The 461,373-nt window shown below is 45.0% G+C and carries 365 protein-coding genes, 6 pseudogenes and 1 riboswitch (2 of these 372 cut by a window edge); of the genes and pseudogenes, 104 read left to right on the plus strand and 267 right to left on the minus strand.

The window, feature by feature from the left end; all coding sequences use genetic code 11:
• Both F0220_RS21825 and F0220_RS21830 read right to left on the minus strand, forming a co-directional pair.
• On the minus strand, nucleotides 1-14,452 hold the 5' portion of the coding sequence (locus F0220_RS21825) for a hybrid non-ribosomal peptide synthetase/type I polyketide synthase (RefSeq protein ID WP_105599786.1). The gene continues 2,327 nt to the left of window position 1, outside the view; the window shows 14,452 of its 16,779 coding nt (coding positions 1-14,452); it begins with the start codon at nucleotides 14,450-14,452; its stop codon lies off the left edge, out of view.
• 63 nt (nucleotides 14,453-14,515) lie between these two features.
• A complete protein-coding gene (locus F0220_RS21830) occupies nucleotides 14,516-14,992 on the minus strand; it encodes a DUF6790 family protein (protein ID WP_026080959.1) in 477 nt (158 codons plus the stop codon).
• 423 nt (nucleotides 14,993-15,415) lie between these two features.
• Between F0220_RS21830 and F0220_RS21835 the strand changes: the two genes are divergently transcribed.
• Both F0220_RS21835 and F0220_RS21840 read left to right on the plus strand, forming a co-directional pair.
• Nucleotides 15,416-15,841: an Rrf2 family transcriptional regulator gene (locus tag F0220_RS21835; RefSeq protein WP_091013862.1), complete on the plus strand. Its 426-nt coding sequence runs from the start codon at nucleotides 15,416-15,418 to the stop codon at nucleotides 15,839-15,841.
• 110 nt (nucleotides 15,842-15,951) lie between these two features.
• Nucleotides 15,952-16,809 carry an SDR family oxidoreductase gene (locus F0220_RS21840; RefSeq protein ID WP_105599788.1) on the plus strand — a complete coding sequence of 286 codons (858 nt, stop codon included), beginning with the start codon at nucleotides 15,952-15,954 and terminating at the stop codon, nucleotides 16,807-16,809.
• A 180-nt stretch (nucleotides 16,810-16,989) separates the two neighbouring features.
• On the opposite strand, the gene F0220_RS21845 is transcribed toward F0220_RS21840, so the two are convergent.
• The 5 genes from F0220_RS21845 to rnhA form a co-directional block, all read right to left on the minus strand.
• On the minus strand, nucleotides 16,990-17,529 hold the full coding sequence (locus F0220_RS21845; RefSeq protein WP_091014382.1) for an RNA 2'-phosphotransferase: 540 nt from the start codon (nucleotides 17,527-17,529) through the stop codon (nucleotides 16,990-16,992).
• Nucleotides 17,530-17,560: 31 nt separating this feature from the next.
• Nucleotides 17,561-18,001: an Imm48 family immunity protein gene (imm48, locus tag F0220_RS21850; RefSeq protein WP_105599790.1), complete on the minus strand. Its 441-nt coding sequence runs from the start codon at nucleotides 17,999-18,001 to the stop codon at nucleotides 17,561-17,563.
• A gap of 238 nt (nucleotides 18,002-18,239) precedes the next feature.
• Nucleotides 18,240-19,229, minus strand: coding sequence for a serine/threonine protein kinase (locus tag F0220_RS21855; RefSeq protein WP_091013782.1), 990 nt, complete (start codon nucleotides 19,227-19,229; stop codon nucleotides 18,240-18,242).
• A gap of 299 nt (nucleotides 19,230-19,528) precedes the next feature.
• Nucleotides 19,529-20,398: an alpha/beta fold hydrolase gene (locus F0220_RS21860; protein ID WP_105599791.1), complete on the minus strand. Its 870-nt coding sequence runs from the start codon at nucleotides 20,396-20,398 to the stop codon at nucleotides 19,529-19,531.
• Nucleotides 20,399-20,608: 210 nt separating this feature from the next.
• Nucleotides 20,609-21,262: a ribonuclease H gene (gene rnhA / locus F0220_RS21865; protein ID WP_105599793.1), complete on the minus strand. Its 654-nt coding sequence runs from the start codon at nucleotides 21,260-21,262 to the stop codon at nucleotides 20,609-20,611.
• A gap of 154 nt (nucleotides 21,263-21,416) precedes the next feature.
• On the opposite strand from rnhA, the gene F0220_RS21870 reads away from it, so the two are divergent.
• A complete protein-coding gene (locus tag F0220_RS21870) occupies nucleotides 21,417-22,049 on the plus strand; it encodes a DUF421 domain-containing protein (protein WP_179198423.1) in 633 nt (210 codons plus the stop codon).
• A 142-nt stretch (nucleotides 22,050-22,191) separates the two neighbouring features.
• Here the strand turns inward: F0220_RS21870 and F0220_RS21875 are convergent, their stop codons facing one another.
• Together F0220_RS21875 and F0220_RS21880 are read right to left on the minus strand one after the other, a co-directional pair.
• Nucleotides 22,192-22,959 carry an ABC transporter ATP-binding protein gene (locus F0220_RS21875; protein WP_105599795.1) on the minus strand — a complete coding sequence of 256 codons (768 nt, stop codon included), beginning with the start codon at nucleotides 22,957-22,959 and terminating at the stop codon, nucleotides 22,192-22,194.
• A gap of 2 nt (nucleotides 22,960-22,961) precedes the next feature.
• Nucleotides 22,962-24,038, minus strand: coding sequence for a FecCD family ABC transporter permease (locus F0220_RS21880; RefSeq protein ID WP_181155496.1), 1,077 nt, complete (start codon nucleotides 24,036-24,038; stop codon nucleotides 22,962-22,964).
• Between the two features lie 166 nt (nucleotides 24,039-24,204).
• Here F0220_RS21880 and F0220_RS32990 point away from each other — a divergent pair, with 166 nt between their 5' ends.
• From F0220_RS32990 to F0220_RS21900, 5 genes are all read left to right on the plus strand, one after another.
• Nucleotides 24,205-24,615 (plus strand): TroA family protein, encoded by a 411-nt coding sequence (locus tag F0220_RS32990; RefSeq protein ID WP_223199742.1) that lies wholly within the window; start codon nucleotides 24,205-24,207, stop codon nucleotides 24,613-24,615.
• Nucleotides 24,569-25,270 carry an ABC transporter substrate-binding protein gene (locus F0220_RS21885; protein WP_223199743.1) on the plus strand — a complete coding sequence of 234 codons (702 nt, stop codon included), beginning with the start codon at nucleotides 24,569-24,571 and terminating at the stop codon, nucleotides 25,268-25,270. The genes F0220_RS32990 and F0220_RS21885 overlap by 47 nt, the downstream gene beginning before the upstream one ends.
• Nucleotides 25,271-25,386: 116 nt before the next feature.
• Nucleotides 25,387-25,809: a MarR family winged helix-turn-helix transcriptional regulator gene (locus F0220_RS21890; RefSeq protein WP_105600019.1), complete on the plus strand. Its 423-nt coding sequence runs from the start codon at nucleotides 25,387-25,389 to the stop codon at nucleotides 25,807-25,809.
• Between the two features lie 56 nt (nucleotides 25,810-25,865).
• Complete coding sequence (locus F0220_RS21895; protein WP_105599798.1) at nucleotides 25,866-26,729, plus strand: alpha/beta fold hydrolase; 864 nt, start codon at nucleotides 25,866-25,868, stop codon at nucleotides 26,727-26,729.
• 125 nt (nucleotides 26,730-26,854) lie between these two features.
• Nucleotides 26,855-28,060 carry an MFS transporter gene (locus F0220_RS21900; RefSeq protein ID WP_105599799.1) on the plus strand — a complete coding sequence of 402 codons (1,206 nt, stop codon included), beginning with the start codon at nucleotides 26,855-26,857 and terminating at the stop codon, nucleotides 28,058-28,060.
• A 94-nt stretch (nucleotides 28,061-28,154) separates the two neighbouring features.
• Here the strand turns inward: F0220_RS21900 and F0220_RS21905 are convergent, their stop codons facing one another.
• A complete protein-coding gene (locus tag F0220_RS21905) occupies nucleotides 28,155-28,607 on the minus strand; it encodes an Lrp/AsnC family transcriptional regulator (RefSeq protein ID WP_105599801.1) in 453 nt (150 codons plus the stop codon).
• A 169-nt stretch (nucleotides 28,608-28,776) separates the two neighbouring features.
• Between F0220_RS21905 and F0220_RS21910 the strand changes: the two genes are divergently transcribed.
• On the plus strand, nucleotides 28,777-29,961 hold the full coding sequence (locus F0220_RS21910; RefSeq protein WP_149846761.1) for a serine hydrolase domain-containing protein: 1,185 nt from the start codon (nucleotides 28,777-28,779) through the stop codon (nucleotides 29,959-29,961).
• 56 nt (nucleotides 29,962-30,017) lie between these two features.
• Here F0220_RS21910 and F0220_RS21915 read toward each other — a convergent pair whose 3' ends face one another.
• The 4 genes from F0220_RS21915 to F0220_RS21930 form a co-directional block, all read right to left on the minus strand.
• Entirely contained in the window at nucleotides 30,018-31,379 is a 1,362-nt protein-coding gene (locus tag F0220_RS21915; RefSeq protein ID WP_105599804.1) for an amino acid permease, read from the minus strand.
• A 1,028-nt stretch (nucleotides 31,380-32,407) separates the two neighbouring features.
• Nucleotides 32,408-33,106 (minus strand): RNA polymerase sporulation sigma factor SigK, encoded by a 699-nt coding sequence (gene sigK, locus F0220_RS21920; protein ID WP_017687130.1) that lies wholly within the window; start codon nucleotides 33,104-33,106, stop codon nucleotides 32,408-32,410.
• Between the two features lie 130 nt (nucleotides 33,107-33,236).
• Nucleotides 33,237-33,434 carry a hypothetical protein gene (locus F0220_RS21925; protein ID WP_223199744.1) on the minus strand — a complete coding sequence of 66 codons (198 nt, stop codon included), beginning with the start codon at nucleotides 33,432-33,434 and terminating at the stop codon, nucleotides 33,237-33,239.
• Nucleotides 33,435-33,635: 201 nt separating this feature from the next.
• Nucleotides 33,636-34,568, minus strand: a complete 933-nt coding sequence (locus F0220_RS21930) for an alpha/beta hydrolase (RefSeq protein ID WP_105599809.1) — start codon at nucleotides 34,566-34,568, stop codon at nucleotides 33,636-33,638.
• Between the two features lie 549 nt (nucleotides 34,569-35,117).
• Between F0220_RS21930 and F0220_RS21935 the strand changes: the two genes are divergently transcribed.
• Entirely contained in the window at nucleotides 35,118-37,460 is a 2,343-nt protein-coding gene (locus tag F0220_RS21935) for a galactose-binding domain-containing protein (protein ID WP_223199745.1), read from the plus strand.
• A 66-nt stretch (nucleotides 37,461-37,526) separates the two neighbouring features.
• On the opposite strand, the gene F0220_RS21940 is transcribed toward F0220_RS21935, so the two are convergent.
• Nucleotides 37,527-38,786: an MFS transporter gene (locus F0220_RS21940; protein WP_223200006.1), complete on the minus strand. Its 1,260-nt coding sequence runs from the start codon at nucleotides 38,784-38,786 to the stop codon at nucleotides 37,527-37,529.
• A gap of 26 nt (nucleotides 38,787-38,812) precedes the next feature.
• Nucleotides 38,813-39,739 carry an ADP-ribosylglycohydrolase family protein gene (locus tag F0220_RS21945; RefSeq protein WP_105599812.1) on the minus strand — a complete coding sequence of 309 codons (927 nt, stop codon included), beginning with the start codon at nucleotides 39,737-39,739 and terminating at the stop codon, nucleotides 38,813-38,815.
• 501 nt (nucleotides 39,740-40,240) lie between these two features.
• On the opposite strand from F0220_RS21945, the gene F0220_RS21950 reads away from it, so the two are divergent.
• Nucleotides 40,241-40,909, plus strand: coding sequence for an HAD family hydrolase (locus F0220_RS21950; protein WP_091013734.1), 669 nt, complete (start codon nucleotides 40,241-40,243; stop codon nucleotides 40,907-40,909).
• 45 nt (nucleotides 40,910-40,954) lie between these two features.
• Complete coding sequence (locus F0220_RS21955) at nucleotides 40,955-42,127, plus strand: mannitol-1-phosphate 5-dehydrogenase (protein ID WP_105599814.1); 1,173 nt, start codon at nucleotides 40,955-40,957, stop codon at nucleotides 42,125-42,127.
• A gap of 255 nt (nucleotides 42,128-42,382) precedes the next feature.
• Here the strand turns inward: F0220_RS21955 and F0220_RS21960 are convergent, their stop codons facing one another.
• From F0220_RS21960 to F0220_RS21970, 3 genes are all read right to left on the minus strand, one after another.
• Nucleotides 42,383-43,273 (minus strand): DUF8580 domain-containing lipoprotein, encoded by an 891-nt coding sequence (locus tag F0220_RS21960; protein WP_105599815.1) that lies wholly within the window; start codon nucleotides 43,271-43,273, stop codon nucleotides 42,383-42,385.
• Nucleotides 43,274-43,415: 142 nt separating this feature from the next.
• A complete protein-coding gene (locus tag F0220_RS21965; RefSeq protein ID WP_181155483.1) occupies nucleotides 43,416-44,069 on the minus strand; it encodes a YkyA family protein in 654 nt (217 codons plus the stop codon).
• A gap of 37 nt (nucleotides 44,070-44,106) precedes the next feature.
• A complete protein-coding gene (locus F0220_RS21970; protein ID WP_223199746.1) occupies nucleotides 44,107-45,015 on the minus strand; it encodes a polysaccharide deacetylase family protein in 909 nt (302 codons plus the stop codon).
• Nucleotides 45,016-45,237: 222 nt separating this feature from the next.
• Here F0220_RS21970 and F0220_RS21975 point away from each other — a divergent pair, with 222 nt between their 5' ends.
• Nucleotides 45,238-46,182 carry a DMT family transporter gene (locus F0220_RS21975; protein ID WP_149846763.1) on the plus strand — a complete coding sequence of 315 codons (945 nt, stop codon included), beginning with the start codon at nucleotides 45,238-45,240 and terminating at the stop codon, nucleotides 46,180-46,182.
• 63 nt (nucleotides 46,183-46,245) lie between these two features.
• Nucleotides 46,246-47,100 carry a sulfurtransferase gene (locus tag F0220_RS21980; protein ID WP_105599820.1) on the plus strand — a complete coding sequence of 285 codons (855 nt, stop codon included), beginning with the start codon at nucleotides 46,246-46,248 and terminating at the stop codon, nucleotides 47,098-47,100.
• A gap of 131 nt (nucleotides 47,101-47,231) precedes the next feature.
• Here F0220_RS21980 and F0220_RS21985 read toward each other — a convergent pair whose 3' ends face one another.
• A complete protein-coding gene (locus F0220_RS21985) occupies nucleotides 47,232-48,791 on the minus strand; it encodes an acetamidase/formamidase family protein (protein WP_105599821.1) in 1,560 nt (519 codons plus the stop codon).
• 412 nt (nucleotides 48,792-49,203) lie between these two features.
• On the minus strand, nucleotides 49,204-50,106 hold the full coding sequence (locus F0220_RS21990; protein ID WP_105599823.1) for a CPBP family intramembrane glutamic endopeptidase: 903 nt from the start codon (nucleotides 50,104-50,106) through the stop codon (nucleotides 49,204-49,206).
• A gap of 134 nt (nucleotides 50,107-50,240) precedes the next feature.
• On the opposite strand from F0220_RS21990, the gene F0220_RS21995 reads away from it, so the two are divergent.
• Nucleotides 50,241-50,819, plus strand: coding sequence for a TetR/AcrR family transcriptional regulator (locus tag F0220_RS21995; RefSeq protein WP_091013697.1), 579 nt, complete (start codon nucleotides 50,241-50,243; stop codon nucleotides 50,817-50,819).
• A 188-nt stretch (nucleotides 50,820-51,007) separates the two neighbouring features.
• Here the strand turns inward: F0220_RS21995 and F0220_RS22000 are convergent, their stop codons facing one another.
• Entirely contained in the window at nucleotides 51,008-51,595 is a 588-nt protein-coding gene (locus tag F0220_RS22000) for an imm11 family protein (RefSeq protein WP_105599824.1), read from the minus strand.
• Nucleotides 51,596-51,837: 242 nt separating this feature from the next.
• Here F0220_RS22000 and F0220_RS22005 point away from each other — a divergent pair, with 242 nt between their 5' ends.
• Both F0220_RS22005 and F0220_RS22010 read left to right on the plus strand, forming a co-directional pair.
• A complete protein-coding gene (locus F0220_RS22005) occupies nucleotides 51,838-52,818 on the plus strand; it encodes a phosphotransferase (protein WP_105599826.1) in 981 nt (326 codons plus the stop codon).
• 73 nt (nucleotides 52,819-52,891) lie between these two features.
• Nucleotides 52,892-53,686: an ankyrin repeat domain-containing protein gene (locus F0220_RS22010; protein WP_105599827.1), complete on the plus strand. Its 795-nt coding sequence runs from the start codon at nucleotides 52,892-52,894 to the stop codon at nucleotides 53,684-53,686.
• 158 nt (nucleotides 53,687-53,844) lie between these two features.
• Here F0220_RS22010 and F0220_RS22015 read toward each other — a convergent pair whose 3' ends face one another.
• Both F0220_RS22015 and F0220_RS22020 read right to left on the minus strand, forming a co-directional pair.
• Nucleotides 53,845-54,882 (minus strand): NAD(P)/FAD-dependent oxidoreductase, encoded by a 1,038-nt coding sequence (locus tag F0220_RS22015; RefSeq protein WP_105599829.1) that lies wholly within the window; start codon nucleotides 54,880-54,882, stop codon nucleotides 53,845-53,847.
• Nucleotides 54,883-54,906: 24 nt separating this feature from the next.
• Nucleotides 54,907-55,290 carry a winged helix-turn-helix transcriptional regulator gene (locus F0220_RS22020; RefSeq protein WP_105599832.1) on the minus strand — a complete coding sequence of 128 codons (384 nt, stop codon included), beginning with the start codon at nucleotides 55,288-55,290 and terminating at the stop codon, nucleotides 54,907-54,909.
• A 140-nt stretch (nucleotides 55,291-55,430) separates the two neighbouring features.
• On the opposite strand from F0220_RS22020, the gene F0220_RS22025 reads away from it, so the two are divergent.
• On the plus strand, nucleotides 55,431-55,784 hold the full coding sequence (locus F0220_RS22025) for a DoxX family protein (protein ID WP_105600022.1): 354 nt from the start codon (nucleotides 55,431-55,433) through the stop codon (nucleotides 55,782-55,784).
• A gap of 510 nt (nucleotides 55,785-56,294) precedes the next feature.
• Here the strand turns inward: F0220_RS22025 and F0220_RS22030 are convergent.
• Both F0220_RS22030 and F0220_RS22035 read right to left on the minus strand, forming a co-directional pair.
• Nucleotides 56,295-57,941 carry an exosporium glycoprotein BclB-related protein gene (locus F0220_RS22030; RefSeq protein WP_149846764.1) on the minus strand — a complete coding sequence of 549 codons (1,647 nt, stop codon included), beginning with the start codon at nucleotides 57,939-57,941 and terminating at the stop codon, nucleotides 56,295-56,297.
• 34 nt (nucleotides 57,942-57,975) lie between these two features.
• Nucleotides 57,976-58,335: a hypothetical protein gene (locus F0220_RS22035; RefSeq protein ID WP_091013678.1), complete on the minus strand. Its 360-nt coding sequence runs from the start codon at nucleotides 58,333-58,335 to the stop codon at nucleotides 57,976-57,978.
• A gap of 903 nt (nucleotides 58,336-59,238) precedes the next feature.
• On the opposite strand from F0220_RS22035, the gene F0220_RS22040 reads away from it, so the two are divergent.
• Entirely contained in the window at nucleotides 59,239-61,167 is a 1,929-nt protein-coding gene (locus F0220_RS22040) for a carbohydrate-binding protein (RefSeq protein WP_105599835.1), read from the plus strand.
• Nucleotides 61,168-61,201: 34 nt separating this feature from the next.
• Nucleotides 61,202-63,265: a beta-xylosidase family glycoside hydrolase gene (locus F0220_RS22045; protein WP_105599836.1), complete on the plus strand. Its 2,064-nt coding sequence runs from the start codon at nucleotides 61,202-61,204 to the stop codon at nucleotides 63,263-63,265.
• A 115-nt stretch (nucleotides 63,266-63,380) separates the two neighbouring features.
• Here F0220_RS22045 and F0220_RS22050 read toward each other — a convergent pair whose 3' ends face one another.
• On the minus strand, nucleotides 63,381-63,917 hold the full coding sequence (locus F0220_RS22050) for an NAD(P)H-dependent oxidoreductase (RefSeq protein ID WP_105600024.1): 537 nt from the start codon (nucleotides 63,915-63,917) through the stop codon (nucleotides 63,381-63,383).
• Nucleotides 63,918-64,123: 206 nt separating this feature from the next.
• Here F0220_RS22050 and F0220_RS22055 point away from each other — a divergent pair, with 206 nt between their 5' ends.
• From F0220_RS22055 to F0220_RS22065, 3 genes are all read left to right on the plus strand, one after another.
• On the plus strand, nucleotides 64,124-64,486 hold the full coding sequence (locus F0220_RS22055) for a winged helix-turn-helix transcriptional regulator (protein ID WP_091013671.1): 363 nt from the start codon (nucleotides 64,124-64,126) through the stop codon (nucleotides 64,484-64,486).
• 260 nt (nucleotides 64,487-64,746) lie between these two features.
• Entirely contained in the window at nucleotides 64,747-69,717 is a 4,971-nt protein-coding gene (locus F0220_RS22060) for a discoidin domain-containing protein (RefSeq protein ID WP_105599838.1), read from the plus strand.
• 174 nt (nucleotides 69,718-69,891) lie between these two features.
• Nucleotides 69,892-70,611 carry an SDR family NAD(P)-dependent oxidoreductase gene (locus F0220_RS22065; protein ID WP_105599840.1) on the plus strand — a complete coding sequence of 240 codons (720 nt, stop codon included), beginning with the start codon at nucleotides 69,892-69,894 and terminating at the stop codon, nucleotides 70,609-70,611.
• Between the two features lie 79 nt (nucleotides 70,612-70,690).
• On the opposite strand, the gene F0220_RS22070 is transcribed toward F0220_RS22065, so the two are convergent.
• Entirely contained in the window at nucleotides 70,691-71,719 is a 1,029-nt protein-coding gene (locus F0220_RS22070) for a leucine-rich repeat domain-containing protein (protein ID WP_105599841.1), read from the minus strand.
• Between the two features lie 258 nt (nucleotides 71,720-71,977).
• Between F0220_RS22070 and F0220_RS22075 the strand changes: the two genes are divergently transcribed.
• Both F0220_RS22075 and F0220_RS22080 read left to right on the plus strand, forming a co-directional pair.
• Nucleotides 71,978-74,053 (plus strand): methyl-accepting chemotaxis protein, encoded by a 2,076-nt coding sequence (locus tag F0220_RS22075; RefSeq protein ID WP_179198420.1) that lies wholly within the window; start codon nucleotides 71,978-71,980, stop codon nucleotides 74,051-74,053.
• Nucleotides 74,054-74,147: 94 nt separating this feature from the next.
• Nucleotides 74,148-75,320 (plus strand): aminotransferase class I/II-fold pyridoxal phosphate-dependent enzyme, encoded by a 1,173-nt coding sequence (locus F0220_RS22080; RefSeq protein WP_105599843.1) that lies wholly within the window; start codon nucleotides 74,148-74,150, stop codon nucleotides 75,318-75,320.
• A gap of 285 nt (nucleotides 75,321-75,605) precedes the next feature.
• Here F0220_RS22080 and F0220_RS22085 read toward each other — a convergent pair whose 3' ends face one another.
• The 9 genes from F0220_RS22085 to hcp all read right to left on the minus strand — a co-directional run bounded on the left by F0220_RS22085 (nucleotide 75,606) and on the right by hcp (nucleotide 87,681).
• Nucleotides 75,606-77,654 carry an iron ABC transporter permease gene (locus tag F0220_RS22085; RefSeq protein WP_105599845.1) on the minus strand — a complete coding sequence of 683 codons (2,049 nt, stop codon included), beginning with the start codon at nucleotides 77,652-77,654 and terminating at the stop codon, nucleotides 75,606-75,608.
• Nucleotides 77,651-78,652 (minus strand): ABC transporter substrate-binding protein, encoded by a 1,002-nt coding sequence (locus F0220_RS22090; protein WP_105599847.1) that lies wholly within the window; start codon nucleotides 78,650-78,652, stop codon nucleotides 77,651-77,653. Before F0220_RS22090 ends, F0220_RS22085 begins: the two co-directional genes overlap by 4 nt.
• A 182-nt stretch (nucleotides 78,653-78,834) precedes the next feature.
• Nucleotides 78,835-79,377 carry a CueP family metal-binding protein gene (locus F0220_RS22095; protein WP_105599848.1) on the minus strand — a complete coding sequence of 181 codons (543 nt, stop codon included), beginning with the start codon at nucleotides 79,375-79,377 and terminating at the stop codon, nucleotides 78,835-78,837.
• 313 nt (nucleotides 79,378-79,690) lie between these two features.
• Nucleotides 79,691-80,419 (minus strand): collagen-like protein, encoded by a 729-nt coding sequence (locus tag F0220_RS22100; protein ID WP_105600025.1) that lies wholly within the window; start codon nucleotides 80,417-80,419, stop codon nucleotides 79,691-79,693.
• 303 nt (nucleotides 80,420-80,722) lie between these two features.
• Nucleotides 80,723-81,742, minus strand: coding sequence for an NAD(P)/FAD-dependent oxidoreductase (locus F0220_RS22105; protein ID WP_105600027.1), 1,020 nt, complete (start codon nucleotides 81,740-81,742; stop codon nucleotides 80,723-80,725).
• 6 nt (nucleotides 81,743-81,748) lie between these two features.
• Nucleotides 81,749-82,765, minus strand: a complete 1,017-nt coding sequence (locus tag F0220_RS22110; protein ID WP_105599850.1) for an ABC transporter substrate-binding protein — start codon at nucleotides 82,763-82,765, stop codon at nucleotides 81,749-81,751.
• Between the two features lie 102 nt (nucleotides 82,766-82,867).
• Nucleotides 82,868-84,493 carry a helix-turn-helix domain-containing protein gene (locus tag F0220_RS22115; protein ID WP_105599851.1) on the minus strand — a complete coding sequence of 542 codons (1,626 nt, stop codon included), beginning with the start codon at nucleotides 84,491-84,493 and terminating at the stop codon, nucleotides 82,868-82,870.
• Nucleotides 84,494-84,721: 228 nt separating this feature from the next.
• On the minus strand, nucleotides 84,722-86,131 hold the full coding sequence (locus F0220_RS22120) for a PTS transporter subunit EIIC (RefSeq protein ID WP_181155484.1): 1,410 nt from the start codon (nucleotides 86,129-86,131) through the stop codon (nucleotides 84,722-84,724).
• A gap of 257 nt (nucleotides 86,132-86,388) precedes the next feature.
• A complete protein-coding gene (gene hcp, locus F0220_RS22125; protein ID WP_105599855.1) occupies nucleotides 86,389-87,681 on the minus strand; it encodes a hydroxylamine reductase in 1,293 nt (430 codons plus the stop codon).
• A 306-nt stretch (nucleotides 87,682-87,987) separates the two neighbouring features.
• Here hcp and F0220_RS22130 point away from each other — a divergent pair, with 306 nt between their 5' ends.
• Nucleotides 87,988-90,639 carry a cation-translocating P-type ATPase gene (locus tag F0220_RS22130; protein ID WP_105599856.1) on the plus strand — a complete coding sequence of 884 codons (2,652 nt, stop codon included), beginning with the start codon at nucleotides 87,988-87,990 and terminating at the stop codon, nucleotides 90,637-90,639.
• A 141-nt stretch (nucleotides 90,640-90,780) separates the two neighbouring features.
• Here the strand turns inward: F0220_RS22130 and F0220_RS22135 are convergent, their stop codons facing one another.
• Nucleotides 90,781-90,981 (minus strand): hypothetical protein, encoded by a 201-nt coding sequence (locus F0220_RS22135; protein WP_105599858.1) that lies wholly within the window; start codon nucleotides 90,979-90,981, stop codon nucleotides 90,781-90,783.
• Between the two features lie 77 nt (nucleotides 90,982-91,058).
• Nucleotides 91,059-91,445 (minus strand): VOC family protein, encoded by a 387-nt coding sequence (locus F0220_RS22140; protein ID WP_181155485.1) that lies wholly within the window; start codon nucleotides 91,443-91,445, stop codon nucleotides 91,059-91,061.
• 284 nt (nucleotides 91,446-91,729) lie between these two features.
• Between F0220_RS22140 and F0220_RS22145 the strand changes: the two genes are divergently transcribed.
• On the plus strand, nucleotides 91,730-93,070 hold the full coding sequence (locus tag F0220_RS22145; protein WP_105599860.1) for an MFS transporter: 1,341 nt from the start codon (nucleotides 91,730-91,732) through the stop codon (nucleotides 93,068-93,070).
• Nucleotides 93,071-93,219: 149 nt separating this feature from the next.
• On the opposite strand, the gene F0220_RS22150 is transcribed toward F0220_RS22145, so the two are convergent.
• Nucleotides 93,220-93,876: a DUF2625 family protein gene (locus F0220_RS22150; RefSeq protein WP_105599862.1), complete on the minus strand. Its 657-nt coding sequence runs from the start codon at nucleotides 93,874-93,876 to the stop codon at nucleotides 93,220-93,222.
• A gap of 264 nt (nucleotides 93,877-94,140) precedes the next feature.
• Between F0220_RS22150 and F0220_RS22155 the strand changes: the two genes are divergently transcribed.
• A complete protein-coding gene (locus F0220_RS22155; protein WP_105599863.1) occupies nucleotides 94,141-95,628 on the plus strand; it encodes a right-handed parallel beta-helix repeat-containing protein in 1,488 nt (495 codons plus the stop codon).
• A 128-nt stretch (nucleotides 95,629-95,756) separates the two neighbouring features.
• Here F0220_RS22155 and F0220_RS22160 read toward each other — a convergent pair whose 3' ends face one another.
• Nucleotides 95,757-96,740, minus strand: a complete 984-nt coding sequence (locus F0220_RS22160; protein ID WP_105599865.1) for a sensor domain-containing diguanylate cyclase — start codon at nucleotides 96,738-96,740, stop codon at nucleotides 95,757-95,759.
• A 25-nt stretch (nucleotides 96,741-96,765) separates the two neighbouring features.
• Complete coding sequence (locus F0220_RS22165; RefSeq protein ID WP_105599867.1) at nucleotides 96,766-97,572, minus strand: alpha/beta fold hydrolase; 807 nt, start codon at nucleotides 97,570-97,572, stop codon at nucleotides 96,766-96,768.
• A 218-nt stretch (nucleotides 97,573-97,790) separates the two neighbouring features.
• Here F0220_RS22165 and F0220_RS22170 point away from each other — a divergent pair, with 218 nt between their 5' ends.
• Genes F0220_RS22170 through F0220_RS22190 form a run of 5 tightly spaced genes read left to right on the plus strand, consistent with a single transcriptional unit; the run spans nucleotide 97,791 to nucleotide 101,557 of the window.
• Nucleotides 97,791-99,005 (plus strand): MFS transporter, encoded by a 1,215-nt coding sequence (locus F0220_RS22170; protein ID WP_105599869.1) that lies wholly within the window; start codon nucleotides 97,791-97,793, stop codon nucleotides 99,003-99,005.
• Nucleotides 98,998-99,567: a TetR/AcrR family transcriptional regulator gene (locus F0220_RS22175; protein WP_091013628.1), complete on the plus strand. Its 570-nt coding sequence runs from the start codon at nucleotides 98,998-99,000 to the stop codon at nucleotides 99,565-99,567. The genes F0220_RS22170 and F0220_RS22175 overlap by 8 nt, the downstream gene beginning before the upstream one ends.
• A 46-nt stretch (nucleotides 99,568-99,613) precedes the next feature.
• On the plus strand, nucleotides 99,614-100,264 hold the full coding sequence (locus tag F0220_RS22180; RefSeq protein WP_105599870.1) for a hypothetical protein: 651 nt from the start codon (nucleotides 99,614-99,616) through the stop codon (nucleotides 100,262-100,264).
• Nucleotides 100,265-100,298: 34 nt separating this feature from the next.
• Nucleotides 100,299-100,856, plus strand: coding sequence for a DUF1697 domain-containing protein (locus F0220_RS22185; protein WP_105599872.1), 558 nt, complete (start codon nucleotides 100,299-100,301; stop codon nucleotides 100,854-100,856).
• Nucleotides 100,857-100,909: 53 nt separating this feature from the next.
• Nucleotides 100,910-101,557 (plus strand): Imm50 family immunity protein, encoded by a 648-nt coding sequence (locus F0220_RS22190; RefSeq protein WP_105599878.1) that lies wholly within the window; start codon nucleotides 100,910-100,912, stop codon nucleotides 101,555-101,557.
• Nucleotides 101,558-101,637: 80 nt separating this feature from the next.
• Here F0220_RS22190 and F0220_RS22195 read toward each other — a convergent pair whose 3' ends face one another.
• The 3 genes from F0220_RS22195 to F0220_RS22205 all read right to left on the minus strand — a co-directional run bounded on the left by F0220_RS22195 (nucleotide 101,638) and on the right by F0220_RS22205 (nucleotide 104,546).
• The gene (locus F0220_RS22195; protein WP_105599880.1) at nucleotides 101,638-102,081 is read right to left on the minus strand and encodes an Hsp20/alpha crystallin family protein; all 444 of its coding nucleotides are present in this window, start codon (nucleotides 102,079-102,081) and stop codon (nucleotides 101,638-101,640) included.
• Between the two features lie 191 nt (nucleotides 102,082-102,272).
• Entirely contained in the window at nucleotides 102,273-103,475 is a 1,203-nt protein-coding gene (locus F0220_RS22200; RefSeq protein ID WP_105599882.1) for an MFS transporter, read from the minus strand.
• Between the two features lie 111 nt (nucleotides 103,476-103,586).
• Nucleotides 103,587-104,546: a helix-turn-helix transcriptional regulator gene (locus tag F0220_RS22205; protein WP_105599883.1), complete on the minus strand. Its 960-nt coding sequence runs from the start codon at nucleotides 104,544-104,546 to the stop codon at nucleotides 103,587-103,589.
• A gap of 244 nt (nucleotides 104,547-104,790) precedes the next feature.
• Here F0220_RS22205 and F0220_RS22210 point away from each other — a divergent pair, with 244 nt between their 5' ends.
• A complete protein-coding gene (locus F0220_RS22210; RefSeq protein ID WP_105599885.1) occupies nucleotides 104,791-106,377 on the plus strand; it encodes a choice-of-anchor I domain-containing protein in 1,587 nt (528 codons plus the stop codon).
• 495 nt (nucleotides 106,378-106,872) lie between these two features.
• On the opposite strand, the gene F0220_RS22215 is transcribed toward F0220_RS22210, so the two are convergent.
• Nucleotides 106,873-109,116: a carboxylesterase/lipase family protein gene (locus F0220_RS22215; RefSeq protein WP_105599887.1), complete on the minus strand. Its 2,244-nt coding sequence runs from the start codon at nucleotides 109,114-109,116 to the stop codon at nucleotides 106,873-106,875.
• 642 nt (nucleotides 109,117-109,758) lie between these two features.
• Between F0220_RS22215 and F0220_RS22220 the strand changes: the two genes are divergently transcribed.
• Together F0220_RS22220 and F0220_RS22225 are read left to right on the plus strand one after the other, a co-directional pair.
• Entirely contained in the window at nucleotides 109,759-111,411 is a 1,653-nt protein-coding gene (locus tag F0220_RS22220) for an alkaline phosphatase (RefSeq protein ID WP_223199747.1), read from the plus strand.
• A gap of 164 nt (nucleotides 111,412-111,575) precedes the next feature.
• Entirely contained in the window at nucleotides 111,576-111,941 is a 366-nt protein-coding gene (locus tag F0220_RS22225; protein ID WP_105599888.1) for a VOC family protein, read from the plus strand.
• A 118-nt stretch (nucleotides 111,942-112,059) separates the two neighbouring features.
• Here the strand turns inward: F0220_RS22225 and F0220_RS22230 are convergent, their stop codons facing one another.
• The 4 genes from F0220_RS22230 to F0220_RS22245 all read right to left on the minus strand — a co-directional run bounded on the left by F0220_RS22230 (nucleotide 112,060) and on the right by F0220_RS22245 (nucleotide 117,422).
• Nucleotides 112,060-113,283: a GNAT family N-acetyltransferase gene (locus F0220_RS22230; protein WP_105599890.1), complete on the minus strand. Its 1,224-nt coding sequence runs from the start codon at nucleotides 113,281-113,283 to the stop codon at nucleotides 112,060-112,062.
• A 184-nt stretch (nucleotides 113,284-113,467) separates the two neighbouring features.
• A complete protein-coding gene (locus tag F0220_RS22235) occupies nucleotides 113,468-114,946 on the minus strand; it encodes a methyl-accepting chemotaxis protein (RefSeq protein WP_105599892.1) in 1,479 nt (492 codons plus the stop codon).
• A gap of 300 nt (nucleotides 114,947-115,246) precedes the next feature.
• Nucleotides 115,247-116,290, minus strand: coding sequence for a pectate lyase family protein (locus F0220_RS22240; RefSeq protein WP_105599893.1), 1,044 nt, complete (start codon nucleotides 116,288-116,290; stop codon nucleotides 115,247-115,249).
• 289 nt (nucleotides 116,291-116,579) lie between these two features.
• Nucleotides 116,580-117,422: an AraC family transcriptional regulator gene (locus F0220_RS22245; protein WP_105599895.1), complete on the minus strand. Its 843-nt coding sequence runs from the start codon at nucleotides 117,420-117,422 to the stop codon at nucleotides 116,580-116,582.
• A gap of 114 nt (nucleotides 117,423-117,536) precedes the next feature.
• On the opposite strand from F0220_RS22245, the gene F0220_RS22250 reads away from it, so the two are divergent.
• On the plus strand, nucleotides 117,537-119,522 hold the full coding sequence (locus F0220_RS22250) for a beta-galactosidase (protein WP_105599897.1): 1,986 nt from the start codon (nucleotides 117,537-117,539) through the stop codon (nucleotides 119,520-119,522).
• A 124-nt stretch (nucleotides 119,523-119,646) separates the two neighbouring features.
• Here F0220_RS22250 and F0220_RS22255 read toward each other — a convergent pair whose 3' ends face one another.
• The 7 genes from F0220_RS22255 to F0220_RS22285 all read right to left on the minus strand — a co-directional run bounded on the left by F0220_RS22255 (nucleotide 119,647) and on the right by F0220_RS22285 (nucleotide 124,131).
• Nucleotides 119,647-120,789, minus strand: coding sequence for a DUF4179 domain-containing protein (locus F0220_RS22255; RefSeq protein ID WP_105599899.1), 1,143 nt, complete (start codon nucleotides 120,787-120,789; stop codon nucleotides 119,647-119,649).
• The gene (locus F0220_RS22260) at nucleotides 120,779-121,327 is read right to left on the minus strand and encodes a sigma-70 family RNA polymerase sigma factor (RefSeq protein WP_223199748.1); all 549 of its coding nucleotides are present in this window, start codon (nucleotides 121,325-121,327) and stop codon (nucleotides 120,779-120,781) included. The genes F0220_RS22255 and F0220_RS22260 overlap by 11 nt, the downstream gene beginning before the upstream one ends.
• Nucleotides 121,328-121,500: 173 nt before the next feature.
• Entirely contained in the window at nucleotides 121,501-121,902 is a 402-nt protein-coding gene (locus tag F0220_RS22265) for a hypothetical protein (protein ID WP_105599900.1), read from the minus strand.
• A 36-nt stretch (nucleotides 121,903-121,938) separates the two neighbouring features.
• Complete coding sequence (locus F0220_RS22270; RefSeq protein ID WP_219845526.1) at nucleotides 121,939-122,316, minus strand: hypothetical protein; 378 nt, start codon at nucleotides 122,314-122,316, stop codon at nucleotides 121,939-121,941.
• The gene (locus F0220_RS22275; protein ID WP_223199749.1) at nucleotides 122,279-122,995 is read right to left on the minus strand and encodes an SMI1/KNR4 family protein; all 717 of its coding nucleotides are present in this window, start codon (nucleotides 122,993-122,995) and stop codon (nucleotides 122,279-122,281) included. Before F0220_RS22275 ends, F0220_RS22270 begins: the two co-directional genes overlap by 38 nt.
• Complete coding sequence (locus tag F0220_RS22280; RefSeq protein ID WP_091013578.1) at nucleotides 122,955-123,635, minus strand: hypothetical protein; 681 nt, start codon at nucleotides 123,633-123,635, stop codon at nucleotides 122,955-122,957. The genes F0220_RS22275 and F0220_RS22280 overlap by 41 nt, the downstream gene beginning before the upstream one ends.
• A 28-nt stretch (nucleotides 123,636-123,663) precedes the next feature.
• A complete protein-coding gene (locus tag F0220_RS22285; RefSeq protein ID WP_179198418.1) occupies nucleotides 123,664-124,131 on the minus strand; it encodes a DUF6386 family protein in 468 nt (155 codons plus the stop codon).
• A 188-nt stretch (nucleotides 124,132-124,319) separates the two neighbouring features.
• Between F0220_RS22285 and F0220_RS22290 the strand changes: the two genes are divergently transcribed.
• Nucleotides 124,320-124,697: a PilZ domain-containing protein gene (locus F0220_RS22290; protein ID WP_091013573.1), complete on the plus strand. Its 378-nt coding sequence runs from the start codon at nucleotides 124,320-124,322 to the stop codon at nucleotides 124,695-124,697.
• An 84-nt stretch (nucleotides 124,698-124,781) separates the two neighbouring features.
• Here the strand turns inward: F0220_RS22290 and F0220_RS22295 are convergent, their stop codons facing one another.
• Nucleotides 124,782-126,125: a uracil/xanthine transporter gene (locus F0220_RS22295; RefSeq protein WP_223199750.1), complete on the minus strand. Its 1,344-nt coding sequence runs from the start codon at nucleotides 126,123-126,125 to the stop codon at nucleotides 124,782-124,784.
• Between the two features lie 50 nt (nucleotides 126,126-126,175).
• Nucleotides 126,176-126,763 carry an ankyrin repeat domain-containing protein gene (locus tag F0220_RS22300; protein ID WP_100529214.1) on the minus strand — a complete coding sequence of 196 codons (588 nt, stop codon included), beginning with the start codon at nucleotides 126,761-126,763 and terminating at the stop codon, nucleotides 126,176-126,178.
• Nucleotides 126,764-126,947: 184 nt separating this feature from the next.
• Between F0220_RS22300 and F0220_RS22305 the strand changes: the two genes are divergently transcribed.
• Entirely contained in the window at nucleotides 126,948-127,850 is a 903-nt protein-coding gene (locus F0220_RS22305) for a LysR family transcriptional regulator (RefSeq protein ID WP_105599906.1), read from the plus strand.
• Between the two features lie 71 nt (nucleotides 127,851-127,921).
• On the opposite strand, the gene F0220_RS22310 is transcribed toward F0220_RS22305, so the two are convergent.
• The 5 genes from F0220_RS22310 to F0220_RS22330 form a co-directional block, all read right to left on the minus strand.
• Nucleotides 127,922-129,823 (minus strand): beta-glucoside-specific PTS transporter subunit IIABC, encoded by a 1,902-nt coding sequence (locus F0220_RS22310; protein WP_105599907.1) that lies wholly within the window; start codon nucleotides 129,821-129,823, stop codon nucleotides 127,922-127,924.
• Between the two features lie 128 nt (nucleotides 129,824-129,951).
• A complete protein-coding gene (licT, locus tag F0220_RS22315; protein WP_036668684.1) occupies nucleotides 129,952-130,803 on the minus strand; it encodes a BglG family transcription antiterminator LicT in 852 nt (283 codons plus the stop codon).
• A gap of 233 nt (nucleotides 130,804-131,036) precedes the next feature.
• A complete protein-coding gene (locus F0220_RS22320; protein ID WP_091014346.1) occupies nucleotides 131,037-132,461 on the minus strand; it encodes a glycoside hydrolase family 1 protein in 1,425 nt (474 codons plus the stop codon).
• A gap of 191 nt (nucleotides 132,462-132,652) precedes the next feature.
• Nucleotides 132,653-134,110, minus strand: a complete 1,458-nt coding sequence (locus F0220_RS22325) for a glycoside hydrolase family 1 protein (protein ID WP_105599909.1) — start codon at nucleotides 134,108-134,110, stop codon at nucleotides 132,653-132,655.
• Between the two features lie 290 nt (nucleotides 134,111-134,400).
• Nucleotides 134,401-134,694, minus strand: a complete 294-nt coding sequence (locus tag F0220_RS22330) for an antitoxin Xre/MbcA/ParS toxin-binding domain-containing protein (protein ID WP_105599910.1) — start codon at nucleotides 134,692-134,694, stop codon at nucleotides 134,401-134,403.
• A gap of 148 nt (nucleotides 134,695-134,842) precedes the next feature.
• On the opposite strand from F0220_RS22330, the gene F0220_RS22335 reads away from it, so the two are divergent.
• From F0220_RS22335 to F0220_RS22345, 3 genes are all read left to right on the plus strand, one after another.
• The gene (locus F0220_RS22335; protein WP_105599912.1) at nucleotides 134,843-135,907 is read left to right on the plus strand and encodes a suppressor of fused domain protein; all 1,065 of its coding nucleotides are present in this window, start codon (nucleotides 134,843-134,845) and stop codon (nucleotides 135,905-135,907) included.
• A 63-nt stretch (nucleotides 135,908-135,970) separates the two neighbouring features.
• Nucleotides 135,971-136,732: a LuxR C-terminal-related transcriptional regulator gene (locus tag F0220_RS22340; protein WP_105599914.1), complete on the plus strand. Its 762-nt coding sequence runs from the start codon at nucleotides 135,971-135,973 to the stop codon at nucleotides 136,730-136,732.
• Between the two features lie 110 nt (nucleotides 136,733-136,842).
• Nucleotides 136,843-137,622: a hypothetical protein gene (locus F0220_RS22345; RefSeq protein WP_091013550.1), complete on the plus strand. Its 780-nt coding sequence runs from the start codon at nucleotides 136,843-136,845 to the stop codon at nucleotides 137,620-137,622.
• A gap of 114 nt (nucleotides 137,623-137,736) precedes the next feature.
• Here the strand turns inward: F0220_RS22345 and F0220_RS22350 are convergent, their stop codons facing one another.
• Complete coding sequence (locus tag F0220_RS22350) at nucleotides 137,737-139,488, minus strand: ABC transporter ATP-binding protein (RefSeq protein ID WP_105600034.1); 1,752 nt, start codon at nucleotides 139,486-139,488, stop codon at nucleotides 137,737-137,739.
• A gap of 143 nt (nucleotides 139,489-139,631) precedes the next feature.
• On the opposite strand from F0220_RS22350, the gene F0220_RS22355 reads away from it, so the two are divergent.
• From F0220_RS22355 to F0220_RS22365, 3 genes are all read left to right on the plus strand, one after another.
• The gene (locus F0220_RS22355) at nucleotides 139,632-141,074 is read left to right on the plus strand and encodes an ABC transporter permease (protein WP_105599915.1); all 1,443 of its coding nucleotides are present in this window, start codon (nucleotides 139,632-139,634) and stop codon (nucleotides 141,072-141,074) included.
• 40 nt (nucleotides 141,075-141,114) lie between these two features.
• Nucleotides 141,115-142,626, plus strand: a complete 1,512-nt coding sequence (locus tag F0220_RS22360; protein ID WP_149846765.1) for an ABC transporter permease — start codon at nucleotides 141,115-141,117, stop codon at nucleotides 142,624-142,626.
• A 74-nt stretch (nucleotides 142,627-142,700) separates the two neighbouring features.
• A complete protein-coding gene (locus F0220_RS22365; protein ID WP_105599918.1) occupies nucleotides 142,701-144,521 on the plus strand; it encodes an ABC transporter substrate-binding protein in 1,821 nt (606 codons plus the stop codon).
• A gap of 55 nt (nucleotides 144,522-144,576) precedes the next feature.
• Here F0220_RS22365 and F0220_RS22370 read toward each other — a convergent pair whose 3' ends face one another.
• From F0220_RS22370 to F0220_RS22380, 3 genes are all read right to left on the minus strand, one after another.
• Nucleotides 144,577-145,221, minus strand: coding sequence for a sugar O-acetyltransferase (locus F0220_RS22370; protein WP_223199751.1), 645 nt, complete (start codon nucleotides 145,219-145,221; stop codon nucleotides 144,577-144,579).
• A gap of 59 nt (nucleotides 145,222-145,280) precedes the next feature.
• Nucleotides 145,281-146,267: an ROK family protein gene (locus F0220_RS22375; RefSeq protein ID WP_223199752.1), complete on the minus strand. Its 987-nt coding sequence runs from the start codon at nucleotides 146,265-146,267 to the stop codon at nucleotides 145,281-145,283.
• Nucleotides 146,268-146,778: 511 nt separating this feature from the next.
• Complete coding sequence (locus F0220_RS22380) at nucleotides 146,779-147,234, minus strand: hypothetical protein (RefSeq protein WP_105599923.1); 456 nt, start codon at nucleotides 147,232-147,234, stop codon at nucleotides 146,779-146,781.
• Nucleotides 147,235-147,442: 208 nt separating this feature from the next.
• Between F0220_RS22380 and F0220_RS22385 the strand changes: the two genes are divergently transcribed.
• On the plus strand, nucleotides 147,443-147,643 hold the full coding sequence (locus F0220_RS22385; RefSeq protein ID WP_091034774.1) for a hypothetical protein: 201 nt from the start codon (nucleotides 147,443-147,445) through the stop codon (nucleotides 147,641-147,643).
• A gap of 265 nt (nucleotides 147,644-147,908) precedes the next feature.
• Here F0220_RS22385 and F0220_RS22390 read toward each other — a convergent pair whose 3' ends face one another.
• The 3 genes and pseudogenes from F0220_RS22390 to F0220_RS22400 form a co-directional block, all read right to left on the minus strand.
• Nucleotides 147,909-148,427, minus strand: a complete 519-nt coding sequence (locus F0220_RS22390) for a GNAT family N-acetyltransferase (RefSeq protein ID WP_223199753.1) — start codon at nucleotides 148,425-148,427, stop codon at nucleotides 147,909-147,911.
• Nucleotides 148,427-148,765, minus strand: a pseudogene (locus F0220_RS22395) (VOC family protein); the annotation flags it as partial. The gene F0220_RS22390 and the pseudogene F0220_RS22395, both read right to left, overlap by 1 nt.
• A 199-nt stretch (nucleotides 148,766-148,964) precedes the next feature.
• Complete coding sequence (locus tag F0220_RS22400) at nucleotides 148,965-149,702, minus strand: cyclase family protein (protein WP_105599926.1); 738 nt, start codon at nucleotides 149,700-149,702, stop codon at nucleotides 148,965-148,967.
• A 200-nt stretch (nucleotides 149,703-149,902) separates the two neighbouring features.
• Here F0220_RS22400 and F0220_RS22405 point away from each other — a divergent pair, with 200 nt between their 5' ends.
• Complete coding sequence (locus F0220_RS22405; protein WP_105599927.1) at nucleotides 149,903-150,538, plus strand: type 1 glutamine amidotransferase family protein; 636 nt, start codon at nucleotides 149,903-149,905, stop codon at nucleotides 150,536-150,538.
• Here F0220_RS22405 and F0220_RS22410 read toward each other — a convergent pair.
• On the minus strand, nucleotides 150,522-151,469 hold the full coding sequence (locus F0220_RS22410) for an NADP-dependent oxidoreductase (RefSeq protein ID WP_317451993.1): 948 nt from the start codon (nucleotides 151,467-151,469) through the stop codon (nucleotides 150,522-150,524). The genes F0220_RS22405 and F0220_RS22410 overlap by 17 nt on opposite strands.
• A gap of 176 nt (nucleotides 151,470-151,645) precedes the next feature.
• On the opposite strand from F0220_RS22410, the gene F0220_RS22415 reads away from it, so the two are divergent.
• A complete protein-coding gene (locus F0220_RS22415) occupies nucleotides 151,646-152,524 on the plus strand; it encodes a PhzF family phenazine biosynthesis protein (RefSeq protein WP_105599928.1) in 879 nt (292 codons plus the stop codon).
• Nucleotides 152,525-152,598: 74 nt separating this feature from the next.
• On the opposite strand, the gene F0220_RS22420 is transcribed toward F0220_RS22415, so the two are convergent.
• The 5 genes from F0220_RS22420 to F0220_RS32995 all read right to left on the minus strand — a co-directional run bounded on the left by F0220_RS22420 (nucleotide 152,599) and on the right by F0220_RS32995 (nucleotide 156,889).
• A complete protein-coding gene (locus tag F0220_RS22420) occupies nucleotides 152,599-153,546 on the minus strand; it encodes an alpha/beta hydrolase (RefSeq protein WP_105599930.1) in 948 nt (315 codons plus the stop codon).
• A gap of 109 nt (nucleotides 153,547-153,655) precedes the next feature.
• A complete protein-coding gene (locus F0220_RS22425; RefSeq protein WP_105599932.1) occupies nucleotides 153,656-154,372 on the minus strand; it encodes an expansin ExlX in 717 nt (238 codons plus the stop codon).
• A 338-nt stretch (nucleotides 154,373-154,710) separates the two neighbouring features.
• Nucleotides 154,711-155,916 (minus strand): cation:proton antiporter, encoded by a 1,206-nt coding sequence (locus F0220_RS22430; protein WP_076216431.1) that lies wholly within the window; start codon nucleotides 155,914-155,916, stop codon nucleotides 154,711-154,713.
• 3 nt (nucleotides 155,917-155,919) lie between these two features.
• A complete protein-coding gene (locus F0220_RS22435) occupies nucleotides 155,920-156,426 on the minus strand; it encodes a cation:proton antiporter regulatory subunit (protein WP_181155487.1) in 507 nt (168 codons plus the stop codon).
• The gene (locus F0220_RS32995) at nucleotides 156,416-156,889 is read right to left on the minus strand and encodes a GreA/GreB family elongation factor (RefSeq protein WP_091013515.1); all 474 of its coding nucleotides are present in this window, start codon (nucleotides 156,887-156,889) and stop codon (nucleotides 156,416-156,418) included. Before F0220_RS32995 ends, F0220_RS22435 begins: the two co-directional genes overlap by 11 nt.
• 388 nt (nucleotides 156,890-157,277) lie before the next feature.
• Between F0220_RS32995 and gdhA the strand changes: the two genes are divergently transcribed.
• Together gdhA and F0220_RS22450 are read left to right on the plus strand one after the other, a co-directional pair.
• A complete protein-coding gene (gene gdhA / locus F0220_RS22445) occupies nucleotides 157,278-158,663 on the plus strand; it encodes an NADP-specific glutamate dehydrogenase (protein ID WP_179198416.1) in 1,386 nt (461 codons plus the stop codon).
• 155 nt (nucleotides 158,664-158,818) lie between these two features.
• A complete protein-coding gene (locus tag F0220_RS22450; protein WP_091013512.1) occupies nucleotides 158,819-159,673 on the plus strand; it encodes a pentapeptide repeat-containing protein in 855 nt (284 codons plus the stop codon).
• Nucleotides 159,674-159,749: 76 nt separating this feature from the next.
• Here the strand turns inward: F0220_RS22450 and F0220_RS22455 are convergent, their stop codons facing one another.
• From F0220_RS22455 to F0220_RS22475, 6 genes are all read right to left on the minus strand, one after another.
• A complete protein-coding gene (locus F0220_RS22455) occupies nucleotides 159,750-160,727 on the minus strand; it encodes a diaminopimelate dehydrogenase (RefSeq protein ID WP_372238418.1) in 978 nt (325 codons plus the stop codon).
• 171 nt (nucleotides 160,728-160,898) lie between these two features.
• Nucleotides 160,899-161,516, minus strand: a complete 618-nt coding sequence (locus F0220_RS22460) for a hypothetical protein (protein ID WP_223199754.1) — start codon at nucleotides 161,514-161,516, stop codon at nucleotides 160,899-160,901.
• On the minus strand, nucleotides 161,509-161,655 hold the full coding sequence (locus F0220_RS32595) for a hypothetical protein (RefSeq protein WP_165980244.1): 147 nt from the start codon (nucleotides 161,653-161,655) through the stop codon (nucleotides 161,509-161,511). Before F0220_RS32595 ends, F0220_RS22460 begins: the two co-directional genes overlap by 8 nt.
• Before the next feature lie 50 nt (nucleotides 161,656-161,705).
• Nucleotides 161,706-162,689, minus strand: coding sequence for an alpha/beta hydrolase (locus F0220_RS22465; protein WP_105599933.1), 984 nt, complete (start codon nucleotides 162,687-162,689; stop codon nucleotides 161,706-161,708).
• Nucleotides 162,690-162,924: 235 nt separating this feature from the next.
• A complete protein-coding gene (locus tag F0220_RS22470) occupies nucleotides 162,925-163,680 on the minus strand; it encodes an exodeoxyribonuclease III (RefSeq protein WP_149846766.1) in 756 nt (251 codons plus the stop codon).
• Between the two features lie 110 nt (nucleotides 163,681-163,790).
• On the minus strand, nucleotides 163,791-164,348 hold the full coding sequence (locus F0220_RS22475; RefSeq protein WP_105599935.1) for a GNAT family N-acetyltransferase: 558 nt from the start codon (nucleotides 164,346-164,348) through the stop codon (nucleotides 163,791-163,793).
• A gap of 131 nt (nucleotides 164,349-164,479) precedes the next feature.
• Between F0220_RS22475 and solA the strand changes: the two genes are divergently transcribed.
• Complete coding sequence (gene solA / locus F0220_RS22480; RefSeq protein WP_105599936.1) at nucleotides 164,480-165,613, plus strand: N-methyl-L-tryptophan oxidase; 1,134 nt, start codon at nucleotides 164,480-164,482, stop codon at nucleotides 165,611-165,613.
• Nucleotides 165,614-165,744: 131 nt separating this feature from the next.
• On the opposite strand, the gene F0220_RS22485 is transcribed toward solA, so the two are convergent.
• The 8 genes from F0220_RS22485 to F0220_RS22520 all read right to left on the minus strand — a co-directional run bounded on the left by F0220_RS22485 (nucleotide 165,745) and on the right by F0220_RS22520 (nucleotide 178,698).
• Nucleotides 165,745-167,589: an RICIN domain-containing protein gene (locus F0220_RS22485; protein WP_105599938.1), complete on the minus strand. Its 1,845-nt coding sequence runs from the start codon at nucleotides 167,587-167,589 to the stop codon at nucleotides 165,745-165,747.
• Between the two features lie 40 nt (nucleotides 167,590-167,629).
• On the minus strand, nucleotides 167,630-168,964 hold the full coding sequence (locus F0220_RS22490) for a glycoside hydrolase family 43 protein (protein ID WP_105599939.1): 1,335 nt from the start codon (nucleotides 168,962-168,964) through the stop codon (nucleotides 167,630-167,632).
• Between the two features lie 447 nt (nucleotides 168,965-169,411).
• Entirely contained in the window at nucleotides 169,412-172,450 is a 3,039-nt protein-coding gene (locus F0220_RS22495; RefSeq protein WP_105599941.1) for a beta-galactosidase, read from the minus strand.
• A 367-nt stretch (nucleotides 172,451-172,817) separates the two neighbouring features.
• Nucleotides 172,818-174,314, minus strand: coding sequence for a glycoside hydrolase family 30 protein (locus tag F0220_RS22500; protein ID WP_105599942.1), 1,497 nt, complete (start codon nucleotides 174,312-174,314; stop codon nucleotides 172,818-172,820).
• An 87-nt stretch (nucleotides 174,315-174,401) separates the two neighbouring features.
• The gene (locus F0220_RS22505; protein ID WP_091013492.1) at nucleotides 174,402-175,247 is read right to left on the minus strand and encodes a carbohydrate ABC transporter permease; all 846 of its coding nucleotides are present in this window, start codon (nucleotides 175,245-175,247) and stop codon (nucleotides 174,402-174,404) included.
• On the minus strand, nucleotides 175,240-176,127 hold the full coding sequence (locus F0220_RS22510; RefSeq protein ID WP_091013489.1) for a carbohydrate ABC transporter permease: 888 nt from the start codon (nucleotides 176,125-176,127) through the stop codon (nucleotides 175,240-175,242). The genes F0220_RS22505 and F0220_RS22510 overlap by 8 nt, the downstream gene beginning before the upstream one ends.
• A gap of 90 nt (nucleotides 176,128-176,217) precedes the next feature.
• The gene (locus tag F0220_RS22515; RefSeq protein WP_091013486.1) at nucleotides 176,218-177,489 is read right to left on the minus strand and encodes an ABC transporter substrate-binding protein; all 1,272 of its coding nucleotides are present in this window, start codon (nucleotides 177,487-177,489) and stop codon (nucleotides 176,218-176,220) included.
• Nucleotides 177,490-177,669: 180 nt separating this feature from the next.
• Complete coding sequence (locus tag F0220_RS22520) at nucleotides 177,670-178,698, minus strand: LacI family DNA-binding transcriptional regulator (RefSeq protein ID WP_105599944.1); 1,029 nt, start codon at nucleotides 178,696-178,698, stop codon at nucleotides 177,670-177,672.
• 290 nt (nucleotides 178,699-178,988) lie between these two features.
• Here F0220_RS22520 and F0220_RS22525 point away from each other — a divergent pair, with 290 nt between their 5' ends.
• Nucleotides 178,989-179,351 carry an iron-sulfur cluster biosynthesis family protein gene (locus tag F0220_RS22525; protein WP_105599945.1) on the plus strand — a complete coding sequence of 121 codons (363 nt, stop codon included), beginning with the start codon at nucleotides 178,989-178,991 and terminating at the stop codon, nucleotides 179,349-179,351.
• Between the two features lie 375 nt (nucleotides 179,352-179,726).
• Nucleotides 179,727-180,152 (plus strand): hypothetical protein, encoded by a 426-nt coding sequence (locus F0220_RS22530; RefSeq protein ID WP_146117046.1) that lies wholly within the window; start codon nucleotides 179,727-179,729, stop codon nucleotides 180,150-180,152.
• A gap of 85 nt (nucleotides 180,153-180,237) precedes the next feature.
• On the opposite strand, the gene F0220_RS22535 is transcribed toward F0220_RS22530, so the two are convergent.
• Both F0220_RS22535 and F0220_RS22540 read right to left on the minus strand, forming a co-directional pair.
• On the minus strand, nucleotides 180,238-180,672 hold the full coding sequence (locus F0220_RS22535) for a hypothetical protein (protein ID WP_105599949.1): 435 nt from the start codon (nucleotides 180,670-180,672) through the stop codon (nucleotides 180,238-180,240).
• Between the two features lie 105 nt (nucleotides 180,673-180,777).
• Entirely contained in the window at nucleotides 180,778-181,248 is a 471-nt protein-coding gene (locus tag F0220_RS22540) for an NUDIX domain-containing protein (RefSeq protein ID WP_105599951.1), read from the minus strand.
• A 542-nt stretch (nucleotides 181,249-181,790) separates the two neighbouring features.
• On the opposite strand from F0220_RS22540, the pseudogene F0220_RS33260 reads away from it, so the two are divergent.
• From F0220_RS33260 to F0220_RS22550, 3 genes and pseudogenes are all read left to right on the plus strand, one after another.
• Nucleotides 181,791-181,856, plus strand: a pseudogene (locus F0220_RS33260) (RNA polymerase); the annotation flags it as partial.
• Between the two features lie 29 nt (nucleotides 181,857-181,885).
• Nucleotides 181,886-182,176, plus strand: a complete 291-nt coding sequence (locus tag F0220_RS33005) for an RNA polymerase sigma factor (RefSeq protein ID WP_223199755.1) — start codon at nucleotides 181,886-181,888, stop codon at nucleotides 182,174-182,176.
• Nucleotides 182,173-183,327, plus strand: coding sequence for a DUF4179 domain-containing protein (locus tag F0220_RS22550; protein WP_105599953.1), 1,155 nt, complete (start codon nucleotides 182,173-182,175; stop codon nucleotides 183,325-183,327). The genes F0220_RS33005 and F0220_RS22550 overlap by 4 nt, the downstream gene beginning before the upstream one ends.
• Nucleotides 183,328-183,619: 292 nt before the next feature.
• Here the strand turns inward: F0220_RS22550 and arr are convergent, their stop codons facing one another.
• Both arr and F0220_RS22560 read right to left on the minus strand, forming a co-directional pair.
• A complete protein-coding gene (gene arr, locus F0220_RS22555) occupies nucleotides 183,620-184,228 on the minus strand; it encodes an NAD(+)--rifampin ADP-ribosyltransferase (protein ID WP_223199756.1) in 609 nt (202 codons plus the stop codon).
• Between the two features lie 21 nt (nucleotides 184,229-184,249).
• Nucleotides 184,250-184,594, minus strand: coding sequence for a winged helix-turn-helix transcriptional regulator (locus F0220_RS22560; protein WP_105599956.1), 345 nt, complete (start codon nucleotides 184,592-184,594; stop codon nucleotides 184,250-184,252).
• A 197-nt stretch (nucleotides 184,595-184,791) separates the two neighbouring features.
• On the opposite strand from F0220_RS22560, the gene F0220_RS22565 reads away from it, so the two are divergent.
• Nucleotides 184,792-185,520: an SDR family oxidoreductase gene (locus F0220_RS22565; RefSeq protein ID WP_105599957.1), complete on the plus strand. Its 729-nt coding sequence runs from the start codon at nucleotides 184,792-184,794 to the stop codon at nucleotides 185,518-185,520.
• 330 nt (nucleotides 185,521-185,850) lie between these two features.
• Here F0220_RS22565 and F0220_RS22570 read toward each other — a convergent pair whose 3' ends face one another.
• The 4 genes from F0220_RS22570 to F0220_RS22585 all read right to left on the minus strand — a co-directional run bounded on the left by F0220_RS22570 (nucleotide 185,851) and on the right by F0220_RS22585 (nucleotide 188,301).
• Nucleotides 185,851-186,363: a pilus assembly protein gene (locus tag F0220_RS22570; protein ID WP_146117045.1), complete on the minus strand. Its 513-nt coding sequence runs from the start codon at nucleotides 186,361-186,363 to the stop codon at nucleotides 185,851-185,853.
• Nucleotides 186,364-186,611: 248 nt separating this feature from the next.
• Nucleotides 186,612-187,256 carry a hypothetical protein gene (locus tag F0220_RS22575; RefSeq protein ID WP_105599961.1) on the minus strand — a complete coding sequence of 215 codons (645 nt, stop codon included), beginning with the start codon at nucleotides 187,254-187,256 and terminating at the stop codon, nucleotides 186,612-186,614.
• Between the two features lie 126 nt (nucleotides 187,257-187,382).
• Nucleotides 187,383-187,721 carry a hypothetical protein gene (locus F0220_RS22580; protein WP_105599962.1) on the minus strand — a complete coding sequence of 113 codons (339 nt, stop codon included), beginning with the start codon at nucleotides 187,719-187,721 and terminating at the stop codon, nucleotides 187,383-187,385.
• Nucleotides 187,722-187,824: 103 nt separating this feature from the next.
• The gene (locus F0220_RS22585) at nucleotides 187,825-188,301 is read right to left on the minus strand and encodes a hypothetical protein (protein WP_105599964.1); all 477 of its coding nucleotides are present in this window, start codon (nucleotides 188,299-188,301) and stop codon (nucleotides 187,825-187,827) included.
• A gap of 224 nt (nucleotides 188,302-188,525) precedes the next feature.
• Here F0220_RS22585 and F0220_RS22590 point away from each other — a divergent pair, with 224 nt between their 5' ends.
• The 7 genes from F0220_RS22590 (at nucleotide 188,526) to F0220_RS22620 (ending at nucleotide 195,137) form a co-directional block, all read left to right on the plus strand.
• Nucleotides 188,526-190,205 carry a PucR family transcriptional regulator gene (locus F0220_RS22590; RefSeq protein WP_181155488.1) on the plus strand — a complete coding sequence of 560 codons (1,680 nt, stop codon included), beginning with the start codon at nucleotides 188,526-188,528 and terminating at the stop codon, nucleotides 190,203-190,205.
• Between the two features lie 231 nt (nucleotides 190,206-190,436).
• Nucleotides 190,437-191,213 carry an ABC transporter ATP-binding protein gene (locus F0220_RS22595; RefSeq protein WP_105599968.1) on the plus strand — a complete coding sequence of 259 codons (777 nt, stop codon included), beginning with the start codon at nucleotides 190,437-190,439 and terminating at the stop codon, nucleotides 191,211-191,213.
• Nucleotides 191,213-192,079 carry an ABC transporter permease gene (locus F0220_RS22600; protein WP_105599969.1) on the plus strand — a complete coding sequence of 289 codons (867 nt, stop codon included), beginning with the start codon at nucleotides 191,213-191,215 and terminating at the stop codon, nucleotides 192,077-192,079. The genes F0220_RS22595 and F0220_RS22600 overlap by 1 nt, the downstream gene beginning before the upstream one ends.
• Nucleotides 192,080-192,132: 53 nt before the next feature.
• Complete coding sequence (locus F0220_RS22605) at nucleotides 192,133-193,161, plus strand: ABC transporter substrate-binding protein (RefSeq protein ID WP_105599971.1); 1,029 nt, start codon at nucleotides 192,133-192,135, stop codon at nucleotides 193,159-193,161.
• Nucleotides 193,162-193,172: 11 nt separating this feature from the next.
• Nucleotides 193,173-193,358 carry a hypothetical protein gene (locus F0220_RS22610; RefSeq protein WP_105599972.1) on the plus strand — a complete coding sequence of 62 codons (186 nt, stop codon included), beginning with the start codon at nucleotides 193,173-193,175 and terminating at the stop codon, nucleotides 193,356-193,358.
• Nucleotides 193,355-194,731 (plus strand): amidase, encoded by a 1,377-nt coding sequence (locus F0220_RS22615; RefSeq protein WP_105599974.1) that lies wholly within the window; start codon nucleotides 193,355-193,357, stop codon nucleotides 194,729-194,731. Before F0220_RS22610 ends, F0220_RS22615 begins: the two co-directional genes overlap by 4 nt.
• A gap of 19 nt (nucleotides 194,732-194,750) precedes the next feature.
• Nucleotides 194,751-195,137: a RidA family protein gene (locus F0220_RS22620; protein WP_105599976.1), complete on the plus strand. Its 387-nt coding sequence runs from the start codon at nucleotides 194,751-194,753 to the stop codon at nucleotides 195,135-195,137.
• Between the two features lie 182 nt (nucleotides 195,138-195,319).
• Here F0220_RS22620 and F0220_RS22625 read toward each other — a convergent pair whose 3' ends face one another.
• A complete protein-coding gene (locus tag F0220_RS22625) occupies nucleotides 195,320-196,237 on the minus strand; it encodes a methyl-accepting chemotaxis protein (protein ID WP_105599977.1) in 918 nt (305 codons plus the stop codon).
• 410 nt (nucleotides 196,238-196,647) lie between these two features.
• On the opposite strand from F0220_RS22625, the gene F0220_RS22630 reads away from it, so the two are divergent.
• Nucleotides 196,648-197,070, plus strand: coding sequence for a hypothetical protein (locus F0220_RS22630; RefSeq protein ID WP_105599978.1), 423 nt, complete (start codon nucleotides 196,648-196,650; stop codon nucleotides 197,068-197,070).
• A 133-nt stretch (nucleotides 197,071-197,203) separates the two neighbouring features.
• Here the strand turns inward: F0220_RS22630 and F0220_RS22635 are convergent, their stop codons facing one another.
• Nucleotides 197,204-198,367: an iron-containing alcohol dehydrogenase gene (locus F0220_RS22635; RefSeq protein ID WP_105599980.1), complete on the minus strand. Its 1,164-nt coding sequence runs from the start codon at nucleotides 198,365-198,367 to the stop codon at nucleotides 197,204-197,206.
• Between the two features lie 97 nt (nucleotides 198,368-198,464).
• On the opposite strand from F0220_RS22635, the gene F0220_RS22640 reads away from it, so the two are divergent.
• Nucleotides 198,465-199,421 (plus strand): phosphotransferase family protein, encoded by a 957-nt coding sequence (locus F0220_RS22640; RefSeq protein WP_105599982.1) that lies wholly within the window; start codon nucleotides 198,465-198,467, stop codon nucleotides 199,419-199,421.
• A 176-nt stretch (nucleotides 199,422-199,597) separates the two neighbouring features.
• Here the strand turns inward: F0220_RS22640 and F0220_RS22645 are convergent, their stop codons facing one another.
• Entirely contained in the window at nucleotides 199,598-200,476 is an 879-nt protein-coding gene (locus F0220_RS22645; RefSeq protein WP_105599983.1) for an amidohydrolase family protein, read from the minus strand.
• Nucleotides 200,463-203,630: a GNAT family N-acetyltransferase gene (locus F0220_RS22650; RefSeq protein WP_105599984.1), complete on the minus strand. Its 3,168-nt coding sequence runs from the start codon at nucleotides 203,628-203,630 to the stop codon at nucleotides 200,463-200,465. The genes F0220_RS22645 and F0220_RS22650 overlap by 14 nt, the downstream gene beginning before the upstream one ends.
• 268 nt (nucleotides 203,631-203,898) lie before the next feature.
• On the opposite strand from F0220_RS22650, the gene F0220_RS22655 reads away from it, so the two are divergent.
• Nucleotides 203,899-204,504, plus strand: coding sequence for a DedA family protein (locus tag F0220_RS22655; protein ID WP_105599985.1), 606 nt, complete (start codon nucleotides 203,899-203,901; stop codon nucleotides 204,502-204,504).
• A gap of 380 nt (nucleotides 204,505-204,884) precedes the next feature.
• Nucleotides 204,885-206,335, plus strand: a pseudogene (locus F0220_RS22660) (IS1182 family transposase).
• Between the two features lie 181 nt (nucleotides 206,336-206,516).
• Here F0220_RS22660 and F0220_RS22665 read toward each other — a convergent pair.
• The 18 genes from F0220_RS22665 to F0220_RS22750 all read right to left on the minus strand — a co-directional run bounded on the left by F0220_RS22665 (nucleotide 206,517) and on the right by F0220_RS22750 (nucleotide 225,009).
• Nucleotides 206,517-206,753: a hypothetical protein gene (locus F0220_RS22665; RefSeq protein ID WP_146117044.1), complete on the minus strand. Its 237-nt coding sequence runs from the start codon at nucleotides 206,751-206,753 to the stop codon at nucleotides 206,517-206,519.
• Nucleotides 206,754-206,877: 124 nt separating this feature from the next.
• The gene (locus F0220_RS22670; RefSeq protein ID WP_105599986.1) at nucleotides 206,878-207,537 is read right to left on the minus strand and encodes a hypothetical protein; all 660 of its coding nucleotides are present in this window, start codon (nucleotides 207,535-207,537) and stop codon (nucleotides 206,878-206,880) included.
• Nucleotides 207,538-208,406: 869 nt separating this feature from the next.
• Nucleotides 208,407-209,057 carry a CPBP family intramembrane glutamic endopeptidase gene (locus F0220_RS22675; RefSeq protein WP_105599987.1) on the minus strand — a complete coding sequence of 217 codons (651 nt, stop codon included), beginning with the start codon at nucleotides 209,055-209,057 and terminating at the stop codon, nucleotides 208,407-208,409.
• Between the two features lie 28 nt (nucleotides 209,058-209,085).
• The gene (locus F0220_RS22680) at nucleotides 209,086-211,125 is read right to left on the minus strand and encodes a cyclic peptide export ABC transporter (protein ID WP_105650867.1); all 2,040 of its coding nucleotides are present in this window, start codon (nucleotides 211,123-211,125) and stop codon (nucleotides 209,086-209,088) included.
• A gap of 5 nt (nucleotides 211,126-211,130) precedes the next feature.
• Entirely contained in the window at nucleotides 211,131-212,888 is a 1,758-nt protein-coding gene (locus F0220_RS22685) for a non-ribosomal peptide synthetase (RefSeq protein ID WP_105602538.1), read from the minus strand.
• Entirely contained in the window at nucleotides 212,888-213,910 is a 1,023-nt protein-coding gene (locus F0220_RS22690; protein ID WP_223199757.1) for a C39 family peptidase, read from the minus strand. The genes F0220_RS22685 and F0220_RS22690 overlap by 1 nt, the downstream gene beginning before the upstream one ends.
• Nucleotides 213,894-214,967: a transglutaminase-like domain-containing protein gene (locus F0220_RS22695; RefSeq protein ID WP_105650865.1), complete on the minus strand. Its 1,074-nt coding sequence runs from the start codon at nucleotides 214,965-214,967 to the stop codon at nucleotides 213,894-213,896. Before F0220_RS22695 ends, F0220_RS22690 begins: the two co-directional genes overlap by 17 nt.
• A gap of 13 nt (nucleotides 214,968-214,980) precedes the next feature.
• Complete coding sequence (locus F0220_RS22700; protein ID WP_105650864.1) at nucleotides 214,981-216,300, minus strand: radical SAM/SPASM domain-containing protein; 1,320 nt, start codon at nucleotides 216,298-216,300, stop codon at nucleotides 214,981-214,983.
• Nucleotides 216,301-216,333: 33 nt separating this feature from the next.
• Nucleotides 216,334-217,131, minus strand: a complete 798-nt coding sequence (locus F0220_RS22705) for a hypothetical protein (protein ID WP_146117043.1) — start codon at nucleotides 217,129-217,131, stop codon at nucleotides 216,334-216,336.
• Nucleotides 217,132-217,330: 199 nt separating this feature from the next.
• A complete protein-coding gene (locus F0220_RS22710) occupies nucleotides 217,331-219,151 on the minus strand; it encodes a S8 family serine peptidase (RefSeq protein WP_105650862.1) in 1,821 nt (606 codons plus the stop codon).
• Between the two features lie 20 nt (nucleotides 219,152-219,171).
• A complete protein-coding gene (locus F0220_RS22715; RefSeq protein ID WP_105601652.1) occupies nucleotides 219,172-219,396 on the minus strand; it encodes a phosphopantetheine-binding protein in 225 nt (74 codons plus the stop codon).
• 210 nt (nucleotides 219,397-219,606) lie between these two features.
• The gene (locus F0220_RS22720; RefSeq protein WP_105601654.1) at nucleotides 219,607-220,374 is read right to left on the minus strand and encodes an enoyl-ACP reductase FabI; all 768 of its coding nucleotides are present in this window, start codon (nucleotides 220,372-220,374) and stop codon (nucleotides 219,607-219,609) included.
• The gene (locus tag F0220_RS22725; RefSeq protein WP_105601655.1) at nucleotides 220,365-221,144 is read right to left on the minus strand and encodes a 4'-phosphopantetheinyl transferase family protein; all 780 of its coding nucleotides are present in this window, start codon (nucleotides 221,142-221,144) and stop codon (nucleotides 220,365-220,367) included. Before F0220_RS22725 ends, F0220_RS22720 begins: the two co-directional genes overlap by 10 nt.
• Before the next feature lie 20 nt (nucleotides 221,145-221,164).
• The gene (gene fabG / locus F0220_RS22730; RefSeq protein ID WP_105601657.1) at nucleotides 221,165-221,905 is read right to left on the minus strand and encodes a 3-oxoacyl-[acyl-carrier-protein] reductase; all 741 of its coding nucleotides are present in this window, start codon (nucleotides 221,903-221,905) and stop codon (nucleotides 221,165-221,167) included.
• Between the two features lie 2 nt (nucleotides 221,906-221,907).
• Nucleotides 221,908-223,041: a beta-ketoacyl synthase N-terminal-like domain-containing protein gene (locus tag F0220_RS22735; protein ID WP_181155575.1), complete on the minus strand. Its 1,134-nt coding sequence runs from the start codon at nucleotides 223,039-223,041 to the stop codon at nucleotides 221,908-221,910.
• 37 nt (nucleotides 223,042-223,078) lie between these two features.
• On the minus strand, nucleotides 223,079-223,501 hold the full coding sequence (gene fabZ, locus F0220_RS22740; RefSeq protein WP_105601660.1) for a 3-hydroxyacyl-ACP dehydratase FabZ: 423 nt from the start codon (nucleotides 223,499-223,501) through the stop codon (nucleotides 223,079-223,081).
• Between the two features lie 24 nt (nucleotides 223,502-223,525).
• Nucleotides 223,526-224,731 (minus strand): beta-ketoacyl-[acyl-carrier-protein] synthase family protein, encoded by a 1,206-nt coding sequence (locus F0220_RS22745; protein WP_105601661.1) that lies wholly within the window; start codon nucleotides 224,729-224,731, stop codon nucleotides 223,526-223,528.
• Nucleotides 224,728-225,009, minus strand: a complete 282-nt coding sequence (locus tag F0220_RS22750) for an acyl carrier protein (protein WP_105601662.1) — start codon at nucleotides 225,007-225,009, stop codon at nucleotides 224,728-224,730. The genes F0220_RS22745 and F0220_RS22750 overlap by 4 nt, the downstream gene beginning before the upstream one ends.
• 645 nt (nucleotides 225,010-225,654) lie before the next feature.
• Here F0220_RS22750 and F0220_RS22755 point away from each other — a divergent pair.
• From F0220_RS22755 to F0220_RS22765, 3 genes and pseudogenes are all read left to right on the plus strand, one after another.
• On the plus strand, nucleotides 225,655-226,494 hold the full coding sequence (locus F0220_RS22755; protein WP_146118074.1) for a hypothetical protein: 840 nt from the start codon (nucleotides 225,655-225,657) through the stop codon (nucleotides 226,492-226,494).
• Between the two features lie 213 nt (nucleotides 226,495-226,707).
• Nucleotides 226,708-226,797, plus strand: a pseudogene (locus F0220_RS33010) (hypothetical protein); the annotation flags it as partial.
• Between the two features lie 735 nt (nucleotides 226,798-227,532).
• Nucleotides 227,533-228,814 (plus strand): annotated as a pseudogene (locus F0220_RS22765) (IS3 family transposase).
• A gap of 989 nt (nucleotides 228,815-229,803) precedes the next feature.
• Here F0220_RS22765 and F0220_RS22770 read toward each other — a convergent pair.
• The 3 genes from F0220_RS22770 to F0220_RS22780 all read right to left on the minus strand — a co-directional run bounded on the left by F0220_RS22770 (nucleotide 229,804) and on the right by F0220_RS22780 (nucleotide 232,773).
• Nucleotides 229,804-231,003: an MFS transporter gene (locus F0220_RS22770; protein WP_105601843.1), complete on the minus strand. Its 1,200-nt coding sequence runs from the start codon at nucleotides 231,001-231,003 to the stop codon at nucleotides 229,804-229,806.
• Between the two features lie 264 nt (nucleotides 231,004-231,267).
• Nucleotides 231,268-232,305 (minus strand): ROK family protein, encoded by a 1,038-nt coding sequence (locus F0220_RS22775; protein WP_105601667.1) that lies wholly within the window; start codon nucleotides 232,303-232,305, stop codon nucleotides 231,268-231,270.
• Nucleotides 232,306-232,503: 198 nt separating this feature from the next.
• Entirely contained in the window at nucleotides 232,504-232,773 is a 270-nt protein-coding gene (locus tag F0220_RS22780; RefSeq protein ID WP_105601669.1) for a hypothetical protein, read from the minus strand.
• A 108-nt stretch (nucleotides 232,774-232,881) separates the two neighbouring features.
• Between F0220_RS22780 and F0220_RS22785 the strand changes: the two genes are divergently transcribed.
• The 3 genes from F0220_RS22785 to F0220_RS22795 all read left to right on the plus strand — a co-directional run bounded on the left by F0220_RS22785 (nucleotide 232,882) and on the right by F0220_RS22795 (nucleotide 235,516).
• Nucleotides 232,882-233,103, plus strand: coding sequence for a helix-turn-helix domain-containing protein (locus F0220_RS22785; RefSeq protein WP_105601670.1), 222 nt, complete (start codon nucleotides 232,882-232,884; stop codon nucleotides 233,101-233,103).
• Nucleotides 233,104-233,358: 255 nt separating this feature from the next.
• The gene (locus F0220_RS22790; RefSeq protein ID WP_181155576.1) at nucleotides 233,359-234,591 is read left to right on the plus strand and encodes an FRG domain-containing protein; all 1,233 of its coding nucleotides are present in this window, start codon (nucleotides 233,359-233,361) and stop codon (nucleotides 234,589-234,591) included.
• Nucleotides 234,592-234,601: 10 nt separating this feature from the next.
• Nucleotides 234,602-235,516 carry a hypothetical protein gene (locus F0220_RS22795; protein ID WP_105601674.1) on the plus strand — a complete coding sequence of 305 codons (915 nt, stop codon included), beginning with the start codon at nucleotides 234,602-234,604 and terminating at the stop codon, nucleotides 235,514-235,516.
• Between the two features lie 1,373 nt (nucleotides 235,517-236,889).
• Here the strand turns inward: F0220_RS22795 and F0220_RS22800 are convergent.
• Nucleotides 236,890-240,648 carry a chorismate mutase family protein gene (locus F0220_RS22800; RefSeq protein ID WP_149846767.1) on the minus strand — a complete coding sequence of 1,253 codons (3,759 nt, stop codon included), beginning with the start codon at nucleotides 240,646-240,648 and terminating at the stop codon, nucleotides 236,890-236,892.
• A 620-nt stretch (nucleotides 240,649-241,268) separates the two neighbouring features.
• Between F0220_RS22800 and F0220_RS22805 the strand changes: the two genes are divergently transcribed.
• Together F0220_RS22805 and F0220_RS22810 are read left to right on the plus strand one after the other, a co-directional pair.
• On the plus strand, nucleotides 241,269-241,880 hold the full coding sequence (locus F0220_RS22805) for a TetR/AcrR family transcriptional regulator (RefSeq protein WP_105601677.1): 612 nt from the start codon (nucleotides 241,269-241,271) through the stop codon (nucleotides 241,878-241,880).
• 197 nt (nucleotides 241,881-242,077) lie between these two features.
• Nucleotides 242,078-243,400: an amidohydrolase family protein gene (locus F0220_RS22810; protein WP_105601678.1), complete on the plus strand. Its 1,323-nt coding sequence runs from the start codon at nucleotides 242,078-242,080 to the stop codon at nucleotides 243,398-243,400.
• Between the two features lie 32 nt (nucleotides 243,401-243,432).
• Here the strand turns inward: F0220_RS22810 and F0220_RS22815 are convergent, their stop codons facing one another.
• A complete protein-coding gene (locus F0220_RS22815) occupies nucleotides 243,433-243,684 on the minus strand; it encodes a type II toxin-antitoxin system HicB family antitoxin (RefSeq protein ID WP_105601680.1) in 252 nt (83 codons plus the stop codon).
• Between the two features lie 120 nt (nucleotides 243,685-243,804).
• Nucleotides 243,805-244,398, minus strand: coding sequence for a YdeI/OmpD-associated family protein (locus F0220_RS22820; protein ID WP_105601682.1), 594 nt, complete (start codon nucleotides 244,396-244,398; stop codon nucleotides 243,805-243,807).
• Nucleotides 244,399-244,659: 261 nt separating this feature from the next.
• Between F0220_RS22820 and F0220_RS22825 the strand changes: the two genes are divergently transcribed.
• Nucleotides 244,660-244,884 (plus strand): hypothetical protein, encoded by a 225-nt coding sequence (locus F0220_RS22825; protein WP_091020237.1) that lies wholly within the window; start codon nucleotides 244,660-244,662, stop codon nucleotides 244,882-244,884.
• Between the two features lie 292 nt (nucleotides 244,885-245,176).
• On the plus strand, nucleotides 245,177-245,404 hold the full coding sequence (gene yidD, locus F0220_RS22830) for a membrane protein insertion efficiency factor YidD (protein WP_105601844.1): 228 nt from the start codon (nucleotides 245,177-245,179) through the stop codon (nucleotides 245,402-245,404).
• Between the two features lie 42 nt (nucleotides 245,405-245,446).
• On the opposite strand, the gene F0220_RS22835 is transcribed toward yidD, so the two are convergent.
• From F0220_RS22835 to F0220_RS22850, 4 genes are all read right to left on the minus strand, one after another.
• Nucleotides 245,447-245,923, minus strand: a complete 477-nt coding sequence (locus F0220_RS22835; RefSeq protein WP_105601683.1) for an EVE domain-containing protein — start codon at nucleotides 245,921-245,923, stop codon at nucleotides 245,447-245,449.
• Complete coding sequence (locus F0220_RS22840) at nucleotides 245,920-246,486, minus strand: DinB family protein (RefSeq protein ID WP_105601685.1); 567 nt, start codon at nucleotides 246,484-246,486, stop codon at nucleotides 245,920-245,922. The genes F0220_RS22835 and F0220_RS22840 overlap by 4 nt, the downstream gene beginning before the upstream one ends.
• Nucleotides 246,487-246,559: 73 nt before the next feature.
• Nucleotides 246,560-247,507: a helix-turn-helix transcriptional regulator gene (locus F0220_RS22845; RefSeq protein ID WP_105601686.1), complete on the minus strand. Its 948-nt coding sequence runs from the start codon at nucleotides 247,505-247,507 to the stop codon at nucleotides 246,560-246,562.
• A 243-nt stretch (nucleotides 247,508-247,750) separates the two neighbouring features.
• Entirely contained in the window at nucleotides 247,751-251,290 is a 3,540-nt protein-coding gene (locus F0220_RS22850; RefSeq protein ID WP_188310492.1) for an S-layer homology domain-containing protein, read from the minus strand.
• 608 nt (nucleotides 251,291-251,898) lie between these two features.
• On the opposite strand from F0220_RS22850, the gene F0220_RS22855 reads away from it, so the two are divergent.
• Nucleotides 251,899-252,855, plus strand: a complete 957-nt coding sequence (locus F0220_RS22855) for an MORN repeat-containing protein (protein WP_105601689.1) — start codon at nucleotides 251,899-251,901, stop codon at nucleotides 252,853-252,855.
• A 500-nt stretch (nucleotides 252,856-253,355) separates the two neighbouring features.
• Here the strand turns inward: F0220_RS22855 and F0220_RS22860 are convergent, their stop codons facing one another.
• The 27 genes from F0220_RS22860 to F0220_RS22995 all read right to left on the minus strand — a co-directional run bounded on the left by F0220_RS22860 (nucleotide 253,356) and on the right by F0220_RS22995 (nucleotide 311,600).
• Nucleotides 253,356-253,631, minus strand: coding sequence for a MarR family winged helix-turn-helix transcriptional regulator (locus tag F0220_RS22860; RefSeq protein ID WP_223199758.1), 276 nt, complete (start codon nucleotides 253,629-253,631; stop codon nucleotides 253,356-253,358).
• Between the two features lie 250 nt (nucleotides 253,632-253,881).
• Nucleotides 253,882-254,709, minus strand: a complete 828-nt coding sequence (locus tag F0220_RS22870) for a sugar phosphate isomerase/epimerase family protein (protein WP_149846769.1) — start codon at nucleotides 254,707-254,709, stop codon at nucleotides 253,882-253,884.
• A 115-nt stretch (nucleotides 254,710-254,824) separates the two neighbouring features.
• The gene (locus tag F0220_RS22875; RefSeq protein ID WP_146117041.1) at nucleotides 254,825-255,016 is read right to left on the minus strand and encodes a hypothetical protein; all 192 of its coding nucleotides are present in this window, start codon (nucleotides 255,014-255,016) and stop codon (nucleotides 254,825-254,827) included.
• A 154-nt stretch (nucleotides 255,017-255,170) separates the two neighbouring features.
• Nucleotides 255,171-256,196, minus strand: a complete 1,026-nt coding sequence (locus F0220_RS22880) for a hypothetical protein (RefSeq protein WP_105601696.1) — start codon at nucleotides 256,194-256,196, stop codon at nucleotides 255,171-255,173.
• Complete coding sequence (locus F0220_RS22885; protein WP_149846770.1) at nucleotides 256,189-259,872, minus strand: non-ribosomal peptide synthetase; 3,684 nt, start codon at nucleotides 259,870-259,872, stop codon at nucleotides 256,189-256,191. Before F0220_RS22885 ends, F0220_RS22880 begins: the two co-directional genes overlap by 8 nt.
• Nucleotides 259,873-259,909: 37 nt before the next feature.
• The gene (locus F0220_RS22890) at nucleotides 259,910-260,782 is read right to left on the minus strand and encodes an ABC transporter permease (protein ID WP_047843969.1); all 873 of its coding nucleotides are present in this window, start codon (nucleotides 260,780-260,782) and stop codon (nucleotides 259,910-259,912) included.
• The gene (locus F0220_RS22895) at nucleotides 260,779-261,759 is read right to left on the minus strand and encodes an ABC transporter ATP-binding protein (RefSeq protein WP_017686951.1); all 981 of its coding nucleotides are present in this window, start codon (nucleotides 261,757-261,759) and stop codon (nucleotides 260,779-260,781) included. Before F0220_RS22895 ends, F0220_RS22890 begins: the two co-directional genes overlap by 4 nt.
• Before the next feature lie 87 nt (nucleotides 261,760-261,846).
• Nucleotides 261,847-263,121 (minus strand): ACP S-malonyltransferase, encoded by a 1,275-nt coding sequence (fabD, locus tag F0220_RS22900; protein WP_105601699.1) that lies wholly within the window; start codon nucleotides 263,119-263,121, stop codon nucleotides 261,847-261,849.
• 30 nt (nucleotides 263,122-263,151) lie between these two features.
• Entirely contained in the window at nucleotides 263,152-264,222 is a 1,071-nt protein-coding gene (locus F0220_RS22905; protein ID WP_105601700.1) for an HAD-IIIC family phosphatase, read from the minus strand.
• Between the two features lie 58 nt (nucleotides 264,223-264,280).
• Nucleotides 264,281-264,514: an acyl carrier protein gene (locus tag F0220_RS22910; RefSeq protein WP_017686948.1), complete on the minus strand. Its 234-nt coding sequence runs from the start codon at nucleotides 264,512-264,514 to the stop codon at nucleotides 264,281-264,283.
• 35 nt (nucleotides 264,515-264,549) lie between these two features.
• Nucleotides 264,550-265,401 carry a 3-hydroxyacyl-CoA dehydrogenase family protein gene (locus tag F0220_RS22915; RefSeq protein ID WP_105601702.1) on the minus strand — a complete coding sequence of 284 codons (852 nt, stop codon included), beginning with the start codon at nucleotides 265,399-265,401 and terminating at the stop codon, nucleotides 264,550-264,552.
• A 27-nt stretch (nucleotides 265,402-265,428) separates the two neighbouring features.
• Nucleotides 265,429-274,422, minus strand: a complete 8,994-nt coding sequence (locus F0220_RS22920; RefSeq protein WP_105601704.1) for an SDR family NAD(P)-dependent oxidoreductase — start codon at nucleotides 274,420-274,422, stop codon at nucleotides 265,429-265,431.
• The gene (locus F0220_RS22925) at nucleotides 274,400-282,145 is read right to left on the minus strand and encodes an SDR family NAD(P)-dependent oxidoreductase (protein WP_105601705.1); all 7,746 of its coding nucleotides are present in this window, start codon (nucleotides 282,143-282,145) and stop codon (nucleotides 274,400-274,402) included. The genes F0220_RS22920 and F0220_RS22925 overlap by 23 nt, the downstream gene beginning before the upstream one ends.
• Nucleotides 282,146-282,173: 28 nt before the next feature.
• The gene (locus F0220_RS22930; protein WP_149846771.1) at nucleotides 282,174-294,116 is read right to left on the minus strand and encodes a non-ribosomal peptide synthetase; all 11,943 of its coding nucleotides are present in this window, start codon (nucleotides 294,114-294,116) and stop codon (nucleotides 282,174-282,176) included.
• A 13-nt stretch (nucleotides 294,117-294,129) separates the two neighbouring features.
• Nucleotides 294,130-297,981 (minus strand): SDR family NAD(P)-dependent oxidoreductase, encoded by a 3,852-nt coding sequence (locus F0220_RS22935; protein ID WP_181155578.1) that lies wholly within the window; start codon nucleotides 297,979-297,981, stop codon nucleotides 294,130-294,132.
• A 20-nt stretch (nucleotides 297,982-298,001) separates the two neighbouring features.
• On the minus strand, nucleotides 298,002-300,569 hold the full coding sequence (locus F0220_RS22940; protein WP_105601710.1) for a non-ribosomal peptide synthetase: 2,568 nt from the start codon (nucleotides 300,567-300,569) through the stop codon (nucleotides 298,002-298,004).
• A gap of 23 nt (nucleotides 300,570-300,592) precedes the next feature.
• A complete protein-coding gene (locus tag F0220_RS22945; RefSeq protein ID WP_167483659.1) occupies nucleotides 300,593-301,300 on the minus strand; it encodes a thioesterase II family protein in 708 nt (235 codons plus the stop codon).
• A gap of 88 nt (nucleotides 301,301-301,388) precedes the next feature.
• Nucleotides 301,389-302,195, minus strand: coding sequence for a helix-turn-helix domain-containing protein (locus F0220_RS22950; protein WP_181155579.1), 807 nt, complete (start codon nucleotides 302,193-302,195; stop codon nucleotides 301,389-301,391).
• A gap of 74 nt (nucleotides 302,196-302,269) precedes the next feature.
• A complete protein-coding gene (locus tag F0220_RS22955; RefSeq protein ID WP_105601713.1) occupies nucleotides 302,270-303,076 on the minus strand; it encodes a phosphotransferase family protein in 807 nt (268 codons plus the stop codon).
• A gap of 143 nt (nucleotides 303,077-303,219) precedes the next feature.
• Nucleotides 303,220-304,416 (minus strand): acyl-CoA dehydrogenase family protein, encoded by a 1,197-nt coding sequence (locus tag F0220_RS22960; protein ID WP_047843977.1) that lies wholly within the window; start codon nucleotides 304,414-304,416, stop codon nucleotides 303,220-303,222.
• A gap of 92 nt (nucleotides 304,417-304,508) precedes the next feature.
• Nucleotides 304,509-304,790, minus strand: coding sequence for an acyl carrier protein (locus F0220_RS22965; protein WP_165790030.1), 282 nt, complete (start codon nucleotides 304,788-304,790; stop codon nucleotides 304,509-304,511).
• Nucleotides 304,791-305,065: 275 nt separating this feature from the next.
• Nucleotides 305,066-305,503, minus strand: coding sequence for a GNAT family N-acetyltransferase (locus F0220_RS22970; RefSeq protein ID WP_105601715.1), 438 nt, complete (start codon nucleotides 305,501-305,503; stop codon nucleotides 305,066-305,068).
• A gap of 249 nt (nucleotides 305,504-305,752) precedes the next feature.
• The gene (locus tag F0220_RS22975; RefSeq protein WP_105601716.1) at nucleotides 305,753-306,652 is read right to left on the minus strand and encodes an ROK family protein; all 900 of its coding nucleotides are present in this window, start codon (nucleotides 306,650-306,652) and stop codon (nucleotides 305,753-305,755) included.
• 28 nt (nucleotides 306,653-306,680) lie between these two features.
• A complete protein-coding gene (locus tag F0220_RS22980; protein WP_091020283.1) occupies nucleotides 306,681-308,153 on the minus strand; it encodes a glycoside hydrolase family 32 protein in 1,473 nt (490 codons plus the stop codon).
• 25 nt (nucleotides 308,154-308,178) lie between these two features.
• Entirely contained in the window at nucleotides 308,179-309,786 is a 1,608-nt protein-coding gene (locus F0220_RS22985; protein WP_017686933.1) for an ABC transporter substrate-binding protein, read from the minus strand.
• 55 nt (nucleotides 309,787-309,841) lie between these two features.
• Nucleotides 309,842-310,723, minus strand: a complete 882-nt coding sequence (locus F0220_RS22990) for a carbohydrate ABC transporter permease (protein ID WP_036617174.1) — start codon at nucleotides 310,721-310,723, stop codon at nucleotides 309,842-309,844.
• A 16-nt stretch (nucleotides 310,724-310,739) separates the two neighbouring features.
• Nucleotides 310,740-311,600 (minus strand): ABC transporter permease, encoded by an 861-nt coding sequence (locus F0220_RS22995; RefSeq protein WP_223200008.1) that lies wholly within the window; start codon nucleotides 311,598-311,600, stop codon nucleotides 310,740-310,742.
• Nucleotides 311,601-312,140: 540 nt separating this feature from the next.
• On the opposite strand from F0220_RS22995, the gene F0220_RS23000 reads away from it, so the two are divergent.
• Complete coding sequence (locus F0220_RS23000) at nucleotides 312,141-313,217, plus strand: LacI family DNA-binding transcriptional regulator (RefSeq protein ID WP_091020284.1); 1,077 nt, start codon at nucleotides 312,141-312,143, stop codon at nucleotides 313,215-313,217.
• A 117-nt stretch (nucleotides 313,218-313,334) separates the two neighbouring features.
• Here F0220_RS23000 and F0220_RS23005 read toward each other — a convergent pair whose 3' ends face one another.
• The 14 genes from F0220_RS23005 to F0220_RS23065 form a co-directional block, all read right to left on the minus strand.
• Nucleotides 313,335-314,153, minus strand: coding sequence for a purine-nucleoside phosphorylase (locus tag F0220_RS23005; protein WP_036617166.1), 819 nt, complete (start codon nucleotides 314,151-314,153; stop codon nucleotides 313,335-313,337).
• A gap of 164 nt (nucleotides 314,154-314,317) precedes the next feature.
• On the minus strand, nucleotides 314,318-314,488 hold the full coding sequence (locus F0220_RS32600; protein ID WP_167483657.1) for a hypothetical protein: 171 nt from the start codon (nucleotides 314,486-314,488) through the stop codon (nucleotides 314,318-314,320).
• Nucleotides 314,489-314,686: 198 nt separating this feature from the next.
• On the minus strand, nucleotides 314,687-315,688 hold the full coding sequence (locus F0220_RS23010; RefSeq protein ID WP_105601718.1) for an endo-1,4-beta-xylanase: 1,002 nt from the start codon (nucleotides 315,686-315,688) through the stop codon (nucleotides 314,687-314,689).
• 239 nt (nucleotides 315,689-315,927) lie between these two features.
• Entirely contained in the window at nucleotides 315,928-316,275 is a 348-nt protein-coding gene (locus F0220_RS23015; protein WP_105601719.1) for a hypothetical protein, read from the minus strand.
• 65 nt (nucleotides 316,276-316,340) lie between these two features.
• Complete coding sequence (locus F0220_RS23020) at nucleotides 316,341-317,219, minus strand: aminoglycoside phosphotransferase family protein (protein WP_105601721.1); 879 nt, start codon at nucleotides 317,217-317,219, stop codon at nucleotides 316,341-316,343.
• A gap of 41 nt (nucleotides 317,220-317,260) precedes the next feature.
• A complete protein-coding gene (locus F0220_RS23025) occupies nucleotides 317,261-317,740 on the minus strand; it encodes a DinB family protein (RefSeq protein WP_091020290.1) in 480 nt (159 codons plus the stop codon).
• Nucleotides 317,741-317,815: 75 nt separating this feature from the next.
• On the minus strand, nucleotides 317,816-318,022 hold the full coding sequence (locus F0220_RS23030) for a hypothetical protein (protein ID WP_181155580.1): 207 nt from the start codon (nucleotides 318,020-318,022) through the stop codon (nucleotides 317,816-317,818).
• Nucleotides 318,023-318,231: 209 nt separating this feature from the next.
• On the minus strand, nucleotides 318,232-318,510 hold the full coding sequence (locus F0220_RS23035) for a hypothetical protein (protein WP_091020292.1): 279 nt from the start codon (nucleotides 318,508-318,510) through the stop codon (nucleotides 318,232-318,234).
• A gap of 12 nt (nucleotides 318,511-318,522) precedes the next feature.
• Nucleotides 318,523-318,867, minus strand: a complete 345-nt coding sequence (locus tag F0220_RS23040; RefSeq protein ID WP_146117040.1) for a hypothetical protein — start codon at nucleotides 318,865-318,867, stop codon at nucleotides 318,523-318,525.
• A 137-nt stretch (nucleotides 318,868-319,004) separates the two neighbouring features.
• Nucleotides 319,005-319,526 (minus strand): cysteine hydrolase family protein, encoded by a 522-nt coding sequence (locus tag F0220_RS23045; protein WP_105601724.1) that lies wholly within the window; start codon nucleotides 319,524-319,526, stop codon nucleotides 319,005-319,007.
• Between the two features lie 30 nt (nucleotides 319,527-319,556).
• The gene (locus tag F0220_RS23050) at nucleotides 319,557-319,973 is read right to left on the minus strand and encodes a hypothetical protein (protein ID WP_146118075.1); all 417 of its coding nucleotides are present in this window, start codon (nucleotides 319,971-319,973) and stop codon (nucleotides 319,557-319,559) included.
• A gap of 47 nt (nucleotides 319,974-320,020) precedes the next feature.
• Nucleotides 320,021-320,566 carry a GrpB family protein gene (locus F0220_RS23055; RefSeq protein WP_105601727.1) on the minus strand — a complete coding sequence of 182 codons (546 nt, stop codon included), beginning with the start codon at nucleotides 320,564-320,566 and terminating at the stop codon, nucleotides 320,021-320,023.
• A gap of 99 nt (nucleotides 320,567-320,665) precedes the next feature.
• Entirely contained in the window at nucleotides 320,666-321,238 is a 573-nt protein-coding gene (locus tag F0220_RS23060) for a hypothetical protein (RefSeq protein WP_105601729.1), read from the minus strand.
• Between the two features lie 98 nt (nucleotides 321,239-321,336).
• Entirely contained in the window at nucleotides 321,337-322,827 is a 1,491-nt protein-coding gene (locus tag F0220_RS23065) for a glycoside hydrolase family 43 protein (RefSeq protein WP_105601730.1), read from the minus strand.
• A 180-nt stretch (nucleotides 322,828-323,007) separates the two neighbouring features.
• On the opposite strand from F0220_RS23065, the gene F0220_RS23070 reads away from it, so the two are divergent.
• Nucleotides 323,008-323,910 carry an ArsR/SmtB family transcription factor gene (locus F0220_RS23070; RefSeq protein ID WP_105601732.1) on the plus strand — a complete coding sequence of 301 codons (903 nt, stop codon included), beginning with the start codon at nucleotides 323,008-323,010 and terminating at the stop codon, nucleotides 323,908-323,910.
• 10 nt (nucleotides 323,911-323,920) lie between these two features.
• Here the strand turns inward: F0220_RS23070 and F0220_RS23075 are convergent, their stop codons facing one another.
• From F0220_RS23075 to F0220_RS23130, 13 genes are all read right to left on the minus strand, one after another.
• Nucleotides 323,921-324,238 (minus strand): NUDIX domain-containing protein, encoded by a 318-nt coding sequence (locus tag F0220_RS23075; RefSeq protein ID WP_223199759.1) that lies wholly within the window; start codon nucleotides 324,236-324,238, stop codon nucleotides 323,921-323,923.
• A gap of 140 nt (nucleotides 324,239-324,378) precedes the next feature.
• Nucleotides 324,379-324,894 carry a DinB family protein gene (locus F0220_RS23080; protein WP_091020305.1) on the minus strand — a complete coding sequence of 172 codons (516 nt, stop codon included), beginning with the start codon at nucleotides 324,892-324,894 and terminating at the stop codon, nucleotides 324,379-324,381.
• A 16-nt stretch (nucleotides 324,895-324,910) separates the two neighbouring features.
• Complete coding sequence (locus F0220_RS32605; RefSeq protein WP_165790026.1) at nucleotides 324,911-325,060, minus strand: hypothetical protein; 150 nt, start codon at nucleotides 325,058-325,060, stop codon at nucleotides 324,911-324,913.
• 42 nt (nucleotides 325,061-325,102) lie between these two features.
• Entirely contained in the window at nucleotides 325,103-325,840 is a 738-nt protein-coding gene (locus F0220_RS23085; protein ID WP_105601733.1) for a metallophosphoesterase family protein, read from the minus strand.
• Nucleotides 325,837-326,781: a GNAT family N-acetyltransferase gene (locus F0220_RS23090; protein WP_105601735.1), complete on the minus strand. Its 945-nt coding sequence runs from the start codon at nucleotides 326,779-326,781 to the stop codon at nucleotides 325,837-325,839. Before F0220_RS23090 ends, F0220_RS23085 begins: the two co-directional genes overlap by 4 nt.
• Nucleotides 326,782-326,819: 38 nt before the next feature.
• The gene (locus F0220_RS23095) at nucleotides 326,820-327,281 is read right to left on the minus strand and encodes a DUF6896 domain-containing protein (RefSeq protein WP_105601736.1); all 462 of its coding nucleotides are present in this window, start codon (nucleotides 327,279-327,281) and stop codon (nucleotides 326,820-326,822) included.
• Between the two features lie 33 nt (nucleotides 327,282-327,314).
• Nucleotides 327,315-328,016 carry a DUF1361 domain-containing protein gene (locus F0220_RS23100; RefSeq protein ID WP_181156145.1) on the minus strand — a complete coding sequence of 234 codons (702 nt, stop codon included), beginning with the start codon at nucleotides 328,014-328,016 and terminating at the stop codon, nucleotides 327,315-327,317.
• 34 nt (nucleotides 328,017-328,050) lie between these two features.
• On the minus strand, nucleotides 328,051-328,479 hold the full coding sequence (locus F0220_RS23105; protein WP_181155583.1) for a GNAT family N-acetyltransferase: 429 nt from the start codon (nucleotides 328,477-328,479) through the stop codon (nucleotides 328,051-328,053).
• 17 nt (nucleotides 328,480-328,496) lie between these two features.
• Nucleotides 328,497-328,952: a GNAT family N-acetyltransferase gene (locus F0220_RS23110; RefSeq protein WP_181155584.1), complete on the minus strand. Its 456-nt coding sequence runs from the start codon at nucleotides 328,950-328,952 to the stop codon at nucleotides 328,497-328,499.
• Nucleotides 328,953-328,978: 26 nt separating this feature from the next.
• The gene (locus tag F0220_RS23115; protein WP_105601742.1) at nucleotides 328,979-329,395 is read right to left on the minus strand and encodes a GNAT family N-acetyltransferase; all 417 of its coding nucleotides are present in this window, start codon (nucleotides 329,393-329,395) and stop codon (nucleotides 328,979-328,981) included.
• Nucleotides 329,396-329,523: 128 nt separating this feature from the next.
• Nucleotides 329,524-330,750 carry an amidohydrolase gene (locus tag F0220_RS23120; protein WP_105601845.1) on the minus strand — a complete coding sequence of 409 codons (1,227 nt, stop codon included), beginning with the start codon at nucleotides 330,748-330,750 and terminating at the stop codon, nucleotides 329,524-329,526.
• Between the two features lie 219 nt (nucleotides 330,751-330,969).
• Nucleotides 330,970-331,524, minus strand: a complete 555-nt coding sequence (locus F0220_RS23125; protein ID WP_091020321.1) for a methylated-DNA--[protein]-cysteine S-methyltransferase — start codon at nucleotides 331,522-331,524, stop codon at nucleotides 330,970-330,972.
• Between the two features lie 42 nt (nucleotides 331,525-331,566).
• The gene (locus tag F0220_RS23130) at nucleotides 331,567-332,271 is read right to left on the minus strand and encodes a DNA alkylation repair protein (RefSeq protein ID WP_105601744.1); all 705 of its coding nucleotides are present in this window, start codon (nucleotides 332,269-332,271) and stop codon (nucleotides 331,567-331,569) included.
• 190 nt (nucleotides 332,272-332,461) lie between these two features.
• Here F0220_RS23130 and mgtE point away from each other — a divergent pair, with 190 nt between their 5' ends.
• Nucleotides 332,462-333,832, plus strand: coding sequence for a magnesium transporter (gene mgtE, locus F0220_RS23135; protein WP_091020324.1), 1,371 nt, complete (start codon nucleotides 332,462-332,464; stop codon nucleotides 333,830-333,832).
• 69 nt (nucleotides 333,833-333,901) lie between these two features.
• Here the strand turns inward: mgtE and mmsB are convergent, their stop codons facing one another.
• From mmsB to F0220_RS23165, 6 genes are all read right to left on the minus strand, one after another.
• On the minus strand, nucleotides 333,902-335,065 hold the full coding sequence (gene mmsB, locus F0220_RS23140; RefSeq protein WP_091020326.1) for a multiple monosaccharide ABC transporter permease: 1,164 nt from the start codon (nucleotides 335,063-335,065) through the stop codon (nucleotides 333,902-333,904).
• The gene (gene mmsA / locus F0220_RS23145; RefSeq protein ID WP_105601745.1) at nucleotides 335,034-336,599 is read right to left on the minus strand and encodes a multiple monosaccharide ABC transporter ATP-binding protein; all 1,566 of its coding nucleotides are present in this window, start codon (nucleotides 336,597-336,599) and stop codon (nucleotides 335,034-335,036) included. Before mmsA ends, mmsB begins: the two co-directional genes overlap by 32 nt.
• 21 nt (nucleotides 336,600-336,620) lie before the next feature.
• Complete coding sequence (gene chvE, locus F0220_RS23150; RefSeq protein WP_036674459.1) at nucleotides 336,621-337,706, minus strand: multiple monosaccharide ABC transporter substrate-binding protein; 1,086 nt, start codon at nucleotides 337,704-337,706, stop codon at nucleotides 336,621-336,623.
• 320 nt (nucleotides 337,707-338,026) lie between these two features.
• A complete protein-coding gene (locus F0220_RS23155) occupies nucleotides 338,027-339,325 on the minus strand; it encodes a response regulator (RefSeq protein WP_374954430.1) in 1,299 nt (432 codons plus the stop codon).
• A gap of 8 nt (nucleotides 339,326-339,333) precedes the next feature.
• Nucleotides 339,334-341,205, minus strand: a complete 1,872-nt coding sequence (locus F0220_RS23160; RefSeq protein WP_105601846.1) for a cache domain-containing sensor histidine kinase — start codon at nucleotides 341,203-341,205, stop codon at nucleotides 339,334-339,336.
• A gap of 91 nt (nucleotides 341,206-341,296) precedes the next feature.
• Nucleotides 341,297-342,304 (minus strand): substrate-binding domain-containing protein, encoded by a 1,008-nt coding sequence (locus F0220_RS23165; RefSeq protein WP_105601748.1) that lies wholly within the window; start codon nucleotides 342,302-342,304, stop codon nucleotides 341,297-341,299.
• A gap of 207 nt (nucleotides 342,305-342,511) precedes the next feature.
• Between F0220_RS23165 and F0220_RS23170 the strand changes: the two genes are divergently transcribed.
• Entirely contained in the window at nucleotides 342,512-343,093 is a 582-nt protein-coding gene (locus F0220_RS23170) for a LysE family translocator (protein WP_091020334.1), read from the plus strand.
• Nucleotides 343,094-343,112: 19 nt separating this feature from the next.
• A complete protein-coding gene (locus tag F0220_RS23175; RefSeq protein ID WP_105601750.1) occupies nucleotides 343,113-343,898 on the plus strand; it encodes an AraC family transcriptional regulator in 786 nt (261 codons plus the stop codon).
• 189 nt (nucleotides 343,899-344,087) lie between these two features.
• On the opposite strand, the gene F0220_RS23180 is transcribed toward F0220_RS23175, so the two are convergent.
• The gene (locus F0220_RS23180; RefSeq protein ID WP_181155585.1) at nucleotides 344,088-344,660 is read right to left on the minus strand and encodes a hypothetical protein; all 573 of its coding nucleotides are present in this window, start codon (nucleotides 344,658-344,660) and stop codon (nucleotides 344,088-344,090) included.
• A gap of 169 nt (nucleotides 344,661-344,829) precedes the next feature.
• On the opposite strand from F0220_RS23180, the gene F0220_RS23185 reads away from it, so the two are divergent.
• Nucleotides 344,830-345,498 carry a phosphatase PAP2 family protein gene (locus F0220_RS23185; protein ID WP_223199760.1) on the plus strand — a complete coding sequence of 223 codons (669 nt, stop codon included), beginning with the start codon at nucleotides 344,830-344,832 and terminating at the stop codon, nucleotides 345,496-345,498.
• A gap of 165 nt (nucleotides 345,499-345,663) precedes the next feature.
• Here F0220_RS23185 and F0220_RS23190 read toward each other — a convergent pair whose 3' ends face one another.
• Nucleotides 345,664-347,097, minus strand: a complete 1,434-nt coding sequence (locus F0220_RS23190) for a glycoside hydrolase family 1 protein (protein ID WP_105601753.1) — start codon at nucleotides 347,095-347,097, stop codon at nucleotides 345,664-345,666.
• A 346-nt stretch (nucleotides 347,098-347,443) separates the two neighbouring features.
• On the opposite strand from F0220_RS23190, the gene F0220_RS23195 reads away from it, so the two are divergent.
• Both F0220_RS23195 and F0220_RS23200 read left to right on the plus strand, forming a co-directional pair.
• On the plus strand, nucleotides 347,444-348,385 hold the full coding sequence (locus tag F0220_RS23195) for a helix-turn-helix transcriptional regulator (protein ID WP_258170180.1): 942 nt from the start codon (nucleotides 347,444-347,446) through the stop codon (nucleotides 348,383-348,385).
• A 73-nt stretch (nucleotides 348,386-348,458) separates the two neighbouring features.
• Nucleotides 348,459-349,274, plus strand: coding sequence for a class I SAM-dependent methyltransferase (locus F0220_RS23200; protein WP_105601755.1), 816 nt, complete (start codon nucleotides 348,459-348,461; stop codon nucleotides 349,272-349,274).
• A gap of 99 nt (nucleotides 349,275-349,373) precedes the next feature.
• Here F0220_RS23200 and F0220_RS23205 read toward each other — a convergent pair whose 3' ends face one another.
• The 4 genes from F0220_RS23205 to F0220_RS23220 form a co-directional block, all read right to left on the minus strand.
• Complete coding sequence (locus F0220_RS23205; RefSeq protein ID WP_105601757.1) at nucleotides 349,374-350,168, minus strand: hypothetical protein; 795 nt, start codon at nucleotides 350,166-350,168, stop codon at nucleotides 349,374-349,376.
• A gap of 123 nt (nucleotides 350,169-350,291) precedes the next feature.
• Nucleotides 350,292-350,708, minus strand: a complete 417-nt coding sequence (locus tag F0220_RS23210) for a hypothetical protein (protein WP_074096159.1) — start codon at nucleotides 350,706-350,708, stop codon at nucleotides 350,292-350,294.
• A gap of 333 nt (nucleotides 350,709-351,041) precedes the next feature.
• Nucleotides 351,042-351,446 carry a VOC family protein gene (locus F0220_RS23215; RefSeq protein WP_105601758.1) on the minus strand — a complete coding sequence of 135 codons (405 nt, stop codon included), beginning with the start codon at nucleotides 351,444-351,446 and terminating at the stop codon, nucleotides 351,042-351,044.
• A 209-nt stretch (nucleotides 351,447-351,655) separates the two neighbouring features.
• Nucleotides 351,656-352,936 carry an XRE family transcriptional regulator gene (locus tag F0220_RS23220; RefSeq protein ID WP_149846773.1) on the minus strand — a complete coding sequence of 427 codons (1,281 nt, stop codon included), beginning with the start codon at nucleotides 352,934-352,936 and terminating at the stop codon, nucleotides 351,656-351,658.
• A 203-nt stretch (nucleotides 352,937-353,139) separates the two neighbouring features.
• Between F0220_RS23220 and fabV the strand changes: the two genes are divergently transcribed.
• On the plus strand, nucleotides 353,140-354,333 hold the full coding sequence (fabV, locus tag F0220_RS23225; RefSeq protein ID WP_105601762.1) for an enoyl-ACP reductase FabV: 1,194 nt from the start codon (nucleotides 353,140-353,142) through the stop codon (nucleotides 354,331-354,333).
• A gap of 189 nt (nucleotides 354,334-354,522) precedes the next feature.
• Here the strand turns inward: fabV and F0220_RS23230 are convergent, their stop codons facing one another.
• The 3 genes from F0220_RS23230 to F0220_RS23240 form a co-directional block, all read right to left on the minus strand.
• On the minus strand, nucleotides 354,523-355,752 hold the full coding sequence (locus F0220_RS23230) for a DNA glycosylase AlkZ-like family protein (RefSeq protein ID WP_105601849.1): 1,230 nt from the start codon (nucleotides 355,750-355,752) through the stop codon (nucleotides 354,523-354,525).
• 67 nt (nucleotides 355,753-355,819) lie between these two features.
• Entirely contained in the window at nucleotides 355,820-356,047 is a 228-nt protein-coding gene (locus F0220_RS23235; protein WP_091020354.1) for a hypothetical protein, read from the minus strand.
• A gap of 271 nt (nucleotides 356,048-356,318) precedes the next feature.
• Nucleotides 356,319-357,437, minus strand: coding sequence for an NADH-dependent flavin oxidoreductase (locus F0220_RS23240; protein WP_105601763.1), 1,119 nt, complete (start codon nucleotides 357,435-357,437; stop codon nucleotides 356,319-356,321).
• 225 nt (nucleotides 357,438-357,662) lie between these two features.
• Here F0220_RS23240 and F0220_RS23245 point away from each other — a divergent pair, with 225 nt between their 5' ends.
• On the plus strand, nucleotides 357,663-358,130 hold the full coding sequence (locus F0220_RS23245; RefSeq protein ID WP_105601765.1) for a MerR family transcriptional regulator: 468 nt from the start codon (nucleotides 357,663-357,665) through the stop codon (nucleotides 358,128-358,130).
• A gap of 205 nt (nucleotides 358,131-358,335) precedes the next feature.
• Here F0220_RS23245 and F0220_RS23250 read toward each other — a convergent pair whose 3' ends face one another.
• Entirely contained in the window at nucleotides 358,336-358,932 is a 597-nt protein-coding gene (locus tag F0220_RS23250; protein WP_091020359.1) for a restriction endonuclease, read from the minus strand.
• A gap of 271 nt (nucleotides 358,933-359,203) precedes the next feature.
• Here F0220_RS23250 and F0220_RS23255 point away from each other — a divergent pair, with 271 nt between their 5' ends.
• Nucleotides 359,204-360,463: a PQQ-binding-like beta-propeller repeat protein gene (locus F0220_RS23255; protein WP_146118076.1), complete on the plus strand. Its 1,260-nt coding sequence runs from the start codon at nucleotides 359,204-359,206 to the stop codon at nucleotides 360,461-360,463.
• Nucleotides 360,464-360,761: 298 nt separating this feature from the next.
• Nucleotides 360,762-361,628: a putative RNA methyltransferase gene (locus F0220_RS23260; protein ID WP_374954429.1), complete on the plus strand. Its 867-nt coding sequence runs from the start codon at nucleotides 360,762-360,764 to the stop codon at nucleotides 361,626-361,628.
• An 89-nt stretch (nucleotides 361,629-361,717) separates the two neighbouring features.
• On the opposite strand, the gene msrA is transcribed toward F0220_RS23260, so the two are convergent.
• From msrA to F0220_RS23290, 6 genes are all read right to left on the minus strand, one after another.
• A complete protein-coding gene (gene msrA / locus F0220_RS23265) occupies nucleotides 361,718-362,233 on the minus strand; it encodes a peptide-methionine (S)-S-oxide reductase MsrA (RefSeq protein ID WP_091020364.1) in 516 nt (171 codons plus the stop codon).
• 198 nt (nucleotides 362,234-362,431) lie between these two features.
• Entirely contained in the window at nucleotides 362,432-362,689 is a 258-nt protein-coding gene (locus tag F0220_RS23270) for a GlsB/YeaQ/YmgE family stress response membrane protein (RefSeq protein ID WP_017686880.1), read from the minus strand.
• 308 nt (nucleotides 362,690-362,997) lie between these two features.
• Nucleotides 362,998-364,302 (minus strand): ATP-binding protein, encoded by a 1,305-nt coding sequence (locus F0220_RS23275; RefSeq protein WP_091020366.1) that lies wholly within the window; start codon nucleotides 364,300-364,302, stop codon nucleotides 362,998-363,000.
• A complete protein-coding gene (locus F0220_RS23280; RefSeq protein ID WP_181155587.1) occupies nucleotides 364,302-365,765 on the minus strand; it encodes an RtcB family protein in 1,464 nt (487 codons plus the stop codon). The genes F0220_RS23275 and F0220_RS23280 overlap by 1 nt, the downstream gene beginning before the upstream one ends.
• A gap of 502 nt (nucleotides 365,766-366,267) precedes the next feature.
• Nucleotides 366,268-367,089 carry a TerC family protein gene (locus F0220_RS23285; RefSeq protein ID WP_082219174.1) on the minus strand — a complete coding sequence of 274 codons (822 nt, stop codon included), beginning with the start codon at nucleotides 367,087-367,089 and terminating at the stop codon, nucleotides 366,268-366,270.
• Between the two features lie 274 nt (nucleotides 367,090-367,363).
• A complete protein-coding gene (locus F0220_RS23290) occupies nucleotides 367,364-367,675 on the minus strand; it encodes a DUF3817 domain-containing protein (RefSeq protein ID WP_179198676.1) in 312 nt (103 codons plus the stop codon).
• A 215-nt stretch (nucleotides 367,676-367,890) separates the two neighbouring features.
• Here F0220_RS23290 and F0220_RS23295 point away from each other — a divergent pair, with 215 nt between their 5' ends.
• Nucleotides 367,891-368,994, plus strand: coding sequence for a glycosyltransferase family 4 protein (locus F0220_RS23295; RefSeq protein WP_105601770.1), 1,104 nt, complete (start codon nucleotides 367,891-367,893; stop codon nucleotides 368,992-368,994).
• Between the two features lie 20 nt (nucleotides 368,995-369,014).
• Here the strand turns inward: F0220_RS23295 and F0220_RS23300 are convergent, their stop codons facing one another.
• The 14 genes from F0220_RS23300 to F0220_RS23365 all read right to left on the minus strand — a co-directional run bounded on the left by F0220_RS23300 (nucleotide 369,015) and on the right by F0220_RS23365 (nucleotide 391,960).
• Entirely contained in the window at nucleotides 369,015-369,377 is a 363-nt protein-coding gene (locus tag F0220_RS23300; RefSeq protein WP_091020372.1) for an HIRAN domain-containing protein, read from the minus strand.
• Between the two features lie 42 nt (nucleotides 369,378-369,419).
• The gene (locus F0220_RS23305; RefSeq protein WP_091020373.1) at nucleotides 369,420-370,391 is read right to left on the minus strand and encodes a helix-turn-helix transcriptional regulator; all 972 of its coding nucleotides are present in this window, start codon (nucleotides 370,389-370,391) and stop codon (nucleotides 369,420-369,422) included.
• 275 nt (nucleotides 370,392-370,666) lie between these two features.
• Nucleotides 370,667-371,185 carry a hypothetical protein gene (locus F0220_RS23310; protein ID WP_105601771.1) on the minus strand — a complete coding sequence of 173 codons (519 nt, stop codon included), beginning with the start codon at nucleotides 371,183-371,185 and terminating at the stop codon, nucleotides 370,667-370,669.
• A 166-nt stretch (nucleotides 371,186-371,351) separates the two neighbouring features.
• Nucleotides 371,352-371,981 carry a 50S ribosomal protein L25 gene (locus F0220_RS23315; RefSeq protein ID WP_105601773.1) on the minus strand — a complete coding sequence of 210 codons (630 nt, stop codon included), beginning with the start codon at nucleotides 371,979-371,981 and terminating at the stop codon, nucleotides 371,352-371,354.
• 280 nt (nucleotides 371,982-372,261) lie between these two features.
• Nucleotides 372,262-375,138, minus strand: a complete 2,877-nt coding sequence (gene pulA, locus F0220_RS23320) for a type I pullulanase (RefSeq protein ID WP_105601775.1) — start codon at nucleotides 375,136-375,138, stop codon at nucleotides 372,262-372,264.
• 487 nt (nucleotides 375,139-375,625) lie between these two features.
• Nucleotides 375,626-377,674, minus strand: coding sequence for a type I pullulanase (gene pulA / locus F0220_RS23325; RefSeq protein WP_105601776.1), 2,049 nt, complete (start codon nucleotides 377,672-377,674; stop codon nucleotides 375,626-375,628).
• 169 nt (nucleotides 377,675-377,843) lie between these two features.
• Nucleotides 377,844-381,449, minus strand: a complete 3,606-nt coding sequence (locus F0220_RS23330) for a DUF5704 domain-containing protein (protein WP_149846774.1) — start codon at nucleotides 381,447-381,449, stop codon at nucleotides 377,844-377,846.
• An 86-nt stretch (nucleotides 381,450-381,535) separates the two neighbouring features.
• On the minus strand, nucleotides 381,536-382,804 hold the full coding sequence (locus F0220_RS23335; protein WP_105601780.1) for an S-layer homology domain-containing protein: 1,269 nt from the start codon (nucleotides 382,802-382,804) through the stop codon (nucleotides 381,536-381,538).
• A 347-nt stretch (nucleotides 382,805-383,151) separates the two neighbouring features.
• On the minus strand, nucleotides 383,152-384,663 hold the full coding sequence (locus tag F0220_RS23340; protein WP_105601781.1) for an extracellular solute-binding protein: 1,512 nt from the start codon (nucleotides 384,661-384,663) through the stop codon (nucleotides 383,152-383,154).
• Nucleotides 384,664-384,771: 108 nt separating this feature from the next.
• Nucleotides 384,772-385,875, minus strand: a complete 1,104-nt coding sequence (locus F0220_RS23345) for a glycoside hydrolase family 88/105 protein (RefSeq protein WP_105601783.1) — start codon at nucleotides 385,873-385,875, stop codon at nucleotides 384,772-384,774.
• A 24-nt stretch (nucleotides 385,876-385,899) separates the two neighbouring features.
• On the minus strand, nucleotides 385,900-387,399 hold the full coding sequence (locus tag F0220_RS23350; RefSeq protein WP_091020388.1) for an extracellular solute-binding protein: 1,500 nt from the start codon (nucleotides 387,397-387,399) through the stop codon (nucleotides 385,900-385,902).
• A 70-nt stretch (nucleotides 387,400-387,469) separates the two neighbouring features.
• Nucleotides 387,470-388,342 carry a carbohydrate ABC transporter permease gene (locus F0220_RS23355; RefSeq protein WP_062835838.1) on the minus strand — a complete coding sequence of 291 codons (873 nt, stop codon included), beginning with the start codon at nucleotides 388,340-388,342 and terminating at the stop codon, nucleotides 387,470-387,472.
• A gap of 45 nt (nucleotides 388,343-388,387) precedes the next feature.
• Entirely contained in the window at nucleotides 388,388-389,341 is a 954-nt protein-coding gene (locus F0220_RS23360) for an ABC transporter permease (RefSeq protein WP_017686861.1), read from the minus strand.
• 282 nt (nucleotides 389,342-389,623) lie between these two features.
• Nucleotides 389,624-391,960, minus strand: coding sequence for a helix-turn-helix domain-containing protein (locus F0220_RS23365; RefSeq protein WP_181155588.1), 2,337 nt, complete (start codon nucleotides 391,958-391,960; stop codon nucleotides 389,624-389,626).
• 529 nt (nucleotides 391,961-392,489) lie between these two features.
• Here F0220_RS23365 and F0220_RS23370 point away from each other — a divergent pair.
• On the plus strand, nucleotides 392,490-394,502 hold the full coding sequence (locus F0220_RS23370) for an endonuclease MutS2 (protein ID WP_105601786.1): 2,013 nt from the start codon (nucleotides 392,490-392,492) through the stop codon (nucleotides 394,500-394,502).
• A 139-nt stretch (nucleotides 394,503-394,641) separates the two neighbouring features.
• Nucleotides 394,642-394,893 (plus strand): cysteine-rich CWC family protein, encoded by a 252-nt coding sequence (locus tag F0220_RS23375; protein ID WP_105601787.1) that lies wholly within the window; start codon nucleotides 394,642-394,644, stop codon nucleotides 394,891-394,893.
• A gap of 60 nt (nucleotides 394,894-394,953) precedes the next feature.
• On the opposite strand, the gene F0220_RS23380 is transcribed toward F0220_RS23375, so the two are convergent.
• The 5 genes from F0220_RS23380 to gcvH all read right to left on the minus strand — a co-directional run bounded on the left by F0220_RS23380 (nucleotide 394,954) and on the right by gcvH (nucleotide 400,934).
• Nucleotides 394,954-396,099, minus strand: a complete 1,146-nt coding sequence (locus F0220_RS23380) for a mannitol-1-phosphate 5-dehydrogenase (RefSeq protein ID WP_105601789.1) — start codon at nucleotides 396,097-396,099, stop codon at nucleotides 394,954-394,956.
• Nucleotides 396,096-396,530, minus strand: a complete 435-nt coding sequence (locus tag F0220_RS23385; RefSeq protein ID WP_017686856.1) for a PTS mannitol transporter subunit IIA — start codon at nucleotides 396,528-396,530, stop codon at nucleotides 396,096-396,098. Before F0220_RS23385 ends, F0220_RS23380 begins: the two co-directional genes overlap by 4 nt.
• Complete coding sequence (locus F0220_RS23390; protein WP_105601790.1) at nucleotides 396,527-398,629, minus strand: BglG family transcription antiterminator; 2,103 nt, start codon at nucleotides 398,627-398,629, stop codon at nucleotides 396,527-396,529. Before F0220_RS23390 ends, F0220_RS23385 begins: the two co-directional genes overlap by 4 nt.
• Before the next feature lie 38 nt (nucleotides 398,630-398,667).
• Nucleotides 398,668-400,122 carry a PTS mannitol transporter subunit IIBC gene (locus F0220_RS23395; protein ID WP_091020396.1) on the minus strand — a complete coding sequence of 485 codons (1,455 nt, stop codon included), beginning with the start codon at nucleotides 400,120-400,122 and terminating at the stop codon, nucleotides 398,668-398,670.
• 419 nt (nucleotides 400,123-400,541) lie between these two features.
• Nucleotides 400,542-400,934, minus strand: a complete 393-nt coding sequence (gcvH, locus tag F0220_RS23400; RefSeq protein WP_047844042.1) for a glycine cleavage system protein GcvH — start codon at nucleotides 400,932-400,934, stop codon at nucleotides 400,542-400,544.
• Nucleotides 400,935-401,278: 344 nt separating this feature from the next.
• A riboswitch (glycine riboswitch) is annotated at nucleotides 401,279-401,401 on the plus strand.
• A gap of 320 nt (nucleotides 401,402-401,721) precedes the next feature.
• On the opposite strand from gcvH, the gene gcvT reads away from it, so the two are divergent.
• From gcvT to gcvPB, 3 genes are all read left to right on the plus strand, one after another.
• Complete coding sequence (gcvT, locus tag F0220_RS23405) at nucleotides 401,722-402,858, plus strand: glycine cleavage system aminomethyltransferase GcvT (RefSeq protein ID WP_105601792.1); 1,137 nt, start codon at nucleotides 401,722-401,724, stop codon at nucleotides 402,856-402,858.
• Nucleotides 402,855-404,210 (plus strand): aminomethyl-transferring glycine dehydrogenase subunit GcvPA, encoded by a 1,356-nt coding sequence (gcvPA, locus tag F0220_RS23410; RefSeq protein WP_105601793.1) that lies wholly within the window; start codon nucleotides 402,855-402,857, stop codon nucleotides 404,208-404,210. The genes gcvT and gcvPA overlap by 4 nt, the downstream gene beginning before the upstream one ends.
• A gap of 134 nt (nucleotides 404,211-404,344) precedes the next feature.
• Nucleotides 404,345-405,784 (plus strand): aminomethyl-transferring glycine dehydrogenase subunit GcvPB, encoded by a 1,440-nt coding sequence (gcvPB, locus tag F0220_RS23415; protein WP_105601851.1) that lies wholly within the window; start codon nucleotides 404,345-404,347, stop codon nucleotides 405,782-405,784.
• A gap of 237 nt (nucleotides 405,785-406,021) precedes the next feature.
• Here the strand turns inward: gcvPB and ptsP are convergent, their stop codons facing one another.
• The 11 genes from ptsP to F0220_RS23470 all read right to left on the minus strand — a co-directional run bounded on the left by ptsP (nucleotide 406,022) and on the right by F0220_RS23470 (nucleotide 419,651).
• Complete coding sequence (gene ptsP / locus F0220_RS23420; protein WP_047844045.1) at nucleotides 406,022-407,734, minus strand: phosphoenolpyruvate--protein phosphotransferase; 1,713 nt, start codon at nucleotides 407,732-407,734, stop codon at nucleotides 406,022-406,024.
• Nucleotides 407,727-408,002 carry an HPr family phosphocarrier protein gene (locus tag F0220_RS23425; RefSeq protein WP_036617010.1) on the minus strand — a complete coding sequence of 92 codons (276 nt, stop codon included), beginning with the start codon at nucleotides 408,000-408,002 and terminating at the stop codon, nucleotides 407,727-407,729. Before F0220_RS23425 ends, ptsP begins: the two co-directional genes overlap by 8 nt.
• Before the next feature lie 77 nt (nucleotides 408,003-408,079).
• Complete coding sequence (gene ptsG, locus F0220_RS23430) at nucleotides 408,080-410,131, minus strand: glucose-specific PTS transporter subunit IIBC (protein ID WP_105601795.1); 2,052 nt, start codon at nucleotides 410,129-410,131, stop codon at nucleotides 408,080-408,082.
• 286 nt (nucleotides 410,132-410,417) lie between these two features.
• The gene (glcT, locus tag F0220_RS23435; protein WP_105601796.1) at nucleotides 410,418-411,272 is read right to left on the minus strand and encodes a glucose PTS transporter transcription antiterminator GlcT; all 855 of its coding nucleotides are present in this window, start codon (nucleotides 411,270-411,272) and stop codon (nucleotides 410,418-410,420) included.
• 165 nt (nucleotides 411,273-411,437) lie between these two features.
• The gene (locus F0220_RS23440; protein ID WP_105601798.1) at nucleotides 411,438-412,994 is read right to left on the minus strand and encodes a flotillin lipid rafts scaffold protein FloT; all 1,557 of its coding nucleotides are present in this window, start codon (nucleotides 412,992-412,994) and stop codon (nucleotides 411,438-411,440) included.
• Between the two features lie 62 nt (nucleotides 412,995-413,056).
• Complete coding sequence (locus tag F0220_RS23445) at nucleotides 413,057-413,593, minus strand: NfeD family membrane protein (RefSeq protein ID WP_017686844.1); 537 nt, start codon at nucleotides 413,591-413,593, stop codon at nucleotides 413,057-413,059.
• Between the two features lie 278 nt (nucleotides 413,594-413,871).
• Nucleotides 413,872-415,035: an iron-containing alcohol dehydrogenase gene (locus tag F0220_RS23450; protein WP_105601799.1), complete on the minus strand. Its 1,164-nt coding sequence runs from the start codon at nucleotides 415,033-415,035 to the stop codon at nucleotides 413,872-413,874.
• A gap of 93 nt (nucleotides 415,036-415,128) precedes the next feature.
• Complete coding sequence (locus tag F0220_RS23455; RefSeq protein WP_223199761.1) at nucleotides 415,129-415,716, minus strand: MSMEG_1061 family FMN-dependent PPOX-type flavoprotein; 588 nt, start codon at nucleotides 415,714-415,716, stop codon at nucleotides 415,129-415,131.
• Between the two features lie 149 nt (nucleotides 415,717-415,865).
• Nucleotides 415,866-417,464, minus strand: a complete 1,599-nt coding sequence (locus F0220_RS23460; protein ID WP_105601801.1) for a UDP-glucose--hexose-1-phosphate uridylyltransferase — start codon at nucleotides 417,462-417,464, stop codon at nucleotides 415,866-415,868.
• A gap of 14 nt (nucleotides 417,465-417,478) precedes the next feature.
• Nucleotides 417,479-418,468 (minus strand): UDP-glucose 4-epimerase GalE, encoded by a 990-nt coding sequence (gene galE / locus F0220_RS23465; RefSeq protein WP_091020409.1) that lies wholly within the window; start codon nucleotides 418,466-418,468, stop codon nucleotides 417,479-417,481.
• A 1-nt stretch (nucleotide 418,469) separates the two neighbouring features.
• Nucleotides 418,470-419,651, minus strand: coding sequence for a galactokinase (locus F0220_RS23470; RefSeq protein WP_091020411.1), 1,182 nt, complete (start codon nucleotides 419,649-419,651; stop codon nucleotides 418,470-418,472).
• A gap of 153 nt (nucleotides 419,652-419,804) precedes the next feature.
• Between F0220_RS23470 and F0220_RS23475 the strand changes: the two genes are divergently transcribed.
• On the plus strand, nucleotides 419,805-420,779 hold the full coding sequence (locus tag F0220_RS23475; RefSeq protein ID WP_197997795.1) for an AraC family transcriptional regulator: 975 nt from the start codon (nucleotides 419,805-419,807) through the stop codon (nucleotides 420,777-420,779).
• Nucleotides 420,780-420,859: 80 nt separating this feature from the next.
• Here F0220_RS23475 and mgrA read toward each other — a convergent pair whose 3' ends face one another.
• From mgrA to F0220_RS23505, 6 genes are all read right to left on the minus strand, one after another.
• On the minus strand, nucleotides 420,860-421,867 hold the full coding sequence (gene mgrA / locus F0220_RS23480) for an L-glyceraldehyde 3-phosphate reductase (protein ID WP_091020503.1): 1,008 nt from the start codon (nucleotides 421,865-421,867) through the stop codon (nucleotides 420,860-420,862).
• A 77-nt stretch (nucleotides 421,868-421,944) separates the two neighbouring features.
• The gene (locus F0220_RS23485; RefSeq protein ID WP_091020412.1) at nucleotides 421,945-422,685 is read right to left on the minus strand and encodes an NAD-dependent protein deacylase; all 741 of its coding nucleotides are present in this window, start codon (nucleotides 422,683-422,685) and stop codon (nucleotides 421,945-421,947) included.
• Nucleotides 422,686-422,713: 28 nt separating this feature from the next.
• Complete coding sequence (locus F0220_RS23490; protein WP_105601803.1) at nucleotides 422,714-423,481, minus strand: HAD family hydrolase; 768 nt, start codon at nucleotides 423,479-423,481, stop codon at nucleotides 422,714-422,716.
• A 64-nt stretch (nucleotides 423,482-423,545) separates the two neighbouring features.
• The gene (locus F0220_RS23495) at nucleotides 423,546-424,310 is read right to left on the minus strand and encodes an alpha/beta fold hydrolase (protein ID WP_105601804.1); all 765 of its coding nucleotides are present in this window, start codon (nucleotides 424,308-424,310) and stop codon (nucleotides 423,546-423,548) included.
• Nucleotides 424,311-424,403: 93 nt separating this feature from the next.
• Entirely contained in the window at nucleotides 424,404-425,069 is a 666-nt protein-coding gene (locus F0220_RS23500) for a bifunctional 2-keto-4-hydroxyglutarate aldolase/2-keto-3-deoxy-6-phosphogluconate aldolase (protein ID WP_017686833.1), read from the minus strand.
• Between the two features lie 89 nt (nucleotides 425,070-425,158).
• A complete protein-coding gene (locus F0220_RS23505; protein WP_091020417.1) occupies nucleotides 425,159-426,124 on the minus strand; it encodes a sugar kinase in 966 nt (321 codons plus the stop codon).
• Between the two features lie 222 nt (nucleotides 426,125-426,346).
• Here F0220_RS23505 and F0220_RS23510 point away from each other — a divergent pair, with 222 nt between their 5' ends.
• From F0220_RS23510 to ilvD, 3 genes and pseudogenes are all read left to right on the plus strand, one after another.
• Nucleotides 426,347-427,387 (plus strand): acyltransferase family protein, encoded by a 1,041-nt coding sequence (locus tag F0220_RS23510; RefSeq protein WP_105601808.1) that lies wholly within the window; start codon nucleotides 426,347-426,349, stop codon nucleotides 427,385-427,387.
• Between the two features lie 123 nt (nucleotides 427,388-427,510).
• Nucleotides 427,511-427,753, plus strand: a pseudogene (locus F0220_RS23515) (KGG domain-containing protein); the annotation flags it as partial.
• A gap of 316 nt (nucleotides 427,754-428,069) precedes the next feature.
• Nucleotides 428,070-429,755 carry a dihydroxy-acid dehydratase gene (gene ilvD / locus F0220_RS23520; RefSeq protein ID WP_036616973.1) on the plus strand — a complete coding sequence of 562 codons (1,686 nt, stop codon included), beginning with the start codon at nucleotides 428,070-428,072 and terminating at the stop codon, nucleotides 429,753-429,755.
• Nucleotides 429,756-429,840: 85 nt separating this feature from the next.
• On the opposite strand, the gene F0220_RS23525 is transcribed toward ilvD, so the two are convergent.
• Entirely contained in the window at nucleotides 429,841-431,244 is a 1,404-nt protein-coding gene (locus F0220_RS23525) for a polysaccharide deacetylase family protein (RefSeq protein WP_105601809.1), read from the minus strand.
• A 174-nt stretch (nucleotides 431,245-431,418) separates the two neighbouring features.
• Here F0220_RS23525 and F0220_RS23530 point away from each other — a divergent pair, with 174 nt between their 5' ends.
• Nucleotides 431,419-432,615 carry an AI-2E family transporter gene (locus F0220_RS23530; protein ID WP_091020423.1) on the plus strand — a complete coding sequence of 399 codons (1,197 nt, stop codon included), beginning with the start codon at nucleotides 431,419-431,421 and terminating at the stop codon, nucleotides 432,613-432,615.
• On the opposite strand, the gene F0220_RS23535 is transcribed toward F0220_RS23530, so the two are convergent.
• The 15 genes from F0220_RS23535 to cymR form a co-directional block, all read right to left on the minus strand.
• Complete coding sequence (locus F0220_RS23535; RefSeq protein WP_188310494.1) at nucleotides 432,594-434,405, minus strand: peptidoglycan D,D-transpeptidase FtsI family protein; 1,812 nt, start codon at nucleotides 434,403-434,405, stop codon at nucleotides 432,594-432,596. The genes F0220_RS23530 and F0220_RS23535 overlap by 22 nt on opposite strands.
• A gap of 122 nt (nucleotides 434,406-434,527) precedes the next feature.
• Nucleotides 434,528-436,825 carry a methyl-accepting chemotaxis protein gene (locus F0220_RS23540; protein ID WP_223199762.1) on the minus strand — a complete coding sequence of 766 codons (2,298 nt, stop codon included), beginning with the start codon at nucleotides 436,823-436,825 and terminating at the stop codon, nucleotides 434,528-434,530.
• Between the two features lie 234 nt (nucleotides 436,826-437,059).
• The gene (locus F0220_RS23545) at nucleotides 437,060-438,388 is read right to left on the minus strand and encodes a peptidase U32 family protein (protein WP_091020429.1); all 1,329 of its coding nucleotides are present in this window, start codon (nucleotides 438,386-438,388) and stop codon (nucleotides 437,060-437,062) included.
• 17 nt (nucleotides 438,389-438,405) lie between these two features.
• A complete protein-coding gene (locus F0220_RS23550; RefSeq protein ID WP_105601812.1) occupies nucleotides 438,406-439,335 on the minus strand; it encodes a peptidase U32 family protein in 930 nt (309 codons plus the stop codon).
• Nucleotides 439,336-439,349: 14 nt separating this feature from the next.
• Nucleotides 439,350-440,390, minus strand: a complete 1,041-nt coding sequence (mltG, locus tag F0220_RS23555; RefSeq protein WP_223199763.1) for an endolytic transglycosylase MltG — start codon at nucleotides 440,388-440,390, stop codon at nucleotides 439,350-439,352.
• A gap of 76 nt (nucleotides 440,391-440,466) precedes the next feature.
• Entirely contained in the window at nucleotides 440,467-440,781 is a 315-nt protein-coding gene (locus tag F0220_RS23560) for a DUF1292 domain-containing protein (RefSeq protein ID WP_047844066.1), read from the minus strand.
• On the minus strand, nucleotides 440,782-441,081 hold the full coding sequence (locus F0220_RS23565; protein WP_017686820.1) for a DUF1292 domain-containing protein: 300 nt from the start codon (nucleotides 441,079-441,081) through the stop codon (nucleotides 440,782-440,784).
• 12 nt (nucleotides 441,082-441,093) lie between these two features.
• Entirely contained in the window at nucleotides 441,094-441,510 is a 417-nt protein-coding gene (ruvX, locus tag F0220_RS23570) for a Holliday junction resolvase RuvX (RefSeq protein ID WP_062835871.1), read from the minus strand.
• 128 nt (nucleotides 441,511-441,638) lie between these two features.
• Nucleotides 441,639-441,899, minus strand: a complete 261-nt coding sequence (locus F0220_RS23575; RefSeq protein ID WP_036616950.1) for an IreB family regulatory phosphoprotein — start codon at nucleotides 441,897-441,899, stop codon at nucleotides 441,639-441,641.
• A gap of 242 nt (nucleotides 441,900-442,141) precedes the next feature.
• Nucleotides 442,142-444,772 (minus strand): alanine--tRNA ligase, encoded by a 2,631-nt coding sequence (gene alaS, locus F0220_RS23580; protein ID WP_105601814.1) that lies wholly within the window; start codon nucleotides 444,770-444,772, stop codon nucleotides 442,142-442,144.
• 435 nt (nucleotides 444,773-445,207) lie between these two features.
• On the minus strand, nucleotides 445,208-446,275 hold the full coding sequence (locus tag F0220_RS23585) for an AI-2E family transporter (protein WP_091020435.1): 1,068 nt from the start codon (nucleotides 446,273-446,275) through the stop codon (nucleotides 445,208-445,210).
• 294 nt (nucleotides 446,276-446,569) lie between these two features.
• A complete protein-coding gene (locus tag F0220_RS23590) occupies nucleotides 446,570-446,779 on the minus strand; it encodes a hypothetical protein (protein ID WP_017686815.1) in 210 nt (69 codons plus the stop codon).
• Between the two features lie 10 nt (nucleotides 446,780-446,789).
• Nucleotides 446,790-447,311 (minus strand): PRC-barrel domain-containing protein, encoded by a 522-nt coding sequence (locus tag F0220_RS23595; protein ID WP_017686814.1) that lies wholly within the window; start codon nucleotides 447,309-447,311, stop codon nucleotides 446,790-446,792.
• 164 nt (nucleotides 447,312-447,475) lie between these two features.
• Nucleotides 447,476-448,627, minus strand: coding sequence for a cysteine desulfurase family protein (locus tag F0220_RS23600; protein WP_091020437.1), 1,152 nt, complete (start codon nucleotides 448,625-448,627; stop codon nucleotides 447,476-447,478).
• 172 nt (nucleotides 448,628-448,799) lie between these two features.
• The gene (gene cymR / locus F0220_RS23605) at nucleotides 448,800-449,219 is read right to left on the minus strand and encodes a cysteine metabolism transcriptional regulator CymR (RefSeq protein ID WP_017686811.1); all 420 of its coding nucleotides are present in this window, start codon (nucleotides 449,217-449,219) and stop codon (nucleotides 448,800-448,802) included.
• 321 nt (nucleotides 449,220-449,540) lie between these two features.
• On the opposite strand from cymR, the gene mnmA reads away from it, so the two are divergent.
• Nucleotides 449,541-450,665 (plus strand): tRNA 2-thiouridine(34) synthase MnmA, encoded by a 1,125-nt coding sequence (gene mnmA / locus F0220_RS23610; RefSeq protein ID WP_143786588.1) that lies wholly within the window; start codon nucleotides 449,541-449,543, stop codon nucleotides 450,663-450,665.
• A 131-nt stretch (nucleotides 450,666-450,796) separates the two neighbouring features.
• Here the strand turns inward: mnmA and crcB are convergent, their stop codons facing one another.
• From crcB to F0220_RS23630, 4 genes are read right to left on the minus strand one after another with little or no spacing between them, the layout of a single operon-like run.
• Complete coding sequence (gene crcB / locus F0220_RS23615; protein ID WP_091020438.1) at nucleotides 450,797-451,156, minus strand: fluoride efflux transporter CrcB; 360 nt, start codon at nucleotides 451,154-451,156, stop codon at nucleotides 450,797-450,799.
• Nucleotides 451,153-451,554, minus strand: coding sequence for a fluoride efflux transporter FluC (locus tag F0220_RS23620; protein ID WP_105601816.1), 402 nt, complete (start codon nucleotides 451,552-451,554; stop codon nucleotides 451,153-451,155). Before F0220_RS23620 ends, crcB begins: the two co-directional genes overlap by 4 nt.
• Before the next feature lie 31 nt (nucleotides 451,555-451,585).
• Nucleotides 451,586-452,893, minus strand: a complete 1,308-nt coding sequence (locus F0220_RS23625) for a replication-associated recombination protein A (RefSeq protein WP_091020442.1) — start codon at nucleotides 452,891-452,893, stop codon at nucleotides 451,586-451,588.
• A gap of 42 nt (nucleotides 452,894-452,935) precedes the next feature.
• The gene (locus tag F0220_RS23630) at nucleotides 452,936-453,826 is read right to left on the minus strand and encodes a LysR family transcriptional regulator (protein WP_105601817.1); all 891 of its coding nucleotides are present in this window, start codon (nucleotides 453,824-453,826) and stop codon (nucleotides 452,936-452,938) included.
• Between the two features lie 136 nt (nucleotides 453,827-453,962).
• Between F0220_RS23630 and F0220_RS23635 the strand changes: the two genes are divergently transcribed.
• Nucleotides 453,963-454,880 carry a DMT family transporter gene (locus F0220_RS23635; RefSeq protein WP_105601819.1) on the plus strand — a complete coding sequence of 306 codons (918 nt, stop codon included), beginning with the start codon at nucleotides 453,963-453,965 and terminating at the stop codon, nucleotides 454,878-454,880.
• A 126-nt stretch (nucleotides 454,881-455,006) separates the two neighbouring features.
• Here F0220_RS23635 and F0220_RS23640 read toward each other — a convergent pair whose 3' ends face one another.
• The 4 genes from F0220_RS23640 to F0220_RS23655 all read right to left on the minus strand — a co-directional run.
• Nucleotides 455,007-457,187 (minus strand): HelD family protein, encoded by a 2,181-nt coding sequence (locus tag F0220_RS23640; protein ID WP_105601821.1) that lies wholly within the window; start codon nucleotides 457,185-457,187, stop codon nucleotides 455,007-455,009.
• Between the two features lie 225 nt (nucleotides 457,188-457,412).
• The gene (locus F0220_RS23645) at nucleotides 457,413-459,191 is read right to left on the minus strand and encodes an ABC transporter ATP-binding protein (protein WP_105601822.1); all 1,779 of its coding nucleotides are present in this window, start codon (nucleotides 459,189-459,191) and stop codon (nucleotides 457,413-457,415) included.
• An 85-nt stretch (nucleotides 459,192-459,276) separates the two neighbouring features.
• Nucleotides 459,277-460,575 (minus strand): NCS2 family permease, encoded by a 1,299-nt coding sequence (locus F0220_RS23650; RefSeq protein ID WP_105601824.1) that lies wholly within the window; start codon nucleotides 460,573-460,575, stop codon nucleotides 459,277-459,279.
• 472 nt (nucleotides 460,576-461,047) lie between these two features.
• A protein-coding gene (locus F0220_RS23655) for a tRNA threonylcarbamoyladenosine dehydratase (protein ID WP_091020457.1) crosses the window boundary here: on the minus strand, nucleotides 461,048-461,373 show its final stretch. Its footprint extends 433 nt past the window's final position; the window shows 326 of its 759 coding nt (coding positions 434-759); its start codon lies off the right edge, out of view; the stop codon is at nucleotides 461,048-461,050.

Genomic DNA, 461,373 nt, shown 5'->3' on the forward strand with positions numbered 1-461,373 from the left:
ACAGCCTGCCAGGTCCCACACATGCAAGCGCTTTGTTGGCATGGCTCATCGATGCAGCTTCACCACCAAACATCACTCTACGCACATTCTTCAAGCATTCAGCATCCCAATCCACCAGCATATTAAACAAGGATGTCGGAATATAAAATACTGAAATCCGTTGCTGTCGGATGACATCCGCCAAACGAGCCATATCCAAAATGGTCTCTTTTGAGATTAATACAAGAGTAGCGCCATTTATTAATGAAGCAAAAATATCGAAAATGGAACCGTCAAACGCATAGTTAGAAATTTGCAGGATACGATCCTCTGGCACGACGGTGACAAAATTACTATTTTTCATGACTTTGGTGACATTGCGATGACTCATCACAGTCCCTTTCGGGGTTCCTGTAGACCCTGATGTATAAATGATATAAGCCGGGTCAAGAGCGGTCGTGTTCATATCTTCAACGGGCTCCTGCATGTCTCCTGAATCAAATGCTGCCAGTTCATCTGCCGGCACGATACAAGGAACTACAGACTGCCATGTGGAGGCATAAGCCGTTTCAGTCAATAACACAGCTGCATCGCAATCTTGCACAATAAATTCAATTCTCGATGGCGGCGAAGCCGGGTCGATCGGAACATAACTGCAACCGAGTTTGAGTGTAGCAAGAATACTGATCATCTGGATCGGTCCACGGTCCAGAATGAGAGCAATACTGGAGCCTGATTTTATCCCTTGTCCAAGCAACCTGAACGCCAGCCACTGAACACGTTCATTCAGATCCGCATAGCTCCATTCACCGTCCTCCCAGACCAATGCTGTCTTCTGTGCATGCACATGAACTTGTTCCTCGAATAATTGGGAAATGGTCGCATCTCGCGGATACTGAGCGGCATTATCGTTGACTCCGTACAGCAGCCATTCCTCTTCCTCCGGTGTAGTGAGCTTAATCTGACCAATTCGTTCATTATCCCCTGTTGTGATCTGAGACAGGATATACCGGAATTTATCCAGCATCAGTTCCATGGACTCCGCTTTAAACAAATCCGAGCGATAGTCAAGTTCAACCGTGTAACATTGCTTATGCTCGACCAGTGTCCAAGTCAGATCAAATTTGGCATCCACCTTACCTTCGACCCATGGTTCAAGCATCAGTTCCCCGGCTTCAGGATCATCGGTTCCCATATTAATGTAATTTAACACCACATCAAATAGGGGGTTGCGGCTTAAATCACCGAATAGACCAAGTTGTTCCACCAGTGCTTCATAAGGATAATGTTGATGCTCATAACAGGATAACAGCTTGCCACGCATCTCATTCAAATACGTCTCTGTGGACCATTCTCTGTCCATGCTGGTGCGAATGGCAAGCATGTTCACGAACATACCCATAACGTTGTTGAGTTCTGGCTTCTCACGCCCCGCAACCGCTGTACCAACGACCAAGTCGTCTTGACCTGTATACTTCCAGATTAATAGATTCAAAGTTGCCATAAACAACATATAAGGTGTAAGCCCTTGTTGAGTACAGAAGTCATTGACCTGTGTGCTTAACGACTCACCAAGTTCAATGGAACGTCTGTCTCCGCTGTAAGATGACGCGCCATGTCTTGGGAAGTCTGTAAGCAATTCAACCGGTGCAGGCTTGTCCTCAAATTCCCGTATCCAAAACTTGGCGTCTTCAACAGATTGTCCGTGTGACGCAGCTTCATCACGCCATTCCGCATAATCCTTATACTGAATGTCAAGAGATTGTAATGTTTCTCCTCTGTACATGCGAGCAAAATCCTGCATCAGGATCGCAATGGAACTCTGATCCGAAATGATATGATGCATGTCGATGAATAAGATGTGTTCCTCTTGAGAAAGGCGAATGAGCTTAACACGAACCAATGGTGCGCTGGTCAGATCAAAAGGCTTTATCCATTCCATGACCTGTTCTAACCCTGCTGTTTCTAATTCCAGCAACTCCACCACGCTTGGAACCTGCTCCTCGACAATTTGGAAAAGCTCACCGTCAATCATTTCAAACCTGGTACGGAATGCTTCATGTCTCTCTACCAGTGCATCCATGATTACTCTGAATTGGGCAGGGTCAAGTTTTCCTCTTACCATATAAGAGCTGGCGAGATTGTACGCCGTACTCTCACCTTTCATCCACTCATGCACCACATACATTCTTCGCTGTGCAGAAGTGGTCTTGTATTTCTCTTTCTTAGTAACAGGCAAGATTGGGTCCACTGAATTGGAGTCACTTGTAGCCTGATGTTCAGCAATCCATTGAACCATGTGTTCAAACACAGAATGATCAAAAATCTCTTCCAGCCCCAAATTTAGTCCAAACATTTCTTTAATCCTCGACGCCAAGGAAATCGCTTTTAAAGAATGACCTCCAAGCTCAAAGAAATCATCTTCAAGGCCGACTTCTCCATTACCAAGCAACTCCTGCCACAATTGCGACAATACATGCCTTATCTCATCATCAGTCCGTTGAACCCTGACTTTCCCAGATGGAGATTGGTCTAATGCTGCGATAGAACCCGCTGCAACCTGCGACATACCTGCAAGCTGATACAACGCAACATCATGTTGATGAACAATGGGATCAAAGGAATACGTCGGCAGGGAGATTTTTTGCCTACGCCCCGTTCCGTTTAACTGTTCCCAATCCAACTCCATGCCAGAGCACCAGCAAAAAGCAAGTACTTTCATTAAATACACGTCTGCCTCAAGCAAGCTCTGACGATCTCCAGTAAGAGCAATGATGTTTGGCTCTGATAATGAATCCGGGGCTATTTGTTCTGTATCCTGCAGCTGATTCGAAACGATCCACAGCGTATGCCCAGCAGATTCAGAAAGCGTCTTGCGATTTAGCAGCGTGAACAGGAAATTTGGAGATAACAGTGGTGCAATACTCGACGCAAGGTCTGTTACAGTTGCATCTGTCATCCTTCCTGTCAAAGCATCTGACAATGCTCCTTCTTGTAGTGACCAATGCTCCAGATTGTATAGAAGCCCAACGGCATGTACTGGATCAAGTGCATCACTAATAACCAACCCCACCAGTTCGCCAACGCCTTGTCCACAGACAGCATCCGGCTTGATACCAAGCTGCATCACGGTTTTATAAAGAGCATATTGCACAACAAAGCACTGCATACGCTCAAGCCTTGAATCGGTTAACGATCGCCCTATGCCCTGGCGAATGGCATACTGTTCCTTGGACTCAAAGAGATTCAGTATCTCTTCAAAGTGCTGCTTGAATATCTCTGAGACCTGGCTGCGATACACAGAAGCATATAGTTCCCGAATCTTGCGCGCTTCCCAACTTGCATTTCCGCTGAGATAAAACATGACCTTAGGCTTCCCATTCATCACACTTGCCTGTGTCTCAAACTCTACAGACTGCTCGCTTGGCGGAATATAACCGTCTACAACGATTAGTGCTTTACGATGAATGAATCTGCTTCTTCCCTTCTGTAGCGTCCATGCAGCATTGGGCAACTGCTCCGGCAATGCATGGATCGCCTGTAGAACCGAATCGTACGTGCGTTCCAGCGCAGATTCACTTTTGGCCGAGAAGGGCAGCAGAAGCAATGATTCATAATTGGCTTGGCTCTCTTGGACGGGCGGTTGCTCCAGAATGACGTGAGCATTAGTACCCCCGATCCCAAACGAACTGACACCTGCTCGCAGGACATGCTTCGCGTCTTCTAATGACTGTGGCTCCTTGTTGATATAGAAGGGACTATGCTCCAGTTCCAACATCGGATTCGTCCGATTCATATGAATCTGTGGCGGAACCACCCGGTGATAAAGCGTCAGTACGGTTTTAATAAAACCGGCTACACCTGCTGCCGCATCAAGATGCCCAATATTGGCTTTGACAGAACCTAGAGCACAATAATTTCTACGATCTGTTCCCCATGACTGCCTGAGCGCTTCAATTTCAATCGGGTCCCCCAGTTTGGTTCCTGTTCCATGCGCCTCCAGGTAGGAGATCTCTTTTGGAGAAACTCCCGAACGATGAAGGGCTGATTGAATAACCTTGACCTGCCCGGCCACACTCGGTGCCGTATATCCAATCTTGTCCATGCCATCATTATTAATCGCTGAACCTTTAATGACTGCATAGATATGATCTCCATCTCTCTGCGCGTCGCGGAGTGACTTGAGCACAACCATTCCGCATCCATTACCAGACACAGTACCAGATGCCTGCTCATCAAACGGTCTGCAATGACCATCCTTTGAATAAATCATGCCTTCATGCCAGCGATAACCTTCTTTGAGCGGATAGGAGATAGAGACACCTCCCGCAAGTGCCACATCACACTCCCCACGAATCAGCGATTCAGCAGCTTGGTGGATAGCGACCAAAGAAGTTGAACATGCGGTCTGTACGGCCATACTCGGCCCTCTCAGATTTAATTTGTGAGATACTCGGGTTGTAATATAGTCCTTTTCATTTAAAGTCATGGCTTCAAAAGCATGTAGCAAATTACCGGAACGACCTAGAAATTGCACCATCCACGGTAAGCTCAGTCCACTTCCGGCAAACAATCCTATAGATCCCTCATAACTGTAAGGATCACACCCGGCATGCTCAAGCGCCTCCCATGAGCACTGATGCAGCAGCCGTATTTGCGGATCCATCATATTGGATTCCTGATGCGGATATTCGAAAAACCCGGAGTCAAAATACTCAGTATCTTGCAGTACACCTTTGGCCCGTACATAATCAGGATGTTTGAAGTCTTCCGGTCGTACACCCGCAGCGGTTAGATCCTCCTCATTCAGACGGGTGATACCGTCCTTACCTGCCATTAGATTATCCCAGAACTCCTCAATATTTCTTGAGCCGGGAAAATGCCCTGCCATGCCAATGACTGCGATATCCGACGACGAAGAATCTCTGCTACTGTGGTCTGAAGCAAACGAGATACTCTGTTTTGGTCTGCTCTGTGCCGGTCTGCTCTGCTCCACTTTGCTGTGTTCAACTGTGCTCATCACATCATCTTTGGGAGCTGTTGTCGGGTCCGGGTTCGTAACAGGATATCCAGCCGTAGCGATATGCCCGCTCTCCTCTCGCACCTGTTGTGTAACTGTCGGCAGCATCTGCTCAGCCACCAGATGATTGACCAGTGATGCAATGGAGGAATGCTCAAACAATTGCACCAGCGGAACGCTTTTATCCAGATAGGCATTCAGCCGATTATTGATCAAGATAAGCCCCAGCGAGTTGCCTCCGATGTCAAAAAAGTGATCATGGATATTAACCGTATCCAGATTCAATATTTCCTTCCACGTTGCAATGAGCATCTGCTCCAGATCAACTTTTGCCCGCTCCATTCCTTGAATCGATGAGCCATAAACCAGAGCAGGGTTATCCCTCTCTCCCGTTTCGAAATCAGCCAGACGAAGGGCATTGCGATTCAGTTTGCCGTTAGGCAGCACAGGCAGATTTTCCAGACAAATCAAGCGAGAAGGCATCATGTACTGTGGAAGCCGCTGCTTTAACCAGGTCCGAAGCTGTACGTCTTCATCTTCCATAACGGAAGGCCCAATCCCAGGCTTCAGACTGTAGAAAAGGATTAATTGCAATGAATGTTGCTCGGCCCCTTCTACCTTAACGACAGCTTCTCTTACACGTTCATAATTCATCGCTGCCTGCTCAATCTCGTTCAGTTCAATCCGGTAGCCACGAATCTTCACCTGCTGATCCAACCGTCCCATTAACTCAACATCCCCATCCGGCAGTATACGGGCCAGATCGCCAGTTCGGTACAAACGGCCTCCCAACACATTCGAGTTTGCAATGAATCGGGCATCGGTCTCAGCTGCATTGTGCAGATAACCGCGGGATAATCCTTTTCCTGCAATGCACAGCTCTCCATAACTTCCAGGTGGCAGTATTTCACCTTCATCATTCAGAATATAAATCTCTGTATTGGTAATGGGCTTGCCAATGGTAATCGCGGCTGTGTCATTCAATTCTTTGGTCGTTGACCAGATCGTAGTTTCCGTTGGTCCATACATGTTAAAGACTCGAGCGGGCGTAAGTCGCTTCAGATCGGTGAGGAGTCCCACAGGGACATTTTCCCCTCCGGTAAGAACACACCGCAGATTGCCCAGCGCCTGAGCGAATTCCGGATTTTCGACAAATGCCTTAATGCGTGAGACCGTGCTAAGAATGTGCGTAACACCATGTTCACGTATTCGACGTGAAGCAAGAGCCGGGTCAAGCTGTTCCTGCTCATTGGCCAGATACAGCGAATATCCGGTGCATAGTGGTGCCCACACTTCAAATCCGAAAATATCAAAAGATATGGTCGTTACACTGATGATGCGATCTGTCTCATGTGCAAAAATATGTCGGTGCCTGATGTCCTCAACAAAATTGACCATCGCCTCATGAGTAATCATGACCCCTTTGGGACGACCCGTCGATCCTGAGGTGAAAATTACACAGGACAGGTCCGAAGACAGGAAGTTTACGTCCGGGTTAACGGATGAGCGCACATCCTGGGCAGTTGGATCATACACGAATCGCTCTCCGCTAAAAGTCACTGTGCCTTCTTCATCAGGCGTACACAGTAATACGTTCATTCGGCTATCTTCGATCATATTCAGGATACGCTGCGGCGGAAAAGTAGGGTCCAGAGGCACATAAGCCGCCCCAGCTTTCAGCACCGCCAATAGCATAATGATCAACGATTCATCACGTCTGGATAATATGCCCACAGGTTCATCCCGGCGTACACCTTGATCAATAAGCTTCCAAGCCAGCGTATTAGCTTTTTCATTAAGCTCCCTGTAGGTAAAAGCGGCTCCGGATGATACAAGGAGAGCTTCCTTGTCTGGTGTGTGTTCTGCCTGCAGCTCGAACAGCCGATGCAGACCCACCGCAGGAGTGTAATCCAGACGTGGACCAGCAAGCAGATGGACTGGGTGCTCATGAGAACCAATGTTTCTCTCAAGCAGTTCGCTCAGAGACAGATTGGGCTGTTGTACAACCTCTTGGCAGAGTCCGATAAACTCCTGCATCATACCTTCAACTGTGTCCCGGCGGAACAGATCCATCGAGTATTCGATATATCCTTCAATCACCTGCTTCTCCCTGTTTTCTTGACAGGTCATTAACAGATCATAAGTAGACGTACCCGTCTCCACCGGAAAAGAACTGAATTGCAAACCATGAAGTTCGAGTCCATGCAAATCCATGTTCTGATAATCGAAACAAACATCAAATACCGGATTTCGGTTCAACTCACGTGTCACGCCCAGTTGTGCCACAAGCTCATTAAACGGATACTCCTGATACGCAAAAGCATCGAGTGTATGTTGTTTGAGTTCGCGTAAAAAATCAGTGTACGTACGATCAAACGTTGGAAAATTCCGCATCGCAATCATATTGACAAACATGCCTACCGTCTCTTTCCACTCCTCTTGCATCCTTCCTGCAACAGGCGTTCCTACCACAATGTCCTGCTGACCTGAGTGGTGTGCTAGAAGAAGATTCCACACACTTAGCATTACCATATACATGGATGCTTCCGATGAGGAAGCCAGCTCGTGCAAGTTTTGTGTTAACGAACGATTCAACGTGAAATGGAGACGTCCCCCTTGCATGGATCGCTGTGATGGACGCTCCTGGTCAAGTGGAAGCTCCAGCACAGGTAAAGAAGGGCCAAGATGGTCCAGCCAGTACGTTTGATGTGAAATGTATTCATTTGAAGCGAGACGCTGCTGCTGCCATACCGCGTAATCTTTGTACTGCAATCGGACTGCATGCTCTTTGCCAAAATATAAATCATTGAAGTCACGAGTAATGATTTCGACAGATGTACCATCTGCGATAATATGGTGAATATCAAAGAATAGCAGGTGCTTGCGCTCGCCCATCTTAATCAGTTCAACCCGCATAAGCGGAGCACTCCCCAGATCAAAAGGACGAATCAATGTCTCGATCATCGCAGGCAACTCTTGGTCATCTGCCACATGCTGCTCTGCATAGCCCATACTTAAGCGAACCGAAGGTTGGATGATCTGAACGATCTCAACGCCCCGTATCTCAAACGATGTTCTGAGCGCCTCATGATGCTGCATCAACTTCTGCAAAGCAGACTCAACTCTTATACGGTCCAATTCACCTTCAATAATGGTTGCAGACGGTAGGTTGTATGCCGTATTGCCTGGATCAAGCATCGCTTGTGTGAACATACGCATCTGTGCAGAAGAGATTGGATATGCATCCATAGTGGGTGCAGATTGAATTGTCTGTTGGTCCACTTTTGGTTTCGCAATGACATAGAGATGCTCCGCCAATTGAATAGGCGTTGAATGATTGAAAATATCTGCTACCTCAGGCTGAATTCCTAAATGAGACCGGATCCATGCAGACAAGCTGACTGCTTTGAGAGAATCTCCTCCAACCGCAAAGAAATTAACCTCTTCATCTAGATCATCGATGCCAAAAATCGTTCGATATGCATCCAGAACAATCTGTTTCAATTGGTCTGAACCACCAGTATAAACTGTCCCTTTTATTAGAGCAGAGCTACTTCCCTTACCCTGCTCTGCATGTTGCCTATCATCCCCGGTACCCATTCCTTCCGCTGCTGATGAGCCAGAAAGAGAAACACTGACAGGATAGGATTGTTTGTTGAAAACATAAGTAGGCAGAGAGCATTTGCGTCGTACCGTCTGCCCTTTGAGCACCTTCCAGTCCGGTTCAATGCCTTCGCACCATAACTCCGCAAGTCTGCGGTTCACATAGATACTGTCCTGCTCTGTTTCCCTTACGTGACGCAACATATTCAGTACCGTCTGGGAATCTCTTGATTGACTGTGCTGTCTGGCAAAGGAACTTAGCGTTCGTCCTGCACCGACTTCAATTAATACAGCGCGCTCATCCTTCAACACTTCAGCCAGGTTTGATTCAAACAACACCGGCTGTAAAATATGACGGGACCAATAGTCAGGTTGTGTGATTTCATCTCCAAGCGCCCATGTTCCACTGGTGTTGGACAGTAATGGGATCTGTGGCGTATGAAGTGAATGCTCTGCTAGATAACGTCTAAATTCCTCGGCAGCCTGATTCATCATTGGCGTATGGAATGCATGGGAAGTCTTCACACGAATGCACTTCCAGCCCAGTCCTTCAGCCTTGGCTTCCATCCGTGAAATGGCTTCAGCTGTCCCACCAATCACACTGGAACCTGTAGTATTCACCAGGGCAAGCCACATGTCTTCCTCCAGTTGTGACTTCACCTGCTGTGCATCCGCCATAATGGCAAGCATGACCCCGGGTTGTTGTTGCTGCATCAGACGTCCGCGAAGCCGAACTAACTTGACAGCATCTCCGAGTTCGAACACACCTGCTACCGCAGCGGCAGCCAATTCACCTATGCTGTGTCCGATCATGCCATCTGGCTTGATGCCCAGATCCAGCAGCGACTTGGCCAGCGCATAACTGGTCATGAACAGTGCGAATTGGCTGTACTCCGTCTGGTTTATTCGCTCAGGCTGCTGATCCCCGTATACAACGGACAGCATATCTTCTCGTTCTTCCGCAGGCAGAAGGTCCAATATTTCCTGAATATAACTTCTGAAGATTGGAGCTAGGCCTGCTTGCTCTGTAGATCTGTATAGTTCTGCACCCATTCCCTGATACTGACTGCCCTGTCCGGGGAACATAAAGTATACGGGACGGGTGTCTTGAGCTGAATGGTATACGCGTGCTTTCCCCAGCTGCTGTATCAGCTTGTCCGGATTATCCTTCGATGTCTTATCCAGAATGAGTGCCTTACGATACGCAAAAACAGATCTACCTGACTGCAAGGTCCACGCTGCGTTCGACACAGATTGATCCGGATGTTGAGTCAGATGTTCCATAATCCGTTCAGCGGTGCGGTTCAGTGAGTACTCTGTTTTGGCGGAAAAAAGCAATATATTTACGTCATCATCCGGACTGCACTTCTCCATCTCGGGAGCCTCCTCCAATACCATGTGAGCATTCGTGCCCCCCACACCAAATGAATTGATTCCTGCGCGCATGACTCCAACATTGCCCTGTTTCCAGTCCACACCTTGTGCAATAACTTTAAAAGGCGTATTCAAAAAATCAATCTTGGGATTAGGCTGCTCATAATTCGCTGTTCCAGGGATATAACCTTGTCCAAGACTGAGCGCTACCTTGATTAAACCAACCACACCTGCGGCTGTATCCATATGTCCCACATTGCCCTTGACCGAACCCAGATAACAAAATTGCTTTTGGTCGGAAGCAAAGGCCCGAGTTAACGAGTTTACTTCAATTGGATCACCAAGCAACGTTCCCGTACCATGTGCTTCGATATAACTCACCGTTTCCGGGTCTACTCCGGCTACCTTATAAGCATCCTGAATGACTTCAGCCTGTCCGTTTACGCTTGGAGCAAGGAAACTGAGTTTCTCTTGTCCGTCATTGTTAATTGCTGAGCCTTTGATGACCCCGTAGATATGATCTCCGTCCCGCAGAGCATCGGTTACCCGCTTCAGCACCACAATTCCCATACCATTGGAGAAGACGGTTCCACTGGCTGCCGCATCAAATGGACGACAGTGTCCATCTGTGGAGAACATCATGCCATCCTCAAATATGTAACCCCCTTCATTGGGCAACTCCACGGTGACCCCACCAGCCACGGCCACATCACATTCTCCAACGATCAAAGATTGACATGCCAGATGAGGTGTAACCAATGAAGTAGAACATCCCGTCAGAGCGGTATAGGCCGGCCCTTTTAAGTTAAGCTTATAAGCCATTCGGGTAGCGAGAAAATGATTGGTGCTGAGGGTAAATGCTTCGTATTTACTGCTATAGTTAGCATCGTTAAAAAGCACTTGACGGTACCATTCGAAGTCATCGGACCCGCCAAGGAACACACCCACCTTACCCGCCTCATCCGGTCTGCAGCCTGCATCCTCCAGCGCTTCCCATATTCCCTGATACAAAAGTCTGAATTGGGGAGACATCATTTTGGCTTCACCGGGAGTATAGTCAAAGAACCCTGCGTCAAACTCATCGATGCCGTTGGCACGTCCTTTTGCCTTGACGTAACGAGGTGAACGCAGCAGCGCTTCCTCCACACCAAGCTCCCTCAATTCATCATCACTATAAAAGTGAATGCTTTCCCGCCGTTCAACCAGGTTACTCCAGAACTCCCTTATATCCTCAGCGCCCGGCACATTCACCGCCATGCCCACAATTGCAATGTCCTCACGCATAATGCCGTCTTTTCGTTGAAACAATTGTTCCCTTTCAGTCGGTACCCGAACTGCCTCATCCTTCGGACCCAGCGCGGCAAATTGACGCAATGTCGGGCATTCGAAAAAACGAGGAACAGGGAACTCCACATCGGTATAATGTTTTAGTTTATTGTGAGCCTGAATGACAGAAAATGAATTTCCGCCCAATTCAAAGAAATGGTCATCGCGCCCTACTCTCTCAACACCGAGCACTTCGGCCCACACTTCGGCTATAACCTTCTCAAGTTCGGAAGACGGGGCGGTATAGAACGTACTGGAAGTGTGAGCATGCGTGATATCTGCCATGAGTGCCTTCCGGTCAATCTTCCCACTGCTATTCAATGGAAATTCGGATTTATGTACAAAAACGGATGGTATCATGTATGCCGGTAACGAACGAGACAGGTGCTCTCTCAATCCGACAGAAGGCAGCTCCTGCTCTGACAGATAGTAGGCATACAGCAAGCCGGACCTACCTTCAAATGATTTCATGACTACCACGGTCTGGATGACACCCGGATAGGATGACAGGGTATTCTCAATTTCGCCTGTCTCCAGTCTGGCTCCCTGAATTTTAACCTGGAAATCAATGCGTCCCAGATATTCGATCGTACCGCTTAGGAGTGAACGTACCAGATCCCCTGTGCGGTACATGTACCTGAAATGCGCTGCGTCCTGTCCTTCTTGAAAGAAAGGATTAGGGACAAATTTTTCTCGGGTCATCTGTTCCAGATTCAGATATCCACGTGCAAGCCCAACACCGCTAAGACAAAGCTCCCCTGGAATACCTAACGGCTGAAGCTCATCATGATTTCCGACGACATACCATCTGGACTCATTGAGCGGGTAGCCAATCGGTACATTGCCCAAGCCTTCGTAATGGCTTAATGGATAATGAGAAACCCATATGGTGCATTCGGTTGGACCATATACATTTTCAAGACTTGCTCTAATGCCTAACCTGTTAAACTTCTCAATGATGTCAGGCGTAACTGCCTCTCCGCCAACAAACATCCATTTCAGCGTTTCCAATGCTGACAGATCGGAGCGGAGCTCCATCGTTTCCAGAAAAAGACGGAATAACGTTGGAACAAAGTTGATGTGGGTCACCTTATGTGATGCCACCGTAGACAAAATACGAGAAGGGTCTTTTTCTGCTCCAGGCTCAAGAATACTTAGTGCGCCTTCACCCATGAACCAGCCGAAAAGTTCCGTGGCCGACACATCAAAGGTATATGCTGTTTTCAGCAAGTAAACATCCTGCGCCTGCATTGGAAAACGACGCTCCAGATCAAGCAGTGTATTGACTACGCTATGATTTTCAACCATGACTCCTTTTGGCTTGCCTGTTGATCCGGATGTGTACATGATATAGGCAAGGCTATGCGGATTCAGCGCCTCTTCGAGGTTTGAGACATCCCCCGTATAAGCCTGATCGCCCTCAACGTAGATGTACTGGACATCTAGAGTCTCGTCATCTTTTTCGGGCTGCATAGCCAGCACTATGGATATGTCTGCATCCGATATAATATAGGCCTTTCTGGACAAAGGATAGGAAGGGTCTACAGGCACAAAAGCACATCCGGCTTTTAATACAGCCAATAGGGCTATGACCATATCCGAGGAACGCGGCATCTGCACGCCAACTGCCGCGTTATCACTTTTTTTACTCGCAACGATCTGCCTAGCCAATTGATTCGCTTTTGCGTTGACCTGCGCATAGGTCTGATGCTGCTTCCCTTCCATAAGAGCTACCCGCTCCGGGAAACGTGCTACTTTATCGTGAAATATATCCATAATATGTTGTGGAGTGTAGGGAAAATAAGAAGTTTGATTGAATCGGTAAAGTAAGTTTTCTTTCTCATCTTGCATCAGGAGGCTGAACTCACTGATTTTTTGATCAGAATTGGTTACTAGTTGATTCAGCAAGTATAGAAATCGTTGGCCCATTCGCTCCATTGAATCTTCACGAAACAAGCTTGGTTTATATTGCAGCTTCAACTGAGCACCTTGCGGTAAACGACTCAACACCACCATTAGATCTCCTGGAAACGTAACCTTATCCTGATCCAGAATACGAGTTCCGAGCATATCTTCCTCATAGGAATCATAAACAAAGGAAATATCAAACAACGATGGTGATCCGGGTTGAGCCTGTAACATGCCGTCTCTGACAATGAGGTTATTGGGATATCCGATGTTCCTGTACGTATCCATCCAGGTTGTGGCTACTTGTTGCAGCAGAGGTTTTAGAGTTGATTCGAGGTCAATATGGAATCGCATAGGCAACATATGGACAAAACATCCAATCGTTTCTTCCAAGTCCATACCGGGACGATGAGAATATGGGGAGGCAAAGGTGATATCGTCTGTACCGACATATTTACTCATAAGAATGCCAAAGGCACCCATAAAGAACATAAAAACGGTTACTTCATTATCTTTGGACATCTGTGTAATATCAGCCATTAACGATTCCGAAATATCAAATCGCAGTTCATGACCAATTCCTTCTTGTAAAGAACCTGCTGGAAAGTCGTGCTTTAGAGAAAGAGGTTCCGCTCCCTTCATTTTGTTTAACCAGTATTCCCGCTCTTTGGAGTACTTGTTTTCGTGCAGTTTCTTGTTCTCTGCCTCAACATAAGAGATGAATCCTTCATCCAGCTTGACATCCACAGGCTGATCTTCAAGAAGACACGTATATGACTGAATAAGTTTGTTTTTCATCAGTTCAAGCGACATGCCATCACATATTAAATGATGAATACATAAGGTCAGAATATATCGGCTTTTATCCATCTGAACAATCATTATACGGAACAGAGGACCTTTCTCCAGATCAAAAGGTGTCCCGATGCATTCATCCACCAGTGCTTCTAACTGTTGTTCCTTTGGATTCTCCTGATTCTCGCTACTTAGGTCCCACAAGGTAAGTGAATAATCCATATCTTCAAGAACGGATAACACGGGTACATCATTTTGAATCTCAATCCGAGTACGCAGCACCACTTGCTCATACATAAGCAATTCGATGGCCCGGCGAAATATCTCCATTTGAAGATGATCAAATTGAATTGAAGCTGAGATGTTATACGAAGTGGGATCATTCACCTGACAATCAAAATAGATTCCCTTTTGTGTTTCGGAAAGTTCAACGGTTTTTTGTACCATCACGACCACACCTCATCGTTTAATTGAGATTCAAGCTGTGTAAGGCAAAAAATCAATTACAGCTTAGTGCATTACCCAGATTCCACCAGCCAATACCGAGAGAACCGTGATAAACGTTTGATACACCACATCCATAATGAGATTCCCGATACTGTCTCCATCTGCCTTGCGATTTTTAATCATGACATAAGTATGTGACCAAAGACCACTTAATCCGTATATGTACATCGTTACCAATACACCAACCCAAAAGTTCCCCTGGAACCATATGGCCATAATCCCCATAACTCCAAGCCCTACCTGGGAAAAACCGTATTTAACCTGAAATGGTCCACCAGGCCATCCTAACATTTTGGCTGTCTGATCCGCTCTGGCAATGTTGACAACATAACCAATCACTCCAACCAATCCAAACGTAACCACAAACTGATGAAGCAGCAATACTCTGCTAATCTCGCTCATTTCCCCGGGAAAACCTAACACATATAAGTGTACTCCCCCTGAAATTAGACCTAACAACCATAGAACCAAAAACCACATGCCTGTCCCACTCCCGCCGTTTGTTATTTGGAATCATTTGTAACTAAATGTACAATCTTGTAGATACACACATTATATAATCGCTTTTACATTTGTCAATTCATACATAATTTTCTATTTTGTCGAAGCTTTTGTCATTTTTCTTCCACTGTACGCAAACAAGAAAACCATATAGTTCCATTTAACTTGAAAATAATAGGAATATAGCCCTATTATTACATTAAAAGGTTTGAAACCTGCTTCTTTTTTAACGCTTCAAAAGAACCACAACTCATTTATTTGACATAGGTGATAATTCAATTATCATCTGTTTAGTCAGATACGATTACAGGATAACAGCAACTATCAATTAACATATAATATAAAAGAATTGACAACCAATCACTTTGTAACTATTATAGTTACAACGGTGGTGATTATCCCATGAGACAAATCAGCAGTCGCTTTTCCATTGCGGTTCATACCCTGTCCCTGATCGCTGTTATGCCCAATGAATGCACCGGAGATATGATAGCGCAGAGTGTGAATACCAATCCCGTGATTATTCGGCGGATTATGTCCAAGCTGAAACAGGCTGGTCTAATTGACGTCAGACCCGGTGTGGGCGGTGCTTCCTTGTTGAAAGATCCGGCCGACATTACCCTTCTCGATGTATATCGAGCGCTAGAGGTCGTGGAGGATGGGGAATTGTTTAACTTTCACAAACATCCGAATCCGAAATGTCCGGTCGGCAACATGATTGAACACACCTTGCGTGCCGAACTCATTGAGGCTCAGACAGCCATGGAACAGCGCTTGAATCGTGTAACCATACAGCAGATGATGGATCAGATTCATGTCTCTGAATAAAAAAGCTCATAATGAGCTTTTTTTAACCCTTTCGTTGTAATCACACCTGTTATAACATTTTTGATTACAACCATATGCAAACAAAACACATATCCTAGGAGGAAAAGAAGATGAAAATTTTGGTCACTGGCGCAACAGGTCAATTGGGTTCACTGGTTGTAGAGGCATTGTTAAAAACGGATTCTGCCAAGGATGTGGCAGTAAGTGTACGTAATCCAGAGAAAGCGGAAGCACTCCGCACTCAAGGCGTTGACGTGCGTCACGGTGATTTCGATCAACCGGAGACGTTGGAGAAAGCTTTTGCCGGTGTAGACCGTCTGTTGCTCATCTCCACCGATGGTGACAATGAAACGCGTATTCGCCAACATCAGGCTGCCATTGACGCTGCCAAGAACGCAGGCGTTGGTTTCATCGCTTATACAAGCGTTGTGAATGCAGAGAAAAACACCCTTTCCCTGGCGGAAGTTCACCGCGCTACAGAAAAAGCGATTCGTGAATCCGGCATTCCTTATTCCTTCCTGCGCAACAACTGGTACCTGGAAAATGAAGCAGGCAGTGTGCAAGCCGCTACGCAAGGCGCACCTTGGGTTCATGCCACCAATGACAGCCAAGTAGGCTGGGCTACCCGCAGTGACTACGCCCATGCTGCTGCAGCTGTACTCGCAGGTGAAGGACATGAGAATACCGTATATGAATTGTCCGGCAAACTACGTACGCAAGCTGAACTGGCTGCCATTGTTGGTGAAGTGCTTGGACAGGAAATCAACGTGCAAAACGTGGACGATGCCGCTTACGCTGACATCATGAAAGGCGCAGGTCTACCGGACTTTGTCGTATCGATGCTTGTTGATATGCAAAGTGCCATCCGTGAAGGCGCATTGGCTGTAGAGAGTGATACTTTAGAGAAATTGCTTGGCCGTCCGGCTCAGCCACTTAGCGAAGGTATTAAAGCAATTTTAGGCAAGTAAGTTTTGGATATGAGAAAGGGACACACCAACCAATGTTGGATGTGTCCCTTTTTGGTGTAGCTATCGATCAATACAATGATATCCCCGTTGAACGGATGACTGTACACTCACCCGTTGATTGCGACTGCTGCAATTCGAGATAGATACTTATGATTTCCACAACAGTTCATCACTCATTGGTCACTGCTCAAGAATATAACGTGCGGGAATGTGATCGGCCAGCCAGATATTTTCATTTCCATGATAAAAGAGGATTCCATCTGTGGCCGCTTGAGCAGCATTGATTTTCAAAATGACAGGCAGATCATCCCGTCTTCGTCCCACCTGATTGGCCGTATCGATATCTGCGGACAGATGTACATATTGCCTTTGCCGCGGCTGTAAGCCATGTTCCATAATAGAATGCACTGCGCGTGCCGGCGTCCCATGGTACAGGGTTTCCGGTGGCTTAGCAGGTATCTTCGATATCTTATGAGGTGTCGAATGTCCATACAATGCCCGGATGCGGCCTGAACGGATTTCGTGCCTCTTTTTCTCCGAGGCTTGAATCATCTGCTCCAGATCGGCTTGTGTGACTTCCTTCCACTGCGGACTTTCATGTAAAGCCACCAGCAATTGCGAGATTTCCACCCAACCCTCTTCGTCCAGTTCCAGCTCATACTCCCATGGTGCATGTCGCAGAGCGTATGAGAGTTCCTTGCTTAATTTCATCAGATCCAATGCAATCATCTCCCACATCTTATAAAACCGTCTAATTTTGCGATTGAACCGCGGTTAAAATCTCCTGAATGTTACGTTCCAATCCTTCGTCGTCTTCCTGATTGAATTGGCGGTGTCCATCAATCCCACGTTGGATAATCGTATTCATCACCGGATGAACCTCACGATCAGAAGCCACCCGAATCAGATCATCGGCAAAATCAACCGCCTGCTGCTCACTATAATTAAACGGTTTAATCAGCATCCGAATGCTCAAGGCATGAGCCTGCGGCTCCGCCAGCTGATCTCGATGAGTGATGCCATACACCGCGCCAAAACCAAAAGCAGCCATTACCTGACGCTCCAGTTCTGTCGTCTGTTCCAATGGCGTACCAATCAGCTCACACATTTTGTCCACCATCTGCTCCAGCTCGTTTGCTGCCGCACCAAGAATTACGTCATTAATATCGTCAGCGTTGATAAATTCAGTCATATTGGTTTTCTCCATTTCTGCACCGTATTTGATCCATTCTCTCAGACTCTATGAGAATATTGTATCGGAGGTGGGGTATTTATTACAAATTATCCTTAGATCCTTAGGAAGAGGTACAATTCCGTATAACATAATAAAAAATAAAAAAACCAATCTCCTCTTTTACAAGTCGGCTTGGTTTAATTTATTGTACGAATATGCTTATCTAACATACATTCTACAAAAGAGGTGTTATAATTCAAGCCATTTCATGTTGCTTTTTCGGCTCCACTTCATAGACCTGTGTATGTTCATTCTCGGCTAAAGACCATTCCACTGTACCTGGCTTGCGCACTTTCCATACCCAGGCTTGAACTCGCAGCGAGCTTCTGACCCAAACTAAGGAAGCACAGCGTTTCTCAGAACGAACCGTCAACCCCCAATGAATAACACGAGCGAGCCAAGGATTCACATACTCATTATGTGAGCGAACAGATGGCAATTCATCCTGGAACAACCGCTGTTTCACGTCCATAGGGGGTTGCCCGCATGTCCAATAATGGAGCAGAGCAGCCAAACTATAGATGTCCGACATCGGTCCCTGACTGGATTTCTCTGAATAGAACTCCAGCGGAGAATAACCTGTCGATGTAAATATCACCTGTTTCTCTCCGGATTGCATAGGCCAACGGGTAGCTGAGCCAAAGTCCAGAAGTTTGGGTGTACCATCTTCCATAACCATAATGTTGGAAGGTTTCACATCCCGGTGAAGAATGCCTTGCTTATGTATGTAATCCAATGTATCCACCAGTGGAAGCAGCGTCTCCGTTATGAAGGCAGCATCAAGAGCATGATTATGTTCATTCAGATACTCGGTCAATGTGATTCCCGTGCAGTATTCCATAACGAGATACCCCGTATCATTCGCTTCAAAATGATCCAAATACGAAACAATATGAGGATGATCCAGTTTCGATAACAATTCACCTTCGAGCAGAAATGCTGCCAGTAACTCCTGATATTGTCCACCATATCCTCGCGAAGAACAGAACACTCTCCGTTTGTCTACCTGACGTTCAGCCAGTCTCTGTGGGAAGAATTCCTTAATGGCTACCTTGGCACCCGTGTTACGATCTCGCCCTGCATATACAATAGCCAACTCACTGCTGGCTAATACCTGTCTTACCTGATATGTATCATTTATAATTACATTGCGCTGCAATGCCATTTTGCAATTGTCTTTTCTCATAACAGACCTCTTTTCAACCTTGTCGATCGGAAGACTTTCCGCGTAAATGCATCATTTGGTTCAACCAGTCAGCAATTCATCGCCAACTATACATATAAACCAAATGATGCAATTTGAAACACCTTAACGCGAAATATTTAAATATTAATGAGTTCAAGCCTTCTACGATCTACTGCTAATCCCTATCCACACTATTCTATAGAAGAAAAGCATTCTCTTATATAGAGTATCGACAGATGGATGTAATTACTTTATTAAACTGGAGAAAAACATTTTCAATCCTTCATTTGCAGCTTTTATTAATAATTATTCTGTAAAAAACGTCCTATTTCCTCGTTCATCTGAACCAATACGTCCTGTGAAGGAAAATGCCCTGTATCATACTTGATGGCTTGAACATTTTGAATAATCTTTTGAGCGCGTTCAATACACTTATCCGCAGGGAAAAAGACATCCTTCTCCCCTACCAATAACAAGGTTGGTGACGTATAATTCACCAGTTCTTCTCGCTCCGTTAGCTTGGGCAAATCCTGATCTATGCTGACGTATTTAAAAAGTTTGCCGATAATGTTTTTATCCATTTCTTTCATGCAGTTGCACGACATGTTGTCCGTAATTTTTTGCAAAGAAGATGGTGAAGACGTCATCCGATACTTGACGAGCGGCAGCGTGATATCCTGAGCTGTTTTAATTTTGGAATTGACCGCAAGACCCGCAGGAGCAACCAATACGGCACACGAGATACGTTCCGGGATATAGGTAGCCAGTCTGAGGATAATGCCTCCTCCAAACGATGGACCGATAAATGCACTTTTCTCAATATCATAGTGATCTAACAGATCGGATACCCATAATGCCAAACTATCAAACCGTGTGGAGATACTCGCTTCCTCACTATAACCAGGATGACCAATCGTATCAGGAGCAATAATCCGGTATTCTTTAAATAAAGAAGAGAACCATGATAATGTCATCGGATTCACACAATTACCGCCCTGGAGAATAAATAACGGCTTGCCATCTAGAGGACCTGTCAGTAAAACATGCGTCTTGCCAAAACGCGTCTCTACATACTCCCGAGTAAATTTCTCACCCAACTCGTTCAAATAAATCTCATACTCTTCAAGTATGCTGCTCTTGCCTTCTTCACTTCTATAAATGGAACTCATGTCTGCCTCCTGCAATATATACTCAAATACCCCATTCTATTGAATGGACTTGCTAATCAATGGACCAAAAAGATAAAGAGGGCCCGCAGATGACAGGCTCCTCCATATGTTTAACTAATCATATTCAGATGATTATAGAGCGGAAACTGGAAATTGTAAATAACGATTCTAATAGACCAGAAATAAAGGGCTCATCTTATAGAGAAATACTTATTTCCGGCCGTAATCTGCCTTGATTTCGCCCCACTGTTTGGTCTGCCATTTTAGCACTTTATTGCTGTACGTATTCGTCTGGAGCCACTGCTCCGCACGGTCAATCATCAACCAGATCTCTTCCGTGGAGTTGTCTCTTGGCAAGGTCGTGGCTACTTTTTTCTGCTTTAGCCATTTCATGGCATTGACCGAATCCGTATACACCGTTTTGCTGCTGCCTTCTTTTTTCAGATGTGCGAGGGCATGTACAATGGCCAAAAATTCGCCCAGATTGTTCGTGCCTTTGGAGATCGGTCCAACGGAGAAAATAATCTCACCGGTGCGGGTGTCTACCCCTTTGTATTCTACAGGTCCGGGGTTACCACGTGTGCCCACATCAACAGAGATGCTGTCGTAATCCACTTCCTCTGACGTTTCCATGCCAGCACTTCTTCCGCTACCAGCCGACTTTGTCTTCGACGCTCCGCCTGCACTTGAACCCCAGTTCCCTTTCCATCCAGCACGATACGCTTCTTCTGCGGCTGCTTTGGACTCATAGGATTTATATTTTGCTCCAGTATAATGATCCGTCTGCGCTTTGCAATCTGCCCATGTGTTATACACACCAGGCTTCTTGCCTTCCCAGACAACATAGTATTTCTGTTTTGCCACTGTGACCCGCTCCTTTGTTCACTTCATCAATACCCTATTGTATACGATCCGGTGGGCGGAATGAAAGCTATCGATTTAGCCATCTGCATAATTCCTCCAACTCCAGAACAGCCTAAGAAGCAAAGCGCATACTGGAATAGAAAGGAATATACGTATGGACTGGATATGGAAATCTGTTTTACTTGTACTTATCGGCATGATTCTCCTGCGAATTGCAGGACGTAAGTCGATCTCACAGATGAGTGTTGCCACAACGGTCATCATGATCTCCATCGGAACAACGATTGTACAGCCCATCGCGAATCATGAGCTTGGCAAAGCGATTGGATCAGCATCGGTATTCATTTTGACGTTACTTGTGGTGGAACAACTGCAATTGAAATTTAATATTTTTGAACGGTTAATGAGTGGCAGTTCCAAAATTGTGGTAGAGGACGGGAAGGTCATTATACCCAATCTGAAACGTATGCGTTATACGATGGATCAGCTTGAGATGCATATGCGGCAGAACGGAATTACAAGTGTAGATGATCTGGAGACGGCAACCGTGGAACCCAATGGTCAACTTGGTTATGTCCTGAAACGACATGCTCGTCCCGTGACGATTGGAGATCTGGAAGAGATCCTACGAAGTTATGCGATTACAGGTAGTAATCCAGCAACGGGAGAACACCCCCAACAAGACAACAGCAGCAAGCCTTCAACGCATAGCGATAACTCCACAGATATTTTCCAAGAAGTTAGCAAAGGTGCTCATGCTCATCCCGTTGATCCTAAGCTTCAATAGTTGATCCCGACCCCCACCTCAAACAAAAGACCGGCCCTGTGAGCACTTAACAACATTGCTCCATCAGGTACGGTCTATGTTCACTTCAATTGATTATTTCGAAAGATTGCTCCACGTCATCCAAACGAAGATATAGTCCCAATCACCGTGTACTCAGGTAAGCAATACCCAGGCCACCCGTAACCGGATTCTTATAGATTTCACAGTCTACATCGAACACCTCACCAATCATCTCGCGAGTCAGAATATCAGCGGGTTTGCCATGGACCACAATCTGGCCCTTTTTCACCACATAGAGATAATCGCAATATTCTGCGGCGAGTTCAAGATCATGCAACGCTGCCAATATGCCAATGCCGAGTCCACGGACAATATTCAGAATTTGAAGTTGGTATTTGATGTCCAGATGGTTCGTCGGCTCGTCCAGGATCAGGAATTGAGGTTGCTGTGCCAGGACACGCGCCAATACGACACGCTGTTTCTCTCCACCCGACAGAGACACGTAATTGCGGTCTGCATGTCCAGTCAGATGTACTTTTTCCAAAGCCTGTTCCACAATTTCGTGGTCCCGTTCATTATCCGTCTCCAGCATTTTTTTGTGCGGGGTACGCCCCATCATGACCATCTCGCGCACCGTAAAATCAAAACTCAATTCATTAAACTGGCCAACAACGCCCATATGTCTGGATACAACCTTTGGGCTGGATTTGAGAATATCGGTATGGTCCAGAAAAACCTTGCCTTGCTGAGGTTTGATCACTTTATAGATGCTCTTGAGTAGCGTTGACTTCCCACAACCATTCGGTCCGATCAGTCCAACGAACTGTTTGCCGTCCACCTGTAAAGATATGTCCTTGATGATGTCCGTGTTCAGCACAGAGATGGATACATTTTCTACGTTCAGCTTCATGTTTAATTTCCTCCAAAACCGTAGCCTTTTTTGACCAGCATATACATAAACATGGGTGCACCAATCATGGCTGTAATAATACCGATTGGCAACTCCACGCTGGATATCAGGGATCTTGCGATCACATCCGTCCAAATCAGGAAAATGGCTCCAAACAGCACGGATACAGGCATCACTTTACGATGGTCGGAACCCACCAGACCTCTGACGATATGCGGAATAATGAGTCCCACAAAACCAATCATGCCACAGCTCGCCACCATGACGCCTGTCACCAAAGCGGTTAACAGCATGTACACCCTGCGGTACACACTCAGATTAATGCCCAGTGTGACAGCTGCTTCATCCCCCAATAACATCGTATTGAGAACTCTGGACTGTAAAAGGAAGAATAGAATCGCCACCAGCACGACGATACCTACGAGTGGAAGCTTGTTCCATCCAGAAGACGCCAGACTGCCCATGGTCCAGAATGTCACCGTTTTGATGCCTTCAGCATTGTTGGCAAAATAAATAATAAAGTTCGAAAATGCGCTGCACAGCGCGTTAATCACCATTCCGGCAAGCACCAGCTTGACCGACGTCATTTTCCCCCGAATCCCTGCCAAAGTCAGGACCAGTAAGGATGCACCCATCGCTCCGGCAAAGGCCCAGAAAGCCACCCCGGTCTGACCAAGCCACCCAATTGCACCGAATCCAATGAGAATCGCAAAGGTTGCTCCAAGTGAAGCACCTGAGGATATACCCAGTATGTATGGATCAGCCAGTGGGTTCTGCACAGCAGCCTGCATAACAGTACCGCACAAGGCCAAGCCTGAACCGATAAACATCGCCATCAGCACACGCGGGAAACGAATCTGCCAGATGATATCGGTAAAGGAACCTGCCTCAATGGGTGTTGTTCCCCACTGGAATCCCGTTAATTTGTACAAAAGAATACGATATGATTCCGCCAGCGGAATACGAACCTGTCCAATGGAAACCGCGATTCCTACAGAAATAAGCGTAATCATGATTAAAGCTGCAATCAGTAAAGCAAAACCGGATTTACTATGAATCAGAGACTCTCTTTTCCCCATACGCTGCGTCTGAACCTGAACCGTCTGTGCCATCTCTTCCCCCATCAATTCATGTAAAATGTAGAACATATTCAATTTAGCTATTTACAAAGCATTTTCTCGGATTATAATTGAGAATGATTATCTTTGTCAATTTAAAACACATCGAAAAGGGGTTCACCATTTCATGAAATTTACAACCAGAACCATTAGCTTCGCTGCTCTAAGTCTCCTGTTACTGCTGCTTGCAGCCTGTTCGAATGCTTCAACTTCTTCCCCTGCCGAAGGAACAACTTCAACAACTAACACGACAGAAAACTCAACTCTTGCTGAGAATACAAATAAAACGACGTACCCACTCACCATTGAGAATTTCACAATCTCGGGTGAGGGCGGCGAATGGAAACCGAAAGTGCAAGTATTCGATAAAGCGCCTGAACGTGTGGTTGCGAATACCCAATCTGCGGCAGAGATGCTCATCAAGTTGGGTCTGACCGATAAAATGGTCGGTGTTGCTGCTCTATACGGTTCCGTTACACCTGATGTGGCTGATGATTTCGCCAAAATTCCGGTATTGTCCAAGGATTACGATAGGTAAAGAGCTGGTTGTAGGTGCAAGCCCGGATCTGGTACTCGGACGGGGTGACCTGTTCGCTGATGCAGACTGGGGTGTGGGTACCGTCGATGGATTGAATGACATGAATATCCGCACATTCCTGCAAACGACGAATCACAAAGGCACACTCGATAGCCTGTATAGCGATATCGCACAACTTGGTCAGATCTTCGACGTTCAAGAAAATGCTGCAACATTCACAGAAAGTCTGAAGACTCGTGTTGAAGCCATTAAGGCAAGTGTAGCCGATCAGCCTGAGCATTCTTTTGCCTACATCGTACCTGCTACGGAAGACACTATTACGGTAAGCAGCATGCAGAACGATACGTATCAGCTTGATGCACTGGGACTGTTGAAGCTGAAAAATACGTTTGATGGTGTGCAAGGTGAGGTAAGTGTTGAACAACTGATCACAGCGAACCCGGACTATCTGCTCTTGTCTGCGTACGCCGGTTCACCGGATATCGACAAGCTGATTCAAAATCTGTATGCCAATCCCGCCCTGCAAAGTATGAACGCAATCAAGAACAAACAGATCTATGTCACAGATTTCAGCCAGTTCTGGGGTTATGGATATCAAATTCTGGATGGTATTGAGAAAATGGGACAGGAAATGAAAGCTAATCCAATCAAGTAATAACTGGAGCAAAGGAGCAGGAGAAGAAATTCTCACTGCTCTTTTACTATACTGCGCATGCAATAAATCCCGGATCAAAGCTTGACATTAGTTTGATAACAAACTATATTACACTTATGAAAACAAGAGACGCTATTTCACTCATATCCAAAATTAAAGAGAAGGTCAACCGTTTCATCCTGGCCGAGATGGCTGAACAGGGAATCCAGGATCTCGCTACGTCCCATGGGGATATTATCTATGCCCTGTACAACAATCACAGGATGACCATGGCTGAAATCGCCAAAAAAATTGGCAAGGATAAATCCACGGTGACTGCACTTGTGGACAAATTGGTGCGCACAGGATACGTCGTTAAGGAGCGTGATGCAACAGATTCACGCGTTGTTCATGTCGCTTTGACTGCAAAAGGCGAAGAATTAAAGCCGGTCTTTGAAGAGATATCGCAGCGCATGCTGGACGCGTTCTATGCGAACGTTACGGAAGCGGAGAAAAAAGAACTGCTTCGAATTTTAATGAAAATTCATGGTAACTTCTAATTTTTTTTTGGAGAAATAGTTTGATATCAAACCAATATCTTGGAGGAGGTTTTAGTATGACAGATTACACAAAATTATTACCGAAACATGAGGTCAAGAAGATCGGAGAACATGATTTACACTTGGAAATATTCAAAGGACCCCCGATTTATGATGCCGAAACAGTGACCAAGAAGCCCCCACTGCTATTCCTTCACGGTGCCTACACAGGCAGCTGGATGTGGAGCAAATATATCCCCCGTTTTGTCCAGCACGGTTGGACCTGTTATGTCATGAACTTGAGAAGCCATTACATGAGTCGGGTCATGGACATGACAAAGATTACGTTTGACGATTATTTGGAGGATATTCGGGAAGTGTTAGCCGGGATCAACGAACCTCCCATTCTTATTGGCTTCAGCATGGGTGGGATTCTCAGTCAAAAGATTGCAGAAAACGCTACTCTCGCAGGCCTGGTTGTCATTGATGCCAGTATAAGCAAAGAGGTCCATGACGCCGTGCCTTATCCTGAAAAAGATCGTGAAACCGTATCGGACATCATCATGCCTGCACCTGTTCGGCAGGAACTTGCAAGCATCGATGAGACGCCGGAAGACATTGCTTTTCAGCGTAAGTATCTGCAAACGGAGTCTGCGAAGGCATTTGCTACCTTTTCAGTCCTGCGAGGAGCCGATGGAATATCCATTAATGGCGACCTGATCCATTGTCCCAGCTTGGTGATCAAGGCTGTTTCCTGTGAAGACGAAGATCAGAGAGGCCAATTAACTGCCAAGCAACTGGGCGCTGCATATGCCGGACTTTGGGATACAACCCATACGGGTTTACTGGTAGGCCAACGGTACTTGGAACCTGTCAAACTCATTCTTGAATGGTTGAACAGACAGCACCCTTTTGAATTAACGGAAAAACTCACAAAATAAAATAAATACCATGTTAAGACCTCCTTCTTACCTTTAATCCTGTATGCAAAAGTTTGTTTTTTTTAGATAAGCTTATATGCATAGTTCTGGATAGGATTAAACAATAAGAAAAGAGGTTTTAGTTCATGGCCATTAACACATCCCTCCCCAAGCAAAGGGAGCTGCCTTCCATATCTTCAGAACGCCTTCCGTGGGCGGGACTACTTGCTTTAGCCATGGCTGGCTTCATTTGCATCCTCACTGAAAGCCTGCCTGCGGGACTGCTGCCGCAAATTGCAAAAGACTTGGGGGTCACCGAATCCCTCACTGGACAGTTGGTGACTCTTTATGCCATTGGATCACTTGTTGCTGCCATTCCCTTGACTGCTGCTACACGTGGATGGAGACGCCGACCTCTTCTGCTGGTATGCATCGGTGGCTTTCTTGTCTTTAACACCGTTACCGCAATATCCTCAGATTATATCCTGACACTTGCTGCTCGTTTCATGGCCGGTGTCTCTGCCGGTGTGTTATGGGGAATGACAGCAGGTTATGCTCGTCGGATGGTCCCGGATTCGTTAAAAGGCAAGGCCATGGCCGTGGCTATGGTCGGCACACCCGTGGCGTTAGCCCTGGGTGTCCCAATTGGCAGTTTTCTCAGTTCTTATATCGGCTGGCGCCTCATCTTCGGGATTGTATCTCTTCTGACCGCAGCTTTAATCGTATGGGTTCTCTGGAAAATGCCGGATTTTGCAGGAGAACCGGCTGGGGAACGTCTTCCACTGCATAAGGTGTTTTTAATTCCCGGAGTTAGGCCCATTCTGTTTGTTGTTCTGGCCTGGATGCTGGCCCATAATATCCTTTACACCTATATTTCTCCCTACCTTGCCCAGACCGTATTTGCTAACAGAGTAGACTTGATTTTGCTCATTTTCGGTATCACTTCCATTATGGGAATTTGGTTAACCGGAATGCTCATTGACCGATTTTTGAGGAGATTAGTAATCATCAGTCTGGCAGCATTCGCTCTCGCGTCTGTCGTGATGGGAATCGGTACTCATCAACCTGTGATGATTATCTTTGGCATCATGATCTGGGGAATTACGTTTGGCGGGGCCGCGACACTGTTACAGACTGCCATCGCTCAAGCGGGAGGCAAAAGCACAGATGTCGCCCAATCGATGCTGGTTACAGCATGGAATCTGGCGATTGGCGGAGGAGGCATCATCGGGGGCATCCTTCTTGAAGTGTTTGGAGCAGGATACCTTTCTGGGGCGCTGTTTATCTTGCTCATTCCTGCGTTGCTTGTAGTTATGCGTGCTTATAAATATGGATTTACCAGAGCAAATTAACAGGAAGGCATTTTGCATGAGTTACACGCAGGAGGAAAGAGGAGTTCACTTGATGTGGACTCCTCTTCTGTTTTTCATTTTAAAGACCAGAATCTTATTCTGCCTGTGCCAACAGATTTGGTCCTTCCACGAGATTCTTATGTGCAATTGGAGAAGACATGGTGATTAAAGTCATGTAAGTACCGTACGGATCACACTTGTTCTCAAACTCCTCTAGTCCCTGAATGGTGTCTGTGAGGATTTTCAGCAAGTAGTTATACTCCCCGCTAATCCGATAACATTCCACGACTTCAGGTGACGCACGGCAGAAATCCAGGAAAGGATAACAATCCCGCGTACGAAAGAGAACATATGCTGTGCTCTGCTTGCCCAATTTGGATGGTGAGATTACGGTTCGATATTCCTCGATAACCCCCTTTTCTTCCATTCGTTTGACTCGCTCAGTAACAGCTGGTTGAGATAATCCGACTAATTTTCCTAACTCGGTCATGGATAATCTCGCCTGATTCTCCAAGTGAAACAGAATATGCTGATCTATTTCGTCCATGTAATGCACCCCTTTGAACTATAAGATATGATTAAATATTACCTTAAATATATTCGCTAATTAACCATAATACCTTTAACACCTTATGTGATACAAGATAAATCATTTATATAATATACACAGTCACAATCATTAATCAAGCATATCACCTGAAGAGAGGAAGATTGGAATGGAAAAAGAAAATAAGACAACATTGCATACTTATGTGGATGAAGCCATGGACCGCGCGATAAGCGAAAAAAGAATCGTAGGAACGGTTGTACAGGTTGCATTAGGAGGGGAACTGACATACAGCCGGGCAGCTGGTTTCGCAGACAGGGAGCAAAAACGTACCATGGCAGAAAACACTCTGTTTCGACTGGCTTCCGTAACTAAACCCATTGTGTCCACAGCAGCTCTGGCTTTGGTCTCACAAGGAAAGCTGAATCTGCATGATCCGGTGACTCGCTGGCTACCTGCATTCCGGCCCAAGCTTGCCAATGGTCAGGACACCCAAATAACAATTCAGCAATTGATGACACACACCGCTGGCTTGACCTATCGGTTTTTCCAAGAAGAGCAAGGAACCTATGAACGTGCAGGTATCTCGGATGGAATGGATTTATCTGAATTAAGTCTGGAGGAGAATCTCCAAAGGCTTGCTTCTGTTCCTCTTATATATGAGCCAGGAGACATGTGGAGGTATTCCATCGCGACAGATGTACTCGGAGCCGTTATTGAAAAGGTAACCGGAATGTCGTTAAGAGAAGCTGTTCAACTGCTGGTTACTCGTCCACTTCACATGACAGACACTGACTTTGTTGCAGTCGATTCGGATCGATTGACCGCTGCATATGCTGATGGATCTGAAGAACCGCGTCTTCTCCATAATCAATTGGAGCAGGTTCCTTTTATTGAAGGGACTGCCGGTTTCCGACTGTCACCCAATCGTGCGAATCGTACTTCTGCTTACTTGTCGGGCGGAGCGGGTATGGTTGGAAGTACCGGAGATTTTCTTACTTTACTTGAAGCATTGCGACAAGGAGGACAGCCTCTCCTTACAGAAGCCGTTGCGGCTGAGATGTCTACCAATCAAATCGGTGATCTCGTGATGCCATACTGGCCAGGCAGAGGGTTTGGCCTTGGTTTTACCGTACTTAAAGATCCTGCGGCAGCTGGTACAACGGAATCAGCGGGTACGTGGCGAATGGGTGGAACTTACGGCCATTCCTGGTTTGTTGATCCAAAAGAAGAACTTAGTGTTGCAGCATTCACCAACACGGCACTTGAAGGGATGTCAGGCCAGTATACCACCGATATTTGTGATGCCATCTACGCAGGCATTCGTGAAAGCAAAGGGGCTGCAAGAATTTAAATACGAATAACCGCCCAATATCATTGGGCGGCTTTATTTGGCGACAATGGTAACACCTACTGTCTGTTACTACTCAAATTTTTCTTTTTAAAAAGGTAAATCCCCGCAACAAGAATAAACCACACCGGCGTGACAAACAGTGCCACACGCGTATCCTCGGCCAATGCCAGTACCACCAGTACAAATGCCAAAAACGCTAGGATCAAGTAGTTAGAGAACGGATAAAGTGGCAGTTTGAAGCGGCTGCGACTCGCCAGTTCCGGCTGAGTACGACGATATCGGAGATGACAGATCACCATGATGCCCCAGACAAAGATAAAACACACGGTTGACACGCTCGTGATCAGCGTAAACACGCCCTCTGGCATGATATAGTTCAGCACAATCGCGATCAGAATAACAATCGTGGAGAAAAACAGCGCATTGGAAGGGACTTTCCTCTTGTTCAGTCTTGCAAATGATTCAGGTGCGTTGTGATCCTTTGCCATGGAGAACACCATACGGCTTGTACTGAAAATGGCACTATTACACGCTGACGCTGCGGAAGTCAGTACCACGAAGTTCACAATGCCTGCAGCAGCCGCAATACCCACAGCGGCAAACACTTGTACAAACGGACTTTCAGTCGGCACAATGGCGTTCCACGGGTAGATACTCATAATAATCAGCAGTGCGCCAACATAGAAGAGCAGTACCCGGATCGGGATCTGGTTAATTGCTCTCGGAATAACCTTCTCCGGGTTCTCCGTTTCCCCTGCTGTGAGTCCCACCAGTTCCATGCCTACAAAGGCGAACACTACCATCTGGAACGATATGATGAACCCATGCAGTCCATTCGGGAACCATCCCCCATGACTCCACAGATTGGTGAAGCTCGCTGGACCCTGATCCGTTGTAAAACCTTTGAATATCATATATAAACCAACAACAATGAGTGCAAGAATAGCCACGACTTTAATCAGGGCAAACCAGAATTCCATCTCCCCAAACAACTTGACCGTTGCCAAGTTCATGATTAGCAAAATGACTAACGCAATTAATCCCGGCACCCACTGAGGTACATTCGGAAACCAGAACTGCGTATACAATCCAACTGCCGTAATATCAGCCATGGCAATGGAGATCCAGCAGAACCAGTAGGTCCAGCCTGTAATAAATGCCGCCATATTTCCCAGGTAATCACGCACAAAATCGACAAAGGAATGATACTGCAAGTTGCTTAACAGCAGCTCCCCCAATGCACGCATGATCAGGAACAACACAACACCCGTAATAATGTAGGCCAGCAAGATGGATGGCCCTGTTAGCTGGATCGTTTTGCCTGCTCCGAGAAACAGACCTGTACCGATCGCACCTCCGATCGCCATCAACTGCACGTGCCTGTTCTTTAATCCCCTTGTTAACGTTTCTTGCTGCATGATCAACCACCACTCTCTTTCTGCACATGCTCTCTACGATGAAAAATAATATTAATCATCATATAATAATCTGCCCAGAATACATATCCCTCTTTATATATTTTTTTGCACAGCAAAAAGGATGTCCCATAAGTCATGGATATGACGGGTGACATCCTCTTTGCTGTGTTATTTTGCTTTAATCAACCTGACACACGCTATTCGCTTCCATTTGCCTAGATCTGAGATCTAACGAATCACAGAGACGCTAATTCGTCGATTTACTGGAATTTTTAGGTTCGGAACCCCTCTTATGACGAAATAGCGTTACTGAGGTTCGTTAAATCTTGCAACCGTTAATGATCTACCATTTAAGGTGCGGTAGGTTCGTTAGCAATTGTGCGAGGCGGATTCCCTTTTGAGACAGTTCCTGATTATGTACATGTTTACCATACATACCTAAGGAAATATATTAAAATATAAACCAAGCATAGAACGGAAACGAATAAAAAGGCAATCGCTAATGGTCGATCGTTTTTCCAAATTCGAATCGCATTAGCAACATTAATCATGATTAACGCAATAAAGTTGATAACACTGGAATACCATTGAAACGAGTTGAACACGATCATCATAAATCCTATGATCCAGATGAACCAAAACCAAAGTGGAATTTTCAGAAAAAGCTGCTTCATTAAGATGTACTCCTCATATATTAAATTGGTCTATGTACAAGATATTCTTCGAAGTAGATATAAATTCCTTTATTTAGGTTATAATCCCAAATAATAAATACGATTTAGACCCAATTTCAAGCATCCTCACAGTTAAAAGGGCCCCGATAAAGGCGCCCTCTGGTCTGTTTAGTAATTTCTTTGCTTATCCAATCTGTTCCGAGGATATCGATCAGTGTAATTTCATTGCCCTCTTTGTCCGTACCAATTTCAGAGAGCGCAGTGTATCAAATTTTCGATCTTCATGCATCCAGCTACAATTAATGGGTTCGGAAAGCACCATCGTTTTAACGAACAGCGCTATCTAACCAGCAACTATTTTTGCTTATAAAACTCATGATACAGCTTCATTAACGCCCGCTTCTCAATCCGTGATACATAAGAGCGTGAGATGCCCAGTTCCTTCGCAATTTCGCGTTGAGTTCGTTCTTCCCCGCCCGCTTCCAGGCCAAATCGACCGATTACAACTTCCTTCTCCCGATCATCCAGGATGTCGAGATTGCGATAAATTTTGCTTTTTTCAATCTTGAGCTGTACCCGATCTACAACATCATCAGCTTCTGTGCCAAGGATATCGATTAATGTAATTTCATTGCCTTCTTTGTCCGTACCGATAGGGTCGTGCAGGGATACATCTTTGCGTGTTTTCTTCAGGGAACGGAGATGCATCAAAATTTCGTTTTCAATACATCTCGCCGCAAATGTGGCCAGCTTCGTGCCTTTGCCTTGTTGAAAACTTTCGATGGCTTTGATCAAACCAATGGTTCCGATGGAAATCAGGTCTTCCTGATCTTCACCCGTATTGTCGAACTTCTTGACGATATGCGCGACGAGGCGCAGATTGTGTTCAATGAGCAGATTGCGAGAGTGGGCATTGCCTTCAGCCATAAGGCGTAAATGTTTGGCTTCATCACCCTCAGCCAGTGGCTGGGGGAACGCATTATTTTTGACATACGAGACGAGTAACGTTAACTCTTTAATGAATAGAGCAATTGCGGTAAACAATCCGGGCACAGATGACACCTCCTGCAGTTTTACAACGATCTGGCCTGAGCACATGTGGGAACAGGGTCGATCTATTGTATGTAGGCAGAGGCCCAGAAGTGCACGTACACTTGAAAAAGGTGAAGCTTCTGTAGTTATTTCACAGGCTCACAGAGACAATGGAGCCCACCCGCTGAAGCAGGAGAAATTCTTTTTCCACACTTTCGATAAAATACTTCTTTTCACCAAATAGGACAACATCATTCTGGGCTAATGAAACATCGCTTTTAAAATAGATCACATTGTCCGTCTCACGGAATGCACCTTTGTAATAGAACATCCTATTTCTCTCCTTCATGTATCTACCTATGTAATTAACTACCCGCTCCATGTGGATCTGCTTCCTTCATGCTAACATATTCTCTCTCATTCATCATGTCATATTCGCACACTAACCAACATAAAGCCCCAGTCCTGTGCAGAACAGAACTGAGGCTGCATATCGATATGAATTCCTGTTTCTCCTGTCAATTGCTTCAAGAAGCTAATTCAAATTAAATCATTTGAAGATTCGTTGAGAGAACTGATACAGTCCACTGTTCCAGACAGATGGTTCGTGTCCACCTACATCCAGATAAAACGTATGCGGAATATTCATGCTACTCAAGCCGTTTTTGAAGTTCTGGCTGACCCATAACAGACCATCACTTGATCCGCAGGAGATCCACAACAATTTGAGTTGGCTAGCGACTTGTCCCGGGTTGGAAACCAGCTGTGATACAGATTGCGTATTCGGTGCAGCCGAGAAGGCTCCTACCCAAGCGAAGGTATTCAGATTTTTCAACCCGAAGTTAAGCGACTGCCCACCACCCATGGACAGACCGGCCAACGCACGACTATTGCGGTCCTTGTACACCGGATAATTGGCTTCGATATGAGGAATCAGATCCTTGAGCAGATCTTGCTCAAACCGTTCAAACGCAGCCACTTTGTCCGGAGCAAAAATGTCACCGACTGGACGGTCGTCCTTCATGGCACGGCCATTCGGCATGACAACGATCATCTGAGACAACTTACCTTCCGAATACAGGTTGTCCAGAATGTTCTTGGGTTTCATTGCGTTAACCCACTCATACTCATCTCCGCCGATGCCATGCAGGAGATACAGGACGTTATACTTTTTATTCGGAGAATATCCTGGCGGTGTATACACGGTCGCTTTGCGTGTATTGCCCACCGTTGTGGAGTAATAGGATATCAGATTGGTATTTCCATGCGGAATATTGTTTCGATAGCCATCAAAACCCGATGGTGCCGGCACCACCGGAGTGTTAGCCAGAGCATTGTTTGCGTCATTGCTGGATACATTCATAGATTCATACGCTGTGTTCTGAGCACCAACCTCGCTGGAATCCGTAGCAAAAGCCATTGTTGGGGCAATCATGGCAACGACTATCGAAAGACTTAAAAGGATTGAAATACGTTTTTTCATCTCAATTTCTCCTCTCAATTTTGTCAAACTTAAGTATGCGTTTCTCGAAGTTTCACTGGAGTACGCTTGATGCTGAAGTTCAACTTTTTATAAAGCGGTGAAGCAAGCTTCCTCTCAACCCAAAATTGAAAGCCCTTACAATAAACAGGTTAGATCACCTCCCTTCCCTTCAGAAAAACACTAAAACATGTAGATTTCACTCTGTTTTCCCGACATAGAATTACTTATATAGTATATTTAAACTTATTTATCCATTTTTTGCAACAATATTTTCATTTCTATCGATTCAATTCAATGAATCTTAGAGCATCAGAGTTTTTCTTCTTTATCCTCGAATCATAATTAAAAATGTAAAATACTGTTGTTAAATTGAATATTTTACCTTATTATAGCTTCCATAGGGGGGTGTCTATGAACAATTTCAATAGATTCATAATATTTTTCTTCTGAGAGATATGCTTACGCAAAAGTTTCTCAACGTTTCGGCCGCCTATATCTCTTGCAACTACTTTATATTCTGGGAGGAAAATGATGATGTTCAATGTACGCTTGTCGATCAAAAAAGCGTGGGCTTCATTCCTGGTGATTACATTATTGCTGCCTTTACTTGTGGGGTTATGGCCATCTAATGTCTATGCTGCATCTAACAATGAAGGAAAAATATCCATAACCGCAGATGATGAGTTCACACTTTTTATAAACGGCAGACAGACGGGAAAAGGCACCGACTGGGCCAAAGCCTATACATTCCCTGTGCCGATTCAATCTGGCATCAATGTGATTGCGGTTCAAGCGAAGGATATAGGCCTCTATGCGGGACTGCTGGCAGACCTTAGCTACGGAGATGAGAATCTGGTTACGGATTTCAACTGGAAAGTATCTGAACGATATGTCGAAGGTTGGGAGCAACCCAAATTCGATGATTCGTCATGGTCACGTGCTACTGACTTCGGACGGTATGGCAGTGATCCTTGGAAACAGATTAGCGGCATGCCTGAGGAGACCAGTGCACGCTGGATCTGGGCAGGCAAGACCAATGTGGATGCTCCAGTTTCAGAAGCATATTTTCGAATCTCGTTTAACGTATCCGAAGATGGACTGGCTATTAGCAGTCCCATTTCTTCTTCCGGTCAATTCGAGCAAGTCGATTATCAGTTAAAACCGACCCAACCCATGCCTGCTTCCATGGTGAAGAGACTTCCCGTGGTAAATGCCGTCTTTGAAACGGTGGAAGAGAACGGTTCTATAGAACTTAGCACCCAAGAAGCTGCCCAAATCGGTAATAACCTAGCTCCTGGTCAGATCTTTCTCGATCAGTCTTCTGCCCGGGCTATCAAAGTTACAAGCGTCAATAGAAGCTCTGGTGGTATGCGGGTAGATTACACCACTCCGGGTGTGGAGGAATTGTTCGATTACTATGATATTCCCGAGCAGGAGGTCTCGTTCGAAGAGCGTAACATCGTCATGCCTGATCCTGAGATGGTATTGGATAGCAAGGAATGGCTTGTTCAGGAAACCCCCTCCTTGTTAGAGACCGATATAACTGACGATGCTGAAATGCGACAGTTCAACATCGACAACACGATTCAAAATGATTTAGATGCAAATATGGACATGCTTGCGGATGCAGAAACAATGGATATCGCTTCCACGGATATCGCACCCATGGATCTGAATGATGTGAATTCCATGGACATGAATGATACAAACGATATGGATCTGAATGATGTGATTCGTGCTGCTGGAGCAGGTGATTTTGCCAATTGCAAAAAATCCGGCAATGAGTTTGTCTGTGATTTCAAGAAGGTACTTGTAAATCAACAAAATGCAAACGGTAACAAAGTGTTCGTTGAAGCAGGTGGCAAGCTCACCTTGATTGCACCCAAAGTTACGGGGAAATACGGATTTTGGGGGAAATATGATCTGAAATTTACTGCTGGTGAGAAAGCCAACATCTATATCAAAGGTGATGCCAAGTTCAAAAAAGAAGTTAAAGTTCCAATCATGGGCTTCAACATTGGTGCTGGCAACCTCGGAGCCGTATCTGTCGGCGTTTTTCTGGTCATTGGTATTGACGGCAACGTCACCTTTGAATTTCAGGTCGATCAAGGATACACGGTTACCGCGGGAGTCAAAGGGAAAACACGTGTCTTTATTCCCGTGAAGATCCAGCCTTACAGCAGTGTGAACAGATATCTTACGGTAACCCATAAAATTGAAGGACAGATCACTGCTTGGGCAGGAGCCAAAGCGGAAGTCGGTCTGAAAATTGCCGGCAAAAAAATACTTGAGGTAAGTGTTTTTGCCGGCATTGAAGGCACAGGGAAATGGACAAGCAGCAATAATGTGCCCAGTACCATGTCTCTAAAGATTGATGCTCTCGTCAAAGGAGAAGGAGCTGTATTTAATAAGTCCTTCAAACTCTTCGAGCTGCGCTGGAATTTGGTGAATCTGGTGAAAACCCCTACCAATCCGGGAACCGGACAGAACCTGGCACGAAATGCTGCCATAACGGTAACTTCCACCTATCCCGGGTATTCAGCAGCCAGAATTAATGACGGGGATCGTAACACGGCCTTGGGGGAAAATTATAGCTGGGCCAATAACCGTAATTCCTCACTTCCCCAATATGTCGTCATTGATTTGCCGGCATCGAGTTCAATCCAACGAATTGATCTGTATACCACCCAGGGATACCCGCTTGCCAATTATGATCTGCAATACTGGAATGGCTCAAATTGGGTAAATCTTGTACAGATTACAGGCAATCAAGAGTTAATGCGTTCACACACATTTTCAGCAGTCAGTACCTCCAAGATCCGTGTCGTAGCGAGTAAAGGTCCTTCCCATCAGTCAACCTATGTGCGAATCAATGAGCTTGAAATCTATTAAAACAACATACCCAAAAAGCCTCAGCTCCTGGTTACACAGGATGGCTGAGGCTTTCTTGACATCTGTTTAGTGTACGGATACTGGATTAACTGCCTCTGCACCCTCGGGTGAAGCCAGTCTGTCTTTCATCAACAGACTGATGAACAAGCCCAGCAAACCCAGTGCAGCAATTACTGCGGCACACAAAGGCACTGAGATAAGTCCCGTATGCGTAATTGCATACCCACCCATATAGGCACCAGCGGCATTTCCCAGGTTAAATGCCGAATGACTTGAGGTTGTCGCAAGCAGCGGTGCTTCACGAGTCATATTCATAATCCGAATCTGAAGTCCCGGCATAATACCAAAAGCAGCTACACCCCAGAAGAATATGGTGATTACCGCGAGATAAGGATTCTCTAGTGTAATCGTAAGTGCAGCCAAAAGAACCGCCAGTATCCCAAAGTTGACGATCAACGAAGGCATCAGCTTCCAGTCTGCCAGACGGCCGCCAACCAAATTGCCCAAGGTTACACCGAAGCCAAACAACACCAGAATCCAAGTCACACTTTGCTCCGCAAAGCCACTAATATCCACAAGCATCGGCGTAATATAGGTGAAGACTGTAAACAAACTTCCGCACCCCAACGCCCCAATAAGCAGAATCAGCAACACTTGTGGACGTACCAGATTTCGGAATTGCTGACCGAGGTTTGCAGGCGGTCCTTGTGCAATAACCGGAATAAAACGAATAATTCCCATTAATGAGATAATGCCAAGAATTGTAATGGCTCCGAAGGATGATCTCCACCCAAGCTGTTGCCCGATAAACGTACCAAACGGAACGCCAATGATGTTGGCAATCGTTAGCCCAGCGAGAACAACCGATACCGCTCCTGCCCTTCTCTCGGGTGCAACGAGCCGTGTTGCCATGATTGAACCTACACCGAGGAACGTACCATGAGCAAATGCCGTTAAGATCCGTGCTGAAATTAACAACCCGTATGTGGGAGCAATGACAGACAATGCGTTCCCGATAATGAAAATGCACATGAGCAGCACCAGCAGTTTTTTCTGTGGAATCTTGTGCGTAAACACGGTTAAAATCGGCGCACCTACCGCTACACCAAGCGCATATCCCGTAATGAGTTGTCCTGCCTGCGGAATGCTTACATTCAAGTCTGTTGCCACATTGGGCAGCAGGCCCATAATGATAAATTCAGTCATACCAATCGCAAAAGCGCCAATCGTCAGGCATAACAGGGACAATGGAAACGCCCCACGTTTACCCGGCTGCGAAGCCTCTAGTTCTGTTTTGTATCCTGTATTGTGTCCAGTCGTGCTCATAGATGTTCTCTTCTCCAGTCTCTTAATCAACGATTTTCTGTCGCCTTCAACCACAAGGCTTCTGTTAGTTGTTCGAACGTTTCACGCATAGCCAGCTTGTCCCGCCAGTGTGCCGGAATACCACTCAGTCCATAATAAGCACCTGCAATCTGCCCATACACCGCACCCGTGGTATCCGCATCATCACCCAGATTAACAGCTAGCAACGCACCTTCTTCAAAGTTCGCCGATTTATGGAACGCCCATAATGCTGCTTCAAGTGAACGAACCACGTAGCCACTGCCCTTGATTTCTGGCGGTTCTTTGCTCTGATAGGAACCCCTAACAACCTCTTCAATAGCGGGCGAAAAGGCAGGTTCTTCCCTCCACTGTCTGCATGTCTCCGGCATCAGCATAACGTTTTTGTCCGCTCCGCGCAGACCAGCAACAAGTATGGCAGCCAATACCTCACATGCCTCTACGCTTTCCGCTGCGGCATGTGTTGTACGAGAACTCAACCCGGCATAGCGGACCATTTCGTTTGGTTGATTGGCATAAGCCATCGCGACAGGAGCAAGCCTCATGATAGAGCCATTGCCTGCCGTCATCGGGTCAGTTGATCCGCTGTAAGCTTCCCCGGTTATCTCAAATCTCTGCAAGGCACTTCGCGTTGCCCCGCCGATATCAAAGCAATCGCCTGTGCTGCTCATATACCCGACCTTGTACCAATTGGTGTATCTGCGCATCTGATCCGCAGGATCGAAGTTTGCCTTGCGTACCAGACTTTCTGCCAAACATAGAGCCATGGATGTATCATCTGTCCACTGTCCAGGTTCCAACCCGAATACGCCGCCTCCCACGATATCCGTCACAGGTTCAAACGTACCCGGACTGCTGAATTCCACGGTAGTTCCGAGCGCATCACCCACTGCAAGTCCAATGAAGCAGCCATTGAAACGGTCTCTTAGCAGCATGCTTGTCTTCCTCCCTTACTCCATATACTTTCAGAATCTTTCTTCTATTTTCCCACAGTGTTTAATCTGGCGTAAAGCTAATCTTCCTGATAACAGGAACACGATTTCTTCTATTATAAAAGTGTCGAAAGCTGTTGAACGATCAGAAAAACCAATTTTCATAAAAATTCTTTTATTTTATTATGCTGAAAAAACAGTTTATTCAGTACACCGCTTACATGTAAAGGGCTTAACGATTTGCAAGGTTCATTACTTTCTGAAAACACGTCATACATATGAAAACTTTCAATGTAAACATTCATAACACACTTGACCCTCAAGTTTGTCCTATGTTACGGTTTTATTAGCTTTTAACGCATATTTTTTCCCAAATTAATATTCATTAACGATAAACTGCGTCAGATAACATTCCGCGTGTTAATGAATATACGGAAATGAATTTGCGGAAAATTTTCATTTTATTTTATCCCAAACTAATTCTGAAACAGGAGGAACAAATTTATGATTAAGGCACTGGTATTTGATTTCGACGGAACGATTATTGATACAGAGACAGCATGGTATATTGCTTTTCGTGATGCTTACAAGGAACATGGCGTAGATCTAACCCTGGAGATGTACTCACAATGCATCGGGACCAGTCTAAAAACATTTAATCCGTATGAGTACCTCATCACAGATTTGAATCTTCCGATCGATCGGGAAGCGTTCAGGGAGTCCGTTCAGTTGCAGCACGCTGCATTGATGAACAAAGAGAAGGTGCGTCCTGGTATTCAGGAATATCTCGAACAAGCACGTGAAGCCGGATTGAAACTCGCTGTAGCCTCCAGCTCCAAACGGGAGTGGGTTGAACAGCATCTGGAACAACTGAAACTGAAAGATTATTTTGAAGTCATTCGTACGGCAGATGATGTAGCGAATGTAAAGCCTGACCCGGAACTCTACACTCAAGCACTTGAAGCCCTTGGAGTAACTGCAGACGAAGCCGTAGCGATTGAGGATTCACCTAACGGCGCGCGTGCAGCTGCTGCGGCTGGTATGCACTGCGTAGTCATCTCGAATACCATCACAGGAACACTGGAATTCGATATGCCTCACCAACGGCTGTCTTGCTTGACTGACCTTGCATTTAACGATTTGATTTCGAAGCCACTCGTCACTACCGTCTAAGGTTTGCACGAATTTCGCGATTTAATCCTTAAAGGGGGAGTTCACATGAAAGCTGTACATTTTGGTGCGGGCAATATAGGCCGCGGTTTTATCGGTCATATGTTGTCCGCTTCCGACTACGAAGTCTGCTTTGTCGCACGTAACCCGAAGAAAATCTCCATGCTTCAAGAGAGACAAGAATACCCGATTACACTTGCCAATACTGATCAGGACACTACGATTGTCAACAACGTGACGGCGATCAATGTGAGTGAGCAGAATCTGGTTGCGGAAGAGATCGCTTCAGCCGATCTGATCACAACCGCGGTGGGGGTATCTGCACTCGGAGATATCGCCGAGCCGATCGCCAAAGGCATTCAACTTCGCATGAAAAACAATAATCAGGCTCCACTGCATATTATCGCTTGCGAGAATGCCATCGGTGGTAGCACCAGGCTGAAGAAACGCATCTATCCATATCTGGATGAACAAACTCGCAAAAAAGCCGAACGTTATGTTTCTTTCCCCAATGCAGCTGTGGACCGGATTGTTCCGGCTCAAAACCACAAAGACCCGCTGCAGGTCACTGTTGAACCTTTTTACGAATGGGTCGTTCATCGTCCAGCACTTCTGGATGGATTCAAGAAAATAGACGGCGTCCACTATGTGGATTCGCTTGAACCTTATATCGAGCGTAAAATGTTTACGGTCAATACAGGCCACTGTGTCGCTGCATACTTCGGCTATCTCGAAGGATTCAAGACGATCCGCCAGGTGATGAGTAACTCCACCCTTCGGGCCAAGGTACGCCATGTTATGGAAGAGACGGGTCAGATGCTTATCCAGAAGCATGGATTCAACGCACAGAAGCATAACAAATATATCGACACCATACTGGAACGCTTCGCCAATCCCAACCTGACGGATCAGGTCACCCGGGTCGGACGTTCCCCCCTTCGCAAGCTTTCGCCTCATGATCGGCTTGTTCGCCCAGCGCTGCAGGCCATTGAATTCGGAATTGACATTCCTCATTTAACTTCTGCTATGGCGGCCGCAATGTTGTTTAATGACAAGCGCGACGAGGAAGCCATGAAGCTACAACACATGATTCGCGAAGATGGCGTCTCCGCCTTCATCCGTGAACGCATGGGAATTCCCGACGAACATCCCGTTCATCAGAATGTAATCGCCCGTTATCAAGAACTTAGAGGGCGCAAGGAATCGACTATACTAACCTGAGTAACGGATCAGGGCATGGGTTCGATCCTGCAAACTGAATAGAAACACAGCCAAGAAGCCGGGAGGAACCTTTGCAGCATCGCTCCTTCCGGCTCTTTGTCTATGCACGGCGTGGCATGGCACGGTACATTCTATCTACATTGTAGTAACGTTAATAAAACAGCGCACCTCCTCTCTCAAGGAAATACGCTGTTTAGGGAATCTTTTTTTAAATTTACTACATCGTTTGGCTCAGCCTTGGGCCTCATCCCTTTTCTACTCATTCATGATGGAATTAAGGGATGCATATGCCATGGGCAGGAAACCTTCCGAAGGTTCACCAATAGGTGCTTGGATGTGGAAAATGTAACCATTCCCGTCCAGTTCTTTGACAATAAAGTACTCTGTTTTCTTATCATTCTGGGACATCATGTACAATTTCGCATCCTTCATCGGGCCGTTGCTGAGTTGTTCAGCCGTTAACTGCTTCACTTCTCCGGTCTCGGACAACTCTTCCTTGGCATCCATCTTCAGCGCATCCAGATTGTAATTCACCGGCAACTTCTCAATCTCTACCTCATAATCGGGATCAATCTTCATTGTTAATTCATGGTCTTCGGCGTCAAAAGCCATCGGTTCAAACACATAAAGTGAATAACCTTTCGCTTGTGCCAGTGTGACTGGACGTTTCTCGGTCATTCCTTCTACCGCCACTTCCAACTCTGATGTCTTCGGACGATCGGAAGTTACTGTACCGCCTGTATTGGAACCGTTATTGTCATCACTCGATTCAATCTTTGCAATCTCTGTAAGTACCAACTGTTTTGTTGTTGCATCAATCGTTTTCTCTACATATTTGAAACGAACGGAATCTTCGTCATCGATATCATCCAGAGACTTCTGCAGATCTTCGCTCACCTGGAATGACATCGGCTTCTCATTCACTCGAATCTCAACGGTATGTGGATCAGCCCACCCAGTCAGAATACCTTCTGCTTCTATTGCAGCACTTTCATTCGGTTGTTGCTCCGGTGCTGGTGACTGTTCTTCCGTATTATTCACTGGCGGCTGTGCAGCAGGATTACTGTTCCCACAGGCCACAAGCGAGAATCCCATAAGTAAAACCAGGAGTGATGCACTGACTTTCATTGTATTTCCTTTTCGCATATGAACACCTCCGTTAGCTTATACGCAATGATGCTTGTCCATGTTGCTTCTCATCCATTGGCTTGGCTGTATACTAGTACTTACACGGGAGAAAGGCAGCTCAATCATGCAAAATGTCTGAACGATTTTTGTAGTCCTCTACCTAACTGGCCTGATCCATCTGTACCAGTTTGGCATTGGCTACGTTAAATGCTTTGGTCTGGAGGTTAAATTGCTTGCGGAATTCAGCAAGCTTCGCATATTCGCTATTTCGTAACCGAATGGCTCGCTTGATCTTAACCAGATTAGGTTCTGCACTTTCTCTCATCAGATCATACAACTGCTCATCGGCACTCAGACTCAGCTGATACGAGGCAATAAAATTTTCCAATGCACGCGCTCTTGCTTCATATTGATCCAGCACCTTCTCAGCCTGTGCCAACGTTTCTTTGTTTTCAAATGATAGTTCTTTCAATGAACTGCGCAGGTCTACCGTCTTCTCGTTGGTCTGTTTCATGGCCTCTTCTGCCTGTTTCAACAACGTTCTTCGTTCATCAATATGATCTGCCGCCTGATCCAGCAGTGCTTCGAGATCACTGTTTTTGTTCTTGCCTTTGTCTAAAATGGACTTGTATAACTTCATATCTTCCTGCTCATGACTGGTCAGATTGTTCAAACTCTGATCAATCTTCTGACCACTGAGCACCAATTGGTTTACCTGATTTGCCGCAGGCTCCTGCGGATCTCCACAACCACTCGCCAGCAAAACTAGCAATACACTAACTGCTGCAAGCGCCACTTTTTTACTCGTTAGCACCAAAGTCCTTCCTCTCTTGCATCATCTTGTTGTTATACTACAAGCGTGTATCTCCGCTAAAATTGGCTACCCAGTGTGCATCCGGATCGTATACTTCGAACTCGTAACCCCGATCTTCGAGTAACTTCAGAATACGTGGTAAAGCCTGAACCGTCTGCTCGCGCTCATGCATCAGAATCACTTCCTTATCCCGATGTACACTTTTGCTCACCCGGGCCACAATCTTGTCTGGCTGACCGGGAAGATTCCAATCGAGTGAATCTGTCGTCCAGTCCCACATTTTGAACCCGGCCGCAGCAATGTCACCTCTGAACTTTTCACCGATCTGTGGACTGCTGCCATAAGGTGCACGAATCAGATGAGGCGTAAAACCAATCAGGTCCTGCACCATCTTCTGCTCTTTCTTGAATTCTTTCACAAAGTTTGCCGAGTTGCCGCTCTTATACAGCTTTTTATAGTTATGCGTCATGCTGTGAAGTCCAGGATAACTGCCTTCCTTCAACAGCCGTTTCACTGCTTCTGGATGCTGATTCAACTGACGTCCGATCATAAAAAAGGTAGCTTTCGCCTCATGTTGCTTCAATATATCCAGCAGTTGTTCTGTATATTCAGTTGGCCCATCATCAAACGTTATGTATGCCAATTTGCGAACCTGGCCCTGGAACCGTACCGGCTCCTCCTTCGCATCCGGAGTAACTTGTATCATGCCGAGCTTGGCCGGCTGTTCGATTACAGTCATCGGAGGCGGCGCCACAACGCTTTTGATCCAATGCGTCATGCCAAGGAATATATAGGTTACACCGGTAACGAACAATACCAGAAGCATTAGAGCTATGCTAATCCTTCCATACCGGATTTTTCTTCGTTTATGTGTTTTCTTGCGACTTGTGCTAGGCGGAATACTTCCACGATCTCCCGCTCTCTCTTGTTGGACTCTCACTGTCATGCCACTTCCTTACTTTCATTTATTCCCGATTATTGGTATATTATCTCGTTTCATGTCTCTATATAGAAGATTAATAGAAAAATGGATCGGGAGAATGACAGAATAGTTACAAGCCCGGTTACAATCTACTTATCTCTTCGCTCTATATATCTTTCCTGCGGTTACCTTCTCCTGTATAATGAAGTGATTTACGCCATCAGACTTCAAGAAGGAGCTACACCCATGACAAGTTTGAACCGTGCCGGCAGATCCATCTATCTGTTATTCTTTGTCGGCATTATCGCGATTTCTTTCTCTTCGATCTTTGTACGCTGGTCTACCGCAGACGTTGCGGTCATTGCCATGTACCGTTTATTTCTGACCAACCTGCTGATGCTCCCTTTTGTCTGGAAATATAGACACGAGATGATGCGTCTGAATGCACGACAGTGGGGATTGCTGCTTGCATCCGGTGTGATGTTGGCCCTTCATTTCCTGCTCTGGATGGGTTCACTGCGGCTCACCAGTGTTGCCAGTTCCACCGTTATTCTTGCGCTGGAGCCTATACTGATTCTTGCAGGTTCGGTATGGCTGTTCAAAGCCAAAATTAACCGGATGATGATCATCGGCATGGGCATCGCCCTGCTTGGCTCGATTGTCATTGGTGCAGGAGATTTCCAGTTGGCAGGTACTGCCCTGCAAGGGGATATCCTGTCTTTACTTGGCACAATTGCCGTCGCTATCCATATGCTGCTGGGTCAATTTTTACGAGCGGGACTTAGTGCATTTTCGTATAACTTCTGGGTATTTTTTGTCGCTGCTTGTACGTTGGCGGTATATAATCTGATTATGGGCCACCCATTCGGGGGTTACGCTGCGTCAGAGTGGGGAATCTTCCTGCTGCTTGCCATTGTACCAACGATCTTCGGACATTATCTCTTCAACTGGTTGCTTCAATATATGAATGCCACGACGGTATCCATGGGTGTACTTGGGGAACCCGTATTCTCTTCATTACTGGCTTGGATGCTGCTCGGCGAATCGCTCAGTGCAATACAGATGTCTGCGGGGGTCGTCATTATATTCGGGGTATGGATCTTCATTCGATATGGCAAAACCAAACCTCAGATTGCTTCAACAGAAGCCTCTGTTGCGGGAAAAGGGCCTATTGAACCTACAACTGTATAACGTATTTTTTCGTAAATCATAGTTATAAAAGACTCTACCACTCTCATAAGGCGGTGTATTTTGATGAAAAATATTGTATCCATGCGCTGGCTGCTCGCCAGAATGTATGAACCGGATGTCGTCATTGCAGATTGCCGATTCTTGCTCGGTCAGCCGGAGGCTGGAAGACAAGCCTATGAAGCTGGACATATTCCAGGGGCCGTCTATCTCGATTTGGAAAAAGATCTGTCTTCTCCTGTATCTGCGCACGGAGGACGTCACCCTCTTCCTGATCCGGCTGTTCTCGCAAGTCGACTCTCCAAAGCTGGCATCGGCTCCAATAGTCGTATTGTTGCTTATGACGATCAAGGCGGGATGAATGCATCTCGGCTATGGTGGCTGCTTCGCTATATCGGTCATGAACAGGTGTATATCATGGACGAAGGTTTCTCCGCTTGGCAAAATGCCAAATTCCCGGTGACTCAGGATGTGCCCGTTCAGATCCCGTCTTCCTTTGAAGTGAACGTACAGCCACAGATGCTGGCAAGTGTTGAGGATGTGCAACAAGCCTCTGCAAATGGCAGTGCCGTGCTAATTGACTCCCGTGATGCTCGCCGCTATGCGGGGCTGGAGGAACCGATTGATGCCAAGGCCGGACATATTCCGGGTGCGGTGAATTATTTTTGGAAAGATGTGTTGGATTGGGATGGACGTTGGACAGATACTGGGGTGTTAGAAGAGCGCTTTAGTAAGCTGGACAAGGATGGTGCGATTATCGTGTATTGCGGCTCTGGTGTCTCTGCCTGCCCGAATGTGATTGCGCTGGAAGAAGCAGGATTCTCGAATGTAAGATTGTATTCCGGAAGCTGGAGCGACTGGATTAGTTATGAGGAGAATCCGGTGGCTATAGGTGATACGGAAGCGGATAAAGACGTATAGCAGTGTATCGATGTTGAATACATCGCCAGGGGGCTTATCTTCCCCGGCGATGTATTTTTCTTTGTTTGGATTCATGATAATAGAAAAACCGTGATGGACATCTGTCCACCACGGTTGAATCATGAAATCTATTATTGCTTTTTACTTAAAGATACATTTGCTGTTAACGTCTTGTCGATCGTCGTCCAGTTGACATAAGCACCGAGTATTTCATTAATAACAGAAACTGGAATGACAGTTTCACCAGTTAAAAGCTTTGGTACGTTACTATTGAACACTAGTTTATCGTTAATTGAATACACATCTGAACCAATTTGAGCACTTATATTTTTCGTACCTAATTTGATTTGCGTGGTACGCGTCTTATGATCCCATTTTACTGTACCGCCCAATAGCTCCGAAATGGTTCGAATCGGTACGTAGAACTCATCATTATGAACAACCGGTTTGATTGTCGTCCCCCCTACATTCATAGCAACATCAACATATTCAAGGAAATCAGTCTTTCTAATGAGTCCATGAACGCCTTTTGTTCGGTCCACGACCTGAGATACTTCGTAATCCGTTGCGGCCGATAGGTACGCATAAGCTACACTTCTATCCATATCAAGCTTATCGGATAAAAATTGAATCGATTCACGTACTGATTCTTTCATAGCTTCATCCAAATCAGGGTCCAGTCCAATCGGAATCCAATAATCCTCTGTTTCAGCAAAGGGTTGCGTGAATTCTCCACTGTGTGGTAGTGATGGATCACCTTTCTTTAACACCGTTAACCGAACTGTCCCCCTTAAGGAAGCTTCCAATGCAGTTAACGCCACTTCTCCATCTCCTTGAGCAAAGTGTGGATCTCCAGTATAGAATAGACCGCCTTTAACTTGAATCGGATAATAAATAGTTGCACCAACACCCAACTCATTAATATCCATATTCCCTCCTGTTTCAATAGGTGGAATCGAACTCACAACTTCACTGGTATTTGGTGCAACCCCCATAACACCTAGAAACGGGTTAATGGGGAAACGTACATTTTTGCCAGCTTTTGTTGGTAATACCCCATACCAGTTGCCGTTGATTTCTTCAATAGGCGTAAATATAGATACATTATTATATAATTCCGGTTTTGTTGCGCTAGCTCCCTCTTGTGGGCCTGTATTTTCTGGAAATTCGTTAGGAAGGGCACCTTTACCATGGCGGTTAGAAATGACACCATATGGAACTCGCGTTTGCAATGAAAGGACTTCTACTTTAAGAACATCACCCGGCTCTGCTCCCTCAACCGCTACTGGCCCAGTGATAATATGAGGTCCGTCTTTTACAAAATCATGCTTAATCTCAGAAGCTGCAATTGCCTTCGCATCATCCAACACGCCATCGGATGAGACACCAAATTTGCCGAAGTACTCGCCTGGATTTCTCCCTTGATCCTCCATCAGTCCCTCATGCGATACCGTGTCAAATGTTACAGCACTTCCTGATGGTACAGTAAGAATCGGAGAGCTGTCTCGATTAGGCAGTGATCCCCAGCGAATGTTCTCAATCGCAGACATTACATAATAATCACCTTCAACCTTTGCAAGGGTTGTTGGTTGCAGCGGCATACTAAAGCCCACTGAAGGTAGAGCAAATGTAAACATACTTATAATCCCTACTGAAACCCCAAATTTCCTAATCGTTCGGTTAATAAACATAACGCTCCCCCTCTGTGATATGTAATATTACCTAACACAAATAAACACTAACATATAAATACATTTACAACAATATTTTTTTGTTAAAAAACATAACACAAATTAACTACTCTTTAAGAATAAACTTATAAAAATAAATGCTATGTCATTATAATTACCATATACAAAGCAACTCACGAATGTGGAGTTGTATTCCGGAAGGTGGATTGACTGGATTAGTTATGAAGAAAATCCGGTGGCTACCGGGGAAGAGATAGATACGGAGCACAAGTCTACAGGATCTCAACGGCAAATACACCGCCATGCAGGCTGATGCCTGGGGCGGTGTATTTGCCGGCCTCAGCGTCACCCGGGAATACTGAAGAGAGGCATCGTTGCACGGGAAGACTGATCCAACCAGATCCCTTCCCGCTTAATGAAACAAAATCTGTAAAAGAAAATGAGGAGAAGCATTCATGAGTCCATGAATCAGAATAATCACCCATATTTTACGATAGCGGGCCCACATATAACCAAGAAACAGACCCGTAACCCCATGATTTGCAATCACTGTTGCCACATCTATATCCCACTGACCATTTCCTTGAATGGCGATATGCCAAATGGACCATAGTATTGAAACTAGTAGTATGGCGGGCCATCTTCCAAGCAACGCCTCCAATCGAGTTTGCATCCATACTCGATAAAAAACTTCCTCCAATACGCTATTGATCACAAAACCAATCAACACCAAGAGAAGTAATTCTGTCGTATCGGTTCCTACAATTGCTCCTTCTGGTTGTGCAATTGGGGAATAGAACTTTAGATAACCCCACACCACAATAACGATTAGTGGTGCGATGACGTGTCTGTGGGTACGAGGCTTTGCAGAGATATTATCTTGCTGTCCGCCAGTCATTTTTCGATAAATCAGTAATAAAATCAATGGGATGAACAATAATGTCGTCAACTTGAACGTCAAATAATTTAGCTGGAAATGTAATCCTTGCGGGTCTATCGTTATCAGAGAAACCGTAAATAAAACGCCTGACAGCAATAATACAATGGATTGAACGACCAAGTGCTTTTTCTCCATTTGCTTGAAATAAAAGAGATCTTGACTTTTATAAGGAATCATACGGATTAGAACAATGCCAAGGAATGCCGGCAACATACTATGCCATATTGGAATCACTTCCTCACGATCAGCCGTGTACCTTATATTCAAGTTTCCTGTCCACACTAACCACAATACAGCAGCAAATATCATGATCATGCATAATAAGCCGATTGCCTTTCCCCATGCTGGAAACATTACTTTGAATTGCTGATTCATTCCAATTCCCCTCCTTGAGTGCTATGTCGCCTTTGCTTCTTTTTTAATTCAATTGAGTTAAATAAACTCTAGCACATCTCATCTTCATCGTCTATTTATTTCAGTTGAGTTAAATAATATGATATTCTGTGTGTATGCCAAAAATCGTGGACCATGAGAAGATGAAGAATATTATTGCTGAAGCAACTTGGAAAATCATTAGTGAGCAAGGCATTCATCATGCAACGTCAAGAACAATTGCGAAGGAAGCCGGATTATCACAAGGAGCCTTAAGACATTATTTTTCCAAACAAGAGAGCCTGCTAGCATTTGCAATGGAGTTAGTTAAAGAAAAGGTACTTACTCGGTTAAGGAATCTGAATGCAAAAGAACTGGCGCCTCAAGAAAGAATTGTTGAATACTTGCTCGAGCTAGTACCTACGGATGAACAAACATTATTGGAAATGGAGGTTTGGTTTGCATTTGTAACCTATGGAAAGACGCAAAAAGGGTTCGATGCCAATTATGAGGACCTGCAGAGTGCAATCAGGAACTGCATTATGTACTTAAAAAATGAAGGTCTTCTGCGCACTACCGATGAAGAGAAGGAACACGAAAAGCTGTATGCCTTTATGAATGGGATGGCTCTCAATTTGTATCTAGAGCCGCATAAGATAAATCGAACACGAAGCAAAGAAATGATACAAGACTATATCCATTGGATTATACGTTGAAGGAAAGCATGACACACAGATCGGGGAGTTAAGTTAGCGTGCCAAAGCGTAGCAGAATCCCATCTGCAGCAGGAGCGACTGAATAAGTTATGAGGAAAATCCGGTGGTTATCGGGGAAAAATAAAGATTAAGAACCCGCGTCTGACGCGGGCTTCTTTGTGCTTTCTATACATCCATATCCATGCATTTCAGGAGCTTACCTCTCCGACTTCTGTAACGTTTAGATTCAGCTTATGTTTTTGGCATACTTCGTAAAAATCTTTTGAAACAATGGGTTTGAAGATATTGATATAATCCAGCATAAAAAATTCATGCTCGCCAATTCGCTCTTTATGAAGGCAGATTCGAGATACAACTTTGACGTTCTTACGTGGAGGCTGTTCTACAGATGCAGCAATGACTGCTTTGCGCCCATATTCGGAACGTTCATAATCAAAAACATCCAAACGATCAAGGTGATGTGCAGTCCAATAGGTTTGATCAACCGAACGACCGTCATGGTAACATACCGTTGTCGGAATAAACTGTGTGTTTGTTTGCTTTTCCTCCAGCAGCTTTTTAAAACAATCTGATACGTGTCTTGTGCCTGTGATCGTCTCAAAATAATCTACATTCAGGTTGCGCACCGAGGACAGTAACTCAACCTCTGCGGTTGTCCCCTCTGGCAACGGATTCCCTACCGCCAGATAATTCACCTCTAATTGGGGAGTGAAAATCGTTCCACCACTAATAAACCCTCTACGTGGATATTGAGATTCCAGAAAATAATAGTTCAAAGAATGATGTCTCCTTTCCAATTGAAGTGCTTTTCATCCATTTTACATCTTTGCATGCAAAATAGGGGCCGGGTTACTCATGAACATGAGTGCCCTGCCCCTTGCTTTAATATACATATGAATATACAGACCTTAAGCAACACTATAACAGATCGAAAAGAAACAGTCTATATTTTTGGGGAAATGTTCTATATATTTAGGTTGCTGGCCGGCAAAATACAGATGAAACGGAGCATAAATCAATGATTTCCAACAACCATCTTACTCGTGAAGAACTACAGGATTATCTGTACAATGTATTTGGTGCCGGTTACCACATAACGCAGAGCGCAAGAATTCATGGAGGCGCACAAAAAGTCATTTACAAAATTGATTGCACGAATGGTTTCACTTGTATGTTTTACGTTTGGGATATTTCCAGCAACTATTTTCAGGAAGAGATCTTGAATGACTCCACTTTCCACAGTTATTATGGCAGCGAACTTTTCTCTTTGAATACTCGCTTTCTCGCTCAACATGGAATTCGAACACCAATCTTGTATGATCTAAATAACGATAGAGACCGGCACTCTTATGATTTTGCTCTTGTTGAGTATGTAGATGGACAAAAAGCCGAAGCCTATTTCCAGCATAAAAACCACAAAGATCGGGATGAGTTGTTTCAACGGATCAGGGATATGTTGTCTAATATGCATAACATCCAAAGAAACGTTTATGGAAACGCCAACAATAACAACAAAAAGGCTGGGCCTTGCTACCAAGTTCAGCGGTTAGATGCCGAAGCAGCCTTATCCTATGCATCCAAGCACATGACAGATATAAGGAATAATGACGAAAGGCTGCTTGAGAAACTTTACGAATTGGAAGCAGCCATTCAACCCAGAGATCTCTATAGTTTCATTCATGGAGAGTTAGGTCCGGATCATATATGGATAGATCATGCTATGCAACCATGCCTTATTGATATTGAGGGCGCAGGATTTTTCGATCTCGAACATGAGCATAGCTTTCTGGAGTTTCGATTTGGAGACTTTTATCAATACTTAAAAAATAATGATCTCGACCCGGAGCGGATGACATTTTATCGATTTTGCCATCATTTGTTCTTGATATCAGGAGGATTGAAACTGCTTCACAGACAATTCCCCGATCAGCAATTCGCAAGAGGCCTCGCGGAGTATCATGCCAGATGTGCAATTCAGATGCTTAGCCAAAAAGTTTAATTATCCCGCTTAATCAAACTGTGATAACACTATAAACATGAATATGGATATAAGCCTGAAAGGAGGTTTGAACATGGAATTTATTTACGAAGATGAAAAACTTGCAGTGAGCTTTATTCAAGCCATTCACACTGGAGATATTCCATCGTTACAGCAACTGCTGGCAGAGAATCCCGGGTTGGCAAAGATAAGAATATTGGAAAGAAAGCCTGACAACGTAGATTCAGATTCCAGAATCTCTCGAACGCTGCTGCACGTGGTAACGGATTGGCCGGGGCACTTCCCTAATGGAGCGGATACCGTGCGAGTGTTGACCAAGTTCGGTGCGGAAGTGAACGCTCCTTTTGTCGGTCCAAACATCGAGACACCTTTGCATTGGGCTGCAAGCTCCAATGATGTTCAAGTGCTCGATGCCCTTCTTGATGCTGGCGCAGATGTTGAAGCCCCTGGCGCAGTCATCGCCGGAGGCACACCGCTGGACGATGCTATTGCTTTCGCACAATGGAATGCAGCACGGCGCTTGGTTGAGCGCGGCGCGATCTTTGCCCTTTGGCATGCGGCCGCCCTAGGAGATATTCACGCCATACAAGAACACTTTAAAGGAGCTAAACTCCCAGAACGTTATCCTTGGGGAACAAGCACCTCCCCTTCTCCTCCCGATGCAGTAACCGTTGCTTTCTGGTGTGCTTGCCATGGAGGACAAAGAGAATCAGCCGAGTACCTACTTGACCAAGGTGCCGAATTGAATTGGATAGCCAGCTGGGATGGATTGACTCCACTGGACACAGCAAAACGTAATTTTTCAGCTGAACTGATCCCGTGGCTTGAAAGTCAAGGTGCCAAATCCGCTAGCGAGATTCACAGGTAGATGAATGGCTAGCATAGAATTGCCAATTGCCAGTGGCTGCGAATACAGTTATAAAGAGAATCCAGTGGCTACTGGGGATGTGTAGAAGACTCCAACAAATATACACAACGAAAAGTACATCACCACTTGAGCGATGTACTTTTCGTTGTGTGGTGATTCTAAAAACGTGAGAGGCGACAAGGGTCTAATTCATTTCTTGATTTTCCATCAATAATTTCACTTGCAGCCAGATTCGCAATCAGCGGCGCCAGCGTAATTGCAGAATGCATTACCGTCAGATAAAGTCCATTCATGTGATCATGGAAGCCCACAATCGGATAACCGTCTTCAGGCATAGGTCTCCATCCAACCTTTATGCTCTCCAGTTCCAGTTGATTTCCGTGCTTGAGACTGCGACGCAATGTGTCGTAAGCTCGCTTACCGACCGCCTGTGGTCCGTTTTCCTCCGACTCGTCGATATAGTCTTCCGCAGCCAGCAGCGTATAATCTGTCAGTTGACGCGCTTCAAATTGCGCATTGGAGATTAATGTGTGTATCCGTTTATTAGCAGTTTTTATCCGAATCAGAATCGAAGGTGACAAAGTTACTGGCACGTGACAACCTAACGGGTTACAAAGTTCGGGTGTACCTGTTCCTGCGGCCAATACCACAATATCTGACTCCACAAAACCCCTGGATGTATGAACACCAACCAGACGGGAACCCTCTTGCTTCAGTTGTGTAACATTGGTGTCGAACTGAATCTTTGCTCCGTACTCTTGCGCTTTGCTCAACAACAGCTCCGTTACCACTATAGGGTCCACCGCACCTTCTTTGCTGACAAACATGGCTTCATCCGGATATTCCTTCAGATTGGGCTCCAATGCCTCAAGCTGCTCCCGGTTTAATTTTTGAAATTGTTGCTCCCTTAGAGGCGGAATGTCCCAAGTTAGCGCGCCATGCCAATGAATTTTCAGTTCGGACAACTCTTGCTGAAGTGTGTGATATTCTTCCACAGCTGCATCGTACAAATGCCAGTATTCAGGAGCCACTCTATGCGTCGTATGTATCCAGGCAAATGATTTTTCTGTGACTTCACGCGCCGCGGCTGAGTGCCGTTCAATAACAGTTACATCTTGATTTCGTTTGGCTAGATGATAGGCCATACACGCCCCAACAATCCCTGCACCAATAATCACAATTTTTTGTTTATTCAAAACTAACTCTCCCTTGTCACCCTATCACCCCAAGGGATCGATTTTCCGAGGTTCGGATGGGTGTGCTCCTTTTTCGTCTTCTTCGCCGTACAGCTTCTCCATATGCTGCACATGGCCGGCTCCCCAGTCGCTCATTGTCTGGAGCACAGGTTTCATGAGCTGTCCGTACTCCGTAATCGAGTATTCGACCTTAGGCGGAATTTGGGCATATACTTCTCGATGCACAATATCGTGATACTCCAGTTCTTTTAACTGCTGGGTCAGCATCTTTTTTGAAATATCCGGAATGGCTTTTTGTAATTCGCTGAACCGCATTGTACCGTTGCTCAGCAGTCGTAGAAGGATCAAAGATTTCCATTTACCCGTGAGGATATCCAAGGCCGTTCCGAATTTGCAATATACCGTCATTCTTATTCCTCACTTTCTGACCATATCCGGGTATACTTTTGGTTACCTGGTTAGGTTTAAGTGCCTACTTCCAGATTGGGCCTTCTCACTTTAGTATAGAGGCAGATATTAAAATCGAGCAAGTGAAGGGATACGAAAAGATGAATGTAACGTTATGGATCGTACAAATCATATTGGCGCTAGGTTTTGTATATTCAGGATGGATGAAAACCATTCGTATCGAGTCGTCAAAAAAGACCTGGGCCTGGGTCAATAATGTGCCAAAAAGTCTAGTTATTTTGATCGGAATCGCGGAGCTACTAGGAGCGCTTGGCCTTGTTTTTCCTTGGGCGCTGAACATCACTCCGGTGCTTACGCCCATCGCCGCAATCGCTTTGGCTACGGTCACCCTGTTCGGGATGCTGTTTCATGTTTGGCGTAAAGAGTACCGGGAGCTAGGCGTGAATATCTTTTTTATAGTTCTTGCGTTGATCGTGGCTTTTAAAAGACTATAAGGAAACGGTGAAGTACAAATCCAAAAAAAACTCAAAAGTGGATGGACAGGTGATGAGAGTGAGGATTCCGTTTTTGAAGGTCTTATCTGGGATAACCTCCCTGCTGTCCAGAATAATCACGTTTATCGTGAGGAAAGCCGTGGCTTCGTGTTTAGTGACCTGATTTCGTTGCAAGCCCAACTTAAATTTGTCGTAGACAGCCTAACCCAAACAGAGTGAAATGGAGTAGACCACGGTATGTACGAGGCAAGGAGCAATCCTCGTCTTTTTATGTTTTTGCATAGTCCTTATCTTTCATTTAAAGAGAGTTTGAAAACAAAAACGCGACTTATATATAACATTGCCACATTTGAAAAAGCCTGGACAGAATACACACCTATTTACCGACGAAGCCTGCGATCTGTTCCAATAGTGTTATGCTATCGTAGTTGTGCACACAAATAAACAGGGACCTCTCACCATGTTGGCAAGGGTCCCTGTCTTTAAACTTGTTATATAGCCCATTTTCCGTTACGTGATGGTAAGCCCACCGCTTGCATAACCGGCCACGGTTGTAGCCACATCAATTCCGGCTGTTACGGATGCCGAGAAGACCATCAGCAGGCGGTCACCTGCCGATACCGGAATACTCAGTCCCGTAGTTAACCCGCTGGATATTGTCCCCAGTGCCAAAACCCCGGTAAGTGCAGGAGCCAAAGTTACCAATGCACCCGGTACAGCTGTAAAGGAGTTATTAGGTGTAGTGGAACGGAATAATTGTGCAGTTATCGTTACTGTAGATCCAACCAAACTAAGTCCGGCAGTCGTACTGAAATAAGCGGCTAGTGAAGTAATCGTTCCTGAACGTGATGCCGAGAAAGCAAAGTTAAGCAAGGTACCCGCAGCGCCAGTGAGATCAATAATTCCTCCGGTAACACTTACTCCTGTAGCATTGTTACCAAAACCAACTAAACTGGAAGTATTCAAAAGTCCACCCAATACCGTAGTCAACGCAACCGGAAGTCCTGATGCATACGGAATAATTGCTCCAGAACCTGTCGCACCCGTAGCCCCGGTTGTACCTGCTGTACCTGTGGCTCCCGTTGCCCCTGTCACACCTGCTGTACCCGTTGCTCCCGTTACTCCGGTTGTACCTGCTGTACCTGTGGCTCCAGTTACTCCGGTTACTCCAGTTATACCTGCTGCGCCTGTCGCTCCAGTTGCCCCTGTCACACCTGCTGTGCCCGTTGCTCCGGTTGCCCCGGTTGTACCTGCTGCGCCTGTGGCTCCAGTTACTCCGGTTGTACCCGCTGTGCCTGTGGCTCCAGTTACTCCGGTTGTACCTGCTGTGCCTGTCGCTCCCGTTACTCCCGTTACTCCGGTTGTACCTGCTGCTCCTGTAGCTCCGGTTACACCTGCCGTGCCTGTCGCTCCAGTTGCCCCACTACCTGTCGCTCCCGTTGCTCCGGTTGCCCCCGTTGTGCCTGCTGCTCCTGTAGCTCCGGTTACACCTGCGGTGCCTGTCGCTCCAGTTGCCCCGCTGCCTGTCGCTCCCGTTACTCCGGTTACTCCCGTTGTGCCTGCTGCTCCTGTAGCTCCGGTTACACCTGCCGTGCCTGTCGCTCCAGTTGCCCCGCTGCCTGTCGCTCCCGTTGCTCCGGTTGCCCCCGTTGTGCCTGCTGCTCCTGTAGCTCCGGTTACACCTGCCGTGCCTGTCGCTCCAGTTGCCCCGCTGCCTGTCGCTCCCATTGCTCCGGTTGCCCCCGTTGTGCCTGCTGCTCCTGTAGCTCCGGTTGCACCTGTGGCTCCCGTGATACCTGGGATTTCACCCAGCAATTCGGAAGAAACCAAACGATGGGCTGTTACCAATGAGCCTGTACTGCTCTTACCCCATACAGATACTTGAATAGGATCATTAACCATGGTTGTTGTTGTAAAAGTAAACTCGAAGGCGTCCAGATTCGCAAAATAATTGTTGGTTATTACTTGATTCGGTGCGATGTCAAAAGACTCACTGACATACAAAACCCTCAAGCCACCGCTCATATAATACCCTTGTATCTGTACGGTTGATACTGTCACATCACTACGATTATCTATTCTTACTGTAACTGTTTGAGTCGGTCTTACACCACCAACCGCATTATTTTCTATCGGCCCTGTTGATAAAAAGCTCATCGCTACATCTCCTCTTTTAGGGATTTCTGATCTCCTAGATGTCATTAACTGTTTTTTCGTGCTCCACCACCCGGTGTGCATCTACCAATTGCCCAGAGGCTTGTTTGCCCCACACTGAAATCCCTACTTCCTCCACACCTTCCACGTCTGTTCCAAAAACAAACTCAAAAGCATCTAAATCTGCAAAATAAGTTCTGGTCACTGCTTCATTAGGAGCAATACTGATCACTTCACTCACATATAGCGTTCTTGTTGTGCTGAGCACATAACCCTGAATGGACACGGTTACCGAGTCCACCTCAGCCCGACTTACCAATCTAATCGTTACCTGTTGGGTCGGTCTAACCCCGGAAACCGGATTGTTTTCAATCGGCCCAGTTGACAAAATAGCCATTTTCCCATCCCACCTTTATGAACCTCTGACTCTAGCAGTATTTGGCATAAGCTCACTCGATAGTAATATTCAAACACTCAATCAACGGTGTGGACAAAACACAGGGGGCAATCCACCATTGTCACTTAACACCCTATTACGCACAGGGCTTTAGCTATACAAAAACTGGGATATGTACAGCAAAGAGAAAAAATTATGCAATATCAAAGTTGGTCAGCAAGTAAGAGTAGATTTTGTTATGTAACCAGGATCGATTCCAGAAAAAAACGAAATGACCGTTCCCCCGGTAGATTCCAGGGAAACGGTCGCAGCTTAAGACGTCTTTTTCTCGTATCTAATTGTTGGCCGGGTAAAACTATGCTTGAAAGTGCAGTTTTATAGAATACGAGAGAGTATTTTACCATTAAGCCCAATGTTAAACACATAGAATAATAATGGTCTCTTCATCCTCTACTAAAAAATAGAAAAAGATTGTATTATCTTAAAATTGTGATATGATATCGTCAAGTTAATAAACATTTAAAAGAAAATATGAAAAATAATTACATTTAAATGTGACTAAACCTCTTTCTTCGCCAAATTTCAGTGTTCTAACTCATTTTATTGAAAGCGATTACAAAAAGAAACCTGACAGATTATAGCTTTTCTAATCGCACCCACAGATGCAGGCTTAATTCGGGTTATAGCCACTCCCCTTGCTGCCGTTACTACGTACCCGGTACACAGGTTGTCTGGCTTAAACCATATATGACAACATGAAGACTTATCCTAACAGCCAATATAACCATTATTTCAAGAAGGGGGTGACATGAGGAAAATCTTTTCGTTTTTTCGGCATTTCATCATCTCAGCTATCCTGAATTTTAGCTCACCAACTAATCCAATCTCATGGAGGCGAAACGTATGATTCGTAAACCGCTAGTTTTGTTGTTGTCGTGTCTGTTAATCTTTGTCACCCTGCCCGTGGAATCAAGCCATGCAGCAAATGCAGCCGTTGCCAAACTTCCTGGAAACTCTAATCCCCTCATCGATCATAAACTGGGAGCCGATCCTTATGTGCTCGTCCATAACAATCGGGTCTATGTCTACATGACAGGTGATGCATATCTGTACAATAGTGACGGCTCTGTCCGAGAGAACCAGTACAGCACGATCGGGAAGATTAACGTCATCTCCTCAGCTGACATGGTGAACTGGACAGACCATGGTTCCATCCCGGTAGCGGGTGCGAATAATGCCAATAATGGACAAGGAATTGCCAAATGGGCTACTCAGTCCTGGGCTCCTGCCATGGCGAAGAAAACCATTGCTGGCAAAGAAAAGTTTTTTCTGTATTTTGCCAACTCGGGTGGAGGTATTGGCGTACTCACGGCTGATTCTCCTATTGGACCGTGGTCAGACCCAATCGGACGTGCCCTCCTGACTCACGGTACACCGGGTATGTCCGGCGTAACTTGGCTCTTTGATCCGGCTGTACTTGTCGATGATGATGGCTCTGCTTACTTGTATGCTGGAGGCGGCATTCCGAACGATACCAACGCTGCTTCCATTGCCAATCCCAAAACAGCTCGGGTCATTCGTCTCGGTGCCGACATGACCAGCGTGGTGGGCAGTGCGGTTACTATTGATTCTCCTTATATGTTCGAAGATTCTGGCATCCACAAGTATAACGGCAAATATTACTACTCCTACTGCATCAACTTCGCGGGAACACATCCCACGGCATATCCGAAAGGTGAGATCGGATACATGGTTAGCGACAGCCCAATGGGGCCTTTCACGTATAAAGGACACTTTCTGAAAAATCCCGGCACGTTCTTCGGGGTAGGCGGCAATAACCACCATGCCGTGTTCCAGTTCAACAACGAATGGTATGTGGCGTACCATGCACAAACGGTAAGTAAAGCATTCCTTGGGGATGGCAAAGGGTACCGTTCCACCCACATTAACAAGCTGACCCACAACGCGGATGGCTCCATCCAGGAAGTGCAGGGTAACATGACTGGTGTATCCCAAACGACCAACCTCAACCCGTATGTCCGGGTGGAAGCGGAAACCATTGGCTGGCAAGCAGGCATTAACACCGAGCCGAGTCAAGCGAGCGGTGGACCTGTAGCCAATCAGAATGTTACTAATATTCATAATGGAGATTGGATCGCGGTCGGCAATGTTGATTTTGGCTCAGCTGGAGCCTCCAAGTTCAAGGCTAATGTCGCTTCTACCGGAAATGGCAACATCGAGGTACGACTGGACAGTCCGACAGGTCCTCTGGCTGGAACACTTAATGTAAGCTCAACCGGCGGTTCGCAAACGTGGCGCGAGATGGAGACCAATGTAACCAACGCTACGGGCGTACATCGTTTGTATCTGGTGTTTACAGGCTCAGGTAATGGAAACCTGTTCAAACTGGATTACTGGCAGTTTACATCCGGTTCGGGCGGCAACCCCAACCCCAATCCTAACCCATCCGTTACTCGCATCGAAACGGAAAGCATGACACTTGGCGGTCAATATGCCGGTGTGATCAGCTCCCCTTTTAATGGAGTAGCGCTCTACGCCAACAATGATTATGCAGCATACAATCAATATTATGCTTTCCCAACCCATCATTTCTCTGTCCGCGGTGCTTCCAACAACAATGAGACGGCCCGTGTCGATCTTGTCATCGGGGGTGTAACGGCGGGTTCATTCTACTTTACCGGTACACAACCGACCGTACAGACCCTGTCGAACATCACACATGCTACAGGCAATCAGGAAGTCAAGCTGGTCGTAACAACGGATAATGGTACGTGGGATGCTTATATTGATTATCTTGAACACTCGCAATAACACAAAGGTCAAGATAGACTTGGGAGGACAAGTTATGTGGAAAAAAATCTGTACGCTTCTGCTCTCTCTTCCGTTACTTGTGGCATCGATGTCAACGACAAGTCCTACCGCTTCCGCATCAACGTTCAGCAATCCGGTCATTTATGCGGATGTTCCTGACAGTGATGTCATCCGGGTGGGCAATGCCTTCTATATGACCAGCACAACGATGCATATGAATCCGGGTGTACCTGTGATGAAGTCTTATGATCTAGTCAACTGGAGCATCGTAAACTATGTGTATGATACGCTTGGAAACGGGGATATACAAAATCTGAACAACGGACAAAACGAGTATGGGCGTGGTTCATGGGCGAGCAGCTTGCGGTACAACAACGGTATATATTATGTGGCCTTTGGCTCGCTTTCCACGGGCAAGACATATATTTACCAAACCAGCAATATTGAAACAGGGCCATGGACACCTTACACATTGAACAGTTATTATCATGACCCCTCCCTTATGTTTGACGGGAATCGAACCTTTCTTGTTCATGGCAGTGATAACATCAGTATCGTCGAGCTGACATCTGATGCCAAGGCCGTCAAGTCCGGCGGGCTGAGTCAGGTTCTGATTCCAAACGCAAGCAGCATAGCTGGCTCTAACATGATTGTAAAGGCAGAAGGAGCACACATTCAGAAGATCAATGGCATGTACTATGTATTCCTGATTGCCTGGCCTTCAGGTGATGGCCGCATTCAGCTTGCCTATCGTGCAAACACATTGACAGGGCCATACACAGGTAAAGTTGTACTACGAGACTCGGGCATTGCCCAAGGAGGTATCGTGGATACCGCATCCGGTGCATGGTACGGCTTGCTGTTCAGAGATAGCGGGGCTGTTGGACGCATTCCCTATCTCGTGCCGGTGACATGGTCCGATAACTGGCCTGTGTTTGGGGTGAACGGCAAGGTTCCCCTGAACATGAATATGCCCGTTGAAGGTCAGCCTGCTGCCAAAATCTACGGGTCCGATGAGTTCAACTCAACCACATCAGGCACACCCTCAGTAACGCAACTGTTAGTGAACGGCGGCTTTGAGGAGAGCAGCATTCAGCCCTGGACCAGCAACAATACGGCGAACATCACCGTAACAAATGCCGAAGCTTTTGGCGGTTCCAAAAGCCTGCTCGTCAGCGGCAGACAGCAGACAGCAGGCGGTGCCAAACAGATGATTACAGGCAAGCTGGTACCGGGAGGAACGTACTCTTTTTCGGCTAAGATCAAATACACGACTGGTCCTGCAACCAAAACGTTTAATCTTAGCATCCAGAATGGTGCAAGTTATACCGGAATTACCATTATGGGCAGTGCGACGCTTACCCGCGGACAGTGGGGTACCATTCAAGGTACGTATACCGTTCCGTCGAATACCGACCTGTCCCAAAGCTTTATTTTTGTGGAAACACCGTATAACTTGAATCCGGACCCGACCAATGATCTGATGGCGTTTTATGTGGATGACGTCTCCCTGACGAGCAATTCATCTACCGGCACATCCAGTCTGGCTCCATACTGGCAGTGGAATCATAACCCCGATACTGCCAACTGGTCCCTGCTCCAGCGGCCCGGTTTTATGCGGTTAACTGCAGGCAAAATCAGCAAAAACCTGTTGGAAGCCCGCAACACGCTGACACAACGAACCTTTGGTCCAAAAAGCACAGGCATTACCGCTTTGGATACAGCAGGCATGAAGGATGGTGATTATGCTGGACTTGCTGCTTTTCAGGCCAGATATGGTTTGGTCGGCGTAAAAATGACGGGCAGCACCAAATCCATCGTTATGGCTAATGCCAGTTCTGGCACAATGACTGAAGTAGCAACTGTGCCATTAAACCAGAACAGAATCTATCTTCGCGTCATCTGTGATTTTACGAACCAGACCGACAAATCCTACTTTGCTTATAGCCTGAATGGCAGCAACTGGACAACCATTGGCAATACACTTCAAATGTCTTACACCCTGCCACACTTTATGGGATACCGGTTTGCACTATTCAATTATGCAACAAAGTCTACCGGAGGATATGCAGATTTTGATTATTTCCGCGTAGAATAAATGTAGTTTTATTCGGTTATTAATTTTTCGTTTATTGATCAGGACCTGTAACTTCACCATGTGTGGAGCCGGGTCCTTTAGTACATTTCTTATGAAGATCTTCCTCTTTGTAACTTCAAAAAGCCCGGAACTGTTTTATATAACGCATGTATCCTTCAGCACTTCGGTTAATCTCTTCATCCGTAGCCTGGAACGAGGCACCATAGAGTGCATAATGCGGCAGCGCCTGAGCCCCTACATGATTCATACTTGCTATGAAAGGTGCCACAAGTTCCTCAACGCTATAACCGATAGAACCATCTTTCGCATAATTCTCCTGCTTATCCCCTATGGACATCGCTAGTCCTATCCGTTTTCCCTTCAACTGATTGCCCTTCGATCCGTACGCCCATCCATGGGTGAACACGTCATCAAACCATTTTTTCAGCAACGGTGGATAACTGTACCAATATAACGGGAACTGCAACATAATATGATCATGCGTCTCCAGTAGCTCTTGTTCTCGGGAGACATCAATCTTCCAATCGGGGTAGGTCGTATATAATTCGTGAAGAGCAATATTATCTGTATACTGCAGCAACTCCTCCTTCCAGCGACGATTGACTCTCGAACTTTCCATATCGGGATGTGCCAGAATAACAAGTGTTTTCATCATAAGTTCCTTTCTTCCCATCCAGGGTGTTGGTTTCTATATTTGGATATGGACCATTATCGATCACATCCAGTCAAAAGAAAATACACACAATGAAGTAAGATGCTTACCTCAAAGTGTGTATGGACTTCCGTGTCAGAACCATGAGAAAATAAATAGTTACACCCTATATAACACGTAAAATTTAACTTGAGGTGAATCAGGATATGAAACAATACAATCTGGGCATTGAAGCGACGCTCGAAATTATAGGTGGCAAGTGGAAAGCCTTGATCATCTGTTTATTGATGTCCGGAGTCAAGAGAACAGGCGAATTAGAGCGCAGCATCCCCGGCATATCGCAAAAAGTGTTAATTCAACAATTGCGCGAGCTGGAGCGGGACGGCCTTGTCACCAGACATGTCTACCAGCAGATGCCTCCCAAGGTGGAATACGGGCTTACAGAATATGGCGTTACCGCCAACACCATCGTGGATGTCATGTGTACTTGGGGAAGGGACAATATTGCTCTCAGACAGCAGCGGGGCGAAGATGTTGTATTGTTGGAGAACAACCAGCCCGAGTCTTGATTTCACAGTTGCACATCCTCCATACATTAAGTAGGACATATGTCTCTTTTTCCACGAAAACGTTTAAAAAACCTTTATATTCCAGACCAAATGATCGATATACAAAATGGGACACCTGAATATCCCTTGTTGAGCATTGGATTCACATCTCACAAATGCAACACGGGAGAACAGAATGATACATACGGTAGCGAGTAAGGGAAAAAGATAAGCTCTATCTGGTGAGATGGAAAGGGCTAACAAAGGAGAAGGAGAGTCATATGAAGGTACGAACGAGTCAAAGAGGAAAAACACGCAACATCTACATCAACTTGCTGTTATCTGTTCTGTTGTTGATTAGCAGCATCTCGCTGTGGCCGGTCTCAAAAGTGAACGCCGCAGATGAGGAACATCATCTGTTATCCCTGAACCGGCCTGTGTACAGTTCCTCATCTCTGGGGGGCAATACGGCAGACCATGTGGTTGACGGCAACAAAAACACCCGCTGGGAAAGTATATGGCAGCAAGATCCGCAGTGGATCTATGTTGACTTAGGCGCGGTGGCCTCCATCTCGGGCATCTCTATCCAGTGGGAAAATGCGTATGCTTCCGCCTTTGATCTGGAAGTATCCAACGACGAGGTCCATTGGCAGTCTGTTTACTCCACAACAAAGGGGCAAGGCGGCCTGAACGAGATTGAGGTCACAGCGGAGGCACGATATGTGCGTTTGTTCAGCCATCAAAGAGCACAGCAAGCCTATGGCATCTCTGTATACGAATTCAATGTATACGGGACGGGCGGAGCAAATCCACCTCCCAAACCAGCAGCCATGAACCTTGCACTTGGACAACCGGTTACCGCGTCTTCGGAAGAAATTGATGAGCCCAGCCGTTCAGCCGAGGATAAGGCCAAAATGGAAAAAGGGAATTACGAAGCCCGGAATGTAACGGATGGCAATCCCGATACACGCTGGTCTTCCATCTACAAGGATCAGGAATGGATTGTTGTTGACCTTGGATTAAGCCGGGAAATCGGGAACGTATCCTTGCAATGGGAAAACGCTTTCGGACGTGCATACGATATTCAAGTATCCAATGATGCACAGCAATGGACTACATTGTACCGGGAACTGCACAGCGACGGTGGACGGGACGAAATTCCGGTATACGCCGAAGCACGGTATGTGAAATTGGCCGGACTTGGCAGAGGAACAACCAACGGATACTCCCTGTACGCCTTAGATGTCTACGAGTATATCGAAGGCGATGCCAAACCTGTGCATACCATTCCGAATATCCCTGAACCGTCCTCGGTACAGGTGGGTTCCGGCAGTTACGCTGTAAATGACATCACGATGCTGCAGCCGAAGAACCCGAAAAATCGTACATCTGATATTACGGCGCCTCTCCCTTCCAATGACTGGTGGCAGTCTATTCTTGTATCCGATCTGGGGGATGGCAACAGTCTGGTCACACTCCCGCTCAAAAGCAGATATACCAAACAAGGACTTCAACTTCTGAATCCCGGAGCTGGTTACGTTTCGGCTAATGGCGGTTCTATGGACGCTGACGGGGAACCGGATCTGATCATGACCACCAGCAATATGAATCCGGCGGAGGTCAATACCAAGGTGGCGGGATACGGGGATTATTCTGCAACGATCATCATGAGTGATGATGACACGGCCAAAATGAACACCACGTTTGTGAAGGGTTCCCCTTTCCTGTACAACACCTTCGATAACCCGGATACCATTATTGTTCGTTCGCCCAACATCACACGTCTCTTCGATGATCAGAACCGTGAAATTGTTCTGAAGGATGGAGAATCGCTGACGGCCGATCATATCGGCGTTGAAATAACCAATCAGGACAGAGCGCCCAAGCCTCAGACCTTTACAAGAAATTACGGGATCTTTGCACCTGAAGGAACCGTATTTATGAAACTTGGCAATACGCTCAAGATCAAGCTGGGCCAGAGCGAAAACTATCTGTCACTGGCTACCCTGTCGTCCGCGGCAGAGCTGCCTTATTATTACCAGCATGCCTACGCCTTTGTTACCGATACACAAGTGGACTACAAATATAACGAGAGCACTTCACTGGTAACGACTAACTTCAACTCGGTAACCCAGACGAAACGGGCAGGCTTTTCCTCCGAGACACTCATGGCCTTGTTTCCGCACCAATGGAAACTGGCGACTACTCCATTAACGGAGCTTGCTTACCCTTCCATTCGCGGCATGATGAAAGTAAGTGAAGGCAATACGTTTACGACACAGGATCGATTCTATGGCATTATTCCGCAGTTTGTAGAGCCGGATGATCCGACCTACTCGCGTGCACAATTAATCAGCTATCTGGATCAGCTTGACGCGGATACGGCAGGCAATCTGATGAGCGAGGATCCTTACTGGCAAGGGAAAAAGCTTCATCCGCTTGCGCTGGGTGTACTTATCAGCGACCAGATCGGAGATACGGTGCGACGAGACCACTATCTGTCCCTGCTTCGAAACATTTTGACAGATTGGTATACTTATTCGCCGGATGAACCTTTGCACTCGTATTATTTTTATTATTCGGATGAATGGGGAACCATTTTCCCTTACGGTAGTGGATTTGGTGTTAATACCGGATTGACAGATCATCATTTTACCTACGGCTATTATGTTTTTGCATCGGCTGTGCTGGCCACATATGACCAGACATTCTTGCAAGATTACGGCGACATGGTTGACCTTCTGATTCGGGACTACGCCAATCCTTCACGGACAGATGATCAGTTTCCAAGGCTTCGCAATTTTGATGCGTACGCAGGCCACTCCTGGGCAGGTGGTTACGCCGATAATCGCAGCGGGAATAACCAGGAGGCGGCAGGTGAAGCCCTCTTTAGTTGGGTCGGCCAATATATGTGGGGTGAGGTGACAGGCAACAAAGCCTATCGCGACACCGGGATCTGGGGCTTCGTGACCGAAGAGAAGGCTGCCGAGCAATACTGGTTTAACTATGACGGGGATAACTGGCTGGAGGATTACCCACATGCTACGGTAGGTCATGTCTACGGCAGCGCCTACCTGTATGGAACGTACTTCTCGAATGAGGCCGAGCACATTTACGGTATTCACTGGCTGCCACCAGCGGAATGGATGACCTATTATGGACGTGATCCGCAGAATACTAAGGCTCTCTACAATGGTCTCATCAAGGATCTGGGCGGTCAGCAGGAACGCACATGGCAGCATATTATTTGGCCGTTCCAGTCCATTGGAGACCCGCAAGGTGCTCTAGCCAAATGGAATACGAGCGAGATGCAGCAAAATGAAGTCTTTAACGCGTACTGGTTCATGCACAGCATGGCTTCTACGGGAACACGCACGATGGATATATGGGCAGATGATCCGGCAGCAACCGTGTATGAAAAAGACGGCGTCTATACAGCGCAAATCTGGAATCCGTCCGACACTGTCAAAACAGTGCATTTCTACAATGCCAATGGCGCTTTGGGTTCGGCTACCGTTTATGCCAAAGCGCAAGTAAAGGTTAACCCGCTGGAACATTCCGTTGTTCAACAGCCGGATGCCTCTCAGGGTGTAGTCTATCTCGATCGGAGCCAATGGACCATTACGGCGTCCTCCAGTTCGGAGCCGGTAGAGCGCATGGTCGACGGTGATCTGACTACACGCTGGTCATCCGGACAGCTTCAGAAGCCCGGCGATTGGCTGCATATTGATCTGGGAAGCGAACAGTCTATGGATACGGTATTCATGAACTCCGGCAACAACGGCGGTGATTATGCTCACGGGTACGAAATCTACGTATCCAAAGATAACGAGAACTGGGGCCAGCCTATCGCAGAGAGCGCTGGAACATCTCCAAGTCTGTCCGTGGAATTAGGCATGCAAACCGCCCGTTATGTCAAGATTGTATTGACTTCCTCTGCGGACAGCTGGTGGTCGATCTCTGAACTCAAGCTTGCCCGTTTTGGCAAACTTGAAGCAACACCGGAGTTCCCACAGCCCATACCGCTTCCAGATCGCTCTTCATGGATCGTAACCGCCTCCTCTACTCAAGGAGCCGTTGTGACAGCCAATATGCTGGATGGAAGTTCAGATACCCTATGGACAAATGGGAGGAAACAAATCGAAGGACAATGGATTACCATTGACCTCGGCCAAAAGAGTTCTTTCGATGCCATAGAATTGGACCCGGGTCATGCGAAAGAAGACTATCCGAGACAGTATCGGATTTATGTCTCGGATGACGGTGAACACTGGGGCACGTCCATTGCAGGCGGCGAAGGCACGCCTGGACGCACGTCCATCACCTTCCCTGAACAGCAGGCACGTTATGTTAAGGTAGTGCAGACCGGGGATTCCGATCAATGGTGGTCGATCTCCGAGTTGTTTATTCATCATAATGGAACGGGCAAACAAAAACTTTTGCTGCCAGACGGCTGGTCCGTGATCACTTCCACTGGAGACGATGCATCGGCTATAGTCGACGGCTCGGACCAAACACGCTGGACCTCCGGTCAGACTCAAACAGGCGGCGAATGGATTCAACTTGATCTGGGAACCTCGCAGTCAGTGAATCGGATTGTGCTGGACAGCGCGCACAGCCGGGAAGACTTTGCTCGCGGTTATGAAGTATATACCTCCCTGGATGGAGAGCATTGGGGAGATGCCCTGGCTTCGGGTGAAGGATCAGATTCGATGGTTTCTATCCCCTTTGCAACGCAAGAGGCACGTTATATTAAGGTCGTACAGACGGGTACTGCTTCTCATTGGTGGTCCGTGGCTGAATTCGAGGTCTATACCGCTGATCAGACACCATGGATATCCGGGGAACAGGATCATCTGCTACCTGCTGAACTGGATCGAACATCATGGACAGCGACTGCCTCCACCTCTGAAGATGTTGCGGCGATGCTAGACGACGATCTGAACTCACGCTGGACCTCTTCATCTGGTCAACATGCCGATCAATGGGTTCAGATTGATCTGGGAAGCAAGCAGAGCTTCAGTCGCTTGACCATGGATTCGGGCAGCAGCAGTAACGATTATGCTCGCAGTTTCCAGTTCTTCACTTCTGATGATGGCGAGCACTGGAATGGGGTTACGGAAGCCCTGGGAACAGGACCTGCCATCTCACAAACGTTCTCTAAACAAACGGCGCGATACATCAAAATTGCTTTGACCGCGGACACTCCCGAGTGGTGGTGGTCCATTGCCGAGTTAAAACTTTACCATTAATGTCATCACGATCTGTTCAACCACCTCTCTCCCGTTCTTGCGGGACAGAGGTGGTTTTTCTATGCCAAGGATGAAGCATACCTCATTCAAACTTCATGTTCCATACATCACCTCTGTAGTAAGATATAGATTAATGTATATTCACTACATTCTAATCGATAAGGAGGGCTTCATTTGAAAAATATAATTGTCTTCGGGGCGAGCAAAGGATTGGGTGACGCATTCGTTAGAGGCGTGCCACAGTCCGGTGATAAAGTCTGGGTGGTCTCCCGCAGCAAGCCGGAAAGTCTGAATGTGGAGGATGGCGTTCAGCGAATATGGATTCAGGCCGATCTTTCCGAACTTCAAGCCGCGGAGCATATTGCCAGCCAGCTTCAAGGCGAGACGTTGGATGTGCTTATTTATAACGTGGGGATCTGGGAGAAGGAAGGATTTGAAGAGCACTATACGTTTGATCGGGATGAACCCGCAGATATCAGTCAGCTAATTCATGTGAATGTGACCTCAACGATTGTATGTATACAGGCTTTACTGCCTCATCTTCGCCAGTCAGAGGCAGGCAAGATCATCCTGATCGGTTCAACAGCCGGTTTGAGCAATGCAGGCAACAGCCAGGTTTCATTTGTCGCCTCCAAATTTGCCATACGGGGTGTTACGGAAGCTTTAAGAGAGCATACGAGAGAGGACCGCATCGCGGTGACATGTATTAACCCGGGAGAACTGGCGGCAGAGATTCCTTATGAAGACGGAATGGAACGTGCACTCGCCGAGTATGATGGGACCCGCATTCCCCTCCAGGATATGGTCGCCATCGTTCGATGTATCATCAGCTTGTCCAAAGCGGCCTGCGTGAAAGAGATCAACATACCCGCATTAACGGATACGAACACCTAGATAGCAATGACATCTACACGCCTCAATCGGTCGGTTCACCTGAGTGCGCTCTGTATACACACGATGGACAGACGCCCGTTTACATTAATACATGCGATAAGTGCGCAATACCTATAGAATTCAGGCGTTCATGCTCAGGGATATTTTCATATAACAAATTCGACTTTCCTGCCTTGGCCAGGTGATCACGCATAGCGGCAATCCGTCCTTTGTTCACATCAATATAACGAAAATCGATTTGGCGCAAGTGCTCCAGCTCGGTCAGTCCAGCAAAAGAATTGGCCTTGAGCGCCGTATTCATCTCTTTTAGTTCAATAGATTCCAAAGTGCCGGCTGTCCATAGATGTTCGGTATCCCGCAACGATTTCATATAGTCCAGTTCGAGCTGTCTGAGGCAGGTCATCTGGGAAAAGTCGCATAACTGCTCCAACTTGGGCAAGGACAGATGCAGATATTCCAGCCCGCGCATCTGTTCGAGTCCCTGAATGCTTGTCAGTTTGCGAACAGAGCTGAGCTTCAACATCGAGATGGTCGACTCTGTCAATACATCCAATCCCCCTTTTAACTCACAGTGATCCAGGGATAGATACTGAAGCATGGGCAGTTCCGCCAATACATCAGCACTTTCGACCGTGCAGTTCAGAATGAGCGTATGCAGTTGGAGGCATGCCGCAATGGAAGCAAATCCGTTGAATTTGCCACGCAGTTCAAGAAAGGTCAATCGTTTGTAGTGTTTAATAAAATCGAGCCCAGTCGCCTTTGCAGGTGAATTCAATCTTAGAAACTGCAGTTGCTCCATCGCACCCAGTATCGTCAAATCCTGTGCCTGCGAAAGATCAAGCTGCAAGGCAGACACATGTTTCAACTGTGCCAGTCGCCCCAAAAATCCGGATGAATATACCCCTTTAGGGTCCGTATGTGATATATGTAGGATCAGATCCGGCCGGGCAAAGAATACTTTGACATCGAGCTCGGCAAGGTCCTCGTATGTATCCGCGTCAACGCGAAAATGAACCGTTGCTCTGCGACGCAACAGATGCACCGCCTGGTGCATCTTTTCGGCATTCCATGGAACCCCCTGTATTGATGCATGCCATAACTCACTCACAGATAATCCCCCTTTTCCACCCATAGTTCCAAGTCATTCCATTATAAACAAGATCGCCTGGATGAACCACCACCGATCCCCGTTTTTTCATTCCTTTCCTCTTTTTTCGTTTCTTCCCTTTCATCCTTCTCATACTCATGCCTTTCCTTTAAGTTGCTTTCAGGATTATTCGACAGAAATCTACATAAAACTATAGATCATACCGACATATAACTTAGGCGTTTTGAGCTTTTTAATAATCATCTGGGGAGATGGAATATGTCGAACATGTTGAACAAGTGGGGGAAAACGGGAGCACGGACATCCAGTATGGCAAATACGTTGTCCATTGTGCTGCTCGTCATTATCGTAGTTGTCTTTGCCGTGCTGGGAACATTTATGTTTGCAAGCACACGAAACATTCTGGTGAAACAGCAGGAATCCATGCTCCAGACCAAGACACAAGCCATTGTTAGTGAATTTGATGCACTATTCAAGGAAAAGGGCGCACTGGTCAAGCAAATGTCCACCAACACATTATTTCAGCAATACATAGAAACAACAGCATCTGCTGCGGATGCGAAAAGTTCAACCTACGCTGCGGAAACACAGGCAACACTCGCCGCTATCGTTAAGGCAGAGCCTTCGTTTGCCGATGCCTGGGTCGCCGGTCTGGATGGAAAAGGATTTTGGATTCAAAATGATGGTGTCGTATCTGCACCGGACTTCGATATCCAGTCGCGTCCATACTACAAGCCGGTTACCACCGCAGACGGACTTTATTTCTCCGATCCGTACATTGATATTGCAGCAGGCAATGTACTTATGGGTATCTTTTATCCGATCAAAGACGACAACAACAACACGATCGGCTTTGCCGCAGCGGATATTGCATTTAAGGATATTCCGGCGATTATGGAGAGTTATTCCCTTGGAAGCACGGGCTATTCCATGTTGCTGTCCAAGAGCGGGGAAATTCTGTACCATCCGGATCAAGAGAAGGTTTTGAAGGAGAACATCCTGGACAGTACGGGGGACATGGGGGACATCGGCAAGAAAATGCTTGCCGGTGAAAACGGCGTACAGCTTATGAACGACAATGGGGAACGTCGTTATATCGGCTACGCTACCAGCAAGGATACGGGATGGTCCGTTGGTCTGACCATATCCGAAGAAGAAGTTCTCGCAGAATTAAAAACGTTCACGTGGATTACGCTTGGCGGTTTTGCTGCAGCTACCCTTCTACTTGTGATTATCTGTTACATTACCCTTCGCCGTCTGTTACGCTCCATACCACAGCTGCTGGCTAAGATTAAACAGATTGAACAAGGTGATCTGACTGTCCAACTGGATATCAAATCTAATAATGAAATTGGACAGATCGCTACAGGCTTGAATTCCATGGTACAGAAAATTCAGGTCATGCTGCAAATGGTCGGCAGCTCGGCGCAAATCCTGAACCAGTCGTCGAATGATCTGCAAGCCATCTCCTCTCGAACAGCTGTGACCATGAATGACACATCAACAGCCATCAACGAGATTGCTAATGCAACGAATTATCAGTCCATCGAAACGGAAAATATTTTACGAAAAACAGGCTCTTTATCCAGCCAAATCGATGAAATTGCTACCGATGCGCAGGCTATGGGATCGGTCGTGCAGACATCTGCTGATCAGAGCAGCCAAGGACTTGCGGTCGTGGAACAATTATCGAAATGGTCCGAGGAAAACCATCAGTCCACCCAAGCAATGTCCTCTATTATCCAGGAGATTGACCTGAGTCGGAATGAAATATCCAGTTTTGTGGATACAGTCAAACAGATTGCCTCTCAGACGAACCTGCTCGCACTGAATGCCTCCATTGAAGCTGCACGTGCTGGCGAACATGGAAGAGGATTTGCCGTCGTTGCCGAAGAGGTCCGCAAACTTGCAGAACAGACGGCTCAGGCAACAGAGGAAATCAACAAAAAGGTGAATGTTATTGAAGAGAAAACAACCCTTTCGGTTGAACATACCATGCGCGGTATGAAGATTGCGGAGGAGAATGCCAAATCCGTAGAAGATACCAAACATGTATTCTTCAGTATTAACAAAGACCTGAAAGATCTGCAGCAACGTATGATGCAGATTACCACTAATACCGCCAATGTACACAAACACAAAGATGAGATATTCCAGGCACTGGAGATTATCTCCTCCACCACAGAGGAGAACTCGGCATCAACGGAAGAAGTAAGCGCCAGCACGCAAGATCAGCTGGATAGTATCGAACAGGTAGCTGATCTGTCGAAACAGTTGAACCAGCTATCTGGCAAACTGCAAGACGAACTAAGCCAGTTTAAAGTAAAGTCATGATCTGCAAGCTTTCACCCGCTCTTCTCTTTTAGTCGCTGTCCATTTATTATTAATGAATATGCGTACGAAGAGGATTGGAGGCTGAATCATCATCATGAACTTTGCCAAACGAATGGATCATTTCAATGAAGGAATTTTCACCCGGTTGCTGGAGATCAAACGCCGCAGACTGGAGAACGGGCAGCCCGTTATTGATCTCAGTGTGGGTACGCCGAATATCCCACCTGCGCAGCATATTATAACTGCACTATGCGAGGCCGCTGCAGATCCGGCTAATTATATATATGCTGTGAATGATCAGAGTGAGTTGCTGCAAGCTACAAGCGATTGGTACAAGCAGCGTTATCAGGTCGAGTTAGACCCGGCAACACAGATCTGTTCCTTGCTCGGTTCACAGGAAGGACTGGCACATATATCCCTCTCCATTGTCGATGAAGGTGATCTGGTGCTCGTCCCTGACCCCTGCTATCCCGTCTTTGCGGATGGACCGTTACTGGCAGGTGCAGAACTGTATTATATGCCGCAAAAAGAAGAAAACGGGTATGTTATTCAGCTTCAGGATATACCGGAAGATATCGCTCAACGAGCAAAATTCATGCTGGTCTCCTATCCCAACAATCCGACAACCGCGATGGCACCGGATCAGTTCTATCTTGACCTGATTGCCTTTGCGAAGAAGTATGATATTATCGTGCTCCACGATAACGCGTACAGCGAACTCGTATTTGACGGAAAGTCATGTGGAAGCTTCCTTGCGTTCCCTGGCGCCATGGACGTCGGTGTGGAATTCAATTCCCTGTCAAAAACGTACGGACTGGCAGGAGCTCGAATCGGCTTCTGTGTGGGCAATACAACCATGGTCTCCATGCTGAAAAAGCTAAAATCCAATATGGATTACGGGATGTTCCTACCGATCCAAAAAGCAGCAATTGCCGCCATTACCGGTGATCAATCGGAGGTTGAACGGGTCAGAGCTATATATGAACAACGTAGAGACATCCTCTGTGAGGGCTTCAGCCAACTCGGTTGGCCTATTGCCAAACCGGAAGCTACCATGTTTGTCTGGAGTCGCATTCCAGCTCACTACGACAGCTCAGAGCAATTTGCCATGGATCTGGTCACACATGCGGGTGTCATTGCAACCCCAGGTAGTGCCTTTGGTCCTTCAGGCGAAGGTTACGTTCGATTCGCGCTTGTTCAGGATGTTGAAGTACTGCAGCAAGCTGTGGAATCTGTCAATCACAGCGGGATACTGAAAACCAGCTAACAGGAACATCGTTAGTATGCGCTCAACCATCAATCCCCTCAAGGTCTACAGGGAGTATGAGCTTCACGTTTGATAACGTGATCTCTGCTTCTTGTAGACCAGAGGGGATTTTGTCATTTGGTGCAGGACCAGACATTCAATGGATAATGCTACTTGTGTTGTGCCTTCTAGGGTCCGACAAACCATCGATGAGGACCGGTTAAACGGATTTTTAAGCTGGTAGCTAAATGTTGAAAAGGCATAGCAAAAAGCCTGCTCGGGGAGCAGGCTTCCGGTTTCAACCATTTATACAGACTTTCGCCAGTTAGAACGATACATGAGATACAGGAAGTACGGTGTTCCAATGATCGCAATGAGTATGCCTGATGGAATCTCTGTCGGTGCCATGACGGTTCTGCCGATGGTATCAGCGAGCACCAGCATGACTGCACCCGCTAATGCGGATAGGAACATGGATCGTCTTAACTTATTCCCCGTCAGTAGCCGTACCATATGTGGTGCAATCAGGCCGATAAAACCAACGGTTCCTACGCAAGCAACAGCACCTGCTGCAAGTAATACACCAACTGTCATGGCTAATAATCGTGTACGACGTACTCCGAGACCAAGCCCGGATGCACTATTGTCGTCAAATACCAGCAGTTCGAATCTGCGTGCCAGCCACCAAGCCACCGGTACCAGAATAACTAAAAATAATCCGATAACCCTCACCTGTTCCCAGGTACGAGCATAGGTGCTTCCTGTCAGCCAGATATATCCGCTGCTACCGTATACCGCACCACGGACAATCAGAATCTGAATACCTGCTCCAGCAATGGCAGACATCGCGATCCCCAGTAACACAACCGCCGAAGGGTTCAGTCCTTTCTTCCAGGCGAGGGAGAACACCACCACTGCAGCAATGGCTGCACCGATGATTGCCGCAATTGGCAGCAAGTATATCGGAAGACCCGGCCATAAGATGATGACCATCATCGCTCCAAGCCCTGCACCTGAGGACACACCAACAATTGAAGCATCTGCCAGCGGGTTACGTACCGCCATCTGAATAAGCACACCACTAATTGCCAGTGCAGCTCCTGCACCTGCGGCAACAAGTGTACGCGGAATCCGAAGCTGAATTAGCGCGGAGAACAGTCCATCCGATTGGAACAGACTTGGTAACCAATCGGCCAGCGGAATTCGCATACCGCCAAACATCGTACTGAGCAAGATAAGCACGACCGTTATGACTGAGAATAATACAGCCATCGGGCCAAATGCAAAGCGACGCGCAGCTCCTCCTGTGCTCATTGAAGTAGACATGCCTGATCCGTTCGCAGCCTTCATGCGTGTAAGAACAAGCCAGATGAGCCACGGTGCACCAATAATCGCCATAACGGCACCCGTTGGCAGTTCCATGCTGGAGTTATGCACCATCTTGGCGAGGACATCTGCTCCAACCAGGAGCGCTGCGCCCCATATGAACACACCAGGTAAAAGTAATCGGTTAGAACGTACACCACTCAATCGAACCAGATGAGGTGCAACCAGTCCCACGAACCCAATCGGTCCGATTACACTGACAATCACGGCAGCCAGCAATACAGCAAGAATTAACCCTACTGCACGAGCCAATGTAACCTTTTGTCCCAAGGAAGAAGCCGTTGATTCATCCAGCTCCAGCATATCCCACTGTCTGGACAGGATTAACGTGAGAAGGGTAATCCCAACCACCCAAGGCAAAGCATAAAACACACCACTCCAGTCATTCTGGACAAGTGTTCCGGAGCCCCAAAGGAACAATCCTTGTGTCTCCATGGAGAAAAAAATATGTAATGCACTTGTAAATGAACCAAGCACCATTGATACAATCATACCGGACAACGCAAGTCGGACCGGGCTTGATGTTCGTCCGCCGCCCATGAAATAAGCCGCAAATGCTGCCAGCAAACCACCTAGTGCTGCGAAAAGAAAAGGCGACTGACTTAACACGCCTGGAAAAGCGATAGCTCCCAGCACCACCACAAAATACGCTCCTGCATTAATCCCCAGCGTATCTGAAGCAGCCAGTGGATTACGAGTAATCGTTTGCAGCAAAGCGCCCGCAACAGCCAGTGCGCCACCCGCAAGAATACCGATCACTGTACGCGGCATGCGCAAGTCCCAGACCATATTGTGCTCTAATGAATCCTGTCTGCCTGTAAGAGCGTCCCAAACGACATGCAAAGGAATGGATGCTTCTCCATAACACAGACTTACAAAAAAAAGCACGATGAGAGCGGTTAGACCGCCCCCATATATGCTTATTGTGCGCCAATTCATAGCAGGCTTAGATCCTTGAACCGAACTCATTTGGTAATCGCCTCGACTACCCCATCAACCAATACTTTGGAGGAGATCGGTCCACCAAAAGTCCATGTTGTGCTGGCCAGTTGATAGGTACGTTTGTCCTTCACGAAGTTCAGTCCGTTCCAAACCGAGTTATCTTTCATGGCTGTGCCAAAAACGTCATCGTCTGGTTGAGTAATATAAATGAAGTTACTGTCCTTAACAGCGGTCAACGACTCAATTCCTACTGTCGAGAAGCCGTAGTTTTCCAGTTTGTCCGGCTTCCAATCGTTCACCAGACCAATTTTGTCCAATGTACCGATAACAACCGAATTATCCGTAAACATACGCAGGCTGACTGCATTTTGATACGTGAATGCTTGAGTCAATGCAAAGTTGAAGTTCTCTTTACCTGCAGCAGCCAATTTTCCTTTGGCTTCTACATAGTGCTGATCGAGATCACTAAGAACTTGCTTAGCCTTGTCTTCTTTCCCAAGAGCTGTTGCAATGGTATTAAAGATCTCTGTCATTTTGTCATAATTATAGCCATCGCCATCATACGGATCGAATTCAATGGTTGGTGCGATAGCATTAAGCTGATCGTAGACCGCATTATTATTATCTGCGTTAGCAATGATCAGATCCGGCTTCAATGCAGCAATAGCTTCCAGATTCGGCTCACCGCGTGTTCCGATATCCGTTACACTATCATCCAGTGCTGCTTCGGATGTTACCCACACTTTATAGTTAGCGTTATCTGCATTACCTACTGGCTGAACCCCCAGGGCAACAACATCTTCCGTATATGTCCATTCAAGTGTAACAACACGTTCTGCTGGCTTGTCCAGCTTAAGCTCTCCACGTTTATGCTTCACGGTAACAGGACCTGCTGTCTCTTCAGCCGGAGCACTGCCCGAATTAGTACCTTGACTTGTGTCTGTTGTAGTCGTGGTTTTACCACAACCCGCCAAAACCAGCACAAATGCCAGCATGATCAACAGTCCGTTTAACCCTTTTTTCATATCTTGATCTCCCCTGTTTATATGTATTTATATGATAACAATTATCATTATCACTATTGGATTATGCCGTAGGAATGGATTTTTGTCAATGAAAAGTACCTTATTCCAACTCTTTTATGAAATAAAAAAAGGAAAAGGATAGCTCAACGGCCATCCTTCCCTTCGATTGCTGTCTGTTTACATTAACTCAACTGCATCGTAGTGATGCATGTATTATCATTTTCGTATGTAGACAATTGCGTTTCTGCAACCTTTCCATCTCGAACAATACGAATCAGATAGGTTCTGTCTCTTGGCACCCAAAAATCCATAAATCCGTTTGCACCAGACTTCATCACTTCATCTTTCATAAACGTGTTGCCTTGAGAATCGTGAATGGTAACACTGAATTCCTTATTGCTCATTTCCCCCTGACAACCGGTCAAGCTATGAATTGCACAGGGATGGGTCTGGTCCACATAGGGTGCAATGGAAAGGAAAAATTCGTTCTCAGGCAAATCATATGTAATGGTTTTTTCATCTTGATCGGTGACGATTAACTGTTTGGCATTAATGGAGGCAGATTCCGGTTTCTCTTTTCCTGTGCTGATATCTTCCACCAATTTTCGGATGTTGGGCGCATTGGCTGTACCCGCCTCTTCCTTGCCTGTATTGCTTGCAAACAGATAGGTTCCGATTACAATCACAACTGCAACACTTGCAATGATCCATATTTGTTTTTTCATCTGGAATCCATCTCCTCGTCCGTTTTCATTAAGTATAATGGAGAACGAAGCAATATGGACTTATACAACAAACAATTCACCAGATTATCACATTATTGGTACGAATCTTTTCGCATCATAGTTGATTGGTTCGAATGGTAGGCTGGGCTCTGGAAACGCAGAGAGCAGCGGTGAAGTCTATGCGCTTCATCGTCCCGCCACTCTCCAGTGCCTACTAGTTCAGACTATCTTGCTGGATAAATAGACTTATTGACTGGATAAAAGACATAAACTTTTATTTTTATGCTGACATAGACTATATTGAGAATCGGAATTAAGGAGTCAGTTTTAGAATGGTCACAGTGGTATTTAGATTGTTATGCAACTGTGCAGGAGTTGCATTCGCATTTACCAGCTGGATCGTCGTCGGAACCGTTGTTACCGTAACAATAACTTCAGCAGATATAGGTCCTCCTCCATTACCTGTGAAAGGCACAGGTGTTATGGGCGTTCCATTTACCGTGAGGTTGAAAGCTGCATCGCCCTGATTATGAATGCTAAAAGAGATCAAGTAACTTCCTGTTTCATTGATTGTTATCGTGGAGGACGGCGGCACGAATGTGAATGCACCTCCAACATTAGCCAAAACCCCGGTTAAAGTTATGGGTGAGTTGCCAGGTACTGTGTCTGTGCCTGTGCCAGGATCTGCTCGGAAAACACTTAGGAAATCGGATATTCCAGCCCCAACTGGACCGGCCGGACCTGTTGCTCCTGTTGCTCCTGCTGGACCTACTGGACCTACTGGACCCACTGCTCCGAGCGCCCCTGCTGGCCCGACTGGCCCTACTGGACCCACTGCTCCGAGCGCGCCTGCTGGCCCGACTGGCCCTTGTATACCCGGAATCCCTTGCAGTCCTTGTGGTCCCGGTATCCCTTGAGCGCCAGTTGCCCCTTTTGGACCTATCGGTCCTATTGGTCCAGAAATTCCTTGAGCGCCTTGCGGTGCATTAACCACAACCTTAGGTCTAACCTTTACCACCTTAACCTTAACTCGACAATGCATGCTTTGTTTAAATTTACGTCTACAAATGCGTTTTCCATGACGATTTAACAATCAACTCACCTCCGTGATATTTCTCCACATACTATGTGTATCCATCACGAGGGGCATAGACTATTAACTATAAATTAGAAAATTATAGTGCCTATAATGAGTAAATTGGTCTATGAATCCAGTCTATAACATAAATGCATAGACCAATTTTCAATATAATATGCAGATAAAAAAGCCAGTCGAACACGAGATAATCTCGATGTTTGACTGGCTTTTGCTATGCTTATCCCTTTCACACAGGTTCTTCTTATTTTACAATAGTGCTTTGTTCTTCTCATAGAACCGGGCGTTGTGGGAAGAGACACCCGCCATATCAGACGCGTCAGGTTCAAGATACATCTTGGCACTGTTGACTGCGAGCACCGCATCGTTAAAAGCACCTGCGATCAGTCGAACTTTGCTTCCATAAGTGATGAAGTCACCTGCTCCGAATATGCCTGGAATGTTGGTACGCATGCGCTGATCAACGGACACGCCGTAATCTTCCCGCTCCAGTCCCCATTGCACAAGGTTACCGAAATCACGATCATACCCATGGCTTACGACAACTTCATCCACTTCAACATGTGTGATCTCACCAGTTTCTACATGGGCTAGCTCGACACGATCGATTTTGTCACCTGTACCGTGTAAGCGTGAGATGCTAAATGGCGTCATGACGCTCGCTTGAGCTTTCATCTGAGCAACTGGCGACTCGTGTCCGGTAAACTCATGACGTCTGTGTGCTACCGTAACTTCACTTGCGATCTTGCCCATTTCATTCGCCCAGTCGACTGCGGAATCGCCGCCACCCGAGATCAGAACACGCTTCCCTGCAAATCGAGATAGATCAGTTACGGTATAGTGCAGATTCGTCAGCTCATACCGATTGGCACCCTCGACATCCAGCTTCTGCACCTGAGTCATACCTCTGCCCGCACATAACAGGATGGTACGTGTGTAATGACGCTCGCCTGTTTTGGAAATGAGTACAAATACACCATCCTCACGTCGTTCCAGCTCGGCAATTTCCTGACCAAACACAATCGTTGGATCGAACGTTCTCGCTTGTCTCTCCAGCGATTCAATCAGCTTCTCGCAGCGAATCGGATCAATCCCGCCCACATCCCAGATCAACTTCTCGGGGTACGTACGCATGAATCCACCCAGTTCCTGCTTGGCTTCGATGATCTTGGTGCGCATGGCTCTCATACCACTATAAAATGAGGCATACATGCCAGCTGGCCCACCACCAATGATCGTAATATCGTAGATATCCAATTGTGTCTCCATCTTCATCTATGGCACCAACTTTTCAACAACATAGTCCATCAATTTTACAGAGCCAATCGGACCCACACCTGATACGAATTGACTTGTTTTCAATGGAAAGACATGATCATTCTTCACAGCCTCCAGATTCGACCACACCTGGCTTGCTTTCAGATCTTCCATAGATTTCTTCGTGTCATAACCTACGAGGGTTCTGTCTTCTAGGAAAATATAATCCGGATTCATCTCAGGCAAGAATTCCAGTGAGAACTGGCTAAACCAATCTGTAGAATCTTTAATAGCTTCAGGACTATTCAGACCCAGGATATCATAGAAGAAAACACTGCTGCTTCCACCTTTGGGACCCATGAAACGGTAACGATTGTGCTCAACCCGGAGAACCAATACGGTCTTGTCTCCAAGGGCTGCTGCAATTTTCTCTTTCGCTTGTGAGGCTTTCTCGTCGAATTCAGCCAGTATTTTGGCAGATTCTTCGGTTTTATCGAATATGGCAGCCAACTTCGGCATGGCACGTTTCATTTCACTGTTGGCATCCAGTGCAACTGTAGGAGCGATTTTGGATAACTCGTCATATACGCCCTGTTCCATACCTTCCCCCGCTGTAAGGATCATATCCGGTGACAGCGCCAGCAACTGCTCATAGTTATATTGGTATTGCTCCACTTCGATGACCTGAACGCCATGTTCTTTAAAATAAGCAGGACGGTATTCCGCTTCAACTTCGGGAGTTAACAAAACCATTTGGGGTGTAACCCCCATCTCAATCAGATACTCGGCATAGATCGAATCAAACACAATTAAATTTTGAGGATGGGCAGGAATCGTTACTTCCCCAAACTGATCCTTCACCACCTTAGTCCCACTTTCAGTCGCTGTTTCTTCCGCAGTACTCGCTGCTCCTTCAGTTGGAGTACCTGCTGTTCCAGCTGTAGCGTTCTCTTCAGTAGTTCCACCGGAACATGCCGCCAGCATCATACTGATCACCAACAGCATGATGCCCAACCCTTTAAATCTTCGTGACATGATATACTTCGCCCCTTATGTATATTGATAATGATAATTATTATCAAATAGTATCAAATAAGAAGTGTTGCTTCCATAGCATATCGTGCGTATTCCGTTGGATTATTGTGCTCTCTCATGAAGAGGTTCCGTAAGATGGCGAATGATCTGATTGAGAATCAGAGTGTGTCCCGTAATTCCGTATCCGTCTACCCACAGGTGAGTATCTACGTAAAATACCCGATTATTTTTTACAGCCTTCAGGTCATTCCATTGCGGACTCTCCCATAGTTTCCTCATATTTTCTTCAGCACTGAAGTGCTGCATGATCCGCTTCTCCACAAACAAATAATCGGGATTGGCTTGTGTGAGCAGGTCCAGCGAACAAGGATTAAACCAAGCTGCACCTGAATCAAGTGCTTGCGGCAGTGTTAATCCAAGCTGTTCATATAACAAGTGTGATACCCCGTGTGAATGCCCACCCAGATATCGATAACCAAATGCTTCTACCCTCAGCAGCATGACTGTCGATGCGGATTGAATGATGGGGTGCAACTGTCGCTTCGCTGCACTGACCTCGTGTTTCATCTGCAGATGCAGTCTATGGGCCTCTTCTTCTTTGAGAAACCAGCCTGCCAATTGATCGAGCATTGGTTCTACATCTTGATGAAGTCCGGTTAGAATCGGTGCAATTGTGCGCAGCCCCCTTTTGACCTCTTCCGTCAATACGTTTCCTATCAATATCTCCGGTTGAACTTGTCGAACAAGTTCTATCTCCACCTCATACTGTGTTACCTCCAGCATCTCTACTCCATACGATGTAAATTGTTCATGGTGATGTGGCGACAACAGGATCGGGGTGACCACTACGGCATGGGGGATGACACCCAGATGAATCATAATTTCTGCACAGATTGGAGAAAGTGATACGATCTTGCGCTGCGTCATCGTCTGCCTATATATCTTTGGTGATACGCCAGTCAGCTGTTTGAAGCGTCGGCTAAAATAATGAGCATCTTCAAAACCAGATTTTTTGGCAATATCCAGTGAGGTTGCAGCTGTTAATATCAATTCTTCCTGCGCACGGTAGATCCGGTAGTGTGCCAGATAATCCAGAGGTGGCTTACCATATCGCTCGCTAAATTTGCGGGAGTAATGCCATGGACTGATTCCGGCAATCTGAGCTAACTGTGTACGTGTAATGACCTGATCATAATGTTGCTGCATGTAGTCAATGGAGCGAAGTATAGCGTGTTCTGGCTTTAACTCGTCATCTGGCTGTTTCCGATAAAGATTACTTAACAACTCATATAACAAATGCTGATGGCCAACCCTTCCTGCACTCTGGTCCTGTGAATGCACTTCACTCCAATGCTGAATGATACTTGCCAAACCTCCACCGGACAGTTGAACTTTCTGATACGCCTCTCCTGACGGTAACTGCCATTCGAACTTCTCAGCTTCCCGTCTATCATGCAGCACCGAATATGTATCGAACTGAACATGCCAGCCTGCCAGATCCAGGTTGCCACCTTCAATGACCTCCATTACGGAGTTCTCTTCAAGCGCAATTAATTCTCCATAGGAGACGTGAACTCGGTGTCCATTTATATTCCAGATCGCTTTTCCATCAATAATAAATATCAAGGTGTGACTGGAAAAGTGATGCAGCTCGCCTTTCGTTATCCATGCGTTGCTTAGTGCATTCGTTGACTTCCATTGAGCAATCCATTCCATGTTGTCAGACATAGGTTATCCTTTCAAAGGGATTAGTAATCCAGATTTATAGTTTTCACTATATCAAAATACATGACAAATCCATAACCAACAAGCTATGACTTGAATAAAATGGTGGACAGCTACTGAGCATTTCATACTAGTATTATTCAGATACAAAAACAACAAAAGGCCCGTGCCATCAGGCACAGGCTCTTTATTACAACTTAAATGCTACTTCTCAATGCTACGTTTTACGTATTACTCAATGCTGGATTTTGGTGACCCCTGTCCCCGTTTCTGTCCTTTTCCTGCCATCCAATACGTCAGTCCACATGAGACACCGAAAGCAATGACTACACCGATGCAAGTGTGTAACAGATTCAGGCTGCCCTCTTCGCTGAAGAGCGGGAGGCTGACCAAGCTCGGATTCCCAACGATAGCGAATGCCTTGACAGATAACAACCCAAAATACAGTCCACCCGCAGCTCCACCCAGTAATGCCGCATAGAAGGAGGATCTCTTTCTCATGTTGACTGCATACAATGCAGGCTCTACCACTCCAAGGAGGGCTGTTCCCGTTGCCCAGAAAGCAACTCTTCCGGAAGCTGACTCTTTCGAACGCAAAGCGGTTGCGAGCGCGGCCCCCGCTTGTCCTACAATCGCCACTAATATAGCAGGAATCACCATGGAAGAACCATTCATGAGCATATCATTCATGATGATGGCAAGCATCCAGTAGTGTAACCCCATAATAATCATCAGGGAGAAGACTGCCCCCAGTAACATCACCGATATCACTGGAGCATTAGCTACTAGTGAATCCAATGCTTCCGGCAGATATTCATCAATCCAGGTTCCAACTGGACCAAGTATCATCAATACTAACGGAACAACAATCAGTAACGTCAGGAATGGAGCAAGCATGCCTTTGGCGAATTTTGGACTCCATCGTTCAACGAATCTTTCCAGGTAGGCCGCTGCACAGATCGTGAGAATGATCCAGATGGCCGTAGAGTACAAAGCAGGCTGAGACACCAGTGGCATACCCAGGAAATGAACCTCTTTTTCCCCTGACATCAGCATGGTCATCTCCGGATAAAACATGAGTCCGCCAATCGATGCAGCAACATAGATGTTGCTCTTCAGCCGATACGCTGTGCTGATTGCTACCAATACAGGCAGTACATAAAGTACACTGTCTCCAATGATCCTGAATATCGTAAAGGTCTGGCTATCCATCAAAGCAGAAGAATCCGCAGAACTGTACGTATCCATTAACGCAATAATAGCGACTATAATTTTAATAACTGCGGCTCCGAGAATTGCAGGCATCAAGGGCATGAATACATCGGATACAAAATGTAAGATCGAGAATCTGTTCTTCTTCGCATGTCCCGCTTCCTGCAACGCTGTCCCTGTCGAATCCCAGGCGTCCATACCCAGTAACGCATTGTAGATCAGGGAAGATTCATCTCTTATTCTCAGATGACACTGCTCACCTGTTACCTGAATATCTGCTACAACATATGTGGAGGCAAGAACCGACATGTTCAATTGTGTATTGTCCTTCAGTACCAGTGTCGTTGTCCCCTTATCATGTTCTACGAGCTTGATGTTCTCCTTGCCACCTGCGAGTTTCAACCAATCTTCAATCAGTGTGTTATGCATTATGTACAATCTCCTCATGTTACGGTAAACCCGTGTTTTGTGATGTGTTATGATCTAATCTGCCTCTATCTATATACACATTTCCATGAAAAAACTTCAATAGGATAAAAAAACTAATTTCCCTGACATTGCATGTTCATTTATACAAGGTATATGGACCTATGAAGGTCGAAAAAGAAAAAAAGCCTACTCTTATGTAGGCTCTTATCCATCTTTACTTATGAGTCATACTCTACATGTAAATATACATCCTCATCCTATGACAGTGCCAACATCGCGTTCATATCTTCTTCTGCTGTTGTAATTAACTTCAGCCCGAACATATCCACGAGTACATCCAAGACACCTTCCGATATGAACTCAGGCGGTTTTGGTCCAATGCGAATGTCCTGAATGCCGAGGCTGAATAGGCCAAGCAGGATCGCAACTGCTTTTTGCTCAAACCAGGACAGCACAATGCTGACAGGTAACTCATTTACAGTACAGCCAAAAGCATCCGCTAAAGCCATTGCGATTTTCACCGTAGAACCGGAATTGTTGCATTGACCCAGATCAATATAACGCGGTATACCCGTTTCTCCAACCGTACCATAATCCACATCGTTGAAGCGGAACTTACCACAGGATGTCGTAAGGATTACAGTATCATTCGGCAAGGATGTCGCGAGTTCACGATAGTAGTTGCCACCTTTGCCTGGCGCATCACAACCGGCAATAACGAAGAATCGACGGATATGACCGTCTTTCACCGCTTGAATAATCTCGGGCGCAAGCCCAATCACGGTCTCATGATGGTATCCTGTTGTTAAGACTTGCTCCGATTGTACATTAGCCGCAGGCAGTGACAATGCACGTTCAATCAGCGGTGAGAAGTCATCATCCATAATCTTGGCAACCCCCTCCAGACCCGCCACTTCGTATGAGAAAAAGCGGTCTGCATAGGTGCCTTTAATCGGCATAACACAGTTGGTTGTTGCAAGAATAGCACCCGGGAATTGTTCGAACAGTCTGCGCTGATCGTACCATGCTTTACCGATATTACCCTTGAGATGGGCATATTTCTTCAGCGCCGGATAACCGTGGGCAGGCAACATTTCCGAGTGGGTATAGATGTTGATTCCTTTCCCTTCGGTTTGACGTAACAACTCCTCCAATGCATACAGATTATGCCCTGTCACCACGATGCACTGTCCTTCAATCTGGTTCTGGCTAACCGTAATCGGTTGCGGTACACCAAAGCGGTCCGTGTGCGCACGATCCAGCACATCCATAATGCGGATGGCTGCATTACCTACCTTCATCGCCATCTCCAGATGTTCCTGTACATTAAAATTCGAGTTCGTTAATGTCATATATAATGCCTCATGTGTAATCCGATCCACCTCAGGATCATGATATCCCAACTGGCGTGCATGTGTCGCATAAGCAGCGATACCTTTTAACGCAAAAATCATCGTATCCTGCAAACTTGCAATTGTTTCGTTTTTGCCGCATACCCCTACCACGGTACACCCGCCACTCGGCGTCTGTTCGCACTGATAACAAAACATATGATTCCCCTCCAAACTTAGATTAAACGCAGTTCGTTATGTAATAGCGTAACAGACCCTGATATGAGCTAGTGTGATGGTGCACACAGTATTTAATCTAAATCTATATTGGTTTTCTAAACCATCATGCAAACTGGAAATAATAATATTCGAAAAAAGGCATATCTCGGATCATTATGAAAAATACTGTGTACAGCTAAAAATGTATAAATCCATAATCTTAAAAAAATACGAAAATGAAACGATTCTAGATTTTGCCCGTAAGGGTAATACACAGAGAAATCTAATATTCAAGGAGCTGGTCAATTGCAACATTATAGACACAGTGCGGAGGAAACCCTTCAGGATGTACAGAGTTCCTCCAAGGGACTCACGACCTCCGAAGCTGCCAAGAGACTTGAAACGGAAGGATATAACGAGTTAAAAGGGAAAGATGCAACACCAGTCTGGAAATTGTTCCTCGAAAATTTCAAAGATCCGATGGTCATCGTGCTGCTGATTGCAGCCGCGGTACAGGTTGTACTTGGACACCTGATTGAATCGTTGATCATATTCCTGGTTATTTTGCTCAACGCGGTAATCAGTGTTGTACAGACCAAAAAAGCCGAGAGTTCACTTGACGCGCTGAAACAGATGTCTGCACCCGAAGCAAAGGTCATTCGTGACGGGCAGAAAAAAACCATTCCGGCGAGGGAACTCGTTCCCGGTGATATTGTTATGCTGGATGCAGGTGATTATGTCCCCGCAGACGGGCGTATCCTGGAATCAGGAAGTCTGAAAATCAACGAAGGCATGTTGACCGGAGAATCCGAAGCTGCGGAAAAACACGCTGATGCCATCCCGGATGAAGCTCCAATCGGAGATCGTCGCAATATGGCCTTCAGTGGCTCACTGGTCGTATATGGACGAGGCATGCTTGTCATTACAGGTACGGCTCTCAAGACGGAAATTGGTAAAATTGCCGAACTGATCGAAAATGCCGAAGCCAAGAATACGCCGTTACAGCGTAAGTTGGAATCATTCAGCAAAAAATTGGGCTTTTTCATCCTGGGGTTGTCGATTCTCATCTTTGGCATAGAAGCCGGTCGTGTATGGTTGACCGAAGGTACGGAGAATATCGGGCCTTCCATCGTAAATGCACTGATGTTTGCCGTAGCTGTTGCGGTTGCTGCCATTCCTGAGGCGTTATCCTCCATTGTGACGATCGTATTGTCACTCGGAACGAATAAGATGGCCAAACAACATGCGATCATTCGCAGACTGCCTGCCGTGGAGGCGCTCGGTTCTGCCAGTATCATCTGTACGGATAAAACAGGAACACTAACTCAGAATAAGATGACTGTCGTTGATTATTACATTCCCCATGGTACCAAGGACGAATTCCCCGATGATCCCGATCAGTGGTCGGAAGAGGAACGACGTCTGTTACATATTGCAGTGCTCTGCAATGATTCGAATATTAACCAGGAAGGCAAGGAACTGGGTGATCCAACCGAAGTGGCTCTCATTGCCTTCAGCAACCGGGTGAACAAGGATTACAATGAAATCCGTGACCAGTTCCCGCGTGAAGCTGAGCTTCCTTTTGACTCGGATCGAAAACTCATGAGTACGGTGCATACCTTCGAGGGACAGACGGCTTTGCTGACCAAAGGTGGACCGGATGTGCTGTTCAGCCGCTGTAGTCATGTATTTATCAATGGTGAAGTTCAGCCCCTCACACCCGAGATTCGCACACAGTTTGAAGAGAAAAATGAGGCCTTCTCCAAACGTGCCTTCCGCGTACTGGCCTATGCGTACAAAAAATTTGATGACAAAAACCAGGTCACCATTGATGACGAGCATGATCTGACACTGGTTGGCCTGACAGCGATGATTGACCCACCGCGTGAAGCGGTATACGGGTCGATTGAAGAGTCCAAAAAAGCGGGCATTCGCACCATCATGATCACCGGAGATCACAAAACGACGGCTCAGGCGATCGGTGTGGATATCGGCCTTGCAGAACCGGATGATCTCGCCATTACCGGTGCCGAACTGGACAAAATGTCTGATGAAGAGCTGGATCAACAACTCGAACACATCTCGGTATACGCCAGAGTATCACCTGAGAATAAAATCCGGATCGTGCGTGCATGGCAACGCAAAGGCAAGGTTGCAGCGATGACCGGAGACGGAGTTAATGACGCACCAGCGCTAAAACAGGCTGACATCGGCGTAGCGATGGGTAGCGGAACGGATGTCGCCAAGGATGCGGCTGCCATGATTCTGACGGATGATAACTTTGTCTCCATTGTAAATGCGGTCAGTGTTGGGCGGATGGTATTTGATAACATCAAAAAAGCCATCGCTTACCTGTTCGCCGGTAACCTCGGCGCCATTATCGCCATTTTGTTTGCCTTGATTGTCGGCTGGGTTAATCCGTTTACGGCCCTTCAGCTGCTGTTCATCAATCTGGTGAACGACTCCCTGCCTGCCATTGCTTTGGGTACAGAGAAACCAGAGCCAGATGTCATGCGGCGTAAACCACGTGATATTAACGAGGGTATCTTCGCAGGTGGAACCCTGCAGGCTGTGATTACACGTGGTGTCCTGATTGGTGCAGCTGTTATTGTGTCTCAATATATTGGACTTGGTATTTCGGAGGAAATCAGTGTGGCTATGGCCTTCACAACCCTGATTCTGGCACGCAGTCTGCAAACATTTGCAGCACGTTCCAACACACAGACGATCTTCCAGGTGGGTTTTATGACCAATAAATTCGTGCTTGGCTCCATCCTGGTATGTCTCTGTCTCTATGCAATTACACTGATTCCAGGTGTTCGCGGCGTCTTCGCCATCCCGGATACATTCGGCTGGAATGAGTTCCTGATTGCAGGCGGACTTGCTCTTGCTGCAGTCATACTGATGGATGTCATCAAGTGGATTCGCAATCGCGGCAAACAAGTTACTGCGGCATAAGATCTGCAGATATCGTACGTATGCACAAACAGGCGCCCGTTATCGGAGCGCCTGTTTGTTTATCGTATTTTTTTACAAAGTCAAAGAATACACTTCTCATCCATAACGATGTTTATGTTTTCTAAGCCATCCTCGAAATTGCTAAGCATTAAGTTGATATCTATATACCAACCAACAGATGGACAGGATCAGGATACATATTCCCCAGGATACCGTGGGGAAGGTCGCCGACCAATTGAACTTTTCTTTCCCTTTTGAACCATTTGTTAATCCGGATGCTATTAACGCCACTCCAATAATTAAACCGATCTGGGCAAACAACAACAAAATTCCTTCTACCATGTAGATAACTCCCTCACATACTCCGCTATCAATTTGAGCATCATTAGCGTTTAATAAGTCCGTTTTCTGTACTGTATCTAATTACCCTGTTTTATGCCAAAAGCGATCCATCTTCCATCGATATCCTCGATCACAAACTCCTTGTTATTATAGTCTGTATGATTCAAGACACGTACGATTTTCACATCTGCGTTGATCAATTCCTGTTGAAGCTCTTCCTGGTTCTGGGTAATAAAATATGCGTCATATCCATAACCATATAATTCTCTGTTGGGAATGACCTTCTGTCCATTGCTTTGGGTCAAAATAATCTCGGTAAGATCACGATAAAGACATACATGAGGTTCCTCGGCATCAAGATATTCGACGACTCGAAAGCCCATCTTTTCTTCATAAAACTGCGCGGTACGCTTCATATCCAGCGTCGGAAATACGCTGTGGGACATTAATAATGCATGAGTCATGGGTATAATCTCCTTCATTTTCAACATGCTAATAACTTACATATCTAATTACCTCACCGTGATCCATCCGCTTATGTATGTTCAATGATCATTTTAGTTAAATTCAGGAAATCCGTCTATTGTTTATTATTAATATCTCTCTATGCTCATCACATCCGAACGAATCAGTATGACATTATTGCCATATGATGAAATGGAGTGTAAAATGGTATATTGCTTTTATACAAAATTTCCTTTGAGGTTTTATCCGAATTCATATTCATACCCAAGACAGGAATGGTACCGTGAAAGATAAAATTGTCATGCCACTCTGGACATGCTGTCTGTTCATCGTTGTGATGAATACCACCATGTTCAATGTTTCTTTGCCAGTCATTATTCAAGATCTACAGATTACCTCGGACCTGGGGTCTTGGGTCATCTCAAGTTATTCGATTGGTTACGCCCTGTCGACGGTGATCTACAGTCGATTGTCAGACCGTATCCCGGTACGCAAACTGTTAACGGTCGGGCTTCTGATCCTGGGGTTATCTTCGTTGCTCGGATTATTCGCGCATAACTTCGCGATCTTGTTGCTAACACGCATACTACAATCTGCGGGTGCAGGAGTTATGGCCGGGCTGGGTCTCGTCATTGCAAGTCGTTACATCCCGGTGGAACGACGCGGAGCTGCCATCGCACTGATCTCATCAGGTAGCGCCATGGCTTTTGGACTTGGCCCCATTGTCGGCGGACTCATTAGCGAGTACTGGGGCTGGAACGGACTTTTTGCCATAACCGTGCTTGTCCTGCTCGCCCTGCCTGTATTGCTCTATTTTCTCCCCCGTGAATCGGTCAAAACAGATCAGCCGTTCGATGTTATTGGGGCCATACTAACCGTCATTAACGCCACTACACTTCTGGTAGCGATCACCCAGCAGTCCTGGTTGTGGTTTGCCATTGGCATTATTTCACTTGTTGCACATCTCCTGTATATTCGGAAAGCGAGTCTTCCGTTTGTGAATCCACAAGTATTCCGAACGCCAGGATACACCCGGTTGATCCTTATCGGATTCTGCGTGCTGGTGGTGAATCTGGGCAATCTGTTTTTGATGCCACTTGTGCTTGCTGATCTATATGGGCGCTCTTCACTCGCCATTGGCTTGCTGATTGCTCCTGGAGCTATTGTTGCAGCATTCTGCACCCGTTTCGTTGGACGCTGGATCGACCGTTATGGCAATATGCGATTTATGATCATCGGACACACCCTGCTCGCAGCGGTACTTGCTTTATTCATGCTCGAACTGGATCAATCCGCCCTGATCATTACCAGTGGTTATCTCTTTTTCTCACCGGCACTCTCAGCCTCCATGGCTTCACTGAATAATGAAGCGTCACGAGTGCTGCCCAAAGCCCAGATAGGTTCCGGTATGGGCATGTTACAATTGATTCAGTTCTTCGGTGGTTCGGTGTCTGTAGCTGTGTGTGGGCTGCTGCTACACAGCATTCCGGGAGTCTCGGTCGAGGAAGCTTATCATGTGGTGTATGCTTGTCTGTTGTTCGTCTGTGTTGTTTCACTCGGTCTGACCGTCTGGCATAGCAGAGCTTCACGCTCAGGCATTAAATCGGTTACATTGGACAATTGATAATTGATGTTTAAAGTTCAGAACAAAAAGGCTTGCGCCAAGCGCGAGCCTTTTTTAGTTTGGAACAGAAATGCCGTTTTTTTTAAAAGTGGATCACTCAATGAACTTTCCGGTTACTTTCCTGATTTCATCCTACAGCAGCATGCCAACTATTTACCGTCCAGTGCGAACTTCCAGGCCTCCATTATGCTAATTGGGGCTTTACTGCTGCTCTCGCCGCCACCTTCCTGCGTCCAAAGTGGTGGGTAATACGCGAATACTTGACCTGTCTGTAGCTGAGACATATTCTCTTGCCAGCCTTTCCAGCGAAAGGTCTGATAGAACTGCCCCAGATCCCCATTCGCCAGCCAGTTGATGAAACCTGAATATGCCAGTTCTGTCGATTCCCATTCGAGTGTATCCGGTGCAAAATAATATATGTGTCCCGTGCGTCCATACTTGCCTGTATCAAGTCCGAAGAAACCGCCTGCCGCATCATATGCAACGACCATCATACCCTCCAGCACATCTACCCAAGGTTGCTCACTCACCCCATTCCAACTGGTGAGACTCCCAGATGTACTGTCACCACCCGCACCAAGTAGCGTGATCCAGCCATGGTCCAGTACAATACCTTCTGTCTCATAAGCAACAGCCCCCAAATAGGATTTGGTGCTTATTTGCAGACGATAGAGGGTATCCTCACCAGCCTCTTGTTTTGCTGGAACATACACATATGTATTTTGCCCACTATCCAGGAGTTCCTTGAGTTCTTCCCACGCGTGATTCTCCCGATCTACTAATTCAGCTACAGTTAATGTATTCATGAGTAGTCTCCTCGCTGATTTTATAAGAGCATATCATGGGTTATTAACCCGTTCAAATCTGCTATAATCTAGGGCGTGTCTAAAAACTCCGAAGGAAGCAGATTTTGCCGAATTTTCGTTCCAAGCAAGGAAGTTTTCCGCAGGCGTGCCGGGGCACGTCAAGGGAAAGTGACGCAGCAGGGGGCGAAAAGGCGGAAAAAGATGCACTTCAGCGAGTTTTGAGACACGACCTAGCTTCAAAGCTAAATTCAAGGGGGAAACGATTTGATTCGCGTAGTTATACTTATGATTCCGATTCTGATGGTGCTTGTATCCGGTTGTCAGAATCATACATCTGCCATGAAGGAACCCGTTTCTGTTCATAAGTCTGATCCCCAGGTCATCCATTACATATCACCCCAAGGAAACGACTCGAATAAAGGCACCATTCAATCTCCTTGGAAAACGTTGCAGCACGCAGCAGACCATGCTTCGCCAGGAAGCATCATATATTTGCGTGAAGGTGTCTATCATCAGAAAGTCAAAATCACCCGGAGCGGTAATTCTTCCGCTAATCCAACGCTATTTTCAAGTTATCCTCAGGAGCAGGTTATCATTGATGGTAAAGGTTTATCTGTTCGGGGCATTGAAGGGTTAATTGAAATTGAAAATGCCAGTTATATCACGATTCAGAATCTCGAAATTCGTAATTTTACAACCACACTTGGGGGCCAGGTTCCAACCGGGATCTATGTCCACGGAGCAGGTGAGCATATTCAGCTGTTAGGCAACACCATACACGCGATCTCTAGTTACGCACCTCCTGAAGGTCCCGATTTGCGGGGCAGGGATGCCCACGGTATTGCCATATATGGCACAGAGCACCCGCAAGCATTACGCGATATCATCATCAAGGATAATGAATTGTATGATCTTACACTTGGTTCCAGCGAATCACTTGCAGTCAACGGTAATGTCGATACCTTTGCCATACAGGACAATATTATCCATGATTCCGACAATATTGGTATTGATCTGATCGGGTACGAGGGTACGTCCGAGGACGACACGTACGATCAGGCTCGGAACGGCATTGTACGAGGCAACGAAGTATACGATATTACGTCCAATAACAATCCCTCCTACGGTACAGACCTGCCCAATGATACCAACTCGGCGGGCGGCATCTATGTAGATGGCGGGAAAGATCATATCATCGACCAGAACCGGGTATATCGGAGCGATATCGGAATTGAGATTGCCTCGGAACATGCCGGACGTTCGACCAGCAACATTACCGTGCGTGATAACCTGATTTATTCCAACAGATTGACGGGTATTGCCATGGGAGGTTATGACGAGGAACGAGGAGCTACCGAGGATAGCAAGATTATGTACAATACACTTATGGGGAATGATACCCTGAATGCAGGCAATGGACAGTTATTCATGCAGTCACGGACAAAGAACAATACGTTCATGCGTAACATTCTCGTATCGGGCAGCTCGGAAGTACTAATATACAACGAATATACTAGCAATACCGGCAATGTGTTTGACCATAATGTCTATTATTCACCAGGAGAGCAGGAAGACGCCCTGTGGGTTTGGAAAAATAAAGGCTACTCCGGCATCGCCGCCTACATCAAGGGATCTGGCAATGATGCACACTCCATATATGTGAACCCGGCATTTATGGATGAACCGAGCGAAGATTTTCGTCCTCAGGCGAATTCTCCGGCTAAGGCGTATGGTTACCTTGCTCCGCGATAAATCAACCCTGAGTCTGCCATCTCAACTTAGTCAATCTGTTTCACGCAAATAAAAGGAGCCTGTGCATGTGGGATCACTTCCCCCATGTGCACAGGCTCCTTTTCGTTTCTTTTGATGCAATCCAATCCTTAACTTCTTACCATCTGAGCTGCATGTGTCACCCGGTTTCGTCCTCCGGTTTTGGAGGCATACAGGGCGTTGTCCGCTCTTTGGAACAAGGACTTTTCTGTATCTTCCTCTACTATAGTGGCCGCACCGATACTCACCGTAATGTTATATTCACCCCAGTCCGCTGAAGCAACCTGTGAACGATATCGTTCTGCGATACCGATCGCCTGCTCCTCTTCACAACCTGGAAGAATGATAACAAATTCCTCCCCGCCGTAACGTGCAACCACATCCGTACTTCGCGACAACGATTGCAGCAGCCCTGCCAGATTGCCTAGCACCAGATCCCCGATCGGATGTCCGTACGTATCATTAATGCTTTTGAAATGATCAATGTCCACAACGAGAAGGGAGAAATAACGTTGTTTCTCCTGAAACATCATTAAACTTTCAAACATTTTTTCCTGGAAAAACCTGCGGTTCTTCAATCCTGTCAACAAGTCGGTGGAGGCCAGTGTCTCCAACTGATCATTCACTTTAATTAACGCCTGCTCTTTAATTTTATATTCCTCATGCAGTCGTTCAAGTTCTTTGTTCGCTTCTTGCGTCGCTTGATACAGCTCCTGTAGTTTGGTTTTGGTATGCAAAATATCCTTCTCATGTTCGATTCGCTTACGCATGACTACAACGACACAATCTACCACGCTCTCCCCGTTACGAGTCTGACGAACACCGTTAAGCAGAACGGGAACAGCCTGCTGATCACGGGTACGAAACGTGAAATACATCTCGTCCACATGTCCATATAACTGGATGTAAGGATAGAAATACGTATGGAAAAATACCTTATTGCTCACCGACATGGTGGATTCAATATGTTGCCCTATGAGCTCATCGCGTTCATATCCAAGCATCGTAAGCAAAGTTTGATTAACCGACTGTACGACGCCCGAATCAGAGATAGAGAAGTATCCACAGGGAGCCAGATCTAATTGTATATCCATGGAATAACTGCCTTTCTTCCGCGTTTTATGCGCTCGTTAAATAATCCTTAATCATTCGGATGGTTTCTTCCGGTTGACTTAGATGCGGATAATGTCCCTTGGCCGTCATCTGTTGCAACCTGCTATTCTTCAGATGAGCGTGTAAATAATCCCCTACTTCTACCGGGGCAATGCTGTCATCCGAGCACTGAAGAATCAATGTTGGCACAGTTGCCTGCTCCAGATCAATACGACAGTCAGATAAAAACGTCACTTCGGCAAATTGTCTTGCAATATGCGGATCTCTGGAGCAGAAGCTTTTCTCCAATTCTTCCGTCAGCTCTTTCCGTTCTGGATTGTTCATCACAATGGGTGCCAAATAACTCGCCCACCCAATAAAATTCATCTGCATCATCTCAAGTAATTCATCGATATCATTCCGATCAAAACCTCCATAATAATTCGGCAGATCATTCACGTAACGTGGGGAGGGCCCTAACATTATAATTTTTTTGAAATATTTGGGGTTCTGAATGGATGCCAGCATACCAATCATACTGCTGACGGAATGCCCGACAAATATGGTGTCCTTTAGCTCAAGCGCTTCCATAATTTCCAGCACATCCTGAGCGTATCCTTGAAGGTTGCTATATTTGACAGCATCATAATAGTTAATTTGAGATTCGCCAGATCCAACATAATCAAACAACACCACACGGTAGTTCTCCATAAAACCTGGAATAATGTAACGCCACATATCCTGATCACATCCAAAACCATGAGCAAATACAATCGTTTGGCTACCCGAGCCAAGTACCTTAACATTATTTCTTACAAGTATATTAACCGTCATTGCATATCACCTCTCCGAGGTAGTATTCACTTGAATCATTTTATCTGGTTATTATACCGGAAAATGTTGGGATATGAATTAAAAATTATTAATACTTCTCTCACCCACCAAAAAATAATGAACCCCTGCTCTGAATGTGCGCTTTACAATCTGACTACCGTCAGGTAAAATCAGTTTAACATGTCGCGCGACAGAGATCAACATTACGGAGGAAAACCATGAGTACTTCAACATTCAGTCCTACACCTCAGCAACTCTGGGGAAGATCATTTATTTTCATCATGTTAGCCAACGCATTATTGTTTATGGCATTTGAAATGTTGCTTCCCACCTTGCCTTTGTTTGTCTCAAGTCTTGGTGGCGAAGCCTCCCAAATTGGGCTTGTTACCGGCGTATTTATGTTCTCTGCCATCTTGATTCGACCCTTCACTTCTGTTTTGGCATCTCGAATAGATAAAAAATATCTGTTAATTATCGGCATCACTATCTGTGCATTAATGACAGGTGCATACTACCTATCGTCAGGTATTTGGATGATTCTTATATTTCGAGTGATCCACGGATTCGGATTTGGTTTGGCAACGACATATTTTGCAACGATTGCCACTGAAAACATACCAAGAGATCGCCGGGGAGAAGGTATGGGGTATTTCGGCGTAGGGGAGACGGTCGCCATATCCATCGGTCCTTTGATTGGAACAAGCCTGTTGTTTAGGTACGACTACCAGAGCCTGTTTATGGGAGGTATGTGCATTTTGCTGTTAGCTCTCCTGATGACAGTGTTTGTCTCCAGAAAGCCGAAAACAGGAGGTAGTAGCGAGTCCATGCAAACTCATGTACCTTCGGTGAAACTGATTGAAAAGAAGGTACTCTTCCCTTCCCTCCTCATTATGCTTGTTGGTATTGCAGCGGGTTCAATCATGTCCTTTGTGGCTTTATTTGCTGCCGAAAGAGGATTCGAGAATATAGCCTGGTTTTTCTTCATCGTTGCCATCGCCAGCTTCGCCGTTCGACTGTTCTCGGGGAAAATGTTTGATCGATGGGGACCAGGTTCCGTGTTGTTACCTTCTGCCGTGTTTGCAATCGCGGGACTACTGGTTCTGATTATCGCCCAGAGTAATGTGCAATTCCTGATCGCCGGCGCGTTATACGGCTTTGGTTTTGGTGCCATATTCCCGGCGATTCAGACCTGGTGTGTGAATCTTGTAGATGAACATGAGCACGAAAGTGCGATGGCTTCCTTCTTTAACTTCTTTGACCTCGGAATTGGCGGTGGTTCGTTGATCCTGGGCGTGGTGGCTTCTGCATTTTCCTATACGGTGGTGTATGCTATCTCTATAGGTATTTTTGTGGTATATATCTTGTTATATTTGGTATACTCCCAAAAACAGCAGAGGTATACCTCTCGCCAACTGGAGGTAGACATTGAGTAAAAAACGAATCAAGGAAATTGCCATTCAACATTTTAATCGTCTGGGTTACGAGGGGACCAAGATGGCGCAGATTGCCGAAGAGGCAGGCATTCGCAAGCAATCCCTGGCTTATCACTATTCATCCAAAAAAGCATTATTGCTGGAGTTATATGAGGAAGTTGTGCAAGAGGAACAACAGTTTGTACGCCAATTTTTCAGCGACTCTGTTACCCAAACCCATGCTCTGGATCAGCAGCTATATGCCTTTTTGCATGAACACAAAAATCGTTTTCTGACTCATCCAAACGTCGCTTTTATGTATATCCTGTCCTTTATCACACCACTGGAGGTGCATGATTTTGTACTGGCCCAGTATCGAACGTACCTCGGGACACTGAAGAAAGAGCTGGCAGCCGTATTTACCAGACATCCTGATATACGCCTGAGTCCGGAAGAAGCCACCGTAGCTTTTGTCACCGTGATGGATGGATTGGATGTACAGCTCGTGTATGAGACACGGCAATCCTATGAACAAGCTTTGGCAATCACCTGGAATGTCTTCTGGTCAGGCATCCAGCGTTAACGGATCAATTACGATCAGACTACACAAGTAGGAGGAATCAGACAGAATGCAACAACTGGATGCGGCCCTAAGCCGTTTTGTGGAACAGCAGGATTTATATAATAAAGCTTATGGACTTTTCAAAAATCATGATCTGCACCCCCGCGAACAACATCACCAGCCGGAAGTGGATACACGAATACCTCTTTCTCCAGAACTTCAGTATCTGTACAGTCATTATGAAATGATGGATGCGGATGCGGAAGGTACACTCAAAATGAAAAATGCCGCCGTCGAAATCGGTGATGCAGCGCTGATCTCCTTTGTCGCACCTGAACATCTGCTTCGTCAGCAACTGGGGTTCCGCTGGATTGGCATGAATGAACCTTATGAGGAGTCCTCCACTTGGCCAAAAAATTACGTCGTCATCGCAAACTTTAACGATGATCCGTTAATTGTAGATGTGGAAGCACCAAACTCTCCCGTATATGCCGCTTTTACAGGTGGAGAACCAAACCGTGTTGCTGATTCGCTGTCAGACTTTTTCAGTGCACTAGCCATCCTGATTGAAGCGGCGCGCACCTATGCCGGAGAAGTAAAAGATGAAGAAACCTATGAAACCAAGCCCGAGTATCTGGAGCAAGTGGAACCTTTATTGCAAGATCTGTTGGGAGAAGAGTATACTGCTCATCTTTTCGAATATCTGTCCTTTTGTTAAAACGGTGAATTGAAGGAATTGGAGGGGTGCCCATATGATCTATGTGGCTTTGCTACGAGGCATTAATGTAGGCGGGAACAATAAAATCAATATGAAGCAGCTGAAAGAAACGTTTGAACAAGCAGGCATGCTGGATGTTGTTACCTACATCAACTCTGGCAATATTATTTTTGCCGATCATCAGGAACGTGCCAATGCGAATGTGGAGATATCCCATGTGTTAGAACAGGCCATCGCCGCCGATTTTGGCTTACAGATCAGGGTAATGGTGCGGAATATGGATGAAATCCATAGCGTTATTCAGGCGCTGCCAGAAGAATGGGTTAATGATGACACCGCCAAAAGTGATGTGATGTTCCTTTGGGATGAGATCAATGAGCCCTCTGTGCTGGACCAACTGCCCATCAAACCGGAAATCGGCACACTGATCTATGTTCCCGGAGCGATTTTATACTCAGTCAGCAGAGAAGATGCATCCAAAAGTGGCATGAACAAGCTTGTGGGTTCCAAAGTCTATGCTTATATGACGGTTAGAAATGTGAATACCACACGTAAGATATATGCCCTGATGCAAGCAGCAGCAGAGAAATAATACAGACAGGTGGAGATGATGCCACGCAGCTTGTGGCAATTGGAGGTAGTCTAATGAACAGAGCATGGACATTAAATGTCAGCGTCCGATCCGTAGAGCGGGAACCTTTCTGGTATGCACCCCAGACTCCCTGGCAGATACAGGGACAAGGTTTTCGAGTGAAATTCCATACCAATAGGGCAATCGACTTGCTTGCTCAAGATCGACTGCTTGTTACCGTTGGTGAGGAAGGTACCGCGAACTGGGCTGCTTTTATCGGAACAATCGTGGAATGCGAACCAGACTCTCTCCTGCTCTATACAAGTCCTCAGTACGAGGCACAGTTAATGGATATTCGGAGGTTGGAACGCGAATTTTCTCCTTTGGCTTCCATTCTCGGAGCGCAGCATGTAATCGAAACTCTGGGCTATTTCCCTCCCTTCCATTATGACGAAATTACGGATGTGCAGCTGGAAACAGTCCAAAATATACAATCCCTCTCTCTTGTGCTAACGCATAATGCTGATCAGGAATGGGAACAGCAGGTGCACTTCCATTTTGAACATATTCAGCAAGAGATGTTCTCCCCTATGGAGGCATCTAACGTTTGTTTACAGCTAAGTTTCACTTATGCAGCCGATCAGATTCGTGTTAACTTGGATGCCGTATCCGGCTTCTCCGCTACATTCCTATGCAGCACAATTCATATTCAATTCCATTAACCCGGTTATGTAAAAAATCCCTTCATGGGACAACATGAAGGGATAGCTCAACTTCTTCAGCTACATATGTTGCATCTGGTTTAGTCAATCTGAATGCGTCTGCGAGATTGATCATCACCAGGACGTTTCGGAATCTCGAGCTTCAGCACACCATCTTCCAATCTGGCCTTAATGTGCTCCTCATCAATATGATCTACATAGAAACGCCGGATAAATTCGCCGGATCGGCGTTCCTGCCGAATGATCCGATTGGAGTCATCCTTCTGCTCCACTATATCATTGCGTTTGGCACGAATAATCAATTCATTACCTTGAACCTGAATGTCTATATCCTCTTTGGCAATGCCCGGAAGCTCGGCTTCTACCGAATATTTGTCTTCTTCCTCACGAATGTCGGTCCGGAATGGCTGGGAGCCAGTTCCAAAAGGGGAGAGGAATGAGTTCTCAACCATGTCATTGAAGGATTTCAACATGTGTCCGAACGGGTCTTCATTTCGTTTACGAAACGGAATCAGATCAAACATGAAAATCAGCTCCTTTTATGTGGTTGGTTTATTGGTGTTGCTTACATTGATTATTATAATACCCGTGCAATTAAGGCTCAAAGTCCGTAAAAGACGAAAAAAACCGATTTTCTTTCATCATGATTCACTATTTTAAAATAGATCCTTTTTTCTTTTATTTTGACCTTATTTGATCTTCTGACTTTGTCTGACTATAACGAATGAATAGGATCCGTTACAGTATTGGATTGATGCTTCCGCATTCCCAGCATCATGATTGCCAGCAAGACAACCAGAACAGCTACGAGCATAAATGGAACATGTTTGTCCACCTGATAAAGTGTCGTTGTAAGTAAAGGCGTAATGACGGCGGATATCCCCTGTATCGCTGCTACCAATCCCGCTGCACCTCCCTGCTGTTCTTTGCTAACTGCCAGCGAAGCACCTGCCATAAACCCGGGCATCATCAGACCTGAACCCATGCCAAACAGGAAAAACGAGAAATAATACATGGATAACACATTGAAGACCAAAAAAAGGATCATGCTTGCGATCAGAAAAAGGGATCCAAGCAAAATCATTGGGCGTGGCTGCCATTTCAACCATTTCATCTGAATGACCTGCATGATCAACATCGCTGCTCCAGATAACATGAGTCCAAACGAAACCATTCGGGCAGTCGCCGCTGAGGATAGAGCCAGTTGATCCTGAAAATAAAATCCCCCGACAACCTGTAGTGTCATGATCCCCATCATCGTGACTAAGCCGGCAGCAAGGTACATTCGTAATCCACGTTGGAACGGGTTTACTTTAGGCGGTTTTGCCTGAATGACCGGTTTGGCTGACGGGATTAACAGCAAGGCAATAATAAACGCAGCGATCGCTATAAAAATGCCAAAATAAAGCGGCCAGAGCAGACCGATAAGTGTAAAAGCTCCTGCAATCGCTGGTCCAAATACAAGGCCAAGTCCATTCGCAGCACTGATAATCGCCATCCCGCTTCCCCGCTCTTCACCTTCTGTCACATCACCCATATAGGCTTGGGCAGAAGACAGCACCGCCGGAATGAACATGCCGATCAGACTGCGCGTCACAATCAGAAGGGTTAACAATACGCCCCCTCCGATCCATGCATTTAATCCCCCGTACAATGCCAGTGCAAATAATGCACAGCTCACAGACATACCTATAAATCCAATCAATATGACTGGTTTTCTTCCTCTTATATCACTCCATCTGCCCCACACCGGAGCCATAACAGCCATCATAATGGAACCAAGTGAGATAATAAGACCGGAATGGCTTTCTTTCATGCCCAACTCGCGAATAAGCGGCGGCATAATGGGTGCAATCAGCATCAGACCCAACATGGCTGCAAATACGCTAAAAAAAATACTTCCTCTGATTCGGTTCATGCTCATACACTCCTCTATATTTCAGTACAGTATCCACTGTACCTGGAGTATACAAGGCGGAAAGAATCCCCACTGCCTCCATACGGAACAATTCACGCCAAGACGGATTTATTAATAAATCTTTTTCATCTCTGAGGGCTTCACGCCGAATTTGCGATAAAATTGCTGCGAAAAGGCACTGACATTGCTGTAACCGACCGCAATCGCGGCCTCGGTGACGTTGTTATTCTGATTGCGCAGCAGCTTCATGGCGTTGTCGAGACGAACCTGACGCAAATATTCGAAGACCGTGCTTCCGAAAAGTGCCTTGAATCCTTTTTTTAATTTAAAATCGTTAAGACCTACTTGTCTGGACAATGCTAGCAAAGATGGAGGATCTACCATACAGGCCTCCATAATCTCCCGTGCCGTATGTAACTTCCGGATGTCCTCTCTGGAGAATCCCGCGGGGATTGGCGCCAGATCAAACAGTTGGATCATAAATCGATTCAAGATCTCCAAGGCTGTCGCTTCCATCATTAAGGATGATCGATAACTGTTGTTTAATTCCACAATCAAACTGTCGATCATCGTTCGTATCCGGTTATCCAATTGAAATACAATCGGCCTGAACACTTTTCGTCCCAACACCTGATTAAACGCAATCGACTTGAAACCACCCAGTTGTGCCGCAGCATAATTGAACAGAGAAACCGGAATCCCCAGCGAAAAGGACGTATACAGCTCCCTTGCCGGAGGATGAAACCACGCTTCGAAATCATGCATAAAAATAAGGGCCCCTTGCCCAAGCGATAATGAATAATCCTGACCGGATATATCCACATGTCGCTCTCCTGACAAGGCAAATTGCAATTCCACAATGGGTGTCTCGGACGCAAAATACGTAGGATAAGGCTGAAGATATTCAACCTGGGAATATAAAATCTCAATGCCACTGTATGTTGTCACTCTTTTGACCTTACCGCTACCCGCCTTGGGAGAGAGCAGATACGTGTGTTCATCTTGCTGACTGTAAGGTTCCTGGGTCAGGTAATGCTGATATACTACGCCTAATGCATCATCCGTACGCATGGGTATTCACCTCGCCTATACCTTGATCAGACTCATCAGTAAAGAAAGTCCGAATTAATTGATAATGATTCTCAATTAATTCTAGCGTATTTTCTCCCGTTCGACCAGTCCTATATATATGAAGGTCACGTATAACCTTTTACACAAATCGCAGACTTCTCTTACCTCTCCTTAACATTAGCTCCCTATACTAGAACAATTGTACAACTCATTACACAAGAAACGATAAAGGGGATCTGGAACATTGAAAAAGAGAAATCAATGGCTTGCCGTTCTGTCGATGACTGCTATTCTTACCGCAGGAGCAACCAGCTACACATCCATGATTCATGCCGCTGACGCAACTAAAACTACCAATAATCATGTCGTACTGCGTACAGCCATCCAAAATATGCAGGGTACGGTCACATGGAACGGAAGCAGTCGCAGTGTTGATATCCAGATCGCAGATACTAAAGTACAACTTCCAATAGGAACGTCTTCAGCCACCATCAACGGTGTGAAAACTCCTTTGGATAGTAAAAGTTACATCACCAAAGGTACAACGTATGTATCTTCCCAAACGCTAAAATTAATTAAGGATCAACTGATCCTGAAACAAAATAAAAGCGGTTTTGAACAGACCGCATCCTTTCAGATGCCTGGTGGCAAAGCAGAAATATCAGCCTCTACGCCAGATGGACAGCGCCTGCTCGTAACCGAAGCAGACAATGGTAGCATTGCCATACTGGATATTGCTGACTTGAAAAACATCAATGTCCTGAAGACAGTCAGCTTCCATGACCTCTCCGCCAAAGCTGAAGTCACAAGCGTAACCGTGTCCAAAGATGGTAAATACGGTCTTGCTATTATTCGTACAGGGGATACAGATAGCGAAGCAAACAAAGGGTTGCTTGCCATTGTGGATCTGACAACCTACAAAACCGTCAAAACGTATGAACTCGGCATTGGTCCTGACTCCATTGCACTGTCACCTGACGGTCTGCATGCGGTTATCGCGATAGAGGATGAAGAGCTGAATAAAGCTGCGGATGAAATTGACTATGCCAACACCAAACGTCCGGGTAGCATTATGGTTGTATCTTTTGCTGGCGGGAACGTATTGGAGGGTGAAATCACCAACTTGCCGGTCTCTTTGGACAAGGTAGAAGGCGCCATCTATCCGCATGATCCACAACCAGAGTATGTTGCCATTAGTCCAGATAGTAAAACAGCAGCCATTACGTTACAGGAAAACAATGTCGTTGCCATCGTAGATCTGGAGACAAAAAAAATTAGCTCAATCTTCGCTCTGGGTACCACTTCACATCAAGCAGATCTTAAAGATGATGGTATCGTTCGGTTTAAAGAGACGTTGACAGCTCGTTATGAACCGGATGGAATTGCTTTCTCGGCAGATGGTAAATACCTGCTGACAGCTAATGAAGGGGACTTGGGCAAGAATGAATTTGAGGATGGTGTAAAAGCGGGCGGACGCAATATTGCTGTCTGGGATCTGCAAGGCCAGCGGATGTACGATAGTCAGAACCTCATTGACGAGGCAACCGCCATGGTTGGTTTGTACCCGGACGATCGCAGTCCCAATAAAGGCAGTGAAGTGGAGAATCTGACCGTTGCTACTGTAGACGGCACAACATATGCCACGGTAGCTTCCGAACGGGCAGATGCCATTTTGTTCTTCGATCTTGCTGATCCGGTCAATCCGGACTACCTGGGTCTAATCCCTACAGCCGGAGAATCACCGGAAGGAATCCATCGTGTTAACGGACGCAGCCTGTTTGTAAGTGCAGATGAAAGCACCGGAACGCTTAGTTTTTTTGCCAAGAAATAGTTCGAGTGCACTCGGTATGTAAAGACTGAAATGAACATTTTCACTTTGTATTGAGTAGGAAGGGGCGATGAAGCCCCTATCCTCTCATACTATTGAACGCACTATTCCATGTACCCACATATAATGCTGCAAAGGTTATCGACGCTTTATATTTTCCAATTCCCGCCTGTTCCGCTCGACTTCCTCTTGTAATACTCGTACTTCCATCCTTAATGCGGATACTTCCTCTTTGACGCCAGACCTCTTCATCACAAGATAGAAGATCAGATATAATACGAGGCCCATCATAATAAAGAAAATCAATAGAGTTATAATCCCAGCAATAACAAAATTACTAGCTCCATCCATAATGTACGTTTTCCCCTTTCCCATATCTTATTAATTTATATTTACAACAATACCATATTTAAGCATAACGAACAGTATAAAAAAGCCAAGAGAGCATGCTCTCTTGGCTTTCAATTTATCTATATATACCTTCCTATCCGGTGATTCTTATTCCCAGAAAAAACGACCTGCGAACACTTTTTCCGTCAACAATTTATACGTTTCTTCAGGCAATTCTTTTTTCATCTTTGCCATAACGGCGTCTTTGCCTTGATTATATTGTGTGGACATGCCAATCTCTGCGGTTGTATTACTTGCATCCAGACGCATGATTGGGGCTTGGGCATCTTTCGTCCAAGGTGTCCATGCCGTTAGATCAGGTGATCCACCCGTACCTGGATTGCCTGTGTACAGGAACTGCTTCAGATATGCTGCCATCGCGGCGGACAACTGATCACGTCCTGGTTTGTTTGTATCGCTAAAGTACCCCTCAGGGAAATAGGCAGCAATTCCGTCTGCGTGTCCTGTATAAAAGTCCATATCCGCACCATGTGGTGCGCCCAGTAACGTGAGCAAACGCTCAGAGATGACCCCAGGTTGTGTACCCCATGCAAAACGATACGCATATACCGGTGGCTGACCTGCTTCATTTGTCAATTGCTCCGCTACACGCTCTGCATTAAAGCCTGCATAAGCTTCGCTTCCGTATTTCAACGCAGCAGCATATTGTTCCGCCTTGGTTTTATCAGTAAACAGAGTTTCATCCGTGATGGATGGAGAGAAGTTTGGATCACCGAAGGCAAATCCGGAGAACTCCGTTTCCAGGCTGCCGAGCAATACAGGAACTTTCTTATAATTTCCATTATTGATGGCGTCAAATCCTTCTTTTGGAATCACTGTGCCATCACGGAACAGATGCGGGAATGGGTCCATACGGATTGCCGTTGCACCAAACGCTGTGACCAACTTGTCCGCAGGCAGTGCACGCAGGTAACTCTCCAGCTGTGCCTGAGATTGTTTACCAATCCATGCTTTTGCTTCTTCTGCGTTAGCCGCTTTTCCCTCTTGCACGAGTAGCTTCACAAGTACATCCTCGGATTTTTGTTCGCCTTCTTCCGGTGATGCTGTCGTCAATCCTCCGCTGAAAGCAACTGCTTTTTGATACAGTCCTTTGCTAAGTGGAGAGATCAGAGTTGCCAGCACATCACGTGCACCAGCAGATTGTCCGGCTAATGTAACATTGCCTGTGTCTCCGCCAAACCCTTCGATATTATCCTGCACCCACTCCAATGCACGGAATGCGTCAAGCAGACCATAGTTACCTGAGTCATCCAGGGCATTGCCTGTTTTCAGCGCTGCATTCTCGAAGAATCCAAGGGCTCCCAAACGGTAATTCACGGAAATGATAATGCTGTTGGTACTCCGTGCAAGCTGTTCACCTTGAAAATCTTTACCTGATCCGGTCATATTCCCGCCGCCGTGCAGGAACACCATAACCGGAAGTTTCGAACTGGTTGTGTCGGGACGCCAGATATTAAGATACAACGAATCTTCGCTTCCCGCTGTCGTCTTGCCGGAGATCTGCAAGCTGTTCGCTGCAAATTCCTTAGCCGATCTGGTTCCTGTCCATGATGCCGGTTCTTGCGGGGCTTTCCAGCGCAGTTCACCTACTGGCGGTTTCGCGTAAGGAACACCAAGCCAGCCGAGCGTGCCATATTGCTTATAGGTTTTGCCATCAATCGCGCCATACTTGGTCTGTTGCACCGTTTGAGGTTGGAACGCCCCAGCTCCTTTATGTTTTAACCAGTTCTGCTCCAAAGTTCCACTGCCATTCTTGAGCTGTATCTGCAATGCCTGTGCGGTTGCCTCTGCCATCAGACGGTTGGTAAGTTGACTCGCTCCCTTTCCTTGAAGTGCCTTGATTCCCTTACCAGCCGCGTAGGTGGAAGCCGTTCCCTGCTCATAATCCGTACCTGCTTCATATCCAAGCACCTTCAGCAGCATTTCGGCATAACCTTCCGCTGTAAGGGGTGCATTAGGTTCAAACTTCTCCGTTCCTGTTACGATCTCAGCCACATACGGATGCTGCTTTAAGTAACCAACGACCGGTTGCAATACTTTGCCCGCCTGAGCCGCATCGTCATACGTTTCCGATCCCTGATAGGCGAGTGCTTCTTTCTCCAATCCGGACAAACGCAAGTAAAGTACTGCGGCCTGAATACGTGTTGCCTTTTTGTTCAGATAAGCTACATTAACACCTTGACCGCTGCCACGAATAAGTTCGGATTGGATCAGCTTGTCCATCGCTGCTGAAGAAGAGGATGCTGTATTGCCTGCTGCATAAGCTGGTAGAGCGGATACACATAACCCCAAAATGGTTGCTACGGCAATCGAACGTTTAATGGTTTTCATGTCATAAATCTCCTCGCTGTCGAATAGTGTGTGATGGGATAAGTTCATTGGAAATGTTCAGTTGAAATGCGTATCTAAAAATCAGTATTCCAATGTCTGGATGAGTCTATATCTCTATTTATGAAAAATTAAATCTGCTGCGCTCCTCTCTGTTCGAAATATCTGCTACGGCGCTTGCGGTCATGCCATCAGGCATTTTTTTATATAAAAAAACCTGAACCGAAGGCAAACAGACATCGCTTTAGCGTGGTCTACTGCCCTCAATTCAGGTTTTGCCTGCAATCAGTAACAACCCTGAGGAATGAGGTTCATTCCATATGAAAATGTAAACGCAATCAATCGTTTGATGAACAAACAACCAACGAATGAACTGACACAGGTATTGCCCTAAACAAGGTTACAATCCTGTTGTTATGGTGATGTTAGCACATAATGTAAGCGTTCGCAACACCCTTTTTCAAAATCGTCATCATACGATCTCTAAAAGGGGTAACAGTAAAAACAGTTCACCTGAATTCCAGCACCCTTCACTAATCGTAAATTTTACATATAGTTAACCCATTTCATACGTTAGTTTAGCAATTGTTGTATACACTTGGTTTGAGATACCAAACTATACATATATTCTAGGAGGATGCATTCATGTTAAACCGGTTTAATGTCCGTGCAGCCAAAATGATGCTCGCGGTGACAACAATTGTTACGGCTACACTCGGAGGAAGCAGTGCAGCGTGGGCTGTGGAAGACACCACCTCAACAACATCTGCATCACCGATTAAAAATGTAATTATTCTGATTCCTGACGGTATGGCTAACGATGCTACCGCTCTGGCTCGTTGGTATAAGGGCTCGTCCCTGACACTGGATTCCATGGCAAGCGGCATGGTTCGGACTCACTCCGCCGATGCGCCGATTGCAGACTCAGCTCCTGCCGGAACTGCTTTTGCAACAGGTTATAAATCTCATACCGGATTTGTTGGTGTACTGCCGGACAAAGCTACGATGCCTGGACAAAAGGCTATTGCGACTGGAGACGAAAGAAAACCGGTTGCTTCCGTGTTGGAAGCATCCAAACTGGCGGGTAAAGCAACCGGCATTATCGCCACATCCGAGATTATGCACGCCACACCAGCGGACTTCTCCTCTCACTATCCAGACCGTAAAAACTACGATGCACTCAGCAAACAACAAGTCTTCAATGGCATGGATGTTGTGTTGGGCGGAGGTAGCAAATATCTTGAGCCAGCCGGACGTAAAGACGGCGATAATCTGATTTCGTCCATCAAGGCACTGGGTTACGATTACGTCACTACACCAGCTGCAATGAAAGCATCCGATTCGAACAAGCTTTGGGGTATGTTTGCACCCGCAGGCATGGCTTATCATATGGACCGTGATCCTGCGAAGCAGCCAAGCCTTGCCGAGATGACATCCAAAGCCATTGAAGTTCTGTCCAAAGACAAAGACGGCTTTTTCCTGATGGTCGAAGGCAGTAAAGTGGACTGGGCAGCTCACGCCAATGATCCGATTGGTATTATCAGTGACGTGCTGGCTTTTGACGATGCCGTAAAGGTAGCCATGGATTTTGCCAAAGCCGATGGAGAGACTGCCGTTGTGGCTGTTACGGACCACGGCAATGGTGGACTCACCATTGGTAACAACGCAACTTCCGGCACTTATGACAAAGAGCCGTTGTCCACATTTATCGGACCTTTGAAAAAGGCTAAGCTAACAGGCGAGGGCGTTGAAGCGAAGTTGAATGCGAAGCGGACAAACATCAAAGCAGTGATGAAACAGTACTATGGTATTACCGATCTGACTTCCGAAGAGATTGCCACAATTAAAGCGGCCGAGCCAGGCAGTCTTAACTATGCAATCGGTCCAATGATCAGCAAACGTGCAGGGATTGGCTGGACAACCGGTGGTCATACAGGTGGAGATGTCGTGTTGTACACGTATGCTCCGAACAATGACCGTCCATTCGGTGTGATTGATAACACGGATGTCGCCAAATATATGGCACGAGTACTGGATCTGGATCTCGACAGCGTGAGCAAACAATTGTTTGTACCTGCCAAACAGGCATTTACGACCAAAGGCGCGACGTACAAACTGGACCTGACGGATGCCAAAAATCCGAAGATCCTCGTTACCAAAGGCAACACCAAGCTGGAACTGCAAATCTACAAAAACATTGCACTGGTAAACGGCAAAAAGACAACTTTGGAGGGTGTCATTGTTTATAACGGTGTAGATGCATTTGTACCACAGACGGCCGTTGATCTGATTCAATAATTCGCTAGAACTGCTGGAACTATAGGAGATTACACCATTTGGCTGCCGAATATTTCGGCAGCTATTTTATTGTTTACTGATAAGGAGTAGGCTCCTGCTAGCGCCTATCGTATAATGAACATAACAAAAATACATATCATGCAAGAAAAAGGAGAGATTCACCCATGTTGATCAAATTAAACTGGATCACGCTGAGGGTCAGTAATTTGGAAGCTTCACTCGGGTTCTACCACGACATACTTGGACTTCCGATTCAGCGCAGATTCGAAAGCCGCGGACGGCAGATTGCCATGCTGGGCATGGAGAACGAAGCCAAGCTGGAACTAATTGAGGGCAGTGAATCCATTCTTAAACCAGAGGCCGGCGTGTCGATCGGTTATGAGGTGAACTCGCTGGATGAAGCCATGGAACGACTGGCAGAATTGAATATTCCGATTGTGCGCGGCCCCATCCAGCCCAATCCGCACCTGCGTTTTATATACATTACAGATCCAGACGGCTTCGAGGTACAACTCGCAGAGCATGTTTAATTAGGCGATTGTGAAATGAGTGTGCGTATCACGATAACCAGTTGTTTGTGCATGTGCGCAGTCAAACCTGTATGCACACACCCCCTCCTAGGGCAGCGTAAAACGTTATTATGTCTGTTTACAGCTTCATACGGCGCATCAGCGGAACACCTATGCGATTCAGCAACCGATCAAGCAGCAGCCAGCACCAGCGTCTGCCCCATGGAAGCTGGCGCTCATACACAGCGGAATATTCAAAATCCGCCACAGCACCGCGATTGCGCTTGAACTGTGCAGCCCCGGCGCTCTCATGTAACAGATGGCCGTTCTCGCGAGCCTGTCCGATCAGGCATGCCGATAACATGCGGTATAGTCCTACAGACTGGGGCACCGCCGTATCGTAACCAAACAGTGGCGTTGTCATGATTCCATTTCGGCAGAAATAACCCATCACCGCGTCCAGGCGCCCCTCCTTTCGCAGTCCATAGAGTCTGAGTGTTCCTGATGCCATCGCAGCAGCAATGAAACGCTCGGTAAATTGCGGATTGTGATAGGAGTATTTTTCAAGGTACAACAGCTTGTACAATTCCACAATTCGCGGAATATCTGCATCCGTCATATCTGACTCGGAAACGAATTCGTAGTCGTGCTTGGCCAATAATTCGTAATCCCGCTTCAACAGCCAGCGCGATTTCGAGTTGCCAAAATTCGGATCATGCGCATGGTACAGGTAGATTTGTCGGCTCGGAATTAGTCGACACCCCACTTCCGTTAGCCTCGCCGTCAGATCGGGATGAAGTCCCGGAGACAAGGAGCGAAACACAATGACATGCTCAGGGTATCGCTCTTGTACCGCTGTAAGCAAACATTCTGCCTGTTCACCGGACATGGCTGGATACAGATTGGTGGACAACAACCAGTTGTTCACATGCACAACTTTGTTGATCTGCGATTGCTTCATTCCCCAACCTATTAGACTGAGCAGCACAGAAAGACCTTTTTCCAACACAGGCTTCTGCAACATGCTCAGTTCCTCCTTGGCGTAACTCACATAATGCGTATATGGCGAACAAACGTAAGCATTATCATACTCTGTATCATTCACCGTCAGCGGAATAACGAGATCATCAATCCGGGCGAGCAACAATGTCGTTTCCACGTTGGACATAAAGCTTTGGGTCCCGTCCAGCATCATAGGCTCCAGATAAGCTCTGGCATATCTGCCGTCCTCTGTATCGGGCCAGTCCATGCCTTCGAACGAATGCTGATCATAAAGACGCACGCGTTCAGCGTGATTATCATTCCTAACTTCATATGTACGGTCATCATAGGCCGAGCTGTCTTTCATTCCTTTATTCTTCAACCTTTTACTCCCCCATGAGGTAACATCTTCTTTTAACTACCATTTACATGGTTAGTTCTACTCTCTTCATACTCTACACAACACACTGTATAGGAAAAAAATGTCGGCATCAAGCTGTTTTGCAGATAAAAAAAGCCCGTCCAGCACGCTAAATACGCACCGACAGGCTCTCAACTATTTATTATTAAAGTTTGTTCCCAACGGAAGAAGCTTGATGATCCGAGACCAATTCATTCAGGTCTACAATCAGTTGCTCCAGTTCTCCAAAGCTCTCTACCATCTTCTGTGTCAGGTTGTGTTGTTCTTCCATGCTTGCCAGAATCTCTTCTGTCGCTGCACTGGATTGCTCAGTCACACTCGAAATCTCGGAAACCTCATTCACAACTCTGGTGGAAGATTCCTTCATGGTCGCTGAACTAGTCTCGATATCTGTCGCTTGAGTTAACACGTGCTGAGAGTTGCTGTTAATGGTACGAAATACTTCCTCTGCCGTATGCACGCTATCTCTCCCTTGTTGTAACGAAAGACGAATGCGTTCGAATCGATCCGTCAGTGCCTGCGTCTGCCCTTTTAATCGAGACAGGATGGTTGCGATATCACTTGCGGACTGACCCGAGTTCTCTGCCAACTTGCGAACTTCCTCTGATACAACAGCAAACCCGCGTCCATGCTCACCCGCACGAGCGGCTTCAATGGCTGCATTGAGTGCGAGCAGGTTGGTCTGACTCGCAATATCCGCTATGCTGTTCAGCATAAGTGTCATGGATTCACTTTCCTCGTTGAACTTTCGCATGTCATTTGCAGTTGTATTGATCGTTTCATATAGATCTTGCATTTGGATGTTCAGCTGGTCCATCTGTGTGCTTCCTGTTTGCGTGCTCGTTGCCATACTTGCGGACAACTCTTTCATCTGTTGGGAATACGAAGCAACGTCCTTGATATGCTGATCCGACACAGATAAGGATTCCGAGATCTCGGCTACACTGGTCGCCTGAAACTCAACACCTTTTGCAACCTCACTGAACCCAAGTGTCACCTCATTGGTGATAGAACCGGTCGCATTCACTTTTTCCTTCAATTGATCCGTATAACGTGATAAACCTTCGACCGATTCCTTCACACGCTCCAGCATGGTTTCCACTCTTTGCTTAGAATGCTCCACCTCATTCTGGCGTACTTCACTTTCATGGAAGAGCCTTTGATTCAGCTGGGAGACCAGCATCAGAATGGCTCCCGTGAGAGCGAATAGTCCCACATTAACGATATTACCTATTAGCTCAACAGAGTCAACGGTATTCATAACAAATAACTGAAGAACACTGTTAACTAGTAATACCGAAAATCCAACCACAAAAAATTTCTTGTTAGGAAATAACAAAAGAACTGCGGTTATGACCAAACTTAACGCAAAATTGACCGTTCCCCAACCGACATAGACTCCACATATTGTCAGTAATACGGTAATCAGCCATGGAATGAGATGAATATGTTTCTTTTTCGCATTAGCGTATGTAATCCAAACTACAAAGATCAGAGCTACTCCATTGGACACAAGTAACTTCGGCATCGTAAAGGCCAGACCCATACCAATGGCAATAATAATCCACAAAATGATACCGATTAATTTGTTCCTTTTCCAAATAATTTCGTCCATACGATCCATGCATACCCCGTCCTTTTAAGTAGGTTAAATGTGAGTTGTAGGGCCTTTCTGTACTACATCTAGTAGTCTTTGGTCCTGCTTATGTGCAAATCGCAAATACGCATCGCCTTAACATAGTACATATTAACTTCACAAGTATGAAATCAGCGCTACTTTATGTATATCGGTATTGTTAATTAAAAATTAATATGAATTGTAAAATGATATGTAAGCATATCATTTTACAAAAAAAAGGTCTGTCTTATGCGTTATGGCGCACAAGACAGGCCTTTTGGGTCGTGAAAGGATGTGCAGCAACTCTTACTTGCCAAATACAAGTGTCGTATTGGAGGAACCTGCATACTTGGTGACGAACTCACGTGCGTAGCTGGCACTCTCTACCTGATAACTGTAATTGGAGCTTGGTCTCCAGTTCGTTTTAGGAGAAGTCGGGCTATTCAGGGCCGGCGTACTGCCCGAATCCGTAAACTCACCTTTTCCTTTGTCATCCAAGATGCCGCCCTTTTCAGCACCTGCACCAAAGTAGTTGTTTTCGGAATAAATCCGTGCTTTTTCACCAATTGTGATGGCCTGATTAAAGTTGTTTGCATAGTTGTTTTTGAGATGGAAGTAACCATATCTTAAAAGCCCAGGACCACGTACATATAAATTTTCGAAGTAATTATTGGACATCGTCACATGAGGTACTCCATTGTAACTGCTGTTACCATCATTCGGATGACCGAGGATGACGCCATACTTATGGTTCGCAAATTTGGAATTGCTAATCGTAATATAGTCGGCGCGATCGCCAATATACAGAAGCTTGTCCAGATCACTACCGCCAGAGCTGTAGCTGTGACCAGCAAACGTCACATGATCAATCCAGTAATTGGAGCCTGAAGTGATATACATCTGGATATCATCATTGGCATTAATATTGGAAGCGTGTTCAAAAGTCAGATTCTGAAATATCACATTGCTTGAACTGCTTGTGGATCTGAAATGAATATTCGTTAATGTATGTTTGCCAAAGGAACCTACCAGGGTCTTGTTCGCTCCGAATTCAACTTTTTGCAACGTAGAGGAGGAAATATTCTGTTCAACGACGACAATTTTGGCCGTAGATCCCGCCATGTGTGTTCTCAAATCATTGAGATTACTAACGTAAACCACCTGACCGTTCTTGCCACCTGTCGTAGCTGACTTGGATACACCATTCTCATTCTTGGCACTGCCTGCAAAACCAGTCAACCCGTTCGTACCTGTGTTTGGATAACTAGCCGCACCATATGTAGACGGGGCTCTGGAGACAGTTAACAACAATAGAGTTACAGCAAGTAAAAGCATCGAAAATTTCTTCAAAATTTCACCATCCTTTATAATATTATCCTCAAATACAACTCGATTATATCGTGTAACTTTGGCTGTGACAATACGAAAATTGCAAAAAGACAATAATTATCATTTTTATGCAACAGCAGATCAGATATAGTGAAAAAACGTAAAACCAGGCCATTCGTTCACACAAAATAGAGCCGCTAATTAGCGCCTCTATTAACGAGTACTATGTGATCCAACTTGGAACTGATCTGCACTCGGATCAGTTCCTAAAGCCTCTGACAAAAAAACATCGCTTGCGGATAATAATATGTTACGACTTCTGATAGCTGCGGCGGAAGGAGCCAGGTGTAATTCGTTCCAGCTTCTTGAAGATGGCTCCATAATAGCTGGTCGATTCGAAACCGACTTGACGAGCAATATCCTCCATCCCGCGCTGCACATTATCAAGCAGCAATTCCTTGCTCTTGTTGACTCTTACCTGATTAACATAGCTGATGGGACGAATACCTGTCGTTTTCTTAAACAAATGACAGAAATATTCTGGTGTGACACAGATCAATCCAGCCAGCGTTGGCAAAGTAATCTCTTCAGCATAATGTTGTTCAATATAGTCCAGAACCGGTTTTAATCGCTCATACTGCTGCCCGACCGTATCGCTGCCCTCAACAGATACGCGTTGAATAATCTCTGTCAATAAGGTATAGAGAATGGCGGAACAGGCGTAATTGCTTAATGTCTGCTCTTGTGGTGTTAAAGCAGCTTGCAGCAGCTCTCGCATTCGGGATAGAAGGTATTCAGGTTGTGCAAGCGTGTATACGCATGTGTGGACAATGCCCACGGTTTCAAATAAATTTGCTGACCCATTGCCATCGAAAATGATCCAGTCGACTTCCCAACTGTCGGATAGCGCATAGTATTCGTGCTTCTGTCCAGGGAATAACAGCATGCCCATACCTGGCTTGACGATATGTTCCGTTTCACTGAGCTTGAGCTTACCCACACCGCTGCGGCATTGTATCCACTGATAATCCTCAATGCCTTGGTCTCGGCGGATATGCTCCTGTTCATGATGCAGGCCAATGCCAAGTAAATAAAAAGGGAGCAGCTTGTCTCGGGCAGATAACACCGGAAAATTACGATTGGGATGAGGCATACGACTAACTCTCCTGATCTTAATATTGTTATATCATATTAATTATTTAAGATATTCACTCAAATTAATATAACATATAATCGCAATATATTGATAAATAAAGGAGATCACAGGATGACAATTAAGATCGGAATTGATTATTATCCAGAGCAATGGACCCCGGAGTTATGGGAGAAAGATGCCATACTTATGCAACAGACGGGGGTTGCTGTTGTGCGAATGGCAGAGTTCGCCTGGAGCCGAATGGAACCGACTGAGGGTAATTATCAGTTTGAATGGCTGGATGCAGCTATAGAAGTATTCGCTTCGCGTGGTATGGAAATTGTGTTATGCACCCCCACCAATACCCCGCCAAACTGGATGACTACCTGTTATCCGGATGTGCTGCCCATGGATGAACAACGCCACATCATTCGGCCAGGTGTCCGTGGACATCGCTGCAACAACAGCCCTTCCTTGAGAATGCTGGGCTCCAAATTTGTGGAAGCGATATCACAGCGCTATGGTAAGCATTCCGCCGTTATTGGCTGGCAAATCGATAACGAGATGCACTACCAGGAATGCCATTGTGATACATGTAATCGCGCATTTGTTGCTTGGCTGCAAAAGCGTTATTCCAATCTGGAGGAGTTGAACCGGGAGTGGGGTACGGTCGTCTGGAGTGGTGAGTACAGCAGCTGGGCTGAGGTAACAACACCACTCGGTGCCAGCAAACCGATGAATCCTTCCTATCTTCTGGAGTACAAGCGATTTTGTTCTGACAGCGTAGGCTATCTGCTGGGATGGCAGCTTGAGATTTTACGCCGTAACTGTCCAGACCAATTCGTGACGCATAACATGTGGCAGTATCCGAATAGCCTGGACTATTATGATATGCACAACGAATTGGACTTCGTCTCTGTTGATTATTATCCGAATGAGCTGTATCGCGATTATGGCGATCGGTTTCCGAGGAACGGAGCGCTTACGCTGGACTTGGTTCGCGGCATCAAACGCCGGAATTTCTGGGTAATGGAACAGCTCAGCGGAGCACAGGGAGCCTGGATGCCGATCCAGCGCACCCCGTATCCTGGACTGATCCGAGCTCGCTCCTGGCAGACAATCGCCCGCGGTGCGGATATGGTCGTCCATTTCCGCTGGCGGAGTGCAACCGTCGGAGCCGAACAATTCTGGCATGGGCTGATTGACCACAGCAATGTTCCTGGACGCAGGTTCAGAGAGTTTGCCGAGCTTACACGCGAGGTGAACCAGTTAGGAGAACTGCTGGCCGACTCAACCATTGTTACCCAGGTTGCAATTCTGCATTCGCATGATCAGCATACGGCACTTTCCCTTCAGCCGCAGGCGGAAGGAGGAATGCACTATATAGACAACTTGTCCTCTATGCATAATGCATTTCTGAAAATGGGTGTTGGTACAGACGTTATCAACTGGACCGAGGAGCTCGACGGGTACAAGCTGGTCATTGTCCCTTCTCTCTTCCTGTTAAGTGAAGAAATAGCACAGCGACTGGAGCGATTCGCAGCTAAAGGGGGGACGGTTGTCCTCACCAATCGGACTGGTGTGAAGAACATGAGGAATGTATGTGAGATGCTGCCTCTGCCGGGGCTACTGGCTGAAGCGGCGGGTGTTGTCGTAAGTGAATATGATGCCATCGGAAACAGTGAGCATCGGATACGGAACGCGGAGGGCAAGACATTCGCTGCGAAGCAATGGTGTGATCTACTGGAACTGCGAGGGACAGAGCCGATCGCCTGGTATGACAACGACTTTTATGAGGGTGTACCGGCGGTTACTGTCAATAAGTTTGGTGAAGGTGAAGTGTATTATGTTGGCACTTGGCCGGAGCCATCGTATTTCTATCAGTTGTTTGAAGGCATATTGAAGGAAAAGGATTTGGCGCCCAAAATCCAGTTGCCGGAAGGTGTCGAGCTGTCGATTCGAACGAAGGGGGAGCAAAACTTCCTGTTTCTGATCAATTTGACGAATGAGCAACGAGAGATTACGCTGGACGTTCCTTATCGCAGCTTGTTGACCAGCGAGAGGTTGGATCAAAAGTTGACCCTTCCAGCTCTGGGAGTAGATATTCTAACTGTATAAGATCAGCAGCTTTTCGTATTTAAAAAGGGATGTATCACAAGGCTTACGACCTTGAGGGACATCCCTTCTCTTATTTCACTAACATCCACCTAATCTGAATAAGAGTATTGCCAGTTAGTTCATCTTATTTAATTTTGATGTCCAGTTCATCCTTCTTGGCTTCCTGCAAATCATCATAGACCTTACCTGGTTTACCACTAAGTTTTAATATCATGGACTCCGGATGGTCCAACAGATTGCTGCTGAAAGAATACATCATTCCATCTTCCGTTCCGCTCCCACCTACCATGGATAACTTGGTCTGCTTCCCGCCTTTAGAGGTAGTTACAATCTCGATAGGCTGAACGACCTCACTGATCAACAACTTCGTTTTGTAATCGATCTCTTGATCCGGCTCATAAACAAGCCTGACCCGAGTTACAAGAGGAGATAACTCAACTTCGGACAACATGACCTCATAACCTCCAACGGTAAAGGTCCGATTAACGTTGATAATTTCCGTTTTGGGGATAGAGAATTTGGGATCCAGCGCAAAAGAAAGATTCATTTTTTTGGAAAATTGATATTTCCGTTCCTTTTCCCCATTTTCTGAATTTTCCACCACATCTGGAACAACGGAAGAAAGCTGGAACTGAAGATTCACTTGCTCAGGCAGCGGTTTATTTCGATTACGCTCAATTGTATTCCTGCCATAAATGGTATGTTTATCATTGGAGAAATGCCCCCCTCCTATATTTCCGTTATCAAGGACATAACCTGTTCTTGCATCCGTCATCTTGGTATTGACTATCGAATACATCTTTTGCGAAGCATCCGTTCTAGCGGTATACAATACCGTTATCCTGTTCTCATCAGCCATAACCGCATTCACGGTAAACTGATATATTCCTGATGTAACCGTCCGATCCACGAGTTGCACATAACCATTATTGAGCGTTGAAGTAATCGTGGCACGGTCCATATCCGAAGTTAACAGGTCACGAAAGGGCTCTAGTACTCCCCAATCGGTTACAGGCTCAGTATATGTTGCCAGTTGTTGCCCGTAGTTTCCAAAGGGGCCTATAAGAAACCAACCTGCAGCCAGGATCGTAACCAGCACTGCCGTGATACATTTGAAACGAACGGTCCTACCTGATCGTTTTGTTCTGCCCTTTGCGAGACCACGTTGAATTGCAGCAGTCGTGTCCGCCGGATTCCAGTGCTGCTTCTCTCTTTTCACCTGATATGCATCTGCAAGAAGTGCTTTCTCCTCCGGGTTAGTGGTCATGCCAATCCCTCCTGTTCTTCATCAACTTGCGCAACTGTTGGAGTCCCTTGTGCTGCCAGGTCTTGATCGTACCTTCCGGTTTGCCAAGGATCGAGGCAATATCCGTCAATGTCATGTCGTTATAATATTTCAGCAATAATACATGGCGATATTTTGGTTTCACCTTTTGCAAAAGAGATTCCATCGCAATTCGATTATCATCAACGCTAATCATCCAAGACGCCGGAATGCTGTCCTCCAGATTCTCCGCTGCCAGAGGTGTCGCCCGCTTGCGACGTCTCTGTTCATCGATGCAGACATAGATTAGAATCCGAATGATCCACGACTTGAACGCCTTCTCATTAATCAGCGTACGACGTTTAATCCAAGCCTGGCATGTCATCTCCTGCACAGCTTCCAGCGCATCTTGCCGGTTACGCAGGTAGCTATAGGCAATAGAAATGAGCGTATCTTGATGTTCCTTAATAGATTGCACAAATGCCGTCTCGTCTTCGGTCTGCACATAGATCCTCTGGTTCATCTCTGCTTTTGTTTCCACCCCGCATCCCTCCTTCTCTCTCTTTCTGTGGTATAAGACGGGTGAGTGAAGCAAACGGTTTTTATTCATCAAAAAAAGCTCCGCCATCATCATGAGGGAGCTTGATTACATAGCACTTCGGCCGCCGGTATACTGAATTACGCACAAGCATGAACAATTCAAGATCAACTAACTTACAGGTTACCGGTGACTTCGATCCCGTCGGCCAATTGCAGATGGTTTCTCACCCAAGCTGTGAACTGATTCAAAAAATTCCGTAATTCAGGCTCTGCAACCACCTGTTGATCCAACTCTGATAAAATCTCTACCCATACATCCTTCGTAATGGGATTGTCCCAGCAGGGATCAAGTGCCTTCATCTCTTCTCCAGTTCGCGGGTCAATTAAGGGAAATGTGCGATCCAATGCAGGACGAATGTAATCAAAGTCTTCATTATATATAAACAGCATGTCTTCTATCACTACTTCAACCGATTCTTGTATGTATAAAGGGGATAAAACAAAACCCACATTCCGCTGTGGACCTTGATACTGATACACGAGTGCAGGAATCGTTCTCTTTAATTTTTTAGCCATATATGCTCCTCCTGTTTCAGGCAAATCTTCTACCGATCAGAGTTCAAACCAGATTAATCCACCATCTACCTGCCTGCTTTCTTGCTCCATCTGCTGCATCCAGCTCCGACCCTCTTCACCCCAGATATGAAATAAACAGTAGATATACGACTCCCCATCCATAATCTCTTCTAACCCGGAAGCCTCTTCTATCCACACTTCAAGGGCTCTAGGCCAGGAAGAATCTTCACGTTTCAGTACAAAACCGTTGGCTTGGTGTTCTAAGCTGTACATGTTGGTAAACGTTAATGCACTTGCCAGACGCTTCACAACTTCAGGTAAAATCGCAGGCTCCGTTGCTCTAATCCCATATTCCCAACCCAATGTACAACCTCCTTTAGACTTCGTTCGCTCCAGATTGTTGCTTTTGTTCATGCATTTGATGGATCGAACGATCCAACCACAACTCATACCAGTCCAGGAAATGTAGTCGATTCGAATTGCCCCAATACTGATCAGGATAAATTCCATTACGGTTAGCCCGGTCATCAACCCAGACCTCTCCGTAGGAGGCTCCCTTAACAATCAGATTCAAGGATATGCCACAGCCAAAATCACTGATGCGCAACATGCCTGCTGACCACTTTGGATCAAAATATTCATGTTCCAGCGCTTCCCATTCCTCTTCTTCCTTGCTGTCATCGAACCAGTCATAGTTCCAGTTCCATGCTTCCGTGAATTGGAAAGGGTCCGAGACCGCGTTCAGCTCATCTTCATAACCAAGCACAGCGTATACGCCATCATCCGGATTTTCCAGACCATAATAAGGTCCTGCACCACCTGTTCCCATATGAAGAAGCCATATCTTATAATCCTCCGGCAACTCAATTCGCCATTTCTGTTCAAATTGCGCAATATCCTTCTGCGTCCACACAGACGCCATTTCATATTCATGGTTCTCTGCGCCAAACAGGTCCAGATCCGGGTCCAGGCTTCGTAGAGTGATCAACTTTTCACGCATACGCTCCAATTGCATCTTGTACATGGCTTCCCCATCTCCCTTAGCTACTCTATTACGTTTGTTCCACGGCGTACCCGCGTTGCTGTAACTCATCCAGTACTACTGCCACATCTCGCTCAGGACACAACTGCTTAATCAGGCTGGCGGTCACCGGTTTTTCTTCATATACTTCAGCTACGGCTTCCAACGGCAGATCCGGCAAGTCATAGTACCCTTTGGCCCAATCAACGTAATCTACCGGGTTCTTCTCCAAATATCCCAGCAAAAATTCTGCACCACCTCTGGCGTCCGCTTCACCTTCCTCGGCCATCGCCATCTGAATCCAGTTACCAACCTTCCATGACAAGTCGTTCCCTTCCTGCCATAGGCAAAAGGTCACATTCTCCAGATCCAATGCCTCCTCATGATCCCGCAGAACAGCCATCAATGTCTTCGGCACTTCATCGTACATGCCTGGGTAGATCTCTCCATCCTCACGAGCATGCGGACTTAAAGGTGACTCATGATCGAATCCCTTGATCAACGTGCCTGAATTCGTAAATAATACATGCAGATGATCACCTGCGCCGTTATCGATGCTTCCCCATGGCACACCTGGCTGAAGTTCAGCTTCATAATGATGAACGCGTAGCCATTCTTCCTCCGAAAAGATAATATCCAAAGCAGCGAGTATTCTCATTTGTTTACGCAGGGCATCTGCATTCATCATCGTTATCTCGTTCCATTCCTGCATATGAATCCCTCCTGTTTGTATCTGTACACTATATCCGGATTAATTCATCCAGCGTGTTATTTCCCTGAATACTTGGTGTCATGACAAGGGTGATCCGACTGGCTTCTCTGGAGACGATACATGCATAATTTCCAGGTTTTAACTGAAACAGAACCCCTTCACACGTCTCATCCGGCTCTAATTCACCGCCAGTGACATCATCCGCCGCCCCCAGATAGACGTGCCCAGACGGAACTTGCAGATGATACACCTTTTCCCGTTCCGCTCCGTGATCTGGATCTGAATCCTCCTCTACATCCTCCAGGCTCCATTCCACCTCATACACTCCATCTGCACCCAGATTCAGGAACAGACAATGACCTGCATTCACCTCAGCCAGCTCATCCACTGGAATGGACCACCAGTCCGAAGTATCCTCAGCACGATGTTTTAACGCTGCTAGATCATACAGGCACAATGTTGCCGTATCTGTAACCATTTGAAATGTTCCTCTCATATTCACCCGTCCCTTCTGTCTGATCCAGGTCTGACCTCAGAAATATATTCCATCATTATATCAAGCCTGATACACGTGTAAAAGGAACCCATGGACCATCTCTGCTTGCGCAACTCTTCATTTCTTGCTCCAAATGGTCGATATAAGCATAACTGACTTTTTTTGAACCTGATGGAGGAAGCCAAGCCATGTCAATGAACAATAGAAAAGAACCCTTTCGCTACACATTGAAGGAACCAATCCACTTTGAGATCTATATTCTCAGCATCAACGGGGTTAACGCACCCGCCAAACCCATTCAGGCCGAACTCTGCGATATCAGTCGATCCGGCTGTCAGCTGTCATTTCCGCTGTCCCTTCCTGTAGAGAATAACGATATTCGGATTGGAATGAATATGCTGCTCTTTGAAGACCCTCTATATATGGAAGGCACTCTCCGCTGGGGTCAAGAAAAAAACACCTCATGGCATTATGGTGTTCAACTCGAAATGCAGGATGGGAACCAGGACCGTCTCTCTAGAGAGATGCGAATGCTTGCAGGACAAGGCAAAATTATTGTGAAATAGTTAGATGCCATATAGACTGATAACAAAAAAACAAAACAAAAAAAAACAGCCCAATCAAATTGGACTGTCGCAAGATGAAACTCTTTATGCCGCTTTACTTACTGTCGCTGGTTGTTCCATTTTGGACCAGTTCACGGTTTTTTCAAGAACCAGTGAGACCAATACCCCAATGACGAGACCATTACTTATGATCGGGATGAGGTACATGGGCAAGGTTTGAAAGGCCTCAGCAGGAATATTCATGACTGCAACTCCCGTGAGGACCGGCAACGCTACACGATAGATCGTTTTAGAATTAAACGTTGTACCTTCAAGCGTTCTTAGTGCCGTGCCGAACATCTGAAGATAAGCCACGAACAAAACCGCACTGCCGACGCTTGGTGGTATTTGTGCAAAAAATGCTGTCACTGAAGGTGTAAGACCTATCATACATAACATCCCCGCTCCAATTATCAAGGCAGCACGACGCAGAATGCGAGTACTCTCCAAGAATCCGATCGATGATGCAAATAAACCAAAGGGCAGCACACCTACACAGGCTGACAACATCGTGAACAGACCCGTTAGCGCATAGGAATGCCTATACTGACGGCTTGTTGTTTCTGTCCGGTATAGTTTCTCAACTGTGCTTAATGTGGTGATCGAATTCGTCATGTTCACCAACCCCACGAAAAATGCAGTAATGACAATACCCGGTTCCCATCTGGGTGCTCCCCACGGAAACAGTTCGAGACCTGCCGGGGCCTGATTCGGCTGTCCGCTATGCTGTCCAGGAAACAATAGACTATAAGCGATCCAACCTGCCACAATCCCAATCAGGATCGCGTAGTTCCCCAGTTTCCCCCTACCCTTTAATTGAATCCATGCCACCAAAAACGCAATGACAACGGACAATGCGGCAACAGGCAGATCGAAACGACCAAACTCCGTATATCCAATCATACCTTTGAAAAAATTCATGGTTAATTGAATCGTCATTAGAAACAACATGGCACTCTTCACCATAGGTGTGAACAGCTTTTGCAGCACTTGCGCTGCTCCCAGCCAACCCAGAATCACCATCGTTAGTCCCGCTAACAGAAAACCTGCAGCCAGTCCACCGCCAATACGCTCCAGACTCATACCTGCCGATGAAGCAGATACCGTCAAACTTAGCGTCAATCCCCACCATAACCCTGACGGACCATCCATAATCGCATATCGATGACCAAATACGGCTTGAAGAATACACACTGCTCCGGTAAGGATAAATGCGTGCTGCATGGAGGCAGCGATGGCATCCGGAGACAGATGAAAATTATGTCCAATGGATAGCGGAACAACAACGGTATTGGTAAACAGGAAGAAAAACCACTGTATACCTGCCAAAATCAGTGAAGATACGTCCTTCATATTCTTTTGTAAAAAATGCTCTTGATGTCTGTTCATTCGTTCGGAATATCCTTTCACTGTTCTGTATTATAAATGTATAAGTCTCTTCAGACTTGGGTTAATAGTCGTTCCATCTCGGCATACCGATGCCGGCTCGCATGTGCAAGCGGTGTAATCCCGTCCCGATCCGCAATCTTTGGATCTGCACCATATTGCAAAAGCAAGGCAACGATCTGCTGGTGACGCGGCCCGCCATCTCCCAAAATGACCGCTTCCAGCAAGGCTGTCCACCCCAGGTTGTTGATATGGTTCACATCCACATCACTGCGTGTCAGCAGAAGCTCCACAATGTCCACATGGCCCCGATCTGCTGCTGGGATAAGAGCTGTACCGCCAAAACGATTCGTTAACCTCGTATCTGCACCTGCTGTAATCGCCAATTCGACCATGTCATACATACCTTCAGCACTCGCATATAACAGCAGGTTGTCCAATCGTGCATCCCGAAGATTAATGTCGGCTCCGGCATCCACTAACATCCTTGCCGTGTCTATCTTGTTACCGTGCACCGCTGCCAGCAGAGGTGTCCTCCCCAATGCATCCCGTTCATTCAACCGGCTTCCCTGTTGTGTGATAAATCGAATGACCTCATCGGTATGTCCCGCTTGCGCAGCATCATGTATTGTTCTAACCACGTTGTTTTATCCTCCAATTCAAGGTCTTTCTCATGCAATAATATTCATATAGAAACCAAACTCTGTTAGTCAGGTATGCAAATCTAATGTATGGTAACATAAGATCGTAGTATATTAAAAATACATGTTTTGTTGGCTTTCCATACGAATTACATATACATTGCAGGCGAAGGAGAACAACCACTTGGATATCAAACAATGTCGCTATTTCATTGCCATTGCTGAGGAGAAACAGATTACAGCAGCTGCCCGAAGACTTCACATGGCTCAGCCACCCTTAAGCCAGCAGCTTAAGTTAATGGAAGAAGAGCTTGGTGTGATTCTATTTGAACGCAAAGGACGTATGATGGAGCTAACGCAGGCGGGTCGCAGCTTCTATGATTATGCGGTTACCTTGACCAAATATATGGAGGAAGCTGTAATGGAGATGCAAAGTTTCCGTCACGGCATACGGGGCAAACTCACCATCGGCATCAATACCATATCGGATCGCCTGATCCCGCAAGCACTGCAACAGTTTCGCACCACCCATCCACAGGTTACCTATAAAATTCAGCAAAATGAGTCTGCACAATTATGTCGCCTGCTGGAAGATGGCAAAGTTGAACTCGCCTGTGTACGCATGCCCGTCCAGACAGAACGCTATGAGGTGCTGCACCTGCCACAGGAGCGACTCTTCTATATTTCTTCAACACCGCTGGATAGTCCGACAGAGATGGGACCAAGAGCGGAGGTGGGGACTTATTTTGAGCAGCTTACAGGTATCCCTCTACTGCTTCCAAGCACAGAAGGACTCGGTATGTTCGAGCTAATTTTGGACAAGTTCCGGGAGCATCAGGTTATCCCCTCTATCATGGGTGAGTGCTCAGACATTAATATGTTGCTGGAACTGGTCCGACTCGGCTTCGCCAGTTCCATCGTGCCTCACACGGTACTACAGCTATATCATGAGCACCCATTCCACGTATATCGCATCCATGATCAGCATTCCACGGTTGGCTCGGCGCTGGTCTGGTTGCAGAACCGTTATTTGTCCAAGCCTGCACAGCACTTTGTACAACTGGTGCAGGGTATGCTTCCCGTGTAAAAGGCTATAAGCAAAAAAACAGCAGCTTTACCGGATTACATTCCGGTGAAGCTGCTGTTTCATTTCTATGGTTAAGCTTTAGCTGTGAACAACAAGTCTTTTTCTTTGATCGTAGTGCGACCAGCAGACTCAATCGACTCATACTGGTGCATGTTTGTAATAATAACTGGTGTAATCGTTGTATAACCGGCTTTTTCGATCTGTTCCCGGTCGAACTCCATCAGTACATCACCTACGGCAACCTTCACACCTGCTTGAACTTTAGGCGAGAAGAATTGACCTTTCAACTTCACGGTATCAATCCCGATATGAATCAACATCTCTGCGCCTGTATCACTTACCAGACCAATGGCATGTCCGCTCTTCGATAACGAGAACACAGTACCGTTAATTGGAGAAACCACACGTCCTTCAGATGGTTGAATCGCAAATCCTTTACCCATAATCTCTTCAGAGAACGCAGGGTCTGGCACTTCGCTCAGCGGTTTAACTTCACCTGTGATTGGGCTGAAGATTTGCTCATCTTGTGCTTTTGCTTCTTCAGTTACAACAGCAGAAGTTGTTGCTGCTGGTGTTGCCGGCTCAGCTGCTGGTGCTGGCTCTGTTGCATTTTCTTCTTGGAATCCAAGAATGTACGTCAGTACTGCTGCAGCTACGATGGCAATCAAACCACCAGCCAGAGCATAGAGCAGTGTGCTAATTGCTGGACTGATAAATGCTGCCACACTCGGCAGACCTGCAAGTCCTGTAATAACGTACGATTTAACATTGAAGATACCCATGAATCCACCGGCAATCGCTCCCCCGATAAGGGCTGCAATAAAAGGTTTTTTGAACTTCATGTTGATACCATACATCGCTGGTTCCGTAATCCCCATGATAGCCGTAAGACCTGTGGAATATGCAAGGGATTTGGTTTTGCCATTTCTCGATCTGAGACCTACACCAAATGCTGCACCACCTTGTGCCAAGTTAGCTGCAAACATCAGTGGAATAATAAAGTCGTAACCCAGTGTTGTCATCGAACCAACTACGATTGGCAGCAACGCATAGTGCATACCTGTAATGATTAGCAGTGACATTGTACCACCAATCAGAATACTTGCGAAGATGGACATGTTATCGAACAACCATGAAATACCACCGGACAAACCATTACCAAGAACCGTACCCAATGGACCTACTGTCATCAATGTCAGTGGAACCATAATCAACAAGGTAACTGTTGGAACAACCAAGAGTTTAAGTGAAGCATGTGTTACACGATCAACGGCTTTCTCTACATAAGAAGCAATCCAGATGGCGAGAATGATCGGAATTACAGTGGAGGAATACGTTGCGGCAATGACTTTAATGCCTGCAAATGTCGAATCTCCTTCAGCAAGTAACGCGGTAATCGTTGGATGCATAATACCTGCGGCAAGTGCTGCGCCAATGTACATATTACTACCCAGTTTACGTGCAGCACTGATCGCCAGAATGATTGGCAGGAAGTAGAATGCACCGTCACCGATTGCTGACAAAATGATGTAGGTCGAGCTGGTATCAGACAACCAACCCAGGGCTACCAGGATAGCCACGATCCCTTTGATCATACCAGCACCTGTAATCGCTGGCAGAATCGGTGTAAATATACCTGAAATGAAATCGAATAACGCACTTACCGGATTTCTCTTTTTCTTCTCCCCAGTTGAAGCGCTTGAGGTTGCATTATCTGCGTTTGGTGATTTGGACATGTTGCCAACGAGTGCGTTATACACGATAGGTACATCGTTACCGATGATAACCTGGAACTGTCCACCGTTTTCCATCACGCCCATCACGCCTGGTGTATTTTTTAGCGTCGCTTTGTCCGCTTTTTGGTTGTCATTCAGGTTAAATCTGAGTCTTGTCATACAGTGTGTGACTTGATCGATATTCTCTTCGCCACCAACAAGCTTCAAAATATCCTTGGACAATTGTTGTTTATCCATTGTGTTTTGCTCCTTTTATGTGTAATGAAGGTTAAAAAAAAACCTAAACACTGAATAATGACAAAGCAGAAAAGCTTATCATTATTCAACGTTTAGGTTTTGCCTTTTTAGCAGTAACAATCCCAATTTTATTCAATTGTTTGTTCATTTCTGACAACTCGTTCAATATGAATGGTCAGATACAGTATTTCTTCCTTGGACAACACCCGATTATAGATCTTACGCGTATAGTCACTGATCCTTACTGCACATGCATGTGCTTCCGGATACTGCTTGCTCACCAAGTCATGAAGCGGGTTATCTTCTTCTTTATCTTCAATCGCTGTTCCTTGCAACACACGTTGGGCAAAGAACTTCAGATGAGTTAAAAACCGATAATAACTCAATGAATCTTCATCAAGTTCAATCACAAAGCTACGTCTTACGATGTTAAGTATGTCCTTAACAATGTTCGTAATACTGATCGTTTCCCTCATCTCACCGTTCATCTGGGCATTAACCAGATGCATTGCAATGAATGCGCATTCGTCTTCGGGTAACAGGACACCTAACGTTTCCTCAATAATCTGTAGCGCCTTGAGTCCAATGGCATATTCCTTCCGGTACATCCGCTTGATCTCCCAGAACAATGCGTTACGGATCTGCAATCCTTGACGATGTCGATCAATGGCAAAATGAATATGATCCGTCAGTGAAATGTAGATGCTTTCATGCAGCTTCTCACCTAACACCGTCTCGGCATAACGGATAATCTCATCCGAGCACTCGACATATTCAACCGGGATATCAGACAGAAGTGTTTTAAGTTTCTGTGATACTTCCTTACTTTCAAGCGAGAATATTTTTTCGACGAGACTCTCGTCAATCGATTCACCAGTATGCTTTTTGAAGGCAATTCCACGTCCCATAACGACCAGTTCGTTTCCTCCCGGATCAATTACGGTAACTACGTTGTTGTTCAGCACCTTCTCAATTTTCATTTCTTCACATCACCTTGCACCGTCAAAGTAGTAAAAGGCAAAACCAAAGCAGGTCACGAAATATGCCCCGCCTCTGGTTTTGCCTGATTGAACAGTAACAATCCAGTATTCATTAGCCTTAGGCCCATCTTACCATATAATTATCCATATGACAATGTTTTTGTGAAAGCGGTTAATGTGCGTTAATGTGACATAAAAAGGTGCTAGTACAACTATGCTTATAGAACTAGCATTTACTCGTTACTGTTCTTAAGACTTGCGCCATTTGTACTAATAACTTCCTTGTACCAATGGAATGATTTTTTCTTGTAACGATCCAATGTTCCTGAACCATCATTGTTGCGGTCTACATAGATGAAACCATAACGTTTCTTCATCTCTGCTGTTGAAGCACTTACCAGGTCAATACAGCCCCATGACGTATAACCCATCACTTCTACGCCATCCTCAAGAGCTTCGCCAACCTGTACCAGATGGTCATTCAAGTATTGAATACGGTAATCATCGTTCACGGTTTTATTGCCATCTTCGTCCGTGATCAGCTCATCGACTGCACCCAGGCCATTTTCGACAATAAACAATGGTTTTTGATAACGGTCCCAGTATTTGTTCAAGGTTACGCGCAGTCCTTGCGGATCGATCTGCCAGCCCCACTCACTCGCTTTCAGGTAAGGGTTTTGCACACCTGCGAACAGGTTTCCTTTTCCTTCGATACGTTTCTCGGGATCACCAGTCTCACAGATACTTACATAATAACTGAACGAGATAAAGTCTACGGTATGCTTCAGAATTTCAGCATCGCCATCTTCAAACTTAATATTGATATTATTCGCTTTGAAATAACGATTAATGTATTTTGGATAATAACCACGTGCATGGATATCAGCAAAGATATCATTGCGCTGTTCAGCATGCATCGCTGCAACCACATCATCCGGGTTCGGAGTCAACGGATACGTAGGCATGCTCAGTACCATACAGCCGATTTTGGCTTCAGGCATAATTTCATGTCCCAGTTTCACTGCTAACGCACTGGCTACCAATTCATGATGGATTGCTTGATACAGATCTTGTTTGGACAGTTCTGCTTTTGGCGTGTAGATTCCGCCGCTCATGAATGGCTCTTCCAGAATGGAGTTGATTTCGTTGAACGTCAGCCAGTATTTAACTTTGCCTTTGAAACGGTTGAAAAGAACTGTTACATAACGCTCGTAGAAATCGATCATTTTACGGTTAACCCAGCCATCATATGTTTTGGACAAATGCAGCGGTGTCTCATAGTGAGAGATCGTTACGAGTGGTTCAATTCCGTATTTGTGGCACTCATCGAACAGGTCATCATAGAATTGCAGACCTTTCTCGTTTGGTTCCAATTCATCACCTTTAGGGAAGATACGGGACCAAGCGATAGATGTACGGAACACTTTGAAGCCCATTTCAGCAAACAGTTTAACATCCTCTTTGTAACGGTTGTAGAAATCGATACCGATCAGTTTCAGGTTATCTTCTGTAGGTGCTTCCGTTCTAGGCGTTGTAATCCCGTGTGGCATTACATCTTGAACAGACAGACCTTTGCCATCTGTATTATAAGCTCCTTCAAGTTGGTTGGCTGCTACAGCGCCGCCCCATAGGAAGTCTTTCGGAAATGGTGTAGTCATATCAATCATTCCTCTCTAATTAACGGTATTTTCATTCTTTGTTTAAATGCATTACTCTATCCTTTGCCGACATGAAAAAGCGGACAATCTCCAACTAAAAGGGCCATCAGGAAATTAGATTCCTTCCATGCCAACTTTTGTGTTAGGTTTTGCCCGCTGTTTATGCGGTAACAATCCTTGTAACGAGAGAATTACAGCTGCTCACCATTGCTGGAGATTACATTTTTGTACCAGTCGAACGAATCTTTTTTGGAGCGTTTGAGTGTTCCGTTTCCTTCGTCATCCAGATCCACGTAGATGAATCCATAACGTTTGGACATTTCGGAAGTGGACATGCTCACAAGGTCAATCGGGCCCCATGCTGTAAATCCAATCAGATCGACGCCATCTTTGATGGCTTCTTTCATTTGTTCGATGTGTTTTTTCAGGTAATCCACACGATAGGAGTCATGGATCGAACCATCTTCTTCAACTTTATCATAGGCACCCAAACCATTTTCCACGATGAACAATGGTTTCTGGTAACGATCCCAGAAGTTGTTCAGGGTTACGCGCAGACCGATCGGATCGATCTCCCAGCCCCAGTCGGACGCTTCCAGATAAGGGTTTTTCACACCGCCAGTCAGGTTGCCGGATGTCTCTGCTTCGTTGGCAGAAGCGGATTTGGTCACGGACATGTAGTAACTGAAGGAGATGAAATCAACGGTATTGTTCAGCAAGATCTCGTCATCGCCTGCTTCTTTTTGGATGACAATGTTATTCTCTTCAAAATAACGAGCCATGTAGTTCGGGTACTTACCGCGAGCATGCATGTCCGTGAAGAAGAGGTTGATCTGATTCTCGTGCTGAGCCAGACGAACATCTACCGGATTACATGTTGCTGCATAAGTTTCCATACGAGCAAGCATACAGCCGACTTGGGAACCAGGGATAATTTCGTGTGCAAGCTTCGTAACCATGGCACTTGCTACAAATTGATGATGAAGCGCTTGATACGTCGTCTGCAGCTTGTTGTCCACTTTATCGATCAGAATGCCGCCGCCAGTGTATGGGCTGAACAGCATTACGTTAATCTCATTGAACGTCAGCCAGTATTTCACTTTATTTTTATAACGGTTGAACACCGTTTCTGCATATCTAACATAGTGATGAATTACTTCACGGCCAGCCCAGCCATTGTATTTTTGCGTCAAGCCAAGCGGAGTCTCGTAGTGAGACAATGTAACGAGTGGCTCAATACCGTATTTCAACAATTCGTCGAATACTTCATCGTAGAATTTCAGACCTGCTTCATTTGGCTCTTGATCATAACCGTTCGGGAAAATACGTGCCCAGTGAATGGACAAGCGGAATACTTTGAAGCCCATCTCAGCGAACAATGCAATATCTTCTTTAAAGTGATGGTAGAAATCAATACCAAAACGTTTTGGGAAACGTTCTTCAATTTTGCCAGAGAGAATCTCTTCAATTCGGGAAGAGGAAATTTCCATGGCATGTCCGCCTGTACGCTTCTCTTTCGGAACATGAGCAATCATGTCCGCTGTGGAGAGACCTTTGCCGTCCTTATCGAATGCACCCTCCAATTGATTGGCAGCTGTAGCGCCACCCCACAGGAAGTTTTCGGGGAATCCTTTTTTTGCCGTGGTCATAAACAACAACCTCTTTTCGAAATTTATTTTGGTTTTTCCAGGTGAAAATGGTGTGATTTAGAGCAGAAAACAAGAAAAACCTAAACTCAAGGTAAAATAGCACCAAAAAAAGGGGCCTTCATTTCACCATCAGTTTAGGTTTTGCCTGTCTTCACAGTTACAATCCATCAAAAGATGTTATTGCGTATTCTGTTGTGTTTGCTCTTGTAATGTAAGCGTAACATATCTATTTTGCAAAATCAACTTCACTGGATCATAGGATCGTTCGCACATATACTCCATAAGAAAAATTAACGTGGCATACGCAAAATGGCTGCCCTTAAAGCCTGCGCCCCCTCCTCGGTTTCCAGGTACGTAGCGGGACTTTGGTCCCCTAAAGCCGGGATATCTTTCATGATCCATTCAAAAGTGTACTCCCCCATTTCACACAATAGTACCCGACTTATATCCGCCGGAATCCCTTGTCGTTGTGCACGTTCTGCCCACGCGGGGTCCAGCTTCTGTTCAAGTTCTTCAAACAGTTCGGAAAATGAGTCCCAGCTTGCCTGATTAAACTCTCTGAAATACATATCTTTCATACTCATGTAAATTCACTCCCTGGATTGCAATTAATAACACCGAAGTCCTATCTGACACAATTCATCCTTAAGCCGCTTGAATCCGTTTCTGTAACAGGTAGACTTAATTTTAAATGTTTTTCGGGGGAAAGACTAGTACAGGAGGATTCAACAAATGACTTATGAAGAAAACACTTCCGGTTGGGATGCAATTGATAAAGCCATCGGTGAGCTATACGGTGAAGAGGAGCCGCACCATTATGGAACATCCATTCCTTACATGCTCGGAGGTCCGGACCCTCTCGATGGCATCAGTGTTTATGCAGTGAATACACCCATGCCCCACTGGCATTTTGTCACATATGGTTTCTCTGAATTATATGAAAAAGAGATGCAGGATGCATCCAAAAGCGGGTATGGTTTTGAACTCACATTTCGTCTTACACGCAGTGAAGGAGAGACTGATCCGCCAGCCTGGGCGCTGAATCTGCTTCAAAATGTAGGACGTTACGTGTTCACTAGCGGAAATATCTTTCAGCCAGGAGATTACATGGACGCCAATGGACCCATCTGTCTGGAGTCCGATACTTTGTTGACTGCTCTCTCGTTTATTGAAGACCCGGATCTACCGGCGATCTCTACACCTAATGGTTCCGTGCAGTTTATTCAGATGGTTGGGATTACAGGTCGGGAGCTGGAAATGATTCAAACGTGGAATGCGCGCGGCTTCCTCTCGGCCTGCTCCAATTTCATGCCCAAATACGTGACTGATCTGATGAGAAATTCGTACGCAGATATTCCTTCTGTTGTACAAGCGGTTGAGCATGGAATGGAACAGGACGGATCGAGCACAGCGTTTTTATTCATACAACAACTGGGCTGGGAGTCCCCGCGTAAAAAAATGCTGATAAAGACCGTTCCGGGCAAACTCCAGCTTGGAGCCAAACAGGCTGTATTAGTCGGAACCATCCTTCGTAGCCGAATTTCGAAAGGTACCTCTCTATCCTTGATCGGACCTGATACTACTATTCTGTTCGAAGCCGGAGAACATCCTTCAGTACTAGAATCGGACAGGCAAGTTACCCTGAGGGTGAACGAAAAAATTGTTGAGGATCTGACAGAAAACCTTCGCCCGGTTGAAGGAACATTCGAGATAACTTCATTGGATCATATGCTCGTTCAGATTGTTAAAACAGAAATTAAAAACCAGGAAGGGCAAGTCATCAAAACGATTGGATGACGCACCTCAGATTCAATCAGATCCTACGCTTACTAGCGACTGTGCAGGAAGGAGGAATCAAACATGCCTGCCATTACACTTGCCTCACGGCACAAGGAGTCCGCCATGTGCCAGCATGTAACAGAAACGGCTCCGTTCGATTATTTACCAAAATCTCAACTGGATAGGCTTCGCAAAATCAATCATTTCCTGATTCATGCCTTCCAGAACAGCCTCTCGGATATTAAAGAGAATTTAACGGGCACTTATCTTTTTCTACTCACAGATATGGACGGTGTGCTTCTCTCCATGGATTATAGTCCAGATCTGGAAACTGTCGTAGAAGATTCCCCCATTCGTCCGGGCATGTTCTTCACTGCAAAGAGCTGTGGAGTTAACGCCATATCAGAAACGATGGATAACAATAAGCCTGTACTGCTGCTACCCGAGCAGCATGAAAGTCCTTATTTTCAAAGCTGGCATTGTTACGCCGCACCTTTGTTCATGGGATCGCAACATGTCGGTTATCTGGATGTGTCCACCATTAATGCAGATATGCAAGGTGAACTGATTGCCATTGCCAAGCTAATTCCAGCGTACATGCAGAACTGTTATCAGAGTCAACAGACTGCTGAACTGTGTGACAAACCTGCAGTGGAGTTCACCGAGCGTCAGTTAACCATTCTGGAAATGATAGCCGGAGGCCTCACGGTAAAAGCCATTGCTTTGAAATTAAAGATCAAGGAATGCACCGTGAATCATCACAAAAAAGTGATTTTTAACAAATTAGGTGTGCAATCCAGCACAGAAGCTGTTTCAATTGCCAGCCGAATGTCTTATGTATAGAAGACCCCTATAGATTCCTATAGGTAGTATATGAGAACGTTTGTGCTACAATTTAGGAAGCAGGCAACATGTAGAGAGAGAAACAAACACACACATTTCAGGAGGGTAATATGACAATTCCAAAAAAAGCTTCTTTATTCGCCATGCTCATTATGATTATGCTGGTTGCAGCCGCTTGCGGTGACAAAGCAGATAACACAGCCGCAACAGAAGAGCCTACCCCGACAGAAACAACGACGGGTACTGATTCTAATACAGCGAATACAGAAGAAACAGAGAACACAGAACCAGCAAGCGAAGAGTCCAAGGAAACTGATAATTCCCAAGACGTTGAGCTGGGGACTACGGAAAAAGGTTCTTACACCAATGACTATTTCGGCGTATCTCTGAAATTCCCGGAAGCATGGGAATTCCAGGATGCTGCAGGCATGAATGAGCTGACAAGTGCTTCATCCGAAGCGATTGCTGGTGATGATGAAACAAAGAAAAAACAAATTGAACTGTCTCAGACCAAAACATTGAATCTGCTTATGGCTTCAAAATACCCATTGGACGGAGGTCAAGTTGGCCCTTCCGCTATGGCCATTGCTGAGAAAGTGAGTTTGTTGCAAGGCATTCGTACAGGTAAAGACTACCTGGAAGCAACCAAAAAATTCATGGTGGATAGCCAGTTCCCTTACGATTATAAGGAAATGACAACGGAAACCATCGGTGGTAAAGAGATGGATCTGATGCAAATCACGATGGATCCAGGTGACGGTTCAACCATTACTCAAGATTACTATAGTACAATTATTGAAGGATATGCTTTCAACTTCATCTTCACTTACATGGATGATAAGACCAAAGCCGAGATTGATACCATCAAGAAATCGGTTCAATTCAAATAATTGCTTTTGATTACTGCCATTATATGAAGAACATATAACTTAACCCCGATAACGATCTGTGGAGATCATCGTCGGGGTTCTTTTGTCGTTGAAAAAGACTATATATTGCACTGTCTAGCTAGATATGGCTACCCAGTGCCCTTCCGTGACTTCTACCCACTTGGAATGCTCGAGATTATAACGGTCCTCTACTTCAACATTTTCTCTAGGTGTTTCTCTGCCAACATGTCTCTTTTTCTTCGCTTCTACCGCTGGATCAGGCACAGGAATCGCAGACAGCAATGCCTTGGTGTAGGCATGTTGTGGGTTGGAATATAGTTCCTCACTCTCGGCCAGCTCTACAATTTTCCCGTTATACATCACAGCCACTCGGTCACTGATATGTTTAACCATGGACAAGTCATGTGCGATGAAGAGATACGTCAATCCGAGTCGCTGCTGCAACTCTTCAAGCAATTGTACGATCTGAGCCTGTATCGACACATCCAGTGCAGACAGTGGTTCGTCACATACGATGAATTCCGGCTCCACAGCCAGAGCTCGCGCTATACCGATCCGCTGTCTTTGTCCTCCCGAGAATTCATGTGGATAACGCTGCGCATGGGTAGGATCAAGTCCCACCATCTCCAGCAATTCCTCCACACGCTTCTCCCGCTGAGATGCTGTACCTGCAAGTTGATGAATATCAAGGGCTTCTCCAATGATATCCATAATCCTCATTTTGGGATTCAGCGATGCATAAGGGTCCTGGAAAATAATCTGCATATGTCTGCGCATCGTTTTCATCTCCGAAGCTGATAAGCGATTGAGCGGGACTCCTTTAAACAGTACATCTCCACCTGTTGGCTCATGCAACCGCAGAATCGCACGCCCCGTGGTTGATTTTCCGCTGCCGGATTCCCCTACAACGCCGAGCGTCTCTCCTTGACGAATATGGAAACTGATATCATTTACGGCCTTTAAGGTATTGCCTTTCCCCAGATTAAAATGTTGTTTGAGCGACTTCACCTCAAGCAATGGCTGATCATCCTCGAGATCTCTTGGGACCAACGATACCGGTTTTGGCTTTTTCTTCTGATCCAGACGTGGTAATGCATTCAGAAGCCTGATCGTATACGGGTGTTTGGGATTAGCAAAAATCTCTGTTGTCGTCCCGGTTTCCACAATCTGTCCTTCTTTCATCACAACAACCCGATCACACATGCCTGCTACTACGCCCAAATCATGGGTGATCAGAATAATAGATGTCCCAAGTTGCTCTTGCATATCTTTCATCAAATTCAGAATCTGTGCCTGAATTGTAACGTCCAGTGCGGTTGTCGGCTCATCGGCAATGAGCAATTCAGGACGACAAGCAAGTGCAATACCGATCATGACTCGCTGGCGCATGCCTCCAGAGAATTCGTGCGGATACTGGTTGTAGCGGATTTCACTGCGAGTTATCCCCACCCGCTCCATCATCGCGGTCGCCTGCTTCTTGGCTTCCCTTTTGGACACCTTCTGGTGTTTGATCAGACTCTCGGAGATCTGTTTCCCCACTTTAATGGTCGGATTAAGGGAACTCATCGGGTCCTGAAAGATCATGCCAATATCACGTCCACGGATACTCTCCATCTCTTTCTGCGTTTTATTGGCTAGGTCGACACCTTTAAATAGAATCTCTCCCTTTTTCATCTGTGAAGGCGGCGATGCAAGCAGCCTCATAATGGAACGTGCGGTTACACTTTTTCCACTTCCCGATTCTCCTACAATACCTAGCGTCTCACCTTTTCGTACTTCAAAACTTACTTCTCGCACTGCCTGAAACTCACTCTCTCCAGAATGAAAAGAGACCGATAGATCATTCACTTTCAGTAAAGGTTCCATGCCATCACCAGCTCTCATCCGTTTTTTCACATACCCATATGTATACAATTATTACCTTGACAATTGTTTAGACCCTAAATAATATATACTATATCAATCGGAATAATGCAATTTAAACCTGAATGAAAGGAGGTGCGCTTGGTTTGAATCTTGCAGAAAGCAGCAGACTCTCGCGGTTGGTACATAATTTAAGCTTTATTTATGGCAAAATGCTGCTTCATCCTTCCTACCGATATGTTTTGTTCATTCTTGGATTACCGATCAATCTGGTCGTGTTTCTAATATGGCGTTCAAATCGAAAAAATGACGGCTGGGTAGCTGCCAGACAGGCGGCTGAGCAAGAACTGCTCGCTTCTTCCTACCGGAACAGGCTGAAGTTGGAAGTGGAAGAACAACTGCGTCGCAAACATCGTTTTTTCCAGCAACAGGTCAGTGAGGAAGAATTCAAACGTCAGACTGAGGAATGGTTGGAGGAAAGTGTTCAGACAGAGTTGAAGGAGCGGACTTCTCGCATACTTCAGGAACAGGGAAGTCACCGTCTTACGATGGCTGATACATTCCACTCACTGATCGACAAACCATGGTTTTTCACGATATCCCTTATTCCCGGCTTTCTGATGTATGGCATCCTCTTTTTGTATGGAAACCCCTATCTAAAGTACATATTTGAAAGAATACTGATGACGGTATTTGTCATTCTGGGCGTAGCCACACTCGTATTTACGATTTTGTATCTGTCTCCGTTTAACCCGGCAGCTAACATTCTCGGAGAGACAGCAACGCAGGAACAGATTGCCGCATTCAATCAGGTGTATGGCTTGGATCAGCCTTATCTTACACAGCTCTGGAACAATATCAAGGGAGTTGCCCTCTTCGATCTTGGCAAGTCTTTTGCAGGAAATGAAGACGTAACAGCAACGATTGCAAGGAAGTTTCCAATTACATTGACCCTCGCGGTCATCTCCCTGCTGTTAGCACTTGTCATTGCATTACCCATCGGTATTATCTCAGCGATTAAGCCTAATTCGTGGTTCGATTATACGTTCATGTTCATTGCTCTGATTGGATTATCGATCCCGAATTTCTGGCAAGGACTTATTTTCATTCTGAATTTTTCAATCAAAATGCAGTGGCTTCCCGCTACCTTCAACCCGCAGAACTGGCTGTCGATCATTATGCCAACCATTGTACTGGGTACGGGACTCACAGCTGCGGTGGCCCGGATGACCCGGTCTTCTACACTGGAAGTCATTCATGAGGATTATGTGATGACTGCCCGCGCCAAGGGGTTAAGCGAACGTCAAGTCATGCTGAAACACGCAGTACGTAATGCATTGATCCCCATCGTAACGGTGGTTGGACTTCAATTCGGAGCCATGTTGGGTGGAGCAGCAGTGACGGAGAAAGTGTTTAATATCAGCGGTCTCGGCAGCTATATTGTGGATAAACAATTTATCCCCGATATTCCGAGTATCATGGGCGGAGTAATCTACACAGCAATTACGATCTCCATTATCAATGTAGCGGTTGATCTGCTGTATGCTTTTATTGATCCAAGAGTGCGCTCCAAGATGAAACAATATTAATGTGTGAACTTTTTGAACTACCTCTTAAAGAAGGTGTACTATGACAAACTCGTCTTTAACACAAGAAATGCGTTTTCGGCTTAAGTCTTCTCGAGAATACAGTCAGGCCAGCTTCGCCTGGATCACGTCCCTTCTCTTGACTGCCTTGTTGCTGTTCAACAGTTATGACTGGAGTGAGCAGACGTTCAAACCATTTCTGCTAACGATACTTGGGATCTATGTATTCTTCACACTGGTTCAAAGTATCATCACCCTTCGGATTCGAAAAGACTTGATCCGTACGGGTACGGTCACTGCTCTGACTCGCAGGATCGCCTGGGTTCAGCTACTTGCTATCATTTCTGGCAATATATTTATCGTAACGGCAGCCTTTCATCTGATTCGAAAAGCCAGAAATGTGGAGTATACCTTTGCGGTGTATATGCTGTTAACCCAGCTGTTCGTTATCGGTGTATCTGCGTTAAATGTTTTCAAACCCTATGTGGCTGATAACTTTCTGCCAGCCATGGCGGTGCTCATATTTATTCTCGTCATTGACCTGGTCGTACTGATTATCGTATCCCGATATAACGCGACCTCGATCCTCCCTCGCTGGATGATCGGTGTCAGTGTAGTGCTGATTCTGACCTCAATCACAGGTAATGTATTTGCACTATTGCTCGGCATTTCCATCATTGGACGCATTCGCAGACAGGGGAAACAAAAATCAAACTTCTGGAATGATCTGTGGGAGCGACTTGCTCCAAATATGACTGCCATGTCCGGTTTGTTTTTTATCATTTTTCTGTTCTCGATATCGATCTGCAGCTTTTTTACCTTTGACTACAGCATGGCTGTGGAAAATAACTACTCGGCGCTGCTTCAACCCCCTTCCCTGGCGTATCCGTTGGGAACGGACGATTTCGGACGATGTTTATTTTCCCGGATTGTATTTGGTGCCCGAATCTCCTTAATCGTAGGTTGCATGTCGACCATCATTCCAGTGTTGATCGGTGGAGTCCTCGGAGCATTCTCCGGCTTCTACGGAAGGCATACGGATAACATCATCATGCGGCTGCTCGATATTCTCTATGCCATTCCGGGAATTCTGCTTGCCATTGCGATTATTGCGGCGTTTGGAGCCAATACGGTCAATCTCATTCTGGCGCTGAGTCTGGGTTCGATTCCAACTTACGCCCGTACCATGAGAGCCAGTGTGCTCTATGTTTCTACTTTTGAATTTGTGGAAGCTGCACGTGCACTGGGGTACAACAATCGTACAATTATTTTCAAACACATTATTCCCAACTCCCTTGCGCCCATGATTATCAAGTCCACACTCACGATTGGTGGAGCTGTTATCGCTACCAGCAGTTTGAGTTATCTGGGACTCGGCGTGGAGCCGCATATTCCGGAATGGGGTAACATTCTGAAGCTCGGCAGTACATATCTGGAGACCCACTCTTATCTGGCGATTTATCCAGGTTTGGCTATTATTCTGCTGGTTCTTTCGTTTAACTTTCTCGGTGACGGTCTGCGTGATGCGCTTGATCCCAAGCTGGAGAAGGCCTAAATGATTTGTTGAAATGAATGATATAGAAAAAAAGAAATCACACATCACACATTCAAGATATGGAGGGTAATCCCATGAAAAAACGTACACTGATCTCATTGCTATTAATTCTCGTCATTGTGATTTCCGGCTGCAGTGTAAAAACGAAAACCGAATCCCAGGCGGAGACCGCACCAGCGGACACAACGGAAACTGCACAAAAACCGGCTGACATTGAACTGCTCGCCATGAGTTCTTCCGAAAATGATGTAAACATTGTACGCGACCAGCTGACTAAAAACGGCTTCAATGTGAAGTTGAATCTTCAGCCGGATTACGGTAGCTTCAAATCCCAGCAGGATGCAGGAAATTATGACATTGCCTTGTCCAGCTGGACCACGGTAACGGGAAATCCTGATTATGCGGTGCGTTCCCTTTTCAAAACAGGTGGAGATTACAGTATCCTCGCAGATGCGGAACTTGATAAACTCATCGATCAGGCAGCTACTCAAACTCCAGATGAGTACAAAGACACGTACAAACAATTGGAAGATCGCTTGGTAACGGATCAGGCGTATATCGCTCCTCTGTACATTTCCCTAAAGAGTCAGGCTGTGAACCAAGACATTCTGAATGTTGACACCGTTCGTCTCTCCAAATCCCGCGCCATGGCTTGGGAACCGATTGAGTTCAAGGACCGCTCCAAAAATGCCAAAGATCCGTTGATTCTGACGCAAAGCGCATCCGTACTGACTTCCCTTGATCCAATCAAAGGAAACGACGGCTCCATCAACCAGTTGAATACCAATATGTATGTACGCCTCGTTAACTTGACAGATGACGATCAACTGACAGCAGAAGGATCACTGTCCCATAATTTCAGCATTGCTGAAGGTAATTCCGACTATTACTTCATTCTCAGAGACGATATCAACTTTGCGAAGATTGATAACAAAAAAGCGGTAGATACAGGAGAACGTGTTGGTGCAGATGATGTGATCTTCTCCCTGGATCGTGCTAAGAATAAAGATTCCGTTCCGGATCACCGGACGTACAGTCTGCATGAACACATCAAAGAAGCTGAGGTTGTAACGGATCTGAGTGCATTAAAATCCATCAAACAATCCAGCGGCAACGGCACAATACTCGAAGCATTGGAACAAGGATTGGGCAGCAAAATTACAGAACTCGTGACGGACAAAACCAAAGCAGATAATAGTGCAGGTAAATATCAGGTCGTTAAACTGACAACAACTGAACCTTTCCCGCAAGTACTGAACTACCTGGCTCACCAATCTGCGGGTATCGTGTCCAAAAAACAGGTGGAGAGCATCAACACATATGATGTAGCTTCCTTTGACGTCAACAAAGATATTCCTTACGGTGATCAGAACACGGTGACTGAAGGCGCAGCATACAATAACACCCTTTATACTAGCGGACCTTATATTTTGTCTTATAAAAATGACTATGAAGGTGTATTCTTAAAAAATCCGGCTTACCGGAAAGGCACGGAAGATGAGCCAAAAATTGCTCAGGTTAACGTCCGATTCATCGCGGATGCAGACAGCGCCCTCTCTGCTCTTCGCAGCAGTGAAGTTCACTTATACTACGGTGTACCCGAAACAAAGTATGACATCATCGAAAATGACAGCAAACTGAAACTGCAAAGTCTGCCAAGTAACGCTGTCTCCTATCTGTTGTTCAACACGGCCAATCGTGAAGTTGCCAAGAGCAGTGACCTGAGAAAAGCCGTGCTGTACTCCATTAATCAGGATGAGATTTTGAGTTTCTACAAGAACAACAAACTCAAAGCATACTCCACAGTAAGCCCGCTCGTTCAGACCGGGAATGAATTAAAAGCTGATCCTGCAAAAGTAAAAGAATTCTTGAGCAACTATAACGCCTCCAAATAAACGTATACCAAAAAGGCTGTCACTGGATCATCTACCGATCCTGGTGACAGCCTTTTTATTCTTCCAGCACACGACAATCTGCCATAACATCAGGGTAATTTCGCATGCTGTCTGCTTCTGTGATTTTGCGAATAACTCTGCACGGTACGCCTGCTGCAAATGAATGCGGTGGAATATCACGAGTCACCACGCTACCTGCTCCGATCACACAGCCGTCTCCAATCGTTACGCCCCCGCACACTGTGACGTTTGCCGAGATCCATACATCGTTACCAATCGTGACCGGTTTGGCATAACATAGTGACTTCACATCACCGTTCTGGTCCACCATCTGTCTCCGCTCGCTGGCAATCATGGGGTGAATGGGGGTAACAATTGTAACGTTGGGTCCAAAACTGGTATAGTCCCCAATCGTCACTTGCGCATCGTCTTGTATCGTCAAATTGTAATTACCGAAGAAATGATCGCCTATCCGGGTATGCACACCATAATGAAAAAAGATGGGACCTTGCAGGAATCCACCTTTACCGATCTGCCCCAGTAACTGTTGCAATATCTGATCCCTTTCCTCAGTCTGTTCCTCAAAGGTCTGACTGTAACGCTGACTGAGATTATGGGCTCGCCTTTTGATGGTCTTTAATTCCGAATCACTTGGACTAAACAATATGCCCTTCATGATTCTCTCTTCTTCACGCATCATGAATCCTCCTCTACAAGAGTTAGCTTATAAAATAAAAGCCACAGACATGACCTGTGAGGTTATAAGGCTTCTGATAGAATGCCTGACTTCAACGCCTGAAGAACCATTCCTCGTAACCCGGCATCAAAATCATGTTGGAACGAGTCCTGATGTACGATCTCGGGCAACGACGGCATGGGGTGATCCTTCCCGTACTGTTTCCACGCCAAATCCAGTTCTTCTCTCTCCACCCGTTCCTGATAAATGACAATCTGGTGCGGGGCAACAACGGCATTAATCGTTTGCAAGATATGGCATACCTGCACTACAAAATCATCGTTGCTCATGTCACGTTTCCAATCAGGTGAATAAGGAAGATACTTAATCTCACCAAACATCCCGTTTTTCCCACGGATCATCTGTCCATTCAACATCATGCCCATACCCGGCGGGTATCGGTTCGGAAAATAAATTCCTGCTACACTCTGTTCCTTCAGATCAGCATGTTGTGCACAGTACCCGCTAATCGCTGCATTCACATCATTCTCCACGAGAACGTTCAGCTGGAACTCGCTCTCGATCTCCCGAATCAGATGGGAATGGATAAGCTCTTCATGACTGCTCACGGTGATGTCCCCGTCCACGGCTTGTCCTGGAATTCCGATGCCAATCATATCAATGGAGGGGTACTCCGCAACGAAACGCGCGATAAGTTGCAGCACATGTTGTTTATCAAAAGCAGGCAGGATGCTCTCTTCCTTCAACACAACCTTATTCTCCAGATTCATGACCGTTGCCGAAATCAACTCCTGGCCTTTCATCTCTTTGATGTAAAGAACCAAAGCAAGCTTAAAGTTATAATTATATCGATATGCCTGAGCAGGACGACCGCCGTTAGAGGGAACCACTTTATCCTGGAACAACTCTCCGCCATCACATAATTCCTGAATCAACGCATTAATGGTAACAACACTAAGATTGGTGAGTAAAGCTAATTGCGGTTTGGTCGCCGTCTCGATCTGCTGCATGACTTCACGCACATTATTCAAATTGATGTATTTCATCATTGTAGCGTTGGCTTTTTTCATAACCCTCTCGTTTCTACTCTGGTTCAATGGAGCCAAAGCAATGGTATGGATGTCATTCACACCATATCATAACATAATGCCTTACTCGAACACATGAGTTCCATCGTACTGGCGATGGATCGAAATCGGCAGAGCTACTTGGTTCACTCAAACAAATCATCCATTGACTTCACAGGCTTCACTTCAATTGGTTGCTTGGACAAGACCATACTGGCATAGGTACCTACCCAGATTATAACTGCCATAATAACGTATACCATCCATACTTACCTCCCTGTTTCATGCGGATTATGATTTTGCGATACTTACCACATGTGACTATTCCTCTATTTAATAAATAGACTTTATAAAGTATATTAAGTAAGTATGCGAGGATAACAGTTCTTTGTCAACTACAACAACACGTATCATCTGATACTCATAATAAATGGCTGCCAACAGAATCATTCAACGATTCTGTCGGCAGCCATTTGTTCAACATGCGAGCAGTTTATTTCGAATATGTTCGCTGTACAGCAGGCAATAAGGTCACAACTTGAATACCCACTCCCCATGCAAAATAGACCAAGTGAATAATAGAGACATCCTGAATCCAGTACACCTGCACCATAATCCAGATGATGAGAGCAAACCCCGTATACAAGGAAAAAGTCCAAGCCCAATAGCGGTCAGGATAGAGATTCAGTCTCTCAGCCGGCCCCCAATGAACGTAGCGGATGAGCGAAATAGCAATCGTCGTAGGCATCACGCCAAGAACCAGCAATAGGATGATCCCCGGGAACAAAAAACTGGCAAACGGAGAATTCTCCAACAAAGATGCGGGCAAATTCACCATACTTCCGGATGGGTCTATGATTAAAATGATTCCTCCAACGATCGCCCCAATCCCCAGCATTCCATGCATCAAAATGAGTAACCACGATCTGCCTATACGCTGCTTCATCATGAATTGCTCCTTCCGTCCTCTCGTTTCTCAACTTCATATATGGAGGATTATGCTCAAACCCTCTAGTACCATTCTCACACATGCCACGTATTGTTCCTGTGTTTCTTTTCACTATATTGAATCTCGAAAATCATTCGTAATGGAAAAACTTGATAAAAGAACGTACGTTCGGTATAATGGGGATATCCTGAATAAGCGAGAGGCAGATATGGACGACAAATTTATTAAGGAATTACGCGAGATTAGTCGGGATGACAGACGAAGATCGGAATTTATGATTCAAGGATTGAAGGAAACACTGCAAGAACGCAAAGAAGAAGGCTTACTCAAGCGCTGGATACGGCGTAAGAAAACAGAGAAAAAAATCTCTCAAAGATTTAATCAAGATCCTCACTCGGATCAAAAGTAACAACATAAAAAGGAGGCATAATACGCCTCCCTTGCTATTTACATATTTGAATCATTTAGATTAGTTAGTTGTGACTTAACCCATAAGTTTGCCAAAGCACACATTTATGCTTCTAAATAAATCAAATCCTAGCTGAACTTGGTTCCTCATAAACTTACTTGCCTCTTGCCAGTTAGCTAAATGAAAAAAAGAGCAGCCTGCCATCCTGCAGTCTGCCCCGTGCTTTATGAACTAACGTTTCCCGTTAGCTTATAAGTAAGGGTCTCTATAGCTCTTTTACCATCTTCACAACTTCAATTTCATAATTTAGATGCTTATAGAAATTTACGGCACGAAGGTTATTGTTAAAGACATTCAGTATAAGCTGTCGATAGCCTTTTTGCCTTGACCACTCTTCTGCTTTGGTCATGAGTCCCTTGCCGACCCCTTTTCCTTCTCCTTGTGGAGAAACCGCAATCGCCACAATATAGCCTTGTTCTATATCGTTCAATTTATCTTTATGCGGCTGTACTTCAAGGAAACCCAGTAGCTCTCCTGTTTCATCTTCCGCCACAAAAATCTCCGTACCAGGAGAAAGACTGTCTACTGATTCTTGGGCTAGGCTGAGCTGTGATTCTTCCATTTTGACTGGATCACGCCAGCTCATCAGCTCAAAGTCCATAAATCGTAAAGCCAGACTTACAATGAAATCTTTATCGGACTCTTGAAAAGCTCTAATCTGCATACACTTACCCCTTATATTTAAATTATGGAATACCTGTTCTAATCTTAAAATTAATGCCATTATTTCTCCCAAAGCTCGACCAATCGACCTTCAGGATCTTCATTCAAAATAAACTTTCCAAATTCACTAATCTCTTTTTTCTTTGCAAGAAGTACACTAATCTGTCCAAGATGCTTCATAGTCTCGTTTAGATTATGTACTTGGAAATTTAACATCACTTGTTGTTCTGTTGGAAAACAACTGTCATTCTCGATAAAGAAAGAAAAGATCGTCTCATTTCCTAATTGGGTTTTATCACAGTCCCATTCCAATTTTCTATGTCAATCTTCAACACCTCACTGTACCTTTTTTTTAACTTCAAGATTCTTAGTTCTCCAAAATACTCCTCCGAAACCTTTATCATCGTACCTAAGTCCTGTTTATCATCAAATTTTTAGCTATCCGATTACATTAAATATTCGAGGTTTAAATTAAAATACCTTTTTCAACTATCCTGCCCGTTAGCTGAAAAACAGCCGACTATTTAGCCGGCTGTCTACTTGAGTATTCTGAGTTCTGTGCCTTATTTAACTATTTCAGCTTTTGATCTACCCCGTTTCACGGCAGAATGGCAAAGGATCGAACTGGAAAACCAGATGCTTTTTCCGCCTTCGGTACGATGTTGAAGATCACCGCACCTTTAGCCGGCACCTGATCCAGGTTTGTTAACAGCTCAACTTGATATGTATCCTGGGCGAGTACATAATATTCTGCCAGAAGTGCTCCATTCTTCTGATAATCCACTGCTGAATCCGTGTCAAAGGTTTCATGCCCAATGGCTTGTACTTTTCTCTCCTCAAATAAAAACATGAGCGCACTAACCGACCATCCGGGTGCATGACTGTTGCCTTCATCATCCTTGTTATCAAATGTTTCATGGTTAGGCCAGCGTTTGCTCCAATCGGTACGTAAGGCTACAAAACTTCCAGCTTCAATCACGCCATGCTCTCTTTCAAATTCAAGAATATGCTCCACATCCAGTGTGAAATCCGGATTGTTCTCTACTTCGGCAGACTGGTCAATGACCACAAGCGGGAGCACAAGCTCCTTCAAACCTAGTTCATCCAGATACCGGGTATCCCGAACGAAGTGGATCGGCGCATCCAGATGTGTCCCGTATTGACCCGGGAACTTGAAGCTCTGGGCAAAGAAACCTTGATCGTGATCAAACAGTGTATCGAATTGTGCTGCCTCAAAAGCTGAAAAATGTGGAGAGCCTGGACCAAACGTATGGGTCAGATCCACCCATTTCTTTTCTTTTAACAATTGAATGGCTTGAATGAGTTCGTTGGACATCCTAATCACCTCATGCACAAAATGGAATAAATTTCTCCTATTATATCTTATTCCACTACAATTGGGGAGCAGTCCCTATATTGGTTCTTAGGGCTGTTAATTTTCAAATTTAAAAACTTCACTGACCGTAGATGTCAGTGAAGTTAATTTATAATACAAGAGTAATCCATTCAATCATGAAAACAAAAGGAGCATGTATGATGCAAACGAAGAACGTATATCTATATGTATTTGATACGATGGCAGATTGGGAGGTAGGATATCTAACTGCTGAATTGAACTCGGGAAGGTATTTCAGGAAAGAGATCCAGCCTTTACAGGTCGTAACCGTAGGCGTGGATAAACATCCGGTAACTACCATGGGCGGATTGAACATCCTTCCTCATATTTCTATTGATGAATGTACATTGAAAGGTGACGATGTCATCATTCTTCCAGGAGGAAACACCTGGATGGATACCATCCATGATCCCCTATTGAAAAAAGTTGCTGCCTCCATAGAAGAGGGTACGGTTATTGCGGCGATTTGCGGTGCGACAGTTGCACTTGCAAAAATAGGGATACTGGATTCCAGACAGCATACAAGCAATGATTTAGAATACCTGAAGATGATATGCCCAGATTATACTGGAGAAACCTATTATGTAACGGAGCCTGCAGTAACCGATGGAAATCTAGTTACTGCATCTGGAATAGCTCCGTTAGAATTTACAATGCATGTGTTGAAGCTGTTGAATGTCTATGCACCAGAAACATTACAGGCCTGGTTCAATCTGTATCAGACTCATGAGTCCAAATACTTCTACCAGTTAATGAATTCTATTGCACCTGAATAACCAGTTTCCCGCGTGTATGATGGGATTCACTTTTCTCGTGTGCTTCCCTTACTCCCTGCTCAGTTAACGGGTAGGTTTCATCAATAATCGATTTGAGCTTGCCTTCCGCAGCCAGTTCAGCCAGCTGATCCAGTTGATCCCCTTTGGGCTCCATCATGAAAACGTTGGCCGTTACTCCGGCTTCCTTGGCAAGCTTCTCATCCGGTTGTTCCACCAAGGATACCAGATGCCCGCCAGACTTTAACACCTTGAAGCTATCGCGCTGAATATCACCGCCCATGGTGTCGAGTACAACATCATAACCGGAGAGAATCTCCGAGAAATCTTCTTTTTTATAATTGATAAAATGATCTACACCCAACGAGCGAAGCAACGCTTCGTTTGATTCACTTGCCGTGGAAGCCACTTCAGCGCCGAGGGACTTGGCAATCTGTATTGCATACGTTCCCACACCACCTGCACCAGCATGAATGAGTACCTTCTGCCCTTTGCCTAAACGTCCATGATCCACAAGGGCTTGCCAAGCCGTCATCGCAGCCAGCGGGATCGCTGCCGCTTCCTCGAAGCTCAAATTCTCCGGTATACGGGCAATAATGTCTGCATCAACAGCAACATATTCTGCATAAGTTCCGAATTGACGCGGACGCGCAAATACCCGATCACCTTCTCTGAACCGCGTGACATTTGAACCTGCTTCAGCCACAATACCCGCAACATCGCCGCCCAGAATCAACGGAAAACTCTCCGCTGCTTCTTTCATATCACCTTGTCTGATTTTGAAGTCCACCGGGTTCACCGACGTGGCATGTGTTCGAATTAACACCTGATTCACTCCACATGCTGGCTTGGCTACTTCCTTTTCCTTCAATTGTTCCGCTCCACCAAATTCTTCAATCACAATTGCTTTCATTAGAAATCCCAGCCTTTCCATTGATTATCGTTATACTCTCTCTCTCCCTTCATTACCCTTTCCCGGCGATCACTTGACCTATTCATTCAAAATTCACAGCAATCTGGGATTCACAAGCCCGTTCAACAATCGTGATATAATGTCCATTATCATTACGTTAAATCTTAACCCAATAACTGAACAAGCGAGGTAACACGATGGAAGTAGAAGTAAGTACATTACATGCATTTTCGGACAAGGTTTATGGTGGAAACCCCGCAGGTGTTGTTTTACAAGCAGCGCATTTGTCTGAAACCCAGATGCAGGAGATTGCCAGACAAGTCGGTTTTTCAGAGACTGCATTTGTTATGCCCTCGGATCAGGCTGATTTCAAAGTGCGTTATTTCACCCCAAGTGATGAAGTCGATCTATGTGGACATGCCACAATTGCTTTATTTTATCTAATGAAGACACAACAGCTCGTTAATGTTGGTACATATACACTGGAGACACTAGCCGGAATTCTTAAAGTTGATATCGCAGTCAATGGAGAAGTCTATCTGTCTCAGACGTTGCCAGAGTTTGGGGAGATCGTGGATCGACAGCAGATTGCCGATTCGTTACGTATTTCTATGGAGGATTTGCATTCCGAACTACCTGTACAGATTGTGTCTACCGGGCTACCCGATATCATGATAGCCGTTAAAGATGTTGATGTTCTGACCAAAATCGATCCTGACTTCCAGCGTATCAGTGAAATATGCAAGGCTCATCACGCCATAGGTTATCACGTGTTTACACTCAAATCAGATGCTGAGGACGTTCTGGCAGAATGCCGTAATTTTGCACCACTTTATGATATACCGGAAGAGAGCGCAACGGGCACATCCAATGGTGCCATGCTCTGTTATTTATCCCAGTACAACCAGCTTACAGATCCTCATCATCACACGTACACGATCAGACAAGGGTACACCATGAACCGCCCCTCTGAGATCCGAGCCAGATTAACGCTGGACAGCTCTAATGAAATCACACAGATTCAGGTTGGCGGTCGTGCAATTCATATCAAAAACATTCAAATACACCTCCCTTAGTGGGAGGTGTTTTACGTACTTAGGATATGTAAACTATCTTATGCGAAGCAGTGTAATAGCCTGGCCTGTGGTCATCATTGAATTTGTTGTAAAAATCGTAGTACCGCTACCTCCAACTGGTTCAGTCCTGGCTGCTCTATAGGAAAATGGCCTGCCCCTTCCAAGATCACACATTCCTTGTCTACCACCAGACGATCAAAAAAAGATTGGCTGAACCTGATCGGTGTCATGGGGTCCAGATCAGGGTGAACCAACAGGACCGGACACTGATTGAACTGTTCCGGGCTTACCTCAGGTTTTTTATTAAGGAATGTTCTTAATAATTCCAACGGAATACGTGTAGCTGCCGCTTGTGGATCATTCATAATAAGCCGGGTTAAGTCCTTGTTATTAGTAATCAGTTGCATACGGGATACCTGTTTGACCGAAATACGTACATGATCCAGCAGAGCAGGAAACATATCCATCATCCGTTTTCCCGCCCGGCTTACCAGACGATTCGGTGCAAGCTGATCTCGCATTTCCTGATTACTCGTGTCTACAAATGTAGTTGCGATCAAACCCTTAACATGCTTGCTGCGTGCACTGGTGTGATAGGCAAGCATACCTCCGATGCTACTTCCCAATACAACGATTGGCTTGCCATCTTTTTTGTGTTCCCGTTCGATGAGTGACACAAGCAGCTCTATCCAAAGTTCGTAGTTAATACGTGTACCAGACATTACGTAACTTAAACCATATGGCGGAAGATCTGGCGATACCACCTCGTATCCATGTCGCTGCAACATGCGGGCATATGGAGCGAGCAACCTGCCGTTGCCCCCCGCACCATGAATGAACAGAATTTTGAGTGAAGACTCCGGCGCAGGCAAGCGATCGATATGCATATTAACCCCATTTGACTCCCACCATTCTTCCTCAGGAACTGTATGCTCCCCTAACCTCACTTCTTCCGGGAAAAAGCCCTGATACTGTTTCCAATAGGGATGTGTTGTCTGATATGAAGGCAAACTTTTTTTCATACGGTACATTCTCCTCTTTTCGTATACAAAAAAAGCCGTACAGTGTACGACTTTTCGTTAAGAATACGTCTATGACCATACTTCTTTTTATAACACCTTCGTATATCTGTCAATCGGGAAACTGTACATTGCCCGGTACGATATATGCACCACCTGACCCATCATTAGGTAGAGCCGGGATCGTGTCATTTAATACCTGACCGCGAATATCGGTAATACGAACGTTTAGTTTTTCTTTGCCCAGTCCAGTTCCGAGGAAATGATTATAGTCTTGCTTTTCAAGATTGAGCCACGTACCATCCTTCTGTTTCACTTCGAACTTCAGCACCGGATATTTGTGATTACGAACCTGAATGGCTGCCCACCACTGACTGCTGCCTTCCTTGATCCGATAGGAGACATTGCCTTGAATTGGAGCTTTGACCACTTTCCAACTGATATTGATTTTGCCTGCCTTTGGGTCACCGATCAGGTTAAAGGCATTCGGTGAGAGATCCAGCGCTCCGCTGGCACCCTCTGGATAGAGGTCTGTTACATAGACGGTTGTTTTGCCTTTAGGACCCTGCACCTCGAGATAGGCTCCCGCTAAAGCGGCTTTGACACCGTTATAATTGAGTTGGAACGGATTAAGTGCAGTAATCTTCATGTCCGCCGGGATGGGATCAAGCAACACTGCACCTCCCGAGTAACCTGAGCCTGTATACGTCGCGTAACCCTGATATGTATCATTCCATGCAGCAGATGCAGGCAGAGCAAATAATACGAGACTGAGCAACATCCCTGTACCGGACCATTTTAACCGTTGAAATCTACTTTTCTTGTTCATGAGCTATTCCTCCTCGTCTGTTCTCGTGTAAATGACCCTTTCAACTGCTAGATTTGAATATAACATTATTTTACATAATGACTGTTTATTTTCAATCCCTATCTACCAAATCACATCCAAAGTCCTGCCTCTGGACTTGAACATTCATGACCACGCACAAGATATGGATACATACCATAATTTGGTTGAATGAGCATAACTACAAGCCGACATTAGGACGATTCCCAGTAATAAAAAAACGCCACACCCCGGAGTAATTTCTCTCTCCAAATGGTGTGACGCCTATTAAACACTCCGGTCAGAATACCCGGTCTGTCCAAGGACAGCCAGCGTTTGACTCAACCTGTTTCCCTTCGTTTCATCCGCTTCCTTAGTCGCTCATACGATGCGTAAATCCGCGGAGATTCTTTTGTCAGGATAGGCCCCAGCACAGCCAGAATTAACACATACAACACGGCAAACGATTGGATGGATGCCATCAGCCCTCCGGCCTTGCCGATGTTCGCCATGATAATGGAGAATTCGCCCCGCGAGACCAGGGTAAAGCCCACATTCAACGAGGCCTTAGGGCTCATTCCAGCCAGTCTGCCAGCGATCATACCTGCACCATAGTTACTGGCAATCGTCAGAATAACGGCAATAATCGTCATCCCAACCGCTCCGCCAAGTGAAGCCGGCTCGATGGTCAGACCAAAACTGAAGAAGAAAATGGCACCAAAAAAATCTTTGAAAGGCATGATCTGATGCTCAATCCGACTCACATGTCTTGATTCGCCCAACACAAGCCCCATCATCAATGCTCCAATGGCTTCTGCTACATGCAGTGTCTCCGAGAAACCAGCCACCAGGAAGAGCAGTGTCATGACGGTAAGCAGAAACAACTCTGATGACTTGATATTCAGTGCCTTATCAATATATTTGATGCTTTTCCTGCCAATAATCAGGAACAGCACAATAAACAGCAGGGCAGACAGCGATACCAGCAGAACACTTAAGAATGAAGTTGCCCCGCTGAGCACAAGCCCAGTCAGGATGGAGATATGAATCGCGATGAACAAGTCATCAAACATGATCATGCCCATAATAATCTCTGTTTCAGGGTTTGCCGTGCGTTTCAAATCAACGAGCACTTTAGCTACAATGGCTGTAGAAGAGCTGGTCATGATCCCGCAGACAACAAGTGTCTCCTGAAGGGGCAGATCCATGAACCACCCCAACAGCAATCCAGAGACAAAATTCAGACCAACATAGAACATGCCCCCGGTCAGAATGGCTTTACCAGACTTTAATAACCGGGAGACCGAGAACTCCAAACCCAGATAAAATAACAAAAACAAAATGCCAAGCCTGCCCATAAATTCAATAAAGGTCGAACTTTCGATAAAACGTAAATCCACTATGCCGATCTGTGGTGCATGTGGTCCAACAGCCATACCAATCAGGATATAGAAAGGAATGACCGAAAATCGTAATCGTGAAGATATCAGCCCAGTAAGTGTAATCAGCGCAACGGCAATTCCCACTTCGAATATGAGCATATCCATAGGCTAAGTCCGTCCATCAGTCAACAATTGTTTGAGATGTTTGATCTGATTCCGTTCACCGGCAACTACAATTGTAGCTCCAGCGGTAAAAGCATAATCCGGGCCTGGATTAAAATGCTTCTCCTTATCCTTGGTCACAACAGCGAGAATTACGGCGCCCGTGGCCTGACGGATATCCAGTTCACCAATCGTCATGCCTACGCTTGCGGCGTGAGGCTCAATCCGTAGCCATTCGATTAACAGCCCTTCAAGCATTACTTCACGTTCATCCTGAAACTTCGGTTTATAGGTCATACCACCAACAATAGCGGCTACCACCCGGGCTTCATCATCGTCCAGGGTGACAAGAGATACCATATCACCCACCTCTTCAGGTGTATCCCCTGACTCCATATGGAACAGGTCACGTCGCTCGTCGTTATGAATCACAATGACCAAATGCTCACCACTACGGGTATGCAACCAGTATTTACGTCCAATCCCTGGTAAGTCCGTCTCTTTAAAGTGCATGATCTGCACCCCCTAGCGCCGGCTCGTTCAAGGTTTCGCTCCTCAGCTCAATCCCCGTAATGCGTATCCTCATGGAACCTGATGGTGTATGAACAGACCTAATTTCCCCTACACTGCCAAGCAGTAATTGACTCCCTACTGGAGAGAGGAAGGAAATACGCCCCTCATCAGGATTGGTATCCTCTGGCATGACAATCATGAACGAATCCGATGTATGAAAATCGATATATTCAAAATCAATATGACTACCGATCAATACCGCCGAGTCCAGATCTTCATCCGGGCCCAGGAGCAGTTTTTCCACATACTCCTTATATGCCGATAATTGTTTTTCCAATTGTATCCGCTCCGGATCGCGCACGTCGAAATAGGCGTCGAGAAATGTTCTTTTCTCTTCACCGAATGTAAATAGCTGGCTCACCAGCTTCTCTCTGCAATTATGGCGGGAAGTTCTATGGTTCATAATAGATTTCACCCCCTATACAAGCCTTGTTCTCCATGTTGATTGGCATGTTTCTCTTCATCATCTTGTTTTCCTCCTTTTTATTTTAAAAAGCCCCCGGGATACGAGACCTTCTTACCATCTTACCAAAACTAATATTTTAATCCAGTATATTCGTCTAACTTGCTTTTTTATTATCATTTGTGGTCATATCTTCCATTTAATAACTTAATTCTTCACATCATATGGTAGATCCATAGAACATTTTAATTACTGCATAAAAAACATTTTATGAATTTATATCTCGTATTTTTATTTGCTTTCCTGTATATTTAACTACAAACTTTTATTCAATTTATGCAAATAGGTATTTACAGACTTTAACACGATAAAGGAGTGCATCGAAAAAGTGTCCACGATAACAAAAGAAACTACAGAGTCCGTTCAAGTTACTGCCGCAGATTATGTTCATTCCGTTTATGAGTCGGTTGTCGCCAGAAATCCGCACGAAGATGAGTTCCATCAGGCTGTCAAAGAAATTCTGGATTCCCTTATTCCTGTTATTGAAGCACACCCCAAGTATAGGAACCATAGTCTGCTGGAACAGCTTGTTGAACCCGAACGCGTAATCACATTCCGTGTCCCATGGGTAGATGATCAGGGCAAAGTTCAGGTTAACCGTGGATTCCGGGTGCAATTCAACAGTGCCATTGGCCCTTACAAAGGCGGACTTCGCTTCCATCCTTCTGTATACTCGGGCATCATCAAGTTCCTTGGCTTCGAACAGATCTTCAAAAATGCTTTGACTGGTCTGCCCATTGGCGGTGGTAAAGGCGGTTCTGACTTCGATCCCAAAGGAAAATCGGATCTGGAAGTCATGCGTTTCACGCAAAGCTTCATGACAGAGCTGTACAAATATATCGGTTCCGATACGGATGTACCGGCAGGTGACATTGGTGTAGGCGCAAGGGAAATTGGTTACATGTTCGGGCAATACAAACGTATTCATGGCGGCCATGAGGCAGGCGTATTGACAGGTAAAGGTCTGCTGTACGGAGGAAGCTTGGCACGTAAGGAAGCGACTGGCTTCGGCTGTGTGTACTTCGTGAAGGAGATGCTGCAATCCAAGGGGCTCAGCTTCCAAGACAGCACAGTCGTTGTCTCCGGCTCTGGTAATGTGTCCATCTATGCCATTCAGAAGGCACAGGAGCTTGGAGCTACAGTCGTGGCGTGTAGTGACTCAGGTGGCTACATACATGATCCACAAGGCATCAACCTGGATACCGTGAAACGTCTGAAAGAGGTTGATCGTCTTCGCATCAGCGAATACATCAAAGAACACCCGCATGCTACATATACCGAAGGCTGTGAAGGCATCTGGTCTATCCCTTGTGATATTGCTCTTCCATGTGCAACGCAAAACGAGATTGATGAAGAAGCTGCGGCCCTGCTGGTTAAAGGTGGCGTGAAGGCCATTGGCGAAGGCGCGAATATGCCTTCCACCCTGGATGCCATTGACGTCTTCCACGGTGCAGGCGTGCTGTTTGGTCCAGCCAAAGCGGCTAATGCTGGCGGTGTAGCCGTGTCTGCTCTTGAAATGTCACAGAACAGCATGCGGTTGTCCTGGTCATTTGAAGAAGTAGACGCGAAGCTGCATGACATCATGAAGAACATCTACACCAGCTGTGTAGAAGCTGCTGAAGAGTATGGCTGTGAAGGTAACCTCGTAGCCGGAGCGAATATCGCCGGTTTCCTCAAGGTAGCCGATTCCATGATTGCTCAAGGTGTAGTTTAATTTAAATACGTGATTCTCCACGATCAAAGGGCGTTCCCATCAATTTGGGTAACTGCCCTTTTTTCCTTGTCTTCAATTGCTCTAATCGCAAGGCAATGGTAAAGTGGTACTGACGTAATTCCATCTATTTGTACTTTTATAAGGAAGTGTTCACATTGTCTAACCAACCATTTTCCAGCACTGCGAATCCTCATCTTAGCGCAGACTGTGAGCAATGTTTTGGCCTGTGCTGTGTTGCCTTGCCCTATGGCAAGTCATCTGACTTTGCTTTTGATAAAGCCAGCGGCACACCCTGTTCCAATCTGCGCACGGACAATCGCTGCGGTATCCATACCCAGCTTCGGCAGAAAGGGTTCAAAGGTTGCACGGTATACGACTGTTTCGGAGCTGGACAGAAGCTGTCCCAAGTGACCTACGCGGGCAAAGATTGGCGTGATCATCCAGAGTCTGCAAAGGAGATGTTTGATTGTCTGCCTGCCTTGCGACAACTTCACGAGTTGCTCAGTTATATGAAGGAAATGATGATGAGACCGGAGACGTCATCCCTTCACTCGGCATTTGGTGAGTTATATGAGGAGGTTGAGCGCTTGAGCAATCTGGAGCCTGCGGCTCTTCTCCGTCTGGATATCGCCAATTATCGGTCCAGTGTGAATCAACTCTTGGTCCAGGCAAGTGAGATGGTACGCGCGAATTTGCCACCCACCGCTCATGGACAAGGGAAGTCGAAGAAGAGTAAAAAACGTACCGGAAGTGACTTTTTTGGTGCCAATTTAAAAGGGGCTGACCTGCGGGGCGCAAGCTTCCGTGGGGCTTTAATGATCGCAGCCGATCTCCGAAATGCAGATACACGAAATGCGGATTGGATTGGCGCGGACTTGCGGGATACGGATCTGGGCGATGCAGACCTGAGAGGTGGCATCTTCCTGACGCAATCCCAGATTAATGCAGCCAAAGGTAATGTGAATACCAAGTTGCCGGATCATCTTAACATTCCCTCACACTGGGTGTAGCAACAGCAAAAAAAACAGCTCGTCCTATACATCCAAGGACGAGCTGTTTCTATAAAATCACTGGAACGAATCAGAATTATAACAAGTCACGGCGAAGATCTTCAGCCGATTTCGGAGACAAGTGACCGAGCGGAATATCAAATACCGTTTTCGCTCCCTTATGTCCTTCCACGCTCAAGCGTTGTGCGGCTCTTGCATACGCCACAAGTACGCTTGCTGTAAATTCAGGATTGCTGTCGAGTTTCAGACCAAATTCAATAATTTGCTTTTGACCAGCACCTGTAACCCCACTGCGAATAACAAATCCACCATGAGGCATACCTTCATGCTCGGATTTCAATTCTTCTTCGCTAATAAATGTTACAGTTGTATCGTAATCTGCAAAATAGTTAGGCATCGACACAATCGTCTCACGGATCTCATCCTGATTAGCACCATCTTCTGCTACCACATAACATTGACGCAGATGTTTCTCGCGTGTAGACAGCTCTGGTGTCTCCCCTGCACGAATGCGGTTGATCACCTCTTCAACAGGTACAGTATACTGTACACCCGCCTTAACGCCTGGAACACGACGAATAGCATCCGAGTGGCCTTGGCTCACACCTTTGCCCCAGAACGTGTACTCTTTTCCTTCTGGCAGGATGGACTGTGCAAGCAGACGGTTCATGGAGAACAAGCCTGGGTCCCAACCTGTGGAAATGACACTTACGTGACCGCCTTGCTCTGCCGCAGCATTAACTTCTTTGTAGAATTCAGGAATCTTCGCATGTGTATCGAAGCTATCTACCGTATTGAACAACTTGGCGATGGCTGGTGTCTGCTCTGGAAGATCGGTTGCAGAACCACCACAGAGGATCATAACATCAATCTTGCCTATGTATTGCTCCGCTGCAGAGATATGCTCAAAACGTACTTCTGTGCTTTCAGCGACCATCTGCTCCGGATTACGACGTGTAAACACAGCAATCAGTTCCAGATCCTCGTTCTGGGAAATGGCTTTCTCTACACCTTTACCCAAGTTACCGTAACCAACAATACCCACTCTAATCATGTTCAATCCTCTCCTGTCTTCTTCTATAGTTGTCTATTACTCTGTTTATAATGATATAACATACCATGTAACCTGTCAGGTTTCCAGTTCGAAATAAAAATACCTTGCAGCGGTGCAGCAATAATGCGGCTCCGTATGCAAGATATTTTGGCGTTCATTCGTTATATTTGCTTATGATTCTGTCCAGGTCAATGTCAGTTCAATAACGCCTTCCTGTGACGCCAATGCCCCTCCAATTAAAGACCAGACATCCTGCGTTTCCGGGTCAGTTCCCTGAATAATAATATTTTTGTCATCAATCGTCTGACCTGCATCCGTCAACTTTTTGGCATCGAAGTAATCTTTATACAGCTTGGATATGGTCTTCATATCTTGTTCCGTGGTGAAAATCACCATGGCCGATTGCTTGCCTTCATCCTCACCGGAATTGGCCAAACGAATGGTTGCATCTTCCGGCAGGGGGAAGTCACTTGGCAAATTCTCTGGCAACTCATTGGTTCCAGCAGCCGCTTCCTCACCACTTTCTGAATCCGAGTCGGTTGGCGCAGTCGTACCTTCCGTCTCGGTCACTGCACTAGTTGTTGCTTCGCTTGCACCTTCATTAGTCGCTTGTTCACCCGTTCCGGAGGAAACTTCAGTGTCCACCTTCTCCGTATCACTCGGTTCGTCTGCCGCGCTGCTGCAAGCACTCAAGGCCACCATCATCGCCAGTGCCGCACAGGCCATTACATATTTCCTTCTCTTCACCATCTGTTCCACTCCTTCCACTTCATTTAATGTGCTAATCACGTTCAAACGACTGGATCACAGGCACCGCATGAACGTTATTCTTAACCCATATCACAGATACAGATAATACACTTAAAGACAATAGACAACTGGCTACGAGAATGGACAGGAAGCGGGTGATCACTCTAAACTTTTTCATCCATCCCTCCTCCTCATCCTGTTCATCATGTGTTTGTGGAATCATATTACTCATAGGTCACTGGACGGTGTCACTAATTTCATGATCTCGGCGGCGACAATATCCGGTTGACTGTTGTGGATACTGTGTGTCACTTGTGGAACCGTCAGCTGTGTTCCATGTCTTGACCATGAAGCAAAATTCGCTTGGTCGGCCTGCCATGCATGACTGTCCTCATCCAACTCCTCCGAATCGGCTGTGAGGATCGTCAGGGGAAAGCCAAACTTCGTTTTGTTCTCAAGCACACACGCTGCATTTGTTCTGGAATTCCGAACCTCTTCCATGACATTGTCATTGTACGCATGTCTCAGCGTGGATATCGTGACAGCTTTTTTCATCGGTTCCGTTACCAGATTTGGGTCAATGACCAGAGATGCCAGCATGCGATCCGATTGCAGCAATGTTCGTGCGATGCCTGTTTTCACCAGAAAACGGGACCAATCCATCATCCATTCCGGTGTATTCAGGTCCGTACGACTGTAATACTCCGGGCTTCCGCCATCGATCATGACCATGCCAGCCACCTCATCAGGATACCTTTGCGCAAACCGCAGTGTCTCCAGCGCACCCAGGGAGTGACCAACCATGATGTAAGGTGGACGTTGACCGGATGTTCGCAGCAATTGGTGGATCTCTTCCGAGATGGTATCAACATCACGAGGGTCATCCGTATAGTCGCTGTATCCGTACCCGAACCGGTCATATACCGCAATTTTCACCTGTGATTTCAACTTGTCATATAGCGGACTGAAATCCACATACGGATTAGGTGTACCCCAGCCTGAGGCAAACACCACGGTTACCTCTCCTTTGCCAGCGGTGTATAGGTGCATGTTGCGACCACTCACTTCATAATACTTGCCTGGCGGGGGATAGGACTTCATATCCTGCGTGGATTGATACGCTTCATACGCTGTACCTGCCAGCAGCAAAAGTCCTGTGGCAAGCATGATGCCTCCCAGCACTTTTAAGCCTCTCCGTAACCCCTTCTTCATCTTCTCTACCCCTTATCCCAAAGGTTCATCTATATATATGTATGCTTCAATCGTACCCAAGAAATAGCGGGATTGAAACAATCCCGAGTCCAGTTCTTTCCCCAACCAAAGTCCAGTGTCCCTCCCCTACCTGTGACGCAAAAAAAACTGCAAATCTCCCATTCAGGAAACTTGCAGTTCATCTATACTTGTATTCTAAAACTCCTACCTCAATCTATCTCACGATGATCCTTACCTATAGTTGCAAAGTAAGACCCACCGGGCAATGATCACTGCCCATCACGTAGCAGTCGATATGCGCATCTGCCACCTTAGGTGCCAATTGATTGGATACTAGAAAATAATCAATGCGCCAGCCCACGTTCCGTTCTCTAACCTTCGGCATATAAGACCACCAGCTGTATACATCCGTACGATCCGGATACAGATGGCGGAAGCTGTCCACATAACCAGACGCAAGCAAATCAGTCATCTTGCCACGCTCTTCAAGGGTAAATCCGGAATTGCCCAGATTGGGCTTCGGATTCTTCAGGTCAATCTCCTGATGAGCCACATTCAGGTCACCACAGACGATAACCGGCTTAGTCTGCTCCAATTGCAGAATGTACCCCCGGAATCGATCCTCCCATTCCAGACGGTAAGGCAGCCGGGTCAGATCCCGCTTCGCGTTAGGGGTATAGACGTTCACCAGATAAAACTCATCATACTCCAATGTAATCATCCGTCCTTCCGGCTCACTGTCCTCCTCCATCCCGTAACGAACGGATAAAGGTTTAATTCGGCTAAATACAGCCGTACCGGAATATCCTTTTTTGATTGCATAATTCCAATATTGATAAACATCTTCCCCCAGGTCCATCTCAATCTGTCCGGCTTGTAATTTGGTCTCCTGAAGGCAGAAAATGTCCGCCTGACTCTCCTGATAATAATCCATGAATCCTTTGGTCACACATGCCCTTAAGCCATTCACATTCCAGGACACCAGCTTCATATCCTCATCTCCTCACATCTCTCCAATATAGCACGGGCTCATTCAGAGGGACAAGCCTTACGGCTCTGGAATGAGATGGAGTCATTGGAATCCTTATGGGGCTAGCTTGCCTATATTTCGCTTCGTAACTTAGAGAACACCGCAAGGTCAATATATCTGCCTTTCTCAAACTCATGCTGCCGCAGTACACCTTCCTGTTGAAAACCAAGCTTGTGTAACAGGCGAATTGACGCCTCGTTCTCCGGTTCAACCTTTGCTTCGATCTTGTTAAGCTGCATGCTTGTGAATCCAAAATGTAACACAGCACAGGCCACTTCAGTCATAACACCGCGGCCCCAGAAAGAGGAACGCAAGTCGTATCCAATCTCTGCACGATGATGTACATCTTCATAGTTCAGGAACCCACAGGTTCCGATCACTTTACGAGTTTCACGGTCTTCAATCATCCAGCGTAAACCCGTATGTTCCTTGAAAATCTTCGTATACCAGTTCATCTCACCCTGTGCATCCTCCACGGATTCAAAGGGAGTGAATGGCATATATTGAACCACAGCTTCATCGGAATATAACGCGAGCAGATCATGGCTGTCTCCAGCCTCTGCTGACCGGAGGATGAATCGTTTTGTCTGAATTAACGGAAATAGATCAAACCTAAATTGTTCACTCATGCGAGGTCTCCTTTGCAACATTCATTGTAGAAGTCCATTTTACTACACTTGCCTTCATCAAGCTTTTACTATTAATATGTTCTATTAAGGCATTACTGTAGAAAAGGATACATAGGAGAGGACGTGCTATTATTACACAATCATATGACGTTATTATCGTAGGAGCCGGCTCCATGGGCATGAGTGCAGGTTATTATCTATCGCGCAGTGGATGCAAAGTTTTACTAATGGATGCCTTCGACCCTCCGCATACGGAAGGTAGCCATCATGGGGATACCAGACTGATGCGCCATGTGTACAGTGGTGGGCCTGACTATATGGCCATGGCACTGCTTGCGCAGAAGTTATGGCATGAACTGGAGGCAACGACCGGAGACCAACTCTTTGTTCCTTCCGGTGTAATAAATGTGGTTGATCCGGAGATTCACTCCTTCCACGACCGATTGAGCCATGCAGATGATGCAGGGATTCGTTATGAAACATTGCACGCAGCCGAGGTGATGAAACGCTGGCCAGGTATTACAATACCTGAACATTACGAGGGCATGTATGAGCCTGATGCGGGTTATCTGTATAGTGAACCCTGTATTCGTGCCTTTCGCAGGGCAGCCGAAGCTCATGGTGCTACCTTGTTAACGCACACTCTTGTGGAGCATATCGAATACGGACCACATTCCGTGGCAGTTCAGACTTCAGGTGGCGAGACATACCACGCGAATCACATCATCCTGAGCGCTGGTGCCTGGTTCCAGACGTTGAAGCCCTTCGTGGATCTCCCGATTCAGGCCGTACGTAAAACAGTTGGATGGTTTGATGTACCAGAGGCTTTGTATGGTGAGACACATTTCCCCGGATTCACATTGGCAGGAAAAGAAGGTACATATTATGGATTCCCGAGCATTGGCGGATCAGGACTGAAGATGGGGCGTCATGATACAGGTCAGGTGTGGACACCTGGAAGTACAATGGCTGCTTTTGGTACGGAAGAGTCCGATGAGGGTGATCTTCGAAGATTGCTTGAGCTTCATATGCCGCAAGCAGCTGGAGAGTTGAAGCGTGGCAGTGTGTGCAAGTATGAATTCACTTCGGATGAAGATTTTATTATCGACCGACACCCTGCCCATGAACGTGTGTGGCTCGCAGGCGGTTTCTCCGGTCATGGCTTCAAGTTCGCAAGTGCTATTGGGCAGATTCTATCCGACCTGGTGCAAACGGGGCACACGGATCAGGATATTAGCAGGTTCGCCCTATCCCGTTTTCGTTAAGTACCTGCCGGGTGGATGAATATATGTATTGTCTAAAATAGCTACTTTCCTTGAGGGTGCAGTGTTGCTTAGAGCACTGCACCTCCAAGAAAGAAGGACACGTAATAACGTTTAATTCATGCGTACTCACACTAATTAACTTTGACTAGGCTCCATTGCTGATTGGCCCCGCCATTGTCGGCCCACTGAATCGTGGAGGCACCCGCGGTCAGAGAACCTTGATTGATGTCAATCGTCAGGCCACTGTTTCGATTCGCAAGTACCACATATCCTCCCACATCAATTGGCAGCCATTGCTGATTGTTGCCCCCGTTATCTTGCCACTGAATCAGAGCGGCTCCGCCTTGTGTAGAACCCGAATTCACATCCAGCAAAAGCCCACTGCCCACATTGCGGATGTTGTAATATCCGTTCCCTGCGGACTCCAGTTTCCACTGCTGGTTGGCTGCTCCATTATCATTCCACTGAATGATTGTTGCCCCACCCGTAGAAGAAGCACCGTTAACATCGAGTGCAAGTCCACTGTTGCGATTGATTAATTTGTAGATGGCCCCGGATTCATATCCTGTACCGCCATTGTAAGTTGCACCGGAAATGACGTAGGTTGTGACCGAATTGGCCTTGGCCGTAGCGGTAAAGGTTTTGTTTTGCACCGAAATATTGGTCAGTTGCTGCAACTTCTCAGTCGAAGAGGTCCGATATACCTGAGCAGACGTGCCTGTGTTCGTAAAACGACTGAGATCATAGGTTACCGTTGTATCCGTCGATTCCGAATTGGTCGTGACCAACACAACTTTGCCGGAAGCCGCATCATAGGCTGCAAGGGTATTGGCATCACTCATGCCGATAATCTTGTACCCAGGACGAATAAATTTGCTGTAATTACCCATGACATAGTATTTTTGGTTCACGGTATAACTGGTCGTTTGGGTATTGTTCAACACGTTTTTGAAGAATCCCCATCCGTCGGCACTATCCACGGCTTGCCAATACACCCATCCACTTGCGCCCATATTGCGAATATCCTTGAGGATGGTCCGTGACATCGTAAGTCCGCTTGCATCCCCATCGCCATATTCCGAGGTCCACAGATGTTTGCCCACAGACGTCGCTGTGTTGCGCAAAGCCGTACGATTGCTTCCACCATACGTATGGGTATTGATCTGAGTAATCGCTGATTTAACCGCATTGCTGTAGCTGTTGAACGACACATTGGTATCATCGATACTGTATTCTTCCGGTGCGCTCAGCTTCGTGGACAGACCCTTCGCATTCAACGAAGCTTGTAGCTGACTCAGAATTGTGTTCTGATCCGCCCGGTCAAAGTGCATGCCCTCCTGGTCATTGCTCTGCTTCCACCATGTCGAGATCGGTTCATTCAGCGGAGTTACACTATCAAATGTGATCCCCCAGTTATCCCGAAAATGCTTCACAACCTCGGTTAAGTAATCGGCAAAATCATCGTAGTAATCGGGCTTGAGGTTGTTACCTCCATTGGCCGAACCGGACACATTACCACTGATGGTCATCCAGTAAGGTGCGGAATTCGCAAAAGCTTCGATGACATTCACGCCTTGCGCTTTGGCAGCTTGCAGCATATATCGTTGGTTTGCATCTGCATTCCAGTCATACACGCCCGGAGAAGGCTGGTAACCAGGAACGGCTTTGCGATATTCAAGGATATTGGACGATGGATTATCCCCGCCTCCAATGTTGTACCGCAGGATATTCAGCCCCAGTCCGGTATTCGCGTTGAACATTTTCTCCACATACTCATCCCGATTGGAGTATTCTCCAACCACCTTGCCCCACCACGCGAGGGATGTTCCCCATCCTTCCATCGTCTGATATTGCTTCGATGGATCGGCAACAGCCGTGTAGGCTCCCGCAGCAGATACCTCTGTGCCCAGACCCAAACTACTTGTTAGCAGACTTCCTGCCAGCAGCAGCGAGCTCATTCGTTTTAACCACTTCATCCGCTTCACTCCTTGTGATTTTTTAGAAAACGAACACCCATTATTGTGCAACCTCTCGGAAGGTCGCGTCTGACTTATCCAGTGCAGTAACGACAGCTTCCAATCTCAGCACATTATTATAATGTCTCAGGTACAGGTTCGGATTACTAAACGAGGTATACGATGTCCAACTGGTGTTAGCAAGTCCATTTACCCGTTTGAACGTGGCGTCATTTCGGAATGTAGTGCTGCCGTCATTTTTCACGAGTGTGATGTTGCCATTATTATTGCGCAGGAAATAACCCGGATAATTCATGGACTCAAACGAAATGCCTGTTGCATTCGACAGCCCGGGAACGATACGGAATTGTGCATCTTCCGCTGGACTGACATTGGCATCAATCCGTGCCTGATAGTTGTAGTGACGAATGAAACTGCCAGGCACATTGAATGACTCCAGCTTGCGGATATCACCCGGTTGTCCGGATTCTTTCAATACGGTCATATGCCGGACGAGTCCGGTAAGACCTGCAATCTCTTGTTTGGCACCCCAAGTCTGGAAGTTGTCAGCAGAGTCGCTGTAATAATATTTTTGTGTTGCATAGCCGTCAAAGTAGATTCGCCAGGAACCATTATCCAGCTGAACAAGCGCCGGACCTTCCACCCAAGAACCCCAACCTGCCCAATCCCCTGTACCTTTAAAGGTATAAGGACCCGCTAGCGAGGTGGCTGTCGCATATTCGATGTATTTAGTGGTCTCGTTTTTGGTAAAAGCATGATAGGTTGAGCCTGTCTTCACGATAAAAGTGTCGATATAATTGGGAGCAATGCCTGCCAGTTCAGTAGGTGCAGACCATGAGGTAGACGCTAGATTGCTGCCTGAAGCTGTGAGGACATAAGGTTTGAAATTCTCATAGTTGCCTGGTGAGAGGGACACGATAACGTTCAGACTGCCGTTGCTGTCTTTGAACCATTCCGGTGCCCAGGTGTGTGCGATTGTGGCAGGTGTGGATAATGTAATGTTACGAACAAATGTCCAGTTTACCTTATCCGTGCTGGAGGCGATGCCGATGGTGTTACCCGACCAGTTCGTGGTGTAGACGACGTAATATAGACCATCTGTGTGCTTCATGATGCTTGGATCGCGGATCAGATTGGCCGGAGGTGTATAGGCTGGCCCTTTTAGCAAACCATAGTGTGTCGCATTATAGGATTCATAGATATACATATTGGACTCACTTGTGTTCGTGAAGGCGGATATCGTATAGACACTTGTCGCAGCTCTGGCTGTATTGGGGAAAAACATTGTTAATAGAAGTAATGTTCCGAACAGCAGGATCATTTCGGCCTTGAAACCGCTGTGTCCTCTTGCTCTGTCTTTCCTCTTCGTTAACATCAGGTCATCTCCTTATCCAGGATTGAAAGGAATAATGAATTAGACTTAACATACCTTACAGCCGATTTAAACGTTATCTTGGAGTCATCCCTCTATAAGCACACCTTACGACTACCTGTTCAAATTCCAATTACATGAAGCATCACTCCCTTCACAGATCATGGATGAACACTCTTTATATATGTAAACGGTTACAATTCATTAATCTACAAGTGTTACCTTAGTTCGTTGTACCAACCTGATCACCACAGTTCCCCCATTCCCTTAGCTAATTCACTCACAAGACTGAATCCAAAGATTCACAAGCTCGGGTTATTTGACTAAGAAAATGAGGTAGTGTGACTGTGTTAAAAGGTGAAACGTAGCGTGCGACTCGAACTATCTCGATCCAGTTCTTGTTCTCAACCATAGTTGAATCGGTAAGACAGCTAACGATCCATACATGAACTATTCCACCGCAACCCACGGATAACGGGATAATGCGTCCAACAGGAATCGTACCCGTTCTGGCGTTTTTCCTTCTTCATCGAACAAAAGTAATTCATTCTCTTCCTGTAGCCATGCTACTGGAATTTTGTAATCCTCTTGCGGACCAATCTGCCAGTAACGGCCCAGATGATGTCCGTTCAGGTGAATCGTTCCTTTGCTCATCCCGGTCAGGCGAAGCATCAGATTCACTTTATGATGCTCCGAAACCGCAGGCTTCGCGAAACGCCAGCGGTACCAGACCGGCTGACCATACGATCCTCGGATTGGAGTATGATTGGATACAGGGTGAGACTTCTCACTCAATGTAGCACGATTAACCGATTCATTCGTGGTGTAGGGCACCAGATTGGCAGTACAATTGCCACCTGCGGCGATACCAGGCTGTCCTGCACGCTGGATTGACCCCTGTGCTCCAGGATGGATCGATTCCTGTCCTACCTCGTAGCTCACCCATTGTTGCGGAAGCAATGCATCCGTCCCTGCCATACGCCAATCCTTCAGTTCTCCCTGACTCGGATATGTGATTAGTTCCAGTCGATCCAGCGAAGAGCGGCTATACGGCATTTCCAGTGTATTTGTCTCTCCGGGCTTGATATACAAGGATATGTCTAACGTCTGGAAGGCAAACCAATCCTGATATCCTTCCATCGGAACTTCGATGCCATTGATACGAAGGCCTTTGCTCAGTGCACCCACGAGAATCGCACGATCCATGCCATCCAGCGTAAAGCTTCTGCTCAGAAGTGGAGATTCTTGGAGAGAGTTCACCTCATCGAGATGCACAAGTCCACTCTCCATACGCCAATCCCGACGAATATCCTGAACCTTGCCACTCAGATACACAGCACCAGCCAGACCTTTGCTCTCACCTAAATACGGAGAGAAGTTCAATCTGCCCATATGCTGTACCAGAATCTGAAGTGTATTCTTCCCTTTGGCCACCTGCAACTGCACTCCAGCGGCACCTATCTGACGCACTAATGCCTGCTGAACACCATTAACGATGATTCTGGCAGTATCTTGGATATCCGGCAAAATGAGGTTTGTGACCCCTTCGGTTGGACTCTCGAAATCACATTCGTACAATAGATAACCAAAATCTTGTCCGTATCGGGAAAAGTCTTCGGGTTGTCCACTCGCCGAGCGTTGCTTCGCAGTTAACGTAATACGTGACATCTCAGGAGAATCAGACAACGTCGGCGCACTCGGTAATGTCCACGGAAGCTGCTGCTGTATACCTGTAATAGACTCCTCACCGTCAAAGAACTCGTGACCTGTTAACGTCCGTTCTCCATCTGTCCAGTCACCAAGCAGCATTATCATGCGATCCGGATCCGTGATCATGCCCTTGACCTGACCAGATGACAACACGTCCACGTCATCGAACCCGATCACATAACGTAGTCCCTTCTGATCTGTTGCTTCCAATCGCCATGTTCGATTCATCATCTCTTGATCCAGAATGACGAAACGGATCGGTGTGCCGTTTGCTTCCAGTTGGATCATTCCCGGCTCTTGGAAATGGAACAGGTCGAAGCGGTGTACATTCCTTGATGAATCATGCTCGACCAGCACTTGCAGCGAACTGTCCATGACGTTCAAGTCCACGGCTTCCAATTCAACTATGGAACGCTGCCCTGCTGGGGCCACGATGAACAGGGTCAATACTCCATTGATCATTTCATTGCCCGTAATCATCGTTCCTGCAGTCAGGTATACGTGTTCAGCAATCTGTACTCGATCCAGCAACGGAACAATCTGTCCTGGATTCAGCGATACGAGAAGAGTCCGGCCTTCCTCTAGCGTAATGTGCATGGTCTCCCGTTCATCCTTGTGACTCTCCAGGAACCAAATCTTCTGGTTGTTAGCCTGTCTGCCTCGTACAGATATGCCTTCAGGATGACGTACAACGATCTGTTCTTCTGGAATTTCCTCTGTTTCCATCAGAAGGGCCCCGAAAGCATGGACGAAATAGGACAAATTCTTGGTTACAGCATATTTCGGTGTCACCCGTCCATATTCGTTCAGCGGTGCATCATAGTCATAGGACGTAATCATGAAGATGTCACTGCTACCCATCGTTCTGCCGCCATATCCTCCGAAGTTCGTGCCACCATAGAACATGTAGTGACTGATTCCGGTATACCCGGCACGCAAAATCTCCATGATACGTCTCTCCAGCAAAGGCGCTGTCTTCTGAATGGCTGAAGGCCCTCCCCAATTCTCAAACCATCCGGTCCAGAATTCAGTGACCATCTTCGGGGTGTCCGGCTGTTTGACTCGAAGTTTCTCATAATGCCCGTCAGCACCTGACCAGAAATTAGCCCCTTCAATGGTGCCTTCCGCCCCGCCAACGCAAGTGATCAGCGTAGCGTCAATGCCACGTTGCAACAATCCATCTCTCAGCGTATTCATATGGTCACTTGCAGCAGCGTCATCCATCAGATACCCGTATTCATTCTCCACCTGCACAAGAATGACCGTACCCCCAGCTGATAACTGTCGCTCCCGAATAATTGGCACAAGCCGGTCAAAATACAAATTCACATAGTGCAGATACATCTCATTGTTTTCCCGGAATTTCACGCCGTCCTTCGTACCAAGCCAGTATGGAAAACCGCCAAAATCCCATTCTGCACAGATAAACGGACCCGGACGTGCGATGACCCACATGCCCAGTTCTGCGCACAAATCCAGAAATGCTCCGCAATCGTTGTCCCCTTCAAAGGACCACTGTCCTTCTTCCGGTTCATGCACGTTCCACGCAAAGTAGGTGTCGATGCAGTTCATACCTGCCAGCTTCGCCTTCAGCAGAACCTCACGCCATTCCTCCTTTGGCATACGGAAATAATGGATCGTTGCACTGTTCAGAAATACACGCTCTCCGTTCAGGAAAAAACTGCGTGCATCGTATGTTAATTCAGATTGAACACTGTTCTCAGCCCTGGCGGTGTTCTTCTCCTGTTCCTGCAGCAAAAGGGATGCTTTCTCTGTCAAAGATATCCCCTCCTTCTCTTTATTGATATAAATTGAACTAAAGCTTATTTACACTGCGCACTTCGATGACAGAATAACCTTCCGATCGCTGTTATCCCCAGATTTTTTGATTTTCTTTTCTCAAAGGGGAAAATCCGGGGATAGCGTATGCTTCCGATGTAGCTTTCTTGCAGAAAGCTTGTAGGCGAGCGCTTCGCTTCTTCAGGTTTTTTCTGTCCTCTCCGTTTGGTGTAAATGTTTAATTCAATTTATATAGTTTCATATGTCCTATGACTTTTTTAAAAATATAAGGCAAAACAAATCCGTTGAACTAGATGACAATTTACACCGAGACTACAATGACAGAACAACTTTCAGATCACTGTTATCACTTTGACTGCAACGTTACACCGTCCAGTACAACGGTTGTGATGGAATTGTCGGCCGTAGGCACTTCCAGTCCGTTTGCGTACACCGGTATGTCTTCAAGCTGTTCCATGTTCCGATCCGGTGAAGTCTGATACACCTGCGCGTTGGCTGATTTTCCGTACGCATACCCTTCCAGTTCAAACGCCGTTGTTCCAGCCGACAATTCATTACGAATGACCAGCACCAGTCGTTGACGTTCCGCATCATAGGCAGCCAACGTGCGACCATCATCCGTTGGAATAATTGTAGCACCAGGACGAATGAACTTCGTAAACTGGGCCATGCCATAATACTGTTTGGTCATCTCATACTGCTCTTCTCCGTTAAAATTGGCGTGAATGAAGCCCCAATTATTATTGGCCCCTTCATCTTCAACGGCCTGCCAATATACCCAGGCGGATGGCTGCATGATTTTCAGATCAAACATGATCCGCTCCGCCAACTCCTGCACCGAGGTCATATCCTCATGACTGTGCGGCTCGCTGCCGCCGGTTCCGTACTCGGACATCCACAGCTTCTTGCCATGGCGCTCTGCCAGCGTGCGCAGCTCTTCCATTTTGCTACCATTATAGGAGTGGGTATTGATCTGCTGGATTACGTCCAGCGTGTCCTGATCGTAGAGGTTGAAATTAAACACCGTCTCATCAATACTGTTATCGTCCGCGGCACTAATGACGGTTCCATCCAGTCCTTTGCTCTTCAACGATGCAGCGGCTTTCTTGATAATCTCGGCCTGCTTCTCATTCGTAAAATGACTGCCTTCCTGCATATTGCCTTTCTTCCACCAGTCGGAGGAAGGTTCATTAAGCGGATTCAGTGTACGGAAAGTGATCCCCCACTCGTCCCGATAATGCTTCACAACTTCGGTCAGATAATCGGCAAATGCATCATACTGGTCGTCACGCAGGTTATTGCTGCCATCCACGGCTCCGGTAACCGATCCACTAATCGTCATCCAGTAGGGTGGTGAATTGGAGAATGCTTCAGCAATGTTCACGCCGCGCTCCATCGAGCCTTGTAGTACAGCACGCTGACCTGCATCGGCATTCCAATCCCACTCCCCAGGTTCAGGCTGAAAGCCAGGTACATCCCCACCGGGACGGAGGGCTTTCATCTCCGGATTTTCCTCACCGCCAATATTGTAACGAACGATGTTCAGACCTAATCCTTTCTCCGGGTCAAAGACCAGATCCATCACTTCACTCACTTTCGCCTGATCCTTCCATCCGCCAAGATCGTTGGCCCACCAGGCAAGTGACGTGCCCCAGCCTTCAAAATGATCATAGGACTGATCCAGCTTCAGACGCACAGGCTGCCCTTGGAACTCAAGTGTTTTGGATGATTCATTGGCAAAATGATTGATAACAATTCCTCCTCCTGCCAGCAGGGCAACCAGGGCCACACCCATGAGGATGTAACTCCGTTTGCTCCTGCTGCGTTGTTTTTTATGCGCCATGGGCTATACAATCCTTTCTCCATGTACGTTAATGACTTCATTGGCCTTGAACAACAGGTTCAATACATACACGCTACACACCTACTGTTACTTGATTCCGCTGCTTCCGCCGCTAATGTTCGCTTCATAGACATAACGTTGTCCGAACAGATAGACCAGCACCATCGGAATGGTGAGGAAAAGGGAAGCGATCATGACAAGGTTCCAAGGCGGCATCTGTCCGCCACCTACCGTAGTCAACAGCTGCACCCCGAGTGCAAGCGGCATTTTCTCCGGGTCATTGATATAGATGAGCGGCCCCATGAAGTTGCCCCAGTTATAGGAAAACGAGAAGATCGCAATGGCCGCCAGAATTGGATACGTCAGTGGCAGTATGATCCTCCAATAGATTCCCGGGTGGCCCATTCCGTCGATCATGGCGGCTTCATCCAGTGATTTGGGAATACTCATGACGAACTGTCGAATCAGGAATACGTTGAATGCCCCAGCGAAGAAGCTCGGTACGATCAGCGGGTAAAATGTATTAATCCAGTCCAGGTGACGGAAGATGATGAACTGCGGCACCATCGTCACCTCACCCGGAATCATCATCGTACTGAGCAACACAATAAACAGGAAACGGCTTCCTTTCGCTTTGATCCGGGCGAAGCCGTAGGATACGACCGAAGCTGATAATACCGATCCGACAATCGTAAAGACGGTGATGATAATCGAGTTTTTGAGATACGTACCAAGATTGTTATTCGTGAAGATCGTATAGAAGTTCGACCATTGGAACTCCATCGGTACGAAGGTAAAGGCTGACTTGACGGTTGTTGCGTCACTTGCCAGTGCAATGGAGATCATGTACAGGAAAGGTGAAGCAAGCAGCACCCCGACCAGAATCAGAAAAATGTAGGATATCGTCTTCTCCACAGTCGATGGATTACTCATTGGCTTTTCCCTCCTCGTAATGCACCCATAGCGCCGATGAACGGAATACAACCAGTGTCAACGCCATGATGATAATGAATAATACCCACGCAATCGCCGATGCATATCCCATTTTGTAGAATTGGAACGCATTCTGGAACAAGTAGGGAACGACCATCTGACTTGAATTATCAGGTCCGCCGGCAGTGACGATGAATACCTGCGCGAAGGTCTGGAGCGCTCCGATCATGCCAGTCACGAGATTGAAGAAAATGACGGGAGTCAGCATCGGGAATGTAATATGGAAGAACGATTGTGTACTTTTCGCACCGTCGATGGCAGCGGCCTCGTAGAATTCCTGCGGTATTCCTTTCATACCTGCAAGCAGTAATACCACACCACCACCCACACCCCATAAGGACATGAGAATCAATGCAGGTTTAACCCAGTTCGGATCAAGAAGCCAGGCAGGACCCTGAATACCGAAGATCGCAAGTGCCTGATTGATCAATCCTTCCGTCGGCGCAAGCAAGTGGATGAAGAGCAATGAACTCGCAACCACCGGAACGACGGAAGGCAGGTAGAACAGAATCCGGAAGAAAGTAATACCTTTGATCTTCTTGTTCAGGTAATACGCGATCCAGAGCGAGATCGACATGCCCAGCGGGATCGATATCAGGGCGTAGAAGAACGTATTTCCCACCGCTTTCCAGAAGATCGGGTCATCCGTCAACAGTGTTTTGTAGTTGTCTATACCGATAAATTCAGGGGACTGGAACAGATCCCAGTTCGTGAAGCTCATATAGATGGAAAATAGGATTGGTCCCAGGGTCAGCCCCAGAAATCCGAGCAGCCAAGGCGAGATGAAGATATAAAACCATTTCCCGTCCTTTTTTTTCACGTTAAGCCCTCCCATGACGCAGAGAGCAGATGAAATCCGCATTCACGCCGAATTCCACCTGTCCTCCTGTCGATGCTATTTGAACAACCTCTATTTGTAGAGTCTTTCCAGTCCACTCTGGATTTCGGTTACGGTATCATCAAGCGAAGCTTTGTTATTGAAGTACACACCCAGCTTGTCGTTAATGAGCTTCATCATTTCGTTCCATTGCGGGTTGAATGGTTCTGCATAGATCGTCGATTCACTGAACGCAGCCATGTTAATTTTTTTGCCACCATATTCAGCATTGAGGAATTCATCACTGGACAGACCCGCTTTGGTTGCAGGAGCATCCTGACCGGCTTTGACCATTGGCATCTGCGCTTCTGGTGTCGTCATTGCTTCAATCACTTTGAATGCCTCTTCCTTGTGTTTGGAAGCGTTGGTAATCGTTAAACCGTTGAAGAATGCGTTTGTTTCGCCCCATACCGGAGAAATATCCCAGTTGATGCCTTCGACCTTAGCAAGCGAACCAATGTTCCAGAAACCGGTTGTTTCCATGGCGATCTTGCCTTGTGCAAACAGCGGATCGGCTCCGATATTCCCCATGTCGGCAATCTCAGTTGGCGTTGGTCCTGCACCGTGGGTGAAGGTCAGATCATTCATGAATTGCAATGCTTTACGCACAGGCTCCGTATCGAAAGTTGGTTTGCCACTCTCATCGAACAATGAGCCACCGTTCTGGTAGATCAGTTGCATCCATTGCGGCCACCAGCTGCCTGGGTAGTAGCCCCATTGAGTCGTTTTGCCGTTCTCCTTCACCGTCAGCTTCTGAGCAGCCGCCATCAGATCGTCCTGCGTCCAATCTTTGGTTGGGTATTCCACCCCGGCTTTATCAAACAGATCTTTGTTATAAAAGAGGACCATTGCGCCTGCCCGATCCGGCAAACCAAATTGCTTGCCATCATATTTCATGAGGTTTGCTATATCATCGGAATAACGCTCAGACATGTTCACATTGTTCGCCTTAATCATGTCATCCAGCGGTATAATCTGATTCTTGGAGGCGTAGGCCTGATAGTTCTCGGCAATCATCATGATGTCCGGTGCTGTTCCCCCGGCGATCATCGTCTGTACCTTCTGGTCATAATCTCCTGCAACCACGTTCAGCTTCACGTTGATATCGGGATACGTCTGTTTCACAATGTCGAGTCGTTCCTGATAAATCTTCTTCTCATCCTCCGAGCCCCAGATCGTCATGCTTAGATCAACCTTGCCACCGGACTCGCCGGAAGAACCGTTTTTACTCCCGCTACTGCAGGCTGTCAGACCCATTACCATGACCAGCATCAATAACGAAATGACCTTTAGACTTCTTCTCATACGTTACGCCCCCTTGAACTAATGAATGGATGACCACACTGAAACCCGTTTCATGAAATGGGTTTCATTAAGCTGAAACATAAAACCCGTTCCACTTTATGAAAGGGGTTTCATTCACGCACTCATTATATTTCACCCTTCGAGGAAATGTCAACGCTTTCTTTTCCAATTACAGGCCCTTTATCTTGCAGCAGGTCCTGTACTTTGACGCACAATCAGCTCCGGTTGCAGAATGATCTGCTTCTTCGGTTTGCCTTGGTTAATCAGCTCATGCAGCACATCCACAGCCTGTTTGCCAAGCTGATATGTGTTCTGGGAAACGGTCGTCAGTTCCGGTATAACCGCACTGGCAAGAGGTGTATCATCATAACCCACAATGGATATATCCTGTGGAATCGAGAGCCCATGCTCAATCGTCGACTTGATTGCACCAATGGCCGTATTGTCATTCACACATATGACCGCGGTTGGCGGATTGTCCCGATCCAGCAGTTTGGACATTTCCCGTTTGCCATCGTCGATGGAGAAGCTGCCGAGCAGTTGCCGTTCTTTTGGTATTTCGAGCCCATGCTCCCGAAGTTTCTTCTGCACAGCTCTGACCTTGACCATGGTGGTTGATAACTCTTTCAGCCCGCCGACAAAGGCGATATCGCGATGCCCCAGTTCAAGCAAATGCTCAGCTGCAAGGGCCGCCCCTGCTCCTTCATCGGTGTACACCCGGTGGAACCCGCCTTTGGCAATATTGCCATTGACCAGCACGATCGGCATGCGTTTGCCCATATCAATCAATTCCTGCGCCATGTCATCCGGACAGACCTGCATGTTGATTCGCCCGCCGAGAAAAATAATTCCGTCTACCCGCTTTTCTCGCAAGATGGACAAATATTCAGACTCCCTGTTGTAGTCGCCTGCGGTATTGCACAGAAAGAAGGTATACCCCAATCCGCGAGCCTCATTCTCCGCACCCCAGAACACTTCCGGGAAAAACGGGTTTGTAATGTCCGGCAGGATGATGGCAATGGTGCCCGTCTCTTTCTTGATCAGACTGCGCGCCTGCGCATTGGGCTGAAACTGGTGTTTTTCGATGATGGACATAATCTTCTCTCGGGTGCTTGCACGCACAGGTGCCGTATCATTCAGTACCCGGGAGACCGTCGCGACAGATACATTTGCTTCCTTGGCGATGTCGTATATGGTGATCGGTGTCATAGCGGAACCTTCCTTTTTCTCTAATTTTCCCTATTTTCCCTGCTTATCATACCAGATAAGGAATGCCGATGAAATGGGTTTCATTGTTGGGCGAATGATTTCACACTGAACCCATAGAAGTTCCGGGTATGACATTCATACGTGAATTGTTCGTTGTATTACGCATTAGCGTCAATATTTTCAACCGGACATGTTTGCTTTTCTTTATTTCACCTTCTAATCTGCGTTTATGGTCCATATATTAAATTGTAAGCGAATTCATTGGAGATTAGAGGAGTGTGAACAACGTCATGATCATTCAAGTCAGTCCGCTGGCAGAAGCAAGACTTACTGAAAAGCTGGGAGATCGACCAGGCTATTTCAAATTGTTTTATGATACCGATGGATGCGGTTGTGACGGAATTGCGGTACTTCTGATCTTAAACGAACCGGATAGCGATGATGTTACCGTAGAAGCGGGGTCGCTTCCCTTTGTAATCAACAAACAGCAGCAGATTTACTTTGAACCCTCTCTGAGTCTGCAATCCGAGCACAGTTTCCCTTCATTCCGATTAAGTAGTGATTCCATGATCTATGGCAGTAATGTTAAAGTCCATGATTTACGAGATACCGCAGACGTAGCCCCTCAGCCCACTGGATGGTTTGTACGATAAACGTTGAATATGCACTATAATCAAAACCTCCCAATCCCATATGCTCCGTGGGACAGGAGGTTTTTTTATAAATTTCGATGAGTTCATTAGGCATTCTTTTCGAAAACATTTCATATTCGTGCAGTGCCTCTGTACCTCTGCCGCTCTATTTCCGACCATTTTTCAGGACAAAAGAGGTGAAAATTTGATTAATTAATATGGACTTTAGTTTAATACAAATAATTACAAGCAAACCGTATACTTAGATAACCACATATGAATTTGGGAGATACACAAAATGGAATACCTGATTAAAGATATGAGTCTAGTTATACCAAAAACACGGTTAGACAATGTATCCGTTTAGAAGTGTCGAGGAGAGGAAAATTGAAACTTATGAAGTTACCCACAATCCTGAACGTAGTCCGCATCTTGTTGAGTATTAAAGTTATATACCTTATTGTTTCTTTCAGTGTATTTCTCTATATTTTCAGTCAAAATCCTGAAGCCTTCGCCGGTTATCAAGTGAACGGCAATGATCTGATTAATTTCTCTAATGAAATTACTGGGAGAATCATATTTTTGATCATTCCTAGTTTGCTTGCTATCATTTGCATCACCAAACGACAATTCAGATCGACTGTTACGTTCCTGAGTATCGCTTTATTTATCGGACTACTGAATGAAGGATTATTAACTGGACTTATTCAACTATTCGCCTTGTTAGTTGTGCTCTTACATCGACCAAGTAAGATATTCTTAAAGCGCCAGGATTCAAATGACACAGAGACACAATACATCGCCAAGAAGAGCCTGACTTAAACGTCTGGCTCTCTTTTGCTTTGGTTTATTCACAAACAAATCCATTAAGCGTACTTATCTACCCGACAACTCAATGTAACTAAAATTACTTCACAAGAATTTCAATTGGATTCATGGTTAAAGAGATATCCGCGGTCATATCCACAATGAGATTTTGTTTCCCTTTTTTGGTTACCATAAATTCATCTTCAACCTCAACCACTTGACCTGATATAAATTCAGTTACATATCCTACATCCGTATAATTACGCTCCTCGTTACTACCGGAGAAGGAGAAACGAATTATAGGTTTTCCATGGGTAACTTCAACGGGTTTAATACCTGTATATTTTAAAGTCCCTTTTACTTTCATTGTCTCACCCGTGCCTATAACAGTTGGTGTTGTTACTTCGAGAACAAAATCAGATGCGACTACACGTTCAGTAACTGTATCTTCAAGTTTCTCTGTTGATGAACACCCAGATAACATCGCGGATACCACTGATACCAACATTAAGATGCTATTACTCATTTTATTCATTTCACATCACCTCTCTCATACTCTAACGAATGATATATGGAGAGGGTTGCTCAATTCGTTCATTGATTCCCCTGAAATATCGTTTACCAATGGTTCAATCATTTATCACACGAATTCAATTAACTTCCTATCTATTTCTGCGATATCACCAATCTCGGATGTGCCATCCCAAAGAATTATTGAAGAAGCTTCATCGTTTTCAACAAAATCATCAAGTTTGCACAGTTCACCCATGAACAGAGCTCCATACTCTGTCCGTTCCGGTCCATGAAAACTTGGCTGGAGTCTAAACTTCATTAGCCCTTTGAATTCAGCTGTATCCAGAATTTGATTGGTTTCCTCATACAATTCTCTAATTACACATTGCTCCGCATTCTCTCCAGCTTCAATAATCCCCCCTGGAAGTTCCCAGTTTTTTCTCCACTTATTATGCATGAATAGATACTTCCCTTGGCACTTTACCACAATTAGAGCATGTGTTAATGGAGCATCCAGTTTACTTGTAATGACCTTATCGTACTCGAGACGAATAAATTCTAGAAAAATGTTACCTCTTGAATCTGTCATGATTGCCATTTACTTTCCTCCATTTCTTTGTAACAAAAATAAAAAAACGCGCTAGACCTAGTTCATATAACACAGGATGGGAAGCGCGAATAGCGTTAGGCCATTCTCCTAATCATCGATATGTGGAAATAATACCCATTATTGTACGTTAGAGTCAAGTATATAATTTTGCTCATTTACCTATATCGTCTCTTGGATAATCGCCATCGTTTATCCTAAATCCATAAAAAGCGACTTTCGATAAACCTAGGCTCAACAACATCCCGGGTCAAGGTTACGAGTACCTGTCTCACAAACGGGATGAATTACTAGAATACGTTTTTTTCATGTAACCTTTTAACTACCTACCCGATCTAATATATAAGTAACGTTACGAACATTCTAATACTTTTAGTAAGAAAGCAGGTGAACCCTTGCATACAGATTCTATTGTCATCAAAGCCAAAGCTGGGGATCCTGAAGCATTCGTGCAGTTGATGCTAGAGATGGAGTTACCTTGATATAGAACTGCAAGGTCCATCGTCAACAATGACGAAGATTGTGCAGATGCCCTGCAGGAGACAATGCTTAAAGCCTTTAAGTCCATCCACACACTCAGAGAGTCCGCTTTTTTCAAAACATGGATCTTCCGGATTCTGATTAATGAATGCAACAAAATGGTCAAAAGCAGCTCCAGAACGCTTCCTTACGGAGAGCCGAAGTCACTTCCACTTCCAAGGATTATGAGAAAATCGAATTGTGGGATGCCGTTCAACATCTGGAGGAGAATCTACGGACTGTGATTCTGCTTCATTACCTACAGGACATGCCGATCAGCCAAATTTCCGACATTCTCGAAATTTCTAAGGTAGCCGTGAAGACCCGGCTGCATCGCGCCCGTAAAAAGCTAAAACATTCATCTCAAATCAATCAAAAAAAAGGAGTTGCGACATCGTGAACACTAAGTTAGAAGAACAATTAAAGAGCTGCCAAAGCCTACTTCCTAATCAGTTATCGGATGTTGCCCGCTCCAAGATGAATGAGACTTACCAAATCATCAGAGAAACCGATAATTCCGTTTCCTCGATTGAGCGAAAAACAAATGGTTCAAGAACTTTTAATAAATGGTGGGTTTCCACTGCAGCCGCTACAATCCTTGGAGTGACACTCATTGCTTCCGGCTTTGTATCGCCCGCAATGGCTGATGCTCTCAAGCAAATTCCGGTCCTAGGACAAATCTATTCATTATGGGGAAAAAACAACTTAGATCCCGGTCTTCAACAAGCTGATGATTTCATCACAAACGTAAATCAAAGCGTGACCCATGGCAACGTGACTATGAATATTCCAACGTTGTTATTTGACGGAACCCGCATTCTTATGAACGTAACCACTCCTGGAAATCGCCTGGATTCGGAGCCCAATTCGCTGTCTTCTGATGCCAATAGAGGGGCAGTGGATACGTTAGAGGTCCTTTATAAAGGCCAGCCTCTGAGCTGGAATTCCGATTTTATGGACGGTAAGAATGCTTCCAGCTTAATCGTTCAGGTTACCAACACTACTGTCACAGAGCAGAATGTCCAGTTCCCTGATCAGTTTGACTTGAGTGTAAATGTAACGTTAAAGGGTTACGATGTCCCGTTCCAATTCGTTCTGCCTGTTACAAAAACTACGCCCGTTACCGTTCTCACTTCAGAGGAGACCAAGCATCATGATAACATTAACTTGCAGATCAGCAAGCTGGAAATCACCCCTATCACAACGCAGTTATCCGTTGAGTACAAAACCAATCCGGACCAGAGCATAGAAAAGATGCTCGCTTCTATCCCTTCGGAATACAAGGGTGCTAACGGGGGAATCATTGCTCTTCAATATGATATTGTGGATGAACATGGCGTTCAACTGAAGCCCATCGGTTCTCACCCCATTAGCGAATCTTATAATATTCGCTTTGAACCCTTCAAGACGCTACCGCGTACCGTAACCATCAAACCGTACTTAGTCGTATCCGAAGGTCAAGCCCCAGCTGAGGTTATAGGACGGTGGGAAGACAAACGTATGGTCAAGAAATACATCCCTGAGCTAGAGACTGTACTTTCTGTGCAATAGTGCAGCTGTAAAAAGAACCTTAATATCTAGTATTAAAAAGGTTGCAAACCTATAAAAGACGAAGCCGTAAATGGTTTCGTCTTTTTATGTAAATGAATTTAACCCCTGTCTAGCCTAAGTCAATTCATCTTGTTCACTAGTGTATTGATAGATATCCATTCAGCCTTTACTTCGCCAACCATTAGAACCCTTGTTTAATTACTTTTATACTATGTTGCGCTAACCTGTCCGTTATTTCAAAAAAAGCAGCCGATCACATGGATCAGCTACTTTTTTTGTGTTAATAGTTAGACTAATTTAGAATCTCGCCTTTATCTATTTTCGCCAAGCGTTTATGCCAAACTGCGAGTTGTTCAGGCGTTTGTCGCACCCAATCTTTCACTTCGCCAACAATTTTTAGTGGGGCTTTGCTGCGATATGATCGCGTCGGATTACCTGGGAATTTCTTATCCGTCACATTTGGGTCATTTTCCCATTCCCCTGTTGGTTCAACAAGATACACGCGCGGTTCACCACCGCCTTTTGCCAACTCCGCAGCTAACCCAGCCCCATCACGCAAAGCTGTAAAATAAATGTGATTCATCACAACATCCGAATTGTAATTTGAACGAAAGCCAGCTGTAAGCAAGTCCCCAATCTGCAAATCTGCTCGTGTCCCATGATAAAAAGGACCTTTGTCAAGAATTTCAGCCATCTCGCCACCACCCCCAAATTTAGTAAGATCCTCTATTTTATCATAACCTGCCCTTAAATTTCTCTTGCATAATACATCCATAGTGCCAAAAATACGATTAAAACAAATAATAAACAAGTTAGTAAGGTGTAAAATATCATGGTTGAATCCCGCTATGCGGCGCGGTGAAAAATGGAGACGCCTACGATTTCCGACACGGCTATTCATTAAGACTTCCCGATCGCAGACTTAGGATTGAAACTCTTTTCCCCATACTCTTATAGACTCGATGATACTCGACAATTTATTTCCTTGTTCAGTCAGGGAGTATTCTACTTTGGGTGGCACAGTGTCTTCTACGACCCTCTTCACAATCCCATCCGCCTCGAGTTCCCTGAGTTGTAAAGTCAACATCCGTTGTGTAATCCCTGGTATTAATCGTTTAAGTTCATTAAATCTGACCGATTTTTCGGATATAATGTCGATAATGATTCCCTTCCATTTTCCTCCTATCATATGTAAAACCATTTCAACAGGACAGGCCTTTATAACCTCTTCACTGCAGTCGCCATAATTTTTTAATCCATATCCCATATTGCCACTCCATTCATTAAGTTACAAAAATGTGCGTACTTATAAGTATCAATCATTTCCACTATATTAACTATATCAGAAATGAAAGGAGATATATCACGGTTACAATGAGAGAATCTAACTAGCAGTCACAACTATAAGAAATAAATACACTTTTGTAGGTACAGATTGTAAAAACAGATTAGGGAGGAAATTTTATGAATAAATCCAAGATCGTATTAATTACAGGCGGCAACAAAGGTATTGGTTTTGAGACAGCAAGACAATTGGGAAACATGGGGTATGAGATTTTAATAGGAGCAAGAAGCGAAGAAAAAGGACATGAGGCCGTAACGCGCTTGGAAACGGAGAACATTAAAGCTAAAACGGTGGTTCTTGATGTCACAAAACCCAGCTCCGTTCTCTCCGCAGTAGAATGGATTGAACAAGAATATGGATACCTTGATATCTTGATTAATAATGCAGGCGTGTTTTTTGAAGGCAACACATCTCCAAGGGAACTGGAACTGTCCGTTCTCAAGAATACTTATGAGACAAACGTTTTTGGCGTATTTTCTGTCATCACTGCATTACTTCCATTGCTCCAAAAATCTTCTGCCGGAAGAATCGTAAATCTTTCCAGCGCATTAGGTTCCTTAACTTTGAATTCAGACCCAACGTCGGAATTTTATAATGTGAATTCGCTCGCCTATAATAGTTCCAAAACGGCTGTAAATGCTTTAACTGTTTTCTTTGCTAAAGAATTAAGAGATACTCCTATTAAAATCAACTCGGTTTGCCCTGGATTTACAGCTACCGATTTAAATGGTAATACTGGCTATCGCACAGTCGAACAAGCAGCTTCCAGTGTAGTTAAGCTCGCCACAATCAATAATGATGGTCCAACGGGTAGCTTTTTTGATGAAAATGGAGTTGTGCCTTGGTAAACCATTTTACCCGTGCAGTTTCTGAGTATTCCGCAAGCTATATGCAGTTTACCCCGTCCCACTCACCAGAGTAGCAGAGTAGACATTCTGTGTAATCAACGGCTATAAGGATTTGTTCATGTCCACTATCGGAATAGGGTCAAATTCATGTGTCTGACCAAGGACATGAACTTGACCCTTTAAAATGAAAAAAACGCGCTTAGAGCGGGTTTGCATAGGGCTGTATTAATTGACTCCATAACTTCGCAATCTGCGATCTACAATCCAGTAATGTACATTTAATATTGATTGCTAAGTTGAATATGTATTTAAACTAACCTGCCCGTTAGTTCAATAAGATAGATCAACAACATCGTCCAACTCTGAACAAGCTGATCCCCATACTTCCCCATCAACACGATAACCGCCACCACTCCATTGAAGCAAGTAGTCTCCAGTACTCATACCTTCTGAGTAACCTTCTTTAACATTTATCCAATCTAACGATTCCCCGGGAGCAATTGTTCTAGAGAGATACACTCTATTAGTATCCAAGTGCGTTAAACTAACATTGACTTCATGGCTACTATTGTTCTTCATAAGCAGTTTTATATGTACAAATTCCGGATTTAAGGAAAAGGGTTGCTGCACCGTAGCTCCTCCAGAAGCAATAAAGTGGGAGGGTTTACTCGCTTGTTCACTTAAATAATTAGAAAGGATTTCACTTTCGGACTTGCTTGAAAATACAACAGATTTTGGAGGAGACAAATTCTCTTGAGTTGGACTTGTTGAATCACAGGCAGTTAGGGTCACTGTTGTTAAGGCTAATGTTACAACAATATAAAATAGTCTCTTTTTCTTCAATACTTCATCCCTCATATTCTTTTATTAGTTTTTCTTTAACCTGTAAAAAATCACTTGTGACGAACAACGCTATTAATTAGTCAAAAGTTACACTTGTAATTCGCAAGATGACATTGAGTTAACCTGCCCGTCACCTGAACAAAAGCAGCCGATTAGGTTAATCGGCTACTTTATGTGGTTTATTGACCTATCGTATTCCCTTAGTGTAACAAATGACGACTGGGACTGATATCATTAACACTTCAGTATCATTTAAAACCGAAATGCCTCTCAACTTCTAATAACATCTGCTCTTTATTGGACTGAGATGTTCTCATAAACCATTTTAATTGATACTGCTCTGCTTGTTGCAGATAATGATTCGATGCTCTAACCACTGTGTTTAATGTTTCGTCCCGTGCACGTTGTGGATCTGATAAACTAGGAAACAAATCTTCCATGCCTCTCAGATGATCTCGATCCAGATAATCTGCTCGAATGAGGTCATCTTCTGCAAACATATAAATAACTCGGTTGGGGTCAGCAATCTCCCTTAGATAAGCAGGTTCCATAAAAGTATCTACTACGATTGGCTTCTCTTTCCCCATCTGTAACAAATCCAAGATGATAAACTCCACACTTTCGTCAAACACGGAATTTAACCAGTGATTTCTATCATTCCCTCGTCCTAAAAAGAACCATTCCCAATCAATGAAATGTCGCAAAATTGCTGGATGATCCTGTGGATTAGCCTTTTTTTGATAATCGAAAGTGTGGTCGTCTGAAGAATAATAATTCATATTCCATTTTGAAGAAAGCAAATTAGTCATCGTGCTTTTTCCGCCGCAAGGGCCTCCACATGTCCAATAAACATGATCTAAATACTGTCTTAATAGTCGGTCTGAAACTTTCATAGTATGAACAGCTCCTAGTATAAGATTATTTTCTTATAAGGGAGAATGTCTCTTGTCCTATTTGCACTAAATGTCCAAGTCGCTGGCATTTTACACCGCCTTTCCTAGCTTCCTTTTATGACAAATTTATTTCTCGGAATCGCTTTTCACAAAATAATTACCATGAGAAAAAATTTGTTTGGTATCGGCCGTTAAATGATCTAAGTTATCAACCGTTTCCTTCTCGGTAATGTAGGGGTCTTTCTCGGTTACCCTTTTAAATGTTCCAAAAGAAGTCGTTATACCACTGACATTTTCTAAAGCTCTATTTATTTCCTCTTCTGATAATTTTACTCCTGGACCAAAATATGGATAGTTTGGGTTATCCGCTGTAGCATCATCATTATGATGACCAGCATAAATACTTAAAGCAGCCACTGCCGAAACAGTCATTATCAATGCCGTACTAACCAATAATTTTTTCACTGAATGTCACTCACTCCTCAATCGTTTCTATAGTATGCATTCATATATCCATTGCCTTCTAGTTCAAGTGGGCCTATGTTTTAGTAGAAGACAGATACAACAACTAATAATCTGTATACTGCATAGCGTGAATCGGTGTACCTTTCGTGACTTCACCTGTCCATGTATTGATTTCTAGTGGCTCTACTAAAACCTTCCATCCATTTTTGCTTTTGAAAATTTTATACGGGAGTGGTGGTGACTGTTCGTAGTCTTGTCCTGCATACTTTTGAACGACATAAAGTTGAACTTCATCCATGTTGATTTGTTTGCTTTCCACAATCTCATACCCTGTAGTTGGATTGGTCTTCAAGTCCTTTACATATCCTTCTTCACGACTCTTCTCATCCAAATAGTTTGTATCTTTAGCATAGAACATCATCCCCTCTACATCCTTAGCAATGTAAGCATCAAAGTACTCAGTTGCGGCTTCCATCGGAGTTTGGGCTACGACTCTTTCCGCAGTTGTAGTCGATACAACTAAGATAGAACCAGTAATAACACCAGCAAGTAAAAGCGATACTATTCTTTTCCCTGTCATGGATCGAGAACTCCTTTTTAGTGATAGAGTTGGTAATAGTGATCAAATTTCTTTAGATCTACTTAGTATAACGCATTGAATTATTGGAAAGTTTTTGTATTTATGAGAAATTTGTTTGCATTGGATTTCCGAAGGCTTAGCCTCTTTATCCAAACTCTTCTTTACGCCCACCTCACTTAATGTTAGATTTTATAACATATTATGACGAAAGCGGTGGGTTGAAGATGGATCTGCAACAGTTATTGACTATCCCCATTCTCTCCAAAGCAAAGGTTATTGCCGGACATCGCGGACTAGATCGCTTGGTGCAATCGATTAATATTATGGACGCGCCAGATATTGTACAATTCCTGAAACCCGGAGATATGCTGCTGACCAACGGTTATATCCTGAAAGACCGGCCCGAAGCTCATCTTGGATTCATTACTGACATGCATGCGATTGGTTGTGCGGCGCTTGCTGTCAAGACACAGCGCTTCTCTCTTGAATTATCTCCGCAACTGCTCGAGACAGCGGACAGGCTGGGCTTCCCGATCATTGAGCTGTCTGAGATAGACAATACACTCGGTGAAATATTTCAACATTCGATCAGTGCCATCCTACAGAACAAAACCCATGAGCTCCACTATGCCTTGTCTATTCACAAGCAATTTTCCACGATGGTGATGCAAGGAAAAGGCATCCCCTCTATCGTAGATACGTTGTCTCAGTTGTTATCCTCACCTGTACTGCTGCTTGGCTCCAAGAAACAGATTACGGCCAGCTCCCATTATGCAGAACAGATGGATGACCAGTCTCTCGCCGCACCCTTACTGACATTTATAGATGAGCACCCTTCCTTCCATACCACAATCTCAATCTGTCTGCTTACCGCTGAGAAATATCGACATGCCGAGTTTCATCCCATCTTCACGGATCGGCACGAGGGCTATTTGATCGCACTATACGACAGTTCCGCAAGCTCTAAGCTCTCCACTCTGGCACTGGAACAAGCCGTCAATGTAATCGGTCTGGAGTTAACCAAGAAGCAAGCGGTCAAGGAACGCTCCCGCCGTTACAAAAATGAATATTTCTCCGATCTCATTCAAGGCTTCATTCGTTCGGAACAAGAAGCGCTGCATCGCGGCAAGAAATACGGGCTGCAGGCAAAAGGAAGTTCCGTTCTCATCATCGCCAAGATGGATGAACCTTTAACGAACAAACCTAATCACATTCTCACTCCCTCAGGAGAAGAGCGGTTCATCTCGGAACGAGACGCTAATTACGAGCTGATTAAGCAGGAGTTCACCAAACTGGATCTTTCTTTTGTCATGTTCACGAAGAATGACCAGTTCGGCATACTCGTCTTTTTGGCCGAATCATCTTGGGATGAACACACTGTTATTCAGCAGCTTGAGTGGATTGCGGGCAATCTGTATATGGCGTCGCAGCTTAGTCTTTCTTTCGGAATAGGCAATCCCTACACGAATGTACTGGATATCGGGCTTTCCTACAAGGAAGCAGTCAAGGCACTTCAATCCGGCTATCAGATGCGAAAGACCCGCTTCGCCCATTCCTATCAGACGATGGATATAAGTCGCCTGCTGCGTATGATTCCCCACGATGAAATGTTGCAGTTCCATCAAGAAACCTTTAAACCCTTCGAAGGCCGAGATCCAAACGAGCGCAGCGAGCTTATGAAAACTTTGTCCTCTTTCTATGAGAATCATTGCCAGATCGTCGATACAGCGAAAGAGCTGTTTGTACATCGCAATACAGTGATCTATAGGTTGGAGAAATGTGAGAAACTAACCGGCAGGAACATCAAGGACCCGATGGAGAGCCTGCGCTTCCGTCTGGCCTTTGCACTGGAGTCGCTGCTGAATGTTAATTCAGCCCTTAGCGAAGCTGATCATACGTCTTGAACGGAGAGCGTGTCATGTATAATGACACGCTCTTTTGTTTTTCTTTTCATATCCAATCTTCAATTGTTCATTTTAACTGATTTAATTGTATTTTTATGTTCAAAGTAACTAATGACAACAGGACCCACAGTCTATATGATTAGGAATATATTAATTAATGTCACTTTAATTAACATCAAATCACATCAAGAAACAAACCATTATCAGGCTGTAGGAAAGGGGCTACCTATCATGGCTATACAGATACAAGGCGTATCCAAATCATTTGTCAGTGCAACCGGAGAAGATATTCAAGTACTCGCTGAGGTTTCGATGCAAATCAAGAAACAGGAGTTCTTCAGTATCGTAGGACCGAGCGGCTGTGGCAAGAGTACGATCTTCAATATTATCGCGGGTCTGCTTAAGCCAACGAATGGCAAGGTTATCGTCTGTGGCGAAGAGATCAATCAGACCACCGGGCATGTCGGCTATATGATGCAGAAGGATCTGTTGCTGCCTTGGAGAAGCATCTTGGACAATGTCACGCTAGGCTTGGAAGTGAAGGGCATGTCCAAAAAGGATCGCGGCGATATTGCCATGGATTATCTGGATCGTTATGGCCTGGCTTCATTCGCAGAAGCCTATCCGTCCACACTATCAGGCGGTATGCGCCAACGTGTAGCCCTCATACGTACCCTCGTTACCCAGCCCGATATTATACTACTGGACGAACCCTTCTCCGCACTGGATTATCAGACCAGACTCATTCTGGAAGATGAAATCTTGTCCATCCTGAAATCCGAGGGCAAGACAGGCGTGCTTATCACTCATGACATTGAGGAAGCCATCGCCATCTCCGACCGCATTGCCGTCATGAGCAAACGACCAACAACCGTGAAGCAAGTGTATGACATTGGTCTCGCCTCGCAATATGGCTCAGCATTGAAAGCCCGCTCCGACCACAAGTTCAAACAGTATTTTGAATCGATCTGGTCAGAGCTTGATATCCAAATGGGGAGGATCAGCTAATGAAGAGCACATCACCTGAAATTACCCTTACCGGAAAACCTGCTGGAGTTGTGAAGAGCAAACGCAGACAGTCCACCTTCTCCAAAGAATGGCTAACCACGATGCTATGGAGATTCATTATTGTAGCGGTCATCCTGGTGATCTGGGAATCCGCTGTTCGTTTGGAGCTGGTTAACGGATTCCTCATGGGATCACCAAGCGCAATTCTGGATGCCGCCATCACGATGGCCAGCTCAGGGCAACTGCTTACAGATGCTTTTGCAACGGTGAATGCCACTGTTATCGGCTTCGTAGCAGGAAGCTTAATCGGCTCGTTGGCAGGATTGCTCATGTGGTATTCCAAATCTGTTGCCCGTGTACTCGATCCCTTCATCGTAGCTATGAACGGTATCCCGAAAATTGCACTTGCCCCCATGATTATTATCTGGTTCGGTTCAGGCATCTTCTCCAAGATTGCTCTCGCCTCTGTCGCAACGTTTATCGTAGCGCTATTATCCGCCTACCAAGCGACTCATCAGATCGACGAATCCCAGATTAATCTGATGAAATCCTTCGGTGCAAAAAAATCACAAATTTTCCGCAAAATTATCGTTCCTTCCTCTCTGCCATGGATCATCTCGGCCTTCCGGATCAATATTGGTTTGGCATTAGTGTCTGTCGTAGGTGGAGAATTCATCTCTTCTGACAAAGGACTCGGACATATGGTATTCGTCGAAGGTAACCTGTTCAACCTTCCAGCCGTATGGGTTGGCGTGTTCATGCTGATGCTGGTTGCCATGTTCCTTTACACCTGTGTCGGTTATATCGAATCTCGTCTCCTCCCATGGAATGACAACAAGAGCAGCAGCAAATCTACATCTGTCTAAGCTGACCCACAACGACTAACTTAACTATGACCATTAAAGGGGCCTGATGACTAATGCGTACATTCAAAAAGATAGCTATCCTAGCAACGATGACGGTGATATTGACCACACTACTCAGTGCATGCGGAAGCAATGCCGCAACACCTGCAAGTGGCGGAGGTACATCCAGTAGTGAGGGGCAAGATGCTACGAAGGTGGATAAAATCATGGTGTCCGAGGTGTATCACAATCTGCTCTACCTTCCGCTCTATGTAGCGAATAACCAAGGATTTCTAAAGGAGAATCGCATTGAGCTAACCTCCATCCGCGCTGCCGGAAGTGGACCAACAGCATTGTCTTCGGTCATCTCACGCGAGTCTGCATTCTCCTTCCACGGTCCTGAGCATGTCGCATTCGCGAATGCAAAGGGCGGCGATGCTCGCTCACTGGTCCTTCTGTCCGGCAGTGCTCCTGTTTGGGCGGTTGCACGAGAAGGAGTAACGGTGGACTCAACAGAGGATTTCAAAGGTAAAACCATTGTTGTAGGTTTGGCACCTACAAGCTCCAACAGCTTACTGCGGAAGCTTTTCGCTGACAACAACATTGATATTGACAAAGACGTGACGATCACCGAGGTTCAGAATGGCTCCGAGCTTGGTGCTGTATTAGCCGGCAAAGCCGATATTGCTATCGTTTACGAACCCCAACTGGATCAAGGCGTCGCAGAGGGGCTGCATATCGTCCATGATTTCACGAAGGATTATCCTGACTTCGCCTTTGCAACGATGAATACAACCGCAAGCTTCATTGAGGAGAATCCTGATCTCACCCAGCGCTTCGTCACCTCCATCGAGCAAGCCCTGGACTATATTCAATCCAATCCTGATGGTGCCAAAGCAGTCGCTGTGAAGGAGTTCCCCAATCTGGACAAAGAAGTCGTGGAACAAGCCGTACAACGTATGATTGACAGCAAGGTATACCCTGCTGAGGGGCTCATCAACGAATCAGCTTTTAACACCGCAATCGATATGCAGCGCTTCATCGGCAATCTGAAGGAAAAACTCACTTATGAGGATATTATCGATTCAAGCTTCACCAAATAGAGAGAGAAAGGGTGATTACTCTGAAACAGGACGACTATCTCACACACCGCCGTACGGAAAATGCGAAATACACGAACGGAGTTATTACGAGCGAGGAGCTTGATCTATTTACAGCCGACTTAGAGCTCATTCGAGGTTTCAAGTTGCCAGAAGAAGTCGGCCCCAATGCTCCGCATAGGAGGGTGCCTCTGCGATGATTACGAAACCACTGAACGAACTGACGATTACGGAAGCCGCAACATTGATTAAAAACAAGACGATATCTCCTGTTGAGCTTACAGAGTCCTATTTGAAACGAATTGAGAATGTAGAGCCTGCTGTGCAAGCCTTCGTCACGGTCACCGCGGAACAAGCATTGCAGGCCGCAAAAGAGTCTGAGCGTAAGCTAATGAATGGCAACTATCTCGGCCCTCTGCATGGCATTCCCTATGGAGCCAAAGACATTATCCATACCGCTGGCATACGCACCTCGGCTGGATCTAGTACCTATCCTGACTTCGTACCAGAGACGAATGCTACTGTGATAGATAAGCTACACGCTGCGGGCGCTATCCTGCTCGGCAAGACAACAACGACGGAATATGCCTTCCAGGGAGGAGAAGCACCAACCCGCAACCCGTGGAATCTGGAGCACACCCCAGGTGGTTCCAGTTCAGGCTCCGCCGCTGCTGTAGCTGCTGGTATGGCCTCCTTCACTCTCGGAACTCAGACCTTTGGATCTCTGCTCAGACCCGCAGCTTACAATGGATTAACCTGTATGAAGCCAACTTACGGCAGGGTTAGCCGTAACGGTGTCATCACAGCCAGTTGGAGTCTGGATCATATTGGCGCCTTCACTCGATCCGCACAAGATAACGCGATCGTTCTGGAAGCGATGGCCGGGCAGGATGAGTTGGACCCCTTCACACTTCCTCACGGCAAGCCAGACTTAACAAGCGCTCTTGAGCATCCTATTTCGGGAATGGTGATCGGCCTGCCGAGCAACTTCTTCCAGACCGATGAACCGGCGATCTTGTTAGCTGTAGAGTCGGCACTCGCTGTACTTGAGAAGCTGGGCATGCAATGGAAGAAAGTTGATCTGCCTTCTTATATGGAAGAGACCATTGCTGCTCATCGTACGGTTATGCGGGCAGAAGCTGCCGCCTTCCATCAGGAACGCTTTGCGGAAGCCTCTGATCGCTACGGTCACACGATGCGGGAGCAGCTTGAACTCGGCTTTCAAACGAGTGCTGTTGATTATTTGCAGGCACAGCGCATTCGAACGATATTCCGCAGCGAGATGATGATGCTTTTCGATGAAGTGGATGTGTTATTGACTCCATCCACGCCGTATGTGGCCCCCTATGGCTACAAGACCGGTAGTCCCATTTTCAACGGACCTTTTACCAATACAGGACTACCTTCCATTACCGTTCCCATTGGGTTTGATCCTTCCTCAGCAAAGCCATTACCTATCGGCATGCAGCTTGCTGGTCCACTCCTGAGAGAAGACCGCTTGTTGTGCATCGCCCATCATTATCAGCAGGCTACGAACTGGCATCAGTTAACAACCAATATACACCCTCACTAGGAAAGGAATGATAACTTCTATGTCTACCATCATACATGCAAGTACAGCACCCAAGTTCCCACTTCCTTTCTCCCACGCTGTCCGTGCAGGAGATATGGTCTACGTCGCAGGTCAAGTAGGCGTTGATCCACAGACCCTTGAGCCTATCGGCGGCATTAAGGAGCAGACTGAGCAGTGCATTCGCAATATCGAGGTTATCCTGCAAGAAGCCGGACTTACACTGGATCATATCGTGAAGGCAACGACTCATCTGGCACGAGTGGAAGATCAGCCCGAATACAACGAAGTATATGCTCAAATGATTAAGCAACCCTATCCCGCCCGTATTACCGTATTCAGCGGGTTAGGTCCTTATTTAATTGAGATGGAAGTGCTGGCGTATGCGCCTTCTATTCGAGGAGAGTAGCACATCAACAAAGAGCACCTGAAGCCATAAATGGCTACAGGTGCTCACCTTTTTGAAAAGCCCGGTTCTCTTTTGAGAAACGGGTTTCTTTCGTATTCATTTAACTGTGCAAACTGAAGAAATTCTACGCTGTGTCTCACAGACTAGCTATACTGCTTCTCACTACGCAGGAGGCCGCTATGCTACTTTATTTTGAATCGGGATGATTCCTCGGCAAGTTGTTTGGTCAGTCCATCAATTCTCTGCACCATATCCGCCAAATGTTCTGTCATACCGGACTGCTCCTGCATCGTCGCTGTGACTTCTTCCACAGACGCGGATACTTCTTCACCGGAAGCGGACAGATTCTGTGCAGCTCCAATGACGTCATCCTTATCACGTTCAATGGATTGGATCTCAGTGGCAATGGCCTGAACCTGGCTCATCATCTCATTCATATTCTCGGTGACAAAATTGAATGTCTCCTTGGTCTGGCTCACACTGCTCTTATGCTGTTCCGCAATCTCCTCAATAGCCTGAACACTTCGGTTATTCTGCTCCACGTGATTAATTGTCTGCATTACAATTCGGTTGATATCCTCCGATTGCGCTGTCGTCTGCTCTGCCAGCTTGCGAATCTCGGAAGCAACCACGGCGAAGCCGCGCCCTTGCTCACCCGCTCTTGCAGCCTCAATGGAAGCATTCAACGCAAGTAATTTCGTCTGATTCGCAATTTCGGCAATGGTACCTGTAATCTGGTGAATGCCCGAGGAGCTTTCAGCGAGTTGCACTGTAATTTTGGAGATGTTGCCAACTTCAATCTCGTTCTGTCCGTTCACCGCAATGAGCGCATCGATAACTTCATGATTATTTTTGAATGCATCCGTAATTTCATCTGCCTTGAGCATAACGGACTGCGACATCTCATTTACGTTCTCAATCTTGTTACCAACATTCATGAATTTGTCCACTATGGCTTCCGTATCGTTCGCCTGGGACTCCATAGCTCGTGAAATCTCAAATGCTGTTGTCGTTGTTTCGGCAATAGTGGTCGAGGTTTGCTGAGTGGAATTTTCCAGCTCGGATGTACTTGTTTTCAGGATGCCGATGGAATGGTTCATGCTGGGAGATCAGTTGTTTATTGCCTGCTGCCATGGTATTGAAGCTGCTTTGGAAGTAGATAACTGTAGGTCCAAGGCCGGTGTTGACGATTGGAAAATGTAAACTTTGGGTTAATACAAAATATGACATCAACATCGGTCAATGGCTGTAATACATATCGTCCCCCGATTCTGACCATCGTATGGATCTCAAGACGAAGCTATAAGCTAACCATAACGTTCATGAGCCTAGCTCTATTGTTTGGCATTGTGTTCTTTCAGAATTCCCTTGTCTTGTTTCACATCTTCATGTTGCTCTGTCTGTTGCTCCACAAGCCCAGCAAGGTGTATCTTAAGCAGGAAGGCCCTCCGCGAGAATACAACCAGGAGAATCTGCGGTTATAGATTCGAAGTAGAATAGGAGAAGTGGTATGGTAAAAACAGCATTACCCACGCTATTAAATGTCGTGCGCATTTTATTGAGTGTAAAATTGATCTACGTGATTGTGTCCTTTATCGTGTTCCTCATCGATTTTAACCAGAATATGGAGGCCTATCTTGCTTTCTCACGCAAAGGAGATGATCTGGCTTACGCCTCTGGCGTAATCGTAGGCAGAATGTTGTTTATGATTGGACCAAGCCTGCTCGCCGTTATATTCATTACCAAGAGAAAGTTCAAGCTCACCGTGACATTTCTAAGTTTGGCGCTACTTGTTGCTATTCCCAATGAAAGTAACCTGTTTATCCTGATTCATCTCTTCGCCCTGCTCATCGTGCTCGTGCACCGTCCAAGCAAGTTGTATCTGAAACGGATGTATACTGGTGGCAATGAGGCAGCCGTTGAACAATCTTAAAGTGCTCGCAAGACATGATCTGGAATATACCGTTGAAGGTACAATAGATGATGTTAAAATAAAAACAAGGACTTTCCTCAGAAGTACAGGAAGGTCCTTGTTTACTACATTCACTATATAAGTGAATTTCCAATTACAGTGCGGCTTGATAGATTTGCACGACATCTTCACGCTGCAATTTTTGGAAGAATCCGAACGGGCCGAATCGCATCGCTTTATCAGCCATCGCGTCAATCTGACTGTCGTCGATGTCATAGTCAGCCAGACGGCTAGGGGCACCGATCGAAGTCCAGAAATTACGCAGTGCTTCGATGCCTTCTTCCGCCACTTGTTTGTCTGACTTTCCATTAGGATTGATATCAAATACATTAACAGCCAAACGTTTGAATCGATCTACATCCACATCCAGATTATGCTTCATCCAGTGCGGGAACAGAATGGCAAGGCCACCCCCATGAGGAATGTCATACACGGCCGACACGGCATGTTCAATATTGTGAGATGCCCAGTCTCCTGCAAGGCCCATATTCAGAACATCATTAAGCGCCATTGTTCCACAGTAGAGAATGGTTTCGCGCAGTTCATAGTTTTCCGGATCTTTGATCAGACGAGGGGCAGTATCAATGACGGTACGAAGAATCGTCTCACAGAATCCAAGCTGAACCGGTGTATTGGTATCCAGATGGAAATAATGTTCAAACACATGCGACATCATGTCCACCATGCCGTATACAGTCTGATCCAGAGGTACCGTAAATGTGTTCACCGGATCAAGAATCGAGAACGCTGGGAAAGAATATTCGCTGAACCATGCCCATTTCTCCTGCGTATCCTGATTCGTAATTACTGAACCGTTGTTCATTTCGGAACCGGTCGCTGCCATTGTCAGAATTGTACCTAGTGGAAGTCCGCCTTGCGGAGTTGCTTCGCGCACAACAACATCCCACATGTCACCATCGTATTTGGCCCCTACTGCGATGGCTTTACCACAGTCAAGTACACTGCCGCCGCCAACCGCAAGAACAAGATCAATATGATGTGTTCTGCATAACTCTACACCTTTATGAACCGTAGACAGACGAGGGTTCGGTTCTACACCAGCCAGTTCCGTCACCTCTGCTCCAATCTCATTCAACTGGCTGATCACCTGATCGTACAGGCCGCTGCGCTTGATGCTTCCACCACCATATACAAGCAAAATACGCTTTCCGTATTTTGGAACTTCGGTTTGTAGTGCTTGAAGTTGCCCTTTGCCAAAAATCAGCCGGGTCGGATTATAAAACTGAAAAGATCTCATTACGTATGTTCCTCCAAAAAAGTCTGAAATTTTGTGCATCCACCATTATAGTTCTCTTTATTCGTAAAAACAAATACAGGCAAAAAGGAGATAACAGATGAGCATGGAGTCTCTCACATTACAACAATTAATAAAACAAACCATTCATCAATATGTATCCTCGGATGTTCACATTCAAAGTATTAAAAGTAACCCTGTCGGGACGGGATCTCAAGCCGTTGAATTGCTTCGACATTATATTGAATTCCTTGTAAATGGAGTGAACAGGGATATTTCTCTCGTGACCAAGAAGGCCACGTTTATTGAACGCTCTGCCTTGTCCAGATTATTTTTACAAGGAGCAAATGTACCTTATAGTCTAACCAATGAACCTCACAACAAGGATCGCAGCCTGATCTGTAGCCAGGATGTGGACTACCAAACCGATTATAGTCATTTGGATATAAATCTGCTTCAGAATAAAGAATTACGAGCATTGGCTTACATACACGGAACGAATATGGGGGCAAAAAAAGAATTGCCCTGGATACCTAATGTGGATCGATCTCATATCGTTGATATGATAGAAACTCGTTGGAGACCTTCTTGGAAAAACGCCATAGAAAGTCCACCATTCATTGAGGAATTTGGATCGACGCTCATTAGGGAGATTGAAGCTGTAGCAAGTAGCATCATAAATGATCTTGAAACTCTTATTGAGGACGAACATACGCATACGCTGATTCATAATGATCTGAATCCCGGCAATGTATTGGTACACAACAATGAGGACGTTTATTTTATCGATTGGGAGGAAGCAAGGTATGGCTCCCTGTTCTTCGATATCCCTCTGCGCTGTGCACATATGAGACAAGTTGAGATCTATCGTGAGGCTCTTAGTTCTCAAGGATACGATATTCCACAAAATCAATTTGAAAAGTACTTCTCCTCGGCATCCCGATATCTCGGAATTCGTTATATGAGTTGGAACCTTGGAGTTTGGCAACACTCCCCCCAAGCCAAAGACGACTTAAAAAAGTATATGAAAATGGTGACTGAACCTTTGTTCTCCTGATCCCTTCATTTCAGATCGGACGTAAGATAAATTCAGTTTTCCTGAAACCAAACAGCTCCTGCCAGCGAAATGGCAGGAGCTTATACGGCAGGAATTCAGCGTGAACATCGCATGCTTTCTTGAATGACATACACGGATGATATTCCCTCAAATATTAAAGTTTCATTACTTCCCTTTTAACCCAACTCGGTAATCCGCTGTCCAATTCGCGGAAACAGCCCAAAGGCATTCTCGTAGAACACCTTATCATGATGCTGTTCCGGTACAAGTCGACGGACAAACTCGGCATACAGGTCGATAGGGGCAAGCGGCCAATCCGTGCCAAACAGCATTTTCTCGTAATGATCCGAGTAGACCAAGGCCCGGCGGAAATGATCCATGAACAAAGGCTCGTTCATGAAGCGTTCAAAATGAGGCCGATCCCCCACCACCAGACCAGACAGATCCGCATACACGTTCGGATTCTTCGCCACCACTTCAGCTGCATCCATCACCCAGGGATCACCCAGATGACAGATCATGAAGTTCACACCGCGCTGCTGAAAGGCCAATTCATCCACGGTCAGTGGATGCGAATACTTGAGCAGTCCGTTCATGGAGTACGTGTCTCCTGTATGAATCACGACAGGCAGGTTGTACTTGGCTGCAAGTTCATAGACAGGGGTATAGATTTTGTCATACACATAGTGATGATAGTATCCGGCATAGAGTTTGATTCCGGCTACCTCAGGGGATTGCAGTCTAGCTTCAATCCGGTCGAGCTCGTCCTGAGCATTTTTTCCATCCAGCGCATTGGGATTAATGCCCACGCATTCCATGAGGAATGACGGAACCTTCACTTCCAAATCAAGCCCCATCGGGTTAGGGGAACTGGAATCCGGGAACGCTCCCTTCGTCTGCTCCGTAACCCCCATTCCAATGCCCAGAATGACGTCGTTTTTATCGAATTCCGCCTTAAGACCTGCGGCTGAGTAATCCACTTTGGACAGATCGATTGCTGTTCGGTGAAAGCTGTCGATGTCCGACAGATGAATGTGAATATCAATGATCGACATGTGAAGCCTCCTTTTTATCGGTAGAAGTTACAAAATTCAGTTTCAGAAGGTCATGCACATCCGCTGAACTCAGCGGGATTGATCCCAGGACAAGATAGGTCGGCTCCGTCCAGACCGTCTCCCCGTGGTGAAGTGTCAGATGATGATTCACGTGCAGACCCGTCACCTGATTATTGGCAAAAGCCCATGCACTCTGATTCGGGTAACGATGGACCGCATGCAGCATATTTTCACGCGAAACCGATCCGACTCGCAAAAGGTCTTCAAGTGGCAGGCCTACATCCACCTTGCCTAGCGGGAATCGATCTTTGCCCGGTTGCTCTATCCAACCTTCAGCAAATACAGATGAAGGCTGGAGGAAACGTTCCTCCGCAAGCGAGTAATCCGTCAGCGTCAGGCCACTTTCGTTTGTCACCGCAAGCAGCGTGCAGAGCACAGGAACACCCGGCAGCATCAGATAATGCTGGTGGATCGTGATTCCCCGATTTGCTTCATGCTTCTCAATCCGGGTAGTCAGCTTAATACCCTTCCAGACGTTGCCGTATTGATCCTTCTGCTCTGTCCAGGAAGCGACTCTCTGTTCCAACTGGCGGCTGAAACCATTCATGCCTGGAACTCCCACTCCCAACCCGCCGTACCACGGATTCCACCACGAGCGTGGAGCCGGTTCAGGGTACGAGCTGTCCAGCCATTCTTCGCCTGCAACTTTCAGTGAGTGTACTACACTGCCGAATTCAGGAGCAACGGTGATCGACAATACGCCATTGTCTACAGTGTATACAGTTCCCGAAGAACCTTCTTCAATCTTCTGCTTCACCTCTGTTCCGCTCTGCGGGAACCAAAGAGCCGTTCGCTCCTGAATCCGATCTTCGCCCCGGTATAGCCCACGAACTTTCCAACCACTCACATGCTGGTGGCGGTCCACTTCGTCTGGTGAAAATGTCAGCTTGGCGGAGTTTAGATTCTGCTCCGGATTGTATTCCTTCGCTTTTGCCATAACCTCCGGTTCGCTACCCTGCTGTACATACAACTCCAGCTTGCCCGCAAGCGGAACCAGTTTATGTTCAGTCAACGTTGCTTGCAGCACATCCGGGGCAAATGGATTTCCCTCACTGAGTGTCAGATCCAGATGACTATCCAGCAATGGAATGACCGGGTTACGCTGTTTCCGTGCAAACGCACGGAAATCATGCCACTTGGCAAAAGTGTTCAGAGCAAACACCGTTTCCTTGGTTCGTGCTACAGCCCCTGGCTCCAAACGGCCCAGATCATGCTGCAACCCCAGCGTGTATTCTGGACGAAGTAGCTTCAGGGAAGGGTCCCAATAGATCCCGCACGCCCCATACTCTTCTTTGCAGAACAGCCAGTTCTCCGTAATCTGTGAGCTATTCCAATGGTTCGGATCACCCGCATAATCATCGCCCATGTCAACGAAGCGCCCCTGATAAGGAAGGATCAACCTGTTACCATAGAACCCGAAGTTATTCATTAGATACAGGTCCTCTTCCCAAGCAGTGTCTCGTGTATTTTCCACCTCGTGGTGGAATTCGGCGATTCCATTCGCAGACAGCTTGACCACGGACTTAATCTGTAAGCCCGGGAAGTCCTCCGAGTCATACAGTGCTTCAAGAACCTGACGTTCCCCTTCGGGATAAATATTCACTTCTTTGGCTTGTTTCTTGGATAACTCTTCGGCAAACGGCTTACCCAGCTTCGGATAAGTCCACCAGAATGAATGACGGGAACCGGGATATTCAATCCACATGTTATTATCTTGCTTGCTCATATGAATAGAGAATGCACCATTCACAGCCACCCATTGATCCTCAATCTGCCCGCCATATTTACCTTCGATCCCCTTCATCAGGACAGAAATTTTGCTTGTAAAAGAGATCGCATGGTTCCCCACGGGGACAGCTGTCACTTCTACTTCTTGGGAATAGAGACCATATGAACGCAAGGTGAAAGGCACAGGCACAGACATTTTACCTTTGGCAGGTACCGTAAAGCGCACCGAACGCTCTGCCCATTCCAGGAATTCATCCTCCGGAAGAACCAAGCTGAATTCAGTCTCTGCATCCACATTATTCTCCACGTTCAGAACCAACTCAGCCGGAATACCTGGATAGAGCTCCTTCACGGGCAAAACGGTCTTGATCTTGGCCGGGAATTTCGGGGCAATACCTAACCTGAACTCCGTTTTCTTACCACCGATCAACCATGTGCTGGCAACAACGGGATGGGTCTTATTGTTATTCTGTTCCTCTGTAATCGGATCAAGGTGAAACTCACCTTCCACGGTAATGGTTTCTCCCGGAGCAACTGCTCGTGCAACGTCTAGCGCAAATCGAATGTTTTTGTTATCCTGACCCTTGATTTCGATCGCCAGTTCAGACGCAGAAGTGTTCTTAATGCGATAGCGAACCTTATAGCTAGAACCGAAAACCAGATCATGATCATCGACCTCTGTAGCGATTTCGTAATCCGGTGTTTCGAGGGCAGTCAGCCCGCGACCCGACTTTTCAAACTCAGCCCTCAGGGAGACCTCTCCCTTTTCCCACGTATAGTCAAAGAAATCAAACCCACGCTCCCGTCGGCCATCCGGCTCGACGACGAGTTCACGCGTGCTGTCTGCATACCAATCCAGCTCCTCCAAATATGGAGCGAGTGCTTCGGTCTGCAAGATGGTGGGAATGAAATTCATCAGATGCACATTCTCATCTTTTTTCTCCCAGAAGAATCCGCACTTCTTGTACATCGGTACAGCCTTCGTATTGCCTGCCCATGTGAACAGATCCAGACGGGGCCATCCGGCCTCTACGGTCTTGCGCACAGCATTCAGGATCAGGTTGCGTCCGACCTTATACCCGTGATAGTCGGGGCGTACGTTAAGCAGCGGTACATATAACGCTCTCTCGTCATAGCGGTAGTGAGCAAAACTGCAGAAGCCAACTACCTCTTTCCCATGAACGGCTAGAAATGCATGAAGATTGGACGAACTCTCCATCTCGCGGCGAACCGTTTCCTCTGTTCTAAGGTTAGTGCCACCTCCCCAGCTCTCATTACTACGGTTCCACATATCCGCGAGTGCGGCAGCGTAAGAGGGATCGTATTCAATAATGTGAATTTGATCGATAATCGAAGTTACGGTCATGTTCGGATCTCCTTCTCTGTATGTATAGGATGTTGAAGAAGCTAGTGATAGTCTTATCATACTATAATTGGAAACATTTTCAGAGTGTTATATTGGTGTCAGATTGTTAGGGGCGATCAGTTATCTTATGTATGGTCTAACATATCCCGCTGTGACGGGCTAAATCGGATATGCATGTGAGTTTTGACAAGCTCTATTCGCTATTGTTACTCTTTGTAGAGGAGTGTTACTTTACTATAAAAAATAGATAGATTCATGGAGGGAAAGCATGACGGAGTGGATCACGCAATTTATACTTTTTTTCAAAGATTTGTCATATGCAGGTCTCGTTATTGCCTTGTCGTTTGAATTCGTACCCGCTGAACTCGTGCTGCCCATGGCGGGATATTGGGTGTACCTTGGAGATATGAAGCTGTGGCTGGCTATACTGGCGGGTACCGTAGGCGGAACGTTTGGACCTCTGACATTATATGCCCTGGGACGTTACGGCGGCAGACCGATGGTTGAAAAATACGGCAAGTATTTCTTGATTCGCCCCCACCATCTGGACGCTTCCGATACATTCTTCGAGAAATATGGCAGCGGGGTCGCTTTCTATGGACGTTTTGTCCCCGGCATTCGGACTGTCATCTCCATCCCTTGTGGAATGGCGAAGATGAATGTGTTCAAATTCAGTCTCTTTACATTCTTGGCCATGCTTCCAATTACCTCATTGTACATCTACTTAGGCTTCAAATTAGGCTCTCAATGGGAACATGTGGATGAGATTGTTAAACCTTATATCGTTCCGGCAGCGGTGATATTCTTAGGAGCTTTTGGATTGTACGTGCTTTTGAAACGTTGGAAAAGAAGAACGGCTTTGAACAAGTCATAGGTTTGCTGAAGTAAGGTAATGAGACGGACAAATTTGAGGTTGAGTTTAGTACTCATTCACTTGTGAGAATAGATATAAGCCCCGCTGATTGTGAAGATCAGTAGGGCTTTTGTTTTAAAAAAAGAAAAATCGGCTAAATACGGACTTCTTTTTTTGCCATTGAAGACTTAAAGTATTAATTTTAGCAACCTGCTATATCGAGGTCACGAAAGTAGGTCTCACGTATTCTTCTTTCATTCGAAAGCAAAACACCTTGAATCGAGCCGAGGCCACTGAAAAAGTCCTCATTTAGAAAAAGGTACAGTTCTTCAAGAAAATTGAAGGGGCTGTATCTTTTTTTGTCGTATAATTGGGTTATCCTGAAAAGTAGGTGAGAGCGGATGATCCGACAACAACAAACCTTAGTCCTGAGTCCTTATGCGGCACTGTATGACATCGTCGTTCCGAAGGACAATATGCTCCGTCAAATCAACGAGCTTGTGGATTTCACTTTCATTTATGAAGAACTCGAAGCTAAATATCGTTTGGACAATGGACGTAACGCCATCGATCCTATTCGCATGTTTAAATACTTACTGCTTAAAGCGATCTTTGAACTGTCTGACGTAGATCTCGTCGAACGCTCGAAGTACGACATGTCGTTCAAATACTTTCTCGGTATGGCGCCAGAAGATTCCGTTATCGACCCTAGCTCCCTGACAAAATTTCGCAAACTGCGATTGAAAGATATGGATTTGCTGGACATGCCATTGGTCAAACGGTGACGCTTGCGATCGAGCAGAATATCGTGAAGAGCCATTCCATTATTGTTGATGCTACGCATACAAAAGCAAGCTACAACCAGAAGTCACCACAAGAAATTCTGCAAGACCGTGCGCGGAAATTGCGCAAAGCTGTGTATACCTTGGATGAATCGGCCAAAGCCAACATGCCAACAAAGAATACAACCAACGAACTCGAAAGTGAAATCGAGTATTGCCAGAAGCTTATCACTTTCATCGAAACTGAATCTGGGATCGCACAAGTGCCGAAAATTCTAGAGCCTCTCAACCTGTTGAAAGAAACGATTGCAGATGACGTCGAGCAACTTCGCCTGGCGGCGGACCCCGATGCACGAGTGGGACACAAGAGCGCAGACTCTGCTTTCTTTGGATACAAAACACATCTGGCGATGACCGAGGAACGGATTATTACAGCCGCCGTTATTACAACAGGAGAGAAGAATGATGGCAAACAATTGCAGGATTTAATTGAAAAAAGCAAAGCGGCTGGCATGCAGGTGAAGACCGTCATTGGAGACGCAGCATTTTCCGAAAAGGATAATATTGTATATACTAATAAAAATGAGATTGAACTTGTAGCGAAACTCAATCCACTCATTACGCAAGGCAACCGTAAGAAGGAAGAGAAGTTCCTGTTTAATAAGGACGCAGGATTGTACGTGTGTCCAGCTGGGCATATGACCCTCCGCAAGGCACGGCAAGGCAAGAAAGGTGTCGGTGCAAACCAAACAGACACATATTATTTTGATGTAGAGCGATGCAAGCGTTGTCCACTAAAGGAAGGTTGCTACAAAGAAGGTGCCAAAAGCAAGACGTATTCCGTTTCAATTAAATCCGAAGAACACGCCTAACAAATGGCATTTCAAGAAACCGAATATTTCAAAGAGAAATCCAAAGAGCGTTACAAAATTGAAGCAAAAAACAGTGAACTCAAACATGGACACGGGTATGACATAGCCACATCCTCGGGTTTACTTGGCATGCCATTACAAGGTGCATTGGCCATATTTGCTGTAAATTTAAAACGAATATTGAAGTTAGCAGAGTAAGGAGAACAGAGAATACAAGCGAATAATGCCAAAAAAAAGAAGACATAACCCCCAATACTTGGGTGTGAATGTCTTCTTTTTGGGCTAAACGTTATCCACTACTTGAAAAAGCCAAGTTCTTCAGTGGCCTCAATCGAGCCAAAGGTTTTTTTCTTCAAGTGAAATAATACATCTCAGTCAACTATGTAACAGCTAATAATAAATCGGTTAACAATTCTTTTTCAAGTAACTGTATTTCCTTTAGTTTTGCTAATATAGCTGAAAAAGTTTTCATATTATTTGTAATGGCATATTTCAATGATAAATTTTTCAACAACAAACATTCATTGCACAGAAATAGAGAGTTTTTTGATAAGTCTTCATAATTTTCAGCATTCAAATATCCTTTTGATTTTAAATAATCTATCCTTGTATTCATGATGTTCTTGTGTTCCCAGATTATCCTGTATAATCTCATATCTTTACTTAATTCTATGTCATCAGAAAATTTAAGCAGTAGTTCATCATATATAGCTAGTCCAAAAACAGCGTTTCTAGTACCTTTATGTGTAAGGAAAGAGTTTTTGGATTTTAAAGAAATCTTCTAAATACAATTTAAAAATATCCAAATCAAACTCTAAATTAAAATGATAAACATCCCTAGTAGTGTTACTTGTTAATTCAGAATTAAAATTACTTATAAATTTTATAGTGGATTCCGAATTTTCTGTGAATGATAAAACAAATTCTGCAAATGGGATGGCGTATTGACCAAATATCATTTGTTTATTGTAACCAAGATAATACAGCTTCTTTTCGTTTTTATTGTAACCGTATATTAAATTATCATGATGGAAATGTCTCCGCTTATAACTTGGTTTGTTAGACCAGTAATATTCATCAATACCAACTTCTACATAATAATTCAAGTCAATATTTTCTAAAACTATATCCAAAATATTTTTATTGAGCGTATTAATTGTAATTTTATTTACGTTTGAATACTCTAAGAAAGGGATATTAGGGTATTTTCCATTGTGGGAGAAGAAATCTATTTTAAAGTCATCTATTGGATCTTTTCTATTATTATAAGTGTAGAGTTGAGTATAGTTCGTGAAAAACCAGCCTAAGAAAGCCTTATCTTTCTCTAATATCGCAAGTGGGTATGCATGATTTAAAAAAGTTTGAATGGAAGGAGTATGAATCTCCAATTTTTTTTCCACGTGCTCACTCTCCTTTATACTTAACATTCCTTATCATTTAGTTATAAATGAAGGTTTGTCAATTTTCTTTAACCAAAAGCACCGTGCTCTTTTTTGAATGGTTAAAATAATAACAATCTCTTTTACAAATGCAAAAGCGAGATGTCCAACTTTTTTACATTTATAATAATAAATTATAATAAATAGATATAAAAACACATTTCCGGATTACAAACGAGTTTTCTAGATCAACTCCTGCTTTCGCTTCAAATACACATACAACACCACGTCGGATGCAGCAGAGATCACCGCACATAAGCCGATTAATCCATCCCCGCCTGAAGTCCGCGCAATAGTCCCAACTGAATTGATACCGACTCGCGACCAAATCGTTCCAAACTATACATCTTCCGTAGTCTGTCTGTGATTCAGCATTTCTTTAATAACGAGGTCGTCGCTTTGCAGTTGCCTAAGTGTAACGATTTAGAGTTAGTATTGGATACCGTCGGACAATGGACAAGTAAAAGAAACGTATGTCTGGAGCCGTGCTCCATTCAGATCAGGGATTCAAACAAACGTCGCAGGTGTACAACACACGACCAGAAGCATTCGACGTCAATGGCAGCCACTCTCGCAAATCAACCAGTCTGCATAGCGCATACATCGAATCTTTTTTTCGACCTCAAGTAAGTGTAAGTTAGAAACAGAAATCTATCCAGCCACTGAAGAATACCTTTAATTTTATAACTACCAATGTTTTCAAGCAAAACGTAAACAGCGCGTACCGATTGAGTATCGGCACACGCTGGCTGCTTAGTTTTTTTATAAGTATACTTTACAGGGATATGACCAAAAATAGTTTTTATAATCTTATAATCAGAAGATAAGTCTTAGCCATCTGTACTAAGTTTAGAACTTTTTTGAGCATATAAAAAAGCTAAGAAGTTAAACTCAACGTGTAATAATAAAGTTACTAAAATAGAATTAGTGTAGTATGCAATAAGTCCAAACACTAAACCTCCGGCTAAAGCAAAAAGCATGTATTTCATTGTAGTTTTGTTGAATTGATAATATTGTAAATGCGATAAGGAAAATAATAAAGCAGATAATATAATGGAAGCTGTTACAGGGAGACCCGCTATTTCAAATGCTGTTTCGTAATTAAAATTTTCACTAATAATCGAAATCAGCAAACCTCGAAATAAAACCTCTTCAACAATCGGAAACACAATTACAAAATTTATTATATTCGTTCTCCCCGTTGGCTTATAACCTGAATACCTTGAGATAAAAAGATTAACAACAAAAATTACAACAATAAGTAACAGTGTCGATTTCAGATTAATGGGTAAATACCAAGAGATTTTATTGTTGTAAAACAAATAAATTAATATCACTAAAGTACCCCAAATGTAAACCACTTTAGATTCAGAAAATTTGTCAATTTTAGGAATTTTATATAACTTAATTAACATTTTTTTGACAACTACGTATGAGAAAGAAAAAATTGCTATCAATAGAACTGAGAATAGTACTCCCACTCTGCTATCTTCCTTTCTTTCAACAAATTTAGTATGTCTTTAGACCATCGTAGTGATTATGCTTGATTTGACCACTCTCTAGTTTTATCACTCGATCAGCTACACTGAAATATTGGTCATCGTGTGTGACTACGATAATTCCCTTCCCTTGGGATTTAAGAATTGAAAGTAACTCTTCATAAAAGAACGCTTTAAACTCAGGATCTTGCTCAGCCGCCCATTCATCCAATAAAATTAAAGGTTTATTTTCTAAACATGAGATGATATAGGCTAATCGTTTCTTCTGTCCCGTAGATAATTCGTTAGAATTTATATTTCCTTCACTATCAATATACACTTTAGATTCCATTTTCATTAATTTAAGCAGGTCATTGATACTTTGTTTATTTGTATTAGTATCTATACCATACAATTTATTAAATAGATGAAAGTCACTAAAAATAGCCGAGAAACATTCATTCAGCTCTTCCATCGATGCTCGTTCGCCATTTAGTTTAACTACTCCACCCTGGGGATTGTATAGACCTGTCATAATCTTTGATAAAGTTGATTTTCCACTTCCATTTCCACCAATAATCATCAAAATTTCACCTGATCTAATCGACATATTGATAGGACCTAATTTAAACTCGGTTTTATTGTTATTTTTATCACTTACAAAATAACTGTACTCAATATTTTCCAGGTCCAACTCGATTTTGTCTGGCGATCTTCGAGATTTATTTTCCTGTATGTTTATATCACTTTTTAAATCTTCACTTTTTTGCAGCAAAAATATCAAATCATTGATTTGTTTCATATTTACTTTCAATGATTCCAACTGAGATATCGAATTGATTAAAATTTGAAATGGACCCAGCATATAAAATACAATAAATAATGTTTCACGTAAGTTTGCTACATTTATACCGGTTAATAGTATTGGAAAAATAAATACTACAACTGCAAAGATGATGTTGTACATCGTAATGTTATACAAATTGTAATTTAATATTTTAATAGACGCTTTGACATTATAATTTGTAGTTTCATTAGCACAATTTTTCATTTCTGCTACATACTCTGATTTTTTATGTTTGTTTAGGATTAGTTCTCTGAAACCGTGTAACATGTGAGTAGTATAAGAGAAATATCTATCTTTCATTTCTCTATTTTTCGTCCAATATTTTGAAGCCTTTTTATTAACAAATATACTAAAACTTAGATTAAGTACTATAATAGACAGGGAACCAACAAACCCATAGAAGTTCTGGTAACCTAAATAACCCATACAAAAGATAATAGTCAGTAGACTTGAAAAGCCTGTTACTACTAATTCTGGTGATTTAGATATGGCCTCTGTGTCACTATTTAATACTGTGTATATTTTAGAACTACCTATCTTTTCAACTTTCTCATATGATGAATCGGTTATTCCGTCAACAATTAACTTTCTTTTTTCATTTATAAGTAAACTAGCATTCTTTATCAACTTTTCTTGTAAAACTTTTTGAGTGAATACAAAAAATATTACAAAGAAAATAAAGAACATAAGTAAGTAACTTGAATACTTCAGTTCAGTATTAAAAGTTTCGTTGATCGTTAATATGATCATTGTATTCATTAATCCATTAATAATACTTAAAGAAATAATAGCTGCATAATTTTTTTCTCCTTCCTTTTCGGATGAGAACAATGCATGTATAAATAATAGATATACAAATAAAGTAATTATTAACGCAATAAAAGATAAAAAAATCCAGTTTCCATAGGTAGCATTAATCAATTCCCATTTTGAAATACCAAAAAAATAATTTGTACTTGAAAATATACATATTCCGAAATAACCAACTACTGCACTTATCAGTAATACTTCTTTTATAGTTTCTTTTTTTGTTTTCTTAAATGCTCTTTTTTTCTGTTTTGTTTCTTTAAGTATCTTGCCAGTATAAAACAAAATTAAAATAATCAAACCTGACAAAAAGAAAAAAAACATTTTAAAAAAACTCATCTCAAGACCTAATCCATAAAAAACACCTTTATTGTTGATTAGAATGTTTTCAAGAAGTAGTAACCGTGGATTCATCATTAAAACTACACCTCTTTACTACTTTCGATATTGGATTCAACATATTGTATTAACTCTTCAATGTTATTAAAGAAAGAATTAGTTAAAGTCTCATCGGCCAAAAGAATATCAAAATGGTTCTCAATTTCTACTAAAATTTTTACAAAGGATATAGAATCAATGAAATCAATAGAGGTCTCCATTGTTATATCATCAGATTCTGTGACATTTTTTATAATAGAAATAATTTCAATATTATTTTCCGATAGGTCTTTTTCCAAATCAGCTTCTTTTACTTTATCTTCAGAAAGAATATCAATCTCCATTGTCTTCAACGCATTTCGATCGATTTTTCCATTTGGTGTTTGAGGCATGCTTTGGATCTCTATGAATTTGTTTGGAATCATATAATCCGGTAATTTTTCCTTGAGGAACCGTTTCAATTCATCAGCATTCTGCATGTTATCAGAGCAGTAGTATACCCATAAACTGTTTATACTGTTTACAGTATGCACTATAACAACGACTTGACTCACAAGTTGCGAATCATATATTACTTTTTCTATTTCTTCGACTTCTACCCTGTAACCTCTGATTTTCACCTGATTATCCATTCGCCCAATATACTTAATGTTACCGTTAGATATGTACTTTCCGTAATCACCTGTCCGGTATATTTTTTTATTCTGAAGATCGTTTACCACCACAAATCTCTCAGAAGTTAATTGTTCTTTATTATAATATCCAAGAGATAATGCTACTCCCGCTATGCAGATTTCCCCTACTTCGCCTGGTTCTACCTTTTGTAAATTATCATCCAATATAAAAATCTCATAATTACGTAATGGCTTACCAATCGTTATCTCGTTCTCGTGCGTGACATTTGATACTGTTGCCCAAACGGTTGCCTCTGTAGGGCCATAGACATTATATATAGTGGCTTTTGTATTTTTCCTGATATCTTCAAGTAAATTCGTAGGGAAACTTTCTCCACCAATAATGATATCTTGAACATTTTCAAGTGCCTTCTCATTAAAATTCAATAACATTCTGGCTCTTGAAGGTGTCATCTGAACTACATCAATCCCATGTTCACTAATTAATTCATAAATTGCTTTAGGATTCGTGCTTTCTCTAGTATTGGCAAGTATAACTGTCATCCCTTTACAGAGAGCCATTACACTCTCAAGAAAAAATATATCAAATGAAACTGTTGTTAAACATATGATCTTTTTACCATCATCTAGAGCACAAGCCTCACCCATTGCATCAACAAAATTGACTAATGAATCTTCTCCGATCATGACTCCTTTAGGGTTCCCAGTAGATCCTGATGTATAGATGATATAAGCTGGATTTAAACGTACAGGACTTTCAGTCCGTGTTTGTTTCAGTTGATTATTAGCATGCGATGGTTCGCCATCAATAAAAAAAGTGTTGCTATCTGAAAACATATCTTCGTTTTCCAGTGTTGTTAACACGTAGTCACTAGAACTGTCAGCGATTATATAATTAATTCTATCCTTAGGATATGATAGATCAATAGGAATATAGGTGCTTTTATTTTTCAAGATTGCAAAAATCGAAATAAGCAATTCTATACTTCTTGGTACAGCAAGAAGTATAGTTCTGTTACTCAATCCACTATTGGATAGAGACTCAGCAAGATCATCTACTCGTAATAGAAATTCATTATAGTTCATTCTTTCATTTTCAAAGATTATCGCATCTTTATTCCCAAAATCAGTAGAGGAACGAACTAATAATTCATATAAATTTTTCATTAAATAATCTCTCCACTTTCATTAGAATTTAGGTTAAACAAGATAATGAGTTCTTTCATAATTTTCTGTTCCAAATTATAAATATCATCAAAAAGAAGACTAATTTTCTTAAATTGTTCATCCCTAAGCTTTTTTGAAGAATAGTACATTCTCATAAAAGTTTTCCCTAGTATCATCCACTTTCCTTGACATTCCTGAAGGAGTACACTTACTATATCCGCAGCATTACTATAGTTTTTTTGTACAAATAATGTATAATTTTTTATATTTATAGATGTATTTTTGAATAGCCATGCAAACATCGTATTTAATGATTCTTCTTGATTATCAAAACTTTGCGATACAATCTCTACATTATTCGAAATAGCATCAAATAAATTTTTTATATTTTCTATTCGGGTAGTTTTTCGTGTTGCAGATCTCGTATTATTTCTTTCAAAATTTTGCTTCAAAAGTTCTTTACCATCTACTGTATATTTATCCTTGTTATTAAATGTTAATAACGCTGTTGAACAAGCAAACACTTCTTCAATCCCTATTTTCAAAGGTTCTAAGTTTTGAGTTGGATCCAAGACTAAACACTCTCCATCATCAACGCCTGAAATTATAATTGCATGGGAGTAACTGAATTTTTGATACATCCGATTAAACTTGCAGAGAATAGTATCTACAAAAACAACAACTGGTTTGTTGTCCTGTAACTCTTGTTTAATAGAATTATACATTTCGTCTATTGTCTCGCTTTTTCCCACATGGATTGCAAGAGAAAAATACATCTCATAAAATTGCAAAGTCTCCTTAACAATGGTCAGATCGGTTAATGAAAAAGTATTATAAAATATATTTTCTAAGGATTTTGATTCTTGTTCTTCTTTAGATGTATCGTAATAAAAATCTAACGCAGAATATATAACGCTAGGTTCTTTCTCAAAATGAATAAGAATCATAGTCATTATTGCTTCCCAACAATCTACCATGCTGTAACATTTTTCTGGTACCACCAGATCAACTGTTTTTTTCATGTTTTTCATGAATAGTCCCTTTCTTAAATGGAAGTTGCCAAAAGATATCTGGGTTACTGATCGCCCTTGAAAAATTATAGTCTTTGGTTTGGGGTACTAGGTGTATCACGTTGTCTTCATAGCAAGAGTCCACACCAATCGACATCTCAAGTGAACTGCTAAATCTATAAAGCTTATGTTTTATACTATGCAAATAGGTATTAATATTTAATCTTTTCCCATGATAATTTGCGTTTTCATTAATGTGTACTTCGTTTCTTTCGTTCCTTATTAAATTTCTAAATTCATGAATCGATAATGGTTCATTTTGATTATTGAAAAAAAACAAACAATAACTAGGATCTAGCATTATCCATTTATTAAATTCCTTAGAATAAACAATAACTACAACATGGCTATCATCCGTTTCTCTTTCTCTTGGACTGCAAGTAATATATCTCGAATATAGACCTGCAGCGAGACAGAGTTCTGATAAAACAATAGCCAAGCCTCTACAATTCAATCTATTCCCATGCTCGGCAGCAAAGTTTAGTAAGGATCGCAAGTCTCTTTTTGGAGGCAATACCATATAGCTTTTATGTTTGGCCCTTTGGTTCACCCATTCTAAGCATAAATACATTTTATTAAAATCATCTTGAGAATCATCCAGCCATTCTTCCATTTTCACATATTCTTTTATATTAGTAATTTTTTCAAAACTGTACTTGAATTCTACATAGTCACCTTCTTGTTTATATATCTCATTTTCTAAAGGGACAAGATGTACATTAAGATCTTCAAATTCCTTTTTCTCTACTTCTGTGAAAGAGACTAGGCATGCTGTTTTATGAATAATATCTGTTCTCTCAAAAACAAATTTTCTGGACTTTGACGATTTCGTAAGATTATACTTTTTATTCAAAAAATAAAAGATAAAATCATTTTCAGTAATATTAAACTTTAAACACTTGCGGTTAAAAATATCCTCGCTTGGACAAGAAATGAATAATTCATTATTATTTATATGCAACAATATAGTTTGGGATAATTCCTCTGATGCAAGGTATAAACAGTCCATAATCCATTTTCCTCTATATCAGTTTAATAGCATTGCCATCTTTTATTTCTCTTTCAATATTATAAAGAAATCTTTGTTCTTCTTTATTCTCCTTCATGCAAATCATACTTTTTTTCATGATCCAACTCGCTGGACAACCTGACGTGAAACAAACTGGCAAAAGTTCGCAACTATTACATTTTTCTTCCAATGGTTTATCTGTCCATATCGAATTAATCATATCGTTCTCATCAATAGTGCCGTTCTCTCGTATTTCTCCAATCAAGTTTTTATCAACAATCTTATGATTTTCAATATTTCTATTACATTTATATACTGAACCGTCCCAATTAATCGCAAATCCATTCTCTTTAAATGAATAGCACATTTTACTATTAATACTTTCATACAGATCACTGTAATTATTGTTTAGTCTCTTTTCGTTCTTCTTAATAATTTCCATCATTTCATAATCACTATCTACTAATTCATTTGTAAGTTTTTTTACACTCTCGCCTCCCCAATCTTTAATAGGCTTTTGAATAAGTTTAAAACAATTATCATCGGCGAAATTTTCATTAAAATAGTCAAAAAACTCTTCATACTCTTTAATTTTGCTTTTGAGTATGTTATTCCTTATGGCAATTGTATATCTTTTATTAATATCAGAATTTTTAATATTTAAGAGATTTTCCGTTATCTTATCAAAAGTACCTTTGCCACTAACATGTGGCCTCAATGTATCATGTAAACTTTTTGCACCATCAATTGTAATTTGAAAAAAAATACAGTTATTATCCACAAGTTCGGTAAAAGTTTCCATATCCAAATAATATCCATTTGTTGTTATGGAAGAAATGAAAGGCACTCGATTTTCAGTACAAATTTCTTTGATCTTTCTAGCCATTCTTATAATTCTGTTCTTTTCAATTAATGGCTCGCCTCCAAACCATTCAATATAGACTGACTTATACTTTTTTATATTTTTATAGAGGAATTTAATAATACTTTTCTCGACTTCGTCAGACATAGATTTGTTGTTTTTTTCCTGATAACAATATTGACAACGAAAATTACAATTGTTCGTCATGACTATTGTCATCCTTAAATTATTATCATAGATGCTTTTGTCTACAATATGCTTGAATAGCCTAATCTCATCGACACTTTCAGAAGTGACTAGACCATATCTCTCGAGCTCTTCACTTAAATTCGAGGTATTGATTTCTTCTTCATTGTTTTTTAATGATTGAAAAGATTTTTGATCTACTTCTATTAGCTTGGATGAAAGAGTGTTAAAGATGTAGTACCGGCCCTCATTTTCCAAGAAAACATTATACATTGAGCTTTTCATATGATCTCTCCTTATTTCCAATCATTTTTTATACTACAAAGCCATTAATATATTTTGGTACAACTTCACTTCAAAATTCATAATTTCACTTAGTGAACTTTCAATATCCTCTAAATTTTCCTTTGTTGGATCTATACTACATTTAAGTACAAGCAACTTGAAGAGTTCAAATTTCTTGACTAATTTTTCAAACTCACGCGTATAGGTTTCACTGAAAACTTCACTTGTCAACTGCTTCAATAAACGCTTGGAAGTAATAATTCCTTCTGATGCTATATCAAAAACGAGATTATAATAATTTTTCTGTTCAATATATTCACCACTGTATCGAAGATATTCAAAGTACCTGTGCAATTCTTCATAAGCTGAATACCCATAATAATTCTCTCCTTCATTTCCCCCTCTCAAGAAGGACCGTACCGTATCTGCAAGTTTAATTTTATATTTCTCTACATCTTTTATATTATTACCGATGATACTTGTATCCTCACATATAACTTCTATAAAGTGATTTAACGGGTCATCATAGTCCAATTTCAACCAGCCATCATAAGATCTTATAGGGTATGTCGGAATATACCCGTCACTGACATACAAACCCTTAATTTCATCCCACCCTATTAAATTAATATAATGTTTGGTATTTACATTTTGATTGTTAACAAATAAATTGTTGTACTCCAAATATTTGGTGCCTATATGACCTATAATAAAGCTGTTGCAATAGATCTTGTTCCTTATCCAATGTTCTCTATTATCATTTTCATTAATACCAGAGAGTACTATTTGATTCTCTTCCAGGAAATGCGATATCCCTTGTTCAAATGCCATAAATATTCTAGATCTGGTGATATTCGTAGATTTAAAAACTATATTTAAGTCACAATGCATTAAGATATCTAACTCTTTGATATTTTGAACACTCAATCGAAGATAGTTGAAAATACAATTTGATAAGCAATAACTCCCTGGATAAGTAGTGTAATTAGAATTATTTAAAAGCATTCAAACACCTCTATTTCCTTATCCTCTATTCACCAAAAAAATTCTCAATCATTACTACCAACCTCTCATCATCACTATCTGAACCTATAAGAAAAGTTGGTTTTTTGAAATATTCTTTCATGAATTCTTTTTTTTCTTCAATTTGCTTTTGGTTCAAAATGGCCCCATCACCTATAAGAGATATTAAATTGTAATCTTTCTCAACCGGGAAGATACTTATTGCTATTACTTTCGTTTCAATATAATTCTCTAAATAATTTATGGTTCTGTTTATATAAGTCAAGTTATCATTTGGATTGACACATAATATAATAGCGTCCGGCTCACTTCCAAGTAAGAAATCATGCTGATGATTGGGGTAAAAACCAATGTTACCTGCTGAATACGGGACGGTTTGAGATTGAGATCCAACTAGAATGATATCCGGATCATTCCTGGAGATGTTATACATCAATTCATTTACTGTACTTATAGCTTTGCCTCCTGAGACATTAACTGAAGAATTGTAACCCATTGGGTAAACTTCATTCATGCCAAACAATAAAGACGAAGCTTCTGTACCAAGTTGGCCCACTTGATAACCTTTCTCACACAATAGTTTTCTCAAAGTCATCTGTAAAGTAAATTTACCTTGCCGTGGACTAGTTCCAAAAACCCCTAAAACAGGTTGCGGAATTCTATGTAATTTATCCATGTTACTTTCTGGAACATTTTCTTCAGAAATAATTGGATAATAAATTTTGTTATCTTTCTTTAACATATCAATGTCTCCTTGATAGGCTGAAAGATCATCAAAAGAGTAGAGATTTTTAGAATGTTCTAAACATGATTGAATGAAAAACTCATAAAAATCCCGATTATAAACCGAGTTTAACATGCTAGTATGACCTAGTATTACAGTATCAAAATCAGATTCCCAATCAATTTCATCGATACTCTCAATCTTCAGATCCATAATACCCTTCAATTTTTCTGTATCTCTCCATTTATTATGCCTTCTTGGTTCATAAACACCTTTAATCGAAAAAGTTAATTCATTACGAAACCTCAATAGAGAATGCATTTCTTTATTAAAAGGAAATATAATGGCCTTATCAATTTTATTAATCCAATCAGGTTTCTCAATATTTCTTTTACTATAATTAACTACCTTCATGGCATTGTTTTTCAGTTCAATTAAAATCTTCTTTTTGTCTCTGATGCCAGATTGCATAATTTTAGCAACAATAGCTGTAATATGAGGGGCTGCAAAACTTGAACCAGCCACACGTTTATATCCTTCATCCCACGGTAATCGCTGAAGGGCACCTATGCCCATAATATTAACGATACTATTCTCAACATAATAATACTTTTGAGCCTCTGTACAAAATGTATGATAATCAACACCTAAAACAGAGTCAAAGGCTGCTGGGTACGATATCGCACCTAAGTTATCAAAAGCTGCAACAGTAATAATTCCTTTGTTTTCAATAAAACTACATATTTCTTCTAAATCATCTATTTTATCGCAAAATGTCACTCCATTACTTAAATGAATAATATCAACGTCGAGTGTTGTAATGATGTATTTCAATGCTCGTATCAGATCTTCAATATTGGTTTCATGGTTTTTATCGAAAATTTTTATTGAGTAAATCCTGGCCTCAGGTAGATGATTATGCAATATATATGAAGTAGCCGTTCCATGACCAATGTTGTCGGTATGCTCATTATCCAGACAATAATCTGAAGTTAAATCAATATTTTCAACATATATCTCATTGAATTCTCTTCTGCTGGTATTGGTTCCGCTATCAACAATCGCAATTTTAATTCCATCGCCCTTAAGGTTATGCCAGTTCATTCTAAATCCCCCATAATATTTTATTCATACAGACTCTCAACTAATTTTACATAATCTTTGAAATTAGCTAGTTCCTTCACTTCAAGAATATCGTCATTAATTCTGACCATAAATTCTTTCTCAATTGCGATAATTAAGGCAACAAATTGTAAAGATTCTAATTCAAGCTCCTCTGTATAATCTTCTTGATCAATATAGATTCCCATATTATGAAATATTGTTTTTAGTTTATTTTCTATCTCCATTGAAATCGCTCCATATAATTTTTATTTAATAACAAGGGTTGTCAGAGAATTTCACTTCCGACAACCCAGTCTTTCAAATTTTTAACGACTAAAATTCAAAATTAAGAGCATTTGAAGTTACTTTCTCCATACAGGACTACATTGTTATTCACTTTTTTAGGTTTAACTAATTTTTTCATTTCTCTTCACCTCCTTTCATGAGTTAAGCGCTTAACCCAAGACATGAAAGCCTGAATCCACAAAAATAATTTCTCCGGTTATTCCCTTTGATAGGGAACTCATTAAAAACATGCTCGTATCACCGATCTCTTCTAAAGTTACATTTTTTTTGAGAGGAGCTCTTTCAGCAACATTTAATAGTTTTTCATCCAAACCTAGTATTACAGAAGAAGCTGAAGTTTTAATAACGCCAGATGAAACAGCATTAACTCTAATCCCTAATTTCCCCAAATCGACAGATAAATAACGAACGGTTGCCTCTAACGCTGCTTTTGCGATCCCCATGACACTATAATTATCAATAGCTCTTTCCGAGCCAAGATAAGTTTGAGTTACAACGCTTCCTCCTTCTGTCATAACCTCTCTGGCATGTTTACAAAAAGATATCAACGAATACGTACTAGCACTTAATGCCTCTAAAAAATCCTCCCTGCTAATATCGATACAATCGCCATGGAGCGCTTCAATACTTGCATAGGCTAAAGAATGTACTACTCCATCTATTCTGCCGACATGTTGTTTTATAAAATTGAATGCTTCTGAAATGCTATCGTCATTTAACACATCACAAGCAATTATGCATAAAGGTTCAATCTCCGCATCCGTTAGCATTTTTTGAAGTTTACGACGCGATTTTTCTTTTCGATATGTAAAAAGCAATTTAGCTCCTTGTTTGTTTAGCGACTTAGCAATTCCCCACGCTATGCTTTTCTCATTCGCTATTCCTGTTACAAGTATTTGTTTTCCTTCTAGCAACACATAGAAAACCTGCCTTCACCAGAGAATATACTAACTGACTTATTAAGCCTCTCCATTTCCATGCTTAATTCCTCAGGAAAATTCAATAACACTGACAAATCGACTAATTCATTTATTTCAAAAAAAGTAACATGTGAGGAGAACTCTTCAAAGGCACAGATTGACATTAAATAATGTTCACCAACATTGTAATGCTGGAAATATGCTTTTGGCAGACTGTTGTTAGCTTGCATATAAAATCTATAATCATCCCCTTTGATGCAGAAAGAATTTAGAGGAATTTTAAGCCCCTTTCCTGTTGCTTTTATATAACTTTCTTTCAAAGTTAGAATTCGATAAAAATGAATTAATTGATTAGAAGTATCTTGATTAATTATGGAAGTATATTCATCGTCGCTAAAGTATTGCTGAGCAATACCTAATTGACGTTGTTTGACCTGTTCGAGATCGACCCCGACACAATGTCTTGAAAACACACACACAATCCATTCCCCTGAATGGGAGATATTAAAATCCCAGCCTTGTGCGGATTCTAAAAATGGCTTGTTAAAGTCATCTTTCTTAAAAACCAGACTTTTATTCTCAAGTTTTAATAGTTTACAAAATATAATACGAGTTAATAGTTCACCTATTACAGACTGTAAAAAGCTTTTCTTATTTTTATTCCTTGTAAACTTTTCTTGCTTTTCTTTGGAAAGAAAGCGAATTAAATTGTACTCATTGATGTAATCCCTGGAATGATTGTAATTACATAAAAAAACATAGACCATGGAATCCCCACTGTATCATGTTATACTATTCCTCCATCGACATTAATAACTTGTCCATGTATATAACTTGCCTCATCTGATGCCAAAAATAATACTACTTTTGCTACTTCTGCAGCTTCCCCAAATCTTCCAACAGAGATTTTATCTTTGAAGCCATGCTTTATTTTCTCAGGGACTTTATTAAGCATATCAGTAGCTATGTATCCTGGAGCTACCGAATTAACACGAATTTTCTTCCTGGCTAGTTCTCTGGACAATGCCTTAGTAAAGCCTATCACCCCAGCTTTCGAGGCACTATAATTAGTCTGGCCGGAACCCCCTAATTGTCCTGATACTGATGAAATATTTATTATTACTCCTTCTTTTTCACTTAACATGGATGGAATAACAGCCTTACTACAATTGTAAGTTCCCTTTAAGTTTGTATTAATAACACTATCCCACGACATTTCATCCATGAACATCAAAAAACTATCATCCGTTACTCCAGCATTATTAATCAGAACATCAATTTTTTTATATTTCTTTGTTATATATTCAATGGCTTCCATACATTTGTTATGATTGGTCACATCTAATAGAATACTCTCACAAACGCAGCCCTTCTCACACAATTCTGCTTCTAACCTTGTCGCTTCATCTTGACTTTTACTATAAGTAAAAATTACAACTGCTCCTTTAAAAGCAAACTGTCTAGTAATTTCATTACCAATTCCGCGCGATCCCCCAGTGATAAGAACTACCTTGTTTTGAAAATCCATTTTCAGTCTCCCTCGCCTATAACAATGCTAAACAAACATCCACTAATATCATATCCATTAATTAATAAATATTTGTACCTTCCGGCCTTCGCATGATCATAGATAACATTTAAATTTAGACTCTCCTCTGGATTCTCACACCCAGAAGTTAATGGTAATGTTTGATTCTCCAAGCAAAGAATCCCACTTACAACATTTAAAATTAATGATGCACCTATGCTTTCTCCAATTGCTCCCTTTATAGCCGTGACAGGAATCTCACTACCTAGTCCCCCGAAAACTTGATGTATTGCTTTTGCCTCAGCAGGATCTGCATAAACACCGCCACCAGATGCCATAAAAATCCCGTCGATATGATCTTTACAGATTCCAGCATTCTTCAATGCCATTTCCATAACCTGTGCAAACACATTACTATCCGAATTTGGACCGTCAATAGCACGAAATTCATCAGTTATGGCATTTGAATAGCCAAGAATTTCACATAGTGCTTTACCTGATCTAGATCTCAATGAGCTCTCACTCTCAATAAACAATCCTCCTGCTCCCTCAGTAACCCTTGTCCCATCTCGATTCGCATCAAGTGGCTTACAGATTGAGTCAAGATTCTTGGTCGTAGAGTTAATTAACTGAAAACTATGATCTAACTCTTCGATATATTCTTCCACACCACAACATAAAATTTGATCACATTTATTACTTTTAATCAATTCATATGAATATGCGACTGCGTTGCTTCCCATTAACATCGTACTTGGTCCTTTAAATCCTAAATGTAAACACGTATGACCCAAGCCAGCATTAAAGACTGTATTGGTAAACAGGGTTGGACTTACGCCATCTACACCATAAGTTTCGATCTGATTCCGGAAATTAATATTCGATTGCAAGGGTCCAAACCCCGTATTGAAAACGGTTCCAATTTGCTCAGTATCTAAAAGAGAAAGCTTTTCTAATACCAGTTTAGAGACACTAAGACTCATCCTAGAAAATCTATCCATCCGTCTTGACACTTTTGGATTTATATTCTGAGGAAGAATAATAGGTAACTCAATAGAATTATAATCCACTTTCTTAGTATTAATGCCCGACCAGAACTCTTCCAAACTAGTTCCTACACAAGTAATTACTCCCATTGATGATATGAAAACTCTCTCCATAGTCCCCTCTATTCTACACTTCAGTCTGTGCCAAAGAAATTAAACCTTTTGATACAATTACGTTATTCACGTAAGCCGTACACTTTATTTGAAATATATGTCCTATACTTTGCTCCAAAGAGGCCTCCACAATTAACTGATCTCCCGGAACAACTGGACGTATCAACTTCAGATTGTTCACACCACATAAGAGCATTCTATAATTTATCGTTTTAACTTCCGGTTCCACAAAGATAAAACCACCGACTTGAGCCATCGTTTCAATCATTAGAACACCTGGGTATATCGCTTTATCTGGAAAATGCCCTGTAACCCATGGTTCATTGTGCGAAATATTCTTATAGCCTCTTGAACTCTTCATATAATCGATATCTAGTATTTTATCAACCAAAACAAAAGGATACTCATGCGGTAGTATTGATTTTATTTCAACCACTTACATCTAACTCTCCTCGCCTATTCAATTAACTTTTCCCACGACAACACTAGCTGCGTTCCCAGAAAATGCAAATGAGTTAGACATTGCATATTTAATTTCTTTTTCTATACTTTTACCGTAAACTAATTTTAATTCTCCAAATTCATTGGGTACATCTACTAATTTTGCAGTTAAGGGGACAATATTTCTATCTAATGCCATCAGAATAACAGCCATCTCAACGCTACCAGCTGCACCTAAACAATGGCCCGTTACAGCTTTTGTAGACGAAATCAACACATCCGGGCTTGCAACTTCCATTAAATCAGTAATGGCCTTGGCCTCCATAACATCATTTAATTCAGTTGCTGTCCCGTGAACATTAATGTAATCAATATCTTGAGGGTTCAATTGTGATTCTTTAAGTGCCATATTCATAGCTCTTATTGCACCGGACCCTTCTGGATCGGGACTGGTTATGTGATAAGCATCATTACTTAGGCCGTAGCCTAATAGTTCTCCATATATATGTGCATTTCTCATCAGTGCATGCTCTTTACTTTCTACAATGAACGCGGCTGCACCCTCTCCCAAAGATGTACCGTCTCTATTTTTATCAAAGGGGCTACATCCATTAACACTCATCGACTCCAAACTATGGAAACCGGCTACAGAAATATCCGCTAACATATCCATTCCTACCACGAGGACAACATCCAAATTACCGTTCCTTATCTGGTCTATGGCTATGCCAACTCCTGCTGTGCCTGCCGCACAAGCAGATACTGTCGTATAAGTAGCTCCACTGACATTACAAAATCTTGCTACTTTTCTTGTATAGTTGGGGACATTCACCAGCCACTCAGGATTTGAATTTATGTTATTATGTTTGCTCTTTATATGCTTCATTGTATTTAGATTTCCAGAAATTGAAGTCGAAACAGATAATCCACATTTCATTCCCATGTTTTTTATTTCACTTTTACTAATCTTACTATCATGAAGTGCTTCATCGATAGCTTGATATGCCATCAATATTGATTTTTCTTCTATACCAATTTGATCCTGGTACGTAAGATAGGCCTCATCAACTTCACCAGCAATAGAAGTACTTTTAATATGTAACTCATCAAATATTCCACTTTTTTTGAGACCGGTTTGACCGTTGATAATTGTTTCAAAAAAATGTTCCTTATTCGCTCCATTTGAAGCAATTATACCTATGCCGGTTACAACAGCATTACTCATTTTTCTTCACCAGAATACGATCGAATTAATTGGGCAATAGATTTGACATTGTAACAAGAGGCAAGATCCGTGTTTTGAATTACGATTTGAAAGTCTCTTTTTATACCTACAGCCAGTTCCAAAGCATCTACTGAATCTAAATCTAACCCTGATCCATTATCATCAATATCAAAAAGAGGAGCTTCCTCATCGATACTATCGTGTGAAATATCTAGTCCTAACTGACTAACTATTAACTTTTTAATCTTCTCTTCTAATCCAACATCTGCTACATTCATTCTTTTCTCCTCCTACTTAATGGATAATTTAGTAAATAAGTTTCAAAATTACCCTTGGAAAATAATAACTAAGTGAATTCTATATCAACTTTCATAATTTGTAAATACACTAAACTTAAAAAAATTAAGCGCTTTACTTTTATTAAATTGTTAAAAATTATCTTGCATAAATCCCCTTGTAAAAATGGAATATTTAGTGTTATTCTAAAAAAAACTTATGTTGAACATATCAACAACAACAGACGCAATACATCTTATATTAACTGGAGAGACTGAATACATGTTTATTTATAAAATCATTACCTGAGGTCTAAAAGACTAAAGATAAAATTGTTTTATAGAGCTAAATATGCAGCCTGCTTATTTAGTGTTCCTTTTTAATTAATCTCAACTTTCGTCATTTTTTATATACAAAAGTTGGGTAGTTAGCTCACTCATTATTAATTATGGTAAAGGCGGTGTTTTATGCAGTATTCTCTTCCGATCTATCCACCCTTCATAACTGGAAGGTTACATCATTCTTTACCTCAAAGTATTATGTCTAAAAATGACAGCTACACCGCTTGGTTCTATAACAATTACATTCAGATTTCTTGCAATCGTGGGAAATATGGGAGTTCCGAATTAAACTTTTTTAGATACTTCATGTGGGAGCATCGTTATCCGTTTTTCCATATCGAACAGCTTACACGCGATACAATCAATTTATTAAATATAAATTTTATCAATTTAATAAAAGAAACTATAACAAATGGAAAATACTTCTATCTAAATATAGATGAATTCTACTTACCTCTTCAACATCATCAACAATTCCATATTGTCAGAGATGTATTAATTTTTGGATTTAATGATGACGAGAATATATTCAAAGTTCTTGGATTTGATAAAAATGGAAAGTTTGGTGTGAATGACATCCCATACCATGTACTTTATGAGGCATATATGAAAACAGAGGTTGTTGACGGTTGGGAAAACTACGTTTATATCGTCAAAGAAAATAAATTTGATTATCAATTTAATTTCGAGTTAATTTTTGAGCTTTTCGATGACTATCTTTACAGTAAAAATACTTCTAAGAAGTTTAATATGATTGAGAATGATAAAAACCTCATTTTTGGTATACATTGTATCGAATCTCTGAAGGAAGATGTTATCCAAAATGATTTCTCTTTTGTACCTATACATATTATCTGGGAACACAAAAAAATAATGGTAAATCGAATCAAATATATTTCCAGTCTTGTACCCGAGTTAGACTTACATAAATTCGCAACAGAATATGAGGAGTTAGAAAAATACTCCAGCCTTATTCGAATGTTATGTATTAAAAAGTATTACAATAATAGTTTAATAATTAATGATAAAATAGTTGATTTACTAAACTCTATCATTACAAAAGAGAAGACTATTCTATCTCGATTTTTAGAGAAAATGAAATCCTCAAATATTCAAGAAAGATATGAGAGCATCCTTAACTTATAACTAAATAGAAAATTTTGACGAATTGTAATATAAAGTGCAACACCTAATGGAGATAATAAAAAAACAACCCTTGCCTGATCGTGTAAAATGAAGGTTCCTACACCACATTCACACAAGGGGAATCCACCATGAGCTACGCACATCTTAGCATAATTTAGCGAAGTAAACTAAAAACCCCTCCATAAACAGTGGGAAAGTGTCCGGGCCGTTGCCCGGTATTTAGGTAGGCATCCTACCACTACTAGCCATGAACTCTGCCTAAAAAAAACGCAACCTTCCTATTTGTGCCGAGCGCTATCATAGAAGCAAAACTCCGTGCATCGTGGTCTCCCGAGCAGATTGTAGAACATCTCCGTCAAGAGGGGCAGTCTGTATTTAGCTTCAAAACGATCTATCGTTAGCCGTATTCAGGCCGTTTGATGAGAGGCATACTTACTGTTCTACGTCATAAAGACCAACGGCAAAAACCTGCGGAGCCACGTGGCAAGTTTGCCGTAGGCAGAACGATCCCCCGCACCCAACAGAGGTACGGTCTCAGGAAACCTTTGGCTAATTGGAACTCTATACGCGGTCGTCCCGGACCGTGGGAAAAGTAAGGGCTCTTTAACTACATTCATCGTATGCAGACCCCGCCTGTATACCGCCATTCCCATGCCTGATCATACAGCTTTGTCCATGGAAATTGTTTTTGGTGTAGCAGCCTCGGAGTACCGTTGGAGAACCGCTCACGAATCCTTTTCAGAGGAGCGGTTGCACTTAGCTTGATAATCCGTCATTTCAAGATCAGTAATTTCATTTAAATGAAATTCATTCTAAACTCAATTTGCTCCTAAACATCTTTAAATTCGGCTCGCTGATATAAGCGCATTGCTCTTTCGTTAGAATCAGCCACATGAAGTTGTGCCGCGCTAGTAACTATATCAGAAAGCCTCTTACTTAATAATAAACTGTACCCTATAGAGTAGACACTTTGAAAAAGTCTCTCTATGGGGTATTTTGTTATACACCTATGAACAAGACAAGGACGGAGAATAATAATTGAGTAAAAAAACATTTACAGCATATGAAGTAGAGCAACTGGCTAGAAATCCTTATGTGAAGTCCGTGTCGACCAAAGGGATCACGCATACGGACGAGTTTAAACAACTCTTTATTACATCGAATCAGCAAGGAAAAATGGCTAGAGAGATTTTTGAGACGTGTGGATTTGAAGTCATACCCTTGGCATGACTCGGGTCAAAGCCGCAGCTAAACGTTGGAAAGCAAGTTACAACAAGCAAGGGGTTCCAGGCTTACAAGATACACGAGGTAAGCATTCTGGCAGACCTCTGAAGCGAGAGTTGACCTTGGCAGAGAAGAACGCGAAACTCGAAGCGCAGATTCACCTGCTTCAAGCAGAGAACGAACTGCTAAAAAAGATTCGTTTGGCCGAACGGGGGTGGAATCACGAGTAAAACGAACGCCGAACTTGCGATACAGGTTAATCCGAAAGGTGATTGAGAAATATCATCTCCAGCGAATGGTGAGTGTTCCGTGTGAAGCGGCAGGGGTGTCCAGAAGTGGATATTATCGTTACTGGAGCCGTTCAGCCATTCACAGACGCATGCAGAAGGAACAGGTAGATGAAGAAATCAGCCTGCACGTCCGTCGCGCTTTCCAGTTTAAGAAACGAAACAAAGGTGCTCGTTCCATCAAAATGACGCTGGAAGGACAATTTCAAATCATCTGGAATCTCAAGCGCATCCGACGAATTATGAAAAAATATGCGATTGTATGTCCTCATCGAAAAGCGAATCCTTACAAACAAATGATGAAGGCAACCCAGGAGCATCGAACCATGCCTAACCTGTTGCAACGTACCTTTAAACAAGGCATCCCGGGCAAGGTGCTTCTTACGGATATCACCTACTTAAGCTATGGTCAAGGGAAGCGAGCCTACCTGTCGACCATCAAGGATAGTTCAACCAATGAAATTGTAGCCTACTATGTGTCGGAGCGAATGACCATGGATCTGGCGACAAACACATTGCTCCACTTACAGAAAAATCGCAGATTCAAGCGGAGTCAAGATGCCTTCATTCATTCCGATCAAGGAACCCACTACACGCATCCTGATTTTCAAAAGAAAGTGAAACAAATGGGACTTGGACAATCTATGTCTAGACGAGGAAACTGCTGGGATAATGCACCACAGGAGTCGTTCTTTGGCCATTTTAAGGATGAAGTTTCACTGAAAAACTGCACAACTATAGATGGGGTTAAACGAGAAATTAAAGCATATATGATGTACTATAACCACTACAGATACCAGTGGGACTAAAAAAAGATGACCCCTGCACAATACAGAGATCATCTTCTTCAAGCCATATGAGTCTTTTTATAGAAATGTCCTTTACATAGGGTACAGTTTATAATTGCCCGATATTCTTGTAAAGAAAAGATGTCATCAATTAGCCTTTTTTTTCTTGGATCATAATGTACCATAATCAGTCGACATTGTTATTTGAAATTTATGCAGCGTAGGTTTTCTCCATGTTGGTAAAGCTTTAAACGCACTTAATTTATTAAAGGTTGACGCTTCTTCAGTTAAGGCTCCTCCTTCTCTATTTTGAGAAACAAATCCAGCTCCTCCAACGAATAGATATCCCACTGACTTATATAAAAGTCCGATGATTTGGGGACACATCTTCCAGACTCTTCTCTAGCAACCAGTATCCCTCGACGCGGCAGAACCCCTTACTTTTCATAAAATCAAGTTATCGTTCTACTGCTCTATAATGCTAAACATCATTCAGTATTACGCAAAGGATACTGGTTTAACAATTTTTGATCTCTTTTACGAAGCTCATTAAATAATGCTTCATATGCTTCTCGTGGATCCTGTATTTTCAGAGAGACGTTCATATCAATATAATAGTGTGTGGCAGTTCAATAGTATCATTGTAAACGCTGGTCGTGGCAGGACATGCCTGTAACCGGTTAGTTCACCAACAGAATACGATGCTTTAGTTCGAGATTATTCGAGTATAGCCAGTTGGCCCACACAGGATAATTTGGATAAACCTTTCGGGTATGCCTCTCAATTCTTTTAATTCTTCAAGTATAGTAGTTTGAAAAGATTTAATGGTCATCGACATACATATTTCCTCCTAGATTTTCAGAATCTGACCAATTGATGAACGAAAGTAGTTATGAGAAAGCGCAGCGAGATAAATCAGCAACGTAACCTGAACATCTAAGCTTACCTATTAGCTACGTAGTATAGAGCCAAATGATGATCATCTATTACCTCAACCAGCGATGAGTTTTCTAAATCAATTCCTGCCTTCTTTTCAAATACACATACAACACTACGCCAGATACCGCACAGATCACCGCACATAATCCAATGAATCCATATCCCGCCTGAAGCCCGCGCAGCAGTCCCAACTGAGTCGTTGAACCGTATATATTCTTCACACCTTCAATGACCCAGCCAATCACATAGTTACCAATGACACTACCAACCCCCATCAAGGTAACCGTGAACGTAATCGCTGTGTCACTGCCGTTCGGATATCTGCGTGCGATAAACGCCATTACTGTTGGATAGATCATCGCTATACCTGCACCCGAGATGGCAAAGAAGATGGCGAGCCCCTCTCCTCCGACAAGCGCAATAAACGTACAAATGGCCGAGAACGCAGAGAAGATTATCAGCGACAGTACAAATCCGATCCGGTCCGTTAGAGGACCCAGCAGCAAACGTCCAAGCGAGAACGTGAGGAAGAATGCTGACAGTAACCCCGAAGCTTTCACCGTGTCCCACGTATAGGCTTTCTCCAGGAAGTTAACGAGCCAACCCCCAACCGCCAGTTCCGATACCACGCCAAAAGAAAGAATGAGTACCATCAGCCAGATGGCTGGATCACGTGTTAACGTCTTAAGCGAGGTCCGATCTTCATGAGGAAGATCATCTCCCGGAAATTTGCTGCGCAGCGCCGCAATGATTGGTAGCAGACAGAGTGACAACATCACCAGATACATGCCGCGCCAGTCCAGTACGTGTCCGAACACGCTCAACGACATCACCCCTGTCGCCAGCAAAGGCGCCACCGTTGAACTCAGCCCATAGAAGAAATGGGACAGGTTCATCATCGTACCTGTGTTCTTCACAAAGATCCGCGCACCCAGAATCGCCAAAGCAATCTCCAGCATGCCGTTACCGATGTACATGAAGAAGTACGATGAAGCAAAGAGCGGATAGTTATGAGACATGTAAATGAACACACCCGATAAGATCATCGATGCAAAAGATATGATGCTGACGGCCTTGATGCCCCATTTGCGAACCAGAATAGCCGTGAACGAGCAGGCGATCAGGTACCCCAGTGCATTCAGGGACAATAACGTCCCGAGCTGTTTTTCGTCCAAATTAAAGTCGAATTGAATGCGCGGAATAGCCGGCCCCTTAATATTTTCCGATATGCCAAATACGATAAATCCCAGAAAGATCGTTGCCAGTTGCATGGCGTACAGCTTGTTGAACTTTCGTTTGTTGCCTTGTGTACCTGCTTGCTGATTCAAAATAAGTTCCTCCATTGTGTTCGGAAAAATGGTTACACTTGATAACTATGATTGCAGTACCATCTTCCGACCGCTGTTATCCCTGTATTTTTTGAATCTTTCCTAGAGGTGAAAATACAGGGATAAAGGCGTTCTTCAGATTGGTTCTGCCCTCTCCGTTATCGTGTCAATGATTTGTACATTTGAAATAGGAAACATGGTTAAGCTTTACCACTGCTTTTCAACCACCTGAATGCGGTAGGTCAGGCTCTCTAGCGTTACCGCGACTAGTCCCGTCACATATTCTCGCCGAGTGTCTCTTTGGATGATCAACTCCGGCATATGCTCCTGTGGGATCAGGTGATCCAGACAGCCTTGTAACAGGTCATCCCGCATAGCCGGGTCCATTGTATCGCCAGTAACGACAATCGCTGCCGGGTTGATAATCGCAATGATGGAGATCAGCGTCTTTGTGACGAGTTCCTGCAACCCTTCCGTCGTTTTCAACATGCGCAGCTGCTCTTCCCGTGACACGCCAAAAGGTAAAAAGGACACCTCGCCTCCAAATTGCGTATTCCCGGTCAGCGGACGACCATCAATGATAAATCCTGCACCGGGAAAATGGTTCTCCGGAAAAGTCACCACCGCGAAGTTCTTCTCTTCCTCAAATTGCTGCTGGTTGTAGAGTCCGTAGACCGTCAGGTTCATGTCGTTGCCAATGACCACTTCCACGTCTTCATACTGCTCCTTAAGCCTTGGCCCGAGGGGTTGATACATCAGCTCCGGTACATCGCAAATCCCAATCACGCCGTTGTGTGCCACCCCAGGTATTCCAATACCAATCGCCTGCACATTATGGTGTTGTTCGATCAGATTGGCAATCAGATCCTCTACCACCGTTACATTGATCTCATCCAAAAAGAGTGTCTGTTCATCCGCCATCTCTCCATTCAGATTGGCATATGTATGTGTGATCGAGTGAATGCCGCCCTCTGTTCGAATAATCAGGCACAGTACGCTTGCGTAGTCCGCATTGAATTGATATCGACTAGCCGGTCTTCCCCCACTTGATTCATCCGGGCCCAGATCAATAATCTCACCTGTTTGGAGTAATTCGTTCAGGATCGTGCCGCATGTCGCAACGCTGAGTTTCGTCAGGTTAGCAATGGAAGCTTTTGTGCCTACGCCCATGGATCGGAGTGTATTCTTCACCAGTTCAACGTTAATGCGTTTGACCTGCTGAGTGTTGTGTGATGTGGGTAACATGGTTAGTTATATGCCTCCTTTCGTTCATTTTGAACCATTCAACGAATGTTTTTAAAAGTATTTTAATAATTGAAGTGTAGGGGGATTTGGGTGGAAAGTCAATGCTTAATTGGGAGCGAAAACGTTTGAATGGGAAGGCAAAAGGACAGTGTAAGATCATCGTCTATGATCCTGCGCTGTCCTTTAGTTAAGGTGACTTTATGTAGACTGGCTCATTTGATTTGCCAAGATGCTCTTCTCCAGTCGAACTTCAAATAAATTTCGGTTTAGATCCTGTTCCATAGCGTGCAGATGGTATGCAGCCTGTTTCACTGTGTCCATGGGCAGCACCCCTGCTCGCTTCGCGATAATGTCCATGGCGTCCAGGATAAGTTTGTTGCATGTAACGAGTTGATCGACGTAATCGTCTTCTTGTTGGACGAGATGTGCGTACTGCGAAGACAGGTCTTCGCTGTTGGTACTTATCATGTCACCACTCCTAAAATTGGTACGCATAAGAGTACCAGATATACAAAAAGTATATGGTACGCTCATGCGTAACGTCAAGACCATATGGAAAATTTAGGAGTGATACTCATGGCTAAGAAAGTTGTCGTCAATATTCACAAACTCACGGAAAAACATAATATCTCACTGCGCGAACTGGCTCGATTGTCTGATATCCGTCACGCTGCATTAAGTGAGTTGCAGTCCGGTAAACGAGAGAATATCAACTTTGCTCACATTGAGCGAATTGCTGAGGCGTTGGATATTGATGATATAAGGGAAATTATTGAGATAAGAGAGAATCAATTCTAACCAAAAAAAAGAGGAAACTAACAATTATTATTTTTGATCAATTCAGTATAAACCTTTTTTCAACTTAAATTTTATTATAGGGTTATAGTGATTCCAAACTAGCATTTAGTTATTAGGCGTCTCATTTTATATTCTAATCCATCATAAAGCAGCCTAAATTTATTAACCCCTCCTGTCTTATACTAACTATTTCCAAACAACTTAATAATGTTAAAATATAATGTAATATCTTTTTCACATAAAGGGGAGATAGCCATGAAGAAATTTGTTTATTTTTCTAAGAATATTCCTAGAACTGAACGTAATATAGTAAATCTTTTATCGGAGACTAATGAGGCATTAATTTGGTACATTAATACTGAAGGTACCAAGGTAACAGCTATGTACGTTAATAATAAATTAGGAAGGCTAGAAAAAGAGATTTTGTATAAATCTGAAAATGAAAGTTTTGATCTAACTAATATTGATTTTATAGATAACTCGTATACACCAGTAGACTCGCGTTTCAAATTATTTTGTTCACTTAAGGTAGAAAATTTAATAGAGTACATAAAAATAATTGATATCATAAATGGTGCCTCTGAATTCGTTTTTAGAGGTCAAAGAGATGTGACGTGGAACTTACAAGCAAGTATATTCAGAAAAAACTATACTGAAAATAAGGAATTTGAGATTTACAGGGATATTCGAAAAAACAAGTTTGAGAATTTAACACGAAATACTTTTCTGGATAATCTGATTCATATGCAACATTACGGCATTCCAACAAGGTTACTTGATTGGAGCAGAAATCCTTTAATATCACTTTTCTTTGCTTGTTCCGATGAGAAAAATGACGGTAAAGTCTTTGCGTACAGGCCGAAACTTATATACCAATTCTATGATAAAGAATATGAAGTCTTATCAAATTATTTAAAAGAAGACTTCAATAAAACTCAATTGAATTCGGATTCAGTAAAGTTTCTAGCTGCAATAGGTAGAGGGGCACAGTCAGAAGCTATTTTCATTGAGAGCACTATTGAGAATGAACGTTTAAAAGCTCAAAAAGGCTTGTTTTCAATACAGATCGATATAAAGAGCAACTACATCGAACCAATTAAAGATGAAATACTTAAGTCCACTAGCCTATTCAAAAAAGATATAATAGATATGCGAGATTTAAGAGAAATTTCAGTTAACAATTCATACGAAACACAAACAAAGTTAAACACAATTCTAGATAAATATCCTTCTTACTCAAGCAAGATAGCCGATATTGAGAAAGAAGCGGAACGGCACTTTGTTGAGTTAACTGAAAATAGATATTGGACATTAAGTGAGATGAGTAATGATAATGCTTTAGACAATTACTCTATTGAATTTTTTATTCCGAAAGACCAAAAAAAGAAAATTAAACAACAGTTAGAGAGTATAAATATTAATGCAATGACGGTTTATCCTGACTTTGCAGGATTTGTTCAATATATTATAGAAAAATACGAAGGGTAGGTAGGATTTTATGTCAGACGAAGTAACTAAAATCAAAGCAAGGCAAAGAAATTTGCAACTGAAAATGGTAAGACAATATGTTGCTGAACAATTTCAACTAAATGATAAATTTACAGAAGATCAGATAATAATGAAGTTTTATTTCAGACAGTCAGACCTAACAAGTTCATTAAAGCATTTCTTTGAAAAAAAAGGAGATAGATATACTTTTAAAAAAGGCATTAGGGACAAAATCTTTTCTATATCTAACATTCATAATACCCTGAAGAATGAACCGAGCTCTGACGAGCTAGTTAATGATTACTTAGAAAACTTCAAATCATTTTCTGAACAATATCTAAATAACATTTTTGATGGAAGTAACATATATGATGACTTCTATAAAAAGTATCAATCATCCTTTGAAAAATTGCATTGGATTAGTCTTCCTGAGTATGAAGAGAACATGATGATTAATTCCAGCCTCCTTCCAGAAGATAACATAGAACAATACTACAATCATTATCATACTCTAGAGGACTTATATAATGTGCTAAATGGAACTCTAAAACCTGATAACTCTTTTAAAGGGGATATTAATCTCAACAACCGATTATCATTCAGGGTTTACAGCAGGCGCTGGGGACATGAAGATACCTATACAATTCAAAGAAGAATTGATGGGTGGCATGTGCAGCATTTATCAATTAATGGCTTATCAGATAAAGATGGATCCGGGCCTCTACTTATGAACCTTGACCATGATTCAATTCAATACCCTAAAGAGGGAATTAAGTATGCACTTAATGTACTTTGGAATTTAGCTGATGAAACAGCAATGTCAGTTGAAGAATTGCAGATAAAATTACAAGAAATTGCACTTTGGATCAGCTCTGTAGAGAGAGTCGTTGGTGATTATCAACCTGATTGGTGTAGCTATTACTAGCGTTATGCACCATGCATCGCTAATAAGACTTTCTTCTATCTATTTAATATGTAAGTTATACATTTTATTATTATCGCACAACATTATAAGCCTAATCTATTCTAGTATTTAGCCTGTTATTTTAAAGATAAAGGAAGCTTGATGCTTGATCAACCGATTAAGTATCAAGCTTGTATATGTGCCGTAAAGTATACTCTTTGTCAACATGGTATCTGAATTTAAGCATCTACTAACTAACGCATATTAACTCATTTTTTCTTGTTATTTTTTGAATTTTATACCTGCCAATTTTCCTTTTCTCCCTCCGAGCGTCTTCCCTAGCTAATGCCATCTTATCCATGCTTTTTTTCACATCTTATCCTTATTTGGTCGTACTATGAACTGTCTATAGAGCGGCTTAGATTAAATCAGCTCGTGTTACCCCTCTAAGGTAAGTGCTCTTTATCTAAAAACCTAGAATTCCACCGATATACTCCAATCGGGAAGCATGAAGAATGGGGTCAGCACACTTATTTGTTCAAACTGAAAGTTCAAGCAGACGTTCAATTGCATATCCGTCTAACTTTTCTTTTCTTTTTCATGAAACTTTATCTAACTCCTCAATGTCCTCAGAATTAATAAATTATGATATACTCTGTAATGAAGTTTAGATAAATACATACTGCCTCTCTATCGATCTTCAAAGGAATATGACGCTTTCGTAAATTTTTTTCGCTCACACCCCAATTTTTTTACAAATTTGCAACTTCCTTTTCGTCTTCAATTAATCCTTCCAACAGATGCACCCGAGTACAACACCCTTTTCATATCTCCTGTAACAAAAGTCCCCCTTACATTCACCAACCCTTTGCTAAATCTTTTAAATGCATCCTAATTCCTCCTCAAAATATTCTTTTTATCACTTAATAGATAGTTTTATAAGGATTTATGAACAGTTCTCCAACCCAAGCTTTGAATCGCGCTGCCAGTATAAGTAACGGGCTGCAAAATAAACATCTAGCCCATGGGTCATATCCAGATTGACCATACGAAAACCTTTTTAGAGATCAGCGGTGACTGTGAGAAACGGCCTTTAGGTTGCGAAATGACCACATCCATCGCGATCTCCATGTAAGATGTCGTTATTCCAAGGCGCTAGATAAGACGCATTCTAAGAAGGGGGATATTTAAATCCTTAATAAGCAGGTATCATATCTACAGGTGAGATTATGAAATGGACAAGCTTATTGAAGTTTACAAGTAAACCTTTGTGGGCAAGAACTTCTTAGTTTAAAAACATCTGTAGGCTGGAGTTTATAGATTTTGTAAAACTGAGTGAAACAAGGGATTCCGGCAAATGCAATGAACTCCGCCAGTTAAAATAAAATTTCTTTTTAATCGGTTAGAAATTCTCTTTTCTTCTCCTTTTCTATTTTATAGCGTAAATCTCGTATACACCCTTCAATCTCATGACTATGTTCAAGTAAATCAACAGAATTTAATAGTCCTAGAACTGATTCAAAAAAGGTAATTCTTTCTAGTAAAATAGGAATCTCACTCCCTGACCACCCCCGTGAACTCTTTTCTAGTGGCAGCTTTCTAAAGAGACTATATTCTTTGTTATAAGACAATAATTCTTGAAGTTGCATTAACTTTCTACTTGTAGAGAAGTTTGATACAACGTAAAATACCATTCTCATTAGTTCAATATTTGAATTATATTTCCTAATAATAATTTTCAGAAAACTATCCTGCCTTTCTTCAGCTAAAGTTTTTTTCTTTTTATTACCTAAGAAAATAAACTTTAATAGTGATCTTTTATTATGTGAATGATTCTTTTGCTCGTATTCATATAAAAATATAAGTAACCCTTCCATAATTTCGTTATATTTGTCATTATCCCACACGCAGGAAAAGTCAATGCTTTCATGATTTCGAAGGCGCTCCATCTCATCAAAATTTCTTACAAATTCAAGAATAAACTTAGGGTCTAAATTTAATATTTTTCTCAAAGCTGAACCATCATAATCAACAAAATTACTATTTTTCATAACCGCTAAATAGGCTTGTTCTAAAAGTTCAATATCAGCTCTAAATAGAATCTCAAGTTCTTTGTTGATTTCTGTATGAGGGTTAAATATCATCTCAATAGCATAAGCAAAATATTTGTTATTATTTATACGCTCCAACGCAATTACTACAACTTGTTTGATTATTTCCTCATTAGTTGCTGTATATTTAAGTAAGTAATCAGTATGGTACGGTACATACTCAGGTTTAGCACTTCGATAAAGATCAAGCAATAATTCAACATCTTTTTGAGTAGGTAAATTTTCTGGTATATTATACAAGTAACCAAAAAGCCACTTATCTTTCTCGACAACACACGATTTTTGAATAACACCTAACAGTAATGTGTATGATTCGAATCTTAATTTAAATATTTTCATCAAGACTGTAGGGCTAAATGATAATGGATCGTTCAGATTCAAGTAATCATTTAACACTTCTAACCCTAGTTTCGGGTCTCTATCTATCAATACCTGAAACACTTCCAAAAAACCTTCATTAAAACTGTATTCATCTCTATTTCCAAGAAAACCACTGTTCTTAATCTCGGTACATTGACTAAAAAATCTCGAATAGTCATCTTGCACAAATTCTCTAAAATATTCACTAATTCTTATATTCCTCATCTTTATTTTCTCATTATAATCCAACACCTCCGAATAATACTCCTCCTCCTTCCCGAATAAGACCTCAGATAGGATATAAGTTTCATTTTTAAAATTTTGTTGCATCTGTTCATCAAATTCAATTTTATGGTCGTTTAACAAATCCAGATATGTTTGCATAATACTACATTCCAAATAGCTTTCTTTATTCAAAGAATTAAATAAAAAAGTAAAAAGTTCAAGGGAATCGCTTTGTATTATTTCTGTAGTACATACCTCTAACCGCGACGAACTATAGTTATAAATCAATTCTAGAATCTCACTGCGGAGGTTTTCTTTGTGGAATAACTCAAATATAAAATTCCATATTTTCCCTCTCAATTGAGTTAGTGAATCTGTCTTATATAATTCAAACCTTCTGAAGAGTACTGAATTCCCTTGGGATTCTGAGCTTTCGAATTTTGTTCTGACATAATATCCTGCGACTTTTATAAATAATCTCATTAAAAGTTCATCTTTACTTAGTTGTATTTCTTTCCACAATACATCTATTACAATATTTTGGTGCTCATATTCAAGCAAATAGGAATCAACATCAAAACCGAATGACTCTGTTAAAATCGTATAGACATTGGAGGCAAGACTTGGTCGTTTATTATACAACGATACAAGAAGTTCATTTGCCATGTTGAACATTTCTATATCTGACGAAATAAAAGCACTCAGGATACTAAGAAGAGATGGATTTGATATTCTATCGTTCTTTTTTATTTGAATATCCCTATAATCCAATATTTCAACCTCAAGTACTTTCAAACTATCCTTCACGAATAATAGTGTAGATGTTTGGTCTATAAACCAAAACGCATTATAAAATTCCATAACTAATTCCCAGTCTCCGTTTTCTTTTGCAATAGCTAGTGAATACTTGACGTGGGAACTCAATTTCTCCATTATTTTTTGGGAATATAGAGAATTTAACACTGGATTGATAGCATCAATTATTAGCTGTTTTCTGTTCGGGAAAAAGTTTTTTAGTATGTCAGAAAAATCAATAATGTTCTCCTTAAAAACCGTTAAATACAATAAATATGTAGCCAACACTTGATCTGCAACTTTTACTGCTTCGTTTTCGTACATATCAAATACTTCAATATCATGTAATTTTTTTACTGCTTCCCAAAATTCATACTTTGAAATTGAAAATACTTCTTCTATGATGACCATCTGATCAATGTTTAAAAAGTCTACAGTACGTAACAAAGAAACGATCCCTGCTGCCTTCTTTACGTTTTCATCATCTAATGCATTAATATCCCTCTTAATGGATTCATAATATTCTTCATAGATATTAGTCACATCTGCAATACTCTGCAGGTTATTTTCTCTTTTTGCTACTTTCGCAGCCATAATAGCAAGTCGTGGATTTCCCTTTGATATTTCTGATATTCTATCTAAGTAATGGATGTTTTTTATCTCATATTCTTCTTTAATAAAATCGCTAATCTGCTCATTATTCAATGGATTAACCTCTAGTTCATAATAGCCCCCGTACTCTCTTGCCAAATTTTGAATTTTCACTTTTGCATAATCTCTTACTGTAGCTATAATTTTTATTTTTCGACCCATTTCTTGTTTATGTATCCACTGGAGTACATAATCGAGTTGATTTAACCGATTAGCATCATCTACAAGAATTAGAAAAGGTTTAAAATCAGAAAAGTGAACAGCTAAATCTTCAAAAATACTTACACCTCTATTAAATACACATCTGACTTCGTATTCTGAATGAATTAGTTTGAATCTATGGCAACACTCCAGAGCTATTCTTGATTTTCCGACACCTGAACGTCCTGAAATAATCACTAAATCTGTTGTTTCCAACATAGATACTATAGAAGTAACTTCTTCATCTCTAAATTGAAATTGTGTGTCTAGTGGAGTTGCCACCGCACTCTTGTTGTAAGCAGTAACAAAATCATCTATTGATATGACTTGCCCTGTATCCACTTCAATGCCTAGCAGATCCCTTGCGATACCTGGATACTTTTGGTACAGATCAAAAGAAAGTGGTCCGATACCAAAAATGTTAATATTCACACCTTTATCTTGACATTGATTTCTTATACCTTTTTCCTCTTCTGGTGTAAGTGAAGATGTATGACAGTATACAACCTCCTCAATTAGATCGACAGCTATACCTGTTTTAGCTCTATTAAAACACTTTTCTAAATCATCAATAATCTTCTTATATAAATTTGATTTCTGTGTTGTGTACTCAAAAAAAACATATTTACCATTGGGGAGTGTACATAATGAGTCAGGCGTACCTTTTCTTACTTTGTCAGCTCCAATTACTGATCCTAAAGGGTTAATATCATTATATCCCTTTGCATGCAGATAAGCGTCAGCAACCTTCTGAAATACATCACCACTTAACTCATGAATTTTATTTTGTATTTGATTTATTTTAGACATTACAAACCTCCATTTCGATTGTATATCAAGAGTAAATCTGGAAGATTAATCAAGATATTTGTCTGATATTAAAAAAACTGATACTCAACGTTCCATTGTAAAATACTTCAACTCAAGATAACAAATGGTGGAGGCTTACTTGGTGAATGAACATAATTCTAATTAATCTGAAAATGCAGTTTTGGCATGGAAACACTTCAGGGCGGAGAACACTTGATTGAATAAGCCCCCCAAATAGAAAAAATGAACTCTACGCATATCCCGCTACAGTACGGCAGAAACTCTCGATTTCTTTTTAGCTGTATTCTATAGAAAACTAAGTGATATTCAACCAATGCTTTGATAGTTTTATTCTACATACGCTAACTTTTCCTGTCCAATTTAGCATAAGACTATACAAATTAAGTTTGAAATAATATCTATATGCTTAATTGTGTTTAAGTTGAAATACCTTAGTTGATAAAGTTAAGCATTATCACCATCATTCTTACTCTTACTCTTTTTTATCCCTAGATTCAACAATAGACTTTAATACGTCACTCACTTCCCATTTGACACCCACTTCAAAAAGGTCTACCCTAATAACGAACCATATATTCACTAATAAGGAGTCGTTTCCGATGGTGCAAGCCAAGAAAGACGAAGTCAGGAAAGAGATTGAATATGCGGCGCTCAAAGTCTTTTTTGAAAAGGGCTATGTGGATGCCAAGATGAGCGATATCGCGGATGAGATCAATATCTCCGTGGGCAATATCTATACTTATTTTAAGAACAAGAAAGAACTCTTCTACGCCGTCGTGCCGCCGGATCTGGTGGATTATCTGAAAAATGTGCTTGTGGAGACGATTCACTTTGATAATCAGACCTTGTTCGAGGAAACGGATAGAGAGCGAAAGTCGGCGCTGTTGCAGGAACAGATAGACGTATTACGTAAATACCGGAATCAGATTGTCATCATCTTTGAAAAAAATAAAGGAACCATCTACACCAACGCCAAGAATGAACTTGTTGAGCTGATGATCGAAACCAAGAAGGCCTATCTGAAGAATCAATATAAACGGTATGAGATTGGCACCGAGGAGAATTTGATCTTGCTGAACATCCTCGCACACAACGTGATCGACATGAACCTGGATCTGTTGAAGCGGGATATGAGTGAGGAGAGCCGGAAGCAAATATTCGAAGCGTTGTATGTATACAGACTGTACGGTATGAAGAGCCTCAACGAATAACGCTCCATCTCATCACTTATGAGTTGTAGACAAAGCGTGCAGATCAGATCAAATTCACTTGGTTTGCACGCAAAAATATCTAACATTAAGTCGCTTTATTTTTTTGTTTCAATAATGAATAAATAATTCATTATTGAAACAAGCATCTTCGTTACCCTAACTACTCACCTCACCCACATCCTAAGGAGGAACACAACATGAACACTGCTTACGAATTAAAAAACGTCAATCTGATCCACGGCGACTCCAGCCGCAATCTGCAAAAAAACATGACCATTCTCGTCAATGAACAAGGTCTCATTCAGGATATCGGCCAAGATCATGAGTTACGCATCCCTAGTCACTACACAACAATCGACCTCTCAGGGAAATACGCAATGCCAGGACTGATCAACGCCCACGTGCACCTCTTTGCAGATGGTAAACCATTCAGCCTATCTGCCAGCGAAGGTATGTTGAAGTTCGCATATGATCGAATCCTGAACACGAAATTCGGCAGAAACGTTTTGAAAAAACGCATGAAACGCAATGCGCTGACCGCTCTCCATGCGGGTGTAACGACGATGCGCAGCGTGGGAGAATTCTTTTACACCGACGTCCAGTTGCGGGATGAGATTAATAACGGCGACTTTGTCGGTCCTAATCTGCTTGTCTCCGGATTTTTCCTAAGTGTCACGGGCGGACATGGTGCTCCATTCCTCGCTCTGGTGGGCGACTCCCCGTGGGAAGCACGAAAAAATGTACGGCTGAATGTTAAACACGGCGTGGATCTGATCAAAATCTGTGTGACGGGTGGCGTGACGGATGCGAAAATGGTGGGCGAAGCTGGACGTTTACAGATGACGGTGGAAGAAGTTGCGGCGATCTGTGACGAAGCGCATAAGATTGGCCTGCGGGTGGCAGCCCATGTGGAAAACACGGAAGGTGTACGCGTTGCGTTACAGGGTGGCGTCGATACCATTGAGCACGGTTCGGAGATGGACGACGAAATCATTCATTTGTTCAAAAATAATCCCAATGCCCTGAATGGCTACACCGCACTCATCCCCACCCTGCAAGCCGCTTATCCATCCGCCTCACTGGATACCAGCGTAACGAAGGTCAGTGCAACGGTAAAAGAGAATTCCAGACTCGTCTACGATTCCATGCTCAAAGGTGTGAAGCAAGCGATCGAAAACGACATCACCATCGGGATTGGCACCGATGCCGCCATGCCTTACGTAACTCACTATGATATGTGGAGAGAGATGGACCACTACATGAGACAGGCCACCCTGAACAACAAACAGGTCATCGACATGGTGACCCGAACCAATGCAAAGATCCTGGGCGTTGATGATGTAACAGGGACGGTGGATATCGGCAAACATGCCGATCTGATTATTATGGAGCGAAATCCGCTGGAACATATCGAGGCCTTGTCAGACATCTCGATGGTCATGGTCAAAGGAAATCTAATTCAAACACCATCTGTCACAAGAATCAAAGAAGTCGACGATGTTCTAAACTCAGTTTGGTGAGTTCAGAATTGTAAACATAGAGTCGATCAGTACTACGTAATATTGGCTTCAATTAAATACGCTTTATCTTTAGAGTTCAATAATTCAGGCATTATGCTTTGAGGTGGCGGAATATCTTCAACAGGTTCTCTATCCAAAAATAATTCAAGTGCTTCTTTCGCCATTAATAATGCTTCTTCAACTGAATCGCCACAGGTGATACATCCAGGCAGATCAGGAAATGTAACATTAATTCCATCTTCAGCAAAATTAAAAATTGCGTAGTATTGGTAAGTTCGAATCATACGGGACACCTCCTGTTATCTAAATTTTTATCAAAAACAGCAAAAAGCCTTTCGTATTATATGCTGAAAGGCTTTCAACTCGTTTAACTCTTCATTTCCCTCAAATATATTGTTATAAGATTAATCATTCAACCCTTTGCCCTCCAGGATCGGCTGCATGTACTTCTCAATTCGTGACACTTTTGTTTTGGATTGCTTCGGTTGTGAAAAATAATAGAGATATGCCCGCTGCCTTCCGGGTGTGAGTGCTTCAAATGCATCCCGGAAAGCAGGATTTTCATCGAACTGCTGCTGGAGTTCCTCAGGAACGCTATATTCGGTAGTCTTTTTCATTTCCACTTGCAGTCCGGCTTGTTCCACTTCAATCGCTTGCTGGATATAGGCTTTGATCCAATCCTCCTGCTCCACAATCTGCTCCAGACTGGTGAATCGAAGCTGGCGCTCTGCCTGTACATTTTCCGTTTGCTGGACCAAAATGCCATGCGTATCCTTCAGCAGAGCACCTTTGAAAAACAGAATGGCCACGTACTCTTTGAATCCATGGATGAGAACGATGTTCTTCCCATCGAGCATGTAACATGGGTGCATCCATTTCATATCCTCTGTTAGGTCAAAATCTCGAATAATCTCTCTCAGCTTCGTGGACTCTTCCTGCCACGATTTAAGGTTCTTTAGATAGCCGTCAACTTTGCGATTCCCACTTGTATCCGTCATGGAGAAGTACCTCTCTTTATCTCATGGTTTTATAGGTTCAATTGTACTGGTTTTCAGTGGATTGTACAGCTTTGCTTACAGAGCTTTTATTGACTTTTCTACTTGAATTTAAACCTTAATAGCAATAAAGACCATCCTGTTAGATGGCCTATAATTTAATCCAATCTCATCTAATAAGTTTCAATCGACAGTTCACCATACCCATAGTAAAATAATGGAATGTCTATTGTCATAATTCCAACAGATGAAAGGATGATCTAAATGAGAGAGTACACAGTTGTTCCAGGTCCCAAAAATGTTCAAGTAAACCGAGGTGATACTCAGGCTGCTGTTAATTTATTTGCTGATATCATCAATCACAAAGCACAATCCGGATGGATCTATCAATCCATGGAGTCGCTAGCCGTTACCGAGAAGCCCGGTTGTCTCCAGCAACCCGTTACAACGCATCATTATATGCTGATTTTCTACAGAGAGATGCATTAATCGCACAACAATCATGAGAAACTCAGAATCTGAGGAACTGATATATAATAACATGCCATCCGAAGAAGAACTTATTAGACTCTTACATACACATCATGAAGAAAACGACCCTCGAAGCAGTTTCTATATAAGAACTCATGTTATTCCAGAAATCGATTGGTTGAAGTCTTTGCTTAACGTTACACTTGCATTATTCACAGGGCTAATCATCTCTATCATATGTTTCTATCTCTTGAATCTACTCACCCCAGTATATGCTTTGCTAAGTGCCCAGGTTGTTTTCATAGCAAGTATGTTTTTCATAGTTCTACGACGTGTTAGAGCAATCCTGATATGGAGTATTAGAATTTATCAACGTTTTGCCCCCATTGAAGTGAGGAACAAATGTCGTTTTGAACCAAGCTGTTCTATGTATATGATTCAAGCTATTGAGAAATACGGGGCGATTAAAGGTCTTTCCTTGGGCATTCATCGTCTTCGCAAATGTAATATCAACGGTGGAGGATATGATTATCCATAAAGCAAAAAGGTCCATAGACAATCTATGGGCCTTTTCGTTTGGTTAACATTTCTGGCTTAAGCTAATATCCAGTAGTGACTGTGTCTCATCTTCCAACATGGAGGAAGCTATCATCATGAAGTCTTCAGCCCCGATCTCAAAATGACCTTTACGAAATGGAAACCCCCAATTGCGATTCCCGCGCGTAAAAGAGAGTTGGTCTAACAAGGTTGCGATCTTGATTTCTCGACATGGAAGATAACGAAGATCTCGGCGAAAGGGTACAAAGGATTCCGACATCTGATATTGATATATCCTATCGTCAATAATTTGACCAATAGCCGTAAATGCCTGAAGCGGCTTGCCTGTTGAAATGTCAGTGCGTGGAGAATAGTATATCATCCAATCACCCGCAGACATCTGTCGCAACACCGCTGACTTACCATGGCACAACTGCACAAACCCTCCCTCTACGGATACATTCACATGAGAAGCAGATACAACACCAATCCAATATCTGCTGTCCTGATTTGGTTTCATAGATACATCCCATCCCCTTCTCTCGTATACATCTCCAGATTCGATTTCAATCGATCCAATTGTAAAAAATGATGTCTGTAGTGCATTTCTATCAACAAAAACCACTCCTTAGCGTTGAGAGCGCCAAGCCTTGGATGACGTATTTTGTTGTTTACCGATGCTTGGTTTACAAGAGGTTCTGTACTCCTCATCCGCTCCACAACCATGTGAAGACCATCGATCAACGACTCCTTGCTCTCGGGTGGTTGCGGGGTGTACTGCGGGGAAGCAGGAACCTTTACGGGAATAGGAGGGAATTGTCCTGATTCAATCACTTGCCTACCTAGTTCTGTTTTTTCCTCCCCCGAGTTTAATGTCGAATCCTTGCTGCTCAAACACTGCTCAACATTATGCAGATGCATGAAAAGCGCTGATTGAATCAAATGTACATACATCTGCCCAATGGACCATTCCTCTTCACTTTGTTTTTTAAGTAAACTACTCATATCCAATTTGTTCAGTTCTGCCAAATAGCGTTCTACTGCAGTTTCCAATGATTTCAATACTTCCGTTGTACTTCTCATCCTTCAACCAACTCCAATTCCTCTTGATCTGTGATATATCCAAGTATAAAAAAACACTACTGACAGGTGTATGTCAGTAGTGTTTTAAGATGTTTTTGGCTACTTCCTTCATTCGAAAGCGTAAAGATTCCGGCTCCAAGACCTCGATATCTCCACCCCAGCCAAGTAAATAATGCAAGATTTCCTCCGGATAGCGGACACGAAAATGAAAAATCACACCTTCCTCTTGTTCTTCAAATGCATCCATATAAAAATGTAGGGCTTCCATAATTTTGTCAGCAATCTCAGGTTTAGCCCGAATGAATACTTGTTCGTTACGGTCGTCAGGAGGTCGATAACTGTTTAGATCAAAATCTGGCGGCAAATGGAAGTGTTCCTCCAGCTCTGAAAGTTCAGTCATACGTGACAAACGAAAATGACGAATGTCTTGCCTTAGATCACAACGTGCGATCAATACCCAATTCTCCTGGACAAGCGAAAGTCCATAGGGGGAAACCTCACGCATGTTATACCGATTGCCATCCGCTCCCGGCATTTTCTTCAGGTACATAAAGCTGATCTTACGTTGCTCCAAAATGGCATTACGAATCTGGTTAAGGTATGTCTTCACCCTCGCTCGGGTTAAGGGTTCAAGCGTATGAAGCGTTCGCATCGTTTCCCGGACACGTGTGGACTCGTTACGAACGGATTCAGGTAAAATGGCTTCAATTTTCCGTTGAGCCGACTTAGCCTGCATCGCGTATTCCGTATCCAATCTCTGTTCAATAAAATCAGCTCCCATAAGCAGGGATACCGCTTCTTCTGCGCTGAAGCTTACTGGGGGCAGAAAATATCCTTCCATCAAGGAATACCCATGACCCGGGGCTCCCATGATCGGAACGCCAGCTTCACTTAATGCCTGGATATCTCGATATATCGTACGTACACTTGTCTCGAATTGAGCAGCTAAATCTTCTGCTCTTAACATCTTTCTTCGCTGCAATTCAAGCGTAATCGCAAGCTGCCGCTCCGTTTTGTTCATGTTCCAAGCCCCCACCGTTTCATCATCCAGACTTAACTCATTCTATCACAGTAACTTGCCCTTTCGTTTCGTGAATTACAGCAATGGAATGCCTTACATGCCACCAAGATGAGACAGTCTTTATCCGAAAAAAACTGACACCCCAAAAGGATATCAGTTTTTTCTTCTACTTTTTAGCTACTTTTCGTCTATTTCCATCTATTCCTATCTAATTTACACACAGTTAAATCTCTTCTACACTTCTTACACGTACATGGCGAGCAACAAGTTATAGATCATCGTTGCTGCTTCCGCACGTGTCGTTTCACTTCCTGCACGAACCGTATGGTCCGTATATCCGCTCACAATTTTGGCCTGTACCGCTGCATTCAGCGCTTCCTGTGCCCAAGAAGGCGTCTGCGATGCATCAGTGAAATTTGGTTTAACGGATGTATCGCCTGACATGCCGGCTTGTGCATCTGAACTTATTTTCAGCGCATTCGCCATCATGACTGCCATCTCGGCACGGGTAATCGTCCGATCGGGCTTAAATGTGTTATCGCCGTAGCCTTTCACGATTCCGGCTTGCACAGCTGCGGCAATGTCGCCTTTCGCCCAGTCTGGCAGATTACCTTGATCCGCAAACGTTGTATCCGACTCCACGGACTTCAATGCCAGCGCCTTACTGAGCAACGTAACAAACTCTGCCCGGGTAATCTTCTTCGAAGGTTGGAATGTTCCATCTGTGTAACCTTGAATCACGTTCATGCCCAGCAAACGATCTGCGTAGTCGGAAGCCCAGTGTCCATTCAGGTCAGACAGATTCATTGGTACATAGCTTGACACAACGAATGTACCCAGATGATTCACATCGGCCGTTATGCTTCCTGCTGCATTCGTCCTGCCACCGATAAACACCCAGCTCTGACGAGCTTCATTATAATAGTAGATTGCAGGTTGAGTGCCATTCGGCAGATCTGCCGAATCCACTTTCAAGCTCAATGCCGCCTGATCATTCAACGTTCTTCCGCCACTGCGACTAATCTGTACAGCTTGTCCAAGTACATTCAGGGAAGCTGTATTCTGCAACTTGTCCTTGGCAACCACAGACACGTGCAACGTATCCTTGGAACCAATGGCTCCCGCTGGAGCGTTGAATTGTACGATGTCTTTCAATCCCGTTTGCACCGGCCGATTCGCTTCCACCTCTACCTTCACTTCCGTGGATGAATCTGACCCCGTATCCGGGTTGGTTGGTGGGGTTGGAACGGTAGGCGTTGTTGGCACACTTGGTGTACTTCCTCCAGAATTCCCACCGGAGTTGCCTCCATTACCTCCACCTGAACCTCCGCCACTGTTGCCTGAGCGGGCTTGTACTGTCACGATACGGATAACTTCCTGTGCTGCATTACCAGCGATATCCTTCACGTTATACCGAAGGGTGTAGTTTCCTTCTGCTTGTGTGTTCACCATGCCATCCACCTGCACGGAACCACGGATGCCGACATTATCAGAAGCCTGTGCTCCAGGCTCGTTATACATATCTCCCACGTTCAGCGTCATCTGGCTGCTACCTTGCAGGGTGATGACAGGAATCTCACGGTCCATTTTAATGACCAGAGGTAAAGTATACGTTTGTTCCAGATCATCTGTTGCTCGGAATAAAAGGTTGTGCTCTCCCGGCTCCGTTACCTCCAATGGCGTATTCTCTGTATATGGTTCATACGTCTGCCCCCCATCACGAGACAACTCGATGATCGCAGAAGTAGCAGGCGCGTATACTGCGCTGGTTACACTGACCGTTACGGACTGGTTCGTCCATGTATCCGTGTGATACGGCTGGCCGTCAGCGGTAGTCATGTTACTTTTCAACACCAGCGCCTGATTATTCGTGCCTTCCACAATGACAGTGAACGTTTTGGGTTGAGATTCCGTGCCACGCTGCACGGTTGCCGTCAGTTCCAATCGCTCATTATTGTCAGGTTGGGCTAGTAGCTTGCCCTCGTTATTCATTAGTTCCGGGTTGGAGCTGGACCAGCTAATGGTTGCACCGTGCTTCCCTTCAACAGGAAGGGTAAGATCGGAATGGACCGCGTTCAGATCGCCGAGATCGATTGCTTGGATTGTATCGTTTACCGCCTGTGCGTCACTGTAAGGTGTAGCACTCATGAAGATTGGGTTGGAGTAGAACCACAGGTCGCGATAATTGCTATCGTTAATTTGATCAAAACGAGTCGTTGCATCCGCTGTCGTATTTTTCGGATCAAGCTGCGGTTCACCATTGACAGTCTCACCTGTCACGTTCATGCCCAGATTCGTACCGCGCAGGCGGAAATACTTGTCCTGGTCTGTAGCTTTGATGTTGTACGTGATGAGATTATAGCCCTCGGCATCTGTCGTCCAATCGTTGGATGTGAAGGTAGCCAGTACTTTGGTAGAGTCGTTGGTGTCCTTGGTATATGCGGCTGTACCCTTCTGGGCCTTGTCTGTCACATCCCCAGCGATGAGATCGACGTGATCTACCACGGGTACTTGTCCAGCGGACGTACCGCTGTTGATTGGTTTTTCATAGTTATTTCTCGTGGTTGGACTCTTAAAACGAATCTTCAACTCTACTTCATCGCCTTGGGTCACATTAAGGTCTCCACCCATCTCAACCTGAGCACCCGCTCCGGAAGCCGTGAAATCCAGTGCATTAATCAGGTCACCAAATACGGAAAATGATTTCCCCGAACGCAGTCCATCCAGTACTGCCTGCATGCCTGTGCCCTCAACCCAAGAATACGTCTTGGCATATTCGCCCGGAAAATAACCACTGGAATTCGTGCCAATCGTCTTGAAATGGTAATCCGAATTGCCATAGTTCCAGAAGTGACGTCCTTCTCCAAGCAATGCATCCCATAGTCCGCCAACCTTGGCGACCATATAGTCTACACCGCCGTATGTACGGTATTTGTATCCATCATCAGCGGTCGGATTAGCTACATTGTAACTTGTGTTGTACCCTCCACGATCCGGTTCCATCTGGTTACCCAGCATGCCTTCGATACCAAATACCAGTTGTGGAGCCAGATCGTTAAACTCACGGAAGTCCGCGATGGTATATTTGTTTTTGCCGCGTGAAGGATGGTTGATCATCGCATAACTTGTCATTGGATAGTTGGTCGCGAGCCAATTGATGGCGGTTAACGCATCCTGATGAGTCGTGTAAGCACGCCCTCCGTTCTGATCCCATTTTGTTACGTCCGCCGCATTAAACAGGTTCGCTGCGCGATTCGTGAAACGGTATTCGAATTCCTTGGCAGCGTTTAGCGCTTCGGTTGAGTTTGGCTCATCCGTAAGAATCCCCACCCCAACGTGTTCATGTGTCGGCATGTCCCATTCGAAACCGGAGAAGATCGTTTTACCTGCGTATTTGCCTGCATCCTGAAGTGCCTTGATCTGTGGTACCTGATATTCATTCATTCCCTGAGACATCGGTATTGGTCCACCCGAAATATCGTTCCCGTTGTGATCTCGCTTGGATAACCGCAGGTGATCCGTAAGGGCGATCCAGTCCAACCCATATTTCGTTAAACCCGCATCAAGCACGTTCTCCAGTGAAACCTGTGCATCATCGGACTCAAACGTATGTACATGCAAATCTCCCGTTTGCCAAGAACCTGTTGCCGAGCTGTTGATCGATGTGTTGTCTCCCGCATCTGCATACGTTATCGCAGCAGGGAAAGCCCCCATGACCATCCCTGTAGCCAAGGGTATAAGTGTAAGCATAGCGAGCACTTTCTTGCCTTTATTATTGAACAAAATCATCCCACCACCCGTTCTGAGTTGTTGTGTCGGGAGTAAATATAAGAGACTTTTGGGACAGGGTCAACGGCCTGGAGTCATATATTTAAAATTTTACATATATCTGCATTCTTTCATATTCCGTTAAAGGTTACTCAAGCTTTTTCTAACAGAGTCATACTCTGCGCTGCTCCATATAGGGGGAGTGAATCTGGGGAGAACGCGGCAATTAGAGGATGATACAACAATTCATAGATTGTTCACGATTCAGGAAAGTTCCACCACTGCTGTGCATCATTAGGAGGAGAACTGGCGTAGGAGGAATGTTGAAATAGAGAACATAGTGGATTTTGTAAAAAAATCAGGGTTACGCATACACTGAGTATAGAAAAAAGCACCCACGAATCACAGGTATGATATGCCCAGAAGCCGCAGGTACTTTGGGTTAAGCGGGATTTTGTTTTGGCCCTTACATCTTTGCTTTTGTGAACTGGGGACGAGTTGTTTGTGAAATCCGACCGATCTCCACTTTATATTCAAACTGGAAAAATACGATACATAAACCGATAATGTTGAAGATGGCTAACAACGCAAAGATCATTATTCATTGAAGGGGTTGCACACTTTTGAAAAGATTCTATCTAGGTTTTGGATTAACGATCATCGTTATCATTGTACTATTATCTAGCCCTACTCCAGCAGAAGCAGCATCGAAGAAAGTAAACTTAAAATTGTCCGATGGAGGGACGTACTATGGTGAAGTTTTAAATGGGAAACCTCATGGTAAAGGAACCGCGAGATGGGGAGAAACCGAAGTTTACTCTGGAGATTGGGTGAGTGGTAAGCGGCAAGGAAAAGGCAAATATACATATACATTAGTTAAAGGTGGAGGTGTCCCCTTTGAGGATTACAATGAATCTAATATGGGCCATGGAACAGGCGAATTCACTACAAAAACCTACACCGGATCATGGATTAATGATACATATCATGGTAAAGGAAAAGAAATTACACAATGGTTAGAAGTACAGTATCTTACTTCTGATGGTAAGGTTTACCCTATACATGACCGTTACAACAACACCATTAACGATGGAACATTCAATCAGGGCAAGATGTCTCAGGGATATTATGCAATCCACTCTTCAGATACTGTTTCACTAGGGTATACCGATCATACGACTACGATTGTTCTCAAAAATGATTATTTCAACGAAAAGTTAACCGGGGACCCGTACTTTTTTGACACGATTATCAATTATAAAAAGAAACACGGTTCTTCAGAAAAATATATTGGGATTAAACCATCCGAATTCTCCAAAGGTACATTAACTAATGGCAAATTCACGGGGGTTACGCATCTAATCGATTATAGTAATTCAGTCAGTTATGCTAAACAAGTCATAATGAACGATAACGTATTAAAGGAGAATCACATTACATCTGCCGTCTTTGATAAAGATCGCAAGCAAACCATTAATGAATTCCTGCAAGCTATTAAACCCTTTTCAGTCAAAATCAATACCATCTCTGACGAGATTATGTCATTAAAAGACATTAACTATGAGGGAATGATCCCCTAGGTAGCGGAGGTCACAAAATGAGAAAAAAGCGATGGATTGTGAGCATAGTCATTTTGATTATCATCCTTTTCATGAGCGAATTGATGATGTTGTCCTCAGGAAAGGTTGGAGTTCTCAACATAACGCGGAAAGTTATTTCAGGTGCACCTCATGTTATCGTTCAAGGGCAGACACTGTCTTACCAAGGTAAGGTTCATTGGGAGGAAATGCAAAGTAGTATCGAAGAATATTCCGTAAGCGATGAAGGAACGGTCTTGTATAAAGCACTAGGCACCCCTGTCCCCCCACCTTGGATATATGTGAGAAAAGGAAACAATCAGGGATACCGTTATAAGGTCCCTAAGCTTCCGTGGAAACTATAAAATGATTTAAATTTGATTTACAATCACGAGCGGACATCACCAGATGTCCGCTTTTGCTATGAATTTGTAGTCTACCTCGCTCAATGGTGACATGTCCTATGGTTCGGGTATCAAATACAATCCACACTAATGTTCCTCTCACTTTTCTTCCAATCCATTAAACTGCCTGAGCATGGCGGTGAAATGCTCCAGTTCCTTATCATCCCATCTCGATATACGGTCATAAAAAGCTGACTCCTTCTCCTTGAGCGCATCGACCGTCGATTGTTGACCAAGTTCCGTAAGAGACAGTAACACCCCGCGCCGATCCTTGGGGTCTTGCTCTTTGCTAACATATCCCGACTTTTCAAGTTGTTTGATTAATCGGCTGACCGAACTGCGGTCCATTGCATTTGGTTTTGACTGAATTTTCACTCATTATTGTTAACTCAAACCAAACTGCTCAATATTATGTTTACTGGTGAACTAGCCAGACTATGGCGTGGAACCGGAATTCGCGTAAATGCCCTAAATCCTGGCGGAGATGAGGTCATGTAAAACAGACTGTGGATCATTACGAAACAACTGATGAAAGATCACGGCGTGCTGGATTAATTGAACAAGAACAGAGGTGTTCCATAAGCCATAAACACAGCTAGGAACACCCCCTCCTTTTTTCAGCAACTTAGATTGCCGCAAATACCTTGTCAAAACCTGCTTTCGACTTAGCCAACATTTCATTTAAACTTAGGGTCGGCGCTGGGGCCAGTACTTCCTGAGCCACCACGCCATTGTAGCCAATCGCCTGCAGGTTTCTCAGAAATCCGCCCAGATCAATGACCCCTTCGCCGGGGTACAAACGCTCATAATCCAGTAATTCCTCTATCGGCAAATCATAGGCATCGTTGATATGCACATGAACAACCTGTTCTTTCTTCAGCTTCAACAGATCTTCCATCGGTAAACCATTTGTATGCCAGTGATAGGAATCTACCAGTAAACCTACGTTAGGCGCATGGATCGTCTCGATCCAGTCCAGCGTATCTTCCACACGCCAGATAAACGGATTCTTCCATTGCGTCCGCAAGTGATGGCATCCCACAAACTCCAGACCCAACTTAATCCCGTAAGCGTCCAAGATATCTGCGCAGAGTCTCAAGCGTTTCGTAGCCCCCGCCATAAATTGCGCTGCCGGTTGATCCGTTGAGGGTAAAATATACGTGCAACAGCTGTAACAGTCCAGCGAAGCAGAGGCTTCTGCCATAGCGACCAACGATTGCAACCCCTCACGGAATTGCTCATCTGTTGTCCGCCACTCCACCGTTAGACCCGATGAACCGATGATCACCTGATTGCTTTCCAGCAGATGTTGCGCCTGTTCCTTGCCATACGTTTCAATCAATGAGAGCGGATTCAAATCTACAGATCCGAATCCGTGCTTGGCCGCATCCGTGATATATTGTTCATCAGACTCAATATTGCCCAGTCCCGCATTCGTTAACCCTCTAATCATCCTAATCTCCTCCTGTGACTCGTCTGGAATTGCAGCTTGTTTATCATTTTATAATAGCAGTACTCTCCGAAAAAGAAACCATCAAAAAGAGCGGCAACACGTTATATTAACGTCATTACCGTGCGCATAATCCACTGATCAGAAAGCTGATGGAGATAGAGATACCGGACCAAACTTCCAGACCGCTCTGGATACCAAGATCATTTTGCAGAAATATAGGAAAAAACGGAACGGACAGTGAGTATGCCATATGATTGAAAAACAGGCCGAACCACAGAATATACAGATTTCTCTTCCATTGTGGCATCTGGGCATTCTCCATACTATATAATTCCTATATAAAAAGTAGGTTATCATCCATATTAGGGTAACGTCATCGGAAAGTATAATAGAAAAGTTCAATAGACCCATTCAAGAATTAAATGAATGGGTCTATCTTGTTGTAGATACATCGTATTTAATTATTGTCCTAACTGTGATTGATACTCGTATTCGAATACATGTTTCATAATATCCAATTCCATATTTTTCAATTCAATGATTTTATCCAGCATGACATCATACTTTTTGTATACACCCTGCTCCATGATGAATTGATTCATATACATGACCAGATTACGGAGTTTTAAAGCTTCGCTAACCAGTTCTTCCAACCTTATTTTTATCGAAGGATCGGGGAGAAAGTCAAATATGGCTTGAGCAAGCAGTTGTTTATGTTCGTAAAGCAGGTGAAAAGGATGTATAGCAAACGGCTGATTTTGCATCCCTTCCTTCTGCATCCCCAGCATATCAATCATCTTATCGTATATTTCACTTCCAAGATAACGGTGATCCTTTCTCAGAACACTGCGAACTTGATTAGTCTCTCCTACGTATTCTTTCAAAATATTCATTAGATCCTCTTTGGAGAACTGGAGAACCGTTTCATAATAATATTCACTTGGTTCCTTGTACTCTTCTGTCTTTTCAATGGCCCATATTCCGTTTAGGTAATCCGTAGACCATTCAGCATCGAAATTCGAATCTTGAATAACAGTGATCTCATCATAGGGAAGCCATTTCTCACCGTAGAATCCATCCCAAAAATCATGGCACAGAAACTCTTTACGATCCGAATCGAATCCAGAGATGAATACCTCATGTTTACCACCACCAGGAATATTTCTCAGGAAATAAATATAATTATTCTTTTGAATTAGTTCCACTATAAAATCTTGCAGTTCCCACTGTTTTAAAATCATATCTCTATCGTACACCCTTGTAATCAACATAGGGCATGTCGACATTTTGAATTTGTGCCAAGGATAATACTGTGAACAGACGTCCAATCCATAGCCCCCTTCATCATTGTGATGCAGGATGACCAATAGATAATTATGATAAATCCAGCTACGTGAACGTTTGTCCAAGTCCAGCATGGAAAAGAGACTCGCGTGATGTGGGTAGGTAGTCATTAAAGGCTCGTTCACTTGCAATTTTTTAATCATGACTGATCTCCAATCCTGAGCAATTTATTAAGTTATGCTTCTCCAGGTCATGGATGGCTTCCAGCTTGCTTGTGAATTTTCTCCACTGATTATGTGTCATATTCTCCCGATATACCGCCTTCGCCAGCACATTACGTAACTCACTCCAATGATCCTGTATTGCCTGAGCAGCAGAAACAAGATCGGTATGATGTTCATATAACCGTTGCATACGATAGGTTTCGACCTTTTTGGCATTCACAATGTCTACAATGGATTGTAGAACAAGTTCAGCATAGACCATATCAGGTGAATCTTCTTCATTGAACTGATACGTCTTCTGTATGAAGGAAAGAAGATGGCTCAGTTCCTGATTAATATCTCCTGGTGTAACGCGCACATGATCAATAAACATGTCACGCAGTTCTCCCAGCATGATGCTGTTTCTTTTGTGTGAGACAGTTTCACAAGCTGAAAATGCGTAGAACGTGGGTACTTCTTCTTCCTCCATGAAATGCCGTACGAATCCTTCGTAAGCTTGTACAATATCTTTCATAGGCATCTCCATCGGTTGATACGTGAGATTGTCCCGGTGATCATGTTCTATTACATGGAACACTTGCAGTTGGAGATCATACCCATAGATTAATAAGGAATGTGGCCAGTGGGTACGTAAATACATGTCTTTGCGCAAGGACTCGTAATAACAGTCCACTCGAATAATTACTGGGCGGTCCAAATTAACCGCTTCTATAATCTCTTTTCGTACATCCTCGCTGTAGGTCTTCGTTTCATAAGTTATCCCCATACGCTCAATTAGCTGGTCATCTGATAATACAGCTTGATACTCTAATCGGAGTATGCCCTGATGTTCATCGAATCTATAGTGCATTCGGTCGTTAATCATCACAGGCAGTACACCAATAGAATAGAAGTTCAATACGGGAAAGAGTGAATTATAGAAGCAATTTTTGTAGAAAACATCATTAAACGGCTCTACTCCTGCGATGATAACTATTGGCCTATGGGAATGATGTAATATAAGATGATTCGCTTCCGCCGTTGCCCCGACTTCCTCGGTAAATTGCTTCATTGCACCATCTGTCTCTGGCATATCCTGCTCTTCAAGAAGTATCTCTTTTTCAGAGTTATACTTATCCGCTTCATATCCCTTGTTTCGAAGCACTTCAGCCAGTGATGCAATAGTCTCATGCCGCATCACTTCATCAGCAGTAAGCGGAATACTCTGCCTCTCCATATTCGCCTCAAGTTTGATGACATTCAGTGAATGCCCTCCAATTTCGAAGAAGCGGGCATGAACGTCAATCTCTTTTAATTGCAACAGATCCGACCACAATTCGGCGAGTACCTGCTCTAATGCATTACGTGGAAGTGTAATATCTGTCCCTTCTCCCTGTAAGAGCAAGGGATCTGGAAGAGCTTTTCGGTCCAACTTCCCATTGGCCGTATATGGCATATGATCCAACATGGTGTATCTGGAGGGCAGCATATATTCAGGCAACTCTGTCAGCAAAAAAGATCGCAATTGCTCCTGATTGAGACTTTGGCTCTCCGTTACTGTGTAATAGGCACATAACAGGGACTGCCCATCCTGATCTGACCGAACTGTGACCGCAGCAGCCGAGATAGCCGGGTACTGGAGCAACCTGTTCTCGATCTCCCCGAGTTCGATCCGATAACCACGTATTTTCACTTGAAAATCGGAACGACCCAGATACTCCAGATCTCCATTAGCATTGAGACGTGCGAGATCTCCTGTTTTATACATATAAGCGCCTTCATGAAAAGGATCTTTTACAAACCTCTCGGCCGTAAGCTCAGGTCTGTTCCAATAACCTCTGGCTACTCCATCTCCTGCGATGCATAACTCTCCCGTTGCTCCGATTGGCATATGCCGATGCCGCTTATCCAGAATATAAATACGGGTATTGGCAATCGGATGACCGATCGAAATTGTCGTGGTAGGCGAAAGTTCCTTAATGCTCGACCATATTGTTGTTTCTGTGGGCCCATACATATTGTAGATGCGGGCAGAGGTCATTCCCGCTACCTCTTCATACAAGGCATACGGTAGAGCTTCGCCTCCAATCATCAATATTTGGATTACGCTCCATACCGGTGAATCGACTGTAAGCCCAATCTGAAGCATCCGCAGTCGAGAAGGCGTTATTTGAATTAATTCAATGTTGTGAGTAACAATTAGATGCGCAATACGGCTTGGACTTAACTGATCCTCTTCTACTGCCATGATCAGTGTTAACCCGTTAGCGAGTGCCCCAAGCGTTTCCAGTACAAAGATATCAAAGGAGAATGTTGTGAGGGCGAGAATTCGTTTGCCAGCCTCAAAAGAAATGCTGCGGGATACACCTTCCACAAAGTTTCCTAGTGCCCGATGTTCAATCATGACCCCTTTTGGCCTGCCTGTAGATCCGGAAGTATATATCAAATAAGCCAACTGCTCCGACGAAACAACTGGCAGAGAGATATGTTGTTCATCCCATTCTTCCATGCGAGAAATATCGATTATTTGTCCTGTGTATATGAGTGAGCCGATCAGATCGGGCTTCGTTAGCAAAATCGCAGCCTGGCTATCCTCCAGCATGAACTGCAAACGATTATTTGCATATGCGGGGTCCATTGGCATGTAAGCAGCCCCCGCCTTAAGTACACCCAGCATAGCCAAGAGCATGTCTTCCGATCGCGTTAACAGAATTCCTACAATAGCGCCTGATCTTACTCCCTGAGCTAACAGGTATTTCGCAAGTTGATTTGATTTGCAATCCAAGCTTTGATAGGTAAGGATATTTTCTCCGCAGATCACTGCGGGAATATCCGGCTGTTGTGCAGACCAAGACTGAATCATCTGGATGATTGAACGAGCTTTAGGAAAACGGATCTCCGTATCATTCAGATGTTCAATAACCTGATCTTCCTTGCGCGAGAGCATCTTTATATGATGTAATCCCTCATCTGGATGGGCTGTACAAATAGAGAGCACACGCATCACGTGGTCTACAATCTGTTCAATAGTTGCTGGAGAATATATTGCGGCATTGTAATTCATGCGTAGCGCCAGCCCCACTTTAGACATTTGAAGTGAAAACACCATATCGGCTAGGGGGCCTGTTTCCTGTAGATTCTCCTGCATATTGTCCATACGAACCACAGTGGCCACCCTTGGCAAGTCTGTCCCTTCATGACCAAGCAATTCAAGAATTTTCTCCAGCGAAAGATGGTTAAACTTTTTGGCCGCACCCACAAGGGTCCTGAGCTGAAGAACGAGTTCCTTAAAAGAACACTCTTCACCAAAATTGATGCGAATAGCACGTAGTTGACTTGAATTTGTTGCACCAGACGAAGCGGGAATACCTACAGTTATATCGTCATTGTCCAGATAACGGTGTAACACGTATGTGACACCTGCCAGAAGAAGAATAAATGCCCCTGCTTCGGTGTTCCCGGAAATGCGAAAGATTTGTTCTGAAACAGGTTGAGGAAATGCAATTTGCATCTCCTCAAACACTTGCTCACCCCATGTTCCCCTCGTTTGTTCACTAGGAAACATGCTGAATTGAAGGTCCCCCGAGAGATGGTTTAGCCAATATTGCTTCTCCTCTTCGAACTTTCGGCTCGATAATAGCAAATTTTGCATGAATGCACCTGGCTCTGCTGACAATTAGCACGCCTCCCATTCTCTTTGGGATCAAGAATAATCAGATTAGGTTGAGACCTTTTTTCTTTGCCATCTTTTCTACCTTGCGCAGCATAACGATTGAGATAATTGTATACGAAATGGCAAAAAAGATGAGAATGCACCATTCCATCCAGATCGGTGCAAGGGGCACCCAATCTGTTTTGAAACTGTAATAACGCACCATATCATACCCCCAGGTATAAGGCAGGAGATATGCGATCCAACGAACGACTGCCGGAAACTGGTCCACTGGGAAATAAGCACCTGCTACAAATTCAAACATGATAAACAAAATACCCACAATGGATGAGACCTGGCGGTACAGAATCCCCAGTAGTGCAATCATGACGCCAAGCGCCATTAATGCAACGATGACCACAAGACAGGTGACTAGAATCATCATGGATTCAGCAAAGTTGAGACCTGCGTACAGAACAAGCAGAATATACATCGGTATGAACACAATGACATTCATTAATGCACTGGCTACAACCGTCCCTACATAATACGCATAACGAGAGATTGGATTGCAGTACAGATACTCCAAAGTGCCGTTATGGAGATCATTCGTCACGGCGCCGAGCGGTGCGTTTAACGCTACTCCGTAGAACAGCCATACAAGTATTGCACCCAGATAAAAGATAAACAGGTTATCTCCTTGAAGTACATTCTCTCCCTCGTATACAACAAACGTGGACATCAGCAGGAAAAAGAGTACTCGTAGACCCAACTGTAGGAAGTTACCGAAGAAGTTGGGCAGATACCTTACAGCAATCTGCAATTCCTTCACGGTTGTTGCCCACACGACGGTGAAAAATCCGGTAGGTTTACCTATCGCTTGCAGCTTTAGCGTTTCCTGACCTGTCCCGGTTTTAGCGTATTCGATACTCACTGTTCTCTGCCTCCTGCCAATGTGTACTCTAAATTCTCATCAGACTTCACATAGAGCTGAACAAACAAATCTTCAAGAGTTAGTTGTCTATGCTGAATGGTCGTATGGATATTGCCTTCTTTTAATTCACTAATAACCGCGCCCATCCCGTCGTACAGGTTCGTGATTCCGAAGGAAACCGTGTCTTCCTCCTCACGAATAATAGTGGAAGTTACCTCCGGCAGAGCAGTGATTCGCTCCTGAATGGAAGGGGGCAAGTCTGCTCTGGGAATGTCGATGAATTCAACTGCGCCCAGATTGGATTTTAGTTCGGCAATTGTACCTGTTTTAAGGAGCGTTCCTTTGCGCATCAGGGACACACGGTCCGTCATGTCCTCTACCTCAGTCAGAATGTGAGAGGTCAGAATGATGGATTTCCCTTCATCCCGCACATAACTTTTAATGAACTCACGTACACGTCTGGAGATCACGGGATCCAGGCCCTTGGTCGGTTCATCCAGATATATCACTTCAGGATCATGCAGCAGGGCTCGCATAATGACAACGGTTTGCTTTTGGCCTCCCGATAATTGCATGAATTGCTTGTTCAGATGTTCCGAGAAATCCAGATACGTACTTAATTTGTCAATCTGGTTAGAAATCTCTTGTTTGCTAAGTCCGGTAAGTCTTCCAAAGAATATTAAGTTCTCTCGAACAGTTAATCTCGCATAAGCAGAGCGTTCAGTATCTTGACCCACGTATCCAATTAGTCTCCTGATGATGTTCGCATCGGTATCCAAATCGTAGCCGCCGATATTGACAATTCCGGAGTCCTTGGTCAACAGAGTCGCCAGGACTTTAATAAATGTTGTTTTACCTGAACCGTTGGTCCCCAGAATTGTGTGGATCTCACCCTTGCGAAGCTCAAAGGACATGTTATCTAACGCTAGGTGTTTACCATAGGACTTAGTGACGTTCTCAGCGGATAGCACTCTCACTTGTTCTCCCCCTTTATGTATTGCCTGTATTGCTGAATTCATGGGAGGGCGAATACGCTATTACAGCGTATTTCGCCCCTAATGTAATCACTTTACGCCGACAGCTTCGTGTACCAGATACTCAGCCAGTTCGTAGTGATGTCCAGTATCATCAATGATATGATTCATCCACTGATTTCTTTCTTTAACAGGTAACTTTTTAGTTTCAAAGATGCCCTTGAGCAGTTCCAACGCTTCTATCATTTGCTCTTTTGAGGGTTTGTCCCCCGCATTTTCAACCTGCTCCTGAATTGCCTGGATTCGTTTGTAACGCTGAACAACACCTTGTTGATACTCTGCTTCATCCCAATTCTGGTTCGGCGTTGCCACTGCAATGGCTAAACATTTAGTTATGACTGTGGGTACTCCTTTTTTCTTCTTGCCATCCGATTGAAACATGCTGATCAATTTTTGACGTTCCGCTTTTTCACCAAAGCAGAGCGAATTGATATCAGGACAGTTCGTTTTAGTCAATTTATTCAATACATTTTTGGGTCCCATTTCGATGGCAAGTGTGACACCGAAACGCTCAAGGTATTGAAGAATCCGTGTCCATTGCACAGGTTTGACCATCTGATCTGTCAGCAATCCCGGAATTCGCTCCACATCACCATAAGGTTGACCTGTAACATTGGATAGTACCGGCCATTTGAACATATTGTACGAATACTTTGCCAGTTCTTGACCGAGCCGCTCTGCATCTTCCGCCATCAGCGAACTATGAATGGGTGCACTGGACATTAGGGGAGTAACCTGACCATCGGCATCCAATACGGCTGCTTCGATCTCCTCCAGTACGTATTGATGACCGGATACGGCAGCTTGTGTTGGCGAATTATAACAGGAGACCACAGCTACACCCTGCTCGCCGCTGTATTGTTCACAGAGTTGCTCCACAATGGATGCGTCAATACCGTCCATAATGGTCATTGATCCTGTGCCCCGATCAATATGAATCTGCATCATTGCACCACGCAATTTGGTGATTTGAACAGCATCGGAAAATGTCATGGCACCTGAACATACCAACGCCGAATATTCACCCATACTGTGACCTGCACAAAATTGTGGTCGAATCCCCACTTCTTCCATATACACTCTGAAAGCCGCTACATTCGTTGCCAGAAGAGCAGGTTGCATGTTCTCATTCTGATTCAGTTCAGATAAACTTCCTTCAAAACATAGTTTTGCCAGATCCACACCTGCAACGTCACTCGCTTCCTCATACGTTTGCTTGGCAATGCTATATTGATCATAGAAACTCTTTCCCATACCTACATACTGAGAACCTTGTCCCGGAAACAGCAGTGCTATTTTTTCCATGTCGTAACCTCCATTAATAGGGTTGGTGTATTAATTATTAATAATGTTCAGTTCCACATATGAAGGAATTTTCTGAATATAGCTCATGTCGTGTTCAAAAATGACAAGGTCCTCTTCCTGATGGATTTCTTTGAATCCGCCAAATTTATAGGTCAGATACATCATCCGATTACGATCGGTCATTTTGAATTCAGCCCGTATCTTGACCCCGGCTTCTTTCGCCTGTTCCAGGATATAATTCATGAGAATCGTGCCTACCCCTCGCGACATTACACGGCAAGACATCAGCAGCAGCTTCACGGTCCAGTACTCCTCTTCCAGCTCAAGCAAAGCGAGTCCAATTTTTCCATATGCTCCATACTTGTCTTCCAGTCCTGTAATGAGAATTTTGTGATTAGGAGATTGACTGAGTTGTTCCAGATCTTCATAGGAATAGGTATACCCTGTAGTGTTCAGCTGATGAGTCCGCACCGTTAACTCTTCTGCACGCTGCAGATCATCTCCCTTGAGGGGAGAAATCGTAAATGTCATGCCAAGTGAAGCCAGAAAGTCATCTTTGGGACCTGTGAATTCCTCTTCCGCCTTATTACGGATCTCATCGCTTTTGTACATTAAACGGCGAAGTCTGGAGTCCTCTGTAATAAAACGGGGATTCATCATCTCCATATCGGGAATGTCCAGGTACTGGGCAGCATCTATGCATCGAACTTCAGCATGCTCAAACTGTACCTCTTCCAGCTCAAACATCTGATCATCCACAAAAGCAACCGTATTCGCTCCGATATTAATGGAAGTTATGATGGATTGAATCGAGCTCGACTTGGAATTCCAGTGAATCTGGGGGTATAGGAAGTATTCATGAATTCCGAATTCCTCAAGCTTCTCCATGGCTGTCTGATGGTCATTTTTACTGGCGATGGATTGCAGAACCCCACGCTCGTCCAGTGTCTGGATCACATCAATAATTCCCTCTCTCAAGACAACATTCTCATCTTCCAGAAGGACACCTTCCCAGATTGTATTATCCAGATCCCAGACGACCAGCTTCACCTTCTCTTGCTTTTGCTTGTCCATTACCGAACTTACCGATGGATCACCCATACCTGAACCCCTCCTTGGCATATTGTTCCAAACTATTGCTTCAAGACCTTCAGGCAGTCTATGCTGTCTTTCGTTCAATCAGTTCATTAATCTTGTTCAACGTACGGAAATTGCTCAGATCCATATCCTGGGTCTCAATCCGAATGTTGAATTCTTTCTCCAGAAACATCACCATCTGCATTGCAAACAGGGAATTGGCAAAACCCAATTCAAAAATATCCTCATCATCCTGAATTTCACGTTTGCGATAGAAACGACTCAGAAATGTTTTTACTTTGACTTTGGACTCCATGCACAGTCACCTCGTATAATTTATAGTCGATACACTTACAGAATCACGTGCTCAAAGAAGCCTTGACCGCTTTTTGCGCCTAACAATCCGGCATCCACCATCTTGCGAAGCAAGGGACATACTCTGTATTTCGGGTCCTGATAACTCTCATAGAGTACATCCAATGAATGAACCACAGTATCCAGACCAATCAAATCCGCTGTGTGAAGCGGGCCCATCTTATGTCCGAAACATTTGACGAATATGTCATCAACCTCTTCCGGTGAAGCTACCTGATCCTGAACGACAAAGGCAGCTTCATTCATTAGAAGATGGGATATTCGGTTGGATACAAAACCGGGAAGATCTTGTACCAGTATGGCTTCTTTGCCCATGGTATGGAGCAGGGATCTGGTCGCTTCAATCGTTGTATCCGAAGTGTGATAACCCTGAATAGCTTCGACTACGGGCTTTAACGGGACCGGATTCATAAAATGTACACCGATGACCTTGTCAGGCCGTCTGGTGATGGAACCAACTTTTGTTATCGAAATGCATGATGTATTGACCAAATAAATGCAAGAATCGGGGCAATAGTCTTCAAGCTGTGCATAGACCTCTTTTTTCACATCCCATTGCTCAGGCACGTTCTCAATAATGAAATCAGCATCGCTGAGCGAATCGTAATGTGTCGTAAACTCCACACGCGAAAGCACCGTTTCCGGGTCTTCGGCCTCGGTATCCTTGTTGTAGAATCCCGAGAATCTGATATTAGTAAACAAGGCTGTTCTCGCCTGATCCAAAACTTCATCACTCACGTCGATCAAAACCACGTTGTGCCGGGACTGGGCAAGGCTCTGCGCAACCCCTTTTCCCATGACGCCTGCTCCGATTACACCAACCTTCATTCCTATCAACGCCCCTCTGTGATCTGGCTAGAAATTGAAATTCACTTCTTCATCCACAGCTTCATCCGTGATATCCGTGACACGATCAACTTCAATATCATAGATCAATGTATCTGGCTGCTCTGAAATTATCTCAAGAATTTTCACGAAATCTTTGGCGATATATTCAGCTGTGCCAGGCAAGAACAAGCTCGTATTATATTCCAGAATAAACTCGATCGTACCCTCCCGCTCAATCGCATCCAGTGCCAGATCAAACCGTGAAACTCCACTGTCATAATCAATTAATGTGCCTTTAAAAGCCTCAATCTCTCCGGTATACATCCCTACATTTTGCAGTGCAAAATACACATCAAACAGCGGATTTCTGCTCGGATCACGTGTACTATTCACAAGTTGCACAATTCGGTCGAATTGACAGTCCTGATGTGCAAAAGCCGATAACGTACGCTGCTTCACGTCCAGAAGTAACTCCCTGAATGAGTCATCAGGCACAGGTTCGTTTCTCAGGACGATTGTATTCACAAACATGCCAATGGTGGCATCAAAGTTACCCTGTTGGCGACCCGTTACAGGCGAACCGATGAGTATATCACTCTGGTTCGTATATTTATGCAACAAGACATTTAAGGCGGATAAGAGCACCATGTATAGCGTTGTTCCTGTACGTGCTCCAAGCTTGCCTATACGAGCAGTGAGTGCTTCGTCGGCATAAAAAGTCATTTTGGCTCCATCATAGGTTTTTCGATCCGGCCGTATAAAGTCTGTTGGAAGTTGAAGTGTGGGCAATGGCCCTTTCAGCGTTTCCAGCCAGAAGGCTTCCTGTAATTTAATCGAATCCGATTGCTGATACTGGTTGCTCCACTCCGAGTAATCTCTATACTGATAAGGAATATTCGGTAGAGGTGAACCACTGTACATTGACGTGATTTCGTGCATCATATTGTCCATCGACATTCCATCTGTAACCAAGTGATGCACATCGAACATCAACAGATGGCGACCGTCATCCAACGAACCAACAATCATGCGGATCAACGGTGCCGCTTCCAGATCAAACGGTCGGACAAACTGCTTCACTACATCTTCGACTGCTTCCGTTCCACGAATGACATCTGGCAACGTTTCGATTGAAAAATCCACGTTCTCGTGAATTCTCTGAATCGGCTCTCCTTGTTCCCAGTGAAATGATGTACGGAACGATTCATGGCGCTGAATCAGAGTGTTCATATAACCGTTCAACGTGAATGGGTCAAAATTCCCCTCCATAATCAACGCTTTGTTCAGGTTATAGCTGATGTTGTCCGGGTCCTGAGTGCAAAGGTAGAATATCCTTTTTTGAGCTGATGAAAGTGGATATTTTTCTTTGACTTCTGCATGAGGGATAGACTGTTGTCCGACTGTTGCATTCTCCACATCGACCAGAGATTGCAGGTGAACTCCCAGTCCCCAGATCGTCGGATATTGCAGCACATCCGAAGGATTAACCTGTATCCCCGTTTCCCTGTATATATCCGATGCCATCTTGAGTCCAATAATGGAATCTCCACCATATTCGTAAAAATCATCATACAGATCCATTTCTGTCAGTCCCAAATGAAGTGACCAAATCCGGGATAACATCTGTTCCATGGCTGTATATTGGCCATCATTACGGCCGTGTAACGAGACTTCCTTGTTCAGCGTTGCCTTTCTCATCTCCACTTCAGCAATCACGCCGGCACTTTGATCCTGAATCGTGTTGTATACGTCCTCCGACATCATCATTGGCATGTCACCTACGTAGGCCATATATTCCGAGTCATAATTCAGTTCGCCGATGATAGACCGATGCACTTTACGCTGAAAAGCCTGGTCAAAGGCCTTTAATGCAGAATTTGTTGAAACAGACTTGAACACCATGTCGTCATTTACGCCAAAATCTTTGGCCATCCCGGTCTCTTTCCAGGCCACCCAATTGATCGTTAATGTACGTTCACCCCTGCGGTTGCGATACGCTGCATAAGCATCCAGATAACTATTCGCTGCTGAATAATCTCCTTGACCCGGAGAGCTGAATAATGTTGAAGTGGTTGAGAACAGAACAAGAAAATCCAGAGAGTCGTGGGCTGTTGCCTGATCCATATTCCAGGTTCCCTGGACTTTCGGAAGCAACACACGGTTAAAGGTCTCCGCATCCTTGGACGCAAGGAATCCTTCACCAGCTACCCCTGCACCATGAACAATGCCATCCACTTTGCCATACTTCTCTCTGATGTTCACCATGAGTCTTGATACTTGTTGAAGATCACCTGTATCCACGCTGTAGAGACCTACTGTGGAACCTTTGTTCTCAATCGACTGTATCCATTTAATTTTGTTGCATTGCTCCAGATCCTTGTTATCCTCCAAAATGGCTGGCCATGTTTCCCGATCAGGGAAATCCGATCTGCCTGCAAGAATCAAGGTAACGTTGTGTCTGTTGGCAAAGTGTTCTGCAAATGCTCGGCCAATGCCGCCCATTCCGCCGGTGATGAGATAGACCCCCTGCTCCTTAATGGTTACATCAGAGAGCTCAGCTCCCAACAGATCTGTCTTCCTAAACTCTTCCACATATCGTTGACCCTTCCGATAAGCAGTGGCGTAGAAAACATCATCTGCATTCATTGCATTAAGCAAAATAGGAATAGCGGTGTCATCATCTATATCCATGACTTTGCATTCCAGTTGAGGATGCTCTTGTCCAATCGCTTTACCCAAGCCAAACATCGTAGCATATTCAGGAGCAAGATGTGATTCGTGGCCGCTAACTTCGTGAACGAACTGGGATAACAGAACAATGCGCATTCGATTTCGCAATCCTGCACCCGCAATGGCTTTTGTGAGGTAAAACAAGCTATGCACCCCTCGGCATAAGGCATCCTCCAGTTCCTTCGGACTCTCGGGTGCTATATGACCATTTATGGTAAAGGTGTGAATAATCTGATCTATTCTGTGGTTCTTCGTAGCCTTCAATAATTGCAGATACTGCTCCTCCGAACCATCGATCTGATAATGAACCGGAGAGATCTTCGCATATGTTGCACCAAGAGTAACTTCAATTACATGTGCTCCACGTTCAGTAAGTTCCCGGGAGAGACTGTCACATAACGGAATTGTCCCCTTCAAAAGCAAGACGGTTTGCGGATTCGGAATAAGCCTTTCAGGATTATTCGCTTCCACCCAGCCAATGGTGTAATGCATCGTTGGTTCTTCCTTCTGCACAACCGATGGTTGAACCGCAACTCGTTCGGGAATATCAATCCAGCAACGATTGCGCTCGTAAGGATACGTTGGAAGATGCAGCCTGAAGGTTTCCTCTTCTGCGTACAATCTGGACCAGTCAATATCGGCTCCCTGTGTATAAAGAATCGATATTTCCTCCAAGTGCTGATCTTCCCATCCGTGCTCGTTAATGAGCTTCAGTACCCTGTCTGACTGCTCGTTTAATTCACGAAGTTTTTGTTCCGTCAATTCGCCAACACCTGGCTCCTTCGTCTCAGGAACCATTCGATGTTCAGATGCATAAGCAACGGGCGGTTTAATCTCGCTAAACGGGCATCCACGCAGCTTGTCCAATCGGGCTAACAGCTCTTCTTTGTCTTTAAAAGCAATGGCGATACGCAACTTGTAGTGTCCTCTTCCCTGAGCAGCTGTTCCGCACAGGCTTAACAGATCCAGTTCATCGTAACTATCGAGATAATCATGATAAGCTGCGATCAATCTGGACAGAGAGTCCTTACTTTTGGCGGAAAGAGGCAAAATATAAGGTCTGCGTTCCTCAGCTTGGACAAATGTCTGTACTGGGGCCTCTTCCAGGATAACGTGACAATTGGTTCCACTAATCCCAAACGCGCTGATCCCACAACGTCGCGGTCCTTCCTCGGAATGCCAAGTACGCAGACGGGTATTCACAAAGACCGGTGAATTGGAAAATTCAATCATTCGATTAGGTCGATTAAAGTACAGCGTCGGAGGAAGCTTTTTCTCACGCAGTGCCATAACCGCCTTCACCAAACTAATCACTCCAGCAGCCTCCGAAGAATGCCCCAAGTTGGTCTTGATGGAACTCACCGCACAGAACTGCTTGCGATCTGTGTAGCTCGACAGTGCATCGGATATGCCCTTAATTTCAATCGGATCTCCCAATGTCGTGCCCGTGCCGTGTGTTTCAATGTATGTGATTGTCTCCGGTTCAACTCGTGCATCCTCCAAAGCAGATATAATTACCTCTGTTTGAGATGCCGGATTAGGTGCCGTGATGCCTATTGAACTGCCATCCTGATTCACAGCCCCGCCTTTAATTACAGCATGGATCGAATCATGGTCATCCAGTGCCTGCTGAAGTGATTTCAGCAGTACCACTGCAACCCCTTCTCCAATACCTGCTCCATCTGCTTCATCATCAAAAGCTTTGGAGCGATGATCTGTAGACTCGATGCCAAGTTTCATATTTTCATCATCCACCGGGCACAGGTTAATCTTGATTCCGCCAGCCAGTGCATAATCACATTGCCCACTACGAATAGCTTTGCAAGCCATGTCTACAGACACCAATGAAGATGAACAGGCCGTATCAATAACCATGCTTGGGCCCTTTAGATCCAATAAATATGAGATCCGCGCAGACATCATGGCTGTCAGATTACCCACCATGGAGCTTGAACCGCTCCCAGGATCAACTTCATATAAGAGACGTGCATACAGATCTCGCAAGGTTGCCGCATATCCAAGATATACGCCCGTTTTACTGCCACTCAATCTGGTGCCGCCATACCCTGCATCCTCAATTGCAGTCCATGCAGCTTCAAGAAATAATCGCTGATTGGGATCCATAAGACTTGCTTCCTTGGGCGATAACCGAAAGAAACCTGCATCAAACTTGTCTATGTCTTCCAGATACGCGTTCTCGTTGTATTTCATCTGTGCCTGGTCATGACCTGTGAACGCAAAATGCTTGTCAATATCCACTTTTCTCGATTCCGGAAACGACCGAACCAGATCCGTGCCGTTGACGAGATGCGCCCACAGCTCCTCAGGTGTGGAAGCAAGTGGCACATTTACAGCCATGCCGATAATCGCAATATCTCCATCTCGTTCCGCCGCAGTACGCTTCTTGAGATGCATCGCTGGAGAAGGACTCTGTTCCTCCTTCTTGTTTTTTCCACCGATAAATTTTGCGAGATGATGAACATTCGAGTATTCGAACATGTCCGTAACATTAATGGTTCCTGGAAAAATCCGCTCAATCTCACTCTGAATTTTCATCAGCAGAATAGAGTCCGCACCTAATTCAAAGAAGTTGTCGTGAATATCAATTTGATCAAAACCTAATATTTTTCTGCAACATTCGGCCACACGTTTTTCCGTATCACTAAACTCTTCGTTGAGACTTCCTGTCAGACTTACTTCTCCTGCTGGATTTGTTGCTACACTCTTTGCTTTGCTCGCTTTTTCCTGCTTCTTTTTCTCCTTGAATAGTTCAATTTGCGCAGTCAGCACAGGAGAAAGCATTACCCCTGATTTTTCGAGCAGGAAGACTCCACCGTTCTCATAATTGAGATAACCTACAAGTGCTCTCGGTACATTATGGGATAACACCTGCTCGAATCCTTCAAGAGCCTTACCGGTTGGCAGCGTCTTAAAAATGGTATCGATTGTGAAACCACCTTCGAGGGCCATACCGGTTTCTTTCCAGGTCGTCCAGTTCACCACATGTGTCCTTCTGCCGAGCTTGTTCCGATATTCCCCGTAGGCATCCAGATAAGCATTGGCTGCGGTATAATCTCCTTGAACGGCTCCGCTAAACATCGTTGCTACCGAAGAAAACAGAATAAAGAAATCCAGATCATCCGAATGGGTAACTTCATCCAAAATACGTGTACCCATCACCTTAGGATTGAAGATGCTTTTAAACTGGTCATCCGTACGATTCATTAATAAGTCGGATCTTCCGATTCCCGCGCCATGGATAACCCCCCGAATCTTCCCATGACGTTGACGCAGCTCTTCTACAATTGGAACTATCTCTTCTTTTTTGGAAATGTCAGCGTTGTATATTTCAACGCTAGCTCCCATATTTTCAATATCAAGCACTCCCTGAATCTTTCGGCATAACGACTGATCCTGCTGTGCTTCCAAAATTGCTTCCCATGTTTTCCGGGGTGGAAAGGCAGTACGATTAATCCAGGCCAGATGTACCTTGTCCCTGCCAGCCAAATATTTGGATACTTCAATCCCGATACCTCCGGCTCCACCAGACACAAGATATATCCCTTCTGAATGAAGAGCTGGAAATTGTCCGTTGTTACTGTCCGACTCTGCAACAGGCTGGAGTTTACCGAATGACTGAACATACCGTTTTCCGTCTCGAATGGCGGTAAGGAAGTGATCTGTTTTTCTGAAAACAGACTCTGCACTCCCCTTGCTCCATAGCATATCTTCCACGTCGATAACTCGACATTGTATGTTCAGGTGCTCCTTACGTATGACCTTGGCAAGACCTTCTAGCGGTGCGAGTTCAGGTCTAAGAAGCTGTTCTTTGCCTGTGACATGATGGACACATTGGGTCAAAATCACCATATCCATATCATAATCAATACCATGTCTGGTCAATGAACGAACCAGATACAGCAGGCTGTAAACGCCGCGTTCCTGTGATTCATTCAACTCCACCAGATTCTGAACAGAAGTGTCCGAAGCAAAGGTAGGTGCGTAGATGACCTGTGACCATGATTTTGAATCCAAAGCATTGACTAAAGAATCAAAATCGACCTCTTTCGAACCAATTCGAAAATCAGTATCGTTCCTCTGTTCAAAGTAATCTCCCGGACAAACCTTAATGACGTCCTTACCCGATTGTTGCAAAAGCAATGCAAGGTCAGCCCCACCTTTGTCATCGGCTGTAAAGAGTACAACTCTCTCGCTTGAATGAACTTCGTTATCCTCGTACTCTCCCTCAAGCTCATGCCACGTAAGAGAAAACAATCCGTTGTCAGGGTGGACACTCTCTTCTGCTGGTCTGCTTCCCATGTCAATCCAGCACTTCTGCGGATCAAAAGGATAACCCGCCAGAGGTACGGTCTTCGTAGACTTGCCCTCATACAGACGCCACCAGTCCACGGATGCCCCTTGGACGTAAAGAGTACACAGGCGCCCCCAGTCGAATGTAGCCTCATTCATCTGGTTCAATTCTTGTCTGACCTCTTCACTTAACGCACGAACGTTTTTCTGGGTAATATCATGTCCCCCTGAAACTTCCCGATTGTCGCTGATCAGTCGGTGTTCCCCATAATGAAACCAAGGTGCTGTGAACGTGTGAAAGTCTCCAGATATAACCTGGGTTAGCTTAATGCGCAAATCCTCCAAATGTTCAGCCAAAATGATCACTCGGTGAGCATAATGTCCGCGACATGCATTGGCTGTTCGACAAACATCCAGTAATGAATACCTGTCAGGGAAGGCAGATACTCCGTCCAGATACTGTTTCATCAGGATTTGAATTCCATTAACTGATCCCGCAGACAACGTGAATGGATGAACACCCGTATGCCCATCATGCGTAACGTTCAACGTGGCCTGTACAGGAGCTTCTTCCAGCACTATATGACAATTCGTTCCGCTCAAACCAAATGTGCTTATCCCGCATCTACGCGGATCAGCACCTCGCTCCCACTCTCTTAACCTTGTATTGACATAGACGGGTGAATTCCCAAAATCAATATTCAGGTTTGGATAATTAAAATGAAGGGAAGGCGGGAGTTTCCGATGATACAATGATAAAAGTCCCTTGATCAGACTGGCCATACCTGCTGTTTCATACAGATGCCCGACATTGGTTTTGACCGAACCGATTGCACAAAATTGCTTTTTATTCGTATATTTTCGAAAAGCACGTTCCAGCCCCTGAATTTCGATAGGGTCACCCAGATTCGTTCCTGTTCCATGAGTTTCAATATAGGCCAGGGATTCCGGGTGGATACCTGCTCGCTTCCACGCTTCCTCGATTACTTCGGATTGAGCAACCGGATTGGGGGCCGTGATGCCCATGGACGTTCCATCCTGATTCAAGGCGATGCCTTTGATTACACCATAGATGTGGTCTCCATCCTTCTGAGCCTGACGAAGCGGCTTCAAAATTACTGCAGCCACACCTTCACCCATACCGGATCCATCTGCTTCTTTATCAAAAGCTCTTGTCCGGTAGTCGGTGGATTCAATCCCAATCTTCAGAAAATCATTATCCACTGGCAAAATATCCAGCTTAACGCCTCCGGCAATCGCCATGTTGCAATCCCCGTTCATCAGCGATTTACAAGCCAGATAAACGGATACTAGCGAGGACGAACAAGCAGTATCCACTACCATGGTCGGTCCTTTTAGATTAAGCAGATACGAGATGCGGGTAGGAAGCATTGACGCGATATTTCCAGTCATCGCAATAGACAACTCTTCCGGATTAGTATCCTTGATCATTTCCTTATAGTTGTTGCTATTGGCAAATCCGGTAAAGACGCCGGTATTGCTTCCTGCAAGCCTTTGCCCGCCGTAACCGGCATCTTCGATGGCATGCCATGCCGTTTGCAAAAATAAACGATGACAAGGGTCCATCAGACTGGCCTCTTTTGGAGAGAGACGGAAGAACTTATAGTCGAATTGATCCACTTCATCCAGAAAAGCACCATCCAGATATTGAAGGAATTCGTCTGAATATCCGCTTAGTCTGAGGTACTCATCCGTTACAGATTTTCGATCAGATGGATAATCACCTATGCAATCAATCCCCTGCTCAACAATGTGCCAGTATTCCTCCGGATGATTCGCATGGGGAAATTTAAGGCTCATGCCTATGACTGCTATATCCTCTTGATGATTTGCTTCTTCCTGCTTCAGCAGATTGATGACCTGAATCCCCGTCACTTTGTCAATTTTGCCGGAGGCTATGTTTTCAACAACATGTTTGTAGACTTTCTCCACAAGCTCACTCCCCTGGCCGTATTTCATCCAAACGATGAAGAATGTCTTCGACAGATACTTCCCCGTCCTGCAACTTGTCCAGCATATGGCTTAATGAGTCATTCCAATCTCCGTCCTGCTCTTCTGATGCGGATGTTATCGGTGCAGCTTGCAGGATATGTTGCTCATTGCCTGCAATGTAATTGCTGAGTTTGTCTACAGTTGTATATTCGAACAGATCTACCAGTTTGATCTTATTGGGGAAATGCCGATCCAATAACTCATGCATCTGGCCCAACATGATCGAATCTCCCCCTAATTCGAAGAAACTGTCATAAATATTGATTTCACTGAACCCTAGTACCGAACCGAAGATTTTGGCAATCAGATCCTCAGCATCGCTATATGCTCCTTCTCCTGTCCTGCCATCCAGAGTAACTTCTGCATAACCGGTCTGGTTCTGAGTTTCAGTAAAAACAGTCTTCTCATCAGTAGCGAGGGATCTCAGGTCATCAGATAATCTCACAGCAACACTTGACATCATGCCAAGCAATTTGCTTTCACGATTGATCTCGCCGACGATTACCCGATTCAAGGTCATTCCCATCGCACGATCCAGCCATGCAATGCCCTGCTCCGTAGGAATTGCGGAGAATACGCCATCCACATTGATACCGTAACGAACGCCCATCCCCGTATCTCGCCATGTGTTCCAATTCATAGTTAGGGTTCGTTTCCCAAGCTTGCTTCGATATGCAGCAAATGCATCCAGGTATGCATTGGCAGCAGCATAGTCCCCTTGGCCCGGAGCAGCAAACACCGAAGAGATCGTGGAGAAGAGCAGGAAGAAGTCAAGATTATCCTCAAGCGTGACCTGATCAAGCGCCCATGTTCCTTGGACTTTGGGACCTGTCACCGCTGAGAACTGTTCCTCCGTCTTGCGCATCAGCATGCCTTCACCAGGTACACCAGCACTGTGGACTACGCCACGAATGGGACCGCAAGTATGTCGAAGTTCATCAAATACCTCACGTAGCCTATCCAGATGCCCGATATCCACTTGATAAAATGAACATGACGTTCCTTTCTTCTCCAGATCCATCACCCGATTTATCGTCTCGCACACTTCCCTGTCTCTGTTCTGATCAAGCCATTCAGTCCACTGGTCACGCGGCGGAAAAGGTGAACGGGCAAGCAAAGCAACATGTCCTGCTCCCTTGTCAGCCAAGTACTGGGCGACTTCCAAACCAATGCCTTTCGTGCCGCCAGTAATCACGTATACACCGTCATTTTGAATTGCTGGCGAATGGCCGATCACCATCGTATCGTCCAAAGTCTCGAACTGCTCCTCATAACGAGTACCTTCCCGATAAGCAACAAGATATAAATCAGACTTTCGGCCAATCTCTTGTAACACATCTTCAGCAGAGACAACATCATCCACGTCCAGAAACTTGCAGGATATGCCCATCAATTCCTGACCTACAACTCGTCCCATTCCCATAAAAGGAGCTTGTTGTGGCTGAAGGACACGTTCATTGCCTGTCACTTCGTTCACATAATCAGATACCAGCGTAAGGCTCAGTCCGCGTTCATAACCCACATGTGCCAGCGCCTGTGTAAGATACATCAGGCTGCGAGCCCCACGCTGCTGGGTCACCTCTAATTGTTCGATACTCTCAGGAAATACTGTTTGTTCAGTCGTTGACATATGGATAATATGTGTGAATTGATACTCAGATTGAAGATCGGTTAACAAGTCCTCATACGCCTGTTTATTTGAATCAATGCCATACCATCCATCGCCTGGAGTAGAATCCTTTTGAAGTCCAATCTCTACTCTTACAACCTTCCGACCCGCAGCTAGTAATCTCTCATAGATCGATGCCGAAAGAGCAGTTTTTCCTGTGAACAATAATACATCTCCAGATTCGGAGGACATCCATGATGTCCCATCGATGGATGGCGTGTTAACCCAACGAATAACATGAAATGGTTGTTCCATACGTTCCACTTTTACCGGGGCGACGTCGGGTATGTCCAGCCAGTGTGTCTTACGCTCGAAAGCATACACCGGGAGCCGCACTTTACGAGGTGCCTGTCCGTCATTCCATAATAATGGCGGCAAATCTGCGCCCGCCGAATACAACTCACTAATTTTGACCTGCATGGATTCGTCCCTGTAGAGGCCGTTCTTCCACGCTAATGCGACTTCTTGAATTTCGGCGTTCAAATTTTCCTTCTGAACCAGAGTAAGATCATCCGGACGTCTAATCCCATCCGTACCTGATACCAATCGGTGTTCTCCATAACGATAGAAAACCTTGCCTGCTTCGCCCAGTTCAGACTCCCAAAAGTAGAGCCGGTTCAATTCATTCAAACGGGAAACAAGCTCCATTGTCGTATTCACTGCAAAAATTAATCGATGCGGATAATGACTGCGCCCAGCTTGGACCGTGTAACAGATATCCTGCAGATCCATTTGTAATAATTGCGGACCATATGCAACGTACCTTGTAACAAGTTGCTGCAAGCTCTCACGTGATTTGGCCGAAAGCATGAAAAACTGTGGCCCAACGTGAGGAACATGGTCAGACAGTTCTTTATGGATATAGTCTGTCGGTGGCTCTTCCAGCACAATATGGGCATTGGTTCCGCTCATCCCAAACGCACTGACGCCAGCTCGCCGCGGATGGCCTTCAACCTCCCACTTACGAGTAACGGTGTTGACGTATATGGCAGAATCGTAAAACGGGATATTTTCATTGGGTCGATTAAAGTGAATCGTTGCAGGCAATTCCTTGTTTTTAAGTGCCAACGCAGTTTTGATCAACCCGACGATTCCCGCTGCTTCAAGCAGATGACCCATATTGGCTTTGACAGATCCAATCGCACAGAAATTTCGTTTGTCGGTGAACATACGGAATGCATTTGTCAAACTGTTTACTTCAATCGGGTCCCCTAAAGGTGTACCCGTCCCGTGGGCTTCCACATAACCAATAGTCGCAGGATCAATGCCGGCATCATCCCATGCTTTGCGAATCACGTCTTCCTGAGCCGCCGGATTTGGTGCTGTCATCCCGGCAGAACTGCCATCCTGATTGGATGCTGATCCCTTAATGACTGCATAGATTTGGTCGCCATCCTGTTTAGCTTTTTCGAGTGGTTTTAGCATGATTACACCAATGCCTTCGCCAAATCCCGTCCCTTCCGATTCCTCATCAAATGCACGCGTGATTCCATCCATGGATTCCATGCCTATTCCCATGCGTGTATTCGTGTGATGAATCGGCATGGTATGGATTTTAATCCCACCTGCTATGGCCATTTCACATTTGCCGCTACGAATCGATTGACAAGCGGCATCTACAGCAACGAGGGATGATGAACAGGCTGTATCTACGACCATCGATGGCCCTTTCAAGTCCAGCATATAAGATACTCTTCCAGAGGTAACTGCTGCTGTGTTGCCCACCATAGCGCTGGATAGAAGAGTCGGATTGGTTTCATAAATGAGTCGTGAATACATATCGCGAATATTCGGCGAGTATCCAACAAACACCCCGGTATGACTTCCACTAATGTCTTCTACACAACCGGCATCTTCAACTGCTTCCCAGCATGCCTGCAGGAAGAGACGCTGATGTGGGTCCATCAGGCTTGCTTCCTTGGGAGACAAACGGAAAAAGGTACTATCAAACTTATCAATCTCATCAATATACGACCCTTCCACAAGAGCCACGCTGCCCTCAGGAAACTGTTTATATCGAATATAGCGATCAATGGCATCCTTTCGTTCTGCAGACAATGTGGTCCTGCAATCCAACCCGTTGCGAATATTGTCCCAGAACTCATCTGTGGTGTTGGCGTTAGGCAGTTTGACGGAAATGCCAATAATGGCTATGTCCTGTTCCGTTCCTTTGATCGTTGCATGATGTGTCATGTTGTCGCTTCCCTGGCGTTTATCTACCAGAAAACGGGCCAGCTTATAAACTGTTGCGTGTTCAAACAAATCCGTAATCATAAGTGAACCTGGATCAAGCAGTTCCAATCTGGCATGCATCGTTTTTAACAAGAGGGAATCGGCTCCCAGTTCAAAGAAATTTTCATGGATGTTAATTTCCTCGAAACCCAATACCTGTCTGCAAACATCAGCGACACGTCGTTCTGCTTCGGTGTAATCCTCTTTTTCTTTTCCTGTGAGGATCACCTGACCCGTGCCATGTTGTGAAATTGATCGGGTAGAAGCCATATCTGCTATAGATCTGGTCGTAGACTTCAATCTCTTCAATCGTTCGAGCAAATATGGAGCAACCCGAATCCCTGAACGTTCGAGTAAAGGAATGCCCCCACCATTTATGTTTAATTCCCCGATAATAACGCGGTCTACTTTTTGAGTAACAACGTCTGCGAGAGTATGGATCGCCTGTTCAGGCAAAATGGCCTTAAATATAGTATCCGCCGTAAAACCCGAACGTGCTGCCATTCCCCGCTCCCTCCAGGTCACCCAGTTAATGGCGAGTGTGTGAAGTCCCTGCTTGGTTCGTTGTGCGGCGAACGTATCCAGGTAGGCATTGGCTGCAACGTAATCTCCCATCGTCAACGTGCTGAATGTTGTAGCGACAGAAGAACATAACAGCATAAAATCAGGCTGATCTTGTCGGGTAAGTTGATCAAGCAGCCATGTCCCCCTGATCTTGGGAGCCAACGTGCGCTTGACGTCATCTTCACTCTTCTGATCGGTAGACAGATCACTTCCCGTTCCTGCGCAATGCACAATTCCACGTATAGAACCAAACGTTTTTCTGATACCATCCAACGTATGGGTAAGACGCATTTCATCGGACACATCTACGCTAAAATAAGTTACCATTGCTCCGAGACTTTCCATGGCATCTATTTCACGAATAATCTGCTGAACAGCCGTCTGGTCTTTCCCATTCTTACGAAGCAGCGGCCATTGCTCTCTGTTAGGTAATTCTGTCCGTCCCAGTAGGATAATTCGTACCTTTGCCTGACCAGCCATCCATCTCCCAATCTCTGAACCTATCCCCCCTGCTCCACCCGTTATGATGTATACTCCATTCTCAACCAGTTGCCAGTCCCTATTTTTCTGAGTCTCTGTGTCCCATTCATCCAGCTGTTCAACATAACGAATCCCATTCCGATAGGCAAAATTCTCGTTGGAGATGCCTATGCCACCAACCAACTCCGGAATAGATTCAAGTGAACTATGTTCATCTCTGTCAATGCACTGACAACGGATATGCGGATATTCCTTTCCTATAACGTTAGCCCAGCCGATCAAGGCAGCGTGCTCAGGATACAGTTCCACCTCGTCCCCCGTCACTTGATAAGCAGTTGTCGTAGCAATTGATATGCCTACAGGGCCAGACACTGCTCTCTGCACCAGAGATTTGACCAGTCTGAACAGACTCAGAGGACCCTCTATTTCCGCCTGAGAAAGATCCGCCAGATTATGCACCTGCATTCTGGGCGTTGAACTCAGTAGATGAATAACACGGGTTATATCATTGAAAGGCAATGCACCAAGCAGATGATCATAAACATCTTCTGAAGAAAGTTGTACTAGACCTGAGAGTCCTTCCATAACGGCAACATCTCCGTCAAATGTCACGGATACCAGCTTTCTTCCCAGATTACGCAAGGTGGTTTCAAGCCTTTCGCCTTCAAGGTCTTTATCTTTTCGCAATATCAGGGTTATCCCATCATCAATTGGCTGCTGCTCCTCATCGGGTATGGATGGTTCCAAAGAATCCGCGATCCAGCGTGTTCTATACATACTCCGAGTCATGTCATCTGTCTGGCGTTGATCCATGTCCGCTTTCCAGTCCAGCCAGCATATGTTCGGTTCAAACTGGTATGAAGGAAGTGGAATTCTGCGCACAGACTTTTCTCTGTACAGATCTTCCCAACTCACATCGGCTCCCTGAACATACAAATCACAAATGGCCTCCAACAGCACTTGTCTCGGATGAACATGAGGTTCAGCAAGCCATGCTTGGGCCTTCTGTCCAAGTAGTCTGACCTCCTGCTCCGTGATTTCCCCTGTACTCCGCGTGGACTCCCCTGCACCGGCTGTTATAATCCGATGTGTGCCTGTGTGTACTCCGTTTATCTCGAGATCAGGACCACCATTTGCGGCTGATACCAACTTCAATTTTCTTTCCAAATCCTTGCGATCACTGTAAGTGATCGCAAGCCTTTGAGTGTAGTGCCCTCTTCCGGTATTAGCCGAGAATGATAGATCTGCCAGCGAAAGTTCAGGATTTGAAACGAGCAAGGCCTGATAGGCATGCACCAGCTTTGTTAAGCTGGCAGCACTTTTGGCAGAGATCGTTAAAATTTGCATATCCGGGATCGTTGCGGTACCTGCCCTGTGATAATGTGGCGGCTCTTCAACTACAATGTGACTATTGGTTCCACTTAGACCAAACGCGCTGACACCACATCTGCGTGGAGCTCCTTCGGCATGCCATATTCTAGGGCGAGTGTTGAGATAGACCGGAGAATCTTCAAAGTTGATTTTTGAGTTTTGACGCTGAAAATGAAGTGTGGGTGGCATCATGCCTTCACGCATTCCCATAATGACCTTGAAAAGCGAAGCCATACCAGCTACACAATCCAAGTGGCCCACATTTGTCTTCACTGAACCGATAGCACAGAATTGTTTCTTGTTTGTAAACTTTTGGAACGCTCTGCGAATGGCCTCAAACTCTATGGGATCTCCCATATCTGTCCCTGTACCATGTGTTTCAATATAATTTAGCGTCTCCGGGTTAATCCCCGCATTTTTCCATGCTTTCACCAGCAAATCTGTCTGTGAAGCGGTATTCGGCGCTGTGATGCCTACGGAAGTTCCATCCTGATTCACAGCACTTCCTTTGATGACTGCGTAAATATGGTCTCGATCCCTGAGTGCTTTGTTCAAAGGTTTGAGGATAATAGCGGCAGCGCCTTCACCCCACACCGTCCCATCCGAATCTGCATCGAACGCCTTCACTTTGCCATCCGGCGCTTCCACACCAAGCTTGTTCCCTTCATCCAGGGGAAACAAACGTATCTTTACGCCACCAGCGACAGCCAGATCACAATCTCCGTTTCGAATGGCCTGGGACGCGAGATGGATGGCTACGAGAGAAGATGAGCATGCTGTATCGAGACACAGGCTCGGCCCCTTCAGATCCAGCAAGTAAGAAATCCGGCTAGCCAGAATGGAGGCCAGATTACCTGGAACTGCACTGGGATCTGCCTGCGGCTCCAAGTCAGTGATTAATCTTTTGTAGTCATATACTTCATCGTTACGAAACCCAACGTACACACCTGTGTTGCTTCCTTTAAGTTTACCGCCCCCATATCCTGAATTCTCAATGGCGTGCCAGGCCGTTTCAAGAAACAACCGCTGATTGGGGTCCATGAGAGAAGCTTCACGGGGAGACAGGTTGAAGAAACGATAATCGAATCGGTCAATATGATTCAAAAAACCTGCTTTGGTATACGTGACCGACTCTCCCCGTGTCTTCATATAATAATCTGTGAAAAATTGTCGTTCTGCGGGAAAATCGCTGATACTGTCCACACCGTTAACCAGATTGCTCCAATATGCCTCGAGTTCCTCTGCACCCGGGAATCTGCCGGACATTCCAATAATGGCAATGTCCTTAGTCGAAACACTTTCGATATCGACCGATTCTGCCCCGGATTCCAGGAGATCATCCAGTTTAATACTTCCCATTAATCCTTTTCTCATTTTGCTCTCCTTTACAGTCGGCTTGAGATCATTCGAGTATCGGGTTCAGTAGTTTAAAGTAGAGTTGCAAGAGTGACTCTAGCTTGCTCTTCCGCCATTTCATTGAACGGAATCCACATACAAAGTGCAGGCTGTCCTCCTGATGAACCACTTGTAACGTTAAGTCGTACAGTTCAGACACCGGCACTCCCGAAGCAACTGCACCAGCGTTATAGAACAAAGGTAATGTTCCTGTACCGGGCTCCTGCAAGAGTGTACTAACATGTTTGGTGTGGAAGGTCTCTCTGCCATCTTGACCCTTGGATTGATGGATAAGCTGGAATAATTCATTAAATTGTTCCAACGAGCCGAAGTCCAGATCAAATACTTGAATATAGTCGGCCTGCCCAATGGCTGCATGCACACTCATCCGATCACTGTTGGAGGTCTGTGCGAGAAGGTACGCAAAGCCGGCAAATAAAATATCATCCACCTCCACGTCCCACCTGCTAGCAGCATTCACCACACGATCATAGAGTTCTGCTGATAAGGCAAACTGCAACTCTTCTGTTTCGTTTGATGTTGAATCTCCTTCCACGAAATAATCCATGGACAAGGGGATGCGGGAGCGGGATACATGGATTACATCCATCTCTTCCAACTGATTCTCGATAAAAGCGGTAATATCCGAAATAGTTGGCAAATTAAACATGTCGGTTATTTTCACAATTCCTGGATATTGGTCATCAAGTCTGGCATGTGCTTTGATCATCAGTACAGAATCGCCGCCGATCTCAAAGAAATGCTGATTCACACCAATGTGAGCATTGCCAAGAACTTCGCTCCATATCTGTACCAATTGTTTTTCAATATCATTGGCAGGAGCCTTGTATTGGACCTGAGCTGTGTGTAGAGCTGTTGGTTCAGGTAATGCATTACGATTTATTTTTCCATTTGCTGTTAAAGGAATGGCTTCCAACCGGATAAAGAATGAAGGCACCATGTACTCCGGCAATCTGGATATCAGAAACTCTCGCAATTCAGCAATGGAAACTTCTTGATCAGAGACATAATAGGCACACAGATATTTTTTCTTTTGCTCGTTCTGCCTGTCCATTACATACACACGCTTCAAGGCGTGGTGCTGAATGAATATGGCTTCAATTTCACCAAGTTCCACGCGATGCCCCCTGATTTTGATCTGGTTGTCCTTTCTGCCCAAAAATTCAATGTATCCCTCTTTGCGCAAGACGCCATGGTCTCCCGTTCTATACAATCGACCAAGGAGCGGATGCTGAATGAATGCTTTCTCCGTTTTATCCAAGTCATTCACATATTGATTTGCAAGACCTACTCCGCCGATAAACATCTCACCTGGAACATCAACCGGACATGGACGCAGTTTATAATCGAGCACATGGAATGTTTGATTCGCCAACGGATACCCGTAAGGGATACTGTTCCACTCATCAGATATTGAATTAATAGGGTAATATATAGACCAAATACTAGCCTCTGTTGCACCACCGAGACTCACAATGCTTGCATCAGGACACAGATTTCTGACTTTGCCCGGTAACGATAGAGGTATCCAGTCACCGCTGAGCAGTATAAGACGAAGACTGTTTTGACGGTTACCCTCGTTTGTAATGTTTACTGCTCTTTCTATATCAGAACTTTGGATATTTAACTTAGCCAGCGGAGCGGTCTGTGCACCCAGGACTGCTACGGAACGTTCCGATAATAGGGATGGGTCAGCAGCCATTGGGTTTTCGCCATAGGATACCGATACGCTTGGACCTTGTCTGATATAATTGCTGCTGCTCCATTCTTCCGTAGAAGCCATTTCATCTTCTGGCTTCAATCCTGCTTCCACCGTGTGAAGCCAGATCTGATTTTCATTTAAATTGAATAACGGTTTTACTTTCTCAAAAGGCATATCTCCGATCGAACACATTCCAATGCCTAACATCTCTCCAACACTGTTTAGTGTGGATACCATAATTCCGGTATCAATAAGGGAGTATAAATAACCTTGCGCACCATATTTCGGCATGGTTGCTTCCGCGTTGTAAATGAAGAAAACAGTAAACGCTGAAGACTGATAAATGGACCTGTTCGTGTAATAGTGCATTTCGTCAGTGAATGACTCATTCCCATGAATAAGGCGTACCGTGTGATCCACTGGACTAAAGTAGTACAAGCCCGCCTCCATTCCCGCAACTCTTCCTTCCTTCACATACACAAACACATCTATCGGGTATAGTCCTCCCGCAGAAGGATAGTAATAACGAATTTCCTGTCCTTGATCATACTGACCCAGTACTCCCATCAGATCGGAGAACTGTTTCATAGTGACAGGCTGATCCTCCTTAAAGGAACGATGAGAACGTCGCTTGGAGATGAAATCAGGATATTCAACACCACGCTCCAGTGAGACCTCAAGTGTGGTGTTCTCACCGAAATTACGATGCAACTGTATTTTTTTGAATGCCTCGTATGCCTGTGCATCGTATGCCACCTTTTCGTCATACGGATTGCGGAATAACTGCGTCTGCTTCTTGAAAATTTCTGCTGGCTCCATAAGTCCGCTGACCAAAGCACGTTTGCGAATAAGCAGTTCCATGAGCGAATTCACTTCACTAGCAGGTACATTCGGGAAGAAAGAAGCAATCTCGGATTGCCGAATTCCCTTTTGTGCCAAGAAATACAGTTCAGGGAACATACCTGTTGCATATGCAGGGCATTTGAACTCATCCACGTAGATATGCTTTCCATCCATTCGCCACAGTGTGGAGAATGACCAATGGTATACCGATTCTACTGACTCTTTCTCCACAGCCAGTTGGGTTGACGCCTGAATCTCTTCATCACTTGCCCAACGGTAGCTTCGTCCAGCATCGGATTCCAGGCGATCCATGAACATATCCATAATTGCTGGAACCGAATTCCAGATTGTAACCTGATGGCGATCAACGGCCTCTTTCATCATTCGGATATCTCTTTGGTCGGATACAATTACGAGAGCTGCACCCGAGGAAAGTGCACCGAACACGTCATATACGGATAAATCGAAACACATGGAAGATACGCCAAGCATGCGATCCTTCTCATGAACACCGAACTTTCGGTTCATATCCTGAATCGTATTCGTTACAGCCCCATGAGTAATCGCAACACCCTTCGGTCTACCCGTACTTCCCGAGGTATAGATTACATATGCAATATCATCAGGTGTTCCAGATGGCTCACCTTCGAGTAGAGGATAACCTGAAGCCGAGACCTGATCATAGGCATCCACGTCCAATACAATTTGGCAATCACTATTCTTAAGCATGTAAGCTTGCCGATCTTCAGGATAATCCGGATCAAGTGGTACATATGCCGCACCAGTGCGAAGTATAGCCATTACATTTACAATGGTCTCCATACGGCGCCTTGCCACAACGCCAACTCGATCCCCTCGCCGGATCTCCTGTTCAAGTAAATATCCTGCCAGTTGACCAGATCTTCGGTCCAGCTCCGAATACGTCATCCGCTCATCCTCAAACAACAATGCGTCCTGATCTGGATAATGTTTAGCCATACGGTCAAACAAATGTTGCAATGTTGTTGGCAGGATATTTTCTTCTGATTGGTTATACCTTTCCAAAATGCTGCGATCGACTGAAGGAATGTCAGGCCCCGTAATCGTTTCTCCCGCAATTAGGCCATCCAGCAGCGCAATATATTGCGCAAACATCGTTTCGACCACATGTTGGTCAAACAAGTCATCCACGTAATCCCAGGTTAGCGTTAGTTGCCCTCCCGCATCCGAAGCCTGATGATCCAGATATACCTGCGATGTTTGGCTGACCCCAGTTCGAACCTTTCCAATCAGTCCCTGAGTTGCTTCAGATGTCTCACGTTCATTAAAGATCATACTTGTGAAGACAATTGGCATTACGGTCTTGTTCCCCATTTGATGGTGCTTGGAGAGATCACGTATGAATTCGATGCCTTCATAATGCCTGTGCTCCAGCGCCTCCAGTATACTGTCCTGAACATGACGCACATGACCCATAAAATCATTCCCCGAAGCCATATCCACATCAATTAAAATCATGGAAGTAAAGTCCCCAATGATATCCTGTATGCTTGGGTGGAATGGATAACGATTGAAGACTGTCAGGTTCAGTGCAATCTTCTGTTGATTGCTCCAGTACGATAAGATCTGGGCATAGGCTGCACAGAGAAGCGCTGAAGGTGTTAGCCCGTGTACATTAGCAACCTTTTTCAATATCTCCCAACGCTGTGGTTCAAACACTTCATTAAGTCGCTTGAATTTGGGCTCGCTGATCTGTGCAGGATCTGTCTTCAATGGGAGTGCAGGTGCTGCTGGGAACTCCTCTACTCGGGCAAGCCAGTATTGTTTATCAGCCAGGTACGTATTCGATTTACGGAATTCATTGTAAGCAAGAATATAATCGCGGAATGTAAATGGATTAGGCTCCGGATCAATCTCGGGATGATGATAGAATTTCAGTAGATCATTATTGAAGATCTGTGTGCTTGCCCCATCAGCAATGAGCAGATCATATCCAAACAACAGCAGATGTGTATCCTTAGATATTTTTTTCGCACGTATCTCAAATAATGGCCATTGCTCCAATTCAAAAATATGATGAGACATACGTTCTCTTTCGGCTATGATCACCCGTTCCATCTCGTCAGGACTCAAACCACTGATATCTTCAATATCCATTCGGTATACCGGTACATGTGGCAGGATTCGTTGCTCTCCGGTAGGCAGGATAATTGCCCGCAACATAGGATGATGTTCAATCAGCTTGATTAGTGCTTCATTGAAGCGCGTCATCTCCAGTTGAGTTTCGAATTCGAGGTACCCGTGTGTGGATGTGCCTCCCATTTCAAAAGCCTGACTTCTTCCTGCGACATAAGCCATCTGTACCTCGGTTAGCGGGAATGGTCGGCCTTCAGGATCAGGGCATGGATCATGCTGAGGATAATGAATTGTTCCCACTGACTCTTCATTTTCCACAGAGCTCTCAAGCAAAGACGCCAGTTCATAAATATCTCTCAGGGCCATAAATTCCTTGAAGCTGAGACGTTGATTGAATTCCTGCCCAATCCGATTCACCAGCTGCACCATTAGAATTGAATTGATCCCCATCTGGAAAAAGCTGTCGTGAGTTCCTATTCCATTCATACCAAATACCGATTCACAGAGTTCAATCAGCTTTTGCTCCGTTGGGCTTTCTGTTCCTGCAAGTGCACTGGACTGTTGTCCAAAGGTTGGTTCCGGTAACGCTTTCCGATCAATCTTTCCATTGGGTGTAAGTGGAAATTCAGACAACTGGATTAAATGCTGAGGAACCATGTAATCCGGAAGTGCTTTTGCCAAAAGACGCTTCATCTCCAGTTCGTCATAACTGCGCTCCGCTGAGTAATAGGCTACCAGTACCTTTGTTCCTTGCATGTCCACTTTATCTATAACGACAGCCTGCTTCACGCTAGGAACTGTAGATAATCGGCTTTCAATTTCTCCAAGTTCAACCCGATACCCCCTGATTTTCACTTGGGAATCCCGTCTGCCAAGGAATTCAATGTATCCTTCTCTTCGCAAGACTCCAAAATCACCTGTGCGGTATAAACGTCCCAATTCAGGATGATTAAAAAATGCATTGTCGGTCCTCACCCGATCATTAAAGTATCCTTCAGCCAATCCTGCTCCACCGATGCAGAGCTCACCAATGACATCGACTGGGCTCAGGCTACCCGTGTAATCAAGCGTATAGAATGTCTGATTCGCAAGTGGTCTTCCATAAGGAATGCTCTTCCAATCAGACTTGACAGTATCAATGGGATAATAGATAGACCAAATGGATGCCTCTGTCGCACCTCCCAAGCTGATAACCTGTGCCGAAGGAAAATGCCCATGTACTTGCTCTGGCAATTTCTTTGGTATCCAGTCCCCACTGAGCAGGATGAGTCTTAGTTGTTCATTGGTTTGATCGGTTACGTAATCTGCCATCAGTTGCATAATGGCTGGAACTGAATTCCAGATGGTTACTTTATGCTGTTGTATCGCGTCGTACATGTCATGAATATCACGTTGGTCAGCAATGATCACAAGTGCTGCACCCGTCGCAAGTGCACCGAAAATATCATAGACTGACAGATCAAAGCACATTGAAGAGATACCAAGCATCCGATCTTGATCCGTCACTTCAAACTTCATATTGATATCCCGAATGGTATTCATTGCCGGGCCATGGGCAGTAGCTACCCCTTTTGGAGTTCCCGTGCTGCCAGACGTATAAATAATGTAGGCAAGATCGTCAGGTGCTGCGTTATTTTCCAGTGGCTCCACTGGCAATTCAGCCAGTCCCTCAAACGTATAAAGTTCGGGTAATAACAGCATTTTGCAGTTACTATTTTGTAAAATGTATTGCTGACGATCTTCGGGATAATCGGGATCAACAGGCACGTATACCGCTCCTGCTTTGAGAATGCCGATGGTATTCACAATTGTCTCCATACCACGTTTGGCTAACAACCCCACCCGGTCTCCCCGTGTTATTCCTTGTTGCGTCAAGTAATGAGCGAGCTGATTGGAACGTTCATCCAGCTGTTGATAAGTCAATTGCTGATTACCGTAAATCAATGCTGTCTGATAAGGAGTCTTGGTCGCCTGCTCCATAAAAGACCCATGCAGTGTAGATATAGGAAATGATTGTGCTGTTGCATTAAATGCATTCCAGATGGCCTTATCCTGTTCAGGCAAACCTGGTAAAAACTCGATATTCTCTTGCTCACACAGATGAGTAATTATCGCTGTATAATCATCGAACATGGCGGAAAGTGTATCGTAATGAAAAAGATCCTGAATATAGTCCCAGTTAATGGTCAGTCTCCCGTCAGTCTCCATTACCTGATTATCAAGGTAGACTTGGGAGGTCTGACTGATACCCATTTTCAGATCTCCGATATGCTGCCAGCTTCCGATGGCATCCACAAATAATGTGCTGGTATATACAATCGGCATAATGGCTGAAGTACCCGCTTCTCGATGACGGGCCAGTTCTCGAATGAATTCCACGCCGTCATAATGTCGATGTTCCAACATATTGAGCATGCCACTCTGCACGTCTCTTGCTTGTTCCCAAAAAGGTTTGTTTTTTTGTTCGTTAATGTCGAGCAACATGATGGATGTAAAATCACCGATAATTTGATTGGTTTCTTCATGAAATGGAAAGCGGTTGAACGCCGCCAGATTGATGGCAAGTCGATCCTGATTGCTCCAACGGGCCAAAACTCGAGCAAAGGCAGTACATAGAAGCGCGGAAGGTGTTACATTTTTTTGCTGCGCCTTATGCTTTAGTTGCTCCCACAGATCTTGTTCCAATACCCAGCTTAGCCGTGAAAATTGCGGTTTCTTGATATGTCTGGGCTCCTGCTTCAGTGGAAGTGCTGGAGCGGAAGGGAATGTGTCCAACTGATCCATCCAGTACTTCTTGTCACGTGCGTACATTTCACCCTTTTTCAGTTCTCCGTATGCCATCATATAATCCTTGAACGAAAACTTGAGTGCAGGAAGTTCCTTTTCCGGCTCACGGCAATAATGCACCAGGTCCTCTCCAAGGATCTGGATACTCGCACTGTCACAGATCAGCAGATCATAACCAAATAATAGGTAATGCCGTGTATCATCTATTTTAAAAGCTTTGAATTCAAACAGCGGCCATTGGCTCGGCTCAAACACATGATGGGACATTCGTTCCCGTTCCACCTCAATGTGTTTCCACTTTTCCTGCTCATTCAGATGGCACACATCAACGATTTCCAGTTGATAGTCTGGTACCTGTGGCAATATTCGTTGTATGCCCTCCGGCAATATGACCGCTCGCAGCATTGGATGACGCTGAATCACTTTTTGCAATGCTGTCTGGAAATGCGTCATGTTCAATTTGGTTTCCAATTCCAGATAATAGTGAGTGGATGTCCCCCCCATCTCAAACCGCTCGTCTCGACCTAACAGATAAGCCATCTGTACTTCTGTCAAAGGGAAGTCCTCATACAGGGTCGCCGGTTCCGGCTCTTGCTGGGGATACTCGGATATCGCACCAGCTTCCTTGAGTGCACCAATCAGATGAACTGCAAGCTTCGCCAGATTCATACCTTCAAAGAACGTGTGGTAGTTTAGGTGAACATGGTATCGTACCCGTATTTCAGTAATAATGCGCATCATTGATATTGAATCAACGCCGAGTTCAAACAAGTTGTCGTATACATCTAACCCGGTAAACCCGAGAACATGTCCCACCAGTTGGGCAAGTTCCTTCTCCTTAGTTGTATATATACCGTTATCTCGTCCGTGCAGTTCAACCTTTTGTTCATACTCAGTTCTCGTCAGCTGGTTGTTATGATAATTCAAATGATTACGTTCCTGTTGAATTCGAGCTGTCATGGCTTCCGAAAATTGAATAACCCTTGACGACTCTATCAACGGTAGGAGTTCACTCGCATAATTGGGCTCACCGATCAACACTCGGCGTATACGACGGCTCAATACCATGTCAAAAGCACTGATCGCTTGATGAGTCGCTAACGTCTTGAATGCTGTATCCACATTCAGACCAAATCTGGCAGCCATCCCGGTTTCCTTCCAGGCCGGCCAGTTAATAGTTAGCGTTCGGCCCGTTCCATTTGCGCGGTAAGACGCAAAGCTATCCAGAAAACAGTTTGCAGCAACATAATCGCTCTGTCCCGGTTCTCCTAACATGGATATGCCAGAAGAAAACATAACGAAGAAATCGAGTGGTTCCTGCGCTGTTATTTGATTCAGAACCCAGGTTCCCTGAACCTTCGGTCTCAGAACCTCTTGGAATGCAGTCTCTTCCTTACGGATAATCAAGCCATCATTGGCAACACCAGCGCTATTAATTACCCCATGGATTTGTCCATATTTTGTTCTCAACCTCTGCACAACCTGAGTCATCTGCTCCAGATCGGAGATGTCTGCACTGATTAATTCAACACTTGATCCTCCGGCTTCAAGCTCCATAATGGTTTTCATTCGTTCAATCATTTCTATGGATATTATCTTTGGATCTTTTTCTTGAATAAGCTTGTCCCACACAGTGCGATCAGGCATCGCCGTACGACTGATTAGTGCCAGACGAATGCAGCGTTCATCAGCCAGATGCTTCGCGAATTGCAAACCAATTCCGCCTGTTCCACCAGCAATAAGATATAAACCGTTCTCACGAATAGTCACTTCCTCATGACTGGCTTCCAGAATATTGGCAATATCCAATTCTTCTACGTATGACTGATTATGTCGATACGCCACTTGGAAACGGTCATGGGAGCCATTCAATTCTGCATAGATCGTATCCGCATCGGTATCTGAATCCACATCAATGAATCGGCAGGATATCTCCGGATACTCCTGTTCAATGACTTTTGCGAATCCGTTAAGCGTTGCATTCTCCGGTCTTACCTGACCTTCATAACCCGTAACTGCATTCGCTAGAGAGGATATGAATTGAAGCTGCAGTCCCTCTGTCATATGATGATGTAGAAGGGCACGGGTCAAGTAGAATGCACTCTGAATTCCACGGTCCTGGCTTAACTTCAATTGTTCCTCGCTTTGTAAATAATCATCTGAATCATTCTCTGCCAGAGTAAACCCGTGAATGATACGGGTTAGCCCCTGACCCTTCATATCATCCAATAACTGAATGTAGTCACTTTCATCGCCACGAATCACATAGTGCGAATCATCATACTTCTCGTAACGATCCCCCCAGGCTACCTGAATGACTCGTGCTTCGGGCTCACGCTCCAATCGGACCGTCAAGGCAGCACTGATTTGATCGTTTCCGCGGAAGAGAAGTACGGCGCCTTTCATTTGTGAGACGACAGAATCTCGAGATACAGGCGTATATCGTTGCCATACAGCTTGATAAAACATGCCCTCTGCCTGTACCTTTTCTGATCTTCTGTTACGTTTTGGAATGTCGATCCAACATCTGTGCGTCTGAAATGCGTAGGATGGCAAACTGACCTTGAATACACTCTGATTCGCATAAAGCGCTTCCCAGTCAGCATCGCCCCCAGAGACATAGAATGAAGCAGCCTGATGTAACGCATTGATGTCTTGCTGCCCACTGTTCATGAATTTTCCAAGAGCTTGTCTCAGCGATACGCTCATCTCATGCCTGGATGAGAGCGACATTCTGAATTCCTGATCCGCTGCCTCCTCATCTTGAACCAGCTTGTGAAAGCCTGTATAGATGTGCGAACCATGTGAAGTACCAAAGAGCTGCTTTGAACGCTCCAGCTGGATAAGTTTCTGATGCAAATCGATGTTGCTGTCCATTATGATTGCTACCCGATATGGGAATTTCCCTCTTCCCGTGTTGGCGGTATAACATATATCTTGTAATGTTGGCAGTTCATCTTTTTCAAGAAAATAGATATACTTACTGATCATCTGACGCAGCGATTCCTCAGACTTGGCGGACAACGTCAGAATGGATGGATCTGTTACAGAAGTGTTCGCTTTATGCTCTGCATTTGCCCGATCCGGCGCTTCCTCAAGCACAAGATGGCAGTTGGTTCCCCCAATTCCAAAAGAACTGATACCACACCGTCTTGGGGTTGTTCCATCCGTGGTCCACTCTCGCAGTGTAGTATTCACGTAAACGGGTGATCCACTGAAGTCAATCGCTCTATTTGGCTTTTCAAAGTTCAAGGTTGGAGGGAGTTTTTTATTTTTCAGCGCCAGAATTGCTTTAATTAAGCCAGCAGTTCCAGCCGCTTCGTACAGATGACCGATATTGGTTTTAACCGAACCAATCGCACAAAATTGTTTCTTGGAAGTATATTTCTTAAACGCGTTCTGAATTCCCTTAATCTCAATGGGATCTCCCAATTCTGTCCCCGTACCATGCGGTTCAAAGTACGAGATCGTTTCGGGATCGATGTTACCGTCCTCCCACGCTTTTACAATCAACTCAGCCTGAGTGGACGGGTTCGGTACAGTCAATCCGCCAGAACTTCCATCCTGATTGACGGCCAAACCTTTAATTACCGCATAGATCTGATCACCATCACGCATTGCAGCGTCTAGTGGTTTCAGCAATAAAGCAGTGACTCCTTCGCCCATTCCCGCCCCATTTGCAGAATCATCAAATGTTTTGGTCCGATAGTCTGGAGATTCCATCCCGATTTTCTCATTCTGATTCTCGCGTGTCATGAGATGAAGTTTCACACCGCCCGCGATTGCCATATCACATTCCTTGTTCCGTATGGCCTGACATGCCATGGCGACAGCTACGAGCGAAGAGGAACACGCTGTATCAACAACAATACTCGGTCCCTTCAGATTCAGAAGATACGAGATTCGATTGGATAATATGGAAGCCAAATTTCCAACGATGGACAGTGCACTCGTCTGCATCGTTTCGGTAATATATCGCATATACATATCTTTGATATTGTTGGAAAAACCTACATAGACACCTGTATTGGTGCCCGATAATTTATCGTTACCGTATCCTGCATCTTCCATGGCATCCCATGCCGTCTCCATAAACAAACGCTGATTAACATCCGTTAAACTGGCTTCTTTGGGAGGTAAACGAAAGAATTCATGGTCGAATTGGTCAATATTGTCCAGGTACGCCGCTTCGTAATATTGAATATCTCCCTCAGGTATATCCATATAAGAGAGAATAGCGTCCATATCCGATTTTCGTGTCTTGGGAATGGGACGTATACAATCTACACCACTCTGGATATTATCCCAGTAGTCATCCAGTGTTTCCATATTGGGCAATTTGGCTGAAATACCGATGATGGCGATATCCTTGACGGGTTTCTTTTCCCCTTCTTTTAGCATTTTCACGATCTGAGCCGCCGTTGTTTTGTTCATCTTCTGGTCCTTGACACTCTCTACCAGGAGCTTCAGAATTTTCTCCACGCTTCACGTCCCCCTACATCTTTTGAAGGTTGATGATTGCTTCATCCAGATCTATTGCTCCACGTTCGATCTCATCGAACAGATTCTCAAGATCTGTATCCCGTTCCTCTTCGAAAGTTTCCTTATGAGGAGACTGGTGAGGCTTCTGCTTTTCTGTGGTGCTCATATAAGTAGTTAGTCTGGAGATACTTGGATATTCAAACAGATCGGTCAGTATGAGTTTTCCAGGGTAAGTTTTGTCCAATTTCAAGAAAATCTGCTTAATCATAATAGAGTCTGCACCGAGTTCGAAAAAGCTGTCATGTACATTCATCTCTTTAATGCCTAAATATGGTCCAACTATATTCGCAATAGTCCGGTCCATCTCCACGGAAGGTTCCAATTCAAGTTCATACTCTTCCGCTCGGATCTGAACAGTAGAAGCGGATTCCTTCTTCATTGATATTTGCTTTGCACTCTCCGGTTTTCTCATCAATTTTTGTAACCTTTGTCCGATGTTGGCATCAAGATGAAAGTGGTAGTTATTCAAAATGTTTAAATAGGGTGAATTCCAGTTCATTTCCCCCACCAGCAGACGGTCGGTCTGTTTTCCCATTATTTCGAACAATCGATCCAATGCCCACTCTTTGGGCATCGCTTTGAATAAGGTGTCAAAATCAAACCCGGCTCTGGAAGCCATGCCTACCTCTTTCCAGGTAGTCCAATTCAGCGTTATTGTACGCATCCCTTTGCGGTTCCGCATCGGGGCATAGGCATCCTGATATGCATTCGCGGCGGCATAAGCAGCCTGTCCAGTAGAACCAAATAACGTAGCGACGGACGAGAACATGACTAGAAAATCTGGCTGATCTTCGGCTGTTAACTGATCCAGCAGAGGAGTCCCCTTCACTTTCGGAGCCAGCATTGCTGTAAACTCTTCCTCAGTCATCTGGTCAGCTTGTTGTGTACTCCCAACGCCTGCTGCATGGATGATGCCACGTATACATCCAAATCGACTTCTTAATTGATCAATGGCATGACTTAACTGATCTGGATCGGCAACATCAGCTCCAAGATACATCATCTGTCCGGCCCGTTTCTCCATATCAAGCAACCGAAGAAGCTTACTTTTTAGATCTGGTGAAGTATTTTTTGCATTTAGAATGATGTCCCAATTGTGACGTTTGGGCAGTGGCGTTCTTGCAATTAAAGCCAGATTCATACGTCCTAATGACAGTAAGCGTTCAGCAATCTCCATCCCCAGACCACCAAGTCCACCTGTAATAATATATACGCCGTCTTCTTTCCAGTTCATCTCAGCATCAGGCATGGAACAGACATCAGCAGGTGCGAATTCAGCTTGATATGCTTGTCCTTTTCTAATCGCCAAAGACTTCTTCTCCAACGGCCCCAAAATGTAACGCATATACTGAGAGGTATCCCAATCTTGGTCAACATCTATACAGAAGCATTCGAGATTCTGAATCTCACGCTGTACCGTCTGTCCGAAAGCCAGCATCGCCGAATTCTCCGGATACAGAACTTTCTCATCACCGGTCACTTCATTAGCAAAGCTTGTCACCAAAATCATCTCAACCGGCTCTGCAATGACGTGTGAGCATGCCTTGGTAAGTCTCCATACAGACATAAGACCTTTGCCCAGCCTGTTTTCCTTAGTTTCTACATGGTCAAGTGATGCTATATGCACGATCCGATAGGGCCCTCCAAAGGACACTTCCTGCAAAAGTTTGATGTAATCACTCTCGTTATTTCGAATTACATATGTCTGTGCATCCTGTTGAAGGTAAGATGTTCCCAATATCACTTCGATAACTGCTACTCCAGCTTCACGAATTTGGTTCACCAACTGGGTTGCATGTAGCTGCGTATCATCTCGTATTAATAAAACACGTTCAACATTATGGATGCTGGATGAGTTAGTCTTTCCGATCTCGCTCCAAGGCTTCCATGACAATGAATAATACATCGCTTCTTCCTCAGTCTGTACCGAATTATCGGTATTAGTATCGATCCAGCACTTACTCTCCTCAAATGAATATGTGGGCAAGCTCAACTTGTTATAGGTCACATCTGGATAGATTCTTGACCAATTGATTTGAGCTCCACCTTGATAATGTGTGCACAACTCCTCTAGCACGGTTGCTCTATCGTATCCTTCGATATGCCACTTCGTGATAAGTTCTTCCGAAGTGAATATCTGATTACTTTTCCTGAATGTATCTTGTTCATATTTACCGGTCTTGGGTTCTGCAAGAAAGGCGTTTAAATGCTGCAGCAATTGATCCAACGAACTGACCACCCACACCGCTCGGTGTGCATGATGCTGTCTTCCAGTAGCTGCTGTGCAGCATACATCCCTCACATCGGCCTTCGGGTTCTCATTGATCCACTTCACATATGATTGCACCTGACGGGAGAGATTTCCGGATGATACACTTGAGATCAAAAAGGGATAATGGTCATCGCGCACCAATTCCACTGATATGTTCGGAGCTTCTTCCAGTACGACATGGCAATTGGTGCCGCTTAACCCAAATGAACTGACTCCACATCTTCGAGGAGTGGCCGCTCCTTCCCACTCTCTTGAAATGACATTGACATAGACTGGTGATTTATCAAATTCAAATTTTGGGTTTGGCTTATTAAAATGAAGTGTAGAGGGAATACGCTTGGATCTGAGTGCCATAATCGCCTTCAACAGACCCGCTAACCCTGCACTGTCGTACAAATGGCCCACATTGGACTTAACCGATCCTATCGCACAGAATTGTTTTTTGTCCGTAAATCTGCGAAAAGCCGATTGGATTCCTTCCAGTTCAATCGGGTCCCCAATGAGCGTACCTGTTCCATGTGCTTCCAAATAGGAAAGACTCTCTGGATGAATTCCAGCATCACGCCAAGCATGCGTCAGTACTTTTTCATGAGCTACCGCATTGGGCGTTGTGATCCCTGCCGAATACCCATTCTGATTCACGGCTGTGCCTTTTATGACTGCATACACATGATCATGATCCCGCAATGCCTGTTCCACAGGTTTTAGTACAACACTTACTACACCCTCACCCATTCCCGATCCATCCGCATCTTCATCAAAGGTTCTTGTTGTCCCATCACTGGATTCAATACCGATTTTGTAATACTCTTTATCCAGTGGAATCATATTCAGCCTGATCCCTCCAGCGATAGCCATATCACAACTTCCTTCACGTAACGCACGTACTGCCATATCCAGAGCAACCAGCGAAGAGGAACATGCTGTGTCTACAACCATAGCCGGCCCCGTCAGATTAAGTAGATACGCAATTCTTGCAGGAATGATGGACGAAAGATTACCTACGGTGGCGATTGGTAACATGTCCGGACTTAATTCCTCGACCATCTGTTTGTACTTGTAACCTTCTTGATCTCCGATTACACCCACGTACACCCCTGTTGAACTTCCAGCCAAACGGTCACCACCATAACCTGCATCCTCAACCGCACGCCATACCGTTTGCAAAAACAATCGTTGGACCGGACTCATCAGCTTGGCTTCCTGTGCACTCATACGGAAGAAGGAATAATCAAATTCATCGATTTCGTCCAGATAAGCTCCGTTCAAATAACGTACATGCTCCAATGAACCTTGCTTGTGAAGCAAGTATTGATCCAACTGGCCCTTTCGATGCTTGGGCAATTCACGTATACAATCAATTCCATAATCAAGCATCTTCCAAAATTCATCCAGCGACTCTCCGGTCGGCAACTTCGCACCGATACCTATAACAGCTATATCATGTCTATTATCCGTTGTTATATCCAGTTCAATAGCAGTGTCCTGGTCATCTTCTTCCCATTGCTCTCTGTCGAACAACTGATCAAGCATGGCCGTCCCCCTATGAAATTTCATTTCATTTCCGGTTGTACCAATAGTTGAAGTCCTCTCACATAATTGGCAATAAGACGTTTCACACGGCTCTGTTTTAATTTACGTCCATTAAAACGACAATTGCACTGCAGAATATCATCACCTTCGTCAGACACTAGGATAATCAGATCGTAATAGTTCAGTATATCGTCCGATGCCTTGAACAGATGCTGTTCACCATATAAAGGAATAATTGCCCACTCCGTGCTGCTTGTTCTGATCTGGCTCATCTGCTCGACAGGAAACGCTCGATCCGAAGGCATGGTTATGATCTGTTGATGAACATTTTGAAAGAGCTCTTTCATTGTCTTGTATTGATCGAAATTCAATCGTACAGGTGTGATCATTCTCGCTGTACCATAGGATATGTGCATATCAATAGAGGGTTGTTCTGACAAAGTGTGTAACAAGTAAGCATACATAGCTGATGCCAATACATGAATACTGATCGCTTCAGATTGTGCAATCAGTCGCATATCCTGTACCAATGAAGCTGGGAGAGTGAATTGATACGACAAGGCTTCGTAACCTCGATCCGTATGGAAGAAGCTCCGATCCATCCGTACAGGCTCCAGTTCCACTCTGTCTTGTCTGATCAGATTCCCCCATGAGACAATAGAGGTATGTGAATACAAGCTGGAAATTGCCATTTTGCCTGGAAATGCTTCATCGATTGCCTGATGAATCTGCGTTACTTTTAGCGAATCGAATCCAGCTTCAGCCAGGTTATCCGTTACTCCGACATTCCTAAGTCCCGCTACGGACTCAACAATCTCAATCAGCTTTTGTTCGATATGATCACGAGCTGGTTGTACTTCTTTGATCTCATGCTTATGACTTAACATGCTCTGAATGGATTGTTCCATTTCACTAAATTCTCCTGCTTCGTACCGCTCCTGAAGCCTGTAACGTTGAAATTTTCCACTCGTCGTTTTAGGAATTTGCTTAATGGGTAGCACGGACTTGAGTTCAATCCCCATCCGCTGTTGAATATGTGCTTTTGCTTCTCCAACTCTTGGAATAAAAGATGGCAAGTCCTTTTTATACAGTACAAACATTACAACGCTTTCCGATCCTGTAAGTGGATTGTAGACACCACATACAGCGACTTTCCCCAGATCAAATTGCTCCAGTTCCTCCGTTACACGTTCAATATCATGCGGATATACGTTTTGACCATTGATGAAGATAATGTCCTTGGTTCTGCCCGTAATGACTATTGCGCCATCATTCATAAATCCAATATCTCCAGTACGAATCCATCCATCGGCTGTACTTGCTTTTTCCGTAGCTGCCGCATTGTTGTAATAACCGCTTGTTACACTCAATCCTTTAATTTGAATACTGCCCAGCACCAATTCCTCGACCGGCTTATCATCATCATCACATATTCGTACATCACAGTATTGAACCGGCTTGCCTACTTCGACAAAAGAAACAGCATGTTCCGAGCCCGGTTCAACTTCTATGAAGGGTTTCCCGGTCTCCAAATATCGTCTGTCCAGTACATAACAAGTCAAATCACCGACGTTACCAAAGGAAACACCAACGGTTGCTTCGGCCAAACCGTACGCCGTCAGCATTGTATTGGAGGCCAGTCCATAAGGACTCATCGCCTCCAAAAAATTGAAACATAGTGCCGGAGATATCGGCTCAGCACCGTTCATAATAAAACGTACCGAAGACAAATCCGTTGATGAAAAGGTTAGTGGATTATATGAATCCAGAAAATATTTATAAGCAAAATTTGGAGCATATAGTTGGGTGACACGGTGTTCAGAAGTTTTGGTTAACCATAATGTAGGGTGACGGATGAATAAGGAAGTCGGCATAATAAACTGTTGCAGACCTTGGAAGGTACTTGTAAGATGAAACGCAATCAGACCCATATCATGGGTCAGGGGTAACCAACTCAAAGAACGGTCATTAGAGGAGATTTGGGTTGCTATATTCATAGCTTGTATATTTATCATGACATTGCGGTGTGTAATTACTACACCCTTGGTTTGTCCTGTAGAACCTGAAGAAAATTGGATAAAGGCTATGTCATCCGGCTGGATGTTAGCTTCAATTCCCTCAACAATAGGTTCTTCTCGTACGTTCGAGATGCCCTGTACTATAAAGATTCGGGCATGCATTTCGCGGACAACCTCTTCCAATCCATTCTTCCGGGCAAACTTGTCCAAACTTTCCGTGAGATCCTGATCAGCAGCAATAAACGGATGGTTCAACGTTTTCCACACATTGTAAAGCTTCATTCTTTGCTCCTGATTTCCGCCTACGGTTATCGGAACCGGTATGATTTTTCCAAGCGTGCAAGCCCAAAAGGTGACAATAAACTCTTCTTCCGAATTCAGTTGGAAGATCAATTCATTACCCGGCTTCATCCCAAATGCCTGAAGTTCTCCTAACCGGATTTTGGCTGATTGCAGAAGGGATTGGTACGATACAACCTTTTCTTCTTTGCTGCCATTCAGAAAAGTAATACCTCTGTCTGTGACTGAACCAAGGGAGTTAAATAATTGAGCCAAGTTATCCATGCTCATAACTGGAACACACTCCTTGTCAACTAGATTACGTAAGGTTGCAGTTTTTCATTTATAATTCTCGTTGTTTCCTGAATATTTTCCTGGATATAGAAGTGTCCTCCATCCAATTTGACAATGTCACATTGTGAACCAGCGTACTTTTTCCATCCGATCAGATCGCTAGATTTCACTCGAGTATCGCTTCGGCCAGTTAACACAGTAATATCACTCTGAACCTTGAAAGGCTTAGGTTGAAAACGATAGAGTTCGACAATCCTGAAATCGGCTCTAAGTACAGGGGCAAATAACGAAAAGAGCTCTTTATTGGTAAAGACCTCATCCGACGTTCCACCCATGTTCTGAATCGTCTCTCTGAACTCTTCGTCTGGTAATGCGTGAATATTCTCATCCTTGAAAATATGGGGTGCACGATTGCCTGAAAGCATCATATGTTCAGGCAATTGTTTCGTTGACTGTGCAAGTCGGTAATATAGTTCGAGCGCCATCCAGCTTCCCATGCTATGTCCGAAAATAGCATAAGGCCCATGAATTAGCGAGGAAACCGCAGGGTAGATATCTTCAATCGCTTCTTCAAAGCTTTCATAGAACGGTTCTCCCACTCGAGCGCCTCTTCCTTTTAATTCGATCGGTATTACGTCAATAAAAGGGCTTAAAGATGATTTCCAGCGATGAAAAATCATGGCTGATCCACCTGCATGAGGCAAACAAAAAAGTTGAATTTTCTTCATTAGCCCTATCATTCCTCGTATTCTTATTTTTATCGTAATTTATCATTTTACGTAAAAAAATACAATATTTTCTGTGTTATTGAATACATTATGTAGATTGAATAGATAGGGGGAAATCTCCCTTGTTGCTTCTGAATTGATTGCGATGTTCGGTTGGACTTTTGCCCACTTTTTTCTTGTACATTGCACTAAATTGTGTACTAGAACTGTACCCTAACTTCGTCGTAATTTCAGAGATTGGAAGATCCGTCTTGGTTACGTACTCCTGTGCCTTATCCACCCGAATCTGCTGTAGGTACTTCAGTGGCGAAACATTGAAAACCTTAGAAAACAGATTACACAGATACACTGGATTATAACCAACCATATCCGCCAGAAATTGCAGAGTAATTGGCTGCTCATAATTGTTTTGGATATACTTGCATATCATGACCAAGTTCCGTTTGACCGAGTCCTCCCGATCCGTTTCCGGTCGCATCAAATTAGCCAGATTCGTTTGATAGTAACTGGAGTATACTTCAAGAAAATCTCTTTCAGCTATTTCGATGTCTTCTCTACTCTCTACCGTTCGGTTCAACAGACTTACAGCAAGATCATAGTGTTTACTACCATTCTCACTTAATATGTGACAGCTTGGCAGTCGCTCAAGCAGATCCGATCCAAAAATAATACCTCTCATTTTCAGAACAGGTTTATCGTAGTTTTGCAGTCTTATTTTATTTGCCAGCAGCACAGCCCCTGCCTTAACCTGCACCGTTTTGCTAAACACACTGATTTCCAAGGCATCCATAACCTCAAATATGGCAATCTGTCTTCTGAGAGACAAGTCAAATAGATGTTTTTTTTCACGGACGACCATATCATAAGAAACAACAGAACGTAGTTGGAAATCCATTATCGTTAACCTCCTGATTGTTTTTCGGACGGTTTTGACAAGTACGGTGTTATACATTCATTCCTAATCTTGATCTAAGTTGTGTTGAATTTTTTAAGCTGATTACGAATGTAATCCAATAAATCCTTTTTTTCCTCAGGTGGTATCCACTCCGTTAGTCTGGCTGCAGCAATGGGAAGAACCCATCGATGTATCTCGCGAATGTCCATGCCCGAGAGAGACAAGTAATACTCGATATACGTTTTACTCATCCTGCTTTTGATTATCTTCAGCAGAACTTTCATCATCAATGGAGCGCCTTTGGGCAAATTTCCGTATTTTAATAATACTAGCGTCCTTGCCACATCTGCTGCTGGACAGCCCGATGCGCCTGTCATCCAGTCTATGATCCAGGATTCTTTGCCTGTAATCACATTATTAGGATGGAAATCCCCATGACATAGAGATCTGCCTTCCGGCAAACTATGTACATAGTCCATAATCTGTTGTTTCTCAATGTCCGATAGATCTCTTGCGTTTGATATATTCTTCTCTAATACAGTCTTATGCTTTTGTTGAATCTGTTCACCCGATTGCTGGTGTATTTGATGATGAAGTGCTGCCATCTGCCTTGCTCTGCGCTCAATAGACCATGGTTTAATAATCATCTCTTCCAAAAGTGTCCTTCCACTGGCCAACTCAAATATGATACCTTTACGATTATTGATCGTCACCATATCGATTGTTTGTGGGCATTTAACTCCAAGTTCCAAAACGATTCGAGTATTATCAAACTCATGCTGAATCGCTTCCGCAGAGAAATCTTCTCTGAAAAGTTTCAAAATTGAAGTTTCACCATGTCTGAATATTTCCGCTGTCTGTCCCTGCCCAATCCGTTTCAATCCTAATCAACTCCGTATCTTTCCTAAATCAATTATGGTAAATCATCAAAGAACCTAATGATCAAGCCCTTTTTTCATAGCATAATGAATGATCCTGCCTAATGCAAAAAAAGGGCTCTTCCTTAGGTCCTGCAATGCAAAATCTAAACGTTTCGATTCGCGCTATCCTTAACTTTTTCTGCTTTATTTGAACGTCTCATTTCACGGCGGTGTGTTACAACCTCCTGTGTTGCGATTAAAATCTCATGCATTTGAGTCGTACCTTCGATAATTTCATTGATCCGGGCATCCCGATAATATCTCTCTACGGGATAGTCTCGATGGCAACCATTGGCACCATGAATCTGCACCGCATCACTGGCAACTTTGTTCACCATGGTTGAAGCAAAGTATTTGGCAGTCCAAGTTTCCATAATGCTCTCTGGATCACCCACATCTCTTAAATATCCTGCTCTGTAACACAGCATCCGTGCCGCTTTCATATTCACTGACATTTCAGTGATCATTTTTTGTATCATTTGATTCTCTCGTATAGCTCTTCCGAATTGGATTCTGGAATTGGCATAATGTACCGATGCATCCAGACATGCCTTGGCTAAACCTACACAGCCACAAGCGATCGTGTATCTTCCATAATCCAGACAAGGTAAAGCAACATGTGATAACCCTGTACCGACTTGACCCAGGAGGTTTTCCTTCGGAATACGACAAGAATCCATTTTCAGTTCAGCAATCATCGATGCTCTCGCTCCAAGCAACCCGCTCATAGGTTCAACGCTGAACCCAATGGAATCTCTCTCCACGATAAACGCTGTCGGCTTGTTCTCACATTGGGCAAGAATCAAAAATACGTCTGCGAGCTGCCCCATGGTTATCCATTTTTTATGACCGTTAAGTATGTATTCATCTCCGTCTAATACGGCCGTTGTTTCAATGCTTTTGGCATCGCTTCCAACACTCGGTTCTGTCAATCCGAATGAACCCAAAGTTGTTCCCGTAGCTAATGCAGGCAACCAGTACTGTCTTTGTTGCTCCGTTCCCCAACGCAAGATGGCTAAACCCACCATCCCCTGAACGGTTAACAAACTTCTTACAGAGGAGCACCCACGTCCAACCTCTTCGTTAAGAATCCCGATAGTGATATTGTCCAGTTCCATCCCGCCATATTCTTTTGGCAACATGGAGCCCAGATAACCAGCCTCTGTTATTTTCGCAAGGAGTTCCGGGTGAATTCGTTCTTCGCTGTCATTTAAACTAGCATATGGAATAATCTCGCTGTCTACAAAATCCTTGAATTGTTCCTGCCACATCAATTGCTCCGCATTCAGTTCAACTTTCATCACATATCACTCCTGATTTTGAGGTTATAAGTCCAATAAACGGAACTCGATGCTGTGATTGTCTGATATGAGCTTGTGTCGTCATTTTCCTTTTATGACTCATTGGGAATCTCATAATTGATGCACTTACGCAAACTGTCTTTCAAATGTTGCAATGTTGTGAAGTTCTCCAATTCAAGATACTCATCGTCCATCTCAATATTGAATTCGTTCTCCAAGGCAATGATCAGTTTGATAAATGAAATGGAGTTTAATCCAAGAACTCTTAAATCCTCATCTAACGCACCTACATCCAGCTTTTGTTCAGAAAACATTTCCACGACCTGATAGAAGTGAATATCAAACTGATCATAAGCCACAGGATATTCTTGCAAAAAAGATTCCTCCTCCATATGAGACATGTAATCTTTGAAAATCCATTTTTGTGACACCATTTCTGTGATGAGATTCTGTTCGAACGTTTGCCTAAGAGTATAGGAATCGGAACAAGAAAAGTCCTACATTTTGTAAATATTCCATATATTCTCTGACTTCGATACTATCATAATCTTCCTGAGTCAAGCAATCACTATTGCCATGTATTCACAAATATTTAATAGGTTTCCACCTTCGAGATGATATCCCTATCTTGCAACAAGGATTCATTCTCTCAAAGGTGCTTTGACATAAACACATCGACCTCATCTTCACTGTCCAATATAAATCCAAATCGTTCATACAATCGCCGAGCAGGGCTTCCCTGCAAAACATTTAAAATAATCCGTTTCCCCTGAACTTCATCCTGTTCCAGCAGCATGTTCAGTACCTGAGTTCCAATTCTTTGGCCTTGATAATCGGGATGTATATAGAAATGTTCCAATAGGTATGCCTCAGACTTGGGCTTCAACGCTACACAACCTACCATTAAACCCTTCACTTCAATAATCTGTGTCTGGGCAGGATTGAATGTATTCCGGAAACGTTCACGCACCTTCACATCATCGTACCTTCCCAGCCTGGTTAGATCATCGTACAGTACCAAGGCTCGCAAATCAGCGAGTTGCTCTTGGTCTGCCTGTACAGCTTGACGCATTGTTATTGGGTTCATTTGTTGAATTCCTTTCCATTAGAGACACGTTAATTTTTGAATGTCTTATCGCACTTTAGGGGTAGAACACTAAAAATCATACCTTTGGCAGCTCACTTGAGCAACATCGGATTTTAGAATGCACTATTTTTTTCAAACCTATTAAACTCCTCAAAAAATAAAAAAGCCCAAAAAGGACGGTGCAGTCTTGCTTATACAAATAAGCGAACCCGCAGCCATCCCTTCTGGGATGTAGATTATTATAGAAAACTAGGAAACATGTGAAGCTTTTGCTGCATGTTGCAATGCTTCCAGTCCCAATGCTAGCGCACCACACAAACCTGCATGCTGGCCCAATCCGGGCTGGACGATATATTGGTCAATATGTTGTGTGATTGGGGCTGCATTCACATAACCATTGAGATTCCGCACTACCTGCTCCCGGATCATAGGAAACAGATGATCTTGCTGCATCACACCACCGCCCAAGATGATTTTCTGCGGCGAATGAAGCAAGATGGCCGTAGTAATCGACTCCGCAATGTAAAAGGATTCGATCTCCCACGCCGGATGATCTGCCGGCAGTTCACTGCCAGGGATCTGCCAGCGAGCTTCAATGGCTGGACCTGCTGCCATTCCCTCCAGGCAATCGCCATGATACGGGCATAATCCGGCAAAGTGATCGTCTGGATGGCGTCTTGTGCGAATATGTCCACCCTCGGGATGTAACAATCCGTGTACTCGTTGGCCCCCTGCCACAAGTCCGACACCAACTCCTGTGCCAATCGTGTAATATACACAGTTATCCAGCCCTTGCGCCGCTCCCCACGTCACTTCACCGAGCGCGGCAGCATTCACATCCGTATCCCATCCAAAAGGAACCGGAAATTCATGCTTCAAGGTTCCAATCACATTACAGTTTCCCCACCCAGGCTTAGGTGTGGTCGTAATATAACCATAGGTGGGACTATCCGGTTGCAGATCAATCGGACCAAAGGAGCCAATCCCCATAGCTTCCACATCTTTATCCCTGAAATAGTCGATTACCTTGGCAAGAGTGGTCTCCGGATGTTCTGTTGGAAAGCTGATCCGATCTTCAATCTGTCCATGCTCATTACCTACACCACATACAAACTTCGTTCCGCCCGCTTCTATAGCTCCAATACGCATCGTTTTGGGCTCCTTTCCTTCATTACAATTAACCTTTAGCCTTGGTTGATGATATCTCATAGATATGAAGTGAAGAGAAGACCAGATCAGTATTTTCCGCATGAGCAGAGATGCCTTGGCAATCCGCATCCGGATAGATCAGATCCGTAATAACGGCCTGACCATCATTTGCAAATACCTCCACAGATGAATGATCTACAAAGATACGCAAACTTTGATTCGCATTTACATCTTTTAACTCAGCTGTATGGCGGCTCAGGAAATGTTCATGAAAATCGCCGATACCCGATCCACTACGATCGATATATACTTCCCCTCGGTTGGCGTCTACACCAACGAGCGTTTTCTTACCAGCTCCGCTTCTTAAGGCAAAATGGAACGACTGATCTGGAGTCCACTCTGCATGGATCTCATAGTTCACTAGTTGCAAAGCGTTCAACTGCTCACTCACTTGCCTAATCGAAGCATCCTGTAGGGACAATAATGGCGTACGGGCTTGATCAAGTTCACGCGCAGGACGTTGAATCAGTATTACTTCTCCGGCTCTTGTCTCCAGTGACAGCTCCCGCGCAATGGTCATTGCTCCACGATAATCATTGGTTGGCGTCTGATTGGCATACATCCAGTTGCTCATCCACCCCATGAACAAGCGTCTGCCGTCTTCAGCCGGAATGTCAGACCAACTAACTCCCGCGTAGTTATCCCGGCCATGATCAATCCAGCGAATCGCATGGGATGCTTCATCTGGGACAAATGTACTTCCATCAAAATTTCCGGTAAAATATTGTGTTCTGGAGCCTTCAATAAAAGCAGGATCTGCACCGATGCTAACGAGCATCACCCATTTCACCTGCTCTGAGCTTCCATCCACTGCAAGCGGGAACAGGTCCGGGCATTCCCACACACCATCGTGTGAACCGATCCCTTCGCCAAATTCACTTCCTAGTGTCCAATCCTTCAGATTGGGAGATCGGTACAGACATACCGTTTGACCACAAGCGATAATCATAATCCATTCCTTGGTCTGCTCATGCCAGAACACTTTGGGATCACGGAAATCAACAAAGGACTCATGCGTTAATACCGGATTACCCTCGTATTTAGTCCAGGTTCTGCCATTGTCTTTGCTATACGCCAGACTCTGACGCTGAATAGGATGCTCATTTGGTACTTCCAAATGATGTGTAAAAATAGCAACCAACCCCGGCTCATCTTCGAAGAATCCGGAAGTATTATTCCAATCCACCACCGCACTGCCGGAGAAGATCATGCCATGTTCATCCGGTGCCAGAGCTACAGGAAGTTCCTCCCAAGTGATGAGATCTCGGGTTACCGCGTGACCCCAATGCATCGGCCCCCATGTCGTACCAAACGGATGATACTGATAGAACAAGTGATACTCCCCATTGAAAAACACCATGCCGTTCGGGTCGTTCATCCACTTCTCTTTCGGTGAAAAATGGTATTCATTTCTGTAATCTTGTTTAAGAATTGTTGACATTATGGTTTCTCCTCCGTACTTTTCTTTATTTGTTATTACGGTCATATCCCGCTTGTTTAATCTGTAGCCATTCTTGCAACCCAAGGCGATCCAGCTCTTTCAAGTAAGCATCCCATTCCTGATCTATTTTCCCGTTCTGATACCATTCTGTACGCAGACGTAACACGTAAGCGAAGAGATCGGTCTCAATCGTGGACAATCGATCCAGTTCATCAATGGAGAAGAACACACTTGGATATACGTTCTCCGCTTTCATATGTGGAACCATTACCTTGTCGAGAAGTTCCATCCGCCAAGCCGCATCTTCCGGTTTGGTTGTGTATTTGTCATAATAACTGTCGAGTATGGCCAATGGTCCTGCGATACTGGTTTTTTGTCTGAGTTCCACAGGTGCAGATCCTTCCAATGGAAGATGCTTCAGCATGCCTTTGGCTTCATCGAATTCAAAAATATTTTGCTGACTCTCATCTCCATAGGTACCCCAGTTGTTCTGCACAGATTGCAGCGGATCGTACAGTTGGTCTACCCACTTCGCTGTGGATTCCAGGTTTTTATTGCTGCTGGTAATGACCATGCGACCACGATCAAGCCCAATTCCGTTTGTTCTTGTGACATTGACCTCTCCGTTAGGCCCGGCAACCGGAGGCAGAACATCATACGTATCATTCATGCCTGTAATGTTAGCCTTATCCCATGTGAAGTACATGCCGTACTTGTTATCCTTGCCTTTCGCAAGATACGTGTTCCAATCCTGCTGGTATGATTCGACATCCACGAGACCTTCCTGAACCAACTCATGAATGTATTTAACTGCTTCCTTGTAGCCTTCATCAGCTGCCGTGAAGACCACTTTCCCATCATTGGTCACCACGGTATGATCCCAGTTCTCTCCGAGTCCAAATGCCGCAAAGAGAAATGTCAGATCTTCGCCCCCCGGTTTGTTAATGAAAGATAACGGAATTTCGTCTGCCTTACCGTTGCCGTTTGGATCTTGAGTTTTGAACGCGATCAATACTTCTTTCAGCTCTTCGGTTGTTGTTGGCATCTTCAGTCCAAGCTTGTTCAACCATTCCACATTAATCCAGGGCAAGTTATCCACTGCCTGAATCCGTTGTTTGCCACTTCCGAGTTCTTCAATCCATGGGAATGAATAGATATGTCCGTCTGGAGCCGTGATCATGCTCTTGTATTCGGGAGCTTCCTCCAGCACCTTTTTCAGATTGGGCATGTGTTGTTCAATCATGTCCTCAAGTGGAATGATCGCCCCGTCTTTCGCCAGTTTCAGGAGATCATAATCCCCGTAACCTGCATCAAAAATGGCATCCGGCAAATCACCGCTGGCAACCGCCAGATTTCTTTTTTCTGCAAACACATCACTCGTATAGTTCTTCCAGTTGATATGCACATTGGTTTTCTCTTCGAGTCGCTTGTTAATCAGCTTGTCGTTTGGATCAGCGGGAGCCAGCGGAGAGCTCTGTGTTATAAAGTTCAATGTCACCTTGCCATCAGGGGATTGCGCCTCACTTGCCGCGCCGCCTCCACCCCCGCCACAGGCGGTTAAAAAGAGCATTGCAGATAACATGGAAATGGATGCCGTTGTAACGGCTTTTCTCGACTTGTTCACTTTTTTCATAATAATGACCTCCATGAGTTGGATTGGATCAACTTACTGTATCGCAGGCTGTTCACTATTTGAGGGAACCGACCATGACACCTTTTTCGAAATACTTCTGGAAGAACGGGTACATGATGATGAGTGGCAGACTCGAAATGACAATCGCTGAGTATTTAATCATCTCGGAGAGCCGTTTCAGTTCTGCCATCGCGAGTTGATCACTGATCATGCCCGGTGCAGCCTGATTCTGAATCAGAATGGAACGCAGAACGAGCTGTAACGGATGCAGGTTCGGATTATCGAGATAGATCATTGCATCAAAATAGGAATTCCATTGCCCAACGAACGCATAGAGGGCGAGTACAAATATGATCGGTTTCGACAACGGTATGACGATCTGGAAGAAAATTTTCATTTCAGAGGCGCCATCCACGTTTGCAGCTTCTTTCAGTTCTCGAGGGACTCCTTTGAAAAAGGTTCTGGAGAGAATGATGTTCCAGACGTTAACGGCTCCAGGGATAATGATCGCCCACACCGTATCAAGCATGCCCAGATTACGTATGAGTAGATAAGTAGGGATTAATCCCCCGCCGAAGAACATCGTAATGATAAAGATAATCATGAAAAATCCACGTCCCGCGAGCCTATCATCCGACAATGCATAACCTGCAAATATGGATACGGTCACGGTGATCAGTGCAAAGGAAACCGAGTACAATACCGCATTTGCAAACCCCCGGATCATGGCTGGATTGGACAAAATCATCTGATATCCGTCCAGACTCCAGTCCGATACATTAAAGGACAGTCCACGATTCAGTAGCACCGTGGGGTCCATGAATGAGGCGATAACAATATAAATCAGGGGAACAACCACAACCAGTACAGCACAGGTGAGAAAGATGGCATTAAGTGTGAGGATCAATCGATCCATTCCCGTGTGTTTAACAACCATGGATAATACTCCTTTCCTAATAGAGGCCTTCGCCTTCATTCAATTTCTTCACAATCAGATTCACCGTCACCAGCAAAATCACATTGATAACCGAGTTGAACAATCCAACTGCCGCAGAATAAGCGTAATCTCCAGACTGTAACCCCACCTTGTAGACATACGTGGCAATAATCTCGGAGGAAGGCAGGTTCATGGACGTCTGCATCAGATAGGCCTTCTCAAATCCAATGGACATAATCCCGCCAGCTGCAAGGATAAAGACGATGGCCATAATCGGACGAATCGTTGGAAGGTCAATGTGGCGAATACGCTGAAGGAGATTGGCTCCATCCAGATTAGCCGCATTGTGAAGCTCCGGATCAACATTGGCCAAAGCGGCGACGTATATGATGGAAGCCCAGCCGGCACCGGTCCAGATATCGGACAAAATGTAAATCCAGCGGAAATATTCCGGTTCAGACATGAACATGATCGGCTGACCTGTAATCCATGTGGCTAATTGATTAATTGGCCCTGTCGGTGAGAGGAAGATGAACAACATACCCACAACAACAACAACCGAGATGAAATTGGGTGCGTACAGAAACAATTGAATATTTTTCTTGATGCCAGCTTTGCGTACCTGATTCAGCATGAGTGCCAGTAAAATGGGCACCGGGAAACTGAATATCAATCCCAAAAAGCTGAGTTTAAGCGTATTCATTAAAATGATATCGAAATTGGGTGAAGCTATAAATTTCTCAAAATGCTTCAGTCCTACCCAATCACTGCCCATGATGCCTTTGATCGGACTGAAATCCTTAAACGCAATGATGGCTCCGTACATCGGAATGTACTTGAAGATAAGAGTCAAAATTAAGGCTGGTGCAAGCAACATATATAAAAAGTAATTTTTTTTGAGTTGCTGCAACCTATGACCGCTTGTCGTCCTCACTTTCAGTACCCTTCCTTCGCCCTTTTTGCTGTCGGCTATGTTATCCAACACGATACCCCCGTTCATTCTAGAAGTTGACAATTGTTTTTCAGTAAGGGCTTTCAATATTTACAATTGCCTATTTAATAATTTACAATTTATCAGGTTTCAACGGATTTAGTCAATACATTTTGTAAAAAAATATTTGTGCATTTGATCATTTCATCTTTGCATTAATGTAACTAAAGAGGATTAAATTTGCATATATACCGCACTGAATCGTTAATACCCGCATAGATATTCTATATCATTACTGTAATAGGTTATCATTGTTACACTAATTAACAAAACTTCTGGAACAATTGTGAAAATAGAATTCGACTATCTAAATGTAAATGTAATTGTGCATTTGTAAAACAGAGATTGCTATTTGTCCCGTTCTATTATACATTTGACTTAGAGAAGAATATGGATAACTATTGATGATTAGAGGTGAAGCATTAGATGGCAAAGGAAAAAGTCACGATACAAGACATCGCTGATGCTTTGGGGATCTCCAGGAATACGGCTTCCAAAGCATTAAATGATAGCGGAAACATCCCGGATGAGACCCGAAATCGTGTAATTAAAAAAGCAATTGAACTTAAATATAAACAGTTTGCCTATATGGACAATGAGCATGTTCTAACCAAGGCTCCGGGCAATATCGCCCTGTTAACTGAAAACCTGCCTAATACATCTCACTTTGGTTCGTTGTTAATCAGCGGTTTGGAGAAAAGAATCAGTGCGGAGGGATACAATCTCTCGATTCATATCGTGCGTGAAGACGATCAAGATACACTTACACTTCCAAACAATTTTGATATAGCCAAAGTAGACGGCATTATTTGCATTGAATTATTTGATCTGGAATATACACAGCTGATTACCGATCTGGGCATTCCCACCATCTTTATCGATTGCGCTTCCAACATATGTTATCCCGAATTCCAAGCAGATCTGCTACTCATGGAGAATGAACATAGCATCTATCAGTTAACCACAAAATTAATTGAGAGCGGCTACACAAGTATTGGATTCGTCGGAGATTACAATCACTGCAAGAGCTTTAATGAACGATGGGTTGGATATCAGCGTGCCATGCTGGAGGCAGGGTTGCAGGTCGACCTGTCCCATTGCATCGTAGATAATGATCGCCTGTGTTTCTCCAAGCCAGGATGGTTGAACCAGCGAGTGGCAGAGCTGGCATCCCTACCTTCCGCTTACGTATGCGCTAATGACTTTATAGCAGTTGATCTGATCAGGGCGTTAAAAGACAGAAATGTCGCTGTGCCACAGGATATTGCGATATGCGGATTCGATAATGCACCCCAATCTCGAATTATTGAGCCAGCATTAACGACGGTTCATATTTATAGCAATGAGATGGGCATTAAGACTGCAGAGATGCTGTTATCCCGGATTAATAGCCCGACACAGCCATATCAGGTCTCCCACATTGTGACCAAACCCATCATCAGGGAGTCCACACCAGCAATCATGGCCGATCATTCTCAGATGGTTCATAGTTCTGCAAAATAAAAAACGTATGTCTCACGAGTAACAACTCGTGAAACATACGTTTTTTTGTGGTTTCGATTTGGTTGGATGAAAACTCTATCCTATCCATCGTGGCCTGGATAAAAAATCATCTAACGATTAGATTTCTTTCAAAATGCCTTTTACAAGTCCGATAAAGGTTGTTTTCACTTGCGCAGCCACTTCAATAACTTCATCATGACTTAACGGCTGATCCAGAATACCACAGGCCATGTTGGTCAGACAGGAAATGCCTAGTACCTTCATCCCGCCATGAATGGCAACAATGGCTTCAGGTACCGTGGACATACCCACTGCATCCGCACCCATCGTACGAATCATGCGAATCTCCGCTGGTGTCTCATATGCCGGGCCACTCCACCATGCATAGACACCTTGCTGCAGGCCAACATTCTGCTCTTCTGCAACCTTAAGGGCAATGCTGCGTAGTTCGCGATTGTATACCTGTGATACGTCTGGGAAACGAACACCCAGTTCAGCGTTATTCGGTCCCATCAACGGGTTATTACCTACCAGGTTAATATGGTCTGTAATGAGCATCAGTTGACCCGGCTCAAAGCTTGTGTTGATGGCTCCGCAGGCATTGGTGATAAGCAATTGCTCGACACCCAGCGCCTTCATGATCCGAACGGGGAAAGTCACTTCGTCCAATGTAAAACCTTCATAATAATGAAGGCGGCCTTTCATCGCTACAACCGTTTTGCCCATGAGTTCACCAATAACCAATTCATTGGCATGACCGATAGCCTCCGATTGAGCGAAATACGGAATATCTGTATACGGAATAACGGTCGCATTTTCAATCTCGTCCGCGAGCGCTCCCAGTCCAGAACCCAGAATCATGCCTACGGCAGGTTTGGTATGGATTCGGTTTAATATGTAATCTCTTGCTTCCTGAATATGTGCGGATTGATGCATAATGATATCCTCCTGATGATCTGAATTGAGTTAACAAAAACCGAGTTAATGAGGTGCTACTCATCAAGTGTAATGAACAATGGTCTTGATGTAAATGGATGCTGTTCTACATACAATAAAAAACGACCCTATGCTCCAGAATCGTTTAAAAACATGGACATACCCTAATCCAATGTATATTTGTTTCTACTTTTCATGTAATCGATTGTCATAATCAGCAACAGCATGAATGTAGCAAACATCAGCGGTTTGGCAAAAGTACCTTCTTCAAAGATATAATAACTAAATGCAAAATTTCCGGCAAAAGTAATTAAATAGTTTCGGATGCAATCCATCTTCTCATCTCATTTCAGGAAAGAATTTGGTTCACCATTTCTTCAACCCTATCACACAATTCCATTTAATACCATATTTTTATCATCCACACAACTCAACGCCTCTATCATTCACGAGATAACCGTACTGTATAATCTATATTAAGTACAGCAAAAAATCGGCCACATCGTGACCGATTCTCTCCACTTCCCTGATGTTCAGGACATAGGGTTAATGATACGCCAAAATGATTCCTTTGGCTGCAACTGTTGATCAAAAACAAAGGGCCAATTTTTGCGTCCGCGTACCGGGAAATGGTCTAACCAAGTATAATTGTCGGCCACTCCCCAGAACGTCACAGAGGTAATGGATGATTTATACTCACGGAACAAATTGAAGATTTCTTCATATCGACGCTCCTGTAGCTCAGCCATCTCCGAAGTTGGCCCGGTGAGGTCCGTTCGACGATCCTCATAACGAAACACGGACATATCCAGCTCCGTAACATGCAACTGCACATCCAGTGAAGCATAACGCTCAATAGCCATTCGGATCTCTTCAATCGAAGGACCATGAATATTCCAATGTCCCTGCATGCCTATTCCATGTACAGGTGCTCCCTTGTCCAGCAAAGACCGAACCAGATTGTATATCTTCTCCCGTTTGACCGGATCCGTCTCATTGTAGTCATTATAGAAAAGAAGCGCATTTGGATCAGCTTCATGAGCCATACTGAATGCTTGCAGCAAATAGTCTTCTCCCACTAGCTGTAACCACTTCGTGTCCCGCATGAACAGGTCGGTCTTATCTTCAATCGCTTCATTGACGACATCCCATGCATATATTTGCCCTTTATATCGACCTACTACCGTATCAATATGTTGCTTCAAGCGAGATAATAGCAGCTCTCTGGAAGCAGGAGCACCTGAGGTATCCTCAAAGACCCATTTCGATGTTTGATTATGCCAGACCAAAGTATGTCCGCGAACCCCAATACCTTGAGCAACAGCAAAATCAACAATTTTATCCGCCGCCTCAAAAGTATAACGATTCTCTTCCGGGTGAATTTCTTCGAATTTCATCTGATTTTCAGCCGTGATGCTATTGAAGTGTTTGGCGATGAAATCCCCTTCGGACTGCAACATTCTGGTATGTACAGCAGCACCTATTTTGAACGTATTAGCGTACGCAGCATGTAGTGATGGAATTTCGGTTGGCATTTACAATTCCTCCCTGCCATTTTTTATCCATCATATCGTTTGTTGAATACGCTTACAATGAACAAATTATACTTCTTCCCCCTCATATTTAACTATTTATGATCCTGGGACCTGTTCGCAAAACAAAAACACCTCCACGTTTGTTCCGCTGCTCATCGCAACAGAACATTTCTTCGAAGGTGTTTTGTGATCGGGAGGTTCAGTTAAATTCAACACATGTACAAAGAGAGTATGAAGCGTTACAGCTTGTCTACCTGTAGCAAGGTCACCTGTTTCACTGTGCATGCCGGGTTAATTTGCTCCTCGGACAGAATGTTTAGCTTAATCAGGCTTTTCAGCTTATGACTGTCTACCTTGGACAACAATCGCCAGATGTCCGGGTCTGGAAGAGAAGCATACAGCTTCTGATCATCGTATTCCTTCCGGTTCTGCAGCACTGTTTTCACGGTGTAACCACCAACCTGCGTCTCATAGACCCCTTGTTCTGTACAATAAGCGACAATCTCATCTCGTAGTACAGACAACTGCTGCTCAATATCTTTTTGCTGCTGCTTCAGGTCAAAGTAGGTTTGTACTTTCTGCTCCATATCGATCACGCTCCTCTACTCTCATGGGTATGCGAGGATCGCTAGTTTAGGACTGGCTGTTTATTTTATTTAAACAGCAGGTGTTCATTCAAATACGGATTATGGACAGCCATGCTGTGAACCCTTTCCATTACATCTGGCCCCATGGGTACATCCCCAACGCGCCTTAACAGAATCCAGCGCAGGCAAGCCACAGCTTCAAAAACCTGCTCCTCTTCCAGCGTGTACACATAACTTGCAGAACGTGCAAATTGAGCGTGATACATCTCGCCGTAACTTTCCCCATTATAGATGGTGATCAGAAAAACAGACCATGCCATATCGTACCTTGGATCACCATACTGCCCATTAGTCCAATCGATGATGCTGTAACGGTTGTCCATCTCAAGAATGTTTCCCAGATTATAATCGCCATGAATCAAGCGGTCCTGTCTGATCTGGACCTGCTGGATCAAGTTTGCCAGAAGATCATTTATATCGTCATGTAATTCAATTTGAGGAAAAAAGTATTGAACAAAATCGTACCTGAATATGTATTCTTCATCTTCTCCAGTACTCACTTCATTCACCGGATAACGATGGACCTCCATTAATCGCTCAGCCAAATGTGTCAGTTTGGTTTGTGTTAATTGGTTAAGCGGCTTTCCATCATAGCTCGTTAACAGCACTTGATTCTCTTGCTCGTCTAATCCCCAACCGTAGGGTTTGGAAACACGAATTCCACTTTGATAAAGCTTGGACAATAATCGATATTGTTTGGCGATATCCGGTTTGGAATCCTTGTCCCAGACTTTCAATACGTACTGCTGATCTTGCATTTCAATTCTCATCACACTCGCTTCCAGTCCAGGTGGCAAGGGAATGATCTGAACCTCCTGTTCAATCACCTGCTGGATACATTCATCCAGTTCTATCCAATTCATCTGGCTAAGTTGAATTGTCATCGTTTTCCTCCGTTCATTCATGTCATGCCGCTTTCTCCCTGTTAGTCAGGTATCATCAGGCCTTTGCCAATGACATTGGCGGATACAGGCTGCTTACCCAATTCTCTGGCCCATACCGACAGCTGTCCCATATGGTGAATCTCATGGGCGATCACATGTCGCATTACTTCTCCCCATGAATATGTACTGACCTTGCCAGCTGAGCGATGATCAATAAAAGCTCTTTTTTCCATACTCGAATCCCATGCTGTAACAAATGCCTCCACATCAGGACGTAACTTGCGATCGAGTCGCCTTACTGCCTCAAGATTCTGGTAGTTTGCAAAATCTTCTGCATCATCCGGTTTGTCCTGAAGCAACTGAAGCCAGCTCCACTCTACATCAATGATATGAAATAATGTTTGTAATATGTTGCCTACTCCGCCCATGCGAGGCCGAAGCAATTCTTCAAGCGGTACATCTTCACACCACACATACCATTGCTCACGCACCATCCAGTTATAACGAAAGAATGTTTCCATTGGTATATTCCCCTTTATCAGCATATTTTTCAGAGAGATTTGATCAATTCTGTATTGGCAAAGGTATCCTCCGAATTAATTCTTGTCCATATCCCTGCCTCCCGGTGGAAGGTGGCCTTCTTCAAAACATTCTTTTACATAGTTCCGATCGTGCTCTTGTCCATCCCATTGATGCAAGTACCGACTGGTCTCATATATGGACTCAAGTTCAGGAATATCGGATTCTTCCACATTTGAGATAATAAGTCGGTCTGACTTCCATTCTACTGGAAGTTGTTTCATCGTAATCACTCCATCTTTATATTCTATATAAAGTTGCACTATTGAATATTTACACTTACCACTCCGATGACAGAACAACCTTCCGATCGCTGTTATCCCCAGATTTTTTTGATTCCTTTTATAAAGTTAAAATCCGGGGATAAAGGCGAACACTCCGCTTCTTCAGGTCCTTTCTGTCCTCTCCGTTTTGTGTAAATATTCAGTTCAATTTATTTAGTTAATTTCTTTTTTATATACAAGATTACATGAATTCCTGCATAAATAAACAGGACATTGAACAAAAATAGAAGTACATTTAAATAGATACCAGATATAAACCAGATTGTTCCATCCGAGTTGGCATAATGATAATCCGTAAAGAATCGGATTGGGAAACCATACTCTGTTCGGAGCGGTCCATCTTCAGTATGTAAAGTTCCAGGAATACATAGGATGGCTAATACAGCAAGCCAGGCTGATAGATTCATTATTCTTTTGTTAATCGTCAATACCTCTCCTCCTTATTCAACACTAACGGTATCTTCACCAAAATACGTCCCTTCCAACTTTTGATCCATAAAGTCTCTTAAGTCCTTTTGATCAAGTATATATTTCGTATCTCTATTAAATCTGCTTTTTGTGGATACAATAATCTGTTTCCGATTGTATTGAATTGTAATTTCAGCGTTATGCTTTAATCTCAAAGCAATTCCCGCACTAATGCTTCCTGTGACATCATCTACTGGTATTTTGGCTGATTCCGGGGCTGCATTCAGCCAGCCGACTATACGGCTAATGTCTTCTTTACTTAACGTAACATTGTCAATGCTAACGTGTGCTCCACCGTCGCCTGTCCTGGTGTACACAACTATGCTCATCTCTGTGCTTATCACTTGATTTCTCGAAATCGGCTTATTTGGATCTGGATTACTCGTGATTAGAAAATACATAAACATGATTGCCGCACCTATGAAAAACCAAAATCGCCTACGTTTTCCTAGCATTACAACACATTCTCCGTATCCACCACGTTGGCAAACAGTCTCAGTACCGTATTGTGATGTGCAATAATCTGCTCTGCTTGAAGCGTCTTTGAATTCCATGTGCTGTGCGCATCTTGAACCAGATTGACCGTGTAACCCAGACTGAACGCTCTGCGGCAAGTCGTGTCTACACATACCTCAGTCTGCATACCCGCGAGAATCAACTCCTTCACGCCATTATCTTGCAATTTCAGATGCAGATCGGTTCTGTGAAATGAATCCGGTGTCTCCTTTTCAATAACGAGGTCACCAGCTATAGGTGCAATGGACGGATGAATGGCCCACCCCGGAGTTCCTCGTTCCAGTGGACTGCCTGCCCCTTCGCTGTGCTGGATATATATGATGGAATGCCCTGCTTCACGGGCCTTGGCAATTAACACCTGGATCTTTTGAAGCAATCGTTCCCCCTGATAGACGGGATCTGCTTCATCAAACATCGCTACCTGTACGTCAATGATTAGAAGTGCACAATGCGTTGTCATTTTGCTTTCCTCCTGACAAATCAATTTAATTCAAATCTTTCTTCTTCGTACCTTTAACAAAACTTCCAATCTCATATCAATCAGTACAAATAGGATAGCGGCAAGAACGCCAAACAAGGTCAGAACTAACGTCTCTTTGAAATCCAAGATTGCTTCTCCTGCGCCCATGACCAGATAATAAATATACATGCCTAAAACTCCAGCACATGCATAGCCTAATATCCTCGTACTTAGATACAACACATGATTAGGGAATTGTATTCGGCTGAGCAGATAGTCTAGCAATATCGATAAAGGTAGCCCGATCAACAGGATCAAGGGAGTCGCGTATACCAGATAAATAACAATGTAAAAATCAAAACTGTAGGATTCATTCATCGATATGAGACTTGCAGCCAAAGTAAAACCAATGATGGTTAGAACGGTTGTTATCAGCTTTCTTCCCATGTTCATCTCATCACTCCAATACAGTTATCTCTATTCATTGGATGTGCTCATGCGTCAGATTTTGCCGGTTGCCATCCGATTTCTTGAGACCAACTGTGTGCTCTCTGTAATATGCTCCACACCATTGGTCCTTTTCCTTCAACATATTTGAGACGCTGATCTTTATACAATGACATGAGTCTGTGCTTTTCTTCCGCATAGTTCAAACAATCTTCTGGATGTTCCCTTAGATAGTCTCTGAACAGCAAGGTCATCTGCTCGGAGAAACCGCCTACCTGTCTAACGTGTATATGTATCCTTCTGTTTCCGGGTTCTTCACGAAAGTAACGTTTAGTCTTATCCGGATTTTCTGCTCTGAATACAAATCCGACGGTTTCGATCTCATGTTTGTAGTCCAACAGATTCTTATAATTAGAAACAGATAGTTGTATATCTATAATAGGTTTAGCGTCTATTCCCACAATTGAAGTGGACCCAACATGATCAATCCGCACGGCCTTTTCTCCTAACGCTTCTCTTAATTTCGAACCCGTTTCGAGAAACAAATTACGCCATGCCGGATCATACTTTGCAATTCTCCATTGACCCTCCATACAACTCCTCCTTGGTTATCCAATCAAGCTATATAATTAAATAACACGTTCTTTTAACCTTTTGTTACATGTAGATTATTTAGTGATGCCATATTGATATCATGCAAAATCATCATTGTTTATCCCTAGTTCTATTTGTTTTTTGGATTCCATCATGTATTCGTACACATCATCAATTTCTGTTATCCCTTTAATTTTCTCTTTTAACAGTTCAATAATTAATTGATTTTCACTCTCTCGCATCTTTATATCTTCCATATAGTTATCGTTATAGTCGTTCATAAAATCTAGTTTGTTTTTATAAAATCGAAATCTCTCCAAAACATATACTTCCTTAAGATTAATAAATAATGCTATAAAATCCTTAATGTTTCTGGCAACTAAAGTTACTTGATTACCAAACGCCGTAGGTTGGATAAAGATAACCGGAGCTTCTTCCAAATCACTAATGGATCTGTTAAACGTGAAAAAAGCAAAATGGTCACCATCTGCCCCTATTCTTCCAAATATAATGGCATCATCTGGCGTACAATAGTATCGATCATCATCATTGTTAAAACTAATATAAAACCCCACATAATCATGAAGGGTCGCATTATGTTGTTTACGTAATTCCTTATCTATTCGAACGATGCCTTCTAATGATTCCGGCATTTTATAATGTACTTCCAAGTTTGCATACCTCTCTTCTATTGGCATTGATTAATATATCTATATTTTGACACAAATTAAAAAAAAGAGAAGGACCCTTAGGCCCTCCCCTTAACTTCTTAATGATAATCACACTTGAAATTTGTAAACTCAGCTGAAGTATCTTGCCCGCTCGCGTATAACCCAATAAGTACGCCCGTAAAACCTCCTGCCACCTCCGAGGATAGGTATCTCGTCTGTGCCGTGCCCAGCAGAATCTCTTCACCATCTGCTTGAAACAGGAAACTGTAGCGTTCTTGGCTTGAGCAGATCACCAGCGTTGCATACTGTTTATTTCCCAGATCTACTTCATGTTCTATCGATTTGATATCACCGATATTTAGACGCTCGACCACCTTATAACCGTTCTGCTGCCCACGAATAGCCACTTCATAATGATGATTCTCATCCATGTAGATCGTGATCCCGGCTTCTCCACTCGTCAGACTAACATCGACAGAAATCGTAGCATTAAAGTCTTTTTGACGTAGCCCAATGAACGTTGGGGATGCCGGAACGTCCAGTGTTACATCGGTTCCTGTTAGCGTAAGCTTATCTGATTCAAGCTGATAATGCTCTGTATTTGGATGACGAAGATAACACCAGTCGAGGTTCCAGTCTGTATTTTCAAACGTATAATTCTTCTTATCCTGCTGGATCACCGTGTCGGGAATGCGATCCGTCTCAAAACTCGTCAGCGTTGTGCCTTCATGCCCGGCTGTAAACCATCCGTCTTCACCAAACGTAATTGGAGTCAGAAATACTTCTCGACCCAGATGATGGTACGTAGCCCATTTGCCAATCTGTCGGAATCCCAGGTGAAAGAGCCACCAGTTCCCCCGATCATCCTGAACCAGATCACCATGCCCTACTCCCTGCAACTCATAACCTCCCAGATTGCGGTTGGTCAGAACTGGATTGTGCGCATAGGCTTCGAACGGTCCCGAAGAAGAAGTGCCCCGAGCATATGTAACCATATGACCATACTCGGTGCCGCCTTCGGCTGCAAGCAGGTAATAATAACCGTTCATTTTATACAGATGCGGACTTTCCAGATATCGTCCACCTGTTCCGTTCCATATCGAACGACTTGGACTAAGTTTGCGGCCAGTTTCAATCTCAAGCTCACACTGGACAATTCCGCCAATGCCTTCATCATCAACGCCATTACTCATAAACAATGTTTTTCCATCTTCAAAATACAAATCGGGATCAATCCCGCCTTGATCCACATAAATAGGCTCAGACCATTCTCCGTAAATATCGTCCGTCCAGACATAGAAATTCTGATGCGTCGTATCATTGGTTGTGACCATATAAAAACGCCCGTCATTGTGCCTGATGGTTGGGGCAAATACACCCCCGGAGCTGTTCACCGTCTCGAGTTGAATCTGGCTTTTACGAGTCAGGCAGTGACCAATCTGCTTCCAATTCAGCAAATCCTTGCTTTCAAAGAGCGGTACGCCCGGAAAATATTGAAAAGAACTACACACCATATAGTAGGTATCGTGCACCTTAATCACACTAGGGTCTGGATAAAAACCTTTTACAACAGGGTTATTGTATTTCATTACTTCACTCCACCTCTTAATATAAAATTCACATATATAAGAATTCAACTTTGTAACAACTACAAAAATTAAACACCATCGGGCGTAAACTTGCAATGAATCTGAATTGCATCTTGGAGCTAATTTTATTAAATTAATATATATGTGATTTTAGAAGATTGAGGGTAGGGAGTTGTACAGATGATCAAAGCAAATGGAGAGCCCCAGTTCCTTCCTTTATATGAGGCGCTGGCAAGCGAAGTCAGATGGGAAATAATGGACATAATTGCAGATCGCGAAATGAATGTGAAGGATATTGCCGCAGTATTAGAGCTTAGCCCCTCCATCGTCACGATGCATATTCGCAAACTGGAGGATGCGGGTCTAATTGGGAGCAGACGCGTTCGGATCAACGGAGGGACGCACAAATTATGTTACCTCAAGCAAAATCAGATTGAGATCGAGCTGCCATCCGCAAGCCAAACTTCACGAACCAGAGAACAGACGATAGCCGTTGGACACTACACTGCTTTTGATATTCACCCTACCTGTGGGCTAGGAACACTTGAGAAAGAAATCGGCGTATGGGATGATCCACGTTACTTCCTTGATCCTGAGCGTGTACACGCCGCTATCCTGTGGTTTGGGAAGGGCTATGTTGAATATAAAACACCAAATTTTGTCCTTCCTGATCAGACAACCGATGCGATTGAAATTTCGATGGAACTGGCGTCTGAAGCTCCGGGATTGCGAGATCATTGGCCTTCCGATATTCGTTTCACCTTCAATGGCATTTCTCTTGGAACGTGGACAAGCCCTGCCGACTTTGGCAGAGCAGCACGCGGCAAATATACGCCAGAATGGTGGCATCGCAATGTGAATCAGTATGGATTATTAAAGACCATTCGTATCGATACCTCCGGTACTTACATGGATGGAGAGCGGATGTCTGACATCACACTTGCGGATATTAAGCTTAGCGAGCCGTTCTGGACGCTTCGTTTTACGGTTGACGAGGAAAGCCCCAACGTAGGCGGATTAACGATCTATGGTGCCGGTTTTGGTAACCATGATCAGGATATTGTTATTCGTGTATTGGGTTGAATTTTTTAACCTAATCGATTAACTTGATTTTCTCAAAAACTTTATATTTCTCCAGATCTGAAGTAATTGCATAAGGCAGGTAATGATATAATTCAGATCTGGTTGCCCACTTGTATTCACTATGTTCTTCTGAAAGATTCACTTGATGATCTTTAGTTCTACACAAATACATTAGAAGAATGACCTGTCGATGAGGATCGGTAAAGAACGTATTGGCAAACAGTAATTCATCTATTTGAACTTTAATGCCAACTTCCTCTCTAGCTTCACGAATCAGAGCCTCTTCCAATTCTTCTCCGAAGTGAAGTTCCCCCCTACTGTCTCCCAACTTCCGGCGCCTACCTCATCCACTAGTGAGCGCTTAACAATTAACACTCTGCCTTCATTCTCGATTAGTCCTTTTATGACAGTTACCATTTTATTTTCCAAGTGTTTAATCGCAGCCCCATTTTTGTATTAACAATCAGTTTATGTTTGGAACCATCTTCTTAACTGATTAATATGAGCTTGATGATAACGGTTATGGTCAGCCATGTGCCATAATCCCCAACGTATCGTAGCTTGCTTTTCGTTCTGATGTCCAAAAGTAACGACTCGATCTAGATCAGCATCCGCTAAATGTGTGCATGTCTCTTTTAGAAGGGTTAATACACCCTCATATTGAGAGATAAGTGTGTCACGTGCCAGACCTTGAACCAGCGGAAGTCTATCATTTTCATCGATCATAGGGCCATATTGCTCTATTAAACGCTGAGGAAGGACAGATCCCTTTATTCTATACACCCAATTCATATCAACGAACGTAATATGTCGGATTAATTGAGCTGTACTATTAAACTGGTTGTTTTCCCCTTTGTAATCCACTTCTTCTTGCGACATACCTTCTGTAATTGATTTAAGTCGTTGGCTATTTTCTGTTACAGCGGATAATAACATCCCGACAACAGGTGTCATATTGGCTTCCCCTTGTAGGTCGTGAATCATAGTCATCACTCCTCCTTTACCCTCGTTCTTTCAATAGGTCCTTAATTTCCCTTAACTCTGATAATATTTCTTTGGTGTGCTGGCTATTTTTTGAGTTATCTATTCCAACTTTCACAACATAAATACCGAGGAACAGATACACCACCAACATAATGATCATTCCCATGTGCATTTCTCCTTCCAAAAAAACAAAACGCTGTTACGAGAATCACTCTCCCACGTACTCTCTCTCCAACTGATTCCCATGAAATGCCTTCAAAATAAAAGCTCGATCCGGAACGTTCAACCGTTCATACGACTGCAGATACTCTCTGTTGTCATATGGAACGCCAATGAATCTCACATTCAGTTTGCCCTCTTGAAGATCCACAATCCCATATCTGGCAATGGCAAGATCGTTACAGCCTAAAGCTCCCGGATTCATATATACTCTTTGATCTGTCCTATAATAATGAAGAATATGATAATGACCAAAACAAACCAAATCATGGGCCGTCCCCTGATACTTCGCGTCCAGTTTGGTCCCTGATGGTTCTTTATCGATGACATCCAGCTTGTCGTTGTTCATATGATAGTGAGTCAAAAGGAATCGACGTCCTGCTACCTCTTTTTCAACAAACTTCGGTAGAGCTTGTATTCTCTTGATCGATTCTGCACTTAGATGTTGACCAATCCATTCATGGTGCTCGGCTAAGCCTTTATGTCCTTCTAATGGACTCTTATGTTGGAGCAAACTCAATACGGCCTCTTCGTGATTCCCCGAAATCGCTATCATATTTTCACGACTGTACAACATCTCGATCACTTCATTGGAGTAAGGGCCGATGCCGATCATATCTCCCAAGCAAAATGTATGCTCAATGTCTTCTCTGGAATCGATATCAGCCAATACCGCTTGCAGCGCAGGAAAATTCCCATGAATATCGGTTAAGATGGCAACCTTCATTGTGATTCCTCCTCTGGAATGTACATCGTCTGAATCTCCTGTACTCCCGGAATAAAGCCCAGATTCAGATACACGGACTCCGCATCATTTCCTTGCATCACATACAATCGCAGCACGGGATATTTACCCTTAAGCTCATTCAAAGCTCTCTGTAACATCAGTGTAGCAAGCCCTCTACCTCTATATGCCGGCCGAACCCCTATGCTATATACAGCAGCCTGATTATCTTGCAAGCACAAGCGACAATTTGCAATAAGCTGTCCCGTTTCCTCGTCATATACAAGCGTGGATGCTTGGGTCAGAATTTCATTGGTATAATTAGGGTCATCACTTGGTATAAAATCTGCAAGAGTGTTATGTTTTCTTCGTGTAGCTTCAAGACTTCCTGCAAAACTCTCCAGGTCACATTGAGCAATCTCATCTTCATTCACATATTTTCTATTGCCGGTTTCACTTTCAATAATCTCTGGACTCTTTACGGTTACCCTGCTGTCCCATTCGATTTCAAAATGATCTGTAGGCCGCTGCATCCAGCGGCATCTGAACTCCACTGGCCAGAATCCGGCTCTTGCGTATAGATCAACTTGGTCTGGAAGAATCTCAAAGGTCAGAATGCGTTTGGTGCGATCGGACCACTGTACTAATGTATGCTTCAGAAGCTTCAATACCTCAAAGCACTGCTGGAACGGCGGGATAAAAAATAAATGATACATCCGGTTAGGCTCCATTCTCACGCCACCTATTTTGCTTTCCCCTTTGTAAATCCAGTAGGCACTGATCTTGGAAGAACTGAACTCTTCTTCCCTGAAAAATCCGACATAACGCATATCATAATAAACCGTGCAAAATAATCCCCATTCGGCAAAATCAGCTCTGCGAATCGAATATTCATCCGACAGATCATATTGAAGTATATCTATGGACCATTCTGTTAAACTCATACGTAATTCCTCCTCAATTCTAATTAAACGGCAAACAATCAAATCATTTTTCTATACGCCACCCCGTGAACATGAACTAACACCTGCTGTGCCTCCATACGTTCGAAGAAATCCAACATGTCCTTAAACGGATTCTCGAAATACGAAGTCAGGTATGCAAGCTCTGGCGTTGTTTTGATAAAATTGTAAAAAAAGTAGGGGTCCATGTTGCCCACATCCTCTGGACTACCAAGGAAAACCTCTAATGTCTGCCCTGTTTCTGTATTCTTGAACATACAGTGCTCGCCGTGAACATCAAAATACCAGTTCCCCGTTAATTCTTCTTCTCCTTGGATTACATCCGCATTGGACAACAAATGGTACGCCCCTGCGAGAATTTCCGTCCGATCAGGCTGATCGGTTTCCAATATCAGTTGGTCGATTAATTGCCGCGCGATTCTTTGGTACATATCCATCACAGCCAACAATTCTTCCGTAATTTCCTGCGTTATCGCCTTCATAGTTTCAGATCCTTGCCCTTTCAAATGGAATAATTAGTTGCCCGACCTTGCGGTTAGCAAAGATACGATAACGTAGCCAAAAAGTTGAACCGTAAATACAATGGCGACAAACTCAACCATTATGCTGTTCGCTGCATTAAAATCATTCACAAGATCCACAAAGATCTTCCCAGGTCGGGATAATACATCCCACGAATTCCACCGATTAAATCTACCAATGTAGACCCCTATACTGCTCAATAGCAAAATAACACCGACAACCATCATACTAATGTACTTATTTATTAATTGGTTTAACATTCCGTGGATTTGAATGATCGAACAAGTCGAGAGCAGCAATCCGATGATCGCTACGGCAAACGTCAGGGTGAGTCCATACCAAAAATCAATATTAACCCAAAATTGAACCTCCCCTTGAGCATCAAAATATCGGAATGAATGCAGAATCTCCGTAAAAAGGTAGGCCGCATTGGGCAGAAAAAAGAGCCATACTCCACACATCAGCGCCATAGATATCATGCTCGTTGCGGTTAATTTCTTATGAAATATGTATCTAATGCAGGATGAGATGATGAATGGTACCCATGCCAGGAACATATCCCAACTTAGAAATCGATACATATTTGTATCTGTTTGAACACGTAAATACATCACAACACCTAAACAACAACAAGTAGCCACGAACAAGGTAACGATGAGTCGGAGATCTTGTACCGGATGTTTGTTATCTTTCATTTCTTTGCTTCTACTTCCTTTTCCCTGATGAATGTTATAAATACTTTTTAAATGCCTTGCTGGATTCTCCGTCGTACCCCAATTTCGTATAAAAGTGATGTGCTTCATGTCTGGATGATCCACTGGTAAGAAACACCTTCACACAATTTTTCTGTACACATACGTCTTCCACATATTTCATCAATTCAGAACCATATCCCTTGCTCTGCACATGTTCCGTAATAATAACCCGCTCAACTACGCCGAAGGGTCTATTTTCCACCAAAGCATCCAGACAAATATGTAAATGAGCCGTGCCGATCACCTGATCACCCAGTTCATAAACGAACAAGAAACTGTTTGGGTTATTTCGAACCTCTTCAATCCGTTCTGCCAATACCTTTGTGTTTAAGTTGTTCGGCAATAATTCTTTATACAGTCTTTCGATAACCTCTGCATCCCTAGCTTCTGCCTCTCTTATCATCAAGCTTGCCCTCCCTGTTACCTCACTTGATAACTTAAAATGATATCACCGTTGTCCTCGAATTCACCCGTGTCCTGAAATCCGCACCGCTTATACAGCGCATTTGCCGCACTATTATGCGGAACATGCGATACCCTGATTTGCTGGCAATCACTTCTCTCTTGCAACATACGAATCACTTCTTGAATAGCAAGTTTGCCGTAACCCTTCCCCTGATACTTCTCGTCAATCATGAAGCGCAGAATCCAGTAATACCCGTCATTGTAGATCTCGTTATCAAATAAAATAAAACCGACCATCTGATCCTCTGCCAAAATACCGTATGGTTTGGACGTAATTTCCTTCGTTGCATGAATCAATGAATCCGCATTGCTTGCGACCAACTCCAGCTGATCTTCCCGTGGTTTAAGGTGGATGCACTCAAGTTCATTTTCTTTGGTTATGGGTTGTAGGGTTACTTTCTTCACATCCACAATCATCTCTCCTTGCAGCTTACTTACTATATTTTCTTGATCAATATAATCTCCAAAGGTTGTGTATCCAGCAACAGAGCCCCTGCATCAACATACCCCAGCTTTCGATAGAAATGTTGGGCATGTTCGTCTGATTGCGTTGAAGTCATCACGGTATCGAAGCCTTGTTGCTTCATTAGACTTTCCCAGTGATGCACTACTTTTTTGCCATATCCGCCGTTTCGATAGGGTTCATCTATCCAGATCATATTCATGAAGGGAAGGTTGTCCCAAAAGTAACCGTACCTCATCCATCCAACTCTTGATCCCTCGTCCTCATCCTCGTCCCATAGAATGAATATTTCTTTCTCATTGATCTTGGTTTTCAAAAGTGCATGATGGATATGCCGATCTCTATCCAAGATATAGTCGTAGTCAGCTTCCGTTGCAAATTCAATCTTCATTCGTATTGCTCCCTTCATTAACTATGTCCATCATAACCCAAAATGTGGTAGTTGCGAACAGTTCTTTCCTCTTTTTTTCCCATGCCAAAAAACCACGGTTTCCCGTGGCTGCACCCGCTCTATTGTCCTCAATGCGATATCGATCCGCTCACCAATTGCCCCTTGTACCATACGGCCTGCCGCGCAGATCGCCGCGCAACGGCTTCCGCCGAACAACTCGCATGCACCAATACAAAACTCGCGGTGTCGCCTACCTTCGGCCATACCTGTTCCCCTTGTGAATCCAGCGGTGTAATACCGCCTGTTACCCATGCCAAAGATTGAGACAAGGACAGTTCGTCACTATATCCGTACAGTTCTGCGAATCGTCCCGCTTTCTCAAGCAGATCCCCATTGCCAAAAGGAGACCAATGATCTGTCAGGCTGTCTGTGGCCAGCTTCACGTCCACGCCCATACGATGGAGCAAGGGAAGTGGCATCATCGTTCTGCCGATGGGCACCGTGGAAGCAATGCTCATCCCAAGCGAAGCCATTCGCTGCGCCATATCTTCTGCTTCCTGCTGCTCTGCGCGGGCGAACCAGAACGCATGACTTATCGTAACTTTACCTTGAAGCCCTGCTGTTTCTGTCAGATTTGCGAGTTCCAGCAGCGTTTGTTTGCCGGCCTGACCTCCATCATGCAGATGTATGTCAATGCCCGCCTGGTGCTGAACAGCCAGTTCAACCATGGCATTCAGTGATTTCTCGATGTCTTCGTCCACGGTATAGGGATCGAGTCCACCCACATGTGTTGCACCTTCCTGCATCGCTTGGCCCATAAGCTCCACTGAATTCGAGCGAAGTAGTCCATGCTGCGGGAAAGCCACGATTTCCGAAGAGATTTTCCCCGAAAATGATTCCAGAGCCTGCCGCGTCGCTTCCAGTCTTTTCAAGCCACTGACAGGTTCAATATTGCAATGGCTACGTACATGAGTGGAGCCGTACCCCTGGATCAAGGTCAGAATACTCTTCGCTTGACGCTGGGCATCTGGCAGTAGCTTGGGTAACAGAACCTTTTCTTCTTCAATACGTTCGAAAATACTGGAGATCCGTTTAACGGCTGTCCACGGCCCATCGTAGTAGGTTTTATCCAGATGAATATGTGCCTCCTCGAACGAAGGCAGCAGCAGAAGTCCCTTGCCATCTACTTGTGGTAGATCGCTAGACAGCGGGTTGTTTCCTTCCACAATCTCCGCGATCACTCCATCTTCAATCCGTAGATGAGCGGGGCTTGTCCGCGTCCCCGTCACCTGTTCTCCCTCCCGAACATACCCCCGCTCCACAGTCACGTTGGTTAACCAATAAGCCTGCTTCATCATGTCATCCCTCTTTTCTTACCCGGCATTACGTCCCCCGGATACCGATTGATCTATGATCCATGGTACCATACGGTTTCACCGGGCAAAAATACGTAAAACGTTGGTGTTCCATATGCGAAACGTTTGTATTACTCTACCTTAATACATGCAAAAAAACAGGCACAATACGTGCCTGTCCCGTCCAATCACCTTAATCTTCTTGATTACGCGAGTCTATTAAAAATGAAATCGCGCATGCCCTCCATCGGTCACGCCTTCAATCTGTTCGATATCCAGCAGTCTGCGCTTCATCTCCAGGCCTCCACGGAACCCGGTCAGCTTGCGATTAGCCCCAATAATGCGGTGGCATGGTAGCAGAACCGGAATTGGATTGGCTCCATTTGCAGCCCCAACCGCTCGCACAGCCGAAGGTCTTCCAATCGCAGCGGCAATATCTCCATAGGTCCGAATTTCACCGTAAGGCACACGCCCTAGCTCTCTCCATACCTCTTGTTGAAAGTTCGTTCCGATCAAGTCCAGTGGGATCGCATCTGTATAAGCCATGGGTTCTCCTGCAAAGTAGGACTGCAACCAGTCCATCATACCTGTTTGTTTCAGAGCATGCTCGTTCTCTTCCAGTTCCACGCCAGGTGCTACTTTCTGTATCCAGCCGTTCCAATCCTCCAGTGTTTCGTTGGGCATAACCACTCGGCACAATCCCTGTTCCGTAGCGAGCAGCACCCATGGACGACCGTCCAACTGCATCGTGGTGTACATCAACTTTTTTCTCATTCGTTTATCGCCCTCTCCCCGGTGGAATGCTTAATGCTAGAACTAGGAGATAATCTGCTTCTTCACCTTACGTTTCATACTGCGGATGATCTGCTTGCTCTCCGGATCCACGCGATAAGATTCCGTGATTTTCTGAAGTGCCTTATTATACGTAAAATCGTCCAAGGTATTATGCCTCAGATAACGCATGGTCACCTCAGGTTGTTTCACATAGGCCATTGAGATGGCCCAAGCCACTGCCATTTTCACATAATACGCCTCGTGTCTAATGTGATCCAATGCGGATAGAACCTGATCAATATATCTCTCATTCAGATAAAAATTCAACAACATGACCACACCAAACCGGATCTCATATTCCTGATCTGATCTCAGATACGGCTGCAAGAACGCCCACATGGGCTCCGAATGAACCTTTGTATATTTCAGTCCCGCACAGAAGCTGTCACACACCGACCAGTTGTCAATCTTCGGTACAAATGTTTCAATAGCCTTTAACAGTTCGTCCAGATCAGCCTGGACATGTCCAATGACCATTGCTTGTAACATCACTTCTTCAAAATATTCGTCCTCTGCCGTTTCCAGATACGTGCGCCAGTCCCCCGCGGCAAGCTGCTTGGCAATTTTTCGTAAGGCTGGCAACCTTACACCAAGTACATTCGTGATGTTGGGAATAAGTGCAGCCGAGAATTTCTGATATTCCGGCTCAACCATGCTGAACAATTGTGTTCTGATATCTACTTCCACTAGCGCATGTCCTCCTCGTCTGTTGCTGTACAACAAGTATATCCTTGCAGCGGCTGTTTGTAAGCCCATATCGAATGTTTGAGCAAGATTACAATATCATTTTGGGACTCTCATTTTTTCTCCATTTGTTTAACTGCCAACCCATTTCGTTTAAAAATATGAAGCTGAACGTTTAGAAAGGAGTTTCGATATGAACGGACCTCATACCAAGAAAGATTTCTCCGTGGAGGAGATCACCGAGCAACTCGTGCAGCATGTACAATCCCGGAACCTTCCCGATTTTTATAAATTGGTGAAAGAACTGCATCCCTACGACCTCTCACTTGTATATAAAAAGTTCCCTGAAGAAGAAACCAATCGGTTTCTGCTCCTGTTCAAACCCGATGCTCTGGCGGATCTCGCCGAGACCTTGAAGCTGCACGAACAGATTCAACTGTTTGAACGACTTGGGCCGGAACGAACACTTGAAGTCATGCAGCAGATGGACAAAAGTGATTTGATCCGGTTCATGCACGATTTGCCTGCCAAACGCAGAGAAGAATTGCTGTCCAACATGAACCTGGATCACTCTGCTATTATCCGATCCGTGCTTAATTACCCGCCGGAGACGGCAGGGCGTATCATGACAGATCAATATCGGACCCTGCTCGCTCATGAGACAGCCAAGGAGGCCTTACGACAATCGCAAGGTACTATGCATATCTCAGCCTCCAGTTATCTCTATGTAACCGATAATGAAGGCAAACTGGTCGGTGTCGTGAGTTATCGATCCCTTGCCTTGGCTGACGATAAGACCCAGGTTGAAGAACTAATGACCCGGCGGGTGATCCATGCAACGGTAGATATGGACCAGGAAGAAGCAGCACAGCTTCTACAGCGTTATGAGTTTATTGCACTTCCGGTGGTGGATGAAAATCACAGGTTATGCGGTATCATTCAGATGGATGATGTCATCGATATTATTATGGATGAAGCAAGTGAAGATTTGGCCAAGATGGGGGGCGGCAGCAAGGATATCGACTTTGATACCAAACCACTCGTGGCCGTCAGACGCAGGCTTCCCTGGCTCATTCTATTACTGCTGATTGGCCTAATCTCAGGAAGCATCGTGGATTTTTTCGAGGATACACTGAATCAGGTTGTCGCACTGGCATTCTTTATGCCGATGATCGCGGGTATGACCGGTAACACAGGAACGCAATCTCTGGCTGTCGTAGTACGAGGACTAATCGGACGCAAGCTCGACAAAGCCACCGTACTCGCACTGATTGGCCGGGAGATCAAAGTAGGCACAATGATTGGCTTGGTATGCGGATTACTGATCACCGTCATTGCTTATTTCTGGCAAGGGGACTGGCTGCTGGGCGCGATTATTGGGGTATCTCTGTTTCTCACTCTTGTCATTGGTACGCTGACCGGTACATGCATCCCGCTTCTGCTTAGTCGTTTCAAAGTCGATCCGGCTGTTGCCTCTGGCCCATTAATCACCACATTGAATGATATATTGTCCCTGTTTATCTATTTTGGAATCGCCACACGTTTCCTCGATGCCTTGATGTAACTAAGTTGTGCATACAGCAAAACAGACCTGATCCTGAGATCAAGGTCTGTTTTTTCATTTTACCAAGTGTTACGCTGATCTTTTATTTTTATTATAGATATCAAATGCTACAGCCAGCAGCAGTACCAATCCCTTAATCCCCTGTTGCCAGTCAATACCGAGACCAATCAGGGACATCCCGTTATTCAACACACCCATAACCAAACCACCGATGATGGCACCAAATACCGTACCTATCCCCCCTGAAGCGGAAGCACCACCGATGAAGCAGGCCGCAATGGCATCCAGCTCAAAGTTGGTACCTGCTCTTGGCGTAGCCGCATTCAGACGTGCGGCGAAGATCAACCCGGATACCGCGGCAAGCGTACCCATGTTCACGAAAACCCAAAAGGTAACCTTTTTTGTTTTGACCCCAGACAGACCTGCGGCCTTCTCATTACCTCCAAGCGCATACACATGCCGTCCCATGACAGTACGATTCATAACGAAGGAGTACACAACGATCAGGACAAACAGCAGGACCAGAATATTCGGAATTCCCGCGTAACTCGCGAGTACAAATGTAAACAGATTGGTCACGGCAGCCACCACAATCAACTTGAGCAGAAATAGTCCCTGTGATACAACCTCGAATCCATATTTTCGCTGGGAACGGCGTTCCCGCAGTTCATTGACAATGTACCAGACGGTGAGCACAAGACCCACAATAATGGATACCAGACCGAAGCCTGAGAAGTGAATATCCGGCAGGAAACCCGAGCTTATTTTCTGGAATCCACCCGGAAAAGGAGAGATCGACTGTCCCTCCAGCACAATCATCGTCAAACCGCGGAACAGAAGCATCCCTGCCAGCGTCACGATAAATGCCGGAATTCGTACATATGCGATCCAGAAGCCTTGCCATGCACCGATCAAAGCGCCCACCAGCAAGGATGCGATGACTGCAAGCCAAGCCGGAAGCTGCCAATCAACCATCATAATTGCGGCAACAGCACCAACAAAGGCTGCAATGGAACCAACAGACAAGTCAATATGTCCGGTAATGATGACCAGCACCATTCCGATCGCCAGCACCAGAATGTAGCTGTTCTGCAAAATCAAATTTGTAATATTAATCGGCTTGAGCAACAGCCCGCCTGTAAGTACCTCGAACAAGAGCATAATCACTACCAAGGCAATAATCATGCCGTATTGACGGATATTATTTTTGAACAGTTTTGTTATCATTTCCATGCTTGCCGCCTCCAGACTTGGTCATATATCTCATCAACGTTTCCTGCGATGCTTGCTCCCGGCTGACTTCACCGGTGATTCGTCCGGCATTCATCACATAGATCCGGTCACACAGGCCAAGAACCTCCGGAAGCTCGGATGAGATTACCAGTACGCCCTTGCCTTCAGCAGCAAGCCGATGAATAATCGTATAGATTTCGAATTTCGCTCCCACATCAATACCGCGGGTAGGTTCATCCAGGATAAGAATATCTGGTCCGGCAAAAATCCATTTGCTGAGCACCACTTTTTGCTGGTTGCCACCACTCAGATTACCGGTCTTCTGCAAAATACTTGGTGCTTTGATATTCATGCTTTTCTTCATCTCTTCCGCGACCAGCACTTCTTCGCGCTCGTTCACTACCGCGTTTCGCGTCAGCTTGCTCAGACCCGTTAAGGAAATATTGCGCTTGATGTCATCCATCAGAATGAGTCCGTATTCCTTGCGGTCTTCTGTCACATAAGCAAACCCATTCTGAATAGCCTCTGTGACGGTATTGTTGTGGATCGGTTTGCCATTCTTAATGAGTTGACCCGAAATATTCCGGCCATAGGATTTGCCAAAGATACTCATGGCAAGTTCGGTACGCCCAGCGCCCATCAGCCCGGCAATACCTACAATCTCACCACGTCTGATATTCATATGGATCTGATCCAGTACTTTCCGCTCGGCATGATGTTCGTGATATACCGTCCAGTCTTTTACCTCAAGGATAACTTCACCAATGGTCGCATGACGCTCCGGATAACGGCTGGTGAGATCACGTCCTACCATTCCGCTAATAATCCGGTCCTCCGTCACTTTTTCCTTCTTCATATCCAACGTCTCAATTGTCTTGCCATCTCGTAAAATGGTCACTGAATCGGATACCTTGGATACCTCATTCAGCTTGTGTGAGATCAGGATACAGGCGATGCCCTGTTTCTTGAATTCCAGCATCAATTGCAGGAGATTTTCACTGTCGTCCTCGTTCAGCGCAGCGGTTGGCTCATCCAAAATAAGCAGCCGAACCTTTTTGGAGAGCGCCTTCGCAATTTCGACCAGTTGCTGTTTGCCTACCCCGATGCTGGATACCAGCGTGTTTGGATTTTCGCTCAGTCCCACCTTCGAGAGCAGTTCTCGTGTACCCACAAATGTTTCTTTCCAGTCCACAATGCCTCTGTGGGCACGTTCATTGCCCAGATATATATTTTCCGCGATTGAAAGGTAGGGAATCAGGGCCAACTCCTGATGGATAATGACAATCCCCAGATCCTCGCTCTGCTTAATATCCTTGAACTCACAATTTTTGCCCTGAAATAAAATGTCGCCTTCATACGTGCCATGTGGATATACACCACTCAGTACCTTCATCAACGTAGATTTACCTGCGCCATTTTCACCACATATGGAATGAATTTCGCCTTCACGGACTTTCAGATTGACATTTTCCAGCGCTTTGACGCCAGGAAAGGTTTTGGTGATGTTTTTCATTTCCAGAATGATTCCGGCCATGGGATGTGCTCCTTTCATTTATTATTTCAGTCCTATTTCTTCCTTCGTGTAATACTGGGTACCAACGATATCTTGCTCCACATTTGTACGGTCCACGGAGATGGGATCCAAGAGATACGCCGGAACAACCTCAATACCGTTGTTATATGATGTTTTATCATTAACTTCAGCCTGTTTTCCTTGCAAAATGCTATTGGCCATCTCTACCGTCTTCTCCGCTAGCTTCCGCGTATCCTTGAACACCGTCTGCGTCTGTTCCCCGGCCACAATCGACTTGATCGAAGCAAGTTCGGCATCCTGTCCTGTAATAACAGGCAGCGGTTTGTTCGAAGTACCGTAACCGATCCCTTTCAAGGATGAGATGATACCAATACTGATTCCATCATAAGGAGATAATACTGCATCCAGATTATCACCCGAGTAATACGCACTCAGCAGGTTATCCATCCTTGACTGGGCCAATGCACCGTCCCAGCGCAAGGTCGCAATCTGGGCCATCGTCATCTGCTTGCTGCGCACGACCAGTTTGCCGGAATCGATGTATGGCTTCAGCACAGACATCGCACCGTCGAAGAAGAAATAGGCGTTATTATCATCCGGAGAGCCACCAAACAGCTCAATGTTATATGGTCCTTTTCCATCCTTGAGCCCAAGCTTTTGTTCGATGTAGGAGGCTTGAAGCACACCTACCTTAAAATTGTCGAACGTGGCATAATAGGTTAAATAGGGCGTATTGCGAATGAGCCGGTCATACGAGATCACCTGGATCCCTTCGTCATGCGCTTTCTTGATTACATCCGTTAATGTATTGCCATCCACGGACGCGATAACCATCACATCCACACCTTTGGTGATCATGTTTTCAATCTGTGAAATCTGATTTTCAACCACATCCTCAGCATACTGAAGATCGGTTTTGTACCCCTGCTCCTGAAACAGACGGACCATGTTCTCCCCGTCTCCCACCCATCGCTCTGATGATTTGGTTGGCATCGATATACCGACATATCCCTTTTCTTTGCTGCCTGGGCCACTCTCTGCCAGATTACAGGCCGAGAGCATCAAGGTCATCACCAGAAGCCAGATGAGCATTGCTCCTTTTTTCATATGAAGTTCCCCTTTCCTCACGTCATACGGTTCTGAATGAGTTCTAAGATAACGCTTACAATGCATATGGTACATTCTGTTGCTTGGTGTTCCTGTCTGAGACCAATGGTAGCATTGGAGAAGCCGTAAGGTCTTTGCACGTTTTGAACCTTTTTTATAAAAATTTAACTTTTGATGGAAACGCTTAAAATACAAGTGTGACCCATGAGATACCATACCAGAGTCAAAAAAAAAAGGACATGCTCCACTTCGCTTCACACGAAGTAGAACACATCCATTTCAATTATCACACGTCTGAATGAACAACTGTAATACGATATTTAATTCGCAGAAGGATGATAAGCCGTTCCCCCGTTCTTTCGATACTGCACTGGCGAAATGCCCATTGTTTTCTTAAATGCAGTGCTGAAATAATGCTGGGTATCATAACCTACACGCTCAGCTATGGTGTGGATCGGCAGTGTTGTTGAATCTAAAAGCTGTATAGCCTTGCGAATGCGAGCATGCGTGACAAGCGTGACAAAGGAATCATTCAACTCTTTCTTCAACACACGGCTAAGATATACGGCAGATACTTGTAGACGGGAAGCGAGCGATTCCAGGGTCAGTTCCCGCTCGGCATATTCTTCGTGAATAAGTTGTCTTGCCCGGCGAACCAGAGGCGACAACTGCACTTCTCCGTATACCCGTTCACGGCAATGACGGTAAGAATCCGGCGTTTCTTCCAGTGTCCCTGCATGTGTCGCCACATGAGCATGAATGGCAATATTCAGGCAAGAACTAATCTGTTGTTCCAGAAGGGACTCTATTTCTTCAGGGGCTTCCTGCCACAGACACATGCCGATCAACCCGCTTACGTCCCGAAACAGGACATGTGGCACGTCCCCCAGCAGTTCACTGATTATATTTTCCACTGCATACAGAAACAACTGACGATCATTCTCTCTCAGTATCGTCTGACGAGCTTCAGCGGCAGGCCAGCGTACGACCCCGACCTGCACAGGTGGGACGGCGGGTAACCGCAAAAACACAAGCTGCTCGGTCAGATCCCTCCCTTCAGCCTGCCCCTCCAGCCACTCCAGCATAAATCGCTGGCGAAGCAACGGGATATTACGTTCAATCTGATGGGCTGCCTGTTGTACATATGCCGTCCTCTGGTGCTCTTCAGTAAGTCGCTGATGTAATCGCTCAAGCGCAGCATGTAATTGTTCTGCTTGCACAGGTTTTAAGATGTAATCCTCTACGCCAAGACGAACCGCCTCCTGCGCATATGCAAATTCATCATGTCCCGAGATGATCAGGTAACGACAGCCCGGGCACTTCTGCTGAAGGGCACGGATTAGTTCGATTCCGTTCAGGAATGGCATATTCATATCAACGAGAACAATATCCACACCCAAATCAGCCGCCCGTTCCAGCGCTTCCTCGCCATCTTCCGCTTCACCAACAACCTCCATCCCGAGAGTTGTCCAGTCAATGGCATCCCGAATCCCCTCACGAATGATCGGTTCATCATCAGCGATGAGCACGCGGTATTTCTTCGCCACATGGCTATCCGGCGTAATCTCCATTACTGTAGTCAATCCGGATGTCTCATCTGTTTCAGTGGAAGTTGTCACGGTCGACTTCATGAATTTTCCCATTCACTCTCCTGCCTCTCTTCGTTACTGATTTGCTTGGTTGTCGGGAGCTCTCGCATCAACGGATGAATAATGGTCACATTAGTTCCTTCCCCTTCCTGGCTCTCCAGCACAATACCGTACTCATCGCCAAAGGACAGCCGGAGACGGGCCTGCACATTCAACATTCCATAACTTTTGCCTGTCATCCCAGGCGTAGACGCTTCCAAACTTGCCAAAGGAGCTTCGAGCAGCTGCTGCATCTCGGCAAGCCGTTCGTTGGACATGCCTGCTCCATTATCCTGAACGGTCAGCAGCAGTCTGTTATGTTCCAATCTGGCCTCCACCCGAATGTGTCCTGGCCCACGCCTGCCCTTGATTCCATGATAGATTGCATTCTCTATCAGGGGCTGAAGCAGCAGCTTTAACACAAAAAGATCCCGCAGTTCCTCTGGAACATTCAATGTATACTGAAGACGATCGCGGTATCGTGTCTGCTGAATTTGCATATAGCTGGTCATATGCTCAATCTCGGAATGCAGCGGAATGTAATCCTGTCCTTTACTAAGCCCTATACGAAATAATCGAGATAACGCACCAACCATGCCGGATACATCTTCTGCACCCTCTTTGCGTGCCATCCAATGAATTGTATCCAAGGTATTGTACAAAAAGTGTGGTTTGATATGCTCCTGCAAACTTCGCATTTCAGCGTCGCGTTTCTGCCGCTCCCGCAATTCATTTAGTGATATCAGTTGTCGAATCTGTACCAGCATTCGGTTATAACTGTTGCCAAGCATGCCAATCTCGTCAGCCCGGTCGCTCCAGCGACCTGGTCTGAGATTGCCGGTCTCCGCCCTGCGCATATAGGACATGAGCCGGAAAATGGGCTGAGCAATGGAACGGGAGAACCATGAAGAGGCGCTCAGGCCAAACAAACACACCACAAATACAAAGCTAACCACGTAAAACTGGATTTGGCGTACTTCGGATATGGAGTCTCTTGTGGGAAATACTCCTACCGTTCTCCAACCCGTAAAGGTAGACGACTGATACATGAATAATAACGTTCCACCTTCTGTTTCGGCGGTAAATGTTCCACTCTCACCGGAGGGGAACCAGTCTGTGGGAATGTCTTCTATTAGGGGGTGCTCCGGCTTGTATACACTTTGACCTTCTGCATCCGTCACCATCACATAACCGGATTTCCCCAAGGTTACATTACGGGCAGCCTGAGAGACGGACCTTAGTTTTAGATCAATCATAATAACGCCTCGCACACGCCCTGACGCTTCATCCGTGATGGAACGCGCAACCGATACAATCTCATCATCCTTGTACCGTACATGTGTCGTGAGATTACGCTCTTTTGGCTGGCCCAATACCATGAATATGCCCGGATTGGCTGCGGCTTCTTGGTACCAATTTTCCTGGATCAGGCTCTGCTCTGCTCGGGGATACATCTCGTTGCTAATATAGTCACCACTTGCATTGACGAGAACAATCCCGGCGATTTCAGGATACAATGTTGTGAATCCCTGCAAGGTTTGTTTGATGCCATATAACCGATTTTGCTCCGTTTCGGCAATTGTGCCCATGTTTATCGGTTCACCGTCTGCATCATCATCATTCAACGGCATTTTGTCGTTCATAAAAGCATCAATATCCGGCTCAAATGCAATCAGATAGGTCATATTCTGCAAATTCTCCATTTTGCTGTTCAGAGCTTCATTCACTTTGCCAATCAGCTGCATGGTATGCCCTTCAACCTGTCGTTCAACTACCCGCTCCACCGTCCAGTTCACAAGCAACCCAAGCCCTACGGAAGGTACAATGGCAAATAGCAGAAAAAGCAGCATCAGCTGGTATCGAAGAGGCATATTACGCAAGCGTAAACGCCGAATCCCATTCTTAAAAGTTGAGAGAATTGCTCTCCTGCTCCAAGGCCTTGGACTCTTGAAATCCTCCTTGTTATTTGGCATAGTAATCATCCACATCCGAGCGTGTCACCACAGAGATCCCTGTGTCCACCATCACGGGAAGCGGTGCATTTTCACCGGATGAGGATGGGGCAGGAACCGTTAACTGGTGATGCAGATGGAACAAATATTGGAGTGACCAATATCCCATATTCCAGGTTCCCTGTGCAATTGTAGCTGAGATCGTACCGTTCTTGATCATATCCAATGTGGCCTTATTTGTATCAAACGAAATAATCTGCAATGGATGTCTGTCCCCGGTAGTTTGAACGGCTTCCCCCGCCCCTGCTCCTCCGGTGGCTTCAGTCACAAAAATACCCGCCAGCTCGGGATGTTCCTTCATCATTCTCTGTGTTTCGTCTCTGGATACCATCGCATCACCGTGTCCGTCTGCAACTTCAACGATCTGCATGGAAGGGTATCTCTTCTTGATCGTATCGCGGAAGCCCTTCGTCCGCTCTTCATGATTTTGTTGCCCAGGCAAGGTTAATACCGCGACCTCTCCCTCACGCCCCAGCAGTTCAGCCATTTTATCGGCAGCCATTACACCTGACTTGTAATTATCTGTCCCTAGAAAAGAATAGGCCTCGCTATCAGGTGCATCCGCGTCGAATAAGACAACAGGGATATCTGCGTCGACTGCCTTGTTGATCGCTGGTACTAGCGATTGAGGATCGATTGCAGATATGGCAATGCCTGCGGGTTTACGAGCGATAGCCTGCTCGATTACCATGGTCTGCTCCTTCGCATTATACCGGGTAGCCCCGCGATATTCTACGGTCACGCCAAGTGCATCCCCGGCATCCTCGAATCCTTTGAGCGGGCTCTTCCAATACTCCAGCCCGGACTGGAATGTAATCATGATATACGTCTCACCGATATCACCGCGCAGCCCACGGTCCTCCCATGAACTGTTTACCTGACTGGTGTATTCGAATCTCAACACATACAACGCAAATGCTGAGATTAGCAAAATGTAAACAAGCAGCATTTTTTTCATTCCGTTCACTTCCTCAAGTTGTCTGATCACCTTGTACTTCGTTTAAATTGTAAACGCAATCATTCAAAAAGAAAACTCCCCCTTATCTTTTTAAAAGGAAGCTCCTGTTGCTAACGGTGTACCTGCTGCAATAATGTACTATATGGTTTCTCCCTCTGGACGTATGATCATGGAACTAGACTACAACCAGAGGAGAGCATCATCATTATGAATCTTGCATCTTTTTTAATCTACTGCATCGTTGTTACATTCACCCCTGGCCCCAGCAATATCGTAATTCTTTCTTCTACACAGATCGTTGGCGCACGAAAAACAATGCGCTATGTCTGGGGAGCTACGTTGGCATTTGGTCTGCTGCTTACCGCTTCAGCTTTTCTTAATCAGCTTCTTGCGGGAGTGTTACCTGGAATTCTGAAGGTGATGCAGATTGTCGGCGGCCTTTACATGGTGTATCTGGCGTACCAGATCTACAAAATGGGTACCACCGAGGATGCACCGAAACAAGTTACCGGATTCTGGAACGGTTTTATCATGCAATTTGTGAATCCAAAGGTCGTCTTGTTTACTTTCACTGTCATTCCAAGTTATGTATTGCCCTTTTATCAAAGTTCATTTTCTTCGTTCCTGTTCGTGCTGCTGATTACATTCATTGGATTTCTGGCCTATTCCAGTTGGGTTGTTTTTGGCACGGTTTTCAGAACGTTGCTGAATCGCCACCAAAAATTACTGAGTATTCTCATGGCACTTTTTTTGTTATACTCAGCCATTATAGTATCCGGATTAATCTAAAGCTTGGGAGGTGTGCTGCATGGAACGGTTTAACTATAAAAAGTCGCAAGACGTGCTGGCACTATCCGCCAGCTTTACTGATTTTGCATACAAAAAACATTGCCATGAAGAGTATGCGGTCGGCGTAACCCTGCGTGGCATTCAACAATACAACCTGGACGGACAATATCAGGCGTCTCACCAAAATGGTGTCATGTTATTCAACCGCGAACAGTCTCATGATGGAAGCTCCTATGATAAGGCTGGCATTGACTATGTGATGCTGTATTTGAAGCCGGATTTGGTAGAGGAGATTATAGGTAAAAAGGAATTGCGTTTTGGAAGTCCCATCGTCTATGACCCCGAGCTTGCACGTAACATTCTGATGCTGAACGATGCCGTTCAACTCAGACAGGACGAAGCCGAGTGCAGCGAACGGGTCTTCAATCTGGTTCACCTGCTGGCTCAGAAGGAAATGGACACCAAGCTCTGGTTGCCTCAGGACAACCTGGTCCGCAAAGCCAAGGAAATCATGTTTTGCAGCACCGAAGATGTGCTCAAGCTGGACAACCTGAGTTCCGAATTTGGCATGTCCAAGTTTCAATTTATCCGTGAATTCAAGGCACATGCAGGCATATCCCCCTACCAGTTTTTCTTAAACTGCAAAGTAGAGCGTGCCCGTCAGTCCATTGAAAAGCAGAAGGACGTATATACTGCTGTTGCCGATTGCGGATTTGTTGATCTGACCCATCTGAACCGGCATTTCAAACGGGTATTTGGTGTCACAGCCTATGAATACATGTTGCAGCTGAACTTTAAAAATTGAACTAAAGAATATTTACACTGGCCACTCAGATGACAGAATAACCTTCTGATCGCTGTTATCCCCAGATTTTTTTGATCCCTTTTTATAAAGGGAAGATTCGGGGATAGCGTATGCTTTCGATGCAGCTTTCTTTCAAAAGGCTTTTAGGCGAACGCTTCGCTTCTTCAGATTCTGTCTGTCCTTGGGCAATCACACTCTTTTCTTTCTTCTCCAGACCCACACAACTGCCAACACTGCTAATAAAATGACTGTACCGTATAAGATAAGATAGAAAGGCCCACTTCGCCCATCATTAGTTTCTCCAAAGTCTTCTTCACTCACAACCTTGCCTGCGCCCAGCAATTTCAGATCATCTCCGGCTTGTTCAATTGGAACATTGCGACTGCACAGATTCGTATGTAGCTTATGATCCAATTCATATCGATAAGCATAGATCAGGTAGGACTGATTCTTTTCAAATTGAATGCCACAGGATTCAGATCCTCCGTCACTCGCAAGGATTTTCATCTTTTTGGCATCAACTCCCTTCCATGCCGTATCTACATCAAAGGTATACTCTCTTAATAAGCCATCATGCTTCGACTGTTGAGAACGTCCCTTCTTCACCACTTCTCCTGTAAATACAGTTGTGTTTGTCTTCAATCTCTCTTGAACATCATTCTCGACACAACTGCAAGCATACACTTTCTCTCCGGGAAATAGAGCTAACCCAGATGTAACCAACAGTAAGATCAACATGCACATCACCAAACGTCGTTTCATTCCGACCGCTCCCCTCCTACATTCTCTGCTTGAATAAGCGTTGTTAAGGTTACATATTTTTATTGCTGCTATATTTATTGTAAAATTATAGCACAATACAAATATCGTTATGTCCGACATACGCAAGGACACAACATACGAAATCAACCATCACGGAGGAACTCGACATTTGATACACAACTGGAAAAAGAACATCTCATTCCCGCTGCTCTTTGCAGCGTTATGCATGATCGCTTTTATAAGCATCGCCCTATCCATCAGCGACAACCAGATTCATCGATTTGATGATACGCTGATCGGCTGGATTCAGGGGTTGGAATCCCCCAGCATGACGCAATTCATGCAGTTTTTCACCTGGATCGGCAGTGAAATGCCTGTAGTTTTCATTACAATCATTTCCATGATTGTGTTATACGTTTGGCTGCGACACAAACGCGAACTACTCTTCCTCGCTTGTGTGCTCGCCGGTTCAACCCTGTTAAATGCATTGCTCAAGCTGGTATTCCAGCGTGCCAGACCTACCATTAACCGGATTATCGAAGTGAGCGGCTATAGCTTTCCCAGTGGGCATTCTATGGCCGCATTTAGCCTGTACGGTGGACTGGCCTTTCTAATCTGGAAACATGTACCCACCGTCACCGGACGTGTTCTGATGATTGTTGCCAGCGCCGTATTTATACTGACCATTGGTATAAGTCGTATCTACTTGGGGGTGCATTATCCAAGTGATATCGTAGGCGGATACTTCTTGAGTGGTTGCTGGCTCTCCACATGCATATGGTTTTATCGGCGGCATTTGGAGCGTATGTCCCAACTGCAAAGCAGAAGGCTGGCCTAAGCGGCCCGCTATTGATCTACACAAAGAAATACCCGGCTTTCCTTAACTAAAGGATAGCCGGGTATTTTTAATATTCATATTTACTAGTCCTAAATTCGTTCAGGACCACATGTACCGCTTGTCCCAATTAAGGGAACAGGCTGATCTGTTTTTTTTCACACCAATTTATAACTCTTCACCATTCGATTCAATAACTTTTTTGTACCAGTGGAAACTCTTCTTCGGTGTTCTGCTCAAATCTCCGTTACCGTCGTTGTCCTTGTTGACATGAATGAAGCCATAACGCTTCTTCATCTCTCCAGTGGATGCACTAACCAGGTCGATACATCCCCACATTGTGTAGGCAATGAGGTCTACGCCATCCGCTACGGCTTCTTTCATTTGTTCAATGTGGCCCTTCAGATAATCAATGCGATAATCATCTTGAATGGAGCCATCTTCCTCTACCACATCAACAGCGCCAAGCCCGTTCTCAACCACCATCAATGGAATCTGGTACCGATCATACAGATGATTCAACGTGTAACGCAGTCCTTTTGGATCGATCTGCCATCCCCAGTCGGAAGCTTCGAGATATGGATTTTTGATACCACCAAGCAGATTACCTTCTGCTCTCTCCAGGGACTCGTCCGCACTTTCAACCAAAGACATATAATAACTGAAGGAATAGAAGTCTACGCAGCCTTCACGCAGGGTCTGTTCGTCTCCCGGTTGCATCTCGATCTGGATGCCCTCTTCGGCGAAGAAACGTTTGGCGAATCCAGGATATGCTCCACGAACCTGTACATCACCGCAGATCATATTGGAGATTTGGTCTTTCTTCTGTGCAAGCAGCATGTCGTCCGGGTTACATGTGTTTGGATAGGTTGTCATGAAAGCGACCATACAGCCGATCTGGAAATCAGGGTTAATCTCATGTCCCAGCTTCACCGCTTTGGCACTCGCAACGAATTGGTGATGTAATGCCTGGAAACGAGTCTGTGGATCATCCACTCCGTCGACCAATGTCTCTTTACCTTCAAACAGAATACCTGCAGCCATATAAGCACCCATCGGCATCGTCAGACAGTTGATCTCGTTAAAAGTCAGCCAGTATTTCACTTGATCTTTGTAGCGGTTGAAGAGAGTTGTACAATAACGGATATAACAGTCGATGACTTCACGGGAAGCCCAGCCGTTATACTTCTGTGTCAGACCGAATGGCGTTTCATAATGGGAGATCGTTACGAGCGGCTCGATATTGTATTTTTTCAACTCGGCAAAGACATTATCGTAGAACTGCAATCCCTCTTCGTTTGGCTCCAGTTCGTAACCGTTCGGATAGATCCGGGACCAGTTAATGGACATGCGGAACATTTTGAAGCCCATCTCTGCCATCATGGCAATATCTTCTTTGTAATGTCCGTAAAAGTCAACCGCTTCATGGCTCGGATAATACGTGCCCTCTTCCAATACAGGCGTAATCCGGCGTGGAATCGTGTGGGTTCCCCCTGTCATCATGTCAGACGTGCTTGGCCCTTTGCCACCCTGGTTCCATCCACCCTCGAATTGATTGGCAGCCGTTGCGCCACCCCAGTAAAATCCTTCTTTCATTGTCATGACCAGTTCCTCCTTCATAATTAACTCATTTCGATATAAAATGCTTGATATTATGCGAGTAGCCGTTCCGGTCACGAATCGTTCTTCTGATCGCTGTTATCCTCGGATTTCTTTTATTCTTATTTCTAAATGGAAAAAATCCGATGATAGCGTTTGCTTCCGAAGTAGCTTTCTTACAGAAAGCTTTTAGCGAACACTTCGTTTCGTCAGAATCGATATCGTCCCCTTCACTACTTCGCAATAAATGAAGAACAAGTTATAAGACTGAGTCAAAATGTCTTCGTAAGACCATGTAACCAGTGTACCACCCATACCCTGACACCTATTGTCATGGTATAATCAGAGCATGGAAAATAACCGATTATTTCGAATGTTGCTTTTGTTATTGGAGAAAAAGAAGGCCACAGCACCCGAACTCGCCCGTATGTTCGAGATTTCGGTACGTACGGTGTACCGTGATATCGACCGGCTGAGCGCTGCGGGCATCCCCGTCTATACGACGACCGGCAAGCATGGCGGTATCCATCTGATGGACAACTATGTCATGGACAAGTCCCTGCTGTCGGAAGAAGACCAGAATGAAATTTTGATGGGACTATACAGCATCAGTGCGATCCCACACCTTAATAGTGCTCATATGCTGCAACGGCTGACCGCTCTGTTTGATCACAAGCTGGATTGGATCGAATTCAATTTCTCACCATGGGGCAGCATCCCCCTGCAAGAGAGAGAACTTTTTAATCAAGTAAAACAAGCCATATTAACGAATCAACTGATTACGTTTCATTATGTTAATTCGGATGGAGAGAAGAGCATTCCAACGGTGGAGCCACAGAAACTTATATTCAAAAACAGTACATGGTACTTCAAAGGATATATCCATGATGACCCTGACCGGAGAGAATTCGAGACATTTAAGATGAAACGGATCACCCAGTTGACTTTTCTGGCGAGAAAACACGATCACTCTGTTACTGCCGGATCAAACGACCCTGAATCAGAAGCAGCTCCTGTCCTGACTCCTCTGACACTCTCGTTCTCCAGCAATATTGCATACCGAGTGTATGATTTTTTCGAACCTTCCCTCATTAAAAAAGAGCCTGATGGCAGGCTCCGTGTGTCTCTCGAATTAAATGTAGGGGAATGGCTCTACTCCTTCCTGCTATCGTTCGGTTCGGAGCTAACCGTAATCGAGCCTGTTCATGTTGGACAGGAATTGCTCAGACGTCATATCCAAGCCGTTGAACATTTGCAGAACGTCATGAACAAACTACCTAACAATGAATGATATAATATAGGCCTATACAACTTTTGATCACAGCTGACTCTCCATCATCCACCTGACCGAAGGAGGTTTATCCATGCAAGACATTAGACGCAACAATGTGGAACGTTTCAAAGGTTTTGGTACGTTATACGATCAAAATCGGCCAGCTGCTCCCACTGAAGTGGTGGATATTCTAACGACATATCTTGGCAGCACACCGCGTATGGTCGCAGATGTTGGCTGTGGCACCGGCTTATCATCGTGGATCTGGCTTAATGAGGCAGAACGTATCATCGGCTTCGAACCCAGCGATGACATGAGGTCTGTAGCAGAATCCAAGTGGGAATCTGCCGGGAAGCCGGATAACTTGCGGTTTGTGTCCGGCTTGTCTCACGACCTCGGACTACCAGATGGCAGTGTGGATGTGCTGACCTGCTCCCAATCATTTCACTGGATGGAGCCGCAACCCACACTACGCGAGTTTGCACGTGTACTTCGTACAGGCGGCATATTTGCAGCCTACGATTGCGACTGGCCGCCAATGTTAGACTGGCAGTTAGAACAAGCCTATCTGCAGCTGAATAAGGAAGCAGATCAACGAGCAGCCAGTCTGGCTCCCCAGGATAGTCACGCACACAAATGGAGCAAGGATGGGCATTTGCAGCAGATTCAGCAGTCCGGGCTGTTCCGATATGTTCGGGAAATCGTATTTCATCACCACGAGACATTCACAGCCGATCGATATGTCAATCTCGCCCTGAGCCAAGGCGGCCTGCAAACGGCGTTGAAGCTCGGAGCGGATGATCTATTAACAGCTGCTGACGAGTTCAGAGTGCTGGCTAATCGTGTATTTGACGGACAATCCAGAAAAGTACTCTTTTCTTATCGCATGCGCCTCGGTATTGTCTGAATGTAGTACGTCGCTTGCATCTCTCCTACATACCAAATGCCAAAAGGAGGTCGTACATGTCATAACCATGACCTGTACGACCTCCTTTTGGCTATATTCTCAGGAAGAGAATAAGTCACTTAATTGTCGCTCTTGTACATTCAATGCCAACACCAATTTTGTCGGGTCTTGTCTTGAATAAATGACGTTAATGATATGGCCTTGCTGCACTTGCGGCAGCGCAGAAGACAAAATTTCTTTTTGCGTTGTCACATTAAACGTTTCACCATTTGTCTTTGTTATGCTAAGTTTGAGTTGAAGCTTGATCTTATTACTGCCTCCACTGCCAAGTGGAGTGACATCGAGAATCTTGGCCATGGCTTTTTCGCCTGTTCTTGCAATATCCATCATCTCAGGGGATACCCCTTGTTGTACCATCTTTTCATCCAACAATTGCTGCATATCCTCCTGTGATAACTGTCCTTTCATATCAAGCCCTACCTTGCGTTCATCCTTCACAGAGACCACTAACGGAATGAAGCTGCCCGGCTGAAACTGAGCCATGGATGTCAGGGGAATAACGGTTTTCATTTCCGTATCGTATTTCTCCCGCCCCTTACGCGACACCGTCAGACCCAATCGAACCTCCGGTTGTTCATTAATATACGTGCCAGTCTGTTGTATGCTCTTAATGACACCCACTGCCGGTAAACCTGTCTTGACTCGACCTACACCAAAAATATTGCTCAAAATTGCAGGAACAAAAATCAACCCGAACCCGGCAAAGATCGCCGGAGTGTACCACCATGCCTGCATAATCATAAACGGATCATTCCACATCTTCTGTGCCAGAAATGGGGAGAACCCTACTCCGAACACAGTTAATACGCCAATGAATCTCAGGAAACCTACCATATGATCCACCCTCTCTTAATCCTTCTCTTACTATCTCTATCCATACCTCTAACGATATATCTATTTATCGTTGTTATACGTATTGTACACATGGGGTATCACTGTCTTATAAGCAAAGACCTTCTAAATGGACACTAGTCCCATATAGATCAGTTCGGACGGATTCGCTGGATTCTGACCCAATCCCACCCGATCTCCAACTCGTGGAATCTGCATTTTGGACACCAGTGTCTCCAATGTTCGCTGATACTGGTTACCGTTTGTCTCTGTCACATCCAATACAAGCACAACAATCGGATCAAAGTTGATCAGTTTGCCTGTATCGGTGATTGTCACCACCGTTGCTGTTGCCGTTAATGGAAGCGAACCACTCGCGGCCAATTGTGCCTGCTTTGCCGAATCCAGACTTTGGTTGATTGCCTCCCGATGTTCCTTGGATACGAAACCTTTCATCATCATGCCAGTGAGTCCTTTATTCATCATTTTATCCGCTTTAGCAATCGCATCTTCCTGTTTGTTCTTTTTACCGAACCATCCCATAGTAAGCACCTCATTTGTTTTATTTTTATTTATAGTTAAATTATAAACACTGCGGCTTGTCTTTGAATACCCTTCTGGCGGCATACAAAAAAAACGAAAAATCCGGTAATTGAATGACCGGATAATCGTTTCTTAAGTAAGGAATGTTGCTAATTCCGCAAAAAAGATCTGCTAATCCGATCTTCATTTCACGATTGCGAGCCATTTTTTGTACCAAGTGCGTTGGCAACGCACAACATCATGCCAAAAACAGTAGAATTTTAGCCCATAAGCATAAGTATTACGAATACACACTTTTTCAACCTTTTACACTGAGCGAGCTGTTCCCCGGAATCAGCCCCTACCGCTGAAACGTTTGATCGCTTCCTCGGTCACTGGCTGGAATAGATTAACGAGATTTCCATCAGGATCACGGAACAGCACAGCACGATTCCCCCACGGCATCGTGGTCGGTTCCTTTACCCACTCGTCCACAAACGGCTTCAAGCGCTCATATTCGGCTTCAACATCGTGGACATGGAACTCGAGGATGACCGTGTGATTGTTGGCTGCCACGGCAGAATCAATGCCAAACAGGGGCACCGTCTGGGAGTGGCCGATTGCCAGGGTGCAAGATGGCATAACGAGTTCGGCAAAGACAGGCGCGGGACGTACCGCCGAAACACCCATGACTTTCTCATAAAACTCAACAAGACGATTCACGTCGTCGGTAATAATGCGTACAGAAGCAAAATACATAAAATACACCCTTCCTGTTATAGAATAAAAGTACCCGATCATTGTGTGGGGCCTGAATCGGCCTTCTATCCCTTTATATTTACTTCAAATATGTTTACTTAAGTGATGATAAAATAACGCTACTGACAGCAGCATGTCAGTAGCGTTATTCAACATTTGTACTCCTCCTGGTTAATACCATTTCATACTAAAATTACTTTTGATTCATTCTACTTTTTGCGTAACAGATATACCAGCTTCCGATAATACATGGCTGCTTCCTTGTATTTCCGCTGATCCTCGGATACTACGGCCATCCCCTCATATAACGGTTCAAGTCGCATGACATGCTGTGCGGATTCAAAATAAGGCAGACAGGCAAGTGCTCGCTCCATGAAAACTTCGCGATCTCCATGCGCAAGAGCCAGATGGCTCTGGTAGAAGGTTGCGCTCATCTGCTGATCCTGTGTTGTTGCACATTTCAAGAGTTGATCTACACTTTGCGCGAGCACGCCCCAGTTCTTCCGCGCCAGAGCCACTTCGCATTGATATACATTGACGAGCGGCCGCATCGCGAGCTGTGTTTCTTCGGTTTCCTGCTGCAATAGCGACTCAAATCGTTCAATCTCAGCCTGTGCCTGTTCCAGTTCACCTGTCATCGTTAACATGACAATCCGATTGTTGGCAATCGCCGTCACCAGATCTTCCTGGTTGCCGGCATACACGAGGTTTGCCTCCGCCATTGTCAATGCAGAGAGTGCCTCCTGAACCAGCCCCATAGCAAAACAATAACCACTATATGCCACATATAACCCAGACAACCGATGAAACATCCGTTGATCATAGACATGACGCATTGTAAGCTCGAATACCTGTTTTGCCTCTTCATACTGTTTGACCTGAATGTAGGCTTCCATCTTGATATTTTGCACAGACAACCAGAATTCACTGCCAGGAAGCGCCAGCTCACTGAGCCTGGTTGCATGAGTTAATACATCCACAAAAGCCATTTTGGAGCGATAATATTGTATTTTATAGAATAAAAGTGCTTTGACTAACGGGCGCGGCAGATCAATATCGTCTGGGCGACCATACTTCTCCAGGTAAAAATTAAGGTAGGACTTATGTATATATTCATGTGCCGTTGCATCGTTTAACTGCTGATAATAGACTGCCTTCATCAAGGCCGTTGTTAGCTCTACGGTCAACGTGTCATCCCGATCTGCCAGTGCATGCACCATATCTTCGGATATCGCCGACGCTGGAACAGACATTTGTTCGAAGATGGCCTCTGCCCGTTCGAGTGTTTCCTCGTCCTGAGCCGCAGCCTTTAGAATATAGGAAGGGGATACCCCAAGACGCCCAGCGATGGCTTCTGCCAAGTCCTCAGGGAGCGGATAACGATCCGCCAGGATATTGGTAAAGTGGGCCTGCGTGACCAGACCTTCCACAAGGTCTTTACGGGAGATTTGTTTTCTTTTGCTTAGCAGTTCAATGCGTTCCTTCAGCATGGTATCCCTGTCCTTTCTATCCTAACAAGCGAGTACATTCTATTCACATCATCGCAAAATTAGAGATATAACGCCACCCTTCCGGCGAAATCAAACGAAACGGTTTCCGTTTCCGAGGTAATTGTTTTACAATAAGAAAGTATGTGTAAGAGCATTTTATTGAAATGCTGAAACATGAGCTGAATATGAAAGGATGCAAATAAATGATTATTAAACCAAGAACACGTGGTTTTATTTGTACTACTTCCCACCCTGTAGGTTGCGCTGCGCAAGTGCAGGAACAGATTGATTATGTGAAATCCCAGCCACAGCTGAAAGGCCCCCGTAATGTGCTCGTCATCGGTGCTTCCACCGGTTACGGACTGGCATCACGCGTTGTTTCTGCTTTTGGGGCGGGAGCGAATACAGTCGGCATTTATCGTCCAAGCAGCTCCACAGAGAAACGTACAGCGTCAGCAGGCTGGTACAACTCCGCTGCATTCGAAAAAGCCGCAGAGGAAGCAGGCCTGAAATCGTACAGCGTTACAGGTGATGCATTTGCAAACGAAACACGAGACAAAGCCGTTGAACTGATTCGCAGTGAACTCGGTCAAGTCGATCTGGTTGTATACAGCGTAGCCTCGGCACGCCGTACCGATCCGAACACGGGTGAAGTATTTAACTCTGTGCTGAAGCCAATCGGACAATCCTACACGAACAAAACGGTGAACTTCCACACAGGCGAAATTAGCTCCGTTACCCTTGAACCTGCAAACGAAGAGGAAATTCGTCAGACGGTAACCGTTATGGGCGGAGACGATTGGGAACTTTGGATGGATGCCCTGCAACAAGGCGGCGTGCTTGCTGACGATGCAACAACGATCGCTTTCTCTTATATCGGTCCTGAACTTACGCATGCCATTTATCGTGATGGTTCCATCGGTCAAGCCAAGAATCATCTGGAAGCGACTGCACACAAGCTGAATGATCGTCTAAGTGCAAAAGGTGGACGTGCGTACTTAACTGTAGCCAAGGCGCTGGTGACTCAATCCAGTTCTGCAATTCCAGTCGTGCCGCTGTACATCTCAGCATTGTACAAAGTCATGAAAGAAAAAGACTTGCATGAAGGATGCATCGAGCAATTGCAACGTCTGTTCGCTGATCGTTTGTATGCGGGGGGAGAAGTTCCAACCGATGCCGAAGGCCGTATTCGCATTGATGATTGGGAGATGAGAGCTGACGTTCAGGAAGAAGTGGCGAAGCTCTGGAATGAGTTGACCACAGAGAACATCTACGATCTGTCCGATCTGGAAGGTTACCGTCGCGAATTCTTCCAGCTGTTTGGTTTTGAAACCGATGGTGTGGATTATGAAGCAGATGTTGATCCCAACGTTGAAATGCCTCATCTGGTGAACTAAAGAAGTTTGGGCGTGGACGTTGAACCTAGGTTATTGTTTTCGTTAGCACTTCTGATGTAATGCTAGAGATATGATATTAAAATCAAATGAAGAAGGAGGAGCCGATTGGCTCCTCCTTTTTTTGTCCTTACTAATTCCGCTCAACAATTCCAATTTCCGTATCCATACATTCTTTCGTATATCCCCTAATCAAATCGATTTAAGCAGCTTTTTCAACTCTTTTGGTACCGTCTTCTCAATAGTAATAGAACGTGCTCCATGCATGGACGCAAAGAATTGAAGCCCATCCCGAAAATCCGTAATCCATTCCTCCACAGGTGGAGCAGTCTCTTCCATAGATAACAAACGAACAGTAAGTACTCCAGTTTTGCGATCAAGTCGTGGATCCATACGCCCAATCAACCGATCACCGTGAAGAATAGGCATGGCATAATAACCGTAGGTTCTCTTCACCTCTGGGGTATAAATCTCCCATTTATAATGAAAATCGAATAAATCAACAATACGTTCTCTTCTCCATAACAGGTTGTCCAGCGGCGGCAGGAAACGGACCGGGCCTGACGGATCATAGTGCGGCTCTTCCCTTTCCATGTGCAATAGCAAATCCTCATCTTCAGCACGAATATAATGAGGCGTGGCCACGTCCTCCACCTTAAGCGGGATCATTCGCCCATCTGACACACGGGCAGCAATATCGGCGCGTCGTTCAGCCGCTGTAGATTTCAGCCAACCGAGACGGGGATCACGGGCATCTACGACACGATACGCATAAATGTATTTATCCAGCAGAGCCTGTCTCTGGGCCAACACATCCATGTCTTCTTTCATCGGAAGTCCCTGTTGCTGCAATCCGGATTCGGTGATATGGAAATAACGTTCATTCCCCTGCCTCGCCACCACACGAATTACAGCGGAGTCTAACAGTAAATTCAGAGCAAGTGTCGTATCCTTGGTCTTCGGCACATCTGCACTGTCCCAATAACCACTAACCCGCTCAACAGCACGAAAGGCTCTTGAAGGTAAAGGTCCTTCTTCCTTCAAACGCTGTAACACATGCTGCACTGTTTTCTCTAAACCTTGCAAGGACGGAGCCAGACGCTCCCTTAATCGAGCACGCACAGGTTCAAAGAGAGCATAGTCTTCCATTGGAATGACACAGGCAGCATTTGCAAAATATTCAAACACCTTGTGATCACTCAGCAACGTATTTAAGCTGTCAGCAGTATAACCAGGGTCACGGGCTCCCAGCACCAAATGCTGGTTTCCAGTTACAGCAGCCACAGGATCAATCTGCACGCAACCAAGGGAGCGAATCAAACTCAAAACTTGGCTGGGTCCCGAAGGTAAGGAAACGGCGGGCCAACGTCCCAGTAAAGCTTGCGTTTGAAGCAAAAAACGCCGAACGATTTTTTTATTCATGTGCAGCGCTGTTGTCATATGTATAGGTTCTTCCCTTCATTTAGTGTACAAAATTCTATCGTCTTACTTATCCAGCAATCCGTACCTTATAGACAAAATAAAAAGAAGCACTACCATCCTGGATGATCTGCTTCTTGTGTTTGACCTTTTGCAATTTTTCCTGCTTCGTAGGCATGAGCCGTACATGCTGGGATAACGCACCATAATCTCCGTTAACTCTTCGGCTCTGTTCCGAGCACCATTGACCTGACCGCTCTGCTTTACGTAATGCTTTTTGTGTTTGTGTACGTGCCATAATGGATTACACACTCCTTTGGTTGATATACACTCAATATATCATGTGCAGCTATGCTAGTGAAGGTGAAGCTTTTTTGTTGAAGAGGATAAGTAAACCATGTCATCCAAATTATAATTATTTAAGCTATGGCAAAGGGAAACTGCAACGTAAATTGCCCATTTTCCTCAAGAAGAGTGAATAAAACCTGTTGCAATATAATTAATACAAAAGTTCTTGAAATCAAAAAATGCCGCTATTAATAGCGGCATTTTTTGATCTTTCATCTTCTTTATTGTTCAACTTTAAACCATGGACCTGCATTTTGTATGACACCCCATAGTTTCGCTGGCAACACAAGATCTCTAACGTTAGATGATTTAATCACGTTTTGGATTTCCGCCTCCCTTCCTTGTTGAACTTTTTCAACCCACTCTGGATCGGAGATTAATACACGTCCAATTACCGCTAAAGAGAGTCCTTTCTCCATGCTTTCAGAGACATCCTCTGGGCTTTCCAAGGAACCCGCTGCAATTACAAAAATCCGATTGTTGGCATGTTCAACAATCAGCTCAAGATACGTTTTTTTGTTATCTTGGTTATATTTTGGTTTTGATGTAAGGGCTTGTACCAAGGAACCATGAACATAATCAACATTTTCTTCAATCAGTTTATCAATCAGTGCGTAAGTATCTTTCATTCTAAGGGCATCTTGTTGATGTTCCTCTGGGGAAATGCGGTAACCTAAAATAAATGGTTTTGTCGAATATCTCTCAATAGCTTTTTTCACCTCTCGAATAACAGCTATTGGAAAACTCAGACGTTTTTCCAGTGATCCCCCCCATTGGTCTTGACGTTTGTTGAAGAATGGAGATAAAAAGCTTTGAAGTAAAAAACCGTGGGCTCCATGGAGTTCAACACCGTCAAAACCAGCTTCAATTGCACGTCTTGTAGCTTCACCGAACGCATGTATAATTTCCAGAATTTCTTCATGCTTGAGTTCTCTAGGGGATACTGCTTCAGTCAGAGCAACACCGCTCGGACTTACCACGTCACCATTAGGAACTAATTCAGCAATCGCTTTATCTCCAGCATGGAACAATTGAAGAATTGCTGGAGCTCCTCCACTCTTAGCAGCATCTGCCAATTTTTTTAGACTAGGGATAAATGAATCATTATATGCGGCGAATTCATGTGTAAATCCAATCCCATTGGGTAGGACATGAGTACAGCCCGTGATAACTAAACCTACACCATTCACTCTTTTTTTATAATATGCAACTTCCTCATCGGAAATCGTGTAATCATCATTACTTGACCATGTCGTCATCGGAGACATAACCACTCTATTCTTTAAGGTAATCCCTTTATTGAATATAAAGGGTTCAAACAAGTTATTAAATTTACTCATTGTACGTTCTCCTTTGTATTTTGATTTCTAAGTACTTATTTATGGAACAGATGAAGGTAACCCTATCTCATCCATCCCAACCACAAGTTCTACTCAAGAATATCAGGTTAACCTAAGGGGAAGTAAAGCAGGGATTTGATACGTACGTTAAAAGGATTTACTTTTAATAATTTTCTATTTTGATAAAATAACAGTTACAGTAACTGTAACTATGGAGGCGATCAGATGTTTTTTTCAATGAAATATGTGGTGGAGAATTATAATATAACTGCAAAGACACTTCGATTTTATGAAGAGCAAGGGATATTAACGAATATTTCACGCGACGAAAAAGGGAATAGAGTTTATACCGAACAACAAATCGATTGGATTTCTTTTATTCTTTGTCTCAAAGAAACAGGAATGCCACTTTCTAAAATTAAAGACTACAAGGAATCTTATGAGATGGGGAACTCCACCTATTTAGAAAGAGAGGAAATGTTAAAGAAACATAAAATTGAATTACAAAAGAAAATCGAAGAAAGTTTGAAACATATGGAAGAAATAAATTATAAATTAGCTATGTATGAACTTCAAAAAGATGAGGTTAGGAAAAATCCTAACCACAATTTTAAATGTCACGGTCTTGAGGTGAACATTGTCGATACCAGGGGGGGTGAATCAAATATTCGGAATGCTACAACCAACAGATGAACAAACGGAGCACTAAATATCTATCCAGAAAAATAACCAGTCGCCTATATTTACCTAGCGATTGGTTATAATTATTTTAAAATCTGCATCTGTCGCATCATCCATTTTTTTGAGGGAGTCTCCACGGTTTAAAACGTTAATCCTGACTACATTACTACTTTCGATATTTAAAAATCTACATTAAAGCACAGTAGCACAATGCACCCTAACGGGATTGCCGCTTTCGCCGGGACTGCCACGTCTCGATTGGCTCATGGTCATCTTCTTCGATCAGTTCCAATGCTTCTTCCACTCTTCTGGCTTTGAATAACAGAATTAATTCCATCAGGTCCTCCCGGTCCAGCAGCTTCACTCCATTAACCGCTGCAAGCGTCCGACAGGCTTCGGTGTAACGGGCGGACGTTAATACAATTGACCGGTCGGCTTCATAATAACGCATGGATGTATATATCTCCTGCACAGCACTCAACCCTACGGGATGGTTCGCACCATATCGCTTCGCTTGTATAACACTTCGTCTGCCGAGTCTATCGACAAATACCAGATCTGCCCCAAAATCCCGGCTGCTCGTTGTCTTATGCACCTCATCGTACCCGAGCTCTTCGAATAAATGATAGAGATATAATTCAAATTCCGAACCATCCTCCATCTTGTCGATGTCCTTTATTGTAATTTTGCGAGGATTGGCTTCACTTCGGATCCGCTGCCCGCGCCCGATAACACGCCGAATAATCCAGGCCAGCAGCAACAATATGATGATACATCCAATGACCCATTGGGTCACATTTTCACTCCAGTTCATAACTATTCTCCTTGTTTCATTTCCTATGTTCTATCCAACGTCTTACGCAGATATGGCTTGTCACCGCACTAAATATATCAGACTTCCACCTTCATCGAAAGAAGATGAATTCCCTGTAACCGTTACGCTTCTCCAAACATAGCCATTTCGACAAACCAATGATAAAAGGTTACAGTGCGTTCGGTTGAATTCAGCTTAACTTTAATGGTAAAATTCAACAATCGGTTCTATTTTGAACTGAAGAAGAAAGGTGGTTTATCACTTGCATACATTGACCAAACACAAGTCCAAAACATGGGCTGCCCTCATTCTCAGCGGCATGCTCCTCTTCACCATGAATACAACAGGTTACGCCGCTGCTTCAACCGAATCCATGCCCAAACCGGCGTGGACGTCATCTTCCCTGATGTTATCTGAGGCTAATACAGAGAAAGATGTCCTGATCAAGGGAATTCATGCCGTGCCATCCAAAAATCTTGTATATGTACATGCCTCCCAGCCCGTAACGAAAACAAGCAGCAAAACAACACTCGACTGGCAACTGGACTCTCTCCAAGCATTCGATGTTACAACTGGACAATTGAAGTGGAATACGATATTCCATGAGAAAAGTGGTCCTTATACCACCTACTCTGATTCGGTATATGCCAGCAACGGTACGGCTTATGTATATATGGAATATTCAGACAAAACCAAAAAATTGTACTCATTCAATACATCCGGAAAAACCAACTGGGTCAAAACGGTGAACTCACCCGCAAGCATATCCCTATTGGATAACGATACACTGATGGTTGCTTCAAGTCAGGGCGTGCAGTCAAATGGTTCCGTTCGCTCAGCCATCTCGTTATATGACAAAAAGGGCAAATTGATTACCGAAAAGACCATTAACGGTAACGTGCTTAAGGCTGATCATGGTCGAATTGTAGTAGATGCCAGTAAACAAACGAAGGTAGGCAACTTCTGGCAGCAAGCTGCGAATCCCAAAGTAGAGATCTATGATCGTACGTTGAATCGTCTGTCCTTCTATCAATTCCCTGCCAATGCAAATACATTAGGAGATGGCGGGGGTGAATCGCTGGCCATTCTCGACGATGGTTCCATCATTATGCGTGCGAATTTCGAAAACACCGGTAACCGACTGATGGGCTTTGGCACCGATGGCAAGCTTGCTTGGGGACGTGCCATTGCTGGTGATGCCTACATTCAGACAGCTGGCAACGGTTATACAGTCTTTACAGGGCAGAAGCTGGAACTGTACACGATGAAAGGCAAAGTGACTGAGCGTACGTTCAAGGACGCACAACCTGCATTGATGCATGTCGACCAGACACAGGATGGTCAGTATCAGCTTAATTTTGCCAAAACAGGATACATTCTTGATCCTCAGACGCTGGAAGACGTGCACATCTACACGACCAGTGCCTCGGTTCCTTCATTAGAAGGTGTTTCAACCTATGTGGATGATGTCATCTATTCCATGAACGATGAGACATTGTCCAAATATGTATTAAAGGCTGCTGCAAAATAATGAACAGAGCGCTTCTGTATGACCGTCTAAACGGTTGACAGGGCGCTCTTTTATTTCAAATTCGCCTGGCTCCCCTTACTTGTCATTTCTTCTCATCCTGTTATACTAGTAACGTTCTCTTGCTTCACCCTAATCTTGATAGGCAAAAGGAGCTTAACCTTCCTATGATTATTCAGTTCATTCGATATAGATAACTTGGGGCATAGCCATAAACCTCTTTTTTGAATTTCGTGCAGAGGTTTATTTGTTATGCCCTTTTCTTCAGTTATCCAAATCTGAATGAATGGGGTGTTATTCCATGTCAGTCCATCGCAGAGAACGCAGCGCTGCGCTTATTAATCCATACATCCATATATTGAACTGTCCCATCTGTCATAGCCCTATGGCAACCATTAACTCAGGGAGCATTCAATGTGTGTCCAGGCATAGCTTTGATTTTGCAAGACAAGGCTATATCAATTTCATGACACGTTTTTTCAAGGGCAACTATGACAAACGTTTATTTACAGCCAAAAGGAATATCTTATCGGGAACCGGTATTTATGCTCCTTTGACCGAAGTACTACGCAGGTGGATCGCACGTTATTCCGTTGACATCAGCTATCCCGTGCATATTCTGGATGCAGGCACAGGAGAGGGAACATTTCTGCAGCAGATTACGCAGAATACTCCAGCCGTTGGCTGGGGCATCGATATTGCCAAAGAAGGCATTGCCATGGCTTCCTCTGCCTACAACCAGCAACTTTGGTTTGTCGGCGATCTGGCATGCAGTCCGTTTGCAGAAGGTCAGCTGGACATCATCCTGAATATATTTTCTCCTTCCAACTATGAAGAGTTTGGACGAATTCTGAAGGATGGGGGATGGATCATCAAAGTCATCCCCCATGAACGATATTTAATTGAACTGAGAGAAATGCTGTTCCTGAATCGACCTGATCAAGCAAACGGCCGGGAACTTACGCTGGACCGATTCCGCAAACATCATCATCTCATCGCCAGCATTCCGCTGACCTACACGCTGCCCGTCACCGAAAACATGCTGGATTCACTCGTTCATATGACACCACTTTCCTGGCATCGGTCGAGATCATCCCTGGTGAGCATTCAAGCTTCCTTGTCGAAGATTACCATTGACGTAGAAATACTGGTGGGAACAATCAGATAACCATTATGGCTGATTTCAGCCGCCATACAGTCAAAAAGCCGGGCGAGTTCCAACTGGAACTTTCCCGGCTTCTCATTTGATCTGATGCATTATTTCCAGTTCTGCTCGATAAATTCGTCCCGTCCGGATAACGCACGGTCTTCCTTATAATGTTTCTCGTTTTTCTTGTGGTATTCCTGATGATAGTCTTCAGCCGGATAGAACACGACGGCATCCCGAATTTCCGTAACGATCGGTTGAGTGAATCGTCCGCTGGTTGCCAGTTCCTGTTTGGACTGTTCAGCAAGCTCACGTTGACGTTCATTATGCACAAAGATTGCCGTACGATACTGTGTCCCCCGATCCTGGAACTGTCCTCCGTTATCTGTCGGGTCAATCTGAGGCCAGTATAGCTCCAGCAGTCGTTCATAAGGGAATACATCTGGATCAAATGTAATTTCAACCACTTCGACATGACCGCTCTCCCCGGTTTTGACCTGCTCATATGTTGGATTCTCGACGTGGCCGCCAGCGTAACCTGATATAATGCCATGAATGCCCGGTTGTTCTTCAAACGGTGTAACCATACACCAGAAACATCCGCCGGCGAATGTAGCTTTTTCCATTCCGTTCATCCCCTCTTATCTAAACTACGTATGAATATAGATAGCATTACGCATATCTTCTTATATTTTAAAACAACAAGAGGTTGATTGAAAGCCATCATTATGGCTCTCAATCAACCTCTTCATTGGTAATTTGTTTTATTCATTTGGTAATGCAATTTAGCTGACAACTTTATTCAAGAACTGATCTTGAATGAGTTACCCGCGACTACGTCCCATCGAACGGAAGATCAAGCTTACGATGGCTACAAGAACGATCGCACCGATCAATGCAGGTACAATGTAGAATCCGCCCATCTCAGGACCCATATCTCCCAAGATTACTCCACCTAACCATCCACCGATGAAACCAGCAATGATGTTACCAATAACACCACCTGGAATGTCACGACCAACGATCAAACCTGCCAACCAACCAATGATACCACCGATAATTAATGACCATAACCAACCCATATCATTCACCTCTAATTAAAGTTTTTGTTGTTGTCTGTCTACTATTAACCGCTACAGAAGCATTTAAACAATTGGCATAAAAATTTTTGCATATTACCTTTTGTCCCCATGCATCTTTCTCTGCAAAACAAGCCTTAGTCAGGTATGAAACAGATCGCGTTACTTTCCGGCATCTCACCAGCTCAGGGCTGCGTTATGTACCTCCCGAAAGTCATTGTATGTTAGAGCAGACAAGGTTAGTATCACCAATTGAGGTAGGATTATTTATAAAATTGCGTCATATTATAGGATGGATGGGTTAGATCTGATCAATAAAAGCCTGCACGACCCTTTCCTGGCTGCGCCAGCCAAGTATGTTTATGGCTCTTGTCCAGCTCGCCACGCATCGACTGAATGACTTTCACAATGTCTGTCTGTCCATTCTGATGCCATTCGAGCGCAACGCTCACATACAACTCACCCAGCTGCGCAAGTGAAAACGTGTCGGTCAGACGAGCAGCTTCAATTGCTCCTTCTTCACCAGCAAATATGGTGAAGCCCCGCTGGCGCAAATATTGCAGGCGCAGCGCTTCATCTGGCAGCGGAATTTCGTAAGCCCGGTCAAACCGTCCAGCACGGTTCATGAGGCCAGGGTCTATTTTCTCAGGATAGTTCGTTGTCCCGATCAGGAAAATGCCTTCTTTGGACGTAGCTCCATCCAGTGTATTCAGGAAAAAGGAACGGACTTCATCCGGCATCGAATCGATGTCCTCAATGATCAGTACCATCGGTGCGAGCCGCTTGGCAGCCTCGAACACTTCACGCACCGATTCACTGTTGGTATACTCCGTTATCTGCCAATACGCAGCCGGTCCCGGAATACTTCCTGCAATAGATTTCACCAATGTGGTCTTACCGTTTCCGGGATGTCCATACAATAGAATGCCCCGTTTGTACGGGATATCGTAATCTCTGTAAAAGGAACGATCTGCTTCGAAGAACTGATCCAGCGAGCGGAAAATATCCTGCTTGATCTGTGCCGAGAGAACAACATCCTCTCTTCCTACGGAGCGAGTAATGGATTCAACATGACGATCGCTGCCATTGCGAGCATCGGTATACACCGTCACTTTTTTCATATTTTGCTGACGTTCCCGTTCCCGGACACTTCCCAGAAATTGCTTCATCTCCTCATCACCGATGGCAAAGACAAAGTCTTCACTGTATATCCCGTTCTCTCGGAAAAACGGAACCCGTACGAGCGCAACGCCCCATTTTGGATAGGCAAATACATTGTTTCGAATGGAGTAATGCACACCATAAGTGGGTACATCCCCATCATCGTCGTAATGCAAGGTCTGAAGCTCCAAATCTTCGAATATGCGGGCTACCAACTCCACTTCGTCACTGCCATTTTGCAGATCTTCCCGGAGTAATTCCCAGTATTCATTGTTCGGGTCAGAACTGGCATAAAGCTTGTACTCAACCCCATAGCGCTGATGGAGCGCCTCACTGATTCCACGAATCAGCCTTGAATAGATGGCGTACCCTTCCACTCGAATTCGGGTATCATGTTGTTCGTCATAGGTATAGATCGCCTGGGTTGGATCTGTTTGTTTTTCGTTTATTGTCATTATTTCGCTCCCTTTACCGCTACAAGCGGTTTGCATTTGGCTACAACTTGAGCCAGGCCTGCGCCGGTAACACTGTCTATAATTTCATCTACATTTTTATAAGCCTGAGGTGATTCATCAATAATGGATTCAAGTGAGCGTTGGTTTACCACAATCTCATCTTCTGTACCCACACTCAGTGCCGTAGCAAAATCTTCCACGCTAATCAATCGTTTTGTTGCCGTCCGTGAACGGATACGACCCGCACCGTGACATATTGAATAATAATTATCAGCACCCTGCGGCTGACCTACCATGATATATGAAGCAGTTCCCATGGAACCGGGAATAAGCGCCGGATGCCCTGTTGCCAGATAAGGCTTTGGATTGTCCGGGTGACCTGCCGGCAACGCACGTGTCGCACCTTTACGATGCACAAAAACGGAACCTTGGTCTGCGTGAGATTCCTCCCAAGCATAGTTGTGCATCAGATCGTATAACGTACGAAATTCACATTTGGAGCCAAACACATCCCGGAATGCTTCGCGAATAGCATACGCAATCAGGTGACGATTGACAACAGCGTAATTCAATGCAGAATACATCATGTTCACATAATGACGACCTTCCGCATGCTCCAGTGGAGCAAATACCAGTCTGGGATCGGATGTACCCAGGTTAAGCCGCTGCATGACTTTGGCAATTGCTGACGAACTCGTCTGACTTACATACCCACCCCATGCACGAGAGCCGGAATGAATCATGACCACGATCTGTCCATCGTACAATCCCCAAGCTTCGGCGATTTCACGATTCTCTTCAGCGATCTCAATCGCCTGGATCTCGGCAAAATGATTCCCCCCACCCAGTGTACCGAGCTGACGATGCGAACGATGCCACGTCATATCAGGAACGTGGTTTAACACATCCTCATCGTAACTGAACTTGCTGCTTTCCACATGTGTCATCGCGGTTGATTTTTTCGGTGTATAGCTGTCCGGAATATACTTTTTGGGTAAACCATGCAGTCCTTTACAAACGATATGCTCCAGTCTGATATCCGAGTAATGACCTCGCTGGTTCGCCTCCATCGGCAATACTTTCTCAATGGCCTTGACGAGTTTGCGGCGGAGCTTGATGTCTTTCAATTCGTCCTTATGCAGGTTCGTCATATGCACTCGCATGCCACAGCCAATGTCACTGCCCACAATGGAGGGAGATACGTAGCCGCTCTGCGCATCCCACACGGCTGTCGTTCCAATGCAGGTACCTACACCGACGTGTACGTCTGGCGTGTAACTCATATAAGAAATTCCCGGAATCTGCAGATTATTGTTTGCCATCTCGAACACCTTGTAATCAAGCGAGGAGAAGAGTTGTTGCGCCGCGTATACGGTTAGATCACCTGCAGGCAATTTTACTTCATGCCGGTAGGCTCCTGTTAATTCGTTTGGATTGGTAAATAAATTAAATTCTGTATTCATAAAAGTGTATTATTCCTTCCTGTACGTTCAGCAAATTCGGTTTGCTGATTCATCTGTAAAATAAAACTAAAAAAAGCCATAGGCTAATCGCCCATGACTTCTACTGAATGACAATAACGGAGAACAGAGCAGCATAAACATGCTGTGTGTCTGTCATCCATCGCTATAATATAAGCGAAGAACGCATATCGATTATCAAACCCGCTAAACGATATGCCTATCCCCTATGTCGACCGTATGAGGCCAATGAAACGATGAGCCGGATATGCTATTGTGTCTACGTTGCGCCCTGTTTGAATCAAATCATAACCAAGCATCATGTCTCTCGGCCTCCCTTCGTTAATGTTAGTCTTATATTAAGGGGACTAGAATTCATGTGTCAACCCTTTTCTTGGAAAATGGTCCATGGTGTAGATTGCATATGTAAACAAAAACAGGAGATTGTCCTAGGACAATCTCCTGTTTTCCAAATAATAATGATGTTGTTAGCGTAACATGATTATTACAGTCCTGCTTGTTTTTCCAACTCTTCAACCGGATTTTCGTCTTCTTTTTCAGGAACTTTAGAAGACAGGAACCAACCACATACCGCAATGGTGATCAGTACAATATAGAATCCGAATTTCCAAATTTTATTTTCCGGGAAATGCTCATCCAGAACACCCAATGAAGGGTGTGCAAGTGTAATAACGGCCAGCTTAACCCCTACCCAACCTACGATTACAAATGCCGCAACTTCAAGTCCTGGACGGGAATGAAGCAATTTTACAAAGTATGAGGCTGCAAAACGCATGATCACAAGCCCGATGAATCCACCGAGGAAGATAACGATAAACTGTCCACCGTCGAGTCCGCCAATTGGAGGCAATCCACTTGGTGGCAACGCCACGGCCAAAGCAACAGCAGCCAGAATGGAATCAACTGCAAATGCGATATCCGCTACTTCGACTTTGAAAACGGTCATCCAGAAACCGGATTGTTTTTTCGGTTTCTTCGGCGTTGAATCAGCTGCTTCATCTGTTTTATTGCGACTACCCAATATCTTTTTAACGATATGGTTAATCGAAATGTACAGGAGATACAAGGCACCGATCGCTTGCACCTGCCATACATCGACGAGGAAAGAGATCAGGAACAACGAACCTAAACGGAAAACAAATGCACCCATCAGACCATAGAACAACGCTTTTTTGCGCTTATCTTCAGGCAAGTGTTTAACCATGATTGCGAGTACCAATGCATTATCTGCTGCGAGTAATCCTTCAAGGACCACTAAGACAGCAAGCACCCACCCATATTCTAATAATAATGAAACATCCAACATTGACTCCTCCTTAATATTCTTATGATGTACAAAAAAAAGGACCTTTACCATCACTGGTAAGGTCCTTTTATATCCACAAAAAGAGACCTTTACCGAGCATGAAAACTTGGTAAAGGTCTCGCTAACAACAAAATTGCTGCCAATAAAGCCGGGGATATGATCCCGAATTGACGACTTTACTGTAAAAGCTACTCCCCTTTAACAGGAATATGTAGTTTTAGTTGGAACGGGTTGTTTAACCTGTACTCATCATATTTCATAACGTTAAATAAAGTCAAGCTTTATTTAGTTGACGATACAGCTTACGGAATACGACAACATCGTAGATCATATTCCCCAGCGGAATGAAAGAAACAAAGAACAGAGCAATTGGACGACGCAGACGCCATTTCTGTGAGGTGTACATAGTCACCATAAATAACAAATACATTAAAAACAAAAAACCGTACAGATTTCCAAACCATGTGACAGCCTGCGGCATAATCCCTGCATCTCTCAACGGAAAAGCAACAAAAAGTAACAACACGTACGAAATGCCCTGCAACCACAACATCAGCCGGAAGCGCCCCAGCGTAGAATGTAACATTATTTTCCTCCTGCTTTTATACATGTAACGAATTCAATTGTTCCCGTACAGTATATCACAAAAGCTGAATATCTCGCTTAATGCCAAGCAGCAGATTATTCCTGCTCGCTTATATGGGTGATTCACCTACCCTTTCGCAGGAGCCAAATGCTTTAACTTCTCATAAGATATATGACGAAGATTGTTACAGATGTCGGACAAGGAGGAGCCGGATCATGAAAATAGCTATGGTTGCACCCGAGAAATTGCCTTTGCCCGGTAATGGTTCCGTGGAAATCTGTATCCTGGGCATCGCTCGTGAACTAGCCCATCGCCATCAGGTAACCATTATAAGTCGTCAAATGAAAGGTCTCGCCGCCACAGAACAGATCGAAGGGATCACCATTCAACGTGTCCCTGCTTCGAGTCCTGTCATGTACACCAAAGCAGTCATACGTTTGTTATCCCAGCAACCCTATGATGTAATTCAAGTGGATAACAGGCCACGAAGTATGGCTACCATCAAACGAGCTTTTCCACGCACTCCCGTTGTACTCTATCTTCACTCATTAACGTTTGCTCAGCCCGGACCTTCCAAACTCACATTAATGAAAAAAGCGGATTGGATTGCCGTCAACAGTCATTCCCTGCGACAAAGGTTAGGCCGCAGATTTCCGTTGGTAAAACACCGAATGAGTGTTGTTCCATTGGGTGCAGATCTAAGCCGCTTCAGACCTGTTGAATCCAGCGAAGAACAGATTCATCTGCGTACACAATTTGGAGTAACGAAACCATTCTCTATTCTGTATGTCGGCAGGCTGATCCCTGGAAAAGGTGTAGACGTATTAATTCGTGCGACTGCCCTCCTTCAGAAACAGATGCCTGTTCAACTGGTTGTTGCAGGCAAAGGACCTCCGTATTACATGCGTAAACTTCGCGAACTTGCCCAAAAACAAAAGGTCCATGTTTCCTTCCGTGGTCAGATAAACCATGAGCACATCGATCAGTTGTATCGGGCAGTGGATTGTCTGGTCTGTCCGTCTCAAGAACATGAAGCTTTTGGCCTGGTTAATGTTGAGGCGATGGCTTCAGGATTACCCGTTATTGCTTCGGATAACGGAGGTATTCGTGAGATTATTGAATCAGGTATCAATGGATACCTTGTCACTGCTTATAAGCGCCCTCAACGTTTCACCTCTTACCTGTACAAACTTGCAAGCAATCCCACTTTTGCCGAGAAGTTAGGAAAGGCTGGCCGGGACAGCGCAAGGGCATATTTCAGTTGGGCAAGAACAGCCATGCATCTGGAAGCGACCTATACCAGGCTCATCCGTAAATGAGCCTTCTTTTGTTACAATGATCAAGCTTTTTCACGAAATTGCCATCCCTTAATCAAAGAATCCATCTGCGGAACAGGAATGTGACTCATCTCAATTAACTCCATAATCACCATATCTCTCATCATGAATCGTACTTTGGCACACGTTAGTTGATGAAACACATCGTAGAATGCCGTCCCGACCCAACATCCATGAGGTACGACCAGCGGATCATTAACGATATAACCTACGGCTCCAATCGGTGGAATAACAACCTTAATTGCTTGATAATCCAAACGATTATCTGGATCTTTGACGAGATACACGGTATCCCCCACATGTAAAGCCTGTACTCCATGGTAGTGGTCCATCCCATACATAGCTGCGAATAATTTGGTGCTCATATTACCTGCTCCTTTTCCTGTATTTCTCCATGATTAAATTTTTTACAATGATACATCGGTTTCATAATGTTCCAACCACTCGACAAGTTGCCTGCGTATCTCTCTACGAAACTCACGAGGTTCAAGTACCTCTGCTTCGGGCCCAAATTGATACAACCATTTCAAAAATTCTCTGCTGCTATTCAGTGTCACTTCAAATAACAATCCCCCATCCGACATATTCGTCATTCGCGGGCGAACAAACATTTCTTCTTCTTTTATGTAGGGGGCCACTTTCTCAGAGAATCTTACCTTGAAATGGATATGCTCGTCTCCACGGTCAATAGACCATGTGTTTTTCATGTACTGCGTTATGTTGAAATCACCCTTGTCGAAACCGGCATTTGTTCGTGTCACATCCAAAAAACGGCTGATCCGAAATAATCGAACTTTTTGCAGCAAATGGCAGTATCCAATCAAATAAAAACGTTGATCACGTGGAATGAGATAATAGGGATCGATATCCCGGACTGTGATCTCATTTCTTGTCAGCGTATGATATTGAGTACGAATGGTTTGCTGGCTTAGAATAGCTTCGATAATGGGAATCAGCAAATTAGGGTCTTTTCCTTCCTCACGATAAGCTGGCGTGCCCATCCGAATAATTCCCGCAATATTCTCTACAATGTCACTGTTTCTTGATTTTAATTTGGTATGAGCCGACATAACCTTGTCAAACGCTGAATCAAACTCAGCAGGTAACTTGGAGGTATCAACTACGGACGGGAGCAAGGAGAAAACCATTGCTTCCTGTTCAGTAAAATCTAACGGATACATCGCAAACTCACCAATAAATCGGTACCCTTTGCCGTATCCTTCATTCATAATCGGGGCGACCCTATCCAAAATCCGGAGATCACGATAAATCGTGCGTACAGTCGTACCGCATTTCAGCGCCAATTCCTTGGCCGAAATTCCAGGATTTGCTTGTATAGCCTGAAGTATACGCAGCAGACGAATTAATTTCTCTGTCATGTAGTTTCTCCCCTTCGATATTTTATCGGCAAGGAAAACTAGTTCCTTTAGTACAGAACTAAATCTTTAGTCCCAATATTATTTTCGCAATTTCACCATTTTTGTATAGTCCAATTGCACTCTTACCCCCTTTTAATATACATTCTCTTACTCGCTTGCGTAAAACATTAACCCAAAAGACCTTAAACCTAAGCCTGAAAGCCTATACAATTTTCTAAAAATAATACAAAAAAAGCCCTAATCTCACCAAAGAGACAAGGCTTTTCTCGGAATTGCTAGTTATGCAACTGTAATAATTGATTCATCACATTTGCCATATGCTCACAGAGTTCAGGAATGTCCCCCATCTGGTCTTCATTCACACTGCGGTCAAAATGTACGTGTGCCGTAAGGTTATATGTGATTGGCTGTTCATCAAAGATATATTGGATGTTCTGGCACATCCTCTGCTCAGGCCAGCTCTTCTGTAATATCGGACGAATAACCGGGCACTGCTTCTCAGGATCCTTCACAAGCATACTGAATCGTAGCTCCAAGCGGCAACCCGGACTCGCACCAGGCGTCTCCAGGATCTCCGCTGCAAGCTCCTCAAGGGAACTGCTTAATACAACTTCCCCTGTTACTTCCGGGCGATCCCTGAGACAGAATTGTAATGTGAATTCTCTGGACATCACTGCCATCTCCAGCCGATCCTTACGCCCCGTAATCTGAATACGTTCATCCAGGTTATCCATATCATAGAGATAATTCTCGAACCCGACTTTCAGATTGTCATACACCGTTGGATCAAACATTGAATTAAACCTACTTTCTTACCCTTTAACAGTATTGTAGTACATTCTCATTTTTCATGCGAACAATGTGCCTATTGAACTCTCTTGCTCGGAAAATAAAAAAAGCCCAGTCACGAGGACTGGGCTTTGGTTAAGCATGAGATCTGGCAAGATCCCGTAGCTTGGCTTATTCTTCTGTAGCTTTTTCTTCAGCTGCCGACTCAGCTTCCTCAGCAGAGGCCGTTGGCTCTTCCTCAGCCGCTTGTGGCGGCATGACAGAAGCGATGATGGACTCAGGTGATGTTACAAGTGTCAAACCTTTATCCAGTTTGATGTCCGCAGCAGTCAAGCGATCACCAATGTCCAATCCACTGACATCCACCTCAATGGATGTTGGCAGATCCGCAGGCAATCCTTCTACTTCCAGCTGTGTCTCCTGTGTCTGGAATACACCGCCAGCTTTCGAGCCAGCCGCTGTACCCTGGAAGTCGATCGATACACTTACGCTGATTGGCTTGTTCTTGGAAATTTGCAGGAAGTCTACGTGCAGCAAACGTCCATTACGCTCTTGCTGATCCTTGATCAGCACCGGAAGCGTTCTACCGCCCTCAAGATTCAGGTTGAACATTTCGGAGCGGCCTGTGCGTGCCACTTTCAGCATTTCTTTTTCATCTACATGTATTGAAGCACCTTCAAGTCCCGGGCCGTAAACGACTGCGGGAACTCGTCCGCCTTGTCTTAACAGGCGCAGTGCTGCACCTTTCTTTTCCGTTCTTGGCGTTGCTGTAAGTTGAGCCATTTTTCCGTTGGATTTCATGATTGAACATCCTCCTTCAAGGGATCACTACATTATATTTGTTGGAAAGCACTGAGGCTTATCTCATAGACCATAATGGTCTTTTTTCCTTTGGCCGAATCGTGGGCCATATCTATATTTACCCCAATGATAGAGGATCTCAAACACGAAACAGGACAATTAATTATTTTTTGGCAAGTTATGCGGCTTCTAATCAGAGCAAAAAAGCAGTCGGAATCTCTTCCAACTGCTGATTTATCAAGGTTTTGACGAACTACATTCGACGTTATACATAAAGAAACTATGCGCTATTACGATCCTCTGTTTTTTCGCTTTCACGAATGATCTGCATCTCGTCTGATCCGCTACGGACAATAATGTGTACATCCCCGTCTTCAGGTACAATGTCCACGTAACGGTCTCCGCACGTATCTTTAGCTTCCCATTCGTTCAATCGAATGATCAATCCCAGGTGATGCAGACCCGGAGCAACCCGGAAACGGGCTTCGGCGGCATTTCCGACTTGTTCCAGCCGTACTGCTCCGTCCTCCATACCTGTGCCCCACACCCAGACATCCCAACCTTCATAATGCTGGTCTTCCCGTTCGTATCGAAGCGTGACCGTTCGCGAAATCTGTTTATGAATCGTCACGGCAAGCGTTGCCCGAATTCCTCCAGCTTCAGCAATAATATGGGTTACTCCAGGTGTCATCGCACGTACGATCCCTGCTGCACTTACCGCTGCAAGTTCTGGATGAGAAGAGCTCCAGCGTACATTCGAATCCTGAAGCGGCTGACCAAATTGATCAAGGGCCAAGGCACGGAAGCGACTGATTCGAGTCATGTACATGACTGGTTCGCCCACAATTTCGATTCGTTCAGCATGACGATAATCCACTTGTAACATACAGCTTGCCGTTATGTCCCCACAGTGGACTGTAATCAAAGCTTCCCCTCGTTCCAGTGCATGGATTGTTCCATCAGGCTGGATCTGAAGAATATCTGGATCAGAAGAAGTCCAGGTAACTGGAGCTTTTTCCACCACATTGCCAATGCTGTCCCGTACGATCGCTCGTAGTTGAGTGGACTCCTTAGGACTATATACCTGGCGAGGAAAACTAATCTCCACTGTTGATGGTTCAGCGCCTCCAGCTCGCTCTGTGTCATACAGTACCATTAATGACCATCGTTCTATCTGCACAGTACCACGAACAGTTTCGATCAGATCTGTACCTGCCTGATGATCATTGACTACGACATGCCAGTCCCCTTCCCCCAGGTCCACATGCTGCTCATGTTCCGTTCCGTTATAGATGACCATAATCTGATTCCAGGTGTCCTGATTCGCACCATCCTGAAGTATAAAGGCAACCACATTGCCATCCGCACGAATTATACGAAGGTGATTTCGTACCTGTTCAGCATCAATCATACGAAAAGCGGGATGTGTGCGACGCAGGTGAATAAGACCACGATAGTAGTCGAACACCGGTCTGAACCGTGATTTATTGGCCCATGTGATGGCGTTCACCGCATCCCCGCTCCGATAACTGTTATGATCACCGGCTTTGGATCTGAGCATCTCATCCCCTGAATGCAGAAACGGAATTCCCTGAGAAGTAAGCAAAATACCGGAAGACAGTAACGAGCGACGAACCATCTCGTGATCCAAAACATCATCTGCATCCACATACCGATAAGGATCTGCTGCTTTTACAGCGGACTCAGCACTCCCACCACCCACGGGCTGTCCGTCCTTCCATACGGGAAATCCTAATTCATGCCTAAGGTTCATTGTTGTCGCAATTTTATCCCACAGATTGAGATTGTCATGAGCAGTTACATAATTGACAACCTCCACAGGTGAAGATGTGAAATCATCCAGTGCTCCTGCCAATCCTCTGAGAATCTCATATTCCTGCCCTCCGGCACCCGTGACAAACCCTCTGCCACTGCCATCACTATCGCCCTTGATTGCGCTGCGAAAATGATCATTAAATACTGCAAATCCCTGACCTCGCTGGGTTCCTTTTAATGTTTTGCGGTCCAAAGGTGAATCTCCACCCGTCCAAGGTTCCCCATAGATCAGAAATGCCGGATCGATATGCTCCCGCAATTCGCGTGTCAACTCATTCATCGTTTCCGTATCAATCAGAGCCATAAGGTCAAATCGAAATCCGTCCACATGATATTCTTCTGCCCAATATCGGAGAGAATCCACAATATATTTTCGCACCATCGGACGCTCAGTCGCCAATTCATTGCCTACACCGGAACCATCACTGAGGGTGCCATCCTCCCGATAACGGTAATAATAGCCTGGTACAATCCGTTCAAACGGCCCTTCTTCCACGCTGTACGTATGATTATAGACAACATCAAATACAACGCGAATGCCTTGTCTGTGCAGCGATTGTACAAGTGATTTGAGCTCTTTAATTCGAACTGCCGGATCACGAGGGTCGGTAGCGTAGGAACCTTCGGGAACGTTATAATGTTGCGGGTCATATCCCCAGTTGTATGGTGCCTTGACATTCGAACCAACATCCGCTGTAGCGAGTTCATTCACCGTCTGATAATCCGCCACAGGCAGAAGATGTACATGAGTGACTCCCAGTTCGGCAAGATGGTCTACACCAATACTATTGCCAGCTTGATCCGTCAGGCCGGATGCCGTGAATGCCAGATATTTTCCCTTATACGGAATATCTGCATGTGGGTCTGAGGAGAAATCACGGACATGTAACTCATATAACACGGCATCGACAGGACGCAGGAAAGCAGGTTTGACATCCAGGTCCCAATCGACCGGATTGGTGGTCTCAGGATCTATAATAGCCGTTCGTTGCCCATTAGCCGTTACCGCTCTCGCGTAAGGATCAACAACGACTTCAATCCGCTGATCATCATGGATAATTCGGTACATATAATAATGTCCTGCCCAATCACCGCTGAGCTTCAGACTCCATATTCCGTACGTATCGCGCGTCAGAGTATGTTCCTGCCCATTCTCATGATCTTGTACTTTACCACTATCGTTGTAATGCCCTTCATCTTCAAAAACCAATATATAAACCCGTTGTGCCGTAGGTGCCCACAATTTAAAAGTACTTGCAGCACGAGTATATGTTAAGCCAAGATCGTTGCCTTCGTAACAAAAAGAAGTCCATTCCGGCATCGTTCCCACCGCCTTTATATCCATTGTTTTCGTGTTGTCCCGATGTTACGGAGTGGGACGTTGTTTGTCAACCCGGGGTTGTCTGTACTAACATATCGGTTCGATTCGAGTATTCAATTAGCAATCGCTTTCAAAATATAGGATATGAAAACAAGTGCCATAGATTGACAGCATTTGTACCTGTCCTGACAAATAAAAGTTTGGAATATACAAGAATAAATTACAGGATGTCATTGGGTTGAGATTAAAATACACCAACAGGTGCATAGCATACAAAAGTTCCAGACATGACAATGTATAGCCCTGCGACCAAGGCAATGGTTTCTGACGCATCAAAAAATCCCCCTTTCTTACGGAAAAGGGGGATTTGTTTTATCTCAATTTATTTGATTAAATTCGATGGATTGGATACCTTGAACGTGTCCTTGTTAGCAATTTTACTAATGGTTTGTTGGTACCCTTCAATTCTCGGCAAGCATTCCGTTCATTAGGAATTGGAATACATCACCGTTAGGGATAACCCTTTCACATGTACCTGTCCGTCCTGTATGGTACGTATCGTATTAACGCCTGCTTGTCCTTTTTCTACAATCACATTCCATGTCCCTGTGGGAACAGGGATGTCACGGTTTTCCTTTGCCGCGTTATAGATCACAACAATGCGATTCCACGAGTCTTTGGCTACTGTACCGTTCAATTCATATGCCAACAACCCATTACCTTTTTCGATTAGACGAACATGTTTCTCAATATCTTCCCGTGTACGAAGCCGAAAGGCTGGATGTTCTCGCCGAAGACGGATCAGCCCACGATAATAGTCAAACACCGGCTTGAACAGCTTCTTCTGCTCCCAACGTATGGCATTGACCACGTCTCCACTCTGATGGCTGTTGGCGTCCCCATATTTGCTGCGAAGCAGCTCATCTCCAGCCGCGATCAGAGGAACACCCTGGGAGGTTAGAACAATACCGTTGGCAAGCAGACAACGCCTAACGGTCTCATTCTCCAGAATGTGTTCCGGATCAATCTGCAGGTAAGGCTTAGCCTTCTCTACTGCCTCTTCCACACTCTGGCATCCACGAATACTTCCATCCTCGTCATAGGTAAGGAAATTCAAGGTATCGTGAAGTCCTTGTGTACGTGCGACTTTGTCCCACAGGTTGAGATTATCATGCACAGTTACATAGTTAATCGTCTCGGATGGACCATCCGTAAAATCCTGAATAGCTCCCCGGACGCCAGTCCATAATTCGTCTTCTTTTCCGTCCGCACCCGTCGCAAATCCCGTACCCATGCCATCGCTGTCTCCCTTGATCACTCCGCGGAAATTATCGTTAAACACAGCAAAACCCGCTCCGCGCTGCGTTCCTTTTAGGGTCATATCATTTCCAAGCGGCGAATCCAGTGCGCCCCATGGTTCACCATATAACAATATGGAAGGTGACACTTCGGAGTGCAACTCCGCTGCAAGCTGTTTCATCGTAGTGGTGTCGATCAGGCCCATCAGATCAAAGCGAAAACCGTCCACATGGTACTCCTCTGCCCAGTAGCGGACCGAGTCAATGATAAACTTGCGAACCATGGCGCGTTCAGTAGCCACTTCATTACCCGTACCTGAACCATTGCTGTAGGTCCCATCAGCGTTTTGACGGTAGTAGTACCCTGGTACAAGTTTTTCAAAAGAGCTGCCTGCCGTATCAAACGTATGATTATATACCACATCCATAATGACACCTATTCCCTTGTTATGAAGGGCAAGCACCATGGATTTGAACTCACGGATTCGTGTCTCCGGGTCGTCTGCACGTGATGCATATGAACCTTCCGGGACATTATAATGGAGCGGATCATATCCCCAGTTATAGTTGGAGGAATCCGTCGTATCACCATCTACTCTGGATTCATCCACCGTCGCAAAATCAAATACGGGTAGCAAATGCACATGGGTAATCCCGAGTTCAACCAAATGATCGATTCCCAATGTGTTGCCCTCCGAATCAAGCAGACCCGTCTCGGTGAAAGCCATATATTTGCCTTTATTCGTTATTCCCGACGATGGGTGAATGGAAAAATCACGTACATGCAGTTCGTACAGGACTGCATCCACAGGACTGGTCAATTCCGGGCGAATATCCTCACTCCATCCCTTCGGATGAGTCTGCTCCAGTCTGACAATGACACCCATTTCTCCATTCATGGTCACTGCTCGTGCGTATGGATCTACAGCAGTAGTTGAATGTCCATCTTCGAAAGTAGGCTTGTACATGTAACGGTAGCTACTTAAATCACCTTCCAGTTCCAGAACCCAGATGCCTTCTTCTTTCTTTTGCATAGGTAACGCCTGCTGTTTCCGTTGATTGGGCTCATCCTCCGGGGTCCCCCCTGTCAAAGGTGGATACAGAAGTAGTTCCATCTGAACGGCTAACGGTGACCAGACTTTGAAGCGACAGACTTGTGCTTCTAATGTGACACCTAAATCTCTTCCTTTGTATGTATCTTCTAAAATCAATAGTTCCTGCTTACCCTCTTCAATCATGTGGTTGTTCCCCTCTCGTTGAGAAAATTAATGAATATGGCTGGAACGAGTGCTCCTTACCCTTTATACCCGTTCTGCTGCCCAACCATAATCCCAATTACACAAAAGAAGACAAACGTCATGTAGATTCACATAACATCTGCCTTCTTTATGGATAAACGAAATCTCTCTAATGAGGTACCTGGGATTGGAAATCATTCCGGCTGGATTGATCGGCGTGGTACAAAACCACGTCCCCATCTTGCATCGGCCAGTTTCTCCCCTGACTATCTACCGGACTATAATCAAAACCTTCCATTTGCCATTGATTCATCAACGGTGCATGAATATATTGCAGATGGGGTGCATTTGTATTGCCACTGCGCAAAGTTTCGATATTGAAGTTAACTGCAATGTAACCGTCCTTCAGAAATACCGTTGCCTTGTCATCCAAACGGTTTTGTCTGGCAAGCGATTCGAGATCGGTTCCTTTGGGTACAGCATATACATCCGCTGGCAAGCTATATTCCCCATACCAGCGCTGAATCGCTGCATTCGCCCGATCCACATTAACAATGGAGGGAATATCTGTTTTTGGGCCAATGAGTGTGCGGATCTGTGAAGGAAGAATCATCCAGTTATACCGACCTACCCACGTTTTATGATGAGAGGTCTGATCCACAAATCGAACCATATGTTCCTCCATTGTACCCTGATTGCGTTCCTCCTCCGACAGTTCATAAGTATACTGGTAGCGCGCTGTATCACCTAACTCCGTACCGGGAACATTCCGCAATCGTGAGTTCAGGACAACAAAACGTTTTTCTAAATCTTGTGCCGATCCAATACGAATGAGTCGTTCCTGTCCTCGATGGTAGTATAAATCCACTTCTTGCCTGGTGGTGCCATCTTTACTCACAAAAGAGAACGTCGGCGTGATTCGGATACCATCCTGTTTGCCAAACATATTACCCTTGGTTTTCAGATCAAACTTGAAATGGTAACCCGTCTTCACTGCAGCATTTCGGAACCCCTGTACCGGATGACTGCCGGGACGAATTGGCAGGACATAGGGTGCCAAATTACCTCGGGGATCTCCGTCGATACTGTTTCCTCCGGTCCAGTAGCTCACACCCGTTGGTTCGGGGCTGCCCATCCGCTTACGGAACACGTTCTCCCAGTTGTAGTCTGAAATATCAGTGATGTGAAAATCATATAATCGTCCGATAACCTCTACAACCACGGTATCTGCTGCGACATAATGGGTCAGATTTGTGTTCGCATCCTGTTGTTCTGTGAAGTTTTCAGGTGCATTTTCGGCGATATTTCGAAACTCAACCTGGTAATTCCCTTCATCTACCCATACAGGAAGATAAAAAGGGGTGTCCAACTGATTTACAGGAATATCCACCCAAGTCATGGCCGGGATGAACTGGCTTCTGGCTGCACTATAAACATCGAATGGGAAACGAACCTGTTTGATCCGGAAATATTTCGCATAATCATGGTTTCCATAACCAGGGTGACTCGCTACATCCAGATGCTGCCCTGAAGTTGGGATTCGTACAATAAACGGACGCTCTAAAATAAGTGCAGCTCTGGTCGGATCAGGCGTAGTCTTCTGGTTATGCGGCTGATCATCGGATACCCAGGCATAGTTCACAACTGGAGTATGTACTGTCACCGAGTTGATGCCCAGAATGGGAAACTTCTGATCCTGCCCACCGTTAACATTGCCAGGGAGCAGTCCATACGTAATCTCACCTGTGGTGGGCTGGTTAGCTTTGTTCATCAATGTGTTTTTGATCGTCAGACGGTTCTGGTACAGAACATCATCTCCAATCATGCCAGGCTGGGGGATAGTTCCCGGTTGCGGAGCTGATTTTGCTACTGGAGCGGGGTCCATAATCGTCGCCCCATTAAAGGTTACCTTATCGTTATTTACAGTGTTCTCTCTAACCTTCGCTTCAGCTTCAGATTGAAACAATGACGTTTCATCTGGCGTAGGCGGTTCATCGGAACCACCTGGAACCCCTTGGATGCCAAGATCAATTTCTTGACATGGCGCAGGTTTCACATGAGTGTTAACCGCAGTATCCATAGCCGATTGCAGAGTCGGCGGTGTATATGCATTGGGCATCAGGGTCACGGTGTCACCATAACCGCCTAGTGCATAGTTAGATACTTTGGCCTCATTTAACTTGTATACCTCCAGGTTATCGATCTGCCAATAGCTATATGTCCTTGTTACTTGCATCGTTTTATCCCCAGGGACGTCAAGTTCTCTGGGCTCAGGAGGTGTTCCTGGATCTCCCTCACCACTAGACGCTCTTCCCGGAATCGTCCAGGTTTTATGATAAACCCTTTTCACAGGAACCGTGTAAGTCACCGTTCCTGTCATGTTAACCCAACGGTGCTGAAACAGATATTCCTTGGCCAAGACATTGGCATAGAGATCTTCCGAAGTTGGAATACCACGGGTAACATCGAACTTCTCAGATCCACGCTCGTCTGCCTTCAACACACCTCGAACAGATGGGTCCATAACCGATGCTTCGATAACCGTGCCTCTACTAGGTGGGCTGATGGTCACAGAGCAAGCGTTCACAGGATCGCCCCCCGGATCGCCATCATTACCACCTTCTCCATTATTCGTGCAGTCCTTCACCTCAAGCACCTGAGTCCCTTGTTCATCCAGTTGTTGGGTAGAATCAAGAAAATGGGCTTTAATGGTAGTGCTGCCCACGATCCCTTTTGTCGTAATTTTGCCGTCTGCGCCGATCGTGGCTATAGCTGGATTCGAGCTCTGCCACGTCAACTTGGGATGAGCTGTCAGTTTATGAACGGTGCGATCCGGTTTGGTTAGAACGGCTTCTGCCTGTAGAGGTGTCGTATTGGCTTTACAAGCATTCGGCAGATTCACCACGAGTCCTGGCTCCGACGTGACTGTTATGGTTGCAGTATCCGAAATCAGGTAGGTACCGTTGTTCCAGATCGCACGCACAGTGACCGTACCTGGACTCTCGGCTTTTAACATCCCTGTTTTCAACTCTACACTCGCAATTGTCTCGTCAGAAGAAAACCATTTGATCTCTGCTTCTCTTCGGGACACGTCGATGCCTTCACCAAAGGCTGCCGCACCATAACCCTTCGTCTTCACCAAGGCTTCCATCTGCTGGGTTTGACCTAGGGTAAGGGTTTTATTTGGAGTTACATCGATTTCTTTCTCTTCGTGAATCTTACCTTCCCAGTAGATGCTAACAGGGGTGTGGTATACCATCTTATATTTGGGTTTATTTCCTGGCCTAGTCCCATAAGGTTCCCTTTCAAAGAACTCAAACCCTTTTCCAGTATATGTTCTAAGATCCGCATTTTTTTCACTTGTAACTCTTGGACTGCCTATTCCTTCATAACTATTTACCTGCTGATATTTTACGCCATCAGGATCGTTCTTTAGCTTAATATCAGTTACCATTTCCTTATCAATTCCTATACCTCTATATGGCTTCCAACTTAGTGGCGGCCATCTACTCATATCAACATTATCAGGAATTTCTGTTTTCACAGGGTATGCATCATAGTCAGTTCCTCCGTTATCCACATCTTTGTGTGTGCCTTGATATTCTGCCCTAAATTCTCCTGAATCAAGTTGATACCAGTAAACTCCCGGTGTTCCTTGAGTTGGGTTTGCATCAACTGTTACTGCTGGCCCTTTCATGGATTTGGAACCATATTGTTCTTCTACGGCATTAGCTTTAAGAGTATCAAAAGTGCAGTAATAGACTGGTAATATCATAAATATAATCACTAAGATTCTATATAAACTTTTAAAACCGCCTAATAGATAACGTTTAATATTAAATTTAAACACCACCAAAAGTTCTATTGATAGATTTGAACTTCTTTACCAGCATCATTCTTCAACATATATCCTCCCTTTACAGGATCCAGAGTATGTGATGACCAAAATTTGGAAGATACCCCTTGCTTCAACATTGCGTTTGAATCGTCTGGTAAAGTAATAAACCCTTTTTCTTTCAAATAGCTCGCGTTAAATAATCGTTGAATTGGAATAGCTATATTATCATTCGCTCTAGCAACAGTTAAAAGATTTGACTTATCAAGTTTTGAAGTAAACGTTATCTCAGCATAGGTAGAGAAGCGCCCCCCTTGTGCCCTAGTCAAGTTATTTTGATCTACAAATAACGAGGCGTACAGTCCCTTGGGCTTAGTCCCTCGGGTATCCACTACGATAAATCTATGGTACCTTACGACCCCCACATTATTTTTCAACGTGTACTCTGTGTTAACTATATTTCCGAAGTTACCTTTAATATATTTGTAATTTGATACTGTCGTTAAATTCGTACCCGTCGTGCCGACCTCTCTCATTTCATTCAGGTCACTATACTTCCCGGCATCCGTGCCCTCCACGTCCATATAACGCAGCAAAATGGCCGATACTTCTGCACGTGTGGTGGAATCCGCGGGTTTTAATGTGCCATCTTGGAAGCCCCCCACAATGCCAGTCCCACGAACAAGGGCAAGATACGGAATCTGCTCGGCACGAATGGTGCCGCGGTTCACTTCTGGTGTAGGAAGTAGCGTATTTGTTGTGTCATTAAACGCATCCTGGAAGCTGGCTCCGGACTTGATCAGTCCATTGGCAATCCATTTCATCATCTCGTAACGCGTTAGCTCCGCATTTGGATTGAAGCCTTTGGCGTAATCGCCCGCGTTAATGAATCCTTGTCCTACAAGCTGGCTAACCGCCGCTTCAGACCAATGTCCCTTGAGATCAGCAAAGGGATTCTGCCCTTGTACCTTCTCTAGTCCAGTCGCGCGAGCGAGTATTGTCGCATATTCCCCACGCGTGATTTTGCCATTGGGACGAAACGTTCCGTCCTGGTAACCAGAGATCAGATTTTTTTCATAAGCTTTGGCAATTGTGGCTTGAGCCCAATGCCCCTTGATATCCTTGAACTTGCTAAGGGCATTGTCACTTGTTCCCGACGCCGCATTCGCTGTTGACGTCAAATGTACGGGGCCAATCGGTAATAGTGCTACTGCCAATACAGCTGTCGTTACCAACCCGACGATCCAAACATTCCGTTTTTTCTTCTTCTCGTGTCCTTCAATCTGCTTCTTCAATCTACTCACGCTCCTATGTACCTTAGTATGGGGATGCTTTACTTGGTCAACCTAGTCACTTCTCTTCATAACCAAAACCTAAATTTGACATAATAATCAATATTCTACCATGTCGCACTAGGCTATTGGTATTATTTTTCGTCCATCCCCATCACATCAAGGCGTGCAACGCTCCTTCCATAGACCCACTTGATTCGCTTAAAACAAAAAAAAGGCCATGAATCCGCAGATTCATAGCCTTATGCTTTAAGGTGTGTGGTCTTTCTTATGATATTGGAAAAAGAACTCTCTCATAGAATAAACCATATCATTCCAATTGATCAACCTTTTTTTTATTTCATTCAGCTTTATTTTCCGTTCAATTCCTTATAGGATGCTTCCAATTCCGTGATCAATTGATCACCACCAGCTTTTCTCCAGTTTGCGATTTCCTGCTCCCAACCTGCATCATCGATTTTACCCATAATGTACTTCGTCTGCGCATCCCAGATCATCTGATCCAGCTCCTGACCACGCTCAGTATAGATTGCCGAAGACAATGTGAGTGCCGGATTAGCGATGGCGTATTGCTCATTCTCACGCGCCATCTTTGTACCTTTCATTCCAATGGGAACATCGACCAGTTCAGGTACATTATAACCTTCAATGCTTAACAAATTATCCCGATATGGCTTCACTTCACGCTGATAAGCGTCAAAATCCTTAAGTTCGGTTTTCCCATCAGCCGTCTTGGTATAGTGCACATCGAGCAACCCACGGAGCTGCAACGTGCTCAGTTCCTCATCCATCAACTGGTCCAGGAACGTAAGAACCTGCTTCAACTGCTCCTCATCCGTAACGGATGCTTTCGGAATGACCAGCATTCCGTAGTTCCCAGGCTCTCCGGCGATGCGAATACCATCGGGTCCCTGGAACGGAGCTACATCAATCTCTCCATCCGGAGCATTTGGCGTAAGTCGTTGCTGAGAAGATTTTCCGTTCTGAGCCACACCGTTCAGCTTCATGCCAACGAGGCCCGAATCCATTTTTTTGTCTGCATCAGAAGGGTCCAGGGCAGGGAAATCACTGTTGATCAGTCCCTCGCTGAACAGACGCTTGAAGAGCTTCATCGTATCCACATATTCGGTGGTCAAGAACTCCGGTGTCAGTTTCCCGGCATCGTCCACTCCCCATTTATTAACGCCACCGATACTTACAGCGATCCTCGTCAGTGGGGAAGAGACACCCTCATTATACTTTTTGAAAAGCAGTGCGCCGTACGTATCTTCCTTACCATTCCCGTCCGGGTCATCCTTACGAATAGAGCGCATCACTTCATACCAGTCATCCAGCGTTTTGGGTATATCCAGCTTCAATGTATCAAACCAGTCCTTGCGATATACGATCGCAGTCCGTCCAATATCCCGGAAGTTCGGAATACCGTAGACCTTGCCTTCAATTTTGATATTGTTAAAATAAGCTTCGGATTGGGCAGACAGGTTTTTATAATCCTTCAAGTAAGGCCCCAGTTCCCAGAACAGTCCTGTTTTGGCGGCATTAAATGTGGTCGGTACATAATTCACACGCATAATGGTTGGCATCTCGCCTGAAGCAACCATCACGTTCACCTTATCATCAAAAGCAGACTGCGGAATCCACTGTACATTGACATCCGTATTGGTATATTCCTCAATTTTCTTTTCAATCCCGTTCTCCTTGGCCGGTATATCACCTACCTGCATTAAAGAGATGGAAATGGGAAGTTTACCTTCCCCTGCAGCAGGCGCTTTTTCTCCCCCGCAACCTGCAAGCAATCCAGCGGACATTGCACCAATTACAACGATTCCGCCTAAACGGGACATTGGACCTTTTGGACTCATGAACCATCTCTCCTTTTTGATAGCCAAATTGTTCAGCAATCTTGCCTCACTTTACTCAAACTAACCATGTATGCGCTATCATAAGTGTTCTAAAAAGAAGAACCAGCATTACGCCAGTTCAATCTCCACTCCCGCCAAAATGAACGGAGCAACCGACTTCGGATCATTGATCCGAATGGACTCGGTCACATAATACTCATAGGACCCGTCACGATACGGGCTTCCTCCAAGACCAGCTCCGCCGTTACACTGCGTCAAGGACAGCACGCCTTCACGGTCCGTTTGCAGCAGATGCCGCACCAGACCCTGATACCCTTTTTCCGCAACCGCTTTGAACTTGCCGCTTAGATATCCTTTACGTACACCTTTGGCCAATGCATAGACAAACATTGAGGTGCCGGAAGCCTCCAGATAGTTCCGCTCACGTCCCGGCTGATCCAGCAGATGTGGCCATAATCCGGTCTGTTGATCCTGTACATGCACTAGTGCGTTTGCTACCCGTTCGAAGATGCCCACAATCTGCCCGCGCTGCGGATGATCTACCGGTAGATAATCTAATGTATCTACAACCGCCATCACATACCAGCCCATCGCCCGACTCCAGACATGTGGAGAACAGCCCGTTTCTCCCGAACTCCAACGCTGTTCTTTGCTCTCATCCCAGGCATGGTACAAGAGACCGCTACGCGGATCACGTGTACGTTGCTCCACCAGCAAAAGCTGTAGAGCCGCCTTGTCAAACCACTTCTCGTCACCCGTCACCGCGCCATACTGGGTCAGATACGGAGTAGCCATGTACAATCCATCCAGCCACATCTGGAAAGGGTAAATCTTCTTATGCCAGAACCCGCCTTCACTCGTATGTGGCTGTCCCTTGAGCTGAGTCATAAGCAAATCAGCAGCTTTGCGGTACTTTTCTTCACCCGTTTTCTCATGCAGCAGGAACAGTGATTTTCCCTGATTGATCTGATCCAGGTTATACTCCTCGATCGTATAGGAGCGAATCGAGCCATCTTCCTGAACAAAATGATCCATCAGCTCACGGATGTAGTCAAAATACTTTTGCTCCCCCGTGTGCGTATATAGCTCCTCCAGCGCTTTCAGTAAGCAGCCATTCTCATAATGCCAAGTAGAGTACAGCTCATGGTTGCGATAACTTTCCATGAATTGCTGTGCCATGCGCACCGATGTGAGTTGCAGTGTTTCCTTCATGATCAAGCCTCCGCTTCCGGCTCTTTATTGAGCCTGTTTTTTGTAATCTTCGGCATATTCCTCACGAATCTTGTTTCCACCCGCATTGCCCCAATTCTCGATTTCCTTTTCCCAGCCACTTTGATCGATCTTGCCCATAATGTATTTGGTTTGTGCATCGGCAATCACCTGATCCAGATCCGCACCACGGTCACCATACGTTGGAGAATATAACGTCAGCGCAGGGTTTGGCACAGCGTGCTCCGCAAGTTCCTTGGCAAGTGCCGTACCTTTTTCACCCAGTTCGGTATCCTTCAATTTCGGTACGTTATACCCTTCGACATAAGGAAGGTTGTCACGGTAAGGCTTCACTTCACGCTGGAATGCATCGAAGTCACTCATCTCCACCTGATCTTCGCCCACTTTGGTGTAATGTTTGTCTTCCATACCACGCATCAACAGGGTCGCCATCTCAGGGTCCATCAGTTTATCCAGGAAGGAGAGCAGGTTTTTGAGTTCTTCTTCGGATTTCACCGTTGATTTAGGAAATGCCAGAATTCCTGAATTACCCGTCTGTCCTGCAACACGATCTCCGTTCGCTCCAAGCAAACCAGCGATGTCTACCACACCATCCGGATTGTTTTTGGACAAACGCTCTTGCTGACTTTTTCCGTTCTGCGCAACACCAACACGGATACCCACAACACCGGAATCATACTTTTTCTCCGCTTCCGTAGAGTCGAATACGGCAAAGTCCTGGTTCAGCAGTTTCTCGTCATACAAACGTTTCAGCAGATCCAGTACCTGCATATATTCCGGTGTCATGAATTCCGGCGTGAAGCTGCCATCCTCCTCGACCTTCCACTTGTTAGGTGCACCAAAACTTACACCAAGGCGCGTCGTGAAGGAATATTGGTCCTCATTGTATTTTTTGAAAAGCATCAGTCCAAACGTATTATCCTGACCATCTCCATCCGGATCGGAGGTTGCCAGTGTTTTAATCGTCTCATACCATTCATCCGGTGTGGTTGGCACCTTAAGATTCAGCTTCTCGAACCAGTCCTTGCGATAGATCACGGTAGCTCGCGCAATATCGGAGAAAACAGGAACCCCATAGATTTTGCCCTCTACCTTGATGTTGTCAAAAAAACGCTCATTCTGTGCCGACAGATTTTTGTAGTCTTTCAGCAATGGGCCCACTTCCCAGAACACGTCATTACGCATCGCGCTGGTCACCGTTGGGTTATATTGCACTTTCACAATTTTCGGCATATCACTTGAAGCGATCATCACGTTAATTTTGTCATTGTAGGCCGATGCCGGAATCCACTGGATATCCAGTTTGGTATTGGTATACGCTTCAATCTTTTGCTGAACTTCATTGCCCTTGCTTGGCACGTCACCCACCTGTGCAATGGCTATAGACACATTTTGTACGCCGCCCTCGGCAGCCTGACCCTCGTCTGATCCGCATCCTGCCAGCAAACCAGTCACCAGTGCCAGTGTGCTCAAGACAGCTACGGCTTTCTTTTTTGTTGCTTTCATAACATGAAAACCTCCCCTTTTTTATGCAGTCATATTGTCAAAATGTACTGGCTTTGATGCATGTGACGACTCAACCTTTCACCGAACCCAACATTACTCCTTTGGCAAAGTGCTTTTGCAGGAATGGATACACCAGCATAATCGGGATCGTGGAGAATACGATTACCGCCATGCGAATGGTAAGCGGCTGGATCTCGGTCTCTTCGATACTTGTGTCTCCGATTCGGCTCTGTGCCAGAATGACAATCTCACGTAGCCAGACTTGGACAGGCCACTTCTCACTATCGTTGATATAGATAACAGCGCTGAAGAAACTGTTCCAGTGGGCCACCGCGTAAAAGAGTGAAAAGGTTGCCATGGCTGGCATGGATAACGGCAGTACAATCCGGAACAATACGCTGACATCGTTACATCCATCAATTTTGGCTGCATCCTCCAGTTCGTCGGGAATGGCCTGGAAGAAGTTTTTCAGTACGATCAAGTTAAAAGCACTAATGGCAGTAGGTAACATCAGCGACCATAACGTATCCGTCAGGTGCAAGGATTTCACGACAAAGTATGTTGGAATCATCCCGCCACTGAAGAGCATCGTGAACAATACACCGAGCAAAATGGGCTGACGTCCACGCAAATATCTTCTGGAGAGCGGATATGCCATAAGTGACGTAAACAGCAGGTTAATAAAGGTACCAATCACCGTAATATAGACCGATACACCCAGACTGCGAATCAAGGTATCCGTAGAGAAAATGTAACGGTACGCAGCCAGAGAGAACTCTTTTGGAAAAAGAATAAAACCTCCCTTAGCCACTTCATGTGGACTGGTAAACGAGACGGCCAAAATATAAATGAACGGGATGACCGTCACAATTCCAATCAACAGCAGCAAGCCGTGATTCACAAAATCAAAGATCCGGTTGCCCCACGTTTTATCCTGTTGCATCTTAATGTTCACTCCTGTCTGGTGAAGAACGTCTGCTCCCGAGGGTTAGTAGACGCCTTCCTCCCCGAATTTTTTGGCCAGCGTATTGGCACCAAGAACAAGCGCCAGCCCAACAACCGATTTGAACAACCCGACAGCAGCACTATAACTGTACTGTGCCTGGGTAAGACCCTTCGTGTACACGTAGGTATCAAACACCTCGCCCACATCCCGGTTTGTCGGAGTCAGCATCAGGAAGATCTGTTCAAAGCCAGTATCCAGGAAATTGCCCAGACGCAGAATGAGCAAAATGACGATTGTACTGCGAATGGCCGGCAACGTAATGTGCCAGGTTTGGCGCCAGCGATTGGCACCATCAATCCGTGCAGCTTCATAGAGCTGTGTATCCACACCGGAAAGTGCAGCAAGGAAGATAATCGTGCCCCAACCGACTTCTTTCCAGATGGATTGTCCAACAATCATGGTTCGGAACCAACCAGGTTCAAGCAGGAACGCCACTTTTTGTCCAGTCAGGTTATAGAGCAATTCATTAATCGCACCACCCTCGGTTGTGAACAGCATGTAGAACACACCGACAACAACAACCCAGGAAACAAAGTGTGGAACATAGACAAGAGTTTGTACAAATCGTTTGAACCGTTCACGGCGAACCTCATTCATCATAAGTGCCAGTACAATCGGCAGTGGGAAAAAGAACACAATGTTATAAATGGCAAGCAAAAACGTATTTCGAAACAATGTCCAGAACTGTGGTTCTCCGAAGAAACGCTGGAAATGTTTGAACCCTACCCAGTCACTTCCCAAGATGCCTTTGTAAGGCGTGTAATCCTGAAAAGCCATCGTGATGCCATACATGGGTATGTATTTGAAAATAACAAAGTAAAGCACACCCGGTATTAACATGATATACAGCCACCGGTTTTTGATAATGTCCCTCCACAGCAGGTTTTTGTCACTGCGGGTAGCGGGCCGTGTTCGAGCCGCCGTTTCGGCTTTCATATTGTCTTCCTCCCCACATTGGAAACGATTACAAAATATCACTTCCTGAATTCATGTCTTCATTGTGGAGGATAAACGAATGACTGGCTATCATCTCCTTTTAGCCTTTTGTTTTTCCTTATGTAGCAAGGGTTTAGCTCATTTCTCTCACAGAATCTAAAGGCGTAATGAACTGCTTTCAACCTCTATATTCCTGTCTTAACTTCATGGAGAAAAGCGGTCTTCACCCTACACCTGGACATTAAAAAGCCTGCCTGCCATGGCAGGCAGAGCAGGTATGTTTTATCGCTGCTGCTCCCGGTACTTGCCGGGTGTTGTTCCTGTGATTTTTCGAAACGTACGGATAAATGCGGTTGGATTGGTATAGTTTAATTTCTCGGCAATCTCCGATATTTTAAGATTGGTTGTTTGCAGCCAGGTCTTCGCTTTTTCCATACGATACTCTGCGAGATATTCCGTAAAATTGACTCCGGCTTCCTTCTTGAATACCCGACTTAGATAGACAGGATGAAAATTAAGCTCAGCGGCACAGGCTTCCAGCGATAATTCACGGTCATAACGTTCCTCGATCAAACGAATCATGCGCCTTGCAATGTTCATGTATTGGGATTCTTCCTGTTCTCGCCAGAAACGAATGACGGGCAGGAACAGCCGCTTGCGGAACCAATTGGTCATTTCGTCCAATGTGGACAACTTCAGCAAATGTGACATGGATGCTTTTTCGCCCAGTACCTCAGCCACATCTCCACCTTGCTCCTGCACAAGCTGATATACACGAGACAATAACTGAACCATAATGACGGGGTATTCACTGAAATGAAGCTTTTTGTCTGCAAGCAGTCCCAAATATTGCTTAAAGTAGGTGTCCGTTTTCTCTTCATCTCCTTGCTTGAGCGCAGAAGCGAGCTGATCCTCGATCATACGTAACTGGGTATACAACGCGGCCTCCATCTGACCACGTGGCTGAATATCTTCGTAATGCAAAATAATACGGCTGCCCAGACTTACCCGGCCTTGCAGAGCCTCTCGGCTCTCCTGAACCGCTCTTGGCGTATCACCAATACAAGTGTAAGAACGACTGATGCCAATACTTACGGGCAGATTTAGATAGGTCACGACACGTTCGCGAATCCAGTCTGCCTGAGTGTGCATCCATTCCTTCAGCTTCACCTCATCCGTAAGTTCGGAGGCAAGTACAGTGACCTGGGCATCATCCAGCATAACCGGGGTGAATCGAACTGCTGAAGGAAGGAGCTCACCTACCATATTGTTGACAGCAAACAGCAGCAGATCGCGATCCTGTTCCTCATATCGGGTCCCTTCCAAGGTATCGATCTGGAGCATAAGTACGCCAAGACTCGCCCACCCTGTCGGGAAATCATACAATTCTCCCTGATATCTGAAATCTTCTTCCGAGATTTTACCTGTTAGCAGTTTGGTCATAAAAAACTCTTGAAGATGCACATGCTGCCCCTTCATCTGCTCACGCATCGTTTTCTCCGAACTAAACAGTGTTGACAATTGCTCCTCAATATAGATAAATTCATCCTGACGGCGTCCTGATGGAGTAACTGGAGAATCCAACCCCTTCGTAAATTGCAGCAGTCTGGAGATCGGTGAATACATCCGCCGACTGCCGTATATGGCGACCAATCCCGTTACACATAACATGACCAGTGTAGCGATACCGGTAACCAATGCAATTTTCTGCGACTGGGCCGTGATCTGTCCAAGAGATACAACGGACACGTATAACCAGCCATTGAGTGGAGATTGCCTATAGCTAACCGCCACTTGGTTACCTTCCACCTCTGCACTGAAGAAACCTTCTGGCTCCCCCGTCGTTTGCACCATTTCATGAATTTCCTTATTCAGCGTGTCATACTTCCCGTCTTGCTGCATATCGTTCAGAAAATACTTCTGCTCCCGATCCAGAACGTACATATCTCCAGAATTCGTATTTCGGCTCAAAAACGTACTCAGTTCCGTATCGGCGATATCAATCACAAGAAATCCCTTTGGTTTCACATTGGTTGGTATCATCGGAATTTTGAATACCATACTGACCACATTATCCGATGATATAAGGGCAGGTGCCTGTTCGGGTGTCAGTTCACCCATGCCAGCTGAAACGGGTACACTTTCTTTGGATGAACTGGCATTCTGAGTAACCCAGAACAGGCTGTTAGTGTAGGTCAGATAAGAACCAATCCGGTCCCGAATGCTGAAATCATCCAATTTGCCAAAAGAACGCATCGAAACAACCCAATCTTCGTCCAGATTAACCAGATAGGCTTGGTCAATGTTCGTAACCGCTTGCAAGTTGTTAAAGCCTGACGTCAGGTCACGAATCTCTTGAAATTCGCTGCTGTCCAGCGGTTTCTTCATCGCTTGAAGTACCAAGGGCGAATTGACATACTGGATGGATGATAATTGCAGGCTGCGCAGAACTTGTTCTACCCGCATTTGGGTCTGATGCAATATCTGAAGGTTGCTTTCACGTACTTTCTGTTCAATGTCACGTGATGCAATCGTATACGAGACCGAACCAATAACAATGACTGGAAGGGCTCCGAGGATCAGGGTAAAGCAGAGCAAACGCAGTAAATACTTAGGCAAGAAGAGCATCCTCCTTTATACGTATGTTTATTAAATTAAATCGCTTTCATTGGATTATTTTACTATTGTTATTTTAAAACCCATTCTTATTCAAGTCCACTCATTTATTCTAAAGGTTGACTTCAAACCAATTTCCAGTTTATATTGGTTGCATATTCCTCAATCAAAGGAGAGATTTTTAATGTCGGTGAATGTTCTTAACTAACCAAGTTTCATATTCAGGAGTTTGGCCTTTCATTGCGTTTGTGCCCATATGGCATACGTGTATTTCATGATGCGCCAGATCCCTGTACTTAGTTAAGAACAGCGGATATCATAAATCGCCTCCGGGATTGTCATTGTCCGGGTCTATTTTTTCCGCGCTGAGTTCAGCGCGGATTTTTTATTATAGACCTGTAGTGGACTTTGCTTTCCCATATGTTTAGGGCGGAGAATGACGTTTGTTCATTCTCCGCCCTTTTTGCGTTTTCCAGGAATATGTTTCGCGTGCCAACTGCAATCCCAATTCAAATTCAAGGAGAGATTACGCATGAATGAGAACGCATTAAACAGTCTGGGTTATCCACAAATTCAAAAAAACGTTGCAGACTGCGCCCTGTCTTATCTCGGCAAACGTTATGCCAGAGAAATGAAACCGATGGTAGATGCTCACCTGATCCAGATTCGCCTGGAAGAAACAGCAGAAGCGGCTGCGTTGATTCGCTTCGGGGCCAGCATCCCCCTCCCGTCACTCGACGGAATGGAAACGATTATGGATCTGCTTGGCACCGGTTATCTATTCAGTGAACGTGACTTCAGTCATCTCGCTCAGTTCCTGCGGAGCTGTGCACAACTTATGAAATACATGGAGGGCAAATCCGGGGCCGCTCCCACCGTTAGTCGCTACGCTGCATCCATGATTCTGATCGAACCTTTACTGAGTGAGATCGAGCGCTGCATCCATAGTGGACGCATTCAGGATCAAGCAAGCAAAGAACTGATTCGAATCCGCAAAAAAATGACGGTGAATGGAGAACGCATGAAACGAAAGCTTGATTCTCTGGTGAGCAAACATCGCTCGATTATGCAGGAGCATGTCATCAGCCAACGCGGAGGAAGAACCGTTCTGCCCATTAAGAAAGAGTTCCGTAAACAGGTGAAAGGCAGTGTGCTGGATGAATCCGGCAGTGGGCAAACCGTATATATCGAACCTGTTGAGTTAGTAAGTTTACAGATGGAATTGGCGGCTCTACAAGCGGAGGAATCCAGAGAGGAGATGAGGATTCTCGGTGATTTAACCTCTCTGGCCGAAACGTATAACCGTGAAATCGCCCTGAACACCGAAACGGTAGGTGTATTAGACTTCCTGTTTGCCAAAGCCAAATATGCGGCCACCATGGACGGACGCAACGTTCGAGTCAATACTAAGGGCCATATCAGTCTTCAACGTGCACGTCATCCGTTCATGGGTTCTTCCATGGTTCCCCTTGATTTTGCAATCGGCAGAACGTACTCGTCGCTCATTATTACTGGCCCGAATACCGGGGGGAAAACGGTAGCACTCAAAACACTTGGTTTACTAACCCTGATGATGCAATCCGGTTTGCTTATTCCGGTAGAGGAAGGTGGCGAGATGGCTGTTTATACCGAGGTAGCGGTTGATATTGGTGACGGGCAGAGTTTGGAACAGGCGCTCAGTACATTCTCAGCACATATTCGCAATATGATTGGCATACTGGAACAGGCCAATACATCAACTCTGGTGCTCATTGATGAGATGGCTTCCGGCACAGATCCCGGTGAAGGTGTCGGACTGTCCATCGCCATGCTGGAGGAGCTGCACAGCCGCGGAGCAACCGTTGTGGCGACAACGCATTTTGGTGAAATCAAACATTTTGCAGCTGCCACGCCAGGATTCGAAAATGCTCGTATGGAATTTGACACTGTTTCTCTCCAGCCGCTGTATCGATTGCGTATCGGAGAAGCTGGTGAGAGCTATGCTTATTCCATCGCATTAAAGCTGGGCATGCCACAGCGAATTATCGAGCGATCCAAGTCCCTGTCGGATCAAAGTATTTCGAGAGATCGTACATTGGTATTCACGTCACCTCCTTTGGAAACTCCGCCCCTGACGCCTGAGCGTTCCGCTAAGGAAGCAGACGACCCGACAGAGTTATCCAAGCAGAATCAGTTGAATCAGACGAAGCAATCCAAAGATTCAATCGGTCTCCACAAAAAGACAACAACCAGAGAGTCGAATTCTGCTGCTCCTGCCAAAACGTTTCGCAAAGGGGATCGGGTATATGCGGCCTATCTCAATCAGTCGGGTATCGTATGTGATGTGGAGGATAGCCGTGGAAATATCGGGGTCATGCTACGAGGACGCAAAGTCAAAATCCATAAGAAACGCCTGACCCTGCATATATCTGCCAATGAGCTTTATCCGGGTGACGATTATGACTTGGACATTGTGCTGGAAACAAAGGAAAATCGAAAGAAACGTAAGTTGATGGGACGCAAACATGTGGAAGGCCTACAGATCGAATTACCGCCTGAAGAATAGCCGATGGGAGAAACAGATGTGGTGAACTGGAAGTCATATATACAAAGTGAAATCCATAATCACCTGCACATTTCTGTTATACTGGGACCAGTATGTTTAACTTCAGCTCGTAGTTATTCCACAGGGAGGGAAGAACTGTATGTCTGCAGAACAAGACGATCAAAAGCACATCCATATCGATGTTCTTGTCTGCCCATTATGCGGGGAAGCTAATCGCTGTTCCTATGCCGCAGGACATCCTCATTCGGAATGCTGGTGTAATCGGGCTACTTTCCCCGAGGGTGTGTTTGACCGCATTCCGCCAGAGCAGCGCCGAAAATCATGCATATGTCAACGCTGTTTGCATGAATATGCCGATAAACGTCAATCAAAAGAAGAGCCACACAGTTAACAACTGTATGGCTCTTCTTCATTATGCCTCATCTATACTGTTAGCTGGCTACTACTGCTCTTACATTTGGTTATACTGAGCAACAACCTGCTCAAGCACCGGATGATGCTCATCCATGGATGTATAATGGTGGAGCGCAGCTGTAATTCCCTTCTGGCGAATCATGTCCTGAAGCTCAACTGCTTCCGGATCATCGGAGACATCGAACTTGCAGGCTGCTGCCATACCCATAGCCAGATAAGTCGTATCAGTTCCATCCGCATATGCCTGAAGGGCCGGGCGAACCAGACGATCATTCGGAGACAACTTACGCAGCGGGGAACGACCAACACGAGTAACCTCATCGGTAAGATACGGGTTGACAAACCGTCCCAATATTTTGACAATATACTGCTCATGCTCGTCAGGATTAAATCCAAAGCGCTTCACCAGAACTTTTCCAGTTTCCTGCAAAGCACCGTAGACAATCGATTTCACCTTCTCGTCGGCAATAGCCTTCTGAATCGTGTCAAACCCGTGCACATTACCGATATATGCTGCAACGCAGTGTCCTGTATTAACCGTGAACAGCTTCCGTTCAATATACGGCTCCAGATCATCGACATATACAATGCCCTCAACCGGTTTGAATGCAGGAGCCATCTGGGAACGATCCACCACCCACTCGTAAAAAGGCTCCACCTGTACATGCAACGGGTCTTCATGATGCTGAATAGGCACAATCCGGTCTACGGCCGAGTCTGGAAAATAGACATACTGATCTGCAAGGGAACGTACTTCTTTATTGAGCAGAGCATACACATGCTCTTTCAATTGTGTACTGGCTCCAATGGCGTTCTCGCAAGCGATAATGTGAAGCGGGTTTTGAGCAGGACCGGAATTCAGTCTTTTCTCAAGTCCCTTTGCAATCCCTGGTGCAATATGTTTCAGCACACCCACACCCACTGCGGTTGTAATCAGATCAGTTTCCACAACGGTTTGGGCAACCGTCTCCAGTTGGGTTCCATCGATTGCATTTACGCCTGTGACGGTCTCCTGATCCTTGCTCTCGTTAGCCAGTTCCACCGTATATTGCCCCCGTTGCTGAAGAGCGGTTACCAAGGTCTGATTCACGTCGGAGAAAACCACCTCATACCCTGCGCGGGACAGAATCAAGCCGATAAATCCGCGTCCAATGTTACCTGCGCCAAAGTGTAGGGCCTTCATAGCTCCATTTCACTTTCCAGAATAGCGATTACTTCTTCGGCTGTTTTCGCCAGACGCAGGGCCTCCATATTCTCATCCTCAGCACAGATCACCGCGATGCTAGTCAAGATTTCCATATGCTCCCCGCCTTGAGCCGCGATACCTATGACCATATAAGCCTTTTCTTCGCCAAAATCAACACCCTGTGGATACTGAATGACAGAGATACCTGTGGATAAAATGAAAGCTTTGGATTCCTTCGTACCGTGCGGGATCGCAAGTCCGTTCCCTACATAGGTCGATACAATCTCTTCTCGTTCAATCATCTTCTCAATGTAATCAGCGGTAATATGTCCCGCATCCTTCAGAATCTGCCCTGCCATACGAATCGCTTCGTATTTGTCCTGAGCCGTCGCATTCATGATGACTTTATCTGTTGTTAACATACTCATAATGGTTGACCTCCAATTTCGGTTTTACTGCGATAAAATCCAACAAGTTCCTGAGACAGGTAATGAATGAGTTCATCCCTGATTCCCTTTTCCAGCAATGTAATCATTTCTTCCTGTAATAACAGTGCGCTGATCTCACTGAGAACCTCCAGGCTTTCCTTGGATAATTCTCTGGGACCGAGCATCAAAAGAACATGGGTAACTCCTGCCGGATCATCCGGCGTACGAAGAAGTGGTTCAGTGAGCTGAAACAAGCTAATGGACGGCCTGTAAATTCCCTCACTTCGTGTATGAAACAGAGCAAGTCTTGTACCGGGAATTTTCTGGCTCCCCACTGCTTCACGTGCCTCCAGCCGTTTTGTGATCTCCTCTGGCTCCTTCAGCACACCAGTTCCATGGAGTACGTTGCACATCGCATACACCGTTTTATAGAACCCGATATCCTGATTATCCAGCGGGTACACCTGAAACTTGCCAATAATTCGGACGATTTCAACTAAAATAGCTTCCATTCCATCAGGGTCCGAGTAACGACTTGTTGTCTGAACCTCTGCTTCACGGGGCTTATTATGCTGTCGTTGTAATGTTGTTGTTCGGATAAAATGACGCAGACGTTCGCTCTCTTCTGCCGTAAGCAGTGGACTCACTTTGTAATACTGATGCTCATCCATCGGCAGATCGACCGTCGATAACACCAGATCATATTGATCTGTAGGTATCCGGGCAGCTTCATACCAGGACACGCTATCCATGATTCGAATCTCGGGAATCTCCTTGGACAATCGGCTGGATAGCATGCGTGATGATCCAATTCCGCTTGTACACACGATGATCGCCCTGATCTCCCGTTTCAATGTACGCAACCTCTCGATGGAAGCCCCAAAGTGCATGACCAGGAAACCAATTTCCTCATCCGGAACGTCTGTGCCTGGCCAAGCTTGCCCCACAGATTTTTTGACATCTTCAAAAAGTGAATCATAATCCTTCCGGATCTGCTGCAGTAGCGGATTACGAATCATCTGGTGCCCTTCAATACGCTCCATGACAGGTTGCATATGAGCAAGCAGACCTTCACGAAGCAAACGATCCTCATGAAAGGCGTAATGCGTTCTCCCCTGCATCTGATCAATCAGTGAATGCACCCTGTCCAGTAAAATTAAGTCGTCTATTGGCAACAGCCGCGAAGAGTGAATCCGCTGCTCTGTCTCAACTAATAGTCTGTGAAAATAAGCTTGCTCCTCTTGGGAGAATGTCAGCCCCAGTTGAGTGGATAACACACTACACAAGCGTGAAGCCATATAAGGCGGAACCTTCATCTCATCCTGCGCTGCAACTGCATCTCCCGTGTTCTCTCGTAGAGACATACCACCAATACCAAAACCTTTACGAATACGGACAACCGCTACGGATAATTGAATCAGCAGCTTCATGTATTGACGTTCCGGGATGTTCTCCAGCCATTCAATATCTGGTTGCCATAACGCATTTTCGATCGTAAGCACATCACCGTGTCCAATCATATCCAGCAATTTTTGGTTTACGATGGAGCCACCTTGTTCAGGTTGTCTTCCGAACAGGTCGGATTCATCCAGAAATTCCAGAGCAAGTGCAGCTATGGCTGTGCGATGAATCGTCTCACTCCCGTTAATCTTGACGCCATATCCACGTCTGCGAACCAGTTTTAGTCCCGCCTGACGAATTCGTGACTCCAGATCGTCCAAATCCGTGGTTACGGTGGATACGGTCACTTTCAGATCCGAAGCCAGAGCGAGTAACTTTACAGGCTCCGCTTCATCAAGCAGGATGCAAAGCATGAAGAGCTTACGCTCTTCCGGCGTAAACTCTACATATTCTTTACCCTCTAGTTGCTGGCGCAATACAGCCAGATCATCGGAACTGGCATCAATTCGGATTCCGGTTCCCGATTTTTTTTCCAGCCTCATGCCCAAAGGTTCAAGCCATTGTTCAATCATTTGCAGCTCCCGGTGAACCGTTCGGGTACTGACCTTTACTTCAACGGCGATTTCGCCGGCTGTTACTTCATGTGGATGCTCCAGCAGAAACTCCACGATTTCACGTTGTCTTTTGGTAATACTCATATCTCAGCCTCCGGCTCAGGGAAAACAAATGCGTACAATTACTTTAGACGTTCAACGAGCGCATCGTATTCCGGGCTTTTTAGGAAGTTGTCGATGGATATATGTTCTGCGTTCGGCGCAACGGAGCGGGCACGATCGGTTAATATTTGTTGTGTGATGACCACATCTGCATCTGGCGGGATATCACTGATGGCCGTATTGGTCACCGTAACGTCAATCCCCTCTGCCTTCATCTTCTTGCGAAGAATGGAAGCGCCCATGGCACTCGAGCCCATACCTGCATCACAGGAGAAAACAATCTTCTTCACATCTGTTTTCACTGGAGAAGAAGCCATATCTGCGGCTCTGTCTGCTTCACGTCGATTAGCCGTAATGCCAGCGTTTGGCACGGTTCCTTGACTCTTCATGTCTTTCATCCGACTGGATGCGGACTCCAAATCTTCGTCCTTTTGTTTACCCGTTTTCAGCAACACCGCTGCAACCAGGAAAGATACGACGGCTGCTACAAGCACCCCTGCGAGCATCGGCAGGTATCCACCTTTTGGTGTTAAGAGGAAATACGCGATAATACTACCCGGTGATGGTGCCGAAACAAGTCCCGCTCCGGTGAGCATGAATGTTAATGTACCTGCGACGCCACCCGCGATTGCGGCAAGAATCAAAATGGGTCTCATCAGAATGTAAGGGAAGTAGATCTCATGAATTCCCCCGAAGAAATGAATGATAACGGCACCTGGTGCAGAAGATTTGGCCATTCCGCGTCCGAAGAAACAGTAAGCAAGCAAGATACCAAGTCCCGGACCCGGGTTCGATTCAAGCATGTATAATACGGATTGCCCTAATTCTCTCGCTTGATCTGTTGCAATCGGTGTCAGAATTCCGTGGTTGATCGCATTGTTCAGGAACAATACTTTACCTGGTTCAATGATTAGGTTGACCAGTGGTAACAAGCCCAGATTCATTAAGCCTTGTACCCCGGCAGACAATACTTTGCTAATTGCTTCTACAGCAGGCCCGATGCCCAGTAGCGCAAAAATCCCCAAGATCCCGCCAATAATACCGGCTGAAAAGTTGTTAACCAGCATTTCAAATCCGGCTCTAATTTTACCTTCAATGGATTTATCGAACTTTTTGATGATCCATGCTGCCAGTGGTCCGGCAATCATGGCACCGAGGAACATCGGGATATCACTACCCACGATGACCCCAATGGTCATAATGGCACCCACGACACCACCACGCTGACCATGCACCATCGTACCCCCGGTGTAACCGATTAACAGTGGCAGCAAATATTTGATCATCGGATCAACTAGCTGCGCAAGCGTCTCGTTAGGGAACCAGCCTGTTGGAATGAACAGAGCCGTAATTAATCCCCAGGCGATGAACGCTCCCATATTCGGCATGACCATACCACTCAGGAATCGGCCAAAACGCTGAACACCAACCCGTAGCCCACCTTTGGAATTGGACGATTGGTCCAAATTACTCATTGTATTATCCTCCTTGGATCAAGTGATTATGATTTATGAAAGGGGTATCATTTCTCCCCTGCTGTAATCCTAAGCGAGAATGCTCTCCTGTTCAATGAAATGAAAGCGTACTTTCGTCATGAACAATGATGACAACATTAGGTTATGTAATCGTTTTAATCGATGCATAATGGCCGAATCCATTGGTACGCAAGGCTTTTCTTGCCTATGACTTTTATCATTTCCAGAATCATTTTCTAACCTATAGCTTGGTCCAATCAGGTGATTTACATCCACAATCTGCTTCAATCCACATTCAAAACTATTCCTGGAAAGCACAAAAAACCTGTGCAAGCATCCGGCTCACACAGGTCGAAACAATATGAAGCTCATTTCATTTGGTTATAAAATATATGTTAATAAGTACAAGTTCGTTGCTCCTATTCTTCCGTATGTTTACGATACGCGTCTGCATTCATCAATGTAGACAATGCTGCTGTCAGATCTCCCTCAACACGAATCTCAATCATCCAGCCTTCCTCGTAAGGAGAGCTGTTCACAAGTTCAGGTGAGTCCTGCAACGAATCATTGACTGCAATAATAGAACCTGTGACGGGAGAGAACAAGTCCGAAACTGTTTTGACCGATTCTATTGTTCCAATACTGTCCTCTGCTTTTACATTGGTTTCAAGGTCAGGCAATTCCACAAACACAATGTCACCCAGCTGATGCTGCGCGAACTCGGTAATGCCAATACGTACAGTATCCTCCCCTACGGTTTGCACCCATTCGTGCTCTTCACTGTACAGGAAATCACTTTTCAATTCGCTCATCGATATCCGCCTCGCTTTTCATTAAATGAGTGCATGCGTTCTTTGACCTTAACCCTTTTCCCAGAACATAGCGTATGATATTTATGAATCAAATGTCAAGATACCTCACAATTTATTTGCTGAACACCTCTAAATCCTGTAACCGGATTACACTCTTTCTTCATATACTGGTGAATATTAGAATAGTAAGCGCAGTCTTTTTAAATACACGAACAATAACACTTAAAATATATTAAATATTCGGTTTTTATTCATTATCAATGATATCGTTCTTGACATCGGTAGTGGATTCACGTTTTAATGAGAGGAGTAAATGTGTTTATTGGACTATGTTATACTCGCGGATGAATGTAAAGGGAGAGATTACCCGTGACACCCGATTCGGGATGTACATGAGGTAACGCCGAAGGAGTAAACCACCGATAAGCGGGGGTGAATCTCTCAGGCAAAAGGACTTTTACGGGACGCAACTCTGGAGAGCATCTATTCGCCCTGTGCGGGCGTTATGATCACCCAAGGGGAAACCTGCTGCACAACGCAGCGGGGTAACTCTCAGGTACAAGGGACAGAGCCTTAGAATACAGCGTGCTACTTGGCATGCCGATTCTTTGGCCTGTCCTTTTCCTTTTTCCCAAAAAACGAAAAACAGGATGTAGAACGGCGCTGCCCTAGCTGCTTACCATACTTATGTGATGAAAATATCTAGCTGAAAAATTTAAAAATACCCTGCTTCATTGATCCACGATTATATTTCCGGCCGGTTGACGGTCCATGACGAGGTGATTTGATGTCCGATTTGCTTAGAACACCACTCTTCCCACTATATCAGCAATACGAAGGCGTACGGTGCATTGATTTTGGAGGCTGGGAGCTTCCGGTGCAATTTAGCGGAATTCAGAAAGAACATGAAGCGGTGCGTGAGCGTGCTGGACTATTCGATGTATCCCATATGGGCGAATTCACAGTACAGGGTGAGCAGGCTGAAGTTTTTTTGCAACAAATGACGACCAATGATGTGACCACGCTGGTTCCCGGTCAAGCCCAGTACACCCTGATGTGTTATCCAGATGGCGGTGTGGTGGACGATCTGCTCGTGTATAAGCTGGAAGATCAGCATTATATGCTCGTGGTTAACGCCTCCAATATCAACAAGGATTGGGCGTGGCTGCAAGAGCACTTGATCCCTGGCGTAAACATGACCAACGATTCGGAGCAGACGGCGCTGCTCGCCTTGCAAGGTCCACTGGCTGTAGACATTATCGGAAAAGTTACAGATACAGATGTCTCCACGATTGAACCGTTTCGTTTTGTGCAGGATGCCGAAGTCTGTGGAGTAAAATTGCTGTTGTCCCGTACCGGTTATACCGGTGAAGATGGCTTTGAACTATATATTCCAGCAGATCAGGCCGCTACCGTCTGGAACGGATTAATGCAAGCCGGTGAAGGTCACGGACTGGTGCCAACCGGACTTGGTGCCCGGGATACATTGCGCTTTGAAGCCAAGCTGCCTCTGTATGGACAGGAATTATCTGCAACGATCTCTCCGCTAGAAGCTGGCGTTGGTATGTTTGTGAAACTAAATGCCGGACCTTTTATCGGACACGAAGCCTTGTTACAGCAAAAAAATGACGGGCCTGCCCGCAAACTGGTCGGCATCGAAGTGCTGGAGCGCGGTATTCCTCGCCCCCACTATCCGATTTACGCCGAAGGCGTACAGATCGGTGAAGTGACAACAGGCACGCAATCACCTACATTGAAGCGTAATCTGGGGCTTGCCCTCATCGACAGCAAATACGCTGCGCTGGGAACTCCGCTTGAGATTGAGATCCGAGGGAAGAAACTAAAAGCCGAGGTCGTGAAGACCCCTTTTCATAAACGGACACGTACGTCTAAGACACCTACTCAAGGAGCTGATCAAGCATGAGCAAGCACCGTTACATTCCCATGACTGAACAAGATCAGAGCGCCATGCTCGCAACCATCGGTGTGGATACGCTGGAGAAACTGTTCCAGGACATTCCTCAGGAGATTCGTTATCAGGGCGAGCTGCCCGTATCATCCAAACTCGATGAGTATGCGCTGACACGGCACATGTCCAAACAAGCTGGTGCCAACGCCAATTTCGAAACACACGCCAGCTTCCTCGGCGCAGGCATATACGATCATCATGTTCCTTCCGTCATCAATCATGTCATTTCCCGTTCCGAGTTCTACACTGCTTACACACCTTATCAGCCTGAGATCAGCCAAGGTGAACTACAGGCCATTTTCGAATTTCAATCCTACATCTGTGAATTAACCGGTATGGCTGTAGCCAATGCCAGTATGTATGACGGTGCAACCGCCTTTGCTGAAGCAGGTAATCTGACCGCAGCGGCAACTCGTCGCAAACAACTCATCGTATCCCGTACCGTTCATCCGGAAGCCCGCCAGGTATTGCAGGCATATGCGCACGGACTCCGTCTGGAGATTGTCGAGATTGGTTATAAGGATGGCGTCACGGACTGGGATGCCTTGCAAGCCGCCATATCGGACGATACCGCTGCTGTCATGATCCAGAGTCCGAACTTCTTTGGTGCCGTGGAAAATGTGAAGCAGGCTGCCGACCTCGTGCATGCGCACAAGGGCCTACTCGTTGTAAGTGCTAACCCGCTATCGCTGGGTCTGCTGGAAGCCCCAGGCAAGCTGGGTGCCGACATCGTTGTTGGTGATGCGCAGCCCCTCGGCATCGCCGCTTCACTCGGCGGCCCAACATGCGGATATTTCGCCGTATCCCAGCCTCATATGCGCCGAATTCCTGGCCGAATTGTAGGCCAGACCAAGGATCGCAACGGAAAACGTGGATTTGTACTCACACTGCAAGCACGTGAACAGCATATCCGCCGCGAAAAGGCGACATCCAACATCTGTTCCAACCAGGCTTTGCTTGCACTCAGCGCATCTGTGTATATGTCCATCATGGGGAAACAAGGCATGATCGATGTCGCGGATCTGAATCTGCAAAAGAGTCATTACACCCTGAATACATTAACTGCGATTCCTGGAGTTAGCCTTACTTTTAATGCACCCACATTTAATGAGTTTGTTATTAAACTTCCTGAAGGAACCGATGTGGATGCTCTTCAACTGAAACTGCTGGATGCAGGCTTCATTGGTGGTTACGAACTCGGACGTGATTATCCGGAGCTTGCCGGACATATGCTGATTGCTGTTACCGAACGACGCAGTAAGGAAGAGATTGACGAATTCGCACGAGCATTGGAGGGATCGCTGTGACTCAGGAAACGACGACAACGACAACACCGGCACAAGGACAATCGGAAACAGGCACCTCTTTCTCTACTTCGTCTAAACCTGAGACGGATACAACATTCAGTGCACAGACCCTATCTCCTGCTCCGGAACAATCATTGATTTTTGAACTCAGTAGCCCTGGACGTGTCGCTTATTCCTTGCCAGAATGTGACGTTCCTCGTCAGGCTGCCGATACGTTGATTCCCCGGGAAATGCTCCGTTCGGAAGCAGCGGCACTACCGGAAGTGTTCGAGGTAGATGTTATCAGGCACTATACTGCGTTGTCCCGCCGTAACTTCGGCGTAGATAACGGATTCTATCCACTGGGCTCCTGTACGATGAAATACAATCCAAAGATTAATGAGGACGTGGCCCGTTACAATGGATTCGCCAAAATCCATCCGTACCAGCATGAATCCAGCATTCAAGGTGCACTTGAACTGTTGTATACGTTGCAAAACGACCTTGCAGGTCTGACAGGTATGGACGCTGTGACCCTGCAACCAGCAGCTGGTGCTCATGGAGAATGGACTGGACTCATGATGATTCGTGCCTACCACGAAGGTCGTGGCGAACAACGTACCAAAGTCATCGTGCCCGATTCTTCGCATGGTACCAACCCAGCAAGTGCTACCGTTGCAGGATTTGAAACTGTGACGATTCCATCCCGCGCAGATGGACTGGTCGATCTGGACGCGCTCCGTGCAGCCGTCGGTTCGGATACGGCAGCATTGATGCTCACAAACCCAAATACACTTGGTTTGTTCGAGAAAGACATTCAGGAGATTGCATCCATCGTACACCAGGCTGGTGGCTTGTTGTATTACGATGGCGCGAACTCCAATGCCATTATGGGCATTACCCGTCCGGGTGATATGGGCTTTGACGTGGTGCATCTGAACTTGCACAAAACGATGAGTACACCTCATGGCGGTGGTGGACCTGGCGCCGGACCAGTCGGTGTGAAGAGTCGCCTGATCCCGTTCCTGCCTAAACCGATGGTGATCAAAAATGATGACGGTATGTATGCATTCGATCGTGAAGGCGATCAATCCATTGGCCGGGTGAAAGCCTACTACGGTAACTTCGGTATATTGGTACGTGCCTATGCCTACATTCGCACCTATGGACCGGAAGGATTGCGCCGTGTGTCTGAATGTGCGGTACTGAATGCCAACTATATGATGGCCCGCCTCGCACCATACTACGAGATTCCGTATCCGGGTGTATGCAAACATGAATTTGTCATGTCTGGTCGGGGTTTGAAGCAATATGGTGTGCGCACACTTGACGTTGCCAAACGATTGCTTGATTTTGGATATCATCCACCTACGGTGTACTTCCCGCTCAACGTTGAGGAATGCATCATGATCGAGCCGACGGAAACCGAAAGCAAAGAAACACTGGATGGGTTCATTGATACGATGATTCGGATTGCCAAAGAAGCGGAAGAGACACCAGAGTTGGTACTCAACGCACCTTACGGAACACCAGTCACTCGTCTTGATGAGACCACTGCCGCCCGCAAACCTGTACTCAACTGCGCATGCAGTTAAACACTAAGTGAATTTCTAATCCATGCTCTTGCTGATGTTAACTTACCCCAGCAAGAGCATTTTTTTGCCTAGACATTACAGGGTCTTTCTCCTCGTACTCCCCTCCTATACATTCGCGCAACAAAAAAAGCCGATATCCACAATGAATCGCGGATACCGGCAAAATTACTGCACGACTGCAGCTTTTTATCGGAAAAAGAAACCCTTAAAATCGGGTGGAAACCCCGTAAAATTACATTACGCTTGAATGCTTTGAACCAATTCAACGACTTGTTCAGCCGTTTGCATATCCAGAGCTTTAGCAGCCAGTTCCTGCATATCCGCACGGGACAGCTTGGTGATCTGACTACGAGCTGGCAGGATGGAGGTTGCGCTCATGCTGAACTCATCCAATCCAAGACCAAGCAGCAATGGAATTGCTGTTTCGTCTCCTGCCATCTCACCACACATGCCAACCCATTTGCCTTCACGATGCGCAGCATCGATAACCATTTTAACCAAACGCAAAATGGCTGGGTTGTAAGGCTGGTACAGATAAGCCACTCGTTCGTTCATACGGTCAGCAGCCATTGTGTATTGAATCAGATCGTTCGTTCCGATACTGAAGAAATCCACTTCTTTGGCAAACTGATCTGCCAGAACTGCAGTCGAAGGAATTTCGACCATGATTCCGAGTTGAATGCTGTCAGAAACAGCAATACCTTCAGCAACCAGCTTCTCTTTCTCTTCGAGCAAGACAGCTTTTGCTTCACGGAATTCACCAAGCGTTGCGATCATTGGGAACATGACACGCAGGTTTCCATGTACGCTTGCACGCAGCAATGCACGCAATTGTGTACGGAAGATATCCAGACGGTCCAGACACAGACGAACTGCGCGGAAGCCGAGGAATGGATTCATTTCTTTTGGCAGATCCAGGTATGGAAGCTCTTTGTCTCCACCGATGTCGAGTGTACGAACAACGACAGGTTTGCCTTCCATTTTTTCCAGTACCGCTTTGTAAGCATTATACTGAATGTCTTCGGATGGAAGCTTGTCTCTGCCCATGTAAAGGAACTCGGTACGGTACAGGCCTACAGCCTCGCCGCCGTTCTCCAGAACACCCGTTACATCATTGGGTGTACCGATGTTGGCTGCAAGTTCAACATGAACGTTATCCACCGTTACCGTTGGCTCATCACGAAGTTTTCTCCACTCTGCACGTTGTGCATCATACTGTTCCTGTTTGGCACGGTATTCAGCAATAACTTCATCAGTAGGGTTAACCAGTACGTGACCATCCAGACCGTCAACAATGATCATATCGCCTTGTTTCGCTTGAGCCAAAATGTCCTTGGTTCCAACGACAGCAGGAATTTCAAGAGAGCGAGCCATGATCGCTGAGTGAGAAGTACGTCCACCAATGTTAGTTGCGAAACCTTTAACAAATTGGCGGTTCAATTGAGCCGTGTCGGAAGGTGTTAGATCCTCCGCAAGCACGATCACTTCTTCATTGATCTCAGCTGGACTCATGAAGTCGATACCAAGCAAGTGATTTAGCACACGTTTGGTAACGTCACGCATATCTGCAGCACGTTCCTGCAGGTAAGCACTCTTCATGTTCTCAAACATGGAGATAAATTGCGATGCCGTTTCGTTCAAAGCAAATTCTGCATTGATCATGTCATCTGCAATTCTAGCTTTAACCGGATCAATCAATTCCGGGTCATTCAGAATGAGCAAATGCGAAGCAAAAATCTCAGCTTTTTTCTCGCCAAGCTCTTGTAAAGTGCGCTCTTTGATCGCCTCAAGCTCAGCCTGGGATTTACCCAGAGCTGAGTCGAGTTTCGCGATCTCTGCGTCAACGTCGTTGATTTGGCGTTTTTCTACAGAGTAATCAGGATGCTCCAAGATAAACGCCTTGGCGATAGCAATACCCGCCGAAGCCGCGATCCCGGAGACATTAAGCATTAATTTCGCCCAACCCTTCGTTAACCATAACGTCAGTCAAAGCTTGAAGAGCTTCAGCTTCGCCTTCGCCTTCAACGATGATGCTGATAGTGTCGCCTTGTTCCAATCCGAGGGAAAGAACACCCAGAATAGATTTCAACGTTACTTTTTTACCGTTAGCTTCTGCAAAGGATTCTGCACCTTTGAATTTGTTTGCTGTATTTACCAGGGCTGTCGCCGGACGTGCGTGGATACCATCTTCGTCTGTAATTCTGAATGTTTGTTGCATTACAATCATCTCACTTTCAGTAGTTTGGTTTAGGCATTGCATATATTTACACTTGCTTGCCATCGTCGTAACACTTCTTATTTTATCTCAATGATTGGCTGTTCGCCAACTTTCAGCACTCCACTCTTCTTCAGAGTTACCGTGGAGCCCTCTGGCAGGTTGGTGAAAATAACTGGTGAAATGATCGAAGGTGCGTTTGCTTTGACATACTCCAGATCCACTTCCATAATCGGCTGACCTGCCGATACCAGATCACCTTCCTGTACCAGTACGTTAAAGCCTTGACCTTTCAACTTCACCGTATTAACACCTATATGAACAAGCACTTCCTTGCCACCATCGGACATGATGCCCACGGCATGTTTGCTTGGAAATACATTAAACACTTTACCATACACAGGAGAAGTTATCGTACCATCATGTGGCAAAATTGCGAATCCATCACCTGTCATTTTCTCAGCAAAGACCGGATCAGGTACGTTTGTAATGTCCAGTAATTCACCATTAACTGGCATGACAATATCCTCAGCAACGATGCGCTCGCCTTGCTCACCTTGTGCCTTCTCCTCTTCAGGAGTTGGTTTGGCAGCTGCTGGCGTTGGTGCTGGTGTTCGTCCTGCAATAATATCCTGCATTTGAGATTTGATCGTGTCGGAACGTGTTCCGAAGATGGCTTGAACATTATTACCCACTTCAAGTACACCAGATGCACCCAATTGTTTCAAACGATCTTTTTTCACATTGGATTTCTCATTAACTTCAATCCGCAAACGAGTAATACAAGCGTCCAGATGTTTGATATTCTCTTTGCCACCAAAAGCTTCAAGAATGTTATGGGGCAGATCATCTGTTGAACCAGAGCCTCCGCCAGATTCGGTTTCAGGCGTTGCATCCTCTCGTCCAGGTGTTTTGAGATTGAATTTGCGAATGATAAACCGGAAACCGAAGTAATAGATCACCGCAAGAATCAATCCGACAATAATAACGTCCCACCAAGGTGTACGGTTCGGAATAATCCCGAAGATCAGGAAGTCAATGAACCCACCGGAGAAGGTCATACCGATCTTTACACCCAGAATCTGCATGGTCATGAAAGACAAACCTGCAAAGATACAGTGTACTGCAAACAAGATTGGTGCTACGAACAGGAACGAGAACTCAAGCGGCTCTGTAATCCCTGTCAGGAACGAGGTCAGCGCAGCTGAACCCATGATCCCTGCAACATACTTTTTGTGCTCCGGTCTTGCTTCATGGTACATCGCAAGTGCCGCTGCTGGCAAACCAAACATCATGAACGGGAATTTACCAACTTGGAATGTTCCTGCTGTTAGAGCAACGCCATCACGTAACTGGCTGAAGAAAATCTTCTGATCCCCACGAATAACATCTCCGGCTTTATTCACATACTCACCAAACTCAAACCAGAATGGGGAGTAGAAAATGTGATGCAAACCGAACGGAATCAATGACCGTTCCACAACTCCAAAGATGAACGCCGACAAGGTCGGACTTGTATCTACCATGAAGTGAGATACAGCATTCAGTCCATTTTGAATCGGAGGCCAGATAATCACAAGAAGCAATCCGATTACAAGGGATACTACCGATGTGATAATCGGTACAAATCGTTTACCTGCAAAGAAACCCAGGTAGGACGGCAGTTCGATTTTGAAAAATCGATTGTAACACAGCGCGGCGGCAATACCTATGATTATACCTCCGAACACGCCTGTACTTAATGTTGGGATACCCAAGATGCTGGCATAACCCGGTACTTCACCGATCATTGCCGGAGTAACACCTACCGCAGATCCTAATGTAACATTCATGACCAGGTAACCGATGATCGCTGCAAGACCTGCAACGCCTTCGCCACCAGCCAATCCGACAGCTACACCTACAGCGAACAGCAATGCCAGATTATCGAATACGATCTGACCTGCGTTCATCATAATTGTTGCGATCGAGTTCACCCAAGGGGTGTCGAGCGCCGTTACATATTGCAAGAAATCTGGATTAACCAACATGTTACCAATTCCGAGCAGCAAACCTGCCGCAGGTAGAATGGCTACAGGCAGCATGAGAGCTTTACCTACTCTTTGCAATACACCAAAAAGCTTTTTGAACATCGCGTCGTTTCTCCCTTTCGTCTAATTTATATGTTGTGATGCAAGCAAGGGAACACAAAAAAGGCATGAATTAATAAAGTAAACTGTGCCAACCTTGGGGTATAGCATACCCTGTACAAGGAAAGAACAATCACACTTTAATTAACTCATGCCTGATCGAGTCAGTAACACGTCGCTTATGTTTATTCAGTTGCTTGATTACGGAAACCATTGTAGCACCAGTTCTAATCTATTGCAAGCCTTTACACCAAAAAAATAAATTCCGCATTCCATCGCTGGAATGATCTCACTTATTCTCTTCTTCCTTCCGCTGATTCAGCCTTTGCAGATGAATGGTCAGATAACCTACCTCCGCAGGATAAACCGGCAGTTTCAGTCTTTTCTCCATTACTTTGGTCAGTTTCCATGCAAGCGAGTACATTTCGGGATACTCCAACTTAAGCAGGGAATCCAACTTATGGAGTTCTTCCACTTTGTCTCCACGGCGAACACGCTCAAGGGCGAAACGAAGATGAGTCAGCAAACGAGAGTAATCAAGCGATTCCGCTTCAAACGAATAATCGAGTTGATCAGACACCAGGTTCACCAAATCAGTGATCAATTGTGAATGCTCACGTACCTGGGATATATTTTGATTGGTCATTGCGCTATAGATATGGAGGGCAACAAAACCAATCTCGTCCATCCCCAGATCTACACCCATTTTCTCTTTGATCAGACGAACAGCGTATTCTCCCATTCGATATTCTTCAGGATAAATTTCGCGGGTTTCATATAAAAATGGATTTTGTATGATAATGCCCTGCTCCTTGCGTTTTAACGCGAAAGAAATGTGATCGGTTAATGCAATATGGATATGTTCATTCAGAGGAACGTCCGTACGCTCTGCAATATACGTAATAACTTCGTTAATGATCTCGATCAGTGCTTCATCCACCTGTGGAAGAAGCTGTTTGTACTGCTCTTGCTCCTGCTGGTTTTTCAAAATAAACATTTTCTCCACAGCCATCAATGGAATGTGATCACTCGGTTTTCGGTTAAAGCCAATGCCTTTACCAATAACAACGACTTCCCCGTGTTCTGGATGCTGTGCAATGATTACATTATTATTTAGCGCTTTATCTACATGCAGGCTGCTCATTGTTTGCACCTCTTTTTCACACCATCTTAGGTGTGATTAAGTCACACCCTGTTACGAACGAAAAGACACCCGGAGCGGGCAAACCGCGCCGGACGTCTCGCTTAAAAAGTAACAAAAATTCGTCTTAAGGTCAATAGAGTAACCATGCAAGATTCGAAGTGCTTCTTACTCGTCAACTCCAGCTCTTTCCACAATCTTGTCGATTATAGAAGGAGTTGTTACAGGCTCGCTCTGTTGAATGGCAACCGGTGCAGGTGTTTTGGACTTGGTAAGGCCCTTGATCAGCTGCTCAACGTCAATGCCGGATACGCTCTTAAGCATCTCTGGAGCCGTCGCCATAAGTTCCGTAACATAGTTACTCACCCGCGTGGCACCTTCACCTTTACCTGTATCTACCACAGTCAGTTTATCAATGGATGCAATCGGCTCGGCAATTTTGCCAGCCAGCTCAGGCAGCATTTTTACAATGATATCGAGTACAGCCGCTTCACCAAACTTCTGGAACGCCTCAGCCAGTTTTTCCTTCGCTTCTGCTTCTGCAAGTCCCTTCAAACGAATAACTTCAGAGTCCGCTGTACCTTTGGCAAGTTCAGCATCCGCCATAGCCTGACCTTCAAGTCGCTTCTGTTCAGCTGTTGCTTTGGCATGTGTTTCAATGGAGTACTGTACTGCATCGGCTTCACGCATTCTTTTAGCTTTGTCTGCTTCGGCCGCCTGCTCTACTGCATAACGATCTGCTTCGGCCTTTTTCTTCACTTCGGCGTCATATTGCTTCTCACGTACGATGATTTCCTTGGCCTGGAGGTCAATTTCCCGTTCCTTACGAACGAGTTCAACTTTCATTTCCTCTTCGACTACGGTTTGTCTAGCACGTGCCTCATGAATATGGTACGCCTGATCGGCTTCCGCTTTGGCTGTATCTTGATCCCGCTTAAACGTGGCTACTTTCAGTTCCTTCTCTTTGGCTGCCTCGGCGATATTGGTATCCCGCAGCAACTCTGCTTTCTGGCCCTGTTCTTCCGCATTGGCCTTCTGAATACGCGCATCACGCATGGCTTCCGCTTCGGCAATCTCGGCATCACGCTTCACTGCAGCAATTCTCGGTTTACCGAGAGCATCCAGGTAGCCCTGTTTGTCACGAACATCCTTGATAGTAAATGAGACAATTTGCAGACCCATTTTCTTCAGATCTCTAGCTGCTACGCCTTGGACCTCTTGAGCAAACCGATCCCGGTTCCGATATACTTCTTCCACCGTCATCGTACCGAGAATGGCCCGCAAATGCCCCTCCAGTACCTCCTGTGCTTCGCTTCTCAGCGCTTCTACAGGTTTACCGATGAATTGCTCAGCTGCCGTAGCAACGTCCTCTACAGCGCCTCCAACCTTGATAATAGCGACACCATCAGCGATAACCGGAACACCTTGCTCCGTGTACACTTCAGGTGTGGAGACATCCAGCTTGTGGGACAACAAGGAGATAAATTCTGATTGCTGGAATACCGGCAGGATAAATGCACCGCCACCACGAACAATCTTAATTTTTCGGCCAGAATCATCATCAGAGATATTTTTGCTACCCAAGAATGATCCCGTAACGATCATCGCTTCATCCGGTCCAACCGTTTTGTATCTCGCCCAGAAAGCCAAACCCAGAATCAGTATTACAGCAACCACAACTATAGGAATCAACAATACATCCCAATTCAAATTCAAATTTTCCATTCCACATCTCTCCCCTTATTCATTCATGATGAGTGCTTAAACTAATTAGGTGGTAAGAATACTTATAAATCTTTAAGTACGTTTTCATCCCATTCCGACACACGCAGTACGCCATCTACAACATCCACTACAACAACACGGGCTCCCGCCGCAATGGGGAGGTGTTCAAAACTGGATGCTGTTTGAATCGTACTACCGGAGGCAAAGCGGATCATCACTTCACCAAAACCTTTTTCCGGCACCGGAATGGTAATTTCCCCAATTTTCCCAGATAATTCTTTCATTGAAAATGCAATCGAGACATCGCTGTTACGCATCGGTTTGATATATGCGAAGAATACCAGCATGGCTGCAGCAATACCTATAAGCAGGGATAATATTAGACCCGACATCGCACTTAATGAACTATAACGTGTCAGCATAATGCCTGCCCCACCGAAGGTTGTAATGGAACCAGCTAACACAACGGGTTTGAAAAAATCAAGACCTGGCATCTCAAAAGCCCCGTCCAGCAAGCCGTCAATCAAGTCACCCAGCACCAGGCTGACAACCGCAAATATGGCCCCTCCGATCAGACACCCCCAATATATCGTCTCCATCCCCTGTTCCTCCTCTCTCTGCCGCAAATTCATCCTAACTGGGCATTCCACATGTAAATAAATACGTAACTAACATCAAAATGTTTCAAAATCTTTCCTCAAATGTATTCTGGAGCCGATAATGGGTATTATCATGGCATTCTTTACTTCATGCTTCATGTTCCTCCATCATTCACGTGTACAGTCCGAATACATGAAAAAACCGCAAGCCCCCATATAGGAGACTTGCGGCTATTGGACCACAGGATGTGTCCGTTCACTTGTCAGTGATTATAGAATTACAGAGAAGCCTTGTAGATGGATACAACATCTTCCCGTTGCAGTTTCTTGAAGTTACCGAATGGACCAAACAGCATAGCTTTATCAGCCATTACGTCGATCTGGCTATCATCGATATCGTAATCAGCCAAACGGTTAGGGGCACCAATGGATGTCCAGAATTGGCTGAGCGCATCGATACCTTCTTCGGCAATCTGTCTGTCCGACTTGCCTTCAGGATTCACTTCGAATACATTAATTGCCAGTCGTTTGAATCGGTCCACATTGACATCCAGATTATGTTTCATCCAGTGTGGGAACAAGATTGCCAGTCCGCCACCATGTGGAATATCATATACTGCGGATACCGCGTGTTCAATATTATGTGTTGCCCAGTCTCCTGCAAGACCCATATTCAGCACACCATTCAATGCCATTGTTCCGCAATACAGAATCGTTTCGCGCAGTTCATAGTTCTCCAGATCTTCAACCAGACGCGGTGCTGCTTCCATGACAGTACGCAGAATTGTCTCACAGAAGCCAAGTTGAACCGGTGTATTGGCATCCAGATGGAAGTAATGCTCTAATACGTGGGACATCATATCCACCATACCGTATACCGTTTGGTCCAGTGGAACAGTGTATGTATTCACCGGATCCAGGATGGAGAATGCAGGGAATGAATATGCGCTACCCCAGCCCAATTTTTCTTGTGTATCCTGATTTGTAATAACCGAACCGGAGTTCATCTCCGAACCCGTTGCTGCCATCGTTAATACGGTACCAAGCGGAAGAGCGTCTTGTGCAACGGCTTTGCGCTGAGCAAAATCCCACATGTCGCCATCATATTTAGCACCTACAGCAATCGCTTTGGAGCAGTCCAGTACACTACCGCCACCTACAGCGAGAATCAGGTCAATGTTATTCGTTTTGCAAAGGTCTACCCCTTTATGCACCGTAGAAAGACGTGGGTTAGGTTCAACGCCTGCAAGTTCAGTCACTTCTGCTCCAGCTTCCTTAAGCAATCCGATCACTTGATCGTACAGCCCACTGCGTTTGATACTACCGCCACCATATACAAGCAGAACCCGTTTACCGTATTTCGGTACTTCTGTCTTTAATGTTTCCAGTTGTCCTTTACCGAATATCAGACGGGTTGGATTATAGAATTGGAAAGATCTCATATCTATTGTCGCCTCCAAGGGAGTTTAGAATTTTTAGTGCAACTCCAATTATAGTACCCCGTTTATAGAAAAACAAATCGATAGTCACTCACTTTATAACAATCCGTTAATCTCCAAATGTGCTCTAAACATCTCGCTCGTTGAAGGCAAATCCTCAGCGTCTACCCATGTTTCATGGTCCCATAACCCAGCCTGTTTGAATGCCCGCGGACAATGGATAAAACACTCTTCCACATCCACAATGACAGCTGCACCTATGGTTTTACCACTCCAACCCATGCTGGCGATAAATTCTTCATCCTTGGTGATGGATGCTGTACCATTGATACGCAGCACTTCATTCATTCCCGGAATCAAAAAGAGCATACCGATGCCAGGGTTAGACAACATGTTCAACAACGAGTCTATCCGCCGATTACCTGGGCGCTCAGGATATACGAGTCGATATGTATCATACACTTTTACGAATCCCGCTCCATCGCCCCGTGGTGACACATCACTTTTTCCATCATGATCAGACGTGGAGAGGAAAAATAATGGTGACATGGATATAAAGTTCTGAACATGTGAATCCACAAATGAGATTGCCTTGTTACGCACATGTTCATGCGGTTCACCCACCATGCCTTGCAGTTCCTCAGCATCTGTAATCAACGGAATATCCAATGCCTGCTTTTCCAAGTTATTAACCCCATTTCCTCAATTCATTGTGGTACTCTAGGACTTCACTCCATTATAACTGGCTGGGAAGTTCATTCCAATGCACACAAATGTAAAGAACAACAAGAACACCCGCTCATGAATGGGCGGGTGTTTTGGTTTGTTGACTGCTATTCAATGTATCCCATGCTGCTTACAAAACGACGGAAGGCCTGGCGTCCTGCTTCATCATATTTGTAGACACCTGCATGTTCGAGAATCTCGGCAAATTTCAAGCCAACTTCCTGCTGTACAATGGAAATAGCTTGTTCCTTGTCCAAATTAGGACCAAATCGTTCAATCAATTCTTCCGCCCAGCCCAGATGTTTGTTCAACACATGATCAGAAGCTTTGGCGGCTTCAGCAAGTTTGGCATCTCCAGCGAGAATATCCGCGATACTGTCCAGCTCTTCCTTCAAACGACCTGGCAGGATGGCAAGTCCCATCACTTCGATCAGACCAATGTTTTCTTTCTTCAGATGGTGCATTTCACGGTGAGGATGGAAAATCCCTTCAGGATGCACATCATTTGTACGATTGTTACGCAATACAAGATCCATCTCGTAGCCACCGTCTGCACTGCGACGAACGATTGGTGTTACCGTATTGTGTGGTACCTGCTCGCCGTCTATTTCACTGAATGCTTCAATATCCACAGCTGAATCACTGTAAACCTTCCATGCCTCATACACAGCGTTACCGGCTTCAAGCAGCTCTGCAGGATCGTGTGAGGCCAGACGCATGACGGACATTGGCCATTTCACAAGACTCAATGTAAGTCCAGGTGCATCCGCATGGCGGAATACCGCCTCTGGCTGTGCATTTTGAATCGCAAATGTATGACGACCACCTTGGAAATGGTCATGTGTCAGGATAGAACCGCCCACGATCGGCAAATCCGCGTTAGATCCGATAAAGTAATGCGGGTACTCCCCGACAAAGGCAAGCAGTCTGCGCAGCGTATCTTTGGTCAGCTTCATCGGCACATGATCATGATGGAAAATAATGCAGTGCTCATTGTAGTACACATACGGCGAGTATTGGAACAACCAAGGCTCGTTGTTAAGATTCAACGGAATGACCCGCAGATTCTGGCGGGCCGGGTGATTCACCCGACCAGCGTAGCCTACATTTTCACGACACAGCTGGCATTTTGGATATACCGGTGGCGGAAGCAATTTCGCCATGGCAATTTCCTTCGGGCTTTTCTCCGGCTTCGAGAGGTTAATGGTAATCTCCATCTCCCCATAAGCCGTATCCTGCGTCCAATAGACGTTCTTCGAGTTGCGATCCATCCGAATGTAGTTGGAGTTAATCGACAAGTCATAGAATTGGGATGTGGCCGCCTCAATGCCTTCCGTCTGCTCGGTGTGGCGGAATGCGCGTACCACTTCGGATGGGCGTGCCATCAACTGACCCATGATTTTGGCATCCAGCAAATCACGGAACGTATCACTATTTTCAGGAATGAGTCCAATGGAAAATCCATAATCGATCAACGTATCCAGCATCGCCTGTGGACTATCGGGCACAGTTGTGTCCAACTCACCGGCATAAGGCTCTGAGAATCCGAATTGTTCCAACAAGAGGTTGCGGCTATAATCCCAATCCGCTTCCTCGATTAATTGTTTCTGCAAGGCAAATGCAACCAGACGTTCAATGGCATGCAGTGCTTCCTGCTGCTCCGGTGTCCGCTCTGTGGCACCTGCTGCAATATGAGTCTGTGACATAAGGTGTTCGCCTCCTAATTTTTTCCGTAGCCGTCAGGACGTGATTGGTGCCAGCTCCAAGCGCTTTGAATGACATCTTCCAGATTGGTCCATTTCGGATTCCAGCCCAGAACGGATCTCGCTTTTGCAGATGAGGCTACCAATACAGCCGGGTCACCCGCACGACGTGGTTCCTGAACAACCGGAATATCGAGGCCAGTCACTTTTTTAGCTGTTTCGATCACTTGTTTTACCGAGAATCCAGTGCCGTTACCCAGGTTAAACACGTTACTGTTCTCACCTTTGCGCAGGTAATCTACTGCACGCAGATGTGCATCAGCCAAGTCGCTCACGTGGATATAGTCACGGATACATGTTCCATCTTCTGTTGCATAGTCGTCACCAAACACAGCAATGTGTGAGCGTTGTTTCAAAGCCGTTTGCAGTACGAGTGGGATCAGGTGACTCTCTGGCTGGTGATCTTCACCAATTTTGCCGCTCTCATGCGCACCGGCTGCATTGAAGTAACGCAGGGAAACGTACTTGATATCCTGAACTTTATCGAACCATGACATCATGCGTTCCATCATCAGTTTCGTTTCACCATATACATTGGTTGGCTCTGTACGATCGCTCTCTTCGATTGGCACTTTCTCAGGCTCACCGTAGGTAGCTGCTGTAGAAGAGAAGACGATGCGGCGTACGTTAGCTGCATTCATCGCTTCCAACAGACAGAGTGTACCAAACACGTTGTTGTCATAATATTTAACCGGGTCTTTCATACTTTCGCCTACGAGTGAGTTGGCTGCAAAGTGAATGACTGCATCGATTGAATTCTCAGCGAACAGCTTCGCCAGAATTTCTTTGTCACGCAGATCCCCTTCATACAACTTACCGCCGAGCAACGCTTCACGATGCCCTGTCTGCAAGTTATCCAGTACAACAACCTCTTCTCCACGTTCCAACAAAGCCGCTACCGTATGAGATCCAATATACCCTGCTCCACCTGTCACCAAAATTGCCATTTTACTTCGCCTCCTTCAATTCTTTAACACCGTCACCTACGCCGCACACATAAAAATCACCTTTGAGACTGGTGCGCGCTTCATATGCAGCGCCCACTTCGCTTACAAAACGCTCGACATCATTTTCATGCACCAGCGATACGGTACAACCGCCAAATCCTGCGCCAGTCATTCGGGCACCAAGTGTGCCAGGAATCCGCTGAGCTTCTTCAACCATAACATCCAGCTCATCACAGCTTACTTCATACAAGTCACGAAGCGATTCATGAGAAGCGTTCATCAATTGGCCGAAGGTTTCCAGATCATTACGCTGCAATGCTTCGACCGATGCGAGCACACGTGCATTCTCTTCCACAACATGTTGTGCACGCTGTCTTACTTTCTCATCCTTGATCTGATCCTGTAGTGTTACGAACTGCTCTGGCGTCAATTGAGCCAGGTAATTCAGTGCAGGCAGCTGTTCCTTCAAGATGGCAAGTGCCTGCTCGCATTGGGAGCGACGTTCATTGTACGCCGAATCCACCAAACCGCGGCGTTTGTTTGTGTTCCCGATGACCAATTTGTAAGAGCCTGTACGGAAAGGAACCTTTTCGTACTCCAGTGTGTCACACATCAGCAGGATCGCGTGATCCTGCGCACCGTTGGCCACAGCGAACTGATCCATGATTCCACAGTTGACACCTACGAACTCATTTTCCGCTTTCTGGGACAGAAGTGCCAGTTGAACTGTATCAATATCCGCTACGCCCTCCAGAGATTGAATCGCGAATCCGGTAAGTACCTCCAGAGATGCGGATGATGAAAGTCCTGCCCCGTTCGGAATCTCCCCGTGGTACAGGAAGTCGTAGCCTTTTGTTACATTCACGCCTTTCCCTTGCAATTCAACCATGACACCAACAGGATAGTCGATCCATTCTCCGGTTTTCTCTTTACCGATGGTGGAAGTATCCAGTACCCCTTCATAAGACATGTTCGTGGAAGCCAGTTGCAACTTGTTGTCCTGACGCTCACGGATAATTAATGTTGTTCCGAATTCAAGTGCTGCCGGAAGCACGTATCCACCGTTATAGTCAATGTGCTCACCGATCAGATTCACACGCCCAGGGGCATGAAACACACGGATGTCCGCTCCACTCTCTCCGTACTTCTCAATAAACTTTTGTTTCAATTCAGTTACGTTCACTGCTGGTGCACCTCGCCTCGTTGTTGTTGTTTTCTTAATGTTATTATATAAGAAAGCGGTGCCTCTTGTAATGCAACCATGTGTGTTTCATATGGATAAATGTGACCTTAAGGCGTATAATGATCGGAGCATCCCGGAAAGAAGGAAACGACCATGTCAGATCAATCCAACCCCAAGAAAGAATCCCTTGCATCTTCTACCGAAAAAATACAGGAGTCACCTTCCGGTAAAAGTGGAGCACTCAGTTATTCGGTTGCCTCCAATCCCGTCTATTATGAGCAAGGCGCACTGCATGTCCTGTTTGCCGGAGCAAGCCAGACCCTTCCGGGTCACGCCCTCGGCCCTAAATTGTTTGATTATTATCTGCTGCATTATGTAGAAAAAGGGGCGGGTACGTTCCGTACCGAACTGCACACCTACGAGTTATCCGCAGGTGATTGTTTCCTCATTCACCCCGGGCAACTGGTGAGCTACCAGTCACATGCCCGTAACCCATGGCAATACCGCTGGATCGCCTTTACGGGCAGCCAGGCTGCCCAGTATGCCGAGGAGGCAGGATTCCGCCCGGAAAAGTCCGTTTTTCATGCCGGACCCTCTTGTGGAATTTCCGATTGGTTATCCGTGATGCAGGATGCTTTTGCCGAGCGCAAAGAAAGCTCCCATTTCACATCACTGGGTACGTTATATATGATTCTAGCCGAAGCACAGAATCACCTTTCGCAGGGGCAAACCTTAATTCCAGGTGAATCATCCATCCGACGTACGGTGAAACAGATGATTCAATATATGTCCACCCAATATGCCTATCCTGTCTCCATTGAACAAATGTCTGCGAGTCTTGGGTATAATCGTGCGTATCTTTCCCGCATTTTCAAACAGGAAACCGGACTGTCGCCAGTCACGTATCTGCTAAAACTGCGGATCGACAAGTCGCGCCAACTCCTAAGAGGACGCCCAGATCTGTCCATCGAACAGGTATCTGCATCGGTCGGACTGCCAGACGCGCTGTATTTCTCCAAACAGTTCAAACGATTTCACGGTGAAGCGCCCAGCTTGTATCGAGAGAAAATACTGTCCCATCCACTACATCAGGGTTTACAGAAAAATGCTCAACAGATCAAACGGTGAGCAACATAAGGACGGAACCACGTACAACAAAAAAAGGTGCATTCCGCCATTATGGCTAAGATGCACCTTTTGCACTTTATTTATTTGTCATCTGGCTCCGGAGACAGAATGGATTCAATCCGTTCCAATTCCTCTGTAGAGAAATCCAGTTGACTGAGCGCAGCCACATTCTCTTCAATCTGGGAAGGACGACTTGCGCCAATCAGCGCAGAAGTTACCCTGCCATTACGCAGCACCCATGAGAGTGAAAATTGGGCCAAACTCTGACCACGGGCTGCTGCAATCTGGTTCAGCGCACGCACTTTGCGGAGCGTCTCTGGAGAGATGTTGTTTTCATTCAGGAATACCGACGGTCCTTTGGCACGTGAGTCTTCCGGGATACCATTCAAGTATTTGTTCGTGAGCACACCTTGTGCCAATGGACAGAATGCAATACTGCCTGTTCCATACTCATCCAGCACGTCCTGCAAACTATCTTCAATCCAGCGGTCCAGCAGCGAGTATTTCGGTTGATGGATTAACAGGGGCGTACCCAGACCTTTCAGAATTTCGGCAGCCTGTCTTGTCTGCTCTGCGGGATAGTTGGAGATTCCTACATAGAGGGCTTTACCCGAGCGAACAATATGATCCAGTGCCATCATCGTTTCTTCCAAAGGCGTTTCGGGATCATAACGATGTGAATAGAAAATATCCACATAATCCAGGCCCATACGCTTCAAGCTCTGATTCAGACTGGAGACCAGATTTTTGCGTGAACCCCACTCGCCATACGGCCCAGGCCACATATAATAACCCGCTTTGGTGGAGATCACCAGTTCATCACGATAAGGTTTCAGATCCTGGGCCAGTACCTGTCCAAATAACTGCTCTGCCGAACCTGCCGGTGGGCCATAGTTGTTGGCAAGATCAAAATGTGTAATACCCAGATCAAATGACCGGGTAATCATATTTCGGCCATTCTCAGCGTTATTGATACCGCCAAAGTTATGCCACAGCCCCAGTGAAATCGCTGGCAGTTTCAAACCCGAACGTCCAACGCGGTTGTATTTCATCGTTTCATAGCGAGTATCGCTTGCTACGTAGACCATCATGAATCCCTTCTTTCCCCAGGTTCCGCCTCCTGATCCGGTCAACACCGGAGAATGCGGTTATTCAGTCCATACGTTTAACCAAGAAGCTGGTCCACATGATTCATTACCTCACCAATCGGCTCTGTAATCAGCAAATCCGCCCTGCTGTCGTAAGCGGTAGGTGTAGCATTGAGCAGAACGGTATGTTTTCCCTGAAAATACGTAATTAACTGGGCTGCTGGATATACCGTCAGTGACGTGCCGCCCACGAGTAACAGGTCTGCGGAAGACAATGCATCAATAGAGCGATACAATGTTGTCTGGTCCAGCTCTTCCTCGTATAGCACCACATCCGGCTTGATAACACCACCGCATGCGGTACAGCGAGGTACGGTATCTTGGGATTGTATAATATCATTCAGTGCATAAAACTGCTTGCAATCCATGCAGGCATTACGATGAATTGAGCCATGTAGCTCCAGGACATTGCTGCTGCCTGCCTTCTGATGTAGTCCGTCGATATTTTGCGTGATCACTGCCTGAAGTTTTCCTTCCTTCTCCAGACGAGCCAATAGTCGATGGCACCCGTTAGGTTCCGCATCTGGATGAAGCATTTTGCCTCGATAAAAATCATAAAAAATATCCGCATGCTGATCAAAAAAATGTCGGCTTAACAACTCTTCCGGTGGATAAGGCGAATGCTGCTCTGTCTGATACAGACCCGCAGCCGAGCGGAAGTCGGGAATCCCGCTTTCCGTTGAAGTTCCGGCCCCTCCGAAAAAAACAATCCGGGAGCTTTCCTGAATCCAGGCAGCCAGTTGTTCTGTTACGTTCATCCTCTCTCCTCCTTTTGGCCAGAGTGACTTATATAATCACACTTATCTCATTATAATGACGAATAATGGCATGTGCATCAACCAGGTGAGATCCTTGATCTAACTGCGGACAGTAACCGAGCGTATAGGATACCTCTGCGTGACGCCCCATCTGCATATCCCCATTGCTGTCTCCAATGACAACGGCCTCCGCAGGATCGATATGTAATTCACGGCAAGCCAAGAGTGCAGCTTCTCCATCCGGTTTGCCCTGGGTTACCCGATCACAGCCCACAATGGAGGTGAAAAAGGAACGTATCCCCATCCAATCCAGATGTGTTTCTGCTGCCGCTGTGCTGTCTGAAGTGACAACTGCCAGCGGTATGTCCGCTGACCTGCAACTCTGTAAGAAAGCAAGTAATCCTGGCATCGGTTCAGCCGATTTGCGCTCTCTTACCGATCTCATGGCCACACTTGAAAATTGGCGTATCGTTGTGATCGCTTCATTCCATGGCATGCCTGCTGCATATAACTGCCCGGCAAGCAATCCCGTGCACTCATCCACAGTCGCAATGGCAAGTGGACCTTGCGGATCATATCCAATAATATGACCTTGTGGATTATGGGTAGTGCCCAGAACGTGCTCCAGTTCAACCGTAAATGAAGCACCAAGTTCATTCATACGTGATTGTAACTGACTCAGCAATGTCTCTGCCCACGGCCCCCATAGCTGGAGGAATTCCAGCAGTGTTCCATCTTTATCGAACAGGATAGCTTTACATGGGATCTGCGCTCCATTCACTTGAAGCATGGTCATCCATATCACCTCCATCAAGTTATGCTATCAATGCATTCAACCCTTAATGCAGAATAATCAAGATCTACTCGATGGTACTTAACCAAGCCAGTACCGTCTTGACGGTCTGATTCAGCTGTTCTTCTCCACTCACTTCCGGCTCGCCATCCCCTTTTTGATGACCATAATCACCGAACTGGGCGTGGTTTCCACCTTCAATGGTGTAGTACACCGTCTCCGCGGGCAAATACATCCGTCCACTCTGATACTTGGTCATATTCACAACCTCATCTTTAGTACCCAGAATGGATAAGGCAGGTAGACCCAATGTCAACAGACTTCCTTTTTCATCCGGGTAAGATGCCAAGAAGAAGATCCCATGAAGTGCATCTGGATGCACGGCTACATAACGTGCAGCCATGGATCCGCCGAGAGAGTGTCCACCCATAACAAATTGTTCCTCTGGATATGCTGCCAGAATCTCATCTGCCAAGTTTGGCTTAAGCACTGCCAGGTTAACTGGCATCTTGGCAATAATCGTGTGATGACCGGCAGAAGCCAGCTCATGGGCAAGTGGTGCATAACTTTCCGGTTTTACCAGTCCACCAGGGTAGAAAAGCACACTTTTCCCCGTCGGTTTGTCTGGCACAAAATCAATCCAGTTCTCTTGTTCACTCACCGTCACCTTATTGGCTGTTTCCATAGCTGTTTGAGCTGTCTCCTGTGGACCGTATGGTGTGAATAATTTCCACGCAACAAATCCACATCCAATGACAATGAGCGCCAGAAGTACGAGCAGGAATTTCCCGATGCCCCTCTTCTTGCGCCCTGTATTATACCGATTTCTCAACGTTAATCACCTTTCTTCACTTCCGCAGGTGCCGCGGCTCACAGAATTGGGAGCCCTCATTCATCAGGCTCCCCTTCTACGAATTAAAAAATATTATTCAGCCTTGGCCTTACGGTAAGCATCCATATATTGTTCCGCTTTGCGACGGACATGACTCAGGTCACCCGTCTTCACAGCTTCCGATGTCAAGTCGGAGCCGATCCCTACAGCCACTGCTCCACCCTTGATCCAATCTCCCAGATTAGACAAGGATACCCCGCCAGTTGGCATAAAATTAGCCTGAGGCATAGGGCCCTTCATCGTTTTGATAATCGAAGGATCATATAGATTTCCCGGGAACAACTTCACAATGTCCACGCCGAGTTCCAAGGCGCGTTGAACATCAGCAATCGTCATCACACCAGGCAGAATCGGAATTCGATACAGGTTGCAGATCTGAACCGTATCCGGGTTCAGGGAAGGTCCAACGACAAACTCGGCACCCGACATGATAGCCGCTCTCGCCGTTTGCGGTTCAAGCACCGTTCCCGCACCAATAATCGCGAATTTCTCTGGATCTTGTGTGTTCCAATGGTATACACGGCTTAATTTTTCAATGGCTTTGAGAGCACTGGGTACGGTCATCGTAATCTCGATAACTTTAATGCCACCCGCGATCGCTTGCTCGGCCATGGCAATGACCTGATCCGCAGAATCTGCACGCAGAACTGCCACAACCCCATTGTCCGTAATCTTTTGCAACAGCTGAAGCTTCTTCATTTCATTCTCTCCCTTGTCAATGTGGTGGTTGTGTATACAAGCCTTACATTTGAAGAACGAAGATGAGCCATATATGATTTCAGCAGCGACTAGCGCTCAACATGGGCAACATTGTTCAGCTTGGCCTCGACCTGCCCCCACGTCGGGAGCGCCTCCCAATCGCCAACAGCCTGTATAACCATGGAACCGGTCAAATTGCCGAGACGGGTTGCTTCCTGCGGGGAGTATCCTTTTAATATACCCGTTAAAAATCCCGCGCAGAATCCATCTCCTGCACCTACCGTATCCAGAACATGATCCGCCTTAAAGTACGGAACTTCAGTTAGGGTACCATTCGCTAATACGTAGGTCAAATCAGGGCCACCCTTCACAATGCACACAGCATTCATGGCAGATAAACGCTCAAGTACTTTTTGATCATTTTCTTCGTTATATAGAAGTTTCATCTCGTCCAGACCCGGTAAAAAGTAGTCCGCCAGTTCAGCTAAACGCAGTAAAACCGGACGGGCCTCATCCGCAGACCATAGTTTGAGACGCAGATTTGGATCAAAGCTTACTTTCACCCCTGCCTGTTTGGCAATATGTATAGCAGCCTCTACCGTAGCAAGTCCGGACGGGCTTATCGCTGCCGTTATACCCGTAACGTGCAATATCTTCGCCCCGGCAATATAGTCGGGATCCAGATCATCAGGTGTGATCGCACTTGCAGCAGATAGCTTCCTATAATAATGCACCGAGGCTTTCCCGGAAGCGTTCTCACGAATCATCAAACCAGTGGGCTCGTGATCACTCAACCTTACCCGGGATACATCTACGCCTTCACCGCGAATGGCTTTCAGTATCATACTGCCGATCGGATCATTGCCCAAGCGTCCAAACCAACCACTGGTATGCCCCAGGCGGGATACGCCAATAGCCAGATTGCTCTCAGCACCCCCGAAAGACTTGTCCAATGTGGCTGCATATTCCAGCCCTCTTGTATCCTTGGCAGTCAGCAAACCCATACTCTCCCCAAACGTAATAATTTCCGGGCTTGGATAGGGACTCGTTGACATGATTTCTTCCCTCCTTATATTTACATTCCCTCATCTTCTTTTTCTATTGTCATCCTCTATGCAACCGTTGTCAATCCCGTTGCGTTCATTTTGTTGTCACAGCTTTGAGAAAAGATAACGCTTACTAATGTGAATTAAATCACAATAGATAATGCACATCCATATTACCCTTATTACAGATGCAAACGACCTGGCAACCAGGGTCTATAAGGGGGCTACACCATGAAAAATCAGACACTGATCCGGGATGATCAGGAATCTTTCTTTTACAATCTGCGCTTTATGCTTATCGTCTGTGTCCTGGCTGGTAATGCACTTGAACCACTCATCACACGTTTTGCAGGAGCGGAAGCTCTGTTCCTGTGGATATATACGTTTCACATGCCACTCTTTGTATGGGTGACCGGGTATTTTGCGACACACTCACTCCAAGGTGCATCTGGGCGAAACGTCCTGAAGCAGATTGCACTACAGTATGTACTGTTTCAGTCCTTATACGCATTGATGGACTTTACCGTATTCCATACACCCCATATGCGGCTATCCTTCTTTGCACCTTACTTGCTGTTATGGTTTCTCGCGAGTCATTTCTGTTGGCGACTGTTGGTTCGTCTGACGATTTCCTGGAAACCGATATATCGGCTGATTGGATCGATTACGCTTGGTATAATTGCCGGGTATTTGCCCATCGACGGGTTCTGGCTCAGCTTCAGCCGTACGTTTGTATTTCTGCCGTTCTTTGTCATCGGTTATGACTATGGAACAACCATCCGTTCACGTTTATTATCCGGTTGGGGTCGAAAAACCGCAGCCATCCTCTCTGCTGCACTGTTGGTATGGATCGGGTATGGGGGTTTGAATATTTCAACCGGATGGTTACTCGGCAGCATGACGTACGCCGAACTGGGTCACCACGAATGGTATGCCGGCATCTTCCGACTTGGAGTCTACCTATTGGAGATCGCATCGGCAGCACTGTTCTTGGCCTGGGTACCTTCCTTGACTTCCAGACTGACGGACCTTGGACGACGCACACTCTATGTATTCCTGCTGCATGGGTTTCTCGTTCGTCTCGCGATCTGGTCCGGAGTCTACAGTTATATGGGAAGCTCGGCGTATATTCCAGTCATACTGGTCATTGCCATACTCTTCGCAGTCACACTGGCTCTGCCGGCTGTGCGTCACACGTTCAAACCCTTGATTGAACCGGATATATCCCGATTTTCTTTCAATCGACATGAGGTGTTTAAACGATCGGCCTAACGCTCTGACGGATCTCTTCACCATCGATTCTATTCTGGTGTGTTGTTTCAGTCTGGAAATAAGGTGGTAAATTAGGGATACGCGCTACAAAAAACAACTTATCGTTGTAAGGAGTGATTTGTAATGGCACGTCAACCGACGTCAGAACGCAAGATGAGCCGTGAGGAAGCTGGCAGATTAGGTGGCAAAGCGACTTCCAAGAACCATGATCGAAGCTTCTACCAGATGATTGGAAAAAAGGGTGGAGAAGCGACTTCAGATGCCCATGACACTGACTTTTACAAGCAGATTGGTCGCAAGGGCGGCGAAGCAACCTCCGAAACTCATAATAAGGAATTCTATCGTGAGATTGGACGCAAAGGCGGAAGCAACTCATGAATTCCGCTTGCCACATCGAAACATGATCATAGCTTTCCCGTAAATCAAGAAGTCTAATTCCATGAAAATGGTTTGAGGCTTCTTTCTATTGTTTGTAGAAATATGACGACGGTTGTGATAGACTCAATAGAAAAACCGGGTGTTCACGGGTTTAAAGCAGCAAAGAATTTCAAAAACTACGGGGAGCTCGACACCGGCATGCCGGTCCTTTTTTTAGAGTACGGATGAAATTAAACGACAGATGCACTGCCATTTATTTTTCCATTCATGTTGCTCAATATTATATATTTGGGGGGAATACACCATGTCAGCCAAGAAGATGCGTTCCGATATGATCAAAAAAGGTTTTGACCGTGCACCACACCGGAGTTTGCTCCGTGCAGCGGGCGTTAAAGAAGAGGATTTCGGCAAGCCGTTTATTGCCGTATGTAACTCATACATCGATATCGTGCCCGGCCACGTCCACCTTCAGGAATTCGGTAAAATTGTAAAGGATGCTATTCGTGAAGCCGGTGGCGTTCCATTCGAATTCAACACCATCGGAGTAGATGATGGTATTGCCATGGGACACATTGGTATGCGTTACTCGCTGCCAAGCCGTGACATTATCGCGGATTCCGTGGAAACCGTTGTATCTGCACACTGGTTCGACGGCATGGTATGTATCCCGAACTGTGACAAAATTACACCAGGCATGATGATGGGTGCGCTTCGCGTAAACATCCCTACCCTGTTCGTAAGTGGTGGACCAATGAAAGCTGGTCGTGACAGCAATGGTAAAGCTCTTTCCCTGACTTCCGTATTTGAAGGTGTAGGTGCTTACCAAGCAGGTAAAATCGATGATAAGAGCTTGCTTGAACTTGAACAGTTTGGCTGTCCAACATGTGGATCATGTTCCGGTATGTTTACGGCAAACTCCATGAACTGTCTGGCAGAAGCGATGGGACTGGCTATGCCAGGTAACGGAACCATCCTTGCCGTTGCTCCTGAGCGTCGTGAGTTTGTTAAACAATCCGCTACCCAATTGATGGAACTCATCAAAATGGACTTGAAACCACGTGATATCGTAACTGTAGAAGCGATCGATAATGCGTTTGCACTGGATATGGCGATGGGTGGCTCTACGAATACAGTACTGCACACGCTGGCACTGGCTCATGAAGCAGGTATCGAGTATCCAATCGAACGTATTAATGAAGTAGCTAACCGCGTTCCGCACCTGGCGAAACTTGCACCTGCTTCCGATCTTCACATCGAAGACGTTCATAATGCAGGCGGCGTAAGTGCAGTGCTGAACGAATTGCTCAAAAAACCAGGCGCAATTCATGGTGACTGCATTACAGTAACAGGTAAAACAATCCGTGAGAACGTTGAAGGAAAAGAAATCCAGGATACAAATGTCATTCATCACCTGGATAACCCGCATTCCGAAAAAGGTGGCCTGGCTGTATTGTTTGGTAACCTTGCACCACAAGGCGCTATCATCAAAGTTGGTGCAGTTGATGCTTCGGTTGGTGGATACCATAAAGGTCCTGCCATCTGCTTTGACTCCCAGGAGCAAGCGCTCGAAGGTATTGCTAACGGCAAAGTAAAAGAAGGACATGTTGTTGTTATCCGTTATGAAGGACCAAAAGGCGGACCAGGTATGCCTGAGATGCTGGCTCCTACTTCCCAGATCGTAGGTATGGGATTGGGTGCCAAAGTTGGTCTGATCACCGATGGACGCTTCTCTGGAGCATCCCGCGGAATCAGTATCGGACATATCTCTCCGGAAGCAGCTGAGGGTGGTCCAATCGCCTTTGTTGAAGAAGGAGACATCATCGAGCTGGATCTGAACAACCGTATCATCGAATTGCACATCAGTGACGAAGAATTTGAACGTCGTCGCGCAGGTTGGAAAGGCTTTGAACCGAAAGTAAAAACCGGTTACCTGGCTCGTTATTCCAAACTGGTTACCAATGCAAGCAACGGTGGCGTACTGAGTATCTAATTCACTAATAAATAAAGGGTTGCTCTTCTGCCAAATCTGGCGAAGGGCAACCCTTTTCTTTTGCTGGATGGTATAATTAGTCCGTTTAGTTCCGCTCTGGCAATATCTCTTGATCAATTAACAACGATTCATCTCTGGATTCTTCCATCGTTGCTGCCACCTGCGTCGTATGTTGACCGTAACGCTCCAACAATATATCCAGCGGCATGGCAATCATCTTGGGTACCAATTGTTCTGTACGCTGTTTCAGACGTTTGGTTCCTGCCGGATGGATCACACTTAAGAGCAGTTTCAGGTATACTTTGGATGCAGCACTGAACGGTCCAGGGGGCAATTCTTGAATGGTAAATCCGAATTTTTCCGGACCTCTGTTAATCATGCTCACACCGTATATCGCTTTGGCAGAGCGTAACTCAGGTTCGAGTGCTACCAGGCGTGCCAAATCCGGCAATTGCTGTTCCATCGTCCGAATCATGCGAATAGCCAAATGCATACTGGAACGCGACGTCACTCCAAGTTCAAACAACTTCTGATTGTCAAAATGCAGTTCTATCACCGGATCTCCATTTTGAATAACATGGCCGTCATTCATCTCCACCCGTGCTCCGTGATATACACGTGATCTGAAGTGCAGCATTGGGTCCTCCGGCGAAGCTGTCCGTAGATGATATACCCAGTGGAATAACTTCTCCCAGCCCAACCATAAGGCAACAACGATTCGTTTCCATAACTTCAACGTTGTCTGTGGTTGATTCTTGTTCTGAGATTCGCTCACTGTAACACCTCCCATCAACGTATCAACGCGTACGCTTTGCAGGCCTAACCGTTCAGCTTCCTGTAATACGAGTTCCAGCGCCTGAAGCATCTGCTCCGGCGCGTGTGCATCAGCACCAAGGGTCGTTCCTCGATCATGCAGCAGCATGACCTCTCCGCCTCTCAGTTCCTTCAGCATCCGTTCAGTCAATCTCTGGGCACCTACTCGGCTTCTCCAGTCTTCAAACATGGAAGACCATAGTACAATCTTTCGTTCTTTCTTGCTGAAAAAATCAAACAGATTCATAATCCCCCATGGTGGACGATAATAACAAGTCTTCACGCCGGTTACTTCATGGATAATCTGACCTGTTCGCTGAATCTGGTCACGAACCGTACGCGGCCGCATGAGCCAGTTCGTTTTGTGAATATAATTATGAATGCCAATAAGATGGCCTTCGTCATGTATGCGCTGAATGAGTTCAGGATGACTCGCGGCATGTTCTCCAACGACAAAAAATGTGGCTTTTGCTTGATGCTGACGAAGCAGATCGAGCAATCTCGGCGTATAGTGCGGATCTGGCCCATCGTCAAACGTTAAAGCAAATTGTGTATCACTTCTCCCCCGTCGGAATACACGAAAACCAAAAAGCCTGCTGATCAAACTTGGAATAAAGGCGTAAAAAGATGAAAGATACAATAACCACAGTAAAATACTCTGAAGTATCGTTGTCATGTTGCAAGCTCCCCACTTCTCCTGCTGAATTACGATGCACAATGGCACTATCTAAAATAAACCGCCTTTAATTTTATCATAGTTCAGACTTTTCTTGAATCCTGTTTTCCCAAAAAGATAGCTATCGTGTACAATAAATACAATCTAATTATTGCCATCAAAGGAGCCATGTCCATGCTACCGCTTTACAAAAAATACGGGCGAACTGTCTTTGACATCGCGTTGCTCGTATTAACCGTGTATGTGATCATGTACGGTTTCAGTCAATTATACCATGTGGCTGCACCGGTCTTTCTATCATTCATTGTGTATTGGATGATTGAACCGCTGGCCAAATTTTTACATCGCAAAGGATTGCCCAAGACACTTGGGGCCGCAATCTCTGTCTTGTTGTTTCTTGCATTAATTGTTGCTGCCTTTTTTGGGGTAGGCTTGATTATCATTTCACAAATTTCCAATCTTCAAGATAATTTCCCCGTATACATTGAAATGATACAACGTGAATTCACCAATCTGGTGTTATTCATTCAGGACAAGTCAGATGCTCTCCCTGATGGAGTTATGGAAAAAGCGAATGATTATTTTGCAACACTGACCGGGTTCCTGTCCAAATGGGTAACGAGCGGAGCGCAATTCGTCGTAGGCTTCCTCAGTTCGTTCTCATCGTTTATTACGAACTTCGGAATTGCGATTATTCTGGCCTTCTTTCTCAGTATCGAGATTGAATCCTGGCGCAAGTTCGCCCGTGCGAAGACGCCCAAAACATTAAAGTTAGCTATTGAATTCATGCGTAATCACGTGTTCAAGACAATCCGCTCGTATTTGAAGGCACAGATGATCATGATGCTCATTACGTTTGTATTGATTTATGCAGGTTTGTTGATTTTGGGAACCTCTAATGCCTTTACCATTGCAGCAGTCTGTGCCGTTTTTGATCTGGTACCATTGCTTGGCGTTCCTGTTGTGTTTATTCCATGGATCGTCTACTTGTTCATTATTGGCAATAGCAGCCTGGCGATTGGCCTGATTGTGATTCTGGCAGTGACGATGCTGACACGGCAGTTGCTGGAACCGAAAATATCGGGTAACTCGATTGGTGTATCTTCGGCGTACTTGATGCTTTCGTTTATGCTGATCTCCCTGTCGATCTTTGGCCTGGCTGGTGTAGTGTTATCTCCAGTGCTCCTGATCCTTCTGAAAGAACTGTTACAACAAGGGTACCTGCAAAAGTGGATTCACCTTCCAAAAGATGAATTTGAATCCTCTCCATTAGTAATGGATCCACCCGTTAATAAGGCCTCATCCAATTCTGCCGAATCTACTGTACAACGTCCCGTTCCTGCGAAGAATCATGAGGACTCAGCCAAGTAGTCCATCACCTTCCTGAAGAGTGCTGTCGCCTGATGTTGGCTGTCAGGAGAGACATTTTGAACAAGAACAGCTACAGCATATTTGGGTTGTTCTACCGATCCATAACCAATGAACCATTGATTGTTGCGCTTCTCTCCATGTTTCTGTACCTGAGCTGTACCTGATTTCCCTGCAACATGCCACCGCGCACGCTGCAGGGATTTTCCTGTTCCCTCACGGACTACCTTATTCATCCAGGATAACAGTTTATGCGCTGTTGCGGGAGCAATCTGTCCTGCGGCTGAAGGTGAATCATGCAAGGGCATCTCCAGCATGGTGCCACCATCCGCATATCGGATACGTTTAACGAGACGTGGGGCACTAACCTTTCCATCATGTAACAATGTAACGATCAGATTGGCAGCTTGCAGCGGTGTGACCAAGACATCGCGCTGACCGATTGCTGTCTGTATTTTCGCACCTTCATCAGCACCAGTAACAGCCTCTGTTCTCACACGCCCTTGATCCTCATGATCAAAGTGTCGTAACACGGGCATTCCTGCCATCTGCTTCCCCTCCCAGCCAATCGGACGCGCGAGTCCCAGACGATCAGCCGTGTTCTCCAGTTGTTCCATACTAAGCCTGCGCGCCGTTTCCGCAAATACGATGTTGCAAGACTCAGCGAATCCTTGCTCCAGATTCAGGTTTCCATGCCCATGCTCCTTCCAGCAAGACAGCCCATATCTTCCGTACTCACCACCGCAATGGAATTCTTCTCCGTTAGAAACCGCATGGTATTCCAACGCAGCGGCCGCAGTGACAATTTTGAAAATGGAACCCGGGATGGCTCCCTGTACTGCACGATTTTCCCAGGCCGATTGCTTGGGGTTAACATGTTGTGGCTGATAGAAAGGGCGGGAGATCATGGCGCGAACATCTGCGTTAGCGGCATCTAACACAACAATGGCCCCTTCTTGTAATCCAGATTCTTGCGTCAACTCCTCCAACCCACGCTGTAACTTAGCATCCACAGTGGTTTCCACACGTAAAGGATAATGGCTATTTGCTGGTGCAATGACGTGCGGCTGAATATCAGGGATAATCTCTCCACCCCCCGAGACCATGCGTGATAGAAGCGTAGGGCCAATTCCCCTTAACAGCGGTTCAAGTGTCCTCTCCAGTCCAGCTGCTCCTGATTTCATGGCAAATGGCTGTTTTACTTCATCCTGATGCCCAGTTAGAACTTTGGAGGACTCAGGCTGTTCAGCCAGATAACCCATCCACTGCATTCCTGTATGCCCCTGAAGGTACCTTGTCATCATCGGATAGATGCCAGCTCCCTGCAGGTGCAAACTACGTAGGCGCTCCACCTGAGCAGCGTTCAAATGAACAGGCTGATGTGTACCTGCTGTCCAGAAATGAGGTATACTTTCCTGATTCCATTCCTTCTTCAATTGATCCGGATCGGTATGTAATATAGTTGCCAACTGTATCATCTCGGAGCCTTCTAATGCCCCTTGCTTGCGTAATTTCTCTAATGGCACTGCCTGTGGAAAAAGAACCAGTCCCCATTGCAGCTTACCAGTCAACGCCTCACCCTTGTAATCCGTAAATTGTCCCCGCCCCGGGTCAAGCATCACCCCGCGTTCACGCTGCAATACAGACATTTCACGTACCGTTCGGTGAAATCCAGGCATCGTCTGATTCACCTGAACGATCTGAACCCATCCCAATCGTAATATAAGCAATCCAAAGACAAGAGTTAGAAGAATACAAGTTATATAGATTCGCCGTTTCGCAAGAAGATGCATCCCAATCTCACCTTTTGTCGTTTTGACATATTATTGCTGATATGGCTTGGAATTATCCGGTAAACAAAAAGAGAACCTGTCCCATGTGTGGGACAGGTTCTCCTCATTTCAACCTTGACTTGTTACACCGTGAAGCGTGACAAGGTTTCTTTCAGTTCAGTAGACACATTCTCCAGTTTGCCAGACAGATTGACCAGCTGGTTACTGATATTTTGCTGTTCACTGCTCAAGGAAGCTACTTCTTGGGACGTTGCAGAAGATTCTTCAGCTACAGCGCTGACATTGCTCATGGCTTCAGACAATGTACCTTGAGATTTGTTCAAATCTCCAATAGAACCTGTCACCATGCCCAGACGTTCCACAAATGCACCCATCTGTTCCTGCACGGAAGCAAAGATGACGTTGGTGTCTTTAACCGCATCCATCTGTTCCTTGAATAACGGATAGGCTGCAGACAAAGCATCCACGGTCTCATTCATTTCGGTCATGATTTTGTCTGTGATCTCTCCAACCATCTCAATGGATTGTCTGGATTGAGCCGCAAGCTGACGAACCTCATCAGCCACCACCATGAATCCGCGTCCGGCTGCACCGGCACGTGCTGCTTCAATGGTTGCATTCAGGGAAAGGATATTTGTCTGTTTCGTTATGTTTTGCAGCACTTCAAGCACTTTCAGAACAGAAGACGTACTCTCTTTCAGCGAATCAACCTTATTCACCAGGGCACCAATCATTTCTTCTGTCTTCTGCGTTTTGGTCATCAACTGATTCAGATGTTGTGTTCCTGTCTGACTTGACTTCTCTACATGACGAGCAGAATCACCCATCTGTTCATTAGCAGCGATTACACTCTGCATCTGACGAGAGATATTGTCAGTTAATTCATTGCCACGTTCCGCTTCGGTTGCCAAACTGCCTGCACCGCCTGCGATCTCTTCTGTAGCTACGGCAATCTCCGAAGCAGACACAGCCGTTTTCTTGGATGCACTGCTCAGCTCAGAGGCCGTATCCAATACTTCCTGCGCAGAACGATTGGTTTGTTCAACCAGCTTAGTAATCTGCTCCATCATCAGATTGAAGGCGGTCGAGAGCTGACCAATTTCATCCTGGGAGCTATATGGTGTACGAACTTTAAGATTACCCTTCGCACCTTCCTGCATCAGGTCTTTCAATTTGCCGAGTGGACGAGCGATCATACGCACCATCCAGATTCCGATCAATACTGCAATCCCCGCATCAATCAGCGCCATCCAAAGGGTCAGAGTCAGAATGCCTTTTGCGTCCTGAACCAAAACTGAGGTAGGTATCATACCAACTAGTTTCCAATTGGATGTATCCATCGTACTGTATACAGCCAGCATTTCCGTAGATTTGCCATCTACCTTATACTCCGTATTCGTACTACCTGCTGGTTCGGTCAACTCTTTGACAAATGCAAGCTCTGTTTCTTGTCCTGTACGATCCGAGATGGAGGATGCAACCACTTTATTATCCGGAGCAATTAGTTGAAGAATAGCTCCTTGCCCCAGATCAAGCGATTTCAATTGTTCCTCCAAAACTTCCAGTTTCAGTTCAATAACCAGAACATACGACTGAGTTGTCCCCTGCAAGTTTTTCATGGAACGTGCAATTTTAAACGTTGGCGTTGAGCCACCTTCTTTGACCTCTGTTGGAAGCCAGCGATAACCGCCCGCCTCAATTAACTCACTGTACCATGCTTCCTGGCGAATGCTGCCCATGGATGAACTGTTGCTGCCGGTACCCATAATGGACTTTGTATCGTCCGTAGGTACCAAATAAATCGCTTCCATAGATTTATTTGTAAATGCAACATTGGACAGTTGCTTGTTGATTGAACTTGAGTTCACGAATGTATCATACGCAGTCAAATTCGTATCTGACATTTTTTGTAGCAAGGACTGCATTTCCGGATCAAAGAAAATCTGTGTGGATGTATCGACAAACCTCTCCAAAATGATGTCCATTTTTTGTTTGGTCTGATCAATGGTCTCCTGATTGGCACGCGAGGCATTTTTCTCTATCGTACCTTTGGCCTTCGAATAGGATAATAGACCTAAACTTACTACAAAAATCATAATTCCCGCAAAAAAGATCAAGAACAGTTTAACCCCTACGGATTTAACCGGATTTGCCTTCTTAATCTGTTGGAAAGAGGAACCTCCAATGTTTTTCCAATCCCGGTTTTTAAATTGTTTCTTCACCCAATCAGTCTTGATCCAGCCCAGTTTGAGCTTGCTGCGGTCAATCTTAAACATTTTTTTGCCACTGCCTGTTGTTTTGCTTTTGACTACTTTTTCTTTCTTCACTTTCTTCACTTTCTGAACCTTCTCAGGATTAACCTGCTCGGCTTTTGTCACTTGCTCCCCACTGTCTTCCTGCTTCTTTTGAACCAATCCCATTCACCTGCCAGTAATTTACTTGTTAGATTTTTCTTTCTCTCCCCTATAAATATGTAGTATTCGACAGTTTTCTTCGTTCCCCTTTCACTTCCCAGAAATATTTTACAACTTTATTCCTATTTTTCTATAAAAAAAAGACCCCCATCTGCCGATAAACGGAGGTCCCCATGTAAATTTCATAACACTATGTTGTTAAATCCTAATACAATATTGACACATTGTAGGTATTTGAGCCTACTTCTTTTTTCTCATCATATCGAAGTACGAAACCGGTTGATCTACCTTCATTTTAATCAGTTGCAACGGGTGACGAGCAGCATCTAGAACATTGCCTGCTTCATCCTGTATTTCACCGACGACCTGTTTGAAAAAGTGACCTCCCGGACCGAAAAATTCGATTTCCTGTCCTGGTTTGAAATGATTGCGCTGTTGAATGGTTGCCATTCCTGTTTCAGCATCATACCCCATGACCAATCCAGCGAAGTCAAAAGGTACAGCCTTTTCTTCCGGTTCATAAATATGATCTTCATGGTCTGGTGTATCATAGAAAAATCCGGTATTCAGCGGGCGATTCGCCGCTTTGTTCATTTCTTCAACCCATTCAGGTTTCAGAACATAATTTTCCGGGTCTGCCATATAGGCATCAATAGCTTGACGGTATACGTTAACCACAGTTGCCACGTAGTGGATCGATTTCATACGTCCTTCGATCTTGAAACTGTCCACACCCACATCAATCAACTCGGGAATATGGCCAATCATGCACAGATCCTTTGATCCCATGGAGAATGAATTATCCTGTTCCTCGAACAGGGGAAGCTGGTTCTCACCCAGTTTGAATGGTGCAGGTGCCTTCATCTGCATGTCCTCTTCGCTGACCCACACCGTATCTTCTCTCGCATCCTCGAACAGATCATACTTCCAGCGACAAGATTGGCAACAGCCGCCCCGGTTGGAGTCCCGATCCGTAAAATGGTTGGAGAGAACGCAACGTCCGGAATACGAGGAACACATCGCCCCGTGAATAAAGGCTTCAATTTCAATATCCACATTGGCCTTGATCTCTTCAATCTCTTCAAAGCTGGTCTCACGTCCGAGAACAACACGTGGAAGTCCTTCATCTTTCCAGAACTTCACGGCTTGCCAGTTGAGTGTGGATTGTTGAGTACTTAGATGTACCTCAAGGCCTGGCACAGCCCGAAGGGCAACTTCAATAATAGCCGGATCAGCTACGATGATCGCAGATATTCCCGCATTATAAAGGTTTTGGAGGTATGTTTCGATACCCTCAACATCCTCATTATGTGCATAGATGTTTGTCGCTACGAACACTTTGGCTCCATACTTTTTGGCAAACTCCACACCTTCACGCATCTCTTCAAAGCTGAAGTTATCCGCGTTGGAACGCAGTCCATAGGCCTGTCCACCGATATACACGGCATCTGCACCATAATGGATTGCAAATTTCAGTTTTTCCAGATTACCCGCCGGAGCTAGCAGCTCCGGTTTGTCCAGACGGTTACGTTTACCCGAGAACTTCCGCTGTACCGCCACTGTTTCCATTCTGTTCACCTCATCTATTAATACACTTGTTCTTTATAGAAAAATCCAAACGACAATTCACGTTCAGGGTCCTGTAACTTCCGCACCTCAGCGAGCCACTCTTCAGAGAACGCATATGCATCAGCATCGGCTACATAACTGTCAATCGCTGTCCGATATGCACGTACAACAGCTTCATTGTAGGCAAGTGATTTTAACATCCCTTCAATTTTGAAACTGTGCACACCCGCCTCCATCAACAGATGGAGATCTTCGAGGATACATATATCCTCAGAGCTCATAATGTGTGTGCCATTAATGTCCTCATAGATCGGGAATTTCTCATCCCGGCGTTCAGCCTCAATCAGGAACAATCCCCGCTCTTTGCCCAGATGTCCCTCAACCGGCCGCCCTTGATGAGCCATGTAACTTTGCACCAGACTGCGCTTCGAATGATAAATATTTGTCATACCATGCACCTGAACCTGAGCTTCCACCTTCAGAAAAGGAACCATCTCCGTCAACTCGTCCATATTCAACTCACGGGCAAGTACAACGCGACTCGCTCCTTTGGTTCCCCAATAGTTGGCTGTCGCATAGTTCGTTGAAGTCATCTCCGCATTCCAGTGCAGCTTCACATGCGGCGCGTATTCCTTCATGGTAGCCAGCACGGATGGATCATTAAACTCCACACCATCAATACCGATTCTGCCAAGTGCTTGAACATATTCAGGCAATTCTTTCAACAGTTCGTTGGACATCAGATTAGTCATGGATACATACACACGCGCCTGATGTTTGGCTGCAATGGCAACCACCTCTGCTGTCTCTTCCACGCTAAAGCTGCCTGGAAGACGCATGCCAAATCGATCATCTCCAATGACCAGAGCATCTGCTCCAGCCTGGAGCAGCACTTCTGCCTCTTTCACATTCGCTGCTGTAACGAGCAGTTCATGTTTCTTACTCATATAATCCCCTCCGCTTATTGCGCAGCCTTACTTTTGGCTATATTTTGCTGGTGTTCCTTATACGTTTTGGCAAATAGATGTCCAGACGAGCCGTCCTTTTTTGTCACATAGAACAGATACTCCGAAGCTTCCGGATTTAGCGCTGCTTCAATGGACGGAAGACTTGGACTGGCAATTGGACCTGGTGGCAAGCCTTTGTTCAGATACGTATTATAGGGACTTTTCACCTTTAGATCCTTGAAAAACAATCGTTCCTTCGGTCTGTCGAGCAGATATTGCACGGTAGCATCAATCTCCAGCTTCATATCCTGATTGATCCGATTGTAGATTACACCTGCAACCAGAGCACGTTCCTCGTCCACTACAACTTCTTTCTCCACGAGTGACGCAATCGTCAGCAGTTCATGCAGGGAAAGGTTCTTTTCCTGCAGCTTGGCTTCCAAATCAGGGATAGAATTGATCTTGGTTTGAAATTCTTCCAGCATCCGTTGCATCACATCATGCGTTGAACTTCCTTTTTTAAGTTCATATGTCTCCGGGAACAGATACCCTTCCAATACGTAGCGAAGTTCTTCATCCACTGGAATATCTTTGAGGATATCTACGTCGAAGGCAGACGGATCATTAGCCAGCTTGATAAATTCATCCCGATCGACAACATGCTCATAAGAAAGCTTACCCGCCATTTGCAGAACGTTATAACCCTCCGGAATCGTAAATTTCACCATTTCTTCCGGTACAACTTCACCACTACTCAGCTTGCTAACAATCTCATCATATGTCACGCCAGGATTCATAGAATATGTACCCGCCATGAAATTAGAACCTAGTTTCCTCCACTTTAAATACCCTTTGAAGGTTAACCCACTTCGGATGAGGCCTTCTTCTTGAAGCTGATCCGCGATTTTCGAAGTTCCCGATCCGCTCTTAATCTCGAATACGACCGGTTCTGTAGAAGCTTCCACAGGACGCATCATACTCCATACGTAACCGCCTGCGCCTCCGGCAAGAACTACAATGATAAGCAGTATGACTACAATTGCTTTCCCTTTCAAAAAAGAAACAACTCCTTTACACAACCAAAAAGAGCGGACTTCTCCGCCCTCCCGGTTTCTTCAATTTGAAGCTGATTTAATCTTCGTCAATGGGGAGTGTACACTCATCATACAGTTCCGAGATGTTCTCCCACTCATCATCATCGTCGATCGTAACTAACTCTGGCATGATCTGGTCTTCACTTCCAGGTGATACCCGCAGAAGTTCAACCTCGTCATAAGGTCGCAACGAACTGCGGAGCACCGCGTACTGCTGACCGTTCACTTCGAACTCAGCCAACAAGTCATACGGTTGTGATTTACCGTTCTCTTCCTCGAGCTCAACATGAGCACCGAATGCCAGACGCAGTGAATCTGTCCATTTCAGGTCTTTGCGGCTATATTCCGTCATTTAGTTCGCTTCCTCTTCATCTTCAGCAAGAAATGTATTAAACGTCTCCTCGACGATATCCCATTCGGCATCATCTTGGATGACGAAAAGTTTAATATCGTCGCCCTCTTCTTCATAACGGAATGCATATACATCCGTTTCGCCATCTTCAGGTTCAACCGGAGCAACCATCATGTACTTGGCCTCCGAACCATCTACTTCAAACTTCATGATGACTTCAAATTCCTCTTCATTACCCTCGTCATCCGCAATGTAAATAATTTCCGCTTCTTCTTCCATACCCAGTTGATCTTCAGCCATTGTTGATCCCCCTCACCTTCTACTATTGGCATCCAAATAATTTTGCAAAATCAAGCTTGCGGCCATTTTGTCCACAACCTGCTTGCGTTTTTTCCGACTGACATCCGCTTCGATCAGCGTACGTTCTGCTGCCATGGTTGTCAGCCGTTCATCCCAAAGGTGAACAGGTAAATTCAGTTCATCCCGCAGGCGTTCGGCAAAAGCAATGCAGATCTCACCGCGCGGTCCTACGGTGCCGTTCATGTTTTTGGGAAGTCCGACTACGATCTCACTAATCTCATGCTCACGCACAAGTTCGGCGATCCGAGCGAACTCGCCTTCATCACGGCGGCGTTCTAGCACTTCCAATCCCTGGGCAGTCCAACCGAAGGCGTCACTCGCGGCAACTCCGATTCTTCGGTCCCCATAGTCCAAACCTAATATTTTCATCCATGCTCTCCCATCCTGGGGCCTGCTCAGGTCGATTACAAATAATCGCCTTCTCAAGCTTCAGGCTGTCTTCTGTCGGTTCATTTTCCGCTGCCTGCAAGGCTGCAACACAGCGGAAGCGGCGTACATTACCGGTGATTGGCCAGATAGGAACGTACAAGCTCTTCAATCAGCTCATCGCGTTCCTTTTTACGGACCAGACTACGTGCGTTGTTGTGACGAGGAATGTATGCCGGGTCTCCGGAAATCAGATACCCAACAATCTGGTTGATCGGATTATACTCCTTATCGACCAATGCATCATATACCGTGAGAAGAATCTCTTTGGAGGATGCTTCCTGTTCGTCACCTTTCACATTAAATTTAACCGTCTTATCCATGGAGTCCATTGATGACACCTCGCTCCTGCATGAACATGGGGACCATGTCCTGCCGAATTGATTTCTGTTTATATAATAACATATTCTGACTGCCACAAGTAAACAAAGGATAAGGCAATTGTGTTTTTTGCTTGTCCTTTACTGGCTTCAGCATAATGCATCATTCGATTCCACACGCTCTCGGGTACAAAAAATAAACGAACAGAACCATTTCGATTTATTTTTTGACGATTGAAAGCCGCTCAATGGATTTATGCATTATGCCCGCTAACCAGCGAAACCGCCAGTTTCAGCGCTTCATCCAGCTTGGTCGCATCCTTACCTCCGGCTTGCGCCATATCTGGACGTCCACCGCCACCGCCGCCGCATACTGCTGCGACTTCTTTGACGATTTTGCCTGCGTGTAATCCTTGTTTTACTTGTTCAGCAGGTACTGCTACAACAAAATTCACTTTGCCGTCCGCTGGAGCACCCAATACGAGTACCGCGTTAGGCAATTTTACTTTCAACTCATCTGCCACTGTACGCAGCGCATCCATATTCGGAGCATCTACGCGTGCTGCCAGCAACTGTGTATTTCCTGCTTGTACCACTTGATCCGTCAATTGACCAGCTTCCATGGCACTCAGCTTGCTTTGCAGGGATTCAGTCTCTCTGGCTGCTTCTTTCAGTTGTTGGTTCAGACCTTCGATCCGTTTAGGTACATCAGCCACATTTGCTTTGAGCAGTGCTGCTGATTGTTTAAGCAGTTCCAACTGGCTTTCCACATACAGATATGCGCCGCGGCCAGTTACAGCTTCGATCCGGCGTACGCCGGATCCAATTCCGCTCTCGCTCACCAGTTTGAAGATTCCGATCTCTGAAGTATTATTTACGTGACAGCCGCCACAAAGTTCCAAACTGTAGTCTCCGACTTGAACAACACGTACAATATCTCCATATTTTTCGCCAAACAGGGCCATTGCACCCATTTCTTTAGCTTCATCAATAGCTTTCAGCTCGATGTTCACGTTCAGACGGTTCCAGATCTGTTCGTTCACCTGACGCTCAATTTCTGTCAACTCTTCCGGCGTAATGCTGCCGAAGTGAGAGAAATCAAAACGTAGACGCTGTGGCTCTACGAGCGACCCTGCCTGGTTTACGTGAGTTCCGAGCACATCTTTGAGTGCCTTGTGCAGCAAGTGGGTGGCCGTATGGTTTTTGATAATGTCGCCACGTTTCGCTGAGTCTACTTCGGCATTGATCACATCGCCTACACGCAGTTCACCAGACTCCACAGTCACCAGATGTACATGTTGTCCAAGTGGAGCTTTGAACAAACCTTGTACTTTCGCTGTTACACCAGCACCTCGCAGCAAGCCCTGATCACTCACTTGACCGCCACTTTCCGCGTAGAACGGAGTCTTGTCCAGAACAACCTGACACGTCTGTCCTTCGCCTACAGATTCAACAAGGGCGTCACCAGCTACGATGGCTACCACTTTTGCTTCCGTCAACAGGTCAGTATAACCAACAAACTCGCTTTTAACCTCCAGGTCAGCAAGTGGTCCGCCTTGGACTTTCATGCTCTCGTTCTCTTGACGTCCAGCACGTCCAAGCTCACGTTGTTTCTGCATGGAAGCATCAAAACCTTCACGGTCCACAGTCAAACCATGCTCTGCTGCATAATCTTCTGTCAGGTCAAACGGGAAACCGTACGTATCATACAGTTTGAAAGCTTCAGGTCCGCTAATAACGGTGCGTCCTTCGGATTTGGCTGTGCCGCTGATATCAGCCAGAATAGCCAGACCATCTGTGAGAGTTTCGTGGAAACGCTCTTCCTCGGTTTTGATTACTTTGGCGATGAACTCCTGTTTGTCCACTACCTCAGGGTAGTACATGCCCATCACTTCACCAACGGTTGTTGTCAGTTCATACAGGAATGGACGGTCAAGTCCAAGCACTTTTCCATAACGAACTGCACGGCGAAGCAATCGACGGATGACATATCCACGTCCTTCATTACTTGGCAGAACCCCATCACCTACTGCAAAAGCAACCGTACGGATATGATCGGCAATGACTTTCAGTGCAACATCAATCTCTACGCTGTCGTTATATTTCACACCCGCAAGAGCGGCTGTTCTTTGAATCATCGGTTGGAACAGGTCTGTGTCGAAGTTGGAATCCACATTTTGCAGAATGGAAGCAAAACGCTCCAAACCTGCACCTGTATCAATATTTTTGTTAGGAAGCGGTGTGTAGCTGCCGTCCTTGTTATGGTTGAACTGGGAGAATACCAGGTTCCATACTTCCAGGTAACGTTCGTTTTCCCCACCTGGATACATTTCAGGATCACTCATGTCGTTTCCGTAAGCTTCGCCGCGGTCGTAGAAGATCTCGGTACAAGGACCACATGGGCCTTCGCCGATATCCCAGAAGTTTTCATCCAATTTAATGATACGCTCAGCAGGCAGTCCTACTTTTTCGTTCCACAGTTTGAAAGCTTCTTCATCTTCCGGATATACCGTTACGGAAAGACGCTCCGGATCGAAACCGATCCACTCTTTGCTGGTCAAGAATTCCCATGCCCATGTTACGGTCTCTTCCTTGAAGTAATCTCCAATAGAGAAGTTGCCAAGCATTTCGAAGAACGTATGGTGACGACGCGTTTTACCAACATTCTCGATATCATTGGTACGGATACATTTTTGGGAGTTCGCTAGACGCGGGTTCTCCGGCTTCTCACGTCCGTCAAAATATGGTTTGAGCGGTGCCATACCTGCATTGATCCACAAAAGAGAAGGATCGTTGTGAGGCACGAGCGATGCGCTCGGCTCGATTTTGTGACCTTTACTTGCAAAAAACTCTATCCATTTGGACCGGATTTCACTGGCTTTCATACTGGATGCCCCCATTAAATTATAATAGTCCGTTGCGTATTCGCTCCGGTTGGTCAACATTGCTTTTGTAAAAATAAACACAAAAAACGCCCCTGAATAATCAGGGACGATGTTATCGCGGTACCACCCTGGTTATTGCTGTTCATCCCTTGCTGCCCGGACAAACAAACAATCTCCTCGTTCATGCGAAATAACGGTCGCTCCCGGCAGGGTTGTCCTGCACTCCGAAATTAGCTTTCCGCCGCTTCATCTTTCAAGACTCTTCCAGCCATCAGTTCAGGCTCACCCTGATCCGATGAAGTCTATTCTCTGAGGAAAGGAACCCTCGGCGTACTTTATTTCATCATCGATTTCATGTTCTAAATATACACACTCATTATATCGGTAGCACAAGCGGGTGTCAACGCGGCTTCCTTGAAGATCTGCCCCTACTATTTAGTCGGTCCTTCGTTTGATGTAATAGGCGAAAAAGTGTTGCACAATCACCTTCAGGACGGCAAAAACGGGTACTGCCAGAATTAAACCTACAATGCCTGCCAGTTCACCTCCGACGAGCAGTGCAAATATAATCGACAGTGGATGCAGATGCAACGTACGTCCCACCACCTGAGGAGAAATAACGTTACTCTCCAACACCTGGCACAGTGTATTCACAATGACAACAAGTAGTACCATTTTAAACGATACGGTTGATGCCATGACCACAGCAGGAGCAGCTCCAAGGAACGGCCCCAAGTAGGGCACAATGTTAAACACAGCTACAATGCTTGCAAGCAGCAGGGCATACGGCATATCAATGATGATATAACCAATGTAGGCAAAGATACCAACAATGACACAGACAATAAACTGTCCCCGAATGTAGTTCCCCAGTGCAGTATCGATCTCTTTCATCACCGAGACAATCGCTTTACGACGTGAACGCGGAAGATACGCCACAATGGTGCGCTCAAACACCTCAAAGTCTTTTAACATATAAAAGATCAGAAATGGCACGATAAACACATTAAATAACACATTAATAGTCGCCCCGATATTGTCCATGAGCACGGTAATTCCCTGAGTTAGTCGATCCTCCATCTGAAAAAACCAACTGTTCATGCCTGTTCGCACACTTGGCGGCATTAATTTGTGATCCATATTGTTCATCAGGCTCTGTGCACGCATGGATAGTTCCGGCATATGCTCGTTGAGTTCCCCCAGCTGTTCAATCAGTACCGGAATCACATTCATCAGAATGACACCGAGGCAGGTCAGGAAAAAGGCATATATGAGTAGTACCGCAATCGTACGCGGCACCTTGCGCCCTCCCAGCATGCTGACAATCGGATTAAGTACATAGGATATGATAAGGGCTACGATAAAGGGTGCCAGCACTGTTTTCAGGAACGCATATAAGTGAAGCAGTAAAGGCCGCAGCAGCCATATAAAATATAAAATGATCAATCCGAGCAGCAGCCAGATCGCGTAACGGAACAGCTTGTTTTTGGTTAATTGCTCCACTTGCATCTCTCCTTTTGGACTGGCTCTGAGAGTCAGTATATGTAGGAAAGGTAATATTTATTAACACAGCGCAGAAGTGGAAAGGAGCAATCCGAACATTTTTTCTTAAAACCAAAAAACGCCTCCTTCATCAGAGAAGGAAGCGCATTTTGCAGTACGGCTTAGCATATAATCGTACAAACACCAGCCGAACCATTATGTAACCGCATCTATATACATCTGCCAACAATTAACGACAGCCCCCCATGACAGACATTGTCATGAAACCGCATATAGAGGAAGTTATCCTGCTTATTAAGAAGAAGCGTGAAGATGAGGGAAGTCTTGTGGCAGCTCGTCCCCGAAAAACAAATCATCCAGGGAGCTCAGCGTACCGTCTTCTTCCACCTGATATACAGACATTTTCTCACCGTTCACCGTTAATTCGATAAAGCATCCCCAGCAATAAAACTGGTGGGAACCAATTTTCCCGATATCTTTGGAACTACAGTTTGGACATTTCATATTCATTCACCTATCCATTAACAGAATGAATGGCATTTTCCAAGCGTTGTTCACTCAGAGACGGCACCATAATGGCACTTTCCCCGATGGACATATCGCTTGTACATGGCAGCCATTTGCGGCCCTCGATCAGATCGGACACAAAACCGTCCGTAATTTCAATCCCTATTATTGTATTTCCCAACTCTTGGTCAAAATAAACATCGGAGACACGCCCAAGCAGCAAACCTTCTTCGGTGAGCACGGACATCTCCTTCAATTTAGACCGACCGAGGAGGTACGTGTATTTTATGTCGTCGGCTCCCGTCTTGCGGACAGCCTGTTGATTACGGATCATGACGGCATCTTCGCCGTAGGCAACGATATCTTGCCACTGCACGATTTTGACATGATTGGTAAACAGACCTTTGTTCTCAAGCTCAATGCCTTCGATCTCCCAATCATCATTCACAATGAAATCCTGGATTTTACCGACCTGCTTCCCGTCCTCAACATCAAAAACGGCAAGTCCGATCATTTCCTGAAGCTTCATCGCTGGGTCCCCCTCATCTTCTTATCATTAAATAGGCGCGGCGCTATTGCTAGGTATGCCCAAAGTTGATGAGTGGCAATCAGACGCCGATCATCAAAACCGCTTCTATCCAACCGATGAAATGGAACTTCTTCCCTCCTTCTGTTCCATGTGTAAAGTTCCCCTTAGGGTCTATTACGCAGTCGTCCAAGAATGGTTCCAATTTTTTCGGCGGTTATCATGATTTCTTCCGTAGTATTACCCAATCCCCAGCTAAATCGAATCGCAGAGTGTAAAAATGTTTCAGGCAATTTCATCGCTTTGAGCACATGAGAGACTTCGAGTGAACCGGAAGTGCAGGCAGAACCGCTTGCAACAGCAATTCCTTCCATATCCAGATTCATTAACATCGTCTCTGTGGACACTTCCGGAAAGCTGATATTCAGGATGTTTGGCAGCGTATGCTCCAGGTGTCCATTCACATGAAAGTGCTCCGTCCCCACATGAATTTCAAGCTGTTTCAACAAAAGTTTACGCAATTCCAAATCATTCTGACGATGCGTATCCATTTGTGCTGATGCAATCTTGAGAGCCTCGGCAAATCCGGTAATACCTGCGATATTTTCCGTACCAGCGCGCCGCTGACGTTCTTGCAATCCCCCATGAGCTCTTGCTTCCAGCACAATTCCTCGCCGTACATAGAGTGCACCCACGCCCTGAGGCCCGTTGATTTTATGCGCAGAGAAGCTGATCAGATCCACAGGCAGTTCTTTACATGAAATATTCTGACTGCCCAGAGCCTGAACCGCATCGGTATGGAACAAAATATTATGCTTACGTGCCAGCTCCCCGATCTCACGTATCGGCTGAATAGTGCCCACTTCATTGTTGGCATACATCATGGTAATCAGCACCGTATCCGGCCGAATGGCCTCTTGCAACTCGTCCAGATTTATTCGTCCTTGATGATCCACAGATAGATAGGTTACTTCATAACCTTGCCGCTCCAATTCTTGACACGTATGCAAAACAGCATGGTGCTCAATGGCGGTCGTAATGACATGTTTCCCCTTATCCTGTCTTGTTGAGACGGCTCCGAAAATGGCCAGATTGTCGCTCTCTGTGCCACCTCCGGTAAATACCAATTCGTCCGGGAAACAGCCCAAAGACGCCGCAATGACATCTCTTGCCCCGCTGACAGTCCGTTTGGCCTCACGCCCAAAGGCATGGATACTTGATGCATTGCCAAATTGTCCTGTCATGACGTTCATCATCGCTTCTGCGACTTGTGGATGCATAGGTGTCGATGCGGCGTGATCCAAATAAATTCGTTTCATTTATCTTCACCCCGTTATATGTTAAATTATCTTATTTTTCTGTTATGGAATATGTTTCGTACCCTTACATGCTCACCAACCGCAAGCCATTGTAAAACAGATGTTATGGCATGGATAAAGCCCCCAAATGGGGGCTCAAGTAAGTTAGCATGTCATGCTAGCGCAGCGATTGTTAAATGTAGAACATGTAGCTATCTTTTTTGTCCTGATCCTGGAATGTAATCAGGTCTTTCAGTGTTGTGGAATCCAACACTTCCGCAATGCCGTCACGAATACGCAACCACAGATCACGTTTCGCCGGATCATCTTCCTCTGTGAAGTCTACTGGAGAGATTGGCCCTTCCAGTACACGGATTACATCGCCTGCAGTTACGGTTGCAGGATCACCCGCAAGGATATAACCGCCGTAAGCGCCTCTAATGCTCTTCACCAGTCCTGCATTCCGTAGTGGAGCGATCAGTTGCTCCAAGTAATGCTCCGAGAGCTGGTTGCGCTCAGCAATACTTTTAAGTGATGTAGGACCTTCGCCTATTCTGGCAGCAAGCTCCATCATGATTGTGAGGCCGTAACGGCCTTTTGTCGATATTTTCAAAGGAGTCACCTCTTTCAATTTTCAGAAACGATTGGAAACTTTATATTTAATCCTATGGTCCATGACCGTCTGTTTCACGATCTGTCCACAGCGGAGATGCATTGAGATTAGCATAAACCTTCTAATCCTCCGTATTCCGATCATAACCCTCAGCTAATGTTAACATATCTGCATGCTTTATGGAAAAGAAAGATTGACGATATTCCAAAATGTGCGTCTGTGGTGGACACTATCCAAAATTGGCCGGGTGTATCGTATCTTGAGTCCGGTTATGCTAGAATAAGAAACGAAACACATTTATATATAGAAATGGTGATAACGATGTCCAAAACAATTGAAAATACACGGGTCGTCGTTGGCATGTCCGGAGGTGTCGATTCTTCCGTTACCGCACTGCTGCTGAAAGAGCAAGGGTACGATGTCATCGGCATTTTCATGAAAAACTGGGATGACACTGACGAGTTCGGCCACTGTACCGCTGAAGAAGATTCAGAGGATGTACGCCGCGTATGTGAACAGATCGGCATTCCTTACTACACTGTCAACTTCGAGAAAGAGTATTTTGATAAAGTATTTACCTATTTCCTTGATGAATATAAGTCGGGTCGCACGCCAAATCCGGATGTCATGTGTAATCGTGAGATCAAATTTGGTGAATTCCTGAACAAAGCTCTGGATCTCGGCGCAGATTATGTAGCTACAGGACACTATGCTCGCCTGATTGAAGAAGATGGCACATTCAAGCTGCTGCGTGGTGTGGACAACAATAAGGATCAAACTTATTTCCTTAATGCACTCAATCAGAACCAGTTGTCCAAAGCCATGTTCCCGATTGGTCATCTGCCTAAACCGGAAGTACGCAAAATCGCAGAAGCGGCTGGTTTGTATACTGCCAAGAAAAAAGACAGCACAGGTGTCTGCTTCATCGGTGAGCGTAATTTCAAAGAGTTCCTGAGTAACTATCTACCTGCCAAAGGTGGAGACATGGTTGATATCGCGACCGGTGAAGTCAAAGGTCGTCATGACGGTCTGATGTACTACACACTTGGACAGCGCCAAGGTCTTGGCATTGGCGGTTCCGGCAATGGTGAGCCCTGGTTCGTTGCAGACAAGAATCTGGAGAAAAATCAACTGCTTGTTGTTCAGGGCGATGCCCATGCAAGCCTGTACTCCACTGGTCTAACCGCAACGGGTGTGAACTGGATTGCTGGCACAGAGCACATGCCTAATGTCCCCTACCGTTGTACTGCCAAATTCCGCTATCGTCAGCCGGATCAAGGTGTAACATTGACCTGGCAAGAAGATGGAAGTGTGGATGTACAATTTGACCAGCAACAAAAAGCCATTACGCCAGGACAAGCCGTTGTTTTCTACGACGGAGAGGTCTGCCTGGGTGGGGGTACGATCGATCAGGTGCAAAAAGTACCTGTACCCGCAATGCAATAATAGAGCTTGTCCATTAAAATGTGGATTATACACAATACCGTGTATCCCTATTAAAAAAGCCGTCTTTCATGTATACCATGAAGGATGGCTTTTTTCCTGCTTATTTTTGCAAAAAAATTAAAAATAGTTCGTTATGCAGTCAACCAGACTCCTGCCAAGCAGGCCAACACCCCAACTACAATCGAACTGACAACGTAGAGCGACGCGCTTGCGTATCGTTGTCGACCCATAAGTCCTAACGTCTCATAACCAAAGGTAGAGAACGTGGTGTACGCACCGCAAAATCCGGTTCCCCAGATCACCCAGATTCCATCTGAGATCATTGCAGATTCATGCCACCCGTATAACAACCCAAGCAGCAGTGAACCACTGATATTGATGATCCATGTTCCCCACGGAAAAGCCGCTCCCAGCAAGCCCGAGATCCATTTGCCCAGACTGAAACGCAGTACCGCACCCAGTACACCTGCAAAACCAATCCATAAGATCATGAGGCATCACCCTCTTGTCTTGGCGCTCTCAACATACGCTGTCCGATGATCATTCCCAACGCACAAAGCATTAATCCTGCCAACAGACTTACGCTCATATAAAGGGCGGCATTGACCCACTCGCCCCCTTCGGATAAACGAACAATATCCAGTGTAAACGTGGAGAATGTTGTAAATGCTCCAGTAAAACCAGTACCAATGGCCAGTCGAAGTTGTGGTGTTATTTTGCCTGGAACAGCTATAGTAAAGAACCAACCCAAAAAAAGGCTGCCCATCGCATTGATTAACAGTACCGCCCAAGGGAATCCTCCATGGCCAATTGGTATCGCTAACTGTAAGGCGTATCGGGTTAATGTACCGAGAAATCCACCCGCCCCTATATACAAAAGCTCTTTCATTGTGTGCATCTCCCGAGTGATCTGTCTCTTCTTACAATTCCCTGCGCCGCTGTTGGTTCAGCCTGATCTTCGATTCGTTACCCTGATCCGTTGCCTCATAGAATACTCTCCGTGAGAGCTGCTTTGGCAGATATTCCTGCTTCACATAATGCCCAGGGTAATTGTGCGGATATTGATAGCCCTCATGTCCAAGTTTTACAGCACCCGAGTAATGCGTATCTCGCAAGTGAAGCGGAACTTCTGCCGATTTCACTTCATCAATCGCGTTCATGGCTTTGGAAATGGCGGTGTACACCGCATTGGATTTTGGACTTTCGACCGCGAACAGAATCGCTTGTGCGATGTTCAGCTTGGCTTCGGGCCAGCCGTTATTTCGGTACGCATCAAGTGCTCCAATGGCCTGAGTCATAGCTTGCGGGTTCGCAAGTCCAATATCTTCACTGCTTGCTGCAATCAGACGCCGAATAAAGGTCATCGGGTCCATGCCGAGCTTCTCCACCGCGTATAGAAACCAAAACAGCGCCGCATCACTGGAACCCCGAATACTCTTGTGAAATGCAGATAACACATCATACTGTGTCGATTCATCCGCCTTCACAATCGGTCGTCGAATAGACTCTTCTGCTACACCAAGCGTAATATGAATGGACCCATCCTTTTCCGGTGGCGTCGTCAACGCAGCCAGTTCAAGTGCGTTAAGCGCACGCCGAATATCTCCGTTGGCCATCGTAGCAATATGTTCAAGCGCCTCATCGTCCGCCTGTAGTTCCATGAACCCCAGACCTTTGTCCGCATCGCTCAATGCTCTGCGCATTGCAATAAGGGAATGATCCTTGTTTAGCGATTCCAGCTGAAACAGAGTTGAACGACTCATCAAGGCTCCATTAACATAATGAAAGGGATTCTCTGTTGTTGCGCCGATAAAAATAATCGTGCCCTTCTCTACCGCTGGCAATAACGCATCCTGACGTGAACTGTTAAACCGATGTACCTCGTCGAGGAACAAAATGGTTTTGGTTCCATACAGCTGTTTATTCGTTTGCGCCTGTTCGATGACTTCACGCACATCCTTGACGGAAGCTTCCACTGCATTCAGACGTACGAACTGTCCTTGCGTTTGCTGGGAAATAATATGTGCCAAGGTTGTCTTGCCACATCCCGGAGGGCCATATAACAAGATGGACGAAATCTGATCGGCCTCAATGGCGCGCCGGAGTAATTTCCCTGGTCCAATAATATGTTCCTGTCCAATATATTCATCCAGATGCTCTGGCCGCAAGCGGTCCGCGAGCAATCTAGCTTGTGGTTTTGAGTCTTGTTGAAACGAAAATAAATCCATTGCTCATCACTTCCTTAACGGATTGCCTTGCCTTGATTACAATTACACTTCTGATGGTTCTCCACTCTCTATCATATCATACTCTCGCGGTAACATAGCCATAAATGCATGAAGTGCACTGCTGACAAAGGCATCCTTGCGAGTAATAAAATGAGTCATCATGCGATTCATACCTACGGGAAGCGTATGCGTGCGCAATAATCCATTTTTGATCTGATGCCTAATCACAATCTCTGGTAATAAGGAAATTCCCATGCCGGACGTAACTCCACTAATAATCGCTTCAAGGGTTCCAAATTCCATTATTACTGGGCGGGTAACACCACCCACCTCTAACCATTCCTCCAAAATCTGACGATAGGAACACCCTATGCTGTAGACAAGAATGGGTTTACTCTTAAGATCTTCATCCGTAGGACCCATGCCAGAATAGACAACAAATAGTTCCTCATCAAATACGGGAACAGAAACGATATCAGGATGATCACAGGGACAGCCTATAAATGCTCCCTCCAATTCATACCCAATAACCTGATCCATAAGCATCTGCGAATTGCCAGTAACCAGTGACAAGGAGACATCTGGATACTGTTTATAATATCTGACGAAAAGTTCAGGTAGTCGCACGGCCGCTGCGGTTTGTGTAGACCCTATTCGCATTGGACCCGATGGTGTGCTCGTCGCCCGAAGCGCCTTGGAAGCATCATTCAGCAAACCAATAATTTTATCTGCATAGGTCACCAACATTTCTCCGGCTGGAGATAACGTCATGCCTCGGTTATGACGAATGAACAACGTTGTACCTACTTCTGCTTCCAGATGCCGGATTCGTGCCGTTACGTTGGATTGCACATACCCCAGTTTAGAAGCAGCTTTGGTCAGATTCCCTTCCTGTGCAACACACTGAAATATTCTAAGATCCCCGCTCTCCATGGTCCCTCCACTCTGACATCATTCAAAATGATATCCGCTTCATTACCAATCATTATACTTCATGTGTAAACCGGACTACAATTCATTTAGATCCCAAACCAGTCATCTGACTGGATGATGATAAGGAGTGTTCAGCATGACATACTGGAAAAATAGAGTTGCTTTGATCACAGATACCCGCACCATAAAACCTTTGAAGTATACCATCTTAATTATTTTAACAACGCTAATCATGGGTACTTCTTTTCCAGTCGGTAAAATCGGTATGTTATATGCTCCACCGTTCCTGCTCATGGGCATTCGTTATATAATGGCAGGTGGCTTGATGGCCTTGTTCCTACGTAAACGTCCTTTACCTACCGAGTGGCAGTCTTGGTTGAAAATAATCCTCATTGGCCTGTTTCAATCCGCAGGAGTGATGGGCTGCGCCTACTACAGCATGAATTGGATTACATCCGGTGAATCCGCCATTATTACGTTTACCAATCCGCTACTGGTCATTATCCTCAGTGCTCTCTTATATAGAGTGACCTACCGTTTCAGTCAGTGGATCGGTGTTATACTCGGTTTCATCGGGATTATGTTAACCTTTGGATGGCAGATGAGCTTTAGTCCTGGAACCTGGATTGGATTTGGTGGTGCGATCTCCTTTGCAGTATCCACATTGCTCATCAAACGCTGGGGCGATGGCTACGACACTTTTGTTTTAACAGCCTATCAGATGCTCGCGGGAGGTGCTGCGCTTCTTCTATTGAGCGCATGGACTGAACAGCCTCACTTTATGGTCAATACCACCTCGGTTATGGCTCTGCTCTGGTTAACGTTTGTTTGCTCCATCATTCAGTTCTCACTCTGGTTTTATCTGCTTCAGAATAGTGACCCAGCCCAAACCAGTTCGTATCTGTTTCTAGCACCGTTTTTTGGTGTATTATCGAGTTGGATTTTAATAGGAGAACACGTTCAGTGGTTTGCATTGGCAGGCGGTTTATTCATTGGTGTTGGTATATTCCTGGTGAATCGTCGCTCGTCCAGAATGAGAAATAGCGTAACATAACCCTGAACTTCCACCGTCGTTCTTTCTCGGAAGCTTAAGCAATTCTTGCACAACAGCAGAAAAGGCATGCGCTTATGGGACACTTTCCCATGAACGTCATGCCTTTTCTTGTATAGCAAACTTTACTCACCCAAGCTCTGGCCAACCCTGAATGGTTACGGACTCACCGTCGGGATTATGTGTTGCAGCCGCGTATTCTGGCAAATCATCCTCGTGGAACAACCACAATTCGTGCAAGGCCCTTGTACAACCAACGTACAACAGCTTCGCATCACCTGCATTCGGCAAATAATGCTTCTGGTCTACGTCTGCCACAATAACCGCATCAAACTCCAACCCTTTGGACAGATAGACAGGCAAAACGGAGTGCCCACCAGTGTACTGCTTTTTGCCACCATCGATCAGGTTCAGATCCCAGCCTGCGGCCTTTAGGTCACGGTGAAGTTCCTCTGCTTCATGCAGTGTACGAGTCAGGATGGAGACGGTTCGGTAGTCTTTGACCGTTAACACCTTCAAAGCCTGCTCCAGACTTGCCGTCCGCCCTTCGCCTCCATAAGCCAATGTCCGAACTGGATCACCACTACGGAAAACAGGTATCGCCGTAATCCCGCTCTTGACGCCACGTTCCAGAATCGTGTTTGCATAATCGATAATTTCCATCGTTGAACGATAACTTCGGGTCAATGCAAAGTATGCATTCTGTTCCTCAGGAAATAGAGAACTCATCTCTTCCCACGCATGAACACCACGGTACTCATGAATGCCTTGGGACAAGTCACCCAGTATGGTGAAGGAATGCCCTTTGACGAACTGATCCAATAACGCCACATGAAAAGGGGAAAAGTCCTGCGCTTCATCAATCACAATATGGTCAAACCGCTCCGAACCCTCAATATCATGGACCAATGTATGAATGTATACCAATGCAGGCAGATCCTCTTCACGGACGATATCCTGCTTCAGATCTGCTGCCGTTTGTTTCATGACCAGTTTTGGAATAAGTCCGCTGAGCGAGGATGGCACAGAGCCACCCTTTGCAGCTTTGAACAGCTGTTTGTATAACGTAAGCGGCTCGTATTGAGGCCATTTTTTGGCATAGGCTTTCTCACGAGTAGACGCTTTTTTCTTGCGTTCTTTGCGCACAGCTTCTGGCATCGGTTTCTTAAGTTCCATCTCAATCCAGCGGTGAACCCGCGCCATGACCCGTTCTTTGCGTTTGGCCAGCGGATAATGTTTGTATTCCTGTCCGAACCAGTTCTCGATCTCCGTCTTGCTAAGCACCTTACCGTCCCATGGACTGAAGTCCATATCCGGCACGGAATCCTCTTCCATGCCTGACAACCACTCTCGAATAAGCTCCATGAAACGGATCGATCCTTTGTAACGTCCAGGTACATCATCATTCAATTCAGGCCGTGCATCAGGTGTTTCGAACCAGGTGTTCAATGTATCCGACGTATTCGCTAAAGGCATCTCCAGCCCCAACAGGTTCATCGCCCAATCCGGGAATGTCCGCTGCTGAATATCCCCTACTCCGAGTTCCGGGAGTACATCCGAGATGTAATCCAGGAACATGTGGTTGGGTGCAAAAATAACCATTTTCTCCGCAGATACCTGCTCCTTGTACTGATATAGCAAAAAGGCAAGACGATGCAGGGCAACCGTTGTTTTCCCTGATCCGGCCACACCTTGAATGATTAATGCGGTATTTCGCGCCGCACGAATGATCAGATCCTGCTCCGCCTGAATCGTCGATACGATGTCACGGAGTTTGTTATCCTTGTTCTCTCCCAGACGATAAACGAGGAATTCATCCGATACCGCTGGCTGGTCACTGTCACGGTTATATGTATCCGCCACACGTTCCAATATCCGCTGCCGAATGACAACGTTCCGTTTCAGGTACACCAGACCTTCAATAAGCCCTTCTGGGGCTTCATACGTAGCGGAGGCTTCCCCTCCGGTAAATGAGTAAAACAGGCTGGCGACAGGAGCACGCCAGTCGATGACGAGCGGATGCTCTCCCACCTCTTCGCGGTCTACGCCGATTTTGCCAATATACAGCGGTTTCCGTGCACCACTGCCCTGTTCTTCGAAATCCAAGCGTCCGAAATAGGGTTGCTGCGCGCTCTTGGACAAGGCGGTGCGGCGCTCTTCGCGTCCAGCTTCCAGCACTTGTTCTGTGAAGTCGTGGCCGGTATACACCGGAATGTTCTGCAGTCGTTCCAGCTGACTATCCACTTCCTCCATCGTTCGCTCTAACCTGTACTCTTCTTCTTGATAGGCACTTTGAAAGCTGTCTGACATGTTTCAGTTACCTCCTAAGAATTTGTTTTGCTCTGCATCGCCAATCACTGACGACGCAAAAGGATACCTACTATATCATATTGATGTGGAAAAAGCTACAGCAACCTGGTGATCTCATAAACGAAAACCGTTGCTCACGCTCATACTGAACGAATGAACAACGGTCTTAAGTTGAACTATATTTGAATCTTATCTTTTGACATAGTAATCAATTTGGTTCTGATTTCAATCTTGTCCTTCCTGTGCCACAAACTGTTTTTGAGCTAATTCACGGTATACCGGATGATTGCTAATTAATTCCGTATGAGTTCCTGTTCCGGTAACATGCCCATGCTCCAATACAACAATCTGATCGGAATCCACCACTGTGGACAATCGGTGCGCGATCACGATCGTGGTTCTGCCTTCCATCAGGTTGGACAAAGCCTGTTGTACTTCATACTCCGAGGTGCTGTCCAGACTGGATGTTGCTTCATCCAACATGAGAATATCCGGACTGCGCAGTAAGGCACGAGCAATAGCAATCCGCTGACGTTGGCCCCCGGATAGCTTAATTCCTCTCTCGCCCACTTCCGTGTCATAACCCTGTGGCAGCTTGTCGATAAAATCGGCAGAATAGGCCATCTCAGCAGCTCGCCGGATCTCATCCATCGTGGCCTCACGACCTAATCCGTACGTGATGTTGTCTTTAATCGTACCCGCCATAAGTGGACTTTCCTGAGATACATACCCAATCTTGCTACGCCAGGAGGATAAGGAATACTCCGTTATGGCTTGTCCCCCATACGAAATGTGGCCTGAATCGGGCATATAAAACTGCTCCATCAAGGAGAACAGTGTTGATTTGCCACTACCGCTTGGGCCGACAATCGCTGTCACTTTTTGTGTAGGTACCGTCAGATTGATTCCGTGCAGCACTTCCTCACCTGTGACATAGGAAAAGTGTACATCATGGAATGCAATCGTCTCATTTCCTTTTGGAGCTACCTTGGTGCTGTGATGTGGCTCTTCCTCATCGGCAAGGATCGCTTGTATGCGCTCTGTTGCACCTACAACTTTCTGTAAACGGGAGTATAACGTCGTGAATTGTCCCATTGGCATAATGACCTGGAACAACAGCAATATGAACGCGACCAGTTCACCCGGTGACAGCATGCCAGACGCTACGCGCATTCCCCCCACACCCAGAATAACGACCAACACGGCAGTCATGACAAATGTAAACAAGGGACCGATGAGAGCGAGGATACGTGCTTCCTGCAAACCAAAAGCGAACATTTTACGAATCCGGGAATCCCCTGCTTCCACTTCCTGTTTCTCCGTGCCGTAGGCTTTGACCAAGCGAATCTCGCCAATAACCTGACTGAGCACGGACGTAAGACCTGCCATCTCGTCCTGCTGCTTCTTGGAGATCTTGTACATTTTCTTCCCGACCGGCAACAGAATCAACAGCGTAAGTGGCACCAGACTCAGAATAATGAGCGACATCACCCAATCCAAGTAAAATAGTAATGCCACGCCACCCACAACAGCAACGATGTTGGATACAAAAGACACCAGATAATCTGCTATCAACGTCATGATCTGGCTTGTATCATTGGTAATCCGGCTCATCGTATCGCCTGTCCGATTTCGGTCGAAATACGGCATTCTCAGCGACAAGACCTTGTTCCACAGCTTAGTGCGTAGCGTTGCGACCACGCGTTGTCCTGCGTAATTTAACATATAAATGCTAATACCTGAGGCAATCGCCTGAATCACAAATGCCCCAAGCAATAACAAAATCACAGATTTGTTCAATGCCGAAGTGGTAAGTCCATCAATCAGACCTTTGGTCATCAATGGCACGATCAGTCCGGCTGTTGTTTGAATCAGGGTTAAGATGAGGGCAAGAATCAAAATCAATTTTGGCGGATTCGTGGAAGCGATAAGCTTGACGAAATCCTTAAATCCCTTTTTTCCTACCTTCGGTTCATTCTGCCCTGTTTGTTGCTGCTCTTCCATTTCCGTTCCTCCCGTTCTCCATCTGCTCACCAGAGATCATACGTACGAATTTACATGACGTTGCCTTTTGTTGTTTAACACAGCTTTACAAGATACCATGTAACACAAAATTGGCTAAAAAGAGGATGGAAATGCCATACATGACCACAGGTACCTGTTTACCTTGACCTGCTGCCAGCTTCGCTAATGGATAGGCAATAAATCCAAACGCCATACCGTCCACGATGCTATATGTAAATGGAATCATGACCATGATCAGAAATGCTGGGAATGCCTCTGTAAAGTCACCAAAATCCATATCTTTCACACCTTGCACCATCAGGCCACCAATAATGATCAAGATGGGTGCAATTGCACTGTCCGGAATGTAACCGAGCAACGGGATGAAGAAAAAAGTAGCCCCGAATAACACGGCTGTAACGAGTGGAGTCAAACCTGTGCGACCGCCTGCCGCAATTCCGGCTGTAGTCTCGGCTGCAGCAACTGGAGGACTACTTCCGAATACGCCTGCCAATACGGTACTAATGGATAGTGCGCGCAGACTTCCTTTGAACCGCTCTGGACGACCAATCATCTGTGTCTGAGCGGTAATTAATCCGATATTTTCGAACACCACAATTAGCAGTAGCAAAAATACCGCGATCCAGAACGCGACATCAGCCAGCTTCATTAGAGACAATTCGCCAAACAATCCACCGTATTGACGCAGCGCATCCATCGCTGATACGGATTCACCCGGGTTCACTGCTCCAAGTACATAGGCAAGGCCTGTCCCGACCAGAATACTGATGAGAAGTCCACCCTGTACGTTACGTATAAATAAAATCAAGGCAATCACCAGCGTAACGCAGGCTGTAATGACATTCGGATCATTGAAATGCCCAATCGCGACAAATGTGGTCTGGTGCGCGATAACGATTCCACTTTTTTGCAAACCGATAAATGTCAGAAACAAACCAATCCCGACCGTAATGCCATGCTGCAGATTTTTCGGGATCGCTTCGCTGATCATTTTGTATAGTGACGTAAACGCAACAATGGCAAACAGTATACCTGTAACGGTTACAACGGCCAGCGCTTCTTGCCAGCTTAATTTCATGGAATGTACAAGTGTATACGTGAAAAATGCATTTATCCCCATTCCGGGTACCACGATAATCGGTGATTTTCCGCCAAATGCCATGAGCAAACAGCCTGCAATGGACGTCAGCAGGGTTCCAACCATAGCTGCCTGCAAAGGCATCCCGGCATCGGAAAGAATTGTAGCATTGACCATAACGATATAGACCACGGCAAAATAGGAAATGGCTCCCGCCACAACTTCCTTTTTCCACTGGTCTCCTGGCTCCATGCCAAGACGTCTGGCCATCCATCCGTGTTTCATTTCGTTCTATTCCCCTCTCTCTATATAGGCTGAATAACTGAGTATTTACACTCTACCACTACGCGGACAGAACAACCTTCCGATCGCTGTTATCCCCAGATTTTTTGTTTAAATTTTTTAAATGTACGAATCCGGTGATAGCGTATGCTTCCGATGTAGCTTTCTTTCAGAAAGCTTTTAGGCGAGCGCTCTGCTTCTTCAGGTTTCTTCTGTCCTCTTCGTTCTTGTGTAAATCTTATTCAGCTTATATGGCCGCAAATTCATTATGTATGTATCATCATTTCGCGCAGCAGTGAATATCATACACGGTTTTGACGTTGAAGTACATGACGTAACTCTGACATTTATCTAGGAATACAGTTCGGCTATCATAGACGATTGACGTCCCATCCGCTCCGTATTGCGAAGTATAACCTACACAAAAAAGCGTGGATGCCTTATCGGCATCCACGCTTCTTCCGTTTGCAGCAAGTTACTGCTGCTTGTTCTCTGCAATTTCTAACAAATCCTTAATCGCAACACTGACCATAATCAGTCCGGCTACCGGAGGCACAAATGAATTACTCGCAGGTGGCTGTTTGGCCTTACGAATTTCTGGAGCATTCTCGGGAACGATTTTCTGTGTTACGTCCTCACGCGGTTTCATCGGCTTTTCAGTCGAGAAAACCACTTTCACACCTTTTTTAATGCCATCTTTACGAAGTGTAGTCCGCACAACACGGGCAATCGGGTCCATGGTCGTTTTCGAAATATCCGCAACTTGGAATTTCGTTGGATCCATTTTATTCGCCGCACCCA

The sequence above is a fragment of the Paenibacillus sp. 37 genome (assembly GCF_008386395.1).
Taxonomy (GTDB): Bacteria; Bacillota; Bacilli; order Paenibacillales; family Paenibacillaceae; genus Paenibacillus; species Paenibacillus amylolyticus_B.

What these genes read in the sequence shown, in the direction of transcription:
- F0220_RS22420 (WP_105599930.1), bottom strand. Translation starts at nt 153,546, where the DNA reads ATGAAAAAAAGTTTGCCTTCATATCAGACAACACATCCCTATTGGAAA.
- mgrA (WP_091020503.1), bottom strand. Translation starts at nt 421,867, where the DNA reads ATGGTCTACGTAGCAAGCGATACTCGCTATGAAACGATGAAATACAAC.
- F0220_RS23645 (WP_105601822.1), bottom strand. Translation starts at nt 459,191, where the DNA reads ATGGAAGAGCAGCAACAAACAGGGCAGAATGAACCGAAGGTAGGAAAA.
- F0220_RS22925 (WP_105601705.1), bottom strand. Translation starts at nt 282,145, where the DNA reads ATGAGAAAAGGATTAATGGGAAGTATTAAACTGGATGATCTCCTGGAA.
- F0220_RS23160 (WP_105601846.1), bottom strand. Translation starts at nt 341,205, where the DNA reads ATGCCTCTTCGATACCAGCTGATGCTGCTTTTTCTGCTATTTGCCATT.
- F0220_RS23215 (WP_105601758.1), bottom strand. Translation starts at nt 351,446, where the DNA reads ATGTATTTTGCTTCTGTACGCATTATTACCGACGACGTGAATCGTCTT.
- F0220_RS22845 (WP_105601686.1), bottom strand. Translation starts at nt 247,507, where the DNA reads ATGAACAAAACGGAGCGGCAGCTTGCGATTACGCTTGAATTGCAGCGA.
- F0220_RS23120 (WP_105601845.1), bottom strand. Translation starts at nt 330,750, where the DNA reads ATGAAGCAGGCTTATTGGTTAACCAACGTGACTGTGGAGCGGGGGTAT.
- F0220_RS22700 (WP_105650864.1), bottom strand. Translation starts at nt 216,300, where the DNA reads ATGAAAAGCTCAATGTATAATGTTTTCTTGGAAAATGAGGGCCGGTAC.
- F0220_RS23100 (WP_181156145.1), bottom strand. Translation starts at nt 328,016, where the DNA reads ATGAAAGATAACAAACATCCGGTACAAGATCTCCGACTCATCGTTACC.
- F0220_RS23490 (WP_105601803.1), bottom strand. Translation starts at nt 423,481, where the DNA reads ATGACCATGCTTCAAGTGAATGGAGCGCAGATCCCATGTAAAGCTATC.
- F0220_RS23070 (WP_105601732.1), top strand. Translation starts at nt 323,008, where the DNA reads ATGATCAAAGCAAATGGAGAGCCCCAGTTCCTTCCTTTATATGAGGCG.
- F0220_RS22100 (WP_105600025.1), bottom strand. Translation starts at nt 80,419, where the DNA reads ATGCATTGTCGAGTTAAGGTTAAGGTGGTAAAGGTTAGACCTAAGGTT.
- F0220_RS32600 (WP_167483657.1), bottom strand. Translation starts at nt 314,488, where the DNA reads ATGGATTGCATCCGAAACTATTTAATTACTTTTGCCGGAAATTTTGCA.
- F0220_RS22410 (WP_317451993.1), bottom strand. Translation starts at nt 151,469, where the DNA reads ATGGAAAGGCTGGGATTTCTAATGAAAGCAATTGTGATTGAAGAATTT.
- F0220_RS21885 (WP_223199743.1), top strand. Translation starts at nt 24,569, where the DNA reads ATGATTTCGCCAAAATTCCGGTATTGTCCAAGGATTACGATAGGTAAA.
- F0220_RS22515 (WP_091013486.1), bottom strand. Translation starts at nt 177,489, where the DNA reads ATGAGAAGAAGTCTAAAGGTCATTTCGTTATTGATGCTGGTCATGGTA.
- F0220_RS22095 (WP_105599848.1), bottom strand. Translation starts at nt 79,377, where the DNA reads ATGAAAAAACAAATATGGATCATTGCAAGTGTTGCAGTTGTGATTGTA.
- F0220_RS22920 (WP_105601704.1), bottom strand. Translation starts at nt 274,422, where the DNA reads ATGAAATACGGCCAGGGGAGTGAGCTTGTGGAGAAAGTCTACAAACAT.
- F0220_RS23055 (WP_105601727.1), bottom strand. Translation starts at nt 320,566, where the DNA reads ATGGAGGGTCAATGGAGAATTGCAAAGTATGATCCGGCATGGCGTAAT.
- F0220_RS22685 (WP_105602538.1), bottom strand. Translation starts at nt 212,888, where the DNA reads ATGAAAAATTTATATGAATTATTAGTTCGTTCCTCTACTGATTTTGGG.
- mmsA (WP_105601745.1), bottom strand. Translation starts at nt 336,599, where the DNA reads ATGGCCGGAATCATTCTGGAAATGAAAAACATCACCAAAACCTTTCCT.
- F0220_RS21970 (WP_223199746.1), bottom strand. Translation starts at nt 45,015, where the DNA reads ATGACAGTGAGAGTCCAACAAGAGAGAGCGGGAGATCGTGGAAGTATT.
- F0220_RS22780 (WP_105601669.1), bottom strand. Translation starts at nt 232,773, where the DNA reads ATGATAAGTACCAACAGCGAAGACCTGTCTTCGCAGTACGCACATCTC.
- F0220_RS23280 (WP_181155587.1), bottom strand. Translation starts at nt 365,765, where the DNA reads ATGAATACAGAATTTAATTTATTTACCAATCCAAACGAATTAACAGGA.
- F0220_RS23640 (WP_105601821.1), bottom strand. Translation starts at nt 457,187, where the DNA reads ATGTCAGACAGCTTTCAAAGTGCCTATCAAGAAGAAGAGTACAGGTTA.
- F0220_RS22665 (WP_146117044.1), bottom strand. Translation starts at nt 206,753, where the DNA reads ATGAATACAAGGATAGATTATTTAAAATCAAAAGGATATTTGAATGCT.
- F0220_RS22995 (WP_223200008.1), bottom strand. Translation starts at nt 311,600, where the DNA reads ATGTTGCTTGCACCAGCCTTAATTTTGACTCTTATCTTCAAGTACATT.
- F0220_RS22810 (WP_105601678.1), top strand. Translation starts at nt 242,078, where the DNA reads ATGAACACTGCTTACGAATTAAAAAACGTCAATCTGATCCACGGCGAC.
- F0220_RS23080 (WP_091020305.1), bottom strand. Translation starts at nt 324,894, where the DNA reads ATGATTCACGACCTACAAGGGGAAGCCAATATGACACCTGTTGTCGGG.
- F0220_RS22960 (WP_047843977.1), bottom strand. Translation starts at nt 304,416, where the DNA reads ATGAAAGTTGAACTGAATGCGGAGCAATTGATGTGGCAGGAACAATTC.
- F0220_RS23235 (WP_091020354.1), bottom strand. Translation starts at nt 356,047, where the DNA reads ATGGCACGTACACAAACACAAAAAGCATTACGTAAAGCAGAGCGGTCA.
- F0220_RS23360 (WP_017686861.1), bottom strand. Translation starts at nt 389,341, where the DNA reads ATGAAAGCCGAAACGGCGGCTCGAACACGGCCCGCTACCCGCAGTGAC.
- F0220_RS23510 (WP_105601808.1), top strand. Translation starts at nt 426,347, where the DNA reads ATGAAAAATCAGACACTGATCCGGGATGATCAGGAATCTTTCTTTTAC.
- F0220_RS23175 (WP_105601750.1), top strand. Translation starts at nt 343,113, where the DNA reads ATGGAACGGTTTAACTATAAAAAGTCGCAAGACGTGCTGGCACTATCC.
- crcB (WP_091020438.1), bottom strand. Translation starts at nt 451,156, where the DNA reads ATGATCTTATGGATTGGTTTTGCAGGTGTACTGGGTGCGGTACTGCGT.
- F0220_RS23195 (WP_258170180.1), top strand. Translation starts at nt 347,444, where the DNA reads ATGGAAAATAACCGATTATTTCGAATGTTGCTTTTGTTATTGGAGAAA.
- F0220_RS22910 (WP_017686948.1), bottom strand. Translation starts at nt 264,514, where the DNA reads ATGGAGTCCAAAGTCAAAGTAAAAACATTTCTGAGTCGTTTCTATCGC.
- F0220_RS23230 (WP_105601849.1), bottom strand. Translation starts at nt 355,752, where the DNA reads ATGAATAAAAAAATCGTTCGGCGTTTTTTGCTTCAAACGCAAGCTTTA.
- F0220_RS22430 (WP_076216431.1), bottom strand. Translation starts at nt 155,916, where the DNA reads ATGGATATGCTCATATTCGAAGTGGGAATTGCCGTTGCGCTGATTACA.
- F0220_RS21985 (WP_105599821.1), bottom strand. Translation starts at nt 48,791, where the DNA reads ATGTTTATTAACCGAACGATTAGGAAATTTGGGGTTTCAGTAGGGATT.
- F0220_RS22715 (WP_105601652.1), bottom strand. Translation starts at nt 219,396, where the DNA reads ATGGAGATAGAAAATAAACTAAAAACAATATTTCATAATATGGGAATC.
- F0220_RS22365 (WP_105599918.1), top strand. Translation starts at nt 142,701, where the DNA reads ATGAAAAAACGTACACTGATCTCATTGCTATTAATTCTCGTCATTGTG.
- fabV (WP_105601762.1), top strand. Translation starts at nt 353,140, where the DNA reads ATGATTATTAAACCAAGAACACGTGGTTTTATTTGTACTACTTCCCAC.
- F0220_RS23530 (WP_091020423.1), top strand. Translation starts at nt 431,419, where the DNA reads ATGCTACCGCTTTACAAAAAATACGGGCGAACTGTCTTTGACATCGCG.
- F0220_RS22905 (WP_105601700.1), bottom strand. Translation starts at nt 264,222, where the DNA reads ATGGGTGATCCATCGGTAAGTTCGGTAATGGACAAGCAAAAGCAAGAG.
- F0220_RS23025 (WP_091020290.1), bottom strand. Translation starts at nt 317,740, where the DNA reads ATGGAAACATTCTTTCGTTATAACTGGATGGTGCGTGAGCAATGGTAT.
- alaS (WP_105601814.1), bottom strand. Translation starts at nt 444,772, where the DNA reads ATGAAAGCCAGTGAAATCCGGTCCAAATGGATAGAGTTTTTTGCAAGT.
- F0220_RS22500 (WP_105599942.1), bottom strand. Translation starts at nt 174,314, where the DNA reads ATGGCGCATAAAAAACAACGCAGCAGGAGCAAACGGAGTTACATCCTC.
- F0220_RS22435 (WP_181155487.1), bottom strand. Translation starts at nt 156,426, where the DNA reads ATGCACTTTAAAGAGACGGACTTACCAGGGATTGGACGTAAATACTGG.
- F0220_RS21945 (WP_105599812.1), bottom strand. Translation starts at nt 39,739, where the DNA reads ATGCTGCTAAGAGACCGTTTCAATGGCTGCTTCATTGGACTTGCAGTG.
- F0220_RS22270 (WP_219845526.1), bottom strand. Translation starts at nt 122,316, where the DNA reads ATGAACAAAAGCAACAATCTGGAGCGAACGAAGTCTAAAGGAGGTTGT.
- F0220_RS21930 (WP_105599809.1), bottom strand. Translation starts at nt 34,568, where the DNA reads ATGAAAAAACGTATTTCAATCCTTTTAAGTCTTTCGATAGTCGTTGCC.
- F0220_RS22185 (WP_105599872.1), top strand. Translation starts at nt 100,299, where the DNA reads ATGATCTATGTGGCTTTGCTACGAGGCATTAATGTAGGCGGGAACAAT.
- F0220_RS22935 (WP_181155578.1), bottom strand. Translation starts at nt 297,981, where the DNA reads ATGCTTGATCAGTTGTTCGACAGAGAGCAATGGGAAGAAGATGACCAG.
- F0220_RS21870 (WP_179198423.1), top strand. Translation starts at nt 21,417, where the DNA reads ATGGACTGGATATGGAAATCTGTTTTACTTGTACTTATCGGCATGATT.
- hcp (WP_105599855.1), bottom strand. Translation starts at nt 87,681, where the DNA reads ATGTTTTGTTATCAGTGCGAACAGACGCCGAGTGGCGGGTGTACCGTG.
- F0220_RS23625 (WP_091020442.1), bottom strand. Translation starts at nt 452,893, where the DNA reads ATGGATTTATTTTCGTTTCAACAAGACTCAAAACCACAAGCTAGATTG.
- F0220_RS22795 (WP_105601674.1), top strand. Translation starts at nt 234,602, where the DNA reads ATGTCAGACGAAGTAACTAAAATCAAAGCAAGGCAAAGAAATTTGCAA.
- F0220_RS21925 (WP_223199744.1), bottom strand. Translation starts at nt 33,434, where the DNA reads ATGAAGGAGAGAAATAGGATGTTCTATTACAAAGGTGCATTCCGTGAG.
- pulA (WP_105601776.1), bottom strand. Translation starts at nt 377,674, where the DNA reads ATGATTGAAGAGGGTAAGCAGGAACTATTGATTTTAGAAGATACATAC.
- F0220_RS21835 (WP_091013862.1), top strand. Translation starts at nt 15,416, where the DNA reads ATGAGACAAATCAGCAGTCGCTTTTCCATTGCGGTTCATACCCTGTCC.
- F0220_RS23065 (WP_105601730.1), bottom strand. Translation starts at nt 322,827, where the DNA reads ATGAAATACAATAACCCTGTTGTAAAAGGTTTTTATCCAGACCCTAGT.
- F0220_RS22250 (WP_105599897.1), top strand. Translation starts at nt 117,537, where the DNA reads ATGACAATTAAGATCGGAATTGATTATTATCCAGAGCAATGGACCCCG.
- F0220_RS23345 (WP_105601783.1), bottom strand. Translation starts at nt 385,875, where the DNA reads ATGAAGGAAACACTGCAACTCACATCGGTGCGCATGGCACAGCAATTC.
- F0220_RS22275 (WP_223199749.1), bottom strand. Translation starts at nt 122,995, where the DNA reads ATGAGTTACAGCAACGCGGGTACGCCGTGGAACAAACGTAATAGAGTA.
- F0220_RS23620 (WP_105601816.1), bottom strand. Translation starts at nt 451,554, where the DNA reads ATGAAAGAGCTTTTGTATATAGGGGCGGGTGGATTTCTCGGTACATTA.
- F0220_RS23450 (WP_105601799.1), bottom strand. Translation starts at nt 415,035, where the DNA reads ATGAGATCTTTCCAATTCTATAATCCAACCCGTCTGATATTCGGTAAA.
- fabD (WP_105601699.1), bottom strand. Translation starts at nt 263,121, where the DNA reads ATGGAAAAAATAGCACTGCTGTTTCCGGGACAAGGTTCTCAGTATGTA.
- F0220_RS22075 (WP_179198420.1), top strand. Translation starts at nt 71,978, where the DNA reads ATGTCGAACATGTTGAACAAGTGGGGGAAAACGGGAGCACGGACATCC.
- F0220_RS23380 (WP_105601789.1), bottom strand. Translation starts at nt 396,099, where the DNA reads ATGAAGGCCCTACACTTTGGCGCAGGTAACATTGGACGCGGATTTATC.
- F0220_RS22265 (WP_105599900.1), bottom strand. Translation starts at nt 121,902, where the DNA reads ATGGCTAAAAAATTAAAGAGAACGATTCCTGCACTCGTGTATCAGTAT.
- F0220_RS22400 (WP_105599926.1), bottom strand. Translation starts at nt 149,702, where the DNA reads ATGTCCAACGAACTCATTCAAGCCATTCAATTGTTAAAAGAAAAGAAA.
- F0220_RS22980 (WP_091020283.1), bottom strand. Translation starts at nt 308,153, where the DNA reads ATGTCAACAATTCTTAAACAAGATTACAGAAATGAATACCATTTTTCA.
- F0220_RS21995 (WP_091013697.1), top strand. Translation starts at nt 50,241, where the DNA reads ATGCCAAAAATCGTGGACCATGAGAAGATGAAGAATATTATTGCTGAA.
- F0220_RS21840 (WP_105599788.1), top strand. Translation starts at nt 15,952, where the DNA reads ATGAAAATTTTGGTCACTGGCGCAACAGGTCAATTGGGTTCACTGGTT.
- F0220_RS22620 (WP_105599976.1), top strand. Translation starts at nt 194,751, where the DNA reads ATGTCTACCATCATACATGCAAGTACAGCACCCAAGTTCCCACTTCCT.
- F0220_RS22940 (WP_105601710.1), bottom strand. Translation starts at nt 300,569, where the DNA reads ATGAGCATGGATAACTTGGCTCAATTATTTAACTCCCTTGGTTCAGTC.
- F0220_RS22425 (WP_105599932.1), bottom strand. Translation starts at nt 154,372, where the DNA reads ATGAACAAGAAAAGTAGATTTCAACGGTTAAAATGGTCCGGTACAGGG.
- F0220_RS22035 (WP_091013678.1), bottom strand. Translation starts at nt 58,335, where the DNA reads ATGGCTATTTTGTCAACTGGGCCGATTGAAAACAATCCGGTTTCCGGG.
- F0220_RS23170 (WP_091020334.1), top strand. Translation starts at nt 342,512, where the DNA reads ATGAATCTTGCATCTTTTTTAATCTACTGCATCGTTGTTACATTCACC.
- F0220_RS21890 (WP_105600019.1), top strand. Translation starts at nt 25,387, where the DNA reads ATGAAAACAAGAGACGCTATTTCACTCATATCCAAAATTAAAGAGAAG.
- F0220_RS23270 (WP_017686880.1), bottom strand. Translation starts at nt 362,689, where the DNA reads ATGGGTTGGTTATGGTCATTAATTATCGGTGGTATCATTGGTTGGTTG.
- F0220_RS23180 (WP_181155585.1), bottom strand. Translation starts at nt 344,660, where the DNA reads ATGAAACGACGTTTGGTGATGTGCATGTTGATCTTACTGTTGGTTACA.
- F0220_RS23090 (WP_105601735.1), bottom strand. Translation starts at nt 326,781, where the DNA reads ATGAGTTTAACAGAATGGTCCATAGATATACTTCAATATGATCTGTCG.
- F0220_RS22625 (WP_105599977.1), bottom strand. Translation starts at nt 196,237, where the DNA reads ATGAACCATTCCATCGGCATCCTGAAAACAAGTACATCCGAGCTGGAA.
- F0220_RS22985 (WP_017686933.1), bottom strand. Translation starts at nt 309,786, where the DNA reads ATGAAAAAAGTGAACAAGTCGAGAAAAGCCGTTACAACGGCATCCATT.
- F0220_RS22350 (WP_105600034.1), bottom strand. Translation starts at nt 139,488, where the DNA reads ATGGAACCTTTACTGAAAGTGAATGATCTATCGGTCTCTTTTCATTCT.
- F0220_RS22750 (WP_105601662.1), bottom strand. Translation starts at nt 225,009, where the DNA reads ATGAATGTAGCAGATGTTGGATTAGAAGAGAAGATTAAAAAGTTAATA.
- F0220_RS23595 (WP_017686814.1), bottom strand. Translation starts at nt 447,311, where the DNA reads ATGAAGCTTCAGGAAATGATCGGACTTGCCGTTTTTGATGTTGAGGAC.
- yidD (WP_105601844.1), top strand. Translation starts at nt 245,177, where the DNA reads ATGTTTTTCATAGTTCTACGACGTGTTAGAGCAATCCTGATATGGAGT.
- F0220_RS23475 (WP_197997795.1), top strand. Translation starts at nt 419,805, where the DNA reads ATGTCAGATCAATCCAACCCCAAGAAAGAATCCCTTGCATCTTCTACC.
- F0220_RS23285 (WP_082219174.1), bottom strand. Translation starts at nt 367,089, where the DNA reads ATGTTGGATGTTTCATTATTATTAGAATATGGGTGGGTGCTTGCTGTC.
- F0220_RS22060 (WP_105599838.1), top strand. Translation starts at nt 64,747, where the DNA reads ATGAAGGTACGAACGAGTCAAAGAGGAAAAACACGCAACATCTACATC.
- F0220_RS22215 (WP_105599887.1), bottom strand. Translation starts at nt 109,116, where the DNA reads ATGAAAACCATTAAACGTTCGATTGCCGTAGCAACCATTTTGGGGTTA.
- F0220_RS22160 (WP_105599865.1), bottom strand. Translation starts at nt 96,740, where the DNA reads ATGGATATACAATTAGATCTGGCTCCCTGTGGATACTTCTCTATCTCT.
- F0220_RS22525 (WP_105599945.1), top strand. Translation starts at nt 178,989, where the DNA reads ATGATCATTCAAGTCAGTCCGCTGGCAGAAGCAAGACTTACTGAAAAG.
- F0220_RS22535 (WP_105599949.1), bottom strand. Translation starts at nt 180,672, where the DNA reads ATGAATAAAATGAGTAATAGCATCTTAATGTTGGTATCAGTGGTATCC.
- F0220_RS22380 (WP_105599923.1), bottom strand. Translation starts at nt 147,234, where the DNA reads ATGATGAAGCAGCGTATAGGCAGATCGTGGTTACTCATTTTGATGCAT.
- F0220_RS22490 (WP_105599939.1), bottom strand. Translation starts at nt 168,964, where the DNA reads ATGTTAACGAAGAGGAAAGACAGAGCAAGAGGACACAGCGGTTTCAAG.
- F0220_RS22370 (WP_223199751.1), bottom strand. Translation starts at nt 145,221, where the DNA reads ATGATGCGTGAAGAAGAGAGAATCATGAAGGGCATATTGTTTAGTCCA.
- F0220_RS22640 (WP_105599982.1), top strand. Translation starts at nt 198,465, where the DNA reads ATGAGCATGGAGTCTCTCACATTACAACAATTAATAAAACAAACCATT.
- F0220_RS23250 (WP_091020359.1), bottom strand. Translation starts at nt 358,932, where the DNA reads ATGAACTGGAGTGAAAATGTGACCCAATGGGTCATTGGATGTATCATC.
- gcvT (WP_105601792.1), top strand. Translation starts at nt 401,722, where the DNA reads ATGTCCGATTTGCTTAGAACACCACTCTTCCCACTATATCAGCAATAC.
- F0220_RS23330 (WP_149846774.1), bottom strand. Translation starts at nt 381,449, where the DNA reads ATGATATTACCAGTCTATTACTGCACTTTTGATACTCTTAAAGCTAAT.
- F0220_RS22650 (WP_105599984.1), bottom strand. Translation starts at nt 203,630, where the DNA reads ATGACCGTAACTTCGATTATCGATCAAATTCACATTATTGAATACGAT.
- F0220_RS23485 (WP_091020412.1), bottom strand. Translation starts at nt 422,685, where the DNA reads ATGAACGTAACAGAACAACTGGCTGCCTGGATTCAGGAAAGCTCCCGG.
- F0220_RS22705 (WP_146117043.1), bottom strand. Translation starts at nt 217,131, where the DNA reads ATGGCATTTGAACAAGGGATATCGCATTTCCTGGAAGAGAATCAAATA.
- F0220_RS21905 (WP_105599801.1), bottom strand. Translation starts at nt 28,607, where the DNA reads ATGGACGAAATAGATCAGCATATTCTGTTTCACTTGGAGAATCAGGCG.
- F0220_RS22805 (WP_105601677.1), top strand. Translation starts at nt 241,269, where the DNA reads ATGGTGCAAGCCAAGAAAGACGAAGTCAGGAAAGAGATTGAATATGCG.
- F0220_RS23440 (WP_105601798.1), bottom strand. Translation starts at nt 412,994, where the DNA reads ATGGAAAATTTGAATTTGAATTGGGATGTATTGTTGATTCCTATAGTT.
- F0220_RS22320 (WP_091014346.1), bottom strand. Translation starts at nt 132,461, where the DNA reads ATGACTACACCATTTCCGAAAGACTTCCTATGGGGCGGCGCTGTAGCA.
- F0220_RS22690 (WP_223199757.1), bottom strand. Translation starts at nt 213,910, where the DNA reads ATGAAAAAAACAGTTGATCTGGTGGTACCAGAAAAATGTTACAGCATG.
- ptsP (WP_047844045.1), bottom strand. Translation starts at nt 407,734, where the DNA reads ATGCTTAATGTCTCCGGGATCGCGGCTTCGGCGGGTATTGCTATCGCC.
- F0220_RS22040 (WP_105599835.1), top strand. Translation starts at nt 59,239, where the DNA reads ATGATTCGTAAACCGCTAGTTTTGTTGTTGTCGTGTCTGTTAATCTTT.
- F0220_RS23340 (WP_105601781.1), bottom strand. Translation starts at nt 384,663, where the DNA reads ATGAGTCCAAAAGGTCCAATGTCCCGTTTAGGCGGAATCGTTGTAATT.
- F0220_RS22255 (WP_105599899.1), bottom strand. Translation starts at nt 120,789, where the DNA reads ATGACCACTAACCCGGAGGAGAAAGCACTTCTTGCAGATGCATATCAG.
- F0220_RS22375 (WP_223199752.1), bottom strand. Translation starts at nt 146,267, where the DNA reads ATGATGAAATACATCAATTTGAATAATGTGCGTGAAGTCATGCAGCAG.
- F0220_RS21895 (WP_105599798.1), top strand. Translation starts at nt 25,866, where the DNA reads ATGACAGATTACACAAAATTATTACCGAAACATGAGGTCAAGAAGATC.
- F0220_RS22680 (WP_105650867.1), bottom strand. Translation starts at nt 211,125, where the DNA reads ATGATGAATCCACGGTTACTACTTCTTGAAAACATTCTAATCAACAAT.
- F0220_RS22170 (WP_105599869.1), top strand. Translation starts at nt 97,791, where the DNA reads ATGAGTACTTCAACATTCAGTCCTACACCTCAGCAACTCTGGGGAAGA.
- F0220_RS22235 (WP_105599892.1), bottom strand. Translation starts at nt 114,946, where the DNA reads ATGGATCGTATGGACGAAATTATTTGGAAAAGGAACAAATTAATCGGT.
- F0220_RS22225 (WP_105599888.1), top strand. Translation starts at nt 111,576, where the DNA reads ATGTTGATCAAATTAAACTGGATCACGCTGAGGGTCAGTAATTTGGAA.
- F0220_RS23560 (WP_047844066.1), bottom strand. Translation starts at nt 440,781, where the DNA reads ATGACGGAATATAGCCGCAAAGACCTGAAATGGACAGATTCACTGCGT.
- F0220_RS23550 (WP_105601812.1), bottom strand. Translation starts at nt 439,335, where the DNA reads ATGAGTAAGAAACATGAACTGCTCGTTACAGCAGCGAATGTGAAAGAG.
- F0220_RS22825 (WP_091020237.1), top strand. Translation starts at nt 244,660, where the DNA reads ATGAGAGAGTACACAGTTGTTCCAGGTCCCAAAAATGTTCAAGTAAAC.
- F0220_RS22405 (WP_105599927.1), top strand. Translation starts at nt 149,903, where the DNA reads ATGCAAACGAAGAACGTATATCTATATGTATTTGATACGATGGCAGAT.
- F0220_RS23650 (WP_105601824.1), bottom strand. Translation starts at nt 460,575, where the DNA reads ATGAAACACGGATGGATGGCCAGACGTCTTGGCATGGAGCCAGGAGAC.
- F0220_RS23395 (WP_091020396.1), bottom strand. Translation starts at nt 400,122, where the DNA reads ATGAGTAATTTGGACCAATCGTCCAATTCCAAAGGTGGGCTACGGGTT.
- F0220_RS22165 (WP_105599867.1), bottom strand. Translation starts at nt 97,572, where the DNA reads ATGACGGTTAATATACTTGTAAGAAATAATGTTAAGGTACTTGGCTCG.
- F0220_RS23350 (WP_091020388.1), bottom strand. Translation starts at nt 387,399, where the DNA reads ATGAAAGCAACAAAAAAGAAAGCCGTAGCTGTCTTGAGCACACTGGCA.
- F0220_RS23085 (WP_105601733.1), bottom strand. Translation starts at nt 325,840, where the DNA reads ATGAAGGTTGCCATCTTAACCGATATTCATGGGAATTTTCCTGCGCTG.
- gcvPA (WP_105601793.1), top strand. Translation starts at nt 402,855, where the DNA reads ATGAGCAAGCACCGTTACATTCCCATGACTGAACAAGATCAGAGCGCC.
- F0220_RS23310 (WP_105601771.1), bottom strand. Translation starts at nt 371,185, where the DNA reads ATGTTTGATCCAACGGTGTATGACAATCTGAAAGTCGGGTTCGAGAAT.
- F0220_RS22010 (WP_105599827.1), top strand. Translation starts at nt 52,892, where the DNA reads ATGGAATTTATTTACGAAGATGAAAAACTTGCAGTGAGCTTTATTCAA.
- F0220_RS22970 (WP_105601715.1), bottom strand. Translation starts at nt 305,503, where the DNA reads ATGAACCCAATAACAATGCGTCAAGCTGTACAGGCAGACCAAGAGCAA.
- F0220_RS22140 (WP_181155485.1), bottom strand. Translation starts at nt 91,445, where the DNA reads ATGACTCATGCATTATTAATGTCCCACAGCGTATTTCCGACGCTGGAT.
- F0220_RS23220 (WP_149846773.1), bottom strand. Translation starts at nt 352,936, where the DNA reads ATGCTGAAGGAACGCATTGAACTGCTAAGCAAAAGAAAACAAATCTCC.
- F0220_RS21875 (WP_105599795.1), bottom strand. Translation starts at nt 22,959, where the DNA reads ATGAAGCTGAACGTAGAAAATGTATCCATCTCTGTGCTGAACACGGAC.
- F0220_RS32990 (WP_223199742.1), top strand. Translation starts at nt 24,205, where the DNA reads ATGAAATTTACAACCAGAACCATTAGCTTCGCTGCTCTAAGTCTCCTG.
- F0220_RS21950 (WP_091013734.1), top strand. Translation starts at nt 40,241, where the DNA reads ATGATTAAGGCACTGGTATTTGATTTCGACGGAACGATTATTGATACA.
- F0220_RS22775 (WP_105601667.1), bottom strand. Translation starts at nt 232,305, where the DNA reads ATGTTACCCACATCACACAACACTCAGCAGGTCAAACGCATTAACGTT.
- F0220_RS21860 (WP_105599791.1), bottom strand. Translation starts at nt 20,398, where the DNA reads ATGAGTTCCATTTATAGAAGTGAAGAAGGCAAGAGCAGCATACTTGAA.
- F0220_RS22470 (WP_149846766.1), bottom strand. Translation starts at nt 163,680, where the DNA reads ATGAAGCTGGTGTCCTGGAATGTGAATGGCTTAAGGGCATGTGTGACC.
- ptsG (WP_105601795.1), bottom strand. Translation starts at nt 410,131, where the DNA reads ATGTTCAAAAAGCTTTTTGGTGTATTGCAAAGAGTAGGTAAAGCTCTC.
- F0220_RS23000 (WP_091020284.1), top strand. Translation starts at nt 312,141, where the DNA reads ATGGCAAAGGAAAAAGTCACGATACAAGACATCGCTGATGCTTTGGGG.
- F0220_RS22505 (WP_091013492.1), bottom strand. Translation starts at nt 175,247, where the DNA reads ATGAGTAATCCATCGACTGTGGAGAAGACGATATCCTACATTTTTCTG.
- F0220_RS22135 (WP_105599858.1), bottom strand. Translation starts at nt 90,981, where the DNA reads ATGGTAGAAGGAATTTTGTTGTTGTTTGCCCAGATCGGTTTAATTATT.
- F0220_RS22770 (WP_105601843.1), bottom strand. Translation starts at nt 231,003, where the DNA reads ATGCAACTGGCAACGATCTTTCTGGGATTTATCGTATTTGGCATATCG.
- F0220_RS22540 (WP_105599951.1), bottom strand. Translation starts at nt 181,248, where the DNA reads ATGGCAATCATGACAGATTCAAGAGGTAACATTTTTCTAGAATTTATT.
- F0220_RS22745 (WP_105601661.1), bottom strand. Translation starts at nt 224,731, where the DNA reads ATGAGTAATGCTGTTGTAACCGGCATAGGTATAATTGCTTCAAATGGA.
- F0220_RS22385 (WP_091034774.1), top strand. Translation starts at nt 147,443, where the DNA reads ATGGACGACAAATTTATTAAGGAATTACGCGAGATTAGTCGGGATGAC.
- F0220_RS32595 (WP_165980244.1), bottom strand. Translation starts at nt 161,655, where the DNA reads ATGAAAAAGTTTAGAGTGATCACCCGCTTCCTGTCCATTCTCGTAGCC.
- F0220_RS23020 (WP_105601721.1), bottom strand. Translation starts at nt 317,219, where the DNA reads ATGACAATTCAACTTAGCCAGATGAATTGGATAGAACTGGATGAATGT.
- F0220_RS22455 (WP_372238418.1), bottom strand. Translation starts at nt 160,727, where the DNA reads ATGATTAGAGTGGGTATTGTTGGTTACGGTAACTTGGGTAAAGGTGTA.
- F0220_RS22090 (WP_105599847.1), bottom strand. Translation starts at nt 78,652, where the DNA reads ATGAAAAAAGGGTTAAACGGACTGTTGATCATGCTGGCATTTGTGCTG.
- F0220_RS23005 (WP_036617166.1), bottom strand. Translation starts at nt 314,153, where the DNA reads ATGCATCAATCCGCACATATTCAGGAAGCAAGAGATTACATATTAAAC.
- F0220_RS22835 (WP_105601683.1), bottom strand. Translation starts at nt 245,923, where the DNA reads ATGAAACCAAATCAGGACAGCAGATATTGGATTGGTGTTGTATCTGCT.
- F0220_RS22050 (WP_105600024.1), bottom strand. Translation starts at nt 63,917, where the DNA reads ATGAAAACACTTGTTATTCTGGCACATCCCGATATGGAAAGTTCGAGA.
- F0220_RS23030 (WP_181155580.1), bottom strand. Translation starts at nt 318,022, where the DNA reads ATGAAACAACTTCCAGTAGAATGGAAGTCAGACCGACTTATTATCTCA.
- F0220_RS21955 (WP_105599814.1), top strand. Translation starts at nt 40,955, where the DNA reads ATGAAAGCTGTACATTTTGGTGCGGGCAATATAGGCCGCGGTTTTATC.
- F0220_RS22840 (WP_105601685.1), bottom strand. Translation starts at nt 246,486, where the DNA reads ATGAGAAGTACAACGGAAGTATTGAAATCATTGGAAACTGCAGTAGAA.
- mgtE (WP_091020324.1), top strand. Translation starts at nt 332,462, where the DNA reads ATGAACGGACCTCATACCAAGAAAGATTTCTCCGTGGAGGAGATCACC.
- F0220_RS22585 (WP_105599964.1), bottom strand. Translation starts at nt 188,301, where the DNA reads ATGACAGGGAAAAGAATAGTATCGCTTTTACTTGCTGGTGTTATTACT.
- F0220_RS23050 (WP_146118075.1), bottom strand. Translation starts at nt 319,973, where the DNA reads ATGGGAAGAAAGCTGATAACAACCGTTCTAACCATCATTGGTTTTACT.
- ilvD (WP_036616973.1), top strand. Translation starts at nt 428,070, where the DNA reads ATGTCAGCCAAGAAGATGCGTTCCGATATGATCAAAAAAGGTTTTGAC.
- F0220_RS22565 (WP_105599957.1), top strand. Translation starts at nt 184,792, where the DNA reads ATGAATAAATCCAAGATCGTATTAATTACAGGCGGCAACAAAGGTATT.
- F0220_RS23190 (WP_105601753.1), bottom strand. Translation starts at nt 347,097, where the DNA reads ATGACAATGAAAGAAGGATTTTACTGGGGTGGCGCAACGGCTGCCAAT.
- F0220_RS33005 (WP_223199755.1), top strand. Translation starts at nt 181,886, where the DNA reads ATGCAACAAAATGGTCAAAAGCAGCTCCAGAACGCTTCCTTACGGAGA.
- ruvX (WP_062835871.1), bottom strand. Translation starts at nt 441,510, where the DNA reads ATGAAAATATTAGGTTTGGACTATGGGGACCGAAGAATCGGAGTTGCC.
- F0220_RS22330 (WP_105599910.1), bottom strand. Translation starts at nt 134,694, where the DNA reads ATGAGTATGAAAGATATGTATTTCAGAGAGTTTAATCAGGCAAGCTGG.
- F0220_RS22285 (WP_179198418.1), bottom strand. Translation starts at nt 124,131, where the DNA reads ATGAGAGGAACATTTCAAATGGTTACAGATACGGCAACATTGTGCCTG.
- F0220_RS22205 (WP_105599883.1), bottom strand. Translation starts at nt 104,546, where the DNA reads ATGCGTACGGATGATGCATTAGGCGTAGTATATCAGCATTACCTGACC.
- F0220_RS23210 (WP_074096159.1), bottom strand. Translation starts at nt 350,708, where the DNA reads ATGGGATGGTTCGGTAAAAAGAACAAACAGGAAGATGCGATTGCTAAA.
- F0220_RS22290 (WP_091013573.1), top strand. Translation starts at nt 124,320, where the DNA reads ATGTCAATGAACAATAGAAAAGAACCCTTTCGCTACACATTGAAGGAA.
- F0220_RS23385 (WP_017686856.1), bottom strand. Translation starts at nt 396,530, where the DNA reads ATGAGTATGTTAACAACAGATAAAGTCATCATGAATGCGACGGCTCAG.
- F0220_RS23115 (WP_105601742.1), bottom strand. Translation starts at nt 329,395, where the DNA reads ATGAAGATTGAATTTGCAACGGAAGCTGACTACGACTATATCTTGGAT.
- F0220_RS23425 (WP_036617010.1), bottom strand. Translation starts at nt 408,002, where the DNA reads ATGCAACAAACATTCAGAATTACAGACGAAGATGGTATCCACGCACGT.
- F0220_RS21915 (WP_105599804.1), bottom strand. Translation starts at nt 31,379, where the DNA reads ATGCAGCAAGAAACGTTAACAAGGGGATTAAAGAACAGGCACGTGCAG.
- gcvH (WP_047844042.1), bottom strand. Translation starts at nt 400,934, where the DNA reads ATGAGCGAATTGAAAAGTGATTTCCTGTACAGTGAAGAGCACGAATGG.
- F0220_RS23505 (WP_091020417.1), bottom strand. Translation starts at nt 426,124, where the DNA reads ATGTCAACGAGTCCCTATCCAAGCCCGGAAATTATTACGTTTGGGGAG.
- F0220_RS21855 (WP_091013782.1), bottom strand. Translation starts at nt 19,229, where the DNA reads ATGAGAAAAGACAATTGCAAAATGGCATTGCAGCGCAATGTAATTATA.
- F0220_RS23300 (WP_091020372.1), bottom strand. Translation starts at nt 369,377, where the DNA reads ATGAGCACCAAATTATTCGCAGCTATGTATGGGATGGACCACTACCAT.
- glcT (WP_105601796.1), bottom strand. Translation starts at nt 411,272, where the DNA reads ATGAGCAGCCTGCATGTAGATAAAGCGCTAAATAATAATGTAATCATT.
- F0220_RS32605 (WP_165790026.1), bottom strand. Translation starts at nt 325,060, where the DNA reads ATGGGAATGATCATTATGTTGGTGGTGTATCTGTTCCTCGGTATTTAT.
- F0220_RS23460 (WP_105601801.1), bottom strand. Translation starts at nt 417,464, where the DNA reads ATGTCACAGACTCATATTGCAGCAGGTGCCACAGAGCGGACACCGGAG.
- F0220_RS21975 (WP_149846763.1), top strand. Translation starts at nt 45,238, where the DNA reads ATGACAAGTTTGAACCGTGCCGGCAGATCCATCTATCTGTTATTCTTT.
- F0220_RS22345 (WP_091013550.1), top strand. Translation starts at nt 136,843, where the DNA reads ATGACAATTCCAAAAAAAGCTTCTTTATTCGCCATGCTCATTATGATT.
- F0220_RS22055 (WP_091013671.1), top strand. Translation starts at nt 64,124, where the DNA reads ATGAAACAATACAATCTGGGCATTGAAGCGACGCTCGAAATTATAGGT.
- F0220_RS22475 (WP_105599935.1), bottom strand. Translation starts at nt 164,348, where the DNA reads ATGAGTGAACAATTTAGGTTTGATCTATTTCCGTTAATTCAGACAAAA.
- msrA (WP_091020364.1), bottom strand. Translation starts at nt 362,233, where the DNA reads ATGGAAAAAGCTACATTCGCCGGCGGATGTTTCTGGTGTATGGTTACA.
- F0220_RS22530 (WP_146117046.1), top strand. Translation starts at nt 179,727, where the DNA reads ATGAAGTTACCCACAATCCTGAACGTAGTCCGCATCTTGTTGAGTATT.
- F0220_RS22875 (WP_146117041.1), bottom strand. Translation starts at nt 255,016, where the DNA reads ATGCCACAATGGAAGAGAAATCTGTATATTCTGTGGTTCGGCCTGTTT.
- F0220_RS23275 (WP_091020366.1), bottom strand. Translation starts at nt 364,302, where the DNA reads ATGACAATAAACGAAAAACAAACAGATCCAACCCAGGCGATCTATACC.
- F0220_RS22605 (WP_105599971.1), top strand. Translation starts at nt 192,133, where the DNA reads ATGCGTACATTCAAAAAGATAGCTATCCTAGCAACGATGACGGTGATA.
- F0220_RS22030 (WP_149846764.1), bottom strand. Translation starts at nt 57,941, where the DNA reads ATGAGCTTTTTATCAACAGGGCCGATAGAAAATAATGCGGTTGGTGGT.
- F0220_RS22990 (WP_036617174.1), bottom strand. Translation starts at nt 310,723, where the DNA reads ATGGTTGTTAAACACACGGGAATGGATCGATTGATCCTCACACTTAAT.
- F0220_RS22220 (WP_223199747.1), top strand. Translation starts at nt 109,759, where the DNA reads ATGTTAAACCGGTTTAATGTCCGTGCAGCCAAAATGATGCTCGCGGTG.
- F0220_RS22120 (WP_181155484.1), bottom strand. Translation starts at nt 86,131, where the DNA reads ATGCATAACACACTGATTGAAGATTGGTTGAAACTCGCAGGTGGCAAG.
- F0220_RS22725 (WP_105601655.1), bottom strand. Translation starts at nt 221,144, where the DNA reads ATGGTCTATGTTTTTTTATGTAATTACAATCATTCCAGGGATTACATC.
- F0220_RS22520 (WP_105599944.1), bottom strand. Translation starts at nt 178,698, where the DNA reads ATGACACCGATCACCATATACGACATCGCCAAGGAAGCAAATGTATCT.
- F0220_RS23370 (WP_105601786.1), top strand. Translation starts at nt 392,490, where the DNA reads ATGAATGAGAACGCATTAAACAGTCTGGGTTATCCACAAATTCAAAAA.
- F0220_RS23390 (WP_105601790.1), bottom strand. Translation starts at nt 398,629, where the DNA reads ATGAGTATTACCAAAAGACAACGTGAAATCGTGGAGTTTCTGCTGGAG.
- F0220_RS22945 (WP_167483659.1), bottom strand. Translation starts at nt 301,300, where the DNA reads ATGAAGAAAATTCAACTTTTTTGTTTGCCTCATGCAGGTGGATCAGCC.
- F0220_RS22280 (WP_091013578.1), bottom strand. Translation starts at nt 123,635, where the DNA reads ATGCAGGAATGGAACGAGATAACGATGATGAATGCAGATGCCCTGCGT.
- F0220_RS22870 (WP_149846769.1), bottom strand. Translation starts at nt 254,709, where the DNA reads ATGATTAGAGGGTTAACGAATGCGGGACTGGGCAATATTGAGTCTGAT.
- arr (WP_223199756.1), bottom strand. Translation starts at nt 184,228, where the DNA reads ATGAATAGCCGTGTCGGAAATCGTAGGCGTCTCCATTTTTCACCGCGC.
- F0220_RS22465 (WP_105599933.1), bottom strand. Translation starts at nt 162,689, where the DNA reads ATGAAGAAGGGGTTACGGAGAGGCTTAAAAGTGCTGGGAGGCATCATG.
- F0220_RS23010 (WP_105601718.1), bottom strand. Translation starts at nt 315,688, where the DNA reads ATGCCAACCGAAATTCCATCACTACATGCTGCGTACGCTAATACGTTC.
- F0220_RS22080 (WP_105599843.1), top strand. Translation starts at nt 74,148, where the DNA reads ATGAACTTTGCCAAACGAATGGATCATTTCAATGAAGGAATTTTCACC.
- F0220_RS21990 (WP_105599823.1), bottom strand. Translation starts at nt 50,106, where the DNA reads ATGAATCAGCAATTCAAAGTAATGTTTCCAGCATGGGGAAAGGCAATC.
- mmsB (WP_091020326.1), bottom strand. Translation starts at nt 335,065, where the DNA reads ATGGAAATGATAACAAAACTGTTCAAAAATAATATCCGTCAATACGGC.
- F0220_RS23295 (WP_105601770.1), top strand. Translation starts at nt 367,891, where the DNA reads ATGAAAATAGCTATGGTTGCACCCGAGAAATTGCCTTTGCCCGGTAAT.
- F0220_RS23375 (WP_105601787.1), top strand. Translation starts at nt 394,642, where the DNA reads ATGTCTGCAGAACAAGACGATCAAAAGCACATCCATATCGATGTTCTT.
- F0220_RS22415 (WP_105599928.1), top strand. Translation starts at nt 151,646, where the DNA reads ATGGAAGTAGAAGTAAGTACATTACATGCATTTTCGGACAAGGTTTAT.
- F0220_RS22245 (WP_105599895.1), bottom strand. Translation starts at nt 117,422, where the DNA reads ATGCCTCATCCCAATCGTAATTTTCCGGTGTTATCTGCCCGAGACAAG.
- F0220_RS23445 (WP_017686844.1), bottom strand. Translation starts at nt 413,593, where the DNA reads ATGGAGACGATATATTGGGGGTGTCTGATCGGAGGGGCCATATTTGCG.
- F0220_RS22880 (WP_105601696.1), bottom strand. Translation starts at nt 256,196, where the DNA reads ATGATTAAAAAATTGCAAGTGAACGAGCCTTTAATGACTACCTACCCA.
- F0220_RS22115 (WP_105599851.1), bottom strand. Translation starts at nt 84,493, where the DNA reads ATGTCTGACAACATGGAATGGATTGCTCAATGGAAGTCAACGAATGCA.
- F0220_RS23015 (WP_105601719.1), bottom strand. Translation starts at nt 316,275, where the DNA reads ATGGAGCAGAAAGTACAAACCTACTTTGACCTGAAGCAGCAGCAAAAA.
- F0220_RS23355 (WP_062835838.1), bottom strand. Translation starts at nt 388,342, where the DNA reads ATGCAACAGGATAAAACGTGGGGCAACCGGATCTTTGATTTTGTGAAT.
- mnmA (WP_143786588.1), top strand. Translation starts at nt 449,541, where the DNA reads ATGTCCAAAACAATTGAAAATACACGGGTCGTCGTTGGCATGTCCGGA.
- F0220_RS23635 (WP_105601819.1), top strand. Translation starts at nt 453,963, where the DNA reads ATGACATACTGGAAAAATAGAGTTGCTTTGATCACAGATACCCGCACC.
- F0220_RS23525 (WP_105601809.1), bottom strand. Translation starts at nt 431,244, where the DNA reads ATGACAACGATACTTCAGAGTATTTTACTGTGGTTATTGTATCTTTCA.
- F0220_RS23125 (WP_091020321.1), bottom strand. Translation starts at nt 331,524, where the DNA reads ATGAGAAAAAAGTTGATGTACACCACGATGCAGTTGGACGGTCGTCCA.
- pulA (WP_105601775.1), bottom strand. Translation starts at nt 375,138, where the DNA reads ATGCCGGAATGGACTTCTTTTTGTTACGAAGGCAACGATCTTGGCTTA.
- F0220_RS22045 (WP_105599836.1), top strand. Translation starts at nt 61,202, where the DNA reads ATGTGGAAAAAAATCTGTACGCTTCTGCTCTCTCTTCCGTTACTTGTG.
- F0220_RS22200 (WP_105599882.1), bottom strand. Translation starts at nt 103,475, where the DNA reads ATGAACCGAATCAGAGGAAGTATTTTTTTTAGCGTATTTGCAGCCATG.
- F0220_RS23630 (WP_105601817.1), bottom strand. Translation starts at nt 453,826, where the DNA reads ATGGAGAGCGGGGATCTTAGAATATTTCAGTGTGTTGCACAGGAAGGG.
- F0220_RS21960 (WP_105599815.1), bottom strand. Translation starts at nt 43,273, where the DNA reads ATGCGAAAAGGAAATACAATGAAAGTCAGTGCATCACTCCTGGTTTTA.
- F0220_RS22295 (WP_223199750.1), bottom strand. Translation starts at nt 126,125, where the DNA reads ATGAACAGACATCAAGAGCATTTTTTACAAAAGAATATGAAGGACGTA.
- F0220_RS22005 (WP_105599826.1), top strand. Translation starts at nt 51,838, where the DNA reads ATGATTTCCAACAACCATCTTACTCGTGAAGAACTACAGGATTATCTG.
- F0220_RS22195 (WP_105599880.1), bottom strand. Translation starts at nt 102,081, where the DNA reads ATGTTTGATCTGATTCCGTTTCGTAAACGAAATGAAGACCCGTTCGGA.
- galE (WP_091020409.1), bottom strand. Translation starts at nt 418,468, where the DNA reads ATGGCAATTTTGGTGACAGGTGGAGCAGGGTATATTGGATCTCATACG.
- F0220_RS23540 (WP_223199762.1), bottom strand. Translation starts at nt 436,825, where the DNA reads ATGGGATTGGTTCAAAAGAAGCAGGAAGACAGTGGGGAGCAAGTGACA.
- F0220_RS22595 (WP_105599968.1), top strand. Translation starts at nt 190,437, where the DNA reads ATGGCTATACAGATACAAGGCGTATCCAAATCATTTGTCAGTGCAACC.
- F0220_RS22190 (WP_105599878.1), top strand. Translation starts at nt 100,910, where the DNA reads ATGAACAGAGCATGGACATTAAATGTCAGCGTCCGATCCGTAGAGCGG.
- F0220_RS22820 (WP_105601682.1), bottom strand. Translation starts at nt 244,398, where the DNA reads ATGACGGATACAAGTGGGAATCGCAAAGTTGACGGCTATCTAAAGAAC.
- F0220_RS22390 (WP_223199753.1), bottom strand. Translation starts at nt 148,427, where the DNA reads ATGGCATTAATTTTAAGATTAGAACAGGTATTCCATAATTTAAATATA.
- F0220_RS22710 (WP_105650862.1), bottom strand. Translation starts at nt 219,151, where the DNA reads ATGAACTGGCATAACCTTAAGGGCGATGGAATTAAAATTGCGATTGTT.
- F0220_RS23500 (WP_017686833.1), bottom strand. Translation starts at nt 425,069, where the DNA reads ATGAAGAAGCTTCAGCTGTTGCAAAAGATTACGGACAATGGGGTTGTG.
- F0220_RS21910 (WP_149846761.1), top strand. Translation starts at nt 28,777, where the DNA reads ATGGAAAAAGAAAATAAGACAACATTGCATACTTATGTGGATGAAGCC.
- F0220_RS22645 (WP_105599983.1), bottom strand. Translation starts at nt 200,476, where the DNA reads ATGTCGATCATTGATATTCACATTCATCTGTCGGACATCGACAGCTTT.
- F0220_RS22110 (WP_105599850.1), bottom strand. Translation starts at nt 82,765, where the DNA reads ATGTCACGAAGATTTAAAGGGTTGGGCATCATGCTGTTGGTGATCAGT.
- F0220_RS22950 (WP_181155579.1), bottom strand. Translation starts at nt 302,195, where the DNA reads ATGGATTTCCAACTACGTTCTGTTGTTTCTTATGATATGGTCGTCCGT.
- F0220_RS22815 (WP_105601680.1), bottom strand. Translation starts at nt 243,684, where the DNA reads ATGATTCGAACTTACCAATACTACGCAATTTTTAATTTTGCTGAAGAT.
- F0220_RS23095 (WP_105601736.1), bottom strand. Translation starts at nt 327,281, where the DNA reads ATGAAGGCGATAACGCAGGAAATTACGGAAGAATTGTTGGCTGTGATG.
- imm48 (WP_105599790.1), bottom strand. Translation starts at nt 18,001, where the DNA reads ATGACTGAATTTATCAACGCTGACGATATTAATGACGTAATTCTTGGT.
- F0220_RS23535 (WP_188310494.1), bottom strand. Translation starts at nt 434,405, where the DNA reads ATGCATCTTCTTGCGAAACGGCGAATCTATATAACTTGTATTCTTCTA.
- F0220_RS23305 (WP_091020373.1), bottom strand. Translation starts at nt 370,391, where the DNA reads ATGACAGAGAAATTAATTCGTCTGCTGCGTATACTTCAGGCTATACAA.
- F0220_RS22180 (WP_105599870.1), top strand. Translation starts at nt 99,614, where the DNA reads ATGCAACAACTGGATGCGGCCCTAAGCCGTTTTGTGGAACAGCAGGAT.
- F0220_RS23165 (WP_105601748.1), bottom strand. Translation starts at nt 342,304, where the DNA reads ATGAAAAAAATGCTGCTTGTTTACATTTTGCTAATCTCAGCATTTGCG.
- F0220_RS23545 (WP_091020429.1), bottom strand. Translation starts at nt 438,388, where the DNA reads ATGGAAACAGTGGCGGTACAGCGGAAGTTCTCGGGTAAACGTAACCGT.
- F0220_RS22655 (WP_105599985.1), top strand. Translation starts at nt 203,899, where the DNA reads ATGACGGAGTGGATCACGCAATTTATACTTTTTTTCAAAGATTTGTCA.
- F0220_RS21980 (WP_105599820.1), top strand. Translation starts at nt 46,246, where the DNA reads ATGAAAAATATTGTATCCATGCGCTGGCTGCTCGCCAGAATGTATGAA.
- F0220_RS23245 (WP_105601765.1), top strand. Translation starts at nt 357,663, where the DNA reads ATGTTTTTTTCAATGAAATATGTGGTGGAGAATTATAATATAACTGCA.
- F0220_RS22695 (WP_105650865.1), bottom strand. Translation starts at nt 214,967, where the DNA reads ATGGACTGTTTATACCTTGCATCAGAGGAATTATCCCAAACTATATTG.
- F0220_RS23565 (WP_017686820.1), bottom strand. Translation starts at nt 441,081, where the DNA reads ATGGCTGAAGATCAACTGGGTATGGAAGAAGAAGCGGAAATTATTTAC.
- F0220_RS22590 (WP_181155488.1), top strand. Translation starts at nt 188,526, where the DNA reads ATGGATCTGCAACAGTTATTGACTATCCCCATTCTCTCCAAAGCAAAG.
- F0220_RS22025 (WP_105600022.1), top strand. Translation starts at nt 55,431, where the DNA reads ATGAATGTAACGTTATGGATCGTACAAATCATATTGGCGCTAGGTTTT.
- F0220_RS22085 (WP_105599845.1), bottom strand. Translation starts at nt 77,654, where the DNA reads ATGAGTTCGGTTCAAGGATCTAAGCCTGCTATGAATTGGCGCACAATA.
- fabG (WP_105601657.1), bottom strand. Translation starts at nt 221,905, where the DNA reads ATGGATTTTCAAAACAAGGTAGTTCTTATCACTGGGGGATCGCGCGGA.
- F0220_RS22735 (WP_181155575.1), bottom strand. Translation starts at nt 223,041, where the DNA reads ATGGGAGTAATTACTTGTGTAGGAACTAGTTTGGAAGAGTTCTGGTCG.
- F0220_RS23600 (WP_091020437.1), bottom strand. Translation starts at nt 448,627, where the DNA reads ATGAAACGAATTTATTTGGATCACGCCGCATCGACACCTATGCATCCA.
- F0220_RS23575 (WP_036616950.1), bottom strand. Translation starts at nt 441,899, where the DNA reads ATGGACTCCATGGATAAGACGGTTAAATTTAATGTGAAAGGTGACGAA.
- F0220_RS21830 (WP_026080959.1), bottom strand. Translation starts at nt 14,992, where the DNA reads ATGTGGTTTTTGGTTCTATGGTTGTTAGGTCTAATTTCAGGGGGAGTA.
- F0220_RS22485 (WP_105599938.1), bottom strand. Translation starts at nt 167,589, where the DNA reads ATGAAGTGGTTAAAACGAATGAGCTCGCTGCTGCTGGCAGGAAGTCTG.
- F0220_RS22800 (WP_149846767.1), bottom strand. Translation starts at nt 240,648, where the DNA reads ATGTCTAAAATAAATCAAATACAAAATAAAATTCATGAGTTAAGTGGT.
- F0220_RS22360 (WP_149846765.1), top strand. Translation starts at nt 141,115, where the DNA reads ATGACAAACTCGTCTTTAACACAAGAAATGCGTTTTCGGCTTAAGTCT.
- F0220_RS22325 (WP_105599909.1), bottom strand. Translation starts at nt 134,110, where the DNA reads ATGACCACGGCAAAAAAAGGATTCCCCGAAAACTTCCTGTGGGGTGGC.
- F0220_RS22150 (WP_105599862.1), bottom strand. Translation starts at nt 93,876, where the DNA reads ATGAATACATTAACTGTAGCTGAATTAGTAGATCGGGAGAATCACGCG.
- F0220_RS22105 (WP_105600027.1), bottom strand. Translation starts at nt 81,742, where the DNA reads ATGGAGACACAATTGGATATCTACGATATTACGATCATTGGTGGTGGG.
- F0220_RS23045 (WP_105601724.1), bottom strand. Translation starts at nt 319,526, where the DNA reads ATGACAACGCATTGTGCACTTCTAATCATTGACGTACAGGTAGCGATG.
- F0220_RS22790 (WP_181155576.1), top strand. Translation starts at nt 233,359, where the DNA reads ATGAAGAAATTTGTTTATTTTTCTAAGAATATTCCTAGAACTGAACGT.
- F0220_RS21900 (WP_105599799.1), top strand. Translation starts at nt 26,855, where the DNA reads ATGGCCATTAACACATCCCTCCCCAAGCAAAGGGAGCTGCCTTCCATA.
- F0220_RS21940 (WP_223200006.1), bottom strand. Translation starts at nt 38,786, where the DNA reads ATGAGCACGACTGGACACAATACAGGATACAAAACAGAACTAGAGGCT.
- F0220_RS22600 (WP_105599969.1), top strand. Translation starts at nt 191,213, where the DNA reads ATGAAGAGCACATCACCTGAAATTACCCTTACCGGAAAACCTGCTGGA.
- F0220_RS21880 (WP_181155496.1), bottom strand. Translation starts at nt 24,038, where the DNA reads ATGGGGAAAAGAGAGTCTCTGATTCATAGTAAATCCGGTTTTGCTTTA.
- F0220_RS32995 (WP_091013515.1), bottom strand. Translation starts at nt 156,889, where the DNA reads ATGAACCATAGAACTTCCCGCCATAATTGCAGAGAGAAGCTGGTGAGC.
- licT (WP_036668684.1), bottom strand. Translation starts at nt 130,803, where the DNA reads ATGAAAATTGAGAAGGTGCTGAACAACAACGTAGTTACCGTAATTGAT.
- F0220_RS23315 (WP_105601773.1), bottom strand. Translation starts at nt 371,981, where the DNA reads ATGAAATCCAACGGAAAAATGGCTCAACTTACAGCAACGCCAAGAACG.
- F0220_RS22575 (WP_105599961.1), bottom strand. Translation starts at nt 187,256, where the DNA reads ATGAAAGTTTCAGACCGACTATTAAGACAGTATTTAGATCATGTTTAT.
- F0220_RS22915 (WP_105601702.1), bottom strand. Translation starts at nt 265,401, where the DNA reads ATGAAGGTTGGTGTAATCGGAGCAGGCGTCATGGGAAAAGGGGTTGCG.
- F0220_RS22020 (WP_105599832.1), bottom strand. Translation starts at nt 55,290, where the DNA reads ATGACGGTATATTGCAAATTCGGAACGGCCTTGGATATCCTCACGGGT.
- F0220_RS22560 (WP_105599956.1), bottom strand. Translation starts at nt 184,594, where the DNA reads ATGGGATATGGATTAAAAAATTATGGCGACTGCAGTGAAGAGGTTATA.
- F0220_RS23205 (WP_105601757.1), bottom strand. Translation starts at nt 350,168, where the DNA reads ATGGTAGGTTTCCTGAGATTCATTGGCGTATTAACTGTGTTCGGAGTA.
- F0220_RS23260 (WP_374954429.1), top strand. Translation starts at nt 360,762, where the DNA reads ATGTCAGTCCATCGCAGAGAACGCAGCGCTGCGCTTATTAATCCATAC.
- F0220_RS22755 (WP_146118074.1), top strand. Translation starts at nt 225,655, where the DNA reads ATGTGGGAGCATCGTTATCCGTTTTTCCATATCGAACAGCTTACACGC.
- F0220_RS22310 (WP_105599907.1), bottom strand. Translation starts at nt 129,823, where the DNA reads ATGGATAAACAACAATTGTCCAAGGATATTTTGAAGCTTGTTGGTGGC.
- F0220_RS23240 (WP_105601763.1), bottom strand. Translation starts at nt 357,437, where the DNA reads ATGAGTAAATTTAATAACTTGTTTGAACCCTTTATATTCAATAAAGGG.
- F0220_RS23200 (WP_105601755.1), top strand. Translation starts at nt 348,459, where the DNA reads ATGCAAGACATTAGACGCAACAATGTGGAACGTTTCAAAGGTTTTGGT.
- F0220_RS22785 (WP_105601670.1), top strand. Translation starts at nt 232,882, where the DNA reads ATGGCTAAGAAAGTTGTCGTCAATATTCACAAACTCACGGAAAAACAT.
- F0220_RS22630 (WP_105599978.1), top strand. Translation starts at nt 196,648, where the DNA reads ATGGTAAAAACAGCATTACCCACGCTATTAAATGTCGTGCGCATTTTA.
- F0220_RS22975 (WP_105601716.1), bottom strand. Translation starts at nt 306,652, where the DNA reads ATGCGTATTGGAGCTATAGAAGCGGGCGGAACGAAGTTTGTATGTGGT.
- F0220_RS23590 (WP_017686815.1), bottom strand. Translation starts at nt 446,779, where the DNA reads ATGAAATGTCCAAACTGTAGTTCCAAAGATATCGGGAAAATTGGTTCC.
- F0220_RS22635 (WP_105599980.1), bottom strand. Translation starts at nt 198,367, where the DNA reads ATGAGATCTTTTCAGTTTTATAATCCGACCCGGCTGATTTTTGGCAAA.
- F0220_RS22615 (WP_105599974.1), top strand. Translation starts at nt 193,355, where the DNA reads ATGATTACGAAACCACTGAACGAACTGACGATTACGGAAGCCGCAACA.
- F0220_RS22335 (WP_105599912.1), top strand. Translation starts at nt 134,843, where the DNA reads ATGACTTATGAAGAAAACACTTCCGGTTGGGATGCAATTGATAAAGCC.
- chvE (WP_036674459.1), bottom strand. Translation starts at nt 337,706, where the DNA reads ATGAAAAAAGGAGCAATGCTCATCTGGCTTCTGGTGATGACCTTGATG.
- F0220_RS23105 (WP_181155583.1), bottom strand. Translation starts at nt 328,479, where the DNA reads ATGATAAGAGAGGCAGAAGCTAGGGATGCAGAGGTTATCGAAAGACTG.
- F0220_RS22340 (WP_105599914.1), top strand. Translation starts at nt 135,971, where the DNA reads ATGCCTGCCATTACACTTGCCTCACGGCACAAGGAGTCCGCCATGTGC.
- F0220_RS23290 (WP_179198676.1), bottom strand. Translation starts at nt 367,675, where the DNA reads ATGTTACATTCTACGCTGGGGCGCTTCCGGCTGATGTTGTGGTTGCAG.